This window comes from Micromonospora sp. CA-240977 (assembly GCF_050942285.1).
GTDB lineage: Bacteria > Actinomycetota > Actinomycetes > Mycobacteriales > Micromonosporaceae > Micromonospora.
This window is the reverse complement of sequence record NZ_CP192055.1, coordinates 6,032,801-6,488,680: the sequence shown is the minus strand read 5'-3', so window position 1 is coordinate 6,488,680 and position 455,880 is coordinate 6,032,801. Positions and strand designations below refer to the sequence as shown.

Genomic DNA, 455,880 nt, shown 5'->3' with positions numbered 1-455,880 from the left:
ATCATGTCGTCCACCGTGGACCCCGCTGATCCCGTCTTCCTGTTGCACCGAGGCGGCAAGATGGCCGTCACCTCGACAGTGCCGCTGACCAGCCGGGAGGACCTCTCCCTGGCGTACACCCCGGGGGTGGCCCGGGTGTGCGAGGCGATCGCCGCCGACCCCGCCCTGGTGGACGACTACACCTGGGTGTCGCACACCGTCGCGGTGGTCACCGACGGCTCGGCGGTGCTCGGGCTCGGCAACATCGGCCCGCGTGCCGCGCTGCCGGTGATGGAGGGCAAGGCGGTGTTGTTCAAGCAGTTCGGTGGCGTGGACGCCGTGCCGGTGTGCCTGGACACCCAGGATGCGGACGAGATCGTCGCCGTGGTCCGGGCGCTGGCCCCCTCGTTCGGTGGGATCAACCTGGAGGACATCAGCGCCCCGCGCTGCTTCGAGATCGAGCGCCGGCTCGACGAGGCGCTGGACATCCCGGTCTTCCACGACGACCAGCACGGCACCGCGATCGTGGTGCTGGCCGCGCTGCGCAACGCCGCCACCCTGCTCGACCGCAAGCTCGGCGACCTGCGGGTCGCGGTGAGCGGCGCGGGTGCGGCCGGGGTGGCCGTGACGAAGATGCTGATCGCCGGGGGCGTCAACCCCGACCAGGTGGTGGTCTGCGACTCCAAGGGCATCATCGGCCGGCACCGCACCGAGCTGACCGGCACCAAGGCCGAGTTGGCGGCGACCACCAACGCGGACGGCCGGCACGGCGACATCACCGAGGCGCTGCGCGACGCCGACGTGCTGATCGGGGTCTCCGGCGGGCAGATCCCCGAGGCCGCGGTGGCGGGGATGGCTCCCGGCGGGATCGTGTTCGCGCTGGCCAACCCGACCCCGGAGGTGCACCCCGAGGTCGCCGCCCGGCACGTCGCGGTGGTCGCCACCGGGCGCAGTGACTACCCCAACCAGATCAACAACGTGCTGGCCTTCCCCGGGGTGTTCCGCGGCGCGCTGGATGCCGGCGCGACCCGGATCACCGAGGCGATGAAGGTCGCCGCCGCGGACGCCATCGCGGGCGTGGTGGCCGAGTCCCTGAGCGTCGACGCGATCGTCCCCTCGCCGCTCGACCCGCGCGTCGCGCCGGCCGTCGCCGAGGCGGTCGCCGAAGCCGCCCGCCGCGACGGCGTCGCCCGCCGGTAGGCGCGGGCTTCGGCCGAGGGCTGCGCCGCCGCCTTTGCGCAGGTCCGGGCCGGGGCGCTTCGGCGTTGCCTGCGGGGCGCGCCTTCTTAACGGGCGCTCAGCTTGTTACCGTGCCGATCATGCGTGCTGCCTTTGCCTCCCGTTTCGACGACGCCGACCCGCTCGCCGCGCTCACCGTCGGCGAGCGGCCCGAGCCGACCCCTCCGGCCGACGACTGGGTGACCGTGGAGTTGCGGGCCACCTCGCTCAACCATCACGACCTCTGGTCGCTGCGCGGGGTCGGGCTCACCGAGGGCCAGCTTCCGATGATCCTCGGCTGCGACGCGGTGGGGCTGGACCCGGCGGGCCGCCCGGTGGTCGTGTACCCGGTGGTGGTCACTCCGGGTGACCCGCGCGGGGTTTCCATCCTCTCCGAGCACTTCGCCGGGACCCTCGCCGAGCGGGTCGCCGTACCCCGATCGAACCTGATCCCGCTGCCCGACGGCATGGCGGCGACCGACGCGGCGTGCCTGCCCACCGCCTGGCTGACCGCGTGGCGGATGCTGACCACCAAGGGCCGCGTCGCGGACGCCGACAGCGTGCTGGTCCAGGGCGCGGGCGGGGGCGTCGCCACCGCGGCCGTCGCGCTCGCCGTCGCGATGGGCAAGCGGGTGTACGCGACCAGCCGCGACGCCGTCAAGCGGGACCGGATCTCGGCTCTCGGCGCCACCGCGGTGGAACCCGGTGCCCGGCTGCCGGAGCGCGTCGACGTGGTGATCGAGACGGTCGGCGCGGCCACCTTCGACCACTCGCTGAAGTCGGCGGCGCCGATGGCCCGGATCGTGGTCTCCGGCGCGACCGCCGGGCACGAGCCGTCGGTCAACCTGCGTCGGGTCTTCGCGATGCAGCTGGAGATCCTGGGCACCTCGATGGGCACTCCGGGTGAGCTGTACGAGCTGTTGGCGTTCTGCTCCGACAACGAGGTGCGCCCGGTGGTGGACAGCGTGGTGCCGTTCAGCCGGGTCGAGGACGCCTTCGCCCGCCTGCACTCCGGGGACGCCTTCGGCAAGGTCGTCATCGACCACACCGCCTGACCCACCCCGCGGCCCGTCCCGCGCTGCCCCGCACCCCGCTGCCCGCTCGTCCCGCGCTGTCCGCCCCAAGGTCACACAACATCGTGGAAATAGTGGCCTCAGGCGACGCTGAGGCCACTATTTCCCGGTTACTGCGCGATCTTGTGGGCGAGGCGAGGCGAGGCGAGGCGAGGCGGGGCGGGCGGCGGGGTGGCGGGGCGCGGCAAGACCGGGCGCGGCGCGGGGTGGCGTGGCGGGACGGGGGCGGGGCGCGAGGCAGCGATGCGCGGCATGGCGGGACGGGGCGGGGCAGGACGCGGGGAGGCGTGGCGGGAGCGGGGTGGGGCGGAGCCTCAGAGGTGGTCGTCGAAGGTGGCGATGTCGCCGCGGGTCGCGCCGGTGGAAATGCGCTGCTTGGCCGCCGCGTCGCCGTAGAGCGACCAGCGGAGGAATTCGATCGACGTGTCCGAGACCACCCGCAGTGCGGCCTTGTCCTTGAGCATCGTCTGCCCGTGGTCGCCCTTCGGCAGGCTCAGCATCGCTTTGGGCCAGGGCACCTTGTCGTACGCGGCCTTGCCTGCCGCGTACTCGACGACCTTGTCCAGCTCACCGTGCACGAACAGTTGCGGCGCGGCCGCGCCGGCGAACGCGGTGCCCACCCCGAGCGCGGTGCCCGCGAACACCACCCCCGCGTCCAGCCGCTCGTCCCGGTTGGCGGTGAACAGCCCGATCGTGGTCACCCCGCCGGCCGAGTGCCCGGCCGCGGCGACCCGCTCGGTATCCAGCTGGCCCTGCAACTGGTCGTCGGCCTTGGCGTCCAGCGCGAGCACCTGGTCCAACGCGTAGGACACGTCGGCCGGCTGGTTGAGCACGTCGAGGACGTCGATGTCAGTGCCCTTGGCGGTGTGCGGGAATGTCGGCGCGGCCACCACGAACCCTGCCCTCGCCCAGCGGCTCAGCAGCGTGGCGTAGTCGTCCGGCCGACCGCCCAGCCCGTGGCTGAACATCACCACCGGGAACCGCCGGCCCTTCGCCGCAGCCGCCCCCCACCTGACCGGGCCGCCGATCTCCCCGGCGGCCGGGTACCAGATCTTCACCGGCAGCGCCCGGCCGTCGCGGTTCAGCTTCAGGTCGCGTACCCCGACGGGGTAGGGATTCACCGGCGCGTGCCCGGCGGGGACCTGCGGCGTCGCCGCGGCGGTGGGCTCCGGCGCGGCCGGCGCGCGCCGAGCCGGGGCGTCCGTGGAGCAGCCGGCCAGAACGGCCAGCAGCAGGGCGGTGATCAGCATTGTGGGGGTGGCGCGACGCGGCATGAACCCGATTGTGCCCTGCCCGCCGGAACCGCCCGGCGGGCTTCGACGTGCTGCGCCCGCCCGATCACCGTCCGCTGCGTCCGGGCGTCCGGGCGTCCGGCTCGGTCAGGCCGCGGCCCGGTCGGCCAGGGGGCGTCGCCGCAGCGCCGGGTCGGTAAGTGAACGCGGTGGGAAGGCGGCGTTCGGGTTGTACCGGTTGGTGCCGGGCGGCACTATCTCGTCGATCCGGTCGAGGGTCGCGTCGTCCAGGGTGAGCGCGGCCCCCTTCAGCAGGTCCCCCAGCTGCGAGCTGGTGCGCGGTCCGATGATCGCCGAGGTGACGGCCGGGTGGGCCACGGTGAAGGCGGTGGCGAGCTGGGGCAGCGTGCAGCCGATGCTGTTCGCGAGGTCGACGAGCTGTTCGACGGCGTCGAGCTTGGCCGCGTTCTCGGCGATCGTGGGATCGAACTGCGCTGGCCGCAGGGCGGCCCGCCCGGTCGACAGGTCGACGGGCTGGTCCCGGCGGTACTTTCCGCTGAGAAACCCGAAGGCGAGCGGGCTCCAGACCAACACCCCCATGCCGTAGCGCCGGCAGACCGGCAGGGTGGAGGCTTCGACGCCGCGGGCCAGGATCGAGTACGGCGGCTGCTCGGTGCGCAGGCGTCCGAGGCCGCGGCGCTCGGCTACCTGGTGCGCCTCGACGATCTCCTCGGCGGGGAACGTCGAGCAGCCGAAGGCGCGGATCTTGCCGGCGCGGACCAGGTCGGTGAGCACCGAGAGCGTCTCCTCGATGTCGGTCGAGGGGTCGGGACGGTGCACCTGGTAGAGGTCGATCCAGTCGGTGCCCAACCGCCGTAGGCTCCCCTCGACCGCCTGGAGGATCCACCGTCGCGAGTTGCCACCCCGGTTGGGCCCCTCGCCCATCGGGAAGTGCACCTTGGTGGCGAGCACGACGTCGTTGCGGCGCCCGCGCAGCGCCTTGCCCACGATCTGTTCGGACTCACCCTGGCCGTACATGTCGGCGGTGTCGATGATGTTGATGCCCTGGTCCAGGGCGGTGTGGATGATGCGGGCACAGTCGTCGTGGTCGGGATTGCCGACGGCACCGAACATCATGGTCCCGAGGCAGTGGGTGCTCACCTCGATACCGGTGCCGCCGAGGGTGCGATAGCGCATGCCGATGCTCTCCTAGCTGATTCAGTGTGATCAACCGGCACCGTAGGAGCTTGAGTCGGCTCTAGGTCAACCCCGTTACCCTGCTCGGCATGGCTGAGGTCACCGCGGCGCTGAGCATCGGACAGGTCGCTGAACGCACCGGCTTGAGCGTGCACACGCTCCGCTTCTACGAACAGCAAGGAATTTTCGTCAGCGCCGTACGCCGTGCGTCCACCGGACGTCGCGTCTACAGCCAGGACGACGTGGACTGGTTGGGGGTCTGCGTCATCCTCCGCGCCTCCGGCATGCCGCTGCCCGCGCTGCGCCGCTACACCGAACTCGTTCGCGAAGGCGCGGGCAACGAGGAGGAACGACTCGCGCTCCTCCGCGAGCACCACGGGCGCGTCCGGGACCAGCTCGGCCGGCTCACCCAGTGCCTCGACCTGATCACCTTCAAGGTCGGGGTGTACGAGGACATCCTCGACCAGGAAGGGCCAGCAGCCGGGTCAGGTCGTCCGCGTCCTTCGGTCGGCGGGGACGTTCCGGCATCCAGACCGGGTACATCTGCTTGAACGCGATCTGGGCCGCCACCGAGATGGTCGGCACGCTGAGTGGGCCGATCCGGCCGGGCGGGGCGTCGAGCATCCCGGCCGGCAGCGGGGTGCCGTCCCACGGGCCGGCGCCCACCGTCGGCCCGCCGGCAGCATTCCGCCCGAGGTAGGCGATGCTGACCTCCACGTCGCCGGCGAACAGCTCGAGCTGCACCTCCACCGGCATCCGTGGGTCGAGACGCCAGCCCAGGGCCAGCAGGAGCGTGGCCAGCCGGTCCGCGTCCTCCCGCCAGCAGTACCAGTCGACGTCGACGTGCGGGCGCGTCACCGCGCCGACCTGGAAGTCCATCGCCCAGCCGCCGCGCAGCCACGTCGGTATGCCGGCCGACCTGGTCACCGCGACCACCTCGGCGATGGTCGCCAACTGCCGGCGCGTGAACCCGTCCACCAGGTCACCGTACTGGCAGGGTCAGCCGACCGGGCGGGTGTGGCGACCCCGCCGCCCGGCCCGGATACACCCGCCAGCCGGTCGGGTCGCCTCCGCCGGCCGGGTCCACCCCTCCGGACGCGGTGGGCCGGGGACGGTGTCTCGTCACCAGCTTCGCTAGGGTCACCGGCATGCCTGAGAACTACACGGACCCCAGCGGCAACACGGAGGCGTTCCGCGCCTTCAACCAGACGCCGGAGGCCGCGGCGCCGACGGAGGCCCCGTCCCGCCTGCCGCTCATCATCGGTGCGGCAGCGGTCGTCGTGGTGGTTGTGGCACTCGTCGCCTGGTTGGCGACCGGCTGATCGGTATCTACCGGCCCGCGCGCACCCTCGGGGCTCCCGGGGGTGCGCGTCTCGGTGGCGTCAGGCCGCCCCGACCACGTCCCGGGTCTGCCGGGCGATCTCCCGTTCCTCGTCGGTGCGGATGACACAGACGCTCACCTCGGCACCGTCGGGCGAGATCACCCGGTCGCCCGTGCCGTCGTTGCGGGCGTCGTCCACGGCGATGCCGAGCCGGCCCAGGCCGGCCAGCGCGGCTGCCCGGACGGGCGCGGCGTGCTCGCCGACCCCGGCGGTGAAGGCGATCGCGTCGACGCGGCCGAGCAGCGCGTAGTACGCCCCGACGTACTCGGTGATCCGGTGGCAGTACACGTCGAAGGCCAGCGCCGCCGCCCGGTCCCCGGCCGCCCGACGGTCGAGCACCTCGCGCATGTCGTTGGCGCCGGTCAACCCGAGCAGCCCGCTGCGGTGGTTGAGCAGGTCGTCGATCTCGTCGACCGACAGCCCGGCCTCCCGGCGCAGGTGGAAGATCACGGTCGGGTCGAGGTCACCGCTGCGGGTGCCCATCACCAGCCCCTGCAACGGGGACATGCCCATCGAGGTGGCGACGCTGCGACCGTTCGCCACCGCGCAGGCGCTGGCCCCGTTGCCCAGGTGCAGGGTGATCGTGTTGAGCTGCTCGTAGGGGCGGCCCAGCAGCTCGGCGGTGCGCCGGGACACGTACGCGTGCGAGGTGCCGTGGAAGCCGTACCGGCGGATGTCGTACCGCTCGGCGATGTCCCTGTCGATCGCGTACGTCGCGGCGGCCTCCGGCAGGGTGTGGTGGAACGCGGTGTCGAAGACGGCGACCTGCGGGACGTCCGGCAGCGCCGCGCGGGCCACCTCGATGCCGGCCAGGTTGGCCGGGTTGTGCAGCGGGGCGAGCGGCACCAGGTCCTTGATCGCGGCCAGGACCGTGTCGTCGACGAGCACCGGTGCGCTGAACGTCCGGCCACCGTGCACCACCCGGTGCCCGACCGCGGCCAGCCCACCCAGGTCGAGGCCGTCCAGGATCTGCCGGACCGCGCTGGCGTGGTCCGCCGGGCCACCACCGGGCTCACCGACGCGCTCGACGGTGCCGTGGTCGAGCACCCGATCCCCGTCGTAGTGGCGCCACTTCACCGACGACGACCCGCAGTTGAGCACCAGCACCCGACTCATGAGGCCTCCTCGGTGGCCGCCTGGATGGCGGTGATCGCCACCGTGTTGACGATGTCCGGCACTGTCGCGCCGCGGGACAGGTCGTTCACCGGCCGGCGCAGACCCTGCATGACCGGGCCGACGGCGACCGCCCCGGCGGAGCGCTGCACCGCCTTGTACGTGTTGTTGCCCGTGTTCAGGTCCGGAAAGATGAAGACCGTGGCCCGGCCGGCGACCGGGCTGCCCGGCAACTTCGTCGCCGCCACCGCGGGGTCGATCGCCGCGTCGTACTGGATCGGCCCCTCGACCAGCAGGTCGGGCCGGCGCTCCCGGACCAGGGCGGTGGCCGTGGCGACCTTCTCCACGTCCGCGCCCGCGCCGGAGCTGCCGGTGGAGTACGACAGCATGGCCACCCGGGGTTCGACGCCGAACCGCGCGGCGGTGTCGGCCGACGAGATCGCGATGTCGGCGAGCTGCGCGGCGTCCGGGTCGCGGTTGACCGCGCAGTCGCCGTAGACAAGCACCCGGTCGGCGAGCAGCATGAAGAAGACGCTGGACGCCACCGAGACCTCCGGCACGGTACGGATGATCTCGAATGCCGGTCGGATGGTCGCGGCGGTGGTGTGGGTGGCGCCGGAGACCATGCCGTCGGCCCGTCCGGTCGACACCATCAGGGTGCCGAAGTAGTTGGGTTGGGCCACGATGTCGTGCGCCAGCTCGGCGGTCACGCCCCGGTGGGCGCGCAGCCGCGCGTACTCGCCGGCGAAGTCGTCCCGCCACCCGCTGGTGACCGGGTCGACGACGTTCGCGTCGCCGAGGTCGATGCCCAGTTCGCGGGTCCGCCGGGCGATGTCGTCCGGCCGGCCCAGCAGCGTCAGGTCGGCCACCCCACGGCGCAGCAGGATCTCCGCCGCGCGCAGGATCCGTTCCTCGGCGCCCTCCGGCAGCACCAGGTGCCGGCGTTGCGAACGGGCCCGGTCGATCAGCTCGTTCTCGAACATCAGCGGGGTGACCCGGGTCGAGCGGCTGACCCGCAGCCGGCGGGCCAGGTCGTCGGTGTCCACGCAGCGCTCGAACACGCCCAGCGCGGCCTCCACCTTGCGCGGGTTGGCAGTGCTGGGCCGGCCCTCGATCCGGCTGGACGCGGCCACCGTGTCGTAGCTGTCGCTGCGCACCGACAGCACCGCCAACCCGGTGTTCAGCCCTTCCACCAACCGCATGACCCGGGGGTCCGGCTGCTCGCCGAGCGTGAGCACCAGCCCGGCCACCGACACCTGACCGGCCACGTGCGCGGCGCTCGCGGCGACCAGCAGGTCGGCCCGGTCCCCGGGGGTGATCACGAGGGCGCCTTCGGTGAGGTGGTCCAGCAGGGTCGGCACGTGCGCCGCGCCGACCACGAAGTCCAGCACGTCCCGGCTGAGCGCGGCGTCGTCGCCGGCCAGCAGGGTGGCGCCGAGCGCCGCCGCCACCTCGGCCACCGTCGGCGCCGACACGCTCGGCACCTCCGGGATGGCGTACGCGGGGACCGGCAGTTCGGGCAGCGTCATCGGCGCGGACACCCGGTTGGCGATCACCGCGAGCACCGTCGCGCCGAGGTCGGCCAGATCGTGGTACGCCCCGCGCACCGCCGACGCGACGGCTGCCGGCTCCTGCCCGTAGCCGTCCACCACCGGCACCACCACGCTGCCGAACTCGGTGGCCAGCCGGGCGTTGAAGGCCAGCTCGCGGGGATGGGCCGGATCGCCGGGGTCGTCGAAGTCGCTGCCCACCACGACCACGGCCGGGCACTGCCGCTCCACCGCCCGGTACCGCTCGACGACTGTGGAGATCAGCTGCTCGCGTCGACCGTCGGCGACCAGCGCGGCGGCCTCGGTGTAGGTCGCCCCGGCCAGCTCGGCGAGCGGCAGCTCGACCCGGTACCGCTCGCTGAGCAGGGCGAGGATCGGGTCCGGCCCGGTGTCGGCGACCAGCGGCCGGAACACGCCGATCCGCCCCACCTGGCGGGACAGCAACTCCGCCAAGCCGAGAGCGATAGTCGACTTGCCCCCGCCCGAACTCACGCTCGTCAGATACACACTTCGGGCCACGACCCCCACCCTAGGAGATCGCGGAACCCAAAACCCGGGCCCTCCGACCCCACCCGCGCTTGCGAGCGCCGTGTTCAGGAGGTCTGCGTCACGTACGGCCCCGATCGTGACGCAAAACTCCTGATCACCGGGGCGGTCAGGCGTCTTCGTCGTCGGGGTCGTCCAGGCGCGCCAGGTAGGTGGCGAGGCGTTCGATGGGGGTTTCGAAGTCGGGGTTGAGGTCGACGAAGTCGCGCAGGCGTTCCCCCAGCCACTCCAGGGTCACCTGCTCGTCGCCCCGGCGTTCGACAAGTTCCTCGATGCCACGGTCGGTGAAGTACATCGGGTACGTCCTCATGCTCGGCCCGGCGTGGGCCGGGCGGGTGGATCGGTGGGTCCGTGGACCGACGCGAGCCGGGGCAGGACCGTGGTGAACGGCCCTGCCCCGGCTCGCGTGGCGCGTCAGGTCACGGGCGGGGGAGAGCTGCCTCGATCAGCGCGTGCTGCTCGACCTCGTGGGTCTTGGCCGAGCCGACCGCCGGGGCGGCCGCGGCCGGGCGGGAGATCCGCCGCAGCCGGACGTCCGTGAGGTGCTCCAGCAGGTTGAGCGCGACGAACGACCAGGCACCCTGGTTGGCCGGCTCCTCCTGCACCCAGGCGAAGTCCTCCGCGTTCGGGAACTGCGCGAGGGCGGCCCGGATCTCCTCCACCGGCAGCGGGTACAGCTGCTCGATCCGGAGGATCGCGGTGTCGGTGACGCCGCGCTCCTGCCGGGCCTGGAACAGGTCGTAGTAGACCTTGCCGGAGCAGAGCAGCACCCGCTTCACCGCCTCCGGGGCCGGGGCCGCGGTGTCCCGCAGCACCGGCTGGAAGGTGCCGGTGGTGAAGTCCTCCACCGAGGAGACGCAGAGCTTGTGCCGCAGCAGCGACTTCGGCGTGAACACCACGAGCGGCTTGCGCTTGGGCGACAGGGCCTGGCGGCGCAGCAGGTGGAAGTAGTTCGCCGGGGTGGTCGGGATGGACACCCGCATGTTGTCCTCGGCGCACATCTGCAGGAACCGCTCCGGCCGACCGGAGGTGTGGTCCGGGCCCTGGCCCTCGTGGCCGTGCGGCAGCAGCAGGGTGACAGCGGAGCGCTGGCCCCACTTCACCTCGCCGGACGAGATGAACTCGTCGATCACCGACTGGGCGCCGTTGACGAAGTCGCCGAACTGGGCCTCCCAGGCGACCAGGGCGTTGATGTTCTCCACCGAGTAGCCGTACTCGAAGCCCATCGCCGCGTACTCGCTGAGCAGCGAGTCGTGCACGAAGAACCGGGAGCGCTCGCCGTCGCCGGTGAGCGACTTCAGCGGCAGGTAGTCGTCGCCGGTGCGGGAGTCGACCACCGAGGCGTGCCGCTGGACGAACGTGCCGCGACGCGAATCCTGCCCGGCCAGCCGGACGGTGACGCCGTCGTGCAGCAGCGCCCCGAGCGCGATGATCTCGCCGAAGCCCCAGTCGATGTTGCCCTCGACGGACATCTTGGCCCGCCGGTCCAGCAGTTGCTGGATCCGCTTGTGCGGGGTGAAGCCCTCCGGGAGGTTGATGTGCGCCTCGCCGATGGCCTTCACCACTGACGCGTCGGTGGCGGTGTCGACCTGCGGCTCCGGCTCCTCCTCGCGGCGCGGCCGGTTGAGCTGCCGGGGCGCGGAGGCCGCGTCCCGGGTGGCCTTGAAGACCTTCTCCAACTGCGCCTGGTAGTCGCGCAGCAGCTCTTCCGCGTCCTCCACGGTGATGTCGCCGCGACCGATCAGCTCCTCGGTGTAGAGCTTGCGCACCGAGCGCTTCGAGTCAATGATCTTGTACATCTGTGGGTTGGACATCGAGGGGTCGTCGCCCTCGTTGTGCCCGCGCCGGCGGTAGCAGACCATGTCGATCACGACGTCCTTGTTGAACGTCTGCCGGTATTCGAAGGCCAGCCGGGCCACCCGGACCACGGCCTCCGGGTCGTCGCCGTTCACGTGGAAGATCGGCGCCTGGATCATCCGGGCCACGTCGGTGCTGTAGAGGCTGGACCTGCTGTATTCCGGGGCGGTGGTGAAGCCGACCTGGTTGTTGACCACCACGTGCACGGTGCCGCCGGTGCGGTAACCGCGCAGCTGCGACAGGTTGAGCGTCTCGGCGACCACGCCCTGCCCGGCGAACGCGGCGTCACCGTGCACCGCCAGCGGCAGCACGGTGTAGCCCTCCAGCTTGAGGTCGATCCGGTCCTGCTTGGCCCGGACGATGCCCTCCAGCACCGGGTCGACGGCCTCCAGGTGCGACGGGTTGGCCACCACCGACACCTTGACCGAGTGCGCGCCGTCCGGGGTGGTGAACTTGCCGTTCTGGCCCAGGTGGTACTTCACGTCGCCGGAGCCCTGCGTCGAGCGCGGGTCCAGGTGACCCTCGAACTCCGAGAAGATCTTCTCGTACGGCTTGCCGACGATGTTGGCGAGCACGTTGAGCCGACCCCGGTGCGCCATGCCGATGACGACCTCGTCCAGCCCGCCCTCGGCGGAGGACTCCAGCACCTCACCGAGCAGCGGGATCAGCGACTCGCCGCCCTCCAACGAGAAGCGCTTCTGGCCCACGTACTTGGTCTGCAGGAAGGTCTCGAACGCCTCGGCCGCGTTGAGCCGGTTGAGCACGTGCTTCTGCTCGTCGGCGGCCGGCTTCTCGTACTTGCGCTCGATCCGTTCCTGCACCCAGCGCCGCTCCTCCGGGTCCTGGATGTGCATGTACTCGATGCCGACGCGGCGGCAGTACGAGTCGCGCAGCACGCCGAGGATCGAGCGCAGCTTCATCCGCTGCCGGCCGGCGAAGCCGTTGACCGGGAACTCGCGGTCCAGGTCCCACAGGGTCAGCCCGTGCTGGAGGACGTCCAGGTCGGGGTGCTTGCGGATCTTGAATTCCAGCGGGTCGGTGTCGGCCATCAGGTGACCGCGCACCCGGTACGCGTGGATCAGCTCGTGCACCCGGGCGGTCTTGTTGATCTGGCCCTCGGAGTTGACGGCGACGTCGCGCATCCAGCGCACCGGCTCGTACGGGATGCGCAGCGAGGTGAAGATCTGGTCGTAGAAGCCGTGCTCGCCGAGGATCAGCTCGTGCATCACCTTGAGGAACTCGCCGGACTGCGCGCCCTGGATGATCCGGTGGTCGTACGTGCTGGTCAGCGTGATGATCTTGCTGACCGCCAGCTCGGCCAGGGTGGCCTCGGACATGCCCTGGTAGGGGGCCGGGTACTCCATCGCGCCGACGCCGATGATCGCGCTCTGCCCCTGCATCAGGCGGGGCATCGAGTGCACGGTGCCGATGCCGCCCGGGTTGGTCAGCGAGATCGTGGTGCCCGCGTAGTCGTCCATTGTCAGCTCGTTGCGCCGCGCCCGCCGGACCACGTCCTCGTACGCCTGCCAGAACTGCCGGAAGTCCATCTGCTCGCAGCCCTTGATGGAGGGGACCACCAGGTTGCGGCTGCCGTCCGGCTTGGCCAGGTCGATGGCGATGCCGAGGTTGACGTGCGCCGGGCGGACCATCGCGGGCTTGCCGTTGGCCTCGGCGAAGGAGTTGTTCATCTCGGGGTGCTGGACCAGGGCCCGGACCAGCGCGTAGCCGACCAGGTGGGTGAAGCTGACCTTGCCGCCGCGCCCCCGGGCGAGGTGGTTGTTGATCACGATGCGGTTGTCGACGAGCAGCTTGGCCGGGACGGCGCGCACGCTGGTCGCGGTCGGCACGCTGAGTGAGGCGTCCATGTTCTGGACGATCTTCGCCGCGACGCCCCGCAACGGCGTGGTCTGCGGGCCGTCGGCGGTGGGGGCGGCGGCCTTGGCGGCCGGCTTGGCCGGCGCGGTCTTCTCCGGGGCGGCCTTCGCCGGAGCGGCCTTGGCCGGTGCCGGCGGCGCGGCCGCCGGCTTGCTGGCGGCGGTCGGCTGCGCGGTGGCGCTCGGCTGGCTGACCGCGGCGGCCGGCTCCGGCTGCCCGTCCGGCTCCGGCGCGGCGGCCGGCTTCTCCGCCGACTCGGCGGCGCGTGGTGTGGCCGCTCCGGGCGCCGGTCGGTAGTCGGCGAAGAAATCGTGCCAGGCCGAATCGACGCTCGTTGGGTCGGCGAGGTAGCGCTGGTACATCTCCTCGACGATCCACTCATTCGGGCCGAAACCCGCCAGTGGGTTCTCCTGCGAAGTCTGCTGGGTCGACACGGCCGGTAATCGCCTCTTTCACGCGGGTTGTGTGGCACGCGGTGTGTCCCTCGTGCCCGATTAGGAGCACGGACTGGACGGCTCCCAGGCTACGCCGTACCGATCCCGCAGGCATTTCAGCCTCGTTCCCGTGGCCGGTTTCACAGAAGATGCCAGAAGTTCAGCAACCGCTGCGCGGTCGGTCGAGGGCTGGTAACGCGCAGTGCACAACACGCTCCGTTCCGGTGACGGCGGAGACGACCCCGGAGCGGCCGGTGGTGCCGCCGTCCGGGGTCGGAACCGCCGTCAGGCGATGTCGCGCCGCCGAGTGATCAGGACTCCGACGACCCCGCTGACCAACGCGTAGCCGATGAGCACCAGGGCGCCGACCCACCAGGCCGGCACCATCTCCGACCGACCTTCGGTGATCATGACCTGGGACGCCACCGCGGGCCAGACCACCTGCCACTTGAGCACCGCCTGGCTGTCGAGCACATTCGACAGGAGCAGGAACAGCAGGCCCACCACCTGTGTGCCGACCAGGTAGAGCACCGCCGCCGTGATCACCGCGCCGAGCTGGTTGGTGATCAGCGTGCCGATGCCGACGCCGAGGATCGTCCAGATGGCGTACGCGAGCAGGTTGAACAGCAGCGCCCGCTGCACCGGCCACTCGCCGAGCTGGCTGCCGTAGTCGTTGAGCGACAGGAAGATCGTGCCGGCGGCCAGGTCGATGAGCGTGGTCACCAGCCAGAACATGAAGCCGAGCAGGCTGGCGGCGATGAGCTTGCCGACGATGACCGAGGTCCGCCGCGGCGTCGTCAGGAACGTCGTGGTCGCGGTCTGGTGGAAGAACTCGTTGGTGACCATCAGGATGCCGATGAGCATCACGAACATCAGCCCGAGGTACTGCCCCGAGGTGTAGATGTTCGCCGCCTGCGCCGCCGGTGTCGACTGCTCCGGGCTGGCGCCGAACTCCCCGCCGTCGCCGCCGAGGACGGTGACGGCGTACCAGGCGTTGAACGCGAAGGCCAGGGCGATCGACAGGAACGCGCCGAGGGCCAGCCACCACCAGGTGCTTGTGGTGCGGATCTTGAGCAGTTCGGCTCGGACCAGGTTCATCGGATGCCCGCCTTTCCGGCCGTCAGCTCCAGGAAGACCCGTTCCAGGTCGGGTCGTTCGGTGGTCAGTTCGTGCAGCTCGACGCCGGCGGCCAGGGCGGCCCGGCCGATCGTCGGGGCGTCCACCCCGGCGACCAGCAGCAGGCCGTGCTCGTCGGTCTCGACGGTCGCCGACTGCGCCTTCAACGCCGCGGTCAGCGCCTCGGCCTGCGGGGTGCGGACCCGGACCCGGGCGCTCTGCGCCATCGAGCCGAGGACCTGGTCGACGGGACCCTGCCGGACCAGCTGCCCGGCCGCGATGATCACCACGTCGTCGGCGAGCAGCTGCATCTCCGACAGCAGGTGGCTGGAGACCAGCACGGTGCGGCCCTCGTGGGCGAGGTTCTTAAGGAAGCCCCGCATCCACCGGATGCCCTCCGGGTCGAGCCCGTTGGCGGGCTCGTCGAGGATCAGCACCCGGGGGTCGCCGAGCATCGCGGCGGCGATGCCGAGCCGCTGCTTCATGCCCAGGGAGTAGCCCTTGAACTTGCGCGTCGCCGCCGGGGTCAGCCCGACCAGGGCCAGTGCCTCGTCCGCCCGCTGCCGGGGCAGCCCGGCCGCCGCGCAGATGACCCGCAGGTGGTTGATGCCGGTGCGGCCCTTGTGCGCGCTGGAGGCTTCCAGCACCGCGCCGACGTGCCGCAGCGGGTCGGTGAGGTCGGTGTACGGGTGACCGCTGATGGTGGCCGATCCGGCGGTCGGCGTGACCAGGTTCAGCAGCATGCGCAGCGTGGTGGTCTTGCCAGCGCCGTTCGGGCCGAGGAAGCCGGTAACCCGCCCCGGCGCCACAGTGAAGGACAGGTCGTTCACCGCCCGCACGTTCTTGTACTGCTTCGTCAGACCGGACACCACGATCTGACCGTCGCTGGTGGGGCTTCGCTGCCCGTCAGTCATCGTTCTCCTCCCGTGTGCGGCGTCGAGGTACGCCGTGGCACAGCGTGACGGCCCGGGGCAACAAGGTCAATCAGGCGCGGTCCGGATGTTCGCCTCCGCCGCGGGGCGGAGACGCCTCCGCCCCGCGGACGACGGACCGGCGTTCAGCTGGCGATCCAGGTCGCCCGGGCCGCGCCGAGAAGCGCGCCGTCCGGGGCGTACAGGCTGGTGTGCACGAGCGCCTTGCGCCCGTCGACGCCGAGCAACGCCCCGGTCACCACGCAGTCGTCGCCCGGCCTCGGCAGCGCGGTGACCACCGCGGCGATCCGACCCAACAGGTACGGGCGGCCCGGCGCGAGCACCGTCCAACCGCCGGGGCAGTCCAACGCCGCCCAGATCGTGGCCGCGCTGACCTGCTCGGGCGCCCGGAACGGCGCGGCGGTCCGCCCGTCCGGCAGCCGGCCGGGGAAGATCCGCAGCCCGTCCGTCCGCTGCGGCCCGCAGACGTAACAACCGGGGAACGAATGCTCGACCAGGCCGGGATAGCGGGCCGCCGCGGCCACCGCGGTCTCCAGGTCGACAGGGGGTACGACGACGTCGACCACGCTGGCGGGGCGCACCTCGGCCACCAGGTCACCGGCCGGGTCCCGGACCTCGCCGTCGGTGAGGCTCAGCTCGGTGTCCATTGGTGGCGGTCGGCGCAGCGTCACCTCGACCGCGCCCGGGCCGCCCGCCGCGGCGGCGAACACTCCCGCGCTCCAGCCGCCGTTGCCGGAGCCGGGTGGCCCGTTGTAGCGGGACTCGATGCGCATCGTCGACCTCCGGTGGGGCTTGCCGGCGTCGTCGCCGGTCCGTCGCGCAGCCTCGCACGACCACCGGTGGGACGCATCTGCCGGCCGGCGTTCATCCTGCCGACACCGGTGGTCCCCGTGAATGGCAATCCGAGCACTTACACAGATCCCATGGCCGTTCTGCATGCCGCTGGCGCACCCCTGACGACCAGCGGATACACCCTGCTGATCGCCGACGACCCCATCCAGGTCGCGGCCGCGCAACGCCTGCGTCACGAGGTGTTCGCCACCGAGCTCGGCGCCACCCTCCTCCCCGGCGCGGCCGGGCTGGACGTGGATCCCTTCGACGCGCACTGCGACCACCTGATCGTCCGCGAGGACAGCACGGGCGAGGTGGTCGGCACGTACCGGCTGCTGCCGCCGGGCCGCACCGACCGGCGGTACGCCGAGGACGAGTTCGACCTCGGCGCGCTCGATCCGCTCCGCGACGATCTGGTCGAGGCGGGCCGGTCCTGTGTGCACCCGGACCACCGCTCCGGCGCGGTGATCAATCTGATGTGGGCGGGCATCGTCCGATACCTGCACCTGCGGGGCTCCCGTTGGCTCGGCGGCTGCGCGTCGGTGCCGGTGGCCGACGGTGGGCGGACGGTCGCCGAGGTGTGGACCCAGGCCCGGGCCCGGCACCTGTCGCCGCCGCCGCTGCGGGTGAGCCCGCTGCGGCCCTGGTTCGCCGAGTCGTCCGCCGGATCGGTGGCCGCCGTCGGTCCGGCCGGCCGGGTCGCGGTACCGCCACTGCTGCGTGGCTACCTTCGGTTGGGCGCGTGGATCTGCGGCGAGCCGTCGTACGACCCCGACTTCGGCTGCGCGGATTTCTACGTGCTGTTCTGCCTGGACCGGATGAACCAGCGCTACCTGCGGCACTTCCTGGGCGAGGCGCAGCGGTGACCGCCGTGTCGCACGACCTGTGGCGGCCGTCGTCGGGTTGCGACGACGACTGTCTCCCGCCGGCCGGCGCGGTGCCGACCGTGTCGGTGGCCCGTCGGGTGCTGCGGTTGGTCGCCGTGACCGGCCTGCTGCTGGCCGGGGTCGCCCTGGTGGTGGTGCTGCCCGTGCTGCCGGTTCGGGAACGGCGGGCGGCGGTGCGCGGCTGGGCCCGGTCCACCGCGCGGGCCTTCGGGGTCCGGCTGGTGATCCGGGGTCGACTGCCCCGGCGGCGGGCGCTGCTTGTCGCCAACCATGTCTCGTGGCTGGACATCCTCGCGGTGCTGGCCGTCGCACCCACCCGGATGGTGGCGAAGCGGGAGATCCGCTCGTGGCCGGTGTTCGGCCTGCTGGCCGCCGCGGCGGGGACCGTCTTCGTGGACCGCGCCCGACCGCGTGCGCTGCCGGCGATGGTCGGCCGGGTCGCCGACACGCTGCGCGCCGACCGGTCGGTGGCGGTCTTTCCGGAGGGGACGACCTGGTGTGCCGGCGCCGGTGCCGCCGACTGCCGTCCCGGCGGCGGTTTCCGGCCCGCGACGTTCCAGGCGGCCATCGACACGGGCAGCCCGGTGGTGCCGCTGCGGCTCGCCTACGGCTGCGGGGCCACCGGCACGACCACCACTGCCGCTGCCTTCCTCGGCGCGGACACGCTGCTGCGATCGGTGCTCCGGGTGGTCACGGCGCGGGAGTTGGTGGTGTCGGTGACGATCGCCGCCGCGTTGCACCCGGCCCGTACCGCCGACCGGCGGTTGCTGGCTCGGGCCGCCGAGTCGGCCGTACACCTGGTGCCCGCGGCGGGTGCGGTGCCGCGGGCCCGGCTGCACCCGGTGCCCACGGTGCCCCCGGCGGTTGCGACGGTTCCCGTGCCGACGCCGGCCCTCGGAGGTGGGTTGGATCTGGCGGCCTGAGACGGCTCGGCCCGGTCCGGCGATGTCCACCCTCGCTGAGTGCGATACCGGTGGGTCAGCACGATGACCCACCGGTATCGCGTTTGTGTGGGCACGCCCGGCCGTCGGCAGGAGGGTGACCAACTCGCGACCTGTCTTGTCGTATCGCGATGTATCGCGTTACTGTGCTCCCTGTGGGGCGCGGTCGACGCGCCGTCGAGAGGGGGACGCCATGGCCGAGTGGACGGTCGAGAGCCCGCAGCGGCTCACCGTGGACGGGCCGGTCACCAGGCTGGACGTCCGCCTGGTCAGTGGGCGGCTCAACGTGGTCGCCGCCGACGGCCCGACCCGGATCGACGTCTCCCAGGTCGGTCGCCGGCCGGTCCTGATCGAGCATGCCGACGGCCGGCTCAGCATCCGGCAGGAACGCGGCCGGAGCTGGTCGGACGTCCTGCGTTGGTTCCGGATGATCCACCGCTATCCCCGGGTGGACGTCTCCGTCGCCGTGCCCGCCGACGTCCTCGCCGATCTGGGCCTGGTCGCGGGCTCGGTGGTCGCCTCCGGCCTGCGCCGGCAGACCACTGTCCACGTCACCGCCGGCCAGATCACCCTGATGGGCCTGCGCGGCAACACCACAGCGCACATCACCTCCGGCCCGCTGGAGGCGCTCGGCGTCCGTGGTGACCTCACCCTGCAGACGGTCTCCGGAGAGGTGATCCTCGCCGACAGCGCCGCGGACCGGGTGCGGGCCCAGACCGTCTCCGGCGCCATCACCTGTGACCTGGACAATCCTCGGCGCAGCGAGATCCAGCTGACCACGATCTCGGGCAGCATCACCGTCCGGGTCCGCGAGGACAGCGACCTCGCCGTCCAGCTCCAGACCGCCGCCGGCCGGATCACCAGCGGCTTCCCGCAGGTGCGTGCCTCGACGTTCCCGCAGTCCCACTGTGCGGGAGTGATCGGCGCCGGCGACGGTAAGCTCTGGGCTTCCGCGACCTCGGGGAGCATCGCCCTGCTCGCCCGAGCCGTCGACCACGATGGGGAGGAGCTGCCGTGACCGCCGTGTTCAGCCACGGGCGGCTCCGGCTCTACCTGCTCAAGCTGCTCGACGACGGCCCGAAGCACGGCTACGAGCTGATCCGCCTGCTGGAGGACCGTTTCCTCGGGCTCTACGCGCCCAGCGCCGGCACCATCTACCCCCGCCTGCAACGGCTTGAGGCCGAGGGTCTGGTCAGCCACACCGCCGCCGGTGGCCGCAAGACGTACGACATCACCGACGCCGGCCGCGCGGAGCTGCGCCAGCGGGCCGGCGAGTTGGAAGCACTGGAGGCGGACATCGTGGCCTCGGTGGCGGACCTCTCCACCCTGGCCGGCGAGATCCGCAGCGAGGTACGAGGCTCGGTGCGCGACCTCAAGCGGGAGTTGAGCGAGGCCACCCGGCAGACCCGGCGCACCCGGTGGGACGCGCCGACGCCGCCGCCGCGGCCGGCGTCGACCCCCGGGCCGCAGGCCGAGCTGCTCGACGAGCTCGACAAGCGGCTGCACGCGTTCAGCGCCGAGGTGGGCCGGTTGACGCGCTCCCGGCAGTTCAGCGACACCCAGCTGCGCACCGCGATCCGGCTGCTCGACGGCGCCCTGGACGGGCTGCGCCGCCTGCTGCGCTGACCGGCGTCGCCGTACGGCTGTGACTCACAGGTTTTTTCCAGGAAGCGTCCAGCGCTGGCGCAGTGATGTCACCGATGATGGGCGCATGCCCGCTACCCAGACCGAGGCGCGACTTCTCGTCGTCGAGGACGACCCCAACATCCTCGAACTGCTCTCCGCGAGCCTGCGCTTCGCGGGTTTCGACGTGGCCACCGCGACAAGTGGGAGCGCGGCGCTCAACGCTGCCAAGGACCACCGGCCCGACCTGGTGGTGCTCGACGTCATGCTTCCGGACCTGGACGGCTTCGAGGTCATCCGGATGCTGCGCGAGGGCGGCACCCGTACCCCGGTGGTCTTCCTGACCGCCCGGGACGCCACCGACGACAAGATCCGTGGGCTGACCCTGGGTGGCGACGACTACGTCACCAAGCCGTTCAGCCTGGAGGAGTTGACCGCCCGGATCCGGGCCGTGCTGCGGCGCACCACGACCGGCGGGCAGGCGCCCTCCCGGCTCACCTTCGCCGACCTGGAGTTGGACGAGGAGACCCACGAGGTGCACCGGGCCGGCCAGCGGGTGCAGCTCTCGCCGACCGAGTTCAAGCTGCTGCGCTACCTGATGCTCAACGCCAACCGGGTGCTGTCCAAGGCGCAGATCCTCGACCACGTCTGGAACTACGACTTCCGTGGTGACGACAACATCGTCGAGTCCTACATCTCCTACCTGCGGCGCAAGGTCGACACCACCCAACCTCGGTTGATCCACACGCTGCGTGGCGTCGGGTACGTGCTGCGCAAGCCGGCGGCGTGAACACGGTCCAGCAGGCGAAGGGACGGCTGCGGGGGGTGCCGCTGCGGGTCAAGCTGGTGACCGCGGTGCTGCTGCTCGTCGCGGCCGCGCTGCTGGTGATCAGTTCGCTGACCACTGTCTTCCTGCGCAGCTACCTGGTCACCCAGGTCGACACCGAGCTGAATGGTTACGCGCGCACCATCGAGAACGCGGTCGTCGCCCCACAGCAGGGCAGTCTGGGGGTGCCGACCGACTACCTGGTGGTCATCATCAGCCCGAACAGGGCCCAGAGCGTGATCTACGACGACAAGCGATTCGTCCCGGACGACCTGCCACCGTGGCCGTCGGACGCCGCCGGTTTCGAGAAGTTGGAGGGTAAACCCTTCAACGTCCCGGCCCGGGACAGCAAGGTGCGCTGGCGGATGCGCTACATCGAGCTGTCCAACGGCCAGCTCGCGGCGATCGGTCAGCACCTCACCGACGTCGACCTGGCGGTGAAACGCCTGGTCTGGATCGACCTGCTGGTCGGCGGATCGGTGCTGATCATGCTGGCCTCGGTGGGAGCGGCGATCGTCCGGACCAGCCTCAAACCGCTTGTGGAGATCGAACGGACCGCCGCCGCCATCGCCGGCGGCGACCTGACCCGGCGCGTGCCCGACCCGGAGGAGGGACAGGCCGAGCCCACCTCGGAGCTGGGCCGCCTCTCACGCGCGCTGAACGCGATGCTCACCCAGATCGAGGCGGCGTTCACCGCCAGAGCCGCCTCGGAGATGTCGGCGCGCTCGGCGGAGAGCTCCGCCCGGGACGCCGCCTACGCCGCTCAGGCGTCCGAGGCGCGGGCCATCCGCTCCGAGGAACGGATGCGGCGGTTCGTCGCGGACGCCTCGCACGAACTACGGACCCCGCTGACCACCATCCGCGGTTTCGCCGAGCTGTACCGGCAGGGCGCGGCCCGGGAACCGGAGCAGACCGCCGGCCTGCTGCGCCGCATCGAGGACGAGGCGGCCCGGATGGGGCTGCTGGTGGAGGATCTGCTGCTGCTCGCCCGGCTGGACCGGGAACGACCACTCTCACTGACTCCGGTGGAGCTGCCGGTGCTCGCCGCCGATGCCGTGCAGGCCGCCCGGGTGATCGCCCCGGACCGCCGGATCGAGTTGGAGATCGTTCCCGGATCGGGTCCGCTCGTCGTCTCCGCCGACGACGCGCGGCTGCGTCAGGTGATCGGCAACCTGGTCACCAACGCGCTCACCCACACGCCGCCGGACGCCGAGATCCGGGTGCGGTTGCGGGCCGAACCGGGGGGCCACGCCATCATCGAGGTGGCCGACAGCGGTCCGGGCCTGTCCCCGGAGCAGGCCGAGCGGGTCTTCGAGCGGTTCTACCGGGCCGATGCGGCGCGGACGCGGCGGGCCGACGGCAACACCGGCACCGGCCTCGGCCTGGCGATCGTGGCGGCGCTGGTGGCCGCGCACGGCGGCTCGGTCGAGGTGACCGAGACACCCGGCGGCGGCGCGACCTTCCGGGTCCGGCTACCGCTGCTGCCACAGGCCGACGACGTCGGCGAGTGACTTTCAGCCAACTTCCAGGACGGTTCCAGGTTGATTGCAGTGCCGAGGGAGAAGGTAGTGCCATGACCGAGTACGAGTCCGACCCGCAGCGCCGGCCGGCCCCCACCGACGCCGAGCCGTCGCACCCCACCGCCGAGCTGCCGCGCGACGAGCGCGCGCAGTCCGACTCCCCGACCACTCCCATCCAGGTCGTTCCGACGACTGGTGACGCGCACGCCACTGGTGACCCGCACACCACCCGTGACCCGCACGCCACCGGTGACACCCAGACCACCGCGGCCACCGAGGCCGTACCCGCCTCCTACGGCGAACAGCCGGCCAGCACGCCACCGGCCGCCGCGCAGCCGACCGGGTACGAGCCGCCGGCCGCCACCCCCTCCGCGCCGCCGTACCCGGTCTCCGGCTACCCGGCGCCCGGTCAGCCCGCCCAGCCCGGCTACCCGGCGCCCGGCCAGCCCGGCTACCCGCAGCCGAACGCCGGCCGGTACCCCGGTGCCCCCTGGTACGCGGGTCAGCAGTCCGGCTGGGCCGGCGGGGGACAGCCGGGCATGCCGTACCCGCCGCACCAGCAGCACACCCAGCATCCGCAGCACCCCGTGCAGCACGCCCAGCACCCCGGGCAGCACCCGGGTCAGCCGGTCCCGCCGTGGGGTCCGCAGGTCGCGCCGCCCGGCAGCGGTCCCCGGCCGAGCCGGATCGCCAAGTTCGCCGGCGCCGGCGTCGCGGTGTTCGCGCTGATGCTCGGCTCCGGCGTGGCCGGTGGGGCGCTCGCCCTCGCGCTCGACGGCGACAACGGCGGCGTCACCCGCACCTACACCGCGGCACCGGTGCTCAACAGCGCCGACCTGCCGAAGATCGCCGCGTCCGTGCAGGACAGCGTCGTCTCGATCACCACCGGCAGCGGCGAGGGCTCGGGGGTGGTGCTCACCGCCGACGGCTACGTGCTGACCAACAACCACGTGGTCGCCTCCGCCAACGGTGACACCGTCCAGGTGGTCTTCGCCGACGGCACGAAGGCGCCCGCGAAGATCATTGGCACCGACCCGAAGACCGACCTGGCAGTGGTCAAGGCCGACGGGGTCACCGACCTCAAGCCGGCCAAGTTCGGCGACAGCGACGCCATGCAGGTCGGCGACCAGGTGCTCGCCCTGGGCAGCCCGCTCGGCCTCCAGGGTTCGGTGACCTCGGGCATCCTCAGCGCCCGGGACCGCACCATCCGGGCCGGCGACGGCCAGCAGCAGGACCCGAGCCAGCAGAGCCAGCCCGTCAGCTCGATCTCCGGTCTGCTCCAGACCGACGCGCCGATCAACCCGGGCAACTCCGGTGGCGCGCTTGTCAACACCCGGGGTGAGGTGATCGGCGTCAACACCGCCATCGCGACCTCCGGGCAGAGCACCGGCAACATCGGGGTCGGGTTCGCCATCCCCAGCAACAAGGCCAAGGACGTCGCCGGCAAGCTCCAGCGCGGCGAGAAGGTCAGCCACCCGTCGCTCGGTGTGGGCGTCAACCAGGCCGAGGGCGGCGGCGCGCTCGTCGCGTCGGTCGCCCCGGGCAGCCCGGCCGAGAAGGCCGGCCTCCAGCAGGGCGACGTCGTCACCCGGTTCGGCGACAAGCCGGTCAACGACTCGGACGACCTGGTCGGCGCGGTGCAGGCCGGCAAGGTCGGCGACCGGGTCGAGGTGCAGTTCAAGCGGAACGGCGCCGAGAAGTCGGTGACCGTGACGCTCGCCGAGACGTCCTGACAGATATCTCACCTGCTTCCTCCCTCCGGCGGCGGGTGGCGGGGCCGAGGGGGTCGGCTCCGTCACCCGCCGCTTTTTTCCACCCAGGACGGCGGTTCACCCGGATCGGGTGAACCGCCGTCACCCTGGTGCGCGGCAGTTTTCGGTGAGCGGGTCTCGGCGACCGGAACCGGGGGTGGGTGCCATGACCGAGGTGGTGGACGTCCGCGACGACCAGCGGATCCAACGCGACGTCCTGGCGGAGCTGGCCTGGGACGCCCAACTGCAACCGAACGAGATCGGCGTGACAGTCGACCAGGGCGTGGTCACCCTTACCGGGTTCGTGGACGGCGCCGCCCGCGGTTGGGCCGCGACCCGGTGTGCCCAGCGGGTTCGCGGCGTACGGGCGGTGGCCGACGAGATCGAGGTGCGGCTGCCCGGCACTCCGGGGCGTACCGACGCCGAGATTGCCATCGCCGCCTCCCGTGCCCTGGAGTGGGACAGCTTCGTGCCCGCCGAACGGCTCGACGTGACAGTGGCGAACGGCTGGCTGATGCTGCGCGGTGAGGTCGAGTTCGGGTGGCAGCGGCGGGCCGCCGAGGGGGAGGTGCGCCGCCTCGACGGGGTACGCGGGATCACCAACCTGATCGAGGTACGACCGCTGGCCCCGCCGGTCGCTGATCGGGTGCGTCGGGACGTCCAGCGGGCGCTGGCCCGCACGATCGGCGCCGACCGGGTGACCGTCGAGGTGGACGGCGACACGCTGGTCCTCGCCGGGGTGGTCCGCTCCTGGTGGGAACGGGACCAGGTCGAGCGGGTCGCCTGGTGCGCGCCGGGGGTGCGGGTGGTGCACGACCAACTCCTGGTCGGCGGGTGAGCGTCCGCCTTGTCCGGTTTACCCGGGACGTCACCGGGAATCCGCCGCCGACCACGCCGGTCGGCGGTAACGCCGTACCGGGGATCAACGGGGAGGACTCGTGGCCGTGAACCACCCGTCTGCGGGCCGCCCTCCGGAGCGGTCGCTGCGCATCGCGATGGTGGTTCCGCCCTGGTTGTCCGTGCCGCCACCCGGTTACGGCGGCCTTGAGCAGGTCGTCGCCGCCCTGGTGGACGCGTTGAGCGGCCAGGGACACGCGGTGACCCTGTTCGGCGCGGGCAGCCACCACGGCACCGAGGCCGACGGCTTCGTCTCGACAGTGTCCGAGGTCCAGTACGAGCGGCTCGGCGAGTCACTGCCCGAGCTGGCCCACCTGGCCCGGGTGAACCGGCTGATCACGGCGGCTCACTTCGACGTGATCCACGACCACACCACGATCGGCCCGCTGGTCGCCGGCCGCCGGGCCGTACCGACTGTCGCGACAGTGCACGGCAACCCCGTGGGGGAGTACGGCGATGTGCTCAGCGACATCGACTCGGGCGTCGCCCTGGTGGCGATCTCGCACGCCCAGCGCCGGCTGAACCCGAACCTGCCCTGGGCCGGCACCGTGCACAACGCGCTGGACATGCGTGGCTTTCCGCGCAAGACCGCGCCCGGCAGGGGGCCGGTGCTGTGGCTGGCCCGGTTCAGCCCGGACAAGGGTCCCGACGTCGCCATCCAGGCGTGCCGGGAGGCCGGGTTGCCCCTGTTGCTCGCCGGCAAGTGCAACGAACCGGCCGAGCGCCGCTACTACGAGCAGGTCGTCGCCCCGCTTGTCGACGAGAACGTGACAGTCGTGCTCAACGCCGACCGCGCGGAGACGCTGCGGATGCTCGTCGACGCCCGTTGCCTGATCATGCCGATCCAGTGGGACGAGCCGTTCGGCATGGTCATGTTGGAGGCGATGGCGACCGGGACGCCGGTGGTCGCGCTCAACCGGGGTGCGGTGCCGGAGCTGGTCCGGCCCGGGGTGACCGGGCTGGCCTGCGCGTACGCGGAGGAGCTACCCGCGGCCCTGCGCGCGGCGGAGCAGCTCGACCCGCAGGACTGCGTGGCGCACGTCGCGCGGAACTTCTCGGTCGAGCGGATGGCGTACGGCTACGCGGAGATCTACCGGCGCTTCGCCACCGGCGGGCACGACGTGCGCGAGTCGGCCGGGGTCTCGGCCCGCTGACCGTGCCCGCCACGGCGTCGCCCTGCGGTCAGACCCGGGCCATTCCCAGCTCGGCGATGGCGGCGTCGAGTTGCGTCGCGTACGCCGGACTGATGCCACCCTCGCCGAGGCGGACGGCGACCTTCTCGCGCAGCCGGGCCACCGGTGGTGCCAACTCGTCGCGGCCGGAGGTGACCGCCGCGGTCAGGTTGCGGAGCTCGTTGCGCAGGTCGAGGCCGACGTCGCCGCGGATCTCGCCGGCGCTCAACCCTGCCTCGATCAGCCCGTCGACCCGGTTGGCGGCCTCGACGAGGGTGACCGGATCCGAGGTGGGCGACGGGATCCTCGACCCCGTAGGCGGTGTCGTCGTCGGCTGCGGCGGCGCGGAGGTCGGCGGCGCGGAGGCCGGCGGGGCGGTCGCCGGGGGCGTCACCGGGCCAGCCGAGGGCTGCGCCCGCCGGGTGGGCTCCTGATCGGGCAGCAGGGCCACGCCGATCAGCGCCATCGCGACCACCACGACCACGGGCACCAGCAGCAGCGCCAGTCGCCGTCGCGTCCAGCGCGACCCGGCGGCCGTGTCGCCGGCGGTGGCCGGATCGCCGACGGTGGCCGGTCCGACGGCGGCCGGTGCGGCGACCGTCTGTGCGACGGCTGTCTCGGCGTTCGCCGCCGGGACGGTGACGGGCTGCGGTGGCAGGGGCCGGGTGGGCATCTGGACGGTCGTGGGTGGTGGGTCGACCGGCGCCGACTGGTCGCGAAGCGTGTTGGCGATCTGGCGGGCGGTCGGCCGGTCCGCCGGGTTCCGGGCGAGGCTGCGCAGGCAGATCCGGGCCACCGCCGGGGGCAGCTCCGGCAGCTCGGCCAGCGTCGGCGCCGGACCGTCGACAAGCGCGGCGCTGAGCTCCTCCCAGGTCTCCGCCGGATACGGAACCCGGCCGGTGAGTGCCTCGTGCAGCAGGACGCCGAGCGAGTACACGTCGGTGGACGGCTGGGCCGGTGCGCCGTCGAGCCGTTCCGGGGCGACGTACGCCGGAGTGCCGAAGGTCCCGCCGTCCTCGTCCTCGTCGGGCGCGCCGATCCGGGTGGCGATGCCGAAGTCGAGGACCTTGACCCCCGCACCGGTCATCATCACGTTGGCCGGAGTGATGTCGCGGTGCACGATGCCGAGTCGGTGCGCGGCGGCCAGCGCGTCCGCGACCTGAGCGCCCACCTGGACCGCCTCGGCCCATGGCAACGGCCCCTCGGTGAGTCGCAGCTCCAACTCCTCGCCGCTGAGCAGCTCCATCACCACGAACGAGGTGATCGAGCCGTCCGGGGCGACCGTCTCGCCGTAGTCGTGCACCGATGTCACGTGGGGGTGCACCAACTGCGCGGCGGCCCGAGCCTCCTCCCGCACCATGCCCCGGAACCGCGCGTCGGCGGCCAGCGAGGGGGCGAGCACCTTGAGCGCGACGACCCGGTCCAGCACCTCGTCGCGGGCACGCCAGATCACGGACATGCCGCCGGCGCCGATCTGGTCGAGAAGTCGGTATCTGCGGGCCAGCAACCGGCCCGGATGCAGTGCTGCCTTCACCGATCGCACCTGCCTCAGGGGTAAGAGCGGTATCAGGTTGCGCGAATGCGTTCGGCCTGTCAACGCCGTCACCGGCTCCGGTCGCCGGGCGGTGTCTGGCGTGCGCCGACCGCCCGGCGACGGTGGCTGGCCGGTCGGCTGCGCGCCCGTGCCAGGATGAGGGGCATGGCGGCGGGACCGGTGGCGTTCGTGCTCGGCGGCGGGGGAGTGCTCGGCGCGGTCGAGGTGGGCATGCTGCGCGCGCTCTTCCGCGCGGGCATCCAGCCCGACATGGTGCTCGGCACCTCGATCGGCGCGGTGAACGGCGCGCTTGTCGCCGCCGACCCGTCGGAGGCGGTGACCGACCGGCTGGTCCGGCTCTGGGCCTCCCCGGAGGCGAGCGAGGTGTACGGCGACTCGGTCGCCCGGCAGTTGCGTCGCTTCGCCGCCCGTACCCACCTGCACTCGCCCCGGCCGCTGCGTCGCCTGCTCGAAACCGAGCTGGGGGTGGACACCACCTTCGCCGACCTGCGGGTGCCGTTCCGCTGCTGCGCCGCGCACATCGAGCGGGCCGCCGAGCACTGGTTCGACAGCGGTCCGGTGGTGCCGGCGGTGATGGCGTCGGCGTCGGTGCCGGGCCTGCTCCCGCCCATGGAGATCAACGGCGCGCACTACGTGGACGGCGGCATCGTCAACTCCATCCCGATCGGTGAGGCGGTGGCCGTTGGCGCCCGCCGGATCTACGTCCTCCAGGTGGGTCGGATCGAACGCGAGCTGACGCCGCCCCGACGACCGTGGGAGATCGCGCAGGTCGCGTTCGAGATCTCCCGCCGGCACCGCTTCTTCCGAGAGATGGCCGCGCTACCCGAGGGGGTGGAGGTGCACGTCCTGCCGACCGGAGGGCTGAACCCGCGGGACGACACCCCGTGGGCGTACCGGGACATGGCTGCGGTGGGGCGGCGGATCAGCCGGGCGTACACCGCCTCCCGGCGCTACCTCGCCACCCACGCGGAGCGGTGATGCCGTTACCCCCCAGGTGGCTACGCCGGTTGCTGTTGGCCCCCGCCGTGGTGGTGCTCGCCTTCGTCGTGGTCACCACGTTGCCGGTCTGGGCGTTCCTCGCCGCTGCCGCGTCGCCGCTGGTCCCGGGCCGGTTGCGCCCACTGCGGCTGCTCTGGATCGGCTGCGTCTACCTGGTCTGGAACGCCGCCGCGCTGCTCGCGCTCTTCGGTCTGTGGGTCGCCTCCGGCTTCGGCTGGCGGGTCCGGTCCCCGGCCTTCCAGCGCGCGCACTACGTGCTGGCCGGCTGGTTCCTGCGGGTGCTGTTCTGGCAGGCCCGATGGACGCTGCGGTTGCGGATCGACGTGGTGGGCACCGACCCGGACGCCGCGCTGCCCGGCCGGCCCGAGCTGGTGCTCTGCCGGCACGCCGGGCCGGGCGACTCGTTCATCCTGATCCACGGCCTGGTCAACTGGTTCAACCGGGAGCCACGGATCGTCCTCAAGGACAGCCTCCAGTGGGATCCGGCGATCGATGTGCTGCTCAACCGGCTGCCCAACCGCTTCATCGCGCCGACGCCGGAGCGCGGCGAGGAGACGGTACGCCAGGTGGGGCACCTCGCCGCGGGCCTGGACGACAACGACGCCTTCGTCATCTTTCCCGAGGGCGGCAACTTCACCCCCAAGCGGCGACTGCGCGCCATCGCCCGGTTGCGGTCCCTCGGCCTGGAACGGATGGCCCTGCGCGCCGAGCGGATGCGCCACGTCCTCGCCCCGCAGCCCGGCGGGATGCTCGCCGCGCTGGACGCCGCCCCGGACGCCGGGGTCATCTTCGTCGCCCACACCGGACTGGACCGGATGCTCACCGTCGCCGACGTGTGGCGGGAACTGCCGATGGACAAGCAGATCGTGATGCGGTTCTGGTCGGTGCCGCCGGAGGAGGTGCCGGCCGGCCGGCAGCAACGCATCGACTGGCTGTTCGACTGGTGGGCGCAGATCGACACGTGGATCGCGGCAAATCGATGAACGTGCGCAGCGCGGCCTCGCGGTCGGGAGCGAAAAGCCGGCTCGGAGGGATGCCGCCGCGTAGGGTGCGGGCGTGGATCAGATCTGCGTGGTGACGACGGTGGTGGATGCGCGTTCGGTTGCCGACGTGCTGGCGGCCGCGGCCGTTGCCGGCCGGCTCGCCGCCTGTGCCCAGGTGGGCGGTCAGGTGGACAGCACCTACTGGTGGCGGTCCGGAGTGGAGACCAGCTCCGAGTGGTCGGTGCAGTTCAAGACGGCACCGGACCGGCTGGCCGCGTTGGTGGACCAGATCCGGGTCAGTCATCCGTACGAGGTGCCGGAGATTCTGGTGTCCAGGGTGGACAGTGGCGACCCCGCGTACGCGACCTGGGTGTACGAGCACACCCGACCCTGAGTACGCGGACTCTGGGTCGCGCCCGGGTCGGCTCTCGATGATGACCGGGTGGATGACATCCGCTATCCCTGCCCGGCCTGTGGCGCCCCGGCCGACCTGAGCACCGGCTGCACCGGCTGCCGCCGTGCGCCCGATCCGATCGCCGCCGAAGTGATCCGGTTGGGCCGGGAGGTCGCCCAGCTCGAGCCGGAGGTGGAGCGGGCGCGCCGCGCGTACACCGAGCTGGCCGGACGCCTGTCGGCCACGTCGCGGCGGCGGGCCGAGCTGGCGGCGGTCGTCCGCGCGGGGGTGGCCGCCTCCGTGCTGGCGCGCCCCACGCCTGTCGTCGGGCCGGTGCCGGTCGGCGGCCCGGCCGCCACTGCGGGTGCGGCACCGGGCGCTGCGGAGACCTCCACCCGGACGGTCCAGGGTCTGCTCTTCGTCCTCGGTGGACTGCTGCTGGGCACGGCGGCGGTGGTGTTCACAGCGGTGGCCTGGGCGGCGGTGGGAGTCGGTGGGCGGGCGGCGATCCTTGCCGCGTTCACGGCGCTCATGCTGGCCGTACCGCTGCTGGCCGTGCGGCGGGGGCTGCGCGGCACGGCGGAGACGTTCGCCGCGGTCGGGCTGCTGTTGGTGGTGCTTGACGGTTACGCGGCCTGGTCGGTGGACCTGGCCGGGGTGGCCGGCTGGCCGGGCAGCCGGTACGCCGCGCTGGTCGGGGGGGCCAGCGCGGCGGTCGCCGTGGTGTACGGCCGGTGGAGCGGGTTGACCGGGCCGTGGTTCGCCGCCCTGCTGGCCGCCCAGCCGGTGGTGCCGCTGCTCGCCGTCGCGGCCGAGCCGGGTGCGGCCGGATGGACGCTGGTCCTGCTCGCCGTGGCGCTGCTGGACCTGGCCGTGCTGGCCGCGCTGCGCCGCCGGGACGGCGCGGCGCCCCTGGTCGGCCGGGTGGCGGCGGCGGTCGGTCACGTCGCCGCGCTCGTCGGCGCGACGAGTTGCGCCCTGCTTCCGCTGGTCCTCGGGCGGGCGGCGGGTTCGCCACTGCTGGCCGGGTTGCCGCTGTTGCTTGTCGCGCTGACCGGGCTCGGCGCGGCCTGGCTGGTCGGGGGACCGGCGCTGCGGGCGGTGGCCGGCGGGGTGCTGGTGCCGGTGCTCGCCGCCGCGCTGCTGCGCCCGGTGGCCGACCTGCGGCCGGCACTGCTGCCGATCGCGGCGGCGACGGTGGCGCTCGTGCTGGCGGGGGCGGTGCGGCTGCTGCCGGCCGCGGCGCAGCCGGAGCTGCCGGCGGGGGAGTCGCCGGGCGTGGCCGGGTCGGGGGTGGTGGGTGCTGGCGGTTGGCGGACCGGTCCGCGCGCCGGTGCGCTGCTTGTCGCGGCCGGCACGGCCCAGGTGGCCGCGCTGATCACCGCCGTGCTCGCGGTCGTGGCCGTGGGCCGTTCGCTGCCGCCGTGGCGCGGGGCCGGGGCGGGGCCGGACCTGGACTGGGGTTGGCAGCTGGCACCCGCCGTGGCGTTGGCGCTCGGCGCGACGGTGCTGCTGTTGCCCCGGCGGGTGCGAGCGGTGCTCGCCCCGGCCGGCGCGGTGGCGGTGCTGCTCGCCCTGCCCGCCGGCTGGGCGGCGACCTGGCCGGCGGTGGTGGCCGTCGACCTGGTCGGCGGGGTCGCGCTGCTGGTCGCCGTGCTGGTCCGCCCGGCGACCCGCCCCGCCTCGCTGCGCGCCCGCGCGCTCGGCGGCGCCGTGCTGCTCGGGCACGGGTTGCTTGTCGCAGTGGCCACCGCGACCGGCGCCCTGGTGGCGCTCGGCGTCACCGCCGTGGTCGGGCTCGCGCTGGCCGCACGACGGGGCACCGGGCCGTACCGGCCGGTGGCCGGCGGGGGGCTGCTGGTCGCGCAGCTCGCGGTGCCCGGGATCGCCGCGGTGGCCCTGTTCGCCGCCGGTGCGCCTCCCTGGTGGCAGGCGCGGCTGGCACTGGTCGCCGCCGGGCTGTCGCTTGTCGCGGTGCTCGCGGCGCGTCGCCACCGGACGGAGCTGACCGGGTACGCGGTGACCGGCGCCGTGGTCGCGGTGACCGCTCCCGGACTCACGCCGCTTGTCGTGGCGGGACACGAGCCACTTCCGCTGTACGCCGCGCTGGCGGCGCTGGGCGTCGCGCTCGTCGTCCGCTGGGATCGACCGGAGGCGGTCGCCGACCAGCCGGCCCGGTCGGGCGAGCCGCCGCTGGCGTTCGTCCGGTCGGGTCCGGTGCTGGCGGCGGGTGGCGCGCTCGCGCTTGTCGCCGTCCTGGCGGCCCTGCCGAGGGTGGTGACCGCGCTCGTGTCGCCGTATGACGGTCCGGCGGGGATCTGGTCGGGGGTTCCCTCGGTCGTCGCCGATCCGGCGGCGTTGCCCGTCGGGTTGGCGTTGGTCGTGCTGGCGGTGGCCGCCGTGCTCGCCGCTGGTCGGCGGGTCCGCCCAGCGGCCCTGCCCGCGTCGCCGGTCGCCGCTGCGGTCCTGCCCGCACTGCCGTTCGTCGCTGCTGCCCTGCCGGTGCTGCTCGTCGCGATCGGCACGCCGTGGCCGGTGCTGCCGGCCGCTGTCCTGCTCGCCGGGTTGGCCGCGCTGCTGCTCGCGGCGCTGGCGGTGCGCCCGGCGTTCGCACCGGTCGTCGTACCGGTGGGAGTGGTGTTTACCGCCTCCGGTGTGGCGGGGCTGCTGGCCACCCGAGCCGGGACGCTCGCCGCGCAGGGGGTGCTGCTGGTGGCGGCGGTTGTCGTCGCCGTCGGGGCGCGCGCGGTCGGGGTACGCGTCACGGGTTGCCTGGCCGCGGTGGGGGCGGCGTCCGCGCTGGCGGTGACCGCCCCGCTCGCCGGTGGGCTGCCGTTGCGGGCGGCGGCGTACCCGCTGCTGGCGGTTGCCGCGCTGGTGCTTGCCGTCGCCACGGCGGCCTCGCCAAGGCGGCGGGTCGGGCGGGTGCTGGACGCTGCCGCGCAGGCGGTGGCGCTGGTGGCGGCGGTGCTGGCCGTCGAGGTGGCGCGGCATCTCGCCACCGTCTGCGTGCTCTGGGGCGCGGCCGTCGCGCTGCGGCTGCTGCGTCGGGGCGAGCCGGGCGGCCGACGGTGGGTGTTCGCCGGCATCGCCGCCGGCAGCAAGTTGCTCGGGGCGTGGGTGCTGCTTGTCGCCGGCGGCGTGACAGTGCTGGAGGCGTACACCGTGCCGGCCTCGGCGCTCGCCCTCGGCGCGGGTCTGCTGGCGCTGCGCGGCCGGCCGGGGTTGACCAGCTGGCCGGCCCTCGGCCCGGGGCTGGTCGCGGCGCTGGTCCCGAGTCTCGTGTCGGTGCTGGCCGGGGCGGACCCGCAGCCGTGGCGGCGACTGTTCCTCGGCGCGGCGGCCCTGGGCGCGGTCCTGCTCGGCGCCACCCGCCGATGGCAGGCGCCGGTGCTGCTCGGCGGCGGCGTGCTGGCGCTGGTGGCGTTGCACGAGGTCGCCCGAGGTTGGGACCTGCTGCCCCGGTGGATCTACCTCGGGGTGGGCGGGCTGGCGCTGGTCGGACTGGCCGCGACCTACGAGCGTCGGCGGCGTGACCTGGCTCGACTGCGCGCGGCGGTGGGCCGGCTGGGCTGAGCCGAACCAGGGGGGTAGGGCCTGCCCTACCCCCCATTCGGGGGCTGTCGGGGTTACTCAGCGCTACCGCGATCCGGAGACTTGACAGTGAGCCCGAACCGTACCGGTTCAGGCACAAGCGGATCGGGAGCAGCAATGGCGCTCGGAGCGGTGGCGGAACCGCCGGTACGACGGCGAGGCAGTGACTACGCACAGTTGTCCCGGCGGATCAGCCAGGCGGGCCTGCTGGAGCGGCGCCCCGGTTGGTACGTCACCCGCATCGCGCTCACCCTCGGCGCCTTCGTGGCCGGCTGGGTCGCCGTGTTCCTGCTCGGCGACTCGTGGTGGCAGCTGCCGCTCGCGGCGTTGATGGCGGTGGCCACCACGCAGGTCGCGTTCCTCGGTCACGACGCCGGGCACCGGCAGATGTTCCGGCGGCGCGGGCCCAGCGAGCTTGTCGGGTTGCTCGCCGGCAACCTGGCGGTGGGGCTCAGCTACGGCTGGTGGGTCGACAAGCACAACCGGCACCACGCCAACCCGAACCACGAGGACGAGGACCCGGACGTCGGCGCGGGCGCCCTGGTGTGGACGCCCGAGCAGGCGCTGGAGACCCGGGGATTCGGCCGGTGGATGGCTCAGCGACAGGCGTACTTCTTCTTCCCGATGCTGCTCCTTGAGGGTCTGAGCCTGCACGTGGCGAGCATCCGGGCGATCGTCGGCCGGGAGGACGGCAGGTACGCCGTCCCGATGCGACACCGGGCGGTCGAGGCGGCGTTGCTCGTCGCGCACACCGTCGGCTACGCGGCGCTGCTGTTGGCGGTCATGTCCCCGGTCAAGGCGCTGCTCTTCGCGGTCGTGCACCAGGCGCTGTGGGGCCTCTACATGGGCTGCGCGTTCGCGCCGAACCACAAGGGCATGCCGATGCCGACCGCCGACGACGAGCTGGACTTCCTGCGCAAGCAGGTGCTGACCTCTCGCAACGTGCGGGGCAGCCGGCTGGTGGACACCGCGCTCGGCGGTCTCAACTACCAGATCGAGCACCACCTGTTCCCGAACATGCCGCGGGCCAACCTGCGTCGGGCCCAGCCGATCGTCCGGGCCTACTGCGTCGAGCAGGGCATCTCGTACGCCGAGACCGGGCTGATCGAGTCGTACCGGCAGGCGCTCGGTCACCTGCACGAGGTGGGGCGGCCGCTGCGCGGCTGACCAGGTGCGACGGACACGAGGTGTGACCGGTGGGGCGGCGTCTGACGAGGCCGCCCCACCGTCGCGTCCGGGCAGTTTGCTCGTGACGGTGGTCCGGTGTCGGTGGCACGGTGGCGTGTCCGGCTCGTCGGACGCGTCACCGGTAGGGTCTGGTCATGGCAGACCTGCTCACCGCGGACGCGGTGCGAGAAGAGCTGGGCCGGTTGCCCGACTGGTCGGGCGACCCGACCGGCATCGGTCGTACGGCCCAGCTCGGCAGTTTCCCGGCGGCCATCGCGGTGGTGGACCGGGTGGCGACGGTGGCCGAGGAGCTCGACCACCATCCCGACATCGACATCCGATGGCGGACCCTGACCTTCCGCTGTGTCACGCACTCGGCCGGTGGGGTCACCCACCTGGACATCGAGCTGGCCCGGCGGATCGACGACATCGTCCGGAGCGCGGCATGAGATTCGAGATCAGCAAGGTGCTGGACGCCATCGAGGGACGGGTCTGCACCGACCCGTCGCTGGCCCGAGCAGTGGTCGACCTGGCCGAGGTGATCCGCTACCAGGACATCGACGGTGGCCGGCCGGCCAGCCTGCTGCGCCTCGGCATGGTCATCGACGCGCTCTCCCGCGAGTTGGAGGAGGACAGCGTCCAGGTCTACGCGGTGGTGCACCGGGCGTTGCTCTCCGACGCCGACCTCACCTCCAACGAGCGGATGGTGGTGCGCCGCTGGGCCGACGACGGGCTGGTCGAGGTGCTCGACAACCCGGGTGACCGGATGTTGGAGGTCGCCGACCTGCTCGGGTTGCCGGTGCTCACCCGGGTCCGTTTCGACGGGCTGCGCGGGCGGTTCCCGTGGCTGGTCGAGCAGCCCGGCCGGGTGGTCGCGCCGGTGCCCGGCGCCGGCGGGCCGGCGTTCATCGCGCACGTCGGCGGCGGCCACGCGCCGGTCGCCGGCAAGCGCTCCCCGACCGGGGCCAAGCTGCTGGCCCGCCAGTGGCGCTGCCCGGAGTCGGGCTGCGCGCTGTTCGGCGGCGGTGGCGGGGGCGGCGCGTTCGCCGACCTGACCGGGGGCGCGGACCGCAGCCCGGCCGCGCAGCCGCCGCCCGCGCTGCGCAACGGCGTGCCGACCTGCCCCCGACACGGGGTACGCCTCGGCGACGGCGGCCCGCGTCCGCGTACCGAAGTGCTCGCGGTGCGCGTCGGCGGCCTGGTCCGACGGCGGTTCGTGCTCAGTGAGGAGCAGCCGATCGTGGCCGGCCGGGCTCCCGAGCAGGACGGCGGGATCATGCTCGGGCAGTGGCTCAACGACGAGGCCCGGCGGTGGATCAGCCGTGGTCACGTCCAGTTCGAGCTGCGGGTCGGCGAGGTCATCGTGACCGACATCAGCACCAACGGCTCCGGCATCCGTCCGGCCGGCTCGATGACCGAGTCGGACCGCGTCCCGCTGGCGCCACAGCAGTCCCGGGTGCTGGGTGAGAACGACATGGTGGAGCTGTACCCGGGGGTGCAGATCGGTCGGGCCGAGGAACTGCCCACCGGTGCCCCGTTCACCCCCACCTCGGTGATGGCCGAGGCCCCGACGATGGCCATGCGCCTACCCCGCCCCTGACCCGCTGCGGGCTCGGGCCCGTTGCGCAAGATCCGCACATGAACAGGGAAAGTGCTGCCTCGGACGTCATCGAGGCAGCACTTTCCCTGTAGTTGCGCAGATCTTGGGCGAGAAGACCCGGTCAGCCGGCCAGCACCTCGGCGAGCTTGGTCACCGCGAGGTCGATCTCGTCCTCGGTGATCACCAGCGGCGGAGCGAGCCGGATGGTGGAGCCGTGGGTGTCCTTGGCGAGCACGCCGTGCTCGGCGAGCCGCTCGCACGCCTCCCGCCCGCTCATCAGCGCCGGGTCGATGTCCAGGCCGGCCCACAGGCCACGGACGCGTACCCCGACGAGGCCCTTGCCGACCAGCCCCTCCAGGCCGGCCCGCAGCCGCTCGCCCAGCTCGGCCGAGCGGCGCTGGAACTCGCCGGTGGCCAGCAGCCGAACCACCTCGATGGCCACCGCGCAGGCCAGCGGGTTGCCGCCGAAGGTGGAGCCGTGCTGGCCGGGCTTGAGCACGCCGAGCACGTCGGCGTTCGCGGCCACCGCGGAGACCGGCACGATGCCGCCGCCGAGGGCCTTGCCGAGCAGGTACATGTCCGGCACGACGCCCTCGTGGTCACAGGCGAAGGTCTCGCCGGTACGCCCCAGACCCGACTGGATCTCGTCGGCGATGAACAGCACGTTGCGCTCGGTGCAGACCTGGCGCACGCCCGGCAGGTAACCCTCCGGCGGCACCACCACACCCTGCTCACCCTGGATCGGCTCCAGCAGCACGGCCACCGTGTTCTCGTCGATCGCGGCGGTCAGCGCCTCCAGGTCGCCGTACGGCACGACCGTGAACCCCGGGGTGTACGGCCCGAAGTCGGCGCGCGCGTCCTCGTCGGTGGAGAAGCTCACGATGGTGGTGGTCCGGCCGTGGAAGTTGCCCTCGGCGACCACGATGTTGGCCTGCCCGGCGGGCACGCCCTTGACCTGGTAGCCCCACTTGCGGGCCACCTTGATCCCGGTCTCCACCGCCTCCGCGCCGGTGTTCATCGGCAGCACCAGGTCCTTGCCGCACAGCTCGGCCAGCTCGCGGCAGAAGTCGGCGAACTGGTCGTGGATGAACGCCCGGCTGGTCAGCGTGAGCCGGTCCAGTTGGGCGTGCGCGGCGGCGATCAGCTGCGGGTGCCGGTGGCCGAAGTTCAGCGCGGAGTAGCCGGCCAGGCAGTCCAGGTAGCGGCGACCGTCCACGTCGGTGAGCCAGGCACCCTCCGCCGAAGAGATCACCACCGGCAGCGGGTGGTAGTTGTGCGCAGTCCAACGCTCGGCGTCCCGGACCGCTCCCGGCGTACGCAGCTTGTCATCCACAATCACTTGCTTGCCTTTCCCTGACGGAGTCGCAGCGTGCAGCACTTCGGTCCGCCGCCGGCCTTGCGTAGCTCGGAGAGGTCGACCCCGATGGTTTCGTAGCCCCGGTCGCGCAGCGCGGCGGCCAGGTCGGTGGCCTGCGCGGGCAGCACCACGTGCCGCCCGTCGCTCACCGCGTTCAGCCCCAGCACCTCGGCGTCGGCCATGGTGGCGTGCACCGCGTCGGGGAAGAGCCGGCGGAGCACGGCCTGGCTGCCGGGGGAGAACGCCTCGGGCAGGTACGCCACGGTCCGCTCGTCGAGCACCGTCAACGCGGTGTCCAGGTGGTAGAACCGCGGGTCGACCAGTTGCATGGTGATCACCGGGTAGCCGAAGACCTCCTGCAACTGGGCGTGCGAGGCGTGCGCCGTACGGAAGCCGGTGCCGGCCAGCAGGTAGTCGCCGACCAGCAGGACGTCGCCCTCGCCCTCGTTGACGTGCTTCGGGTCGTGGATCTCGAAGCCTGCGTCCTCGAACCACGCCCGGTAGGCCGGCGCCTCGTCGGCGCGCTGCGGGTCGCGGAACTGCACGGCCATCGCCCTGCCGTCGATCACGGTGCCGCCGTTGGCGGCGAAGACCATGTCGGGCAGGCCGGGCACCGGAGTGATCTCCTCGACGGTGTGGCCCAGATCAAGGTACGTCTGGCGGAGCTGCTCCCACTGCCGGACGGCCAGCGCGGTGTCGACCGGCGCGCTCGGGTCCATCCAGGGGTTGATCGCGTAGTCGACGGCGAAGTACGTCGGCCGGCACATCAACAGGCGCTGGCTGGTGGCGTCCATCGTCATTGTCCTGCTCCCAGGGGTCGGGCGCGCCCGGCCACCGTGGCCCACGGGCTGGCGCCGTTGCTCAACGTTATGCGGCCCCAGCGGCAGGATCCACCACCGAGAGTTGCGCAGACCGAATATTCGTTGCGTCTGAGCGGGGGCAGGGAGCGATTCGTTGCGTCCACGCGTGCCGCGCCCACCACGCGGGCCGTGGTCGGGGTGCACGGCCCGTGATCGGGGTCCGCGCGTCGGGCCCGGCGCGCGGGCCGTGGTCGGGGTGCGCGGGCCGTGGTCGGGGGCGCCTGCCGCGCCCGCGCTCGCGCACGTGGTCGGCGGTGCACGTGCTGCGCCCGTCGCGGGGCTCGTGGTCGGGGTCCGTGGGCTGTGGTCGCGCCCGCCGTGTTGGCCGGTGGTCGGGGTGGGCGGGCCCGCGATTGGGGTGGACGGGCCCGCGATTGGGGTGGACGGGCCCGCGATTGGGGTGCGCGGGCCGTGGTCGGGTCCGCAGGCCGTGATCGACTCGGGTTTCGCGAAAGCGCGGTGTTGGAGCGCCGGGACACCGCGACTTTCCGGAAGTCGAGTGGATCACGGCTTGGAGGCGCGCTTCAGCGGCCGGGACACCCCGACTTTCCGGAAGCTGAGTGGATCACGGCTTCGAGGCGCGCTTCAGCGGTCGGGACACCCCGACTTTCTGGAAGTCGAGTCGATCGCGGTCCGGACACACTTCAGGGGCGGCGAACCGCCGCCCCTGAAAGGGTGTCGCCCGGCCGGTGAACCACCGGGTTGTTCGGGCTGCCGGCGAACCGCCGGCTGTTCGCCGGTGCATCACCGGCGAGCGGAACAGTGCCCGCTAGAAACGATCGACAAACTGTGAGTCAAGCCACTCCCGGAAGCGCTGCACCCAGTCGCCGTCGGTGGTCGGCCAGTCGAACTGCCCGGTCATCGCGAGCACCCCGATGACCACGGCGGCCAGCCCGATCAGCACGCCGAAGAGCGCGTCGGTCTTGCCGGCGACGTGCCGACGGCGGGTGGCCATCAGGCCGAGCACCGCGAGCACCGCGCCGAACGCGCCGAGCCCGATGCCGTACCCGGCCAGCGTGCCGGTCAGCACGAACAGCGCACCGGCGACGGAGACGATCAGGCCGAGGGTGGCGAGCAGGCTGGCCCGCGGCTTCGGGCCACGGGTCACCGGCGGCTCGGGCGTGGTCACGCCCGGGGTCGGGTCGACCGGGCGGTCGGTGGTGACCCGGTCGGTGGGGTCGGGCCGGCGGGTGGTGCTGTCGAGGTCGGCGTCCCGCTCGGCGGTGCCCGCCATGGTCGGGGCGGTGCCGGCGCGGGATTCGGTCGCCACCGGGGTGGCGGTCCGGGAGTCAGCCCCCACCGGGCGGGCGGTCCGGGAGTCAGCCTCGACCGGGCGGGTGGCGCCGGTCCGGGCCTCGCTCGCCACCGGGCGGCCGGTCCGGGACTCAGCCTCCACCGGGCGGGCGGTGGCGGCTCGGGCCACGGCGGCGCGCTCGGCGGCACGCCGCTCGGCCTCGCCGATCTGGCCGCTGGGCGCGGCGGCGCTGCGGTACGTCGTCTGGTCGGCGTGCCGGTCGGTGACCGCCGGTCGGCCGGCGGCGTCGTCGGACCGGCCCGTGTCGCTGGCCGCCGTGTTGTCCCGGTCGGTGACCTGGGTGTCGCGGCCGTCAATGCGGCCGTCGAGGTTCTCGTCCCGCGTCGGTGCCGGCTCGGACCGGCGGGACAGCGAAGGAATCCTGACCACTACACACCTCCTGATAAATGCGTGGTGGCCGATGGAAGGGGTGGCACCCACGCGGTTCTGCCCTGAAATACCCACCTGGGCGTTTCCTGACACCAATCCCGGGTACGGGGTTGCCACGCGGGGGCCCCGATCAACGGCGGGCGGGGCCGACCTGCCCGGTGGGCTGTCTCGACCTGCCCGTCGCGGGCGCGGATCTGGGCGTGGGTGTGGGCGCGGCCGGGAGCAGCCGCACCCCGGCCTGCCGCACGAACACCTCCCGCTTGTCGACGGCCAGGCCCTTGCCATCCAGTACGTAGCCGGTCAGCCAGACCCACCCGTGGTACGTCGGGCGCGGGTCCACACTCACCAGCCGAAGGCGTAGCGCCCGCTCGCCGGCGAACTGCACCGAGCACGCCTCGTCGATCAGCAGCAGGTCGCCGGGCTTCCACTCGGTCACGTCGGCCAGTGGTCGCGGCTGATCGGGATGCGGTGGCGGGCCCGGCAGGGCAGGTCACCGCCGCAGCGGCACACGGTGCGCCAGCGCACCCAACTCCACACCGGCCGGTGGCGACGGGCGAGGGTCAGCGCGGTGACCAAGAGGTATTCGTTGTACGACACGCGCATGGCGGTGTCCTTCCGAGCAATAGCGTCTCACCGGCCTTGTGCTGACGCTATTCCCGACACTGTTTTCTGGGAGGCGCCAACGCGTGACAGCATGTTCCGCGCTGGCCACCTTGTGCAATCCGCACCGCCGCCCTAATGTCAGGCCATATTGACGCACGAGGAATGGAAAAGAATTGCGTGCGGGGTGAAACATTCGGTGTTGCAGGAGGGATGCGGTGATGTTGCATGACGGATGAAACAAGCGGGTCCACGGTTCCTCGGCGGCAGCTCGGCCGGCTGCTCACGCAGCTCCGCGAGGATGCCTCGGTGTCACTGGACGCCGCAGCCGAAGCGCTGGACTGCTCCCGGCAGAAGGTGTGGCGCATCGAGAAGGGGTTGGTCCCGGTGCGGGTGGTGGACGCCCGAGCGATGTGTGTTCTCTATCGGGTGCCCGACGCCATGGGTGAGATTGTCGCCGGGCTGGCGAAGGAGACTCGCGCCAGGGGTTGGTGGCATTCGTACGGCGATGTCGTCCCGTCGTGGTTCTCGCTCTACGTCGGCCTGGAATCCTCGGCTTCACTGATTCGCCGATATGACTCGGAACTGATCCCCGGACTCCTGCAAACCCGGGAGTACGCCAGCGAGCTGTTCCGCCGGAAGAATCCGACAATGCGCGAGGAGGATCGGGAGAAGCTGGTGGAGGTTCGGCTGCAACGGCAGGGCATCCTCGTGCGCCGGCTGCCCACCGCCCCCACCCTTCGGGTCGTCCTGAGCGAGGCCGTGCTGCGGCGCACGATTCCCGACCGCCGGGCGATGGCTCAGCAGTTGCGACACCTGCTCGACGTGGCCGCGCTGCCGACGGTGAGCCTGCGGGTCCTGCCGCTCGCGGCCGGTCCGCCGTTGGCCAGTGAGACCGGCACCTTCGTCCTCCTCGACTTCCCGCAGGCGTTCGGGAGGGCGTCCACCGAGCCGACCACCGTCTACGTGGAGAACATCACCGGGGCGCTCTATCTGGACAAGCCAGCCGAGGTGGCCGCCTACGAACATGTCTGGTCGGACCTGGAAGCCCTCGCCTCGGGTGAGGCAGAATCAGAGAAAATGATCACTTCGATCATCGAGGAGCATCATGACTGACCTTGCCGGTGCGACCTGGCGCAAGAGCACCCGCAGCGGCGGGAGCGGCGGTGATTGCGTCGAGGTGGCCGACAACCTGCCCGGCGTCGTGGGCGTACGGGACAGCAAGGACCAAAGCGGTCCGACGCTGGCCTTCACCCCGGCCGCCTGGGCCGCGTTCGTGGGCGGCGTCCAGCGGCACCGCACGCACTGACAGTCCTCCGCGGCCCCTTGATCGACTCGGGTTCCTGCAAGTCGGGGTCTTTCCCTCACCTGGACGCCCCGATTTCCGTGAAGCCGAGTCGATCACGGCACTGGCTATCCTTGGCCGGTGCCAGAGGGACACTCGATCCACCGCCTGGCGGCCCGGCACGCCGAGCTGTTCGCCGGGGACAAGGTGCACGCCACCAGCCCGCAGGGTCGCTTCGCCGACGGCGCGGCCCGGCTCTCCGGCACGGTGCTGGAGACCACCGAGGCGTACGGCAAGCACCTGCTGCACCACTACGCCGGTGAGCTGACCCTGCACGTACACCTCGGGTTGTACGGCAAGTTCACCGACGGGTCGGGGGAGCCGCCCGAGCCGGTCGGTCAGGTGCGGGTGCGGCTGGCCAGCGACCGACACTGGCTGGACCTGCGCGGGCCCACCGCCTGCGAGCTGATCACCCCACCCGAGGTGGCCGCACTGCGGGACCGCCTCGGGCCGGATCCGCTGCGTGCCGACGCCGACCCGGAGCGGGCGTACCGGCGGATCTCGCGCAGCCCGACGCCCCTCGCGGCGCTGCTGCTCGACCAGTCGGTGGTGGCCGGCACCGGTTTGATCTTCGTGACCGAGGCGCTGTTCCGCGCCGCACTGCCGCCCACGATGCCCGGCCGCCGGTTGACCCGATCCGGCTGGGACGCGCTCTGGGCCGACCTGGTCGGGCTGATGCGGCTGGCGGTCGAGCACGGCCGGATCGACACCGTGCGGGACGCACACCTGCCGGATGCGATGGGCCGGGCGGCCCGGGTGGACCGGCACGGCGGCGAGGTGTACGTCTACCGCCGCCCCGGCGCGCCCTGCCACGTCTGCGGCACCGAGGTCAGTCGGGGCGAGCTGGCCGGCCGCAACCTCTACTGGTGCCGCACCTGCCAGGTCGGCTGACCGCCCGCCGCCCGCCCGCTCACCGACTCGCGCCGCCCGCCCGCTCACCGACTCGCGCCGCCCGCCGGCCGCTCACCGCCGCCCGCCGCCGGCTCGCGCCGCTCGCCACCGGCTCGCCGACTCGCGCTTGATCGTGCTGGAACCAGGATGTAGTGGCCTTGTGGACGGCGGAGGCCACTACATCATGGATCGAGCACGATCAAGCGCAGGATCCAGCGCGGCGCCGGCCGGGGGCGTTACTCGCCGTCGAGCAGCCAGCGGACCACCTCGATCTGGTGCGGAAAGACGGTCTCGCCGCCGATGCTCCAGGCCAGGCTGTGCCCGATCGTCCAACCCCGCACGCGTTCCCGGTCCAGCCCGAGGTCGGCGCTGAGCCGGTGCAGCCGGTGCCGGACGGCGGCCGGCGAGTGGCCCAGCTCCGGACCGCGCACCATCGACACGACCGAGAACTCACGCTCGCCGGTCAGCGGCTTCGGGTCGATCGCCAGCCACGGTTCCCGGTCGGCGGCGAGCACGTTGCCGGCGTGCAGGTCCTGGTTGACGAGCACCTGTTCGCCCTGGCTCGACACCAGGGCGGTGAGCAGGTCGAGTGCCGCGTCCAGCAGCCGCCGCTCATACGGCCGGCCGACCCGCTCCCACGCCCGGGGCATCCGGTCGATCCAGCCGGCGGCCTCCTCGGCGAGCGGGGTGAACGGCGCGCCGGCGGGCCGCCAGAGCCGGGGGAGCAGCCCGGTCACCGCGTCCAGCGCCCGGTCCATCGGCAGCTCGTGCAGCGGGCTGCCGGGCCGGCAGCGCTCGACAAGCAGGGCGCGGCGTTCCGGATCGTGTGCGAGCAGCCGGATCGCGCCGTCGCCGTCCCAGTGGGCCAGCGCGTCGGCCTCGTGCAGGCTGTCGTCGTCCGGGTACTGGAGCTTCAGCACCGCAGCCGTGCCGTCCGGTAGGTCCGCCGGGAGCGCCAGCGAGGCGTAGGCCTGCCGGAAGGGCGGGCCGAGTCGCAGCGACCACTGCTCGGCGCACTCCGCCAGCCGGGTCGGGAGGGTGGCGAGCCAGGCTCGGCCGGCCGGTGATCCGCGTACCCAGTCGAGTCCCTCGGGTAGCTCCGTCCGGCCATCCTCGGGCAGGGCGTTCACACGGCGGTCCACAGTGGCTAGCGTAGGGCCCGTGCAGATCGGCGTGAACGTTCCGAACTTCGGCCCGGGCACCGACCCCGACGTGCTGCGACGGTGGGCGCAGACGGTCGAGGGTCTCGGGTTCGACCTGCTGATGGTCTCCGACCACATCGCGGTGACCCCGGACGTGACCGAGCAGTACCCGACCCCGTTCTACGAGCCGTTCACCACGTTGTCCTGGCTGGCCGGGGTGACCAGCCGGGTCCGGCTGGGCACCACGGTGCTCATCGTCCCGTACCGGCACCCGCTGCTCACCGCCCGGATGGCGGCGAACCTCAACCGGCTCAGCGGCGGCCGGCTCGTCCTCGGCGTCGGGGTCGGTTGGGCCCGGCAGGAGTTCGAGGCGCTCGGCGTGCCGTTCCAGCGGCGCGGCGCGCTGACCGACGACCACCTGCGCGCGATGCGCGACGCCTGGCAGCACACCGACGACTACGACAGCCCGGCGATCCCGATCTGGGTCGGCGGCAACAGTGACGCCGGCATGCGCCGCGCCGTGCGACTCGGCGACGCCTGGCATCCCCTGCGCCTCACGCCCGGGACACTCACGGACGCGGTCGGACGGCTCGGCGTCATCGCCGACGAGCTGGGCCTCCCCACGCCGGCGGTGACGCCGCGCATCGCGCTCCAGGAGACCCGGGACCCGGTCACCGCCCCGGACCGGCTCGCCGGTGTCGGCACCATCGACCAGATCGTGGCCGACCTCGACCAGATCCGGCTGCTCGGCGCGGAGACGGTGGTGCTCGACCCGTTCAACGGCGACCTGACCGAGATCCGCCAGCCCGAACGCGCCTGGCGGACCCTCGCGGCCGTGGCCGCGTACGCCAAGACCCAGGAGGTCCGATGACACCCGACGACGAGACGTTTCTCCGCCGTGCCGTGGAGCTCGCCAGCCAGGCAGGGGCTTCCGGCGAACGGCCGTTCGGCTCGTTGCTTGTCAGTGCGGACGGCACCGTCCTGATCGAGGACCACAACACTGTGGTCTCCGACTCGGACATCAGCGCCCATCCGGAGCTCAAGCTGGCCCGCTGGGCCGCCCGGGAACTCGCCCCCGACGTGGCCGCCGGCACCACCATGTTCACCAGTTGCCAGCCCTGCCCGATGTGCGCGACAGCGATCGACAGGTCCGGGCTCGGGCGGGTGGTGTACGCCCTGTCCAGTGAGCAGTTCGAGGAGGTCAAGCCGGCCACCCCGCCGCTGCCTCCGGTGCGCTACGAGGGGCCGGCGCTGTTCGACGAGGCGCGTCAGCCGATCGACGACTACTACTGACCGGGGCGGCGCGGACGGCCTCCGGCCTGCTGTCGCGGCTCAGTCGGGCTTCGGTCGGGAGCGCAGGCGACCCATCTGGGCGTGGCTGAGGTCGTGTGCGCGCGTCAGGTGGCGGGTGATCACCTCAAGCTCCTCCTCGCTGTGGTCGTCGAGGATCTCCTGCCAGGACTGGCCGAGTTCGTCCCAGACCGCCGTGACCCGGTCGACCCGGTCCGGCACGGGGCTGACCAGCACCCGGCGTCGGTCCTCCCGGTCGGGCGTGCGTGTCACGTAGCCACCGCGTTCCAGTCGGTCGACCAGCCGGGTGGCCGAGCCCGTGGTCAGGCCGGTCATCTCGGCGATCTCGCGCACCGTGCGTGGAGTGGGCGCCGCGGTGAGCAGGCTCAGGAACTGCACGTCGGTCGGGTGGAGCCCGAGGTGGTCGGCGATGGCCTGGTTGAACAGCACGTACGAGGCCAGATAGCGACGGGACGCCATCGACACCTCCGCGTACAGCTCGGCCCGGCGCGGTGTGGTCATCCACATCACCTCCCAAATAGTTGCGCGACGCAGCGATTCTTCCTAATCTGCTGCGTGACGCAGTTAATGCGTCACGCAGCAAACCTACCTCAGGAGGACTCATGCTCACCGTTGCCGTCACCGGCGCCACCGGAGCGCAGGGCGGGGCCACTGCCCGCGCCCTGCTGACGGCCGGCCACCGGGTACGCGCGCTCACCCGCCAGCCCACCTCCCCGGCCGCCGACACCCTGCGCGGCCTCGGCGCCGAGGTGCGCCACGCCGACTTCGACGACCGCGCCTCCCTGGACGCCGCGCTCGCCGGAGCCGACTCGCTGTTCGCGGTCACCACCCCGTTCGGCACCGACCTGGCCACCGAGGTCCGACACGGCCGGGCCCTCGTCGACGCCGCGGCGGTCGCTGGCCTCGGCCACATCGTGCTGACCACCGTCGCGCACGCCGACCGGGGCACTGGCGTCCCGCACTACGAGAGCAAGTACCTGGTCGAGCGGCACCTGCACCGCTCCGGGGTGCCCTGGACGATCATCGCGCCGGCCGCATTCATGGACAACTACGCAAGCGGCTGGAACCTCGACGGCCTGCGCGAGGGCGTCTTCGCGTGGCCGATGCCCGCCGACCGGCCGCTCGCCCTCATCCCGGCGGTCGACATCGGCGCGTTCGCCGCGTACGTCCTGCAACGCTGCGCCGAGTTCGCCGGCCGTCGCATCGACATCGCCTCCGATCAGCGCACACCGGCGGAGATGGCCGAGATCCTCACCGGTGCCATCGGCTCCGCGATCGACCACCGGCGGGTGCCCCTGGCCCGCGTCCGACAGTGGTCCACCGACCTGGCGGCCATGTTCGAGTACTTCACGGACGTCGGTCTGGACCTTGACGTCGCCGGGCTGCGCCGCGACTACCCGGAGGTCGGCTGGCACAGCTTCGCCGACTGGGCCGCCGCCCAGGACTGGGCCACGCTGCTGTCCGACGCGACCACCAACCACGCGTCGTCCAGGTCGTGACCCGCGGTGTGATGCAGGCGGAATTGACAGTCGACCGCAGCCGGAGCAGGGTTGAGCGGTGACAACGATGTCAACGGGCAAAAGGGAGGAATCGTACCGATGATCCTCTCTCGCGCATGCGGCGTTACGCCGTACCGTTGGCGGTTTTGCGGCGCGGACCCGGTCCGTCCGCCGATCCTGGCCGTATGTCCCTTTCCTACCCCACGGTGACCAGCTGAGATGACCGACGTGCCCCGATCCGACGCCACCACGACTCCCGCTCCCGCAGCGTCACCCGACCTGCCCGACCTGGACGCCTTCCTCGCCGACCAGACCCGCACCCTGCTCGACACGGCCCGCCGGGCGGTCCGGGCCGAGGGCGGCTTCTGGTGGCTGACCGACGACCGCACCCCGGACCGGGGCGAACCGATGTACACCTGGATCACCTGTCGGATGACCCACGTCGCCACCCTCGCACACCGCAACGGTGACCCGGACGCCGCCGCCCTGGTCGACCACGGAATCGCCGCGCTCAGCACCCTGCTGCGCGATGATCGGTTCGGGGGTTGGTTCAGCGCGGTGGACCAGCAGGGAGCGCCCGTCGACGACCACAAGGCCGGTTACGACCACGCGTTCGTGCTGCTCGCCGCGTCCAGCGCCGCGCGTGCCGGACGGCCCGGCGCCCAGGAGTTGCTCGCCGACGTGCTGACCGTGGTGCGCGACCGGTTCTGGGACGACGAGGCGGGCGCGGTACGTGAATCGTGGAACCGGGACTGGACGGTCACCGAGGACTACCGCGGCGCGAACAGCAGCATGCACATGGTCGAGGCGTTCCTCGCCGCTGCCGCCGCCACCGGCGACGCGAGCTGGACCGACCGTGCCCTGCGGATCGCCGACCACCTGGTGCACACCGAGGCCGCCCGGCACGACTGGCGGCTGCCCGAGCACTTCACCGCCGACTGGACGCCGCTACTCGACTACAACCGGGACCAGCCCGCCGACCAGTTCCGGCCGTACGGCTCGACAATGGGCCACTGGCTGGAGTGGGCCCGGCTGCTGCTGGAGTTGGAGGCGGTCCTGCCGCAGCCGCCACGCTGGCTGCTCGCCGACGCCCGTCACCTGTTCGCCGCCGCCGTCCGGCGCGGTTGGGCGGTCGACGGGGCCGACGGCTTCGTCTACACGATCGACTGGGACGACCGGCCGGTGGTGCGCTCCCGGATGCACTGGGTGCTCGCCGAGGCCGTCGGAGCGGCGGTGACCCTGCACCGCCGCACCGGCGACGACGTCTACGCCGACTGGTACCGGGTCTTCTGGGCGTACGCGCGCCGCTACCTGATCGATGGCACCGGATGGCGGCACGAGTTGGACGCGCAGAACCTGCCCGCCGACACGGTCTGGCACGGTCGGCCGGACGTCTACCACGCGTACCAGGCGGTGCTGCTGTCGCGCTCGGCCAACGGGCTCGGTGGCCCCGGCCCGCTCGCGCCGGGCGAGGTGACCGCATGATCGTGGTCGCGGGTGAGGCGCTCATCGACCTGGTGGTCACCGCCGAGGGTCAGCGGGCCGTGCCGGGTGGCTCCCCGGCGAACGTGGCGGTCACGCTGGCCCGGCTCGACCAGCCGGTGCGGCTGCTGGCCCGGCTCGGCGCCGACGAGTACGGTCGGCTGCTCGCCGAGCACCTGAGCGCCAACCGGGTCGAGCTGGACTGGGCGGTCCACGCCCCGGAGCCCACCTCGGTGGCGGTGGCCACGCTGAACGCCAGCGGGCAGGCCAGCTACGAGTTCCGGCTGGCCGGCACCGCGGACTGGCAGTGGACGCCGGCGGAGTTGCCCGATCTGGCCGGCTCATCGGCGACCGCGCTGCACACCGGGTCCCTCGCGCTCGCGCTGGCCCCCGGGGCGCAGGTGCTGGAGGACCTGCTCGCCCGCGAACGCCGCCGGGACGGCCGCACCGTCTCGATCGACCTCAACCTGCGGCCGAGCATCGTCACGGACCGGGCCGCCGAGCAGGCCAGGGTACGACGCCAGGTGCCCCTCGCGAACCTGGTGAAGGCCAGCGACGAGGACCTGGCGTGGCTCTACCCGGACCGGTCGGTGGGCGACGTGATGGCCGAGTGGCGCGACGCCGGGGTGTCCTGCGCGGTGGTGACCCGGGGCGGTGAGGGCGTCTGGCTGCTCGCCCCGAACGGATCGCTGCACGAGCAACCGGCGGTACGCACCACAGTTGTCGACACCGTCGGGGCCGGTGACTCGTTCACCGGCGGTCTGCTGGCCGCGCTGGCCGACCTCGACGCGCTCGGAGACCGGCCGGCCGACCGGCTCGCCGCGGTGACCGAACAGCAGTGGGACGCGGTGCTCCGGCAGGCCGCGACGGTGGCCGCGCTGACCTGTGGCCGGCGGGGCGCGGACCCGCCCAGTCGGGCCGAGGTCGACGCCCTGCTCAACGCCGCGAGCTGACCCCCGACCGCGCTGGCCCGGCCCGTCCCGGGCCGGGTCGGCGCGGGGCCGGGGCCCTGCATGATCGACACGAGATCGGCGATGTCGGGGTGTCCCGTCGAACTGGATACCGCGATATCGGTGACCTCGTGTCGATCATCGCTCCAACAGGTCGTCAGCGTCCTGGTGGCGGGGTCAGGCCACGCGGTAGCAGTGTGGTGGGGAGCACGGTGGTCGACGGTGGGGTGTCGTCGTCACCGGCGATCCGCTGGAACAGCCGCTCGGTGGCGACCCGGGCCAGTTCCCGGGTGTCGTAGGCGACGACGGTCAGTGGCCGGGGCATCAGGTGGGACAGTTCGAAGTCGTCGAAGCCGACAAGCGCGGCGTCACTGCCCCGGCGGTGCAGCTCCTGGAGCGCGCCCACGGTGAGCCGGTTGTTGGCGCAGAAGAACGCCGTCGGCGGGTCCGCCTGGTCGAGCAGCGCGGCGACCGCCCGCCCGGCCTCCTCGGGAGCGATCAGCCGCTCGCAGACCAACGACTCGTCCGGTGCGACCCCGACCGCGGCCAGCGCCGCCCGCGCCCCGGCCAACCGCTCGCGCATCGTGGGCACGCTCGGAGCGCCGAGCAGGAGGCCCACCCGGCGGTGCCCCTCGTCCAGCAACGCGGTGACACCGGCGTGGCTGCCGCCCCGGTTGTCCAACAGCACGGCGTCGGCGTGCAGCCCCTGCGGCGGCCGGTCCAGGAACACCACAGGCATCCCCAGCTCGACCTCGCGCCGCAGGAACGAGTGGTCGAGGCCCGCCGGCACCACAAGCAGCCCGTCGACCCGGCGCTGGGTGAAGTCCTGGAGCAGGGCGCGTTCCCGCTCCGGGTCCTCCTCCGACGAGGCGGTGATCAGCATCGTCCCGTGGGCGGCGGCGATCTCGGCGGCGACGCTGGCGATCGTCGCGTAGAACGGGTTGGCGATCTCCTCGATGAGCAGCCCGACAGTGGCGTTGAGCTGCCGGGAGCGCAGGTTGCGGGCGATGTCGTTACGCCGGAAGCCCAGCTCGGCGATGGCGGCCAGCACCCGGTTGACCAGCTCCTGACCCACCGGCTCGTCGTTCACCACCCGGGAGACCGTCTTCAGGCTGACCCCGGCGTGCCGGGCCACGTCGACCATCGTCGGGCGCCGACGCGTCGTCGGCCGGGTCGGAGTCTGGGTCACGGGTGGTCCTCCACGGCGGGCACCGGTCAGCGGTCGAGGGCAGCGAGCGCGTCGACCGCCTTTCGGGCGGCGACGAGCACCGGGTCCCACACCGGCGCGTACGGCGGAGCGTAACCCAGGTCCAGCGACGTCATATCGTCCACCGTCATGCCGTTCCAGAGTGCCACGGCCAGCGTGTCGATCCGTTTGGCCGCCTCGGACCAACCGACGATCTGCGCGCCGAGCAACCGGCCGCTGGGCCGCTCCGCGATCAACTTGACAGTCATCGGCCGGGCGCCGGGGTAGTAACCGGCCCGGTTTGTCGACTCGGCGACCACCGAGACGAAGTCGAAGCCGGCCAGGGTGGCCTCCCGCTCCCGCAGGCCGGTGCGCCCCACCTCCAGGTCGCAGACCTTGGTGACGGCCGTGCCGATCACGCCGGCGAAGGTGGCGTACCCACCACCGATGTTGATCCCGGCCGCGCGGCCCTGCTTGTTGGCGTGCGTGCCCAGCGGCACGTGCACCGGCATCCCGCTGACCCGGTGCAACGTCTCCACGCAGTCGCCCGCCGCCCAGACGCCGGACAGCCCGGCCACCCGCATCCGACGATCCACCCGGATGCCGCCGGTCGGCCCGATCGGGAACCCGGCAGCCTCGGCGAGCGCGGTGTTCGGGCGTACCCCCAGGCCCAGGACCACGATGTCGGTCGGTATCGGCCCCTCGGCCGTGACCACCGCGGACACCCGGCCGTCGCGCTGCTCCAGGCCGGTCACCGGCAGGCCGGTGCGGATCGTGACACCCAGGCCGCGCATCGCGTCCGCGACCAGCTCGGCCATGTCGCCGTCGACGGTCGCCATGGGCTGGGCGCCCGCCTCGACAAGGGTCACCGACAGGCCGCGCTGGATCAGCGCCTCGGCCATCTCGACGCCGATGTAGCCGCCGCCGATCACCACGGCCCGGCGCGGCCGGGGCTCACCCTCCAGCCAGTCGCGAAGCGCCGCCCCGTCGTCGAGAGTCTGCACGCCGAACACGCCGCCCGCGTCGGTGGCCGCCCAGGGCGGCTGCACCGGCACCGCGCCGGTGGCGTACATCAGGTCGTCGAAACGCTCGCGGACCTCGCCGCCGCCCTCCAGGTCCCGGGCGACCACCTCGCGGCGGTCCAGGTCGATGGTCGTGACCTCGTGGCGCAGCCGGACGTCCATCGCGTACGTCGTCCGGAACGTCTCCGGCCCCCGGGCGATCAACGCCTCCGGGCCGGACACCAGACCGCTGATCCAGTACGGGATGCCGCACGCCGAGTAGGAGGTGAAGTGACCCCGCTCGAAGACCACGATCTCCAGGTCGTCGCGGTCGCGGCGGCGACGGGCCTGGGACGCCGCCGACATTCCGGCGGCGTCCCCGCCGATGACGATCAGCCGTTGCGCCACTGGCTCATCCTGTCACGGAGATCAGCCACGGGTCTGTCGTGCGACGTCCTGCACCACGTCGGTGAGTCGGCCGGTGCGCTCGTACACCGCGCGCTGCCGGGCCGCGCCGCTGCCGTGCCGGCGCAACCCGCCCAGCAGGTCGGTCACCTCGGCCCAGTCGCCGTGCTGCTCCAGCGCCGGCCGCAGCCGCTCCACGAACCGGTCCAGCAGCTCCCAGGCTGGGCGCACCTCGCCGGTGGTGACGTCGACGGCGTCGCCCTCCAGGCCGTCGTGCGCGGCCCGCCAGTGCGCGCCGACGAGCAGGTGGTGGTCGGTCCGCAACGCCGGCCGGTCGGCCTCGACATCGGCCATCGCGGTGGCCACCAGGGCCCGGACCAGGGCGGCGACCAGCACCGCGTCGTCCACCGACGGGCAGACGTCACCGATCCGCAGTTCCACCGTCGGGTACTTCGCCGACAGGCGGGCGTACCAGTAGAGCATCCCCTCGTCGAGCATCACCCCGCTGGAGATCAACTGTCGGATCAGCCGCTGGTAGTGCTCGTGCGACTCCAGGAACGGCGTCGGGGCCACCGAGGGCCAGCGCTCCCACTCCACCGAGCGCCAACTGGCGTAGCCGGTGTCCTCGCCCCGGGAGAACGGGGAGTTCGTGGTCATCGCGTGCAGCATCGGCAGCCAGGGGCGTACGTGGTTGAGCACCTGCACACCCGTGTCCGGATCGGGGACACCGACGTGCACGTGCATGCCGTTGTTGCCGGGACCGGGGACGAGCAGCCGGAACCGTTCGACCATCCGGTCGAAGCGTGGCTTGTCCACCACCGGCGGCACCGGACCGTCCACCGGACCCGTGCCGATGGCGAGCAGGCGTACGCCGCCCCGCTCGGCGGCGTCGGAGAGGGCCCGACGCAGCACACCGAGGGAGTGCCGGATCGATGACAGCTCCAGGCCGGGCGGGCTGCCGATCTCGATCTGACTGGTCTGGAACTCCCGCTCCACCTGCCCGCGAAGTTCGGCCGGAACCTGCTCCATCACCAGGTCGACGGCGGGTACCGCGGCCCCGGTGTGCGGGTCGACGAGCAGGAACTCCTCCTCGACACCCACGGTGAGCAAACCGGTCGCCGCAGCCATCTCGTTGGGCGCCTCGGCCACCTGACCGGTCATCGACACCACCGTCCGTTCCTACCGTCCGCGGTCCATCCGCATCGGTCCGCTGTCTGGTTACCCAACGTGGCGACACCGGGAAACGTGGCGTGCCCGGGCGCGTTGCCGCTTTCGCCGGAGCGACGTGACAGCGGGACCTATGCTGAGCCCGTGCCGGTGCCACTGGGGTTCGTCGGGGTCGCGTGGATGTTCGCGTTCACCCAGCTCACCCTGCTCGCCGGCCGCCCGACCGACCTGCTCGCGGGTGCCGCGCTCACCGCGCTGGTGCTGCTCGCCGTGGTGCTCGCGACGCGGGGGCCCGGCCGGTCTGGTGCGCCCGGCGGCGGGCCACGGTGGACCGGGTTGCGGGTCCGGTCCCGTGATCGCCGGATGCCCCGGCAGCTCGACCCGGACGCCGCCGGTCGCCCTCGTCCGCGTGCTCCGGGACACCCCTCGGCCGCGTAGCGCCACGCCGCCGCGCGGCCGATCCCGTGTCACCGGTCTCCCGTCGAGCGGACACCGCTCGGGGGCGGACCTCACCGGATTCGGACCGAGGGGTTGTCCATGCTTGCCTTCGCACCATTGCACGACGTTGTCGGCGCTGCCGGCACGGCACTGTCCTGGCTCACCGAGCTGCTCGAACCACTGGCCGGCGCGATGGCGACCGCCGCCGCCATCGTGCTGTTCACCATCGCCGTCCGGCTGCTGATCTCGCCACTCACCGTCGCGCAGGTCCGCGGCGAGCGGCGCCGCGCGGCGCTCGCCCCGCAGGTGCGGGACCTCCAGCGGCGGTACGCCGACGACCCGGCGAAGGTGCAACGCGAGGTGTTCGCGTTGTACCGGGAGGCCGGTGCGAACCCGATCGCCGGCTGCCTGCCGTTGCTGCTCCAGGCGCCGTTCCTGCTCGTGCTCTACCGGCTGTTCACCACGAACGAGGGCGGCACCGGGCTGCTCGACGAGCGGCTCGCCGGTGTGCCGCTGGGCCACCATCTCACCGACGGCGTGACCGGGGCGGCCGGCCCGCTCTTCGCCGGCCTGCTGGCCGTGCTGCTCGTGGTGGCCTGGTGGTCGTCACGGCGGGCCCGGCGGGCGTCGGCGGCCGTCGGCACGGTGGCCGGTACGCCCACCGAGGGGCCGGGGGCGGCAGTGCTCGGGCGGCTGCTGCCCCTGCTGCCGTTCGCGACGGTGCTGGTGGCGCTGGTGCTGCCGCTCGCCGCGGTCATCTACCTGGTGACCACGAGCGTGTGGTCGGCTGTCGAACAGGCGGTGCTGCGCCGACCGCAGGCGGTTGCGTCGCCGGCCGACCGGTAGCGGATCAGCGACCGGCGGTCACCGACCGCCGGTCGTCGCGCTCCCGGCGTCGGCGGACCTTACGGACCACCCACACGACCACCATGACGACGAAGACCGCGACGATCGCGTAGTTGAACCAGTCGCTGTAGCGCTCCACGTCCTGCCAACGCTGTCCGAGCGCGTAACCGGCGCCGACGATGAGACCGTTCCAGAGGCCGCTGCCGATGGTGGTGAGCAGGATGAACTCGCCGAGCGGCATCCGGTTGGCCCCGGCCGGAACGGAGACCAGGCTGCGGACCACCGGCACCACCCGGCCGATCAGCACCGCCCACCGTCCGTGCCGCTCGAACCACCTGTCGGCCCTCTCCAGGTCGTCGCTGTCGACAAGCGGGATGTGATCCAGCCAACGCTTCAGCCGATCCTCGCCGAGCGCCGCGCCGAGCCAGTAGAGCACCAACGCGCCGACCAGCGAGCCGACCGTCGCGGCCAACACCACGAGCAGGACGTTGAACTGACCCTCGTGGGCCAGGAAGCCGGCGAGCGCCAACACGATCTCGCTGGGGATCGGCGGGACGATGCTCTCCAACGCCACAAGTAGCGCCACGCCCACCGGGCCCATCGCCTCGATCACGGAGGCCACCCAACCGGTCAACCCGGTGAACCCGGCCGGGTCGCCACTCTGGGCGTACGCCATTGTCGTCCTTCCGGTCGGCTGCGGGGAGATCAGGTGGTCATACCCAGCGGGGCGTTCGCTACACCTGCGCTCAGTGCTCCGGGTGCAGCGCGGTGTCCGCCGGCCCCTGCCGCCAGCCGGTGAACACCACGGTTAGGCCGGCGCGCGACGGCGCACAGCAGAACGGGCCGGCCACCGCCTCGGCCGCCGGGTCCAGCGGGGTGAGCCGGACCAGTCGCCACGGGTCGCCGTCGACCCGGGCGCGGACGGTCAGCGCGTCGCCGGCCCGGCTGACCCGGACTGTCACCTCCCGGCCCGCCCACTGCGGCACCGGCGCCACCGACCAGTCGGAGAACTCCCGGGTCACCACCGCGCCGAGCTGCGCCTCACCGTCGCTCATCTCGACGCCGGCCTTGGTCCAGGTCCGTTCGTCGACCCGGACGAACGCGCCGGCCTGGTCGAACTGCGCCGTGAAGTCGAGCCGGAAACTCACCTCCATGGCGGTGCCGACCGGCAGCGGCGCCAGCAAAGCCGGGCCGTTGTCGTGGACGAAGCCGTAGCTGGTCCGCCGCCAGAAGTCGCTCTCCGCCGCCGGTTCGACGACGAGCTGGCCGGCGGGGCCCTCCTCGACGCGTACCGGCGGGTGCAGCCAACTGCCCGCGGACCAGTCCAACGGTTGGCTCGGCGGGACGAGATCGGTCTCCATGACGGGCACGGTACCGGCCGCCAGGGACGGGTTTGCCGCGGTGATCGACCGGAGATGTTTCTCCGGCATGGGTGACCGTTGGTATTCCGAAGCCGTCGTCTACTGCCTCGACATCGACACGTACGCCGACTCCGACGGCGACGGGGTCGGTGACATCCGTGGGCTCATCGGGAGGCTGGACTATCTGGCCCGGCTCGGGGTCACCTGCCTGTGGTTGCACCCGATCCACCCGTCGCCCAACCGCGACGACGGGTACGACGCCACCGACTTCTACAACGTGGACCCGCGCTTCGGCACCCTCGGCGACTTCGCCGAGCTGCTGCACCAGGCCCAGAACCGGGGCATCCGGGTGATCATCGACCTGGTGGTCAACCACACCTCCGACGAGCACCCGTGGTTCCAGTCCGCCCGCTCGTCGCCGGACTCGCCGTACCGCGACTGGTTCGTCTGGTCCGACACCGAGCCGGACGACCGGCACCAGGGCATGGTCTTCCCCGGTGAGCAGAAGGAGACCTGGAGCTACGACCGGACCGCCAAGGCGTGGTTCTACCACCGGTTCTACAAGTTCCAGCCGGATCTCAACTTCGCCAACCCGCAGGTCCGGGCCGAGGTCAAGAAGATCATGTCGTTCTGGCTCCAGCTCGGGGTCTCCGGTTTCCGGATGGACGCGGTGCCGTTCATCATCGAGCTGACCGAGCCGGGCAACCCGAACTCGCCGAAGGACTTCGAGTTCCTCACCGAGCTGCGCCAGCACGTGCAGTGGCGGCGCGGCGACGCCGTCCTGCTGGCCGAGGCGAACGTCGAGCCGGACCAACTGCCGACGTTCTTCGGTGACGCCAGCGGTTCCGGCAACCGGATCCACATGCTGTTCGACTTCATGCTCAACGGTCGACTCATGCTCGCCCTGGCCCGGCAGGACCCGGAGTCGCTGATCGAGGCGTTGCGGGACACCCCGAAGCTGCCCGTCGGTGGGCAGTGGGCCACCTTCCTGCGCAACCACGACGAGATCGATCTGTCCCGGTTGACCACCGAACAACGCAACCAGGTGTACGCGCAGTTCGGCCCGGACGAGAACATGCGCATCTACGACCGGGGCATCCGCCGCCGGCTCGCCCCGATGCTCGGCAACGACCGGCGGCGCATCGAGCTGGCGTACGCGTTGCAGTTCTCCATGCGCGGCACGCCGGTGCTGCGCTACGGCGAGGAGATCGGGATGGGCGAGGACCTGTCGTTGCGCGGTCGGGACGCGATCCGTACCCCGATGCAGTGGTCGTTCAAGCCGAACGCCGGCTTCTCCACCGCGGACCCGGAGAAGCTGGTCCGCCCGGTGATCGACAAGGGTGACTTCGGGTACCCGACGGTGAACGTCACCGCCCAGCGCAGCGACCCGAAGTCGTTGCTCGCCTGGTTCGAGCGCATGATCCGCACGCTGCGGGAGGCTCCGGAGGTCGGCTCCGGCTCGACCACCCACATCGACGTGCCGGTGCCACCCGGCGTGCTGACGCACCGGGCGGACGGGCCCACCGGGACCATGGTCTTCGTGCACAACCTCGGCACCGACGACGTCGAGGTCGATCTGAGCAGTCTCGAACCGGAGGCCGACATGCCGATCGACGTGCTCACCGACCGTGGCTACGGCGAGCTGGGCAAGCTCGGCGCGGTGAAGGTCTCCGGTCACGGCTACCGGTGGATCCGGCTCTGCCGGGGTCGCGGGTTCTGACGAAACGGGGGACCGCGCCGAGCGGCGCGGTCCCCCGTCACACGATCACCGCAGCGCGTCGATCAGCGCACCCCGAAGGCGCGAAGCACCGTCTGCTGGACCGAGTTGCCGGCGCCGTCGGTGGCGCCGGCCCGCAGGGACACGTACGTCGCGCCCTTCGGTGCCCGCAACTTCGCCGTCCACGAGCCGTCCTTCGCACGGTCCAGCGCCTGCTTCTGCCAGTGCGCGCCATCGTCGTACGAGATCTCCAGGCTGAGCGGCCGGATGCTGCCGCAACCGGCGGCGCCGGGCAGATGCGCGGCGGAGACGGTCAGGTCGGTCCGGGCCTTCGCGGTGCCGGCAGCGTCGGTGTCGACGCCGTAGTCGAGCTGGAGCAGCGGTAGCACGCTCGACTCCACCCCGGCGGCCGGCGCCTTCGACCGGAACGTCCACTCGGTGCTGGTGCTGGTGGAGTACCGGCCGACGGTCGGGTCCTGGGTGGTCCCCACCACCAACCGGTACGGCAGGTCACCCGCGTTCGGCGCGGTGCCGCTGATCCACGTGCTGGTGCTCTCGCCGAGCAGCGTCCGGCCCTGGTAGAGCTTGTTGGTCTGCCCTGCGGCGCTCATCGCCATGCCGACGTGGTCGGCACCGCCCCAACCGGGCACGTCGAGGCTGAGAGTGCCGCCGGAGCGGGTCGGCAGCTTGAAGTTGTTGTTCAGGTGCGGCCGTTCGATCGGCTCGAAGAACTGCTCGGTGCTCCTGCTGCCGGCGCGGAAGCTGGTCCGGGGGTCGATCTGGTACGTCGCGGAGTCGAGGTACGCCTCCTGACCCCACGTGTACAGGTCGCCGGTGGACACCCAGTCGGTACGGACCGCGGCGAGCGGCCGGTTGCTGGTCTGGCCGATGCCCCAGTTGTTGTACGACGGCCAGTCGTAGCGGAACTCGCCACCCCGCGTCTGCGGGGTCGGCACGTTGAAGCCGACGTCCACCCGGGCCAGCGTCTTCGGCGTTTCGGTCCGGCTCAGGTCGCCCGGAATCCGGTTGTGGTACGCCTGGACCAGGTCGTACACGTAGTCGGCGACCGGCTGCGAGACCACCTCGACCGTCGTGGACCCGCGCTGGATCTGCTGGATCAACGCCTCGCCCTCGTCGGTGCTGAGCATTGCCACCTCGATCGGGGAGGGTGTGAAGAAGTCGATCGAGTAGTCGCGGACCTCGCGCCACGGGAAGTCGTTGACCACCAGCATCATCTTCGCCCCGGCGGCGGTCGCCGCGGCGGCCTGCTCGGAGTCGCTGACCTCCCAGTTGCGCCGGACCACGGCCACCGCGCCCCGGGCCTTCAACCCGGCGTAGTCACTCGCCGCACCGTTGCCGGCGAAGACCGTCGGCAGGGTCCACCTGCCCTTCGGCAACTGGGTGGTGCCCTGCTGGCGCACCACGTCGTCGAAGTCCACAGTCGCGGTGCCGACGGTCAGCACCGGCTGCTCCTTGCGCCAGCGGGCGCCGAGGTAGAAGTCGCCGTGTCGCACGTCCCTGCTGGTGGGCTGTGCCCAGAAGCTGTCGAAGAACACGCCGCCGGCGATGAACGAGCGCCACCGGCCCTCGCCCTGGGACCGGTAGTAGTCCAACCGGGTGAAGGTGTCGGCGGTCTGCTGCGGCACCGACGATTCGACCCGGCGGGCCGACTTTCCGTCCAACCGAACCGTGGTGTCCGTGCGCAGGTCGATGTCGGGGTTGCCGAGCAGCGCCACGCCGAGTGAGTTCGGGCCGTGGCTGCCGGTGACGTTCAGGAAGCTCATCGCCGAGTAGACGCCCTCGGGCAGGTAGAGCTCCGCCGTGCCGTCCGGGTCGGTCTCGACGAAGCTGATGTCGTAGCTGCCCGGCTGGCCCAGCTCGATCACGCCGGCGGCGGGCTTGCCGGCCCGGTCGGTCATCTCCAGGCGCAGCCGGTGGTACGGGGTGAACGTGCCGACCGCGACGGCGGTGCGGGCCAGCACGGCCCGGTCCGGCCCGACGGCGACGACCTGACCGGTGTAGCGGCTGCCGGCGCTGGCCGGGGAGGTGTCAGTGGTCAGGGTGACAGTGGCGGTGCCGTTCGCCGGCACAGTGAGCTGCGTTGCGGACAGGCGGAACAGCCCGGCCGGCGCGCCCGGCGCGTCCACCGACACGCCCAGCGTGATCGGTTGCCCGGTGGCGTTGGTGTACGTCACCGGGTGGGTGGCCTTCGTGGTATCCCTGCGCACGCTGGTGGAGACGGTGCCGGTGGCGACGATCGGGGCGCGGACCGCGGCGGCGACGTCGACCCGGCCGGTGCCGGCCTGGAAGGCGTCGTACTGCGGCGTGGCCTTGGTCGTGCTGACCAGGGCGTCCTTGAGCTGCTGGCCCGTCCAGTCCGGGTGCTTCGCGGCGAGCAGGGCGGCGGCGCCGGCCACGTGCGGCGCGGCCATCGAGGTGCCGTCCATGCTCTGGTACGAGCCCTCGCCGGGCGCGTACTGGGAGCGGGCCGCGAGCACCCCGACGCCGGGCGCGGTCAGCTCGGGCTTGATGGCCTCGTCGCTGATCCGGGGGCCCTGGCTGGAGAAGGAGGCGAGCTGGTCGGCACCGTCGACCGCACCGACGGTCAACGCCGCGTCGGCCGCGCCCGGGGCACTCACGCTGCCCGGCAGGCCGGCGTTGCCGGCGGAGATGACGAACAGGGCGCCAGTCTCCGCACTGAGCGCGTTGACGGCCTGGCTCATCGGGTCGGTTCCGTCGCTGGGCTGGTTGGAGCCCAGGCTCATGTTGACGACGCTGGCGTCGGCCTCCCGGGCCGCCCACTCCATGCCGGCGAGGATCCAGGAGTCCATTCCGTAGCCGTCGTCGCTGAGCACCTTGCCGACGGCGAGCCGGGCGTCGGGGGCGACACCCTTCTCGCGGCCACCGGAGGCGGCGCCGGTGCCGGCGATGGTGGAGGCGACGTGCGTGCCGTGCCCGACCCGGTCGGTGATCTCCTCGCCCGGCACGAACACGGCGGACGCGCTGATCCGGTTGGTCAGGTCCGGGTGGGCCGCGTCGATGCCGGTATCCAGCACGGCAACCCGCACGCCCGTGCCGGTGTCGCCGCTGGCCCAGACCGGGGGAGCGCCGATCTGCGCCGTGGTGTCGGCCAGGTCGGCGTGTACCCGCCCGTCCAGCCAGATCTTGGCGATCCCGCCGGAGAAGCGTCCCTTGTCGCCGGTCGCCGCGGTCGCCTTCGCGGTGGAGGCGGCCGTGATCGCGGCCCAGAACTCGTCGGCCCGGTCGCGGTCCTCGCTGAGCGCGGCACCCGAGATGCTGCTCAACGTACGGGTGCGGGTCGCACCGGTGGGTGCGGTGGCGGCCCGCAGGCCGGCTGCCCCGACGTCGTACGACACGATCAGCGGAAGGTGGTCCACCCGCTCGTCGTCATACCCGTCGGCGATCAACCGGGTGACGTTGAACAACCGCTTGTCCAGGGTGTTCGCGGCCACGTAGGGCAGCACCGACTGCGGGTAGACGTACAGGTCGTCGCCGGCCTCGATCACCCGTACCGGTGTCGAGGCGCCGTCTGGACGCCGTACGTCGAGCATGCCGCCGTTGGCGCTCTGGCGGGTGGTGACCCTGTCACCGGTGATCAGAGTGACCGAGTGGGTGCCGGGTGGGGTGGGCAGGCTGGTCGCGGGGGCGGGGGTGGCGCCGGGATCGGCCGGGGCCCCGGGGGCGGCGGCCAGGGCGGGTGATCCACCGGTCGCCGCGAGGGCCGCGGAGACAACGGCGGCGAGCCAGGCTCCACGGGTACGCGAGAATGTCACGTGATGTCGTTCCTTACCTCGTCGTCTGTTCGCTGGCAGGTGACAGCGATCGCGACGCTACGCGCGGAAGATCATCTCGTATAGATCTTGGATCAAACCATGGTCATCACCGTTAACTAGCAGTGGAAGGTTAAGCTCCTTCGATCGACCCCACGTTACCGGGAGGTAATCATGTCGGAGGAGCCCCGCGTCGCCATCGTCACCGGAGCCGCACGCGGCATCGGGGCGGCCACCGCCCGGCGGTTGGCCGCCGACGGAATGGCCGTCGCCGTGGTCGACATCGAGGAGGCCGCCACCAAGGAGACGGTGGACGCCATCGTCGGCGCCGGCGGCCGTGCGCTCGGCGTGGGCGCCGACGTGTCCGACCGGGACCAGGTCGAGGCGGCGGTGGCCCGGATCGCCGCCGAACTGGGCGCGCCCACCGTGCTTGTCAACAACGCCGGTGTGCTCCGCGACAACCTGCTGTTCAAGATGACGAACGCCGACTGGGACACCGTGATGGGGGTGCACCTGCGGGGCGCGTTCCTGTTCAGTCAGGCCGCCCAGAAGCACATGGTGGACCGGAAATGGGGGCGGATCGTCAACCTCTCCAGCACCTCCGCCCTGGGCAACCGGGGGCAGGCGAACTACGCCGCGGCCAAGGCCGGTCTACAGGGCTTCACCAAGACGCTCGCCATCGAGTTGGGGCCGTTCGGGGTGACAGTCAACGCGGTCGCGCCCGGCTTCATCGTCACCGACATGACAGCGGCCACCGCGGCCCGGATGAAGGTCGACTTCGAGGACTTCAAGAAGCACGCGGCGGCCGAGATCCCGGTGCGTCGCCCGGGGTTCCCGGAGGACGTCGCGCACACCATCTCGTTCCTGACGAGCGAGGGCGCCGGCTTCGTGTCCGGTCAGGTCATCTACGTCGCCGGCGGCCCACGGGACTGACCCGTACTCCCGACGAGGGCGCTCCTTCGCAAAAAGGGGCGCTCTCGTCGCCGCGTCAGGCGGGGGCGCGACGGGTGCGCCAGAGCCAGAGCAGGCCGAGCACCGGCAGCACCAGCGGGATGTAGCCGTACCCGCTGCCGAACTGCGACCAGACCGTCTCGTCCGGGAAGAGTTCCTTGTCGACGAGGCTCAGGATGCCGACCGCGACCACCCCGACCAGTTCCACGGAGCAGCAGGCCAGCGCGACCCGTCGGCCGGTGTGCCCGGCCCGGGCCAACCCCACTGCCGCCACGATGTAGATGAGCGCGGCCACCCCGGAGAGCAGGTACGCCACCGGGGCCTCGTCGAACTTGGTCGCGATCTGCAAGCCGGCCCGGCTGGTCGCCGCGATGGCGAAGAGCAGGTAGACCGCGATCAGCAGCCGACCGGGGCCGGAGTTCGTACGCCGGGGGGCCGGCTCTGTCTCAACCACCGAGCACCTCCCAGGTCTGCTGCAACCGGACCACCACCACCGGGGCCACCAGGCACACCGCGCAGACGATCGCCGAACCCCAGCGGGTCGGCTCCATCCGGGCCAGCACCCAGGCCAACGGCGGCAGGCACACCAGCGTGACCAGATAGCCGAAGAACGCACCGGGCTCGCCGGGCCGGTCCCCGCCGCCGACCGCGACCAGGGCCAGCACGCTCAACACGAGCAACGCCACTTCGAGTACGGCCAGGCCGATGAACTGCACCCGGTCCGGTGGCCGTTGGCGTACCGCCGCCACCAGCGCCCACACCGCGACGAGCAGCGACAGCACGATCGACACCGTCGCGACGATCCCGTCCACCGGCGAGTCGACGCCCACGCTGTTCACCGGCCCCACCCGGTCGTTGCCTCGGTCACCGGCACAGCCTACTAACCGTCGTAGTAATGGGTTGACCCTGCCTCGCTGCCTCGCTGCCTCGCTGCCTCGCTGCCTCGCTGCCTCGCTGCCTCCCTGCCTGGCAGCCTCCCTGCCTGGCAGCCTCCCTGCCTGGCAGCCTCCCTGCCAGGCTGCCTTCCTGCTAGGACTCCCTGGTTGGCCGCTTGGCTTGCTTGGCCGCTTGGGCCGCTTGGGCCGCCTGGCTTGCCTGGCCGCTTGGTCGCTTCGCCGCTTCAATTGCTTGCCGGTTGGCCTGCTTGGCCGCCTGGCCGTCCCCGCTGGGGCGCCCATGAGACGTCGGTGGCTTCCTGTAGAGCTGCCCCACGAGTGGGGCATGTCGGGGCTGCGGGGTGCGGCGTTGAGGGTTGCTTCGCGGGTGGGGTGCGTCCGGGGGTGGGGTGCGTCCGAGGTTGGTGGGGTAGGGGCGTCCCATACGTGGGGCAGCTCTACAGGCACTGGCCGGACTCTGGCCGCCCGGACGAGTTGCTTCGCGGGTGGGGTGCGTCCGTGGTGGGGTGCGTCTGCGGGTGGGGTGCATGCGGGGTTGGGGCGTGTCTGTCGGTGGGCGCGTGCGGGGTTGGGGTGCGTTTCTGGGTGGGGCGCGTCCGTGAGTGGGGTGCGTTTCTGGGTGGGGCGCGTCCGTGAGTGGGGTGCGTGGGGGGGGCTGGGGCGCGTTTTCGTGGGTGGGGTGCGAGCGGGGGTGGGGTGCGTTCGCGGGTGGGGTGCGCGTGGGGCGGGGCGCGTCCGGGGTGGGTGGGGGTGGAGGCGTCCCATATTTGGGGCAGCTCTACAGGCACTCGCTGGAGTCTGGTCGCACGGATCGCATGCGACGTGAGCTGCTCGGTTGGTCGACCCGCCGTTGGGGCGGCCGGTGGGGCGACTAGCGTGGATCAGGTCCGTGGCGTTGCCGCGGCGGGGGGAAAAGTGGAGGCACACGTGCTGCGGTTCGGCTTGTTCGGCACCGGTCACTGGGCGATCGAGACGCACGGGAAGGCGTTGCACGCCCACCCGGACGCGGAGTTGGTCGGGGTGTGGGGCCGCAACCCGGAGCGGGCCTCCGCGCTGGCCGAGCGGTACGGGGTGCCGGCCTTCGCCGACGTCGACGCGCTGATCGAGCAGTGCGAAGCGGTCGCCGTCGCGCTGCCACCGGACATCCAGGCCGACATCGCGGTCCGGGCCGCCACCGCCGGACGGCACCTGCTGCTGGACAAGCCGCTGGCGCTCAGCGTGGCCGACGCCGACCGGGTCGTCGCCGCGGCCGAGGAGTCCGGGGTCGCCTCGGTCGTCTTCTTCACCCAGCGGTTCCAGCCGAACGTGACCGCGTTCCTCGCCGCCACCGCTGCCGCCGGGGGTTGGCAGCACGGCCGGACCACCGCGTTCGCCTCGATCTTCCAGGACGGCAGCCCGTACGGCGGTTCGTTGTGGCGTCGCGAGCACGGTGCGCTCTGGGACATCGCCCCGCACGCGCTCTCCATCCTCCTGCCGGTGCTGGGCCGGGTGACCCAGGTGGCGGCGATGGACGGGCCGAGCGGGATGGTGCACCTGCTCCTCACCCACGAGGGCGGTGCCACGAGCAGCGCCTCCCTCTCCCTGGACGCCCCGACGGAGTCGATGGCCCGGGAGTTCGTGTTCTACGGCGAGAACGGCATCGAAAACGTCCCGTTCGGCGAGAACGACGCCGCCACGGCATTCGGTGTCGCGATCGACCAACTCGTCGAGCAGGTGCGGGCCGGCACCCGCGACCACCGCTGCGACGTGCGCTTCGGCCGCGAGGTCGTCAGCATCCTCGCCGCCGCCGAGACCGCCCGCGCGGAATCCCGCACCGTCGCCGTCGGCTGACCCACCTGCGGGGTCAGGGTCAGGAGAGGGTGGTCAGCGCTGCAGCCAGCTCGTCCGGGGAGTCGAACTGCTCGGGCGGCAACGCCTGCAACATCTGCAACATCGCCGTGCTGGCCCCGTTCTCCTGCCCCCAGCGGACCAGATCCTCCCGGGAGACCGGGTAGTCGAGCCCGGCCAGGTACTCCTGCAACTGAACGCCGGTGACGGTCATGCCGGCCGGCTACCCGCTGGCGGTGGGCGTACACCGGCCTGGTCGGCACGCACGACGGCCCGGCGGTCGGCGTGTCGGCGTGCGACGCGCCCACGGTTTGTCCCAGCGGCGGTCGGGTAGCCGCTGGCATGCTGGTTCAGCGGCTCGGCGCGCCGAGCGACTTCGACCCGTTGCTGCAACGCGTTCGAGACGCCCGGGTGGTGATGATCGGTGAGTCCACCCACGGCAGCTACGACTACTACCGGTTGCGGGAGCAGCTCACCCGTCGGTTGATCGCGGAGTGCGGCTTCTCCTTCGTTGCGGTGGAGGGTGACTGGCCGGACTGTGACCGGGTGCACCGGTCGGTGACCGCCGCGCCGGGCGGCGCACTCCAGCCGCAGCTCGCCCTCGACCAGTTCGAGCGGTGGCCGACCTGGATGTGGGCCAACGCCGAGGTGGCCCGGTTCGCCAACTGGTTGCGGGCCTGGAACGTGGAGCGGCCGGAGGGTCAACGGGCCGGGTTCCACGGGCTCGACGTGTACAGCCTCTGGGAGTCGATGCAGGCGATCTTCGACTACCTGGGGGAGGAGGACCCGACGTCACTGGAGGCGGCGCAGGACGCGTACCGCTGCTTCGAGCCGTACGGCAAGCGGGTCGAGGAGTACGGCGCGGCCAGCCGGTTCGTCTCCGCCCGTTGTGAGGAGGAGGTGGTCCGGCTGCTCGCCCGGACCCGTGAACACGCCCTCTCCGACGGGCCGGATCGCTTCTCGGCCTGGCAGAACGCGGAGGTGGTGGCCGGTGCGGAGCGGTACTACCGGGCGATGGTGGCCGGCGGGCCGGACTCGTGGAACATCCGCGACACCCACATGCAGGACACCCTGGACCGGCTGCTGGACCGGTACGGCCCGGACGCCCGAGGCATCGTCTGGGCGCACAACACGCACGTCGGGGATGCGCGGGCCACCGACATGGCAGCGGACGGGATGGTCAACATTGGTCAGTTGGCCCGGGAACGGCACGGCGACGAGGCCGTGGCGCTGATCGGCTTCGGCACCTACCGGGGCACCACCATCGCCGCGCCCCGCTGGGGTTCGCCGCCCGAGGCGATGGTGGTGCCACCGGCTCGGGAGGGGTCGGTCGAGCGGCGGCTGCACGAGCTGATGCCGGACCGGGCGGTGCTGATCTTCGGCGGTGACGACCAGCCGGGCTGGGCGACCGACACCGCGGACCACCGGGCGATCGGGGTCGTCTACGACCCGTCCTTCGAGTCCTGGGGCAACTACGTGCCGACGCGGCTCAGCGACCGGTACGACGCCTTCGTCTGGTGCGACGAGACCACCGCTCTGCACCCGCTGCCGGTCCCGGCGCTCCCCGGTGAGATGGAGACGTACCCGGCCGGGGTCTGACCGGTGCGAACGCGCGAGGGAGGTGCGGAGCCCGACGGGCGTCGCACCTCCCTCGCGTGGACGGGGTCAGACGTGGGTGGGCGTGCGGTCCTCCAGGTGGGTGCGGAGGCCCTCGCCTTCGATGTCCACGTTCGGCAGGGCACGGGAGAGCCAACCAGGGAGCCACCAGGCGCGGTCGCCGAGCAGCGACATCACCGCCGGGACGATGGTCATCCGGACCACGAACGCGTCGATGGCGACGCCGACCGCGAGGGCGAAGCCCATCGACTTGATCACCGGGTCCTCCAGGAAGACGAAGCCCCCGAAGACCGACATCATGATCAGCGCGGCGGCGGTGACCACCCGGGCGCCGTGCCCCATGCCGCTGATGGTGGCCTGCCGGGCGGACTTGCCGTGGACGAAGTCCTCCCGCATCCGGGACACCAGGAACACCTCGTAGTCCATGGCGAGCCCGAACAGGATGCCGATGAGCAGGATCGGCAGGAAGCTGATCAGCGGGCCCGGCGTGTCCAGGCCGACCAGGTCGGCGAGGTGCCCCTGCTGGAAGACCGCCACCGTGATGCCGAACGTGGCGGCGACGGTGAGCAGGAAGCCCAACGCGGCCTTGACCGGCACCAGCAGTGAGCGGAACACCAGCATCAGCAGCAGCACCGAGAGCCCGACCACCAGCAGCAGGTACACCGGCAGCGCGTCGGAGAGCTTCTCGGAGACGTCGATGCCGATCGCGGTGACGCCGGTGAGCAGCACGTCCACGTCGCGGATCCCGCTCACCGAGGCGCGGATGTCGTGCACCAGGGTCTCGGTGGCCTCGTCGGTCGGGCCGGTCTTCGGCACCACGCCGAGCAGCGCGGTCCGGCCGTCCGGGCTGAGCTGGGGCGGCGCCACCGCGAGGACGTTCTCGGTGCGCTGGAGCAGCGCTGTCACCTGCGGCACGGCGGCCGAGGTGGCCTGCGGGGTGTCACCGGCGACCACCACCGCGAGCCGGCCGGTGAAGCCCGCCCCGAAACCCTCGACGGTCAGGTCGTTCGCCACCCGGGCGGGCGAGCCGACGGCGGCCGTCGCGGCGCCCGGCAGGGCCAGCCGCATGTCCGGCGTGGGCAGCGCGAGCAGACCCAGGCCGAGCAGGCCGACCAGGATGACAGGTACGCGGAAGCGGGTGACCAGCCGCGCCCAGCGGAACCCGAACCGGGACTCGTCCTCGGCGGCCGGCCGGTCGGCGACGCCCGAGTGGTCGACGGCCGCGCCCTGCTCGTCGGTGACAACTGCCCGCAGCCGGCGGGGGAGCACCCGGCGGCCGGCGAAGCCGAGCAGCGCCGGCTGGAGGGTGATCGCGACGAGCACCGCGACGGTGACAGTGCCCGCGGCGGCGAGACCCATCACGGTGAGGAACGGAATGTTCACCACTGCCAGCCCGGCCAGCGCGATGACCACTGTCGCGCCCGCGAAGAGCACCGCGGACCCGGCGGTGCCGACCGCCCGGCCGACCGCCTCCTCCGGGGACAATCCGTCGAGCAGGTTCTGCCGGTGCCGCGAGGTGATGAACAGTGAGTAGTCGATGCCGACCGCGAGGCCGAGCATCAGCGCCAGCACCGGGGCGGTGCTGGTGAGCTCGACGACGCCGCTCAGCGCGAACAGCCCGGCCATCCCGACGCCCACGCCGATCAGCGCGTTGAGCATTGTCATTCCGGCGGCGACGAGTGAACCGAACGTGATGATCAGAACGATCGCGGCGACCAGGACGCCGAGCGCCTCGGTGGAGCCGATCTCCGGCTCGCTGCCGAGCACCTCGCCACCCGGGGCGACCTGCCAACCCTGTGCCTTGGCCGCCGCGCCCACCTGCTCGTACGCGGTGCGCTGCGCGTCGGTCACGTCCTCGCCGAACTGGACCTGGATCAGCGCGTACCGGCCGTCGGGCGTGACCGCGCCGGCCTGCAACGGGTTGACCGCGCCGACCACGCCGGGCAGCGTCGAGGCCTGCTCGACGAGTTCCTGCACCACTGCCTTGCCCTGCGGGGTCGCCAGTTGGCCGTCGGCAGGCGCCTTGAGGGTGATGGTGCCTGTCGCGCCGCTGGCCGCGGGGAACTGCTCGGCGAGCAGGTCGAGCGCGCGCTGGCTCTCGGTGCCGGGCATTGTGAAGTTGCTCGCCGTCGGGCCGCGCAGGGTCGCCGCGGCCAGGCCGGCGACGACGAGTACGACGAGCCAGAGCGCGACGACGAGCCGTCGCCGGCGCAACGCGCCCCGGCCGAGCCGGTAGAGCAGGGTGGCCATCAGGAGTCCTTGTCCTCGGTCGTGGGTGGTTGGGGCAGGGGTGCGTCGACGGGTTCGACGGCCCGCCGGACGAGGGTGAGCAGGGCGGCGCGCAGCTCGTCGTCGGGGATGTCCGCGAACTCGCCGCAGGCCTCGGAGATCCCGGCGAGCAGCACCAGCGCGGCGATCCGGGCGCCGGGCCGGTCGGAGTGTCCGGCCAACGCGTCGCGCAGGCGGTCGGAGATCTGCTGGATGTGCGCGAAGGCCGGCTGGCAGAGCAGTTCCGGGAACTCGCCGCGCAGCACCGCGATCTCCCGCCGGAACCGGACCGCGAGGTCGACGAAGCCCTGTGCGGCGACCTCCTGCGCGGCCGAACCGGTCAGGCCGGTGAGTCGGTCGTCGAGGTCCCGCAGCACGCCGATCGCCGGGGCCATCAGCTCGGCGAGCAGGGCTTCCTTGTTGGCGAAGTGGTAGAGCACCGTGGCCTTGGAACAGCCGACCTCACGGGCGATGTCCTGCAGGGAGGTGCCGCGGTAGCCACTCACCGTGAACTGACGCGCCGCCGCGGCGAGGATCTCGCCGTGCGTCTCGGACACCGCTCTGGCCATTGCCGGTCCACCTCCGCAGACCAGCATGCCTGACCGATCGGTCAGAGCCTGACCGATCGGTCAGACTTCGGTGGTGGCGTTCCCCACACCCGGTGGGGGTTTATCCGGCGTGCTCGGCGTCGTAGCTGGTCCGCGCCTCGGCGATGGCGCGGCGGTGCCGCTCGGCCCAGCTGGTGAGGGCCACCAGCGACTCGTAGAGCTCCAACGCCATCGGGGTCGCCGCGTACTCGACCTTGGGTGGGACGGTCGGATAGACGGTGCGGCGCAGCAGGCCGTCACGTTCCAGGTTGCGCAGCGTCAGGGTGAGCATGCGGCGGCTGATGCCCTCGATGTGCCGCTCCAGCTCGGTGAAGCGCACCGGCCCGTGCGAGGCGGCCACCAGGATGCTGATGCTCCACTTGCCGCCGACCCGGTCGAGCACCTCCCGGACGGTGCACGCCCGAGCCTGCCCGGGCGTGAACGGGACGTTCTCGGCCGCGCAGGTCACCTCGGCCTCGACCAGCGCGGACACATCGCTGTTCCCCTGGGACATGAGAGTGCCTCCTTCCGCTCCGGTTCATGGTCACAGACGATGGCCTCGGTAACAAACCGTGTACCAAGGAGGAATTTCATGGATCGGGTCGTCCCATCCCGCTGGCCCGCGCTGCTCGTACTCTGCGCCGGCAGCCTGATGATCATCCTGGATGGCACCGTCGTGGCGGTGGCGCTGCCCGCCGTACAACGCGATCTGGGCTTCACCGCCGCCGGCCTGGCGTGGGTGGTCAACGCGTACCTTGTCGCGTTCGGCGGGCTGCTGCTGCTCGCCGGCCGACTCGGCGACCTGCTCGGCCGGCGGGGAGTGTTCCTGGCCGGCGTCGCGCTGTTCACGCTGGCCTCGCTGGCCTGCGCGGTCGCCACCGGGCCGACGCTGCTCGTCGCCGCGCGCTTCGGCCAGGGCGTCGGTGGGGCGCTGGCCATGGCGGTCAGCCTCGGCATGATCGTCCGGCTCTACCCCGAACCCGCCGAACGGGCGCGGGCGATCGCCGTGTTCAGCTTCACCGGCGCGGCCGGCGCGTCGGTCGGCACCGTCGCCGGCGGAGTGCTCACCGAGGCGGCCGGGTGGCGGGCGATCTTCCTGGTCAACCTGCCGATCGGGGCGGCCATCCTGCTCGCGGCCGTCCGCCGGCTCCCGGCCGAACGGGGCATCGGCCTGCGGGCCGGCCTGGACCTGCCCGGCGCGCTGCTCGTCACCGCCGGCCTGATGGCCGCCGTGCTGGGCATCGTGGGGACCGGCGAACACGGCTGGACCAGCCCTCGGACCCTCGGCGCGGTCGCCCTCGCGGCGCTGCTGCTCGGCGCGTTCGTGCTCCGTCAACGGGTGGCGGCGACCCCGCTGGTGCCGGCCCGGGTGCTGCGCGTCCCGGGTCTGGCGGCGGCGAACGCCGTGCAGTTCCTCATGGTCTGCGCGTACTTCGGCTTCCAGTTCCTGCTCGCCGTGGAGCTGCAACTGGTGCTCGGACTGGACGCCGCCGCGACCGGCTGGGCCTTCCTGCCCACCCCGGTGGTGATCGCGGTGGTGTCGCTCGGCCTGGCCGGTCGGCTGATCGCCGGCTGGGGCGCCCGGACCGTGCTGCTGGTCGGGCTCGGCCTGGCCGCCGTCGGCTTCCTGCTGCTCGCCCGGCTGCCCGCCGACGGGGCCTACGTCACCGCCGTACTCCCGGCGATGCTGATCTTCGGGGTGGCCGGCGGCCTGACCCTGCCGGCCGTCACCACCCTGGCCATGGCCGGCGCGACCGACACGGACGCCGGGCTCGCCTCCGGCCTGGCCAACACCACCCAGCAGGTCGGCGGGGCGGTCGGCCTGGCCGCGCTGGCCACCCTGGCCGCCTCCCGTAGCGACGGCCTGCGGGCCGCCGGCTGGGCCGAGACCGCCGCGCTCGCCGGCGGCTACCGGACCGCGTTCGCCGTGGCCGCCGGTCTCGTGGTCGCCGCGTGGCTGGTGGCGTTGACCACCCTGCCCCGGCGCTCGACCGGCCTGCCCCGACGCTCGACCGGCCTGCCCCGACGCTCGACCGGCCTGCCCCGACGCTCGATCGGGCCGTCGTCGGCAGCCGATCCGTCGGGCCCGGCCGCGGTAGGCGCCGGAATCGATCCGCACCGGAGCGCCGCGTCCGGTTGACCGACGGCACCGGGGCCGCAAGGGTGGTCGGGTGAGCAAGGCTGACGAGACCCGGGACGGCGTGGCCCTGACCAACCTGGACCAGCCGCTGTCCGACCGCGACGACGCGACCAAGCGAGACCTGGTCGACTACCTCGACGCCGTCAGTGGGCGGATCCTTCCCCAGCTGCGGGACCGCCCGCTGTCGGTGATCCGGGTCCGCCCCGGGCAGCCGCCCTTCATGCAGAAGAACCTGCCCCGCTACACCCCGGACTGGGTCCGCCGGGTGCCGGTCTGGGCGGAGGCGTCGCACCGGGAGATCTCGTACGCCCTCTGCGACGACCGGCGCACCCTGCTCTGGTTCGCCAACCAACGGGCTGTGGAATACCACCCGACGCTGGCCACCACTGCGGAACCGCACCGTCCGACGCACCTGGTGCTCGACCTGGACCCGCCGGAGGGTGACGGCTTCCGGGCGGCCGTCGACGCGGCCCTGCTGGTCCGTCAGGCGCTCGCCGACGCCGGCCTGACCGGTGCGGTCAAGACCAGCGGCGCCAAGGGCGTGCACGTCTTCGTCCCGGTGGCCGACGGACCCACGGCGGAGGAGTTGGCCGCCGCCACCCGGGCACTCGCCGTCCGCGCCGAGCGGCTCGACCCGGCGCTGGCCACCACGGCGTACATCAAGGAGGACCGGGGTGGCCGGGTCTTCGTGGACGCCACCCGCTCCGGCGGCGCGACGGTGGTGGCCACGTACAGCCCCCGGCTGCGCCCCGGGATGCCGGTCTCCTTCCCGGTCGACTGGGCCGACCTGACCGAGGTGGCCCCGGCCGACTTCACCATCCGGACCGCGCCGTCGCTGCTCGGCGACGGTGATCCGTGGGCCGCGCTGATGCCGACGCCGCAGCCGCTCCCGGCCGACCTGGTCGCCGAGGGCCGGACCATCCCGGTGGCCCGGGTGCAGGCCATGCACGAGGGGAAGCGCCGGGCCCGCGCCCGCCGCGAGGCCGGCTGACCGGGTTGGCAGGTCCGCCGCCGGCGAGCGGTCGAATGTCGGAGGGTTGTGGCACGATTTCCCAGGTGAGCAGCAAACCCGACGCCAGCCGACGACTGGACGACCTGGCGCGCCTGCGGCGGGTCCGCGACCGGATCGACAGGGAGTACGCGCAGCCGCTCGACGTCGAGGCGCTGGCCCGGGGCGCGCACATGTCGGCCGGGCACCTCAGCCGCGAGTTCCGCCTCGCCTACGGCGAATCTCCCTACAGCTACCTCATGACCCGGCGCATCGAGCGGGCGATGGCCCTGCTGCGCCGTGGCGACCTGAGCGTCACCGACGTCTGTTTCGCTGTCGGTTGTTCGTCGCTGGGCACCTTCAGCACCCGCTTCACCGAGCTGGTCGGGGTGCCGCCGAGCGTCTACCGGCGGCAGGCCGCGCAGGCGACGGCGGGGATGCCGTCGTGCGTGGCGAAGCAGGTGACCAGACCGGTCAGGAATCGAGAAGCGCGGGTCACCGCGGCGCAACTAGCGTGACCAGCATGGACATCACCATTCATTCGAGTTTCCTGCCGCACACCGACCCGGAGGCCTCGCTGGTCTTCTACCGCGACATCCTCGGCTTCGAGGTCCGCCTCGACGTCGGGTACGAGGGGATGCGGTGGATCACGGTCGGGCCGGTCGGCCAGCCCAGCACCGCCATCGTCCTGCACCCGCCGGCCGCCAATCCCGGCCTCACCGACGACGAACGGCAGACCATCCTCGAGTTGATGGCCAAGGGCAGCTACTTCGGCGTCAACCTGGCCACCACCGACCTCGACGCCACCTTCGCCAAGCTGGAGGCCACCGAGGCCGAGGTGGTCCAGGAGCCGACCGAGCAGCCGTACGGCGTACGCGACTGCGCCTTCCGCGATCCCGCCGGCAACCTGATCCGCATCCAGGAAGTGCGCTGAGTCCTGCGCGCGCGCCCGACAGATGGAGACACCATGAGCCCCTCCACCCCGCACGTCGCGGACAGCCACGATCTGATCCGTGTACAGGGCGCGCGCGTCAACAACCTCAGGGACGTCAGCGTCGAGATCCCGAAGCGCCGACTGACGGTGTTCACTGGCGTCTCCGGCTCCGGCAAGAGCTCGTTGGTGTTCGGCACCATCGCCGCCGAGTCGCAGCGGATGATCAACGAGACGTACAGCGCGTTCGTGCAGGGCTTCATGCCGACCCTGGCGCGGCCCGACGTCGACCTGCTGGACGGTCTGACCACGGCGATCATCGTGGACCAGGAGCGGATGGGCGCCAACGCCCGGTCCACCGTCGGCACCGCCACCGACGCCAACGCGATGCTGCGCATCCTGTTCAGCCGCCTCGGGCAGCCGCAGATCGGCTCGCCCAACGCGTACTCCTTCAACGTCCCCTCGGTGAAGGCCACCGGCGCGATCACCGTTGATCGTGGCGCGGGCAAGACGAAGACCGAGAAGGCGACCTTCACCCGGCTCGGCGGGATGTGCCCGCGTTGCGAGGGCATGGGTTCGGTCACCGACATCGACCTGTCGGCGCTGTACGACGACAGCCGCTCCCTCAACGAGGGCGCGATCACGATTCCGGGCTACAGCATGGAGGGCTGGTACGGCCGGATCTTCCGCGGCTGCGGCTACTTCGACCCGGACAAGCCGATCGGCAGGTACACCAAGCGGGAGCAGCACGACCTGCTCCACCGGGAGCCCACGAAGATCAAAGTCGACGGGATCAACCTGACGTACACGGGCCTGATCCCGTCGATCCAGAAGTCCTTCCTCGCCAAGGACATCGACGCGTTGCAGCCGCACATCCGTGCCTTCGTGGAGCGGGCGGTGACCTTCACGACCTGCCCCGACTGCGCCGGCACCCGGCTCAGCAAGGAGGCCCGGTCGTCGAAGATCAACGGGAGGAACATCGCCGACGCGTGCGCGATGCAGATCAGCGACCTCGCCGCCTGGGTCCGGGAGATCGAGGAGCCGTCGGTGGCCCCGTTGCTGGCGGGGCTGCAACACCTCCTCGACTCGTTCGAGGAGATCGGCCTGGGTTACCTCTCGCTCGACCGGCCGTCGGGCACCCTCTCCGGCGGGGAGGCGCAGCGCACCAAGATGATCCGCCACCTCGGCTCGTCGCTCACCGACGTCACCTACGTCTTCGACGAGCCGACGATCGGCCTGCACCCGCACGACATCCAGCGGATGAACAAGCTGCTGCTCCAACTGCGCGACAAGGGCAACACAGTGCTTGTCGTGGAGCACAAGCCGGAGGCCATCGCCATCGCCGACCACGTCGTCGACCTCGGTCCCGGCGCCGGCACGGACGGCGGCACCGTCTGCTACGAGGGCAGCCTGGACGGCCTGCGGGCCAGCGGCACCAGCACCGGTCGCCACCTCGACGACCGGGCCGCCCTCAAGGAGACGGTACGCACACCCACCGGCAAACTGGAGATCCGTGGCGCGACGGCCAACAACCTCCAGGACGTGAACGTCGACGTACCGCTCGGGGTGCTCGTCGTCCTCACCGGTGTCGCCGGCTCCGGCAAGAGTTCGCTCGTGCACTCCTCGATCCCCGCCGGCGCCGGTGTGGTGTCGATCGACCAGGGCGCGATCCGTGGCTCACGGCGGAGCAACCCGGCCACGTACACCGGGTTGCTCGACCCGATCCGCAAGGCGTTCGCGAAGGCCAACGGTGTGAAGCCGGCGCTGTTCAGCGCCAACTCCGAGGGCGCCTGCCCGAGCTGCAACGGCGCCGGTGTCATCTACACCGACCTGGGGATGATGGCCGGTGTCGCAGCGCCCTGTGAGGACTGCGAGGGCAAGCGGTTCCAGGCGTCGGTGCTGGAATACCGTTTCGGCGGTCGCGACATCAGCGAGGTGCTCGCGATGTCGGTGACGGAGGCCGAGAAGTTCTTCGGCGCCGGCGATGCGCGTACGCCGGCCGCGCACGCCATCCTTGACCGGCTCGCCGACGTCGGGCTCGGCTACCTCAGCCTGGGCCAACCGCTCACCACCCTGTCCGGCGGCGAGCGGCAGCGGCTCAAGCTGGCCACCCACATGGCCGAGAAGGGTGGCGTCTACGTCCTCGACGAGCCGACCACCGGCCTGCACCTGGCCGACGTCGAGCAACTGCTCGGCCTGCTCGACCGCCTCGTCGACGCCGGCAAGTCGGTGATCGTCATCGAGCACCACCAGGCGGTCATGGCGCACGCCGACTGGATCATCGACCTCGGTCCCGGGGCCGGCCACGACGGGGGCCGGATCGTCTTCGAGGGCACCCCCGCCGACCTCGTCGCAGGTCGCTCCACCCTCACCGGGGAACACCTGGCGGCGTACGTCGCCGGCTGACCGCCCGCCGCCGGCCGATCGGCTACGCGACCGGCGGCTGACCGCCTGCCGCCGGTCGATCGGCTAGGCCACCGGCGGTCGGGCGTGCCGGGCCGTCGTGCCGGCGAGGACCCCGCAGGTGGCGGTGATCAGGCCGAGGGCGGCCGTGGCCGGGTTGACGTACCCGGGCACGGTCGAGGTGACATACGCGCCCCCACCGCCGGTGCGGCACTCGAAGCGGAGCGGCAGATAGCCGACCTCGTACCCGTCGACCTGGCTTGCCCGCTGCGTCCCGGCCTCGCGGCAGGGCGCGATCGGGAACGAACCCGCCCCGCCGTCCTCCGCCTGCAACACGGCGAAGCCGAGGTGGAGCAGGCCCCACGCGTACACGGCAATGGCGCCCGCGCCCGCGAGCAGCGCCGCCGCCCGCAGCCGCTCGTTCTTCCCGACAACCGCGCGGACCCCACGGACGGTGAGAACCGTCGCGGTCACGGCCCCGATCAGCATGACGACATTCTTGATCTTGCCTGGTCGCGAGCGCAAAAAACCGGGCGCGGGGAGCCGTCATGCTCCTGCGCCCGGCAACGATCCGGTCCTGCTTTCCTGGTGCCCCCGGCAGGATTCGAACCTGCGCCCCCGCCTCCGGAGGGCGGTGCTCTATCCCCTGAGCTACGGGGGCTCAGCGACTGGAGAAGACTAGCAAACCTGCTCCGCGTACGCCGAATCGGTATCGGGTGAGCCGATCGTGTCGGCAACCGCGCCCACCCGATGCTCAGGCGGCCGCGATCGCCCGCCCGCAACTGGGTAGCGGGTGCAGGACGATTCGCCGGGGGAGCCGACGGGGCCACTCGTTGCGCGGCCAGGAGCCGTCCACGATCAGATGCACGGTGCGCTGCTCCTCGCCGCTGAGCCGCAGCACGAAGTCGCGGGGGAGCGGCGGGTCCACCGTCGGCGTGGTGATCATGAAGCGCACCCGGCCGCGGGACGAGACCGCGGAGATCACGTCGGCCGCCGGCATGGTGCCCCGCAGCCGGATCCGGCCGATCCAGTAGACCTCGGCGAGGTGCTCCTGGGCGGCCCGGGTGATCGCCGGGTACTCGCTGCGGACCCAGCGCTCGACCGCGCTGACGCAGAGCCCACAGGCCCGCTCGCGCGGCTCGCGCGGACCCAACCCCCACGCCCGCAGGTACGCCCCGACCGCCCCGGCATCCAGCGGCAGATCGAATCGGCGCTGGATGAGGGTGGTGAGGCTCTGCCTCGTCCACAGCTCCTCGTCCAGGCCGAACTCGTCGGGGTGGACGCCCCGCAGCGTGTCGATCAGTTCGAGTTCCTGTTCGCGGCTGAGCATTCCCGGCTCGCCCTGCCGCTGTCCGCGACGGACGGCTGCCACCGCCCCGTCACCGCCGATGGTGTGGCGTCGGCACCAACTGGTGACCGAACGCCGTGCGTCTCTGAGTGCAACCCCCACGTCTTGGGCAACGAGCACGAATCGCAACTGGTCACGATATGTGCGGAGAAAACTCTCTAAGCAACGTAATCGCCCGTGCCTCGCGATTGCCGCACACCGGACATACCGGGTCGTTGACGGCGCAATGCGGCGACCGCCCACCCTTGATCGACTCGGCTTCCAGGAAGTCGGGGCGTCCAAGTCCCGTTGAAGGCCCGACTTCCTGAAACCCGAGTCGATCACCGTGATGGGCGGGGCTGAACAGGCCGAGTGGCGGGCAGGCCGGGTGGTGAGTAGGCCAGGTGATGAGCAGGCCGGGTGGCGAGCAGTCCGGGCGGTGGGCAGGCCGGGTGGCGAGCAGTCCGGGCGGTGGGCAGGCCGGTCGGCGAGCAGGCCGGGCGGTGGGCAGGGCAGGCCGGGTGGCCGGGCATGGGACGCAAGCCGCTGGGTGCGCGCCTTGGTCGACTCGGGTTCCTGTAAGTCGGTGTGTCCCGCTTGCGTCGACGGCCCGTTTTCCTGAAACCCGAGTCGATCACCCCGGTGGGCGGGGGCTAGGTAGGCCGGACGGCTGGGCAGGCTGGGCGGTGGGCGGTGGGCGGTGGGCGGGGGCTGGGGCTGGGCGGTGGGCGGTGGGCGGTGGGCGGGGGCTGGGCAGGCCGGGCGGCGAGCAGGCCGGGCGGCGAGCAGGCCGGGCGGTGGGCAGGCCGCGTGGCCGGGATGGGACGCAAGCCGGTGGGTGCGCGCGGTGGTCGACTCGGCTTCCTGGAAGTCGGGGCGTCCGGGTCCCGTCGACGGCCCGGTTTCCTTGAACCCGAGTCGATCACGGCCCGGTGGCCCGGTGGTGCGGTGGTCCGGTGGTGCGGTGGTGCGGTGGTGCGGTGGTATGGGGCGGGCCCGCGTCCGCGCCGGTGAGCGGCGGGGACGCGGGCCCGGTACGCCCGTTCCGGTCGATCAGCCCTTGGCTGCCTGCGCCTGGAGCTGTCGGAGGTTGTTCAGCTCGGTCTGCTGGGTGGACTTCATGGTCTGCGCCACCCGCACCACCTCGGCGTTGTCGGTCTCGTCGAGAGCCGCGTCGATCATGTGGATGCCGCCGAGGTGGTGGTTGTACATCAAGGTCAGGAACTGCCTGTCGACCTCGATGCCCTTGGCGTCGCGGAGGGCTGTCATCTGCTGCGGCGTGGCCATTCCCGGCATCAGCCCGTCCTTGACGGTGGCTCCGTCGGACATCCACGACATCGGCGGCTTCGACCCGGTCGGGCTGAGGCCCCATTCGCGGAGCCAGGTCTGCATGGCACCGATCTCGCCCTGCTGACCGGTGGCGATGTCGACGGCGATCTGCCGCACCTCGGGCAGGGTCGCCGACCGGTACGCGATGAGGCTCATCTCCACCGCCTGCGCGTGGTGGGTCGTCATGTCCCGGGCGAAACCCGCCTCGACCGAGGCGTCACCGGGTCGGGTGAGCCGCGGGGTGAGCAGACCGCCGGCGTACCCGAGGAGCAGCCCCACCACCACCATGATGGCGAGCGCCAGCACGCCGTAGCGCGACGCCGGGGCGCGGCCATCCTCGTCGGGGACGGCCGGGCTGTCGTCGTACTCGTTGTCGGTGGTGGCGGGGGCGGTCATCGGCGTCCTTACTACTGGGCGGGCTGCTGCTGTTGCGGGAGCTCACGCGGCGTGGTGCCGGTGGCGGTGATGCCCGTGTTGCAGAGTGCCGTCGGGCCCTCGACGGAGGCGTTCACCCGCAGGTCCTTGATGAACTCGTCGATCCGCGAGTCGTCGGCGTTGTCGACCTTGAGCTGGTAGCCCCACGCCTGAAGCGAGATCGGCTTGTCCAGGCCCTCGTACGGGCTCATCAGCGTCTTCTCGACGCCGCGCACCTTGCCGGCCAGCTTGTCGACCTGGTCCTTGGGCAGGTCCGGCCGGTAGGTGATCCACACCGCGCCGTGCTCCAGGCTGTGCACCGCGTGCTCGTTGGCGATCGGGGCGTCGTAGACGTCGCCCATGCAGTTCTGCCAGGCCGCGTTGTGCACGCCGCCCACCGGCGGCGAGTACTTGTAGGTCAGCGGGCCCGACTTGTGCGACTCGTACTCGAGGCTCTTCTTGTCGGTCTTGCGGATGTTGACGATGCCGTCGATGGCGTCGGCCCGCTTGTCCCACGGCTTGGAGCCCTGGAACGACGCCCAGGCGCCGTAGCCGATGATGCCGGCCGCGAGCACGCCCACCGCGACGAAGAGCGCGATGGGGCCCCAGGCGCGGCCCTGGCTCACCTTGACCGGGGTGACCGGCTTGCGCGGGCCCTTGCCGCCGGCCCGGGGGGAGCCCGCCGGCTTGCCGGAACCGGCCTTGGCGCCGGACGCCGGCCGGCCTGCGGCCGGCTTCTTGCCGGTGCTGACCACGGTCGGGCGGCGCTCAGGGCCACCCGGGGTGCTGATGCTCATCGTGCCTCGTCAAGTCGGTCGGTCAGGGGAGTGGCGGGCCGGTAGACGCGCAGGGGAGCCGCCGAGTGCCCGAGTCTACCCCCGATAACATGGCTGGGTGACTCCTGCAGAACTAGCCTCGGTCGTCCTCGCCGCCGCCCACGCCGTCTTCACCGAGCGTGGCCTGGACCGCGCAGCCCTGCCGGAGCACACGGTGGTGGAGCGACCGCGCAACCCCGAGCACGGCGACTACGCGTCGACCCTGGCCCTGCAGTTGAGCAAGAAGGTCGGCGTCCCGCCGCGGGACCTGGCCGCCGCCCTGGCCGACCAGCTGGGCCGGTCAGCCGGTATCAAATCGGTCGAGATCGCCGGTCCGGGCTTTCTGAACATCCGGCTCGACGCGGCCGCCGCCGGTCAGCTCGCCCGGGTGATCGTCGAGGCCGGCGCGGAGTACGGCCGCAGCGACCGGCTCGCCGGCGAGCGGATCAACCTGGAGTTCGTCTCGGCCAACCCGACCGGCCCGGTGCACATCGGTGGGGTCCGCTGGGCCGCCGTCGGCGACGCGTTGAGCCGGCTGCTGCGGGCCACCGGCGCCGAGGTCGGCACGGAGTACTACTTCAACGACGCGGGTTCGCAGATCGACAGGTTCGCGCGTTCGCTGCTGGCCGCCGCCAAGGGTGAGCCGGCCCCGGAGGACGGCTACGGCGGGGCGTACATCGCCGAGATCGCCGCCGAGGTGCAGGCCCGCCGGCCGGAGGTGCGCTCGCTCGACGACGACGCCGCCCAGGAGGTCTTCCGGGTCGAGGGCGTCGCGCTGATGTTCGACGAGATCCGCTCCTCGCTGCGCGACTTCGGGGTGGAGTTCGACACCTACTTCAACGAGAAGGACCTGCACGACCGGGGCGAGTTGGACCTGGCGTTGAACCGGCTGCGTCAGCAGGGGCACCTGTACGAGTCCGAGGGCGCCACCTGGCTGCGTACCACCGACTTCGGTGACGACAAGGACCGGGTGCTGCGCAAGTCCAACGGCGAGTGGACGTACTTCGCCGCGGACTGCGCCTACTACCTGGACAAGCGCGAGCGTGGCTTCGAGCGGGTCGTGATCATGCTGGGCGCCGACCACCACGGCTACATCGGCCGGATGAAGGCGATGGCGGCGTGCTTCGGCGACGACCCGGAGCGCAACCTGGAGATCCTCATCGGGCAGCTGGTCAACCTGCTGCGCGACGGCGCCCCGATGCGGATGAGCAAGCGGGCCGGCACGGTGATCACCCTGGAGGACCTGGTCGACGCGATCGGCGTGGACGCCTCCCGGTACGCGCTGGCCCGTTACTCCAGCGACTCCCCGATCGACATCGACATCGAGCTGTGGACCCGGGCCACCCGCGACAACCCGGTCTACTACGTGCAGTACGTCGCCGCGCGGACGGCGGGCGTGGCCCGCAACGCCGCCGAGGTGGGCTTGGTGCAGGGCGACGCCGACGCGTTCCGCCCCGAGCTGCTCGCGCACGACAAGGAGAACGAGCTGCTCAAGGCGCTCGCCGAGTTCCCGGCGGTGGTGGCCACGGCGGCCGAGCTGCGGGAGCCGCACCGGGTGGCCCGCTACCTGGAGGAGAGCGTCGCGGCGTCCTTCCACCGCTTCTACGACAACTGCCGGGTGCTGCCGTTGGGCGACGAGGAACTTACCGACCTGCACCGGGCCCGGCTCTGGCTCAACAACGCCACCCGCACGGTGATCGCCAACGGTTTGCACCTGCTCGGCGTCTCCGCACCCGAGAGGATGTGACATGAGGGCTCATGAGGCTGGTGCGCTGCACGCGGACATCAGCGACCGGGGGCCGGCGTGGCTGCGTACCCCGGAGGACGTCAACAACCTCGTGCCGGCGCTGTGGCCGCGCAGCGTCACGCGCGGCGCGGACGGCGCGGTCGCCGTCGCGGGCCTGAGCGTCCGCGACATCGCGGCCGAGTTCGGCACACCGGTGTACGTCCTGGACGAGGCGGACCTGCGTTCGCGCTGCCGCGACTTCCGGGCGGCCTTCCCCACCGAGGACGTCTTCTACGCGGGCAAGGCGTTCCTCTGCCGGGCGGTGGTCCGGATGATCGCCGAGGAGGGTCTGCACCTGGACGTCTGCACCGGGGGTGAGCTGGCCACCGCGTTGTCGGCCGGGATGCCGCCGGAGCGGATCGGCTTCCACGGCAACAACAAGTCGGTCGCCGAGCTGGGCCGGGCGCTGGACGCCGGGGTGGGACGGATCATCGTCGACTCGTTCACCGAGATCGACAGGCTCACCGCGCTGGCCCGCGAGCGCGGGGTCCGGCCCCGGGTGCTGGTCCGGGTCACGGTCGGCGTGGAGGCGCACACGCACGAGTTCATCGCCACCGCGCACGAGGACCAGAAGTTCGGCTTCTCGCTGGCCGGCGGCGCCGCCGCGAACGCCGCCTTCAAGATCCTCGACGAGGGTGTGCTGGAGCTGCGCGGTCTGCACTCGCACATCGGCTCGCAGATCTTCGACGCCAGCGGCTTCGAGGTCTCGGCCCGCCGGGTGCTGGCCCTCCAGGCGCAGATCCGCGACGCGCGCGGGGTGGAGCTGCCCGAGTTGGACCTGGGCGGCGGCTTCGGCATCGCGTACACCACCCAGGACGACCCGGCCAATCCGCAGGACCTGGCCAAGCGCCTGCGCAAGATCGTCGACTCGGAGTGCGCGGCGGAGAACCTGGCCGTGCCGCACCTGTCGATCGAGCCGGGGCGGGCCATCGTCGGCCCGGCCGTGTTCACCCTCTACGAGGTCGGCACGGTCAAGGAGCTGGAGGGCATCCGGACGTTCGTCAGCGTCGACGGCGGGATGAGCGACAACATCCGCACCGCCCTGTACGACGCGTCCTACTCGGCGACGCTTGCCTCCCGCGCCTCGGCCGCGCAGCCGTTGCTCGCCCGCGTGGTGGGAAAGCACTGTGAGTCCGGGGACATCGTGGTGAAGGATGAATTCCTGCCCGCCGACGTGCAGCCCGGAGATCTTGTCGCGGTGCCCGGCACCGGTGCGTACTGCCGGAGCATGGCCAGCAACTACAACCATGTGCCCCGGCCACCGGTGGTGGCGGTGCGCGACGGCCAGGCGCGCCTGATCGTCCGGCGGGAAACCGAAGAGGACCTGCTCGCTTTGGATGTGGGATGACGTCACCTGTGCGCTTGGCGCTGGTCGGTTGCGGCACTGTCGGCCAGGAGGTGGTCCGGCTGCTGCACGAGCAGGCGGCAGACCTGGCCGCCCGGATCGGCGCTCCGCTGGAGATCGCCGGCATCGCCGTCCGTCGGCTCGGCCGCGACCGGGGTGACCTGCCGGTCGACGAGGCCCTGTTCACCACCGACGCGCTCGGCCTGATCAAACGGGACGACGTGGACGTCGTGATCGAGGTGGTCGGCGGCATCGAGCCGGCCCGGAGTTGGCTGGTCGAGGCGCTGCGGGCCGGCAAGAGCGTGGTCACCGCCAACAAGGCGTTGCTCGCCGAGGACGGGGTGGCCCTGCACGAGGCGGCGGCCGAGGGCGGCGGCGACCTCTACTACGAGGCGTCAGTGGCCGGCGCGATCCCGCTGCTGCGCCCGCTGCGCGAGTCGCTGCACGGGGACCGGATCAACCGGGTCACCGGCATCGTCAACGGCACCACCAACTTCATCCTCTCCGCGATGGACGCCACCGGCGCCGGGTTCGCCGAGGCCCTGGAGGAGGCCACCGCCCTGGGGTACGCGGAGGCCGACCCGACCGCCGACGTGGAGGGCTTCGACGCGGCGGCGAAGGCGGCGATCCTCGCCTCGCTGGCGTTCCACACCCGGGTCGGCGCGGCCGACGTGCACCGGGAGGGCATCACCGAGGTGACCGCCGCGGACATGGCCAGCGCCCAGGCGATGGGCTGCACGATCAAACTGCTCTGCATCGCGGCCCGGGGCGTCGACAGCACCGGCCGGGAGACCGTCAGCGTCCGGGTGCACCCGGCGATGATCCCGCGCAGCCACCCGCTGGCCAGCGTCGGCGACGCGTTCAACGCGGTCTTCGTGGAGGCCGACGCGGCCGGGCAGTTGATGTTCTACGGCCGGGGCGCCGGGGGTGCGCCGACCGCGAGCGCCGTGCTGGGTGACGTGGTCGCGGTGTCCCGCAACCGGCTCGCCGGGGTGCGCGCGGCAAGCGAGAGCGCGTACGCGGACCTGGCGGTCCGGCCGATGGGCGAGGCGCTGACCCGCTACCACGTGAGCCTGGACGTGGCCGACCGACCGGGTGTGCTGGCCGCCGTGGCGAGCGTGTTCGCCCGGCACGACGTGTCGATCGCGACGGTGCGGCAGGGGTCGGCGAGTGGGTCGCCCGGCCGCGACGGCGACGCCGAGCTGGTCATCGTCACCCATGTGGCACCGGACGCCGCGCTCGCCGCGACCGTCGGCGAGCTGCGCGGCCTGGACATTGTCCGATCCGTGACCAGCGTGCTGCGGGTCGAGGGCGGCGCCTGACTCGTTGACCCCATCGATGGGCGGCCCGCGCGTCCCGCCAGGTGGGTAAGCCGGGGTGTGCCGTTGACCACTCCGGCAGGTTGGTCCAAGGTGGCCCTGATGCTCGGGTCGGCGCGGCGGTAGAGGCGAGGAGAACGACATGTGGCGGGGTCTGATCGAGGCGTACCGGGATCGGCTGCCGGTCACCGCGGCCACGCCGGTCGTCACGCTGCACGAGGGGAACACCCCGCTGTTGCCGGCGCCGGTGCTGTCCGCGCGGATCGGTTGCGACGTGTACCTCAAGGTGGAGGGCGCCAACCCGACCGGCTCGTTCAAGGACCGGGGGATGACCCTCGCGGTGTCCAAGGCGGTCGAGGCCGGCAACAAGGCCATCATCTGCGCCTCGACCGGCAACACCAGCGCCTCCGCGGCGGCGTACGCGGCGCGGGCCGGGCTGACCTGCGCGGTGCTGGTGCCGCAGGGCAAGATCGCGTTGGGCAAGCTGGCCCAGGCGCTCGTGCACGGCGCGAAGCTGCTCCAGGTCAGTGGCAACTTCGACGACTGCCTGTCGCTCGCCGCGAAGCTGGCTCAGGACCACCCCGTCGCGCTTGTCAACTCGGTGAACATCGACCGGTTGCACGGCCAGAAGACCGCGGCCTTCGAGATCGTCGAGGCGCTCGGTGACGCGCCCGACATCCACTGCCTGCCGGTCGGCAACGCCGGCAACATCGCCGCGTACTGGATGGGCTACGCCGAGGAGCGGGACGCCGGCACCACCACCCGCAGGCCGAAGATGTACGGCTTCCAGGCATCCGGTGCCGCCCCGATCGTGACCGGCCAGGTGGTGCCGGAGCCGTCGACAATCGCCACGGCGATCCGGATCGGCAACCCGGCGAGCTGGACCAAGGCGTTGGACGCCCGGGACGCCTCGGGTGGCCTGATCGCCGCGGTGACCGACCGGGAGATCCTCTCCGCGTACCGGCTGCTCGCCCGCGAGGTGGGGGTCTTCGTGGAGCTGGGCAGCGCGGCCAGCGTGGCCGGTCTGCTCCAGCAGGCCGCGGCGGGCGCGGTGCCGCCCGGGTCGACGGTGGTCTGCACGGTGACCGGCCACGGCCTGAAGGACCCGGAGTGGGCGATCTCCACGGCGCCGGCGCCGCTGACCATCGCGAACGACCCGATGGCCGCGGCCCGCGCTCTCGACCTGGCCTGAACGCGCCACCGCCGGGGTCGGAGTCCGGCGGAGGCCGGCCGGTCCCCGGGACGGGCGTGGGGGCGGCGGGGGTTCTGGTGATCGTGTCCGGCACACTTTCACGTATCCCCGCCCGCATTCTCGTTCAGGAGTGAGCCAGGCCGATGTCGCTGCTCGCCAGATTCAGCCTCGCCAATCGAGGGCTGATTGCCCTCATCGCGGTGGTGACCACGGTGTTCGGAGTGTTCGCCGTGCCGTCGCTGAAGCAGCAACTGCTGCCGTCGCTCGAGTTCCCGGCCGCGTTCATCGTGGCCCCCTACCCCGGTGCCGGCCCCGAGATCGTCGAGTCGCAGGTCACCGAGCCGATCGAGAACGCCCTCCAGGGCATCCCGGGCCTGGACAAGATCACCTCCACGTCCCGTGAGGGCTCGGCCACCGTTCAGGTGACGTACGAGTTCGGCACCGACCTGGACGACGTGGTCAACAAGATGCAGACCGCGCTGAGCCGGATCGACGCCCAACTGCCGGAGAGCGTCGATCCCCAGGTCATCGCGGGTAGCACCGACGACCTGCCGGCGGTGGTGCTGGCCGCGGCCGGTGCGGCGGACGAGCGGGCGCTCGCCGAGAAGCTCCAGGCGACCGTGGTGCCGGAGCTGGAGGGCATCGAGGGGGTACGCACTGTCGAGGTGACCGGCACCCGCGACGACGTCGTGGTGATCACCCCGGACCCGGCGAAGCTGGCCGCGGCGCAGGTGCAGCCGACGGCGATCGGGGCGGCGCTGAAGACGAACGGCGTGGCCGTGCCGGCCGGCACGGTGACCGACGGCGGGCTGGCCCTCCCGGTGCAGGTCGGTACGTCGATCGCCAGCCTGGACGACCTGCGCGGCATCGTGGTCACCACGGGCGCGTCGCCGGTCCGCCTCGGTGACGTGGCGACGGTCGAGCAGCAGCTCGCGCCGGCTACCGCGATCACCCGCACCAACGGCAAGGACAGCCTCGGCATCGCGGTCACCGCCGCGCCGGACGGCAACGCCGTGCAGATCTCGCACGAGATCCGCGACCGGCTCGCCGACCTGAAGGACGCCTCCGGCGCGGAGCTGACAGTCGTCTTCGACCAGGCGCCGTTCGTCGAGAAGTCGATCGAGTCGTTGACCACCGAGGGCCTGCTCGGCCTGGTGATGGCGGTCATCGTCATCCTGGTCTTCCTGCTGTCGGTGCGCTCGACGGTGGTCACCGCCGTCTCCATCCCGCTCTCCGTGCTTGTCGCGTTGATCGCCCTGTGGATCGGCGACTACTCGCTCAACCTGCTCACCCTCGGCGCGTTGACCATCGCGGTCGGCCGGGTGGTGGACGACTCGATCGTGGTGTTGGAGAACATCAAACGACACCTGGAGTACGGCGAGGAGAAGCGGCACGCCATCGTCACCGGCGTCCGCGAGGTGGCCGGTGCGGTGACCGCGTCCACCCTCACCACGGTGGCGGTGTTCGCGCCGATCGCGCTGGTCGGCGGGTTCGTGGGCCAGCTCTTCGCACCGTTCGCGATCACCGTGACGGTGGCGCTGCTCGCCTCGCTGCTGGTGTCGCTGACCGTGATCCCGGTGCTCGCGTACTGGTTCCTGAAGCCGCGTGGCGGCACCGCGGACGACGAGGCGGTGCGGCGTGACGCGGAGGAGAAGGAGTTGCGCAGCCCGTTGCAGCGGGCGTACCTGCCGGTGGTCGGTTTCGCCACCCGCAAGCGGTCCACCCGGTGGATCACCGTGGGGCTCGGCCTGCTTGTGCTCTTCGGCACCTTCGGCCTGGCCCAGAAGCTGGAGACCAACTTCCTGGACGACTCCGGCCAGGACACCCTCAACATCAGTCAGGAGCTGCCGGCCGGGAGCGGCCTGGCGGCCACCGACGCGGCGGCCAAGCAGGTCGAGTCGGTGCTGTCGGCCACCAAGGGCGTCGAGACGTACCAGGTGACCGCCGGCGGTGGGGACAACCCGTGGGCGGGTGGTGGCGGCAACAACGTCGCCAGCTGGTCGTTGGCGCTCGACGGTGACACCGACGCGAAGCAGATGCGTGAGGTGTTGCGCAAGGAGTTCGACAAGCTCGGCGCCGGTGTGGGCGAGATCAGCTTCGGCGGCGGGCAGGAGGCGTCGACAAGCCAGCTGGAGGTGATCGTCCAGGCCAGTGACCCGGAGGTGCTGACCCGGGCCGCCGAGGAGGCTCGGGCGGCGATGGCCGGCGTCCCGGACGTCGAGGATGTCTCCACCAGCCTGGCCGAGCGGGTGCCGCGAGTCGACGTGACTGTCGACCGGGTCGCCGCCGGCCGGGCCGGGCTGACCGAGGCCGCCGTGGGACAGCTCGTGTCGCAGGCGTTCCGGGGAGCGCCGCTGGGTCAGGTCGCGCTCGACGGTCAGCAGCAGAACGTAATGTTGCGGTTGGGCTCGCGGCCGCCGATGACGGTCGAGGAGCTGCGGGCGCTGCGGGTGGGTTCGGTCAAGCTGGACGACATCGCGGACGTCACGCAGAGCGAGGGGCCGCAGCAGGTCACCCGGATCGACGGTGAGCGCAGCGTGTCGGTGACCGGCGCGGCGACCGGCTCGAACCTCGGCGCGACAAGCACGGAGCTGCAGAAGCGGCTGGACGGCATCGACGTGCCGGGCGCGAGCTTCACGATCGGTGGCGTCAGCGCGGACCAGGCGGACGCCTTCGGTGATCTGGGCCTCGCGGTGCTGGTGGCTATCGCGATCGTCTTCCTGATCATGGTGGCCACGTTCCGCAGCCTCACCCAGGCGCTGATCCTGCTGATCTCCATCCCGTTCGCCTCGACCGGCGCTATCGGCCTGCTGCTGATCACCGGGACGCCGCTCGGCGTGCCGGCGTTGATCGGCGTGCTGATGCTTGTCGGCATCGTGGTGACGAACGCGATCGTGCTGCTCGACCTGATCAACCAGTACCGGGCGCAGGGCATGGGGATCCGGGAGGCGGTGGTCGAGGGTGGCCGACGCCGGCTGCGTCCCATCCTGATGACCGCGGTGGCGACCATCTTCGCGCTGCTGCCGATGGCGTTCGGGCTGACCGGTGAGGGCGGCTTCATCTCGCAGCCGCTGGCGGTGGTGGTGATCGGTGGTCTGCTCAGCTCCACGCTGCTCACCCTGATCCTGGTGCCGACGCTCTACTCGATGGTGGAGCACACGAAGGAGTCGCTGCGGGGCCGACGCGACCGGCGGCGCTCCGGCAGGTCGGCCGTGACCGCGGCGGAGACCGATGAGGTGTCCGCCCCGAACCAGGTGGCGGTGCCGAGCGGCGCACCTGCCTCGGGCACGGCCGAGGGTGCGCAGCCGGCCGGGCGATCCGCGCCGTCGGCCGCGCTGGTGGAGGGTACGGACCAGTTCGAGGTGCTGCGCCTGCCCCGTAGCCGTACCTCGCCGCTGCCTCCGTCGGAGCCGACCGAATAGGTCGGACCACGACTCGGAACGCCCCCGGCAGTTTCTGCCGGGGGCGTTCCCGCTCTACCTGCCGAAACACTCCGATCCGACCGGACTCACACTTTGTGTCACTTCTTGCATACTCCTCGTAGATGGATGGCGTGTGAAGTGAGGCAAGGGTGGGCGGATGGCCGAGGGCACACGAGGGTGGGGACGGCGCGACCTGTTGCGCCGTGGCCTGCTGGCCGTCGGCGGGGTGACCCTCGGCGCCGGAACGTCCGAGGCGTGGCGGAGCACCCAACACCGGCTGCCGATCGCCGGCGGCCCCGCCAGCGCGACAGTCGGAAACGGTAGGCAGGACGTCGGCATCGGCGCGCTGGAGGTCTCCTGGTCGGGGAGGACCAGCCAGCGTCTGGTGGCCCTCACCTTCGACGACGGCCCGGCGCCACAGTGGACGCCGATGGTGCTCGACACCCTGGCCCGGCACCAGGTTCCGGCCACCTTCTTCATGGTCGGGGCGCAGGCCCGCCGGCACGCCGACGTCGTCCGCGACCGGCTCGCGGGGCACGAGGTGGGCAACCACAGCTGGGACCACCGGGACCTGGCCGAGCTGGACGCCGCCGAGGCGTACGACGACCTGCGCCGAAGCCACGACGCGATCGCCGAGGCGACCGGGAGGGAGCCCCGGCTGCTTCGCCCGCCGTACGGTCACCTGGGCGGGGCGGTGCTGCACGCGGCGGCCCGCCTGGACTACCGGCTGGTGCTCTGGTCGCTCCAGATGGTGGAGCGCGGGTTTCCCGACGATCCGGCCGGCCATGCCCGGCGGATCGTGGCCGAGGTCCGGCCGGGCACGATCGTGCTCGGCCACGACGTGGGGGCGCGTCGGCGGCTGGTCGCGCTGCGCGGCCTGACCGACATGATCAACGGGCTACGGCAGCGGGGTTACACCTTCGTCACGGTTTCGGCGCTGCTGAGAGCGAGTGTGGCCTCGACCCCGACCAGGTAAGGTCCCGCTCCGTGGCGTCCACCCTCTCGGTCCTGACCGGCAATCGGAGCTTCCGCAATCTCTTCCTTGCCGAACTGGTGGTCTTCGGCGCCGACTGGTTCGTCATGGTGCCGCTGCTGGTGCTGCTGCCGCAGCTGACCGGCAGCGGGGTCTGGGGCGCGCTGGTGCTGGCGGTGGACACCGGCATCGTGGCACTGCTGCTGCCCTACACCGGCACGATCGCCGACCGCTTCGACCGCCGGAAGATCATGATCGCGGCCAACGTGGCCGCACTGGCGGGCGTGTTGCTGCTGCTCGGCGTGCGGGGCGCCGGAACGGCGTGGTTGGCGCTTGTCGCGATCGGGGTGGTCGCGGTGGCCAAGGCGTTCTACTCGCCGGCCGCCCAGGCCGCGCTGCCCAACGTGCTGGAGCCGCACGAGCTGGCCGCCGGTAACGCGGTCGCCGGCTCGGCCTGGGGGCACCATGACCGTGGTCGGCGCCTCGCTCGGTGGCGTACTCAGCACCGCTGCCGGCCCGTACGCCTGCTTCTGGGTGGCGGCGGCGGGCCTGGTGCTGGCCGCGGGCCTCGCCACCCGGATCCGCCGGCCCCTGCAGGCGCCACGGGACACCGACCTCCCGGCCCAGCGGACCTGGGCCGCCGTCCGTGAGGCGCTCGGCTACATCGGTCACCGCCCCCGGGTGCTCGCCCTTGTCACAGTGAAATCGGCTGTGGGTCTGGGCAACGGCGTGCTGACCGTGTTTCCGCTGCTGGCCGGCGTGTACGGCGTCGGCTCGCTCGGCGCCGGCCTGCTCTTCGCGGTGCGCGGGGCCGGGGCGTTGGTGGGACCGATCCTGATGCGTCGGGTGCTCACCAACCGGGCGTGGCTGCTGCCCGGGCTCGCGCTGTCGATGTCGCTCTACGGGCTGTCCTATCTGGGCGCGTCGGTGGCGCGCTGGTTTCCGTTGGTGCTGCTGCTGGTCTTCGTGGCGCACTTCGCCGGCGGCAGCAACTGGGTGATGTCGAACTTCGCCTTGCAGGGCGAGGTTCCGGACCGGTTGCGTGGGCGGGTCTTCGCCACCGACATGATGCTCGCGACGCTGGCGATCTCGGTGAGTCAGCTGGCGGTGGCCCTGGTCGTGGACGTGGTGGACGAACGGGTGGTGCTCGCCGGCTGCGGGCTGATCACGCTCGTGTACGCGGTCGGCTGGCGGATCGCCACCCGCCGGCTCACGCTCAGCGATCCGGTCGCGGAGCCGGTTCCCGACCGGGCCGGCTGAGTCTGCCGATCCCAGGCTGCGGGCAGGGGGCCGGATCGTCGGTGCCGAGCCCTAGCATGAGCGCGTGCCGACGAACTTCACCGCCGGGCCGGCCCGCGTCCGGGTCCCCGCGACCAGCGCCAACCTGGGCCCGGGCTTCGACGCGTTGGGTCTCGCCCTCGGGCTCTACGACGACGTGTCCGCCGAGGTCGCGCCGGGCGGGGTCCGGGTGACGGTGACCGGGCAGGGTGCCGGTGAGCTGCCGAACGACGACCGGCACCTGGTGGTGCGGGCCATGCGGGCCGCGTTCGACGTGCTCGGCGCCCACCCCGAGGGTCTGAGCGTGGAGTGCGTCAACCGGATCCCGCAGGCGCGCGGGCTGGGCTCCTCGTCCGCCGCGATCGTCGCCGGGGTGCTGCTGGCCCGTGCCCTGGTCACCGACGGGGAGCACCGGATGGACGACTCCGCCGCGCTCCGGCTGGCCGCCGAGATCGAGGGCCATCCCGACAACGTGGCGCCGTGTCTGCTCGGCGGCTTCACGCTGGCCTGGTCCGAGTCGACAGGTGCGCGGGCGGTGTCCCTGGCGGTGGCGGACGGGGTGCGGCCCACCGTTTTCGTCCCGGCGGAGCGCGGGTTGACAGCGGCCGCGCGGGCCGCGTTGCCGGCCACCGTGCCGCACGGCGACGCCGCGTTGACCGCGGGGCGGGCGGCTCTGCTTGTGTACGCGCTCACCGCCGACCCGGGGCTGCTGCTGCCGGCGACCGTCGACCGGCTCCACCAGGACTACCGCGCACCCGGGATGCCAGGCACATCGGCCCTGGTCAGAGCGTTGCGAGCGGCTGGTGTGGCAGCTGTGGTCAGTGGGGCCGGCCCGACCGTGCTGGCATTCAGCGAGCCTCCGGCGGGTTTCCCAGTGGGAACAGACTGGGAGATCTGGCAGTTACCGATAGACGTCAGCGGCGCGCGGGTTGCTCGGGGTAGACTTGGACACGCCGAGCGGGACCCTGTTGCCGCAGGTCGGAAGAGTTGATTACGCTCTAGACCTAGCACAGCCGCGAAGCACGCGATCTCCTGCGAGGCGGCGCACCCCCGAAGCTCTCGGCGGTCAGCCCGTCACACCCCTGCCAAAGGCCTACGCCGCACCGCAGATTCCACAGGTCGCCGCAGACGGCGAGACCTGCTCACCGACGTTGGTGAGTCGGGATACCGACCGGCTGCTGTGTCACAGACTCCCGCGACGCGTCCTTGCGAGGCGGGTGCACCGAGGCCGCCCGGCCACCTGAGTTCCGACTCCGGGCAGTCCCGGCCTTTATCGAGGGAAGGAATCCATTGAGCGACACCACCGACGTGACGTCGGATGTTTCCAACGTCGCTGGCGATGCCACCGCCGCCGCTCCCGCCCGTCGTCGGCGTAGCGGCACCGGTCTGTCGGCGATGCTGCTGCCAGAGCTGCAGAGCCTGGCTGCGTCGCTCGGCATCTCCGGCACGGCTCGCATGCGCAAGGGCGAGCTGATCGCCGCGATCTCCGAGCGGCAGGGCGGCAACGCCGCCGGGACCCCTCGACCGCGGGCCGAGGTCGCGGCCGCGGCCGCCCCGACCCGTGAGGGGGTGCGTGCCGAGGTGCGGGAGACCGCCGACCGGCCAGCCGCCGAAGGCCGTAGCGCCGAGCCGGCATCGGCCGAGCCGGCCACCGAGACCGAGGGCCGTGGTCGCACCCGGCGGAGCCGGGCCACAGCGGCGGAGACGCGTCCGGCTGATGCGCGTTCGACCGAGACGGCACGTCCGACCGAGACGCGTACCGACGAGGCGGAAGCCGGCGAGCGGGCCGACCGTGGCGAGAACCGCCGCGAGCGGGCCGAGCGTCCGGAACGTGCCGAGCGGGCCGAGCGCACCGAGCGTCCGGAACGCACCGAGCGGGCCGAGCGTCCGGAACGGGCCGAGCGCACCGAGCGGGCCGAGCGTCCGGACCGTGCCGAGCGCACCGAGCGTGCGGACCGGGGCGAGCGTGCCGAGCGCACGGAGCGCTCCGACCGGGGCGAGCGTGCCGACCGGGCGGACCGTGCCGAGCGTAACGACCGGGGCGAGCGTGCCGAGCGCGGCGAGCGGAACGAGCGCACGGAGCGCTCCGACCGGGGCGATCGCAACGATCGCAACGACCGGGGTGACCGGGGCGACCGCAACGATCGTGGTCAGCGTGCCGAGCGCGACAACGACGACGATGACGGCGAGGGCGGCGGCCGGCGTGGCCGGCGCAGCCGTTTCCGGGACCGTCGTCGCGGACGCGGCGAGCGCACCGAGACCGGCACCGACACCGGTGGGCGTGAGCCGCAGGTCAGCGAGGACGACGTGCTCGTCCCGGTGGCCGGCATCATCGACGTGCTCGACAACTACGCCTTCGTGCGGACCACCGGTTACCTGGCCGGCCCGAACGACGTGTACGTCTCGATGTCCCAGATCAAGAAGTACGGCCTGCGCCGCGGTGACGCGATCACTGGTGCGGTGCGGGCGGCCCGCGAGGGCGGCAACAGCGGCGACCAGCGGCGGGACAAGTACAACCCGCTGATGCGGCTGGACACGATCAACGGGATGGAGCCGGAGGAGGCCCGGCGTCGTCCGGAGTTCTACAAGCTCACTCCGCTCTACCCGCAGGAGCGCCTGCGCCTGGAGACCGAGCCGCACATCCTGACCACCCGGGTCATCGACCTGGTCATGCCGATCGGCAAGGGCCAGCGGGCACTCATCCAGTCGCCGCCGAAGGCGGGTAAGACGATGGTGCTGCAGGCGATCGCGAACGCGATCACCCGCAACAACCCGGAGTGCCACCTGATGGTGGTGCTGGTGGACGAGCGGCCCGAAGAGGTCACCGACATGCAGCGGTCGATCAAGGGCGAGGTCATCGCGGCCACGTTCGACCGTCCGCCGCAGGACCACACGACGGTGGCCGAGCTGGCGATCGAGCGGGCCAAGCGCCTGGTCGAGCTGGGCCACGACGTCGTCGTGCTGCTCGACTCGGTGACCCGGCTCGGTCGGTCGTACAACCTGGCCGCTCCGGCCAGTGGCCGGATCATGTCGGGTGGTATCGACTCCACCGCGCTCTACCCGCCGAAGCGCTTCCTCGGCGCGGCCCGCAACATCGAGAACGGCGGGTCGTTGACCATCATCGCCACCGCGCTGGTGGAAACCGGGTCCATGGCGGACACGGTCATCTTCGAGGAGTTCAAGGGCACCGGTAACGCGGAGCTGAAGTTGGACCGGAAGATCGCCGACAAGCGGACCTTCCCGGCCATCGACATCAACCCGTCCGGCACCCGGAAGGAAGAGGTCCTGCTCGCACCCGAGGAGCTGGCCATCATTCACAAGCTCCGCAAGGTGCTGCACTCGCTGGACTCGCAGGCGGCGATGGATCTCCTGCTGGACCGGCTCAAGCAGTCCCGCACCAACATCGAGTTCCTGATGCAGATCGCGAAGTCGACGCCGGGGGAGTGATCCCGCGCGGTTGACCGACGAAGGGGCACGGCCACTGTGGCCGTGCCCCTTCGCCATGTCCGGCGAGCTGGTGTCGATGGAATTTTCCTTCGGTTAAGCCCGGGGGTCTTGAAACTTCTATTCACTGCCGGGTTGACTGTCGTCCATGCGTACCCGCAGACGATCCGCCCGTCGCACCGGTGTCCTGCTGCTGACGCCGCTGCTCGCCCTGGCCGTGTCGCCACCGGCCACCGCCGCGCCGCCGGCGCCGTCCGTGGCCGCCCGGCCCGTGGCGTCGCCGCCCGCGCTCCCGGCCACCGCCGCCGAGGACGCACCGGCCGCGTCGTCCCACCCGGCCGACTCGGTAAGCCTCGCCGCCGACCCGACCGCCGCGACCGCCCCGACCGCCGCCGCTGGCGGGCTGGAGCCGGCCGGCGGTCTGGACACCACGAAGGCCACCCGTCCGGTTGCGCCCGGCGTGCAGCTCACCTCCTTCGACAGGTACGACGCCGACGGCTGGCTGCGCGCCGACGCGCTCACCACCGACCTGGCCGGCGGGTCCACGGTCGACTACGTCAACTCCGGCGCGGTCAGCCGGGCCGAGCCGCTGCGCAGGGCGGTGGACGACTCGCGGGCGGTCGCCGCGGTCAACGGCGACTTCTTCGACATCAACAACTCGGGGGCCGCGCAGGGCGTCGGCATCCGCGACGGCGAGCTGATCCAGTCGGCGGTCGACGGTCACCGCAACGCCGTGGCGGTGACCGCCACCGGGATCGGTCGGGTGGTCGAGGTGAACTTCGACGGCAGCGCCACCCTGCCCACCGGGCCGGTGGCGTTGACCCAGTTCAACAACATGGTGCAGGCCGACGGCATCGGCGCGTTCACCGAGCTGTGGGGGACGTACTCCCGCCAGCGGGCCGTGGAGGGCGCGGCCCGGGTGGTCGAGGTGGCAGTGACCGGCGGTCGGGTGGCGGCGGTGGCCGGCGTGGCCGGCAGCGGCCCGGTGGTGGCCGGCAGCACGGTGCTGCTCGGCCGCGACGCCGGGGCGGACGCACTGGCCGGGCTGCACGTCGGTGACCCGGTCTCGGTGACCTGGCGGCCGAAGTCGTCCGATGGGAGCGCCCTGCACGCGGCGGTCGGCGGCGGCAACGTCCTGGTCCGCGACGGGGTCGTGCAGAGCATCGCCGATGCGACCCTCGCCCCGCGTACGGCGGTCGGCTTCAGCGCCGACGGGCAAAAAATGATCATGCTGACGGTGGACGGTCGGCAGGTCGACAGCCGCGGCGTGACGCAGACCGAGATGGGCCGGATGATGGCCGAGCTGGGTGCCCGGGACGCGCTCAACCTCGACGGTGGCGGCTCGTCCACGCTGCTGGCGCGGGAGCCGGGCGCGTTGGCCGTGCAGGTGGAGAACGGCCCCTCCGACGGCAGCGAACGGGCGGTGCCCAACGGCCTGGCCATCTACGCGCCCAAGGGCAGCGGCCGGCTCACCGGCTACTGGGTCGAGACGGCCAGCGACCCCACCGCCGCCCCGGGCGTCTCCCCGGTGCGCGGCGGTCGGCCCGACCGGGTCTTCCCCGGGCTGACCCGCACCCTCACCGCGGCCGGCTACGACGAGACGTACGGCCCGGCGGCGGGTACGCCCACCTGGCGGGCGACCCCGGCGGTACGCGGCCGCGTCGACCGCGACGGGGTCTTCCACGCCGGCACGCCGGGAACCAGCACGGTCACCGCAGCACGGGGGCGGGCAACCGGCTCGCTGGGCCTGACCGTCCTGGGCCCGCTGACCCGGCTCGGCGCCACGGTGCCACGGATGGGGCTGACCGGCCGGGACGGCAACGCCGTGGTCGGAGTGGTCGGCTACGACGCCGAGGGCAACACCGCGCCGATCGAGCCGGCGGACCTCACCCTCGACTACGACCACGACCTGCTGCGAATCGCCCCGAACCGGGACGGCAACCTCACCGTCACCGCCCTGCGCGACACCGGCTCCGCCCTGGTGACCGTCCGCGTCGGACGGACGAGCACCGTCCTGCCGGTCACGGTCGGGCTGACCGACGTGCCGGTCGCCGGCTTCGACGACGCGGCGTCCTGGCGGTTCAGCCAGGCCCGCGCCAGCGGCTCGGTAGCGCCGGCGCCGGGTCACACCGGCACCGGCCTGAAGATGTCGTACGACTTCAGCCAGTCCACCGGCACCCGGGCCGCGTACGCCGACCCGCCCGCCTGGATCGAGGTGCCCGGTCAGCCGCAGGCGTTCGGCATGTGGATCCACGGCAACGGCACCGGGGAGTGGCCGAGCCTGCACCTGCACGACGCGCAGGACACCCAGCACGTGCTGCGCGGCCCGCTGATCACCTGGACCGGCTGGCGGTACGTGGAGTTCGCGGTGCCGGCCGGGGTGCAGTACCCGGTACGCGTGCGCCGCTTCTACGTGGCCGAGACCAACGCCGCCGCGCAGTACACCAGCGAAGTGATCATCGATGACCTGGTGGCGAAGGTGCCGCCGACTGTCGATGTGCCGGCGGTGGCCCCGCGCACCGACCGGGTGGTGGTCCGCGACGGCACGGTGGACGGCGCGCCCTGGCGGTTCGCGGTGCTCTCCGACGCCCAGTTCGTCGCCGCCGACCCGGACAGCGACCTGGTTGCCCAGGCCCGGCGGACGCTGCGCGAGGTGAAGGCCGCCCGGCCGGACTTCCTGCTGATCAACGGTGACTTCGTGGACACGGCCTATCCGGCCGATTTCGCGCTGGCCCGGCGCATCCTCGACGAGGAGCTGGGCGACGCGCTGCCCTGGTACTACGTCCCCGGCAACCACGAGATCATGGGCGCCCCGATCAGCAACTTCGCTGCCGCGTTCGGCGCCACCTCGCGGGTGTTCGACCACGCCGGTACCCGGTTCGTCACGCTGAACTCGTCCACCGGGACGCTGCGCGGTGGCGGGTTCGACCAGGTGCGGATGCTGCGCGAGACGCTGGACGCGGCGGCCACCGACCCGCGCGTCGGCTCGGTCGTCGTCCTGCACCACCACCCGGCGCGGGACCCGAGCCCGGCGCAGGCCAGCCAGCTCGGTGACCGCAAGGAGGCGGCGCTGCTGGAACAGTGGCTGGCCGACTTCCAGCACCGCACCGGCAAGGGCGCGCTGTTCGTGGGCGGGCACGTCGGCACCTTCCACGCCGACCGGGTCGACGGGGTGCCGTACGTGATCAACGGCAACTCGGGCAAGACGCCGTCGACCCCCGCCGACCAGGGCGGCTTCACCGGCTGGACGGAGTTCGGTGTCGACCCGGTGACCCCGGCCGAGGCCGACCGGGCCCGTCGCGACCCGCTCGCCGAGGGCCCGCGCTGGGTGGACGCGGAGTTCCACGCCCACACCGACCGGCTCGTGCTGAACGCCCCGGCCAGCGTCGCGGTCGGCACCCCGGCGACGGTCACCGCCACGCTTACCCAGCCCGGCGGGCGTACCGTCCCGGTGGCCGCACCGGTGAGCGCCGACTGGTCGGCCTCGCCGGGAGTGCACATCGGCTCGGCGGCCGGGGTGCGCCCCTGGCACACGGCCCGATTCGACCCGGCCACCGGCACCCTGACGGCACTGCGGCCCGGCGCCCCGGTACGCCTCACCGTCGCCGTCAACGGCGTCCTCGCCGAGGCCACCGTCGCCGTCACCGGGTGAACCGTCCGGACGGCCCCCCGCACGCGTGGGGGGCCGTCCGGACGTACCTCAGAAGTCGCCCTCGGCCACCTGGAACACGGTGAGCCCGAGGGCCCGCCACATCTGGACCACCTGGACGCGGTCGTCGAACACGCCGGCCACCCGGTACCGGTCCCGGATCTCCCGGTCGTAGATCTCCCGCTTCACGATCGAGTCCTTGCGGGAGTCGCCGACGGCACGCAGGTGCAGGCCGAGGTACGGGACCCGGACGTGCCGGGCCAACCACGCCTCGGTGGCCGGGCGGGCGGAGGCGTCCCGCCCGGAGCAGAAGACCACCCCGTACCCGGCGGCGTGCATCGCCCGGACCGCCGCGATCACCGCCGTGTTCGGCTGGTCCTCGCCCACCCGGGTCATGTCGTACGGGCTGCGGGACACGGCCAGCGCGACGGTGCCGTCGATGTCCACCAGGACGATCTCGGGCGGCTCGGTCGACGGCGGGTGCACGGCGGCGGGGCGTCCGGTGCGGGCCTGCGGCACCGGCAACGGCAGTGTCCGCCCGTCGAGGTACCGCTCGTGCAGCCGCCGGATCGCCTCCGCGCCGACCTGGTCGGCGGGCGGACGCGCGGCGTCGCGGCGCAGGCACTCGTCAAGCGGCACGTCGGTGAAGTCGTGCACCTCGAAATCCGCGCCGTGCCGGGCGGCCAGCTCGGCCCAGTCGCGCAGGGTCCGCGAGCGCAGGTTGGTGTCGTCCACGCAGACGTCCGCCCCGGCCCGCAGCAACGCCTCGACCTGGGCCCGCTGGACGACTGTCACCTGCGCCTCGGCCCACTGGGTGAAGAGCCGTTCGCCGTGCAGCATCCGGCGTAGGTCGTCCCGGTTGACCCGGACGACGGACGGCTGGAGCGTCCGGGCGAAGGTCGTTTTGCCCGAGGCGGGCAGTCCCCGGGTGGCGATCAGGCGGGTCATCGGCACCCCTGCGGCTCGTGGGGCGTACCCCCGGCGGGGTACGTGGCGGCGGTCCGCCGGGTGGGCGAATGCCCGGCCGGGCGGCGGGAATGCGGATGGGGAGGCACGTGTTGACGATGCCGGACGAGGTGTGCGGCCCGATTGCCGGGTCGGCTCAGGCCCATGGCACACTGGTCAATCGGCCACCGGTTCCGGTTCACGCCCGAGCCCGTCGTGTACGGCGCGACGAGTGATGACGGCGACCCGGCGACCACCAACGAGAGGACCGAGGCGAGATGAAGGCAAACATCCACCCGGAGTACGTGACCACCGAGGTCAGCTGCTCCTGTGGCAACACGTTCACGACCCGCAGCACCGCCAAGGGCGGGGCGATCCACGTCGAGACCTGCAGCGCCTGCCACCCGTTCTACACCGGTAAGCAGCGCGTTCTCGACACCGCCGGCCGGGTCGCGAAGTTCCAGCAGAAGTACGCCAAGGTTCAGGCCAAGAAGGCCAAGTAACTCCTCGTTCGGCGCCCGCGTCCGGTTTTTCACCGGGCGCGGGCGCCGTGCGCGTTGTGCCCTGTTACCGCCCGGCGGTCGGCCCTCGGCCCGGCCCGGCCGGCGTCGCACCGTCGAAGGAGCATCCGCAGCATGAGCAGCGAGCGTCTGGCCGCCCTCCTCGACGAGTACGCGCAGCTGGAGAAGCGGTTGGCCGATCCGGCCATCCACGCCGACCAGGCCACCGCGCGCAGGGTGGGTCGCCGCTACGCGGAGCTGGTGCCGCTGCACAAGGCCGCCGCCGAGCTGGAGCAGGCCCGCGCCGATCTGGCTGCGGCTCGTGAGTTGGCTGCCGAGGACCCGTCCTTCGCGGGCGAGGCGGACGCCATCGCCGGGTCGGTGCCGGTGCTGGAGGAGCGCCTCGCCGAGCTGCTCATCCCGCGCGACCCGCACGACGCCAAGGACGTGATCGTCGAGATCAAGGCCGGTGAGGGTGGCGAGGAGTCGGCGCTCTTCGCCGCTGACCTGCTGCGGATGTACACCCGCTACGCCGAGCGGCACGGCTGGATCACCGAGGTGATCGACGCACAGGATTCCGACCTGGGCGGGGTCAAGGACGTCTCGCTGGCGATCAAGACCAAGGGTGTGCCGGAGGGCGGCAACGGCGTCTGGTCGCGGCTCAAGTGGGAGGGCGGCGTGCACCGGGTGCAGCGGGTCCCGGTCACCGAGTCGCAGGGCCGCATCCACACCAGCGCCGCGGGGGTGCTGGTGCTGCCGGAGGCCGAGGACGTCGACGTCACGATCGACGCCAACGATCTGCGCATCGACGTGTTCCGTTCGTCCGGCCCAGGTGGTCAGTCGGTGAACACCACCGACTCGGCGGTACGGATCACGCACCTGCCGACCGGCATCGTCGTCTCCTGCCAGAACGAGAAGTCCCAGTTGCAGAACCGGGAGCAGGCCATGCGGATCCTGCGGGCCCGGCTGCTCGCCGCCGCGCAGGAGCAGGCCGACGCCGCCGCCTCGGACGCCCGGAAGGCGCAGGTGCGCACGGTGGACCGCTCGGAGCGGATCCGCACCTACAACTTCCCGCAGAACCGGATCAGCGACCACCGGATCGGCTACACGGCGTACAACCTGGACCTGGCGCTCGCCGGCGAGCTGGACGGGGTGCTGGACGCCCTCGCCGAGGCCGACCGCGCCGCGCGGCTCGCCGGCGACACCGAGCTCACCCGCCGCTGACGGCGTCGGGCCCCCGTCCGCTGGGACGTGCCGCCACCGGCGCGCGGACGATCAGCTCGCGCGGGGTCGGGACTTGGCGCGGAGCATCTCCCGGTCGGCCTGCTCGAAGGCGAGGCTGAGCGCGTCCCGCAGGCCACCGCCACCGGAGACCTCCGCGAAGCCGATGCTCACCCCGACCGGGGTCCCCGGCACCAGCGACTCCCAGTCCTCGAGCCGGACGGCGGCCTCGATCCGGCGGGCCACCTCGGTGGCCTCGGACATGCCGGTGTCCGGCAGCACCACCACGAACTCGTCACCGCCGTAGCGGGCCACGAAGTCACCCCGGCGCATCACCCGGTTGATCACCCCGGCGATGCGTTGGAGCACCAGGTCACCGGAGTGGTGCCCGTGGTGGGTGTTCACCGCCTTGAAGCCGTCCAGGTCGCAGACACCGATCACCACCCGGTCGCCCCGGGTGACCACGGCGGTGATGTAGCGCTCCAGCCGGCGCCGGTTGGGCAGCCCGGTGAGCGGGTCGGTCAACGCCTCGCCCTCGAACCGTGCCGCTTCGCGGCGCATCTCCTCGTGGTCGATCCGGGCGGCGATGCCGTCGATGTAGACGTCGCGCAGCCGATCGTTGCGTTGGGCGGCGAGCCGGAACGCCAGTCGGTCGGCCCGGTGTGCCGCCGCGTGGTCGCCGGCACGGGCCAGCGCGATGCTGCGCAGCCGGGCCGGCTCGGCCGCCCCGAGTGTCTCGTTCGACACGTGGATGGTGTCCAGCCGGGTGACCGCCTCGATCGGCCGCCCGTCGGCGACGGCGAGGCACACCTGCCCGAGCTGACGCATGTCGCGGGCACGGGAGCTGTCCCCGCCGTGGGTGATCAGGCGAGCCGGATCGGCCTTCGCGTCGGTCTCCACCTGGTCGCCGAGCGCGGCTTGGCGGGCCGCCGCGTAGCCGTACGCGGCGAGGCTGCTCGGGCGCAGCCGGCCGGCCCGCCCGGAGCGTACGAAACGGGCCAGGTCGGCGGCCACGTCCCGGAGCACCCGCAGGCAGCCGTCACTGTCGCCGTTGTGGTCCAGTGCCACGGCGTTGCGCAGCCGGATGCCGGGCGCGGCGAACGTCTCCTCGGGGATCCCGGCGGTGAGCCCGAGTTGCCGGGCCCGTTCGATGGCCCCCAGGGCGTACCCGTGGAAGCTGAGGTAGCTGTACGCCATGGCGAGGTCGTGCCAGCCCCAGGCGGTGTCCCGGTCCGGGTCCTCGACGGCGCCCAGCGCGCGGGCGGCCCGGACGAGGTGCGTGACGCAGCGGTCCAGTGCGCCCTGGTGGTGGGCGGCGAGGGCGGCCAGCGCGTTGAGGTGCCCGTGCAGGTACGGCTCGGCGAGATCGCGGACGGCCGCCGACGCCTCCTCGATGGCCCGGGTGAACTCCGCCGTCCGACCGAGATTGATCAGCGCGGAGAGGCGCTGCACCATCGCGTCCGCCCGCGCCGCCGGGTCGGTGGTGGTGCGGATCACACGTTCCAGCAGGACGTACGACTCCGCGGAGCGACTGGCCTCCTGCAACGCCCGGGCGCGCGTGAGGGCATCAACCTGGTCATCGACCCGGTCGAGCCAGCCCACCCGCCAACCTCCTGTCGTGCGCGCCGTCGCGCACCCGTTGGTCGCGCCGCCCGCGACGCATCATGATTATCGCGTGACCACTCTGCCGCAACACCCCCCCGAAGGGACAGGCCCCATCCGCCCGTCCGCCGCGGTGGCTCGGGCGGCCCGCGCGCTCGCCTCCGCCGGGGTCGGCTCGGCCCGGGTGGAGGCCGAGTTGCTGGCCGCGTACGTGCTGGGGGTGCCCCGCGGTCGGCTGGCGCTCGCCGACGACCTCAGCGGCGAGCAGGTGGCGCGGCTCGACGGCCTGACGCGTCGGCGGGCCGCGCGGGAGCCGTTGCAGCACCTGACCGGCCGGGCCGGGTTCCGACACCTCGAACTGTCGGTCGGCCCGGGTGTCTTCGTGCCTCGGCCGGAGACCGAGTTGCTGGCCGGCTGGGGCGTCGAGCAGGCCCGGGGCCGGACCGACCCGGTGGTGGTCGACCTGTGCAGCGGCTCGGGCGCTATCGCGCTGGCGGTCGCCCAGGAGCTGCCCGGGGCCCGGGTGATCGCGGTGGAGCGGTCCCCGGAGGCGCTGGCCTGGTTGCGGCGCAACGCGGCGGAGCGGGCCCGGGCGGGGGACCGGCCGATCGAGGTGGTCGAGGCCGACGTGACAGCACCGAACCTGCTGGCGGCCCTGGTGGGCTCCGTGGACGTGCTGCTCTGCAACCCGCCGTACGTGCCGGACGACGTGGTGGTCCCCCCGGAGGTGGCCGGGCACGATCCGGCGGAGGCGGTCTTCGGCGGCGCGGACGGTCTGGCGGTGATCCGTCCCGTCGTCAGCCGGGCGGCGGCGCTGCTGCGCGCGGGCGGCGTTCTCGGGGTCGAGCACGACGACACCCACGGCGCGGCGGTCCCCGGGCTGCTGGCCGACGACGGTGCCTTCACCGCTGTCACGGCGCATCTGGACCTCACCGGACGTCCCCGTTACGCCACCGCGTCCCGACGGGCGGACGGCCAGCACGCCCCGATCGGGGCGGCGTGGCAGACTGACTCCTCGTGATGCTCTACGACTGCCGGTCGCCCGCCGATCGGGACCGCGGCATCGCTGCGGCGATCGAGGCGGTCAAGAACGGCGAGCTTGTCGTCCTCCCCACCGACACCGTCTACGGGATCGGCGCGGACGCGTTCACCCCGTACGCGGTCAAGGCCCTGCTCGATGCCAAGGGCCGGGGTCGGCAGATGCCGCCGCCGGTGCTGATCGGCTCGCGGCACACCCTGGACGGGTTGGTCTTCTCGCTGCCCACTGCCGCCCGGGACCTGGTGGAGGCGTTCTGGCCGGGTGCGCTGACGATCGTGGTCGAGCACTCGCCGAGCCTCCAGTGGGACCTGGGCGACAAGACGGGCACGGTGGCGGTGCGGATGCCGCTGCACCCGGTGGCGCTGGAGGTGCTGCGGGAGACCGGCCCGATGGCGGTCTCGTCGGCAAACAAGACCGGCCAGCCCGCCGCGGTGACCGCCGAGGAGGCACGGGACCAGCTCAGCTACTCGGTGCGGGCCTACCTGGAGGCCGGGCCGTGCCCGGACCCGGTGCCCAGCACGATCGTGGATCTGACCGGTGAGGTGCCGCAACTGCTGCGGGCCGGGGCGATCCCGCTGGAGAAGCTGCGCGACGTCGTCCCGGACCTCGTCGACAGTCGGGGGGTCTGAGTGCCCCCGTTCACGGTCCTGCACGTCTGCATGGGCAACATCTGCCGATCTCCGATGGCGGAGCGGCTGCTCGCTCTCGCGGTGCGGGAGCGGTTGACCCGGCGCGCGCAGGACCCGGCCCGGGCCGAGGAGCTGGTGCACAGCCACAGCGCCGGCACGGGTGGTTGGCACGCGGGCGAGGAGATGAACCCGCCGGCGGCCCGGCAGGTCACCGGCCGTGGCGGGGACGTCGAGGGGTTCGCCGCGCGCAAGCTGCGGTCGGACCACATCGACGCCGCCGACCTGGTCCTGACCGCCACCGCCGACCAGCAGGAGTACGTGGTGGCGTTGCGGCCGGACGCGGCGGCCCGCACGTTCGTGCTCGGCGAGTTCGGTCGGCTGCTGGCCGCGGTGGATACCGCCGCGTTGCCGCCGGGTGACGCGACCCCGGAGGCCGTGTACGCCCGGGGGGTGGCCCTGGTGGCAGCGGCCCACGACGCCCGGTTGGGCGCCTCGGCGCTGGCGACCGACGATCTGGACGACCCGTGGGGTCGTGGTGACCAGTGCTTCAGCCGGGTCGCCGACGAGATCGAGGAGACGGTCCACCCGCTGGCCGGCGCGCTGCTGCCCTGAGCGCGGTGCGAGTTTCCTCCGGGTTTGGGGAAAACCCGGGGCGAAAGCGGCGTTCCGGGTCATTCTGAACGGGTCCTAGCGTGACCGGCTCCTGCGGGGAGAGCTGATGATCCGGGCCCATCTCGACAAACTGCTGACCGTGGTGATCGCCGGAGTGCTGGCCGGGTTGGTGCTGGCCGCGGCCGCCCTGCCGGTGGCGCTGGTGTTCGGGATCGGCTTCAGCGCCCTGTCCACGCCGTACTCGGAGCTGCCGAACACGCTCCGCACGCCGCCCACCGCGCAGCGCTCCAACCTCTACGCCAACGACGGCACCACCCTGATCACCTCCTTCTACCAGGAGGACCGGGTGGACGTGCCGCTGCGCGAGGTGGCCCCGGTGATGCGCCAGGCGATAGTGGCCGCCGAGGACGTCCGGTTCTACCAGCACAGCGGGGTGGACCTGCGGGGCGTGGTGCGCGCGTTCACCGTCAACAAGCGGGACGGGCGGACCCGGCAGGGCGCCTCCACGCTGACCATGCAGTACGTCCGCAACGTGCTCAGCAGCGACCCCCGGCTGACCGAGGCGCAGCGGGTGGCCGCCACCGAGGTCACCACCGCCCGCAAGCTCCAGGAGATGCGGTACGCGCTCGCGCTGGAACGGGAGCTCGACAAGGAGCAGATCCTCACCCGCTACCTCAACATCGCCTACTTCGGCGCCGGGGCGTACGGCATCGCGGCGGCCAGCAAGCGCTACTTCTCCCGGTCGCCGGCCGAGTTGACGCTGGCCCAGGCGGCGCTGCTGGCCGGTCTGGTCCGGTCGCCGGACAGCGACGACCCGATAAACGGCGACGCCGACAGCGCGCTGGAGCGTCGGTCGTACGTGTTGGAGCGGCTTGTGGAGTCGGGGCAGGTGCCGGCGGACGCGGCGGCGGCGGCGCGGGCCGAGCCACTACAGCTACGGCCGAGCGAGACCCCCAACGACTGCACCGGGGTGCCCGAGACGCACAACGACTGGGGGTTCTTCTGCGACTGGTTCACCCGCTGGTGGAGCAGCCAATCCGCGTTCGGGGCGAGCGCCGACGAGCGGCAGCGCGCGCTGCGCCGGGGTGGGTTCTCGATCGTGTCGTCACTCGACCCGGGGGTGCAGCGGGCCACCACCGAGCAGGTGCTGAAGATCTATCAGCCGTCGGCTGCAGAGGCGGTGCCGACCGCTGTGGTGCAACCGGGCACCGGGCGGGTGCTGGCGATGTCGGTGAACCGCGCCTACAGCGTGCAGGACAACCCGGTCGGGCAGAAGAACCGCCCGAACACTGTCAACCAGTTGGTCGGTGGCGGTGGCGCGATCGAGGGGTACCAGGGCGGCTCGACGTTCAAGCTCTTCACGATGCTGGCCGCGCTGGAGGCGGGCCTGCCGCTGTCGACCGACTTCGTGGCCCCCACCCGGTTGCTCACCCGCTTCCCGGTGACCGGGGAGGCGAGCTGTGACGGCCGCTGGTGCCCGTCGAACGCCAGCCCGTCCTCGATGGATGGCCCCCGGACCATGTGGAGCGCGTTCGGCCGGTCGGTGAACACGTACTTCGCCTGGCTGACCGAGAAGGTCGGCGCGGACCGGGTGGTGGAGATGGCGGAGCGACTCGGCATCGTGCTGCGGGCCGACGCCGACGCCCGACTGGCCCGGTACGGCGCGAAGGACTGGGGTCCGTTCACGTTGGGCGTCGCCGCGACCACCCCGCTGGACCTGGCCACCGCGTACGCCACGGTGGCCGCCGAGGGGACCTGGTGCGCTCCGCTGCCGGTGGTGTCGATCACCGATGCGGGCGGCCGGCCGGTCGACGCGGCCAAGCCGGACTGCCGACAGGTGCTCGACGTCGACGTCGCGCGGGCGGCCACCGACGCGGCGCGCTGCCCGGTCGGCGACCAGTCGATGTACGGGCGCTGCGACGGCGCCACCGCACCCGGCCTGCGCGCGCGGCTCGGCCGACCGGTGGCGGGCAAGACCGGCAGCTCGGAACGGTACGAGACGGAGACGGTCGTCGCGTTCACGCCGCAGCTGACGGTCGCCTCGATGGCGGCGAACCCGGACGATCCCCGGGACGCGGTCGGTCAGGCCGTGCAGGCCCGGATGGTGGACGCGGTCGGCGAGGTGCTCGCCACCGCCCTGCGCGGTCAACCGGTACGCGACTTCGTCCCGCCGAGCGAACGGACCGCCTTCCAGGTCACCGGAGTCCGCAGCGGCAACTGAGGCCGGGGCGGATCAGGGGGCCTGTTCGGCGTTGCGGGCGATGTTGCGGGCCATGCCGCCGAAGACAAGCGCGTGGAAGGGTGCGACAGACCCCCAGTAGGCGTGCCCGCTCAGCCCGCGGGGCAGGAAGACAGCGCGTTGCTGGTAGCGGCTGCGGCCGCCGTCGCTGGGCAGCACCCGCATCTCCAGCCAGGCCCGGCCGGGCAGCCGCATCTCGGCGCGCAGCCGCAGCAGCTCGCCCGGGACGATCTCCTCGACCCGCCAGAAGTCCAGCGCCTCACCGACCTGGAGGCGGTGCGGGTCGCGCCGGCCCCGACGGAGCCCAACCCCGCCGACCAGGCGGTCCAGCCAGCCGCGGACCGACCAGGCGAGCGGGAACGAGTACCAGCCGTGTTCGCCGCCGACTCCCTCGATGACCCGCCAGAGCGCCGCCGGTGGGGCGTCCACCGCCCGCTCGCGGACGTCGGTGTAGACGCTGCCGCCGGACCACTCCGGGTCGCTGGGCAGCGGCTCGGCGGGCGCGTCCGGGCCGCTCGCTGTCGACCAGCGGGTCTCCACCTGGGCGTCGCGGACCTTGGCGAGGGCGAGCGCCACCGCGTCGTCGAAGCCGGTCAGCCCGTCGGGAGGGTCGGGCAGGTAGCGGGCGATGTCGTGTTCGTGCGCGACCGCCTCGTGGATCAGGCTCTCCACCAGGGGGCGGGCGATCGCGTTCGGCACCGGGGTGATCAGGCCGACCCAGTGCGAGGAGAGCGACGGGGTGAGCGGACGGACCGGCACGATGAGCCGCCGGCGTAGCCCGGCCACCCGGGCGTAGCGCTGCATCATCTCGCGGAAGGTCAACACGTCCGGCCCGCCGATGTCGAAGCCCCGGTTGACCTCCGGCGGCAGCGCGACGCAGCCGGCCAGGTAGCGCAGCACGTCGCGGACCGCGATGGGTTGGATCCGGTTGCCGACCCAGCGCGGGGTGACCATGGCGGGCAGCCGCTCGGTCAGGTAACGCAGCATCTCGAACGACGCCGAGCCGGACCCGATGATCACCGCGGCCCGGAGCACCGCCGTTGGCACTCCACTGCCCAGCAGGATCCGGCCCACCTCGGCCCGGGACCGCAGGTGCGGGGAGGGGACCTCGGCGTCGGACGCCGGCTCCGGCCCGCCCAGGTAGACGATCCGGCGTACGCCGGCAGCGCGGGCCGCCGCCGCGAAGTTCGTCGCCGCCGCCCGGTCGGCGGTCTCGAAGTCGGGCCGGCCGAGGGAGTGCACCAGGAAGTAGGCGACGTCCACGTCGGCGAAGACGGCCGGCAACGTGTCCGGCCGGCTCAGGTCCCCCTCGACGATCTCGGCCGCCGAGGCCCAGGGCACATCGCGCAGCCGGACCGCCTTGCGGGCCAGGCAACGCACTGCGTGACCCTCGGCGAGCAGCAGCGGCGTCAGCCGCCCGCCGATGTATCCGGTGGCTCCCGTGACGAGGCATCTCACGAGGTCCAGTCTGCGGCCCCCTAGACTCGTTCGCTGTGGAGACCGAGACGAGCACCTTCTGGGGGCCGGATTTCGCGCAGCTCCGGGCGACCGACCCGGAGATCGCCGGGGTGGTCCTCGGTGAGCTGGACCGGTTGCGGGGTGGCCTGCAGCTCATCGCCAGCGAAAACCTGACCTCGCCGGCGGTGCTGGCCGCGCTCGGTTCGACGCTTACCAACAAGTACGCCGAGGGCTACCCGGGTCGGCGCTACTACGGCGGCTGCGCCGAGGTGGACCGCGCCGAGGAGATCGGCATCGCCCGGGCCAAGGAGCTCTTCGGGGCCGAGCACGCCAACCTCCAGCCACACTCCGGGGCGAGCGCCAACCTGGCCGCGTACGCGGCGCTGGTGCAGCCGGGGGACACGGTGCTGGCGATGGACCTGCCGCACGGTGGGCACCTCACCCACGGCAGCCGGGTGAACTTCTCCGGCAAGTGGTTCCACCCGGTCGGTTACCCGGTCCGGCCGGACACCGAGCTGATCGACTACGACGAGGTACGGGATCTGGCGCGGACGCACCGGCCCAAGCTGATCATCTGTGGCGCCACCGCGTACCCCCGTCTGATCGACTTCGCCCGGTTCCGGGAGATCGCCGACGAGGTCGGTGCGTACCTGATGGTGGACGCCGCGCACTTCATCGGCCTGGTCGCCGGCCGCGCGATCCCGTCCCCGGTGCCGTACGCGGACGTCGTCTGCGCCACCACCCACAAGGTGCTGCGCGGCCCGCGCGGCGGCATGATCCTCTGCCGCGAGTCGCTGGCGCAGCGGATCGACAAGGCGGTCTTCCCGTTCACCCAGGGTGGTCCGCTGATGCACGCGGTGGCGGCCAAGGCGGTCGCCCTGCGCGAGGCCGCCCAGCCGGAGTTCCAGACGTACGCCCGGCAGGTGGTCAGCAACGCCCAGGCGCTCGCGGCCGGGCTGGCCGACGAGGGGATGCGCCAGGTGTCCGGTGGCACCGACACCCACCTCGCCCTGATCGACCTGCGGGACGTGGGGGTGACCGGCGCGGAGGCCGAGCGGCGCTGCGACGCCGCGTCGATCACCCTGAACAAGAACGCCATCCCGTACGACCCGCAGCCCCCGATGGTGGCCTCCGGTCTGCGGGTGGGCACCCCGAGCGTCACCACCCAGGGCATGCGGGAGGGGGAGCTGCGGCAGGTGGCCACCCTGATCGCGCGGGCGGTGCGCACCGATCCCGGGGCGCCGGGTGGCGCCGACGAGCTGACCCGGCTCGGTGCCGAGGTGGCCGAGCTGGTCGCGGCGTTCCCGGCGTACCCCCGTGGCTGAGCCCGGGGTGGTCGAGCCCGGCGTCGACCGGCGGTGGCGGTTGCGGCACCTGCCGGTGCTGCTCGGCGCGTCGGCGGCGTTGGCCGCGGTCGCCGCGGTGGTGGGCGCGGTGACCGGCGGCGCGACGGCCGCGTTCGGCGCCGCGGTCGGAGTCGGCGTCACGGTGCTCAGCTACACCCTCACCACAGTGGTGTTGGCGCGGGCCGACCAGGTCAACCCGCAGATGCTGTTGCCGCTCGGTCTGGGCCTGTACGTGCTGAAGTTCACCCTGTTGGGTGTCGTGCTGGTGGCGGTGGCGTCGACCGGGTGGCCGGGGTTGATCCCTCTTTGCCTCGGCATCGTCGCCGGGGTGGCAGTGTGGACAGCGGTGCACCTCTGGTGGCTGACCAGGGTGTACGCCCGCCAGCCACGGGACTGACCTGGCGATCGGCCGGCCTGCCGTCCCAACCAGCGGACGCGCCGCAATGTGTCGGCCTCCGGTCATTTTCCGACGGGCGGAAGGGGAGTAGCGTGCCCACAGACGACGGCGCCCACGAGATGCCCACACAACGATGGTTGTGCGGGGGGTGAGGCACAGCCTCGTCTTCCCGGCTGATATCGTTCGCCCCGTCATGGCTGATGACCAAACCCCCCGTCCCGCCGGTGAACCGGACGACTATCCGTCCGGTGCCGGTCAGGGTTGGACCGCGCTCAGCTACCTCATCGGAGGCATGCTCGTGTGGGGTTTCATCGGCTGGCTGGTCGACCAGTGGCTCGACACCGGTGGCGTCGCCACCGGGATCGGCTTCGTGCTCGGCATGGCCGGGGGAGTCATCCTGGTCATCCGCCGACTCGGCACGCCTACTTAGGAAGGGACGCGGTGTTCGGACAGGCGAACGTCCTGGCAGCGGGCCAGGCGGAATTCCCACCCAGTGTGGAGGACTTCTACCTGCCCAGCATCCTGCCCTGGGGTGCACACGACTCGTACTGGATCACCAAGTTCACCTTGATGATCTGGATCGCGGTCGGTGTGCTGATCATCTTCTTCCTGGCCACCTACCGGAACCCGAAGTTGGTGCCGACCAAGAAGCAGTGGTTCGCCGAGTCGATCTACGGCTTCGTGCGCAACAACATCTCGGTCGACATGATCGGTCACCAGGGTGTGCGATTCGCTCCGTACTTCACCACGCTGTTCTGCTTCGTGCTGGTGACGAACGCGTTCGCGATCATCCCGTTGTTCCAGATCTCACCGAACTCGCACATCGCCTTCCCGGCGATCCTCGCGGTGATCAGCTACGTGCTGTTCAACTACATCGGCATCCGGCACCACGGCTTCGGCAAATACTTCAAGCACGCCCTGATCCCGCCGGCACCCTGGTACATCCTGCCGCTGCTGATCCCGATTGAGGCGTTCTCGACCTTCATCATCCGGCCGTTCTCGCTGGCCGTCCGTCTCTTCGCGAACATGTTCGCCGGCCACATGCTCCTGCTGGTCTTCACGCTCGGCGGCTTCGCGATGCTCAACGCCAACGCCTGGCTGGCACCGGTCTCGGTGGTCTCCTGGGTGATGACCGTGGCGCTGACCCTGCTCGAGGCACTGGTCATCGTCCTGCAGGCCTACGTCTTCACGGTGCTGAGCGCCAGCTACATCCAGGGCGCGATCGCCGAAGAGCACTGATCCACGCACCAACCGTTGTCGTCCCGCGTGAGAGTCACGCGTGATAACCAGGAGGAACCACTAATGGATTACGTCGCCGCGGTAGAGGGCAGCACCGCCGCCATCGGCTACGGCCTCGCGGCCATCGGCCCGGGCATCGGCGTTGGCCTGGTCTTCGCCGCCTACATCCAGTCGACCGCCCGGCAGCCCGAGTCGTCCCGGATGACCCTGCCGTACGTCTGGATCGGCTTCGCCGTCATCGAGGCGCTGGCGCTGTTCGGCATCGCCTTCGGCTTCATCTGGGCCGGCTGATCCCCGCCCTTCAGACCGGGAGGTCATCCATGTTCTTCCTCGCCGCTGAGGGTGGTGAGTCCAGCCACAACCCGATCCTCCCGATCGGGCAGGAGATCGTGGTCGGCACGATCGCCTTCGCCGTGCTCTGCTTCGTGCTGATGAAGTTCGTCTTCCCGCGCATGGAGCAGACGTTCCAGGCCCGGGTCGACGCGATCGAGGGCGGCATCAAGCGCGCCGAGGCCGCCCAGGCCGAGGCCAACCAGCTCCTCGAGCAGTACCGTGCCCAGCTCGCCGAGGCCCGGACCGACGCCGCGAAGATCCGTGACGACGCGCGGGCCGACGCCGAGGGGATTCGGCAGGACATCCTCGCCAAGGCGCGGGAAGAGTCCGACCGGGTCATCCAGGCCGGCAAGGACGCACTCGCCGCCGAGCGGGCCACCATCGTGCGCGAGCTGCGTGCCGAGGTCGGCACCATCGCGGTGGACCTGGCCAGCAAGATCGTTGGCGAGTCGCTTGCCGACGAGGCCCGGCGTAAGGGCACCGTCGACCGGTTCCTGAGCGGCCTCGAGAGCACGGGGGCCCGCTGATGCAGGCCGCCAGCCGGGAGTCGTACAAGGTCGCGGCCGAGGGCCTCGACGCGTACGTCCGCGGCACCGACGCGGTCGCCGTGGCTCACACCGCGAACGACCTGCTCGCCGTGGCCGGGCTGTTGCGACGGGAGACTCGGCTGCGCCGGGCGCTCTCCGACCCGGCCCGGTCCGGCGCGGACCGCGCCGAACTGCTCAGCGGGATGCTGCGCGGCAAGGTCGGCGATGGTGCGATCGAGCTGCTCGCCTCGCTGGTGTCCGGCCGTTGGTCGGTGCCGTCGGAGTTGCTCGACGGCGTCGAGCGGCTCGGTGTGGAGGCGGTGCTCGCCAGCACGGAGGCCGCCGGTGATCTCGCCGAGGTCGAGGACGAGCTGTTCCGCTTCGGGCAGATCGTCGCCGGCGAGCCCGCGCTCTCGGCGGTGCTGTCGAACCCCGCGGCACCGGTGGACCAGCGCGGGGTCCTGGTCGGTCAGTTGCTGGCCGGCAAGACCCGCCTGGCTACCGTTCGCCTCATCGAGGTGGCGTTGTCCGGCTTCGGGGGGCGCTCCTTCAGCGGGTCGCTCACCCGGCTCGTGGAACTCGCCGCCGAACGGCGGGACCGGCAGGTGGCGTACGTCACCGTCGCGGCCCCGTTGAGTGACGAGGAAGAGCGCCGGCTCGGTGCGAGCCTCGCGGGGATATACGGTCGAGAGGTCTCCGTCAAGCAGACGGTCGACCCGCACGTCCTGGGTGGCGTGAGCGTCCGGGTCGGTTCCGACCTGTACGACGGCACCATCCTGCGCCGCCTCAACGAGACCCGCAACGCGCTCGCGAAGCGCTGAACGGCTTCGCCGCCCCGCGGCTGAGCGGCTCCGCCGCCCAGTGTCGGGGTGGTTCCGCCGCCAACGCCTGGATTGACAGACGCCATTCGGACCGGTTGGTACTAGGTATCCCGGGCCCCTGAATTTTAAGGAAGCAGAGGATGGCCGAGCTGACCATCTCGACGGAGGAGATCCGCGGCGCCCTGGAGCGCTACGTCTCCTCCTACTCGTCCGACGTCTCCCGCGAGGAGGTCGGCACCGTCGCCGACACCGGCGACGGCATCGCCCACGTCGAGGGCCTGCCCTCGACCATGACCAACGAGCTCCTGGAGTTCGAGGACGGCACGCTCGGCGTGGCGTTGAACCTCGACGTCCGGGAGATCGGTGTCGTCGTCCTCGGTGACTCCGCCAAGCTGGAGGAGGGGCAGCGCGTCAAGCGCACCGAGCGGGTTCTCTCCGTTCCGGTCGGCGACGCCTTCCTCGGCCGCGTGGTCGACGCGCTCGGCCAGCCGATCGACGGGCTCGGCGACATCGCCAACGAGGGCTTCCGCGAGCTGGAGCTGCAGGCTCCGAACGTGATGTCCCGTCAGTCGGTGTTCGAGCCGCTGCAGACCGGTATCAAGGCCATCGACGCGATGACCCCGATCGGTCGGGGCCAGCGGCAGCTGATCATCGGTGACCGCAAGACCGGTAAGACCACCGTCGCCCTGGACGCGATCCTCAACCAGCGGGACAACTGGCGCACCGGCGACCCGAAGAAGCAGGTCCGCTGCATCTACGTCGCCATCGGCCAGAAGGCCTCCACCATCGCCTCGATCAAGGGGCAGCTGGAAGAGGCCGGCGCGATGGAGTACACGACCATCGTGGCCTCCCCGGCGTCCGACCCGGCCGGCTTCAAGTACCTGGCCCCGTACACCGGCTCGTCCATCGGGCAGCACTGGATGTACGGCGGCAAGCACGTCCTGATCGTCTTCGACGACCTGAGCAAGCAGGCCGAGGCGTACCGGGCCGTGTCGCTGCTGCTGCGTCGCCCGCCGGGCCGTGAGGCGTACCCGGGTGACGTCTTCTACCTGCACTCCCGCCTGCTGGAGCGTTGCGCGAAGCTCTCCGACGAGCTGGGTGGCGGCTCGATGACCGGTCTGCCGATCATCGAGACGAAGGCCAACGACATCTCGGCCTTCATCCCGACCAACGTCATCTCGATCACCGACGGCCAGATCTTCCTGGAGACCGACCTGTTCAACCAGGGCGTTCGTCCGGCGATCAACGTCGGCACCTCGGTCTCCCGGGTCGGCGGCGCCGCCCAGGTGAAGCCGATGCGCAAGGTCGCGGGTTCGCTGCGGCTCAACCTGGCCCAGTACCGCGAGCTGGAGGCGTTCGCCGCCTTCGCCTCCGACCTGGACCGGGCCTCCCGGGCCCAGCTCGACCGCGGTGTCCGCCTCGTCGAGCTGCTCAAGCAGCCGAACTACTCGCCGTACCCGGTGCAGGAAGAGGTCGTCTCGGTCTGGGCCGGCACCGAGGGCAAGCTGGACGACATCCCGGTGGGTGACATCCGGCGCTTCGAGTCCGAGTTCCTCCAGTACCTGCGGCACAAGCACGAGGGTGTGCTGGCCGGTATCGCCGACAACCAGTGGGGCGACGACATCGTCGGTTCGCTGGACGCGGCGATCACCGAGTTCAAGCAGGTCTTCCTCAACAAGGACGACGACCGCAAGGTCAACGACGCGCCGGCCGCACCGCTTGAGGGCGACGAGAACCGCGAGACGGTGACCCGCTTCCGCGACAGCGCGACCGACCGCCCGGCCGAGAGCTGATCCCGTGGCGGCCCAGGTACGCGTTCTTCGTCAACGGATCCGCTCGGCGAAGTCGATGAAGAAGATCACCAAGGCGATGGAGCTCGTGGCGACGAGCCGGATCGCCAAGGCTCAGGCCCGGGTGCAGGCGTCCCTGCCGTACGCCCAGGCCATCACCGGTGTGCTCACGGCGCTGGCGTCCAACGCGCGGATCGACCACCCGCTGCTCACCCCGCGCGAGCGGGTGCGGCGGGCGGGCGTCCTGTTGGTCACCAGCGACCGTGGCCTGGCCGGCGGTTACAGCTCCAACGCGATCAGGATGGCCGAGTCGTTGATCGCCCGGCTCCGGGCGGACGGCAAGGAGCCGGTGCTCTACGTCATCGGACGTAAGGGCGTCGGGTTCTACCGGTTCCGCGACCGGCCGATCGAGGCGAACTGGACCGGCTTCAGCGAGCAGCCGTCGTTCGAGGACGCCCGTACCGTCGGTGAGACGCTGATCAAGGCGTTCACCGCCGGTGCGGACGACGTCGACGGCAGCGCCGGAGCGGACGGGGTGCTCGGCGTCGACGAGTTGCACATCGTCTACACCGAGTTCCACTCGCTGATGACGCAGAACCCGGTGACCAAGATCATTGGTCCCATGCAGGTGGAGGACCGGCCGCGCTCCGAGGGGTTGCTGCCGGCGTACGAGTTCGAGCCGGAGGCGGAGGCGCTGCTCGACGCGCTCCTGCCGAGGTACATCAACACGCGGATCTACGCGGCGTTGATCGAGTCGGCGGCGAGTGAGTCGGCGGCACGTCGGCGGGCGATGAAGAGCGCCACCGACAACGCCGAAGACATGATCGAGAAGTACACGCGCGAGATGAACTCGGCTCGCCAGGCCGGGATCACCCAGGAGATCAGCGAGATCGTCGGCGGCGCCAACGCGCTGGCCGCGTCGGGAAGTGAAGTGTGATGACTGCACCAGTAGAGACCAAGACGGCCACGGGTCGCGTGGTCCGGGTCATCGGCCCGGTCGTCGACGCCGAGTTCCCGCGCGACGCCATGCCGGCCCTGTTCAACGCCCTCAACGTCAACGTGAACCTGTCCGGCGGTGAGAAGACGCTGACCCTGGAGGTCGCCCAGCACCTGGGTGACAACCTGGTCCGTGCCATCTCGATGCAGCCGACGGACGGCCTGGTTCGCGGCGCGGAGGTGCGTGACCTCGGCGAGCCGATCAGTGTGCCGGTGGGCGACGCGGTCAAGGGCCACGTGTTCAACGCGATCGGCGAGGTGCTCAACCTCAAAGAGGGCGAGACGTTCCAGGCGGACGACCGGTGGGGCATCCACCGCAAGGCGCCGGCCTTCGCCGACCTCGAGCCGAAGACCGAGATGCTGGAGACCGGCATCAAGGTCATCGACCTGCTCGCCCCGTACGTCAAGGGCGGCAAGATCGGCCTGTTCGGCGGCGCGGGCGTGGGCAAGACGGTGCTCATCCAGGAGATGATCACCCGGGTGGCCCGCAACTTCGGTGGTACCTCGGTCTTCGCCGGCGTGGGTGAGCGCACCCGTGAGGGCAACGACCTCATCGCCGAGATGACCGAGTCCGGCGTCATCGACAAGACCGCGCTGGTCTACGGCCAGATGGACGAGCCGCCGGGCACCCGGCTGCGGGTGGCGCTCTCCGCGCTGACCATGGCGGAGTACTTCCGGGACGTGAAGAAGCAGGAGGTGCTGCTCTTCATCGACAACATCTTCCGCTTCACCCAGGCCGGTTCCGAGGTGTCCACGCTGCTCGGCCGCATGCCGAGCGCCGTGGGTTACCAGCCGACCCTGGCCGACGAGATGGGCGAGCTCCAGGAGCGGATCACCTCCGTCCGGGGCCAGGCCATCACCTCCATGCAGGCGATCTACGTGCCGGCGGACGACTACACCGACCCCGCCCCGGCGACCACGTTCGCCCACCTGGACGCGACCACCAACCTGGAGCGGTCGATCTCCGACAAGGGCATCTACCCGGCCGTGGACCCGCTGGCGTCCTCGTCCCGGATCCTCGCCCCGGAGTTCGTCGGCCAGGAGCACTTCCAGGTCGCCACCGAGGTGAAGCGGATCCTGCAGCGCTACCGCGACCTGCAGGACATCATCGCCATCCTCGGCATCGAGGAGCTCTCCGAGGAAGACAAGATCACCGTGCAGCGCGCGCGGCGGATCGAGCGCTTCCTCTCGCAGAACACCTACGCGGCGGAGCAGTTCACCGGCGTGCCGGGCTCGACGGTCCCGATCAAGGAGACCATCGAGGCGTTCCGCAAGATCAGCGAGGGTGAGTACGATCACTTCCCCGAGCAGGCGTTCTTCATGTGCGGCGGTCTCGAGGACCTGGAGCGCAAGGCTGAGGAGCTGATGAAGGCCTGACCGGCCCGATTCGACAGGCAACAAAAAGACTGCCCCGGCAATGCCGGGGCAGTCTTTTGTTCATCTTCGCGTCTTACCATCGTCGCGGTCCGTTACTCGGGGTCGTCCGTTTCGAACAATCCGAGATACGTTCTATCCGCACGCTCACCCGAACGAGCGTTGATCTTTGCAACCTTTCGACGAGGTGCGCCCGTCTTCCTCCACGTGGGCGTAACGAACGGAGCTGCTCGTGGGTAAGGCCGGCAAGCGTGGCCGCAAGTCATCAGTCTGGCGCGGCGTGCCGCGCTGGGCCAGGATCTGCACTGTGTTCGGCACCGTGCTGGTCGTGCTCAGCGGAGCGGTGCTTGTCGGCACGGAGGCCCTGATGGCCCGCTACGAGGGCGCGGTCGGCAAGGCGGACCTGTTCGGTGACCAGGCGGCGGGCGCCCAGGCGAAGAAGAGCGACATCAAGGGCCCGCTCAACATCCTGCTCGTCGGCATCGACCCGCGTACGCCCACCGCCGCGCCGCTTGCCGACTCGATCATGGTGTTGCACGTGCCGGCGTCGATGGACCGGGCCTACCTCTTCTCCCTGCCGCGCGACCTCTACGTGCCCATCCCGCCGTTCAAGAAGGCCAACTTCCCCGGCGAGACCACGAAGATCAACGCTGCCATGTCGTTCGGCAGCAAGGTGCCGGGGGCCAACCCCGACGCCGCACGGGGCTTCGAACTGCTTGCCACCACAGTGCAGAACGTGACAGGCATCAAGCGGTTCGATGCCGGCGCCATCATCAACTTCACCGGCTTCCAGAAGATCGTCGACGCGATGGGCGGCGTCGACATGTACGTCGAGCGGGAGGTCAGGTCCGAGCACAAGCAGCCGGACGGTAAGCCGCGCCCGGGCAAGACGTACGGCGAGGGTTACGTCGGCCCGCAGGCGGTCTACAAGAAGGGCAACCAACACCTCAGCGGGTGGCAGGCGCTGGACTACGTCCGGCAGCGCTACCCGAAGAACGGTGTTCCGGACTCCGACTACGGCCGGCAGCGTCACCAGCAGCAGTTCGTCAAGGCCATGGTCGGCCAGGCGTTCAGCGCCGACGTGGTGTCCAACCCGATCAAGTTGGACAAGGTGCTCCGCGCCGCCGGCCAGTCGCTGATCTTCAACGGTCGGGGCAACAGCGTTGTCAACTTCGGGCTCGCCCTGAAGGACATCCGCCCCAACACCATCCAGATGATCAAGCTCGCCGGCGGTGAGCTCAAGAACAGCAGGGGTGTCTACCTCGGTGAGCAGTTCCAGGCGGATGTCCCGGACTTCTTCACCGCCCTGCACAACGAGCAGCTCGACGCCTTCCTGCTGGAGCATCCGGACTTCGTCAACAAGACCAAGTAGTAGTGCCGCGGGTTCTCCCACCCGCGTTGGGAGCGCGCACGCGTCAGGCTAGACTTTCGGCAATCCGTCGCCGCAGCAAGGAGACAGCGTGGCAAAGCAGCTTCACGTCGAGCTCGTCGCCGTCGAGGAGAAGGTCTGGTCCGGTGACGCCGAGATGGTCGTCGCCCGGACGACCGAAGGCGAGCTCGGTGTCCTGCCGGGGCACGCGCCGCTGCTCGGCCAGCTCGCGGAGCCCGGTCAGGTCCGCATCAAGCTCGCCAGCGGTGAGCAGGTCTCCTACGAGGTGGCCGGCGGCTTCCTCTCGGTGAGCGCCGACGGCGTCATCGTGCTGGCCGAGAGCGCAACCCCGGTCTCCGCGCAGAGCCGCTGAGCCACACCGGGGATGGACATCGTCGAAGGAATCGGGATCGGCGTTGTCGTCATCCTCGGCGCGCTTCTCACCCTCTTCGTCCGGCGAGCCCTGGTCACCCGCAGCGGTGGCATCATCCGGCTCAGCGTCCGAGTCACCACGATGCTCGACGGCCGGGGCTGGTCGCCCGGCTTCGGCCGGTTCGCCGGTGACGAGCTTCGGTGGTACCGGATGTTCAGCTTCGCGATCCGACCCAAGCGGGTGCTCTCCCGCAAGGGGCTGGCGGTCGAACGCCGTCGGCTGCCGGAGGGCCAGGAACGGCTCTCCATGCCGGCCGACTGGGTGATCCTCCGCTGTACCAGTCACCACGCACCGGTGGAGATCGCCATGGCGCGGTCGACAGTTACCGGTTTCCTCTCCTGGCTCGAGGCCGCCCCTCCGGGGGCGGTCTCGCCGCGTATGGCCTCCCAGGACTGGCCGGCTGCCTGAGTTGTCCGTTGCCCTTGGGGTTTCCGGGGCAGCCCGCCCGTCTCCGGGCGGTCAGGCTTGATCCCTGTGCCGGACGGGCCGCCCCGGAAACCCGCCGTGGGCACTCTGCGTCACGCCAACGCGGGGTTTTCGTCACCCGCCGTTGCGAGTGAGGCTGAATCTTGCCTCTCGGGGGCCTCTGGCGGCCCTGGGCGGCCTTGGGCGGCCTTGATCGACACGGTTTTCATGATGTCGGGGCGTCCTGCTGATTTGATACCGCGGTTTCAACGATCGCGAGTGGATCATGCCCGGCTGCGCCTCGGCCGCCCTCGGCCCGGCTGATCACGTCTGACCGCGCCCTGCTGGTGCCCGGCCGCGCGCTCTCCGCGCTGCCCGCGCTGCCCGCGCTGCCCGCGCTGCCCGCGCTGCCCGCGCTGCCCGCGCTGCCCGGCGCTGCCCGCGCTGCCCGCGCTGCCCGGCGCTGCCCGCGCTGCCCGGCGCTGCCCGCGCTGCCCGCGCTGCCCGCGCTGCCCCGCGCTGCCCGCGCTGCCCGGCGCTGCCCGCGCTGCCCGCGCTGCCCCGCGCTGCCCGCGCTGCCCGCGCTGCCCGGCGCTGCCCGCGCTGCCCGGCGCTGCCCGCGCTGCCCGGCGCTGCCCGCGCTGCCCGCGCTGCCCGCGCGCACTCCGTGCGGGCCGTGTGCGGGTCCGGGGGTGGCCGGGCGCGGTCCGTGTGGCCGGGCAGGGTCCGCGGGCTGGCTGGGCGCAGTCCGCGGACCTGCGGTGGGTCCAGCCAGCTCGGCCGGGCTCCTCAGCTACGCGTGGCGGCGGCCAGAGTGGGGAACACAGACCTGGACGTCAACGCTTGCCGCCCGGCACCCATAGCACGTCTCCCGCCGGATTTGCCGTTCTTGACAGGATAAAGAGCAGATCGGAGAGCCGGTTGAGATACTTTGCCGGGAGGGTGCTGGTTCGTTCCGGATCGTGGCTGACCAGCGCCCACGCCGCGCGCTCGGCCCGCCGGGCGGTGGTTCGCGCCACGTGGAGCAGTGCCGCGCCGGGGGTGCCGCCGGGCAGGATGAAGGAGTCGAGCTTGCTGAGGCGTGCGTTGTACTCGTCGCACCAACCCTCAAGGCGCTCGACGTACTCCTCGGTGACCCGCAGCGGCGGGTACTTCGGCTCCGGCTCGACCGGGGTGGACAGGTCCGCGCCGACGTCGAACAGATCGTTCTGCACCGACTCCAGCACGCCCCGCAGTTCCTCGTCGAGCCCACCCAGGGCGAGCGCGACGCCGATCGCGGCGTTGCACTCGTCGACGTCCGCGTACGCGGCGATCCGTGGATCGGTCTTCGGCACCTGCTCGTTGTTGCTCAGCCTGGTCATGCCGGCATCGCCGGCCTTGGTGTAGATGCGCGTGAGGTGGACGGCCATGACGCACAGCCTACGGATTCCCGACCTGACGATCCCGGCGCGCCCGGACAGCGCGACCAGTTGGCCGGTGGTGGTGGGTCCCGGCGACGCGGGCGACCCGGCGGTCAACGATGTCGACGTCATCCGGGTGCACGGTGACGCCCGGCTCGCCGGCACCGTGCACGTGGTGGGGGCCAAGAACTCGGCGTTGAAGCTGATGGCCGCGGCGCTGCTCGCCCCGGGGCGCAGCGTGATCACGAACGTCCCGCGGATCACCGATATCGCGATCATGGGCGAGGTGCTGCGCCGGCTGGGCTGCGACGTCCGGTTCGACGCGGACGACCCGGTCGACCCGATGGTGGCCCGGGGTGGGGTGGCCCGGTCCCGTTCGGTGACCATCGACGTGCCGGAGCAGCCGGGCGCGGACGCCGACTACGACCTGGTTCGACGGTTGCGCGCGTCGATCTGTGTGCTCGGCCCGCTGCTGGCCCGCCGGGGGTACGTGCGGGTGGCCCATCCCGGCGGCGACGCCATCGGGTCCCGGGGGCTGGACATGCACATCTCCGGGCTGACCCGGATGGGCGCGGAGATCTCCGGTGAGCACGGCTTCGTCATCGCCGCCGCCCCGCACGGGCTGCGCGGCGCGGACATCGTGTTGGACTTCCCCAGTGTCGGCGCGACCGAGAACCTGGTGATGGCGGCGGTCCTGGCCCAGGGCGTCACGATGATCGACAACGCGGCCCGGGAGCCGGAGATCGTCGACATCTGCACGATGCTCAACCAGATGGGGGCGCGGATCTCCGGTGCGGGCACGTCCACGTTGCGCATCACCGGGGTGCCGGGTCTGCACCCGGTGCGGCACGCCACGGTGGGGGACCGGATCGTCGCCGGCACCTGGGCGTTCGGGGCGGCGATGACCCGGGGGGACGTGACGGTGACCGGGCTGGACCCGGCGTACCTGGAGGTCGCGCTGGACAAGGTGGTGGCGGCCGGTGGCCTGGTGGAGACCCGGGGGGACGGGTTTCGGGTACGGATGGACGACCGGCCCCGGGCGGTGGACGTGGTGACGTTGCCGTACCCCGGCTTCGCCACCGACCTGCTGCCGATGGCGATCGGACTGGCAGCGGTCAGTGATGGCGCCTCCCTGATCACCGAGAACATCTTCGACGGCCGGTTCATGTTCGCCAACGAGATGATGCGGCTCGGCGCGGACATCAAGACCGATGGGCACCACGCGGTGGTCCGCGGGCGGGATCGGCTCTCCGGCGCCCCGGTGCAGGCGACCGACATCCGCGCCGGCGCGGGGCTGATCATCGCCGGGCTCTGCGCGCAGGGGGTCACCGAGGTTTCCCACGTGCATCACGTCGACCGGGGTTACCCGGATTTCGTTGCCGATCTCCGCGCGCTCGGGGTGGCGGTCGAGCGGGGCACCACCCCGGAGGAACCGTCGCTGGAGATCTGAGGCGGTTGCGGAATACAACGCGGCGGATCGCCGCCTGGCCCCGGCCTTGCCGGAGGACACCTCCCCACCGCCACTTAGCCATCGTTCAGGCTCGCCGACTAGGGTGTTCGAAGGCACTCAATCGCAGCGAGGGAGAAGTAGATGGCGGGTCGACTCGCGGTCGTCGGGGCGGGGTTGATGGGTTCCGGCATCGCCCAGGTGGCGGCGCAGGCGGGCTGGCAGGTGACACTGCGCGACCTGGACGACGCGGCCACCGCCCGTGGGCTCGGCGGCATCCGGAAGTCCCTGGAGAAGTTCGCCGAGAAGGGCAAGATCGAGGCGTCCGAGGTCGAGGCGACGCTGGCCCGGATCACCCCGACCACCGAGTTGGAGGCGGCGGCGGACGCGGACATCGTGGTCGAGGCGGTCTTCGAGCGGCTGGAGATCAAGCACGAGGTGTTCCGCGCCCTGGACAAGATCTGCAAGTCGGACGCGGTGCTCGCCACAAACACCTCGGCCATCCCGGTCACCCAGATCGCCGCGGTGACCGAGCGGCCCGAGGCGGTCGTCGGCACCCACTTCTTCTCCCCGGTGCCGATGATGCAGCTCTGCGAGCTGGTGCGCGGTTACTCGACAAGCGACGCGACGCTGGACACCGCGCGAGCCTTCGCCGAGGAGATCGGCAAGACGGTGGTGGTGGTCAACCGGGACATCGCCGGCTTCGTCACCACTCGGTTGATCTCCGTCCTGGTGATGGAGGCGGTCAAGCTCGTGGAGTCCGGCGTGGTGTCCGCCGAGGACCTGGACACCGCCTGCCGGCTGGGCTTCGGGCACGCGATGGGCCCGCTGGCCACCACCGACCTGACCGGCGTGGACGTGCTGCTGCACGCCTCGAAGAACATCTACACCGACACGGCCGACGAGAAGTTCTTTCCGCCGGAGCTGCTCCAGCGGATGGTCACCGCCGGCGACCTGGGCCGCAAGACCGGCAAGGGCTTCTACACGTACTGAGTCGCGACGACCGGGGCGGCTGCCCGCCCCGGTCGACCGCTCAGCCGTCGCGCTTGGTGGTCCAGCGGAAGGTGGTCAGGCAGAGCACCACACCGATCACGCACCACAGGATCAGCACCAGCGCGACCCGGCCCAGCTCGAACGAGCCGCCCGGCTCCTGGGCGCCGAAGCTCTCCGGCAGGAAGACCGACCGCAGCCCCTGGCACATCCACTTGAGCGGGAACAGCGCCGCCACCTGCTGCATCCAGGTGGGCAGGTCGGTGAAGACGAAGAACACCCCGGAGATGAACTGGAGCACCAGGGCGACCGGGGTGACCACCGCCGAACCGCTGCGGGCCGTGCGGGCCAGCGACGAGATGGCGATGCCACACAGGGTGCACGCGGTCACCCCGAGCACGGCGACCCAGCCGAAGGTGGCCCACTTGCCGGCCGTGCCCGGCAGGTCGAGGTCGAACAACGCCACGGCGACGGCCAGCAGCAACGCGGTCTCGGCGATGCCGATCGCCACCACCATGATCACCTTGCCGGCGAACCAGACCCACTTGGGCATCGGCGTTCCCCGGTAGCGCTTGAGCACGCCCCGGTCCCGCTCGATCGGGATCCAGATGCCGAGGTTCTGGAAGCTCACAGTCATCAGGCCGGTCGCGATCATGCCGGTGATGAAGTACTGGGTGAACTTGACCCCGCCGCCGATCGTGCCATGGAAGATCGACGCGAAGATCAGGATCATGATGATGGGGAAGCCCATCGTGAAGACCACTGACTCCCGGCTGCGCAGGAACTGGGTGATCTCCAGTCGACCCTGGCGCAGGGCGAGCGCGCCGGCGCCGGGCCGCCGGCCTCGGGTGGCGGCGACCGGCGTGGCCGGCTTCGTCGTGGTCGTCATCGCGCGTGTCCGATCATGGTGAGGTAGACGTCCTCCAGGGTCGGCCGGGTCACGGTGAGCCCGGGGACCTCGCCGCCGTAACGCGCGGCCAGGTCGGCCACGAGGGCCGTCGGCGTCGCGGTCTGCGCACTCTCCGGCGACCCGTCCGGGGTACGCCAGGAGACGGTGGCCAGGGCCTCCTGCCGGTTGCCCAGTTGCTTCGGGGCGGCCACCTCGACCAGCCGGCCGCCGGCGATCACCCCGACCCGGTCGGCGAGCGTCTCCGCCTCGTCCAGGTAGTGGGTGGTCAGCACGATTGTGGTGCCGGCCGCGGCGAGGTCGCGGATCAGCTCCCAGAACTCGCGGCGGGCCTCCGGGTCGAAGCCGGTGGTCGGCTCGTCGAGGAAGAGCAGCTCGGGGCGGCCGATGATGCCCAGCGCCACGTCCAGGCGGCGCTTCTGCCCGCCGGAGAGCGTGTGCGTCCGCGCCTTCGCCTTGCCGGCCAGCCCGACCCGTTCGATCACCTTGTCCGGGTCGTCCGCGTCGGGGTAGAAGCCGGAAAAGTGCCGGATCACCTCGGCCACTGTCAGCTCGTCGAACTCGCCGGTGCCCTGGAGCACGATGCCGACGCGGGAGCGCCAGTCGGCGTCCGGGTGCGCCGGGTCCGTGCCGAGCACCGAGACCTCGCCGGCATCCCGGCTCCGGTAACCCTCGAGGATCTCCACGGTGGTGGTCTTGCCGGCGCCGTTCGGGCCGAGCAACGCGAACACCTCGCCCCGGCGCACGTCGAGGTCCACACCCGCCACCGCGACGTTGTCGCCGTACGCCTTGCGCAGCCCGCGGACGGAGATGGCCAGCTCGTCATCCATACCGTCCAGTGTGCGTCCTGACCTGGCGGGCAGGGTGCCCGGGGTATGGCGGTGCGCACCACAGCGCGCACTTCGCGCCCGGACGTCCCCGACATGGACCTGTGTGGTTTTCCACAGCCCGTTTTACTGAACGGTAACTTAAGCTCCAGCCATGGATGAGACGGCATCTTCGGGGCGGCTGCCCGAGCGGGACCGCCCGTGGGTGATGCGCACCTACGCCGGCCACTCGTCGGCGACCGCGACCAACGCCCTCTTCCGCCGCAACCTGGCGAAGGGACAGACCGGCCTCTCGGTCGCCTTCGACCTGCCCACCCAGACCGGGTACGACCCGGACCACGAGCTGGCCGCCGGCGAGGTCGGGCGGGTCGGCGTGCCGGTGGCGCACCTCGGCGACATGCGCGCGCTCTTCGACGGCATACCGCTCGCCGAGATGAACACCTCGATGACGATCAACGCCCCGGCGATGTGGTTGCTCTCCCTCTACGGCACCGTCGCCGAGGAGCAGGGCTGGACCCCCGAGATGCTGTCCGGGACCACCCAGAACGACATCATCAAGGAGTACCTGTCCCGGGGGACGTACATCTTTCCGCCGGCCGCGTCGCTGCGGCTCACCGCCGACGTCGTCGCCCACACGCTGACGACGATGCCCCGGTGGAACCCGGTGAACATCTGCTCGTACCACCTCCAGGAGGCCGGGGCCACGCCCGTGCAGGAGGTCGGCTTCGCGCTGGCCACCGCGGTCGCCGTGCTCGACGCCGTCCGTGACTCCGGTCAGGTGCCGCCCGAGCGGATGGGCGACGTGGTGCAGCGGATCTCGTTCTTCGTCAACGCCGGGGTGCGTTTCGTCGAGGAGATCGCCAAGATGCGCGCGTTCGGCGTGCTCTGGGACGAGATCACCCGGGACCGGTACGGGGTCACCGAGGCCCGGCAGCGGCGCTTCCGCTACGGCGTGCAGGTCAACTCGCTGGGCCTCACCGAGGCGCAGCCGGAGAACAACATCCAGCGCATCGTGCTGGAGATGCTCGGGGTGACGATGTCCCGTGACGCGCGGGCCCGCGCGGTGCAGCTGCCCGCCTGGAACGAGGCGCTCGGCCTGCCCCGCCCGTGGGACCAGCAGTGGTCGCTGCGGATGCAGCAGGTCCTGGCGTACGAGTCGGATCTGCTCGAATATCCCGATCTCTTCGCCGGCTCGCACGTGATGACGGCGCTCGTCGACGAGGTCGTCGCCGGGGCGCGGGTCGAGCTGGACAAGGTGCTGGAGCTGGGCGGGGTGGTCGCCGCCGTGGAGACCGGCTACCTCAAGAGCGCGCTTGTCGCCTCGCTGGCCGAACGCCGCCGGCGGATGGAGTCCGGCGCCGACGTGGTGGTCGGGGTCAACCGGTACGCCGAGACCGAACCCTCCCCGCTGACCGCCGCCGGGGCGGAGGCCGTCGAGCAGGTCGACCCGGCGGTCGAGGCGGCCGCCGTGGACGGCGTACGGCGGTGGCGGACCGATCGGGACGCGGACGCGGTCGACGCGGCCCTCTCCCGGCTTCGCGCGGACGCCGCGACCACCACCAATCTGATGCCCGCCACCCTGGAGTGCGTGCGGGTCGGGGTGACCACCGGCGAGTGGGCCGGAGCGCTGCGGCAGGTCTTCGGCGAGTACCGGGCGCCGACCGGCCTGGCCGGTGCCGCCGGCAGCGGCGGGGACCCGGGCCTCGCCGCCGTCCGCGAGCGGGTCGTCGCCACCGCCCGGGAGCTGGGCAGCGGCCGGCTGCGGCTGCTGGTCGGCAAACCCGGCCTGGACGGGCACTCCAACGGCGCGGAGCAGATCGCGGTACGGGCTCGCGACGCCGGCTTCGAGGTCGTCTACCAGGGCATCCGGCTGACCGCGGGGCAGCTCGTCGCCGCCGCCGTCGAGGAGGACGTCGACCTGGTCGGGCTGTCCGTGCTCTCCGGATCCCATCTGGCCGCCGTGCCCGCGGTGCTCGACGGGCTGCGCGCCGCCGGCCGGGCGGACCTGCCGGTGGTCGTGGGCGGCATCATCCCCGCCGGTGACGCCGACACGTTGCGGGCGGCCGGGGTGGCCCGGGTCTTCACCCCGAGGGACTTCGCCCTCACCGGCATCATCGACGACCTGGTGACTGTCATCCGGCAGGCCAACGACCTGCCCTGACCCCCGCTGGGGTGGGTCAGCGGCCGGCGTACGTCATGCAGTCGGCCAGGTCGTTGTCCGGGCCGACCTTGATCGACGAGGCGTGGCACTCCAACTGCTCGTTGTGCCGACAGTCGGCGCGCTGGCAGGCGCCGACCTGGGCGGTCAGGCCCTCCACGCCACCCCGTACTGGCGACTCGACGAAGGTGTGGCAGTGCGCGTGATCCATGCTGCCGATGGTGATCGCGAAGGCGTGGCAGTCACCCGACTGGTTGTACGCGCACGCGGCGACGACACATTCCTGGACTCGGGGCATCTCCAACGCTGCGGTCATGCCAACCTCCTCTAGGTCTTTGCCCTGATCCTAGGCTTTTGCCGATCCGGCCAACCCCGATATGGCCGCCCGCCGGCGTGGAGGGACGCCGCGGGTCAGCTCGGTTGGCGACGGCGGGCCGACCCGTGCGGGACGACAAGGCCCGCCTCGTACGCGGCCACCACCGCCTGGGCGCGGCTGCACAGGTTCAGTTTGGTCATGGTCCGGTTGATGTGGGTCTTGACCGTCGCCTCGCTGAGTACCAGGGTCTCGGCGATCTCGCCGTTCGTCATTCCCCTGGCGACCAGCCGCAGCACCTCCAACTCCCGGGCGGTCAACGCGCCCAGGTCCGGTGGCGGCCCGACCGGGTCCCGGTCCCGGCGGGTGTACGCCTCGATCAGCCGCCGGGTTACCGTCGGCGCGAACAGCAGCTCACCCTCGGCAACGGTCTCGATGGCGGCGAGCAACCGTTGTGGCGGGGTCTCCTTCAGCAGGAAGCCACTCGCGCCGCCGCGAAGCGCGGCGTAGACGTACTCGTCCAGGTCGAAGGTGGTGAGGATGAGGATCCGGGGTGGCGTGTCGGTGGCCGCGGCGAGGATCCGCTCGGTGGCCCGGACGCCGTCGAGCCCGGGCATCCGAATGTCCATGAGGATGACGTCCGGACGGGTCGACCCCGCCAGGGCCACCGCCTCGTGACCGTTGGCCGCCTGACCCACCACCTCCAGGCCCGGGGCGGCGCTGATCAACGCCGAGAGGCCGGCACGGATGAGCACCTGGTCGTCCACCACGAGCACTGTGATCACGAGAGATCCCTCCCCGGGTCGGCGCGGTCGTCGTCCACCATCGCAGGTATCGGCAGGGTGAGAACAACCTCGAAGCCGCCCTCCGGGTGTGGCCCGGCGGTCAGCGTGCCGCCGTAGAGGTGCGCTCGTTCCCGCATGCCAACCAGACCGTGGCCCTCGGTGACTCCGCTCGGGCCCGCCCCCGGCCCGCCGTCGTCCCGGACCCGAGCGGTCAGCCGGTCCCGGGCGTAGTGCAGTGCCACCGTCGCCGCCGCCGTCGGCGCGTGTTTGAGCACATTGGTCAGACCCTCCTGAACTACCCGGTAGGCGCAGAGATCGATGCCCGGTGGCAACGCTCGTACGACGCCACTCGTGCTCGTCTCGACCCGTACGCCGGCGGCCCGGACCCGCTGGATCAGCTCGTCGAGCTGATCCAGGCCGGGAGCGGGGGCGTACGAGCCGCTCTCCTCGCCGCCGTCGGCGTTCAGTCTTAACAGGGACAGCAGTCGACGCAGCTCGTCCAACGCCTCGCCGCTGGTCTCCAGCACGGTACCCAGTGCGTTTTGAGCGGTCTGCGGATCGGTGGCGAGGACGTACCGGGCGAGCCCCGCCTGGACCGAGATGACCGACATGTGGTGGGCGACAACGTCGTGCAGCTCCCGGGCTATGCGGACCCGCTCCTCGACGACGGCACGACGGGCGCGCTGCTCCTGCTCGTACTCCAGTTGCCGGGCCACCCGGGCGAGCCGCTGGTTGCTCGCGGCCAACTGCCCCGCGCCGTGCCCGATCCACGCCACCACGCCGGTCCACGCCACGCCCTGCACGATGGCGACCAGCAGGGACTCGTGGCCGGCGTACACCCAGACCGTGGCCGCGATCACCGCGGCGGCGAGTGCCGTGCGGACCCGGCGCCTCGCGGCGACCGTGTAGAGCGCCAGCAGCATGCCCGGACTGTTCACCACCGGCCAGTAGCCGAGCTCGATGTAGCCGGCCCAGACGGCGCAGTACACCACCAGGACGGCCGTCGGTGCCCGTTGCCGCGCCACCAGCAGCGCACCGAGCAGGCAGGTCAGGGCGTAACCCGGCAGGTCCATCGGGCGGATCCCCGCCGGTGGCTGTTGGCTGGCCAGCGCCAGGCCGACGGCGACCGTCGCGGTGGCCAGTAGTCCGTCCACGAGGAGCGGGCGGTGACCCACGAGACGCCGCAGGCGGCCCGGCCACCGTGCCGCATGAGCGACCATGCGCGCACGGTAACCCGGCCCCCGGGCGGGGGTCGTCAACCCGTGAGGGGCTTTCGCCCTACCGCGCTGGTTGTACGTGGGCGTGGGTCTCCCGACCCTCCGATGCCGGTCGCCGCCGCGCCGGTACCGCCAAGGTTTCCACGAACGTCAATCCGTTGCGGGACGATCCAACGCCGTCGTGTCCGTAGCGTCCTCGCTGTGGTTGGCGACTCCCGCCGGCCCGATCAGGAGGAGGTGCAGGATGGCGACAAGGACCAGGATGCGACGCTGGGCCGGCCGCGCCGCGGCCGTCGCCGCGCTCGCGGGGGTGGGTCTCGCCGCGACGGCAACGGCGGCCCAGGCCGCCGACGAGTGGTACGAGGTGGCTGGCAAGAGCGGCACGTGTCGGCTCGCCCAGAGCCTGATCTACGGGGCGTACGGCGATGCCGAGATCTGTTGGCGCGGTACCGAGGTCTGGGTCCGGGGTTACATCGAGGACACCGAGCCGGACGGGTACCGGGCGGTGCTCCAGATCCGCTACCACGTCGACGGAGACGGGGACTTCCACTACCGGAACTACCTCAGCGACACCAATTCCGCGAACGGCGGGACCTCGGCGTCCTCCTGGTCGAAGGCGCGGTACCCGACCAAGGACCTCCACGCGCGAGCCTGTACCTACAGCGGTTCGACGCAGATCGCCTGCGACGGCACCTGGCGGTGACCGCGGGTGTACGGCGGGACGGGCCAGAGGGGGATGCCCGTCCCGCCGTACCTCGGCGAACAGTCAGACGCGGAAGCCGGCGGCGCGGGCCGCCTCGCGTTCCCGGCGGCGTTCCGAGCGCCGCCGGAGGAACCAGTAGACGAAGACCACAAGGCCGAGCAGGAAGGCCAGCACCAGCACCGGCAGGATGACCGCCACCAGGGAGACCACCACGCTGGCGGCGTCCTCGGCGGTGCTGGCCACCGGGGCGCCGAACCCGGCGGTGGTCGCGTTGATGACCGGCCGTGCCGCCGACTTGAGCAGGTGCACGCCCAACGCCAGCAGCACGCCGGTGACGACCGGAACCCACTGGTGCGACGAGAAGAAACTCCCCGGGTCGCTGACCGTCACCGTCTCCGACGAGGATCCGGCGCCGAAGGCCAGGCCGCCGGCGGTGGGCCGGACCACGGTCTGCACCACGTCGTTGATGTGGTCGACCACGGGGACCTTGTCCGCCACCGTCTCCACGGCGAGCAGCACGGCCAGGATGACGATGACCCAGCCGTTGCCGAGCCAGGTCCAGCCGCTGGGCAGGTCGACGAGGTCGGTGTAGCGGCCGAGGAGACCGAGGATGAGTAGGGGGATGTAGGCGTTCAGACCCGCTGAGGCGGCGAGGCCGGTGCCGGTGATGACTTCGAACACGGTCTCAGCATCGCACCGACGCGCCAGTGCCGCTCGGTGGCGACCGGTGGGTCCTCGGCTACCCTCGTCGGGTGCGGTTGGTCATTGCGAAGTGCTCGGTGGACTATGTCGGACGGCTCTCGGCTCACCTGCCGCTGGCCACCAGGTTGCTGATGGTGAAGGCGGACGGGTCGGTGTCGATCCATGCCGACGACCGGGCGTACAAGCCGTTGAACTGGATGAGCCCGCCGTGCCGGCTGGAGGAGGCCCCCGGCGTGTGGCGGGTGGTCAACAAGGCCGGCGAGGAGCTGCGGATCACCCTGGAGGAGATCTTCCAGGACACCTCGTACGAGCTGGGGGTGGACCCGGGCCTGCGCAAGGACGGGGTGGAGGCGCACCTACAGGAGTTGTTGGCCGCCAACCCCGGTGCGTTGGGTGAGGGGTTCACGCTGGTCCGCCGCGAGTACATGACCGCGATCGGCCCGGTCGACCTGCTCTGCCGGGACGCCAACTCCGGTGCGGTCGCCGTCGAGGTCAAGCGGCGCGGCGACATCGACGGTGTGGAGCAGTTGACCCGGTACCTCGAGTTGATGAACCGTGACCCGCTGCTCAGCCCGGTGGTCGGGGTCTTCGCGGCTCAGGAGATCAAGCCGCAGGCCCGGGTGCTCGCCGCCGACCGGGGCATCCGGTGCGTGGTCGTGAACTACGACCGGCTGCGGGGCATCGAGAAGGACGAACTGACGCTCTTCTGATCGGCTCACCCGCCGGTACGCACCGCGATCAGCGACTTGGGCAGGCCGAACGCCCGCTCGACAAGCATCGTCGAGTCGGGGAAGTAGTGGCGCATCTGCGAACGGTCCAGCAGTTCGGTCCAGAGCACCTGGTGGATGGCGGCGTCGTGGCTGCGGGTCGGCTTGTGGCCCAGCGGCCAGCGGCGGGCGAGCGCGGTGCGCAGTCGCACCGGCAGGAACTGCATCCCGGGCGCGATCCAGTGTGGCTCGATGGGGAAGTAACGGTAGGGCGTCTGCACCCAGTGCCGGTCGGCAAGCCCCCGGGCGGCGGCGGCGAAGCGCAGCCGGCGTTCGTGCCCGCCCACATGCTCCAGAACCGAGTTGGAGAAGACCAGGTCGTACTCGCTCTTGGCGAGGCGCGGGGGCAGGTCACAGGCGTCGGCCTGCTCGACGTGGGCCCAGTCCGGCACGACGGCGGGCGGCTGCTCCAGGTTGATGACTGTCACCCGGGCCGGCCGGACCGTCGCGCGGTGCCAGGTGCCGAGCCGGCCGCCGAGGTCGACCACGTGCATGTCGTTGATGCCCGGAAAGGTGCGCGCCAGCCAGTCCGAGCGATGCCGGCGCCGCCGCGCGCCCCACGACTGCTCGCTGTCGACAAGGCGGTAGCGCAATCGATTGGGGCCCATTTAACGCAATGTACCGCCGCCGACACCGCGTATAAACATGTGGATACGCCGATCCTTGTTGATGATCGGTTATCCGACACTCACCTTCCGTACATAATCTTGATGGCCTTGACGAGTCGGGACACGTCGGTCGGGGTCCGTTCGAAGGTCATCGACGGCAGCAGCGAGCGGGCCCGGCGGCGGGTGACGGCCTTGGCCCGGCCGAACTCGCGCAGCCCGTCCTCCCCGTGGATCCGCCCGAAGCCGGAGTCGCCGACCCCGCCGAACGGCAGGGTGGACATGCCGGCGAAGGTCAGTGAAGAGTTGATCGAGGCCATTCCGGAGCGCAGCCGCCGCGCGATGGACACCGCCCGCCGCCGGCCGAAGACCGAACCACCCAGGCCGTACGGCAGGGCGTTGGCGCGGGAGACGGCCTCGTCGGCGTCGCGGACCCGGCTGATGGTCAGCGTGGGGCCGAAGGTCTCCTCGCGGACGGCGGCCGAGTCCTCCGGGACGTCCACAAGCACTGTGGGGTGCACGTACGGCGGTTGCACGGCGCTCGGGCCGCCGAGCACGGCACGCCCGCCGGAGGTGATCGCGGCGTCGATGTGCCGGCGGATCACGTCGAGCTGTGCGGGCATGGTGATCGGCCCGATGTCGGTGCCCTCCGGCCCGACGGTCAACTTGCCGGCCCGGGTCACCACCTTGTCGACGAAGGCGTCGAAGACCGCGTCGACGGCGTACACCCGCTCGATGCCGATGCAGGTCTGGCCCGCGTTGGTCATGCCGCCCCAGACGCACGCCTCGGCCGCGGCGTCCAGATCCGCGTCGCTGTCGACGATCATGGCGTCCTTGCCGCCGCCCTCGATCAGCACCGGGGTCAGTGTCTCGGCGCAGGCGGCCATCACCTTCCGGGCGGTGGCGGTCGAGCCGGTGAAGGCCACCTTGTCGACCCCGGAGCGGCACAGCGCGGCGCCCACGTCACCGAGCCCGTGCACGGCGGTGAACACCTGGTGCTCGGGCACCACCTCGGCGAAGGTGTCCACCAGCCACTGGCCGGCGGCCGGGGTGTACTCGCTCGGCTTGAGCACCACTGCGTTACCGGCGGCCAACGCGTACGCGGCGGAACCGATCGGCGTGAAGACCGGATAGTTCCACGGCCCGATCACCCCGACCACGCCGTGCGGCTGGTATTCGAGGTGGCCGGAGAACTCGGCGAGGATGAGCCGGGAGCGCACCCGGCGTGGGCCGAGCACCCGGCCGGCGTTGCGGGCGGCCCAGTCGATGTGCTCGATCGCGGTGACGATCTCGACGATGGCGTCGGCGACCGGCTTGCCACCCTCGACGTGCACCAGCTCGGCCAGCTCCTCGATGCGCGTGGCGAGCAGGGCACGCCACCGCAGCATCCGTGCGCGGCGGTCGGTGAAGCCGAGCCCGGCCCACCACCCGCCGGCGACGCGGGCGTCCTCGACGGCCCGCCGCACGTCGGCGTCGGTCGCGACCGGGAAGCGGCCGGCCTCGGCGCCGGTGGCCGGGCTGGTGGAGACCAGCCGCCCCGCCTCGATGACCGGGAGACCCGGGACATGCACAGCCGTCATGGCGGAAGTCTAGACCCGAGGATTACTCACCGGTAGGTCCGAATCGTGGCCGACCGGCCCGGCGTCGTACCCCTGCGACTGATCGTTTGTCAGTGCAGGTCACGGTGTTTGTGGTGAACGAGGCCCGCCCGAATCGTCGAACGGCGGGTAGCCGGGAGGTGGCGAGGAGCTGACCGGCCGGTCGGTATCGATGATTACCGTCTGATGGCAGGCTGACGCGCGGAGTAACGGTGTGGGGTGGAGGGCTGACTGTCCATGGAGGAACATCCGGAATTGATGCCACTGTTGACGGTGGCGGGTGGGCCGATGCGCGGCGCGAGTTTTCGACTGCGGGTCGAACCGCAGGTGGTCGGTCGGGCGCCGACCGGTCACGTCGTCATCAGCGACCCGCACCTGAGCCGCCGCCACGCGGAGGTGTGGCTGGCACCGGAGGGCCCGTCGCTGCGGGACCTCGGCTCGACAAACGGCACCTGGCTCAACGACCGCCGGATCACCGAGGTCGAACGTCTCTCCGACGGCGACGTGATCCGACTCGGCCGTACCGAACTGCGCCTCTTCGACCCGGGGGTGGCACACACCGATCCGGTGGGGCTCAGCTTCGGCCCGGCCCGGCGGGACGTCCGACCGACACTGCCGCTGCCGTTGGCCGCGCCGCCCAGCGCCCGCCGCTGACCGGCGCACCGCCGACCCGGGCGTGGCCCACACCTGGGCCCCGCCGGGGATGGCGGTCCGACACCTGGACCGGTGTCGGCGGGCGTGGCACCATCCCGCGGATGGAAACCGAGCAGCGGAGCGTGACGGCGAACGGCATCACCCAGGCGGTCCGGGTGGCCGGCCCGCCGGACGGCGCCCCGGTGCTGCTGATCCACGGCAACTGCTCGTCCGCGCTGTTCTGGGAGCCGCTGGTCCGGCGGTTGCCGCCGACGCTGCGGGTGGTCGCCCCCGACCTGCGCGGGTACGGCGACTCCGCGACGGCCCCGGTGGACGCCACCCGAGGGCTGCGGGACTTCGCCGACGACGTGGCCGCCCTGCTTGACGACCCGACGCTCTTCGGCGCCCGTGACACCCGCCCGGTGGTGGTCGGGCACTCCCTCGGCGGCGGAGTGGCGATGCGACTGCTCGTCGACCACCCGGACCGGGTGGGCGCGTTGTTGCTCGCGGCGCCGGTCTCCCCGTACGGCTTCGGTGGCACCCGCGACCTGACCGGCACACCGACCACTCCCGACTTCGCCGGCACCGGCGCGGGCACGGCGAACCCGGACTTCGTGGCCCGGCTCGCCGCCGGCGATCGGAGCGCGGACACGCCGGCCAGCCCACGTGCTGTCCTGCGAGCCACCTACGTGGCCGATCCGGCGGCACTTGGCGCGGACGAGGACCTGCTCCTGGACACCGTGCTCTCCACCGCCACCGGGGACGACAACTACCCGGGCACGGCGGTGCCCTCGCCGAACTGGCCGGGCACCGCGCCGGGGGAGCGTGGCGTGCTCAACGCGCTCGCGCCGACCTGGTTCCGGCTCGCCGACGAGCTGGTGGCCGTCCCCGACAAGCCCCCGGTCACCTGGGTACGCGGCGACGCCGACGTCATCGTCTCGGACACCTCGCTGTTCGACCTGGCGTACCTGGGCTCGCTGGGTCTCGTGCCGGGCTGGCCCGGCGAGGAGGCCTGCCCGCCGCAGCCGATGGTCGGCCAGACCCGGTCGGTGCTGGAGCGGTACGCGGCGGCCGGCGGCGCGTACCACGAGGTGGTGCTGCCCGGCTGCGGACACAGCCCGCACCTGGAGCGGCCGGCGGAGTTCGTCGCGGAACTGCTGGCGCTGACCACCGGGCCCACCGCCTAGCGCCCCACGTCGTGGGCGGTGAAATATGCCACGGCGTCTCGACAACCAATCGTCACGTGGCAGACTCGCGCGCATAGCCTTAGCGGCCGTTCAGGGGCCGTGCGGAGTGTCTGGGGAGGCGGGTCGTGGCGCGCGAGTTCAGCACCGTGGGTGTGGTGGGGCTGGGCACCATGGGTGCCGGCATCGTCGAGGTCTTCGCCCGCAACGGCATCGACGTCGTCGCGGTCGAGATCTCCGAGCCGGCGCTGGAACGCGGCCGGGCCACCCTCACCGCCTCCACCGACCGGGCCGTCGCCAAGGGCAAGCTCGCCGCGGCGGACCGCGACGCCCTGCACGAGCGGGTGCACTTCGCTGTCGGACTGCCCGCGCTGCACTCCGTCGACCTGGTCATCGAGGCGGTGCCCGAGCACCTCGACCTCAAGCAGCGGATCTTCGCGGAGCTGGACCGGGTCTGCCGACCGGAAGCCATCCTCGCCACCAACACCTCGTCGCTGAGCGTCACCGAGATCTCGGTGGCCACCACCCGGCCCAACCAGGTGATCGGCATCCACTTCTTCAACCCGGCGCCGGTGATGAAGCTGGTCGAGGTGGTTCGCACCGTTGTCACCTCGCCCGAGGTGGTCGCCGATGTGGAGGCGCTCTGCGCCCGGCTCGGCAAGGTCGACGTCACAATCAACGACCGGGCCGGTTTCATCGCCAACGCGCTGCTCTTCGGCTACCTCAACCACGCGGTCGCCATGTTCGAGTCGCACTACGCGGCCCGGGAGGACATCGACGCCGCGATGAAGCTCGGCTGCGGCCTGCCAATGGGCCCGCTGGCGCTGATGGACCTGATCGGCCTGGACACCGCGTACGAGATTCTGGACACCATGTACCGGCGCGGCGGGCGGGACCGCCGGCACGCCCCGGTGCCGCTGCTCAAGCAGATGGTGACCGCGGGGCTGCTCGGTCGGAAGTCCGGTCGGGGCTTCTACACCTACGAACGGCCCGGCTCGCCGGTGGTCGTACCGGATGAGGCGACGCCGCCGACGACGGAGGCCGGGCTCGCCGACGGCGCGCGCGCCATCGCGAAGGTGGGCGTCGTGGGCTCCGGAACGATGGCCACCGGGATCATCGAGGTCTTCGCGAAGGCCGGCTACGAGGTCGTGTCGGTGACCCGCGGCGCGGAGAAGTCCGCGACGGTCTGCGAGGCGGTGAAGACCTCGCTGAACAAGGGCGTGGTGCGCGGCCGGCTCGCCGAGGCCGACCGGGACGCCGCGCTCGGCCGGATCAGCTGGTCGGCCACGCTCGACCACCTCGCCGACGTCGACCTGGTGGTCGAGGCCGTGGTCGAGGAGTTGAGCGTGAAGAAGGCGCTCTTCGCGAGCCTCGACGAGATCTGCAAGCCGGGCGTGGTGCTGGCCACCACGACCTCCTCGCTACCGGTGATCGACGTGGCGATGGCCACCCACCGACCGGCCGACGTGGTGGGTCTGCACTTCTTCAACCCGGCGCCGGTCATGCCGCTGGTCGAGGTGGTCCGCACCATCCGCACCTCCCCGGAGGCCACCGCCACCGCCCGCGCCGTCTGCGCCGCGCTCGGCAAGACCGGTGTCGTCTGCGGCGACCGGTCCGGGTTCATCGTCAACGCGTTGCTCTTCCCCTATCTGAACGACGCGGTGAAGATGCTGGAGGCCAGCTACTCGACGGCCGACGACATCGACCACGCCATGAAGCTGGGCTGCGGCTACCCGATGGGCCCCTTCGAGCTGCTCGACGTGGTCGGGCTGGACGTCGCGCTGGCGATCCAGCGGGAGCTGTACCTGGAGCTGCGCGAGCCGGGCTTCGCGCCCGCGCCGCTGCTGGAGCACCTGGTCACCGCCGGCTACCTCGGGCGCAAGGCCCGGCGCGGCTTCCGCGACCACGCGCACCGCTGACCGGGTCAACGCCACGGCGTGCCTGCGGCGTCTGCACTGTGTGACCTTCGAGGAGTACGTCAGCAGCCGGGGACCGGCGCTGGTCCGGCTCGCCCGGCTGCTGACCGGTGACGAACACCGGGCCGAGGACCTCACCCAGGAGGTGTTGTCCCAGGCGTACGTGCACTGGCGGAGGATCGCCCGCGTCGACCGGCCCGACGTGTACGTGCGTCGGATGCTCGTCAACGCCAACCACTCCTGGTGGCGGCGCCGGTCCAGCCGCGAGCTGGTCGTCGACTCCTTCGCCGAGCGGGCGCAACGTGGCGACCTCGGCGGCGAGGCGGCCGACCGGGACGAGATGTGGCGGCTGATCCTCGGGCTGCCCGACCGCCAGCGGGCGGTGCTGGTGCTGCGCTACTACGAGGACCTCGACGACGCGACGATCGCCCAGATCCTGGACTGTTCGCCGGTCACCGTCCGTACCCACGCGATGCGGGCGCTCGCCAACCTCCGGGAGCGCTGCGGCGCCCCGGCCACGAACGGGAGCCGACCGTGACAGACCTCGACCAGCGGATCGACCAGACGCTGCGCGAGCGCGCCGAGGGCAGCGTGGACACCGACCGGCTGCTGACCGTCGCGGTGTCCCGGGGTCGGGCGCGGATCCGCCGCCGACGTACCACCGCTGGCACGGTGCTCGGCGTGGTGGCCGTGTTCGGCGCGGGCGTGACGATCGGTCCGGTGCAGCTCTCCGCCTCCGGACCGCACGTCGTCATTCCCGGGCTGGGCCGGCCGAGTGGCGCCGTGGAGGCCGTGACACCGCCCCGGCTCGACGGCGTACCGGGCGCGGCGGACCGACCCGACCTGGTCGGCGCCGACCCGAACGTGCTGCACTTCGGGTTCGCGCCGGACGGCCCCCGATACCTCTCCTGGTCGGTGCAGAGCGGCGTGGAGATGGCGCGCCTCGACATCGACGGGCGCACCGTCACCGTGGAGCTGGCCGCGTCCGCGGACGCCCTGCCCATGCGCGCGCAGGGCCTGCCGGCACTGGTGCCGGAGCTGATCAGGGACGGCGTCTTCGACGGGTCGGTGTCGCACGCCGAGGGTCCGTACGGCGTCCTGGCCTGGCTGCGGCACTGGCAGCCCGCCCCCGGGGTGTACGCGCGGGCCAGCGGCAGCGGCCCGGACGAGCGGGGCCTGTTCGCCGTGGCCGCCGCGTTGCGGCTCGACCAGGCGCACCGCTGCGGCGGCCCGCTGCGGCTCACCGCGCTGCCGGCGGGCGCGCAGCTCACCAGGTGCGAGGTGACCGTGGCACCGTTCCCGGCGGCGTTCGGCGTGGTGATGATGGTCTCCGGAAACACTCCGGGCGCCATCCAGGTGCAGTTGCAGTACGCGGACAGCATCGCCGAGAATCGCACCGACGCGAACCGGACGATCGGCGGCAGACCCGCGCACGTCGACCGGCAGAACGGGGAGCTTGAGCTGCTCGGCTTTCCCAAGGCCCACCTGACCGCGAACCTCGGCCGGCTGGGGCAGGGATACGACGAGGAGGACGCGGCAACGGTGCTGGGCGGGGCACGGGTCGCCGAGTCGCTGGACGAGCCCGCGACCTGGTGACCGACCGGGCCGGGTCACCAGACGGACCGTACGCTTGGTGACTGTGAGCCCCCGTCGCAATCGCCCTCGCCGGGACGAGAACGCCAACCTGGACGACGACCGCGTCCGGCAGGGCGTCGCCTCGGTGCAGCAGTGGACCGACGGCGCCTGGCAGGTACGCGGCATCGGCGCGGGGGCGTCCGTCAAGACGTACCGCTGCCCCGGCTGTGACCAGGAGATCCGACCCGGGGTGGCGCACCTGGTGGCCTGGCCGGCCGACGGCCTGGGTGACCTGACCGACCGACGGCACTGGCACAGCGGCTGCTGGCGGGCCCGGGACCGGCGCGGCCCGGCGGTGCAACGCGGCCGGGGCAGCCCGCGCTACTGAGCGACCCGGCCGAGGGTGCCGCTCGCCGCGGCTCAGCGACCTGGATCACGCTGTTCGTGCCTGGGCGGGCGGCGGCGGTGACTTCACGACACACTTGGGCGGTGAGCACAGCGATCCGCGCGTCGTCGATCCTGCCCGGCCGCCGGGAGGACATCGAGCTGCACACCGCCGACGGTCTGCGGCTGGTCGGCGAGCTGGCCCTGCCGGCCGACCGGCCGCCGGTGGCCACCCTGGTCTGCCTGCACCCGCTGCCCACCCACGGCGGAATGATGGACAGCCACGTCTTCCGGAAGGCGGCCTGGCGGTTGCCCGCCCTGGCCGACCTGGCTGTGCTGCGGTTCAACACCCGGGGCACCAGCAGCCTGCGCGGCACCAGCGAGGGAGCGTTCGACCGCGCGGTGGGCGAGCGGTACGACGTGGCCGCCGCCATCGAGTACGCGGAGTTCGCCGAGCTGCCCACCATCTGGCTCGTCGGCTGGTCGTTCGGCACCGACCTGGCCCTGAAGTACGGCTGTGACCCGGCGGTCGCCGGGGCGATCCTGCTCTCCCCGCCGCTGCGCTTCTCGACACCTGCGGACCTGGACACCTGGGCCGCCTCGGGTCGGCCGCTCACGGCGCTGGTGCCCGAGTTCGACGACTACCTGCGGCCGGCCGAGGCGCGGGAGCGGTTCGCCGCCGTGCCGCAGGCCGAGGTGGTCGGGGTGCCGGGCGCCAAGCACCTCTGGGTGGGCGACGCGGAGACGGTGCTCGACGAAATCGTCCGGCGGGTCAACCCGGCCGTCGAGGTGCCGCTGCCGACGACCTGGGACGGCCCGGTGGAGGCCGGCGACGTCAGCGCGTACGCCGACCGGACGGTGGCCTCGTTCGCGGACACGCCAGTGCCGCAGCCGGGCGACTGACGCCTCACCCTCTCTCCTGGCGGGGCAACACCACCTCGCGCAGGATCAGCTGCAGCGCGGCCACCGTGGGGATGGCGATCAGCGCGCCCACCACGCCCAGCAGCGCCACGCCGAGCAGCGCGGCCAGCAGGGCGGCCACCTCGTTGACCTCCACCGAGCGCCGCATCACCTTCGGGTAGATCAGGTAGTTCTCCACCTGCTGGTAGACGAGGAAGAAGACCGCGCAGGCGATACCGGTGGGCAGGTCGGCGGCGAAGCCGACCAGACTCAGGATCACCGCGCCCAGGGTGGCGCCGATCTGCGGGATCAGGTCGGTCACCGCCACCACCACGGCCAGCGCGAACGGGTACGGCAGCCCGACGATCAGCGCGAAGACGAAGGTGGTCGCGCCGGCCAGCACCGCGATGCTCAGCGCGCCGACCATGTACGCCCCGACCTTGGCCAGGATCTCGTCGCCGATCAGCTGCACCCGCTCCCGCCGGGACCGCGGCACCAACGAGTAGCCCAGGGCGCGCAGCTTGTTGAAGTAGGCCAGAAAATAGATCGTGAGCACCAGCACGGTCAGCGTCCGGAACACCGTGCCGAAGATCAGTTGTGCGCCGCCCAGCACCCCGCCGAGCGCCCGGCCGACGGTCTGCGCGTTTGCCGCGCCCTGCACGCGCTCCACCACGTCGTACCGCTCCACCAGGTCGTTGACCGTCGGATTGCGGCGCAGCTCGTCGAGCAGGCTCGGGATCTGGTCGATGAACTGCCCCGACTGCGTCACGATCGGCGGAACCAGCGCGACCACGCCGCCGCAGAGCAGCAGCACCACTGTCAACGCGACAGCCGCCACCGCCAGGCCGTGCGGCACACCCCAGCGGCGGAGCCGGACCACCGCCGGGTTGAGGCCGACCGCCAGGAAGAGCGCGATCACCACAAGCACCAGGATGCCGCCGGCATTGCGAATCCCCAGATAGAGGGTGTACGCCAGCAGCACGCCCAGCGCCCCGGTGAACCCGACCAGGAAACTGCTGCGGCGCAGCGGACGCCCCGGTGTGCCGAACTTCCCGGACGGGACCGCCGGCGGCTCGTCCGGGTCGATTCCCGGAGCGGGAACCGGCACCGGCGGTGGCGTTTCCGCTGGCGGGGGTGTCTCTGCTGGTGGTGGCGTCTCGGCTGGCGGGGGCGTCTTTGCTGGTGGTGGCGTCTCGGCTGGCGGGGGCGTCTGCGCGGGCAGGGGGCCGGGGGTCACCTTCGGGTCGTCGCCGGACGGGTCGTGCTGTGGCACCAGGGACCTCCCGGCTCAGGCGGTGGGACGAGGGGTGGCGGCCACGAACGCCCGCCACGCGGCCGGCGCGAAGACCAGCACCGGGCCGGGCCGGTCCTTACTGTCCCGCACCCCCACCAGTCCGGGCAGGTTGTCCGCCACCTCGACACACTCACCGTTACCGCTACGGGTGGACGTGCGCCAGCGTGCACCGGTCAGGTTCATGACGTTACAACTTTCTTCATCAGCTCGATCGACTGCTGGCAGGGCAGCGCACTGTTTCTGATCATCTCCCAGCGCGTCAGCAGCGTAGCCACTTCCTGGTCGCCGTCGACCACAAGGCCGTCAATCTGGTGCTCCACGTGCCCGACCCCCCGCCGTCCGAGCCTTGGACGAGGCTGAACGGGACCCGACAGCCCGACGTGCAATCCGGCCCCGGCCGGGACACCCCGCGGCCCGCGGACGCCGAACGTCCCGCTGCGACCCATGTGGTGCTGCCGGGCCGACGGCCTGCCGTTGCCCTGCGCGGACGGGCGGCTGCTGCGCATGTGGTGCTGCCGGGCCGACGGCCTGCCGTTGTTCAGCGGATGCCGCGCAAATCTTGGACAGTTTCCGTTACGCGCTGACGGAAACTGTCCAAGATCTGGTGGTCTGGTGGCGTCGCGGCGGTGAAGGCTGTCCGGATGCTGCCTGCCGACGACGCCGACGCACTCGACTGGCTCGCCTTCGAGCAGGCGGGCGTGCTGACGACCGCGCAGGTCTCCAGCCTGCTCAGCGAGGGGACGGTGCGTGGGCGAATCCGCTCCGGCCGGTGGCGGTCGATCTGCCGCGGGATCCTGCTGACCACCAACGGTCGCCTGAGCCGCGACCAACAGCTCTGGGTGGCGGTGCTGGCAGCCGGGCCAGGTGCGATGCTGGCCGGGGTGACCGCAGCCGCCGAAGCCGGGGTACGAGGGCTGCGCCGCGAGCCACTGCACGTGCTGGTGCCGGCCGCCCGCCGTGCCGCGCGGACCTCTCTGCGTCGCCTCCCGATCGACATGCCCGCGGTGCTGGTGCATCGCACGTCGGTGCTGCCGGACTCGCACCGGCAACTCGCCCGTCCACCGCGCACCACGACGGCCAGAGCGCTCATCGACGCGGCGGGATGGGCAGTCGGAGTGGAGGAGGCGCAGGGGGTGCTGGCGGGTGGTTGTCAGCAGCGGCGGGTGGTGCCCGAGGAGAGTTGCAGGCGGTGCTCGACGTCCTCCCCCGAGCGCCCCGCCGGCACCTGATCCAGCAGAGCGTCAGTGACATCGCCGGCGGCGCGCAGGCGCTCTCCGAGATCGACTTCCTGCGTCTCTGTCGCCGGCATCGGCTGCCCGTACCTGATCTTCAAGAACATCGCGTCGACGCGGCGGGCCGTAACCGATGGCTGGACGCGTACTGGCGACAGTGGCGGGTGCAGGTCGAGATCGACGGCGCGCACCACATGGACGCCCGGCAGTGGGCGGACGACATGCGTCGGCAGAACGACGTCTGGACCAGCGGCGAGCGGATCCTGCGCTTTCCGGCCTGGCTGGTCCGCGCCCGCCCCGACGAGGTCGCCGACACCGTCCGGCGGGCCCTCGTCGCAGCCGGCTGGACCCCCACCCAATCCCAGCGCCATCCGACGCACAAATAGACCTTGGACAGTTTCCGTTAGGCGATAACGGAAACTGTCCAAGATCTCGAAGCTCGTACCCGTCAGTCCTTCTCGATGGTGACCTTGCTGGGCTTGGCGCTGCGCTCGTCGGTGGTCGGCTTGCTGGGTCGCTTGCCGTTCTCACCGGTGCTGGTGATCTTGGTCGGCTTGGCGCCCCGGCCACCCTCGCCCGGAACGGCGGCCACTGTCGGCTCGCCGTCCACGCCGGCGCTGGCCGCGCCTCCGTCTACGGTGGTCACCGGCTCCGCCACCGGCCGGGTCGTGGCCTGCCCGGCGCCGTTGGCCTCGGCGTTCACCGGCTGCCGCGTGTCGGCGGGCTCGCTCTTCAGGCCGGTGGCCGCACCCGACCCCGGCGACGTGCCCGCGTCCACGGTGGCCGGGTCGGACCCGGGCGAGGTGCCCGCGTCGGCGGTCGCCGGGCCGGACCCGGGTGACGTGCCCGCGTCGACGGTCGCCTTGCCGGACCCGGTCGCGCCATCGTCGGCCGCGCTCCTGCTCACCCCATCGCCAGCGGTCGCGCCGTCGGCGCTCGGCAACCGCAGCTCGGCCATCTGCCGCTTGAGCTCGTCGGACTCCTGCCGAGACTTCCACGTCTCCTGCCGCAGGTCCGCGAGTTGCTGCTGGGCCTGGGCGATCTCCAGCATCACCTGGGCGAGCTGCTGTCGGCCCGCCGCCGACTCCTGCTGCGTGGCCGCCAGGTGCTGCTGGGTGGTGGCCAGGTGCTGCTGGGTGGTGGCCGCGTACTCCTCGAACTGTCGACGGGAGGCCGCGACGTGCTCGTCTGCCTCGCGCCGCTTGTCGGCGGCCTCGGTCTTCGCCCGGCTCAGCAGCTCGGCGGCCTCCGCCTCGGACCGCTGGCGGAGAGCGGCCGCGTCCTGCTCGGCCGCCTGAAGAACCCCGGCCGCGCCCTGCTCGATCTCGTTCTTACGCGTGGAGTATTCGGTTTCCAGCTCGTTCTTGCGGCTCGTGTACTCGGATTCCAACTCGTCGCGGCGGGCGGTGAAACCCGTCTCCAACTCCTGCTGACGGCTGGCGAACCCGGTCTCCAACTCCTGCTGGCGGGACTTGTGCTGCTTGTCCAGCTCGTCGCGGCGCTTGGCGAACTCCTGCTCGGCAGTGGACCGACGCTGCGCCAACTCCCGGTCGGCCGCCTCCCGACGCGAGTTGACCTCCTGCTCCACGCCGGCCCGCCACGCGCCCAGCTCCTGCTGCGTCTGGGCCCGGGTGTGCTGCACGTACGCCTCGGTCTCGGTGCGCATCCGCTGCACGTACGCCTCGGTCTCGGCGCGGCTGCGCTTCGCCGCCTCGGTGGCCTGCGTGGTCAGCCGCTCCGCCTCCTGCTGCGCCTTGGCGCGGGTGGCCCGGCCGGCCATCGACGCATCGTCGATGATCTGCTTTGCCTCCTGCTGCGCCTTGGCGTGGCTGGCCCGGCCGGCCTCGGTCGCGGTGTCGGTGAGCCGCTTGGCCTCCTGAAGGGCCTTGGCGTGCACCTCCTTGGCGGCCTCGCGCAGGTCGCTGGCCTCCTGCCGGGCGTTGGCCAACGTCTCGCGGGCCGTCTCGCGTAGCTTGGTCGACTCCTGTTGGGCCCGGGCGTGGATCTCCTTGGCGCTGTCCCGCAGCTGGGTGGCCTCCTGCTGGGCCTTCGCCAGTGCGTCCTGCGCCGCCTTGCGCAACTGCGCCGACTCGTCCTTGGCGGACCGCAGAGTGGCCTCGGCCTCGGCCCGCCGGGCGGCACTGTGCCGCTCCTCCTCGGAGCGTCGCGCGGCGAGAGCGATCTCGAAGTCCTTCAGTGCCCGCGCGGACTGCTCGCGGGCCTCCTCGATGATGTGCTCGGCCGCGGCACGGCGGGCCTCGACCTCCACGTTCGCATCGGACACGACCTTCTCGGCCAGCTCCTGGGCCTGCGTCACGATCGAGTCGACAAGTGGGCCGAGGTGGCGGAGCGAGGCCGGGTCGACCACGTTCATCTGCTTGCGTACCTGCGTCAGGTCACGCTGGAGCACCTCGACCTGGCCGGCGAGCTTGTGGATCTGTGTATACGCCTGTTCCCGTTCGGAGGCGAGGGTCGCGATCTCGTGCTCAGCACGCGCGACGTACCGATCAACCTGTTTCTTCTCGTACCCCCGCAGAGCGGACTCGAAGCTGGGCTCCGTCGTCACGTCCCCGCCGAGAGCGAACAGTTCCTCGCCGTGCGACATGCCCCCATCCTCACACGCAACAGGGCCTGCTGGGGCGATACGGACGCGCCTTGTGCGAGCTACTTCACTCCGTTGCGAGCGGGGGATACCAACGGTTGGGAAACGCATACGGCGCGAGGTTGCACCGGTTACCCGGTGTCACCTCGCGCCGTCGATGCCCCGACCTGACGCCTCGCGTCAGCCGGCGGTCTCCGCCGGCACCCGCTCCTGACCACCCTCGGTCTTCTTGGCCTCCGGCTTGGCCGCCGGAGCGGCCGCTGGCATCCCCGGCACGATGCCGGCGAGCCCGGAGAGCATCTGGCCCAGCTGCGAGGTGACAGCGTCCTTCTGCCGGGTGAGGTCCTCGACCTCGCGGCGGGCGGCCTGCGTGGTCAGCTCCGCCTCGGTGCGCGCCTCGGAGAGCAGGCGCTGCGACTCGGCCTTGGCCTCGTTGAGCGTCTTCTCGGAGCTCGCCTTGGCCTTGTCCAGCGTCTCGGCGGCGTTGCGCTCCGACTCGACCCGGCGAGCCTCGGCGCGCTGCTCGATCTCCTTCGCCCGCTCCTGCGCGGCCCGCGCACGCTGCTCGGCCTCGCTGACCATCTTCTGGGTCTGCGCGACCTGGGCGGCGTGCCGCTCGGACTCCTCGCGCTCGGACTTCTCCCGACGCTCAGCCAGCTGAAGCTCCAGAGCCTGAAGGTCCTTGTCGCGCTTGTCCCGCGCGTCGGTCAGCAGCTTGGTCGCCTCGGCGCGCTTCTCCTCAGCCTCGCGGGCGGCCTTCGCCCGCTGCTGGGTGATCTCCCGCTCGGCGGTGGCGCGGAGGGTGGCGACCTCCCGCTCGACTGTCGACTTCAGCTCGGCGACCTCGTGCGCGGTGACGGTACGCAGCTGCTTGGTCTCACGATCGGCGTCCGCGCGCAGCGTGTCCGCCTCACGGCGGGCCTGCACCCGTACCTCGGCGGCCTCACGCTCGGCGGCCGTGCGCAGGTTGCCCGCCTCGCGCTCGGCGCTGGCCTTCATGGCCGCGGCCTCGGCGCGCGCCTTGTCGGTGATCTCGCGGGCCTCGAGGCGGGCGGCGGAGAGGATGCCCTCCGACTCGCGCTTGGCCTCGTTGCGGTGGTCGTTTGCCTGCTCTTCGGCGAGCCGGAGGATCTGCTCGACGCGGGTGCCGAGCCCGGACAGGGTGGGCCGGCTGTTCTCTTCGAGCTGCTTGTTGGTGTCGGTGAGCTTCTGCTCCAGCGCACTCATGCGCTGTTCGGCTTGGCGGAGTCGACGCTGGGCGTCGTTCATCCGCTGCTCGGCCTCGGCACGGGCCTGCTCGGACTGGGTCAGCGCGGCGGTCATCCGGCCGAGGAAGTCATCGACCTGGTGAGTGTTGTAACCGCGCAGGCCGACGGTGAAGTCTGGCTGCGAGTTCGCGTTATCGAAGAACGCGAGAGGGGAGGACTGCTGCTGGGGCATTGGGACATACTGGCAGACGCCCCAGGGTGCTTCGCAAGAGCGGTGCGCAGCTTTCGTGGCCTCTTTACATGGTCAACTCCCGCCATCGCCGGGGCGGCACCAATCGGCGATCTTGGCAGGTCCCGGGCGGGTCGGACGCCACGCAGCGTGACGCGGAAAAGGGCCCCGGGGCTACCCGAGGCCCTTTGTTCGATCCGGGTGGGTTTCTCGGTAATGGGAGCGGAAGAACAATGTGCGATCAGCGCATTGGCCATCGAGCGTTCGTCCGTCCGGCCGGCGGCCGGACGAGGTGGCCCCGGGTCGGCGGCGCCGGTCGGCGCCTCCCCGGCCCGGCGGCCCCGGTCAGTGCCCCCGGAACCGGTTGATCGCGTCCTCGTGCCGGGCCCGCAGCTCCCCGTCGCGTACGCCCAGACCGTCAGTGGGAGCGAGGCACCGCACCCCGACCTTGCCCTGGTGGGCGTTGCGGTGCACCTCGTACGCGGCCTGACCGGTCTGCTCCAACGAGTAGGTGCGGGACACCGTCGGGTGCACCTTGCCGAGCGCGACCAGGCGGTTGGCCTGCCACGCCTCGTGGTAGTTGGCGAAGTGGCTGCCCACGATCCGCTTGAGGTGCATCCACAGGTAGCGGTTGTCGTACTGGTGCTGGAAGCCGCTCGTGGAGGCGCAGGTGACGATGGTCCCGCCGCGCCGGGCCACGTAGACGCTGGCGCCGAACGTCTCCCGACCCGGGTGCTCGAAGACGATGTCCGGGTCCTCGCCGGCGGTCAGCTCGCGAATCCGCTCGCCGAAGCGCCTCCACTCGTCCGGGTCCTGGGTCTCCTCGTCCTTCCAGAAGCGGAAACCCTCGGCCGCCCGGTCGATGACCAGTTCCGCGCCCATCCGGCGGCACAGCTCCGCCTTCTCCGGCGAGGAGACGACGCAGACCGGGATCGCGCCACCGTTGAGCGCCATCTGGGTGGCGTACCCGCCGAGGCCGCCGGAGGCGCCCCAGATCAGCACCACGTCGCCCTGCTTCATGTTGGCGCCGTGGTGCGAGACGAGCTGCCGGTACGCGGTGGAGTTGACCAGCCCGGGGCTGGCCGCCTCCTCCCAGCTCAGGTGCCGCGGCTTGGGCATCAGCTGGTTGGCCTTGACCACCGCCAGCTCGGCCAGCCCACCGAAGTTGGTCTCGAAGCCCCAGATCCGCTGCTGCGGGTCCAGCATGGTGTCGTCGTGCCCGGCCGCGTCCTCCAGCTCGACGGAGAGGCAGTGCGCGACCACCTCGTCGCCGGGCGCCCACCGGGTCACCCCGGGACCGGTGCGCAGCACCACGCCCGCCGCGTCCGAGCCGACGACGTGGTACGGCAGGTCGTGCCGGCGCGTCAGTTCGGAGACCCGGCCGTAGCGCTGGAGGAACCTGAACGTGGGCAGCGGCTCGAAGATGCTCGTCCACACCGTGTTGTAGTTGATCGCGCTGGCCATCACCGCGACCAACGCCTCGCCCGGCGCCAGCTCCGGCGTCGGCACCTCCTGGACGTGCAACGCCTTGCGCGGGTCCTTGTCCCGGGTGGCTATGCCGTCGAACATCCGGGCCTCCTCGGCACGGACCACCACACCTCGGTAGCTCTTCGGTACGGGCAGCCCGGCGACGCCGGCGAGTTCGCGGTCCGGATCGCTCGATTCCTCCGCCGCCATGATCGCTTCGAGGATGTCCTGCACGGTGACCTCCGGTTCGTCCGCACCCGCACGGGCCCGGGTGCTGCCATCGTCGGCGCCGGTGCGGCACGACCACCATGTCGGCATTCGACACATCCGACCCTGGTCGCGCTCCGGTGGGGCCGGACGTTACTGAACGGTAGCTAGGCCGGGAAGTCCTCTGTGAAAAACTGCATCCGCCGATGCGTGAAGGTGTCCGGCCACCCCGCCAACCGCGCACTGACGTGCGCGGCCGACGGCTCCGACGGGCACGAGGCCCGGAGGCGCGCGGGGGGCGCGGCGCGACAACTTCAGGGATGTTGCTGCCTCAAGTGCGGCGGAGGCAGCAACATCCCTGAAGTTGTGCGGATCTTGCCGGCACCGGCGCGGGGCGCTGGCGCGGCGGGTCAGTGGAGGGTGGGGGCGGGTTCGACGAGTTCGACAAGGACGCCACCGGCGTCCTTGGGGTGTACGAAGTTGATCCGGCTGTCCGCGGTGCCGCGCCGCGGCGCGTCGTAGAGCAGTCGCATTCCCCGCGCCCGCAGCGCCGCGCAGGCCGCGTCGATGTCCACCACCGTGTACGCGACCTGCTGCACACCCGGCCCGTTGCGGTCCAGGAACTTGGCGATCGTCGACTCGGGGGTGAGCGGGGCGAGCAGTTGCACGCAGCCACCCTCGGCGGTCGGTCCGACGGTCAGCATCGCCTCCTGTACGCCCTGCTCGGCGTTGGTCTCGACGTGCACGCAGCGCATCCCGAACGTCCGCTGGTAGAAGTCGATGGCGGCGTCCAGGTCGGCGACCGCGATCCCGACATGGTCGATCTTGCGAAGCCCGATGTCTGTGACGGAGTCGGCACCGGGCTCGGCGGAGGAGTTCTCAGTCATGGCGCTAGTCTGGCCGAACATTCGTTAAGGCGTACAGCACGGCACCCCCTCGGAGGCAGGCATGGCTTCGGTGATCGTCAGCGGCGCGCGGACCCCGATGGGGCGGCTGCTGGGCAACCTCAAGGATCTCCCGGCCACGAAGCTGGGCGGGATCGCCATCAAGGCCGCGCTGGAGCGTGCCGGGGTCAGCCCCGACCAGGTCCAGTACGTGATCATGGGGCAGGTGCTGCAGGCCGGCACCGGTCAGATCCCGGCGCGGCAGGCGGCGGTCGAGGCCGGTGTGCCGATGTCCGTGCCGGCGCTGACCATCAACAAGGTCTGCCTCTCCGGCCTGGACGCGATCGCCCTGGCCGACCAGCTGATCCGTGCCGGCGAGTTCGACATCGTGGTGGCCGGTGGCATGGAGTCGATGACGAACGCCCCGCACCTGCTGATGGGTCAGCGCACCGGCTACAAGTACGGCGACGTGGTGGTCAAGGACCACATGGCGCACGACGGGCTCAGCGATGCCTGGGACTGCTGCTCGATGGGCGAGTCGACCGAGCGCCTCGGCGCCCGGCACGGCATCAGCCGCGCGGAGCAGGACGCCTTCGCCGCCGCCAGCCACCAGCGGGCCGCCGCCGCGCAGAAGAACGGCCACTTCGCCGACGAGATCGCCCCGGTGGTGATCCCGCAGCGCAAGGGTGACCCGCTGGTGATCAGCGAGGACGAGGGCATCCGCCCGGACACCACAGTCGAGTCGCTGGCCAAGCTGCGCCCGGCCTTCGCCTCCGACGGCACCATCACCGCCGGCAGTTCGTCGCCGATCTCCGACGGTGCCGCGGCCGTGCTGGTGATGAGCAAGGCCAAGGCCACCGAGTTGGGGCTGACCTGGCTGGCCGAGATCGGTGCGCACGGCAACGTGGCGGGTCCGGACAACTCCCTGCACTCGCAGCCGTCCAACGCGATCAACCACGCGCTGAAGAAGGGCGGCCTGAGCGTCGCCGACCTGGACCTCATCGAGATCAACGAGGCGTTCGCGCAGGTCGGCGTGCAGTCCACCCGGGACCTCGGCGTCAGCCCGGACCGGGTCAACGTCAACGGCGGCGCGATCGCGCTGGGGCACCCGATCGGCATGTCCGGCGCGCGTCTCGTCCTCACCCTCGCCCTGGAGCTGAAGCGGCGCGGTGGCGGCACCGGCGCGGCGGCGCTCTGCGGTGGCGGTGGCCAGGGCGACGCGCTGATCATCCATGTGCCGGGAAAGGCTGTGTCGGGCCGGTGAGCGAGGCGCCCGAGCACGTCCCATCCGCGGGTACCACGTCGGTGCGCCGCAGTCGGGACGTACCGATGCTGGTCGAGCGGGCCCGCGCGGGCGACCCCCGCGCGGTGGCCCGGCTGATCACGTTGGTGGAGAACGGCGACTCGCTGCTGCCGGCGATCGCCGCCGCGTTGGCGCCGTACGCCGGGCAGGCCCAGGTTGTCGGGCTGACCGGTTCGCCAGGGGTGGGCAAGTCGACCACCACGAACGAGCTGATCCGCGCGTTGCGGGCGCAGGGGCATCGGGTCGGCGTGCTGGCGGTCGACCCGTCCAGCCCGTTCACCGGCGGTGCGATCCTCGGCGACCGGGTGCGGATGCAGGACCACGCCACCGACCCGGGCGTCTACATCCGGTCCATGTCCAGCCGGGGTCACCTCGGCGGGTTGGCCGCGGCGACGCCGCAGGCGGTCCGGGTGCTGGAGGGCGCCGGCTGTGACGTGGTGCTTGTGGAGACCGTCGGGGTCGGGCAGGCCGAGGTGGAGGTGGCCTCGCTGGCCGACACCACGCTGGTGTTGCTCGCTCCCGGCATGGGTGACGCGATCCAGGCGGTCAAGGCCGGCATTCTGGAGATCGCCGACGTGTTCGTTGTCAACAAGGCCGACCGGGATGGCGCCGACGCCACCGTCCGTGACATCCAGGGCATGATCGCCCTCGGTGAGCGTGGCCCGGGGCAGTGGAGACCGCAGGTGCTCCGCTCGATCGCGGCGCGTGGCGAGGGGATCGACGAGATCGCGGCGGCGATCGACAAGCACCGGGGTTGGCTCGTCGAGCACGGTGAGCTGCGCCGCCGCCAGGAGGCGCGGGCCGCCGCCGAGGTCGAGGCGATCGCGCTCGGCGCCCTCCGCGCCCGGATCGGCTCACTGCGCGACGGTACGGAGTTGGCAACGCTCGCCGCCCAGGTCGCCGAGGGCGCGATCGACCCCTACCGGGCGGCTGACGAGCTGCTCGCCCAGCTCGCCCGTTGACCGTCCACCGGGGACATCCCGGCGCACTGCCGTCCTTGTAGGCTCGCAGCGCCCCACGGGCGGTGGGGGCCGTGCGGTGTGCCGGCGCGGTGGCGCGAGGAGCAGGGGGAGTGGCTATGGACCACGAGGCGACGCAGGAGCTGATCACGGCGTCGGCGGGGGCTGGCGGAACGACGCAGGTCTCCGACGAGGTGATCGAGAAGATCGCGGTCGCGGCCGCCCGCGCGGTTCCCGGGGTGGCCGAGTTGGGCGGGGACGTGGCCCGGTTTTTCAACTCGGTGCTGGACCGGGTCGGGCTGGACCAGGTGGGCGATGCCCGCCGGGGTTGTTCGGCCCACGTGACCGGCGATGCCGCGGTGGTCAACCTGGTGTTGGTGATCGATGCCGGCCAGCCGGTGCCGGAGATCACCGGGCAGGTCCGGGCTCGGGTGACCGAGGCGGTCGAGGCGTACGGGCTGCGGGTCGACGAGGTCAACATCCGGGTCGACGACGTGGCGATGGGCGGGCCGACCGCCTAGCGCGGATCGGGGCGGGGCGTCCGGGTCGCAGGTTACCCGTCGGTACGACGGGACTTAGCGATCGTTCAGGTGTGGGCCCTACACTCGACGTGCAGTCGAGGACCCGAGGAGGAGCCCTGCTCATGGACGCCGACGAGATCGACGCCGGACGGGCGCGTTGGCAGGCCCGCTACGACGCCGCACGCAAGCGTGACGCTGACTTCACCACGCTCTCCGGGATGCCTGTCGAACCGGTCTACGGGCCGCCCGAGGGCAGCGCGTACCCGGGCTTCGAGCGGATCGGCTGGCCGGGCGAGTACCCGTACACCCGGGGTCTGTATCCGACCGGCTACCGCGGGCGGACCTGGACGATCCGGCAGTTCGCCGGCTTCGGCAACGCCCAGCAGACGAACGAGCGCTACAAGATGATCCTCGGCGCCGGCGGTGGCGGCCTCTCGGTCGCGTTCGACATGCCGACGCTGATGGGCCGCGACTCGGACGACCCGCAGGCGCTCGGCGAGGTCGGCCACTGCGGCGTCGCCATCGACACCGCCACCGACATGCAGGCGCTCTTCGACGGCATCGACCTGGCCGACGTCACCACCTCGATGACCATCTCCGGCCCGGCCGTGCCGGTGTTCTGCATGTACCTGGTCGCCGCCGAGCGCCAGGGCGCCGACCTGTCCAAACTGGACGGAACGCTGCAGACCGACATCTTCAAGGAGTACATCGCGCAGAAGGAGTGGCTCTTCGACCCGGAGCCGCACCTGCGCCTGATCGGCGACCTGATGGAATACTGTGCCGCCGAGATCCCGCGCTACAAGCCGCTCTCGGTCTCCGGCTACCACATCCGCGAGGCCGGCTCCACCGCCGCGCAGGAGCTGGCGTACACCCTGGCCGACGGTTTCGGGTACGTCGAGCTGGGCCTGTCGCGCGGCCTGGACGTGAACGTGTTCGCGCCGGGGCTGAGCTTCTTCTTCGACTCGCACCTCGACTTCTTCGAGGAGATCGCCAAGTTCCGCGCCGCCCGCCGGATCTGGGCCCGCTGGCTGCGCGACGTCTACGGCGCGACCAGCGAGAAGGCCCTCTGGCTGCGGTTCCACACGCAGACCGCCGGGGTGTCGCTGACCGCGCAGCAGCCGGTGAACAACGTGGTACGCACCGCCGTCGAGGCCCTCGCCGCGGTGCTCGGCGGAACGAACTCGCTGCACACCAACGCGCTCGACGAGACCCTGGCGCTGCCCACCGACGAGTCGGCCGAGATCGCCCTGCGGACCCAGCAGGTGCTGATGGAGGAGACCGGCGTGGTCAACGTGGCCGACCCGCTCGGCGGCTCCTGGTACGTGGAGGCGCTGACCGACAAGATCGAGGCCGAGGCGGAGGAGATCTTCGCCCGGATCCGGCAGCTCGGCGGGGAGGGGCCGCACCAGATCGGCCCGATGACCTCGGGCATCCTGCGCGGCATCGAGAACGGCTGGTTCACCGGGCACATCGCCGAGTCGGCCTTCGTCTACCAGCAGGCTCTGGAGAAGGGCGACAAGAAGATCGTCGGGGTCAACTGCCACACCGGCACTGTCGCCAAGGAGCTGGAGATCCTGCGCATCTCGCACGAGGTGGAGGTGGAGCAGCGCCGGGTGCTGGCCGAGCGCAAGGGCGCCCGGGACGACGCGGCGGTCCGCGCGGCGGTGAGTCGGATGGTCGACGCCAGCCGTAGCGACGAGAACATGATCCCCGCGATGCTCGACGCTGTCCGCGCCGAGGCGACCCTCGGCGAGATCTGCGACGCCCTCCGCGCCGAGTGGGGCACCTACCGCGAACCCGCCCGCTTCTGACCCCACCCCATCCGCGTCTCCCGCTCCCGCACCTCCCGCTCCCGCACCTCCCGTTCCCGCACCTCCCGTTCCCGCACCTCCCGCTCCCGCACCTCCCGCGCCCCCAGCCCGGTGTTCCGCACGACGTCCGTGATCTTGCGGTTGCGGTCTTCCGGCGGACGACGCGAACGCCGCGTTCCGGCGGCCGGAACTGCGAGATCGCGGTGGCCGGGGGCGGGGGCGCGGACGGGGCGGGAGAGCAGGGTGAGAGTTGCAACGTCGGGGTTGTGGGTGACCTGAGATCGGCGGCTCACGTGCGAGACTAGGTAACCATGAGCGACCCACGGATCACCTCGTCGATCTTCACCCGCGGCGCGGTCGACCTCAGCACGCTGCGTGGCCCCGCACCAGCCAGTACCCGCCCCGGCACGCCCCCGCAGGGCGGCCCGTCCAACGGCACCCCCGGCGCGCCGACCGCCGGCGGGAGCACCGCCATCATCGACGTCACCGAGGCGACAATCCAGTCCGAGGTGCTCGAACGGTCGATGGCCGTGCCCGTCGTCGTGTTCTTCGGCGCGGCCGGCTTCCCGGAGAGCGACGAGTTCGCCCCGGTCCTGGAGCAGTTGAACGCCGAGGGCGGCGGCACCTGGGTGCTGGCACGGGTGGACGTGCAGGAAAATCCGCGAATCGCCCAGATGTTCCGAGTCCAGGGCATCCCGATGGTCTACGCGGTCGTCGGCGGTCAGCCGGTCGACGCCTTCTCCGGGGTGGTGCCCGAGGCCCAGCTGCGGCAGTGGATCCAGGCCGTACTCAAGGCCGGCGGGGTGACCGTCGCCGAGCCGGAGGATCCCCGCCTCGACGAGGCCGACGACGCGCTGATGAGCGGCGATCTGGACGCCGCCGAGCAGGCGTACCGGAAGATTCTGGCCGATGCCCCGGCGGACGCCGCGGCCACGGCGGGGCTGGCCCAGGTCGGGGTGGCCCGTCGGGTCGCCGGCGCGGACCCGGCCGCCGCGCTGGCCGCCGCCGAGAGCGCCCCCGACGACGTGGCCGCCCAACTGCTGGCCGCCGACATCGAGGTGCTCAGCGGCCTGGCCGAGCAGGCGTACGCCCGGCTCGTCGGTCTGGTCCGGCGCACCGCCGGGGAGGACCGGGAGACCGCCCGCCAACACCTGGTCTCGCTCTTCTCCATCGCCGGCCCGGACGATCCGGCCGTCGCCTCGGCACGCCGGGCACTGGCCAGCGCCCTGTTCTGAGTCACAAGCACGCCAGCGCGGGCCGGCGTTCCGGCCGGCCCGCCCGACCAACGAGGACGGGAGCTCATGATGCGCCGGATCGCCGTCCTCGACGCGCCGACAAATCTCGGTCTGCGGCCGCCGACGTCCACGTCGGTCCCCGGTTGCGCCAAGGCGCCCGGCGCGCTGCGCGACCACGAACTGCTGGCCCGGCTCCGCGCGCGCGACGCCGGCTGTGTCACGCCAGCCCGCTACGACCCGGGCGACTGGCGGCCCGGCGACGGGGTGTGCCACGCCCGGGAGATCGCCGACTACTCGCTGGCCCTCGCCGAACGGATCGGCTCGATCATCGACCGGGGCGAGTTCCCGGTGGTGCTGGGCGGCGACTGCTCCGTGCTGCTCGGCTCGGCGCTGGCCATGCACCGCCTCGGTGAAGCCGTCGGCGGGCGGATCGGGCTGGTCTTCGTTGACGGGCACTCCGACTTCCGGCACCCCGGCAACGCCTCTTACGTCGGCGCGGCCGCCGGGGAGGATCTGGCCCTGGTCACCGGGCGCGGCCAGGCCGACCTGGCCGCGATCGAGGGTCGCCGGCCCTACTTCCGCGACGTCGACGTGGTGGTGCTCGGCATCCGAGCCCAGGACGAGTACCGGCTCGACCTACAGGCCGCCGGGATCACCACCAGGCCGGTGCCGGCGCTGCGTGCCGAGGGCGCCGCCCGGACCGCCCAGTGGGCGCACGAGCAACTCGCCGACTGCGCGGGCTACTGGGTGCACATCGACGTGGACGTGCTCGACCCCGCGGTGATGCCCGCCGTCGACGCCCCCGACCCCGGTGGGATCGCCTTCGCCGAGCTGGAGATCCTGCTCGCCGGCCTGGTCGACACCCCGCACTGCCTCGGCGTGGAGCTGACCGTCTTCGACCCCGACTACGACCCCGACGGCTCGTACGCGGCCGAGATCGTCAACACCGTCGTCGCCGGCCTGGCCCCGGTCACCGCCCCGGAAGCGGTGCCGCCCCGGCTGCTGTCGTCCCGGCCGACGCCCGGCCCCCGGCGCGGTAACGGCCGTGCCACGACCGCCACCGAGCGGTCCGAGCGGCTCGCCGGGCTTGATGGGCGCCCGGGTCTGACCGGCATCAGCCGCTCCGGCAGTGACGTGGCCGAGGTCGGCCGCACCGATGGTGACCTTGCCGATGGCGTCCCCTTCGGCCCCGGTTCTCCCGCTGTCGGATCGGCTGTGGACGTGTCGTCCCGCGATGTCGAGGGCGCGGCAGAGGCACCCGGCAGTCGTGGGCAGGCCCTGGCCGAGCCGTCGAGCGTGGTGGCCCAGATCCCGGCTTCGGTCGAGCGCGAACCGGTCGGCCCGCCCGCGTCGGCCGGCCCAGGCCTGCTCCGGCGATCGCTGCCACCCGCCCAGGACTCTTCGGTCCAGGGCTCTCCTGCCGACAGCGGCTCGGACCTGCACAAAGCTGACACCGCCTGACCCGATCGTGGCCCGTTTGTCGTCGATCACCTCGGGTTCATTGAGGTCGGGTGTCTGGTCGCACGGGACACCGCGGTGTCAATGAACCCGAGTCGATCAACGTCGGCGCGGCGGGCGGGCCGCCCCTCGGCGTCCCGGAGTGGTGGTCGAGGTCAGGAGACGGGGAGGGCGCGGAGGAAGCGCTCGGCGATCGGGACGGCGGACGCCGTGCTGGCCCCACCCTTCTCCACGAAGACGGCGAACGCCACGTCGCCCCGCCAACCGACGAACCAGGCGTGGGTGTGGGCCGGGTTGTCGTCGTACTCGGCGGTGCCGGTCTTGCCGTAGACCTCGCCCGGCACATCCTTCAGCGCACTGCCGGTGCCGGTGGTGACCACCTCGCGCATCATCGCGCGCAGTGCCGCGACCGATTCCGGCTTGAGTTGCTCGCCCGGCGGGGCCGACGTGGCCGGCGCCGGATCGATGAGCAGTTTCGGCTGCTCGAAGCGGCCTCGGGCGACCGCCGCTGTGGCACCGGCCATGGCCAGCGGACTGACCAGCGTGGTGCCCTGCCCGAACGATGCCGCGGCCTGCTCGGCCAGGCTGCCGCCCGTGGACACCTTGCCGGTGAAGGCGTCCGTGCCGAGGTCCCATTGACCCTCCAGGCCCAACGAGCGGCCGGCGGCGGCCAGCCCGTCGCCGCCGAGCTTCGGGGCCAGCGAGGCGAACGCCGTGTTGCAGGACTTGGCGAAGTCGGTGCGGAACGGCACCGAACCGAGCTCGAAGTTGTCGGAGTTCTTGAAGGACCGACCGTCCACGGTGAAGGTCTTCGGGCAGGCCACCGGCCCGTCCAGAGTGACCGCGCCCCGGTCCAGCAGGCCCAGCGTGCTGACCATCTTGAACGTGGAGCCGGGCGGCACCTGCGCGGTGAAGGCCAGGTTTTCCCCGGCCGGCCCGGGGCCGTTCGCCGCGGCGAGCACCGCGCCGTCGCTGATCCGAAGCGCCACCAGCGCGGCCCGCCGTGGCTCGGCGCGCAGAGCCCCGTCGGCCGCGTTCTGGACGGCGACGTCCAGCGTGGTCTTCAGCGCCTGACCGGGCTGGGGCTCCCGGCGGAACAACTCGGCGCCGGTGGGTTCCAGTTTGCCGGCCTCGGCGGGACGCTCGACCACCACTGTCATCCCGGGGCCGCCGCGCAGCCGCTCGTCGTAGCGGCCCTGGAGCCCGCCGTGCCCGACCAGGTCGCCGACGACGTACCGGTCGGGGTGGGCGGCGAGGTCGTCGGCCTGCGCCGCGTCGACAGTGCCGAGCAGCGCCCTGGCGAATTCCCGGGTCGGCGCCAGGTCGATCTTGTCGGAGGTGAACTTGGTGCCGGGCAGGTCGTAGATCCGGGGCTTGATCTGCCGGTACGCCTCCTCGCGGAGCGACACCACCTCGACGAACGCTCCCGGTTCGGCCTTGGCCACCCGCTCGGGCAGGTCGGTCAGGTCGACCGCCGGGACCAGGGCGGGGCGGATCGCCCTGAACGCCGCGTCGAGATCCTTCACGAGCTTCTTGAGGTCGGTCACCCCGTCGGGCTGCACACCGACCCGCACCACCGGCCGGGGGGTCACGATCGGTTGCCCGGCAGCGTCCAGCACCGCGGCCCGGGCACTGGCGTCGCGGCGCACCGCCAACCGGTCACCCCTGGTGAGCTGCTCGTGCACCACCTTCGGCTCCCAGATCACCCGCCACTGGTCGCCGTCGCCCCGGGCGAGACGTACCTCCCGGTCGTACGCCCAGCGGGTCTGACCGGGCAGGTTCCACTCCACCTGGACGGTTGTGGTGGCGATGTCCGCCTTGACCTTCGGCTCGCCGCGCCGGGTCAGCGTGGGCGGGGTCGCCGCCAGCTCGCCGGAAAGCTCCTTGATCTCGCGACTCACCTCGGCCGACGACAGCTTGCTGCCGGTCGGGTCGATCAGACCGACCTTCTGGAGATCGCCGCTGCGCCAACCGGCGAGGAAGGCGTCGACGGTGCTATCCGGCCCGTCGTCACCCGAGCAGCCAGCCAGAACGCCGACCACGAGCAGCACTCCGGTGAGGGCGGCGACCACGCGGCGGACGGGGTTCGGCTGTGGGGGCCGGGGGTACGACGAGGGCATGAAGCTGGTCCTTCCGATCTCGGAGCGCCTTCGCACGGTAGTACGCCGACGTCGTCCCCAACGTCCCCCACGGTGGCGGGCGCGCTCAAAGACGGGCCGGGCCGGTGTGATGAACATCGCGTGGCGGGGTATCCCGCAGCCGGCCAACCTCAGACCCGCAACGGGTGAAAGGACAAAGTCCCGATCCGGACGTCTGGCCAGTGGTCCGCCGACGAAGGCGCACAACGGCAGGGCCTAGGCTGAGCGGCAGAGTGACCCACAACGCGGTGGGTCGAGGGGAGTGGCACCGATGGACCGGCGTCCGGCGATCAAACCGGAACCCGACCTCCGGCAGGATGACTCCGGCCGGGACGACGACAGCTTCGATTCGGCGACCGACGGGGACGGCTACGGCCGGCTCGACACGGGAGTCACCGGGCTGACCGGGTCGAGCATCGACACCATCTACGATCTGGGCCTGCCCACCGAGGCGTTGGCCGACGACGTGGAGGACGCCGAGCTCGACGAACCTGTTCCCAACGCGGAGCGCCTGGTGGCTCAGGCCGTCGCGCTCGCCGGGGACGACCACGACGCGGCGACACTCGTCGGCCGTTTCTGGCGGTTCGCACCGGACGAGGAGCTGGTCGGCTTCACGGCGGAGGAAATGCTCGACGCGGCCCGGGCGCACCGGGACCTCGCCCAGCAGCGGGTTCCCGGCGAGTTGAAACTGCGGATCCACGAGCCGCACGCCGACCAGCACCACACGGTCGTCGAGATCGTCACCGACGACATGCCGTTCCTCGTCGACTCGGTCACCGCGCTGCTCAACTCGTACCACCTGGATGTGCACCTGCTGGTGCACCCGCTGGTGGTGGTCCGGCGGGAGCCGTTGGGCCGGCTCACCGAGGTCTCCGCGGACGTGGAGCCGGACGACGCGATCGCCGGCGACATCATCGAGAGCTGGATGCGGATCGAGATCGACCCGGTCCGGGACGCCGCCGAGCGGGACCGGCTGCGCCGCGAGTTGCAGCGGGTGCTCACCGACGTGCGGGAGGCGGTGGAGGACTGGCCGAAGATGCGGCAGCGTGCCCTCGCGCTCGCCGACGAGCTGGCCTCCGCGCGTACCGCCGACAACCGCCCACCGGTGCCGGAAAAGGACATCACCGACTCGGTGGAGCTGCTGCGGTGGCTCGCCCACGACCACTTCACCTTCCTCGGCTACCGCGAGTACCGGTTGGTGGACGCCGCGGGCGGCGCTGCCGGCGATCAGGTCGACGGCCAGGCGTTGGAGGCGGTGCTCGGCACCGGACTGGGCATCCTGCGCTCCGACGCGCCGGAGGCCCGGCCGCTGGCGTCGATGACGCCCGAGGCGCACGAGAAGGTGCTGGAGAAGCGCCTGCTCATCATCACCAAGGCCAACTCACGGGCCACCGTGCACCGCTCGGCGTACCTGGACTACCTCGGCTTCAAGATCTTCAACGAGGCCGGCGAGGTGATCGGCGAGCGCCGCTTCCTCGGCCTGTTCTCCACCGCCGCGTACCGGACCAGCGTCCGGGAGCTGCCGGTGGTGCGCCGCAAGGTGGCCGAGGTGCTGGACCGTTCCGGCCTGAGCCGGCGCAGTCACTCCGGCAAGGATCTGATCCAGATCCTGGAGACCTACCCGCGCGACGAGCTGTTCCAGATCAAGACCGACGATCTCTACCACGCGGTGATCGGCGTGCTGCGGATGGCCGGTCGCCGGCAGCTGCGGGTCTTCCTGCGCCGCGACGCGTACGGGCGGTTCATCTCCTGCCTGATCTACCTGCCCCGGGACCGGTTCACCACGCAGAACCGGCTGCGCATGCAGGACATCCTGCTGCGTGAGCTGAACGGCGTCGGGGTGGACTACACCACCCGCGTCACCGAGTCGATGCTGGCCCGGGTGCACTTCATCGTGCGTACCGACCCGACCCGGCCGCCCGGCGAGATCGACGCCGACCTGTTGGCCGAGGAGTTGGCCGACGCGACCCGACTCTGGGACGACGACTACCGGCTGGTGCTGGAGCGCAAGCTGGGCGACGAGCAGGCCAAGCACCTGTTCACCAGGTACGCCGACGCCTTCCCGGAGGGCTACAAGGACGGGCACACGCCGTACGAGGCGATGAAGGACCTGGCGAAGCTGGAGCTGCTGGAGGAGCCCGGCCAGCTGGAGATGCACCTGTTCCGCAAGCAACTCGCGCCCCGCCCCGGCACCCGGGTGCCCGGCACGGAGCTGGCCGAGGCGATGGACGTCCGGTTCAAGGTCTACCGGTACGGCGAACCGATGATGCTCTCCGCCGTGCTGCCGGTGCTGCACTCCCTCGGTGTGCGGGTGGTCGACGAGCACCCGTACGAGGTGGACCGGATCGACGGTCGGGTCTACCTGTACGACTTCGGCCTGATGCTGCCCGAGGGGCACCACGAGCTGGCCGAGGTGCGCCCGCACGTGGAGAACGCCTTCGCGGCGGCCTGGCGCGGTGAGGCTGAGGTGGACCGGTTCAACGAGCTGGTGCTGCGCGGCGGGCTCACCTGGCGACAGGTGGTGGTGCTGCGGGCGTACGCGAAGTACCTGCGGCAGGCCGGCACTGTCTTCTCGCAGGACTACATGGAGCAGACCTTCATCGCGTACCCGAAGCTCGCCGCCTTGCTGGTGGAGCTCTTCGAGACGCGCTTCGCGCCGGGCGAGCAGACCACCGAGCAGCGGCAGCAGCGCAGTGGTGAGCTGGTGGAGATGATCCGGGCCGGGCTGGACGACGTGGCGAGCCTCGACCAGGACCGGATCCTGCGCTCGTACCTGACGCTGATCGAGGCGACCCTGCGGACCAGCTTCTACCAGAAGCCGGTCGGCGGGCGGCCGAAGGCGTACGTGGCGTTCAAGCTCGACCCGCAGGCCATCCCGGACCTGCCGGCGCCGCGGCCGAAGTTCGAGATCTTCGTCTACTCGCCCCGGTTCGAGGGTGTGCACCTGCGGTTCGGGCCGGTGGCCCGGGGCGGGTTGCGCTGGTCCGACCGGCGGGAGGACTTCCGGACCGAGGTGCTCGGCCTGGTCAAGGCGCAGATGGTGAAGAACACGGTGATCGTGCCGGTGGGCGCCAAGGGCGGCTTCGTGCTGAAGCAGAAGCCTGGTGACCGGGACGAGGCGGTCGCCTGCTACCAGGAGTTCGTCGGCGCGATGCTTGACGTCACCGACAACATCGTCAGCGGGCAGATCGTGCCGCCCGAGGACGTGGTCCGGCACGACGGCGACGACCCGTACCTGGTGGTGGCGGCCGACAAGGGCACCGCGACGTTCTCCGACATCGCCAACGAGATCTCCACGGCGCACAACTTCTGGATGGGCGACGCGTTCGCCTCCGGCGGATCCGCCGGCTACGACCACAAGAAGATGGGCATCACCGCCCGGGGCGCCTGGGAGTCGGTCAAGCGCCACTTCCGGGAGCTGGGCCTGGACACCCAGACCCAGGACTTCACCGTGGTCGGCGTCGGCGACATGTCCGGCGACGTGTTCGGCAACGGCATGCTGCTGTCCGAGCACATCCGGTTGGTGGCCGCCTTCGACCACCGGCACATCTTCCTGGACCCGGAGCCGGACGCGGCCACCTCGTACGCGGAGCGGCGGCGGTTGTTCGACCTGCCCCGGTCGTCGTGGGAGGACTACAACCCGGAGCTGATCTCGGCCGGCGGTGGCATCTTCCCGCGTACCGCGAAGTCCATCCCGATCACGCCGCAGGTCCGGGCGGCGATCGGCCTGGACGACGACGTCACGCACCTGTCGCCGCAGGAGCTGATGAAGGCGATCGTCACCGCTCCGGTGGACCTGTTCTGGAACGGCGGCATCGGCACCTACGTGAAGGCGTCCACCCAGACCAACGCCGAGGTGGGCGACAAGTCCAACGACGCGATCCGGGTGGACGGGCGCAACCTGCGGTGCCGGGTCGCGGGCGAGGGCGGCAACCTGGGCTGGACCCAGCTCGGCCGGATCGAGTACGCGTTGACAGGTGGCCGGATCTTCTCCGACTTCATCGACAACGCGGCCGGGGTGGACACCTCCGACCACGAGGTGAACATCAAGATCCTGCTGAACACGGCGGTGGCCGACGGCGAGTTGACCACCGCCGAGCGCGACGAGCTGCTGGCCGGGATGACCGACGAGGTCGCGGAGCTGGTGCTGCGGGACAACTACGACCAGGCTCGGGCGATCAACAACGCCCAGGCGCAGGCCGCCTCGCTGCTTCCGGTGCACCGTCGGATGATCAACGAGCTGGAGCGGTCCGGCGCGCTGGACCGGGCGCTTGAGGCGCTGCCGCCGGACGAGGAACTGGCGGTCCGCAGCGAGTCCGGGCTGACCGCGCCGGAGTTCGCTGTGCTGCTCGCGTACGTGAAGATCGTCCTGGAGCGGGAGATCCTCACCGAGGGTCTGGCCGACGAGGAGTGGACGACCGAGGTCCTTGTCAACTACTTCCCGACGCCGATGCGGGAGCGGTTCGCCGACCGGATGGGCCGGCACCGGCTGCGCCGGGACATCGTCACCACGGTGCTGGTCAACGAGGCGATCAACCGGGGCGGCATCTCGTTCATCTTCCGGGTGGTCGAGGAGACGGCGGCCAGCGCGGCGGACGTGATCCGGGCGTACGTGGTGGTCAGCGAGGTGTTCGGCCTCCGCGACCTGTGGGACGCGGTCGAGGCGCTGGACAACAAGGTCGCACCGGAGCTGCAGACCAGCGTCTACCTGGACACCCGTCGGCTGCTCGACCGGGCGGTGCGGTGGCTGGTGTCCAACCGGCGCTCGCCGATCGACGTGCCGGCCGAGATCGCCCGACTGCGCGACGGCGTCACCCGGCTGCTGCCGGGGCTGGAGGAGCTGTTCTACGGCAACGAGCGGCAGGGCATCGCCGCGCACATGGACTCGATGACCGAGCGTGGGCTGCCTCGCGAGCTGGCGGAACGCGCGACCCGGCTGATGTACAGCTTCGGTCTGATGGACGTGGTGGAGACGGCGAACGCCAGCGGGCGGGACGTCAGCGAGGTGGCCTCGGTCTACTTCGTGCTGTCCGACCTGTTCCGGGTGGACTCGCTGCTGTCGAAGATCTCCCTGCTGCCTCGGGAGGACCGCTGGCAGACGCTGGCCCGGATGGCGCTGCGCTACGACCTGTACGCCGCGCTGGCCGCGCTCACCGCCGAGGTGTTCGACTCCACCCCGGAGGACCTGCCGCCGCACGAGCGGGTGCAGCAGTGGGAGCAGTCGAACGCGACCTCGATCCACCGCGCCCGCCGGGCGATGGGGGAGTTCGACGAGTCGCGGGCGGATCTCGCCGCCCTGTCGGTGCTGCTGCGCCAGATCCGCACCCTGGTGCGGACCTCCGCAGCTGCCTGAGGTCAGGTACGCCGGACGCGGTCCGGCCGGTCGGGTCACCCCGACCGGCCGGACCGCGTTTCGTTGTCGTCCCCGATCAGGCCGTCAGGGTGGCGAAGACGACGATGTTGTCCGGATAGCTCTTGGCGGCCTCGTCGAACTGACCACCGCAGGTGACCACCCGCAGACCGGGCCGGTCGCTGGGCCCGTACACCAACTCGGTGGGGAAGGCCGTCTTCGGGTACGACTTCACCGAGTCGATCTGGAACGTGGCCGGCTGGCCGTCCGCCCGCCGTACCGTGATCGTGTCGCCGGGTACGAGGGAGCCGAGGTCGAAGAAGACCGCCGGGCCGAGCTTCGCCGAGTCCACGTGCCCGACGATGACCGCGTTACCGGTCTCGCCGGGGCTCGCGCCGGGCTCGTACCACCCAGCCTGGTCGGCCTGCTCCAACGGGGGGACCTGGACGGTGCCGTCCGGGTTGGTGCCGAGTGACAGGACCGTCGCGTTGACGCCGATCCGGGGGATCTCGATGCTGGTCGGTGCGGAGCGTGCCAGCCCGGCCGGCACATCCCCCTGATCGACCGGCTGCCCGTCGACCGGCGGGACGGCGGTGGTGTCGGCCGGCCTGCTCACCTCGGGACCGGCCTGGGCCAGCGGCTGCGGCGGTCGGGCCGGGGGCGTGGTCTTCAGGGCGAAGCCGATCATGCCGGCGCCGATCATGGCCATGGTGACGACGACGGCCGTGCCGGCGGCACGCCACGGTCTCCCGTGACGGCCGCCGGCCCGTGTCGCCGTCACGTCAGACGAGCGAACCATCGGTCCGCCGACGACGCATCAGCACGATCCCGCCCAGCGCGGCAGCGCCGAGCAGGCCCGCCCCGCCGGTGGCCAGGCCACGGTCGGTACCGGTGCTGGCGCCACCGTCACCACCGTCGACACCGCCGTGCGGCAGCACGACGAGCTCGCCCTCGCCGCACGAGCCCTTGAGCTCGTAGCGACCCGGCTTGGCGTCCTTGTCGACCTTGGCCTCGCCGTAGTAGACGAACTCGCGCTCCTTCTCCCAGCTGTCCTCGTCGGAGCCGTGCTCGTCGCGGGAGTCGCGGCCCTTGTCCGAGCCGTGCTCGTCGCGGGAGTCCCGGCCCTTGTCGGAGCCGTGCTCGTCGCGGGAGTCGCGGCCCCTGTCCGAGCCGTGCTCGTCGCGGGAGTCGCGGCCCTTGTAGGAGCCGTCCTCGTCGCGGGAGTTCCAGCCCTTGTCGGAGCCGTACTCGTCCTCGTCGCGGGAGTCGCGGCCCTTGTCGGAGCCGTACTCGTCCTCGTCGCGGGAGTTCCGGCCCTTGTCGGAGCCGTACTCGTCCTCGTCGCGGGAGTCGCGGCCCTTGTAGGAGCCGTGCTCGTCGCGGGAGTTCCAGCCCTTGTCGGAGCCGTACTCGTCCTCGTCGCGGGAGTTCCGGCCCTTGTCGGAGCCGTACTCGTCCTCGTCGCGGGAGTCGCGGCCCTTGTAGGAGCCGTGCTCGTCGCGGGAGTTCCAGCCCTTGTCGGAGCCGTACTCGTCCTCGTCGCGGGAGTCGCGGCCCTTGTCGGAGCCGTACTCGTCCTCGTCGCGGGAGTCCCGGCCCTTGTCCGAGCCGTGCTCGTCCTTGGACTTCCAGTCCTTCTTGTCTTCGTCCTTGGAGCCCCAGCCCTTCTCGTCGCGGCTGTCCTCCGCGTCCTGGCCGTGCTCCTCGCCCTTCCAGTCCTTGCTGCCCTCGTCCTCGTAGGCGTCGGCGGCAGCGCCGCCACCCTGGCCGCCGGGCTGCGACTTGTCCTTGTCGTCCTTGCCGTGCTCGTCCTTGCCGTTTTCGTCCTTGCCCTCGTGGTCCTTGCCCTTGTCGTCCTTGCCGTGCTCGTCCTTGCCGTTTTCGTCCTTGCCCTCGTGGTCCTTGCCCTTGTCGTCCTTGCCGTGCTCGTCCTTGCCGTTCTCGTCCTTGCCCTCGTCGTCCTTGCCGTGTTCGTCCTTGCCGTTCTCGTGGTCGTAGGAGTCCTCCTCCTCGCTCCACTCGCGGTCCTCGCCCCGGTCCTCCTTGGCGGGGTCGAGCTTGACCTTGCCGGTGACCTTGGACCACACGAACGCGTGCTCCTGCCGATCCGGGCAGATCTCGAGGAGCTTGACCTCTTCGCCGGCCTTGACGACGTGCGGCTTGGCGTAGACCTTGCCGTCGTGGTCCTTGCCGTCGTCGTGGCCGTTGGCGTAGGCGATCCCCGGTGCGAACACCAGGAGCGACGCGCCGCCGAGCGCGGCGCCCGCAACGACCTTCCCGAGCATCTTCTTAGCCATGACCTGCGTCACTCCATCCCTGTTGTCCTGCGCTCGGCGACAACCGAGCTAAGACCGACGTTAGACCGTTTCACGACTTATGAAGTGAAAGATTCGCGTTTTGGCCTTTGGTCAGAGTAAGAGGTGAAGGGGTGCTACGCGGCTTTCGGTGCGCCCCGCGCCCTCTCTGGGGTCGGGGCGCGTTCCGGGCGGCGCACGGCGTTCGGCGCTGGTCGTGCCGGACCGCCTCGGCCATCCGGTAGTGCCGCCGGGGGTCTCGGACGTGCCGCTCGGGGGAGATCCGGGGGGTATCGTCCGAAACGGATCCGCGGGTGACCCGCGCCCACCACGCATCGAGCCATTGCCATGGAAGCGCTCCCATGTAAGAATCGGCGCACGCGGTTCGGGGAGCCACACCGCGCAGGCAGGCAGTCGAGGGCACCCGGTTCGCCGGGGCGACATCCCGCCGTCGATCGACCCGCCACCGCGCTGGTCGTGCACCACCACCACCATCGCCCGTCCGGGTCGGGCGTCCCCGAAAAATCCCGTTGGCGCCGGCGGCCGTCCGTTCAGGACGCCCACCGGGCCGTCTCGCCGGGCCGTACGTGGGCCCGGTCTCGCCCAAGGAGATCAGTGGCATGAATGTGTGGAGAAGGCTGTCCGGCCAACGCCGGGCCCTCGCGCTCGCCGGCGCGGGTGCCCTGGTCGCCGGTGGGTTGGTGACGATCCCGGTCACCGCGGCGCAGGCCGCGACGCAGTGCGACATCGCGTACACGACAAATGAGTGGCAGGGCGGCTTCACCGCCAACATCACCATCAAGAACCTCGGCGACGCGGTCAACGGCTGGACGCTCGGCTGGACCTTCCCCAACTCCGGCCAGCGGGTGCAGCAGGGCTGGTCGGCGACGTTCGCCCAGTCCGGCAGCCAGGTCACCGCCCGCAGCATGTCCTACAACGGCACCCTCGCCACCGGTGCGTCGACAAGCATCGGCTTCAACGGCGCGTGGAGCGGCAGCAACCCGAAGCCGACCTCGTTCACCCTCAACGGCGTGGTCTGCGGCGGTGGCACGAACCCGACCACGGCGCCGCCGACCTCGGCACCGCCCACCTCGGCCCCGCCGACCACGGCCCCGCCGACCTCGGCCCCGCCGACCACTGGTCCGCCGCCCACCACGCCCCCGCCGGGAGTGAAGGTGGACAACCCGTACGCCGGCGTCCCGGGCTACGTGAACCCGGAGTGGAAGGCCAAGGCGGACGCCGAGACGGGCGGCAGCCGGGTCTCGAACAACCCCACCGCCGTCTGGCTGGACCGGATCGCCGCGATCAACGGCACGCCGAACAGCAGCTCCAACGGCGCCTTCGGGGTGAAGGACCACCTGGACGAGGCGCTGCGCCAGGGCGCCGGCTACATCCAGTTCGTCATCTACAACCTGCCCGGCCGGGACTGCTCGGCGCTCGCCTCCAACGGTGAGCTGGGCCCGGACGAGCTGCCCAGGTACAAGTCCGAGTACATCGACCCGATCGCCGCGATCCAGGGCGACTCGAAGTACCGGAACATCCGGATCATCAACATCATCGAGATCGACTCGCTGCCGAACCTGGTGACCAACACCTCCGGACAGGCCGGCGGCACTGTCATGTGCGACACGGTCAAGGCCAACGGCGCGTACGTCAACGGTGTCGGCTACGCCCTCGCCAAGCTGGGCGCGATCGGCAACGTCTACAACTACATCGACGCCGGGCACCACGGCTGGCTCGGTTGGGACAGCAACTTCAACCCGTCCGCCGAGATCCTGAAGACCGCCGCTGTCGCCTCCGGCAGCACCGTCAACAACGTGCACGGCTTCATCACCAACACCGCGAACTACTCGGCGCTCACGGAGCCGTACTTCAAGGTCACCGACAACGTGAACGGCCAGACGGTGCGGCAGTCCAAGTGGATCGACTGGAACTACTACGTCGACGAGCTGTCGTTCGCCCAGGCGTTCCGGACCAAGCTGGTCTCGTTGGGCTTCAACTCCAACATCGGCATGCTGATCGACACCTCCCGCAACGGCTGGGGCGGCGCCAACCGGCCCACCGGCCCGGGCGCGACGACCAGCGTCGACACGTACGTCAACGGTGGCCGGATCGACCGCCGGTACCACGCCGGCAACTGGTGCAACCAGGCTGGCGCGGGTCTCGGCGAGCGGCCCCGGGCGAACCCGGCGACGGGCATCGACGCCTACGTCTGGGTGAAGCCGCCGGGCGAGTCGGACGGCTCCAGCTCGGAGATCCCGAACAACGAGGGCAAGGGCTTCGACCGGATGTGCGACCCGACGTACGGCGGTAACGCCCGCAACGGCAACAACCCGACCGGGGCGCTGGGAGGCGCGCCGATCTCGGGTGCGTGGTTCTCCGCCCAGTTCCAGGAGCTCATGCGCAACGCGTACCCGGCGCTCTGACCGGAACGCGCCCGTAACCACCCGCCGCCGGCAGTAGGTGAGGCACTGCCGGCGGCAGGTCCCCCGGGTCCCCGGCCCGACCGTTGAGGTCGGGTCGGGGACCCCCCTCGTGCCCGATCAGGGCACGGTGCGCTCGATCGCCGCCCGGCCCTGCTCGGCCAGATCGCGACGGGCCTTGTCCAGGTTCTCCGGGGTGAGGTCCTGCCCGCGGGCCATCACCAGATCCTCCGGCTCCCACTGTTGCTCCGCGCCGGTACGGATGTTGTCGCCGCCGGCCCCGGTGCCCGTCCCGGTCGCCCCGGTGCCGGCGGCGTACGGGTCGCCGATCAGCTCATCGGTGTCCGGCGCGAGGTCGTCCGGCCGGCCGCGCGGCTCGGTGAACCCGGGGGTGTCCTGGTCAGGGCCTCCGCCGGTCCGAAACTGCACGACTGTGACGTCATCGTCCACCGCCGAGGCCACCTCCGGGCTCTCCTCCAACGGCGGTTGGCGATCGCGATCGGTCATGGTGTGCCTCCTGTGTCCGACACGGTGCCTGGTTACCCCGGCGTACCCCCTCGTGCCGGGCTCATGCCGAACCGCCGCGCCGTCAGGTGCCGGGTTGCTTCTCGTTCGGGGCCGGCGGCTCCGCCGGGCGCCGCCACTGCCAGAGCAGCATGAGCAGGCCGAAGACGAGCATCACCAACCCGGCCCACAGGTTGATCCGGACCCCCTGGGCCTTGTCGATCTCGGCGGCACTGTCGAAGATGCCGATCAACGTCACGATGACCCCGTACGCCACGAAGAGACCACCGATCACCCGCCGGATGTCGAACAACCGGGCGGCGGCGGAACGGCGCTGCTCCTCCTGCGCCTCGTCGATCAGCGGGTCCTGTGCCGGCTGGCCGTCGTTGCTCATCTGCCGACTCCTTTCCTAGAAGACCGGGATGTAGAAGAGGGCGGCCAGCGCGACAGCGATCACGCCGAGCAGCACCGGGGAGCGGTACCAGACGGCGTCCCCGGCGAGCACGTCCCCCTTCAGGTCGACGCCACCCATGCCGTAGACCAGCCCGCGCAGTTCCTCGTCGCGCTTGGGCGCGGTGAGCGGGGTGATGATCGCCGCGACCACCACCGCCGTGACGAATGCGAGACCGGCGCCCCAGAAGCTCTCCTCCAGGTCGGAGTTGAAGTCGATGACGCCGCCCTTGTAGAGCAGGTAGAGGCTGAGCGACACCAGGGTGCCCAGCAGCAGCGACCAGAAGCCGGCAAGCGCGCTCATCCGCTTCCAGAACATGCCGATGATGAAGGTGGCGAAGAGCGGCGCGTTGAAGACGGAGAAGAGCGCCTGGATGTAGTTCATGATGTTGCTGAACCCGGCCGCGATGAACGCCGTGCCGATGCCGACCACCACGGCGGCGACCGTCGCCCACCGACCCACCCGCACGTAGTAGTCGTCCGGCCGGTCGCGGCGGATGTACGCCTGCCAGATGTCGTAGGTGAAGACGGTGTTGAAACCGCTCACGTTGGCCGCCATGCCGGCCATGAACGAGGCCAGCAGGCCGGTGACCGCGACGCCGAGCACGCCGTTGGGGAGCAGGTCGCGCATCAGCAGCGGGATCGCGTTGTTGTACTGCAGGTCCCCGCTCTCCGCCCCCAGGCCCTTCACCGTCACGAGGGCCACCAGGCCAGGGATCACCGTGACCAGGGGGATGAACAGCTTCGGGTACGCGGCGATGATCGGCGTACGCCGGGCGGCGCTCATGTTCTTCGCCGACAGCGCCCGCTGCACCTCGGCGAAGTTCGTCGTCCAGTAGCCGAAGGACAACACGAAACCGAGGCCGAAGACGATGCCGATCCACTGCGCGCCCAGCGGGTTGGCGGTGCTGCCGGTGTCCTGCCAGGCGTGCAGGCCCGCCTCGCCGAGCTTGGAGTCGCGTACCGCGTCCATCAGACCGTTCACCCCGCCGACCTTGACCAGGCCGATCACGGTGACCGGGATGAGGCCGGCCAGGATGACGAAGAACTGCAGCACCTCGTTGTAGATGGCGCCGGACAGACCACCGATGGTGATGTACGCCAGCACGATCGCCGCGCCGACCACGATCGCGGTCCAGAGCGGCCAGCCGAGCAGCGCCTGCATCACCAGGGCCAGCGCGTAGAGGTTCACGCCGGCGATGAGCACCTGGGCGACGGCGAAGCTGAGCGCGTTGAGCAGGTGGGTGGGGCGGTTGAACCGCAACCGCAGGTACTCCGGCACGCTGCGGACCTTGGAGCCGTAGTAGAAGGGCATCATCACGATGCCGAGGAAGACCATCGCCGGCACCGCGCCGATCCAGTAGTAGTGCACCGTCATGGCGCCGTACTGGGCGCCGTTCGCGGCCATACCGATGATCTCCAGCGCGCCCAGGTTCGCCGAGACGAAGGCGAGCCCGGTCACCCAGGCCGGCAGGGACCGGCCGGAGAGGAAGAAGTCGACGCTGGTCCGGATCGCCCGACGCGCGGCGATGCCGACCCCGAGGACGGTGACGAAGTACAGCGCCAGGATCAGGTAGTCCAGGCCGTTCATGTTGAGCCGAAGACCCTCGCCGTCCATCCCGTCACCCCTCGTCCCGACGTCTACGCTGGTTGGTGCGCGCGCGCCCTATTACCCCGTCCGGCCGTTTTCACGCCTGGACTCAGGTTGAGAGGGGTTCGGGGGGATTGGGGTGGTCGTACGGGCCCGGTCGCTTGCCGCCGAGAGCGCGTCACCCACCGCGCAGGGCACGGGGCGCCCCGACCGACCGGCCGGGGCGCCCCGTGACGCGTCGCTCAGCGACCCAGTACGCGGTCCAGGAAGTCCCGGTAGTTGCGCACCGCCATCCGCAGTTGCTCGGTGTCGGCCGAGCCGGCGTCCTGCCACCCGCCCAGCGTGGTCTTCTGGGCGGCCAGCGCCGAGGAGAGGGCCTGGATGGCCTCCTCCACCAGCGACTGCGCCTCGCCGGCCGCCGCGTGCGGATCATCGACGAAACGCAGCTGCACGTCCCGCCAGCGGTCCCGGAAGCCCTGCGCGGTGTCGGTGTCCAGGAGCGTGGCCGGCTCGGCCGCGACGGTCGACCCGGCGGGCCGCGACGTGCCGGCGGCCCCCAACGACGTGCCGTCGCCCTCGGTGCCGACCGGCTCGCCGTCCGCGTCCGGATCCACCATCTCCGGTGTCGCGCTGCCGTAACCGGCCGCGCCGGCGGCCACCGCGTCCGGGTCCGTCCCCGGGTCGGCGTCCCGCCGGTGCAACTCGGCAGTGGGGTCGGCCCGCAGGCCCTCGCGCTCGCCGTCCTCGGCGCCGTCACCCGGCTGGGCCGTCCGCTCGGCCCTGGCGTCCGGCTGGTCCTGCGGGTTGGGGCTGGCCAGTGCCGACGCGGCCACCGCGTCGGCCACCGTGGTGGCGCCGAACGCCGTCGGCAGCGGCCCCGGCTCGTGGAAACCGCCCTCGTCGGTGGACCGGTCGTCGCGCCGGTGGCGCGGGTCGTCGTCGGCACGCTCGTCGTCGACCGGGTCGTACGCGGCATCCCGCTCGGACGCGGCATCCCGCTCGGTGTCGTCGAACCGTTCGGTGGCGTCGGCCCGATCGTTCGGGACGGCCCGCTCGTCGGAGGCGGCCTGGTCGTCGAAGGTGCCCCGGTCGTCCAGGGCATCCTCCGGGACGTCCGAGCGGCCGGCCCGGTCGCCGGTCGGCGGTACCGGGACGGGCGCGGACCGGACGGCCTCCGGGTGGTCGTTGCTCACCTGCTGCTCTTCCTGGCGCATCGGTGGCCTCCTCAGCGGCTCGTGGAGTCGTGGTCCGGGTGGTGGCGCTGTTCGGGCGTACGGTGGCCGACCGGCTCCTCGCCGAGCAGATCGGCGAAGAGGGCCCGGTAGTGCACGACCGCCTGGCGCAGCTCCTCGGTGCTGGCCTCGCCCCGGGAGTTGCGCAGGTGGATGTCGTGCGCGTCGCGGTAGTTGGTCAGCGTGCGAGCGTGCTCGACGGAGAGATGGGCGATCTGGTCGGAGAAGTCCCCGGTCGGGTAGCCCTGCTCCTCGATGAGCCGGGTGACCAGAGCGTCGGCGTCGCCCACCGTTTCGCCAGGTGAGTCGATGAAGCGCACCTGGAGTTCCTCCCAGGCGGCGCTGTAGCGGGCCCGGGACTCCGGGCTGAGCGGGGTGAGCGTGAGCTCGGCGTGCCGGCGTTCCCGGTCGCGCAGTTCGCGCTCGGCGGCGGACCGGCTGTCCTGCTCCTCGACCACCCGGTCGTACTCCGGCCCGAACCGGTCGCGCAGCGCGCGACGGCGGCCGAGCGACCGGACGGCCACGGCCAGCACCGCGACGATCACCAGCACGACGAGCACGATGACGATTACCTGCGTGGGCGACATGGGCTCCTCCTTCGTCACCTGGTATTCCCTCCGCGCACTGATCGCCAATCCCGATCCGGGGTACTTTCTGGCCGGCTTGGCTGCGGGACGTGCTGTCGAGGCCCGCAGCCCCGCCAACCTGAACGAGTCCAGAAAGCGCGCCTGCCCCGAGTCGACAGGGAGTAGACCGGGAGCGGATCCGCCGCCTGTGAGGCACATCTCGGAGCGTCGATGTCGGCGCGACGGGCAGTAGTGCAACGGCCCCCGATTACGTATCCTGCCCAAGGCGCCCGCGCCGGTGCCCGGCGTCAAGCCGGGCGCGCAGCCGGCCGACGCGTTGCCCGGCGGTGCCGGCACCCCTCCTGCCACCCCTGTACGGGCGAGGTCTGATGAGAACCCGCGACTGGCCGATCCGCTCGAAGCTGACTGCGTTGGTCGTCGCGCCGGTGACCGCGCTCCTGGCGCTGTGGATCTTCGCGACCACGCTGACCTTCGGTCCCGCCCTGGACCTGCTCTCCGCCCGCACCCTGCTGTACGACCTGGGCCGCCCCGGCGAGGTCGTGGTCACCGAGCTGCAACGGGAACGTCGACTCTCGGTGGTGCAGTTGGCGGGCACCGCCCAGCTGCCCGTCCTGGCCGAGCAGCGGGAGCGCACCGACCGGGCCGTCGCCGAGTTGCGCCGCCGCGTCGACGGGGATGCCCTGCGCGACGCCGCGGACGACCCGCTGGAGGCCCGGGTCGACCAGTTGGTCACCGCCCTGGCGGCGCTGCCGGCCGGCCGGAAGTTCATCGACGACCGCAAGGTGGACCGCAGCGGCGCGATCGGCCTGTACAGCGGCATGGTCTCCGCGGCGTTCCGGGCGTTCTCGGCGATGGCGACCCTCAACGACCCGGACCTCAACCGGCAGGCCCTGGCGCTCACCGCGTTGGGCCGCTCCCGGGAGCTGCTCGGCCAGAGCGACGCGCTGCTGGCCGGGGCGCTGAGCGCCGGACGGTTCGCCGAGGGGGAGCACATTCAACTCGTGCAGGCCATCGCCAACCAACGGTGGCTCACCGAGAACGCCGTGGCCGACCTGCCCGAAGCCGGCCGGATCGCGTACCAACGGTTGACCGAGGGCGAGGCGTTCACCAGGCTGCGGACCATGCAGGACGCGCTGGTCGCGGCCAACCGGTCCGGCCGACCGCCGGTCGACGCGGCAGCCTGGCAGGCCAGCCATGACGCGGTACAGCAGCAGTTGCGGGACTTCGAGCTGGCCGAGGCCGACGGTCTCACCGACCGGTCCGTGCCGATGGCGGTACGCATCCTGGTGCGGCTCGCTGCCGCCGGTGTGCTCGGGCTCGTCGCCGTTGTGGTCTCGGTGCTGGTGGCGCTGCGGCTCGGCCGCACGCTGGTCCACCGCCTCAGTGGCGTCCGTACCGCCGCGCTCGAGCTGGCCGAGCACCGTCTCCCGGACGTGGTGACCCGGTTGCGTCGTGGCGAGCAGGTCGACGTCGCCCGGGAGGCGCCGCCACTGGAGTACGGCAACGACGAGATCGGCGAGGTCGGCCGCGCCTTCACCGAGGTCCAGCGCACCGCCGTCCAGGCCGCCGTGGACGAGGTCACCCTGCGTCGGGGGCTCAACGAGGTCTTCCTCAACATCGCCCGCCGGAGCCAGAGCCTGGTGCACCGCCAGCTGCACCTGCTGGACCGGATGGAGCGCCGCGCCGAGGACCCGGACGAGCTGGCCGAGCTCTTCCAGGTCGACCACCTGGCGACCCGGCTCCGTCGGCACGCCGAGGACCTGGTCATCCTTGCCGGCTCCGCGCCCGGCCGCGGTTGGCGCAATCCGGTCGCGATGGTCGACCTGATCCGCGGCGCGATCTCCGAGGTCGAGGCGTACGACCGGGTGGACATCACCGCCGCGCAGCCCGCCGGCGTGCTGGGCCGGGCGGTCGGCGACATCATCCACCTGCTCGCCGAGCTGGTCGAGAACGCCACCGCCTTCTCCCCGCCGGACACCCGGGTCACCGTCACCGGGGAACAGGTGGCCAACGGGTACGCCCTGGAGATCACCGACCAGGGGTTGGGCATGTCCGCGGCGGCCCTGGAGACCGCCAACACCCGGCTGGCCAGCTCGCCCGAGTTCGACCCGGCGCAGAGCGCCCGACTCGGCCTGTTCGTCGTGGCCCGGCTGGCGGCCCGGCACGGCGTACGGGTGCGGTTGCGCCCCTCCGAGCAGGGCGGGGTGACGGCGGTGGTGCTGATCCCCGCCGACCTGGTCACCGCCGAGCCGCCGGCCGGCCCCGATCCCGCCACGCTGCCTGCGGCGTCGGCCGACCCGGCCCGGCGGTTGGCCCGCACGGGTCGTCGGGGCGCCGTGCCCCGCACCCGCCCACCCACGGCACCGCGCGCCGTCGCCGCACCGCCCGCCCCACCCAGCGGCGCGCCGACCCCTGGCGACGGGCCGGGCGACGCGGGATCGGCCGCGGACGACGAGCTGGACGGGCTGCCCCGCCGGGTACGCCGTCGTACCCCCGCCGCCCAGCCCCGGTCGACAGTCGCCGACACCCCGGCGCCCCGCTCTCCCGAGGAGGTGCGCCGGGTGATGGCGGCCCTCCAGGCCGGCACGGCGCGCGGACGCGCCACCGTCACCACCCCGGCTGCCCCGGCGGCGCCAACCGGTCCGGCGGCCCCGGTCACGCGAACCGGCCCGGCAGCGCCGGCAGCCCCGACCGACCCGGCGATGCCGGCAGCGTCAACCGACCCGGCGGCGCCGATCGCGCGAACCGGTCCGGCGGCCCCGGTCGCCCCGACCGGCCCGGCGACGCCCCCCGAACCCCCGACCGCGACTGAGAGGGACGCCTAGTGCGGCATTCGACGAAGCAGAGCGCCGGCCTGGACTGGCTGCTCGACGAGCTGGTGCAACGGGTGCCGGCCGCCCGGGAGGCGGTGGTGCTGTCCGCCGACGGGCTGCTGCTCGGCTGCTCGGCCGAGTTGGAGCGCTCCGACGCGGAGCACCTGTGTGCGCTCGCCGCGGGCTTCTCCAGCCTGGCGCGGGGCGCCAGCCGGCACGTGGACGGCGGCCCGGTCCGGCAGACGGTGGTGGAGATGGAGTCGGCGTACCTCTTCGTCACCGCCGCCGGGCAGGGAGCCTGCCTGGCGGTGGTGAGCGACGCCGACGCGGACATCGGTTTGGTCGCGTACGAGATGGCGATGCTTGTCATCCGGGTGGGGGAGAGCCTCGCCGCGCCGGCCCGATCGTCGGCGGGAGCCGGTGATGCGGGCTGAGCCGCCCGGGCCACAACACGAGTGGCTGGACGGCGAGGCCGGCCCGGTGGTGCGCCCGTACACCCTCACCGGGGGCCGGGTACGCTCCGCCGTCGACGGTTTCGACCTGGTCGCGTTCGTGCTGGCGGGATCGGACGTCGACACGGCGGACCGCCCGCACCTGCTCCCGGAGCATCGACGGCTGATCGCGTTGGCCCTCCGGCCGGTGTCGGTGGCCGAGTTGGCGGCCGAACTGGACCTCGCGGTCGGTGTGGTCCGGGTACTACTCGGTGATCTCCTGGCCGAGGGCCTGGTCGCGGTGCACGAGCCGCCGGCCGCCGGAATTCTTCCCGACGACGACATCCTCAAGGCGGTGGTCAGTGGACTCCGTGCGCTATGACCATGCGGGCACCAGCACCACCATCCCGCTGGCATTGAAGATCCTCATCGCGGGAGGCTTCGGGGCTGGCAAGACGACGCTGGTCAGTGCCCTGAGCGAGGTGCGTCCGTTGCAGACCGAGGAGGTGTTGACCGGCGCCGGAATCGGCACCGACGACGTCTCCGGGGTGGAGGGTAAGTCGACCACCACTGTGGCGATGGACTTCGGCCGGATCACCATCAACGACGACCTGCAGGTCTACCTGTTCGGCACCCCGGGCCAGGATCGGTTCTGGTTCCTCTGGGACGAGTTGGCCTTCGGCGCGCTCGGCGCGGTGGTGCTCGCCGACACCCGTCGGCTGGCCGACTGCTTCCCGTCCATCGACTACTTCGAGCAGCGCGGCATCCCGTTCGTGGTGGGCGTGAACTGCTTCGACGACTCCCGCCGGTTCAACCTGGAGACCGTACGCCGGGCACTCGACCTGGACCCGGACGTGCCGATGGTGCTCTGCGACGCCCGGGACCGGCAGTCCGGGAAGATGGTGTTGATCGCCTTGGTCGAGCATGTCGCCCGGCAGCGTGGGGAGCCGGTGCCGGCGGCCTGAGATCCGGCCGGCAAAGCCGGTTAACCGGCGGGCGATGTGGGCAGCCTCTGGTTGGATCAGCGGAGGGTGCCGGCGGAGGAGTGGGACGTGAGCGGTCAGGGTGAGGTCGTCCACATCGGGGGCTACACCGCGCAGAGTGGCGGGCGGGGCAGCGGCATCGTCGCCGCCCGTCGCGACCCGACGACCGGGGCGCTGACCCCGCTCGGCACGGTGGCTGTCACACCGTCCCCCTCCTTCCTGGCGCGGCACCCCACCCGCCCGGTGCTCTACGCGGTCAACGAGTTGACGGCCGGGGAGATCAGCGCCTGGCGGGTCGGTCCGGACGGCGGGCTGGACCCGCTGGGCAGCCGGTCGACCGGTGGCGCCGAGCCCTGCCACCTGGCGGTGCTGCCCGGCGGCGACCACCTGGTGGCGGCCAACTACGGCAGCGGCAGCGTCGCGGTCTTCGCGCTCGACCCGCAGGGGGTGCCCGGCGAACGCACCGACCTGGTGGTGCACGAGGGGCACGGCCCCGACCCGGAGCGGCAGGACCACGCGCACGCCCACATGGTCTCGCCGGGCGTGGGCCGGGGGCCGCTCCTCGCGGTGGATCTCGGCACGGACTCGGTCTACCGGTACGACCTGGACGAGGCGAGCGGGCGACTGGTGCCCCGGGCGCCTCGCGTCCGCACGACGCCCGGCGCCGGACCCCGGCACCTGGCCCGTCATCCGGACGGGCGGCGTTGCTACCTCGTCGGTGAGCTGGACGCCTCCGTCACCGCGTACGAGCTGACCGACGACGGCGCGTTGCACCAGCGGGGTCGGGTCGAGGCGAGCGAGCGGCCCGGGCACGTTCAGCCCTCGGAGGTCGCGGTCAGCCCGGACGGCCGGTTCCTCTACGTCGCCAACCGGGGGGTGGGCACCCTGGCGGCCTTCACCCTGGCGGGGGAGTTGCCCGAGCTGGTGGCCGAAGTGGACACCGGTGGTGAGTGGCCCCGGCACTTCGCGCTGATCGGGGAACACCTCTACGTCGCCGACGAACGGGCCGACATGGTGCGGGTCTTCCGGCGCGACGTCGAGACCGGCGTGCCGGAGGCGGTCGGAGAGCCGGTGCCGGTGCCGAGCCCGACGTGTGTGCTGCCGTGAGGACCGACACAGAGACGCGAGGCTTGCGCTGATTTCGCAACACCTCGGGGCCGTTCCGTCACGCTGTGTTGCGAAATAGTGGTCAACTGTTTCTCCTCCGTAACTTTAGTCCGAACGGATGTGGCAGAGACGGCACCTTGTACGCAAGATGGTCACCGTGTCAGCAGGCCGCCATCGCATGCGTTCGAAACTCCACCTAGCAGCTGCCGCCGCGACGGCGACAGTGCTCGTCGTCACGACCGGCGTGTGGTTCGGCTATCGGGAGTTGGTCCAATCCAGTTGCTCGGGCGAGATCCGACTCGCGGTTGCGGTCGCCTCCGAGCTCGCCCCGGCGGTGGACGCCGCCGCGTCCCAGTGGGTCAAGGACGGCGCCGCGGTGGGCCCCACCTGCATCCGGGTCGACGTCTCCGCGTCCGACCCGGTCGACGTGGCGGCCGTGGTGGCGGCCAAACACGGCGCGGTCCTCGCCGGTGTGGGGCAGGCCAGCGGCACCGCCGTCAGCCCGGACGTCTGGGTGCCGGACTCCTCGACCTGGCTGTTGCGGTTGAAGAAGGACGCGACAGCGTTCGCTCCGACCAACGGCGCGTCCATCGCGCGCAGCCCCATCGTGGTCGCGATGCCCGAGCCGATCGCCAACCGGCTGGGCTGGCCGGACAAGAAGTTCAACTGGACCGACCTGCTCAAGCAGGTCAACAACACGAGCGCGCCGCTGCGCACCGGGATCGTCGAGCCGACCCGTGACGCCGCCGGCCTGTCCGGCCTGCTCTCGCTGACCGCCGCCGCCAACGGCGCGGGTGGCGACGCCCAGCGCAACACCGTCGGCGCGCTGCGCGCACTGGCCACCGGCCGCTCCTCGCTGCGCAACGACCTGCTGGCCCGCTTCCCGACCGCCAACGACGCGACGTCCATCGCCAGCGGTCTCGGCGCGGCGGCGCTGTCCGAAGAAGACGTGATCGCGTACAACAGCAAGAAGCCGCCGGTGCCGCTCGCCGCGCTCTACATGGAGCCGGCCCCGATGCCGCTGGACTACCCGTACGCGGTGCTGCCCGGCATCGAGCCGAGCAAGGCGTCCGCGGCCCGGGTGCTGTTCGAGCTGCTCACCAGCCCCTCCTTCCGGAACCGGCTCGCGGCGCAGTCGCTGCGCGCGCCGGACGGCAACTGGGGCGACGGCTTCAAGGCGCCGCAGGGCGCCCCGAGCCCGGCCGGCGGCGCGCCGACCGCGCCGGCGAACGGCGGCACCGCCGCGGGTGGGCTGGACCCGGCCGCGATCCAGCGGGTCGTCTCCAGCTGGTCGATCGCCACCCAGTCCGGTCGGATGCTGGCCGTCATCGACGTGTCCGGCTCGATGAAGGACCCGGTGCCCTCCGCCAACAACCGGAGCCGGGAGGAGGTCACCGTCGACGCGGCCCGTCGTGGCCTCGGCCTCTTCGACGACTCCTGGGCGATCGGCCTGTGGACCTTCTCCACCAAGCTGGTCGGCAACCGGGACTACCGGGAGCTGGTTCCCATCGGGCCGCTCTCCGGCCAGCGGGCCCAACTGGAGGGTGCGCTCGGCGGCGTCAAGCCGTCCAGCGGCGACACCGGCCTCTACGACACGATGTTGGCCGCGTACCAGGCGGTGCAGGAGAACTGGCAACCCGGTCGGGTCAACTCGATCGTGCTGTTCACCGACGGCAAGAACGAGGACGACAACGGCCTCAACCAGCAGCAACTGCTCGCCAAGCTCAAGCAGGCCGCCGATCCGGAGCGGCCGGTCCAGGTCATCATGATCGGCATCGGCGAGGGCGTCAGCAAGGCCGAGCTTGAGTCGATCACCAAGGTGACCGGTGGCGATGTCTTCGTCACCAAGGACCCGAGCGAGATCGGCAGCATCTTCCTCAGCGCCATCGCGCGGCGTCCTCCGGCACCGCGCTGAGCTGACCCCCCCAGAGGTCACAGGCCTGCCCACCGGGAAACCGGTGGGCAGGCCTCTTTTTGGCTTCCAGGTTGAAGAAAAGTGACGGCAATACGTCCGAAGCAATCGGCAGTCATAGTTATCGAGGCAGGATGTCGACTGTTCCGGCATAGTCGGTCCGCCTCCGGTCCGACCCGTTGGCCGGGGCCATCCTGAGCAGAGTGGGAGGGCCGGGTGACCGCGGCGACACTGTTGACCCCCGCCACGACGGCGGAGCCGAACGACCATCGCGCCGGGCTGGTGGCACGCGCCGACGAGCGGTCCTACATCCGGGTCATGGTGGTCCTGGACACCACCGTGCTCATCATCGCGCTGCTCATCGGGTATGTCACCCGCTTCGGCGACGACCAGCCCGCCGGCTCCGAGATCCCGTACGTGCTGGTGGCCCCCGGGTTGGTGCTGGCCTGGCTGATCTCGCTCAAGGCGCTCGGCTGCTACGACGACCGGGTGATCGGCTACGGGGCGGACGAGTACCGGCGGGTCAGCTCCGCGAGCCTGCGGCTGGCCGGCGCGATAGCCATCATCGGCTACATCACCGACCTCGGTGTCTCGCGGGGTTTCCTGGGCATCTCCTTCGCGGTGGGCACCGTCGGACTGGAGGTGGCACGGTTCGCCGCCCGGAAGCGCCTGCACCGGGCCCGCTCGATGGGTGCCGGCTGGTCCCGCCGGGTGCTGGTGGTCGGTGACACCGCCCACGTGTTGGAGTTGGTGCACACGCTGCGCCGCGAGCCGTACGCCGGCTACCAGGTGGTCGGGGCGTGCATTCCGGACGCGCTGCTCGCCCCGGTGGCGCAGCGACTGGGCGACGTGCCGGTGGTGGGGTCGTTCCGGGGCATCCCGGAGGCCGCCACCGCCATCGGCGCGGACACTGTCGCGGTGACCGCGTCGGGTGAGCTGACCGCTACCCGGCTGCGGCGCCTCGGCTGGCAGTTGGAGGGCACCGGCGTCGACCTGGTCGTGGCGCCCGCGCTGACCGACGTTGCCGGCCCGCGCATCCACACCCGCCCGGTTGCCGGCCTACCGCTGATCCACGTCGAGGCGCCGGAGTTCCGCGGTGCGCGCAAGTTGGTGAAGGGTCTCGTCGACCGGTCGGCCTCGTCGCTGGCGTTGGCGCTGCTGATGCCGCTGATCGCGGTCATCGCCCTGGCCATCAAACTGGACAGCCGGGGTCCGGTGCTGTTCCGGCAGGTCCGCGTCGGCCGGGGCGGGCAGGAGTTCGGCGTGTTCAAGTTCCGCACCATGGTGGTGAACGCCGACACGCTGCTCGCCGAGCTGACCGCGCGCAACGAGACCGACGGCCTGATGTTCAAGATGCGCCAGGACCCCCGGGTCACCCGCGTCGGCCGGTTGTTGCGCAAGTGGTCGCTGGACGAGCTGCCGCAACTGGTGAACGTGCTGCTGGGTCAGATGAGCATGGTCGGGCCCCGCCCGCCGCTGCCCTCGGAGGTGGCCCGCTACGACGGTGACGTGGCCCGGCGGCTGCTGGTCAAGCCCGGCATGACCGGGCTGTGGCAGGTCAGCGGCCGCTCCGACCTGAGCTGGGAGGACGGCATCCGGCTCGATCTCTACTACGTGGAGAACTGGTCCCTCGCCGCCGACCTCACCATCCTCTGGAAGACCTTCGGCGCGGTCCTGAACGGCCGCGGAGCGTACTGACGGCCGCCGGTCACTGTTGCGGGCCGGTCCAGTCCAGGCAGACGACCACCGCGTCGTCGACCAGGTCACCGGCCACGAAGGCACGCAGGTCACCGATCAGGGACCGGACGGCGTCCAGTGGCTCCATCGGCCCGGTCCGCCGCAGGAACCGGTCCAGGGCCGTCTCGCCGTAGCGCATGTGCTGCCCGGTGGCCTCCACCACCCCGTCGCTGACGACGAAGACCCGGTCGCCGCGCTCCATCGGGAACTTCTGCTCGTGGTAGTCGGTCTCCTCGAACATGCCCAGTGGGAACTGCGCCTCCAGGGGCTGCTCGGTGACCTCCCCGTCGCGCAGCAGGACCAGCCGGGGTGAGCCGGCGTCGACCACCGTCATCATCCCGGAGCGCAGGTCCAGCTCCATCAGCAACGCGGAGAGGTGCTGCTCGCCCCGGTACAGGTCGTAGATCGCCTGGTCGGCGAGGGCGGCCTGGTCGGCCAGGCTCAGTCCGGCCCGACGCGCGTTGCGCAGCGCGTGGGTGGCCAACGAGGTGAGCAGGGAGGCGGCGACACCCTCGCCGGTGCCGTTGATGGTGGACAACCAGAGTCGCTGCCCGTCGTCCGACCAGTCGAAGCTGTCGCCGCGAACCGCGTACGCCGGCTCCAACTGCCCGGCGAGGCTGAACGAGGGGCGGATCCGGCTGCGGCCGGGAAGCAGGTCCCACTGCATCTCGGCGGCCAGGGTGAGGCGCTGGGTGCGCCGCGCGGCCCGGTAGACGTCGGTGCCGGCGGAGACCGCAGCCACCTCGTGAGCGAGCGCGGTGGCGATGTCGGCCAGTTCGGCGAGGACCTCCCGGTCGTCCGGGACGGGCGCCAGGCACAGCACCCCTCGCCGCTCGCCACGCATCGTCACCGGGAACCAGGCGGTGCCGTCGGTCAGGATCGGCGACTGGTGGTCGAAGGCGCGCCAGGCGGGGTGCCCGGGGTTCGTGATCGAGTCACCCTCGGTGAGCGGCAGCAGCTCCGCGAGCCGGTAGTCGACCTGGTACAGCTCGACGTCGGTGATTGCGTACGACCGGGCGAGCACGTCTCCGACACCACCGACGAGCCGGTCCGCCGGTGTCTCGTTCAGGGCGCGTCGTGCCTGATTGACCGGTTCGCTCATCGTCGCGTCCCTCGCTGAAAGCTCGACCACCAGTGGTTTCGGAGTACTCTCGGGCCACCATGGCTGAACTCCACCGTTCGACGGACCCTGAGACGAGTATGGCTGCCGCGCTGGACGAGACGGCCGCTGCCCTGCTCGGCATCTGGGAATCCGCTCGGGAGGGGACGGCCGGCCGCGTCTCCGGCGCCCAACTACGGGCGGTGATGGTGGTGGAGCAGCACGACGGGATCAACCTGCGGCGGTTGGCCACCCGGCTGGACATGCTGCTCAGCTCCGCCAGCCGCCTCTGCGACCGGTTGGTCGCCGCCGGCATGCTGGAGCGCGAGCCGGGCCGCTTCGACCGGCGGGAGATCTCGCTGCACCTCACCCCGGAGGGCCGCCGGCTCCTCGCCGAGCTGCGGGCCGACCGTCAGGCGCGGCTCGCCGTCGTGCTGGGCGGGATGAGCCCCACGGGCCGCGACGCGCTGCTGGACGGCCTGCGGGAATTCGACGAGGTCGCTCGCCAGCAGCGGGCGCAGAGCACACCGGCGTCGGGTGACCCGACGGAGCCGGGGGACTGGCCGGACGACCCGGACCGGCCCGGCGGGCGCTCGGGAGACTGGTCGATCGACCCGGACCGGCACACCCGCACGGAATGGGCGGAGCAGGCCGGTGACCCGCAACTGTCGATCGGCGCCAGCCGGGACCGGCCGGCCGACGGACCGCCGGTGGCGCGGACCGCCTGATCCCGGCGATCAGCCGGAGCGGGCCAGCCAGCCGGCGGGCTGGGCGACGATCCGGCGGGCCACCGAGCCGGCGGCGCCCACCGCGGCGGCCTCCGCGCCGAGCGTCGACGGCCGGACCGTGACCGGCGACCAGGCGGCGGTGAGCACCCGGCTGGCGATCTCGGCGAGCACCGGCGGGCACAGCCAGGGCGCCAGCGCCGCGTAGCCGCCGCCGAGCACAACGGTGTCCAGGTCGAGCAGGTTGACGACGCCGGCCACCGCGACACCGAGCGCCGTCCCGGCGTCGTGCAACGCCCGCAGCGCGTCCGGGTCGCCGGCCTCGGCCAGCTCGGCAAGTCGCGCCGTCGCGGTGTCCGCGGGGAGCTCCGTGCGGGCCAGCCCGGCGGCGGTCACGATCGCCTCCTGGCCGGCGTACTGCTCCAGGCAGCCCTGTCCGCCGCAGCGGCACGGACGACCTTCGGGGTGCACCGGGAGATGTCCGATCTCGCCGCTCCAGCCGCGGACGCCGCGGAACAGCGCGCCATCCAGCACGATGCCGGCGCCGATGCCCACCTCCCCGGAGATGTGCAGGAAGCTGGCCGGGCCGGGTGGCCGGAAGTGCAGCTCGCCGAGCGCGGCGAGGTTGGCCTCGTTGTCCACCACCAGCGCCGGGATGCCGGGCACCTGCTCGACGAGCGGGGGGTGCTCGGCGAGCAGCGCGGGCACCGGCACGTCGCGCCAGCCCAGGTTCGGCGCGAGCCGGACCAGCCCGGCCTCGTCCACCAGGCCGGGCACCGCGAGCGCGGCTCCGACCAGGGTGAGGCCCTCGCTGGCGGCGTCGTCGCGGGCCGCGCCGGCTATCTCGACCAGCTTGGCGAGGGCGTCCGCGGGGGCCACCGGGCGCAGGTCGGCCCGGTGCACGGTGCGGTGCCGGACCTGTCCGGCGAGGTCCACCACGCAGACCGCCAGGTAGTCGACGTTGACCTCGAGGCCGAGCCCCGCCGGCCCCTGGTCGGCCAGGACGAGACCACGGGCCGGGCGGCCGGCGCCGGCGCGGGGCGCGGGGTCGGACTCGCTGACCAACCGGCCGGCGAGCAGGTCCTCGACCACCGCGGATACCGTGGCTCGGGTCAGGCCGGTCGCGGTCGCCAGGTCGGCCCGGGACGGGGGTCGGTCGGCCGTGGCGATCCGGCCGAGGACCAGGGCGAGGTTGAGCTCGCGCAGACTGCCCTGACGGACCGCGCCGGCCGGGGCGTGGGTGAGGCTCACCCCTTGACAGTGCCATACGCTGAGCAAATAATTCAATCGCTGAACAAATAGCGGACAACACCACCCCGGAGGTCGCTCATGGCACCCCGTCCCACCCCCGCCGACAAGTTCTCCTTCGGGCTCTGGACCGTGGGCTGGCAGGCCCGTGACCCGTTCGGTGACGCGACCCGTCCCGAGCTCGACGCGGTCGAGGCGGTACACCGGCTCGCCGAGCTGGGCGCGTACGGCATCACCTTCCACGACGACGACCTGATCCCGTTCGGCGTCGACGCCGCCACCCGGGACCAGCACATCGCCCGGTTCCGCAAGGCCCTCGACGAGACCGGCCTTGTGGTGCCGATGGTCACCACCAACCTCTTCACCCACCCGATCTTCAAGGACGGCGGCTTCACCAGCAACGACCGCGACGTCCGCCGGTACGCGCTGCGCAAGGTGCTGCGCCAGGTCGACCTCGCCGCCGAGCTGGGTGCCAGCACGTTCGTGATGTGGGGCGGCCGCGAGGGCTCCGAGTACGACCTCGCCAAGGACGTCCGCGCCGCGCTGGACCGCTACCGCGAGGCCGTCAACCTGCTCACCCAGTACTCCATCGACAAGGGCTACAACCTGCGGTTCGCGCTGGAGCCCAAGCCCAACGAGCCGCGCGGCGACATCCTGCTGCCCACCATCGGGCACGCGCTCGGCTTCATCTCCCAGCTGGAGCACCCGGAGCTGGTCGGCCTCAACCCGGAGGTCGGCCACGAGCAGATGGCCGGGCTCAACTACGCCCACGGCATCGCCCAGGCGCTCTGGCAGGGCAAGCTGTTCCACCTGGACCTCAACGGCCAGCGCGGCATCAAGTACGACCAGGACCTGGTCTTCGGCCACGGTGACCTGATGAACGCGTTCGCCCTGGTGGACCTCCTGGAGAACGGCGGCCCGAACGGCGGCCCGGCGTACGACGGCCCCCGGCACTTCGACTACAAGCCCTCCCGGACCGAGGACATGGACGGCGTCTGGGCCTCGGCGGCGGCAAACATGAGCACGTACCTGCTGCTCAAGGAGCGGGCGGCGGCGTTCCGCGCCGACCCCGAGGTGGTCGAGGCGCTCGCCGCCAGCAAGGTCGGCGACCTGAACACGCCGACGCTCGGCGCGGGGGAGGGCTACGAGGAGTTCCTGGCCGACCGGTCCGCGTTCGAGGACGTCGACGTCGACGCGGTGGCCGCCCGGGGCTTCGCCTTCGTCCGGCTCAACCAGCTCGCCGTCGAGCACCTGCTCGGCGCCCGCTGAGGCCCCGCCATGCCGTTGGTCGCAGGCGTTGACTCGTCCACCCAGTCCTGCAAGGTGGTCATCCGGGACGCGGAGACCGGGGCTCTGCTGCGGCAGGGCCGGGCGCCGCACCCGGACGGCACCGAGGTCGACCCGGAAGCCTGGTGGCAGGCGCTGCGAAGCGCCATCGACCAGGCCGGTGGGTTGGCCGACGTGGCGGCGATCTCCGTCGCCGGCCAGCAGCACGGCATGGTGTGCCTCGACGAGGACGGCCGGGTGGTCCGCCCGGCGCTGTTGTGGAACGACACCCGATCCGCCGACGCCGCCGCCGACCTCGTCGAGGAGGCCGGCGGCGGCGCGGCCGGGCGTCGATTCTGGGCCGAGGCCGCCGGCAGTGTCCCGGTGGCCAGCTTCACCATCACGAAACTGCGGTGGCTGGCCACCCACGAGCCGGAGGCGGCGGCCCGGGTGGCAGCCGTCTGCCTGCCGCACGACTGGTTGACGTGGCGGCTGGCCGGCGCACCCGGGTTGGGCGCGCTGCGCACCGACCGTGGTGACGCCAGCGGCACCGGCTACTGGTCGCCGGCGACCGGCGACTACCGACCGGACCTGTTGGAACGGGGCTTCGGCCGGCAGTTGGTGCTGCCCGAGGTGCTCGGTCCGGCGGAGTCGGCCGGCAAGCTGGCCGACGAGCTGGGCGGGCCGGGCGGCGCGCTGCTCGGCGCGGGCACCGGGGACAACGCCGCCGCCGCGTTCGGCGTCGGTGCCGGCCCCGGTGACGTGGTCGTCTCGATCGGCACCTCCGGCACCGTGTTCAGCGTCGCCGACGTGCCGGCCGCCGACGAGAGTGGCGCGGTGGCGGGTTTCGCCGACGCGTCAGGTCGTTTCCTGCCGCTGGTCTGCACGCTCAACGCGGCCCGGGTGCTGGACGCCGCCGCCGCGCTGCTCGGCGTCAGCCTGGACGAGCTGGCCGAGCTGGCCCTCTCCGCGCCGGCCGGCGCGGACGGGCTGGTCATGGTGCCGTACCTGGAGGGTGAGCGGACGCCGAACCGGCCGCTCGCCACCGGCGCGGTGCACGGGCTGACCCTGCGCACGTCGACCCCCGCGCACCTGGCGCGGGCCGCCGTGGAGGGCATGCTCTGCGCGCTCGCCGACGGCCTGGACGCGCTGACCGCGCAGGGCGCCACCGTTCGCCGGGTCATCCTGGTCGGCGGCGGAGCCCGGTCGGCAGCGGTCCGTCGGATCGCCCCGCAGGTCTTCGGCTGCCCGGTCGTCGTGCCGCCGGCGGGGGAGTACGTCGCCGACGGCGCCGCCCGGCAGGCCGCCTGGGTCGCCCTGGGCGGTCCGACGCCGCCGGTCTGGGCGGTCGAGGGCACCGAGGAGTACGCGGCCGAGCCGGTCCCCGCCGTCCGCGAGCAGTACGCGGCGGCTCGCGGGCTGGTGCTCGACCGGCGCTGACCGTCGGAAATCGACGCGGGTGGGGGTCGGTGCAGGTCGACCGGCACCCACCCGCGTGACGGCCCCCTCGGCGGAGTCTGGTTGGCTGCCGGTCATGACGGTGAGCAGTGGCGGGTCCGGCCGGGGTCGGGCGCGGCCCGGCCCACGCCCGCCTGGCCGGGGCGGTGGTCCAGCGCACCGGTTGTACAGCGTCGTGGTGTTCGTGCTGCTCGCCTCGCTGGACAACGTCGCGATCGGGCTGGTCCCGCCGCTGTACGGCCCGATCTCCGACGCGTTCGACGTGTCCGGGCGGCTGCTCGGCCTGGTCACCGCGACCAGCTTCCTGGTCAGCGCGGTGGCCGCTGTCGGCTGGGCGTACGTCGGTGACCGGACCAACCGCAAGCCCCTGCTCATGGTGGGCACGCTGCTCTGGGCGGCCGGCACCGGCGGCAGCGCGCTCGCCGGCGGCTACCTGACGTTCCTGGCCGCACAGCTGGTCGCGGCGGTCGGCCTCGGCGCGGTCGGCTCGGTGGGTTTCTCCGTGGTCACCGACCTGATCTCACCGACCCGACGCGGGGTGGTGATGAGCTTCTGGGGCCTGTCCCAGGGGGTCGGCACCCTGGCGGGCACGCTCGTCGGCGGGCTGCTCGGGGCAACCGACTGGCGGCGACCGTTCCTGATCCTGACCGGCGTCGGCCTGGTCGCCACAGTGGCCTACCTCTTCACGTACGACATCCAGCGGGGCCAGAGCGAGCCGGAACTGGCCGACCGGCTGGACGCCGGCGCCGAGTACGACTATCGGATCAGCCGTGCCGACCTGCCGCGCATCCTGGCCCGACGGACCAACCGGTGGCTGATCCTGCAGGGTCTGACCGCGCAGGCCGCGTTCGGCTCACTGGTCTGGCTGCCGGTGCTCTTCGCCGAACGCGCCGAGGCCCAGGGCTATTCGACGTCGACAGCGGTGGTGGTGGGCAGCGTCTTCGCCACCCTCTTCCAACTCGGTGGGGTGCTCTCCATCGTGGGCGGTCTGATCGGCGACGCGGTGCAACGGCGCAACCCCGGGGGGCGGGCGTTGGTCGCCGCGATCGGCATCCTCGCCGCGCTGCCGTTCTACCTGGTGCTGTTCTTCGTCCCGGTGACCATCGACGTGCCGGACGGCGCCAGCGGCGGCGCGGTCGTGGGCGCGGTGCTGGCCAGTGTGTTCACCGAGCCGTCGGTGGGCCTGAGCCTGCTCACCGCGATCGTGGCGCTCGCGCTGACCTCCGCCAACTCGCCGAACTGGTTCGCGCTGATCGCCGACGTGAACCCGCCCGAGCACCGGGGCACCGTCTACAGCCTGGGCAACCTGGTCAACGGCGTCGGTCGCGCGGCGGGCAACGGGTTGGTCGGGGTGGCGTTCCAGGGGCTGCGGGCAGCCTTCCCGCCGCCGTTGAACTTCGCCGTCGGGTTGGCCGCGTTCCAGCTCTTCTTCATCCCCACCGGCATCATGTACTGGCTCGCCTCGCGGACCTCACCAGCGGACATCGACAACGTCCACGACCTGCTGCACACCCGCGCCAACCGCCTCTGACCCGCGCCGCTCGCGGTCCCGACGCCCCACCTGCCTTGATCCGCGCACCAGCAGGGAAAGTGCCGCCTCGGGCGAGCGTGAGGGGCCAACATCCCTGATGTTGCACGGATCTTGGCCCCTCCGCTGGCGTGGGTCAGTGGGTCAGGCCCGGAGCCAGACGGTGACGTCGGTGGGGATCGCGTTGTCGTCGTCCAGAGGCGCGCTGGCGGCGAGCACCTCGGCGCCGGCCGGCACCGGCACCGACGCCGCGCCGAAGTTGGTAAGCACTGTCAGCTCCCCGTTGCGGAAGGTCAGCGACTCGTCGCCGGAGGACACCCACTCCAGGGTGCCGCGACCCAGCCCGTGCTCGCGGCGCAGCCGCAGCGCCGTGCGGTACAGCTCGTACGTCGAGCCGGGCACGTCGCGCTGACGGTCCAGCGCGTACTCCGCCCAGAGCGCGGGTTGCGGCAGCCAGCTCGCATCGGTGGGCCCGAAGCCGTACGACGGGGCGTCGGCCTCCCACGGGATCGGCACCCGGCAACCGTCCCGGCCGCGCTGGGTGTGCCCGCTGCGCGCCCAGGTCGGGTCCTGCCGGGCCTCGTCGGGCAGCGTGGTGTGCTCGGGCAGCCCCAGCTCCTCGCCCTGGTAGAGGTAGGCCGAGCCGGGCAGGGCGAGCATCAGCAGGGTGGCCGCCCGGGCCCGGCGCAGGCCGAGCGCGGCGTCCGGCTGCGGGTCGCCGATGCCGATGCCGTTGGGCCGTACGGTGCCGATCGGCAGGCCGAGCCGGGAGGCGTGCCGCACCACGTCGTGGTTGGACAGCACCCAGGTGGTCGGCGCGCCGACCGAGTCGGTCGCCTCCAGCGAGCGGGTGATCACCGCGTACTGGGCCGGTGCGGTCCACGCGGCGAGCAGGTACTCGAAGTTGAACGCCTGGTGCATCTCGTCCGGGCGGACGTAGCGGGCCAGGCGCTCGGCCGGCTCCACCCATGCCTCGGCGACAAGCACCCGTTCACCCGGGTAGCTGTCGAGAACCTGGCGCCACTGCCGGTAGATCTCGTGCACGCCGTCCTGGTCCCACATCGGCGGGCGCGGCTTGTCGATCTCGTTGCCGGAGAGGATCTCCTGTGGTTCCTGCCAGTCGGCCAGGTCGGCCTGCTTGATCAGGCCGTGCGCCACGTCCACCCGGAAGCCGTCCACCCCACGGTCGAGCCAGAACCGCAGCACGTCCAGGAACTCCGCGTGCACCTCCGGGTTCTCCCAGTTGAGGTCCGGCTGGCCGGTGTCGAACAGGTGCAGGTACCACTGGCCGGGTTGCCCGTCGGCGTCCACCGTCCGGGTCCAGGCCGGGCCGCCGAAGACGCTCTGCCAGTCGTTCGGCGGCTGGTCGCCGGCCGGTCCGCGGCCGTCCCGGAAGATGTACCGGGACCGCTCCGGGCTGCCGGGCGCGGCGTGGAGCGCCGCCTGGAACCAGCGGTGCGCGGACGAGGTGTGGTTGGGGACCAGGTCGACGATCACCCGCAGGCCGCGGGACCGGGCCTCGGCGATCAGCTTGTCCGCGTCGGCGAGGGTGCCGAACAGCGGGTCGATGTCGCGGTAGTCGGCCACGTCGTAGCCGGCGTCGGCCTGCGGTGACGGGTAGAACGGGGAGAGCCACACCGCGTCCACGCCCAGCTCGACCAGGTGGTCGAGGCGGGCGGTGATGCCGGGCAGGTCACCGATCCCGTCGCCGTCCGAGTCGGCGAACGAGCGGGGGTAGATCTGGTAGATGGTCGCCTCGGTCCACCAGCCGGTGACCGGGTGACCGGGGGACTTCTGCTGCGTCGGATCGGTGTTCAGGGTCTTCTCCCGTGTCGAGCTGTGGTTGACTGCCGGCGGTGCTGCCGCCGGCCGCGTCGCCGCCCGCCGCCGGTCGGCGGCGGATGGTGAAGTTCTTCAGTGTGCCCGGGGTGGTGCGGTCGAGTCCCGGACCACCAACCGAGTGGGCAGGATCACCGGCGAGTCGTAGCCGGCGTTCCGTTGCCCCACGACGGGGCCCGGCGGGCGTGCCCCGAGCGGGTCGAGCAACATCCGGGCGGCGAGCCGGCCCTGCTCGGCCGCGGGCTGGGCGATGGTGCTGAGCCCCAGCACACCGGCCAGGTCGTGGTCGTCGATGCCGATCACGCTGACGTCCTGCGGCACCCGCAGTCCGGCGTCGCGTACCGCGGTCATGGCCCCCATCGCCATCTCGTCGCAGGCGGCGACGATCGCGGTCGGCGGCTCGCCGCTGGCCAGCAGCTCGGCGGCGGCCCGGTTGCCGCCGTCGATGGTGAAGGTGGACTCGACGTCCAGGCTCGGGTCGGGCCGCAGGCCGGCGGAGCGCAGCTCCGCCTGGTAGCCGCGGCGTCGGTCGAGGTGGGTGGTGAAGGCCAACTCGTCGTCCGGGTCGCCGGAGATGTGCGCGATCCGGTGGTGGCCGAGGTCGATCAGATGCCGGGTGGCGGCTCGGGCGGCCGCGACGTCGTCGATCCGTACGCAGGGCCAGTTGGGCACCCTGCTGCCCGAGCTGATGGTCACCCCGGGCAGTTCCAGGGTGGCCAGCGCGGTCAGGTCGGCCGGCCGCAGGGGCGTGGCGACGAGCATCATGGCGTCCACCCGCTTGTGCAGGTTGGCAGTGCGCAGAACCCGCTGGCGGACCTGCTCCCGGCCGCCCAGGTTGTAGAGCAGCAGGTCGTAGCCGGACTGGTGGAGGTACTCCTCGACCGCCTCGACGACGGTGCTGAAGAACCATCGGGTGATCCGGGGGACCACCACCGCGACAGTGCCGGTCCGCCCACCGGCGAGCCGGGACGCGCTCGGTGAGACCGCGTAGTCGAGTTGCTCGGCGGCAGCGAGCACCCGGTGCCGGGTGGCGGCGGAGACCGTCGGGAGCCCGCGCAGGGCCCGCGAGACGGTGGCCGTGGACACTCCGGCCAGCCGGGCCACATCATCGATCCTCGTCACGGTTCCCCCGCTCGGTGCCTGAAGCGCCCGCCGCCGCCCGAGGGGTCAGGCGGCGGCGGGCAAGCGGGTCAGCCCTTGACGCTGCCGGCGAGCAGGCCTCGCACGAAGAAGCGCTGCAGGGACAGGAAGACAATGAGCGGTACGACGATGGAGACGAACGCGCCGGCGGTGAGCCGCTGCCACTCGTTGCCCCGGGTGCCGGCCATCTCGGCGAGCCGGACGGTGAGCGGGGCGGTCTCGTTGCCGCCACCGGCGAAGATCAGCGCGACAAGCAGGTCGTTCCAGACCCAGAGGAACTGGAAGATGCCGAACGCCGCAAGCGCCGGGGTGATCAGCGGCAGCACGATGGTGCGGAAGATCTTCGGGTGGGTGGCCCCGTCGACCCGGGCCGCCTCCATCAGGTCTCCGGGGAGCTGCGAGATGAAGTTGTGCAGCAGGAAGACGGCGAACGGGAGCGCGAAGCAGGTGTGGGCGAACCACACCTGGGCGAACTTCTGTTCGTCGACCAGGTCCCAGGCCGGCATCAGGGTGACGCCGCCGAGGGTGACGCCGGTGGAGAAGAACTTCAGCAGTGGCACCAGGGCCATCTGCAACGGCACGATCTGCAACGCGAAGATCGCGATGTAGACCCAGTCCCGGCCGCGGAAGTTGATCCACGCCAGCGCGTACGCCGCCAGGCACGCGAAGGCGAGCGGGAACAGCACCGACGGGATGGTGATCGCCAGCGAGTTGATGAAGGAACCGGCGAGTTGCCCGGAGGATCCCGACCGCCCGAACAGGACCTGCTGGTAGTTCTCGAACGTGAACTGCGGGTTGGTGAACGCGGTCCACCAACCGGTGGTCTTGATCTCGTCCTCCGGTCGGAGGGAGGAGACGAGCAGGCCGAAGGTCGGGATGGTCCAGACCACCGCGATGACGATCGAGACGAGCGTCGCGGTGCGGCTGTTCAACCGCTTGCGGACCCGTCCGGCCGTGGTGGTCGGGGTGCCGTCGGTCTTCTGGGTGCCGACGGCGACGGTGGGCGTTGCGGTGGTCATCTCAGCCCTCCCGCTGCTGACGGAGGTTGCGGATCTGGTAGATCACGACCGGGATGACCAGGATGAAGAGGAAGACCGCGAGCGCGGAACCCTGCCCGTTCTGGCCGTACCGGAACGCCTGGTTGTACATCTCGCTGGCGATCACGCTGGTGTCGTAGTTGCCGTTCGTCGCGGTCCGGACGATGTCGAAGACCTTGAGCGTGGCGATCGTGAGCGTCACGACCACGACGATCAGCGCCGGCCGGATGCTCGGCATGGTGATCTGCCAGAACATCTGCCACGGGCTGACGCCGTCGAGCCGGGCGGCTTCCACGATGTCGCCGGGGATGGCCTTGATCGCCGCGGAGAGCACCACCATGGCGAAGCCGGCCTGGATCCAGACCATGATGACGATCAGCAGCAGCGTGTTCAGCGGTGACTCCAGGAGCCACTGCTTCGGCTCACCGCCGAGGGTGACAACGATCTGGTTGAGCAGACCGATCTGGTCGCCGTCACCGCGGTAGGCGTAGACGAACTTCCAGATGATGCTGGCGCCGACGAAGGAGATGGCCATCGGCAGGAAGATCAGTGACTTGGCCACCGCCTCGAACCGGGCCTTGTCCACCAGGACGGCGTAGATCAGGCCGAACCCGGTCGCCACCAACGGGACCAGGAGCACCCAGACCAGGGTGTTGATCAGGACCCGGACGATCGAGTCGTCGGAGAACATCCAGCCGTAGTTGCGCAGACCCACCCAGTTGGTGCTGCTTCCATCCATCAGGGAGAGCAGCGTGGTGCGAATGGCCGGCACGACCAGGCCGATGAGGAGCAGCAGCAGCGTCGGCAGCAGGAAGAAGAACGCGAAGAGCCCCTCCCGCTGCTTGCGCCGGCGGGGCAGCGGGCCCCCGCCCACGGAGGCGGCGACGAGCTGGGCCTCCCGCCGACGGGCGAACCAGGCCGGCACCACGTCGAGCAACAGGAGCAGACCGCCGACGACCACCACGAAGGCGATCAGCCCGTACATCAGCATGAGGAACTTCGGCTGCTGATCGGCGAAGTCGAACTTCATCAACCCTCCCTTCCGGGTCCACCTCGGCCGGTGGCCCGGCCCGCGAGCGCGGACCGGGCCACCGCCGGGATCACTTAGGCCAGCTGCTCTCGATGCCCTGGAGCACCGGGGCGGTCGGCTTGCCGTTCAGCCACTCGACCATGCCCTTCCAGAACGTTCCCGCGCCGACGGCGGCCGGCATCAGGTCGGATCCGTCGAAGCGGAAGGTGCCCGTCTTGTCCTGGAGGATCTGGACGGAGAGCTTGTCGATCGGGCTGGCCACGTTGGCGATGTCCAGCTTGTTGTTCGCCGTGACCCAGTTGCCGAGCTTCGCGCGGCTGTTCACGTACTCGGCGGAGGCGAGGTAGGTCTGCACCGCCTGGACCTCGGGACGGTCGGCGTAGGCGACGACGAACTCGCCCGCGCCCAGCACCGGCTTGCCCTTGGCCGGGTCGATCGCCGGGAAGTAGAAGGCGAACGCGTCGCCGTCCTGGGCCACCTTGGTGCCCTCGGGGAACTGGTTGGCGTAGAACGACGCCTGTCGGTGCATCGCGCACTTGCCGGTGGTCACCGGCAGGCCCGCCTCCTGGAAGGCGGTGGTGGTGATGCTCTTGACGCCGCCGAAGCCGCCGTTCATGTACTTGTCGTTCTTGAGGATGCTGCCGGCGCGGTCAACCGCGTCGACGATCTTCGGGTCGTTGAACGGGATGGCGTGGGTGGTCCACTGGTCGTAGACCTCGGGGCCCTGGGTCCGCAGGATCACGTCCTCGATCCAGTCGGTGGCCGGCCAGCCGGTGGCGTCACCGGACTCGACGCCCGCGCACCACGGCTTCATGCCACTGGCGGCGATCTTGTCGCTCAGGGCGATCAGCTGGTCCCAGGTGGTCGGGACCTCCCAGCCCTTCTCCTTGAACGTCTTCGGCGAGTACCAGACGAAGGACTTCACGTTGGCGCCGAGCGGCACGCCGTAGAGCGTCCCGTTCACGGTGCCGTACTTCAGCCAGTCGGCCGGCATGTTCTGCTCGGCGAGGGTCTTGGTGTCGGCGCTCAGGGACTTCAGCTTGCCGGCGTCCGCGAAGCGCTTGACCAGGCCCGGCTGCGGCACGAAGGCGATGTCGGGAGCGTTGCCGCCGTCGACCCGGACGGGGAGCTGCGCCTCGAACTCGCCGCTGCCCTCGTAGTCGATCTCGATGCCGGTGCACTCGGTGAACTGCGACCACGAGCGCTCCAGCAGGTCGGCCTCGGCGTCACGGATGGACGCGTAGATCGAGACCTTCTTGCCGTCGTGGCCCTCGTACTTGTCGTATGCGGCGCACTCCGCGGAGCCCGCGTTGTCGCTCTTCTTGTCGTCGCCGGTACCGCAGGCGGTGGCGCTGAGCGCCAGCCCGAGTACGCCGGCGATCACGAAGGCCTGGCGTGGTCTGGTAAAGACCGCCATGCCGTCCTCCTTCCTAGCCGGCGCGGTCGTGCTGGTGACCCGTCGCCGGTCCGATTGGGCGTGCACACATGTAAGCGCTTGCATTCGCTCCGGTCCACCCCCTGTCAGACACGAGCGAGTAACAATCCGGAAACCTGCGGGCTGCCTGGTAGGCGCGCTCCCGGGGCGGATCTTCGCCCCTTTCGAAGATTGACGATATCTGTCAGGCTGGGGGCATCGCATCGAAGGTTTTCGACATAGGAGGAGCTGCATGCGCAAGCGGTGGATGAGCCTGCTGGTGACGGGTCTGCTCGTCGGGGGAGCACTGGTGCCGGCCAGCCCGGCGCTGGCCGCGCCGACCTTCAAGGTGCCTTTCCCGTGCGGCCAGTCCTGGTCCGGCCAGACCAGGTCGGATCACAGCCCGGCGTACGCCGTCGACTTCAACCGCACCGACGACGTCGGCGACCCGGTGGTGGCAAGCGCCCCCGGCACCGTCGACCGGGTGACCGACCTCGGCGGCACCAGTTACGGCAAGTACGTCCGGATCAACCACGGCGGCGGTTACAGCACCTACTACGCGCACCTCAACGGCTTCAACGTCTCGGTCGGGCAGACGGTCGCCTACGGCAAGGTGCTCGGCTGGGTCGGCAGCACCGGAGGCTCGACCGGCCCACACCTGCACTACGAGCAGCGCCTCAACGGCGCCGACATCCAGGTCCGCTTCAACGGCACCCTCGCGCTGTACTGGGGCACCAAGACCTACACCAGTGACAACGGGTGCTCCTCGGGCGGCGGCAACGGCACCGTCGACACCAGCGGCACCCCGTTGACCGTCCGTTCCGGCCCTGGCACCGGGTACGCCTCGGTGGGCACCGTCGCCGACGGCACCCGGGTGACCATCGCCTGCCAGACCAGTGGCACTTCGGTCACCGGCACCTACGGGACCAGCTCGATCTGGGACCGCATCGGCTCCGGCAGGTTCATCGCCGACGCGTACGTGTACACCGGATCGGACGGATACATCCCCGGCGTGCCCCGCTGCTGACCCGGGCACGGCCACGGTCCCCGGCGGTCGCCGTCGCCGGGGACCGGTCGGTCAGGAGTTCAGCTGCCAGATCGACAGGTTCAACGCGGCGGCGAAGGTGACCCAGGCCCAGTAGGGCAGCAGCAGCGCGGCCGCCGCCCGGGACACCCGGGCGAACAGCAGCACGGTGAGCCCGATGGCCAGCCACATCACCACGATCTCGGCGAACGCCAGCCCGTACCGCCCCGCGCCGAAGAACAGCGGGGTCCAGATGGCGTTGAGCACCAGTTGGGCGGTCCACGCCCAGACGGCGGCGGTGAAGCCGACCCGCCGCCACACCAGCCAGCCGGCCACGGCGATCAGCGCGTAGAGCAGCGACCAGACCGGGCCGAACAGCCAGGAGGGCGGCGCCCAGTCGGGCTGCCGCAGGCTCGCGTACTCGTCGGTGGTGCCCTGTACCCCCAGCCCGCCGATCGCGGCCGCGACGAAGACGGCCGCTGCGAAGCCCAGGAGAGCCCACCACCGCCGCAGGCCGGAGGTCCTCGACGCGTCCTGAGGTATCTCCATGGTCGAGATAATTTCCACCACGCGTCAGATCAAACCGTCAGCGGCGAAGGGGCGCCCCAACACCCGGGCCGGCCCCACCGCCACCAGCGCGGTCCTGTAGAGCTGCCCCACGAGTGGACCGCGCCCGTGGCGAAGGGACACCCCAGCCGGTGCTGCGCCCGGCTGGCCGCCATGCACGGCGCGGCGCTGCCACCGCTGCCCCATACCTGGGGCAGCTCTACAGGGCCGCAGCGATGCGTCCGCGCTCGGTCCAGGGCCGGGATGAGCGGCGGAAGCGCCGACAAAAAAGCGCCGGGATCGCCGCGGCCGGTGCTCCTGTCGGGAGGACGGAGCTCCGGTCGCGGCGACCCCGACGGGTCCCGGTGTTACGTCGTGCGAACGTCGTCAATTGAAGATGCTGACACCACCCGGGCCGACCAACAGCCCGACAACGATGAGGACGATGCCCCACAGGATCTGCCGGCGGAACAGCGCGAGGATGCCGGCGACCACGAGTACGACTGCGAGAATCCAGAGAATCAGCTCCATGACCTTTGAATACCCGACTGACCGATCGGGGAAACCTGGTCGGTATCAAGTTGATCGCCCACATGGAAGACGCTGTACGCCTGCTTGATCACCGGGTGCGCGACGTTGCGGACGCGTACCCCGCCGGGGGTCGTGCCGCGCTCGGTGCCGGCGTGCGCGTGCCCGTGCAGGGCCAGCGCCGTGGGCGCCGAGTCGATCGCCTGCCCCAACTGGTACGACCCGAGGAACGGGTAGATCTCCAACGGTTCGCCGGCCAGCGTGTCCGGCACCGGCGCGTAGTGGGTGAGGGCGACGAGCATGTCGCAGTCCAGCGAGCGCAGCGCGGCGCCGAGGCGGTCCGCGCTGTCGGTGGTGGTCCGCACGAAAGCCTTCATCTCCGGCTCGCCGAAGTCGCTCGCACACCGCCCGGCGAACCCGCCGCCGAAGCCCTTGACCCCGGCGATGCCGAGCCGCCCGCCCGCGCAGTCCAACACCACGCCGTTGCCCTCCAACACGGTGATGCCCGCGTCCTCGAGCACCTTGACCACCTGGGGCACCTGGTCACACTGGTGGTCGTGGTTGCCCAGCACTGTCACCACCGGCACGGCCAACCCACCGAACTCCTCCGCCACGCAGCGCGCCTCGGCCTCGGTGCCGTGCCGGGTCAGGTCCCCGGCCAGCAGCAGCGCGTCGGCGCACTCCGGCAGCTCTTCCAACGCCGGTCGAAAGCGTCCGACCACGTCCTCGTCCAGATGCACGTCGCCCACGGCGGCGATCCGGATCACCATGGAACCTCCCTCAGGGCAGTTGCTCGATCTCCGTGGGCGCCTGGGCGCGGATCACCCCGATGTCGCTGGCGATCGGTACGTCAGGAAAGCGCTCGGACACCCGGCGCAGGATCTCGGCACGCCGGTGCGGACTCTCCACCTCGCCGTAGAGCACGAGGGCGCGTTCCCGTCGGACCACGGTGATCCCCTGTTCGGCGACGGCGGGGTCCTCGGCGAGCAGCCGCTGGATTTCCGCTTCGACGTACTCGTCCGGTGGCCCGGCGCCGATGTCGCGATGATGGGTCACGATGTCCCCTCTCCTGGCTGGGTGCCGACCGCCGGCACCACCTCCAGCCGGTCCAGCAGCACCAGGAACGCCTCGGCGTACGGCGAGTGCTGCGTCTCCTTGCGTACCCGTTCCCAGTCGATCTGCTCCCGCAGCGACCGGGCCAGCGGCAGGCCGCGGGCGAAGTCGCAGTAGTGCTGGGAGAAGCTGAGCAGTTTGTGCACCATCAACTGGGTGGCGGACAGCACCGGCATGTGGATCGCGTCCACCGGCCGGATGACAGTGTCGGCGAACGTCTCCTCGGTCACCGGTGTCTCGATCGGCCGGTGGATGAGGTCCACCATCCGGCCGTCGTCGAAGACCTTGACCAGCCAGTCCTCCGGTGGCCGCTGCGCGACGAACCCGGCGGCCACCAGGGCCTCCAAGGCCTGTTCCACGTCGGCCTCCCGGATCAGGAAGTCGACGTCGTGCTCGCTGGAGTGGCCCCCGTGGGCGTAGACGGCGAAGCTGCCGCCCAGGGCGAACGGGATCTCGGACTGCTTGAGCACGGCGGCGACCTTCTTGAGGGTGTGCACCAGACTCTCGTCCCCGCGCTCAGCCATCTGGGTCTCCCGTCGTCGTGTTGGTGGACCGGCGGTTGGGTTTCAAACTCCGGTACCCGGCATTCCGGTCGGCCACACCTGCTTGAGACGCGGTTGGGCGTCAACAGGGATCAAACAGTACAAACCTCGCGGACCCGGTGCGCCGGTCGGATAATCTGTGGAGGGTGGCCAGATCAACGGGGATGCGACGCGGCAGGGCCCGGTTGCGCACTGTCGCCCTGATCGGCATCGACGGTTCGGGCAAGACCACTCAGGCGCACCGGCTGGCCGACGCGCTGACGGCCGCCGGACGCCCCGCCGCGTACCGCCGCAACGCCAGCGGGCGCCGTTGGCTCGGCCGGCTCGCGCACCGGCTCGGGCGGCCGGACGCGCAGCGGCTCGTCGGGCGCGACGGCGTGCTGGCGGTGGAGTCCGTGCTGCGCTGGCTCGCCATCGCCGTAGCCCTGGTCACCTGCCTGCTCACCGGCCGGACGGCGGTGATGGACCGCTACTCGGCCTGCCAGTACGCGAGCATCCGCGCCAACGGCGGGCACCGCTGGGAGCGGCTGGCCCGGGCCGGCTACCGACTGTTCCCGACCCCGCAGGTGACCTTCCTGCTCGCTGTGGACCCGGCGGAGGCGTACCGGCGCATCGAGGAGCGCGGCACCGACCACGAGACGATGGGCTGGCTGACCGCGGCGGACACCGCCTACCGGGCCTTGCCCGAGTACCCGAGCTTCGTGCTCGTGGACGCGGGCCGCCCGGCCGAGGAGGTGACCGAGCAGATCCAGGCGCACCTGGGGACCTGGCTGCCGACGTCCTCCGGGACGGAGGATGACGGCGACCCGATGGTGACTCAGGCCCGCCCGTAGACCGGCACGGTGGCGCCGCTGGTCGGCGCGGAATCGGCCGACGCGAGGAACCGGATCACCGACGCGATCTCGGCCGGGGCCACCCAGCGGGAGTGGTCGGCGTCGGGCTGGGCGGCCCGGTTCGCCGGGGTGTCGATGACGCTGGGCAGCACTGTGTTGCAGCGCACGTTGCGGGACCGGTACTCCACCGCCACCGCGTTGGCGAGGGCCAGCACCGCCGCCTTGGACGTCACGTACCCGGCGGCGCCGGCGAACGGGGCGACCGCCGCCCGGGCCGCCACGCAGACCACCGCGCCGCCGCCGGCCGCCACCAGGTGGGGCAACGCGGCCTGGGTGACCAGGTAGGTGGGCCGCAGGTTGACGGTGAGCATCCGCTCGAAATCCGCAACCGGCGTCTCGTGCACCAGGCCGCCACTGGCGTACCCGCCGGCCAGGTTGACCACCGCCCGCAGTGGCGCGTCCGGCGCGCCGGCGGCGGCCTCGACCGCGCGCGCGGCCCCCGCCGGGTCGCTCAGGTCCGCGACCAGCCGGACCAGGTCGTCCGCCGCCGGGCCCGAGCCGGGCCGGGCGGTCCGCTCCGGTACGACCACCCGCCAACCCGCCTCGACGAACGCGGCCACCACCGCCCCGCCGAGCCCGCCGCCGCCTCCGGTGACCAACACGCTGCGCTCCGCCATACGCCTCACGCTAGCCTCCACCCCGGACGTCGCCCTGGGCGGTCCGCTGTCCGTCGCTCTGCCTGCAGCAGACCGGCTGGCCGAATCCCCCGACGACGGCGCAGGATCACCGGATGCGAATCCTCGTTCTCGGTGGCACCCGGTTCCTCGGCCGGGCGGTGGCGCGACTCGCCGCCGCGCGGGGGCACGACGTCACCTGCGCGGCCCGGGGCAGGTCCGGACCCGCGCCGAGCGGGGTCCGGTTCGTGTCGGTGGACCGGGACGATCCCGACGCGCTCGCGCCCCTCGCCGGCGACGGCTTCGACGCCGTTGTCGACGTGACCCGCCAGATCAGTCACGCCCGGTACGCGCTCGACGCGCTTGCCGGGTCGGTCGGCCACTGGTCCTTCGTGTCGACGATCTCGGTGTACGCGGACAACACCACCCCGGGTCAGACCGCGTCGGACGCGCCGGTGCTGCCGCCGGCCCCACCGGAGGTGGACGGTCCGGTCGGTCCGGACCACCGCTGGTACGGCGAGTGCAAGGTGAGCATCGAGCGGTTGGTCCGGGAGCGGATGGGTGTCGACCGCTCGTTCATCTGCCGGGCGGGGCTCATCGTCGGCGCGGAGGACCCCAGCGACCGCTTTCCGTACTGGGTGCGGCGGCTGTCGACCGGTGGGGAGGTGCTCGCGCCCGGCCGGCCGGCCGACCGGGTGCAGTTCGTGGACGTGGCCGATCTGGCGGGCTGGCTGCTGCACGCCGCCGGCACCGGCCTCGCCGGCACGTACGACGGCACCGGGCCGGCGATGTCCCGGGCCGACCTGCTGCACGGGGTGGCCGCCGGGCTGGGTGTCGCCGATCCGGTCCTCACCTGGGTGGACCAGGAGTTCCTGCTGGCTCACGACGTCCGCGAGTGGTCGGGGGAGCGGGCCCTGCCGCTCTGGGTGCGGCTGCCGGAGTCCGGTGGCCTGATGGACCGGGACGCGGGACCGGCTCTGGGCGCCGGGCTGACGGTCCGTCCACTCTCCGACACTGTTCGGGCGACCGCGGCCTGGATGACAGCGGACCCGGCCGCCGTCCGGCAGGGGGGACTGGACCCGGCGGATGAGGCGGCGATCCTGCGGGAGTGGCAGGCTGTGCGGGACCGGTGATCCGGCCGTCGGCCGTTTCCCTCGTCCCGGCCCGTCATAGTTGACGCTCACGCCAGGTGAAAGTAAGTTTCATCCGTGGCGAAGAGTCCGAAGATTTCTGCGAGTCAGGAGCCCGGTGGGCTGATCGTCCACATCAGCGGGCTGCTGCCGTCGCTGTCGCCCGCCGAGCAGCGGGTTGCCCGGCTGGTCGTCTCCGACCCGGCCGCCGCGGCCCGGCGGACCATCACCGACCTCGCCACCGCGGCGGAGACATCGGAGGCGACAGTCATCCGGTTCTGCCGCTCGGTCGGCATGGACGGCTACCCCCAGCTGCGGATCCGGCTCGCCGCCGAGGCGGCCCGCCGGATCGAGCCACCGGACGCCCGGGTGGTCGGCGGCGACATCCCGCCCGGTGCCGACCTCGCCCAGATCATCGCCACCATCGCGTTCAACGACGCCCGCGCGGTCGAGGAGACTGCCGAGCAGCTCGATCCCGCAGTCTGCGAGCAGGTGGTCGAGGCGATCAACAGCGCCGGTCGGATCGACATCTACGGCGCCGGTGCCAGTGGGTTCGTCGCATCGGACTTCCAACAGAAGCTGCACCGCATCGGCCGGATCGCCTTCTACTTCCCGGACGTGCACACCGCGCTGACCTCGGCCGCCCTCCTCGGCCGGAGCGACGTGGCGATCGGCATCTCGCACAGCGGCACGACCTCCGACGTGATCGAGGTGCTGGAGCAGGCCCGGACGCGAGGCGCCGTCACCGTGGCGCTCACCAACTTCCCGCGCTCGCCGATCACCGACGTCGCGGACTTCGTGTTGACCACGGCGGCCCGGGAGACCACCTACCGCTCCGGCGCGACGGCCAGCCGGCTCGCCCAGCTCACAGTGGTCGACTGCCTCTTCGTCGGGGTGGCCGCCCGCAACCGGGCCCGGGCCCGCAAGGCCCTGGAGTCGACCGCCGAGGCGGTCCAGTCGCACCGGGTGGGTGCGAACCGGAGGCGGCCGTGACGGCCGGTGCGGTGGAGCCGGACAAGGACCTGCCAGCACCCCCCGCCCGCCCGACGGTCCGGGTGGGCGCACCCACCGAACGACGCAACCCGCTGAGCGTCGACCTCGACCTGATGTCGACCCGGGACGTGCTCACCGTGATCAACGAGGCCGACCGGCGGGTGCCGGCGGCGGTCGCCGCGGTGCTCGACGAGATCGCCACCACCGTCGACCTGGCAGTCGAGGCGCTTCGCGGTGGCCACCGGGTGCACTACTTCGGGGCCGGCACCTCCGGTCGGCTCGGCGTCCTCGACGCGGCCGAACTCGCCCCCACCTTCAACTCGCCCCGGCACTGGTTCTGCGCCCACCTCGCCGGCGGTCCGGACGCCATGTGGCGGGCCGTGGAGGACGCCGAGGACGACGACCGGGGCGGCGCGGTCGAGGCGGCCAGTTGTGTGCGCACCGGTGACCTGGTGGTGGGTCTGGCGGCGAGCGGACGCACCCCGTACGTGCTCGGGGCGCTCGCCGCGGCCCGCGCCAAGGGCGCCTCGACGGTGCTGCTCTGCGCCAATCCGGAGGCGGAGGCCGCCCGGTCGGTGGACGTGTTCATCGGGGTGGACACCGGACCCGAGGTGGTCACCGGGTCGACCCGGATGAAGGCGGGCACGGCGCAGAAGTTGGTGCTCAACACGTTCTCGACGGCCGTCATGGTGCGCCTGGGGCGGGTCTACTCGAACCTCATGATCGACATGGTGGCCACCAACGCGAAGCTCCGCGGACGAATGATCTCGATTCTGGTCGAGGCCACCGGCTGCTCGGAGGAGGTTTCCCGGCAGGCGCTCGCCGAGGCCGACGGTGATCTGAAGACGGCGCTCGTGTCCCTGGTCTCCGGCGCCGAGGTGGACGCCGCCAGGGCCGCGCTGGCCCGCTCCGCCGACCAGGTGCGCGGGGCCCTCGCCCTGCTCGCCCCCTAGGCTCACGCGCCCCGGGAAGCGAACGGGGCTCCGGATTGTTCATCTGGCCGAGGGGTAATAACACCCCGAGGATGAACCGGCCGGTCCTTCGACGCGTATCTGGCAGTGACCAGGATCGCAGCGTGGTGGTGACCCGGGTCGCTGTGCCCCCACGGCGGGCGGTGTTGCCATGGTGCGTAACCCGTGCGTGGTGCCCAGCGGCGAGCCATCCGACGGGATGCTGACAGCAAACGTGGACCGTGCTCTCAGCTACTACTCAGGCATTCGTGACACTTTCGACTCACCACACGGAATCCCCGACACGTCTCATCTGTTGTGTAGGTGTCAGCACCGATGGGCACAGCAGAAGTTACCAGGGGTTGACGGACGTGGGGTATGGCAAGGAACCGGGCAACCGGCGCGAGCGAGGGGACCGTGGGCAACGTGGACAAGAACATCGGCATGCGAACCGACGAGGTTGCCGAGGAGCGCGACCTGGTCGGCGTCTACCTGCACGAGATCTCCCGGACGCCACTGCTGGACGCCGCCAAGGAGGTCGATCTCTCCAAGGCTATCGAGGCCGGCCTCTACGCCGAGCACCTGCTCGGTGAGGAAGCCGTCCCCGCCGGTGTGGACCGGGCCGACCTGGAGTGGCTGGTCGTCGAGGGGGAGCGGGCGAAGGATCTCTTCATCCGGGCCAACCTCCGACTTGTCGTGTCGATCGCCCGCCGTTACGTGCGTTCGGGCATGCCCATGCTGGACCTGATCCAGGAGGGCAACACCGGCCTGGTCCGGGCGGTCGAGAAGTTCGACTACGAGCGCGGCTACAAGTTCTCCACCTACGCCACCTGGTGGATCCGCCAGGCGATCAGCCGGGCGATCGCTCAGCAGGAGCGCACGGTCCGGCTGCCGGTGCACCTCGTGGAGGACGTCAACCGGATGCGCAACGTGGCCCGGCAGTTGACCCGTGAGCTGGGCGCCGACCCGGAGCCGGAGCAGATCGCGGCCTCCCTCGGCGTCACCGTCGAGCGGGTGAACGAACTGCGCCGCTGGTCGCAGGACACCGTCTCGCTGGACACCCCGGTGGGCGACGACGGCGACACGAACCTCGGCGACCTGGTCGCCGACAGTGACGCGCCGTCGCCGGAGGACATCGTCCTCAGCGGCCTGGAGCGGCAGCGCATCGAGGGGCTGCTCAACCACCTCGACGACCGGTCCGCCGGCATCATGCGGGCCCGCTACGGGCTGGAGGACGGCCGGGAGCACTCGCTCACCGAGGTCGCGTCCCGGTTCTCGCTGTCCCGCGAGCGGATCCGGCAGTTGGAGATCCAGGCCCTCGGCCGGCTGCGTGAGCTGGCCCGTGCGGAGGGGCTGCAGGCAGCCTGACCTGGTAGTAATGGCGGCGAACGGCCGGCGTCCGATAGGGGGACGCCGGCCGTTCGCCGTTGCCGGCTCCGCTAGCGGACCCGGCCGTAACCCTGGATGGGCATCATGTTCATGCCCCGTCTGAGCACGTTCCGGCCGGCGCTCGGCGCGTCGATCACCTGGCCGTCGCCGACGTACAGGGCGACGTGCCCGAGCCCGCTGTAGAAGACCAGGTCACCCGGGCGCAGGTCGCCCCGCCCGATGTGTGCGACGGCACCCCACTGCATCCGGGTGTTGTGCGGCAGGGACTTCCCGGCCGCCCGCCAGGCCGCCGAGGTCAGTCCGGAACAGTCGTAACCGTTCGGCCCGTCGGCTGCCCAGACGTACGGCTTGCCCACCGCCCCGAACGCGTAGCGCACCGCGGCGCCGGCGTCACCGGCGACCGCTGGCACGTTCTTGGCCTCGGCCACCGCGGCCTTCGGCTCGGGACGCTCGGTGGCCGCCCCGTACGCCTGCCGACGCAGCTCGTACAGCTTGGCCAGGTCCTGTTCGATCTGCCTCTTGCCCGCCGCGAGCTGGCGGGCACGCGCCGCCTGCCGGGTCAGGGTGGCGTCCAGGCTGGCCTTCTCGTCCAGCAGCCGCCGCTGGTCGGCGGTGAAGCCGGAGATGCGCTCCTGCCGCTGACGGGTCAGTTGGTCGATCGTGCCCAGCCGGTCCAGCAGCGCCGCGGAGCCGCCGGGACGCAGCAGGGCGTCCGCGGTCCGCAGGCCGCCGCTCTTGTACGCGGTGGACGCAAGCTCCGCCACGTCGGCCCGGCTCTGCTCGACCTGCTGTTCCAGCGGGCCGATGCGGGTCTGTAATCGGGCCACCGAGGCTTCGTTGGTCTTGATCTCCTCACGCAGTTTGTTGTACGACTCCACGACCCGTTCCAACTCGGCCGAGGACGTCTCGATCCGGCGGGTCAGGTCGGCGGGGGACGGCTCGGCGTGCGCCACCGCCGTCGGGGCGATCAGCGCGGCAGACATGCCGGCCAGCGCCACGGTACGCAGCAGGTTTCTCAGGGATGACAAGAGCGGAAGGCCCCTCTCCCACGGCCGCCGGGGCTGCTGACGCCCTCGGCGACACCGGCCGGGGCCATCCGGGCGGATGGCACTGGGCCGGACCGGCGCACCCAACCTAACCCGGGACGGATGTCGCTCGCAGGTGAAGCAGGGGCGAAAGTTGGGCGAGTGGCGGCTCGTGTCTCTGGGCTGGGTGGCGCTGTTGACACCTGCTGCGACGGGGCAAAGCCCCGTTTATGGGGTACTGACGGATATACGACTTTCGTCGTTCCGGGCGCATCCCGCCGGATCGCTGGCCCCCATAACCGATAAAAACCGAAATGGATGCTGTTTCTCGGCGATGTCCCTCGCGGAGGTGAGCTGTCGAGAACCCGAAAGTGCCCAGGTCAGTTGGCGGTGCACCAACACAATGGGGGCTGGCGCCGGGAATCCCGTCGGCAGACAGCGGCAACTGTCACCGCCGGTCACCTCGGCCAACCGTCCCCGCGGGAGGAACCGTGAATCGTGAAGGCGCAGACATGCGACCGCCGCGAACGGTGCCCGGTGCCCGGTCGACCCTGCTGTACGCGCGGCCCGGCATCATCGTGACCGCCGACCGGTTCACCGTCGGCCGAACCAGTTACCGGGTTGCCGACCTGACCCATCTGCGTACCACCCGGGGCCCGCACGACCGGATCGCCGTCCGGGCCGTCATCATCACCGCCAGCATGCTCGGCGGCGTCGGGCTGCTGCTCGGCTTCACCGGCGGGCTGCAACGCCTGACCGCCGGGGCGTACCTCATCCTCGGTGCGGTGTTCCTGCTGCCGGCCGCGCTGGCCCTGGTCGGCGATCGCTGGCGCCCACCGCCGCACGAGCTGTGGGGGTGGTACGGGGGAGTGGAGGTGCAGTTGTTCAGCGCCGACGACGAGCGGGAGTTCGGCCAGGTCGCCCGGGCGCTGTTGCGGGCCCGGGAGGTGAACCGGTACGGCGGCTGGGTCGACCCGGTCGCCTCCGCCGAGCCGTGGCGGCCCAGTCGCTGAGCCGACGAACGGTGGGCCCACGCCGAGCGGGCGTCGGCCCACCGGCCGCTCAGCGGGCGACCGGCTCCGGGGCCCGGGTCTCCTGCGGTGCGGCCAACCACGCGCTGACCCGACGCTCGGCGTAGAACGAGACGAACGGCACGGTACCTGCCAACATCACCAGCAGCATCCGCTTCAGCGGCCAGTCGGCCCGACGGCTCAGGTCGAACGCGGCCACCAGATAGATCATGTAGAGGAAGCCGTGGGCGGGCCCCACCGTCTCCACCACGACCGCGTTGTCGAACACGTACTTCAACGGCATGCCGATCACGACGAGCAGGATCAGCACGACGCCCACGATCCAGGCGATCGCGCGGTACCGGGTAAGGGCAGCGCCCACCTTCGTCCGTCCTTCCGAGCCCGGCTCAGCCGGGATAGTCACCGGGTCGGGCGCCCGGATTGGCGCTCAACCATGACAGGTAGTGGTTGTAGGCGGCCAGGTCCGTGTCCTCGACGGCATCGCCGCCGGACGGTACCCGGGCCACCCGCACCGGTCGGCGTACCGCCGGTCGGGAGCCCGCTGTGACCTCCGGTGCCGGCTCGGCATCCGGCTCCGCCGGCGGCAGGTCGGCGTCCGCCACCCGGCGACGGGCGAGCTTCACCTCACGCCACCAGACGTAGACCACGAAGCCGGCGAAGATCGGCCACTCGACCGCGTACCCCCAGCTCAGGCTGTTGCCGTCGGTGGCCCGGCTGATCTGCCACCAGCCCAGCCCGAGGAAGCCCACGACCAGGACGACCATGGCCACGTGACGTGCGATCCACGCCGGGGTCCAGAGCCGCCTCATGGCATCGAGAGTACCGGGGGCGCCGCCGGTCTCCGACACGGTGTCGTAGTTGCCGCGCCGCCGGGATGGTTTGGCGTCACCACGCCTGGGCAATCGTCTAGACGCCAGCCCAAACGAGATCAAGGGGGGCGATGATGACCGGATCGGTACGTGAGGACGGCTTCGCGTCACGCGGCAGCACGGACATGAGCCCGGAGCAGCGGGTGCCCGAGTGGGGTGGCGACCACCTCGCCGACCCGGCGGACGCCACGGGTCTCGACGGCGACCTGCTCGGCATCGACCCGACGGAGTTGACCGACGAGGATCTGATCCGCGAGATGCACAGCCTGCACCGCACCCGCCTGGACACCCTGCGGCACGCGGCGGACTCCGCGCTCGCCAACCACCTGCGGCGCACCGCGGAGCTCGAGACCGAATACCTGGCGCGTCACCCGGGCCGGGAGGTCGACCCCCACCGTCTGCGGGACTCCTGATGCCGGCGCGTGCCGTGCGCGGGATGTCCGCGCCACCCGAGGTGGTCTTCAGCACGGCCACCGACCCCGACCGGGCCTCGGCCTGGCTGCCGGAGCCGCTGCGCGGCGACGGCAGCCCCGCCGCGGAGATCAGCGCTGAGGACCTGCGGGCCCGGTGGGGTGGCGACGCCGACTGGTCGGCCGAACTCCGGGTGGAGTCGGCCGACGCCGGCGGCGCCCGGATCCAGCTTGATCTGGCCGACGGGTCGGACGGGTCGGGCCCGGACCAGTTGGCCGACGAGGCGCTCACCAACCTGGCACGCGAGGTCGCCGACAACCTCCAGGCCGGCTGAGGCGCCACGCGGTACGCCGCTCCCACACCACCACGAGATGTCAGAAGGAGACCGGGTGAGCGACACTGGCCTGCGACACAAGGCGGAGCGGTTGCGCAGGGCGTACGCGCCGCACGAACACCGGCCGCTCGGCGGCTACCTGGTGGCCATGGGTGCGTACGCCGGGGTTACCGGGGCGCTCGCCGGTCTGGTCAAGGCGACCGGTCGACCGGTGCCGGAGCGTCCCACCCCGTCCGACGTGGTGTTGCTCTCCATCGCCACGCACAAGCTGAGCCGGCTGCTGTCCAAGGACGCGGTGACCAGCCCCCTGCGGGCACCGTTCACCCGCTACGACCGTCCGATCGGCAGCGGTGAGGTGATGGAGCAGGTCCGCGACTCGGGCAGCCCTACCCGGCACGCCATCGGCGAGTTGCTGAGCTGCCCGTTCTGCCTTGCGGTCTGGGTGGCCACCGGGTTGACCGGTGGCCTGGTGCTCGCGCCCCGGCTGACCCGGCTGGTGGCCACCGCGCTGACGGCGGTCGCCGCGTCCGACTTCCTCCAGATGGCGTACGCGACGGCACAGCAGGCCGCCGAGGGTGGGCACCACGACGACTGACCGAGCAGACGCGAAACGGGGGGCCGGCAGACGCCGGCCCCCCGTTGTCGTTTGTCAGCGCTGCATGCCGGACCAGCCGTGCGGCGACTCCGGTTCCCGCTCGTCCTCGTCCGCCCCGGTGATGATGTCCCGGTCGACGGCGGTGCGGTCGTGCTCGTTGGCGAAGTCCGGCTCGGGTGTGGTGTCCCGGCCCTTCGGTGGTTGACCCAGGGCTGGCACCTTCTCGTCGTGGTCCTCGTGGTGCGTCATGTCGGTGTCCCTTCTGCGGTCGCTCAGGCGGAGTCGCTCACTGACGGAGCTGGCAGGCACGGGCGCTCACCCGATGGAGCCGCCCAGCAGGTCACTGGCCTCGTCCACCGCGTACTCACCCTCGGGAAGCGCGTCGATGCGGGCGAGCAGGTCCGGCGGGAGTTCGGCGGCCACCGCCCGCCGATAGATCTCTGCCTGGGTGACCCGCTCCTGCGCCCGGTAGATGTCGTCGAGCAGGTCGTCGAGGGCCTGGGTGTTCGGCTCGCCGGTCACTGGTGCGTCGTCGGTCACGTCGATCAGCTACCCCTGGCGGAATCGGTCAAACGTCACGCCGGCGGGCCGACCCGCGCCACAGACAGCGCCGCCCCCGGCCTTGTGGGCCGGGGGCGGCGCTGGTATCGGTGTGCAGGTCGCCTCTCGGCGAGTGGCACTGCGCGGCTCCAGCCGGACGGTATTCCGCGAAGGCAATTTAGGTGAGGCCCGGGGACACTGGACACACCGACACCCCAGTCAACGAGCCGACCCCCGCCCCTGTTCCGCGCGCCGTGGTGTCGGCTGTCACACCGTCGCCGGCAGTGTGGCCCGCCGGGCCTGCACCGCGGAGGCCAGGTGGTCGAGCACCTCGACGGTGTCGTCCCAGCCGAGGCAGGCGTCAGTGACCGAGCGGCCGTACTCCAGCTTCCGGGTCGGGTCGAGATCCTGACGGCCGGGCAGTAGGAACGACTCCAACATCACGCCGGTGATCCCGCGCTGGCCGGCGGCCAGCTGGGCGGCCACGTCGGCGGCTACCCGCGGCTGGTTGCGGTGGTCCTTGCCGCTGTTGGCGTGGCTGGCGTCGATCACCAGCCGCTCCGGCAGCCCGGCGGCGCGGAGCAGGTCGAGCGCCCCGGCGACCGAGTCCGCGTCGTAGTTGGGCCGGCCGCCCCCACCGCGCAGCACCAGGTGACCGTCGGTGTTGCCCCGGGTGTGCATGATCGCCGGGGTGCCGGAGAAGTCGATGCCGGGGAAGACGTGCGGCACCCCGGCGGCGCGGATCGCGTCCACGGCCGTGCCGATGCTGCCGTCCGGGCGGTTCTTCATGCCGATCGGCATGGACAGACCCGAGGCGAGCTGGCGGTGCACCTGACTCTCCACGGTACGGGCGCCGATCGCGCCCCAACCCACCGTGTCCGCGATGTACTGCGGCGTGATCGGGTCGAGGAACTCGCAACCCACCGGCAGACCGACGCGCAGCACGTCGAGCAGCAGCGCCCGGGCCAGCCGCAGGCCGGTGTTGACATCCCCGCTGCCGTCCAGGCCCGGGTCGTTGATCAGGCCCTTCCACCCGACGGTGGAGCGTGGCTTCTCGAAGTAGACCCGCATGACGATCAGTAGGTCGTCGGCCAGCCGGTCGGCCGCCGTACGCAGACGCCGCGCGTAGTCGAGGGCGGCGGCCGGATCATGCACCGAGCAGGGGCCGACCACCACAAGCAGGCGGTCGTCCTCGCGATCCAGCACGCGGCCCACCTCGCGACGGCCGGTCAGCACGGCGGCCGCGAGCGAGGCGTCCAGGGGTAACTCGTGGTGCAGCAGGGCGGGCGTGGTCAGCGGCACGACACGGTCGATCCGCTGATCGCTGACCCGATCGGTCTCCGGGGTCGTCACGGTGGGCATCCTCTCGCCGACCGTGCCCGGGGCCGGTGCCCGGGTCGAGCCGGCTGCTCGTACGCAAAAGGGCAGGAACGACAGCTCCTGCCCAGCCGGCTCGGTCCGCGGTGACGTCAGTTCATGGTGAAGTCACCGGCGTGGGAGCCGGCTGCCTAAACCATCGATAGGAACGCGTCACGGGGGCCAGCGTACCCGACCCGGCCGGAACCTCCGGCCCGTCGTCCCAAGATGCGGGGCGCGGACCGCGTGCCGGGGGCGGCGTCGGGGTATCAGGGGTGCCATGACTGACGAGCAGAGCGATCAGGAACGGGTGGAGTCCCGCGCCCACCACCTCCTGCCCGAGGAGACCGCAGTGGGCAGCGACGACCCGGAGGCGCAGGCCGAGGCCATCCTCGCCGAATCGGACATCCGGGAGGCGGACCAGAACGCGGCCCCCGACACCGTGCTGGAACGTCGTACCTCGGATCAGACGGTGGTCGCTGTCGAACCGCCGGACTGAGCGGTGGCCCCCCGTGCCCGGCGGGATCCCCGGTAGGTGTGCTCCCGCAACCAGGCCAGCGGACCCGCCGCCCGCAGCTCGGGTGGCAGGTTCCGCACCGGGTCGAACGCGAGCGCGGCGTCCTCCTCCGCGTTGAGCGGGGCGCCGATCGCGACCTGCCCCACCGGCCGCCACGGCCCGACGGCGGACGCGACAGCGAGCACCAGGCGCGGCGTGTCCGTCCGGGCCGCGGCGGCCACCGTGCTCAGGCTGCGCCCGAGGCAGACGGAGTCGGGGTCGGCCAGCGTGGCCAGCCAGAGTCGGCGTGCGCCCACCCGGTAACCCACGATGGTGCTGTACGTCCCGGTGAAGCAGCGTCGGGGCAGCGGCAGGTTCCGCAGCAGCGGGGCCGCGCCGCTGGAGCTGACCAGCAGGTCGAACGGCCGACCGGTGTCGCGGTGCAGGCGCAGCGCGACGCCCAGCACGTCCGGCCAACCGCCGGGCGTGGGAGTTCCCTTGGAGAGCCGGACGGTGGCCCGATACCGGCCCGGGTCGTCCAGCAGACCGACCCCGGTGGGTGGTCCGGGCGTACCCCAGATCATCACCTCGCCGACGAACGAGCGACCGGCCGGATGCAGCAGTCGGCCGTGGCGCAGCCGGCCGAGCGCCGCGCTGGCGCGTTCGACGACGACCGCGGCGGCGGACCGGGACGGAGGAGGGGTGACGGTCATTGCCCTCCGGTACCCCGAGCGGCGGCCACGATGCCCGGGACCGGCTCGCCGACCGACCACACGTCACCTTTCGGCCCGCGAGATCGGATAGCGTCGGGGTATGCCCGACAGCGGTTACCCCTGGCCCATCGAGACGTCCCGACTGGACAACGGCCTACGCGTGGTGGTGAGTGAGGACCGCACCGCGCCCGCCGTGGCCGTCAACCTCTGGTACGACGTCGGCTCCCGGCACGAGCCGACCGGGCAGACCGGTTTCGCCCACCTCTTCGAGCACCTGATGTTCGAGGGCTCGGTGAACGTGGCGAAGACCGAGCACATGAAGCTGATCCAGGGCTCCGGCGGCTCGCTCAACGCCACCACCAACCCGGACCGGACCAACTACTTCGAGACGGTCCCGGCCGAGCACCTGGAGCTGGCGCTCTGGTTGGAGGCCGACCGGATGGGCGGCCTGGTCCCCGCCCTCACCCAGGAGACGCTGGACAACCAACGGGACGTGGTCAAGAACGAGCGCCGGCAGCGCTACGAGAACGTCCCGTACGGGGACGCCTGGCTGCGTCTGCTGCCGCTGCTCTACCCGCCGGGGCACCCGTACCACCACGCCACGATCGGCTCGATGGCCGACCTGAACGCCGCCGACCTCGCCACCTTCCAGGCGTTCCACCAGACCTACTACGCGCCGAACAACGCGGTGCTCACCGTTGTCGGCGACGCCACCGCGTCCGACGTGTTCGCGCTCGCCGACAAGTACTTCGGCGCGCTACCGGCACGCGACGACATCCCGGCCGCGCCGGACGGGCGCACGGTCCCGGCGACCGGGCAGACGGCAGTCGAGTCGGTCCGCGCCGACGTGCCGGCGCCGCGGGTGTACATCGCCCACCGCACCTACCCGTTCGGCAGCCCGGAATACCACGTGGTCACAGTGCTCGCCACAGTTCTCGGCAGCGGCCGGGGCAGCCGGCTCTACCAGCGACTCGCCGACGGCGAACGGATCGCCCAACCGGACCTGGTCGGGGCGTACGGGGTGGACCTCGCGCACGCCCCGGCCCCACTGATCGCCACCGCCACCGCCCGCCCCGGAGTGAGCGCCGAGCGACTTGCCGAAGGGCTGGCCGAGGTCGTCGACGAGTTGGCCACAGTGCCCGTCACCACCTCCGAGCTGGATCGGGCCAAGGCGATGCTCAGCACCGGGTGGTGGCGTCAGTTGTCCACGGTGGACGGTCGCGCCGACCTGCTCGGCCGGTACGCCACGCAGTTCGGTGACCCGGCCCGCGTCGCCGACCAGTTGCCGGGCCTGCTCGCGGTCACCGCCGAGCAGGTCGCCGAGGCCGCCGCCGAGGTGCTCGCCACCGACCGGGTGCTGCTGACCTACCTGCCCGAGGAGACCTCATGACGCTGATCGCCGACCGCCCCGGTCCGGGCGCCGCCCGCCCGTACCGGTTCCCGCCGGTGGTTCGCCGCACCGCGGCCGGTGGTCAGGTCGTCGCCGCGCACCTGCCCGGGCAGAACCTCGCAGTGGCCCTGCTGCTGCTCGACGTGGGCGCGGGCCAGGAGCCGGTCGGCAAGGAGGGGCTGTCCGGCGTGCTGGCCAAGGCGTTGGAGGAGGGGACCGCGCAGCGGGACGCCGCCGCGTACGCGCTCGCCGTCGAGGGGCTGGGCACCGCGTTGTCGACCGGGCTGGACTGGGACTCGTTCCAGGCCAGCGTGGTGATCCCGGTGGACCGGCTCAGCGCCGCCGTGGAGTTGCTCGCCGAGGCGGTCCGGACGCCCCGGCTCGACCCCGCCGACGTACGCCGGGTCCGGGACGACGAGGCGACCGCGCTGCGGATGGACTGGGCCAACCCGGGCCCGCGCGCCGACGCCGCGCTGCGCGGTGACCTGTTCGGCGTCCAGAACCGCTGGGGCCGGCCGATGTACGGGGACCCGGATTCGGTCGCCGGACTGGACGTGGAGGACGTGACGGTCTTCCACTCCGAGTGGTTCCTGCGTCCCGGCACCCTGATCGTCGCCGGCGACCTGGACCGGATCGACCTGGACGCGCTGGCCGCCGCGGCGTTCGCCGGCACCGGTGGCGGCCCGGCCGAGCGGGGTGGTCCGATCGAGGTGCCGCTGCACGCCGGACGGCGGCTCATCCTGGTGGACCGGCCCGGCTCGGTGCAGTCCACGCTGCGGCTGGGCCACCCGTCGCCGCACCGGGCGCACCCCGACCACGTGCCGATGACGCTCGCCGGCACGGTTCTCGGCGGGGCGTTCACCTCCCGCCTCAACCACCTGCTGCGCGAGGTGCACGGCTACACCTACGGCATCCGGGGTGACTTCGCCTCGTCCCGCCGCTTCGGTCGGTTCGGGGTCAGCTCCGGGGTGCAGACCGCGGTAACCGTGCCGGCCCTGGTCGAGGCGGTGGGTGAGATCAGCCGTACCCGGGCGGGTGGGGTGACCGAGGACGAGCTGGCGGTGGCCCGCTCCTGGCGGGCCGGGCAGCTCTCGGTCGAGTTGCAGAGCCCCCGGGCGATCGCGTCCGCGCTGACCACGCTTGTGGTGCACGACCTGCCGGACGACTACCACGCTCGGCTGCGCGAGTCGCTGCTCGCCGCGGACGTGGACCAGGTCTCCGCGGCGGCGGCCACCCACCTGCACCCGGACGCGCTGACCCTGGTCATCGAAGGCGACGCCGCCGTCATCCGCGACGACCTGACCGCGGCAAACCTGGGCGACCTGATCACCTGACCCCACCCCACCCCCACCCCCTCCGCGTCGATCATGAGGTTGTCGTCATCCGCCACGGCGTGTCGCGGCGATAACCCCATGATCAACGGGGGAGTGGGCGGAGGTGAGCCGGGTCGGGGGTGTGATGCGGGACCCGGGGGGTGGGAAAGGGCTCCCGTGTTCGGGGGTGGGCTGGGTAGCCTCGCGGGCATGAGGATCGGCATTGTGGGGGCCACCGGCCAGGTCGGTGGCGTGATGCGGCAGGTGCTGGCGGAGCGGGAGTTCCCGGCGGAGCAGGTGCGGTTGTTCGCCTCGGCGCGGTCCGCCGGGCGTGCGCTGCCGTGGCGCGACGGTGAGGTGACGGTCGAGGACGCCGCGACCGCGGACTACTCCGGGCTGGACATCGTGCTCTTTTCGGCCGGCAAGGGCACCGCCCGCGAGTTGGCTCCCCGGGTCGCCGAGGCCGGCGCCGTGGTGATCGACAATTCTTCCGCGTTCCGGATGGACCCGCAGGTGCCGCTCGTGGTCGCCGAGGTCAACCCGCACGCGGCCCTCGACCGCCCGAAGGGCATCATCGCCAACCCCAACTGCACAACGATGGCCGCGATGCCGGTGCTGCGCCCGCTGCACGCCGAGGCGGGGCTGGTCGGCCTCGTCGTCTCCACCTACCAGGCGGTCTCGGGCGCCGGGCTGGCCGGCGTCGCCGAGCTGGACGAGCAGGTCCGCAAGGTCGCCGAGCACGCCGCCGGGCTGGCCTTCGACGGGTCGGCGGTGGAGTTCCCCGCGCCGCGCTCGTTCGCCGAGCCGATCGCCTTCAACGTCCTCCCGCTGGCCGGTTCGATCGTCGACGACGGCTCGTTCGAGACCGACGAGGAACAGAAGCTGCGCAACGAGAGCCGCAAGATCCTGGAGATCCCCGACCTGCTGGTCTCCGGGACCTGCGTCCGGGTGCCGGTCTTCACCGGCCACTCGCTCCAGATCAACGCCCGGTTCGCCCGGCCGCTCACCCCGCAGCGTGCCCACGAGCTGCTGGCCGACGCGCCCGGGGTGGCGCTGACCGACGTGCCGACGCCGTTGCAGGCCGCCGGGCAGGACCCGACCTACGTGGGCCGGATCCGCGCCGACGAGACCGCGCAGTACGGGCTGGCCCTGTTCTGCTCCAACGACAACCTGCGCAAGGGCGCCGCGCTCAACGCGGTGCAGCTCGCCGAACTGGTCGCCGCCGAGCGCCGCTGACCGTCGCTGTCACCCCGAGCCCTCGCCGACAACCGGCGGGGGCTCGGTCGCATCTGGCGGCGCGGCGGTCGGCCGGGCGGGGCTCGTCGCGTCCGAGCGACGCGGCGGTCGGGCGGACGTGCTTGGATGGGACGAAACCGAACCTGGAGGAGGAAACCGTGCCGGATGACCGCACCCAGCAGGCGTTGACCGACCTGATCTCCGGCCGTTCGATGGGCGTACTGGCGACGATCAAACGGGACGGACGGCCACAGTTGTCCACAGTGGTCTACTCCTTCGACCGGGACGCCGGCCTGATCCGGGTCTCGGTCACCGAGAGTCGGGCCAAGACCGCGAACCTGCGTCGGGACCCGCGCGCCAGCTTCCACGTCAGCAGCGAGGACGGCTGGGCGTACGCGGTGGTCGAGGGCCGCGCCGAGCTGACCGCGCCAGCCACCGAGCCCGGCGACGAGACGGTGGAGGAGCTGGTGGGGCTCTACCGGGCGCTCCGCGGCGAGCACCCGGACTGGGACGAGTACCGCCAGGCCATGGTCGACGAGGCGCGGCTGGTGTTGCGGCTGCACGTGGAGCGCGTCTACGGAATGCCGCCCCGGGGCTGACGCGCTCCTCGTGCCGTGAACTCGCTGACCAGCAGCGGCCGGCGGCACTGCGACGTCTGCGGCACCCCACGGATAGACACCGGCGGTCGGCGTTACCCCCTCCCGGACGGCGGGTAGACGAGCCGTGCCGACACCGAGAGGGGAGCACCATGACAACGGTCGGAGAGTTCATGACGACCCGGTTGGTGACGATGGACGGCAACGAGACGCTCATCGCCGCGGCGCAGGAAATGCGCGACAGTGCGATTGGTGACGTGGTGGTGACCGACGGCGACAACGTGGTCGGCATCGTCACGGACCGGGACATCACGGTGCGTGGTGTCGCGGAGAACATGGATCCGGGCTCGACCCAACTGAGCCAGATCACCACCCGCGATGTGATCACCGTGAGTCAGTACGACGACGTGGTGGCCGCCGCGGACCTGATGCGCACGTACGCCGTACGCCGGCTTCCGGTGATCGACGACGGGCGCCTGGTCGGTCTGATCTCGATGGGTGACCTCGCGGTCGAGCGCGAACCGCAGTCGGTGCTCGCGGACATCAGCGCCGACGACCCGAACAACTGACCGTCCGCCGCGGAAGCGCCGGCTCTCCCCTCGCGGGAGGGCCGGCGCCGTGCTGCCGGGACGACCACGCGTCTCACCCGATCCGGGCGAGGTTGACCGGAGGGCCGGCGGGGACCCGTGCGGGGACGTGCAACGCCGGCCGTCCGTGCGACGCGAGCGCGGTGCCGGATCCCGGGCCCGGCAACTGGGAGGAGTGGACCCGATGGTGGACGCGACCACGAGGTTCTTCGAGGACCTGGACCGGCGGGGGTACGAACCCCTGCTGGCGAAGACCTCCGGGACACTGCGGATCGACCTGCACGAGGGGGCGCAGACCCGGCACTGGCTGCTGAGAATCGACAGCGGTCGGCTCAGCGTGAGCCAGGAGGACCGGGAGGCCGACACGGTCATCGGTGCGAGTCCCGTGCTCTTCGACGACATCGCCACGGGTCGCGAGCACGGCCTCGCCGCGCTGTTGCGCGGGGACATGACGGTGACCGGTGACGCCCGGCTGGTGGTGCAGGTGGAGCGGATCTTCCCCAGTTCGCCGGACGCCCGGGGACCTCGTCGACGCTTCGTGGGGGAGGGGTACTGATGGGGCAGTCCAACACGGTCCGGATCCTGGACGGCAACACGTTCGTCGTCTGCGAGGACACCGGCGACATCGAGGCGACTCCGAGCGAGCCGACCGGGCTCTTCTCGATCGACACCCGGTTCCTGTCCACCTGGGTGCTGACCGTCAACGGTGAGCGGCTCAACTCGCTCTCCTACGACGATCTCCAGTACTACGAGTCCCGGTTCTTCCTCGTCCCGGGGATGGCCACGCACTACGTCGACGCGAAGCTGTCGATCATCCGCGAGCGGATGGTGGGCGGCAGCTTCCGGGAGCAGTTGACCATCCTCAACCACGACGAGAAGCCGGTCGATCTGGAAGTCCGGATGGACGCGGCGTCGGACTTCGCCGACCTGTTCCAGGTCAAGGACGAGATCCTCAACAAGAAGGGCGAGATCTACACCGAGGTTGAGTCGGATCGGCTCCGGCTGGGCTACCGCCGGGGCAACTTCCGGCGGGAGACGGTCATCTCCTCCTCGATGTCGGCCCGGTACGACCGCGAGGGTTTCGCGTACACCGTCCACCTGGAACCGAACGAGCAGTGGGAAGCCTCGATCGACGTCCGGACCCACGCGGTCGGTCCTGGTGGCCGGGACCTGCGGTTCGGGCTGCGCGTGCACGGCACCGAGCGGCTCGCCCTCCAGCACGACCTGGAGCAGTGGATCGCCGACGCTCCGAAGGTCAACAGTGAGCACGGCCGGGTGGCCAGCACCTACCGGCGCAGCCTTATCGACCTGGCCGCGCTGCGCTTCTCGCCCCTGTCGCTGGGCGGCGCCACCCTGCCGGCCGCCGGTCTGCCCTGGTTCATGACCATGTTCGGTCGGGACAGCATCCTCACCTGCCTGCAGACGCTGCCGTTCACCCCGCAGTTGTCGAAGACGACGCTGCGCATCCTCGCCTCGTTGCAGGGCAGCCGGTTCGACGACTTCCGGGACGAGGATCCGGGGCGCATCCTGCACGAGATGCGGTACGGCGAGACCGCGGCCTTCGAGGAGCAGCCGCACTCGCCGTACTACGGCTCGGTGGACGCGACGCCGCTGTTCGTCGTGCTGCTCGACGAGTACGAGCGGTGGACCGGAGACGTCGCGCTGGTCAAGGAGTTGGAGCAGGAGGCCCGCGCGGCGCTGCGGTGGATCGACAACTACGCCGACCTGATCGGTAACGGCTACATCTGGTACGAGCGGCGCAACACCGACACCGGCCTGGAGAACCAGTGCTGGAAGGACTCCTGGGACTCGATCTCCTACTCCGACGGCACGCTGCCGCCGTTCCCGCGGGCCACCTGCGAGGTGCAGGGGTACGCGTACGACGCGAAGATCCGCGCGGCCCGGATGGCTCGCGAGTTCTGGGGTGACCCGGCGTTCGCCGACGAGTTGGAGCGGGAGGCGGCAGCGCTGAAGGAGCGGTTCAACAGGGACTGGTGGGTGGCCGACGGCGAGTTCTACGCCCTGGCCCTGGACCCGGACGGCCGCCAGTGCGACATCCTCAGCTCCAACATCGGCCACCTGCTGTGGAGTGGGATCGTCGAACCCGAGAGGGCGGAGAAGATCGCCCAGCACCTGGTGGGATCGCGGCTCTTCACCGGCTGGGGGGTGCGGACGCTCGCCGAGGGGGAGGCCCGGTACAACCCCATCGGCTACCACAACGGCACGATCTGGCCGTTCGACAACTCGTTCATCGCCTGGGGTCTGCGCCGGTACGGCTTCGCCGAGGAGGCCGCGACCATCGCCAGCGGCATCCTGGACGCGGCCACGTACTTCGACGGCCGGTTGCCGGAGGCGTTCGGCGGCTACCCGCGGGAGCTCACCAAGTTCCCGGTGGAGTACCCGACAGCGTGCAGCCCGCAGGCCTGGTCGACCGGCACGCCGCTGCTGCTGCTGCGGACCATGCTCGGCCTGGAGCCGCACGAGGGCCACCTGTCGGTCGAGCCACGGCTGCCGGTGGGCATGGGGCGGATCGAGGTGCTGGACATCCCGGGTCGCTGGGGTCGGGTGGACGCGTTCGCCCGGGGTCGTTTGGACCTGGACAAGCTCGCCGACTGAGCGACCCGACCGACGAGCCGACGGCGGCGCGCCACCTGCGCCGCCGCCGGTTCGCCGCCCAGCCCGGCAGGGTAGATTCTGCGGATGCCGGAGCTCGTGTACCCGCCCGTAATCGCCGCTGCCAAGACGATGTTCCGTCTTCTCGATCTGAAGATCACCATCGAGGGCGCCCATCACGTGCCGCGTACCGGCGGGGCGGTGCTGGCCGGCAACCACATCAGCTACCTCGACTTCATCTTCGCCGGCCTGGGCGCGGTCGAGTCGGGTCGGCGGGTTCGGTTCATGGCCAAGAAGTCGGTCTTCACGCACCGGATCTCCGGCCCGCTGATGCGGGGGATGCGGCACATCTCGGTGGACCGGGACGCCGGCGCGGCCTCGTTCCGCACCGCCGTCGCCGCCCTCAAGCGCGGCGAGATCGTCGGCGTCTTCCCGGAGGCGACGATCAGCCAGTCGTTCACCGTCAAGGAGTTGAAGAGCGGCACGGTCCGGATGGCCCGCTCGGCGAAGGTCCCGGTGTTGCCTGTCGCGCTGTGGGGGACCCAGCGGCTCTGGACCAAGGGCCGCCCGCGCACCCTGACCCGCCGGCACACGCCGATCACCATCCTGATCGGCGAGCCGATCAACCCGGCGGACTTCCCGGACCCGAACCTGCTGGCCGCCGAGCTGAACACCAGGCTCAGCGCGCTCGTCGACCGGGCCCAGCGGGAATACCCGGACGCGCCGGCCGGCCCGGACGACACCTGGTGGCTGCCCGCGCACCTGGGCGGCAGCGCCCCCACGCCGGAGGAGGCCGCCGCCCTGGACGCCGCCGAGGAGCAGCAACGCGAGCCCAGCGTCTGACGTCGAGTTGACCGGATCGTTCCGCACCCGGGCAGGATGGTGTCTGCCGGAGCGGACGCCGTCCGGCCAGGATCTTCAGACATGAGCAGAGCAGCCCTCGTCGTGATCGACGTCCAGGAATCCTTCCGGCAGCGCCCGATCTGGGCGTACGGCTCCAACCCCGACCTGGTCCGGCAGGTCGAACGGCTGGTCGCCGCCGCCCGTGAGCGCGGCGACCTGGTGGTCTGGGTGCTGCACTCCGAGCCCGGCACGGGCGGGTTGTTCGACCCCGCCGTCGGGCACGTGCGGCTGATCGACGGGCTGGTCCCGGCCGCGGACGAGCCGACGCTTGTCAAGACCGCGCACAACGCCTTCACCACCACCAATCTCCAACAGCTGCTCACCCAGGCCGGCATCCACGACCTCACGGTCTGCGGCATCCGCACCGAACAGTGCGTGGAGACCACCACCCGGGTCGGCGCGGACCTCGGCTACCGGATGACCTTCGTCACCGACGCCACGCTGACCTTCCCCATCCCACACCGGGACCTGCCGGAGACCGCAACGGTCGCGGAGATCCTCGCCGACCCGCGCACGCTGACCAACGAGGAGATCGTCATCCGCACCGAGTACGCGTTGGCCGGTCGCTTCGCGACCATCAGCACTGTCGACGAGGTGACCGGCGCGGCCCTCGCCGGCACCCGGAGCTGACCCGATGACCCGGGTCGTGTTCCTGCTGGTCCCACAGCTGCACCTGCTGGACCTCGCCGGGCCGGCCCAGGTCTTCTCCAGCGCCGCCGACCTCGGGTACGACTATCGGCTGCACTACGTCGCCGAGCGGGAGCAGGTGCCCACAGTGCAGGGCGTACCGCTTGTCGCCGACACCCGGTGGCCCGAGCTGGCCCCGGACGACCTGCTGATCGTGCCGGGTTGGCGGCCGGCGGCGCACGGCCCCCAGGGGCCGGTGTCACCCGTCGACCTGCGGCGGCTGGCCGAGCACCACAGCGCGGGAGGCACTGTGGCCAGCGTCTGCGCCGGGGCGTACGCCCTCGGGCGGGCCGGGCTGCTCGACGGCAGACGGTGCACCACCCACCACGAGGTGCAGGACGACCTGGCCCGCCGTCACCCGGCGGCCCGGGTCATCCGCGACGTGCTGTACGTGGTCGACGATCGGGTGGTCACCTCGGCCGGCATCGCCAGCGGCATCGACGTGGCGCTGCACCTGGTGGCCACCCGGCACGGCCCAGCGGTGGCGGCGAAGATCGCCCGCACCCTTGTCGTCTACGCCCGCCGCAACGGGCACGAGCAGCAGGCCAGCGCGCTGATGCGGCACCGGTCCCACCTGTCCGACTCGGTGCACCGGGTGCAGGATCTGATCGACAGTCGGTACGCCGAGCCACTGCCACTCGCCGAGCTGGCCGCCGCCGGGGGCGTGGCGGAACGCACGCTGACCCGGCTGTTCCGGGCGATGACCGGGCTCACCCCACTCGGCTACCAGCAACAGTTGCGGGTGGAGCGAGCGGAGCACCTGATCGGGCACGGCGCGACGGTGGAAGCCGCGGCGCGGGCCGTCGGCTTCACCGATGCCCGGATGCTGCGCCGCCTGCGAGCCCGCCCCACGGGGTCGGCTCCGGCCCCGAGCGGTAGTAGTCGTCCCGGGAGTGGAACTCCACAGGCAGCGAACCGGGCAGCGTGACCCGGGTGTCCCCGGCGAGCAGGCCGGGGCCGGCCCGCAGCAGCAGCACGTCGCGCTCCTGAGCCGAGAGGTCGACAAGTTGGGGGCGGGTGAGCCGGAACATGGACACCGCCCGGCGGACCTGTCGGCCGAGCGCCGCCACCGCGGCGGACGGCCCACCCAGGGCCAGCGCCGGCTGCTGGATGGTGCGCAACGCGTCGCAGACGATCAACAACTGCGTCGGCGCGTCCCGCTCGGCCGCCGGCAGCTCCAACCGGGACGGCCACTGCCAGCGGATCTGCCCGCTCATCAGGCCGTTCACCCGGGCGGGCGGCCGTGCCCGAGGCGTGTCGTCGACGACAAGCGACAGCTGCGCGCCGCTGCCCACCCAGCAGATCCGCTGGTCGGTGACGGTCACCGAGACCGGCCCGGGAAGCTGCCAGCGACGCCGTGCCTCGCTCGGCCCGAGCAGGTAGCCCGCGACCAGCAGCCGGTGCCGCCCGAGCACCCGCTCACCGGGCGCCGGACGCAGGTTGTAGCGGCGATCCAGGGTTGGCCCCACGTCGTCGTCCGGAGCGTCGAACCGGTGGGGACCGATGAAGAAGGGGGACGTGTCGGAGTGCATCGTCACGACCTTCCGGTCAGCTGGCTTGTGTATGCAGCCTGTCGGATCGGATGGGCGCTGTCATGACGCCTGTTAGGGGGTCGGCCGGTCGTGTGTCGCGTGTGACCGGTAGATGCCGATCTCCTCCGGGCGGACGAGGCCGTCCTCGATCGCGCGGGCGAGCAGTGCCGACTTCGTGGCCGCTGGCCGCCCCGCCCGGGTGTACTTGATCCGTGCCCGGTCGACGTACTGCTTGACGGTGTGCTCGCTGATCTGCATCCGGCGGGCCACCGACGCCTTGGACATCGACTGGAACCAGAGCAGCAGCGCCTCACGCTCCTTGTCGGACAGCATCGGCCGGTCCGGCCGTGGGTCGCCGACCATCGCCCCGGCCAGTGCGGGCGGCACGTACGGGCGGTCGCTGGCGGCGGCCAGCACTGTCGCCACACAGTGCTCCCGGCCCTCGTGCTTGGCCAGGAACGCCACCGCCCCGGCGTCCAGCGCGGCGAGCATCGTCGACGGGTCGGTGTGCTCCGAATAGACCACCACCCGCCGCCCGGCGGCGCTCAGCTCGGCCAGCTTGTCCAGCGCCATCCGGCCGTGCAGCCGCAGGTCGAGCAGGACGACGTCGGCGTCCGGGGCCGTCCGCAGCACCTCGTCCGGATCGTCCCCGGTGGCCAGTACGGTCAGCCGCGGCTCGGTGGCGAGCCAGGCGCGGACCCCCTCGACCACCACTGGGTGGTCGTCGACGATCGCGACCCCGATCGGCCGGTCACCGGTCACCGCCGCCACTGGGTCTGCGCCCATCTGATGCTTCCGTCCCGTTCGTAGAGGTGCTCCACCTGCCCGTCGTCGTGCTCCCCCGGGGGTGGGCCGGTGGCGTCCGGACCCTCCCGGTCCGGTGTGACAAGGCTGACCACCACCTCGTCCGGACCGGAGACCACTGTCAGCCGGGCCCAGCCCCGGGCGTCGGCGAGGAGGCCGGTGAGCGGGTCGGCCAGCCGACGTCGGATCTCCACCGGCAGCGGCGGAGGCGTGCCGATGGTGATCAGGTCGATCGGCAGGCCGCTGCGTTCGGCGAGGTCGGCGGCAGCCCGCAACTCGTGCAGCAGCGGGTCGGGCACGTCGTCGGACTCGGCGATCAGTCGGCGCAGCCGGGCGGCGGCCAACACGCAGCGCCGCTGCACCTCCGGGTCGTCCGGGTCGGCCTGGCCGGCGGCCAACTCCCCGAGCACGCGCCCGGCTGTGGAGCTGACCAGGGCGAGCCGGTCCCGGCGTTCCCGCCGACCCCGCTCGGCGGCATCGCGCTCCGCCGCCAGCACGTGGCCGGCAGCGGAGACCGCGGCCCGCCTGCGAGCAAGGCTCACGATCGTCGCGCTGCCCACGAACACCGCCACCGGAAGGGAGAACGTGCCGTAGACGTACATCACGTAGCGGGCCACGTCGGCCGGGTCGGGGCCGTGCCCGAGCACCGCGAGCAGCGCGATCGCCGCGTGCGTGCTCAGCAGCGCGACAAGGCCCACGACCCGCTGGCCCCAGAGCGCCAGCACGAAGAACCAGCCGAGCGTGCTCCACACCCAGTTGGCGGCGGTGAACAACTGCCCCTCGCCGACCGCGGCGAAGACGGCCACGTCGACGGTCAGCAGCAGCCCGGCAAGCGGCCACGGCGGCAGCGGCGAGCCGCGCAGCAGCCGCACGCCGGCCACCGCGCCGGCCACCGCGACCACCGCCCAGGCGCCGACCACCACCGTTGGCGCGGTGAACTCCGCGCGGGCGGCCAGCACCGCAGGCAGCCCGATCGCGACGTGCCAGGCCAGCGCGATGGCCACGGCGGCGATCCGGGCACCCCGGTCGGACGCGTGCGCCACGGCGGCCGGCGCGGCGAGCCTGGCCGTGGACGCCGGCTCCCGGGGTGCGGGCACGCTGGTCCGGTCCGCTGCCTCCGTCGTGACGGTGGGGGACGCCGAAGCGCCGAGATCAGCCGACACCGGGCCACTCCAGCCGGATCCGGGTGCCGGCCCCGGGGGCCGATCGCACGTTGGCCCGGCCGCCGACCGAGGCCATCCGGCCGTGGATCGACTCGCGCAACCCGTACCGGTGGGATGGGACGGTGGCCGGGTCGAAGCCGGGGCCGTCGTCGGCGACCTCGGCCGCGACGCCGATCGCGTCCCGGCTCAGCCGCAGCGTGACCCGCGCGCCCGGCGCGTGACGGACCACGTTGGACAGCGCCGCGTAGGCGCTCTCGCCTATCGCGTCGGCCACCCCGGCGGGAACCGCGCACGGCGCCAGGTCCAGGTGCGCGGAAAGCTCGGGCAGTCGGCCCGCCACCGCCCGCAACCGCTCGTCCAGCGGCACCGGGCCGTCGCCGGCCACCGGCTCGACGTCGCTGAGCGCGACGAGGGTACGCAGGTCGCCGCCGCACCGGTCGCGGAAGGTGGCCGAGGACCCGGCCACCGCGCCGAGCCCCACCATGGTGAGTGTGCCCAGCACCGTGTCGTGCAGGTCGCGGTTCTGCTGGCGCTCGGCGTCGCGGGCGGCGCGCGCGACAAGCGCCTCCCGGGTCAGCCGCTGGTGCTCGACGAACGCGCGGTCGGCACGACCGATGCGTCGACGCATCACCGCCGCCATCATCGCCGTGCAGGCGGTCTGCACCAGCAGGGTGGCCGCGTGCGCCCGAGCCTCGGTGGGACTACCGGCCGCCTGCGCGCCCGTCGCGTACGTGGCGGTGACGAGCAGCCCGGCCGGGATCGACCAGCGCGCCGGTGCGGTGGCCTGTGCGTTGATCACCGTGGTGCTGCCCAGCACGGCGATCCAACTGCCCTCGCCGGGCAGCACACCGGGCGCGACAAGCACGGGGATGAGAAGGCAGGCCATCGCGGTGAGCGCGACGTCGGCGGCGACCAGGTTCGGGGTGATGCCGTGGCGTATCGCCCGGTAGGCGTACCAGAGGGACCAGCCGGTGAGCGTGGCCACCACGGGTAGCAGAACGCTTGGCTCGACCGGCGGGGCCTGCACCGACAGCGCCACCGCCCCGCCGACCACACCGCAGGTCAGACGCAGCAACGCCGGGATGGTGGTGAAGATGAGGCCGAGCGCGCCACCAGCCGGATTGTCCAGCGTGGGCGAAGCGGTGGGGGCGGCAACGGCCGGCATCGGGAAGTGTCCTTCCGACAACGACCCGGTAGGGGTCCGCGCGGCAGAGATCGACATCGGAGAATAGCACGAGCGACGTTGAGCGTAACCCACTGTACGTGCGTTATCGCCGATGCGTCACGACGTGCTGCGGGGTTGCAGCAGGTCCCACCGATTGCCGTAGAGGTCGACGAAGACCGCGACCGAGCCGTACGCCTCGTGTCGCGGCTCCTCCAGGAAACGCACACCGGCGGCCACCATCCGGGCGTGGTCGCGCGCGAAGTCCTCGGTGTGGAGGAACAGCCCGACCCGGCCGCCGGTCTGGTCACCGATCCGGGCCCGCTGCTCGGCGGTGCTCGGTCGGGCCAGCAGCAACGCCGTCTCCCGGGCGCCCGCCGGGCGGACCACGACCCAGCGGGAGCCATCCGGCCGGGCGGTGTCCTCCAGCAACTCGAAACCGAGGTCGCCGACGTAGAAGTCGATCGCCTCGTCGTACTCCCTGACCAGCAGCGCGACAAGTCCCAGATGTGCCATTCGGTCATCATGCCGGCGCGTGGCTGGGGCCTGCCCGGCGGCGTCCCCGCCGGTCACTCGCGTCACGCCCGACGGCCTGGCGCTCCGACCGCATCGGGCGTCCCGACCACCCGACCGGAACCGAGCGCGCCCGTCGCTCGTCCCATCCTCGGGTGGAAAGGTGGTGAGCCGGATGCGCTCGGGTCGAATTGCACTGGCGGTGGCACTGCTCGGCGTGGCGCTGGGCGGCTGCGGTGACACGGACATCGGGCCGGGAGGGGGCGACGAGCCCGGCCCGGCGCAGATCGTCGAGACGTGGACCTCCTGCGCCGAAGCGGCACCACAGGCCGGCGCGATCCTGTCCGTGCCCAACACGGGCGCGCCAACACCGGCCGGGGTCGAACCGAAGATCGGGCGCATCGACAGCGCGTTCACCCCGGTCACGGCCGTGCTCTGCGGGCGGGAGCTCCGTCCGGGCCCCGGCGGAGGGCGGGACCAGGTCGCCACCGAGCGGCGCGCGACGCAGATCGCGCCGCTGCTCGCCGCGCTGCGCCTGCCCGACCAGGAATCCGCTGGTGATGTCGCCTGCACCCTCGACATGATCGTCCCACCGTGGTTGGCCCTGCTCGACGAGCGGGGCCGCTGGCTGCGGCCGTACCTGCCGACGGACACCTGCGGCAAACCCCGCCCGGAGCTACGGACGGCACTGGCCGAGCTGTCGACGACAACTGTGGACACCCGCGTCGTCGGGCAGGTCGAAGGCCCGGCCGCCGAGGCCGCCGGATGCGCGCAGCGGTGGACGGACCTGGTGTGGGTGGAGACCAGCAACGGCCGGCCCGGGCCACCCGCGCCGGCCACCTCGCTGGCCGCCGGGCCGCTGCGCCTCTGCGTCTACCAGGTGCCCTCGGCGCAGCAGGGCAGTGGCAAACCGGCAGGCGATTTCGTGTACGGCGGGCCACTGCCGGCCGCGCGCCAGGCGGGGGTGCTGCGGGCGCTGGCCAACCGTCGGGCGGTGGTCGACTGCGCCACCCCGGCCTCCCGGTTCGCGGTGCTGCGCCCACTGGACGGCACCGCCGGCCCCGACCGGTACGTGGAACTCGACGGCTGTCGACGTTTCCTGGTCACGGCATCCACCGGTGGCGGGCAGCTGGGCCAGGGCGACGACGCACTGGCCGCCCTGCTCGGACCCGTCTGAGTCGGCCCGCCGGCCGCCCTTCGGTCGGGGGGCGCTTCGCGGCCGGGGGAGTAGGGTGAAAATTCTGTAGCCCACGCTCCCGGATGGGGCGAGGCGAGCCGGCGTCCACATCGGCGTGGGTCCCAGGTCTATCCGAGGGCCTGTGCAGCAGCGCGTCAGGCGTGCTGCCATTCGCGCGCCCATCGGCTCCGCTGCCCGAGGGGTGCGCCGGCCCCGAGGATCTGGTGCCCATGCCCCGCCTGCCGATCGATCCTGCCCGCGCCTTCGCCGAACTCGGAAGCATCAAGCTCGCCGAGGTCAATCTCGACGAGGTCCTGCAGCGGGTCGCCGAGCTCGCGAAACGCGTCCTGCCCATGCCGGTGGAGGCGTCGGTCACGCTGATCCGCGATGGGGCCGGACACACGGCGGCGTTCACCAACGAGGTGGCCCGTGAGATGGACGAGCGGCAGTACGCCCAGGGGCGGGGCCCGTGCCTGGAAGCCGCCGCCAGCGGCGATGTCCTGTCCATCCCCGATCTCGCCGGCGAGGACCGGTGGCCCGAGTGGGCCGACCGCGCGCGGCAGCAGGGCCTGGGCAGTTCGGTGTCGATCGGCCTGCCGATCCAGGACGCTGTCGTCGGCGCGCTCAACGTCTACGCGCACACACCCGGGGCCTTCGACGACGAGACAGTGACGGTGCTGGAGACGTTCGCCGCGTACGCCGCGGTTGCCCTGTCCAACGCCCAGCTCTACGACAGCACCGCGAACCTCGCCCGGCAGATGCGCGAGGCGATGGCCAACCGGGCGGTCATCGAGCAGGCCAAGGGCATCATCATGGGCGAGCGACGCTGTGGCCCGGCCGACGCGTTCGCGATCCTGTCGAAGGTCTCGCAGGACTCCAACCGCAAGGTCCGTGACGTGGCCCAGGCCCTGGTCGACCGGGCGGCCGGGAGATCCGGGGCCTGACGACCCCGCACGAGCACCGCCGCCCCGCCTACTTCGACAGGGCGCGCTCCAGTTCCGCCTTCGACATCGACGAGCGCCCCTTGATGCCGCGCTGCTTCGCCTCGTTGTACAACTGCTCCTTGGTACGACCCTGGGCGCCGCTGTGGGAGCGCTTGCCGCCGCGATGCCCGGACGACACGTCGTTCCGCGACGACCGGCTCGACGTACGCGCCTCACCCGAGCGGGCCCGTTCCTTGTTCACCGTGCGGGCGGCGATCTCCTTGGCCCGGCCGGTGGACGCGCCCCGCTCCTGCGCGCTCTCCTTGATGTGCTCGTACTGCCGCTCCCTCTTGGGGCTTGATCCCGCTGGCATCGGTGCCTCCCACAGCCGCTGTCGGGTGAGGTCGAGACCCGGCTCGCACACCCGCGGTGCGATCGAGGCATCCCAGGCCGGGGCGTCGCGCTCACGCTTCTCGGGCCACGATGCCCAGTCGCCACCGAGGTCAAACGACCGCCGTGAACCTGCCTGCCCGACCGGCACGCCGTCGGCCGTCCACGCGAGCCGTCGTCCCGGCCACCGCGCTGGGCACGATCGGGCCGCACCTTCGGAACCGCTTCTGGCGTGGGGTCGTATAGTTGTTGCCGCAGCCGACGCCTGGGCGTCGGCCGGTCAGCGTCCAGCAGCGGGCGCCGGGCTCGGTTGGCGAGCCCGTGCGGCGCCCCGTGCTCGCGGTGCGCCATCACCACGCGCGCTGCCGTCGCCTTCCTGCAACCGGTACGCGCCCCGGGCACGAGGACTTTGAAGTCATGGCACAGCAGCGCATTGATCCCAATGCGGCGATCGTCGAACTCGGCCAGATCAAATTCGGCGAGACCGACCTGTCCGGAGTGTTGACCCAGGTCTCCGAACTCGCACGGCGAACGATCCCCGGCGCGGAGGAGGTGTCGGTGACGTTGTTGAAGCAGGAGGGGCCGCACACCGCCGCGTTCAGCGGCGAGATGGCGCTCCGACTCGACGAGTTGCAGTACGAGTATGACCAGGGCCCGTGTCTGGAGGCGGCCAGAGCGGCCACCGTCGTGTCCGTACCGGAGATGGCCCAGGAGGCTCGCTGGCCGGAGTGGGCGGCCCGAGCCGTGCAGGACGGAGCGCTCAGCTCACTGTCGATCGGGTTCCCGATCCAGGAGACAGTGCTCGGCGCGCTGAACATCTACGGCACCGAACCGGGCGCCTTCGACGACGACGCGGTCACCCTCGCGCGGACGTTCGCCGGGTACGCCGCCGTCGCCCTCGCCAACGCCCACCTGTACGACACCACAGTCAACCTGGCCGCACAGATGCAGTCGGCCATGCAGAGCCGCGCCGTCATCGAGCAGGCGAAGGGCATCATCATGGGCGAACGCCGCTGCACGCCGGACGAGGCGTTCGCCGTTCTCGCGAAGGTGTCCCAGGACTCCAACCGCAAACTGCGGGACGTCGCCGCCGCGCTCGTCGAGAGGGCCGCCCGCCCGGCGGGCCCCAAGCGGGATCGCGGCGATACGGGCTCCCTGCCGTGAACGCTCGACAGCGGGTTGCCCCGCCGGCGGACCTGTGGGACCGACAGCCGTAGGTCCGCCGCCGGGTTCGACACCTGGCGCACAGGTCGACTGGCGGTCGGCGGCCGGTCCTATTACCGTGGAGTTCGGGTCAAGCCAAGCGCCCATCCTGTTACGGATCCTGACAGGGGGCGCCAGCCTATGATCGAACGTCAGTCACTCTTCCAGACCCACTTCGCTCGTCCTCCTGCGGCGATCAGCCCTGGGCAGGTCACACCAGCGACACTCGGCATCCGCCAGGCGGCTGGCTCCGCCGAGGCGGACTCCGCCGAGCTGTCGTTCCAGGTGACTCGCTTCATCGAGCCCCTCGACCTGGCCGCGACCATCTCCGCCGACCGGATGGTCGTCGCCCCGGTCGGGTATGTCGACATGGACACCGCGCCGCGCCTGGCGACGGCACTGTTCGACGCGATCGACAGCCACCCGGAAGTCTGTTGCGAGCTGACCGGCGTCAGTTTCTTCAGCGCCGCGGGTGTGCACGCACTCCTGCTGGCACGCGAGCGGGCGGATCGGGTCGGTTCCCGCTTCTCGGTCCGAGGCGCCAGCGGAGTCACCCTGCGGGTGCTGCGGATCACCGGGGTGGCGCCTCTGCTCCTCGACCCCGAATGAGGGTGCGGCGGCACTCGTCGCCGTCGTCAGCTCACAAGTGCTGGACGATCTGGATCGGGTTGCCGTCCGGGTCGGCCGTCCAGGCGATCAGCAGGCGATCGAGCCACCGGTGCGGCGCGGCCAGCGCCGGGGCGCCGTTCGCCGTCAGTTCGGCGTACGCGCCAGCGGTGTCGTCGGTCCAGAGGATCACCGCTGCCCGCTGGCCCTGGGACACGGGGTCGAGCCCGTGATCGTCCCGCGTGGAGGCCGCCGAGGCGACGCCGATCCGGTAGCCGTCGAGCACGAGATCGATGTGGATCGGCTCACCGTCGGCCGGCACCCGGAAGGTCTCGGTGAACCCAAGACCGGCGTAGAACTCGGCGGCGCGCGGAACGTCCTCGGTAAAGAGGACCACCTGGGGGGTGCGGAACATCGACACGCCGCGACGCTACCAACGCGGCGGCCGGCTCGCCCGGTGACGGCTTCGTGCACGGGCCGTGGTCGGGGTGCGCGGGCCGTGGTCCGGGTCCGCGGGCCGTGGTCGGGTGCGCGGACCGTGGTCGGGTGCGCGGGCCGTGATCGACTCGGGTTCCGGGAAAGCGCGGTGTTGGAGCGCCGGGACACCCCGACTTTCCGGAAGCCGAGTGCCGGGGGTGATCGACGGGGTCGGTCACGTCAAGCCGCTGACCTGCGGTGACTGTGGTGCGCCCGGCAGGATTCGAACCTGCGGCCTTGGGATTAGAAGTCCCCTGCTCTATCCGCTGAGCTACGGGCGCGTGTGGCGTGGACATCGCGCCCAGAGGGTACCGCCGCCCTGCTGTCCGGTGGCGAAAAGGGTGCCCGCGTCCACGTTGCCGAGCAGGGTCTCACGTCGACCGCGCGGCGGGCATCCGGGTTCCCAGCGACCGGCCGGGCCTCGGACCGTACCTTTGGCTGGTGCTGCTGGATCCCGACGTCGAGAGCGACGTCGCCTACGAGCTGTGCCAGATCGTCGGTCGTGCCATCCTGCCGTACCGCTCGGGCGACGACTTCGGCACCGCGTTCTTCTTCCAGGACGGCGAGGACCCGGTGGGGGAGTCGCTGCTGACGGCGGCCGACCTGGTCGGCGCGCCGGGTGGTGAGCTGGGGCTGCGGGCGAGCGTCACCGAGCCGGCCGGCGTCGCCCCGGCCGCCGTTCCCGCTGTCGACATCGTGCCCGGCTGGTCGCGCTTCCCGGGCGACGGCGTCGCGGTGCTGCCGACCGCCGGTCTACACCGGTACGCCGGGGACGGCGGCTGGCGGTGGCGGGTCCAGCCGGTGCCCGCGGGGATCGCCGCCGGACCCGAGGTGGTCGCCCGCCTCACCGCCGACGCCGGTTCCGCTTTCGTGCTGGCCCACGGGGTACGCGAAGACGGGTCGCGCCCGCTGGAGGTCGCGATCGAGCGCGTGGTCCGCGACGGAGACGCCGTGCGGATCACCACCGAACTGCCGCCGGGGTACGTGGGAGCGCCGGTCTTCGTCGTCCAGGCCGACGCCACCGGGGAGCTGTCGCCGTACTGCCTGGGCCTGGTGTTGCCCGGCGTCGGAGCGCACCCGGTGGTGACCTTCGACCGGATCCGTGCCGTCCTCCCGGCGACGCCCGGCGACGTCTGAGCTGCGAGCAACGTCGGTCTTCGGACCGGTCAGCCGCCGGTTGTCGCCGCGCCCGCCGCTTCGGCAGTCGGATTTCGGCTGTGCGGGAGCCCGGCCCCACCGACGGCCGAGTCGGTGCTGGTCGAGGCTTCGACGGTCGATGGCGCGTCGGCTGGCGCGCGGTCGGCCGGTGCGGGATCGGCGGTAGCCGGGGCGTCCGCCGCCGTGTCCGTGGGCGCATGGTCGGCGGTGACCGGGGCGGGGTCGGCCGTTGCGGTGGGGCCGGCGCCGAGAAAGGCCTCGGCCCAGCGGCCGACCTCGTCGAAGACCTTCTCGCGGACGGCCGGCCCGGAGAGCGTGAGGTCGTGCAACCCGCCGTCGAAGCGGGCCACTGTGACGTGGCGGCCGAGGCGGGGCGCATACCGGACCATGTGCTCGACGTCCAGCACGGCGTCGGCCAGTGTCGCGTTGTCGTGCCACCGGGTGCCCCGGAAGGAGCGGGTCGAGCAGGCCAGCAGCACGGGCACCGGGATGTCCAGACCGGCGCGCAGCCGGCGCTGGCCCGTGCGGATCGCGTTCAGCCAGCCGGCCCGGACCGGGAACCCGGCCAGCGGCTTCCACGCCAGGTCATAGGTCCACTCGCCGCGGTGGTCGGAGTGGATGCTCTCGCCGTACACCGTGCCCAGCCCGAACGGCAGGATGCGGTGCGGCGCCCTGCGGCCCAGCCGGGAGACGGCGGCCGCGAGGGGTCGGCGCACCGCCCAGGGGGCGTTCAGGTCGAAGAAGGGGCTGTTGAGCACCAGGCCGTCGACGGTGCCGGTGTCGCGGCGGGCGTCCGCCCAGAGCGAGATGATCAGCCCGCCGGTGGAGTGGCCCATCGCCAACAGGGTGTCGTGCCCGTCGTCCCGACGGATGATCTCGGCGGCGGCGTCCAACTCGGGGAAGTAGTCGCTGATGTCGCGGCAGAAGTTCGGGGTCTGGCCCGGGAGCAGACTGCGACCGTACTTGCGCAGGTCGAGCGCGTAGAAATCCCAGCCGCGCGCGGCGAAGAAGTCGGCCAGGTGGGTCTGGAAGAAGTAGTCGACGAACCCGTGCACGTAGAGGACGGCCCGCCCGGTGGGACGCTCGGCCCGCCGCCGGACCAGTGTCGCGACGACAGGTCCTTCGTCGTCGGTGCCCAGGTCGATCGTCTGCCGCTCGTACGGCGGCCCCAACACGTCCGGTTCCACGAACGCGACGCTACGCCGCCGACCTACCGAGCGGTAGCCCGCGCCCTGGCCTGCCCCGCGATCCTGCTCCTGTCGCGGCCTTGCCGGTCGGGCGCGGCCTTGCCGGTCGGGCGCGGCCTTGCCGGTCGGGCGCGGCCTTGCCGGTCGGGCGCGGCCGCGAGGGGCAGGATCGCGGGGACGGGACGTGGGTCAGGCCGTTTCCGCGTCGGCGCGGCTCGGGTCGGCGGCCGGCAGCTGCTCCTGGTCGTCGGCGAGATCCAGCTCGCTCTGGGGCTGCGGGATGTCACGCAGGTGCTTGTTGTGCCGGGGCTCCTGGCGGGTCTTGGCGTCGTTGAGCCGGCGGCGCAGGTCGTCGCGGACGTCGTTGAGCGCGGCGTGCAGGTCCTCCTCCGCGGAGGTGGTGACGATCTTCTGCCGGCCAGCGATCCAGCACTCCAGGGTGACCTTCTGACCACGCGCCTCCCGGTCCTTCACCGACACCTCCAGCTCGGTGGCGTCGGCGTGGAAGCCGGCCAGCCGGGCGTCGAGCGTGGCGAACTGCTCGGCGATCCAGTTGCGGTCGCCCTGCGAGAACCCGGCGCCCACCCGCAGGCACTCGGCGACGGTGGCCGGGTTCGCCGCGGCGCTCATCGCCGCGCCTCGGAAGCGTTCGCGGAGCCGATTTTGGTGATCATCATGGCGCTGACCTCTCGTCGACGTGGAGCTGTCGGTGGTGCGTTGATCAAGTGCTTACCCACTGTGCTTGGTCCGGGAAACCGCCGACGCCCGGCCGGGTGGGTCGGCCGTACCACATCAGGGCGTGATCAGGGCGTTGTCCACAGGTGGGTTCGTCGTCCACAGGTTCGGGATGGGCGCTGGCGAGGCTCACTCGCAGCACCGAGGCTCGGTGTCGAGTCGACTCGCGCTGGCAGGCCCCGATCCCCCTGGAGGGACGATGTTCGACACCTACGTAACAATTGTCGGCAATGTGCTGACTGCGCCCGAATGGCGACGCACCACCCAGAGCAACACGCTGGTGGCCAACTTCAAGGTCGCCTCCACCGCCCGCCGACTCGACCGGGACAGCGGCCGGTGGGTCGACGGCAACTCGCTCCGCGTACGCGTCAACTGCTGGCGCAAGCTCGCCGAAGGCGTGGCGGCCTCCGTGATGGTCGGGGATCCGGTGGTGGTCTGCGGGCGGCTCTACACCCGCGACTGGACCGACGACGCCGGCAACCACCGCACCCTCTACGAGTTGGAGGCGGTTGCCGTCGGCCACGACCTGTCCCGGGGGCGGGCCCGCTTCCTGCGCAATCGACCGAGCATGACCACCAGCACCACGGAGGACGCCGAGGCCGAGAGTCGGGTGCACGGCGAACCCACCGAGCCGGTGCCGGCCGGGCACGAGCCCGTGCTCCCGGACGACCGCCCGCTTGATGACGACTTCGAGCTGCCCGACTACGCATCGCTGCGAACCAGCCCGTTCGTCGACGACCCGATGGACGGCGACGGTCCCCCGATCGACGACGCGTCCCCGACCGACGCTGTTTCCTCGTCCGGCGAGCTTCCCTCGTCCGGCAGGGTCTCCCCGCGCAGCGGGCCGCTCGGGCCGGGCGGTGTTCCGGCCGGTCTCGATGACGAGTTGGGGCTTCCGCCCGAGGCGGATGACGACAGCGCCGACCGCGACTCGGACGACGAGTTGGGGCCGGTGCCGGACGAGGGGCAGCCGGAGCCGACGCCGTCCGGCCGAGGGCGGCGTGGTCGGGGCCGGATCCCGCAGCCGGCCTGACCGAGCGGTTCGACGGATCGCGGCGCTTCGACGATCGCGGCGCTCGCTTCGACGGATCGCGGCGGTTCGACGGTCGCGGACCGGGCGGCAAGCGAGCGGTACGGGGCCCGGTGCTGATGCCGTGTTGCGGCGGGATGGCAGACGTGGCCCGGCACGACGGGGGCGGGGTGGCGACGCGGCAAGCGTCGTCACCCCGCGTGACGGCGGCGGTGAGGTCGGCGGGGGAGCGTCGGCCGCGGCCCACCACGAGGCGCTGGCCGCCCCGGCGCACCGTGGGTCGGGCTGGTTCCCGGGACGCTCGTCTAGGCTGGCCGGCCTGGAGGTGGTGCACGTGCGACGGACCGCGCCGGTGGCGAACGCGGTGGGGCTGCTGGCCGGGTACGCGCTGGACAGGCTGCTCGGTGACCCACGCCGGTGGCACCCGGTGGCCGGCTTCGGGCAGGCCGCCGGTGCGCTGGAGCGACGCCTCTACCGCCCGGACCGGACGGCGGGCGCCGCGTTCACCGCGCTGGCCGTGGGCGGGCCGGTGCTGCTCGGGGCGGTCGCCGCCGCGGCTACCCAGCACCGGCCGGTGACCCGGGCGGTGCTGGTGGCCGCCGGCACGTGGACCGTGCTGGGTGGCCGCACGCTGCGCCACGAAGCCACCACCATGGGTCGGACGCTGCGTGACGGTGACCTGCTCGCTGCCCGGCGACGCCTCGGCCATCTCTGTGGGCGGGACCCGTCGACGTTGGGCGAATCCGAGTTGGCCCGGGCCACCGTCGAGTCGGTCGCCGAGAACACCTCCGACGCGGTCGTCGCGCCGCTGGTCTGGGGTGCGGTCGCCGGCCTGCCCGGCCTGCTGGGCTACCGGGCGGCAAACACGCTCGACGCGATGGTCGGACACCGGTCGGCGCGCTACGCCCGGTTCGGCACACCGGCCGCGCGGTTGGACGACCTCCTCAACCTGGTGCCGTCGAGGTTGACCGGGCTGCTCACCATCGCCGTCGCGCCGGTCGCCAACGGGGACCGGCAACGGGCCTGGCGGGTGTGGCGGCGTGACCGCAACGACCACCCGAGCCCCAACGCCGGCCAGTGCGAGGCGGCGATGGCCGGCGCGCTCGGCGTCCGCCTCGGTGGCCGCAACGTCTACTTCGGGCGCTCCGAGGTGCGGCCCTTCCTCGGCGACGGCCCCCGCCCGGAGGCCCGCCACCTCAAGCGGGCCGCCCGGATCTCCGGCGCGGTCGGGCTGGCCGCGGTAGGGCTGGCCGCCCTCTACCCGGTGACCCTCGGCCGCCTGGTCGGCGCCGTGAGTCGACGCGGGCTGTCTGCCGTGGCCGGAGGGCGGGGGCTGGGCGCCGTGACCGGAGGGCGCGGGTTGTCTGCCGTGGCCGGAGGGCGCGGGTTGGGTGCCCTGGTCGGTGGGCCGGGCTCCGTCGCCGCGGGTGGTGGGCGCGGGCTGGTTGGTGCCGGCGGGCGCGGGTTGCGAGCTGTCGGAGCGGGCCGGGGGAGCGGGCGGTGAGTGGCGGGCTGCTGGTCGCCGGCACGACCTCCGACGCCGGCAAGAGCGTGCTCACCGCCGGGATCTGCCGCTGGCTGCACCGGCAGGGTGTGAAGGTGGCACCGTACAAGGCACAGAACATGTCGAACAACTCGGCGGTGGTCGTCGGGCCGGACGGGCGTGGCGGCGAGATCGGACGGGCCCAGGCCATGCAGGCCGCCGCCTGCGGGCTCGCACCCGACCTGCGGTTCAACCCGGTCCTGCTCAAGCCGGGCAGTGACCTGGCCAGTCAGGTGGTCCTGCTCGGCGAGGCGGTCGACACGATCACCGCTGGCACGTTCCGGCACCTGCGCCCCCGGCTCGCCGAGACCGCGTACGCGGCGCTCGCCGAGCTGCGCGACACGTACGACGTGGTGATCTGCGAGGGCGCCGGCAGCCCCGCGGAGATCAACCTACGGGCCGGTGACTACGTCAACATGGGGCTGGCCCGGCACGCCAACCTGCCCACCATCGTGGTCGGCGACATCGACCGTGGCGGCGTCTTCGCCTCAATGTTCGGCACCGTGGCCCTCCTGGACCCGGCCGACCAGGCGCTGATCGCCGGCTTCGTGATCAACAAGTTCCGTGGTGACCTCGGGCTGCTCCAGCCGGGGCTGGACATGCTGCGTCACGTCACGGGTCGCCCCACGTACGGGGTGCTGCCCTGGGCACTGGACCTGTGGCTCGACGCGGAGGACTCCCTCGCCTACGGCCGGGTGCTCGGCCGCCCCGCGGCCCCGCACGGCACCGAGTGGTTGGACGTGGCGGTCGTCCGCCTACCCCGGATCAGCAACGCCACCGACGTGGAGGCGCTGGCCACCGAGCCGGGCGTCCGCGTGCGTCTCACCATCGAACCGGCCGAGTTGGCCGCCGCCGACCTGGTCGTTCTGCCCGGCTCCAAGTCCACCGTCGCCGACCTGGCCTGGCTGCGCGAGACGGGCCTCGCCGACGCGGTGGCCACCCACGTGGCGGCCGGTAAGCCACTGCTCGGCCTCTGCGGCGGCTTCCAGATGCTCGCCCGCGCCATCCACGACCCGGTGGAGAGCCGGCGGGGCAGCGTACCGGGCCTCGGGATGCTGCCCATCGAGATCACCTTCGATCCCCGCAAGACCGTCCGGCAGTCGGTGGGCACCGCCCACGGCGACGTCGCGGTGCGCGGCTACGAGATCCACCACGGGTACGTCTCACACACCGACCCCACTCTGGCCCCGTTGCTGACCGGCGACGACGGTGTCGGCGAGGGAGCCGTGCTCGGCGCGGTGCACGGCACGCACTGGCACGGGGCGTTCGAGTCCGACGGGTTCCGCCGGTGGTTCCTCACCGAGGCGGCTCGCCTGGCGGGGCGCAGCGGGTTCCGGGTCGCGCCGACGACCAGCTTCGCCGCCGCCCGAGAACGTTCACTCGACCTGCTCGGCGACCTGGTCGAGGAGCACCTGGACACCGATGCCCTCTGGCGGCTCATCGAGGCCGGCCCGCCCGTCGGCCTGCCCTTCGTTCCACCCGGCCCCCCACCGTCCTGACCACCCACCGTCCCATCCGGAGTGTCGGGGCGTGTGCGCCGCGCCCCGGGCAACTCAGCGTGATCATGCGCCGGACGGCTGTCCTGGCCACCACTTCCGCATGATCGTGCACGATCCTGGTTGTAGTGGCCTGGCGCGCGCCGGGAGCGGCCTTTTTCCTGGATCGAGCGCGATCTTGACCCGGGCAAGGCGGCGGTCGGCACAGTGGCGGGGCTGGGCGCGGTGGCGGCCCGGCACGGTGGCGGGCTGGGCGCGGTGGCGGCCCGGCACGGCGGCGGGCTGGGCGCGGCGACGGCCCGGCACGGCGGCGGGCTGGGCGCGGCGACGGCCCGGCACGGCGGCGGGTAGGCATTGCGGCGGGTAGGCACGGCGGCGGGCTGGCACCGCGGCGGGCCGGCAGGGTGGCGGGCCGGCACGGCTGCGGGCTGGCGAGGCGGTGGGATTCAGGGGCGGATGTCGGCTGGGCGGTCGGTGGTCGGGAGGCCGGCGGCGAGCCAGGCGTCCATACCGCCGATCATGTCGGTCGCCCGGCGGAGACCGAGGGTCTGCAGGCTGGCGGCGGCGAGGCTGGAGCTGTAGCCCTGCCGGCACACCAGCACGATCTCCCGGTCGTACCCGGTGGCTTCCGGGATCCGCCAGGCGCTGGCTGGATCGAGCCGCCATTCCAGCACGGTCCGGTCGATGACGACCGCGCCCGGCAGGTCGCCCTGTTCGCGGCGCTGCAGGTCGGTGCGGGTGTCGACAAGCAGCGCGCCGCCGCGGACCGCCTCGACGGTCTGCTGCGGAGTCAGTCGGTGCAGCCCGGCGCGGGCCTGTTCGAGTAGGGCGTCGATACCGGGGCTCATCACGTCTCGGAGCACCACCCGATCATGCCGATTTGGTAGCGCCGCGGACGGCGAACGGGCCGCCCGTCACCCGTCACCGCCCCAATTCCCCCGGACGTGACGGCGCCCGGCCAGGGTGGTCAGCCGGACGTGTCAGCATGGCCATCGGCGACAGCTGTTGCAGCGTGATCCACTCGGCTTTAGGGATATCGCGGTGTCCTGCTGCCGGGATACCGCGACATCAATGAAGTGGAGTCGATCATCCCTGGACCGCGGTCGCGACGGCATACTTCGGTCATGCACCACGCGAGGCTGTGCTGAGTCCCGACACCGGCCGGCCGGGGCCGGGCCGCGATGCCCCGACCATTGCAGGGCCGTCGACCGACAAGGCCGGGCCTGCCGACTGGGTCGAGGGTGCCGACCAGGCCGGGAACACCGCCGGGACCAGGGACTCCAACAAGGCCGACGCAGTCGGGGACGTCGACCGGGCCGGGGACGTCGACCGGGCCGGGGACGTCGGGGACGCCGAGGTCGGGGAGTTGCCCGGCCGTCGGGCTGGCGGGTTGGCTGTGGTGGTTGTCGAGGCGTACGCCGAACTGGCTCGTCGGGTGCTCGCGGGCCCGGCGCGGTTGGGGCGGACCCGGCTGGTCGCTGTCGACGGGCCGAGCGGCGCGGGCAAGAGCCGGTTTGCCGCGCACCTCGCGGATGCCCTGGCGGCGCTGCGCGGCGGTGACCGCCCGCCCGTGGTGCACACCGACGATCTTCTCGACGGTTGGGACGACCAGGTCACCTTCTGGCCCCGGCTCGAGGAGGGGGTGCTCGCCCCGCTGCGCGCGGGGAGACCGGGTGCCTACCGGCGCTACAGCTGGGTGCGGCAATGCTTCCTGACCCGGCCGGTGCCGGTGCCCGTGGCGCCGGTGCTGGTGGTGGAGGGGGTCAGCGCCGCTCGGGCGGTGGTCCGGCCGGAGTTGACGTTGGCGGTGTTCGTCACCGCGCCCGCGTCGTTGCGGCTGGACCGCGCGGCCGCCCGGGACGGGGCGGAGATCCTGCCCGAGCTGCGTCGCTGGCACGCCGGGGAGCGAGCGCACTTCGCCGCCGACGACACGGCCGTCCGCGCGGACCTGCTGGTGGATGGCGCGCCGACGTTGCCGTACGACGCGGACCGGTACTACGTGCGCATCCGCTGAGCGTGCGGCCGGGCAGCCCCGGGTGCCGGCCCGGCGGACGGCGGTGACGGTACGGGCTCCGCCGGCACGCCCCGGTAAGGCCGGCATACGATGCCGGTCATGACCTCACCGATCATGTCCGAGTCCGAGGTGCGGGCCGCCGTCGAGCGGGAGATGCCCGGCGTACGGGCTGACCTGGAACGCCTCGTCCGCATCCCCGGCATCGCCTTCGAGGGCTTCGACCACTCGCACGTGGAACGCTCCGCCGAGGCGGTCGCCGAGTTGCTGCGCGGCTGCGGCCTGGACGTCGACATCGTGCGTTCCGGCGGTCAGCCGGCGGTGATCGGCCGTCGGGCCGCCCCGCCCGGTGCGCCCACCGTGCTGCTCTACGCCCACCACGACGTGCAGCCGGTCGGCGACCGGTCGCTGTGGGAGTCCGATCCGTTCGAGCCGGTGGAACGGGACGGCCGGCTCTACGCCCGGGGCGCGGCCGACGACAAGGCCGGCATCATGGCGCACGTCGCGGCGCTGCGCGCGTACGGGGACGCGCTGCCGGTGGGTGTGGTGCTCTTCATCGAGGGTGAGGAGGAGTACGGCTCCGACTCGCTGGAGCGGCTGCTCGCCGAGCACCGTGACGAGATCGCCTCGGACGTCATCGTGATCGCCGACTCGGGCAACTGGGACATCGGCGTACCGGCGTTGACCACCTCGCTGCGCGGCATCGTCAACTGCTTCGTCGAGGTGCGCACGCTGGACCACGCGGTGCACAGCGGCATGTTCGGCGGCGCGGTGCCGGACGCGCTCACCGCGTTGGTCCGGTTGCTGGCGACGCTGCACGACGACGCCGGTGACGTGGCGGTGGCCGGGCTGGTCGGCCGGGAGGGCGCCGTCGTCGACTATCCGGAGGACCGGGTCCGGGCCGAGGCCGGGTTGGCCGAGGGTGTGCGGTTCATCGGCACCGGCCGGATCACCGACCGGCTCTGGACCAAGCCGGCGCTGGCGGTGCTCGGCATCGACGCCCCGGCCACCGGCGAGGCGCCGAACGCCCTGGTGCCGGCCGCGAAGGCGAAGCTCAGCATCCGGCTCGCCCCGGGCGACGACCCCAAGCGGGCGTACGCGGCGGTGCGCGCGCACCTGGAGCAGCACGCCCCGTGGGGCGCCCAGGTGACGGTCAGTTTCGAGCACGACGGCGACCCGTGCGTGATCGACGCGTCCGGGCCGATGTTCGACGCGGCCCGTTCGGCCTTCCGGGCGGCCTGGGACGGCACGGACCCGGTGGACATCGGCGTCGGCGGCTCGATCCCGTTCATCGCCACCTTCCAGGAGATGTTCCCGAAGGCGGCGATCCTGGTGACCGGCGTGGAGGACCCGCACGCCCGCGCGCACGGCCCGAACGAGAGTCTGCACCTGGGCGAGTTCGCCAGGGTCTGTCTCGCCGAGGCGCTGCTGCTGGGCAAGGTGGCCGCCGCGGGCAGTTAGGTGTCGGAACGGCGTTTTCGGGCCTGATCTGGGAGTTTACGGCGTGTCGGATGGTCAGCTGTTATAGCCTTTCGTACATGAGTACGAACGAGGTGATGGCCCGGTTGGGGGCCGCTGTCAGCGCACTGGGAGATGTCGACGTCTCCGCGTGGTCCGAGGACACGCTCAACGAACAGCTCGGTGAGCTCTCCGCCGCTCTGGTCGCCCTCGACTCGGTGCTCTCCCGGGTCGCTGGCGAGGTCCGCGCGCGGGGGTTGCGCATCGAGGAGCCCGTCTCCGCCTAGGCCTGTTTCCTGAGGACGGGCCGGATTGCCGCCCGGCCTCCGCCTCGGCTCGACCGCCCTCATGAAACAGCCCTGATCCGTCGTCCGCGTGAGCGGGCGGCACCCTGCCGACACCGCCCGGGCACGGCAATGCCCGGGCGGTGTCGGAGGTGACTGGCAGGATGGGCGGCGTGCGGTTCCTCGACCTGGCAGCGACGTCTGCGGCCGTCGGCGCCACCAGCGGCCGGCGGGCCAAGGTGGAGCTGCTCGCTGACGCGTTGCGCCGGCTCGACCCGGCCGAGGTCGAGCCCGGCGCCGGCTACCTCGCGGGTGAGCTGCGCCAACGGCAGACCGGGGTGGGCTATGCGAGCCTTCGTGACCTGCCGCCACCGGCCGCCGAGCCGACGCTGACCGTGGCCGCCGTCGACGCGGCCATCGAGCAGCTCGCCGCGGTGCACGGCACGGGTTCGCAGGCTCGGCGTCGGGCGCTGCTCGGTGCCCTTTACGCGGCGGCGACGGCCGACGAGCAGCGTCTGCTCACCGGTCTGTTCAGCGGTGAGCTGCGGCAGGGCGCCCAGGCCGGGCTCCTCGCCGACGCGGTGGCGCGGGCCGCCGACGTGCCGGTGGCGACGGTCCGCCGGGCGTTGCTGCTCGCCGGTGACCTGCGGGCCGTGGCGGTGGCCGCGCTGGCCGGCGGAGCGGCCGCGCTGGCCGGCTTCGGCCTGCGGGTCGGCCGACCGTTGGCGCCGATGCTCGCGCAGAGCGCGCCCTCGGTCGACGAGGCGCTCGCCGCGACGGGCACGCCGGCGGTGGTCGACGTGAAGCTCGACGGCATCCGCATCCAGGTGCACCGCTCCGGCGCGGACATCGCCGTCTTCACCCGCAGCCTCGACGAGATCACCGGCCGGGTGCCGGAGGTGGTCGCCGCGGTCCGGGCCCTGCCGGGGCGGGAGTTGGTGCTCGACGGCGAGGCGATCGGCCTCGACGAGACGGGGCGACCGCTGCCGTTCCAGCAGACGTCGAGCCGGGCCGCCCGACGCACCACCCCGAGCACCACCGGGCGCACACCCGTCGCCCCGGCGGTGCTCGCGGCGGCCGCCAGCACGGGCGCGACGGTGCTCACTCCGTACTTCTTCGACCTGCTGCACCTCGACGGTCAGGATCTGATCGACCTGCCCGGCCGGGAGCGGTGGGCCGCTCTCGCCGGCTCGGTGGATTCGTCGCTGCTGGTCGGGCGGATGGAGGTCGACGGCCCGGAGCAGGCCGCCGCCGCGTTCGCCGCCGCGCTCGACGCCGGGCAGGAGGGCGTGGTGGTCAAGGCGCCGGACGCGCCCTACGACGCCGGTCGGCGCGGCGCCGCCTGGGTCAAGGTCAAGCCCCGGCACACTCTCGACCTGGTGGTGCTCGCCGTCGAGTGGGGCAGTGGCCGGCGCAAGGGCTGGCTTTCCAACCTGCACCTGGGTGCCCGTGACCCGCACACGGGTGGCTTCGTCATGCTCGGCAAGACGTTCAAGGGGCTCACCGACGAGGTGCTGCGCTGGCAGACCGAGCGTTTCCTCGACCTCGCCGTGGAGCGCGGCGACTGGGTGGTGCGGGTCCGCCCCGAGCAGGTGGTGGAGATCGCCTTCGACGGGGTGCAGACCAGCTCGCGCTATCCCGGGGGGATGGCGCTGCGGTTCGCCCGGGTGGTGCGGTATCGCGACGACAAGTCCGCCGCCGAGGCGGACACCATCGACGCCGTGCGGGCCATCCACGCCGGCCGCCCGGCCGGCTGACCGGCCGCCCGGCTCAGGTCGGCGTCGGCCGGAGTGTCCCGGTTCAGGCGGTCGCGCTCGGCGTCGGCTCGGCGGCCCGGTCCAGCGGGGCGGCGGTGACGCCGATCCCGGCGGCGCGGCGGGCCTCCCGGCGCGCCACCCAGCCGTAGCCGAACAGGGACATCACCGCGAAGAGCCACCACTGCACGACGTAGCCGAAGTTCTGCCAGTTGTTGGCGTGCCCGACGGGCACCGCCTTGAACACCGGGTCGGCCGCCGGGGTCTGCTCGTCGAGCAGCAGGTAGGCGCCGTAGACGGGGTAGGGCAGCTCACCGGCGAGGCGCGACACGCCGATCCGCCGGATCTCCAGTCGCCCGTCGCGCCGCGCCACCGCGCCGGCGCCGCTCTCGGTCTCGTGCACCCGGCCGACCACCGTCACGTCGCCGGTCGGCACGGCCGGCACCGTCGGCTGGGCGGTCGCCCCGCCCGGCGCCGGCGGGATCCAACCCCGGTCCACGAGCAGCGCCGCGCCGTCCGGGAGCACCAGCGGGGTGAGCACCTCGAAGCCGACCCGGCTGTCCACCGTCCGGCCACGGACCAGCACGGTGTTCGTCGGGTCGTACCGGCCGGTGACGGTGACCCGGGTCCAGACCTTCTCCTCGGCCGGTGCGGGGCCGACAGTTCCCGCGCCGCCGGTGGGGGCACGCAGGGCGTCGGCCAGCGGCGTCGGGGCCATCCGCTGGCCCGCGTCGATCCGCTCGTTGACCTCGGTACGCCCCCGGTAGCGGTCCAGCTGCCAGTTGCCGAGGAACACCATCACGGCGGCGGCGACCAGGGTCAGGGCGAGAGCGCCCAGCCAGCGTGGGCTCAGCAGGAACCGGTACACAGCACGAGGCTACCCGTATGACCGGCACCACTGACCTGGACCGGGCCGGGACGGGGCCAGGACCGGGCCGCCGGCCCCGGTTGGCGGTGCTCGCGTCTCCCGCCGGCCGGGTATCGTCACGCCGACGGATCGGCCCCGGTCGTCCCCGTCGCGTACCCGCCGCCGCTCGCGAGGAGTCGATGATGACCGTCGTGCCGCGCCTGGTGCTCAGCGCGCCGTCCTCCGGGCACGGTAAGAACGCGCTGGCGATCGGGCTGCTCGCCGCCCTGGCTGAGCGTGGGGTCGACGTCGCCGGGTTCAAGCTCGGGCCGGACCACGTCGACGCCGCGTACCTCGGTCTGGCCGCCGGTCGGCCGGGTCGGGTGATCGATCCCCGGCTGGTCGGCACCGACCGGCTCGCCCCGCTCGTGGCGCACGGCGCGGCCGGCGCCGGGCTCGCCGTGGTGCAGGGCAGCATGGGCCTGTACGACTCGGTCGGTGGCCGCCCCGAGCAGGAGTCCACCGCCGCCGCGGCCGCCGCGCTGCGCAGCCCGGTGGTGCTCGTCGTCGACGTGGCCGCGATGGGTCAGTCGGTGGCGGCCCTGGTGCACGGTTTCCGCTCGTACGACGAGCAGTTGTGGCTCGGTGGGGTGATCCTCAACCGGGTGGCCTCGTCGCGGCACGAGGGCATGCTGCGCGAGGCGTTGGACGACGTGGGCGTGCCGGTCTACGGCGCGCTGCGTCGGCACGACCTGCCGGCGGTGCTGCCGTCGCGGCGGCACGGTGTGGCGCCGGTGGTCGACGGGTCGGCCGACGCCGTCCGAGCGGTTCGCCGGCTGGGCGAGGCCGTCGCCGCCACTGTGGATCTGGAACGGCTGCTCGGTCTGGCCCGCTCGGCCCCGCCGCTGCCGGCCCCGGCCTGGTCTGCCGAGGAGGTCCTCGGCGGGTTCACCGCCCCGGCGGACCGCCCGTTGGTGGCGCTGGCCGGTGGGCCGGGCGGCAGCTTCAGCCACCCGGAGACCGCCGAGCTGCTGCGGGCCGCCGGCGCCGAGGTCGTCACAGTCGATCCGCTGCGCGACGAGGCGCTGCCGGTCGGCACCCGCGCGCTGGTCGTCGGGGGCGCGCTGCCCGAGGCGTACGCCGAGCAGTTGTCGGCCAACCGGCGGCTCTGCATCGCGGTGGCCGAGTTGGCGCGGACCGGGCGTCCGGTGATCGCTGAGGGCACCGGGCTGCTCTGGCTGGCCCGCGAGTTGGACGGGCTGCCGATGTGCGGGGTCCTCGACGCGGTCGGGGTCAGTCGGGACGGCCTGGTGGCCGGCTACCGGGAGGCGACCGCCCAGACCGACAGCGTGGTCGCCGCCCAGGGCACGGTGCTGGTCGGCCACAAGGCGCACCGGGCGGTGCTCACCCCCCGTGCTGGTCAGCGCCCGGCGTGGAGTTGGGAGGGCGGCACGCCGGAGGGTTTCGTCTGGCGCAACGTGCACGCCTCGCAGCTCACCCTGCACTGGGCCAGTCATCCGGCCACTGCCGCCCGGTTGGTCGCCGCGGCGGCGGCCGACCCGACGGCCGAGGTGGTGCCCGCGGAGTCCGGCGGGGTGCCGGCCTGATCCGTCCGGTGGCGGTGCGTCACCCGTCGCCGGGTCAGCCGACGATCGCGTCCGACGGCGGGGTGAACTGGCGGGTCGGTGTGCCCTTCAGGCCGTCGCGGAGGGTTTCCGCGACCGCCTTGATCGGGATCTGGGACTGCCCGTCGCCGACGGCGTTGAACGGGTTGTCCGGGTCGGAGATGAAGCTCGCCGCGGCCAGTTCCGGGGTGTAGCCGACGAACCAGGCGGACCGGGTGCTGTCGGTGGTACCGGTCTTGCCGGCCACCGGGCGTCCGACAGTGCCGCGCACGCTGTCGGCGGTGGACCAGCCGCCGCAGCTGCCGCGCGCCGGGGTGTCTCCGGTCGGGCAGCGGGCGGCGTCGGTGGCCGCGCGAGCGGCGTCCGCGCTGACCACCTGCCGGCAGCGTGGTTTGGCCACCTCGCGATGGATGCCGCTCGGCGTGGCGTACGTGGTGGGCGTGCCGTCCCGGTTCATGATCGACTGCACCGGGATCGCCTCGCAGTAGCGGCCGTCGGCGGCGATGGCGGCGTAGGCGTTCGCCATCTCCAGTGGGGTGGCGTCGGAGACGCCCAGGGTGAACGCGCCCCACTTCTTCACCTTGGTCGGGGACGCCTGTTCCCGGTCGACGTCGGTGCGCCACCGCAGCCCGAGCTGCTCGGCCAACCGGACCGCCCGGTCCGCGCCGACCTTCTCCTCCAGCCACACGAAGTACGTGTTCACCGACTTGCCGAAGCCGGACCACATGGTCTGCTGGCCGGTCATGGCGGCGCTGGCGTTGGAGGGCGCCCATCCGTCGAAGACTGCCGACTTGTACCGGTAGGGGGCGTTGAACGAGGTGGACAGCGTCATCCCCGAGTCCAGCGCGGCAAGCATCGGGAACATCTTGAACGTCGACCCGGCCTGGTAGCCCGCCAGGTCACCGCCGCCGAGCAGCGGCGCCACGGTGTTCGGGTAGTTGGCCTTCACCTTCGGTCCGGCCTCGGGGTTGGAACTCTGCGGGTTCTCGCTGAGGTCCAGCGAGTACGTCCGGTTCACCGCCATCGCCTTCACCCGGCCGGTGCCGGGCTCGGAGACCACGATCCCGTTGGCGAACGGGCTGCCGGTGGCCTCCTTGCTGCCGACGTTCTTCTCCGCCGCCGCCTGGATCTTCGGGTCGAGGCTGAGCACGATGCGGTAGCCGCCCCGGCGCAGCTTGTCCATGCGTTCCAGCGGGTTCGCGCCGAAGGCGGGCTGTGCGCTCCACCAGTTCTTCAGGTAGTCGCAGGCGAAGCCCCAGCTGTTGTACTTCTCCGTCACCGCGGCGCAGTCGTGCGGCGGGGTGGTCAGCTTCAGCCGGATCGGCTCGGCCTTGGCGGCGGCCGCCGAGTCGGGGGAGAGGTAACCGAGCTGGCTCATCCGGTCCAGCACGTAGTCGCGCCGCCCGGTGGCCTCCTTCTGGTCGGAGTCGGCCGGGTCGTACTCCGACGGGGACTTCACCAGCCCGGCGAGGGTGGCGGCCTCGACCGGGGTGAGGTCCTTCGGGGTCTTGGAGAAGAAGATCTCGCTGGCCGCGTAGATGCCGTACGCCCGGTGCCCGAAGTACGCCGAGTTGAGGTAGCGCTCCAGGATCTGCTCCTTGCTCATCTCCTTCTCCAGGTCCAGCGCCATCCGCATCTCCTTGACCTTGCGCAGGCTGGTCTGCTGGGTGGCTTCCTGGACCTCCTTGGGCGTGGTCGCGCTGTCCCGCAGGGCCATCCGGACGTACTGCATGGTCAGGGTCGACGCGCCCTGGGAGCCGCCGGAGCGGGCGTTGGACACGAAGGCGCGGGCCACGCCCTTCGGGTCGACGCCGTGGTGCTGGTAGAAGCGGGAGTCCTCGGCGGCGACGATCGCCTGCTGGATGTTCGGCGACATGTCCGACAGCTTGGTGTACTGCCGGTACTCCTCGTAGAACATGGTCAGCACGGTCCTGCCGTCCGGGGCGTAGACGTAGGAGGTCTCGGCGGGCAGGGCGGTGGTCAGGATCCTGGTCTTCTGCTCCACGGCGTGCGCGGTGGCCTTCGCGCCGATTCCGGTGAGGGCGACAAGTGGGTACGCGACGGCGGCGATCACGATTCCGGCGATCAGTCCGGCGCGAAGGAGAGGGACGAGGCGACCAGCGGCAGCAAGGGGTCGATTACTCACATGGCCAAGTTATGACATTTCCGATTCGTACCTGAGAAGAACTCTTAAACCGGCGAGTGGTGACGTGGCTTACGCCGGGATCCGCTGTCCCACCGGCCGCCTTCCCGGCAGGATCGCGGACATGTCTGATCAGCCGACCGGGATGGTCGCCGCCGCCGGGGTCGAACCGGACCTCGCGCACCACGGCGACGCGGAGGTCGGCGCCGGGCTGATCGACCTCGCCGTCAATGTCCGGCACGCGCCGGCTCCCGCCTGGTTGGCCGGCCCGATCGCCGCGACCCTGACCGAGCTGGCCCACTACCCGGACCCGACGCAGGCCCGGACGGCCGTCGCCGCCCGACACCGCCGTCACCCGAACGAGGTGCTGCTCACCGCCGGCGCCGCCGAGGGCTTCGTGCTGATCGCCCAGGCGCTGCGCGGGGTGCGCCGGCCGGTGGTCGTGCACCCCCAGTTCACCGAGCCGGAGGCGGCGCTGCGGGCCGCCGGGCACCCGGTCGAGCGGGTGCTGCTTGACGCGGCAGAGGACTTCCGGCTCGACCCGTCCCGGGTGCCCGCCGACGCCGACCTGGTGATGATCGGCAACCCCACGAACCCGACCTCGGTGCTGCACCCCGCGCGGACGCTTGCCGCGCTGGCCCGCCCCGGCCGGGTGCTGGTTGTCGACGAGGCGTTCGCCGACACCACAATCGCCCCCGGGCACCCCGGCGAACCGGAGTCGCTTGCCGAACGGCGCGACCTGCCCGGCCTGCTCGTGCTGCGCAGCCTCACCAAGACGTGGGGCCTGGCCGGCCTCCGGATCGGCTACCTGCTCGGCGCCGCGGACCTGCTGACGCGGCTGGCCGCCGTCCAGCCGCTCTGGGCCGTCTCCACGCCCGCGCTGGCCGCCGCGTCGGCCTGCGCCACCGACGTCGCGGTCCAGGCCGAGCGCGCCATCGCCGCCGCTCTCGCCGCCGACCGCGACCACCTGGTCGCCCGCCTCGCCGCCCTGGCCGGTGTACGCGTCGTCGGCCGCCCGGCCAGCGCGTTCGTCCTGCTGCACGTGCCGGGCGCGACAGCGATCCGGGCCGCCCTGCGCGAGCGCGGCTGGGCGGTGCGCCGGGGTGACACCTTTCCCGGCCTCGGCCCGGACTGGCTGCGGGTGGCGGTACGCGACCGAAACACGACCGACGCGTTCATCGAGGCGCTGCGCGAGATCATGGAGGCATGATGCTGGAGACCACGATCGGGGCGATCCGACCGGCGGACGAAGCGGCCATGGCCGCCGCCCGCGAGCTGCACGGCCGGCTGACCAAGCCGGCGGGCTCGCTGGGCGCGTTGGAGGAGCTGTCGGTACGCCTCGCCGGCCTGGCCGGGGCCTGCCCGCCACCGCTGCCCGAGCCGGCCGCCGTCGCGATCTTCGCGGGCGATCACGGGGTGCACGCCCAGGGGGTGAGCCCGTGGCCGCAGGAGGTCACCGGGCAGATGATCGGCAACTTCCTGGCCGGCGGTGCGGTGGTCAACGCGTTCGCCCGGCAGGCCGGCGCGTCGGTCACCGTTGTCGACGTCGGGGTGGCCCACCCGCTGCCCGCCCAGCCCGCGGCCGGTCCGGCGGTGCTCGATCCGGCCGTGCCCCGGCTGGTTGCCGCGTCGGTCCGCCGGGGCACCCGCGACTTCACGGTGACCGCCGCGCTCACCCGCGACGAGGCGCTGGCGGCGCTGCGGACCGGCATCCGGATCGCCGACGAGCTGATCGACGCCGGAGCCGGCATCCTGCTCACCGGTGACATGGGCATCGGCAACACCACCCCGGCCGCCGCGCTGATCGCCGCGTTCACCGGCGCCGACCCGCTCGACGCCACCGGTCGGGGCACCGGCATCGACGACCCGACCTACGCGCACAAGGTCGCCGTGGTGCGCGCCGCGCTGACCCGGCACGCTCCCGACCCGGCCGACCCGCTGGGTGTGCTGGCCGCCGTCGGCGGCCTGGAGCACGCCGCGCTGGCCGGCCTGATCCTGGGCGCCGCCGCCCGCCGCACGCCGGTGCTGTTGGACGGCGTGATCGCGGTCTCGGCAGCGCTCGCCGCAGCGGCGTTCGCCCCGGACGCGGTCTGCGCGATGGTCGCCGGGCACCGTTCGGCCGAGCCGGGTGCGACGGTGGCGCTGCGGCACCTCGGCCTCGACCCGCTGATCGACCTGGGGCTGCGCCTCGGCGAGGGCACCGGCGCACTGCTGGCGCTGCCCGTGGTCACCGGCGCGGTCCGGGTGCTGCACGAGGTGGCCACCTTCGACTCCGCCGGGGTGGCCGAGAAGTGACAGGGCGCAGCGAGCGAGCCGTCCGCCGCGGTGGTGGTGCGGCGTGACCTCCAATCCGTACCCCCTTGGATTGCGGCTCGACGGGCGGCGGGTGGTCGTGGTGGGCGGCGGCGCGGTCGCCACCCGGCGGGTGCCCGCGCTGCTGGACGCTGGCGCGGACGTCCTGCTGGTGGCCCCGGAGCTGACCCCGGCGCTGCGGGCCCGGGTCGACGCGGGTCGACTGCACTGGGTGCCGCGCCGGTTCCTGCCCGAGGACCTGGACGGCGCGTGGCTGGTCCAGGTGGCAATCGACGACCCGATCGCGGCGGCTTCGGTGAGCGCCGTCGCCGCCGAGCGGCGGATCTTCTGCGTCCGGGCCGACGACCGGACGGCCGCCACCGCCTGGACCCCGGCGGTGACCCGGCACGGCCCGGTCACCGTGGCGGTGCTCGGCGGCGGTGACCCCCGCCGGGCGATGACCGTCCGCGACGCGGTCCGCGACCTCCTCGCCGTCCGCCTGGCACCGGACGGGACCGCTCCGACGCGGAGCCGGCCCGACGCCGCGACCGGGCCGACCGGCGGGCGGCAGGCCGGGCGGGTGGCGCTGGTCGGGGCGGGGCCGGGTGACCCGGAGCTGATCACCGTGCGGGGTTGGCGGCTGCTCACCGAGGCCGACGTGGTGGTGGCCGACCGGCTGGTGCCCGGCCTGCTCCTCGACGAACTGCGCCCCGACGTCGAGCTGGTGGACGCCTCGAAGATCCCCTACGGGCCGTCCCGGGCGCAGGAGGAGATCAACCAGATCCTCGTCGACCGCGCGCTGGCCGGTGCGTTCGTGGTGCGGCTCAAGGGCGGCGACCCGTACGTCTTCGGTCGGGGCGGTGAGGAGTTGCTGGCGTGCGCGGAGGCCGGCGTACCGGTGACCGTCGTGCCGGGGGTGACCAGCTCGATCGCCGCGCCGGCCGCGGCCGGGATCCCGGTCACCCACCGGGGGGTGGCGCACGAGTTCACAGTGGTCTCCGGGCACGTGGCACCCGACTCGCCGGCCTCGCTGGTGCGCTGGGAGGCCCTCGCCGGTCTACGCGGCACCCTGGTGATCCTGATGGGGCTCAAGAACCTCGCCGCCATCACGGCCACCCTGATCGCCCACGGGCGGTCGCCGCAGACGCCGGCCGCCGTCGTCCAGGAGGCCACCACCGGCGCTCAACGCGCGCTCCGGTCCACCCTCGGCACGGTGGCCGCCGATGTGCTCACCGCCGACCTACGCCCGCCCGCCGTTGTGGTGGTGGGAGACGTGGTGAACGCACTCGACGGCTAGGGGGCGCGCGTGCGGGCTCCGGCGCTAATTCCACGAAGACGAGGTCACACCTCCGGCACGGACGGTGGCACCGCCCGTGCGGGCCAGCGCAGCCGTTGGTGGCGCCGCCGACGCGAGATCGGACGGTTCCTGGGCACGCTTTGCTCTGCTTCACCCGACGCACCAGGCGAAGATGTTTGTGTTGCGTGGAGTGATGAAGCAGAGCAAAGCGTGAGGGGATGGCGAGTGGGGCGTTAACCGACACTCGGAACCACCACGCTTCGTTGATCCGGCACGGTGGCGGGGGTGTCGGTGGCTGTCGACACAATGTCGCTCATGCTCACCGTGAAGGATCCTCACGAGACGTGGCGAACGGAACTGCTCACACCCGTCGCGCTGAGGTGCGGAAACCCCGGCCTGACCACCACCTTCGAGGACCTCCCCTCGAGATGGCGCGATGCTCCGGTCCGGACTCTGAGGTGCACGGACGCGGACGGCTCGTGGGCCGTCCTGGTCACGGTGGTCCGTGGCTATCGCCAACGGCCGGGCGACTCGCTCGTTGGCAACGAGTTCGGCCGTGACCCGCACACCGCCTACGACCTGGACTCGCCCGGCGACCTGGTGTACGAGCTGCAGGTGACCGAGGACGACGGGTCCGACGAGTACGAGCTGCTGGCGTTCCGGCTCTTCGGCGACCCGCAGGCGGCCGGGGCGGAGGTGCTGCGGTGGGCCGGGAAGAAGGCGGCGTACTCGGTCAGCCCGTCGGTCGAGCGGGCCGAGATACGGCAGCGCCGGGACCGTCGACAGTTCGACCATCGCCAGGCCAACGCGGCGTCGCCGCTGGTCCGGATCGACGCGGTGTCGGACGAGGCCGCCGCCGACCTCGACGCCATCGACCTGTCCGCGTTGTGCTGGCACTTCCCGCGCGGGAACACCGGTGCCTACCTGCGGTCCGCAGTGGTCGCACTCGCCGGCTACGGCGAGCAGCGGCCGCACCTGCGGGGCCGGTGGCTCACCGCACGGGTCGAGGGCGAGGAGTTGGTCATCGGCATCGACGACCTGATCCCGGCCAACCAGCGGCATCGCTGGGACAGCGCCCGCTGGCTGTGGGACCGCCGACAGGCGAACACCCCGGCAGGGCTTCGCTGGCAGGTCGATCGGGTCGAGCAGGCCGCCCCTGCGGTCGAGGCCGTCCGCCGTGGCGCGTTGCCCGAGGCGCTGACCAACGCTGGGGTAGAGACGGATCCGGAGCTCGACGCGTTGCTGGCCGGGGTGCCGTACCGGCTCTCCGACGCCGAACTCACCCCGACCTGGGTGGCGAACCTGTACCGCGGTCTCGCCGACCTCGCGCCCTGGCGGCTGGACGCGGCGTACCGAAGTTGGCGTGACGGCCGGCAGGCACAGGGGCTGCCGGTCCGGGATCCGGTTGTCCTGTTCGGCCTCGGCGGCGTCGGCGCGGCCCGTAAACCGAAGCTCGCGCTCGACCACACCGGCGACGCCCCACTGCTGTGCCTGATACACACCGGCAGCAGCGCGGTGCTGCCGTACGTGCACTGGACGGTGCCCACCGACCTCAACGCCCACCTGTACGGGTGGCAACCGAGCCTGCCGTACCCGCACTGACTGACGTCTGTCGGCGTGGCGGCGACTGACGGGGCCAGAGCATGCGCTCCGGCCCCGTCAGACGAGCGGTCGGCTACTGCTTGAGCATGTTGTCCAGCAGCAGGGCACAGCGGATCAGCCCGAGGTGGCTGTACGCCTGCGGGTGGTTGCCCAGCCCGCGCTCGGCGAGCGGGTCGTACTGCTCGGGGAGCAGCCCGGTCGGACCGGCGGTGAGCACCATCTGTGCGAACAGCTCCTCGGCGTCGGTGCGGCGGCCGGTGCGCAGGTACGCCTCGATCAGCCACGCCGTGCAGATGTGGAAGCCGCCCTCGCGGCCGGGCAGGCCGTCGTCCCAGTGGTAGCGGTAGACGACCGGGCCGCTGCGCAGGTCCGCCTCGATGCGCAGGACGGTGGACAGGAAGCGCGGGTCGTCACCCGGGAGCAGGCCGGAGAGCCCGATCCAGAGCGACGAGGCGTCCATGTCCTCGTCCCCGTACGCGACGCTGTACGCCTCGACGTCGGAGTGCCAACCCTGCTCCAGGACGTTCGCGCCGATCCGGTCGCGCAGGTCCTTCCACTCGGGCCGGTCCTCGCCGCCGTGCTCGCGCATGACGTGCAGCGCCCGGTCGACTGTCATCCAGCACATCACCTTGGAGAAGACGTGGTGCCGGGGTGGTAGCCGCGCCTCCCAGATGCCGTGGTCGGGCTCGTGCCAACGGCGGCGGACCGCCTCGACCATGTTCTCCAGGACCCGCCACTCGTCGTCCCGGACCGAGCCGCGAGCGTCGGCGACGGCCGCGATCAGGTCGGCGATCGGGCCGAAGACGTCGAGCTGGAGCTGGTGGTTGGCGAGGTTGCCGACCCGGACCGGCCGGGAGCCGGCGTACCCGGGCAGCGTGTCGATTACCGCTTCGGCGCCCAGCTCGTACCCGTCGATGGTGTAGAGCGGGTGCAGACGCTCCGGGTGGCCGCCGGTGCGCTCGATGCAGCCGTCCACCCAGCGCAGCAGCGCCTCGGCCTCCTCGACGGAGCCCAGGTCGACGAGCGCGCGGGCGGTCAGTGCGGCGTCGCGCAGCCAGCAGTAGCGGTAGTCCCAGTTGCGGACGCCGCCCAACTCCTCGGGGAGCGAGGTGGTGGCCGCGGCCAGGATCGAGCCGGTGGCCTCGTGGCAGAGCCCACGCAGGGTGAGGGCGCTGCGCGCGACCAGGTCTCGGGCGGTGGACGGCAACCGCAGTGACGCCACCCAGTCCTTCCACGGCTGCTCGGCCGCAGCCTGCCGCTCGTGGATCGGCACCCGGTGGTGTTCCAGGCTGTGCGTGCCGAAGCGCAGCTCCAGCACGACCTGCCCACCGGCGGCGGACAGGTCGACGATCGCCTTCGCGGTCTCGTACCCGCCGTCGTTGCCGACCTCCCACTCCACGCCGGGGGCGTAGAGCGCGACAGGTTCGTTGGAGCCCAGCACCAGCAGGCCGTCGCCGAGTGGCTGCAACTGCACGGCGACCTGACCGAATTCGGGCCTCGGCGCGAACTCCACCCGGGCCTTGCCGCTGCCGGTGAGCACCCGGATCAGTGTCGAGTCGCCGGTGATGACCGCCGGGCTGTCGTCCGGGGTGGTCTCCCGGGCCGGCTTGTCCAGCCAGTCGGTGACGGTGAGCCCGGACCACCGGGTCTCCACCGTCATCGTGCCGGAGCGGTAGCGCTGGCCCAGGGGGATGCCGCCGCGTTCCGGGGCGACGCTGAAGTGACCGGCCGGGCTGCCACCCACCAGGTCGGCGAAGATCGCCGCCGAGTCCGGCTTGGGGTGACAGAGCCAGCTCACCTTCGCCTCGGGGGTGAGCAGAGCGACGGTACGACCGTTGGCCAGCATGGAGTGCCGTTCGATCGGCACCGCCCGCTCGCCGAACAGCCAGTGCCGCCGGGTCTCCAGCAGCAGCGCCAGCGCGCGGGCGGCCTCCAGCGGGTCGCCGACCCGGTAGCCGGCCTGGGTGTCGCCGGGGCCGATCTTGATGCCGAGGTCGGGACCGTGCAGGTGGCCGAACGCGTTCTCGTCGGTGATGTCGTCGCCGATGAACAGCACCGCGCTGGCGGCGAGCTGGGTCCGCAGTTGGTCGAGCGCGGTGCCCTTGTGGGTGGCCACGACGGAGAGTTCGATGACCTCCTTGCCCTGGGTCACCGTGACACCGTCGAAGGTGGCCGGGCCGTTGCGGACCGCCTCGATGGCGGCGGCGGCGACCTGCGGGTCGACCCCTCGGGTGTGCATGGCCACGCTTGCCGGCTTGCGTTCCAGCCGGATGCCCTGGTGCTCGGCGGCGATCTCGCGCAGCGCGTTGCGGACCCGGGTGCGCACCGCCACCAACTCGGGGGAGAGCCGCTCGACGAAGCCGATGTCGAACTCGGAGCCGTGGCTGCCGACGAGGTGCACCTCGCTGGGCAGCCGGGACAGCGCGGCCAGGTCGCGCAGCGCCCGGCCGGAGACGACCGCCACTGTGGTCTGCGGCAGCGCGGCGAGCGCGCGGACCGCGGCTACCGACTCGGGCAGCGGGACGGCTGTGCTCGGGTCCTCCACGATCGGCGCCAGTGTGCCGTCATAGTCGCAGGCGACAAGGAGCTGGGGGACCCGGGCGATCCGGCCGATGGCGGAGCGCAGCTCGGGGTCCATCACCCCGGTGGCCATCGCCGCGCCATCGTTGACGGTCGTGTTCACTCGGCCTCCGCCTCGGGAACTCCAAGTTCGGAGAGGAAAGACTTGGCCCAGTGGCCCACGTCGTGGGTACGCAGGTGACGTTGCATTGTCCGCATCCGGCGGCGTGCCTCGGTTTTCTCCACGTGCACTGCCCGGAGCAGGGCGTCCTTGACCGCGTCCGGGTCGTGCGGGTTACACAGAAATGCCTGACGCAGCTCCGTTGCGGCGCCAGCGAACTCACTGAGCACGAGCGCGCCACCCTGGTCGGCGCGCGACGCCACGTACTCCTTGGCCACCAGGTTCATGCCGTCGCGTAGCGGTGTCACCATCATCACGTCGGCGGCAACGTACATCGCGGCCAGTTCACTGCGACTGTACGACTGATGCAGGTAATGCACGGCCGGCACGCCGACCCGGCCGAATTCGCCATTAATCCGGCCAACCTCGCGCTCGACCTTGACCCGTAGTGCCTGGTAGTGCTCGACCCGCTCGCGGCTCGGTGTGGCCACCTGCACCATAACCGCGTCGGGAACTGTCAACTTTCCGTCAGCCAGCAACTCGCGGAAGGCCTTGAGTCGTAACTCGATGCCCTTTGTGTAGTCCAGCCGGTCCACGCCCAGGATGATCGTCTTCGGGTCGCCAAGCTCGGCGCGGATCTGCTTGGCCCGCGCCTGGATCGCCGGGTCGGCGGCCATCCGTTCCATCTCCTGGGTGTCGATCGAGATGGGGAAGGCGCCCGCCTTCACCTGCCGACCGTCGACCTGGATCATCTGCCCCTCGTAGCGCAGACCGAGCAGGTGCCGGGCCAGCCGGACGAAGTTCTGTGCGGCCAACCGCTGCTGGAAACCGACAAGGTCGGCGCCGAGCAGGCCGCGCAGGATCTCGGTGCGGAACGGCATCTGCATGAACAGCTCGATCGGCGGGAACGGGATGTGCAGGAAGAACCCGATCCGCAGGTCCGGGCGCAGCTCACGGAGCATCGCCGGGACCAACTGGAGCTGGTAGTCCTGCACCCAGACCGTCGCGCCCTCGGCCGCCACGTCCGCGGCGGCCTCCGCGAACCGCGCGTTGACCAGGCGGTACGCCTCCCGCCAGCGGCGCTTGTAGGCCGGTGTCTCGACCGCGTCGTGGTAGAGCGGCCAGATCGTCGCGTTGGACTGGCCCTCGTAGTAGCGCTCCAGCTCCTCGGCGCTCAGCGGGACCGGGTGCAGCCGGATCCCCTCCAGGTCGAACGGCTCGGGGGCGGCACCGGTGCCACCGGCCCAGCCGACCCAGGTGCCCTGGTGTTCGGCGAGCACCGGGTGCAGCGCGGTGACCAGCCCGCCAGGGCTGCGTCGCCACTGTCGGCCCTCGGGAGTGCTCACCTCGTCGACCGGCAGACGGTTCGCCACTACGACAAAGGAGCTACGGACGGTCACGATCGGCCACCTCCGGGTACTGACGGGTCCACCGCCATGAGCGTACTGAGCGTAGCTGCGGCGTCTGGTGCCCCGTGCCGGAGTCTCCTACCCGCCTCGTACTCCTCGAAATCCTGAAGGTGATCTTGTCGGCAGGCTGGGCTCAGAGGTCGATGATCGGCCATTCCTTGGGCAACACCTCACCGAGCAACTCCCGCCGATCCGTCATGATCGGTGTGGTCGCCCTCGCGGCCTCCATCGCGGCCTGGGCCAGATCCATGCCGCCGAGGGTTCGTGACCAGCCGCCCAGGATCGCGCACATGTCGTGCTCCACGGGTGTCACGACGACCTGCTCCAGGTCGCCGACAATGTCGAGCAGGGGCCACCCGTCGTGGGTCACCTGGCGGTACGCGGCGGCCAGGCAGAGCGCCGGGACGATCACGGCCAGTCGCTTGTCCGCGACCTTCGCGATCTGCTCCCCGACCACCTCCACGCCTTCGGAGTAGGCGAGGAGGCAGGCGGTGTCGAGCACGAGACCTGCGTCAGTCACGAATCGTCATCCGTCCGCGAGATGCCTCGCTCAGCAGGGCGGCTGCCTTCGCGCGCAACTCCGGAGTGATCTTCGCGTGTGCCTCGTCGAGCTTCCTGCCCGCCTCGGCGAGACCTTCGTCAGTGAGTTGGAAGCCCACCTGACGAAGTGCCCGTCGGGTGCGCTCGACAGCCATCCGCTGACGAACCGAGTCGGTGATGAAGGCCGAGACGTTGGACTCCTCGGCCAGCCGCTCCGCCACGTCATCCGGCACGCTGATGGCGATCTTCTTGGTCATACCACGGACGCTAACGGGTGATACCACGGTCGGCAAGGAAGCTCACCCGCGTACTCCTCGGGCGGGGTGATGTGGGCGAAGCGCGGCGTACCTGTCAGGATTGACGGTGGCGTGCGCGCGGCCGGCTCCCGGCCGGCGGCGGCGGGCGGTCCTCGCAGCCCGCGCCGCGCAGCCGATCAGCGACAGCAACCGACGGAGGTAGCCCGCACCGTGGCCCAGTACATCTACGTCCTGGAAAAGGCCCGCAAGGCGCACGGCGACAAGGTCGTGCTCGACAACGTGACGTTGAGCTTCCTGCCGGGAGCCAAGATCGGTGTGCTCGGTCCGAACGGCGCCGGTAAGTCCAGCCTCCTCAAGATCATGGCAGGACTGGACAAGCCGAGCAACGGCGAGGCGCGCCTCATGCCCGGCTACACCGTCGGCATGCTCGCCCAGGAACCCCCGCTCAACGAGGCCAAGACCGTGCTCGGCAACGTCGAGGAGGCGGTTGCCGAGACCAAGGCCAAGCTGGAGCGGTTCAACAAGATCGCCGAGCAGATGGCGACCGACTACTCCGACGAGCTGATGGAGGAGATGGGCAAGCTCCAGGAGGAGCTGGACCACCTCGACGCCTGGGACGTCGACTCCAAGCTCGAACTGGCAATGGACGCCCTGCGCTGCCCGCCGCCGGACGCCGACGTGACCCAGCTCTCCGGTGGTGAGCGCCGCCGGGTCGCGCTCTGCAAGCTGCTGCTGGAGGCGCCCGACCTGCTGCTGCTCGACGAGCCCACCAACCACCTGGACGCGGAGAGCGTCTCCTGGCTGGAGCAGCACCTGGCCAAGTACGCCGGCACCGTCATGGCGATCACCCACGACCGGTACTTCCTCGACAACGTGGCCGGCTGGATCCTGGAGCTGGACCGCGGCCGGGCCATCGGCTACGAGGGCAACTACTCCACCTACCTGGAGAAGAAGGCCGCCCGGCTGGCCGTCGAGGGTCGCCGCGACGCCAAGATGAAGAAGCGCCTCACCGAGGAGCTGGAGTGGGTCCGCTCCAACGCCAAGGCCCGGCAGACCAAGTCCAAGGCCCGCCTGGACCGGTACGACGAGATGGCCAACGAGGCGGAGAAGACCCGCAAGCTCGACTTCGAGGAGATCCAGATCCCGCCGGGCCCGCGCCTGGGCAGCACGGTGATCGAGGCGGTCGACCTCAGCAAGGGCTTCGGCGACCGGCTGTTGATCGACAACCTGTCGTTCTCGCTGCCGCGCAACGGCATCGTCGGCATCATCGGCCCCAACGGCGTCGGCAAGACCACGCTGTTCAAGACCATCGTCGGGCTGGAGCAGCCGACCGGCGGGTCGGTCCGGGTCGGCGAGACGGTCTCGCTGTCGTACGTCGACCAGAACCGCGAGGGCCTCAACGGCGACAAGACCGTCTGGGAGGTCGTCTCCGACGGGCTGGACTACCTGATGGTGGGCAAGGTCGAGATGCCGTCCCGGGCGTACATCGCGGCGTTCGGCTTCAAGGGCCCGGACCAGCAGAAGCCGACGAAGGTGCTCTCCGGCGGTGAGCGCAACCGGCTCAACCTGGCGCTGACCCTGAAGATCGGCGGCAACGTCATCCTGCTCGACGAGCCGACGAACGACCTGGACGTGGAGACGCTGTCCAGCCTCGAGAACGCGCTGCTGGAGTTCCCCGGCTGCGCCGTGGTCATCTCGCACGACCGGATGTTCCTGGACCGGGTCGCCACGCACATCCTGGCCTGGGAGGGCGACGACCAGGACCCGTCCCGGTGGTTCTGGTTCGAGGGCAACTTCGAGGCGTACGAGAAGAACAAGATCGACCGCCTCGGCGCGGAGGCTGCCCGGCCGCACCGGGTGACCTACCGCAAGCTGACCCGCGACTGACCGGCCGAGAAGGTGTCTGACCGCTTCGTCTACCACTGCACGCTGCGCTGGTCCGACCTGGACGCGTACGGGCACATCAACAACTCGCGCTTCCTCACCCTGTACGAGGAGGCGCGGGTGGCGTTGATGTTCGCCGGTGGCCGGGCCTGGGGGGTCGGCTCGTTCGCCGACGGGGTGGTGATCCGTCGGCACGAGGTCGACTACCTGCGCCCTGTCGACTACGCGCTGGGCCGGGCCACCGCGGAGGCGGCGCCCACCGTCCGCATCGAGCTGTGGGTGGAGGAGATCCGGGCCTCCCGGTTCACCGTCGCCTACGAGCTGTACGACGGCGAGGTGCTGGCCAGCCGGGCCCGCTCGGTGCTTGTGCCGTTCGACCTGACCCGCCAGGTGCCCCGCCGGATCACCCCGGAGGAACGGGACTTCCTGCTCACCTACGCGCCCCAGGGCGGCCTGGCGTGACCCGGCCGGGCACGGGGCAGGCGGCGGCGTCGACCCCGGCACACGGGGTGGCCGGGGTGGCCGACGCGGGCGCCTTCCTGGCCCGGCTGGTCCGGCTGGACCCGGTCGCACCGGTCCGGTTGCGGTCGGCCGGTGTGCCCGGCCGGATCGCCCTCTGGGCCCGTCTGCCGTGGCAGGTCCTCGTGGTCCGGACGGTGGCCGGCGGGCCGACCGACGGCAGCGCCGAGGACGTCACCGTGGCTGCCGCGGAGCTGCTCGCCGAGCTGGAACGCGGCGGTCCGGCCCGGCCGGTCCGCCGGGACGCGCAGTGGCGGTGGCCGCTGCCCCCGGCGCGCAGCCGGACGGTGGAGGCGCTGCCCGTCGTCGAGTTGCGGCGGATCGCGGCCGCGGCGGCGGGCACCCTGCGTACGGCGAGCGAGCAGGGCGTGGCCGGCCGCGCGGTGGGCCAGCGGGCGCTGCGGGACGCGCTGCTCGACCACGTGGCGGTGCTTGTCACGCCGGACGGACCGCCCGCCCCGCCGGTCGAGGTGTCGCAGCGGCTGGTGCAGGGGGTGGTCCGGATGGGCTTCCTCGGCGCCGCCGACGGCCCGGCCACCGGCCCCGACGAGGCGACCGTTCAGGTCCGGGTGGCGGGACGTTGGGTTGGCCTGGTGGGACCATACGGAGCGGCGTGGTTGCAGACGGCCACGGATCTTGCGATGACACCCCTCAGCCCTCGTCCGAACGGATGACCCCTGCTCATTCTTCTGGGCCGGGGCGGGCGTTGGGGGGGTGCTTCAACTCGGCTGTCCGGGTACCGTCCATGCTCGGATCCAACGCACCGTAGGCGACTGGATCCGCTGGGGAGTGAGGTGCGCGAGCGATGCCGTGGTGGTCATGGCGCCCCGGTCCCGCCGACGGCGGCGATCCGGAAACCCGAAGCGGGATCACAGTGGAGAGCGCGGTCCGGGTCGGACCGCCCAACCCTCGCCAGCCGGGGGACGACTGCCCGGCCAGCGAGCGACCGGTGCTGACCGAGATGCTGGCCACCGTGGAGCCGGTGAGTCTGCGCCGGGTCTGCGACGCACTCGACCTGCTCGACGTGCGTTACCTGGCCGATGGCGACGGCAACCTGCTGGCCATGTGGGAGCGGCACGCCGTGCTGGTCACCCTCGAGGGGCCGGAGGACGAGATCCTGGTCATGCGGGCCCGCCCGCACGCCACGGTCCCGCCGGACTGGGCCGACCGGGCCTATCGGGTGGTCAACGAGTGGAACCACACCCGCCGGTTCTGCAAGGCGTACATCGGCGACCCGACGGAGCGCGGGCAGTTGCCGATCTACGCCGAGCTTCAGGTGCCACTCGGCGCCGGCACCCACGACGCGCTGCTCGTCGAGATGCTCGACTGCGGCGCGGCGGTCGCCACAAGCTTCGTGGACTGGCTGCACGACGAGGGCGCGCTGCTCTGACGCGGCCTCGGCCCGGCGCTCAGCCGCCGTTGGCCGGGTCCTCCTCGGCGTTGACCATGAAGTACGCGGCCCGCTCCAGGTAGTCCCAGAGCGTGGTGGCGATCTCCGGCTCGAGGTCGAGCCGGTCCACGGCGCGGCGCATGTTCCGTAGCCAGGCGTCCCGCTCGGCCGCGCCGATCCGGAACGGCGCGTGCCGCATCCGCAGTCGCGGGTGGCCACGCTGGGCGGAGTACGTGTTCGGTCCACCCCAGTACTGCATCAGGAACAGGGTCATCCGATCCGCGGCCGGCCCCAGGTCATCCTCGGGGTACATGGGCCGCAGCAGCGGATCAGTGGCGATGCCGGCATAGAACTCGTCGACCAGCCTGCGGAAGGTGGGCTCGCCGCCGACCGCTTCGAAGAGGGTCGTCGAAGCACCGGGACGCTCGGATTCACCTGCGGGGTTCACCGTTCCATCCTGCCAGGTGTGCCGTGCGCCGAACCGACCCGAGCACCGTGCGTCGGATCACGCCGGCCGACGCCCTGGGCCCAACGGGCGGGTCGGGTCAGGTGACCGCGTGCCGGCGGTGACCGTCACCGGTGCGCGGCTCGGGCGGCCCCGCCGCAGTGTCGTCGGTGGGAGGGTCGTCCGGGTGGTCGGGCGGCTCGGCATTGGCCGCCGTGGCTGCCGCGATCGCCTCGTTGAACGCCTGCCGATCCGGCCAGCGCAGCGCGGCCACCGCCATCAGCACCACGCCGGCCGCGCTCCACAGCCCCACCACGAGGGGGATGTTGTCGAAGTGGTCGGCGATCAACCCGGTGGCCAGCACCGCGAAACCCTGAATGACCTGGACACCGGTCGCCATCACCCCGAAGGCGCGGGCCCGGAAGCCGTTGGGCAGGGCCTGGACGAAGAGCCCGTTCGCCATCGGCAGCATGCCGGCGACCGCGAACCCACAGAGCGCCGCCAGCAGCGCCACCGCCAGCGGGGGCAGATCGAGCAACGTCGGCACCAGCACCAGGGGGGCGAGCACCGCGAGCGGCCGCATCAGTTTCAGCCGGCGTGCCGGCCCGAACAGGCGGCTCACCAGCAGGCCGCCGAGAATGAAACCGACAGGGCTGGCCACCATGATCACTGCTTGGGCCGTGCTCGCGCTCATGTCGCCGTGGCCCTCCTCGTTGGCCCAGCCGACGGCCAGCCCCTCGGGGAGGATCGAGAAGAGCATCGCGCTGAACACCAGCACCGCGATCGCCCGCAGCACCGGCGTGCCGAACACGATGGCGAAGCCCTGGCGGGTCTCCTGCAGCAGGTGGCTGCGCTGCGCCGGGTTCGGCACCGCCGAGCGGTTTCGCACCCCGAGGCGGACCAGCAGCGCCGAGACGCCGAAGGTGGCCGCGTTGAACAGCAGCGCGACCTGCGGGTCGATCGAGGCGACGGCGGCGCCGAGCACGTACCCGACGATCTGGGCGGCCTGCCCCACGCTGCCGTTCAGCGACAGCCCGAGCACCAGCCGGTCCCCAGCGAGCATCTGCGGCATCAACGCGGACTTCGCCGCCTGGCTCGGCGGATTGGCCAGCGTGGCGGCGAAGATGAGCACCAGCACCGCCTGGTACGGCAGTTGCGGGATGGCGATGAGCAGCATCAGCGCCATCCGGATGAGGTCACACGACACCATCACCCGCCGGTACGGGTACCGCTCCGCGAGCGCGGCGAGCACCGGACCACCGAGCAGCCAGGGCAGGAAGCTGACAGCGAAGGCAGCCGCGGAAAGCCCTACCGACTCGGTCTTCTGGTAGACGAGCAGGGTGACGGCGGCCTTCGCGACGTAGTCGCCGACCCAGGAGAGAGCGCCCGCCAGGAACACGGCGCGGAACTCGTGCTGGGCGAACACTTCGCGAAAAGTAGCTGGGCCTTCCGCGGAAGGTCGCTCGTCGGGCACCGTCGCCTCCATCGGCCTCCGGGTCGGCCGCTCGTGGCAGCCCGGCCGGAAGCGCTCGTCAGATCTACGGATCAGCGAGGTTGTGATCACGCTTTGGCGGGAACGCGTGCTCCGGATTCTGCCCGATCGTCTGACAACTATCTAGGTCGAACGGGTCATTCGTCGCTTCCCCGACTGAACGAACGGACGATACCTGAGGGGCCGGGCGGCTCGCGACCCCTGAATCCGAGGACAGTGACGGGTGGGTCAGGTGGCACCGCCCTGACCAGTTTCACCGTCGGGCAACGGCCGGCTGGGAAGGCCGGGAAAGATGCGGGCCGCCGCGATCTGCGCGGTGATCCCCGAGTTCTCCAGCGCCTCGGCCAGCCGCCGACGCAGCTCCCGCCCCACCGCGAACTGCCCGTCCGCGGTCGTCTTCACCACCGTCCGGATGACCGCGCCGTCCACCGTCACCTGCTCGACACCGAGCACCTCCGGCGCCTCGACGATCTCCGGTGACAGCTCCGGGTCCATCGCGACCGAGGCCGCCGCGGTCCGCAGGACGGCGGTGGCCTCCTCGGTGCTGTTGAAGCCGATCGGCAGGTCCACCACCACGAGGGCCCAGCCCTGGCTCTTGTTGCCCACCCGGACGATCTCGCCGTTGCGGATGTACCAGAGCACCCCGCGACCGTCGCGCACTGTGGTCACCCGCAGCCCGACCGCCTCGACCACGCCCATCGCCTCGCCCAGGTCGACATTGTCGCCCACGCCGTACTGGTCCTCGATGAGCATGAACAGGCCGGCGATCAGGTCCTTGACCAGGCTCTGTGCGCCGAAGCCCAACGCGACGCCGGCGATCCCCGCGCTGGCCAGCAGCGGGGCCAGGTCGAAGCTGAACTCACGCAGGATCATCAGCAGCGCGATGCCGAAGACGAACGCGGTGGTCAGGCTGCGCAACACCGAGCCGATCGCCTCGGCCCGCTGCCGTCGCCGCTCGGGCACGAACTCGGTGGGGTCGACCGCCGCGCTGGGCACCCGCTCGCGCAGCGGCCGCAGCATCGTCGGCACCGCGCCGTCGGTCGTCGTCCGGACCAACCGGTTGATAGTGCGGTGCACCGCCCAGCGGGCCACCATCGCCAGCGCCAGGATCAGCAGCACCCGCAACGGCTTGAGCAGGATCCAGTAACTGCCCTCGGCGAACCAGGCCGAGCTGGTCAGGTCGTACAGGAACTCGCAGGAGGAACTGCCCTGGCAGTTCACCGACCCGACGGTGGACAGGGCAAGGGGCGTCACGCTGGCGGCACTCACCCTGTCTTCGTACCGCAAGAGGCCCGAGCGCCCTCCGCCGACCCACCGGCCGGGTGACCTGCCGCCGAGGGCATGGCCGGAACGGGGCGAACCGGCCATCGTGACAGGTGCGGGAGAGAGCTTCGTACCCGGCCCCGGATTAGTGCGTGCAATCCGGGGTCCGATCAGGGACTATTGGCGCAACGGACGTCGGTGATCGGCCCGGCGTCGACCGTGTGGGTGGTCATGCCCCGACCTCGGTCGACGGCGGTACGCAGCAGCCGCTGAACCGGGAGGGTGATCGCGATGCCTGACATACGACCCACGGTGGGCTCCGGCGCGTTGGTCCTCAACGCCACCTACGAGCCGCTGTGTGTCGTGTCGGTGCGCCGCGCCGCGATCCTCGTTCTCTCCGCCAAGGCGGTCTGCGTCGCCGACGGCGACGGCATTCTGCACAGCGCCCGCGACGCGCTCCCGGTGCCGTCAGTGGTCCGGCTGACCCGCTTCGTCCGCGTGCCGTACCGAACGCACGTCGGGTTGTCCCGGCGGGCGATCTTCGCCCGGGACGGGTGGCGGTGCGCCTACTGTCGGGGCCCGGCCGAGACCATCGACCATGTCTTCCCCCGCAGTCGGGGTGGCCGGCACGCCTGGGAGAACGTGGTCGCCGCGTGCGCCCGGTGCAACCACACGAAGGGCGACAAGACGCCGGCGGAGATGGGGTGGCGGTTGCACGCGCTGCCCGTCGCGCCGAAGGGCACCGCCTGGCGGGTGCTGGGGCACCGCGCCCCCGACCCCCGCTGGGCCGACTGGCTGGATCTGCGGGAGCCGGAAGCCGCCGCCTGACGTCGCACGCCACGGTCAGCGGCGGTGGCTGACCGGCGCGGATCTGCCGTCGGTGCGGCTGCCGGGCGGGCGATGCCCCCGGGCGCGCTGGCTCACTGCTGCTGGCGGGCTGCCCGGCGCGCGGCGCGGTCGACCGCCCGAGCGTGCGCGACAGCCAACAGCCGGTCGATCTCGGGCAGCAGGTGCGGGCCGGGCAGGACGATGCTGGCGAACCCGTGGAGCGCGTAGCCCGGGTGCGGCGTGAGGGTGTCCAGCCGGGCGAAGTCGAATTCGTCCCGGTGGTCCTCGAATGCCTTGGGCGGGAAGCCGAAAAGTCGCTCGAACTCGTCGCGGCCCAGGTCCAGGTTGAGGCGGAAGACACCGGGGCGGTCCAGCTGTGCGGCCTCGTCGAAGCCGGGCACGTCGTGCTCGACGATTGTGGCGAACGGCTGACGGCGGTCCGGGCCGACGAAGAAGAACCGGTCGCCCCAGGCCGCCTCGGGTGAGCCGTTCTCCGCACTCGCCACGACCTGCTCGACGCCGGGCAGAGCGACGATCCGATCGGCGAGCACGGCCGCGTCGACGCCGGTCGGGACGTGCAGGACCGCGTCGGCGTGCTCGATGGTGGCCCGGTCCAGCGGGAAGTAACGGTAGTCGTGCGTCCGCCGCTCGGCCGGCCCGATGTCGGACGCCAGCACGTACCGGGGGAGGTCGGTCTCCTGCTGGAGTCTGCCCTCGTAGGTCGACGCGGCGGGCGCCCCGATGCCGAGCGCCGGGCTCGCGCCCAGGCTGCCGACGATCACCGCGTACCGGTCGCCCAGCAGCGACGCGACGATCGCGCCGGCGCCGGCCCAGGACACCTCGGTGCCGGCCAGCGTCATCGTGCTCGGGTGGCGTTGGAGGTGCGTGTTGTGCCCGAAGACCAGCGTGGGCCCGCGGTGTGCCTCGGCGGATCGGATCGCGAGCAGGTTCTCGGCCATCAGCGCGTCGCGGACCGCGGCCAGGCGGACGAAGCGTTCCTCCTGCGCCAGTGGGGCGGCGGCCGCGGCGTGGTAGCGCAGCACCGCGATCGCGGACGTCGCGTGCACGAACGCCGCCGGCCAGCCCGCGGACTTCCAGGGCGCCCGCAGGTACAACTCGGTGCGGAGGTCGTCGGCGAGCACCCGCAGGTCCCGGGCGTCGGTCGAGCGCCCCACCGACCGGCCCGGCTCCCAGATCGCGGCGGGATCGCTCCACCGCGCCTCGTCCCCGATCAGGGCGTCGATCTCGGCGGATCGGTCGAGGCCGAGGAAGTCACAGACCCGGGTGAGGTGGCGCCGCGGGCTCGGGACGTTCGCAAGCTCCAACGGGGCGTCGAAGCCGTGGAACGTCAGGCGTTCGGCGGCCGGCCGTCCCGTGTTCCACTCGCGCATCCGCAGCAGGAGGTCGCGATTGGCCGGGATGGTGCCGAATTCGTGGCTGAACCCTTCGGAGAGCGCCCGTTCGAGCGACACTTCCGCGCCACCCTGCACGAACTCGTCGGCGATCAGCCCGGCCGCCCGGTCGCTCTCCACCGCGATCGATCGGTAGCCGTGCTCGGCCAGGGACAGGAAGGCGTCGTTGCGGAGCTGGAGGAAGGCGGACTCGCCGTGCGTCGGCTCGCCGAGCGCGAGCAGGTCCGGAGTTTTCGCGAGCAGGTCGAGAAAAGCTGGCATTCCATAAACCGTATCGTTGAACCAGCGGTTGAGACTCAGCAGCGATGGAGCACGGGTGACAGCCACCAAACCCTCAAACCCAGTGGTACGCCGTCCGATCGACCTCGCGCGTGCCCACGGTCTCTCCGCGCAGGCGGTGCGCAACTACGAACGCGACGGAGTCCTGCCGCCGGCCGAGCGCACGCCGAACGGCTACCGCCGGTTCACCAAGGTGCACGCCACGGCGTTGAGCGCCTACCTCGCGCTGATCGCGGGCCACGGCCACGCGGCCAGCGGTGAGATCATGCGGGCCGTCAACCGGGGCGAGATCGACACGGCGTTGCGCACCATCGACCAGGGCCATGCCCTGCTCCAACGCGACCGGGAGACCCTGGACGCGGTCGAGGCGGCGGTGACGACGCTCACCGCGACGCTGCCGCAACCGCAGGCCCGGAAGGCCGTGTCCGTCAGCGTGCTGGCTCACCGTCTCGGCGTTCGGCCCGCCACACTGCGCAAGTGGGAGCGGGCCGGGGTGCTGCGGCCGGCGCGCGATCCGGCGACCCACTACCGGGTCTACCTCCCGGACGACGTCCGCGACGCCGAGCTCGCCCACCTGTTGCGCCGCGGCGGGTACCGGCTCGACCACATCGCCGGCGTGCTGCGTCAGGTGCGTGCCGCGGGCGGCGCCGAACCGCTCGCCGCGTCGCTGGGCCGGTGGCGGGAACGGCTCACCGAGCGCGGCCGGGCCATGCTCACCGGCGCCGCCCGGCTCGCCGACCACCTCGACGCCGCTCAACCACCGTCCCGCGCCCTGACCAGCGACGCGAACACCACAACATTGTCGGAGTAGCCGGTCTCACCGCCGACCCACTGGCCGCCGCCTTCTTGATATATGGCGAGCTGGATCGCTGTGTAGAACATTTAGTTCTACACTCTGTCCATGGAGCGTATCGGGGTCCGAGAGCTGAACCAGAACACGAGTCAAGTGCTGGCTCGGGTGAGTGGTGGCGAGACCGTCGAGATCACCGATCGTGGGCATCCGATCGCCCGACTGGTTCCGGTCAGTGACGACAGGTCTGTGCTGGCCAAGCTCGTAGCGGCGGGGCGGGCCGTCGCGCCAACCGGGAGCGGCCCTGTCCCGCTTCCGCCAAAGCTCGGTGCCGAGGACGTGGACGTGGCTGCCACTCTTGCCGAGATGCGAGACGAGGAGCGCTGGTGATCTATCTCGACTCCGCCGCCGTCGTGAAGTTGGTTCGGCAGGAGGCGTGTAGCGCTGACCTCGTCTCCTGGCTCAACGCGCAGGGCGACGTCCCGCTGGTCTCCTCTGCGCTCGTCGAGGTCGAGGTGCCCAGAGCCTTGCGCCGATCAGCCCCGCAAGCGTTGATCGGAGTGCCGGCGGCCGTCGGACGTCTCTTCCGGCTGGAGATCGACGGCACTATCCGCGCGACCGCAGCTGCGTTTGCCGAGCCGACGCTACGCAGCCTCGACGCCATCCACCTTGCCACGGCCCAGGTTCTGACCAACGAGTCCGGAACGGCACTCATCGCATTCGTCAGTTACGACCGGCGACTGCTCGACTGTGCCAAGGCTGTGGGGTTGCCCGTGGCGAGCCCAGGCCAGAACTGACCTGTAGTTCCGATCTGCCCGCCCTCACCCTGAACGCGCCCTGACCAGCGACGCGAACACCACCACGTTGTCGGAGTAGCCGGTCTCACCGCCGACCCACTGGCCGCCGCAGGTGATCAGTCGAAGGCTCGGGTGGCTGAAGTCGCCGTACACCTCGTCCACCGGCAGTCGGCCCTTGTCGAACTTCTCCACCGAGTTCACCTCGAAGACCGCCACGCTGCGGTCGGTGCGGGTGACCTCGATCTGGTCGCCGTCGCGCAGTTCGCGGAGCTTGTGGAAGACCGCCGGCCCGGTTGTGGTGTCGACGTGCCCGACGATCACCGCCGGGCCGTACTGGCCGGGGGTCGGCCCCTTGTCGTACCAGCCGGCCTCCTGGGCGCGGGCCACGTCCGGCACGGCGATGGTGCCGTCCGGAGCGATGCCCACGTCGTGCACGGGCGCCCGCAGGTCGATCTTGTCGATGGCGAGGCTGGTCGGGCGGCTGGCCGTCAGCACCGGGAACTTCTTCGGCGGCGGCCGGAACCCGGCGCTGAGCCGGTCCGGCAGCAGGCTCATCCCGGTCACCTGCTCGACGCCGAGCATCGCCACGATCAGCACCATCACCGCGGCGATGGCCAGTACCGGCAGCCCCGGTCCCGTACCGAAACGGGGCCGGAACGACAGCGGTCCGGCCAGGCGCCGCGGCGGCAGCGGGGTGGCGGCCGGATCCGGGGTGGCGACACTGGCCGATCCGGCCTGCCCGGCGACCCGACCCAGCCGGCCGGAGGCGCGGGCCACCAGCCGACCGGAGGCGCGCAGCAGCGGCCCGACCTGGAAGCGGGCGCGGCGGTCCGGCCGCGCACGCGCGGCATCGCGGGTCATGGGTCACCCGGCTCAGGAGCCGGCTCCGGTCCGACGTCGGCCGCCCGCCATCCCGAGCGCCACAGCGGTGGCGACCAGCGCCACGCCGCCGAGCACCAGCAACGAGCCGGTACCGCGGCCGCCGGCCGTCCCGCCACCCCCGGTCGCCGGTCCCTTGCTGGGGGAGGCCATGTTCAGCACGGTGAGCGTGGTCGAGGCCGTCTGGCCGTTCTCGCAACGCAGGTCGACCGGGTAGTCGCCGGCCGCCTTGTCCCCCGGGATGGTGACCTGCCCGGTCAGGAACCCCCTGTCCGGTTTGAGCATCACGTGCCCGAACGCGTCGGAGTGCACGTTGGACTGGCGGTTGTTGTTGTCGTTGTCGCAGCTCGCCTTGATGCTGACCCGGCTGCCGGCCTGGACGCTGTTCGGCGTCACCTCGACGAAGACGTTCTCGCCGGCGCGCGCCGGTGCCACCGACATCAGGACGAACGCCCCGACCAGCGCAACCAGTGTCAGTGCGGACGAGAGCGCGCGGTTGATCGTGCGGACTGCCTGCATGATTTCCCCCCAACCGGCGACGACCGCCGGAACCCTCCGCCCCTCATTCCGCCTTTGCGCCGCAAGGCGGCACTCCGGACGGAAGGAAGGGCGTCCCCTCGGCACGGCGTTGCTTTCCCGCTGGCTCGGGGCCAAACCCGGGTCAGCCGCGGCGGGGGGAGGGGAGGGCGGTGATCGATCGCCAGTCGAGCGGGGAGGAGAGGACCATCGTGCTCGACGGCTGGCCGTACGGGGCGAGCCGGTCGATGACCGCCTCGAAGTCGCCGATCGAGCCGGCGGCCACCTTGAGCATGCTGCACGCGTCGCCGGTGATCCGGTGAATCTCCAGAATCTCCGGCCAGCCGGCCACCGCCGGGTCGTGCAGGATGCAGCGCGCGCCGTAGCAGGACATCCGGATCAGCGCGACGACGGTGCGGCCGGCCCGGGTCAGGTCGACGTGGGCGTGGTAGCCGGTGACGACGCCGGCCTCCTCCAGCCGGCGGACCCGCTCCGCGACGGCAGGCGGGGACAGGTGCACCCGCCGGGACAGCTCGCTGAAGGAGAGCCGCGCGTCGGCCTGCAGCTCACGCAGCAGCGCCCAGTCCATGTCGTCCACGCTCAGACCTTACTTTCGTGAACCGAATTCGCCTACTTGCCTTCGGTTCGTCAAGACAACGCGGCGAGAGCCGTTGATCCGGCATTCCGCAGGCCGATCCGACCGCGAGATCATGACGTCGACACGTCCGGGGGAGGGAGACGACTGGTGGATCAGACGGAGCGGCGGGCGCCGAACCGCCCCGCCTCGGTGCGGCCGGTGACCCCGCGACAGCGGGCCGCCCGTGCCGCGCGCAACGGCGGCGAGCCGACCCTGGAGTTCGCCGACCTGGTGCCCTACGACGCGTACGTGCGGGCCAGCGCCCTGCACCAGTTGCAGCAGCCCCTCAGCGACGACCCCGGCGAGATGTCCTTCCTGATGGTCAGCCAGATCATGGAGCTGTACTTCGGGCTGACCTGCCATGAGCTGCGGGAGACCCAGCGCCTGCTGCGCGCCGACCGGGTCTGGGACGCGCTGGCCCCGCTGCGCCGCGCGACCCTGCACCTGGAGGGGCTCAACGCCGCCTGGCAGGGGCTGCGCTGGATGACGCCGGCCGACTTCAACAGGTTCCGCAACCTGCTCGGCGAGGGTTCCGGCTTCCAGTCGGCGATGTACCGGCACCTGGAGTTCCTGCTCGGGCTGCGCGACCCGGCGCTGATCCGGCCCTTCCGTCGGCAGACCGAGGTGCACGCCGCGCTGAGCGCCGCGCTGGCCACCCCGAGCCTGTGGGACGACGTTGTCGCGCTGCTCGCCCGGCGTGGCTTCGACCTCCCCGCCGACCTGCTCGCCCGGGACGTCGCGGTGGAGCACGACCCGCAGCCGTCGGTCGAGGCGGCCTGGGTCCGGATCTACGCCGACACCGGCCCGGACAACCATCTGCGCCTGCTCGGCGAGGCGCTGAGCGGCGTCGCCGAGGAGTTCGGCGACTGGCGCTGGAACCACGTCAAGGCGGTGCAGCGCACGATGGGCGCCAAGGTCGGCAGCGGCGGCTCCGCCGGTTTGGCGTGGTTGCAGCGCAGCATGTCCCGGGTGGTCTTCCCGGAGCTGTGGTCGGCCCGTACCGCGATGTGACCGGAGAGCGAGAACCCGCAATGACGACCCCTGAAGCCGAGCCGCTGGGCCTCGCCGCTGGCGAGGCGGAGCCCCTGGGCCTCGCCGCTGGCGAGGCGGAAGCGCGTCGCCGGGACGAGGCCGACCCCGGCCACCGGCACCTGTTCCACGTGCCGCCGGCCGACGGCGGCGACCACCCCGAGTCGGCGTACCTGGCCGGCAACTCGCTCGGCCTGCAACCCCGGGCCACCCGCGACGAACTCCTTGCCGATCTGGACGCCTGGGGGCGGCTCGGCGTCGAGGGGCACCTGGAGGCGGAGCGCGCCTGGCTGCCGTACCACGAGTTGTTGACCGCGCCGGCCGCCCGACTGGTCGGCGGCCGGCCCGCGGAAACCGTGGTGATGAACTCGCTCACTGTCAACCTGCACCTGCTGATGGTGAGTTTCTACCGCCCGGCCGGCGTCCGCACCCGGATCGTCATCGAGGACGCGGCGTTCCCCTCGGACAGCTACGCGGTGCGCAGCCAGGCCCGGTTCCACGGCCTGGACCCGGACGAGACAGTGGTCCGCTTGCGTCCGCGGGCCGGCGAGGACGCCCTGCGCACCGAGGACGTGACCGACTACCTGGCCGCCGAGGGCGACCGGGTGGCGCTTGTGCTGCTCGGCGGGGTCAACTACCTGACCGGCGAGTTGTTGGACCTCCCGGCGATCACGGCCGCCGGCCGGGCGGCCGGTGCGGTGGTCGGCTGGGACCTGGCCCACGCGGTCGGCAACGTGCCACTGGCCCTGCACGACTGGGACGTCGACTTCGCGGCCTGGTGCTCCTACAAGTACCTGAACTCCGGCCCGGGCGCGCTGGCGGGCGTCTTCGTGCACGAGCGGCACCTCGGCGACCCCGACCTGCCCCGCTTCGAGGGCTGGTGGAGCACCGCGGCGGCCACCCGGTTCGAGATGACACCGGTGTCCCGGCCGCCCGCGACTGTGGAGGCCTGGCAGATCTCCAACCCGCCGATCTTCGCGATGGGCCCGGTGCGCACCTCGCTGGAGCTGTTCGACGCGGTCGGCATGCCCGCGTTGCGTGCCCGCAGCCAGCGCCTCACCGGCTGGTTGGAGTCACTGCTGGACGAGGTCGTCGCCGACCGGCCGCTGCGCGTGATCACCCCGCGCGACCCGGCCCGGCGGGGTTGCCAACTCTCGGTCCGCATCGGCGCCGGCAGCGCCGCCGAGCTGACCAAACGCCTGCGGTACGAGCACGGCGTCATCGCCGACGCCCGTGAGCCGGACGTCGTCCGGTTCGCCCCGGTGCCGCTCTACTCCACGTACCACGACTGTTGGCGGGCCGCCGCCGCGCTGGCGGCGACGGTCGGGCAGGTGACTCCATGACGAAGCGGCGCGACGAGATCGCGGTCATCGGCGCCGGACTGGCCGGCTGCCTGGCCGCCTGCTTCCTGGCCCGGCGCGGCTACCCGGTGGCCCTCTACGAGCGCCGGTCCGACCCGCGGGCCGGCACTGCCGAGCGCGGTCGCTCGATCAACCTGGCGCTCTCCGAGCGCGGCCTGGACGCGCTGCGCCGGATCGGGCTGGCCGAGCAGGTGCTGACCGACGCCCTGCCGATGCGCGGCCGGATGATCCACCCGGTGGCGGGGGAGCAGCAGTTCCAGTCGTACAGCGCGGCCGGTGACCGGGCGATCAACTCGATCAGCCGGGGGGCCCTGAACAACGCCCTGCTGGACGAGGCCGCCGCGCTGCCCGGAGTACGGGTCGTCTTCGACCACCGGCTGGTCGGGCTCGACCCGACCGACGGGACCCTGAGCTTCGAAACCCCGCAGGGCCCGGTCGCCGCCAAGGCGTCGGTGGTGCTGGGCGCCGACGGCGCCGGCTCCGCGGTACGCGGACAACTGCTCGCGTACGGGCTGCTGGACGAGAGCGTGGACTTCCTCGACTACGGCTACAAGGAGCTGACCATCCCGCCGCTGGGCGGGGACTTCGCGCTCGACCCGGACGCGCTGCACATCTGGCCGCGCGGCACCTCGATGATGATCGCGCTGCCCAACCCGGACCGCTCCTTCACCTGCACGCTGTTCTGGCCCAACGAGGGCGCCGGGAGCTTCGCGGCCCTGGACCACCCGACGGCGATCGAGGAGCACTTCGCCACGCACTACCCGGACGTCATCCCGTTGGCGCCGAACCTTGTCGACGACTACCAGCACAACCCGGTGGGCGTGCTCGGCACGGTCCGCTGCGCCCCGTGGCAGGTCTTCGGCAAGGTCGGGCTGCTCGGCGACGCGGCGCACGCGATAGTGCCGTTCTACGGTCAGGGCGCCAACTGCGCGTTCGAGGACGTGGTCGAGCTGGACCGCTGCCTTGACGAGTGCGCCGACGACTGGTTGGCGGCGCTGCCGTTGTTCCAGCGACGCCGCCAGGAGAACGCCGAGGCCATCGCCACGATGGCGCTCACCAACTTCGTGGAGATGCGGGACAAGGTCGCCTCCCCGGTCTTCCAGCTCCGCCGCCGGATCGAGCACGCACTGGAACGCGCCCTGCCCGGCCGGTACGTTTCCCAGTACGAGCTGGTGTCCTTCTCCACCACCCCGTACGCGGAGGTGCGCCGCCGGGTGCGCCGGCAGCACCGGGTGCTCGGCGCGGTCGTCGGCGGGGCCGCGCTGCTGCTGCTCGGCGCGACACTCGGTCGAGGGAGGCGCGGATGACCGCCAACTGGGATCCACTGCTGATGGCCGGCCACCCGCCGGCCGGGCCGCGGCGGTTGCGCAACTTCGTCGGTGGCGAGTTCGTCGACGGTGGTCCGACCTTCGCCAAGGCCAGCCCGGTGACCGGCGAGCAGGTCTTCGAGGTGGTCGAGGCGTCCCGGGCCACTGTGGACGACGCGGTGGCCGCCGCGCGGGCCGCGTTGCGCGGCCCGTGGGGCCGGATGGGCGAGCGGGAACGCGCGGAGGTGCTGCGCCGGGTCGCCGACGAGTTGGAGCGCCGCTTCGACGATCTGGTCACCGCCGAGGTCGCCGACACCGGCAAGTCCATCGCGCAGGCCCGGACGCTGGACATCCCGCGCGGTGCGGCGAACTTCCGGGCGTTCGCGGAGATCGTGGCGACCGCCCCCACCGAGTCGTTCACCACCGTCACCCCGACCGGTGGCCGGGCGCTCAACTACGCGCTGCGCAAGCCGGTCGGCGTGGTCGCTGTCATCGTGCCGTGGAACCTGCCGCTGCTGCTGCTCACCTGGAAGGTGGCCCCGGCGCTGGCCTGCGGCAACGCCGTGGTGGTCAAGCCCAGCGAGGAGACGCCCGCCTCGGCGACGGTGCTCGCCGAGGTGATGGCCGCCGCGGGCGTACCGGCCGGGGTGTTCAATGTGGTGCACGGTTTCGGGCCCGACTCGGCCGGCGAGCACCTCACCCGCCACCCGGGGGTCGACGCGATCACCTTCACCGGTGAGTCGGCCACCGGCGGCGCGATCATGCGGGCCGCCGCCGACGGGGTGAAGGCGGTGAGCTTCGAGCTGGGCGGAAAGAACGCCGGCCTGGTCTTCGCCGACGCCGACCTGGACGCCGCGGTGGCCGGCTCGGTGCGGTCCAGCTTCACCAACGGGGGCCAGGTGTGCCTCTGCACCGAACGCCTCTACGTGCAGCGCCCGGTCTTCGAGGAGTTCACCGCCCGGCTGGCGAAGCGGGCCGGCGAGCTGGCGTACGGGTGGCCGACCGACGAGGCCACCGCCACCATGCCGCTGATCTCCCACCAGCATCGGTCGAAGGTCCTCGGCGCGTACGAGCTGGCCCGCGCCGAGGGCGCCGAGGTGCTCACCGGTGGCGGCACGCCCACCTTCGGCGACGCCCGCGACGGCGGGTCGTACGTGCAGCCGACAGTGCTCACCGGGCTCGGCCCGGAGGCCCGCACCAACCGGGAGGAGATCTTCGGCCCGGTGGTGCACGTCGCGCCGTTCGACACCGAGGACGAGGCGTACGCCCTGGCGAACGGCACCGAGTACGGCCTCGCGGCGACGGTGTGGACCCGGGACGTGGGCGTCGCGCACCGCGCCGGCGCCCGGCTGGACGCCGGCATCGTCTGGGTCAACACCTGGTTCCTGCGGGACCTGCGCACCCCGTTCGGCGGGGTGAAGGCGTCCGGCATCGGCCGGGAGGGCGGCGTGCACTCGTTGAACTTCTACTCCGAACTGACGAACGTCTGCGTGGACCTGTCGTGAGCCGTGGCGAGGGAGCGGGCATGGAAGCTGACATCGAGGCCGCCAACCGGGAGCTGGCTGACGCCCGCAGCACCGGCAAGCCGTGCCCGCCGCTGCGGGGGCGACTGCTGCCGGAGGGGGATGTCGAGTCGGCGTACCGGGTGCAGCAGCTCCAGGCGCGGGCCTGGCAGGGCCGCGGCGAACGCCGGGTCGGCGCGAAGATCGGGCTGACGTCCCGGGCGGTGCAGGAGACCTTCGGGGTGTTCCAGCCGGACTTCGGCATGCTGACCGACGCCATGGCGGTCGGCGACGGGGTCGAGGTGCCCATCGACCGGCTGCTCCAGCCCCGGGTCGAGGCGGAGATCGCGTTCGTGCTCGACAAGGACCTCCCGGACCCGCAGCTCACCACCGTCGACCTGATCCGCGCTGTCGATCACGTGCTGCCGGCCATCGAGATCGTCGACTCGCGGATCGCCGGCTGGGACATCTCCATCGTGGACACCGTCGCGGACAACGCCTCCAGCGGGCTCTTCGTGCTCGGCACCACGCCCCGCCGCCTCGCCGACGTCGACCTGCGGCTGTGCGGGATGGTGCTGGAGCACGCCGGTGAGCCGGTCTCGGTGGGCGCGGGCGCGGCCTGCCTGGGCAACCCTCTGCACGCCCTGCACTGGCTGGCCGGCACCCTCGCGCGCGCCGGTGACCCGCTGCGCGCCGGGGACGTGGTGCTCTCCGGGGCGCTCGGCCCGATGGTGCCGGTCACCTCGGGAGCGGCGTACGAGGCGCGGATCTCCGGGCTCGGTTCGGTGCGCACCTGTTTCAGCGACGGAGGCGACAGGTGAGCGCGAGGAGTGAGATTGCGAGCCCCGCGGTCGCGAACACCAGCGGCGCGGTGACCGGCGTGGCGGTGCTCGGTTCCGGCAACATCGGGACCGACCTGATGATCAAGGTGTTGCGGCTGAGCGACAGCCTGCGGATGGTGGCGATGGCCGGCATCGACCCGGCCTCCGACGGTCTGGCGCGTGCTCGCCGGCTCGGCGTGGCCACCACCGCGGACGGTGTGGACGGCCTCGTCGCGATGCCCGAGTTCGCCGACGTCGAGCTGGTCTTCGACGCCACCTCGGCCGGCGCGCACCGGCACCACGACGAGGTGCTGCGCGCGCACGGCCGGACGGTGGTGGACCTGACCCCGGCCGCGCTCGGCCCGTACGTGGTGCCGCCGGTCAACCTCGATGAGCACCTGCACGAGTCGAACGTCAACATGGTGACCTGCGGCGGGCAGGCCACAGTGCCGATCGTCGCCGCCGTCCGCCGGGTCACCCCGGTGGCGTACGGGGAGATCGTCGCCTCGATCGCGTCGAGGTCGGCGGGGCCCGGCACCCGGGCCAACATCGACGAGTTCACCGAGACCACGGCGCGGGCCATCGAGGTGGTCGGTGGGGCCGAACGGGGCAAGGCGATCATCGTGCTGAACCCGGCGGACCCGCCGCTGCTGATGCGCGACACCGTCTACTGCCTCTGCCCGGACGCCGACGCCGACACCGAAGCCATCGCCGCCTCCGTGGCCGACATGGTGGCGGCCGTGCAGGAGTACGTGCCCGGCTACCGGCTCAAGCAGGACCTGCAGTTCGACCGGGTGCGGGCGTACCTGCCGACGCTCGGGCGGCAGCTCACCGCGTTGCAGGTGTCGGTCTTCCTGGAGGTCTCCGGAGCCGGGCACTACCTGCCCGCGTACGCCGGCAACCTGGACATCATGACCTCCGCCGCGCTGCGCACCGCGGAGCGGCTGGTCGCCCTGCGTTCCTCGGAGGTGGCCGCGCCATGACCGACCTGTACATCCAGGACGTGACTCTGCGCGACGGCATGCACGCCATCGCCCACCAGTACACAGTCGACCAGGTGCGCACCATCGCCGCCGCGCTGGACGCCGCCGGGGTGGCCGCCATCGAGGTCGCGCACGGCGACGGGCTGGCCGGTTCCAGCGTCAACTACGGCCACGGCGCGGCAAGCGACGCCGAGTGGATCTCCGCCGCCGCCGAGGTGCTGACCACCGCGAAACTGACCACCCTGCTGCTGCCCGGCATCGGCACCATCGCCGACCTGAAGGCGGCGAAGGCGCTCGGGGTGACAAGCGTCCGGATCGCCACCCACTGCACCGAGGCGGACATCTCCGCCCAGCACATCTCCTGGGCCCGGGAGAACGGCATGGACGTGGCCGGGTTCCTGATGATGTCGCACATGAACGATCCGGCCGGGCTGGCCGGGCAGGCCAAGCTCATGGAGTCGTACGGGGCGCACTGCGTCTACGTGACCGACTCCGGCGGCCGGCTGCTCATGTCCGACGTGGCGCAGCGGGTCGACGCGTACCGGCAGGTCCTCGCCCCGGAGACGCAGATCGGCATCCACGCGCACCACAACCTGTCGCTCGGGGTGGCCAACAGCGTGCTGGCGGTCGAGCACGGCCGCATTCTCGGCGCCGGACCGCTCGGCTCGCCGTCCGGCCGGACCGTCCGCGTCGACGCCTCCCTCGCCGGGATGGGCGCGGGCGCCGGCAACGCGCCGCTGGAGGTCTTCGTGGCGGTCGCCGAGCTGCACGGCTGGAAGCACGGCTGCGACGTGTTCGCGCTGATGGACGCCGCCGACGACATCGTCCGCCCGTTGCAGGACCGACCGGTCCAGGTGGACCGGGAAACGCTCTCCCTGGGGTACGCGGGGGTCTACTCCAGCTTCCTGCGGCACGCCGAGCGGGCCTCCACCAAGTACGGCGTGGACGTCCGGTCGATCCTTGTCGAGCTGGGCCGGCGTCGGATGGTCGGCGGCCAGGAGGACATGATCGTGGACGTCGCACTCGACCTGGCCGGCAAGGAGCAGCAGTCATGATCGGACCGGACGTCGCGGGGATCGCCGAGAAGCTGGGCGTGGCAGCGGCCACGGCCACCGCGATCCCGCAGCTCGCCGCCGAGACCGGCCTGGACGTGGATGCCGCGTACGCCGTGCAGGCCGCGCTGCTCCAGCGCCGTCTCGACGCCGGTGAGCGGCTGGTCGGCCTGAAGATGGGGCTGACCAGCAGGGCGAAGATGGCCCAGGTCGGCGTGGACGAGGTGATCTGGGGGCGGCTCACCAACGCGATGCGGGTGCCCGACGGCGGCGTCGTGGACCTGTCCGCGTACATCCATCCCCGGGTGGAGCCGGAGGTGGCGTTCCTGCTGGACCGGCTCCCCGAGCCGGGCGAGCCGGTCGGCGACTTCGCCACCGCCGTCCGCGCTGTCGCGCCGGCCATCGAGCTGATCGACTCCCGGTACGCGGACTTCCGCTTCGCGCTGCCGGACGTGGTCGCCGACAACACCTCGGCCGCCGCGTTCGTGATCGGGCCGTGGTCGCCGGTGCCCGACGGGTTGGACAACCTGGGCGTGCTGCTGGAGGTCGACGGTCGGGTGGCGCAGGTCGGTTCGACGGCGGCGATCCTCGGCGATCCGCGGCGGGCCCTCGACGAGGGCATCCGGTTGGCCGGCCGGCACGGGGTGCGGTTGGAGTCCGGCTGGGTGTTCCTGGCCGGCGCGGCCACGGCCGCCGTTCCGCTGCGACCCGGCGCGCACGTCCGTGCCGTTGTGGAGAAGCTCGGCACGGCGTCGCTGCGGGCGTCGTCGTGACCGCGCGGGTGGTGGCCGGAAAGGCCACGCCGCGGGGGGCTTTCCCGCACGTCAGGGTCGCGGGTGGGTTCGTCTTCGTCTCCGGTACGTCGTCCCGGCGGCCGGACAACAGCTTCGCGGGCGTGTCGGTCGACGAGTTCGGTACGACGAACCTCGACATCCGGGTGCAGACCCGGGCGGTCATCGAGAACGTGCGGGACCTGCTGCGCTCGGTCGGCGCGGACCTCACCGACCTCGTCCAGGTGACGTCGTACCTGGTCAACATGAACGACTTCGGTGGCTACAACGAGGTGTGGGCGGAGTTCTTCGACGCGTCCGGTCCGACCCGCACCACTGTGGCCGTGCACCAGTTGCCGCACCCGCACCTGCTCATCGAGATCCAGGCCGTGGCCGTTCTGTCCTCCGGAGGTCAGTCGTGAGTGAGATCGCCGAGCCGTTCAGTTTCCCGGGCTGGATCGCGGACAACAAGCACCTGTTGAAGCCGCCGGTGGGCAACCGGGAGATGTTCCCCGGCGGGGACGACTTCATCGTGATGGTGGTGGGCGGGCCCAACCAGCGCACCGACTTCCACGTGGACCCGTACGAGGAGTTCTTCTACCAGGTCAAGGGCAACATGCACGTCAACCTGATGACCCCGCAGGGGCCGCGTACGGTGCACGTGCGCGAGGGTCAGATGTGGATGCTGCCGCGGAACACCCCGCACTCGCCACAGCGGCCGGAGGCCGGCTCGATCGGCATGGTCGTGGAGCGGGTCCGTGAAGAGGGCACCCTGGAGACCTTCCAGTGGTACTGCCCCGAGTGCGGGCACAAGGTGTACGAGGTGGAGTTGCAGGTCCGCGACATCGCGGCCGACCTGCCGCCGGTCTTCCAGGCGTTCTACGCCGACGAGGCCGCCCGTACCTGCGCCAACTGCGGCACCCTGCACCCGGGCCGGGGCTGATGCCCGCAGGGGTGGTCGACGTGCACACGCACGTCGTACCGAAGGGGTGGCCGGACCTCGGCGCGGCGTGCGGCGGGTCCGGCTGGCCGTGGCTGCGCGTCGACTCCGAGCGCGCCGCCATGATCATGGTGGGGGAGGCGGAGTTCCGCCCGGTCGGCGCCGAGTGCTGGGACGCGTCGCGCCGGCTGGCCGACATGGACGACGACGGCGTGGACGTGCAGGTGGTCTCGCCGACGCCGGTCTTCTTCAGCTACGACCGCCCGGCCGACCAGGCGGTGAAGGTCGCCCGGATCTTCAACGACCTGACCCTGGAGGTCACCGCTGCCGGTGGCGACCGACTTGTGCCGTTCTGCCAGGTGCCCCTCCAGGACCCGGACGCCGCGTGCGCCGAGCTGGATCGCAGCCTGGCCGCCGGGCACGTGGGCGTGGAGATCGGCAACCACGTCGGCGACCGGGACCTGGACGACGCGGGGGTGGTCACCTTCCTGCGACACTGCGCCGAGGTGGGCGCGCCCGTCTTCGTCCACCCGTGGGACATGCCGGGCGGTCCGCGCCTGGACCGCTGGATGGCCCGGTGGCTCACCGGGATGCCCGCCGAGACGCACCTGTCGGTGCTGGCGATGATCCTGGGCGGCGTCTTCGACCGGGTACCCGAGACGTTGCGGATCTGCTTCGCGCACGGTGGCGGCAGCTTCCCGTTCTGGCTCGGCCGCGCCGACAACGCCTGGCACCGCCGGGGCGACCTGGTCCGTGGCGCGTCCGCCGCCCCGCCCAGCAGCTACGTCGACCGGTTCAGCGTCGACTCGGTGGTGTTCGCGCCGCCCGCGCTGCGGCTGCTCGTCGACACGCTGGGGGAGGACCGGGTGCTTGTCGGCAGCGACTACCCGTACCCGTTGGGTGAACGCCCGGCCGGCGCTGTCGTTCGCGACGCCGACTTCCTCACCGACACCCAGCGCGACAAGCTCCGCTCCGCCAACGCCCTGCGCTTCCTGTACGGCTGAGGGGCGCCGCCGGTCCAGATCTTGGACACTTTCCGTCCGCGCGTGACGGAAACTGTCCAAGATCTGCGGGCCGGCGTGGCGTGGGGCTCTTCCGCGGTCCGGTTGGTCCGTTTCCGGTCGCCAGTGCGTGTCGGCTGCGCGAAGGGCTGGCGGCCGGCAGGATGACGGGATGGCCGAGCCGCACGACCTGACCGCGTTGGAGCAGGCCGCCGCGATCGCCCGCGGCGAGCTGTCCAGCGTCGACCTGGTCGAGCACCACCTACGCCGGGTAGCCGCCCTCGGCGACACAGTTGGCGCGTTCGTCACCGTCACCGAGGACCTCGCCCGGCAGGCCGCCCGCGCCGCCGACGCCGCGCCGACCGAGGCGCGCGGCCCGCTGCACGGCGTGCCGACCGCGATCAAGGACCTGACGCTCACCGCCGGGGTCCGCACCACCTTCGGTTCGGCCGCCTTCATCGACTTCGTCCCGCCGGTCGACGCCGACGTGGTCCGGTTCATCAAGGCCGCCGGCCTGGTCAGCCTCGGCAAGACCACCACCTCCGAGCTGGGCTGCTCGCTCTACTCGGAGGGCCGGGTCGCGCCACCGGCCCGCAATCCGTGGCAACTGGCGTACACGGCGGGCGGGTCCAGCGGCGGCGCGGCGGCGGCGGTCGCGGCCGGGCTCGTCCCGGTCGCCCAGGGGTCCGACGGCGGCGGCTCGCTGCGGATCCCGGCGTCGCTCTGCGGCCTCGTCGGCTACAAGCCCAGCCGTGGCCTCGTCTCCGGCGGGCCGCTCGGCTCCGGCGCGTTCGGCCTGCCCACCAGCGGCCCGCTCGGGCGGACCGTCGCCGACGTCGCGGCGCTGCTCGACGTCATGGCGGTGCCGGTCCCCGGCGAGCCCTACCTGCCGCCGATCGCGCCGCCGGGCGGCTACCTGGCCGCCGCGCGCCGCGCCGCGCCCGGCCCGCTGCGGATCGGCCGGTTCACCACGCCCATGCTCGCCGACGAGCCGGTGCACCCCGACTGCGTGGCCGCCGTGGACCGGGCCGCCGCGCTGCTCACCGCCGCCGGCCACGAGGTGGTCGAGGTGGCGCCGCCGCTCGGGCCGGCGGCGTGGCCGCTGTTCGAGATCCTCTGGTACGTGCTGGCGCTCACCCCGGTGCCGCCCCAGCGGGAGGCGGAGTTGCTGCCGCTGACCCGGTTGCTGCGCGCCCGCGGCGCCCAGATCTCCGCCGGCGTCCTGGCCGCCGCCCTCGGGGAGTTGCAGGCGCAGGTCCGTTCCGGTGCCCGTCGCACCGCCGGGTGCGACCTGCTGCTCTGTCCCACCCTCGCGGCCCCGCAGGCACCCGTCGGCTGGTTCACCGCCGACGGTGACCCGGCTGCCGACTTCGACAGGCAACGCCGCTTCTCGCCCTACTGCGCCATCTTCAACGTCACAGGCGATCCCTCCGTCTCCCTGCCGGTGGGCGCCACGACCGACGGCCTGCCCGTCGGGGTGCTGCTCACCGGCCGGTACGGCGCCGACGCGCGGCTCATCGCTACCGCTGCGCAACTGGAGAACTCCAGTGACGGGTGGGATCGGCACCCCGCAATCTGGCGGGCCGTCGACTCCGCTAACGTGAATGGCGACGGAGTCGGGCGGTCGGCATCATGATCGCTCATCCGACCCGGTTGTTCGAGGTCGTCCTTCTTCCGCCTGGGGGCGTTGGGATTGTCTGTTACCGAGACGTTGCTGGTCTTCGTCGGCATCCCGGTGGCCGCGGTGCTGGTCATCGCCGGCCTGTCGTACGCCGGTAGCCGTGGGGGTGCCACCGGCGGTGGCGGTGGCGCGAAGCGCTACCGGCCGGGCCGGCCCTTCGACTTCACTCCGGTCTGGTTCCTGGGCCGTCCGGAGCAGCTGGCCGACTCGGCCGGCACCGCGCTGACGGCGGGGGCGCAGGCGCCCGCGCTGACCAGCCACAAGCTTGAGAAGGCCAGCGTCGACGCGCCGGCCGGTGGAACCGGAGGCGCAAGTGACCGTTGGTGAGAAGCAGGCCGGGTCGGACAATCCGCCCGAGGTGCTGGACGGGCCGTTCTCGACCCGCCAGCTGCTGCGCATCGACGAGGCGCTGCGCCTGGCCGACAAGGGCACCGGTCTGGTCTTCTCGGTCTTCGTCGGCGGTCTCGACGAGCCGATCCGGGAGCACGCCCAGCGGCTGCACCGCCAGCTCGCCGAACCCGACAAGTCGGTGCTGATCGCGGTGTCACCCAACCAGCGTCAGTTGGAGATCATCACCGGGCGCTACGCGCGCAAGCGCATCCCCGACACGTACGCCAAACTGGCCGCGCTCTCCATGGCGGGCGCGTTCAGCGGCGGGGACCTGGCCGGCGGCATCATCAACGGCCTCGACCAGCTCGCCAGCCACGCCGGCAAGGGCTGAGCCCTCCCTGGCACGACGAAGCCCGGCCCGCTCGCAGCGTGGCCGGGCTTCGGTGTGTCAACGGGGCCAGGCGGACGGATCCAGCTTCGGGCCGGCGTCGGTTCGCACCCACGCCGGCCCGGTCTCGTCGCTGCTCAGCTCTGCTGGGCGTCCTTCGTGCGGGCCTTGAGCGCCCGCACCACGCCGTCGCGGCCCTCGGCGACCAGCCGGCGCAGCGGGCCGGGATGCCCGTCACCGGCCAGCCACGCGTCGGTGGCCGCCACCGTGTCGTCCTCCACCAGGTAGATCGGGTACGCCAGCTGCGCGAACTCCTGCGCGGGCTCGCTGTCCCGGGTGGCCCACACCTGGCCGACCGCCGCGAAGTACCGCTCCCGGTAGGGCGTGATCAGGTCCACCTGAGCCGGGTGGGAGAGGCCCTGCAGGAGCGCCCGGTTGCGCCAGTTGGGCAGGGAGTCCGGGCCGGTCAGCAGCGCCCAGACGGCCGCCTTGTTCTCCGCCGTCGGCACCAGCGCGTGCGCGTACGCCGCCTCCCGTTCGCCGCTGGCGGTGCGGTCGCCGGCCAGTTCCGCCTCGATCTCGGCGGCGCCGGCCGCGCCGTTGGCCACCAGCGCGGCGAGGACCGACCAGCGCAGCTCGGTGTCCACTGTCAACCCGGCCGGCGCGCCGACGCCGTCCAGCCAGCCGCGCAGCGTCGCCAGGTCCTCGTCGGAGCGGGCCGCCGAGGTGAACGCGCGCGCCCAGGCCAGCTGGAACCCGCTGCCGGGCTCGGCGGCGGCGAGCGCGTCACGGGCGGTCCGGGCCAGCTCGGCCCAACCGGTCGGCGCCCAGGCCGCATCGGCGTAAAGGGTGATCGCGGTGGTCGCCTGACGCAGGGTCGCGGTGACCAGGTTGATGTCGGTCTCCGCGGGCAGCCCGGTCAGCGCCAGCGCGACGTAGTCGCGGGCCGACAGCTCGGCGTCGCGGATCATGTCCCAGGCCGCCGTCCAGCAGAGCGCCCGCGCCAGCGACGACTCGAAGCCGCCGATGTGCTGCACCACTGTCGCCATCGACCGCTCGTCGAGGCGCAGCTTGGTGTAGCTCAGGTCGTCGTCGTTGAGCAGCAGCACGTCGGCGGCCCGGACGCCGCGCAGCTCGGCGAGGTCCGTCCGCTCGCCGGTCACGTCCACCTCGTGCCGCTCGCGCCGCACCAGCCGCCCGTCGGCCAGGTCGTACAGACCCACGCCGATCCGGTGGGTCCGCAGCGTCGGGTACGCGGTCGGCGCCTCCTGCAGGACCGCCACCCGCTCGTACGTGCCGTCCGCGCCGATCGTCACCTCCGGACGCAGCGTGTTGACCTGAGCGGTCTCCAGCCACTGCGCGGCGAACTTGCGCAGCTCCCGGCCCGAGGCCGCCTCCAGCTCGGTGAGCAGGTCGTCGAAGGTGGCGTTGCCCCAGGCGTGCTTGCCGAAGTAGGCCCGCAGCCCGGCCACGAACGGCTCCTCGCCCACGTACGCGACGAGCTGCTTGAGCACGCTCGCGCCCTTGGCGTAGGTGATGCCGTCGAAGTTGACCTCGACGGCCTCCATGTCCGGCATCTCGGTGTAGACCGGGTGGGTGGAGGAGAGCTGGTCCTGCCGGTAGCCCCAGTTCTTGCGGATGGACAGGAACGTCGTCCAGGCCTCGGTGAACCGGGTGGCGTTGGTGTTGCACCAGTGGCTGGCCCACTCGGCGAACGACTCGTTCAGCCACAGGTCGTTCCACCAGCGCATGGTGACCAGGTCACCGAACCACATGTGGGCCAGCTCGTGCAGGATCGTGTTGGCCCGCTGCTCGTACTCGAAGTCGGTGACCTGCGAGCGGAACAGGTAGTGCGACTCGGCGTGCGTCACGCAGCCGAAGTTCTCCATCGCGCCGGCGTTGAAGTCGGGCACCCAGAGCTGGTCGTACTTCGGCAGCGGGTAGCGCACGCCGAACTTCTCGTGGAAGAAGTCGAAGCCCTGCTTGGTGATCAGGAACAGGTCGTCGGAGTCCAGGTACTGCGCCATCGAGGCCCGGCAGAACGCCCCCAGGTCGATGCCGTCGTGGCTGTCGCGCACCTCGTGGTACGGCCCGGCGCACATCGCCGTGATGTAGGTGCTCATCCGGGGAGACTCGGTGAAGTGCAGCGTCTTGAGCCCCTCACCCGCGGGCTCCTCCCGCTGCACGGGCATGTTGGACACCGCCCGCCAGTGCGCCGGAACGGTGGCGTGCCAGGTGTAGACGCTCTTCAGGTCGGGCTGGTCGAAGCAGGCGAACACCCGCTGCGCGTCGGCCGTCTCGAACTGGCTGTAGAGGTACGTCTCGCCGTCCTCCGGGTCCACCGTCCGGTGCAGACCCTGACCGCTGTTGGAGTAACCGAAGTCGGCGTCGACAACCAGGGTGTTGTCGCTGTCCAACCCGGACAGGACCAGACCCTTCTCGGCGGACCAGTCGGAGAGGTCGACCGGCGTGCCGTTCAGCGTCGCGGACCGCACCGACTCGGCGGCCAGCTCGATGAACGTGCTCGCGCCGGGCTCGGCGCAGCGGAACCGGACCTCGGTCGTCGACCGGAACGTGCGGCCCTCGACCGCCAGCACGGCGCTTGACAGGTCCAGACTGATGTCGTACCCCGTCACGTTGAGCAGGCGGGCCCGCTCGGTCGCCTCGACCTGCGTCAGGTTGCGCACTCCCGGCACTGTTTGTCTCCATCCCACATCTCGCCGTACGCCCGGCGGCGCCCGTTCGCCGACCGCTCGTGGCGGCCAGCCCGATCCGAGTCTTCCATGTACGGGCAGCCCGCGGTGGCCGAGGTCACGCTCTCATTCCGCTGCCGCGCGACGCGCCGCGGGGTGAAGATTTCTCTGAGACGTCGGACTGCCGGCGCCCCGTCGCGAAGGGATCTCACCGTGACCGATCGTGTCACCGCCGACATGTGGTTCGACCCGGCCTGCCCGTGGGCGTGGATCACGTCCCGCTGGCTGCTCGAGGTCGAGCAGGTCCGTGACGTGGACATCCGTTTTCACGTGATGAGCCTCGCCGTGCTCAACGAGGGCCGGGACGAGCTGTCCGAGGACTACAAGTCCTTCCTCCGTACCGCGTGGGGTCCGGTGCGGGTCTGCATCGCCGCCGAGCAGCGGTACGGCAACGAGGCCCTGCGCCCCCTCTACACCGCGCTCGGCACCCGGATCCACCTGGGCAAGCAGGAGCGGAACCGGGAGCTCTTCGTCGCCGCGCTGACCGAGGCCGGTCTGGACCCGGCGCTGGCGGCGGCCGGCGAGAGCACCGACTACGACGAGGCGCTGCGGGCCAGCCACGAGGCCGGCATGCGCCCGGTCGGGCAGGACGTCGGCACTCCGGTCGTCCACGCGCCCGGCCCGGACGGCAGCCCTGTCGCGTTCTTCGGCCCGGTGATCACCCCGGCCCCGAAGGGGGAGGCCGCCGGTCGGCTCTGGGACGGCGTTCTGCTGGTCGCCGGCACCCCGGGCTTCTACGAGCTCAAGCGCACCCGTGAGCAGGACCCGACCTTCGACTGAGCCGCGGTGGGCTGCCCTGTCCACGCCCGGCCTGGGCGGGGCGGCCCTCCGGGGGGCGGCGCCGCGCCGCGCCGCGTCCGTTCGGCGTGTCGTGGGTCGGCGGTGCCGGCCCCGTCACCGGGAGACGGACTGGTCGTTGGCCTGCATGTCCGCCGCAGCGACCCGCAGGGCCGCACCCCGCAGTTCGTGGAGGCATTCCCGATGGCCAAGCACCGTGCGTCCGGTGACGATCAACTGACCCGGCCGGGGGTGATCGAGACTCCCGGCGCGGCCTACTGGTCGGTCGACGACTCCCGCTGGCCGGCGGTCCGCCCCGACCTACCCGCCCACGTGGTGGATCTGCTCGCCCCGCCCATCGTGGTCGGCGTGGCCCGGGTTCCGGTGACCTCCCGGCTGACCCCGGCCGAGCCGGCGGCTGCCGCGCCGGCCCAACCCGCGCCACCCCCGCCGGCGCCCGCCGCCCCGCGTCCGGTGCCGACGCCGCCGCTGAGCCCGCGACCGGTGCCGGCCCCGCCTCCCGAGCGTCCGGTGCCGGGGCCGCCCGCGTCGCCCCGCCGCGCCGTGAACACCGGGCCGGCCGCGACCGGTCGACGGGGCAACGCCGGACCGGCAGCGGCGGGCAGGCACCGCCGGGGCGCGTCCGACCGCGCCAGCTGACCGGCTCGGCACTTTCATCTGGTGGACCCCACGCGGGTCCCCGTCGGCGGCGACACCGCCGCCGGTAGCGTCAGTGGGCATGACCGTCGTGCATCCGATCTCCCGGGCGTGGGTCACCACTGGTGGCACCGGCGCGCAAAACTACGACGAGTTCGCCGACGACGCGGAGATCACCGCGATCATCGAGGCGAACCCGCACAGCGCTCTCGGCATCGAGATGCCGCATCGCGCCCCGCAGAGCCTGGGCACGTCGTTCCTCGACGCGCTGCCGGACGCGGTGGCCCGCCTCGCCGAGGCGAAGGCGGACGGCAGCTACACCCCCGCCGAGCAGGTGGTGGTGCTCTACCGGATCAGCGCGCCCGGCGAGGAGTCGGCGTACGGGCTGTTCGCGATGGTGGACACCGACCAGATCTCCACCCGGGCCGACGAGCCGGGCCTGGTCATCCGCAACGAGGACGTCTTCATCGCCAAGGTGCGCGAGCGGGTGGCGCTGGCCGAGGCGCTGGGCCACCTGCTCTCACCCGTACTCCTGCTCCAGACCGGGCGCGGCGACGAGCTGCACGCCGCCCTCGCGGCGGCGACCGAGACGGCCGGCGCGCCCGCCGCGACGGACACCGACCAGGCCGGCCGCACGCACGCCATCTGGCTGCTCGGCCCCGGCCCGGAGCAGACCACGCTGACCGCCCTCGCCGGTGGTGGGGAGCTGGTCGTCGCCGACGGCAACCACCGCAGCCTGGCCGCCCAGACCGGCGGGCTGCCGCGCTTCCTGGCCGTTGTCACAACGCCCGCGTCGGTGGCCATCCAGCCCTACAACCGGCTGGTCAGCGAGCTGACCACCACGCCGACCGAGCTGCTCGACCGGCTGCGCGCGGCGGGCGCGGAGGTCGAGCCGATCGACGGCCCGGTCGAGGTCCCGACGGCCGGCGGCACCGTGCATCTGCGCCTCGGCGACCAGGGGTACGCGGTGCGGCTGCCCGCCACCGCCGCCGGTGACCTGGAGAACCTGGACCACGCCCTGGTCGAGCGGCTGCTGCTGCGCGACGCGCTCGGTCTGGACCCGGGCGACAAGCGGATCACCTACGTCGGCGGTGACTACCCGGCGCGCTGGCTCACCGGTGAGGTCGATGCCGGCCGGGCCGAGCTGGCGATCCTGATCGCCCCGGTGACCGTGGCGGACTTCGTCGCGGTGAACCTGGCCCGGGAGAAGATGCCCCGCAAGAGCACCTGGTTCACCCCGAAGGCGCGCGGCGGTCTGGTCGTCGCGGAACTGCCGCGCTGAGCGGTCGCGGACCCGACCGTGTGACGAACCCGGCTCTCCGACGCCGCCCGCGCGGCGTCGGAGAGCGCGGCCTGAGAGACTGCGCGGTATGCGCGTCTACCTGGGATCCGATCACGCCGGTTTCGAGTTGAAGGTGCACCTGGCCAACCACCTGGCCAAACAGGGGTACGACGTGGTCGACGTCGGCCCGCACAGCTACGACCCGGACGACGACTACCCGACGTTCTGCCTGCACACCGGCGACCAGGTGGTGGCCGACGAGACGGGCCTCGGTGTGGTCATCGGTGGCTCCGGAAACGGTGAGCAGATCGCCGCGAACAAGGTCGCCGGGGTCCGCGCCGCGCTCGCCTGGAGCGTGGAGACCGCCCAGCTGGCCCGCCAGCACAACGACGCGAACGTGGTAGCGATCGGCGCCCGCCAGCACACGCTTGACGACGCCACCGGCATCGTCGAGGCCTTCCTGAACACGCCGTTCTCCGGTAACGAGCGGCATGCCCGTCGGATCGCCCAGGTGGCCGAGTACGAGCGCACCCGGCAGCTGCCCGAGCTGCCCTGACCCGCCGGGTCAGCGCGGCGGGCGGGGCAACTCCTCGCGGGGCACCCAGTTGCGTCGGACGACCACCACCCGGGCCTCCGCCTCGGCCAGGTCGTCGTCGGTCGGCCGGGCCGCGTCCCGGGCCCGCAGCGCGGCGCTGAGCCCCACCTGGGACGAACCGGAACCGACAAGCCCGCGTAGCCCCCGCTCGCCGTCGCGCTCGTCGCCGCCGGAGTTCCGGCGGCGCGGGGGCGGGTCGTCACCGTCGTGCACGCCTGTGGTGTTGGCCGTCGGGCCGTCGGTGCTCCGACCGGCCGGCTCGGGGTCGGGGTGGTGGCGTAGCCGTCGCCGTCGTCGGTCGGGGTCACCCATCAGCCGACCGTACCCTGCCCGGTGTGCGATTCGGCACTGTCGTGCCGGTCCGTGTCTCGGGCGGGGTCGGCGACCTGTTTGCCGGCTGGTTACCCTCGGATTCAGGCGGCGGTGATGCCGTCGGTCAGGGGGAGGACGAGATGGCAGACCAGACGCAGCCGTGGGCGGAGCGGACCGTGGAGGTGCCACCGCAGGCCGGCGTCGGGGTGCCGCCGCAGCGCGACGGGTTCCGCCGGGGCGTGGCTCCGGTGGGTCAGCCGCGCAGCCCGCGGACCGAGCCGTTCCCGGTGGTCGAGCAGGAGCCGACAGGCACCGGCTGGCCCGGTGAGCCGGCTCCGCGTCGGCCGCTGAGCTGGCGGATGGCGCAGCTGCGGCGCGGCGGTGAGTGGAGCGCGGCGGCGGGGCTGTTCGCGTTCGTGTGCTGGGGGATCTGGGCGCTCTCCGGCCAGGGTGACCTGAGTGGCCCGCTGCTGGTGCTGGTGCTCAGCCTGCTGGTGGCGATCGGCCTGTTCGCCCTGTCCCGGTTCGTCGGCCGGGTGGTGTGGGAGCGGCAGCTCGGACGGGTGCGGCGCAGCGCCCGAGGCGCCCACCTGGCGACGGCGGTGTTCCTCGTCGGCGTGGGCGTGGCGTGGCTCCAACAGACCGAGTGGGTCGTCTCGGCCTGGAACTGGATCTCCTCGAACTGATAGTGGTCGCGTACGGGCGGGTCGGCTCGACGCCGCCCGCCCGTACGCCCGGTCGCGGCACACCGCGACACCGGTCGTCTCCCCACCAGGCAAGGCCGCTGCTTACCCGGCCGGCCACGGTTCATCCGCGGCCGGCCGGTCCGACTGTCACCCCGTTCGGGGTCGTTCGATCCCGGCGCCGCCGGGAGGATCAGGCAGCGGGTTGGGCCGCCGCGTAGTCGCGTGCCACCCGGACCAGTTCCACAAGCCCGCCCGCGTACTCCTGGGACTCGCCGTGCGCCTCGTCGAACGGCGGCTGGAAGCCGACGCCCTCCCACTCGCCGGTCGCCGGGTTCCACCGGTCGTTGCCGACCTCGAAGTCCCAGGCGAAGATGCCCAGCTCGTAGTAGAGCTGGTCAGCCGAGTTGCCGGCGGCCGAGTAGAGCACGTCGGCGACCGGACCGGTCTGCGACGGCCAGGTGACGGTGCCGCGCTCCTGTGCGATGGCGCCGACGATCCGCCGGGCGCTGTCGAGGAACAGCGTCGACTCGTCGATCGACGGCCGGGGCAGGGTGACCCTGCCGTCGGCCCGGTACGCCCCCGGCGGCCACATGAAGTACCCGCCGTAGGAGTGCACGTTCATCGCGAACCTGACGTTCGGGTGAGCCTGGGCGAGCGCTATCACGTTGCTGCTCTCCGCCTCGGACAGCTCGGCGGTGCCCGCGTAGGTGCCGGACAGGCAGTTGGCGCTGGCGCCCACGTACCCGTCGAAGTAGGACCCGACGGTGTAGTTGCGGTTGACGTCGACACCCCACGAGGTGCGGTTCTTCGGGTCGCGGGCCGGTCCGGTGCAGTGGTTGACCAGGTTCTTGCGCTGCATGTTGAAGTCGTTGAACGAGTAGTTCGCGCCATCCGGGTTGACCGTCGGGATGACGAAGATGTCGACCTGTTCCAGCAGCTCACGGGTGGCCGGGTCGGTCCGGGAGTTGGCCAGCATCCGCTCGGCGAACTCCAGCGTCACAAGCGGCGTGGCCCACTCCCGGGCGTGCTCCTGGGAGTACGCGAGCACGCCGACCCGGGAGCCGTCCCGGTGTACGCCGAGGCGCAGCGCCTGCACCGTCCACGGCCGGGCCGGCACCTCGGTGCCCAGCAACCCGTCGTCGAGCCGGGCCGGGCCGGCGACCGGCATGGGCAGCCCGGCCGAGCCGTCCTCGACGGTGGCCCGGAACCGGTTCGGCTGGCGGGCGTTGATCGCCGCCGCGACCTCGTCGGTGGTGCTCACCGTCTTGCCGGCGGTGTCGGTGGCCAGTGCCACGGTGAGGACGCGATCGCGGTAGCCGACGGTCAGCGGCCGGTTCGGCCGGCCCGGGTCGACGGTGCGCACCTGCACGCCGTTCATGCCCTGGTCGCCGAAGCGGACCGACTCGACCACCACGGCCGCCACGGCCGGGTCCCCGAGGTACGCGACCGCGTTGCGCCGGTACCCCTGGGTCTTGTTCGGCAGGTCGATCACGTCCACCAGGTCCCGGTACTGGCGGGCCAGCCGCTTGATCCGCGCCTGGATGTCGATCGGCGTCAGGTACGCGTCGATGAAGTCCTTCTGGTAACCGGCCGGCAGGGGTGGCGGCGTGGCGTTGGGCCAGAGCGTCGGGGTGATCACCCGGCTCACCCCACCGAGGCTGGAGGTGGCGGTCAGCCGCACCGGCCGACCGGGCACCGGTTGGGGGAGCGCGTAGTGGTACTGGTACTCACCGGAGTCCTCGAACCGGAACAGCGGGAAGGAGCCGGTGGCGCCGTCGGCCGTCCGCCAGCTGACGGTGATCTCCACGTCCGGGTCGTCGGTGGCGGTGGTCGCCACCTGGGCCTGGAGGAACGTCTGCCCACCGGTGGTCCACCAGTACGCCTGCTGCACCTGGAGGGTGTCCACGGCGGCGGCGGCGGTGGTCCGCTGGTCGGCGGCCGGAGCGCGGAGCCCGGCCGCGGTGCGGGCCTGCGCCGCGCGGACGCTCTCGGCGTGGTGCCGGCTGCCGTCCCCGGCGCGCTGCACGATCTGCACCGCTGTCGCACCCTGTGCGGTCAGCTCGGCGAGCTGCGTGCCGGTGAGCACCAGGTCGGCGAGGATCCGCCCGTCCCGGGCCCGGGGCCGGTTGGCCAGGTCCGCGCCGGCGGCGACCAGCCGGTCGAGCTGTGCCTGATCGCGTAGCTGCATGCGGACCAGTGCGGTTTCGGTGGTGCTTAGGGTGATCGGTGGAGCGGGATCGGCGGGTGCCGCGCTTCCCGGGCCTGGGTGGGACAGCACTGCGCTGAACAGGATCGCTGTGGTGGCGGCAGCTGTCCACCGTCGTCGGACGATCATGTGCCCTCCTGACGAAACATCGGTGTACCTGGTCCTTACACCAGTGCACAGATCGACACCTGTCAAGGTGAGGTGAGTGTGCCTCGCGTCTTCCCGGCGTCGGGACTGTCGCCTCCGGACGCCGTTCGGCGTTGATCCCGTGACACCCACGCGAGTTCCGGAGCAACCTCCCGGGCCAGACCCCGCGTGACTATCTCGAAACGGGGATCGGAGGCCTGAATGAGCGATCGCGACGAGGCGTTCGCCGAGTACTTCGCGGCACGGTCCGCTGCCATGCGCTCCACCGCGTACCTGCTGTGCGGCGACTGGCACCGGGCCGAAGACCTGGTGCAGACCACGTTCGTCAAGCTCTACCGGGTCTGGCACCGGATCTCGCGGCACGAGGTGCTCGACAGCTACGTCCGGCAGATCCTGGTCCGGACGTTCCTCGACGAGCGGCGTCGCGGCTGGTGGCGGCGCGAACGGGTGGGGAGCGAGGACGCCGAGCAGGCGGCCGTCGCCGACTCGCCGGAGAGCCGGCTGGTGCTGCTCCAGGCGCTGGCCCGCGTCGCACCGCGCCAGCGGGCGGTGCTGGTTCTCCGCTACTGGGAGGACCAGTCGGTCGAGGACGTCGCAACGCTGCTGGACTGCTCTCCAGGGACGGTGAAGAGCCAGGCCGCACGCGGGCTCGACACGTTGCGCGGCCTCCTGGCACCCACCTACAGCGGGATCGAGATGGGGGAGCGATGAACGGCGAAGAGTTGCGCGACGCGTTGCGCACGGAGATGGCGAGCGTCAGCCCGCCACCACCATTGAGTACCGAAGCCACGCTCGGTGCGGCACGGCGGGCGCACCTCCGCCGACGCGCGGTGTGGGTGTCGCTCGGATCGGCGGCGGTGGTGTTGGCGGTCGCCGGGTTCGCGGCCGTCGGCCCTCCGGGCGGCGACGTCTACCAACCCGCGGGTGTGGGGCTGCCGGGCAACCCGGATCCGTCGACGGACACCAAGGAGCCGTGGCCGACCGGGCCGGACGGTCAACCGCAGGAGGACCGGACCGCGCGGGCCGGCTCCCAGCACGACCGGGGGGTCCACCTGCTCAACGAGGTCGTCTCCGTGGTGCCCGCCGGCTACACCGCGCCGGAGGATCCGCCTGACCAGCCGGCCGACCAGCGGATGTTGCGGACCCACCAGGCGCAGTTCGAGGAGAAGGTCAACGGCGTCGACCGGTGGAGCTACCTGTCCTCGGTCGCCGTGGCCCAGGGCGGCGGCACCGGGCGCGTGATCGTCGAGGTGCACGACGCCGGCAACCAGTTGCCGACCGAGCCGTGCGCCCTGGCCCGCGGCTTCTGGGGCATGCAAGGGGAATGCCGGGTCGAGACCGTCGGAGCGGCGCAGGTCGGCGTGGTGGTCCGACCGGGCAGCGACGACCGGCTCGACCAGTGGTCGGCGTACCGGCACCCCGACGGCGTGGTGGTCTACGTGGCGCAGGGCGTGAAGCTCGACGGGACCCGGGCGGCGTTGGACTCGTTGCCCTTCTCCGTGCCGCAGTTGGCGGCCCTCGCGGTCGACGACCGGTTCCACCTGAAGTGATCCGCTCCCCGCCCGGGTTCTGACCCGGGCGGGGACCGGCGTCCGCCTACTCGACGTAGGCCAACTGCACGAGCGTGGTGCGACGGCCCCGACGCACCAGCCGCCCCCGGCCGGGTGGTTGGACGGAGAGGTGGGCCTGCGGCCAGAGCTGACCCTCCTGCCGCTCGCCGGAGAGCAGCAGACCGGCGCAGCCGACCTCCTTCATCCGCTGCGGCACCGGCTCGTGGACGGCCCGGCCGGCGCCACCGCTGCGGCGCGCCAACACCAGGTGGAAGCCGAGGTCCTTCGACTGCGGCAAGAACTCCAGAAACGGTGCCAACGGACCGGCGCCGCCACCGGAGAGCAGGTCGTAGTCGTCGCAGAGCACCACGACTTCCGGCCCCTTCCACCACGACCGGTTGCGGAGCTGCTCGACGGTCAGGGTGTCCGGAGGTAGCCGGTTGCGAATCTCGCCGGCGACACCCTGCACCAGACCCTGGGCGGCGGTGGCGGTGCCGGCGTACGCGGCCAGATAGTCGTCAGGCACCGCGTCGAGCATGGTGCGCCGCAGGTCGATGACCGCGAAGACCAACTGCTCGTCGGTGAACTGCGCGGTCAGGTCCCGGACCAGCAGACGGAGCAGCGAGGTCTTGCCGCTGGCCGAGTCGCCGAACACGAGCAGGTGCGGGTCGGTGCCGAACAGGTCGAGCATGGTGGGCCGTAGCTCCGCCTCGTCCAGCCCGAGTCGGACCCGCCCGTCGGCGGGGAGCCCGGTGGCCACCTCCGCGTACCCGATCATGGTGGGCAGCATCCGGATGGCCGGGGCCGACGGGCCGGTCCAGGCCGTCGCCACCCGGGACACCAGGTCGTCCAGCCCCTTCGCCAGGGTGGTCACGTCGTCGCTGCCGTCGATGCGGGGCAGCGCGATGTGCGCGGTCAGGGCGTCCTGGGTCAGGCAACGGCCCGGGGTGTCGGCGCGTAGGTTCTCGGCGGCCTGCCGCTTGATCGTGGAGTCCAGCGGGTCGTTCAACCGGAACTCGATCTTCGAACCGATCACCGCCTGGAGCTGCATCCGCAGGTCCGACCATCGACCGGCGGTCAACACCAGGTGTACGGCGTACCCGAGCCCCCGGGAGCCGATGTCCTGGACGAGCTCGGCGAGATCCTCGAACTCGGTCTTCAGCACCGGATAGTTGTCGATCACCAGCACGACGTCGGCGGCGGCCAACTCGGGCAGCCGGCCCTCCCGGTGCATCCGCCGCATCGTGTCGATCGAGTCGATGCCGTGTGCGGCGAACAGCTCCTCCCGTTCGGCCATCAGCGTGCTGACCTCGGTCACCGTCCGGCGAATCCGGTCCGGGTCCAGCCGACCGGCCACCCCGCCGACGTGCGGCAGCCCGGCCAGCGCGTTCAGCGCGCCGCCACCGACATCGACGCCGTAGAACGCGATGTCCTGCGGGGTGTGGGTCAGCGCGGCACCGGCCACCAGGCTGCGCAGCAACGTCGACTTGCCGGTCTGCGGCGCGCCGAGCACACAGACGTGCCCACCGGCGCCGGAGATGTCCAGCACGAACGGTTCCTGTTTCTGCTCGGTGGGCCGATCGAGCAGGCCGAGCGGAATCCGCAGCCGCCCGCGCCGCTCCACCGGGGCCACCAGGCCGTACGCCGGATCGGTCTCCAGCGGGCCGACGACGGCGTCCAGTGGCAGCGCGGCCGGTAGCGGCGGCAACCAGATCCGGTGCGCCTGCCGGCCGTGCTCGCGCAACCTGTCGACCACCACGTCCAGGGTGCTCGGCGCCGAGACGCTCTCGTCGGCCTCGGTCGACTCCTCCGTCGTCAACGGCTTCGGCAGGTGCCGGGCCACGTTGTACATCAGGAAGACCGTCGGGTCGGGTGCGGCGTCCACCACCTCCTCACCGGCCGGCGGTCGGTACGTGCCGGACACGTACGCCGCCTTGAACCGCTCGAAGACCGTGGTGTCGACCTTCAGGTAGCCCGATCCGGGCAGCGGGGGCAGCCGGTACGCGTCGGGCACCCCCAGCACGGTGCGGCTCTCCTGCTCGTTGAAGGTGCGCAACCCCAGCCGGTACGACAGGAACGACTCCAGCCCCCGCAGTCGACCCTCCTCCAACCGCTGCGAGGCGAGCATCTGGTGGATGCCGATCGACCGGCCGATCCGGCCGATGGCGATGAACAACTCGATGAAGTCCGGTTTGGCGGTCAGCAGCTCACTGAACTCGTCGATGATCACCATCAGGTTGGGCAGCGGTGGCAGCGGCCGGCCCGCGTCACGTCGCCTGTTGTACTCGGTGATGTTGGCCAGCTGTCCGGCGTCGAGCAGGATCTGCTGGCGGCGCTTCATCTCCCCCTGGATCGCGTCGTGCAGCCGGTCCACCAGGCCGGCGTCGTCGGACAGGTTCGAGATCATCGCCGAGGTGTGCGGCAGGTGTTCCAAGCCGGCGAAGGTCGCGCCGCCCTTGTAGTCGACAAGCACCAGGCTCAGTCGCTCGGGCGGGTGGGTCATCGCCAGGGTGAGCACCAGTGTCCGCAGGACCTCGGACTTGCCGGAGCCGGTCGCGCCGACGCAGAGCCCGTGCGGGCCCATGCCGCCCAACGCGGCCTCCTTGATGTCCAGGTGCACCGGGTTGCCGTCCGTGCCCACCCCGAACGGCACCGTGAGGAAGTCCGGAAGCATCCGGGGCGCCCACAGTGAACGCACGTCGTAGCTCGCCTCGTCGACGATGCCGAGCAGCCCCCGCAGGTCGACAGTCGCCTCCAGCGGGGCGTCGTCCACAGTGTCGGCCACCAGCCGAAGCGGCGAGACCCGCCGGGCCAGCAGCTCCATCTCCGCCAGGTCGAGCTTGTCGACGGTGCCGGCGGGCGCGCCACGCAACCGCTCGCGCTCGGCAAGGATCGCCTGCGCCCGGGTGTCGGTGACCTTGCGCAGGTCCTGCACGGTGACCCGGTCGTCCTCGCAGAGCACCCGCACGTCCACATGGGACGGCTCGTGCTGCTGGTCGTCGACGAGCACCACCACCGCCATGCCCAGGTCGTCCGGAGCGAGACCGGCTTCGAGGTGACCGAGCGGGTCAGCCCGCCCGGCGGAGATCTGGTCGACCACGACGACCAGCCGACTGCCCCGGAACCGGTGCTGCGGATCGCCCAGCCGTCGGGCCCGGTTGACCTCACCGACGCGCCGGGACAGCTCCGCGGTGAGCAGCGACGCCAGCGCCATCGGCTCGGCGGCCACCAGCCGCTGCGGGGCCGGCCCGTCGTACTCGCTCGGGTGCAGGCAGTGGGGAAGCCACTTCAGCCAGTCGAACTCCGGCCCGGCGGTGCCGCCGAGCAACCACGCGAGGCGTACGTCGTCCGGGGCGTGCAGGGTGGCGAGTTGCGCCACCAGCACCCGCACCAGGTTGCGGGTGGCGGCCGGGCTGCCGACGACCGAGACCACGCCGGTGACCGGCACCGCGACCGGCATGCCGTCGAGCAGCCGGTCCCGGTCCACCACCAGCCGGGCGGCGGCCAGGGTGACCGGGTCCAGGTCGACCATCGGGTTGTTCTCGTCGGCCTGGAGGGTGACCCGGCGCCAGAGGCGATCCTGCCCGTGCCCGACCCGCAGCACCAGGAAGTCCGGGTCGGCCAGCCGCCGCTCCCACCGGCGGTGCGGGTCACGGAGCAGGTCCGGCAGCACCTCCGGCGCGGGGTGCCGGTGCTGCGCGGCGGCCCGCTGGGTGACCGCGTCCGCGCGGATCTGGTCGCGGATCCGGTCGACGTACTCCAGGTACCGCTGCCGTTGTCGGGCGAAGCGGCGCGCCGCGCCGGTGCGCTGGGTGACGTACGCGGCGATCCCCCCGAACACGGTGGCCACCAGCATGCCGAGCCCGGCGATCATCATGATCGGGTTTTTGTTCGCCATCATCATGAGCAACATGCCGGCCCCGCCCATGATCGGGAGGAATACCTGCATGACGCCCGCGAACCCACCGCCGCCGTCAGGCACCGCCGGTGGTGAGACCACGTCGAGCGCGGTCGGCTCCGGCTCCGGTGGTGGGACCCGGGCCGGTCGGTGGATCACCCGCTGCGTCATCGCGACCCCTTTCGGGCCGAACCGATCAGTGCCTCGGCCGGGTTACCGGTAGTGCTCCGACTGCCTAGAGTAGTACCGGTCGACACACTGAGCCGACCGTGCGGGGACGGAGGGTCATGGCAACCCGATTCACCCGAGTGACAGTGGTGGCCGGCGGGCGGAGCCTCGATATCAGCCTGCCCGCGGCGCGACCGGTGCTGGAGTTCGTGCCGCAGGTGTGCGAGCTGCTCTCGCTCACGCCCGAGGCCGCCGGGCGCTGGAAACTGTCCACGGTGGCCGCTGGCGGGCTGGACCCGCGCCGCTCCCTGGACGAGGCGGGCATCATCGACGCCGAGACGCTCTACCTGACCCCGCCCGAGCAGGCGCCCCTGCCGCCGTTCGTCGACGACGTGGTGGACGAGGTGCAGGCCACTCTGGACGATGACGGCAGCGAATGGCGGGACGCCGCCCGCAGGACGGGAAGCGCGGCACTGGCCGGTGTCGTGGTGCTGACCCTCACGTACGCGCTCACCACCATGCCGGTGCCGGTGGCGGCGGCCCCGGCCATGCTGTTCACGGTGGCCGCACTGGCGGTGCTGGCCGGCCGCCTGGTCGGCGGACCCGGTGGCACGCTCCTGATCGCCGCCGCCGTGCCGGCCTGGCTGGTCGCCGGCATCGCGGTGGCCCGAGCGGCCGACTGGCCCGAGCCGGCCTGGTTCACCGCCGGCGCCCTCGGTGCCGGCCTCGGCGCCGCCCTGTTCGTCCTGGCGGGGGAGCGGTGGTACGGCGTCGCCGCCGGCGGGCTCGCGGTGGCGGTGCTCGGCGGGCTCGGCACCGTGCTGCTCGCCGCCGGGCTCGATCCGCAGCAGGCGGCGGCCGTGGGGTCCGTCGTTGTCGTCTTCGCGGTGGGGCTGGCACCGCAGCTCGCGCTCAGCTCGGCCCGCCTCGTCGATCTGCTGCGCCGGCAGGAGGAGAGCCAGTGGGTCGGCCGGCACCTGGTCGCGGCGGCGGTCCGCCGAGGTCAGACCGTGCTGTCCGGTGCGGTGGTCGGCGTCGCGCTGGCCGCGACCGCCGCCTGCGTCGTGCTGCTGACCGGTCCGGCCGGTGTCGGCGTGCTGCTCGGTGCGGTGCTGGGTCTGGTGTTCGCGCTGCGGTCGCGGGTCTTCACCCGCTTCGGTCAGGTGCTGCCCATGCTCGTCCCGCCGGTGACGGCGGCCACCGTGGTGGTGCTCGACGCCGTCCGGCTCACCGATGCCGACGAGGCGGTGCGGGCCTGGTTGGCCGTGGTCGGCGCCCTGGTGGTGGCGGGTGCGGTGCTCTGGGCCGGCCGTCCCCGGCTGGACGACGTCGGCGCCGCCCGGTTGCGGCAGCTCTTCGACCTGGCCGAGGTGCTCGCGGTGGTCAGCCTCGCGCCGTTGGTGATCGCGGTCTTCGGTGGCTTCGACTGGGCGGCCGGCTGAGCCGGGGGCCGGCCGCATCCGCTGATCAGCCGATCAGCGTGGTGCGGGGCGCGGTCGCCGTGGTCGGCCCGGACCGGTCCGCCGGCCCCGCCAGTTGCACGAGGAAGGTACGCACCGCGTCCGCCGCCGGCTGCGTGGCGGCCGGCGGCGGGGCCAGCCCTCGTTTCTGACGCTGCTGCGCGAGCAGGCCGCCGATGCTGGTGATCGCCCAGACCGCGACAAGCAGCAGGGCGCCGACGACCAGGCTGGCGATCACCGTCGCGTAGGGACGGCGCAGGTCGCGTGGGCCGCGCCGGGACCCGTGCAGCAGCGCGGCCTTGGCCGTCGCGGTACGCAGCGCGTGCGCCTCGACCACCACCCGGTCCCGCCCGTCAGGCACGGCCGAGCCCAGCCCGGTCGGCGGTCGTCGTCGCGACTGCCCGATCGTCAGTCATGGTCGTCGGCTCGCTCGGCCTCGTGGGCGGCCGCCACGTCGTCCGGGTCGGCGGGCCTGATGCTCTGGGCCACCGCCACGATCACGTCGGTGAGCACCTGCTCCATCTCCGGGTGCGGCGTCGCGGCGCTGAGCACGGCCGTCCAGGTGGTGCCGGGCAACGGCAAGAACAGCTGCAACACCGTCGAACGGACCCGGGTCAGGCCGCCCGGTGGCACCGTGGACGCGACGTCGCGGTGCAACACCCCCGGCCCGGCCGGCGTCTCGACCTCCTCCGCCGTGCCGGTGCGCGGCAACGTCTGCCGGACCAGGGCCAGGCCGGCCGGCTGGGGCGCCGAATTGAACCAGCCCAGGTGCAGCCCGGCGCTGCCCACCGCACCGGTGGACATCCGACCCAGTTGGACAAGGCTCAGCGACGCGCCGGCACGTTGACAGTCGGCGACGAGTTGCTCGACGAACTGGAGCACCTCGCGGCGCTCGGCGGCGCGCAGCCGCTGCCCGAAGAACCGGTCGTCGACCATTCGGGCGGCGCTGCGCTGCCAGGACTCCGGATTGGTGTCGAGCAGCACCCAGTCCGAGGGGACCCCGATGAACCACGGGAAGTCCGGGTGCGGGGCGTGGGGGTTGAGCTTCAGGTCGTGCGCGGGCAGCGGATCGAGCATGGACACGTCGCTCACGCGGCACCCCTACGATTCGGTGGGGCGCAACGCGGCGGCGGTCTGGGTGTCGAAGTCGGCGACCATCTTGCCGATCGCGCTGGAGAGCCCGCCCCACTCGCCGATGTTGTTCATCAGCTCGAGCAGGCTGGTCTTCCATTCGTCGCGGAAATCGGAGATCGCGCCCTGGATATCGGAATGATCATCGGTCAGGCCGTCGCAGTCGACGACCCCGCGATGGTCCGTCTCCAACTGATCAGCAAGGGTGGTCAGATTTCCACCTAGGCTCACCAGTGTCGCGTAAGGATACTGAACGTACGTCATCCCGCCTCCCCGTCATCGCTCACCAAGGCTAACAACTCACGTCTATACGGGGGGACCCCGATGACCGAGTACCGACAGATCGGCCGGACGATGGTGCGAGCCCTCGACCCCCGCATCACCGCACGGGTCCGGGCCGAGCGGGAGCGGGCGGAAACCCTGTCCGCCCGGCTCCGGCCGGGCGTGATCGCCGTGGTCGGGCCGGGCTCGGGCACCGGTCGCTCGACACTCGCGGCCCTTGTGACGTCGGCGCTGGCCCGCCACCAGGGCACCGGGGTGCTCGCCGTGGACACCGGCCACGGTGGCGGCCTGCACGCCCGGCTGGCGGTCCGGCCCGGTGGGTCCACCGAGGTGGTGCTGGCCGGTCTCGGCCTGCGCGGCGCCACCGCCGGTCGCCGGCCGGCGGTGGGTCACCGGTGGCTGCGGGAGCGCCTGGCGCTGGCCGAGCGGGCGATGTTGCTGGCCGGCCCCCCGGGCGACGCCGCGCCCCCGGTGACGGCAGCCGAGTACGGCACGGTCTCGGCCACCCTCAGCCGCTGGTTTCCCGTGCGGGTCGTCGACACCCCGCCGCTGACCGGGGATCCGGTCGTGCCGGCGGTGCTGACCCGTGCCGACCGGGTGGTGCTGGTTGCCCCGGACGACGAGCGCGGCGCCCGGTTGCTCGCCGACTCCCGGTCCTGGATCGCCCCACTGCTGCGCGAGCCGTTCGAGCAAGTCGGCGTCCAGGTGCTGGTCGGCAAGGACGCGCAGCCGGCCGCTGCCGGGGCCGGGCGGTCGCCCGGTGATATTCCGACCTTTGTCCTGCCGTTCGACCCGGCATTGCGGGCCGCCGACGCGCTGCGCTGGGCTGATCTCGCGAGCGGCACGCAGGAGATCATTCTCGACCTAGCCGCGCAGATTGTGCGAGATATGCGACTCAGGTAGCGCACAAAGGTCGTTGCCTGTCTATGTTCGAATGACTGTGGGTCGAGTTCACGGGAGGGGCTTCGGATGGGTGCGAAGTTTTCGATCACCGACAATGCGGTCAACCAACACTCGTCAAATCTAGACACTTCGGTCGCTGCCCTCAACAGTCAGGCGCGATCGTTCATCAGCGCGATCGAGCCGCTGCCGGCGGTCTGGAAGGGTTCTGCCTACCAGAGTTGGGATCAGCTGACCCAGCGGTGGAACACGGCGATGGCCGATCTCAACAAGGCATTGACCGACATCACGAGCCGGGTCGGTTCGGCGGGCCAGCTCTACGACACCTACCACTCGGAGCAGACCAGCCAGTTGCAGTCGACCATGGGGTCGGCCAACTGGGACAGCGCGAAGTTCCGGGGCTGACGGGAAGGTTACGGGGATCATGGGTGACGTCTTCAGTTACGACGAGTCGACCGCCGGGTCGGCGCAGGGCGACATTGCTTCGGTCGCCAACGGGGTCCAGGCAAGTCTCGATGATCTGACCAATTTCGTCACCCGGGTCAAGGCCAACTGGGAGGGCGACGAGATGGAGATCTACAACGGTATCCAGATGCAGTGGAACACTGCGGCGGACACCGTGAAGCAGATCCTCGACTCGGTAAAGGGCGCCCTGGGTCAGACCACGACGTCCGTGCAGGAGATGCGCGGTCAGGTGCGGGGGACTCTGCAGGGCTGATCCATCAGTGCGGCCGCGTCCGGGCGTCGATCGAGGTCCGGGCGCGTCGTCGTGGTGGTACGTGGCGCCGGCGAGTGATTGGCCCACGTCGGGGCCGCCTGCTGGTTGGCGTGGACACGGGGAGGTCCGGCGCGATGGCTGAGTTTCCGGCGCATCTGTTTCGGATGGATGGTGATCCGTCGGCGATTCGGTCGTCGGCGGGGCGGTGGGAGGGTTTTGGTTCGGCGGCGTCGCAGGCGGCGGGGCAGATCTTGGGTTTGGACACGAGTCAGTTCGTGGGTCCGGAGGCGGATCTGTTCCGGGAGGGGCTGAATGCGCAGATGCCGGGGCATTTGCGGGTGACCGGTGATGCGTTTGGTCGGGTGTCGGCGGGGTTGGTGGCGTTCGCGGGGTCGTTGTCGTCGTTGCAGGAGCGGATGCGTCCGGTGGCGCAGCGTGCGCCGGGTTTGTGGGCGGCGTTGCAGGCGGCGCGGGGGCGCTCCGACCGGGCGGAGCAGGCTGATGAGCGTCATGAGCGGGAGGTGGCGGATCGGCCGCCGGAGGCGGCGGAGCCGGACACGTATCGGTCGGATGCGGGTGCGGCGGGTGCGGCGTTGTCGCAGGCGCAGCGGGCGTGGGATGAGTGTGTGGCGCAGGCGGGGGCGTTGCGGGGTGAGTTGGGCACGGCGGTGCGTGATTGCGTGCGGGTGGTCAATGACGCGAAGGGTTTGCGGTTCAAGGAGAATCCGAAGTGGTGGGATCTGAAGGGTCAGTTCACCAACTTCGTGCGGGACAATCAGGAGTTGTTGGCGCAGCTGTCGGGCGCGTTGAAGATCGTTTCTTTGGTCGCGGGGTTGTTGTCGTTCATTCCGATCCTCGCGCCGATCATGGGGCCGATCGCCATCGCGGCTGGTGCGGCGGCTCTGCTCATCGACGCGTCCATTTATGCGGCGACGGGTAAGGGCAGTCTCACCAACCTGTTGATCGACACGGTGCTGACGGTCGTGCCCATCGGCCGGCTCGCGGCGCTCGGCAGGCCGGTTCTGGCCCTGGCCAAGCGGGGGTTGCCGACCCTCGCCAGAGGCCTGACCAAGGCGCGTGCCGCGCTGCCGAATCTGCCGCGGCCGAGCATCCCCATGGGCGGGCGCAAGGTGGCGGCTGACCCGATCGACGTGGCCAGCGGCGAGGTGGTGCTCGCGCAGACCGATGCCAAGTTGCCCGGTCTGCTGCCGCTGGTGCTGACTCGTAGTCACGTGTCGTCGTACCGGGTGGGTCGGTGGTTCGGGCCGTCCTGGGCGTCCACCCTTGATCAACGGGTCGAGGTTGACGATCACGGGGTGTGTTTCGTCGCCGAGGACGGCATGGTGCTCACCTACCCGACGCCCGTGAGCGGCGAAACGCAGACCCTGCCAGCGACGGGGCCCCGGTGGCCGCTCACCTCGACCGTCGGCGGTTTCCGGGTCGATCAGCCTGAGACCGGTCGTGCGCTGCATTTCCAGGCGGTGCCGGACCTGCCCGAGCCGGCGGGTGAGGGCGAGCCCGTCGAGGTGTTGCCGCTGGTGGCCGTGACCGACCGCAACGGCCACCGGATCGACCTGGACTGGTCCGACGGGGTGGTCACCGAGGTCCGGCACAGCGGTGGGTACCGGATCGCTGTCGACACCCTGCGCGGTCAGGTGGCGGCGTTGAGCCTGCTGGACGCGGAGCCTTCCGGTGCGGCCCGGACCTTGGTGCGGTTCGGCTACGACGAGGCCGGCCGTCTCGCCGAGGTGATCAACGCGTCGGGGCTGCCGTTGCGCTTCGCCTATGACGACGAGGGCCGGTTGGTCCGCTGGCAGGACCGCAACGAGCAGGAGTACCGCTACACCTACGACGAGCAGGGCCGTTGTGTGGCCGCGACCGGCTCCGGCGGATACCTGTCCGCGCGGCTGCACTACGACCCGGCCGCGCGAAAGACCGCGGTGGGCGACTCGCTGGGCCACACCACCATCTACGAGCTGACCGAACGCGGCCAGACCCAACGCATCACCGACCCGCTGGGCCGTGTCACGGCCTTCACCTGGGACCGATTCGATCGGAGGCTGTCCGAGACCGATGCTCTCGGGCGGACGACTCGTTGGTCCTACGATGACGACGGCAACCTGGTCGAGGTCACCCGCCCGGACGGCAGCCGGGCGACGGCCGCGTACAACGACCAGGGACAACCGGTAGTGGTCACCGATGTCGATGGCGCGGTCTGGCGGCGCGAGTACGACGAGCGCGGCAACCTGACAGTGGTCACCGATCCGATCGGCGCTGTCACCCGCTACCGCTACGACGAGGCCGGTCACCTCAGCGAGGTGGTCGACGCGCTCGGCAACGCCCTGGTGGTGGCGACCGACCCGGCCGGGTTGATCAGCTCGGTCACCGAGCCCACCGGCGCGGTGACGACCTACCGGCGGGATCGGGCTGGGCGGGTCGCGGAGGTGATCGATCCGCTCGGTGGTAGCACCCATCTCGGCTGGACTGTCGAGGGGCGGTTGGCGTGGCGGCGGAGCCCGGACGGGGCGAGCGAGGAGTGGACCTACGACCCGGAAGGCAACCTGGTCAGCCACACCGACCAGACCGGGGCGACCACCGAGTTCGAGATCGGGCACTTCGACCTCATGGTGGCGCGTACCGGGCCGGACGGTTCCCGGCTCGCCTTCGATTACGACGCCGAGTTGCGCCTCGCCTCGGTTACCAACCCGCAGGGGCTCGTCTGGCGCTACGACTACGACCCGGCCGGGCGGCTGGCAGCCGAAACCGACTTCAACGGTCGGACGCAGACCTATACGCACGACGCCGCCGGTCAGCTGGTGGCGCGGACCAACGGTGCCGGGCAGAGCATCGAGATGGTCCGCGACCTGCTCGGCAACGTCGTCGAGAAGCGCACCGCCGAAGGCGTCACCACCTTCGAATACGACCCGGCCGGCCGGCTGCTGCACGCCACCGCACCCGACGTTGACGTCCGCTTCGAACGGGATCCGGTGGGCCGGGTGCTCGCCGAGATCTGCGACGGGAAGACCGTCACCTCGTCCTACGACGCGCTCGGTCGGCAGACGCAGCGGCGCACTCCCCAGGGGGTCGAGAGTGTCTGGGAGTACGACGCCGGTCATCTGCCGGTGGCGCTGCACACCGGCGGCGCGACGGTCAGCTTCACCCACGATGTGGCCGGTCGGGAGACGCGACGCGCGGTCGGCAGTCTGGCCCTGACCCAGAGCTGGGACGCCAACCACCGGCTGCTCTCCCAGATCCTCACCGCGAGTCCAGCGGAGCCAGCCGCGGTGCCGGACCTGGTCGCGCACCGGGCGTACCGGTATCGCGCCGACGGTTACCTCACCGACATCGCCGACCAACTCACCGGCGAGCGGCGGCTGGAGCTGGACCGGGCGGGCCGGATCACCGCCGTGCAGGGCGGCGACTGGACCGAGCGGTACGCCTACGACGAGGCCGGCAACGTCGCCACCGCCACCTGGCCCGGCTCACAGGATGACGGCGCGGCTCGGGGTGAGCGGGAGTACACGGGCACCCTGATCCGCCGTGCTGGACACGTGCGCTACGAGCACGACAACGCCGGTCGGGTCACGCTGCGGCAGCTCAAGCAACGGTCGACCAAGCCCTTGACCTGGCGCTACATCTGGGACAGTGAGGACCGGCTGGTTGCGGTCACGACACCGGATGGCATCCGTTGGCGGTACCGGTACGACGCGCTCGGCCGCCGGGTCGCCAAGCAGCGCCTCGATGACGACGGTGGTGTGGTCGAGCAGGTCGACTTCGCCTGGGACGGCCCGCGCCTGATCGAGCAGACCCACCGGGGTGACGCCGGAGTGCGAACCAGCACCTGGGATTACGCCCCGGACACGTTCACCCCGATCAGCCAGACCGACGCTTCGGCCGATCAGGACGAGGTGGACCGCCGCTTCTACGCGATCGTGACTGACCTGGTGGGCGCGCCTACCGAACTGGTCAGCCCCGACGGCGAGGTCGCCTGGCAGCAGCGGACGACAATCTGGGGGATTCCGACTCACGTCAGCGCTGCGGGGGTCGACTGCCCGCTGCGCTTCCCCGGGCAGATCCATGACCCGGAGAGCGGCACCTCCTACAACTATCACCGGTACTACGACCCCGATACGGCCCGCTACGTATCGACGGACCCTGTCGGCCTCGAAGCAGGTCCCAACCCGCACGCCTATGTGATGAACCCGCTCGGCTGGCTCGACCCACTTGGGCTCATAGGCTGTCTGACGCAGATGGCAGCGACCGGGGGCCGGGCGGCGGACAGCGCGAAGGCCGCGAAGACGGGACTGACCCATGCCGGCCGGAAATACCAACAACACATGATGCAGGGCGACCTTCCGCATCTGCCCTCGCAGTCGCCAAAAATCCTGAACCAAGCTGGGCGGGAGATGCTCGAAGAGGTATTGACGGATCCCCTTTCGAGCGTGGTGCCGGCTGGTCTCAAAACCAACTTCCCTGGCGGGTACCATGTCGTCAGTAACGTCATTTCGCCCGGCGGTGACGGCTTCATCTCGGCGTTCTTCGACGCGAACAACGCATTCCAGTTCTTTGGAAAGATTAGTTGATGAGCATGGCTTTGGTGCAGCGCGAGGACAAGACCCGGATTGACGAGTTGTCTGCGGCGGTAGCGGCACGTCGACTCCGGGGTGTCACCTACTTTGTTCCGCCAGGGCTGGAGTGGGTGGAGGAGGACTCGCCTGCTGGCGCGATTCATGTCGCCGACATGGGTGTCTCACTCCGTTTTGACGATCTCACGTTCAACGTGGCGTGGTCGATGAACGGGTTCAATGAAGGTCTGGCCGTCGTCGCCACCGACCCGGTGGATCCGCTGTTTTTCGGCAGGTCGGCCGTCGCGGTCGATGCCAGCGGCATCCCCCCTTGGCCGTCCCGGATGGGGCATGCCGTCGAGGGCATCTCCTGGGCGTGGCACCAGCCGTGCGATGACTGTCCAGAGCTGCTGTGGGCGGTGCGATTCGATTTCGGCGTTACCGGGTCTGCCGTCATCGCACTCGGTGAGGTCGAAGATGGAACACCCCGGTATATGCCGGACTCACTACTCGTCCTGTTTGATGAGAACTTCGCCAGGTCCTACGTCATTCCAGCCGGAGAGGGTTCGTCATGGGGAGCGTGAACGGCTAACGATGTCGGCCCTGGTCGACGTCTGCTACGGCAGGTACGCGGAGGCCAGCAACCCGGTCAACCTGCGCGCTCGGCATGGTCCGGCCCCCTCCACCACAGCATCGGCGCCGCTGAGGCCGTCGAGACGGGGGGAGCGTTCGTGGACGACGATCGGGAGTCGATCGCCAAGCAGGTCGAGGCGCAGGTGGGCGTCCGGCCGCCGGAGGCGCTGCTCGACGTGTGGACGGGTGAGCGGCCGGTGGACGCCGCAGCCGACGTGTCCGTCTACGGTCCGGACGAGATCGCCGAACGCAACCTCACGTACGAAATCTCGGACTACGCACCGGACCTGTTGCTGATTGGGGACGACGGCGGCGGCGACGGCCTGTTCGTCGCGACGAACGACCCCGATCCCGAGGTCGTCCTCATCGGCCTCGGTGCGGTGGGCACGTCCGACGGCACGCGCGTTGGTCGGTTGTCGGGCCTGGTGGCGGAGGGCTTCCGGTCGATCAATTCGGCCGAAGACGTTCGGGATGCGGCAACCCCGACCGGGCCGATCGACGTCCTGGTCACCCATCGTCCCGGGGTGAAGGCACTGGTGGAGATCCGCAAACTGCTCCACCTCTCCGTGCCGATCAGCGCACTCACCGCCGCGGACGCCCATTACCCGATGGTGGTCCTGACCGACGTCTACCACGGCAGGTACGCGGAGGCCATCAACCAGGTCAACCTGCGTCACCAGTGCCTGGCTGTCCGCCCACACGTCACCGCGTAGAAGGCCCCGGTGAGGCGCTGACCCCGGCGGGCCCGGAGCGTCCGCGCGGGCTGGTGCGCAGACTGTGCGAGATATGTGACTGAAGTAGTCATGGAAGTTTGTCGCGTGTCTATGTTCGATATGTAGTGCGGCTGGTTGGCGTGGACACGGGGGAGGTCCGGGCGATGGCTGAGTTTCCGGCGCATCTGTTTCGGATGGATGGTGATCCGTCGGCGATTCGGTCGTCGGCGGGGCGGTGGGAGGGTTTTGGTTCGGCGGCGTCGCAGGCGGCGGGGCAGATCTCGGGTTTGGATACGAGTCAGTTCGTGGGGCCGGAGGCGGATCTGTTCCGGGAGGGGCTGAATGCGCAGATGCCGGGGCATTTGCGGGTGACCGGTGATGCGTTTGGTCGGGTGTCGGCGGGGTTGGTGGCGTTCGCGGGGTCGTTGTCGTCGTTGCAGGATCGGATGCGTCCGTTGGCGCAGCGTGCGCCGGGTTTGTGGGCGGCGTTGCAGGCGGCGCGGGGGCGGTCCGACCGTGCCGAGCAGGCTGACAAGCGCCATGAGCGGGAGGTCGCGGATCGGCCGCCGGAGCAGGCGGCGGAGCCGGACACCTACCGGTCGGATGCCGGGGCCGCGGGTACGGCGTTGTCGCAGGCGCAGCGGGACTGGGACGAGTGTGTGGCCCAGGCGGGGGCGTTGCGGGGTGAGTTGGCCACGGCGGTGCGCGATTGCGTGCGGGTGGTCAATGACGCGAAGGGTCTGCGGTTCAAGGAGAATCCGAAGTGGTGGGATCTGAAGGGTCAGTTCACCAACTTCGTCCGGGACAATCAGGAGTTGCTGGCGCAACTGTCGGGCGCGTTGAAGATCGTTTCTTTGGTCGCGGGGTTGTTGTCGTTCATTCCGATCCTCGCGCCGATCATGGCGCCGATCGCGCTCGGCGCCGCCCTGCTCGCCTCCGCGATCGATTTGTCGATCTACGCGGCTACCGGTAAGGGCAGCCTGAAGACCATCCTGATCGACGTCGGGCTCAATCTGCTGCCCGGAGTGGGCAAGCTTGCTCGGCTCGGCGCGGGCGCACTCAAGGGCGGCCGAATAGCGCACGCCTTCTCCTCGGTCGCCGCCCGGGGTCGCAGCATGGCCTCGGTGGCTCGTGCGGGGTTGGCGAACCCGCGGGGCTTCGGGATCGAGGCGATCAAACGGTTGGCGCGGCTGGATCCGATCGACGTCGCCTGCGGCGACATGGTGCTCACCCAGACCGACGTCGAGTTGCCCGGTGCGCTGCCGTTGCTGTTGTCCCGTACCCACCTGTCGTCGTATCGGTTGGGGAGCTGGTTCGGCCGGTCCTGGGCCTCCACCCTCGACCAGCGGATCGAGGTCGACGACGCCGGGGTCTACGTCGCGACCGCCGACGGGATGGCGCTCATCTACCCGGTCGGGGCGGACGGTCGCCCCGATCGACTGCCGACCGAGGGACCGCGTTGGCCGTTGGAGCAGGATCCGGCCGAAGGTACCTACCGGGTCACGAATCCGGCACAGGGCTGGACGTGGCACTTCGGGCCGGTGCCGGGCAGCCTGGCGGCCCAGCTTCCGCTGGTCGCGCTGACCGACCGCAACGGTCACCGGGTCGACGTGCGCCACGACGACAGCGGCGCGCCGGTCGAGGTGGTGCACTCCGGTGGCTACCGGGTTCGGGTGCGTACCGAGGAGAACCGGATCGTCGGGTTCGACCTCGGCGGGGGCGACACCGATACCGAGCTGGTCCGTTTCGATTACAACGAGGCCGGTGACCTGACCGAGGTCGTCAACTCCTCCGGGCTGCCGCTGCGTTTCGACTACGACATCGACGGACGGGTGACCCGGTGGGCGGACCGCAACGGCACCGAGTACCGCTACGCCTATGACGAGGACGGTCGCTGCGTCGCCACCTCCGGCACCGGCGGTTATCTGACCGGGCTGCTGCGCTACGACACCGAGGCCCGCGTCACCACTGTGGTCGACTCGCTCGGCCATGCCACCGTCTACCAGCTCAACGAGCTGCGGCAGGCCGAACAGGTCACCGACCCGCTGGGCAACGTCACGGCCTTCACCTGGGACCGGTTCGATCGGAAGCTGTCCGAGACCGATGCTCTGGGGCGGACGACCCGTTGGTCCCACGATGACGACGGCAACCTGGTCGAGGTCACCCGCCCGGACGGCAGCCGGGCGACGGCCGCGTACAACGACCAGGGACAACCGGTAGTGGTCACCGATGTCGACGGCGCGGTCTGGCGACGCGAGTACGACGAGCGCGGCAACCTGACAGTGGTCACCGATCCGATCGGCGCTGTCACCCGCTACCGCTACGACGAGGCCGGTCACCTCAGCGAGGTGACCGACGCGCTCGGCAACGCCCTGGTGGTGGCGACCGACCCGGCCGGGTTGATCAGCTCGGTCACCGAGCCCACCGGCGCGGTGACGACCTACCGGCGGGACGCGGCCGGACGAGTTGCTGAGGTGACAGACCCGGTCGGCGGCACCACCCGCCTGGGCTGGACCGCCGAGGGGCGACTCGCGTGGCGGCGTGGCCCGGACGGGGCTAGCGAGGAGTGGACCTACGACCCGGAAGGCAACCTGGTCACCCACACCGACCAGACCGGGGCTACCACCGAGTTCGAGATCGGCCACTTCGACCTACCAGTGGCACGTACCGGGCCGGACGGCGCCCGGCTGGCCTTCGCCTACGACACCGAGCTGCGGCTGACCACGGTCACCAACCCGCAGGGGTTGACCTGGCGTTACGACTACGACCCGGCCGGGCGGCTGGTTACCGAGACCGACTTCAACGACCGGATCCAGACCTACACGCACGACGCCGCCGGTCAGGTCGTGGCCCGGGGCAACGGCGTCGGGCAGAGCATCGAGCTGGTCCGCGACCTGCTGGGCAACGTCGTGGAGAAGCGCGCCGCCGAAGGCACCACAACCTTCGGGTACGACCCGGTCGGCCGGTTGCTGCGTGCAACGTCACCCGAGGTTGATCTCCGCTTCGAGCGGGATCCGCTGGGCCGGGTGCTCGCCGAGATCCGGGACGGCCACGCGGTCACCTCGTCCTACGACGCGCTCGGCCGGCGCACCCAGCGGCGTACCCCGTCCGGGGTGGACAGTGCCTGGGAGTACGACGCCGGGCACCGGCCGGTCGCGCTACACACCGGCGATACGACTGTCAGCTTCACCCACGACGCGGCCGGGCGGGAAACCCGGCGAGCGGTCGGCGGCCTCGCCCTGACCCAGAGCTTTGACGCCAATCACCGGCTGCTCTCCCAGATCCTCACCGCGAGCCCCGCCGTCGACGGCGGCGTGCCCGACCTGGTCGCGCACCGGGCCTACCAGTACCGCGCCGACGGCCACCTGACCGACATCGCCGACCAGGTCACCGGCGAGCGTCGGCTGGAGCTGGACCGGGCCGGCCGGATCACGGCCGTGCAATCCGCCGACTGGGCCGAACGGTACGCCTACGACGATGCCGGCAACGTGGCCGGAGCCACCTGGCCCGGTGCGGATCACGACGGCGCGGCCCAGGGCGAGCGGGAGTACACCGGCACACTCATTCGGCGGGCCGGGGCCGTGCGCTACGAGCACGACGTCGCCGGCCGGGTCACGCTACGGCAGGTCAAGCAACGATCGACCAAGCCGCTCACCTGGCGCTACACCTGGGACAGCGAGGACCGGCTGACCGGCGTGACCACTCCGGACGGTGCCCGGTGGCGCTATCGGTACGACGCGCTCGGCCGGCGGGTCACCAAACAGCGACTCGACGCCGAGGGTGGTGTGGTCGAGCAGGTCGACTTCGCCTGGGACGGTCCGCGTCTGGTCGAGCAGACCCGTCACGGTGACGACGGTGACAGGACCAGCACCTGGGAGTACACCCCCGGCACGTTCACGCCGATCAGCCAGACCGACGGCTCCGCCGACCAGGACGAGGTGGACCGCCGCTTCTACGCGATCGTGACCGACCTGGTCGGCACGCCCACCGAACTGGTCGCGCCGGACGGGTCGATCGCCTGGCAACAGCGCACCACCATCTGGGGCATCCCGACCCACGTCAGCGCCATCGGTGCCGACTGCCCACTGCGCTTCCCCGGCCAGCTTCACGACCCAGAGACCGGTGCCTCGTACAACTGCTTCCGGTACTACGAGCCCGACAGCGGTCGCTATCTCTCGGCAGATCCGCTAGGCCTGTTTCCAGGGCCCAGCCCGCACAGCTACGTCGCCAATCCGAGCTATGAAATTGACCCATTCGGACTGGCGCCCTACAAGGTCCTCTACCACGGGTCGCAGAACTTCGAAGGCACACAGTTCGCCCTCGACATCGCGACGGCTAGCAAGAGACCGGGTACGCCCATCCCCGGCGTTCACCTCACCGATAAATTCACCCGGGCAGCCACCGGGTACGGACGTGGGGGCCAAACCGTTCGCGTCGAGGTGCCGGAGGACTTCGCTCAGTCGATCAAGCAGATGGGCGGACCGAACGGCAACCAGGAGGAGTTCTTTGTGAACACCCAGGAGGGGATCGATGTTCTCAACCAGGGCATCACTAACATAACGCCTACCGGTGAAGCGATCGGCCTGCACTTTCAGGGCAAGTTCTAAGCCAAGGAGTCGACGTGGAGAGCAAGACGGTCGAGCCGTCCGAGGTATCGCTGGCCTACGACATCTTCGCGCCCCTGTGGGGACTGCTGCAATTGGGCGCGGCGAGAGAGTGGGACGGTACTTCCGCCTTCCGTCCGGTCTTCCTCGCATTTGTCACGGCCCGACGGGACGGTCTGGCCAGGTTGTTGACAAGAATCCAGGCGGTTGGTGCCCTCGCCGACCCGACGATGGTCATCTTCGAGGAGCAGGGGGGGTGGTCCGACGACGATCCTGAATTCGTGCCGGATCAGCTCGGTGCCAGCCTCCTGATGTACTCCGGGTTCGTTGCGGAGTACCCACTCGACTTCGCTGACGCCGACACCGTACGGCGGGTCATCAACGCCGGCACCGACCTGCAGTTGGTGAACCTGCTGCAAGGGTTGGTTGGTGCGGCGCTCGTTCGCGGACCTGAGGTGCGGTCGGCCGCGCCGCTCGTTGTCGAATCGATGCGCATTGTCGCTGAGGTCATCGCCGCGGACACTGGGCCGCTGCTGGCGAAGGTGGTCAGCTCTTGGCGGATCGCACATCTGCCCCCGGCCCTGCGTCCTGACTCGAACATGAGTGAGGCAAGGAGGGCGAGGTTGAGAGCCCTGGCGTTACAGGTGGAAGCAGACCTCGTCGTGAGCCGACCCGACCACTAGCCCGGCGGGGTCCACCGGGCAGCACGTCAGCCGGCACGAAACAGAGGGAGCGGCTGGCCCCGGTAGCCAAGCAGATACTGCTCCGGGTCGGCCCCGAGCACCGTGTCGAGCACCGCCCCGAACACGTCCCGGAAGTCGGTAGTCGCCCTCAGGTCGCCCTGGTCCAGGTCGGTGAGGCTGGGTGGTTGACCGTGGAAGCCGCCGGCCACCCGCGCCCCGGCCACCAGCACCGGCCCTGCGGTGCCGTGGTCGGTGCCGTCGGAGGCGTTGGCGCGTACCCGTCTGCCGAATTCGCTGTAGACGACCACCGCGACCCGGCGGCCGGCGTCGCTGCCGGCCATCCGGTCCACGAAACCGGCCACCGCCGAGTCGAGCTGGCCGAGCAGGGCCTCCTGCGCGGCCCGTTCCCCGGCGTGCGTGTCGAAGCCGCCGAGGCTCACCGAGTACACCCGGGTGGGTACCCCCGCCTCGACGCAGCGGGCGACAAGCGCGAGTTGGGCGCCGAGCGCGCCACCGCCGCCGGTGCCGGTGGCGGTGGCGACCGGGGTCGCGTCGGTGGGGCTGGCGGCCGGGGCCACCGCCGCCCGGACCAACCGGCCCATGTCGACCAGATCGGCGTACGCGGTGGCGGCCCGGGCCTGCATCGCCGACTCACCGGCCTGCATCCGGCCGAGCGACGCCACCATGGCGGGCGCCACCCAGTCGGGCAGCTCCAAGCCCTGGTAGCTGACGCAGGCGCCGACCCGCCGTCGTCCGACAAGCAGTGGCGGCAGCACCGGTTCGAAGCTGACTGCCGCCTCGACCGGGCCCTGTGTCTCGTCCAGCCAGCGCCCGACCCAGCCGGTGTCGGCCGGGCCGCTCGGCGCCGCGGTCTGCCAGATGTCCATCGACCGGAAGTGGCTGCGGTCCGGTTTCGGGTAGCCGACGCCGTGCACGATGGCGAGCCGACCGGTCGACCAGAGCCCCTGGAGGCCGCGCATCGCCGGGTGCAGACCGTGGTCGCTGTCCAACCGCAGCACCTGCTCCTCCGGGTACGCCAGCTCCGGCCGGGAGGCCCGGTAGGCCGGGTCGGCGTACGGGATGACGGTGTTCAACCCGTCGTTGCCGCCGTAGAGGGTGACAAGGACGACGGTCTCCACCGGACGCCGGGTGACGCGCGGCTCCGGGTCCGCGCTGTCGAGCAGCCGGGACAGGGTGATCGCGCCGGCGCCGGCGGCGAGGGCGCCGCCGCCGGCCACCCCGGAGGCGAGCAGGAATCGTCGTCGGGTGAGTCGGTCCATCTCAGGTCACCTGGTATTCCGGGCTGACCAGCCCGAGGGTGAGCATCAGGCGGGAGTTGGTGGTGCCGCGCAGCACCTCGTACGTGCGGTCGGTCCAGGTGTCCACGCAGAGCAGGTGGGCCACCGCCTCCGGGGTCATCCGCTCCGGGCTGAGCTGGCTGGCGAGTTTGCCGGCCAGGGAGAGTTTCAACCGGGCGGCAGCCGAGGTCAGCCAGGCCACCCCGGCCGGCCAGCCGCCCACACTGGGTGGGGCGAACGGGCGTTGCCCGAGGCCACCGAGCCCGTCGAGCAGCCCGGTGACCGTCTCCGCCGGGAGGGTGGCCGGTCGCAACCCGAGTTGTCGCAGCGCCCCGACCAGCCACTCGACCGGTTGCTTGACCATGGTGGCCCGGGTGGTCGGGAACATGTTGTCGGCCAGCAGCACCCGCAGCATCGCCAGCGGCTCGGGGAAGGCGGCGACCATCTCCTCCGAGGTGCGTTCCGGGATCGGCTGGGTGCTGGAGGCGTACCGGTGCCAGAGCCGGGCGGCCACGAACCGGGGGCAGGCCTCCTGCGCCAGCGCCAGGTCGACAAGGCTGTCGGTGGTGAAGTGTCTGGTGACGCCGAGGATGCTCGACGCGCCGTCGTGGTGGCGTCGAGGGTCGAAGACCGATCGCCGCTCGGCGAGGTCGATCCGCCACCCGGTCAACGCCAGGCCGGCCTGTTGCACGTCGGATTCGGTGTAGTGCCCGAGGCCGAGGGTGAACAGCTCGAAGAACTCCCGGGCGAGATTCTCGTTGGGGGCTTCCCGGCTGTTCAGTTGACCGTCCAGCCAGTAGACCAGGGCCGGATCGACGATCATCCGATGGGCCATGTCGCGGAAGTTCCGCGATTCCCGGAGGGCGAGGTGTTGCGCCAGCATCAGTTGCGGGCTCTTGACCTTGACGATCGAGGTGGCCCAGTGGCCGTGCCAGAAGAACAGCAGTTTCTCCACGGCCTGGTGGTCGGCGACGGTCATCCGATCCAGCCACCACTGGGTGAGGGTGCCGGCCTGCGCGCGACGCAGTCCGTCGGCTTCGACCCGCTGCGCCGGGGTGGGCTCGGGTGTGCCGACGTACGGGTCGGGGCCGAGCGGTGGCAGTGGTGCCCGGGTGGCGCCGATGTCGGGCCCCGTGGGGGTGGTCAGCGCAGCCAGGGTGGCGGTGAAGCCGGCCCGCCGCGCTGCCGCCAGCTCGTTGGCGGTTGGCCCGAACGCCGTTCGGCGCAGCAGCAGAGCCACGTCGTCGGTCATAACGACACCATTGTGGAACCCTCGACAGGGAAGCGGCATCTCAGCATCATCCGGAATTCCGCCCGTCGGCGACGGGTCGAGCCGCGCCCCGACGATACGTCCCCGACGGACGTACCGCATAGAGTGTGGACGATCGGTATTGGCGGCGGTGATCCGATGTCCGATTACTGACTTCTGTTGTCCGTAGTATGTATATCGCTCAATATGCTCGCTATCATCGGCGGCTGCATCGCCGATCGTCCACACTCTTACGGGGGTACGAGGTGATGGATCAGCCGGTTCCACCCACCCTGCGGGAGTCGTCCGGTCAGTCGCCGGTCGCGCTCGCGGGTGCCACGGCGGACACCGGCACCTGGCCGGGAGTCCCGCGGCAGCCCGTCGAGCCCCGCCCGGCCCCCTCCGTCCAGACCGGACGTTCGATCGCGCTGGTGCACGAGTGGTTCACCTCGACCGGCGGCGCGGAACAGGTCTTCCGACAACTCGCCGAGGTCTTCCCGACCGCCGAGCGTTTCGCGCTGTGGAGTGACGACGACGCCGACCCGCCACCGCTACGGGTCTCGTGGCTGGCCCGGACCCCGCTGCGCGGCAACAAGGCGATCGCCCTGCCGTTCATGCCGCTGGTCTGGCGCACCCTCACCCGCGACCGGTTCGACGTGGTGATCTCCTCCAGCCACGCCTTCGCGCACACGGTCCGGCTCGGCAGTCCCGACCGCACCCGGCACCTCAGCTACGTCCACGCTCCCGCCCGCTACCTCTGGAACCCGGGGGTCGACGACCGGGCGTCCGGGCCGATGCTGGCCGTGCCCCGACGACTGATGCGGGCGCTCGACGTCGGGCTCAGCCACCACGTGCACAGTTACGCGGCCAACTCCGTCGAGGTGCGCGACCGGATCCGGCGGCACTGGGGGCGCGACGCCTGGGTGATCAACCCGCCGGTCGACGTCGACTTCTTCTCCGCCGCCCCGCCCCCCGACCGGGCGCAACCGCGCGACTACCTGCTGGGCGTCGGGCGCTGGGTGCGCTACAAGAACTTCGACCTGATCATCGCGATCGCCGAGGAGGCCGGCCTGCCCCTGGTCATCGCCGGCTCCGGGCCCGAGGAGGCCCGCCTGCGTCGCCTGGCGCACAAGGCGAGGGTGCCCGTCACCATCGAGGTCCACCCCGACCGCTTCCGGTTGCGGCAGCTCTACTGGGGCGCCCGCGCCCTGCTCTTTCCCGTCCACGAGGACTTCGGCATCGTTCCGGTCGAGGCGCAGGCCTGCCGCACCCCGGTCCTCGGGCTGCGCCGTGGTGGCCTGCTGGAAACTGTCGTCGACGCGCAGACCGGTGTCCTTGTCGACTCCCTCGACCCCCGTGACTACGCCGCGGCGACCCCCCGGCTCGACGAGCTGGACCAGGCGCGGATGCCCGTGCAGGCGGAGCGGTTCTCGACACAGACCTTCGCCCGCCGGGTGACCGAGTGGGTCGAGCATGAGTGTGGCTGACCCGATGCGCGTGCTGCATGTCACCCACACCGCGCAACCCGGCGGGGCCGAGCTGGCCCTGGCCCGCCTGCTCGGTCAGCCGCACCCCTGGCAGGCGGCCGTGTACGCCCCGCCCGCCGGCGTCGCCTTCGACCAGCTCCCCGCCGAGGAGGTGGCGCAGGCCCGGGATCTGCCGACGCTACCCACCGGCGGCACCCGAAGTGGGGCGCCCCTGCTGGCGGCCCGCTACCTGACGGCGCTGCGGGACGGCGCCCGGGTGCTGCGGCGCAGCCCGCTGTACCAGCAGGCCGACCTGGTGCACGCGAACACCGCCGCCGCGGCGATCATCTGCGCGCTCGCCGACCGCGCCGGACGCCGGCCCCTCGTGGTGCACCTCCGCGGCCCGTTGACCGTCGAGAGCCTCGGCCCGATCGGTCTGCCCGCGTTCCGTCGGCTGGCCATGCGGCGCGCCGACGGAATCATCGCCAACTCCGACTTCACCCTCGCCAGCGTCCCGCCGGCCCCCCGGGTTCCGGCCCAGCGGACGGTGATCCAGAGCCCCAGCGGGATCTCCGAGCGGCGTGCGTACCCCGAGGTCCGGCCCCAGGTCAGGGCCATCGGGATGGTCGGCCGGCTCCAGCACTGGAAGGGCCAGCACGTCTTCCTCCGCGCGTTCGCCGCGAGCCTGCGCGGCACCGACGTGCGCGCGTACCTCTGCGGCGCCCCGCTCTTCGGCGAGGAGGCCTACGAGACGCAGCTGCGGGAACTCGCGGCCACGCTGGGCATCAGCGAACAGGTCACGTTCCGCGGGCATGTCGACGACATCAACGGCTTCCTCGACTCGATCGACATTCTGGTGCACTCGTCGCTCGGGCCCGAGCCACTGGGCCAGACCGTGCTCCAGGGGCTGGCCCGGGCGCTGCCGGTGGTGGCCACCGAGGGCGGCGGGCCGGGGGAGTGGATCCGCTCCGGGGTCAACGGAATGCTCGTCCCGCCCGGAGAGCCGGACGCGCTCGCCGCGGTGCTGCGTACCCTGGTGGCCTCCCAGCGGCTGCGGCATGACCTGGCGACCGCCGCCGCCCGCACCCCGGGCCTGCTGTCCGACGCGGACTGCGTGGATCGGCACGCCGAGTTCTTCGAGTCCGTCCGCCGCGCCCACCGGCCGGCCCGCGGGCGGGACGCGGCGTGAGCGCAAGGGCACTACGGATCGGGTACGTCCAGGTCCGCCCACCCGGGCTCACGGAGACCTTCATCCCCGCCGAGGTCGAGGCGCTGCGGGCGGCCGGGGCGACGGTCGAGGTCTTCGTGGCCAACCCGGACGGCAACCGTCGGGCCGAGCCGCGCCGGGCCGCCGTCCACCTGCTCCGCCGTCCCGGCGGGCTCCCGGCCGACCTGCGCCTGCTCGGGCTGCCGTCGCGGGCTGCCGGGGGGCGGGGGTTGGCGCGGGGCCTGCTGGCCAGCGCCGCCGCCACCGCCCTCGCCGACGAGATCGCGCGCTTCGACCCGGACGTCCTGCACGCCCACTTCGTCAACCTGCCCACCGCTGTCGCCCTGCTGGTCGGGCGTCGACTCGATCGGCCGGTGACGGCGACCGCACACGCCGCCGACTTCCTGCTCGACCGGGACCCGGCCGCTCTGCGTCACCGGCTGGCCCGACTGCGGCACCTCTTCGTCGTCTCCGCGGCGACCGCCGGCCAACTCGCTGACCGGGGAGTGCCGATGGCGACGATTCCGCACCGGGTCGTCCGGGCCGGCGTCGACGCCCGACTCCTGGACGCCCCACCGACAGTGCCCACCCCCACGCCGGGCACCCCGACGAGGATCGTCACGGTCGCCCGGCTGATCCCGAAGAAGGGGATCGACACCACAATCGACGCGGTGGCCCGGCTCGTCCAGGCCGGGCATCCGATCCGGTACGACATCTACGGCGACGGTCCACTACGGGACAACCTGCGCCGCCGGGTCGACGCGGCGGGGCTGGCCGACACCGTGGCGCTGCACGGCGCGGTGCCACACTCGGTGGCCACTGCCGCGCTCGCCGGCGCGCAGGTCGCCGCCCTGCCCTGCCGACCCGCCCCGGACGGCGACCTCGACGGCATCCCGGTGTTCCTGATGGAGGCGGCCAGTCAGCGCGTCCCGGTGGTCACCACCGCGGTCTCGGGCATCCCCGAACTCGTCGGTCCGGACAGCGGCTGGCTCGTCCCCCCGGACGACCCGGCTGCCCTCGCCGCCGCGATCCGGACGGTGGTTGCCGAACCGGTCACGGCCCAACGGCGCGCCCAGGTGCTGCTGCTCCGGCTCCGGTCGGAGTTCGCCCCGGCGGCGCAGGCCGACCGGTTGCTGTCGGTCTGGCGGGACCTGGCCGGCCCGACCCCGGCCCGACCGACAGTGCCGTGCGAAGGTGGGCACCGGTGACCCTCAGCGTCGTCTCGTCGTACCTGCCGATCCCCCTCGACCGGGGTGATCCCGTCCGGGTGTCGATGATCCTGCGGGCGCTGGCCCAGGTGCCGGACTGCGCCCTGCTTGTGGTCCGCCGCCCGGACACCACCGCCGACCAGGTGGAGCAGTTGCGCCAGATGGTCCACCCGATGCGGGTACGCACCTTCGCGGCCACGCCCTTCCGCTACGACCGCCTCGGTCCGGCGGGCCGATACGCGCAGGCCCTCGCGTCCGGTCTGCCGCCGTGGATCCGGAGCCGCTACAGCGCCGACCTGCACGACGAGCTGCGGCGACGCGAGGGCGCGGCGATAGCCCTCGGCGAGGCGGCCGGCGCCTACTTCCACGGGATTGGCCTGCGCTGGCACTGGGACAAGGCCAACGTGCTCGCCGCCAGCGTCCGGCAGGAGATCGACGCGGCGGGCGACCTCGCGTACCGGCTGCGCGCCCACTACCTGACCGCCGTCTCGACCCGATTCGAGCGGCGGGCGCTGGCCTCCTGCGCGACCGTCTCGGTGACCAGCGAGGCCGAGGCCGAACGGCTGCGCCGACACCACGGCCGGGCGGCCACCTTCGTGTTGCCCAGCTGCGTCCCGCTCCCGTCCGGCCACCAGCCTCGGCCCCAGGAGCGGGAGTTGGTCTGGCTGGGCAGCTTCGCCTACGAGCCGAACCTGACCGGCCTGCGGCGCTTCCTCGCCGAGGGCTGGCCGGCGCTGGTCCGGTCCGGTTACACCCTCACCCTCATCGGCTCGGGTCTGACCGCGCCGGTCCGCGCCGAGCTGGGCCGCCACCCCGGCGTACGGGTGCGCGGTTACGTCGAGGATCTGCGCGCCGCCCTCGCCAACGCCCGCGCCGCTGTGGTGCCACTGTGGAGCGGGGCCGGCGTCAAGCTGAAGACCCTCACCCTGCTGGCCCACGCCGTGCCGGTCTTCACCACGACGGTCGGCGCCGAGGGCCTGCCGGCGAGCCCCGCCGTCCGGATCGCCACGGACCCGACCGCGCTGGCCGCGGAACTCCTCGCGACCACGTCGACCGCCCTGGACGAGATGGCCACCGAGGCGACGCGGCTGGTGGGGCAGGAGTTCTCCGAGGACCGGTTCGCCGAACGCCTCCGCACCGCGCTCGGCACCGACGGCTACCTCGCCGATCGTGGTGCCGCCGGCACCGAATCCGCACGATGATGGCCGTCGACCGGCTGGTCGCCTCCACCGCCGCCAACCTGCTGATCCCGGTCAGCGGGCTGCTCGTCAGCCCGTTCCTCTCCCGCGAACTCGGGCCGGAGGGGCGCGGGCTGTACGCCGCGCTCACCCTGCCGATCGTGATCTGCGGCTGGCTGGGCACGTACGGCCTACAGGACGCGCTGACCTTCCACGTCCGGCAGAGGCGGCTGTCCCGGCGGGACGCGGCCCGGGTCAGCCTGCTGGCCGCCGTACCGCTCGGCCTGGTCGCCGTGCTGCTCCTGGGCGTGTTGAGCCTCTTCGTCTTCGACCGGGCGGAGGCCGCCCGGGAGCAGTTCCTGGTGCTCGCGCTGCTCGCGCCGCTGCACATCCTGGCGAACCTGGCGATCGGCGCCCTCACCGGTGCCGCGGACATCGGCGGCGTCAACCTGATGAAGGTCGTGCCGGCGGCGCTGCGGACGATCCTGCTGGTCATCGCCTGCGTGGCCCTCGACCTGAGCGCCTTCTGGGCCGCCGCGCTCTTCCTGACCGCGACCGCCAGCGGAGCGCTCGTCGGGCTGCCCCGGCTGCGCCGCCGCGCCCGCCCGGCGACCCGTACCGAACCAGGGGATCAGGCCGAGCCGATTCCCGTCCGGTCGCTGATCCGGTACGCGCTCACCTGCCTGCCGGGGGTGCTCGCGGCGACCTCCAGCGCCCGGCTCGACCAGGTCGTCGGCCTACCGCTGCTCGGTGCCCGCGAACTCGGCTTCTACGCGGTGGCGGTCAGCGTTGCGGAACTGCCGACCGTCGTCGCGACAGCGGCCCGGACCGTCCTGATGGGCGGGGCGGGCAGCGAGGACCACGAATCCGTCCTGCGGGTGGCCCGGGTCGCCGTGCCGGTGGCGGCGCTCGGGTGCACGGTCCTCGCCGCGAGCGCGGGACTGCTGGTGCCACGGTTCTTCGGCGCCGCGTTCGCCCCCGCCACGCTGCCCACCGTCATCCTCTGCGCGGCCACCGTCGTGTTCACCTGCGTACAGATCTTCAGCGCCCTGCTGCTCGTGCACGACAAGGCGGGCCGGTCGTCGGTCGCCCTCGTCGTCGGCTCACTCACCGGCGTGCTGCTGCTCGTCGTGCTGGCCCCGCTGGGTGCGGTCGGCGCGGCCCTCGCCAGCCTGGTGGGGTACGCCGTCGCGGCCGGCATCGCGGCCCGGTCGGTACGCAGGTTGCCAGCGGTGCCGTCACTGCGAGCGGTGACAGTGCCGTACGCCGCGGACCTCCGTCACCTGCGCGCCGGGCTCACGCGGCGGTGGCGGGCTCGCCGGAGCGGTCCTCCCGAGGCGCGGGACGCGGCCAATTCACAGTCAGCCGGCACAGGTGGGGGAGTGCGATGAGTACGGTGTTCAGCGGCCAGCCGAAGGGTGCCCTGCTTCGGGCCGGCAGACTGATCCGGCCTGACCCCGGCAACGCCGAGTGGCTCGGCACCGCGGGCGTCGTCGTGCTGCTGGTCCTGGCCTGGATCAGGGTGACCCTTCCCCAACTCGTCCAGATCCTGCAAAACGGGCGACCGGCCTTCAACTCGGCAGTGGAGTCGATGCCCCCTGCCGGCCGCTTCCTGGGTGACGTCACCACCGCGGCGTTCCTCGGCCTGGCCCTCCTCCTCACCGCGTACGGGCTGCGGCAACGACGCCCGGACCGCCTGTGGGCGCTCGCCGTGGTCCTCGCCCCGCTGGCCGCCATCCATCTCGCGGGGCTGGTGAACGGGCAACCCCCCGGGCCGGTGTCCCTGGCCCTCCCGATCGCCGTTGTCGCCATCTGGGTGCTCCGACCCGGGGCGTCGGCGCTGGCCGCGATCGGTGTGCTCGGCGCGGCCACCGCTGTCGTGGCGATGCTGTTGGCGGTCGTGCGGCCGGACCTGGGGCTGCTCACCGGAGCCGACGCGGGCAACAAGGGTTGGGCGATCGGCGGGTTGCTGGCCGGCCCGTACGCACACTCGAACGTGCTCGGGATCATCCTCGCCCTCAGTCTGCCGTTCGTGTTCGGCATCCGGGCCACCGCGTCACGTCGGGTCACCCTGGCGTTGATCCTTGTCGCGTTGCTCTGGACCGGTTCCCGGACCAGCCAACTCGCGGCCATCGTCGTCCTGCTGACCTGGGGGCTGCTCCGCTGGCGTACCGGTGGGCGGGCCGACCGGTCCGACCGGGACCGCCGCCGGCGCCTGTCGCTGCTGATCGGCGTCCCGCTTGCCGTAGCGCTCGGTCTGACAATCCTCAGCCCGCTCCTGACGACCGACCCGGCCGGTTTCACCAACCGGGGCCGCACGTGGCGCGCCCTGCTGAGCCGATGGGCGGAGCGGCCACTGACCGGCCACGGCCCGGAATACTTCGAGCGGCAGCCGGACCTGGCCGCGGCGCTCGGCGGCCGGTACACCCACGGGCACAACGTGCTCGTGCACCTGCTGGCCATCGGGGGCCTGCTCACCGTCGTGCTGTTCGCGGTGCTGCTGTACCAGGTCTGGCGGCGGTCGATGCTCCTGGCCGGGGCCGGCACCGTGGGGCCGGCGCTCTTCCTCGTCGCGCTGCTGTGGGTGTCCTGGCTGGAGGCATCGCACCTGTCCGTCACCCTCGCCGGATACCTGACCTGGCTTCCGCTCGGCCTGATCGCACGAGCCGGGCCGCCCAGCCCCGCGCCCGAGCACACGACCGGATCAGAAGATCAGGACGTCCCGTAGGTAGTTGGCGACCCGGCGGAGCTGGTTGGCGCCACCGACCGGCGCGGTCATCCGCAGCACCAACTGCTTGTCGATGTCACCGCTTTCACTGCGCCAGTACGCGACCACCACCAGGCCGTACCGCTGCGCGCCGTCGACGGTGAGGCTGCTGGTCTCGGCGTACGCGGAGGTGGGGCCACTGCGCACCCACTGGAGCCCCCAGGCCTCCTCGCCGGTCCGCATCGCGGTCTGGCGTGGCCCGTCGCAGGGCGCCGGGCAGTCGCGCACCACCAACTCGCCGCCGAGCTCGGCGTCGCTGCCCGCCGGCGCGCCGCACTGGTGTCTGCTGAGCCCCGCGGCCCGCTCGACGGACGTGCACTGCCAGGTCGGCGGCACCTTCACCGGAAACGGCAGACCGTCGAGCCCGTTGAGGGTGAGGATCCGGTCGGTGGAGGCGAACCGCACCCACTGGGCAGGCCACTCGCCCTGGGCCGGCGGTTCGAGCCCGGGGCTCAGCGGCGCGGATGCCGGGGCCGGCGCGGGCAGTGCCGACTGACCCGCCGTGGGCGTCGGTTGTGGGGGATCCGTGCCGGGGTCGAGCAGCAGGACCAGACCACCACCGGCGAGGAGGCCGAGCACCAGACCGATGACCGGCATGGCCCAGCGGCCCGCGCGGGATTGTCTCGGCTCCGGCGTCGGAGCCGGCTCCGGTTCGGCTTCCGGCGTGGGTTTCGTGGCGGCGGCGGACGTCGAGCGGGGCCGGGTGTCCTGCGCTGGCGACGGGACGGCCCACGCCGGCATCGAAGCCTGCTCCGTCGGCGTCGGCGTCGGTAGTGGTGGCAGGGTCGGTGGCGGCGGCAGGGTCGGTGGCGGTGGCAGGGTCGGTGGTGGCTGGTCGTCCGTCGGCGTCGGCTGCGGGGCGCGTGGCGGCGGCGCCTGCTCGGCCGGGGGCCGCTGGTCGGCCGGTGGCGTCCGCGTCGCCTCGGCCCGTTGCGTCTGCGTGGCCTCAGCCGCTGGCTTCTGCGTGGCCTGCGCCCGCGGCGTCTGCTCGGTCCGGGGCGTCTGCTCGGTTCGCGGCGTGTGCTCGGCGCGGGGCGTCTGGCGCGGCACCGGTATCGCCGCCTGCCGTGCGGGCCCCGTCTCCGCGGGCGGATCGTCCGGCTCGGCCGGAGCCGGCTGGTAGGTCATCCCGAGGGCGGCGAAGGTGCGCTCGGCCGTCGGCAGGAGATCCTCCGGGTACGCGACCCAGGGAGTGGTGGCGGAGAAGTCCGCGCCGACCCAGAGTGGGCTGCCCGTCTCCGAACGAGCGATCGCGTGGCTGGTGGCCGCGAAGGCGTCCCGCCACCGTGACTCTCCGGCGATGCCGACGTCGAGCACCACCACCACGAGAGGCTGCTGCCCACCGTCGACGGCGGACCAGATGCCGCCGATCTGGCAGACGCCCAGTCTCCGGATCCGTTGGTACGGACCAATTGGCTGCATGTGCGACCTCTTCCGCTTGCCCACGTGATGATATCCATGCCGACCCATCCCTACGGGCCCGGCGAAGCCCCGGAGCCGAGGAAGTCTCTGCCTGGATGACGACAGTCGGCGACCAGGTCGCCGTCGTCGGCCGCGCCGGCGCGTGCACCGCTGAACCATCCCGCGCCCACCGCCGATAGCCTCGGCCCATGAGCTGGCTGCCCGATGACTTCGTCCACCCGGTTCACGTGCCGGTGCCCGACACGGCGCTGCACCTGCGGCCGATCCGGGAGGCGGACACCGCGCTCGACTACCCCGCCGTGATGGGCTCCCGGGAGCGTCTGTGGGAGATCTTCGGCCCGGCCTGGGCCTGGCCCCCGGAGACGATGACCTACGAAGAGGACCGCATCGACCTGCTGCGGCACGAGAAGGAGATCGCCGCGCACCAGTCGTTCAACTACGCGCTGTTGGACGAGGAGGAGACGGCGATCCTCGGGTGTGTCTACGTCGACCCGCCCGAGCGCACCGGCGCCGACGGCGAGATCTCCTGGTGGGTGGTGAACGACCTTGTCGGCAGCGAGGCGGAGCGCGCGCTCGACGCGCTGGTGCCGCAGTGGATCGCCGCCGACTGGCCCTTCCGGCAGCCCCGCTGTCTGGGCCGCGACATCAGCTGGCAGGACTGGCTCGCGTTGCCGCGCGCCGCGTGATCCGGCGGAGGTGATTCGTGGCGGCGTCCGCGCGCAGGGTCGGGATTCGGCCGCGACGGTCACCTGCCGCGTGCGGCCGGGCCAGGCGTGGATGTTCGACCGGCGTCCGGTCGATGACCTCAACGGCGTGCCGTGAGGGGCACGAGGACGAGAACGACGACGCCGAGCGCGGTGGCGCCGACAGCCCACCACCAGAAGAATCCCGAGAAGACCGAGGCGATCACGAGCCCCACACCGAGGCCGGCCAGCAGGCCGAGGGCGAACAACGTCCGTGGGGGCAGGGCCAGGTGCGGCAGGCGTCGTACCACGAGCACCTCCAGCCAGGTGCCGCCCGACGCCAGCAGCGCCGCGCCGACCACGTCCACTGCCGACAGCCCGTGACCTTCGCTGAGGGCGACGAGGACCCTGCCCTCGTCGCCGGCGGGGACGAAGAGGATGAGCACGCCAGCGGCGACGAGGAGAGCGGCAGTGGCGACCTGCCTGCGGGGGGCGCTCTCGACGTCGTGTGACATCGCCACAGTCTCGGCCATCCGCGACGGCCTTCACAGGAGCCGTATCGGCGAACCTCGAACCCCTGACGCCTGGCCTGCGCCACTTTCGGCCGAGCGCGGCGGGCCACCGATGTCCCGGCGCCGGGGCGGTCCGGTGCCCGCGAGGTCGGAGCGGGGGAGTGGCCGGCCGGCCCAGGATCGGGGGAGGCAACCTATGACCTGGGCCGGAGGTCGTTGGAGCGGGCGACGGGAATCGAACCCGCGTAGTCAGTTTGGAAGACTGAAGCTCTACCATTGAGCTACGCCCGCGTGCACCCCGCCGAAACGGGGCGCGCGGACAGCGTACCCAATGCCTCTGCCGACCGCGCAGCCACGCCACCGCCCCTTTGACGCCGGGTTGCGTGCGCGTCGGGTCGCCACACTCCGGAGATCCACTCGACATCAGGGATGTCGTGGTCTCTCCTGGCCCGGACACCGCGAGATCCGGGAAGGCGGGTGGATCTTGACCCCCGCGGCCGACCGGTCGCCCGCAGCGCGGGGCCCTGCGGGCGTTACGGGGTTTTAGGGCGATATGTCCGGGTGGTGGGTGCCCCGGCACCGCCTGAGTCGCGCTGACGGCATAGACTGCACGTCGCCACGGGGTGTGGCGCAGCTTGGTAGCGCACTCGCTTTGGGAGCGAGGGGCCGTGGGTTCAAATCCCGCCACCCCGACTGTCGTCCGCGGCCAGGCCGCCCCGGGTGCCGCCACCGTGCGGTCCCCGGGCGCTGCCGGAGCGTCAGGCCGGCTCGCCTACACTCGATGGGCTGAATCACGCCCAGACTCAACTGAGATCCGTCAAGGAGTACGCCTGTGAAGAGCACCGTCGAGACTCTGAGCCCGACGCGCGTGCGGCTCGCCATCGAGGTGCCGTTCGTCGAGCTCGAGCCGAGCCTCAAGAAGGCGTACCGGGAGATCGGTTCGCAGGTCCAGGTTCCGGGCTTCCGCCGGGGCAAGGTGCCGACCGCCGTGATCGACCAGCGGGTGGGCCGTGGCACCGTCCTCAACGAGGCGGTGCAGGAGGCCATCCCGGAGAACATCATGGCCGCGGTGCGCGAGCACGACCTCAAGACGCTGGGGCGCCCCGAGGTCGAGATCACCGAGTTCAACGACGGCGACTCGCTCAACTTCACCGCCGAGGTCGACGTCCGCCCGGAGATCACCATCCCGGACGCGTCCTCCATCGAGGTGACGGTCGACGAGCTGCAGATCGACGAGAGCGAGATCGACGAGCAGGTGAAGAACCTGCGGGAGCGTTTCGCGACCCTCAAGACCGTCGAGCGGGCCGCAGCCGAGGGCGACTACGTCCAGATCGACCTGAACGCCACCGTCGACGGCGAGGACGTGCCGGGCGGCCAGGCGAGCAACATCTCCCACGAGGTGGGCAGCAAGCAGCTCCTGCCCGGCCTGGACGAGGCCGTGGTCGGCCTCGCCGCCGGCGACGACACCACCTTCACCACCCAGCTCGTCGGCGGCGACTTCGCCGGTCGGGACGCCGAGGTGGCGGTGACCGTGCGCACGGTCAAGGAGAAGGAGCTGCCGGAGCTGAACGACGAGTTCGCCCAGATGGCGAGCGAGTTCGACACGATCGAGGAGCTGCGCGGCGACCTGCGTGCCCGGGTCACCCAGGGCAAGCAGGTCGAGCAGATCTACGCCGCTCGGGACAAGGCTCTGGCGCAGCTGGTCGAGGCCGCCGACGTGCCGGCGCCGGAGGGTGTCGTCCGCGAGGAGGTCGAGAGCCGCAAGCAGGCGATGATCGACCAGCTGGAGCGGATCGGCGCCTCCATGGAGGAGTACCTCGCGGCCGAGGACAAGACCGAGGAGCAGATCGACACCGAGCTGACCGAGGCGGCGACCGAGGGCGTCAAGGTCCAGCTCCTGCTCGACACGCTCGCCGACGCGGAGGACGTGCAGGTCTCCGACGACGAGTTCGGGCACGAGATCGTGCACCGGGCGCAGCGTGCCGGGATGGCTCCCCAGCAGTACTACGACCAGCTGGTGCGCTCCGGCGCGGCCGCCGCGGTCTTCGGTGACGTGCGACGGGGCAAGGCGCTCGCCGCCGTCATGGAGCGGATCACGATCAAGGACTCGGCCGGCAACGAGGTCACCCTCGACGCCCTGCGCGCCGCCAACGAGGCCGAGCACAACCACGACCACTGATCGTCGGGTGCGGCCGCCGTCCGCCGCTGTGCGGTGGACGGCGGCCGAATCCATTTCTGGGTACGCCCGGAGGTCAGCGTTGCCGGGTACGCCCGGAAGCCCGCGCCGCGGGTGCCCCCGACACAGCTGCGCTGAGAGCGAACAGTGCCCCGACCGGGACTCTGCCGCCCCGCACAGCGGTTAGTGTCGGGAAAGACGGTACGGAGAGCGAAGGGCTGCCATGACCGACATGCACATCCCCAAGAAGTCGCTCCGGGCGATTGACGCGCGCGGTGGCGACTCCATTGGCAACCTCGACGACTCGGTCTACAACCGGTTGCTCAAGGAGCGCATCATCTTCCTGGGCAGTGAGGTGACCGACCAGGTCGCCAACCGCATCTGCGCGCAGCTGCTGCTGCTCGCCGCGGAGGACCCGGACCGCGACATCAACCTGTGGATCAACTCGCCGGGTGGCTCGGTCTACTCCGGCATGGCGATCTACGACACCATGCAGTTCATCGACAACGACGTGTCGACCGTGGCGATGGGCATGGCGGCCTCGATGGGCCAGCTGCTGCTCTGCGCGGGCACCAAGGGCAAGCGGTACGCCCTGCCCCACGCCCGGATCATGATGCACCAGCCGTCCGGTGGTCTGGGCGGCACGGCGTCCGACATCGCCATCCAGGCGGAGCAGATGCTCTACACGAAGCGGATGTTCCAGGAGCGGGTCGCGCACCACACCGGCCAGAGCCAGTCGCAGATCGAGGCGGACTCGGACCGGGACCGTTGGTTCACCGCCCAGGAGGCCATGGACTACGGCTTCATCGACAAGGTGATCATCGGAGCCGCTCAGGTTCCGGATGGCGCCGGGACCCTGAGCTGAGGAGCTGACGATGACCGATCTGAGCTTGCCGCCCCAGTTCGCGGCCGTGCACAACCGTTACGTGCTGCCGTCGTTCGTCGAGCGCACGTCGTACGGGGTCAAGGAATCCAACCCGTACAACAAGCTCTTCGAGGACCGGATCATCTTCCTCGGCGTCCAGGTGGACGACGCGTCGGCAAACGACGTGATGGCCCAGCTGCTGACGCTCGAGGGCACCGACCCGGACCGCGACATCATCATGTACATCAACTCGCCGGGTGGGTCGTTCACCGCCATGACGGCGATCTACGACACCATGCAGTACGTCCGTCCGGACATCCAGACGGTCTGCCTCGGGCAGGCCGCCAGCGCGGCGGCGGTGCTGCTGTCGGCGGGCACCGCGGGTAAGCGGATGGCTCTTCCGAACTCGCGGATCATCATCCACCAGCCGGCCACCGAGGGCGGCTACGGGCAGGGCTCGGACATCGAGATCCAGGCCCGGGAGATCCTGCGGATGCGGACGCAGCTGGAGGACATGCTGTCCCGCCACTGCAACCGCCCGATCGAGCAGGTTCGCAAGGACATCGACCGTGACAAGATCATGACGGCCGAGGAGTCCAAGGAGTACGGGCTGGTCGACACGATCCTGACCAGCCGCAAGAAGGGTCTGCTGGCGACTCACTCCGCCAGCTGAGCAGTACCGGGTCAGAGGTTGGCCGGGGCGGGCAGTTCCCGGCCGACCTCTGACACACCCGTTTTGGGGGTCGGAGAATGCCCCGCCAGCGGGTAACGTCGGGTCCGTACCGCTTCGCCGGTTGGGCCGGCGGGGTGAACCAAACCGGACGGCGCGCAGCGTCCGCAGGTCAGGGCCGGGTCTCCGGCCGATGAGTGCAGGGAGAACGTAGGTGGCACGGATCGGTGACGGCGGCGACCTACTGAAATGCTCCTTCTGCGGCAAGTCGCAGAAGCAGGTCAAGAAGCTCATCGCGGGCCCAGGGGTCTACATCTGCGACGAGTGCATCGATCTCTGCAACGAGATCATCGAAGAGGAGCTGGCCGAGTCCGGCGAGGTGAAGTGGGAAGAGCTTCCCAAGCCGATGGAGATCTGCCAGTTCCTCGACAACTACGTCGTGGGGCAGGACCAGGCCAAGAAGGCGCTCGCGGTAGCGGTCTACAACCACTACAAGCGGATCCAGGCTGAGGCGGCCAACGCGCCCGGCTCCGGCAGTGACGCCGTCGAGCTGGCCAAGTCCAACATCCTGCTGCTCGGCCCGACCGGTTGCGGCAAGACCCACCTGGCGCAGACCCTCGCCCGGATGTTGAACGTCCCGTTCGCCATCGCCGATGCCACGGCCCTGACCGAGGCGGGCTACGTCGGCGAGGACGTGGAGAACATCCTCCTCAAGCTGATCCAGGCCGCGGACTACGACATCAAGCGCGCCGAGACCGGCATCATCTACATCGACGAGGTCGACAAGATCGCCCGCAAGTCGGAGAATCCGTCGATCACGCGGGACGTCTCCGGTGAGGGTGTCCAGCAGGCCCTGCTCAAGATGCTCGAGGGCACTGTCGCCAACGTGCCGCCGCAGGGCGGCCGCAAGCACCCGCACCAGGAGTTCATCCAGATCGACACCACCAACGTGCTGTTCATCTGCGGTGGCGCCTTCGCGGGTCTCGACCAGATCATCGAGTCCCGCACCGGGCAGGGCGGCACCGGCTTCGGTGCCCGGCTCCGGTCGGTTTCGGAGCGCTCGACGGACGACATCTTCAGCCAGGTGATGCCGGAAGACATGCTCAAGTTCGGGTTGATCCCCGAGTTCGTGGGCCGGTTGCCGGTGATCACCAACGTGCGCAGTCTGGACCGCAGCGCCCTGGTGCGGATCCTCACCGAGCCGCGTAACGCCCTGGTCCGGCAGTACCAGCGCCTGTTCGAGCTGGACGGGGTTGAGCTGGAGTTCGACGAGCCGGCGCTGGAGGCGATCGCCGACCAGGCGATGCTGCGGGGCACCGGCGCCCGTGGGCTGCGGGCCATCATCGAAGAGGTGCTGCTCTCCGCGATGTACGAGGTGCCGAGCAACCCCGACGCCGCCCGGGTGTTGATCACTCGTGAGGTGGTCCTGGAGAACGTCAACCCGACAATCGTTCCGCGCGAGTTCACCGGGCGTCGGGCCCGGCGGGACCGCGAGGAGAAGTCGGCCTGATCCTCCCCACGCCACGCCGGCCGCTCACTCCTGCCGCGGCCGGCGTGATCGCGTTCGGCGGTCCCATTCGCCCGACGGGGTGACGGTCACCATCATCAGCCGGGTCGGCGCGTCGGTGTCGTTGCGGTAGCCGTGTTCGCGGTCGGCGTGGAACTCGATCGTCTCGCCGGCGCGGACGGGGTGGTCCTGCCCGTCGACGCGGACGACCACGGCGCCGTCCAGCACGTGCAGCACCTCCCGGGTGCCGCGCGGGTGGTCGAGGGAGCGGTGCGCCTCTCCGGGCGCCATCCGCCAGTCCCAGAGTTCGACGAGGTCCGGCTCGCCCAGTCCGCTCAACAGGTGGCCGGTGCCGCCGTGTTCGCCCTGCCAGAGCACTGGCGCCTCGCCGGCGGGAGTGATCTTCACGGTGTGTTCTTCGGCCGGTTCGAGCAGGTGGGCGATGTTGACGCCGAACGCGTCGGCGACCCGGCACAGCGTGCCGACGCTCGGGTTGGTGCGCGCGCCCTCGATCTGCACGAGCATGCCCTTGCTCACCCCGGACCGGCCGGCCAACTCGTCGAAGGACCAGCCTCTGGCGGCCCGTAGTTCGCGTACCTGTCGGGCAACCGCGGCGGTAACCGCGCCCACCCGATCCGGTCCCGGCTCGGTCATTAAACTATCCTTCGCGGTCATTATTGTGGTACGACGGATGGATGATACCCATTGTCCTGGCCGCGCTGGCCGCCGTCGCGTTCGGTACCGCCGACTTCTCCGGAGGCAAGGCGTCCCGGCACGCCGACCCGATCGCCGTCACGGTGATCTCCCAGCTGCTGAGTGTCCCGCTGCTGGTCGTCCTGGTGTTTGTCGTGCCCGGGACCCCGCACCTCGGCGACCTCGGCTGGGGGCTTCTCGCCGGGGTGGCCGGCGGGGGTGGTGTCATGCTGCTCTACCGTGCGCTCGCCGGCGGGATGATGGCGGTGGTGGCGCCGGTCACCGCGATCACCGCCGCGGTGGTGCCGATCATCGCGGGTCTCTTCACGGCGTCCTTCCCGGGCACTTTGGCGCTCACCGGCGCCGGCCTCGCGGTGTTGGCCATCGCCCTGGTCAGCCTGGGAGAGAGCGGCGGCGGACGAGCCATCCCGGCGCGGCTGGTCGGGCTCGCGCTCGCCGCCGGGGCGCTGTTCGGTGTCTTCTACACCCTGCTGGGCCAGGCCGACGAGAGCGCCGGAATGTGGCCGGTGGCGGCGGTTCGGGCGAGCTCGATCGCGTTCGGCCTCGCGCTGGCCCTCGGAACCCGGGTGCGGCTGCGCCTCGGGCGACGGCAGTGGGGCTGGGCGGCGGTGGCCGGTCTGCTCGACAGCGCTGCCAACGCGCTCTTCCTCGCCGCCGCTGCCCGTGGTCACCTGAGCATCGTCGCTGCGGTCGCCGCGCTCTACCCGGCCAGCACCGTGCTGCTGGCGTTGGCCGTCGACCGGGAGCGGCTGCGCGTCGTCCAGATCACCGGGCTCGGTTTCGCCGCCGGTGCGTTGGTGCTGGCCAGCCTCTGACGCTGTCCGAGCCGCCCTTTCGGACGTACCCTTGTGCTCATGCGCGTCGCGGTCTGCCAACTGAACGCCCGGGACGACCGTAAGGCCAACCTGGCCGCAGCAGAGGCCCTGCTGGGCCGCGCGGCCGCCGGCGGCGCGGACCTCGCCGTCCTTCCGGAGTACGTCGACTACCTCGGTCCGGCCGCCGGGATGCCCGAGGCGGAGCCGGCGGACGGTGAGGTGGGCAGCTTCTTCGCCGAGATCGCCCAGCGGCTCGGCATCTGGTTGGTGGCCGGCTCCTTCCACGAGGCCGGTCCGGACCCGGAACACACCTGGAACACGTCGCTGGTCTTCGACCGTTCCGGCAATCTGGCCGCGAGCTATCGCAAGATCCATCTGTACGACGTGGAGATCCCCGGCCGGGTCTCCTACCGGGAGTCGACGGTTGTCGCGCCCGGGGCGCAGCCGGTGGTGGTGGACATCGAGGGTCTGCGGGTCGGCCTGTCGATCTGCTACGACCTGCGCTTCCCGGAGTTGTACCGGCTGCTCGCCACCGATGGTGGGGCACAGCTGCTGGTGGTCCCGGCGGCATTCATGATGCACACCGGCCGGGACCACTGGGAGGTCCTGTTGCGGGCCCGGGCCATCGAGAACCAGTGCTTCGTGGCGGCGGCCGGCCAGACCGGCGACCACGACCCGGGCCGTACCTGCTTCGGGCGCAGCATGGTGGTCGATCCGTGGGGGACGGTCCTCACCCAGTTGCCGGACGGCCCGGGTGTGTCCGTCGTCGAGCTGGACCTCGACCGGCTCGCCGTGATCCGGGCCGAGTTGCCCAGCCTGGCCAACCGGCGGCTCTGAGTCTCAGCCCTCCAGCAGGACGCCGATCACCGCGAAGCCGGCGATGGCCGCGGCGGTTATCAGCAGCGCGGTGGTCATTCGGGACTTGCCCCGCCGGGCCAGTCGCCCCACGGAGAGCACCAGCACGACCAGCACGACCGCGCCGATCACCACCTGCCAGAAGGGCAGAAGAACGCCGAGCAGCGACTCCTCGGCGAGCACCCTGGTGCCGAGCCCGGACTCATCCATGTCTGACACTCTGGCACGGCGGGACGGCCCGCGTCTCCGGCTGCACCGGGACCGTTGCGAAGCAGCCGATCAGAACCAGTGATGAACCCTGATTTGCCTTCTCCGGGCCGTCCGCGTAACTTTCTCTCTGCACGGGGGAGGCCGGACAAACTGGCCGAGAACGGGCGCCAGGCTCGTGGCGGGAACGCCGAGCGAGACTGAGGATCGGGCGGTGCGGAACATCCCGGAAACGGGGTTGCGAACGCGAAGCCGACCGGGTAAGGTTCTAAAGCCGGCAGGAGCCGGGCGGAGAGCCGCGAAGCGGCGATCGGCCGGTCTGCGGCTTCCCACGACAGTAACGACCGCCGGGTTCGGCGTGCGTCATCGTGGGTCCGGACGAACCACATTGATCACCTCGAACATGAGGTTGACAATGAAAGTTCGACCAAGTAGGTTTGAGCGGTTGCCCCGAAACGGGGTTCCACTGAGGTGGGGCTTCTGGTCGGTGTGTGGTTGTTCTTTGAGAACTCAACAGGGTGCTTGTAAAGCCAGTGCCAATTATGATTTATACCCCGGACTGGTCAGTTTTTCTGGCTGGTTGGGATTCCTTTGGCAACATTTGTTTGTTGTCAGGATGCTGTTCAACATAGTTTTTTGTTGGAGAGTTTGATCCTGGCTCAGGACGAACGCTGGCGGCGTGCTTAACACATGCAAGTCGAGCGGAAAGGCCCTTCGGGGTACTCGAGCGGCGAACGGGTGAGTAACACGTGAGCAACCTGCCCCAAGCTTTGGGATAACCCTCGGAAACGGGGGCTAATACCGAATAGGACTTCCGGCCGCATGGCTGGGGGTGGAAAGTTTTTCGGCTTGGGATGGGCTCGCGGCCTATCAGCTTGTTGGTGGGGTGATGGCCTACCAAGGCGACGACGGGTAGCCGGCCTGAGAGGGCGACCGGCCACACTGGGACTGAGACACGGCCCAGACTCCTACGGGAGGCAGCAGTGGGGAATATTGCACAATGGGCGGAAGCCTGATGCAGCGACGCCGCGTGAGGGATGACGGCCTTCGGGTTGTAAACCTCTTTCAGCAGGGACGAAGCGAGAGTGACGGTACCTGCAGAAGAAGCACCGGCCAACTACGTGCCAGCAGCCGCGGTAAGACGTAGGGTGCGAGCGTTGTCCGGATTTATTGGGCGTAAAGAGCTCGTAGGCGGCTTGTCGCGTCGACCGTGAAAACTTGGGGCTCAACCCCAAGCCTGCGGTCGATACGGGCAGGCTAGAGTTCGGTAGGGGAGACTGGAATTCCTGGTGTAGCGGTGAAATGCGCAGATATCAGGAGGAACACCGGTGGCGAAGGCGGGTCTCTGGGCCGATACTGACGCTGAGGAGCGAAAGCGTGGGGAGCGAACAGGATTAGATACCCTGGTAGTCCACGCTGTAAACGTTGGGCGCTAGGTGTGGGGGGCCTCTCCGGTTCCCTGTGCCGCAGCTAACGCATTAAGCGCCCCGCCTGGGGAGTACGGCCGCAAGGCTAAAACTCAAAGGAATTGACGGGGGCCCGCACAAGCGGCGGAGCATGCGGATTAATTCGATGCAACGCGAAGAACCTTACCTGGGTTTGACATGGCCGCAAAACTGTCAGAGATGGCAGGTCCTTCGGGGGCGGTCACAGGTGGTGCATGGCTGTCGTCAGCTCGTGTCGTGAGATGTTGGGTTAAGTCCCGCAACGAGCGCAACCCTCGTTCGATGTTGCCAGCGCGTTATGGCGGGGACTCATCGAAGACTGCCGGGGTCAACTCGGAGGAAGGTGGGGATGACGTCAAGTCATCATGCCCCTTATGTCCAGGGCTTCACGCATGCTACAATGGCCGGTACAATGGGCTGCGATACCGTGAGGTGGAGCGAATCCCAAAAAGCCGGTCTCAGTTCGGATCGGGGTCTGCAACTCGACCCCGTGAAGTCGGAGTCGCTAGTAATCGCAGATCAGCAACGCTGCGGTGAATACGTTCCCGGGCCTTGTACACACCGCCCGTCACGTCACGAAAGTCGGCAACACCCGAAGCCGGTGGCCCAACCCTTGTGGAGGGAGCCGTCGAAGGTGGGGCTGGCGATTGGGACGAAGTCGTAACAAGGTAGCCGTACCGGAAGGTGCGGCTGGATCACCTCCTTTCTAAGGAGCACCTTCACCCGAAAGGGTGCAAGGAGCCCGCGGCCCACGAATGTTGGGTCGGGGTGCTCAGATGGCGGAGACACTGGCAAGTTTTGCCCTGGCAACGGCCGGCGGCGCCTAGTACAGCCACTCTTCGGGGTTGGTGGGAACGGTTGCTTCTGGTGCGGCTGGGGGGGAATGTAAGCACCCTGTTGGGTCCTGAAAGAACAACCATGGGTTGTTGTTTCAGAGCCTTGAGTGTGGCGTGAGCGTCGCACGAGGTTGCCAGGCATGGCCTGGCCTCACATACCGATCACTGTGGTGGTGCTGGTGTGGGGCGGATCGGGTTGTGGGTTGGTCGTTTGTTGAGAATTGCACAGTGGACGCGAGCATCTTTGTGGTCAAGTTGTCAAGGGCGAACGGTGAATGCCTTGGCACCAGGAGCCGATGAAGGACGTGGGAGGCCGCGATAGGCCTGGGGGAGCTGTCAACCAAGCTGTGATCCCAGGGTGTCCGAATGGGGAAACCTGGCACCAGTCATGTGGTGTCACCCACACCTGAACACATAGGGTGTGTGGAGGGAACGCGGGGAAGTGAAACATCTCAGTACCCGCAGGAAGAGAAAACAATTTAGTGATTCCGTGAGTAGTGGCGAGCGAAAGCGGATCGAGGCTAAACCGGCTGCGTGTGATACCTGTCAGGGGTTGCGTGGTCGGGGTTGTGGGACCCTGCTGAACAAGCTGACACTTGTTCGAGAAGTTACAAAGTCAGTGGCTAGTCGAACAGTCTGGAATGGCTGACCGTAGACGGTGAGAGTCCGGTAGGTGAAAGTTGCTGACCTTCTGTGGGTGTTCCCGAGTAGCGGCGGACCCCTGAAATCTGCCGTGAATCTGCCAGGACCACCTGGTAAGCCTAAATACTTCCTGGTGACCGATAGCGGACAAGTACCGTGAGGGAATGGTGAAAAGTACCCCGGGAGGGGAGTGAAATAGTACCTGAAACCGTTCGCCTACAATCCGTCGGAGCCTTGCGGGGTGACGGCGTGCCTTTTGAAGAATGAGCCTGCGAGTTAGTGGCATGTGGCGAGGTTAACCCGTGTGGGGGAGCCGTAGCGAAAGCGAGTCTGAATAGGGCGATTCAGTCGCGTGTCCTAGACCCGAAGCGGAGTGATCTAGCCATGGGCAGGCTGAAGCGCGGGTAAGACCGCGTGGAGGGCCGAACCCACCAATGTTGAAAAATTGGGGGATGACCTGTGGTTAGGGGTGAAAGGCCAATCAAACTCCGTGATAGCTGGTTCTCCCCGAAATGCATTTAGGTGCAGCGTCGCGTGTTTCTTGCCGGAGGTAGAGCACTGGATGGTCTAGGGGGCCCACAAGCTTACCGAAATCAGCCAAACTCCGAATGCCGGTAAGTGAGAGCGCGGCAGTGAGACTGCGGGGGATAAGCTTCGTAGTCGAGAGGGAAACAGCCCAGATCACCAGCTAAGGCCCCTAAGCGTGTGCTAAGTGGAAAAGGATGTGGGGTCGCATAGACAACCAGGAGGTTGGCTTAGAAGCAGCCACCCTTTAAAGAGTGCGTAATAGCTCACTGGTCAAGTGGTTCCGCGCCGACAATGTAGCGGGGCTCAAGCACACCGCCGAAGCTGTGGCATTCACATTTTATCCTCGCTTGGACTTGATTCCTTGTGCAGGTGTGTGGATGGGTAGGGGAGCGTCGTGCCGCGAGTGAAGCAGCGGGGTGACCCAGTTGTGGACGCGGCACGAGTGAGAATGCAGGCATGAGTAGCGAAAGAAGGGTGAGAAACCCTTCCGCCGGATGACCAAGGGTTCCAGGGCCAGGCTAATCCGCCCTGGGTGAGTCGGGACCTAAGGCGAGGCCGAGAGGCGTAGTCGATGGACAACGGGTTGATATTCCCGTACCCGCGAAAGAGCGTCCCTGACGAACCTCGTTGTGCTAACCACCCGAACTTGGTGAGGTCTTCGGACTGAGCTGAGGGAGGCTGGGAACCTGATGGGTAGTAGTCAAGCGATGGGGTGACGCAGGAAGGTAGCTGAGCCCGGCCGGTGGTTGTGCCGGGGTAAGCGTGTAGGCCGTGTTGTAGGCAAATCCGCAACACACATAGGCTGAGACGTGATGCCGAGCCGATTCAGGTGAAGTCAGTGATCCTATGCTGCCGAGAAAAGCCTCTAGCGAGTTCTTAGCGGCCCGTACCCCAAACCGACACAGGTGGTCAGGTAGAGAATACCGAGGCGATCGGGCGAACTGTGGTTAAGGAACTCGGCAAATTGCCCCCGTAACTTAGGGAGAAGGGGGGCCGGAGACGTGAAGCCCCGCGCGGGTGGAGCGTTGTATGGCCGCAGAGAGCAGGGGGAAGCGACTGTTTACTAAAAACACAGGTCCATGCGAAGAAGTAATTCGATGTATATGGACTGACGCCTGCCCGGTGCTGGAACGTTAAGGGGACCTGTTAGCTCTTTCGGGGGCGAAGCGGAGAACTTAAGCGCCAGTAAACGGCGGTGGTAACTATAACCATCCTAAGGTAGCGAAATTCCTTGTCGGGTAAGTTCCGACCTGCACGAATGGCGTAACGACTTCCCCACTGTCTCAACCACAGGCCCGGCGAAATTGCAGTACGAGTAAAGATGCTCGTTACGCGCGGCAGGACGGAAAGACCCCGGGACCTTTACTATAGCTTGACATTGGTACTCGAATTAGCTTGTGTAGGATAGGTGGGAGCCGGTGAAGTCCATACGCCAGTATGGGTGGAGGCAATCTTGAAATACCACTCTGGTTGATTTGGGTATCTAACTTCGGACCGTTATCCGGTTCAGGGACAGTGTCTGGTGGGTAGTTTAACTGGGGCGGTTGCCTCCTAAAAGGTAACGGAGGCGCCCAAAGGTTCCCTCAGCCTGGTTGGCAATCAGGTGTTGAGTGCAAGTACACAAGGGAGCTTGACTGTGAGACTGACAGGTCGAGCAGGGACGAAAGTCGGGACTAGTGATCCGGCACTTGCGAGTGGAAGCGGTGTCGCTCAACGGATAAAAGGTACCCCGGGGATAACAGGCTGATCTTCCCCAAGAGTCCATATCGACGGGATGGTTTGGCACCTCGATGTCGGCTCGTCGCATCCTGGGGCTGTAGCAGGTCCCAAGGGTTGGGCTGTTCGCCCATTAAAGCGGTACGCGAGCTGGGTTTAGAACGTCGTGAGACAGTTCGGTCCCTATCCGCCGTGCGCGTAGGATACTTGAGAAGGGCTGTCCCTAGTACGAGAGGACCGGGACGGACGAACCTCTGGTGTGCCAGTTGTCCTGCCAAGGGCACGGCTGGTTAGCTACGTTCGGAAGGGATAACCGCTGAAAGCATCTAAGCGGGAAGCCTGCTTCAAGATGAGGTATCCCACCCACCTTGGTGGGGTAAGGCCCCCAGCTAGACGACTGGGTTGATAGGCCGGAAATGTAAGCCCGGTAACGGGTTCAGTTGACCGGTACTAATAGGCCGAGGACTTGACTACTAAGCTGCTACGCGTCCACTGTGCAACTCTCGATAAACGAACAACAGACCACTGTGTGGTGTTGTTTGACATGTCGATAGAGTTACGGCGGTCATGGCGGAGGGGAAACGCCCGGTTACATTCCGAACCCGGAAGCTAAGCCCTCCAGCGCCGATGGTACTGCACTCGTGAGGGTGTGGGAGAGTAGGACGCCGCCGGACAATCTTTCCAGAAAGGGTCACCCGACAGGGTGGCCCTTTCTGCGTTTCCCCTGGGCGCCGGGTTGCTGGGCGCGTACCGGAGTTGATCGACTCGGGATCACCAAACCCGGGGTATCCGTAGCCGCTGGTTAGCCCGGATATCAGGAACCCGAGTCGATCAACGGGGTCGGGGCCGCGCTGTCGGGGCCGCGCTGTCGGGGCCGCGCTGTCGGGGCCGCGCTGTCGGGGCCGTGCTGTTCAGTCGCGGGTCTGCATGTCCTCGCGGAGGCCGCGGAGGAGGGCCCCGGCGTCGGTGACCGACCTGCCGGGGAACATGGCCATCACCACGCTGCCGTGGTCGGCCCACCCGCACACCGCGAAGTCGCCACCCTCGCCGCTGGTGCTGCCGCACTTCAGCACGCCGCCCAGGTCGCCGGCGGGCATCTCGCGGAGACCCGTCACCGCACCGGTCTCGTCGGCCATCAGGCGGAACAGGCTCTCCAGGTCCCGCTCGGGCTGCCAGAGCAGCGTGGTGCCGCCGAAGATGAGTACCGAGCGCTTGTCGTCGGCCGGGTCGCGGTAGACGGTGCCGAAGCTGCGGTCCAACTCGATGTCCGCCGCCAGGCCGCTGCGCAGGTAGTCGGCAGTGCTCTTCGCTCGTTCGCTGTCGTCCCGGGTCAGGCCGGCCACCTGCGGGGGAGAGGTGAGTGCGGTGTCCTTCTGCTGCGCCACCCGCCACCCGGCGGCGCCCAGCACCCCGGCGCCCGCCAGGCCGACCACCAGCGCGACCGTCCAACCGATCTTGCGTCGTCTCGACCAGCCGCCCGAGCGGTCGTCGGGGTCGCCCCCGGAGTCCCGGGTGCTCAGCTGGATCGGCTCTTCGGTCAGCTCGACCGGCTCGCGGCCGCCGTCGAGCGACCGCTCGGTGAGATGTGCGTCGGACATAGCCGACACCGTACGCGAACCACAGGTGGCGCACGTCAGGTCCGCGGAAGCCCTCCGTAGACTTGTCAGGTGACCGAGAGACTGGATGCCCGACGCCCCGACGCCCCGACCCTTGCCGGCCAGTACCAGCCCGGTGAGGTAGAGCAGCGACGGTACGAGCAGTGGGTAGCCGCCGGCCACTTCCGGGCCTCGGCCGACAGCGACAAGCCTCCGTTCGCCATCGTCATCCCACCGCCGAACGTGACCGGCTCACTGCACATGGGTCACGCCTTCGAGCACACGCTGATGGACGCGTTGACCCGGCGCAAGCGGATGCAGGGCTTCGAGGCGCTGTGGCTGCCGGGCATGGACCACGCCGGCATCGCCACCCAGAACCTGGTGGAGCGTCAGCTCGCCGCCGAGGGCCTGTCCCGGCACGACCTCGGCCGGGAGAAGTTCGTCGAGCGGGTCTGGCAGTGGAAGGCCGAGTCCGGTGGGGCGATCCTGGGGCAGATGCGACGCCTCGGCGACTCCGTCGACTGGGACCGGGAGCGTTTCACGATGGACGAGGGGCTGACCCGCGCCGTCCAGACGATCTTCAAGAAGCTCTTCGACGAGGGCCTCATCTACCGGGCCAACCGGATCATCAACTGGTGTCCGCGCTGCCTGACCGCGCTCTCCGACATCGAGGTCGAGCACACCGACGACGACGGTGAGCTGATCTCCATCCGATACAGCGACGAGGTCGTGGTGGCCACCACCCGGGCCGAGACGATGCTTGGCGACACCGCGGTGGCGGTGCACCCGGACGACGAGCGCTACCAGCACCTGATCGGCACCGAGGTCGAGCTGCCGCTGACCGGCCGCCGCATCCCGATCGTCGCCGACGCGCACGTCGACCCGTCGTTCGGCACCGGCATGGTCAAGGTGACCCCGGCGCACGACCCGAACGACTTCGAGATCGGCCAGCGGCACGACCTGCCCGCGATCACCGTCATGGACGAGCGTGGCGTGATCACCGTGCCCGGTCCGTTCGAAGGGCTGGACCGGTTCGAGGCGCGGCCCGCGATCGTGGCGGCGTTGCGCGAGCAGGGTCGGATCGTCGCGGAGAAGCGGCCGTACGTGCACGCGGTCGGGCACTGCTCGCGGTGCAAGACGACAGTCGAGCCGCGGCTGTCGTTGCAGTGGTTCGTCAACACCGGGCCGCTGGCGCAGGCCGCCGGCGACGCGGTGCGCGACGGTCGGGTCCGCATCGAGCCGGCCGAGCTGGCCAAGCGCTACTTCGCCTGGGTCGACAACATGCACGACTGGTGCATCTCCCGGCAGCTGTGGTGGGGGCACCGGATTCCGGTCTGGTACGGCCCGCAGGGCGAGATCGTCTGCGTCGGTCCGGACGAGCAGCCGCCGACCGGCGACGGCTGGCGGCAGGACGAGGACGTGCTCGACACCTGGTTCTCCAGCGCGCTGTGGCCGTTCTCCACGCTCGGCTGGCCGGAGCAGACCCCGGACCTGGTCAAGTTCTATCCGACAAGCGTCCTTGTCACCGGCTACGACATCCTGTTCTTCTGGGTCGCCCGGATGATGATGTTCGGCCTGTACGCGATGGACGGCAAGCAGCCGTTCGACGTGGTGGCCCTGCACGGCATGGTCCGCGACGAGCACGGCAAGAAGATGTCGAAGTCGTTCGGCAACGTCGTCGACCCGCTGGACTGGATCGACCGGTTCGGTGCCGACGCCACCCGGTTCACCCTGGCCCGGGGCGCCAACCCCGGTCAGGACGTGCCGGTCAGCGAGGAGTGGTGCCAGGGCTCCCGCAACTTCTGCAACAAGCTCTGGAACGCCACCCGGTTCGCCCTGATGAACGGCGCGCACACCACTGGCGACCTGCCGCCCGCCGAGCGGCTCTCCACCGTCGACAGGTGGATCCTGTCCCGGCTGGCGCACGTCACCGCCGAGGTCGACGAGCAGTTCGAGGCGTACGAGTTCGCCAAGGTGTGTGACCTGCTCTACCACTTCGCCTGGGACGACGTCTGCGACTGGTACGTGGAGCTGAGCAAGCCGGTGCTCGCCGAGGGCGGTGAGCGGGCCGAGACCAGCCGCCGGGTGCTCGGGCACGTGCTGGACCAACTGCTGCGGCTGCTGCACCCGGTCATCCCGTTCGTCACCGAGGAGCTGTGGCTCGCGCTGACCGGTGGCGAGACGGTGCAGACCGTCGCCTGGCCGGTGGCCGACCGGTCGCTCGTCGACGACGCCGCCGAGGCCGAGCTGGCCAGTGTGCAGCGGGTGGTCACCGAGATCCGGCGGTTCCGCTCCGATCAGGGGCTGCGCCCGACCCAGCGGGTGGCCGCCCGGTTGGACGGGCTGGCCGGGGCGGGCATCGACGCCCACGAGCCGCTGATCCGCTCCCTGGTCCGGCTCGACCCGGCCGGTGACGATTTCCAGGCCAGCGCCACGCTGGCCATGCCCGGCGCGGTCGGTGTCGCGTTGGACACCCGGGGGTCGATCGACGTGGCCGCCGAGCGGGCCCGGTTGACGAAGGACCGCGCGGCGGCCGAGAAGGAGGTCGCGCAGGCTCGGGCGAAGCTCGACAACCCGGCCTTCATCGGCAAGGCCCCCGAGCCGGTGGTCGCCAAGATCCGCGACCGGCTCGCCACCGCCGAGGCCGACCTGGTCCGGATCGACGCTGCTCTGGAGACGCTTCCCTCGTGACCGACCGTACCGATTTCGCCGCCGTCGAGGCCGAGCTCAACGCCCGTGGTTTCACCCGCATGGTCTTCGAGCTGGACCGGATCGAGTCGCTGCTCGACCTGCTCGGCAGTCCGCAGCGGGCGTACCCGGCGATCCACCTGACCGGCACCAACGGCAAGACCTCCACCGCGCGGATGATCGACTCGCTGCTGCGGGCGTTCGGGCTGCACACCGGCCGGTACACCAGCCCGCACCTGGAGACCGTCCGGGAGCGGATCAGCCTGGACGGGGAACCGGTAAGCGAGGAGCGGTTCGCCGCGGTGTACCGGGAGATCAAACCGCTGGCCGAGCTTGTCGACGCGCGGTCGGACGAGCCGCTGACGTACTTCGACATGACGACCGCGCTGGCGTTCGCCACGTTCGCCGACGCGCCCGTCGACATCGCGGTGGTCGAGGTGGGCCTCGGCGGCGCCGAGGACGCCACAAACGTCATCCAGGCCGGGGTCTGTGTGATCACCCCGATCGGGCTGGACCACACCGAGTGGCTCGGTGACACGCTCCAGGACATCGCTCTGGCCAAGGCCGGCATCATCCACCCGGGCGCCACGGTGATCGCCGCGGCGCAGGAGGAGGAGGCGGCCGGTCCCCTCCTCGAACGCAGCGCCGAGGTCGGGGCCACCATCGCCCGGGAGGGCGCCGAGTTCGGCGTACTGGGTCGGGCGGTCGCGGTCGGCGGTCAGGTGCTCAGCCTCCAGGGCCTGGGTGGCGTCTACGACGAGGTGTTCATCCCCCTGCACGGCGCCCACCAGGCGCAGAACGCCGCGGTGGCGCTCGCCGCCGTGGAAGCGTTCCTGGGCGCCGGGGCCCGACGTCAGCTGGACGTCGAGACGGTCCGGGAGGGCTTCGCCTCGGCCAGTTCCCCGGGTCGGCTGGAGCGGGTCCGCAACGCGCCGACGGTCCTGCTCGACGGCGCGCACAACCCGCACGGCATGAAGGCCACCGTCACCGCGCTCCAGGAGGAGTTCGCGTTCAGCAAGCTGGTGGCGGTGGTCGGCGTGCTGGCCGACAAGGACGCGGAGGCCATGTTGGAGCTGCTGGAGCCGGTGGTCGACCAGGTGGTGGTCACCCGCAACAGCTCGCCGCGGGCGATGCCGACCGAGGAACTCGCGGCGCTGGCCGCCGAGATCTTCGGCGAGGCGCGGGTGGACTCGGCCGAGGAGATGCCGGACGCCATCGAGCTGGCGGTGGCCCTGGCCGAGGAGGACGTCCCCGGTGAGCTCAGCGGGGTCGGGGTGCTGGTCACCGGGTCGGTGGTGACGGTCGCCGACGCTCGTCGGCTGCTGAAGCGATGACCGACCCGGAGCGGGACCCTGGCGCCACCGGTGACCCGGCTGACCAGTCCGTGCAGGAGGAGCCCGTCGCCGGGCAGCCGCGACGCTCCGGGTTGCGCAACCCGGAGCGGGCGGTCCGGGGTCTGGGCGCCGGCACGCTCAGCCTGGAGGCGCTGGTGCTGCTGCTGGCGATCCAGCCGATCCGGGTGGTCGGCGGTGACCTGAGCGGTGCCGCCATCGGCACTGTGGTGGCACTGGCGGTGGCTGCCATCGTGGTCGCCGGCATGATGCGCCGCCGCTGGGCGTGGCACGCCGGCACGGCGCTCCAGGGCCTGCTGATGCTGGGCGGCCTGCTGCACTGGTCGCTGCTCGCCCTGGGCATCATCTTCGCCCTGGTCTGGGCGTACGCGCTGCACGTACGTCGGGTCATCCTCGGCTGACGCCGGCCCGGCGGTGCGGGGCGGGTCAGGCGTCGGCGCGTTCGCGCCACTGGGTGAGCGCGATGCCGTGGCCGTCCGGGTCGCGGAACGCCGCCGCCCAGACCTCCAGCTTCGAGCCCCGGTTGACCACCCGCGGCGCGTACGTGAAGCGGACGCCCGAGCCGCGCAACCGCTCGTATGCCGCCTCGATGTCGTTGACCTCGAGGTTGACGTGCACCAGCCGACGGCTGATGGGCGCGGCCCCGGTCACCTCGCGCAGGACGAGCCGGGTCGTGCCGGAGGCGAGTACGGCGTTGCTGGCGCCCTGGTCGACCTCGGTGAAGCCGAGCACGTCGCGGTAGAAGTCGAGCGACCGGGACAGGTCGGTCACCAGCAGGGTGAGTCCCACCCCGCTGATCGGCGCGGCCGGGTCCGCGGCCGCGTCCCCGGCCAACCCGAAGATCGCCTCGTCAAGTTCCGCGTCGCTGACGGTCTCGCGCGCCGCTCCGACCGGCGAGGGATCGTCCAACGGAAGATCCAGCGGGTCCAGCGGGTCGGTCGCGCCCGAAGCCGACCGCTGCGCGGGCGGCGGGTCGGCGATCCGGTCAGCCGCCGGCACGTCGGCCCGGTCGCCGGTGGGCTCGTCGAACCGCTCCTCGGCGGGCGGGCGCGGCGCAGGAGTGGCCCGCCGGGGCAGGCCGCCCCTGGCCTGCTGCTCGACGAGGACGCCCTCCAACACCACGGGGCCGCCCGGACTCTGGTGCATCACCACGGGCTCGCGTTCCTCGGACCTGACGCCCGGGTCGTCCCGCACGGGGTCGGGGCGGGCCGGGTCGGGACCGAGCGGATCACCGAACCGGTCACCGAGCGGGTCGCCTAAGTCGTCCCGGAAGTCGTCGTCCGAGGTGCGACCGGCCCACGGCGGGGCATCCTGCTGGATCAGCACCTCGTCAACGGCGTCGGCGTCGGCGAACTCCGGTGGGAGGTCGGCGACGGCCGCCGCGGTCTCGGCGTGGGTGGGCACCTCGTCCCAGAGGACCTTGACGTGCCGCTGGTCGTCCAACGCGACCCGGATCGGCAGGGTCTGACCCAGCGACGGCCACTTGGAGACCGGCACCCTCGGCTCGATGATCTTCTTGGACCGGGGCGGCAGACCGGGCGCGTCGATCACCAGTTGCAGTTCGCAGCGGCCGAACGCGTACTGGGTGGGTGGTTCGGAGGCGCTGTGCACATGCCCGACACCGACCACCCAGGTGCGCCCGCCGCCACGTACGGTCGCCAGCGCGATCGCCAGCACCAGCAGGGCGACCCCGAGAGCCACGATGGCCCAACTGGTCATGCCCAGCCCGAAGAGGACGACGAAGGTGGCCACGGTGCCCAGCACCGCGCCGATCAGCTTGCGTACCGGCGCGATTTGTCGGTTCCCGCCATTCGCCACAGTGGACCTCCCGGGTCAGGGCCAGGCTAGGCCGGATCGGCCACCGGGCGAAAGACCGGCCGCCGCGCCGGCGCCGGGACCGGGTCGCTACGCTGACCGTACCGATCCCGAGCGTTCAGCGTGCACAGGAGGAACCCAGCGTGTCCAGCAACAGTCCGGATGAGCGCAGCCTCGTTCTGATCAAGCCCGACGCGGTCCGCCGTGGCCTGGTCGGCGAGGTCCTCTCCCGCTTCGAGCGCAAGGGGCTGCGGATCGACGCGATGGTGCACCGGACGATGGACGCCGCGCTCGCCGACGAGCACTACGCCGAGCACGTCGACAAGGCGTTCTACCCGCCGCTGAAGGACTTCATGACCGGCGGTCCCCTTGTCGCGCTGGTGCTCTCCGGAGACCAGGTCATCGACGTGGTCCGTGGGCTGGTCGGGGCCACCGACGGGCGCCGGGCCGCCGCCGGCACCATCCGGGGCGACCTGTCGCTGTCCAACCGGGAGAACCTGGTGCACGCCTCCGACTCGACGGACAGCGCCAAGCGCGAGATCGCCCTCTGGTTCCCCGAGCTGGGCTGACGCCCACCGGCCCGGGGCCGACCGACGACGCCCTGGCTCAGCCGACCGCCGGTACCTTCGCCGGGTTGCCGACCACGTAGATCCCGGTGATCCGTCCGTCGGCCGCGGCGATGGTCAGCGTGTACCGGTTGCCGTTGGCGCGGGTGATCAGCATCGCCGGTTCCCCGTTGAGCTCGACCGGATCCATCGTCACCTGGTGACGCGGGCCGTAGACCCCGGCGTAGAACCGGGCGATCCGGTCCGCGCCGGTGACCGGGTTGAGGGCGGCCCGCACCCGACCGCCACCGTCGTTCCACGCGGTGGCGTCGGCGGCCACCAGATCGGTGAGCCTCGCCAGGTCGCCGTCGCGGGCGGCGGCGAGGAACGCGTCAAGCAGCCGCTCCCGCTCCGGGCGGCTGGCGGTGAACCGGCGCTGCTCCTGCCGTACCCGCGCGGTCGCCCGGTGGTACAGCTGCCGACAGTCGGCGACGGACCGGTCCAGGATCTCGGCGATCTCCGCGTACGGCAGGTCGAAGGCGGTGTGCAGGACGTACACCGCCCGCTCCGGCGGGGTGAGCCGCTCCAGGACGTGCAGCAACGCGGTGGAGAGCGAGTCGCGTAGCTCCACCCGGTCCAACGGCCCGAAGGGCGAGGGCGCGGTCGGCACCGGCTCGGGCAGCCACGTCCCGACGTACGTCTCGCGGGCCGCCTGCCGGGCCCGCAGTCGGTCCATCGCCAGCCGGGTGACCACTCGGGACAGGTAGCGGCGCGGCTCGGCCACTGTGGCGCGGTCCACGCCCAGCCACCGCAGGTACGCCTCCTGGAGCACGTCCTCCGCGTCCTGTCGGCTGCCGAGCAGGCGGTAGGCGAGCCCGAGCAGCATCGGCCGGTGCGCCTGGAGCGCACCGGCCGCCTCTGCCGCCTCGGTCGTCACACCTGCGCCGGGGGCTCCGTGTGCGTCGTCACGGCGATACGATTCCACACGTTGATTGTGGCGATCGCGAGGACCAGATCGGCCAGTTCCTTCTCCGACCAGACCTTCGCGGCGGCGTCCCACACCTCGTCCGACACTCCGTGCTCGCCGAGCCGGGTCACCGCGTCGGTGAGCGCCAGCGCGGTCTGTTCCCGCTCGTCGAAGAACGACAGTGCCTCCCGCCAGGCGGCCACCGCGAACAGCCGCCGGCTCGACTCGCCGGCGGCGAGGGCGTCGCGGCTGTGCATGTCCACGCAGTACGCGCAGCCGTTCAGCATCGACGCCCGCAGCTTGACCAGCTCCAGCACGGTGTGGTCGACGTTCGCCTGGACGTACTTCTCCAGGCCCGACACGGCCTGGTATCCCTGCGGCGCGACCTCGAAGAGCCTCATTCGTTGCATGACCAACTCCCTGTTCGATCCGACACCGCTACGACGGTCCGACCGGGGCCTGCCGTGACAACCGTCGTGGTGACCCCGGTCACGCGTGGCGGGCCGGCCCGAGGCGTTCCGGCCGGACAACCGGCGTTCGGGCGCCGGTCATCCGGGCCGCCGATCGCGGTCATCTCCGCCCGGTAGACCGACGGGGTCAACCCATGACCGGGAGGAAGCATGACCGAGCTTGATCGACGTACCCTGCTGCGGGCCGGCCTGGTGGTCGGCGCCGGAGTCGCCGGCGGCACCCTGCTGGGCGGCGCCGGCGCGAACGCCGCCCCGGCCTATCGCCCGGCCGCGCGTCCGGTGCTCACCCACGGCGTGCAGAGCGGTGACGTGACGGCCGACTCCGCGTTGGTCTGGACCCGGGCCGACCGGCCGGGCCGGATGCTTGTCGAGGTGAGCCGCCGGCCGGACTTCCGGGGGGCGCGCAAGCTGCGCGGCCCGGTGCTCACCCCGAACGGCGACTTCACCGGCAAGGTCCGGCTGCGGGGGCTGCCGGACGCCGAGCGTCTGCACTACCGGGTCCGGGTGGAGAGCCTGGAGCGGCACGGGGTGGTCAGCGAGCCGCTGACCGGGACGTTGACCACGGCGCCGGGCCGGCACCGGCGCAGCGACGTGACGTTCGTCTGGACCGGCGACATCGTCGGGCAGGGCTGGGGGATCGACCCGAACTTCGGTGGGCTGTCGATCTTCCGGGCGATGCGGGAGGTCCGGCCCGACTTCTACCTGTGCAGCGGTGACACGGTGTACGCCGACGGCCCGCTTGTCGAGTCGGTGACCCTGCCCGACGGGCGGATCTGGCGCAACGTGGTGACGCCGGAGAAGAGCAAGGTCGCCGAGACCCTGACCGAGTACCGGGGACAGTTCGCCTACAACCTGCTCGACGAGCATCTGCGGGAGTTCGCCGCGGCGGTGCCGCAGATCAACCAGTGGGACGACCACGAGGTCCTCAACAACTGGTACCCGGGGGAGGTCCTGGACGACCCGCGCTACACCGAGCAGCGGGTGGACGTGCTCGCCGCGCGGGCCAGTCAGGCGTTCCACGAGTGGCTGCCCGTGCCGGACGACGGGCCGCTGTACCGGCGGATCTCGCACGGGCCGCTGCTTGACGTGTTCGTGCTCGACATGCGGACCCACAAGGACCCCAACGACGGCAACACGTACGCCGACCCGAAGCGCGGGCTGCTCGGCCGTGAGCAGCGCGAGTGGTTGATCCGGGAGCTGAAGCGGTCCACTGCGACCTGGAAGGTGATCGCCAACGACCTGCCGATCGGGGTGGTGGTGCCGGACGGTCCGACAGCGCAGGAGGGTGTCGCGCAGGGTGACCCGGGCGCACCGGCCGGGCGTGAGCTGGAGTTCGCCGAGGTGCTGCGGGCCACCCACCGCGCCGGGGTGACCGGCATGGTCTTCCTCACTGCCGACGTGCACTACTCGGCGGCGCACCACTACGACCCGTCCCGGGCGGCGGTCGGCGACTTCACCCCGTTCTGGGAGTTCGTCTCCGGCCCGGCGCACGCCGGGGCGTTCGGCCCGAACGCGCTGGACGGCACGTTCGGACCGCGGGCGGCCTTCGTGCACGCCCCTCCGGTGGCCAACACCTCGCCGGCGGAGGGTTTCCAGCACTTCGGTGAGGTCTCCATCGACGGCGAGTCGGAGGCCCTGACGGTGCACCTTCGTGACCGCGACGGCGCCTCCCTCTGGAGCACCACCCTCCCCGCCCCCTGACCCTTGGTTGATCATGGAGTTGTCGCCGCGACACGCCGTCGAGCGAGGCGACAACTCCATGATCAACAGGGGGGCGGCGCCGGTTGGGCCGGGCAGGCCGAACGGCTCCCCGTTGCCGACCGTCAGGTCGACGCCGCGGACTGCCTGGACCTCACGGCGCTGGGATCGTCGTGACCATCCCGGGGCGGCTGCGGTACCTGCGGCTCACCCCGACCGCCTCGATCGCGTGATCGAGATCCGCAGGCTAGGAGTGCCGGGAACGGGTGGGAAACGGATTCGGATCGAGCCGAATGCTCACGCCGAGGCGCTCGTCGGCTCGTCACCGACGAGCTGTACCAGTGCCAGGCCGGCCGGTTCCAGGCCGTACAACACCCGCCGGCCCACCCGGCGGCGGTGCACCACGCCGGCGGCCAGCAGCGCGGAGAGCTGCTCCGACACGGTGCTCGGGGCGAGCCCCAAGGTCGCCGCGAGGCCAGCGGTGGTGGCCGGCCTCGCCAGCGCCCGCAGCACCTGGGCACGACCTCGGCCGACAAGCACCGCCAGGCGATCCGTGGCCGGTGTCGTCCGGGGCGCCGAGGCGGGCCCACCCTCGGCGAGCAGCACCGCCCCGCGCGCCTGGTAGGAGACGGCGATGACCTCCGGATGGTCGGTGGCGCAGATGAGCGCTCCCTGCGAGAAGATCAGGGGAAGCAGCAGCAGCCGCTGGTTCACCGCGGTGATCTGCTGCTCCGACGGCTTCACCAGCGTCAGCACCGGCTTCTTCCAGCGCACCCGTTCGTGCAGGTCGGTAAGCAGCGCGTCCGGACCGTACGCGGCGAGCGCCCGCGCCCGGTGCAGCACCTCCTCGTCCAGCGCCGCCTGCATCGCCGACCACCACGGCGCGATGGCCGCGTCCCAGTACGCCTCGATGCCGTCGGCGAGCCGGTCCAGGGCGGCCCGCCGGTCCGTGACGAACGGGCCGAGCCACTCCGGCAGGTCGTCCGGGTCGTAGTAGTGGGGGATCTGCTCGGCGATCACCTCAGCCGGCGTCGCGCGCAGTTCGGCGAGCTGTTCGGCAAGGGTCGGCGCGGCCGACGTGGGGATCGGGCTGAGGAAGTCCGGTGCGGGTAGGCCGATGGTCAGCAGCCGGGCCGGCGCGGTCGCCGGCACCTCGGCGAGCACCCGGCGGGCGTGTCGCGCCCAGGCGGTGTACGGCCAGGGCGCCTCCACCGGATGGCGGTGCAGCACGAACAGGCTGGTCAGCACCTCCCACAGCGGGCTGGTGGCGATCCGGGTGCGGGACAGCGTCGGCTCGTCCAACTCGATCCGGATCACCCGGCCAGCCTAGGGTGTGCCGGCGTGCGTCATCACTCGGCGGCGCGGCGGTGGGCGGGTCGAGTATCGTTGGGCACCGTAAGGCGATGACCCGGCCATCACCGGTGAGCCTCCGGAAGAACAGCCGGGAAACCGGCCCAGTAGAACCGGACGGGTGCGGCCCGTCACAGCCGGCCAATGAGCGGGCGGTCGAATCGTGACCGCCAAGCGGGGTGGTACCGCGGATCACCCGGGAACGCCGTCGAGGCGTACCCCCGGAAGGTTCGTCCTCGCAGACCCACGTTGAGTGAGCTGCATGAGGAGAGCGACCCCCGATGGCCTATCCGTTGCACGACCCGACCGCCGCCGGAGTCCCGGCGAGCCCGGACCTGCCTGCGGTCGAGCGCCGGGTGCTGGAGCACTGGACGGCCGACCGGACCTTCGAGGCGTCGGTCGAGGCCCGGCCCGCCGGCGATGACGGCAAGAACGAGTACGTCTTCTACGACGGCCCGCCGTTCGCCAACGGTCTGCCGCACTACGGTCACCTGTTCACCGGGTACGTCAAGGACGTGGTGCCGCGCTACCAGACAATGCGCGGGCGGCACGTCGAGCGGCGCTTCGGCTGGGACTGCCACGGCCTGCCCGCCGAGGTGGTCGCCGAGAAGCAGCTCGGCATCACCAGCAAGGCGGAGATCATCGACCTGGGCGTGGCCCGGTTCAACGAGGCCTGCCGCACCTCGGTGCTGGAGTTCACCCAGGACTGGGAGCGGTACATCAACCGGCAGGCCCGCTGGGTCGACTTCACTAACGACTACAAGACCCTCGACCTGGACTACATGGAAAGCGTCATGTGGGCCTTCAAGACCCTGCACGACAAGGGTCTGATCTACGAGGGCTTCCGGGTGCTGGCGTACTGCTGGCGCTGCGAGACGCCGCTGTCGAACACCGAGACCCGGATGGACGACGTCTACCGGGACCGGCACGACCCGACGTTGTCGGTGTGGTTCGGGCTGACCGCCGACGAGTCCGCGCCGGAACTGGTGCGTGGGCCCGTCAAGCTGGGCGTCTGGACCACCACGCCGTGGACCCTGCCGTCGAACCTGGCGCTCGCCGTCGGCCCCGACATCGAGTACGCGGTGCTGGAACGCGACGGGGACCGCTACGTCGTCGGCGCGGCGCGGCTGGCCGCGTACGGCAAGGAACTGGACGGGTTCGAGCAGGTCGGCACGGTGTACGGCCGGGACCTGGTCGGCCGCCGCTACACCCCGCTGTACGACTTCCTCGTCGAGCAGGCCGGCGACAACGCCTACCAGGTGCTCGGCGCGGAGTTCGTCACCACCGAGGACGGCACCGGGATCGTGCACCTCGCCCCGGCCTTCGGTGAGGACGACCAGAACGTATGCAACGCCGCCGGCATCCCCACCATCGTCACCGTCGACGACCACACCCGCTTCACCGCGCTGGTCCCGCCGTACCAGGGTGAGCAGGTCTTCGACGTCAACAAGCCGGTGATCCGGGAGCTGAAGGAGCGGGGGGTGGTGCTCAGGCAGGACACCTACACCCACTCGTACCCGCACTGCTGGCGCTGCGACACCCCGCTCGTCTACAAGGCGGTGTCGTCGTGGTTCGTCGCGGTGACGCAGTTCCGGGACCGGATGGTCGAGCTGAACCAGGAGATCAACTGGACGCCCGGTCACATCAAGGACGGCTCGTTCGGCAAGTGGCTGGCCAACGCCCGGGACTGGTCGATCAGCCGGAACCGGTTCTGGGGCTCACCGATCCCGGCGTGGAAGTCGGACGACCCGAACTACCCGCGCCTGGACGTCTACGGCTCACTGGCCGACATCGAGCGGGACTTCGGCGTACGCCTGACCGACCTGCACCGGCCGGCGGTGGACGACCTGGTCCGCCCCAACCCGGACGACCCGACCGGCCAGTCGATGATGCGCCGGGTGCCGGAGGTGCTGGACTGCTGGTTCGAGTCCGGCTCGATGCCGTTCGCCCAGGTGCACTACCCGTTCGAGAACGCGGACTGGTTCGAGCACCACTACCCGGGTGACTTCATCGTCGAGTACATCGGGCAGACCCGCGGCTGGTTCTACACGATGCACGTGCTGGCCACCGCGCTGTTCGACCGGCCGGCGTTCCGCAACTGCCTGAGCCACGGCATCCTGCTCGGCTCGGACGGGCGCAAGATGTCCAAGAGCCTGCGCAACTACCCGGACGTCTACCACGTCTTCGACGCGTACGGCTCGGACGCGATGCGGTGGATGCTGATGTCCTCGCCGGTGCTGCGCGGCGGCGACATGGCGGTCACCGAGGCGGGTATCCGCGACGCCGTCCGGCAGGTGCTGCTGCCGTTGTGGAACGTCTGGTATTTCTTCACGCTCTACGCCAACGCCGACGGGCACCAGGCGCGCCGGCGCACCGACTCGACGCACCTGCTCGACAGGTACGTGCTGGCGAAGACCAACGAGCTGGTGGCCACTGTCGGCGCGCAGATGGACGCGTACGACATCTCCGGCGCCTGCGCCACCGTCCGGTCCTACCTCGACGCGCTGACCAACTGGTACGTGCGCCGTTCCCGGGACCGGTTCTGGTCCGGCGACGCCAACGCGTTCGACACGCTCTGGACGGTGCTGGAGACGCTCTGCCGGGTGGTGGCGCCGCTGGCGCCGTTGACAGCGGAGGAGATCTGGCGGGGCCTGACCGGTGAGCGGTCGGTGCACCTGACCGACTGGCCGGAGGCGACCGACTTCCCGGCCGACCACGACCTCGTCGCCGCGATGGACGCCACCCGGGCGGTCGCCTCGGCGGCGCTGTCGCTGCGCAAGGCAAAGGGTCTGCGGGTGCGGCTGCCGCTGTCCCGGCTGACCGTGGCCTCGCCGGCGGCGGAGCAGTTGCGCCCGTTCGCCGACCTGGTCACCGACGAGGTCAACGTGAAGGCCGTCGAGTTCAGCGCGGAGCTGTCCGCGTACTGCGAGCAGGTGTTGACAGTGGTGCCCCGGGCGCTCGGTCCGCGGGTCGGCAAGCAGGTGCAGCAGGTGATCAAGGCGGTGAAGGCGGGCGACTGGGAGCTTGTCGACGGCGCCCCGGTGGCCGCCGGCGTGGCCCTCGCCGAGGGTGAGTACGAGCTGCGGCTGGTCGCCGCCGACGCCGAGAACTCGGCGCCGCTGCCGGGCGGTGAGGGTGTGGTGGTGCTGGACACCGAGGTCACCCCCGAGCTGGCCGCCGAGGGGCTGGCCCGCGACGTGGTGCGGGTGGTGCAGCAGGCTCGGAGGGACGCCGACCTGGACGTGTCGGACCGGATCGTGGTGTCGGTGTCGGCCTCCGAGGAGGTACGCGCGGCGGTGGCCGGGTACCTCGACTTCGTGTCCGGTGAGGTGCTGGCCGACTCGGTGGACTTCGCCGAGGGCGTCGACGGCTTCGCCGGCGAGGTCGGCGAGGGCGAGCAGGTGACCGTCTCCGTCCGCCGGGTGTAGGGACCATCGTCAGGTAGCGGGCGTCGCGCCACCTCCATCCGGAGGGTGTGCGGGCGTCCGCTACCGTGACACCGCCTGTTCGCACCTGATCTGCCGGAGGACCAGTGCCCCTGCTCTACACCATCGGCAAGCTCGCTGTGGGGCCCACGCTGCGGTTGGCGTTCCGCCCGACCGTCGAGGGGCTGGAAAACGTGCCGAAGAGCGGCGGGGCGATCTTCGCCGGCAACCACCTGTCGGTGGCTGACGAACTGTTCCTCGGCACTGTCGTGCCCCGGCACCTGGCGTTCTGGGCGAAGTCGGAGTATTTCAAGGGCACCGGTGTCAAGGGTGCGATCTCCAAGTTCGTGCTCACCGGCCTGGGCGCCATTCCGGTGGAGCGGGGTGGCGGCCGGGCCGCGCTGTCCGCGTTCGACGCGGCGATCCCGGTGCTCAAGAACGGTGACCTGGTGGTGGTCTACCCGGAGGGCACCCGCTCGCCGGACGGCCGGCTCTACCGGGGGCGCACCGGCACGGTTCGGCTGGCGACCTCGACCGGCGTGCCGGTCATCCCGGTCGGCATGATCGGCACGGACAAGGCGCAGCCGATCGGCGCCCGGTTCCCCCGTCCCGGCACTGCCGAGATCACCATCCGGTTCGGCAAGCCGATGGACCTGTCCGGCCGGCCGACCGACCGCACCTCGTTGCGGCAGATGACCGACGAGATGATGAGCGAGATCCAGAAGCTCACCGGCCAGGAGTACGTCCCCCGCTACGCCCCGCCGCGCGCCCACCCGGACCCGATCCGCGAGGCCTGATCCCCACCGGGTTCAGGACTTGGGCTGGATGATCTGGACGCGCAGGGTGTTCAACAGGGCGGCACTGTCGGCGATGGAGAGCCGGGTGAACACCCCGGTGGCGATGCTGCCGTAATCGACAGAGGTGCAGACCACCACGTCACCGTCGTCCGACCGGCCGACCGCGCACCGCTCGTGCCGGCCCCGTACACCGGTGTCCACGGTCTCGGCGGCGTCCAGCGCGTACCGCTCGGTGAGCCGGCTGATCTCGGCCTCCGCGTCCGACTCGGGGGTGAACCGAAAACCCGTGTCGCCGAACACCGTCACCTGCTTGCCCCCCGAAGTGGAGTAGACGCCGGCGAAGGTGGCCTCGGCCAGCCAGTGCTCCCTGCGTACCTCGTTCTCCAACTGCCGGGCGGTCTCGGTGCTGCGGCTGTCCTGACGCAGCTTCAGATCGTCCACCTGGGCGGGGAGCGCGGCCTGCACCGGGTACTGGGTGGAGATCGGGAACCCGTAGTAGGCGGGGCAGCCGCAGCAGCAGGCCAGGGTGAGCAGCAGCAGCCAGGGCCAGCGGCGACGACGGCGGACCGGCACCGGCACGTACCCCTTGGGGGCCTGCCAGCCCGGTGGCACCGCGGGTGGCGGGGCGGATCGCCGGCCCCGGCGCTGCTTCGGCACGGTGGGCATCGGCGGCGCGGGCGGCGACGTCGGCCGGGCCGGCATCCTGGGCCCGGTGACCTGCGGTGGCCTCGGCGCGGCCGCTGGGGACACCGGGTGCGACCCCACCGGGGGAGCGGGCGGGCCGGACCACTGGCGGGTCGCCGGCGGCATCGGGTGCGGCAGCGTCGGCGGTAGTGGGGGCAGCGGCGGCAGCTCGGCGGAGGGCAGGTCCCAGCCGCCGGTGTCCACGCCGGCCCACGGGTCGACAGGCGTCTGGTGCTCCGGCGGCCCCAGGGGCAGGGGCGCCGGCGGGGTCGGCTCGGCCGACTCGCCCCAGACGGGTCGGCGCGGCAGCGGGGGCGGCACCGGCGCGGAGCCGCTCCACCTGGGCGCGGGGACCTCCGCGGTGGTGGCCGGCTGATCCCGAGTCTCCTGCCGCGTCGGCGGTTCCGGTCGGTCCGTCGGAGCGGGCTGGTCCGACGGCGCCGGCTGGTCCGACGGTGCGGCCTGGTCCGACGGTGCGGGCTGGTCCGACGGCGCCGGCTGGTCCGACGGTGCGGCCTGGTCCGACGGTGCCGGCTGGTCCGACGGTGCCGGGTGGTCTGACGGTGCCGGCTGGTCCGACGGTACGGCTGGGGAGGCCGGCTGATCGGCGGCCGCCGGATCCCGGTCCGGCTCCGCGCCCGGGGTGCTCCCGTCGGCCGGCCGTGCTCCCGGCTGGGGCTCGGGCATCGCGGCAATCTCCTCTCACGCCGGTCCGAGGTTAGTACCGCGTCGCCACCGCCAGGCGGGCGCGTACCCTTGGGCATCATGAGTGCCCCGTCCACGACGCCGCGCGCGGCCGCGACCAACTCTCGCGACGACTCCAGCTCGGCGGCTCCAACGCCGAACCGCGACCTGGAGCCGTCCGTCTGGTCCCAGCTCGAGCCGCTGCTGCCCCAGGTCTCCAAGCCCATCCAGTACGTCGGGGGCGAGCTGGGTGCGGTGACCAAGGACTGGGCTGCCGCGACAGTGCGCTGGGCGCTGATGTATCCCGACGCGTACGAGGTGGGCCTGCCCAACCAGGGCGTGCAGATCCTCTACGAGGTGCTCAACGAGCTGCCCGACACCCTTGCCGAGCGGACGTACGCGGTCTGGCCGGACCTGGAGAACCTGATGCGCACGCACGGCGTGCCGCAGTTCACCGTCGACGCGCACCGGGCGGTACGCGACTTCGACGTGTTCGGCATCTCCTTCTCCACCGAGCTGGGCTACACCAACATGCTCACCGCGATCGACCTGGCCGGCATTCCGATGCTGGCCGCCGACCGCACCGACGCCGACCCGGTGATCGTGGCCGGCGGGCACGCCGCGTTCAACCCGGAGCCGATCGCCGACTTCATCGACGCCGCAGTGCTCGGCGACGGCGAGGAAGCGGTCCTGGAGATTACCGCGATCGTCCGGGAGTGGAAGGCCGAGGGCTCCCCGGGGGGCCGCGACGAACTGCTGCTGCGGCTGGCGCGCACCGAGAGCGTCTACGTGCCGCGCTTCTACGACGTCGACTACCTCCCGGACGGGCGCATCCAGCGGGTCGTGCCGAACCGGGCGGACGTGCCGTTCCGGGTGCACAAGCGCACGACGATGGACCTGGACGCCTGGCCGTACCCGAAGAAGCCCCTCGTCCCGCTGGCCGAGACGGTGCACGAGCGGTACGCGGTGGAGATCTTCCGGGGCTGCACCCGGGGCTGCCGGTTCTGCCAGGCCGGCATGATCACCCGTCCGGTGCGGGAGCGGTCGATCACCACGGTCGGGCAGATGGTCCGCGACGGCCTGGAGTTCTCCGGCTTCTCCGAGGTGGGTCTGCTGTCGCTCTCCTCGGCCGACCACTCCGAGATCGGTGACATGTGCTCGGGCCTCGCCCAGCAGTACGAGGGCACCAACGTCTCGCTGTCGCTGCCGTCGACCCGGGTCGACGCCTTCAACATCGACCTCGCCCAGGAGCTGTCCCGCAACGGGCGGCGGACCGGCCTGACCTTCGCCCCGGAGGGCGGGTCGGAGCGGATCCGCAAGGTCATCAACAAGATGGTGTCGAAGGAAGACCTGATCCGCACCGTCGTCACCGCGTACACCAACGGCTGGCGGCAGGTGAAGCTCTACTTCATGTGTGGCCTGCCCACCGAGACCGACGAGGACGTCCTCGAGATCGCGGACATGGCGCACGAGGTGATCAAGGCCGGTCGGGCCGCCACCGGCTCCAAGGACATCCGCTGCACGGTCTCCATCGGTGGGTTCGTGCCGAAGCCGCACACCCCGTTCCAGTGGGCCGCGATGGAGCGTCCGGAGGTCATCGACCACCGCCTCAAGATCCTCAAGCAGGCGATCAACTCGGACCGCTCGCTGGGTCGGGCCATCGGCTACCGCTACCACGACGGTGAGCCGTCACTTATCGAAGGGCTGCTCTCCCGGGGCGACCGCCGGGTCGGCTCGGTGATCCGCAAGGTCTGGGAGAACGGCGGCCGGTTCGACGGTTGGAGCGAGCACTTCTCCTACCAGCGCTGGGTGGACGCGGCGGCCGAGACGCTGCCCGCGTTCGGTGTCGACCTCGACTGGTACACCACCCGGCAGCGCGAGGAGCTTGAGGTCCTGCCCTGGGACCACCTCGACTCGGGCCTGGACAAGGACTGGCTCTGGCAGGACTGGCAGGACTCGGTAAGCGAGTTCGAGCAGGACGACTGCCGGTGGACGCCCTGCTTCGACTGCGGCGTCTGCCCATCGATGGACACCGAGATCCAGATCGGCCCGACCGGCAAGAAGCTGCTGCCGCTCACCCCGCTGGGCGGCAACGGCATGAAGGTCCCGGCCGGCGACCACCCGGCCTGACCACCCGCCGCGGGGCAGCGCCCGCCAGCGGTGACCCACTACTCTCCATACTCGACACGTCACCCGACGGGCCCGCGTTCTCGCGGGCCCGTCGGCACTGGTCGGGTTCCACAGCGCGCCACCGCCAGGACCGCCCCGCCATCGACGAAGGCCGGCGCGACAGGGCGGCGACCGGGGCTGCCCCGACTTGGTCAGACTCGATACGCTGCGTCTGACATGGACCGACCCGGCGGGTCGGGAACGGGGGAGGAAGCTCATGGGGACCATCCCGCCGCCGAACACCGGCGATCTACACGTCAGCGTCGAGGACCTGGACGCCGCGGCGGCGTACGTCGATCGACTGAAGCAGTACGTCGACGACACCATCAGTTACGAGATGGAACGCATCAAGGAGCGGATGAAGGGCGACAGCAACACCGCCCAGACCGTCCCGGGCGGCACTCCCTTCGGCGCGTACGAGGACGCCCGGATGCAGTGGCAGGCGCTGACCAAGTCCACTGGCAACATGGAGACGCACCTCCAGACGCTCTCCCAGAAACTCGCCGCGCTGAAGCAGGGCACCGAGGAGATCGCCAAGGCGTTCCGGGACACCGAGGCGCGCAACGGCGCCAACGGCAAGGAGATCGAGCGGCTGCTCGAAGCGGCGGCTCCGCCGCCTGCGGCCGGCGGCACGCCCACCTACCCGTACACGGCCTGAGGGGGACGTCATGGCTGGAGGAACCTGGGAGCAGTGCGTCCGCGAGGTGACGCTCTCCGCCGACCCGGAGACGGTCGGTTCGGTCGGAGCGGGCTGGAGCAACCTCTCCAACGGCCTGCAACAGCTGCGGGACGCGCTCGTCGGCCGCTCGTTCGTCGGTCCGGTCGCGACCGGGCAGGAACGCCCGCACGTCGGCGGCCTGCCCGGGATGCTCGCCGGGTGGAAGGGCAGCGGTGGTGACGCCTACCGCGAGCACCTCGGCGAGATCGGCAGGCAGGTCGAGGAGCTGATCACCGACGCGACGAATGTCAGCGGCGCGTTGACGCGGATCGAGGCGGACATCCGCACGGCGGTCGCCTCGATCCCGGTCCCGCTGATGGACGACTTCGGCATCAACGAGTGGAGCCTGCCCAACGGCACCGAACTCGACGACGCCCGCGACGGTGAGAGCGCGTCGGGCTTCCTCGCCGCACTGCGCAAGGACTACCAGAGCAACCCCGGGTCGTACGCCGATGGCGCGTTCCGCGACAAGGCCGACGACCTGGAGGCGACAATGAAGGTCGACGGCCAGGCGGGTGACCAGAAGCGGGGCGGTTGGTGGGACACCAAGTCCCACCTCGACAACTGGTACCGGGACAACCAGCAGGCGGCCACCACCGCGATGTCGCCGCTGCCCCAGGCGGTCTACACCGAGCGTCCCAAGCTCACCGTCGCCGGGCCGGATGAGCAGGACCAGCGGGACGACATTCGTCGCGACCCCCGGGTTCCGCCGAGCGGGCGGCCCGACATCGGTGGTGGCGAGTTCGGCGGGAAGCCCGACATCGGTGGTGGCGGCCCCTCGATCGGCAGTAGGCCACCGAGCATCGGCGGCGGGGGCGGCCCCACGTCCACTGTCGACCCGTTCTCCCCGACCGGTTCCGGCGGTGGCCCGTCCTCCGGCGGCACCGGTGGGTTCACGCCCGGCCCAACCGGGTCCGGTTACCCGGGCTACCCGGAGGGCGACGACAGCTACAGCAGTGGTCTGGCCGGTGCCGGCCCGAGCAGCGTCGGCGGCCTCGGTGGCGGCGGTCTCGGCAGCGCCGGTCTCGGCGGCGCCGGCGGTGGTTTCGGGGGTGGGGCCGGCGTCGGCTCGGCCGGCGGGATCGGCTCCGGCGGTGGCCTGGGCGCGGGCGGCGGCATCGGCGTGGGCGGCCTCCCCGGCATGGTGGGTGGCGGCAACGGAAAGGTGCCGCCGATGACGAGCGCGGCCAACGCGCTGCGGACCGCCGCGGGTGCTGGCGCGGGCGGCGGGATGGCCGGCGTCGCGCGTGGTGGCGCGGGCATGGGCGGCGCCGGGATGGCGGGCGGCATGATGGGCGGCGCGGGCGGCGCCGGGCACGGCGCCGGCGGCGGCACCGGCTCGGAGCACTCGTCGTGGTTGACTGAGGATGACGATCCGTGGGGCCCTGGTGACGGGGCGATGCCGGGTGTCCTGCGGTGAGGATGGGCGCATGAACGTGAATGTCGGAGGCTTCCGGCCGGTGATCGCCTGTCTGCTGGCGGGGTTCCTGGTGGTGGGGGCCGCCCAGCCGGCGGCCGCCGCGCCCCGACGGGCCGAGCAGTGGTATCTGGACGAGCTCCGGATCGACCAGGTGCACAAGATCTCGACCGGGCAGGGCGTGGTCGTGGCAGTGCTCGACAGTGGCGTCGAGGCCAGCCACCCGGACCTGCGCGGTCAGGTGCTTCCCGGTGCCCGCAGCTACGGCGTCTCGGGAGACGGTCGGGCCGACGAGAACGGCCACGGCACGCACATGGCCGGCATCATCGCGGCGAAGAGCGGTGGCCGCGACGGGGTGGACGGCATCGCCCCCGGCGCGAAGATCCTGCCGATCAAGATGCGCAAGGGCAGCGGGACCTACAGCGACGCGGCGATCGCCCTCGGCATCCGGATGGCCGTCGACGGCGGCGCCAAGGTGATCAACTTGTCCGTCGGTGGGCCGGGCGCCGCCAGCTCGGAGGAGGAGAGCGCGATCACGTACGCGTTGGACCACGGCGTCGTCGTGGTTGCCTCCGCCGGCAACACCGCCAAGGGCGATGTCGGCGTCGTGAATCCGGCCAACACCCCCGGGGTGATCGCGGTGACCGGGACGACAAAGGGTGGCTCGTTCTGGTCCGGCTCGGTGCAGGGCCCGGAGGCGGTGGTCGCCGCTCCGGGCGATGGCATCTACAACGCCACGAACGAGGGGGGCTACGGCTGGGGCGACGGGACCTCCGACTCCACAGCGATCGTCTCCGCGCTGGCCGCGCTGATCCTGGAGAAATATCCGAATCTCGACGGCCCGAACGTGATCAACCGGATCATCCGGACCGCGCGGGACGCCGGTCCGCCCGGCCGGGATCCGCAGTACGGCTTCGGGGTGATCGACCCGATGAAGGCGCTGACCGCTGACGTCCCGCCGGTCAACGCCAGCCCGCTGCTCGACCCGGCGGCGGCGACCGACCCGGCCCCGGTCCGCACCGAGGCCGCGGAGGAGTTCGACGTCACCCAGCACGGTGATCGCGGTGGTCCCACCGACCAGCAGGTCATGGTCGTGGTCATCGGCATCGCCGTGGCACTGGTGCTGCTGCTGGCGCTTGTGGTGTTCCTCATCTGGAACCGCCGACGGTACCGGCGGGAGGCGGCGCGGGCCGCCGACATCCCGGACGAGGCGCTGGACCGGCTGGTGCCCAGCGCCTACCCGGCACCGGGCGCGGGTTACGCCCCGCCACCCGGCTACCCGTCGCCACCCGGGTACGCCCCGCCCTCCGGGTACGCCCCGCCTCCCGGCCAGGCCCCGCCCTCCGGGTACGCCCCGCCTCCCGGTCAGGCTCCGCCGTCCGGCTATGCCCCGCCTCCCGGGTACGGCCCGCCGGGTGGGGCGCCGCCCGTCCCGCCGCAGGAGCGGTAAGCGGTTCCGATCGTGGTGGCCGGCCGGTAACCTTCCGGGTCACCGGCCGGCCATCAGTCTTCGCGGGCGGGCGGTCCCGACCCCCACGGCCGGTTCGCACCCGTCTGTCCGGGCGATCCGGCCGCCCCGGCTGCGTACCGTCGCGGGCGCTGAGCCAGGATGGTCGGACACGCAGGTACACCCGAGGAGCCCACGATCGCCAAGAAGCCTCAACCCGAGGGCGGCCAGGCACCGGTCGTCCAGCGCGTCCGCATCAGGTACGCCAAGCGCGGACCGCTGCGGTTCACCTCGCACCGGGACTTCGCCCGGGCGTTCGAGCGCGCGCTGCGCCGGGCCGCGGTGCCTGTCGCCTTCTCCCAGGGTTTCCACCCGCACCCGAAGATCTCCTACGCCAGCGCCGCGCCCACCGGGGTGGCGAGCGAGGCGGAGTACCTGGAGATCGCTCTCCAGGCAGTCGTCGACCCGGAGCAGTTGCGGGCCGCGTTGGACGCCGCGCTCTCACCGGGGCTGGACGTCCTGGACGCCGTGGTCGCCGAGGGGGGCAACCTTCCGGACCGGATCGAGGCGTCGCACTGGCACATCGAGTTGCCCGAGGTCGAGACCGCTGTGCTCCGCACGGCGGTGGACGCCTTCCTCGCGGCGGACGAGGTGCTGGTGGAGCGGATGACCAAGCAGGGCCGACGCACCTTCGACGCCCGTGCCGCAGTCATATCGGTCGATGTCCTCGCGCCAACGCCGACGCCTTCCGGGGCGCCGGCCGTACCGTGTGCGATACTCGAACTGGTCGTGCGGCAGGTCACCCCGTCCGTACGGCCCGATGACGTCCTTTCCGGCCTCCGCGTGGTGGCCGACCTGGAGCCGCCGGTTTCGCCGAGGGTGACCCGGCTGGCTCAGGGCACGTTGACCGCGCAGGGTGCGATCGTGGATCCGTTGGATGCGGACCGCGACGGGGCAGCCATCGTTGGGCACTGACCGACGGTCCGTGCTCTGGCAGGCAGACTTCGGCGGTCGCGCACCACGCGCGCCCGGCGGAAACACTTTTGCGGCGACCCTGCGTGGCAGCGCTCACCCGCGCCCGGGGTAGCCAGAACTGGAGAACGTCCATGCTCGAGAACGAGCCCGAGGGCGGCGAACGGACCGGTTCACAGCCGGCCGGGGACACCGCCGACCAGAGCACCACGGCCGACGGCGCCACCGTCGCGTCCCCCACCACGGCAGTCGGTTCGGCGTCGGTGGACCCCGGCGACGCCGAGCCCGCCGCGCCGGTACGGCGCACCCGGGCGACCCGGCGTCGCGCCGCCCCGCTCAGCCCGCCGGAGCAGACCGACGCGCCGGCCGAGGCGGCCACCAGCGAGGCCGCCAGTGCGGAGTCGCCGCAGGCGGAGGTTTTCGCTCCGATCTCCGGCGACCAGGACGTCGCGCCCAAAACCCCCCGGCGCCGTCGCAAGGCCGCTCCCGTCGAGACGACCGCCGAGGAGCCGCTTGTCGCGTCCTCCGCGGAGGCGGCCCCGGCCGACGTGGTCCCGCCGGTGAAGGTGACCCGTACCCGGCGCAAGAAGGCCACCCCGGCGGCCGTCGAGGAGCCGCCCGCGGTCGAGGAGCCGTCCGCCGACGAGCCGGTCGCCGTCGAGCCGGTCGCCGACGAGGAACCGGCGGCGTCCGACCTGCGCGAGGCCGAGGCCGAGCTGAACGACACCCCGACCGCGACCCCCGCCGAGCTGCCCTGGGCCGGCGGCACGCCGGAGCGCTCCGGCGAGGTGTCGCCCGGTGTCGCCGTTCCCGGGGTGACCGCGGAGCCGAACGAGCCGGCCGAGGTCGAGCCGGAGCAGCCGCGTACCCGTCGTCGGCGGGCCGCGCTCTCCGCGCCCACCGTGCTGTTCATGGCCCCCCAGCCGGACGCCGTGCCGGTGACCCGGCCGGCCGAGCCCGCTCCCGCCGCCGAGGAACCGGTGGTGGAGGAGGCCGCGGAGCCGTCCCGCCGTCGTCGGCGTGGTCGCCGCGAGGTCGAGCCGGTGGAGCCGATCGAGGCGATCGAGGCCGAGGAGGAGCCGACCGAGGAGGCCGACGAGGCCGCCGAGGCGGATGAGGACGACGAGGACAGCGCCGCCGCGCGCCGTCGCCGCCGGCGTGGTCGCCGGGGTCGGGGCCGGGGCAAGGGCGGGGCCGACGACGCCGAGGACGAGGAGTCCGAGGAGGCGGCGCAGGCCGACGAGGAGGAGACCGCCGAGGTCGAGGCCGAGGGTGACGAGGACGAGGAGGCCGAGGGCGGGGACGGTCTGACCCGTCGCCGCCGGCGTCGTCGTCGCCGGGGCGCGGGCGACACGGAGGGTGCCGCCGACGACGGCGTACCGACCGTGGTCAAGATCCGCGAGCCGCGTCGGACCGTCGACGAGGTGCAGGGCGTGTCCGGTTCGACCCGGCTGGAGGCCAAGCGCCAGCGCCGCCGGGACGGCCGGGAGCAGCGGCGTACGCGACCGCCGATTCTCAGCGAGTCGGAGTTCCTGGCGCGCCGGGAGGCGGTCGACCGCGTGATGGCGGTCCGCCAGCGCGGTGACCGTACCCAGATCGCCGTCCTGGAGGACGGGGTGCTTGTCGAGCACTACGTCACCCGCAACTCCTCCGGCACCATGGCCGGCAACGTGTACCTGGGCAAGGTGCAGAACGTGCTGCCGAGCATGGAGGCGGCGTTCGTCGACGTCGGCCGGGGTCGCAACGCGGTGCTGTACGCCGGCGAGGTCAACTGGGACAGCTCCGGTCTGGAAGGGCGGGCCCGCTCGATCGAGCAGGCGCTGCGCTCCGGCGACTCGGTGCTGGTGCAGGTCACCAAGGACCCGATCGGGCACAAGGGCGCTCGGCTGACCAGCCACATCGCGCTGTCCGGCCGGCATCTGGTCTACGTGCCCAACGGCAACGCCTCCGGGATCAGCCGGAAGCTGCCGGACAACGAGCGCAAGCGTCTGCGGGACGTGCTCAAGAAGCTGGTCCCGGACGGCGCGGGCGTGATCGTCCGGACGGCCGCCGAGGGTGCCAGCGAGGACGAGCTGGCCCGCGACGTCAAGCGTCTGCAGGCGCAGTGGGAGGACATCCAGGCCAAGGCCGCCGAGGGTGGCGCTCCGGTGCTGCTCTACGGGGAGCCCGACCTGGTCATCCGGGTGGTCCGGGACCTGTTCAACGAGGACTTCCGCGAGCTGGTGATCGAGGGCGAGCAGTCGTACGACATGGTCGAGTCGTACCTGTCGCACGTCTCCCCGGATCTGGTCGACCGGGTACGCCGGCACGTCGGCACGAGTGACGTCTTCGCCGAGTACCGGATCGACGAGCAGATCATCAAGGGCCTGGACCGCAAGGTCTTCCTGCCCTCCGGTGGCTCGCTGGTGATCGACCGCACCGAGGCGATGACGGTGGTGGACGTCAACACCGGCAAGTACACCGGCTCCGGGGGCAACCTGGAGGAGACCGTCACCCGTAACAACCTGGAGGCGGCGGAGGAGATCGTCCGCCAGCTCCGGCTGCGGGACATCGGCGGCATCGTGGTGATCGACTTCATCGACATGGTGCTGGAGTCGAACCGTGAGCTGGTGCTGCGCCGACTCACCGAGTGCCTGGGCCGGGACCGCACCAAGCACCAGGTCACCGAGATCACCTCGCTCGGCCTGGTGCAGATGACCCGTAAGCGGATCGGCGCGGGCCTGCTGGAGGCGTTCAGCGAGACCTGCGAGTGCTGCAAGGGTCGGGGCGTCATCATGCACACCGAGCCGGTGCCGGAGAAGGCGCGCGCCGCCGGTGCCGGGGAGAAGGTCAAGGCGGTCGCCTCGTCGGTGGCCGCCGCTCCGGCCGCCGAGCAGGGCACCGCGTCGTCGCGTCGCCGGGCGCGCAAGAACGCCCCGGCCGAGCGGGCCGTGGTCGAGGTCGTCGACACCGACACCAGCGCGGAGCCGCACGCCGACTACCAGGACACCATGGGCTACGACCTGTCCCGCTACGAGTCGGACACCGCCGCCGCGCCGGCGATCTCCGACAGTCAGCACGGGGAGTCGGCTCGGCTGGCCGCGGCGGACGACCCGGACGCGCTCGCCGACGGTGAGGGCGACGAGGACAGCGCCGAGGGTGGCGCCGGTCGCCGCCGTTCCCGCCGGGGTGGCGCCCGCCGGCGGACGCGCCCCTGACCGGCCAAGTGTTTGGCGAGGTCCCTTCCCCGGCAAAGTGACGGGGGAGGGACCTCGCCGTTGCGGCCACTCCGGCCCCAGGATCGGCCGTCCCTGGTCAGGAGAAGAAGATGCGTCGTCTGCTCGCCGTCATCGCGCTGGTCACCGTGCTCTTCGACGTGGCCGGCTGCTCGGCCGACCGGCCGGGGGACGTGGGGTCCGGTCCGGTCGGCGTGGCCACCGCCGACCCGGCCTCCGGGCCGGCCGGCATTCCCGCCAGTGGCGCCGCGGCGGGCGACGCCACGCAGGTCTGTGCCGCCGCCCAGCAGGCCAGCACCACCGCCGTCCGGACGTACGTGGCGGAGCTGGGCCGGATGGTCGCGGCGGTGGGCGCCGGGGACAGCGGCGCGGCCGAGGTCGCCCGTGGGCGGGCCGAGGCGGCGCTGGACGGCTGGCGCACCGCACTGCGGGAGCAGTCGGAGCGGGCCACCGATCCGCAGCTCAGGACACTGCTCACCGACCTCGGCACCGAGGTGGCAGCGCTCGGCGCCGACGTCGAGTCCATCGACGAGACCGAACTCGACAGGCTCCAGCAGCGCCTCGACCAGCTCTGCGCGCGCTGACCAGGGCGGGCCGGTTTGGGGTCCGGGCCGGCAATGGCGTACTCTTGCCTGCGGCCCACCTTTGGTGTGCCGAGTTCCCGTGTGCCCGCGCCGCCGTGCACTGCTACCCGGCGAGCCGCCGCGGGGACGACCGCCAGCAGCCTCAACGACAGGGAGTCCGCCTCCGATGTACGCGATCGTCAAGACCGGCGGCAAGCAGTACAAGGTCGCCGAGGGCGACGTGATCGAGGTCGAGAAGCTCACCGGTGCTCCCGGTGACGCGGTGAAGCTCACCGCGGTGCTCCTCGTCGACGGTGACGACCTGGTGACCGACGCGGCGAAGCTTGCCGAGGTCGCGGTGTCCGGCGAAATCGCCGCGCACACCAAGGGCCCGAAGATCCGGATCCACAAGTTCAAGAACAAGACCGGCTACCACAAGCGCCAGGGTCACCGCCAGCCGTTGACCCAGGTCAAGGTGACCGGCATCTCCAGCGGGAAGTAGGTCGTCCTCCAATGGCTCACAAAAAGGGTGCGTCCAGCTCGCGTAACGGTCGTGACTCCGCGGCCCAGCGACTCGGCGTGAAGCGCTTCGGTGGTCAGGTCGTCAGCGCCGGTGAGATCATCATCCGGCAGCGTGGCACCAAGTTCCACCCCGGTGACCTGGTCGGCCGTGGCGGCGACGACACGCTGTTCGCGCTGTCCGCCGGTGCGGTCCTGTTCGGCACCAAGCGCGGTCGCAAGACCGTCAGCATCGTTCCGCAGCAGTAGTTCTCCGGCTAAGCGGGCCGCGGACCTCCGGGTCCCGGCCCGCTTAGCTTTTTTCGAAGTGCGGGGTCGGACCTCGCTGGAAGGATTGACGCCGTGGCAACGTTCGTTGACCGGGTCGTTCTGCATCTGCAGGCCGGCGATGGTGGGCACGGCTGTGTCTCGATCCACCGCGAGAAGTTCAAGCCCTTCGGTGGGCCGGACGGCGGTAACGGCGGGCACGGCGGCAGCGTGTCCCTGGTCGTCGACCCGCAGGTCACCACCCTGCTCGACTTCCACTTCCACCCGCACGTCAAGGCCGACAACGGCAAGGGCGGCGCCGGGTCGAACCGGGACGGGGCCAACGGCCGCACCCTGGTGCTGAAGGTGCCCAACGGCACCGTGGTGCAGACCACCGACGGCACAGTGCTTGCCGACATGGTCGGCGCCGGCACCACCTTCGAGGTGGCTCGGGGCGGGCGCGGCGGGCGGGGCAACGCGTCGCTGGCAAACGCCAAGCGCAAGGCGCCGGGCTTCGCCGAGCTGGGAGAGCCCGGTGACCAGCTGGACATCGTGCTGGAGCTGAAGAGCGTCGCCGACGTGGGCCTGGTGGGCTTCCCGTCGGCCGGCAAGTCGTCGCTGATCTCGGTGATCTCCGCCGCCAAGCCGAAGATCGCCGACTACCCGTTCACCACCCTCGTGCCCAACCTCGGCGTGGTCCGGATGGACAACCACACCTTCACCGTCGCCGACGTGCCGGGCCTGATCCCCGGCGCGGCCAACGGCAAGGGGCTGGGCCTGGAGTTCCTGCGGCACATCGAGCGCTGCGCCGTGCTGGTGCACGTCATCGACTCGGCGACCCTGGAGCCCGGCCGTGACCCGGTCGCCGACATCGACGCCATCGAGGCCGAACTGAGCCAGTACGGCGGGCTGACCGACCGCCCACGGTTGGTCGCCGTCAACAAGGTCGACGTGCCGGACGGCCGGGACCTCGCCGAGATCGTGCGCCCCGACCTCGAGGAGCGCGGCTACCGGGTGTTCGAGGTCTCCGCGGCGACCCGGGAGGGGCTCAAGGAGCTCACCTACGCGATGGCCGAGCTGGTCGAGGCGGAGCGCAAGGCCGCGCCGCCCGCCGAGCCGACCCGGATCGTGATCCGTCCGATCGCCGTGGACGACGACGGCTTCACCATCACCGCCGACGCGGACGGCTCGTTCACCGTTCGCGGTGTCCGACCGGAGCGCTGGGTCAAGCAGACAAACTTCGACAACGACGAGGCGGTCGGCTACCTCGCTGACCGGCTCGCCCGCCTCGGGGTGGAGGACAAGCTGGCCAAGGCCGGCGCGGAGCCCGGTGACCTGGTCCGGATCGGTGAGCGCGAGTTCGACTGGAAACCGACGCTCTACGCCGGCGTGGAGTTCGTCCCCGGCAACCGGGGCACCGACGTCCGCCTGGAGGAGAAGTCGAACCGGCTCTCCGCGGCCGACCGGCTCGCGGCCCGCAAGGCCCGCCGGGTGCGGTCTGCGGACGAGGTCGGCGCGGACTCGTCCGACGAACTCGACGACGACAACGACGAGGACGACGCCGAGTAGTCCGTTGCGCTCCGTGATTGGGTTGATTTCCGGAAACCTGCGCGAAATCCACCAGTTCTAGCGTGGGGTGATGCTGATCGAGTCTCGGCCCGTCATCGATCCGGAGATCGCCGCCCTGCTCATCGCGCAGCAGCGTGAGCTGAGAGCGGCTGACGGTGGGTTGGATGGGCAGGTCTTCGTCCCCCACGACGACGTCCGCTACCTGGCGGCGGTGGTGCACGGTCGGGCGGTGGCCTGCGGCGGGCTCCAGGCGATCGACGCCGAGACCGGCGAGATCAAGCGGATGTACGTCCGGCCCGCCTACCGGGGGCGGGGCATCGCCCGTCAACTGCTGGCCGCGCTGGAGGAGTGTGCGTTCCGGCAGGGGCAGTCGGTGGTCTGCCTGGAGACGGGCACCTACCTGCCGGCCGCGATCACGCTGTACACCTCGTGTGGCTACCACCAGATCCCGGTCTACGGCGAGTACGTGGGCAACCCGTACAGCGTCTGTTTCGCCAAGCGACTGCCGGTCGCGGCCTGACGGGCGCGCCGCCGCTCACGCGCCGGTGGTGGCGTGCGCGACGGTCACCGGCTTCGACTCGGGCGAGGCGTGCTGGCGGAGGACGATGCTCAGCAGGATCAGCGCTCCGACGGCGAGGAACTCGCTCTGCCAGTTCTGCATGGACTGGAACCAGAAGTCGCTGGTGCCGAGGAAATCCCACACGCCGATCGGCGGCGCGCCGCTCTGTAGCGCCTGCTCCTTGTTGTACGCGGCGGTGCCACCGAAAAGGTGGCCGATGAACGAACCGGCGAAGATCAGCAGCAGCGCGAGGGAGAGGCTGTTGCGGTAGACCACCAGGGGCAGGCCGCCGGCGCGCACCGGCCAGGGCGACTGCGGGGTGGCCCGACGCTCGTCGTCCTCCGGCCGGTCGGTCTGGTCCACCGGCTTCGACTCGGCCGAGCCCCGCTGCACCAGGTGCGCGGTGAGCAGGACGTACCCGCCCATCTGGAGGAACTCCGACTCCCAGTTCTCGAAGACCGACTCGATGAAGTGCCCACTGGTCAGGTACGCCGACCAGGTCAGCGGGGCGGCTCCGAACTCGGTCAGCTCCTCGTTGTGGGTCTGCCAGCCGAAGACGCTCTGCAACACCAGGAAGATCAGAAACGCGCCCAGCATGGTGACGGCCAGGGCGTTGTCGCGTAGCCAACGGGGCATGTCGCACCTCCTTCGCCTGCCGATTACCCCGGCGGGCGTGACCGGGAAACCCCCAATGATCCAAGTCAGTGCCGTTCGGCCGGGTTGTCCAGGCGGCCGCCGGTGCCCGCCTGGTTCGACAGCAGCAGGCCGAGCGCGAGCATCCCGAAGCCGAGGGCGAGGTGCAGCCAGTTGTCGGCGTCGTTCACCGGCAGGATGTTCGCCCCGCTCTCGGGGTCGACGGACTCGATGGCCAGGCCGTACAGCCAGAGGGCGAGATAGCTGGCCCCGCCGGCGGCGAGGAACACGCGGGCGCCGGCGACGCTGCGGGCCAGCACCAGACCCGCCAGCCCGAAGAGCAGGTGCACCGCGTTGTGCAGGATCGACACCTGGAACAGCCCGAGCAGTCGCGCGTCCGAGTGGTGTCCGGCGAATCTCAGCTCGCCGTAGTCGGTGGTGATGCCGGGAACGAAGCCGAGAACGCCGATCAGCAGGAAGACCCCGGCCACCACCAGCGCGGCCACCTGGACCCGGGGTCGCGGGCCCGCCCGTCGGCCACCTCGCCCGTCTCGTGCCATCGCTGCCCCCTCCGTGGCTCTGCCGGCCCTCGCGAACCGCACTGTCCGCGGCGGCGACCTGACGCAGCCCGACGATCCTCCATTTTGAAGTCGATCCAGCCGGCCGCGCAGAGAAATGCACGAAGAAGTATGGAAGCCGAAACCGAGGGTAGGTGAATGGTCAGCGGTCGCGGCAACGCACCGCATCCCCCCAGCACAACCGCTACGACTTTCTGAGCGGAAGGGAAATCATGTCTTACGATCTTTCACCTACGTCTTCCACCACGTACGGCCAGGAGTCGACGAACGGCGGTGGCGTTCGCGACCAGGTCCGCCAGGTCGGTTCCGAGGCGGCGCAGGCGGGCGGCGCGGTCGCCCAGACCGCCAAGGAGCAGGGCACCGAGGTCGGCCGCGAGGCGGCCCGGCAGGCCCGCAACCTGTACGGCGAGACCCGCACCCAACTCGCCAGCCAGGCTGGTGAGCAGCAGCGCCGGGCCGCCGGTGGACTGCGTTCGCTGGCCGACGAGATGCGCTCGATGGCCGAGCAGGGTGGTCAGGCGGGTCCGGTGACCGAGCTGGCCCGGCAGGCCGCCGACCGGGTGCACGGCGTCGCCGGCTGGCTCGATCAGCGCGAGCCCGGCGACCTGATCACCGAGGTACGCGATTACGCGCGCCGCAACCCGGGCACCTTCCTGGTCGGCGCGGCGGTCCTCGGCGTGTTGGCCGGCCGGCTGACCCGCGGCGTCTCCGCCGCTGGCGACGACTCCGGCAACGGGTCCTCGACCTACCGGGGCGCGGGGGCGTACGACCCGGAGCAGACCGCCGTCATCCCGACGCCGCCGCCGGCGCCCCGCGCGGTGCCGGACGCCGTCCCGACGGGCGGCTACCTCGACCCGACCCCCGGCACGCACACCGAGCCGGCGTCCGGCGGGTACGCCGACCCGACGCCCGGCGGGTACGCCGACCCCCGTGGGGACGGCTACCCGGAGCACTCCGGCACCGGGCAGCCGCTGCCGCCGGTACAGCAGACCGACCCGCTGCCGGGCGTTCCGTCCAGCGGCACCCCCCGCCCGTGAGCCGCCGAGTCATCCGAAGGGAGGCGACGGCATGACCACGCCGACGCAGGGGTCCGGCCTGGGCTCCGGATACCACCCCGACGCGGGTGCCCCGCACACCGCGGCGGAGGTGAAGGGCAGCTCCATCGGTGAGCTGATGCGCCAGGTGACGAGTGACCTGTCGACGCTGATGCGTCAGGAGGTCGAGCTGGCCAAGGCCGAGATCCGCCAGGAGGGCAAGAAGGCCGGCAAGGCCGCCGGGCTCTTCGGCGGCGCCGGCTTCGGCGGCTACATGGTGGCGCTCTTCGTGTCCATCGCCGTGTGGCAGTTCCTGGACAACGTCATGGACTCCGGCCTGGCCGCCCTGATCGTGGCCGTCATCTGGGCCGTGGTCGCCGCGGTCCTCTACTCCATGGCGAAGAAGAACGCCCAGCACGTACGCGGGCTCAAGCAGACAAACGACAGCGTGCAGCGGATCCCCGACGCGCTCAAGCCGCACCCGGAGGGAGTGACCCGATGAGCACCGATCCCGATCAGATCCGCCGCGAGATCGAAGCCACCCGTAACAGCCTCAGCTCCGATGTGGACGCGCTGGCGTACAAGGTCAGCCCCAGCCGCATCGTCGACGACCGCAAGCAGCGGGCCCGTTCCGCTCTGCAGAATGTGAGGGACAAGGTCATGGGAACCGCGTCTGACCTCGGCCACGGCACCGGCCACGCGGCCCACTCGGTGGGCGACCGCGCCTCGTCGGCGGCCTCCAGCGTCGGCGACGCCGCGCACTCGGCGGCGAGCACCGTCAGCGACGCCGCGCACAGCGCGCCACGGGTGATCCGGCAGAAGTCCCAGGGCAACCCTCTCGCCGCCGGCCTGATCGCGTTCGGGGTCGGCTGGCTGGCCTCGTCGCTGATCCCGGCCTCCCGCCGCGAGCAGCAGGCCGCGACCCAGCTCAAGGAGCGGGTCGGCGAGCACAGCGGTGCGGTGAAGGAGAAGCTGGGACAGGTGGCCAGCGAGCTCAAGGAGGAGCTGCGCGAGCCCGCCCAGCAGGCCGCCGAGTCGGTGCGGTCCACCGCCCAGGACGCCGTGCACGCGGTCAAGGACGACAGCCGGTCGGCCGCGCACGACGTCAAGGACCAGGCCCAGCAGGCCCGGCACCAGGTCAGCCCCTGACCCCACCGCCGCGCCACCGCCGACAGCTCACGGGCACTCCGGTGCCCGTGAGCTGTCGTGTGTACGGGCTCGTCAGCGCACTGGGCTCGAGGCGCGGAGGGCCCGGGTGGGGTGGGAGGCGTGGCGGATGCGGGTGTCGCCGTAGCGGACGCCGCCGAGCAGGAACCGTTGGGCCACCGCCAGCCAGCCGCACACCCCGCGCTCCAACAGCCAGAGTGGGGCCGCCAGCGCCGTGGTCGGCGGGAACACCCGGTCGCCGCCGGCGCGACGACGACCCGCCTCGGCCAGGGCGACCACCCCGGCCGCCGCGCCGAGCAGCAGCCGGGGCCGGCGCGACGCGACCGCCGCCGCCAGCCCCGGCAGGACCGCCAGCGCGGTCAGCAGGCGAGCCGGCTGGGCCAGGTCGTCGTACGCCTGCCGGACCCGTTGGCCACGGAAGTGCGCGGCATCCGGCGGCAGTCGGCGGACGTACAGCCAGGCCGGCCTGGCCTCGGCACCGCCGTACCGGCGCACCGTACGGATCAGCTCCAGGTTCTCGAAGAGCACATCCGGGTCGTACCCGCCCATGGCGAGGAAGGTGCTGCGCCGCACCGCGAGGGTGCCCGGGTAGTCGTCTCCGAGTGCCCGGTTGAGCAGCGTCCGGCCGGTGTCCCACCAGGCGTGCCAGGGCAGCGGGTCGAAGTAGTTCTGCGGTCGCACCAGATCGACCCGGCCCAGCAGCCGGTGCACGGCGGTCAGCCCGGCCTCGTCGTACCGGACGTCGTCGTCGGCGATCACCACGTGCTCGTGGCCTGCCGCGCGTACCCCGGTGCGTACGCCGAGCACCTTGCCGTTGAGTCCGCGAGCGGTGGCGTCGGGCGGGAGGTGCCGGACCAGGCCTCGCCAGGCGTCGGCGTGCCGCGCGAACACCTCCGGTGCGGATCCGTCCACCACGATCACCTCGACCCGGTCGGCCAGCCACCGCAGGTAACCGGTCAACTCGGCAAGGCCCGTGTCGGCGTGCCAGCGCAGCGGCAGCACGTACGTCATCGGCAGGTGGACCGGCGACGCGCCGGCGCGGTCGACGCCTCCATCGCGCGCGGCGCGCCGGGCGTCAGCGGGTGTGCTGAACAAGGACATCGACGTGCCTCCTCGCCAGGACGGCGGTGAACCGGTGCCTGAGCAGCACCTGCCCGCATTCCCGCCGATCAAACGGACCCGGTGTGTCGACCGGCGGACGCCGGGTGACGCGGCCGGAAAGAGCTGTCCGTCCCCGGATGTCCGGGTGGAGGAGACGAGATGCGCGGTGCTCGGCGAGGCGGAGGTCAGGCGGTGCGGCGCACGTTGGTGAGGGTCAGACCGAGGGGCGGCAGTGCCGGCATCCGGTGCAGGTCCAGGGCCAGGTCCTGGACGGGAACGTCGTAGCGCATGGTGGTGGTCAGGTTGGTGACCGCCCGCTTCATCAGGTCGATGGTGATCCACTCGCCAGCGCACCGGTGCCCGGCCCAGTGGTCACCGCCGCCCTGCGGGATCAGCTCGAACGGGTCCACGCGTCGGCCGGCGAACCGCTCCGGGCGGAACAGCTCCGGTTCCGGCCAGAGGGTCGGGTGGTGGTTGGTGCCGTACAGGTCGAGCAGCACCCGCCGGCCCCGGGGAAAGTGGTGGCCCTGCCAGTCGAAGGAGTGCCGGACCCGGGCCGCCGCCATCGGGAAGAACGGGTAGTAGCGGCGTACCTCCTGGACGAAGTTCCCGGTGGCCTCGCCGTCGCCGCGAACCCGCTCCCGCCAGCCCGGATGGTCGTGCAGGGCGAGCGCGGCGAACGCGATGTACTGGTCCACTGCGACCACCGGCCGCAGCACGTTGAGCAACTCCACCGCCGCGACCCGCCGGGGGAGGAGCCGGCCCTGCCGGTCCCGGTGCTCGGCGATCACGGCCAGGGCGCTCCCGGGCGGCGCGGTGAGGAGACCGACCCGGGCCCGTTCGATGAGGTCGGCGAGCCAGCGTTCGGCGCGGTGCCGGGCGAACCGGCCCCGCCAGTGCCGGAGGCCGACCACCGCCGGACCTTCGATCATCGCGTGCAGTTCGACGGTGCGCCGCTGAACCTGCGACGTGGGCAGCGGCACCCCGGCCCACGCGCAGACCACCTGGGTCAGCAGGCGGCCCAGCTCGTCGTAGAGCGACAGCGGCCCGGCGGCCTCCCAGGCGGGGATCCGGGCCTGCCACGCGTCGTCGAAGAGCTGGCCGAGATGCTGGATGGCGGTCGGCGTCATGATCGACATCAGCATGGCCTTGCGCTCGGCGTGCGCGGGTCCGTCCAACCCCTGCACGCCCCGCCGACCGGTGAGGGTCCGCTGCACCCGCAGCGGCATGGCGGTCGCGCGTTGGAAGCGTTCGGTGTCGTAGAACAGCTCCGCCGCCGGCCGGCCCCGTAGGCAGATGGTCGGTGCGAGCAGGATCCGGGTCTGGAAGACGTCGCTGCCGTACCGCTCGCAGCGTGCCCCGATGAACCGGTAGCCGGTGCGGAGCAACGCGAGCGTGCTGTCCGGGCTGCGGTCGGCCGGCATCGTCGCCATCGGGTCTCCTCACGCGCGGGTCCGGCCGGTCACCACCGGGCCGGTTGCGGGTACCCCCGTCGTCGCCGCTGAATCCCCGCGCCGACGGCACGCCGGCTGGCCCCTCCCAGGAGCCGCGGAACCTGGTTTGCTGCTGGTGGGGCAACCACGGGGGAGGGCGGATGCGCGACAACACATCACCGCACTGGCGGCAGCGGCGAACGGTCGGGGCACTGGGCGGAGGCCGTGACCCGGGGCCACTGATCGGCCCGCCGAGGCGGCCCGTCCGGCCGCACCGATTCTTCACCGTGCACCTGGGCTTCACCGCGCCGACCGTCGGCGAGGCCCGCGAGCTGGCCGTGGCGTACGCGGAGGCGTTGACCCTGCTCCGCCCGGAGGTGGCGCTCGGCGCGGCGGCCCTGTCGCCGGCCGACGCCTGGCAGCGGGCCGAGCGGCTGTTCTGCGGTGCGATCGGCCCGGACGGCGACCGCTGCGTCGACGTGGCCGATCATCCGGGCTTCCACCACGCCCCGGGGCCCGGCGGTCTCGGTTGGGGTGACGGTGACGGCCCGGCCGGTGGCTGACCGCCAACCCGGGGATCGCCGGCCCCGGGTTGGCGGCCCCCGCACACCGGCGGGGCGCGATCAGTCCAGGTCGAACTCGCCGTCCTGTGCGCCGGCCACGAACGCGTCCCACTCGGCCTGCGTGAAGACCAGCACCGGCCCTTCGGGCTCGGCCGAGTTGCGCATCCCGATCAGGTCGTCGACGAAGGCGACCTCGACGGCGCTGTCGGAGGTGTCCCCTTCGGCCCGCTGCCAGACCGCCCGAGAGAGGTCGAAGTCGCCCTTGGGGTGCTGCGCCATGGTTCTTTCCTCCAGTGCCGAGGGTCGTGTGGTGACCGAGTGTCGATCCCCATCGGGCAGGATAAGCGGATGCCGAGCCTGACCCGTGTAGAGGCGACCGCGCGTGGCGCGGCGATTACCGTCGAGTCCTATCAGGTGGACCTCGACCTGACCGCCGGCGCGGAGCTGTTCGGCTCCCGCGTCGAGATCCGGTTCCGGGCGACCCCCGGCACCGCGACGTTCGCCGAGGTCAAGCCCGCCACACTGCTGGCGGTACGCCTCAACGACCGCGACCTCGACACCGACCTGCTGACCGACAACCGACTGCCGCTCACCGACCTGGCCGCGACGAACACGCTTGTCGTCGAGGCCGAGATGACGTACTCCAACGCGGGCGAGGGGATGCACCGTTTCGTCGACCCGGCCGACGGCGAGACGTACCTCTACGCGGTGAGCTTTCTCGACAACGTGCAACGCATCTTCGCCGCGTTCGACCAGCCCGACCTCAAGGCTCCCATCACCCTCTCGGTGACCGCTCCGCCGGACTGGACGGTCTCCGGCAACGCCGAGGTGGCCGCCAGACCGACGCCCGGTCGCTGGGAGTTCGCCCCCAGCGCGCCGCTTGCCACGTACTTCTTCTCGCTGATCGCCGGCCCGTACCACGTGCGGCGGGCCGAGCACGACGGCGTGCCGCTGGGCATCTACTGCCGTCGGTCGCTTGCCGAGCACCTGGATGCCGACGCCGAGGAGATCTTCACCGTCACCCGGCAGTGCCTGGACCGGTTCCACCAGCTCTTCACCGAGCGCTACCCGTTCGGCAAGTACGACCAGGCGTTCGTGCCGGAGTTCAACGCCGGCGCCATGGAAAACCCGGGCATCGTCACCTTCCGCGACGACTACGTGTTCCGCTCGGCGGTCACCGACACGCAGCGCGAGCAGCGGGCCACCACCATCGCCCACGAGATGGCGCACATGTGGTTCGGTGACCTGGTCACCATGCGCTGGTGGGACGACCTGTGGTTGAACGAGTCCTTCGCGGAATACCTGGGCACCCGGGTCACCTTCGAGGCGACCCGCTTCGGGCAGGCCTGGACGACCTTCGCCCTGCGCCGCAAGGCCTGGGGGTACGCGGCCGACCAGCGGCCCTCCACCCACCCGGTCGCGCCGGAGGAGGTGGCCGACGCCGACGAGGCTCTGCTCAACTTCGACGGCATCTCGTACGCCAAGGGCGCCAGCGTGCTGCGGCAGCTTGTCGCGTGGCTCGGCGACGAGGCGTTCCTGGCCGGCCTGAACGCGCACTTCGCCGAGCACCGCTTCGGCAACGCCACGCTCGCCGACCTGCTGGTCAGTCTCTCCACCGCCAGCGGCCGGGACCTGTCCGGTTGGGCCGAGGTGTGGTTGCGCCGGCCGCAGGTCAACACCCTGCGCGCCGAGGTCGCCGTCGACGCCGACGGCCGCTACACCGACGTGGCAGTGGTGCAGACCGCACCGGTTTCCCACCCGGTGCTGCGCCCGCACCGGATCGGCGTGGGCCGCTACTCGGTGGACGGCGCCGTGCGGCGCGACGAGATCGACATCGACCCCGCCGTCGACGGCGGCCGGACCGTGTTGGAGGCGCTTGTCGGCACGCCGGCGGCCCGGCTCCTGCTCCTCAACGACGGCGACCTCACCTTCGCCAAGGTGCGCCTCGACCCGGCGTCGGCGGACGCGGTGGCGCTGCTGCTGCCCGGCATGGCCGACCCGCTCACCCGGGCGCTCCTCTGGTCCGAGGCGCTGGACGCGGCGACCGACGGGGAGCGGCCGGTGATCGGCCTGGTCGACCTGATGGTCGCCGCGCTGCCCACCGAGACCGAGGTGATCATCGCGGAGGACGTGCTCACGCTCAGCCGGTCGCTTGTGGACCGCTACCTCGACCCGCTGACCCGGTCCGCGGCGCTGGCCCGGGTCGCCGGGGCGTGCCAGCGGCTGCTCGACGGCGCGCCGGCGGGGGAGTCGTTGCAGTTGGCCGCGGCGCGGGGGTGGATCGCCGCGACCACCGACGCGGACCTGCTCGTCGGCTGGCTCGCCGGCCGCGACGTGCCGGCCGGCCTGCGGGTCGACGCGGAGCTGCGCTGGGCGGTGCTGCGCCGGTTGGTGGTGCTGGGTGCCGCCGGAGAGGCGGAGATCGCCGTCGAGGCGGCCGCCGACAACAGCTCCACGGGCGCGGAGCGGGCCGCCCGCTGCCGGGCCGCCCTGCCCGATCCGGTCGCGAAGAAGGCCGCCTGGGACATCATCGTGCGGGACACCGAGCTGTCCAACCGACTGCTGGAGGCGACCGCCGAGGGGTTCTGGCAACCCGAGCAGGCCGAGCTGACCGCCGCGTACGTCGAGCGGTACTTCACGGACATGCCGTCGGCCGCGCGTCGGCGTACCCCGTGGACCGCCGACCAGGTGGCGAAGCTGGCGTTTCCCCGCTACGCCGTGGCGCAGCCGACCCGGGAGGCGGCCGCGGCGCTGCTGGCCCGCGACGACCTGACCCCCGGCCTGCGCCGGGTGGTCACCGACGCCGACGACGACCTGCGCCGCGCGCTTGTCGCCCGCACGGCGGTGGCCGCCGCGGCGGGGTGAGACCGGAGGCGTTCACGGTGCGGCTGGGCGGGGCGCGGGGTGGCGGCTGGGCCACCCCGCGCCCGGCGGCTCAGCGCAGCGCGAGCTCCGTCGTGACCGGGGCGTCCCAGTCGATGACGTAGCGCTGTTCGTGGGCGATGGTCTTCTCCGGGTCCATCACCGTGCGCACCATCAGCGGCATCAGCAGCGGCATCAGCGTCCGGGCGACCGGCCCCGGCGCCTTGGCACTGTTGATCCGGGCCGCGCGGGCGGCGACCTTCTCCACCCTGGCCCGGCGCAGCCGCACGTACGCGGAGAACGCCGCCTCCACGTCCGGCAGGTCACGCAGGCAGCGGGCGAGTTGCACCGCACTCTCGACGGCCAGCGACGCACCCTGCCCGGAGCTGTTCGACGGCGCGTGCACCGCGTCGCCGACAAGCACCATCCGGCCCCGGTGCCAGTGCGGCACGGGCGGCATGATCTGCAACGAGCCGGCCACCTGGAGTGCGTCGGCGTCGCTGGTCGCCATCAGCTCGCGGCCCGGGTCGTCGTCGCCGTAGCTGGTCCGCAACGTCTCCATCCACTCTCGCGCCGGCACCGCACGGGCCTCGACGAGGCTCATCGGCCGCTGCTGCGGCAGGTTGGCGCCCCACCGGGTGCCGCCGCCGGGCTCCGGCCAGTACAGGTAGTAGCCCCGTTGCCCGAACGCGAACGTCATGGTGCCAGGCTCGCCCACCTCGTGCCGGGCGACCGCCTCGAAGCTGAGCAGGCCGGTGAACCGGGGGCCGGGCGCGGCCGGGTCGATGAGCCGACGGACCGTGGACCGGATGCCGTCCGCGCCGACGAGGATGTCGGCGGTGGCGCTGCTGCCGTCCTCGAACCGGGCCGTCACGCCGCTGTCGGTCTGCTCGGCGTCGACGAGCCGTTTGCCGTACGCGAACGGGATGCCATCGGCGACCGCCCGGTCGTGCAGCACCCGGTGCAGCTCGGCCCGGTGCACCACCCGCAGCGGCGGCACTCCGGCCAGCGTGGGCAGGTCGATGCGGCGACGGCCCACGGCCATCACGCTGCGCTCGATCGGGGTGGCGATCGCCGTCACCGCCTCGTCCGCGCCGACCATGCGCAACGCCGCCACGCCGTTGGGCGCGAGGGCGAGGGTGCCGCCGATGCCGCCGACCCCGCTGGCCGTGGCGGGGTACGCCTCGTAGACGGTGGCGGTGATGCCGGCTCGGCGCAGCGCGAGCGCCGTCACCGGTCCGGCGATGCCGCCGCCGATGACGATCGCGGTTCGTACCGTGGTCATTGTCTCTCCCTGGGTGTGGTCGGTTCGTGCGCGTGCGAACCGACCTGGGAGGGAGCCCGGCTATCCTCTGGTTGCCGCTTCGGGCCGGGTGCCTTCCCAGGTGTCGGTTCGAGGTAAGGGCTCCGGCGGGGTGTTGGCGCACCCCGCCGGAGCCGTTTGTCAGTCGGTGGTCTCCGTGGTCGGGGTGCTGGTCCTCTCGGCCAGCCCGGCCAGCTCGGCAGGCATCTCGCCGGTCTCGTGGAAGGCCCGCCAGGTGTCCAGCCCCGGATAGCTGCCCGAGGTCAGCTCGGCGAGCAGGGCACGCAGCCAGGTCGCCTCCGCGGTCCGCAGGGCCAGGTCGTACTCCGACTCGACAAGGAACAGCCGCGGGATCTCCCGCAGGTGGCCGTCGAGCGTCTCGCGGTCCCGCCGGAGCGCGTCGTCAAGCAGGTCGAGCCGCTGACGGAGCAGGTCGGTGGCCTCGTCGGGGTGCAGCGCGGCGAGGACGGACAACCCGGCCCGGAAGCGGGGATGCTCCGGCATCGGGGTGGCCACCAGCTCACGGGCCCAGTCGACAAGCTCGGCGCGCCCCGCGTCGGTGATCCGGTAGACGGTGCGTTCCGGGCGTCGGCCCTCCCGAACGCTCTCCACCGCGTCGATCAGGTGGTGTTTGTCCAGGTTGCGGATCACCGTGTAGAAGGAGCCCCACTTGAACTCCATGTCCTGGTCCTTGCCCCAGGCACGCAGCGCGGTGGCGATCTCGTACGGGTGCATCGGCCGCTGGACCAGGGCGGACAGCACGGCCAACGCAAGCAGGTTGCTGACCTTGCGCCGCTTCGGCACGACACCCTCCACGCTCGCTCGCGAACAACTACTCGTCGGCGAGTATACGCGTGCGAGCACTCCCGCCGCGACCCTGACGTGGCGCGGCCCTCACCCGGGCCGGGGGCGCCGGTCCCGACGGCCGGCCTACGATCATCGGGTGGAGGAAGATATCCGGCGGATCGGGATCATGGGTGGCACCTTCGACCCGATCCACCACGGCCACCTCGTCGCGGCCAGTGAGGTCGCGGACCGGTTCGGCCTGGACGAGGTGGTCTTCGTCCCGACCGGGCAGCCGTGGCAGAAGGCCGACGAACCGGTCAGCCCGGCCGAGGACCGGTACCTGATGACTGTCATCGCCACCGCCTCCAACCCCCGCTTCCAGGTCAGTCGGGTCGACATCGACCGCAGTGGGCCGACCTACACCGTCGACACGCTGCGCGACCTCCAGGCCGAGTACGGCCCCAAGGTGCAGCTGTTCTTCATCACCGGCGCGGACGCCCTGCAACGCATCCTGTCCTGGAAGGATCTGGACGAGATCTTCGAGCTGGCCCACTTCATCGGGGTGACGCGGCCCGGCTTCCCGCTGACCGACAAGCACCTGCCGGCGGACACTGTCAGCCTGATCCAGGTGCCCGCGATGTCCATCTCGTCGACCGACTGCCGCGCGCGGGTGGCCCGAGGTGAGCCGGTCTGGTATCTGGTGCCCGACGGTGTGGTGCAGTACATCGCCAAGCGGAGCCTCTATCAACGCTGACCGCGCCAGGTTCCGGCTGGTTTGTGCGGTTAACCGACCAGAACTGCGCGGTCGCGGCGTCGCCGGGTATGAGACGCTTGGAGGATCGCACGCTTGATCGAAGGAGAACGGTGACAGTTTCCGAACGCGCCCACGAGCTGGCAATGGCGGCCGCCCAGGCCGCCGCCGACAAGAAGGCGCAGGACATCACGATCATCGACGTCGGCGACCAGCTCGCCATCACCGACGCGTTCGTGCTCGCCGCTGCCCCGAACGAGCGTCAGGTGCTGGCCATCGTGGACGCCATCGAGGAGAGCCTGCTCGAGCTGCCGGACAAGGCCAAGCCGGTGCGGCGCGAGGGCGAGCGTGGTGGCCGTTGGGTGCTGCTCGACTACGTCGACATCGTGGTGCACGTCCAGCACACGGAGGAGCGGGAGTTCTACGGGCTCGACCGCCTCTGGAAGGACTGCCCCACCATCCCGTTCGTCGATCGCGACCTGGTCGAGGCCGACGCCAGCGGGTCCGCCGCCGCCGAATGACCCGACTGATCATCTGGCGGCACGGCAACACCGACTGGAACGCCGCCAACCGCGTCCAGGGGCAGACCGACGTACCCCTCAACGAGCTGGGTCGCGACCAGGCCCGCGCCGCCGCGCCGCTGCTCGCGGCGCTGCGGCCCGACGCCATCGTGGCCAGCGACCTGAGCCGCGCCGTGGAGACCGCAGCCGCGCTCGCCGCGTTGACGGGGCTCCCGGTTCGCACCGACGCCCGACTCCGCGAACGGCACTTCGGTCAGTGGCAGGGCCTGCACCTCACCGAGGTCGCCGAGCGCTTCCCCGAGGAGTACGCCCGCTGGCGGGCCGGCGACCCCGCCCCGGGCGCCGACCTGGAGCCCCTGCACGACCTCGGCGAGCGGGTCGGCACCGCGTTGCGGGAGGCGGCCGACGCGACACCGGGCGGCACTGTGGTGATCGCCACCCACGGCGGCGGCTCCCGGCAGGGCATCGGTCACCTGCTCGGCTGGGACACCGGCGTGCTGCGCACCATCGGTTCCCTGGCCAACTGCCACTGGAGCGAGCTACGGCACGACGACCGCGCGCCGGCGATCGGGCGTCCGCAGGACGTCAGTGGCTGGCAGTTGCGGGCGCACAACGTCGGCCTGGTCACCGCTCCGGTCGCCGTCGACGCGATCTGAGCGCTCGCGCCTCGGCGTTGGAGCCCTCGATCGGCTAGCGTGCCGGGCATGCCCGTCGCGGTCGTCATCGACTCCACCGCCTATCTGCCGCCTGAGCTGTTGCAGGCGCACCGGCTGACCGTGGTCCCGTTGACCGTCGTGCTCAACGGCGCGGAGGGGCTGGAGGGGGTGGAAACCCAGCCGGCCGACGCCACAGTGGCGCTGAGCGCCCGGCGGGTCACTGCCACCACCTCCCGCCCGGCGCCGGACCAGTTCGCCCGGACGTACCGGCAACTGCTCGACGCCGGCGCGGACGGGATCGTCTCGGTGCACATCTCCGCCGCGCTGTCCGGCACGGTCGAGGCCGCCCGCCTGGCCGCTGCCGACCTGGACGGCCGGGTCCAGGTCGTGGACAGCCGCTCCGCCGGCATGGGGCTGGGCTTCCCGGCCATCGCGGCCGCCACCGCCGCCGAGGTCGGCGTCGACCTCGCCGGGGTACGCGACGCGGCGCTCGCCGCGGTCGCCCGCACCACCGTCTTCTTCTACGTCGACACGCTGGAGTTCCTCCGCCGAGGCGGCCGGATCAACGCGGCCGAGGCGCTGTTCGGCACCGCCCTGTCCGTCAAGCCGATCATGCACATGCCGGACGGGGCGATCGTGCTGCGCGAGAAGGTCCGCACCGCCAGCCGGGGGGTGGCCCGGCTCGTGGACCTGGCCGTCGAGGTGGCCGGGGACGACGACGTGGATCTCGGGGTGCACCACCTGGCCGCGCCGCAACGGGCCGAGGCGCTGCGGACCGCGCTTACCGAACGGCTCGGTGACCGGCTGCACGACACGTACGTCTCCGAGGCGGGCGCGGTCGTCGCCGCGCACGCCGGCCCGGGGCTGGCCTGCGTGGTCGTCCACCGCCGACCGGAGCGCTGAGCGGTGCCCACGTCGTGTGTGGTGACCGGCGGTGGTCGCGGTGTCGGCCGGGCCGTGGTGGAACGCCTGGTGGCGACCGGTGCCACAGTCGTCGTGTTGGAGCGCGACGCCGACGCGGCCGACTGGCTGACCGGGCACCCGGCCGCCGACCGACTCGTCGCGGTGTTCGGGGACGCCGCCGACGAGCGGGTGGCCGAGCACGCCGCCGAGCTGGCCGAACGCGCCGCGCCCCTGACCGGCTGGGTGAACAACGCGGCGGTGTTCCGCGACGCCGCGCTGCACTCCGCCTCGGCCGACACGGTCCTGGACCTGATCGGGCTGAACCTGCGCCCGGCCGTGGTGGGCGCGGCGGTGGCCGTCCGCCGGTTCCTGGCCCGCGCCGCCGGCGGCGCGATCGTCAACGTCTCGTCGCACCAGGCCCGCCGGCCCGTGTCGGGCGCCCTGCCGTACGCGACGGCGAAGGCCGCCGTGGAGGGGCTGACCCGCGCGCTGGCCGTCGAGTACGGCAAGTACGGCATCCGCGCGAACGCGGTAGCGCTCGGCTCGATCGCCACCGAGCGGCACACCGAATTTCTGGCCGCGCAGGAGCCCACCCAGGCCCAGTGGATCGACGCCGAGTTGAATCGGCTGCACCCGGTGGGCCGGATCGGGCGGGTCGACGAGGTGGCCGAGGCTGTCGCGTACCTGCTGTCACCGGCGGCGAGCTTCGTCAACGGGGTGATCCTGCCGGTGGACGGGGGACGAGCCGTGCTCGGCCTCGACCCGGAGGCCCGCTGACAACGGACCGTTCGTGCCGTTAACTGTCGGCGACGAAGACGCCCTGCCCCTGCTGACCGTAGACCAGGTTCCGCTCGTGCAACTCCTTGACGGCTCGGTAGGCCGTGGAGCGCGCCACGTTGTAGAGCTCACCGATTTCGGACACCGATGGCAGTTGTTGGCCCGGCGAGTATTCGCCCGAGCGGATCTTCTGCTCGATGTCGTCCGCCACGCGGCGGTAGTGCGGTGGTCTCGTCGGCATGATCGATTCTCCTGGACTTCAGCAGAGATCATGTTTCCAGCCCGGCTGTGATCGAGACAAGGCGACAACACGGCAAAGTGGAGATAGTGAGAACTTGACTACACTGAGACAGTGGCTACAGTGAGACGGTGACCCGATTCTCCTGGACTTCAGCACTCCGGAGATGTCTGGTCTGCCCGCCCTGAGGTTCCCTCCGGGCGGGCTACTTCGGATCGCGGGGAAGGCGCCGACCATGCCCATCGATGAACCCGTATCCGCTGCGACCGAACTGTTCATGGCTGAACGTGTACTTAATGCTCACTGGACTCGGGCGATCGTCCGCCCGTGGCGGGCAGGTGGGTGCCTGGAGTGCCGCGGACGCAACGACTGCCGGCAACTCGACTGGGCGCTGACGGTCATGGCGGACGTCGCTTCGGTCATGTTTCAAAAGCCGTGAATGACCGCGCCCACGCCGTCGTGTTAGCCTCCGTGCGCGCCCCAGATGGGCCTACCCCCCGGAGGTTCTGGCTACTTCAGCCACCACGCCGAGATCGACGCGATGCGCGCGTCTCTCGTGCGGGATCCGGGGCGTCGGCGCCCTCGGGGCTTCGTCATCGGTGTGGCTGGCTGAATGCTGTGGGCCTCCGGTCGGGTCATGGGATCGACCGGGAAGAAGACGGTACGCATGACAGTCACGTTCAACCACACCATCATCGCCAGCAGGGACAAGCACGCGTCGGCCGCGTTCTACCGGGAGCTGTTCGAGCTGCCGGAGGCGCCGTCGTGGGGGCCGTTCGTCAACGTCCTGCTGGACGAGGGTGTGTTGCTCCAGTTCGCCGAGCCGCCGGTGGACATCCAGATGCAGCACTACGCGTTTCTGGTCGACGACGAGTTGTTCGCCCGATGCCTGGCGTTTGTCGAGGGGCGCGGCATCACCTACTGGGCCGACCCGCAGCGGAAGCGGGAGGGTGAGACCAACACCGAGCACGGTGGACGGGGCTTCTACTTCATGGACCCGGCGGGCCACGCGATCGAGATCATCACCCGGCCGTACCTGTAGTGCGCGGGGTTGGCGGCACCACCCATCGCGCCCTGGTTGAGTAAGTCCTGACTGAGGACGCGACTGCGGACGCAGTGGAGGGCGCTCGGCAACCGCTGTGGCTGCCCGCCATCTCGATGTGCCGGTGAGCGGTATACCTCAGAGGTATGAATATGACTCTGAGGTATACCGCTCCCTACCGCATCCGCCCCCAACGAGGTGACCGCCGGCCGCCGCCCGAGCCAGGGTGAGGAATTACTCGTCTAGAACGCCTCCTCGGCCACCCCGCTGTAGCCGCGTAGCCCGTGCTGCCGAGCCAGCTCGTAGATACCGTCGAGCTGGTCGAGCATCCCTACCGGGAGGGTGAGCAGCACGTACTTCGCCACATCGTCGGGTGCGTCGGCAAGGTCGTGTTCGGTCGGTTCGAGGACGTCCACCAGATCGGGCCAGCGCGACAACAACTCGCCCCGGAAGCGGGTGACGTCGGGGTGCGGTTCGAGGGGATCGGTCGCCCCGTCGGCCAAACCGTCATAGATCTCGCCGGGGTCGCCCACGCCGACCTTCCAGAACGCGAAATCACTGCTCACGATGATGCTCCCGGGCTGCTCGGACGGTGACCGGTCACCCCGGCCGCCTGCGATCATGGCGCGGCGAGTCAATACTCCAGGTCGGCGCCCTCGGCTCTGCCTAGCAGCCCGCCGGCCGTCGGTCTTGCTGCTGAGCCTCGTAGGCGCGGGCCACCTGCGCCGTGGGGTCCGCGCTCTCGGCCGTGCGCACGGGGTCAGCCAGCAGGAAACCCGGCAGCGAGAACCGGGCGCCATGTTCGCGCTCGGACAGCACGAACGTTCCGCCTCGCCGCTCTGGCTGCCAACCGTTCTCCAGCGCATAGCTGATGACTGCCCGTACGTCGACGGGCGTGGGATAGCTGCCGTCTGTCGCACACGCCCCCCACGGCGAGGGTCCGGTGATCGACAGCAGGTCCACCTCGAGTTTCTGGCTGGTCTTGCCGTCGCCCCAGACGCGAACGCGGATGCCCCGGTGGCAGTCGCCGCTGCCCGGCACGCAGTGAATCACCGCGCGCCACACAAAGGTGCGCCCGTCGATTCGTATCCGCCGCAGTCGAGTCCGCACTCAGCCCACCTCCGCCGTGGAATCTTTGCCGATCCACCGGGCCCACGCCAGCGTTTTCGATGCCTGGTGCGGCCGGGCGCCGCTGAGACCGCTAGCAGATTTGTGCTTGATCAGGGCGTTGTCCACAGTGGCGTCGGTTATCCACAGCGCGCCGCCGCCGCACCCCACCGCCTTCGCCGTCGCCGTAGCGTCGCCCTGTGTCGCACGACGAGGAGACCGAGGTACGCCAGCGCCTGCGCCGGCTGACGGACGCGCCGCTTGACGTGTCATCACCCCCGGCCGGGGCGCCGCTCGTGGGCGTACCTCTGGCCGGGGTGCTGCCATCCCGGGCCGGGGCGCCGGTGGCGGAGCCGGACGCGGGCGTACCCCTTGCCGTGGAAGGCTCGGCGACCCCGCGGCTGTCCGGCCCTGGCGCGTTCGACCCAGGGCGACGCGGTGTGCGGGCGCTGGCTGTCGTCGCGGCGGTGGTGGTGCTGGCCGCCGCCGGGTGGGCCTGGCGGTCCCGGCCGCACGCCGAGCCGGTCGCACCACTGGGCAGCGAGGCCACAGTGACCACTCCGGCAAGCGACCTCAGCGCGTCCGGCTCCGGGGAGCTGGTGGTGGCCGTCGCGGGCAAGGTCCGCAAGCCCGGGTTGGTGCGGTTGCCGGCCGGGTCCCGGCTCGCCGACGCGGTGCAGGCGGCCGGCGGCCCGCTTCCCGGGGTCGACGTGGCGTTGCTCAATCCCGCTCGCAAGGTCACCGACGGCGAGTTGATCGTGGTTGGGGTGACGCCGCCGCCGGTGCCGGGCGGGCCGGCGGCGGGCGGGACGGCACCGGCCACCGGGCCACTGAACCTCAACACCGCCACACTGGCGCAGCTCGACGCGCTGCCCGGGGTCGGGCCGGTGCTCGCCCAGCGCATCCTCGACCACCGGGACCAGCACGGCGGGTTCAAGGCCGTCGGCGACCTGCGTCAGGTCGACGGGATCGGGGACGCACGGTACGAGCAGCTCAAGGACCTGGTGACGGTATGAGCCGCCCTGCCACCGGCAACCCGTCGCCGCCCGGCGACGCCTTGAGCGGCGCCCGGCACCAGACCTCGCCACCGGATCTGCGGCTCGCCGGGCTGGCCGTGGCCGCCTGGCTCACCGCGCTCGCCGGCCTGCATCTCGGCACCCGTTCGCTGCTGCTGGTGGCCGCAGTGGCGACCATCCTGACCGCGTGCACCGCCCTGCACCTGCTCGGGCGCCTCGGGCGTCCTCGGGCCGCCGCACGCCGCTACGGCTGGATCACCGTCGCGGTCGGCCTCGGCGTGGTCTGCGCGGTGGCGGCCACCGCAGCTCAGCTCGCCATCCGGGACACACCGCCGATCCGTGCCCTGGCCGAGCAACGCGCTCTGGTCACCGCTGAGGTGGTGGTCCGGGACGATCCGCGCCCGATCCGTTCCGCCGGGCGACCGGGGATGCTGCTGGTGCCGAGCGAACTGGTCCGGCTCACCGACCCCGATGGCCGCCGAATCCACGCCTCGGTGCGGCTGCTCGTCCTCGCCACCGACCCGACCTGGCGCGGGCTGCTACCCGGGCAACGCCTCACCGCCGACGGTCGGCTCGGCCTTCCGCGCGGTGGCGACCTCACCGCGGCCGTGCTCAGCACCAACGGCCCGCCGCGGCGGCACGGTGAGTCGTCCTGGGCGCAGCGCGCCGCCGGCACCCTGCGGGCCGGTCTGCAACGGGCCTGCGCGCCGCTGCCCGACGATCCGGGCGGGCTGCTGCCGGGGCTGGTCGTGGGAGACACCAGCCGACTGCCGGCCGCCGTCGAGGAGGACTTCCAGGCCACCGGGATGACTCATCTCAATGCCGTGTCGGGGAGCAATGTGGCAATCGTGGTCGGCGCGGTGTTGTTGCTGGCTCGGTGGGCGCGCGCCGGTCCGTGGCTCGCCGTCGGGCTCTGCGCAGTGGCGCTGGTGGGCTTCGTCATCCTGGTTCGCCCGTCGCCGAGCGTCGTACGGGCCGCGACGATGGGGGCGATCGGGCTCGCCGCGCTTGCCGCCGGTCGTCCCCGCGCCGCGCTGCCCGCGTTGGCCGCCGCCGTCACCGTGCTGGTCCTGGTCGATCCCGAGCTGGCCGGGGATCCCGGGTTCGCGCTCTCCGTCCTGGCGACCGGTGGTCTGTTGCTGCTCGCGCCGCGTTGGCGGGACGGGCTGCGGCGGCGCGGCGTGCCGCCCGGCCTGGCGGAGGCGCTGGCCGTCCCGGCGGCCGCGCAACTGGCGTGCGGGCCGGTCGTCGCCGGCATCTCCGGCACTGTCAGCCTGGTGGCGGTGCCCGCCAACCTGCTGGCGGTGCCGGCCATCGCGCCGGCGACCGTGCTGGGCGTGCTGGCGGCCATGGTGTCGCCGTTCTGGCCGGCCGGCGCCGAGTTCGTCGCGTGGCTGGCGAGTTGGCCGGCGTGGTGGCTCGTGGTCATCGCCCGACAGGGCACCCGACTGCCGGGCGGCACCCTGCCGTGGCCCGGCGGGGTGCCGGGGGCACTGCTGCTGACCGTGTTGACGGTCGCCCTGCTGGTCGCGGTGCGCCGGCCCGTCGTGCGCCGGCTGGTGGCAGTGGTCGGCGTCGCCGCAGTGCTGGGCGCCCTTCCGGTGCGGTTGGCGTCGTCAGGCTGGCCGCCGACGGGTTGGGTGGTGGTGGCCTGTGCGGTGGGTCAGGGCGATGCCCTGGTGCTGCCGGTCAGCGCCGGCCGGGCGGTGGTGGTGGACGCCGGGCCGGAGCCGAGCGCGGTGGACGGTTGCCTGCGTCGGCTCGGCGTACGCGAGGTGCCGCTGCTGGTGGTCAGCCACTTCCACGCCGACCACGTCGCTGGAGTGGCCGGGGTGTTCCGGGGGCGACGGGTGAACGCCGTGCTGGTGCCGTCCTCGACGGATCCGGAGAGCGGGCGGGATTTGGTCCGGGCGGCGGCGACCGCCGGACGGGCTGCGCTGCTCACCACCGTGGCCGGCGCGCGTCACCCGATCGGGGGCGTCGACCTGCTGGTGCTCGGTCCGCCGTATCCGCTGGCCGGCACCAGGTCCGACCCGAACAACAACTCGCTGGTGTTGCGCGCCACGGTGGGCGGAGTGCGGATCCTGCTGCCCGGGGACGCCGAGACCGAGGAGCAGCACGCGTTGCTGACGCGGACGACGCCCGACCAGTTACGGGCGGACGTGTTGAAGGTCGCGCATCACGGGTCGGCGTGATGTCCTAGACTACCGGCCTTAATCAAGATCGGCAATCAAGGGGGCAGCGAGACATGCGAGCGGCCATCTACCTGCGCATCTCCAAGGACAGGACCGGAGAAGCGGAGGGCGTGGAGCGCCAGCTTGAGGACTGTCTTGCCTTGGTCGCAGTCAAGGGCTGGACCCTAGTCGAGACGTACACCGACAACGACACTTCGGCCGTCACCAGTCGGCGTCGCAAGGGATTCGATGCCCTCATGCATGCGGTCGAGCTGAAGGCTGTGGACGTCATCGTGACGTGGAACGCCGACCGGTTGTACCGGACGCCGGGCGATCGCCTGCGGGTGATCGAGGTGTGCCGGAGCAGCGGCGTATCTCTCCACCCGGTGCGGGGTAGCGGCATCGACATGGCTACCCCTAACGGCCGGATGGTGGCCGGCATGCTCGGTGAGGCGGCATGGGCGGAGGTCGAGAACAAGAGCGAGCGTCAGAGGCGAGCGAACCGGCAAGCGGCTGAGAAGGGCAAGCCATGGCTGACAGGGCCACGTCCGTTCGGTTACGAGCGCCAGGGCGGCACGTTAGTGCCCCACGAGAAGGAAGCCCCGCTGCTGCGTGACGCCTTCTCCCTGATTACCTCGGGCGCCTCGCTCAACTCGGTTACCAAGATGCTCCATCGGTCCGGTCTCAGAACCACGCTCGGCAACGAGTGGCGGCACAACAACGTGCGGGTGATGCTCCTCAACCCGCTCTATGCGGCGCTCCGGGCATACGCGGAGATGCCTCCGCTCGGGTCCAGTCTGACTGCTCGCTCCCGACCCCGCTATGAGGATCGAACGCTGATCCAGGGCAACTGGGAGCCGTTGATTTCAGAAGACGTGTGGCGCGCATCTGTTGCCGTGCTGCGCGACCCTGCCCGGACTACGAACGTAGGCAACTTCTCTACCGTGCGCTGGCTCGGCAGCAACCTCTACCGGTGCTCCCGCTGCGGTGACGCGGCCGGCACCGACGCGGATCAGAAGCGGACCGGAGAGCCGGTCATGGCGGTTAACTGGACGAACCCGAAGCGGAGCGGCGAGCGTGGACAGCGGATCTACAAGTGCAAGCGATGCTTTATCAGCAGGCGGGCCGACCAGGTGGACGAGTTCGTGGAAGCGTTAGTCGCTGCTCGGCTCGACCGTGGCGATGCCTCCGACCTGGTCGCTTCCGAGACCTCAGATGACGGGCTCGACGTGGTGGGACTAAACGCTAAGGCGGTGGAGCTGCGGGCCAGGCTAGATGTGCTGGCGGACAGCCTCGGCGATGGCGAGATGACGCGGGACCAGTTCGCCCGAGCGAACCGCCGAGCGCAGGACCAGCTTGCGGAGGTTGAGGCACAACTTGCCGAAGCAGGACGTACTGACGTTCTGGCCGGCCTTCGAGGACCAGGGGCGGGGCAGCGCTGGCTCACCTCGGACGACATCCGTTGGCGGCGAGCGGTGCTCGCTGCGTTGGTCGAAGTAGCTCTCCGCCCTGCGCCGACCGGCCGCCCCAAGAGGGGAGCCGAGATTGACCCTGAGAGCGTCATCATCCGGTGGCGTGGTGGCGTCGGAAGCTGACGAGCCGACAGCGGAAGCGCCAGGCCTCCCTGCCGCCGCCCTTGGTGCCTATTCGATGCTCCCCTGCCGCTGCCGGGCGGCACGTAGCCGCGTCTTGAGGGTGTCCTTCGGAATACCCATTACCTCGGCGATGAGGTTCAACGGCTCGGGGTAACCCATGCCGGTGACCTCTTCAAAGAGCTGCAGGAGCCCGGTGTAATAGACGGACCCGCCCTGCCGAGGGCCCTCGGGTAGTTGGCTCACCCGCTCCTTCACGTGCGCGCGTACAACCTCACTGAAGGTCTTCATGCCGTGCTCTTCGTTCATCTGCGCCGTCATGTCGCGTAGATGCTGCTCAAGCCTGCGCAGCACTCCCGAGTTGATCCCTCGCTGGCGCACCTCGGGGGAGGCGTCATCGCTGAGCCGAATCACCACCTCGCGGGGACCATCGGAGGCCGTCTCGTTCGGCTGGCCCCACCAGCGGCCTTCGATAATCCAACCGCTGTCCTCCCGCGCAGCTTCGATAGCCCACCCGGGTGGGGGTTGAAGTTGCGTGATCCAACGTGCTGGCTCGTTCCCAATCATGTCCAGATTGTCTCTGTCACACTCTGTCGTGTCAACCCCTCCATGTCAGACCCGGGCTTGACATGGTCGGGTTGGAGGCTTTACCTTGTTCATATCGCAAGAGATGGCGCGCTGCTCTTCCTTATGGAGGGCCGGGCGTCGCCGGCGGAAGGAGGTTCAGTGAGGTCCGCCTGACCTCGTATTAGGAAGGAGCAGCACCGCAGTGGAGCAAGCAACAACCAAGACGCGGGGCGCCGACTGGCGCTCCCACGTAAGCCGCCTCGTAGACGAGGCTCCGCCGTTCACCCCAGAAATCAAGGCCCGCCTGCGAGGGCTGTTCGCGGGTGTAGCCCGATGATCGCGGGTTATGAAGCGGCTGGACCTTATCGATCCGGCATCGGCCACCCGGTGCCTTGTGCTGCTCTGGCGTCGAATCCGAAACGAGCCTCGGTGCCATGTCACGCAGAACGCGCAGCCTGTGCACCGTTGGCAAGACGTTCCCTATCGCCATGCGCTTCAGGAAGTCCGTCCATGCCGGCGCAGCCGGCAAGCTGAAGGAGAACCACTATCCGAACCGGAAAACCGACACCCCTGGCAGAGCGTGTGGCAGGGGTCAGCGAAGACAGTCGACCCGCCTATCTTGACCTGGTCGAGCGTTGCAACGAGGCCGTAAACGCGCTCCACTGGGCCGTGTACGGGCTGCGGTCCGCACTCATCAGCATCGCTGACAACCAAGCCGAGGAGCTACCTCAGCTGTTGCGGGCTCACTTCGAGGACGGAATCACCGCACTTCACCGCGAGTACGCCGACGAACATGGCGAGTTCTCGATGGACTGCGAGGAGTCCGCGAGCCGCTTCCTTGCTTGGCTCACTGACGGCGCGCACTACGCCTGGTGCACCAACGCCGCGGGAGATGTCAGCGGAGTCGTGCAACTTGTCGACGCGCCGAACCCGTTCGAAGACAACGGCCAGGACCACGAGGCAGTGGCGTGATGGTTAGCAACAGCGTGGAGGCAAGAGCTCAACCTCTGCCGAAGAGGCCGGGGGAGAAGGGCTACGCGGCGTACTGGCGACGCGTGGTCAGTCACTCCCAGCTCAAGACGGTCAAGGGTCAGCCAGAGGGGGCCAGCGGCCGATCTCTGCTCGCGGTGCTCAAGACCTACGGTGAGCACATCAACAACCTGACGGGGGAGGCGTGGCCTTCCCAGGCCACCTTGGCCGAGGAGTCGGGCTGCGGCAAGCGCACTGTCGTGCGTGCTCAAGCGCTGGCACATCGCGTCGGCTTCCTTGAGCAGGTCGCGCCAGCGATCCCCCGGGTGAGAGGCACTCACGTTCGGGCAACTGTTCCTGGTGCCTGGCAGACGCTCGCCGAGCGGCTCAACTCGGTGCCAGTGGCACCTCAAGTGGGCGCCGGCGGCGAGGGCGAGTCGGTGCCAACGGAGGCCCACTCGGTGCCAGTAGCGACAGGACTCGGTGCCACTACTGGCACACGAACTCTCAAGGAACTCTCACCACAACTCTCAGAGCCGGCCACTTCGTGGCCGACGAACTCTCAGGACAAGTGCAGCGGCGAGAACACAGGAGGAAGCCGGACAGTGTTGTACCGCAATCCTCTGACCCCTGAACGGCAAGCCAGGCTCGACCGGGTGTGGGGCGAAGCAGAGGCCGCGGTAGCGGCCGAAGCCGCAGCGAAGCTTGCCCGTGGTGCGTCGATCAACTCCGTCGAGTGGGACATCCTTCTGCGGCGCCAGCCGGAACTGCTTGCGCCATCGTTCGACTGACCTGAGGACCGCCGGCGATCTGATCGCCCGCTCATCAGGGCGCGTACCACCGGTCAAGACGACTCACCACCGACGCTACTCGGCTGGTTGATGGTCGACGCTGCGCGACTACCGGGACATCAAGCTCAAGAAGTGTTGCCAGTGCCGACGATGGACAACACCATGAGCACGAAGACCCTGTCGCGGCTCGCCGCCGAGAAGCTGGCCGAGGGCTCGCCACCTGCTCATCCCACGGGGCCGAGCGCGAGCCCGCACGGGCTCGGTCAGAGGCGTTACAAGAGGCGGCAGAGTAACGGCGACCTGGTGCCACGCATCGGCCAGGAGCCGGGCGCTGCCAAGCCCTGCGCCTGGTGCGGTAATGCCTTACCCATCAACAGCGGTCAGGTCTTCCTCTACTGGCGAGACACGTGCCGCGCCAGCCACAAGCGGCTGCAGCGGCACGAGAAGCGCATAGACGTCACCCCTCAACCAAGCCGTTCCCGATCAACAACAGGCGCTCCGCGTAGCCCCCAGCGGGCTACGGAGAGCGCTCCATCTCTTCATGGAGACAGATTCCCAGTGAGCACCACCGACAAGAAGTGCCGCGCCTGCGGCGAGACCAAGCCGGTCGCGGAGTTCGGCCGAGACCGTAGCAGCAAGGATGGTTGCGAGCCTCGCTGCAAGGCATGCCGCAGCGCGAAGCGTGCTGCGACCTACGTCCGCAAGGGATACCCGACCAGCCGACCCGAGCACCGCAAGCACAAACCTGGCAACGCCTACGGCTCGCTGATACTGGTCGAGCGAATCGAGGGCAGCGGCGAGCCGCGGGCCCTGTTCCGATGCGACTGCGGCAACGTCAAGGCGTTGCAGATCAACAACGTCGCCCGACGCGTCACCACCAACTGCGCCGACCGGGTCAACCACCCCGACCCCCGACGCAAGGATGGGCTGACCTACGACGGCGCGCACAACCGCGTGAAGGCCCAGCGAGGCAGCGCCTCGAACTACCTCTGCCGTTGTGGCAACCAAGCGGATCAGTGGGCGTACAGCCATGCTGACTTCAAGCAGCGGGCGGACACCGAAGGACGCGAGAAGGGCAGGCCGTACAGCATCAACCCCGACCACTACTTGCCGATGTGCCGTAGCTGTCACGCCCGGTTCGACAACATGCATCGCCAGTTGGTCGGCGGCAAGCGCTCGCCTGTAGGCGTCGCCTACTGGATCATGATCCATCGCGCCGAGGTTGTGGGCGCGTGATCCTGAGCGATGAGGAGAGCCAGCGGCGCTGGCTGGAAGGCCTCTGCGGGTGGTGCGCCGAGCCTCTACCCGAGGATCGGGCGTACCTGCGGGAGTTCTGCGGGGATGTCTGCCGGCAGCGCAACCACCGGGCGATGAAGCGAGCCGGCAAGCGGTAGACCAGGGCGAGCGAGTGGGGTGCTGGGGCGACCTGGCACCCCCTCCGCTGTTGGGTCATGTTGACTTCGAACCGTGCCGCCGAATTTCTACATGGCTTTCTGTCGCAAGTCCCCTGCCCAGGGGTCCGATCAGCTGTCACGGTCGACCTGGAAACCTCGGCGCGATGGCTGCTGCTAACACATGGCGGTAGGGACGGCCGTACCCAAGGGGTCATACCCCCACCCCCACCCCCTGGCGAGCCACGCCCGTCTCTCTACAACCAAAAATGAGTGAGTTGGACGCTCGCTTGCCGTGGCCGCATGAACTGCGCCTCTGCTGCTGAGCGTCAGTCATGACTCCGACGAAGGTATAACCGGTCCACGCGACGTCTCCGGCCCTTCGCTAACCAGCCAGCCTTGGGTTCCGTCGTCCGGGTCTGGGCAGATCGACCAACCGGCCGGCCACACGCACCGTGGAGCAGGGGCGCCCGGCTTATAACCAGGGTGGTCGAGGTTCAGCACCCATGCTTCAGACAACGAGATTTTGCTGTAGGTCACGTCATGGAAGGTGGCTCTGCCGGCAAAGGTCGCCTCGCTGAACGTGGCGCTGCCGAGTGCCGCCCAATTGAAACTGGCATCGCCCTTGAAGGTCGCCTTATGGAACATGGCACCTTGGGTGAAGGTCGTCTCGTGGAACGTAGCCTCGCCGGTGAAGGTCGCCTCGCTGAAGGTGGTGCCGCCGGTGAAGGTCGCCTGATGGATCCAGGTCGTTCCTGTGAAGGTCGACCGATAGAACCTTGCCCTCGCGATCGATGCGCGATCGAGGAAGAGGTCGATGAGGTTGGCGCCGTTGAGGTCGAGCCGAATACCCGGCCAGAAAGGCTCATTGGGGGAGGGCTCAAGGTCTTGGGCATCCGTCCCTGAGATGCCGGCGGGTGCACGGAGATGGTCGGCAAGGAGGCGTTGAGCGGTGAGCCGCACCTGCAATTCTTGGGCGGCGATCCGCTGCTGTTGGTGAGTAGGACGCTTCAGCAGGTCTTCCGGCCGGGTGGGGAGTATGCGTAGGTCTTCCGGCCGGGTGTAGGGCATGCGCAGGTACGCGCAGAGAACATCGACCACGGTCTGCCGATTATCAGGGTTAGCCTGGGCGAGCTGTGCGAGTGAGTACAGGGCACCAAGCCGAACTGGTGCCTGGTCGTGGCCAAGCTGCTCCACCGCCTTGGTGTAAAGATCGTTAACGTGCCTGGCTACGTTGAGCTGATGTGAACGGTCCTGCTCGGCCCGCCGGTCTGCCTGGTCGCGTTGGTTCTGCCGGTAGGTGCTGTAGGTAACGGCCAGGCCGCCAGCGACGGCGAGTCCGGCGAGGGCCTGCACCAGCGTGGTCCGTACGTCGTTGCTGGCCTTGAGCGCCTGCTCGGCTGTCAGGCCCTCACGCGGGTGTTGCGTGAGTAGCCACGGACCCACCACAACTGCGAACGCGAGTAGGCACGCCGCGATGACCGCGCCGAGCGCCCACAGCCACCGGTGAACCACCCGCGTCCGTCGCTCTGCCATTGCTCTCCCGGATCGGTGTGGCGCCAGTCCTTTGTAGCGTTGAAGCCGCGGTTGTCGGAGGGCGCGGGGTAGTCACGAGCATGACAAGCCTTCGCGATGAAGAGCAGTGGGTCAAGGCCTTGCATCGAGGGCGCACCCAGACATCGAAGTCAAGCAGCACGACCACAGCTCGCGCGGCGGCATGCACGACCTCGACCGAATCCGAGGTGGCTTGCGGATCGGGGCGGTTGAGGTGCCAGTGGCTGTCGATGTTGAGTCGATCGCGCCCTAGGAACGACGCTCAAAGGCCCCGGAGTTGGCGCAGCTCCTCAGCCACAGCGAGGGCCGTGTGCGTTAGCGCCTGGCGGTGCAGGTCGGCGTTCCCTCCAACCCCGGAAACCACTCACTGCTTCTGAACGCGATGCAGGTAGCGGTAGGCGGAGGGGTTTCCAACGCTGCAGCTGTGGTCGTAGCGGGTCTGATTAGTCGCCACATTCACGGCGATGCCGCCCAGGACAGTCAGCACGGACGCCGGAAGCGCCGCCTCCGGCAGGCCGACTGCGATCGCAGCGGTGGTTGTGGCCACCGTGACGGCCACCGACTGCTTGACCAGCGTCAGCTTGCGTGCTCGCGCCGCTCTCTGGAGATCACCGACAGCCTCCTCGACCTCGTGCTTGACGCGCAGGAAGACGTCGTCCGGGTGGAGGTCCCGCAAGCTGTGCAGCAGATCCTGAACCGTCACCATCAGGCGCACCCGCTCGTCGGCATATTTCTCTCGGAACGCGACGAGATCGCCGATGTTGATGTCGCCCTGGGGCACCGGGAAGAGGGCACCGATGTCAACTTTCCAGCCGGCGACGTTCTCCCGGCCGGGGATTGGGTCGGCGCCCAGCCGGTGAGCGGACGGCACGTCGGTATGTGGATGCAGCCCGAGAGGTCCCTGGCCCCCGAAGCGGGCGTTGCGGTTCGCAGCGATTTGGTCAGCGATAATGCTCACTACGAGATGCATCAGTGCGGTTGAACCCACCAGGCGGCTCGACGAGCCTGGATGCCGATACACCAGCTCGCGGCGGAGCAAACTCCGCACGACACTAGGGTGCAGCTTGTCGACATGCAAGGTCCGGGCGTGCTCGTCGGGTGCATTGTGCGGCGGGATCAGGTCGTCCAGCGGGATCTGCGTGAGCGCGAAGTCGAGTTCCGGCTCGATGACGGCGAGCGGGACCGGCTCGTAGGCGTCGTACGGCTCGATCGGGCGATATAGGTCGATGGCGAGGAGCTCTCGCATGGCCGGCCTCATCCGCTGTCGCCATCCAGGCGCGACCACGGTGCTCAGGCTGTCCCAGTATAGAACCGCCTGGTTGATGACCGGGCCGGGCGCGTCCGCGAAAGGGTAGTAGAGCATGCCCGGCATGGATGCCTCCCTAGCAGTCGACGGACCCGATCGTATGCGCTGCGCACCTACCAAACGATGACCGAGTGATTCGATTCGACGGACAGGCCCTTACGCCGACGCGGTTCCGCTGCCGGCCGCGACCCAGTGCTGGAAAATCCCTGGCAGGTCATCGCCAGGACTTACACCGACGCAAGCCGCCGCGAGACTGTCGTCGAGACAGAGGCGTCACGGCGCGTCAGGCTCCAGCGGCTGAGGTTACCGTCGAATGCTGCGAGGCGAGGACAGCCTTGACCGTGGAGGGGTACCACTTCTTGCCACCCTGGGCCGTAGGCACCTCGTCGACGTTGAGGCCGCGGGCGATACAGGCCAGGCCGCTTCCGCTGTCCGACTCGCTCCGGATGCGGTGCCTCACTTCAGTAGGAAGAGTGACGGGTCGCCCGAGGCGGACGCCAGCGGCCTTCTTCGCCGCCAGGCCCTCGCGGGTTCGCTGTCCAATGATGCGCCGCTCCCACTGAGCCGCGGAGGCCATCACCGACGCGAGGAATTCGCCGGCGGGCGTGGAGAGGTCAATGCCGAGGTCGAGGGCGATCAGGTTCCACCGCTTGGCCCGCGCCCGGTCCATCAGACCGGCAAAGTCCACCAGGGAGCGGGAGAGGCGGTCGAGCTTGGCAACAACCAGCGTTGCGGCCTGGTGGGACTCGACCAGCTCAAGGGCCGCCCCGAGCGCTGGACGGTTACCCATCGACTTGCCCGACGCCGCCCTGTCTTCCTTCCACGCGACGATTTCCCAACCCCGCCGATCGGCTTCCGCCTGGATTGTGGTCCGCTGGGCCATCAGGCCCGCGCCGGACTCGGCTTGCTCATCGGTGGACACGCGGAGGTAGGCAACCACGGTGTTGGCGGGGGCGGTCTTCGTCTTGGCCACACGATGATCATACAGCAAAGGACCGTTTGCTGTATGACGAGCGTGCCTGAGAGGGCGGCGACCGCGTCAGCTTTGCCGCGGGCGACCTTGATTAGCCGAGCGACCTGAATGATGTGCACTGAGTCGTCCCTGTCTCACTCCGTCAGCGGGGTACTGCGGTGACGACTCAACCCTCCTTCGGCTCGGCGTCCTCTGGGCCGGGAAATGGCCGGAGCGGCCTACCTGTCACTGCCTGCGAACGAGCCCTCTCTGTTCACTCGACCTGCGAGGCGCCAGCTTCGAGATCGACTGACGGAGGGTTGGCCCGACGCTGCGGCTTCGCTGAAGATCATCGTCTGGATGGTCGATAGACCTGCGAACTTCCGTGCTGAAGGCTGACATGCAGCTTGGGATGGTGTTTGGTCAAGAGGGATGCCCGCCTGCTGCCCTGCTGGTCGGGTCAACGGCCATCTCGTATCGTGAGGTCGCCGCGACGAGCAGTAGTTGCATCGTTGACCCATCGTCTGTGGGTCTGAATTGGAGAGAAGTGTGTTTGAGCAGGGGCAGCGTGTCCGAGTGTGCGCGGAGGGAGTACCTGACTTCGCCACGGTTCGACTCGCGCTGCCAAGCTCGGACGGGAGCTGGGCGCTCATCTTGCTCGACGACCAGGCCCGCCTACACGAAGTTGCCGTACGGGCGGGTGACGTAGAGACGGTACGTCCGATCTTCTCGGATGGCGGGGCAGGTTCGGCGCGCGTGCTAGCAGGCATGTGGACCCGTTGGATGGCGGCTGCAGCTACCAACGCCGAGTCAAGTGCCATCGCTTCAACCCAGCTCAGGCCCTATGCTCACCAGACCACAGCCGTCTATGGGGCAATGCTGCCCCAGCCGTTACTGCGGTTTCTCCTCGCAGACGAGCCGGGCACCGGCAAGACGATCATGGCAGGCTTGTACCTGCGTGAGATGCAGCGACTCGGGCTGGTGCGGCGCGCCATCATCGTCTGCCCTGCGAACCTGGCCACGAAGTGGGTCGCCGACTTCAGGCGTTTTCTGGGGGGCGGGCTTCGCCACCTCACTGCCAATACCGTCCGTGAGGATGCGGTTGGCGGCCACGATCTATGGGTTGTTTCACTTGAACTCGCTGCGGTCAACCCCGCAGTACAGGATGCCATCCGCCCTGACAAGGCTGGCTGGGACTTGGTCGTGTTCGATGAGGCACACCGGCTTACGCCTACGGCCAAGAACTTTCACCAGGTCGGACGTTTGCTTGCCAAGAACACACCGCGAGCGTTGCTGATGACCGCGACGCCCCACCGTGGCAAGGAGTGGCTCTTCCGGCACCTGCTGCACTTGGTAGATCCCGACATTTATCCCGACCCGGGCGACGACCCAAATGTTGCGCTGCCACCCCTGCGGCCAGGCCCCATCCACTTCCTACGCCGCATGAAGGAAGACTTGGTTGACTATGACGGTAAGACCCGATTGTTCAAGGGCCGTACCGCCACCAACCACCGAGTACCGCTGTCCAAAGTCGAGTTCGGCTACTACCAGGCCGCCCTCGACATGGTGGATCAGTATTTCCCGGCCACGGCTCAACCGCTAGCACGAATGGTCTATGGCAAGCGTGCTGCCTCCAGTCTCTGGGCGCTCGTTGAGACGCTGCGCCGGCGACACGCGCACATGGGGGAGATGAGCGGCGCCGAGGCGGCTCTCAAGGCGGACCGTGAACACCAGGGTGACGAAAGCGAGAACGACGAGGCCAAGGTTGTGCATGCGGGTTCAACCGCCGCACGAGCAGAGCGCTCCGGCATCAAGACGCTGATCGACCAGATCACGGCCACGGTCACGGATCAAAGCTGGCAACCCTCTAAGTGGCGCAGGCTCACGGAAGACTGCCTTGGCAAGCATGGCATCTACCCGGGCAACTCGGAGCAGGCTGTCATCTTTACCGAGTACGCCGATTCGGCGAGTTGGATCACCCAGCGCCTGCTGAGTCTCGGCTACACCACGCGCATGTACTCCGGGCGACAGAGCCACGCCGAACGGGACGAAGTCCGCCTCGCCTTCATGCGTGGCGAGTTTCAGATCATCGTCACCACCGATGCCGGCAACGAAGGCATCGACCTGCAGGCCGCCCACGTTCTGGTCAACTACGACATCCCCTGGTCGCTTGTGCGGCTTGAACAACGCATGGGTCGTATTCACCGGGTAGGGCAGACCCGTGACGTATTCCTCTACAACTTGGTCGCCACCGACACTCGCGAAGGCGCCACGCTGTTAACTCTGCTCGACAACTTCGTCGCTGCTGCGAACGAGCTGCGCGGCCAGATGTTCGACAGCTTATCCGCCGTAGCAGAAATAACCGGTGTGGACTATGAGAGGTGGCTGAGCGATCTGTACGGCAACGACGATGTCAAGAAGCAGGCTGCGATTGACGCCGCAAATGCCGTACAAGCTCAGGATCTCACTCGCATCGCTCGCAAGGTCAAAGACACGGAGCGACGGCTTGCCAGTCAAGTCGACGCTGTCGCCGCGCTCACCCTGCTTCAGCGCGACCTGTTCGCACGCATCAACCCCGCCATCGTCGAGGCATACCTCGACCGACTCGCGGCTGCCCAACTGCTGACCGCCCAGACTACCGCGGCCGGTCCCGGTTTTCGCCAACTAAGCATGGCCAGTGGTAGCTTGCCGGCCACTCTCGGTGGTGGGACCGAAGTGCATGTCGCGACTAGCGGCGAGGCGGTGCGTGAGGCGGTCAGCATAGACACGACGGGTCTCATTACCCTCGGTCCCGGAGAGCCGGGTTTCGCTGACCTCATTAGGCTCGCTGACCGATCGCTTGCCGAAGACGTCCTCCGCTCAGGGGCAGTTGAGGATCCCACCAGCCTCACGCCGTACGACCTCTACGCCTTTCAAGCAGCGCTAACGGAGTCGGACGGTAAGCGTGCCAGCGTCTGGGCCACCTTGATCAAAGTCGACGACTCAGGCAACGCGCGCGCCGTGCGTTGGGAGACACTGGCGAACCTCGTCCCCACCAAGCACCCAGGGACAGCCCCTCACCCCGCACGACAGGATTCAGCCACCGCTGCTGCGGCAGTGTTGGCCGCGGCCACGGTGGAGGAGCACCACAAGGTGCGCGCTGACTGGTTTGGCCAAGCCCGGAGGGACCTAACCAACCTCCCTATCGCGCTTACCGATGGCATCGACGACCGCGACGAGCGGATTGCACTTCGAAATCACCTACGGGTCCAGACCGTGAATCGGCTCGACCAGCTCGAAAAATTGGTCCAGGTTCAGCTGACTGAGCCCGAACTCGTTGGCCGACTCCGCGTACTACCAGCGGCAACCCCAGCGACCGCTGCGGAGTCCGACTCGGAGTGGGTGGCCATGCGGCACGTCCAAAAGCATCTTGAAGACGAAGGTTGGGCAGTTGAGGACGTCCACACTGAAGGCCGCGGCTACGATCTTGAGGCCCGGAGGCACTCCCAGATCCGGCACATCGAGGTCAAGGGCGTGGCCGGGAACGCTGCCAGCGACGGCATCCGCATGACGGGCAACGAAGTCCTCATCGCAACCCAGCACCGTAAGGCCTACTGGCTCTACGTCATCGACCAGTGCGCCAATGGGAAGGGCCGACTATTCGGCGCCTACGAAGACCCTGCCACGCTCTTTTCCACCGAAATGACGGGCAACGCCATCTTCCGCGTCCCCGGCAGCAGCCTGAAGAACGCCCCTGGGAGCGTCACATGACTCGAATGATCGAACGATGGTTCCCCAGTTCCGAGGTGTCGGGGAACAGCGACAAGGGCTGGGGGTCTGGCAACAGCGAGATCGCGCTTTTCATGTGGTTCGCGAAACGGCCGACTGTGCAGGCGAAGGCGGCTCTACTGTGCTCCTTGCTACCGTGGCCGGACGAAGATTCGGAGCAGAAGAGGCTTCAGGACCTCGTTAGATCCGCTCTTGCCGGACGCTACGCAGCTTGGAGCGAGATCCGGGCGGAGATTTTCCGCCACAACCCTGAAGGTCCGTCGACGCTCGACCCGTTTTCGGGCCGGGGCATGATCCCACTGGAGGCAGCCAGGCTCGGCCTGCCAACTGAGGCGGTCGACTACAGCCCCATGGCGGTGTTGGCCAGCTACCTGCTGACGGAGGCACCCTTTAAGAACCGGTCGGAGGAGCCGGGTTTGCCGTTCGGTCAGCAACCCGAAAGTCTGACCACTGCTCCAGCGGATAGGTTGCTGCACGATCTCAAGTCTCTGTTCGTCGAGGTTCAGCGGCGCCACGCATTGGCTATGGGCGACTTCTACCCAAAGCACGAAGGCCGACAGCCCTGGGGTTACCTGTGGGCCGTCAGTATCCCTTGCCAGGAGTGCCATCGGCGATTCCCGCTCATTGGCTCCTATGACCTGCTTCAGCCGCGTGCCGGTCGCGAAGCACGATCCTTCTACATTGCAGCGGACCGCGGCCAGGGAACATGGGTTCCCATCGTCACTTCGGGTGCGCCATCGCAGCATCCGACCCTCCGGAATGCCGTCGTTGAGGGCCGAAAGATCGCAGGGAAGTCCGCAGTCTGCGTGTTCTGCTCCCACGTTCATCCGCTGGCGGTGCACCGCCGGCTGCTGCAGGAGGGGGAGGGGCGAGACGAACTCATCCTCGCCGCTGACATCGACGAGCGCGGCGGCAAGGTGTTCCGCATTCCCACAATCGTGGAGCAAGACGCTGTACTCGCCGCCAGTGAGGCGCTCCGGTTGGAGAAGCCGTTCAATCCGTTGCTGCCAGCCCTGCCAAACGAGGGCATCGCTCCTGGAAACAACAACATTATCGGCCCGAGCATCTACGGCGCCAAGACTTACGGCGACTTCATGGTCGACCGGCAGTCCCTGTCTTACGTTCGCCTTGCACGGACCATTGCGGATCTCGGTGACGAACTCGCCGCCGCTGGCCTGTCGCACGACTACGTTCGTGCATTGACCGGCTATGCGACTGCCGTAGTCGTCAAAAAACTGAGGCGCTCAACCAGGGGGGCTCGATTCCAGACGAGTGGCGGGGCGCGCGTGGGCGACCTATTCGTCAATGAAGGCTCCATTACCTTCTCTCATGACTTTTTTGAGGCTGGCATCGGTGACGGACCCGGAACCTGGCGTTCTATCTCTGACAACGTGCTCGCCGCATGCCGCAATCTCTTCAGCAGTCTCCAAGGGTCACCAGCGCACGTCCAACGAGGGTCGGCGACGTCGTTGCCATTTCCTCCGAAGCGCTTCGCCGCAGTTGTAACCGACCCGCCGTATGACCAGATGATCGCCTACGCCGACGCATCAGATCTCTTCTACGCTTGGGCTAAAAGGTGCCTGCACGTCACTTGGCCTGAACTTTGCATCACGGCTGACCCGCATGGGTGCCAGGATAAGACTGAGGAAATCATCGTTAAACGGGTGCGCGGTGAGGCGCCAGACGAACACCGGAATAGGAAGCATTACGACACGTTGATCGCGCGTGCCTTCGACGAGATGAGGCAAGTTGTAAGGGACGACGGGGTCGTGACGATTGTTTTCGGTCACGGTGAACCAGAGGTTTGGCAAAGGTTGCTCTCCTCGATTCAGCAGGCCGACCTCGTCATGACTGGTTCTTGGCCGGCCAACACCGAGTCCGGAGGCCAGCAGGGCAAGGCAAACATTGAGACGACGCTGACTATGGCGTGCCGCCCTGCGCCAAGGGACCGTCCGGCAGGACGGAAGGGTGGCGTGGAGGCCGAGATCAAGGCCGAGATCAAGCGACGTTACCCCGACTGGGAGCGTTGGGGGCTGGCGCCGGCAGACATGTTGATGGCAGCAGCTGGGCCGGCCATGGAGGTAGTTGGACGCTACAGCGAGGTGTTCAACGCCAAGGGTGAACCAGTCGACATCTACACCTTCCTGCCGCTGGCGCGCTCGGCGGTGCAGGAGGCCATGGCGGTGGAGATCGACCATCTTCCCTTGGAAACCTTCGACGCTCGTACAAAGTTTGCACTGTGGTGGGTGCGTCTGTACGGCCGCCAGGTCCAAGCCAAGTCGGAGCTTCGTTGGCAGACGCTGGCTTCCTCGATGGACCTCGCAGACATCCGCGACCTGGTGCCCGACGCTGACAAGGGCGTCCGATTCACCACCGCTCGGCAGCTCAAGGCAGCTATCAACGCTGAGTCAGCAGTAGTCGATGTTGCGCTTGCGCTTGCAGCTGCCTCTGAAGACGGGCTCGCTGCGATGGGAGAAGTGCTAGCTGCCGCTGGCGGAGGCGTGAACGACACCTACCTGTGGGCGGCGGTGAAGTTCCTAGCTGATCGGCTGCCTGACTCCGACCCGGACGCCGTTGCGTTCAGTCGGGTACTCCGGGTACGGGACGGCATCGCCAGCGCCGCCGAGAACGTACTCGTAGCCAAGGAGCAACGGCAACAACGCCAACAGGCCGAAAGCGTCCAGCTGTCGCTGCTCTAGTCAACGACGTAAGCCAGTAGTTGAACCAGCAAGCCCGAGCGCACAAGGATGGGTGACGTGGCAGCTAGATTGACGCCGTGGTGGAAGGCGCTGAAGATTCGCAAAGAGATCATCAGCGCTTCTGGGCAGATCGACGACGTGCAGATGTCGCTGTTCCAGGCCGTCCATGGCCTTGGGGCGGACAAGCCGCCGTACGCAACCCCCGGCTATTACGGTGAGATCACCCACCCGACCAATCGGCTGACTGACCTTCTCACTGAGATTGCCGTGCGAATCGGCGGTGGGCAAGACTACCTCAAGGCACGGGCGGTAACCCGTCTCGATCAAGGCATGGGTGGTGGTAAGTCACACGCATGTATCGGTGCCTATCATCTGGCAGCAAATCCAGAGTTGCTGCTCGGAACAGAGCTGGGGAAGCGCGTTGCGGATCAGGCGAAGTCTAGGATAGGGCACAACCTGCCGGATGACCTGAATCGGCCGCACGTCGTGGTGCTCCCGTGCGACAATATGACCCCCGGTGCACCTGTAAAGGAACTTGACGGCCCTGCGTTCACTCTTTACGAACGCTTCCTGTGGCGGTTGTTTTCAAGGGATTTCGCGCTATACGAGCGATATCAGCCATACTGGAGCGACAAGAGCAAGATTGCCGAGGCCCTCAAGGCCGTGAACCGACCGATTCTCATCATTGTTGATGAGGTTCTGGATTATATCGGTAATGGGCTTGACGGTGCGAAGAAGCCCGACCTGATCGCGCAGGATGTAGCGTTCTTGCGGGCCCTGCTCGATGTCGTGAACGACGTTGCGCATGTATCTATGCTTGTTGTGATGATCGCGTCTGACCGCGACAAAACCGCTTTGTCTGCGGATGGACAGGCAAGGCGGGACGATTTGATTGGCTTGCTCGAACGTAATGGTTTGCCCGCGACGGTTACTGAAGTCGGCGACTTTGCCGACATTTTGCGGCGCCGCCTCTTCGATGCTGAGCCAGCCGCAGAGGTACTTGCAGCTACTGCTGCCCTCTACCGACCGGTTTTGCAGGACAAATCGTGGACGAAGAATGTATGGGGTCCGATTGGTTCCGAGTGGCGTAGCCGCTGGGATGACGAAGTTGCTGCCTGCTATCCATTCCACCCGATGCTAATGGCCATCGCTAAGGAGGAGTGGAGCAAGGTTACTGGCTTTCAGCGAGTCCGCTCCACCATCAGAATCTTCGCTGCCACCGTCTATGCGCTCCAGCAGCGCGGCATCGAAGGCGAGTGGGTGCCATCCCTCATCGGCCCTGGAGACCTGCCGCTCAGCGACTCCGCTGTCCGAGAGGCGCTCCTCGGCTCTGGGCTCGTTGAAGACGAGAGAACCATCTCCAACTACCGCAGCCTTGCGGAAATTGAGGTCGTGAACAACGACGGCACCGGCGGCACCGCTCGGCGTAAGGACATCGAGCGTCAAGCGCTGATGTGGTCGGATGCCAATCCACGGGCAGCTGAACGGGCTGCCACCTTCATTTTTCTTGCCAGCGTCGTTGGCACCCTACGGCCGGGACGCGGTCGTGGAGCAAGTGCTCCCGAAGTTAGGGCGGCCATCAGTGTCCCCAACATCTCTTATACCGTCACCGACGCGGACACGGTGGTGGAAGATCTCGTCAACCCGGGCCGCGGCATGTCGGCAGTTGAGATCGTTAACGCGCAGGGGCCCAACAAGCCCGCCCGTTACTTCCTGTCCACCCGTCTTACCCATCGAATGCTTGTCAACAACATTCGACGCACCATTACCGACGTCGAGCGCGACAGGACTATCGCCCAATTCGCTCAGCGGCTGGCGAATAGCGGACCGTTCCGTGACCTGAAGTTCGTCATGGCCGAGCCTGAACGCAGCCCCACGGATGTGCTCGCCACCGCAGGGCTCGACACGGCCTACGTCAGTAGGCTAATCGTCCTCGACCCCGCCCAGTACAGCTTGCGCAACGGAATGGAGCAGCCGACCATCGCGGCACTTACTGTTGCCATGGGGCTGGGTAAAGGCGTGCAGCAGCTACCAGTACAGTGGGCTTCCAGCGCCGTCTACGCCGTCGTTAACACCCAGCGTCGCGGACTCGCTCGAACGTTGGTCATTGAATATTTAGCTCATCAAAAAGCTCTTGCCGCACCTGAAGTCCAGAACGACGCCGACCTCAAGGCCATTGGGACTAAGGAACTTGCGATCGCTAAGGAGCAGGTTGAGAAGGCACTCAAGCGTGCCTACCAGCACGTTGTGTACCTCGCGCAGCCCGATCCCGAGGGTGAACGCTATCTCGATCAGCTGACTCTCGACGACGAGCACAGCACTGCACTTGACGGCACTATCGTTTGGAAGGCGCTGACGGAACGCGACAAGGTGTTCGAGCAGGGTCAGTTTGGCCCTAGGGCGCTACTGCATAACATGCGCGACACCGACTATGGCAGGGCGTTGTCGGACATCCGCGCTGCATTCTATTCTGCGCCTAGGCTGCCGTTGCTGTATGGCGGGGATCGCGATCTACAGCAGGCGATCTATGATGCGGTTGTAGCTGGACTCGTCGACGTGGTCGACGGCAGCGGTGACCCTGTCGTGGTCACTGCGCCCAACCAGGTCAACTTGCACAGTGCTGGACTACGCCTCGCTAAGTCGAAGCCAAAAATCTGCGAGACGTGTGGCAAACCCGAACACAAGGGACGGTGCGAGACCCAAGCCAGCGGGGAGAAAGGTACAGGTACTGGAGGCGGTGAGGGCGCCGGTTCAACCGGCTCGGGGGCGGGTTCTGAGACTTCCTCAACCAGGTGCTCCGCGTGTGGCGAAGCGGCTCACGAAGGCACGTGTCAGACGACGCCGCCCGCCGCAGAGCAGCAGGTCTCCTTCTCCTTCACCCGCAGCCTGCTCGCAAGCGCAGGCGACGCCGATAACTTCGCGTCCCTGTTCAAGACCCTCTACATGGCACTGGACGAACGCAAAATTAGCTACCTGCAGGGAACCCTTCAGCTCGTCCTCGATACGGACACATCCGCCGACCTGCAGCAGCGACTTCGTGAACTAGGTATTCAAGGCACGGCGAAGGACATGTGAGCGGGGGTGGGGGCGTACGGCGGGTGCCGCGAGGCGGGTCGGACTATGGTTCCGCGCCGTCGTATGCCTCCACCCCTAGCGGTGGCATGGGATGCCCGTGCGGCGAACCGCGCTAGGCGGTAGATCTGAAGTTGACGGCGTCTGGCCATACCCGAATCATGCGGGTTTGATCGCTGGTCTGGTATCTCGTGACTGCCGTCCTGTGACCGATTATCGATCACCAAGGGTTGCGGTGCGTGCACTCCATCCGACAGGCTGTATTGCCACGGATAGCGACTGCGCGGTGCCGCGGAGCGATCTTCCTGGAGGAGGGTGACGGGGGGAACGGTGGAGCAACCTTCGCTGGCGCGCAGCCAGCACACGGGACGAACCCTGTTATTACTCTGGGCCGCAGGTCCAGTCATCGAGCTGCCCATTGTGGCTCTCGCGATCTCTTCCTTCCCTGACGTGGCCTCCGAAGCGGCCTTCGGTTCGATAGGGTCACAGGCCGTGGCGCTGGTTGCGGCGGTGCTGGTGCTGACGGCGGTTGCGCTCGCATGGGTCGGGGCTGCAACCGGTCTCCGCCGAGCCGTAGCCGTGCTGCTCTGGGTCGCCTCGGGACTGCTAGCCGTGCTGATGCTCGGCTACGGCATGAGCGGCATGTGGGTTGTCTTCGCGGTACTTCTTGCGCACTCCGCCGTTGCAACGGCGGTCATCGGATGGCTGCTCGTGCGCAAGGCAACTCCTGCTCCGCCGTCACGATCGAGGCAGTGACATCCACATGACCGACGACATCCTTGCCCGCCTCCAGCAGATCCAGGCGCATGCCCTGAATGTTCAAGCCGCGATGGAGTCGCAGCCCCGGCCCAACGAGGCACGCGGAACCGACCCGACTGGCTGCGTTGCCGTTGTGGTTGACCCTGACGGTCTGCCTTCACGCATCGAGGTGAGAGCCGGTTGGCAGCGACATGTGGCCGCCGAAGAGCTGAGCTCGTTGGTCCTGCTCGTCTCTCAAGAGGTGGCCGCTCAAGCGGCGCAAGCGTGGTCCGAGGCCTTCGACCTCCACGTGTGGCGGTCGCGAGCTGAAGCGGCGCGAGCGGGGGAGCAGGAGGGTGCAGAGCTGCCGCCCTTGGAGCAGGCCCGGCCGTTCGGTAGTCCGCGCGACCCGTTGACGCTGACTGAGGAAGCGCTCAAGGCGCTGAAGGCGACGCGGGACCAGGCCGCCGCGCCGCCGATGACGTCGACTGGTTGGGACGGTGACCGCGCTGTCTCGATCACCCTCACCCCTGGCGGGTTGCAGGGTTGCACCATCAATCCGCGGTGGGCACTGAGGCAAGGCGCTACGGCTCTTAACGCGGCTCTCAGGGAGGCGTTGAGAGAGGCCCGTGCGGCGATGGAAGAGCATGCCGCGCGACGTAGGGCAGAGGCCCAGGGGCTCGACGACTTGGCGCGTGAGGCACTGGCCACGCTCGCCAGATTCCAAGACTTGAACAACTCCCCCGAGGAGGGCTGAGATGCCGCCCCCGAGCCGTCAACAGGTCACGGTCGCCACGGACGCTCTGCGCACGGAGGCCGGAGAGTGGGACCGGCAGAGCGCGGCGATGTCGGCAGTCGTGCCGAAGGTTGCCGGAATGGAACTTGGGCGGGTTGAGGCCGGTCTCTTCCAACTGATCGTCTCGCCCTACAACGAGATCGTTCAGCACGTCAGTCATCGCTGCCAGGAAGGCCAGGCAGCGATGACGGAGGTGGCGACCACGCTTCGGAAGGTCGCCGACACCTACGACGAGGAAGACCGCAGCAACGAGCACAAGCTTCGGAACCTCTACTGATGAGGGCATGACGTGGACTTCAGTAAGGCGCAGTTCGAGGGGTTGCTGACCGACATCAGCGCAGGCTTGGACGACCTGAGCGTGCGCCTGGACCAGATTGGACCGGCCGCTACCGCCGCCGCTAACCGGTGGTACATCCCGCCAGGCGTGGCCGATTCGATCCTCTGGCTGGGCAGAGAGACCGTCAAGGTCGGCAGGGAAGCCCTCAACTTCCTCATCGATCTCATGAAGGGCGCCACCGCCCCGATCTTCATGTTCAAGGACGCCTGGGACTGGATGGACGTGCGAGGCTCCGCCTCCGGTATCGCCAGCGCGCTGACAGAACAACACCTCGTAGTCGACAACTCCGACTGGTCAGGCAAGGCCCGAGACGCCTACGTCAGCAGCGTGGCCAGCCACGCCGAGGCGGCGTCCAGGGTCACGGCGATCGCAGCGAGCACGTCAGGCCATCTCCTCGCCTGCGCGGCAGCCGGCGCAGCCTTCTACACCACCCTGGCAGTTGTTCTGGCGAAGCTCATCGTCGCCGCGATCGCGGCGATAGCTGCGTTCGGGTCCGCCGTCTTCTCGTGGGTAGGTGCCGGCATCGTCTTGGAAGAGGCAGGCGTCAACACCGCGATCGTCGCTACCGCGATCGTCACCCTGTCCGCCTTCCTCGCCGCACAGGCAACCAGCATGGTCAACCTGCACGGCGAGGCGGTAGACAGCCGATCCTTCCCAGGCGGCAAGTGGCCCTCGCCCAACTCATCCACCTACAGCGACGCCACCGTCAAGGACGGGGATGCCGATTGGTCTCTCGCGTAGCACGCACGGACGCGAGAGATAGTTACGTCTATCGAACCTGCGTGCGAAAGGTGTGATGCGATAACAATTTCTCCTGCCCACTCGCTATGGTGTCTTCGGCGCAATGAAGCAGACTGAACTGGTCTCCGAGATCAAGGCCGGCAGGTACCGCCCCGATGCGGGGGGGACGGTCCCCCGACCCGAAATATCGGAGGGGATGGCGAGTGACAACGCGCCGCAAGGGGCCTTCGGGCCCGAAGAAGACCCGGCGAACCGACGTCAACCGGTGGCGGGACGTCGCGGAGTGGGTGGCAGTGATACTCAAGCTGCTTGCCTACGCCATCGGCCTAGCGGTGACGCTGGCCGGGAACGGATGCGGGCCCAACTGACGACCGTCAGCTAGGCCCACATCAAGCGGGAAGGGCCTCCGCCTCGTGGCCTCGGAAACCTGGGGCGGGGGTCTTCCTTCAGTCGCGGAACTCAGTAGCGACTTCTACTACCAAGTTGAGGTTACCCGCACCCCGGAAAGTCTGCGACAGGGTGACGGAGATTTATTGGGTCCGGTACTCGGCCGGTTACTCGGTCCCGTTACTCGCCTTCCTATTGCTGTCCGACCCACGCTTCCAGATCCTGTCGCGCGTATAGGTCGGCGTTCCCCTGCTTGCTCCTTGCCGTGGGCACCTTGCCGACGCGACGCTGTAGCCGCTTCTTGGCCGCTTCGTGAGACCAGGGAAGCACTCTGGCGTCTACCGCCTGGCGCAGCGTCAGGAAGTCCCCGGAAGGGCTTGATAGGCCGCTGACCTCGGATGTCCCCAGGGACCGGGGACATGCCAACTCCCGAGCCTCGGTAGCGGTGAGGTAGGCGACCTGGGTCTCTGTGGCCTGGCCACCGATCACGATCTGCCACCGTCCGAGGGTGCGGGATGCTCGGGGCATGGCTGCCTCGGGAACCAGCATCTTCCAGTTGTTCGCCGTGTACCGGGCGAGGCAGCGGATGCCGAAGTTCTCGCGCGCCTCGGGTCCGCCGATCGCCCGAGCGGTGAGCATCTGCGCGATGGCCAGCACGTTGACCTTGGCGCTGCGGCCCATGAAGAGCAGGTCAGCCAGCGCCGACACGGCGGGGGAGCGCTTGGGGTCACCCTTGCCGCGAGCCTCGGCCCAGAAGTTGACGAGCTGCCCGATGGTGGCGTTCAACTCCTCGCAGATGACCAGCACCCGGGGACCGCAGTCCCAGTCTTCCAGCTCGTGCATGGCCAGGGTGTTCCGCTCATCGGCGAGCGCGGCCAGGCGCACCAGGGCGTCATGCATCTGCGCCGGCTTGGTGCAGTAGTCGACCCCGGCCAGTCCGAGGGCCCAGCGGTGCGAGCCCTTCCGGTCGAGGATCACCACTCGCCCGCCTCGGGCGAGCACCTGCACGGCGACCAGCTCGGCGAGCACGCTCTTACCCGCGCCCGACCCCGCGCTCACCGCGATGTGGGGCGAGTCGTCGCGCAGGGACAGGGTTACCGGCCGATCGCCTGCACCCTGCCCGATGTAGAACTCCCACTCAGCCAGGCGGGGGAGATGCGCGGCGACCTGGTCGACGCCGACCCGAGCCGGTGGACGCTTGCGCACAGTCCAGGTAGCGGTTACCCGCGGACCGACCTGGTGCCAGGATTCGACCAGGTCGGACACCGGGATCTTGCTGCCGATGATGGATGAGACCAGCTGCCGTTGTTCCTTGGTCAGGTACGGGGTGTCTGCGGTCAGCTCGATACGCGGGCCCCGGTCGCCGTCGACGGGCCGGCGGAACAGAGCCAGCTTGGACGTGACCGGCTGCGCCTTGCGCTGCACCGACCATGCCACCCGCTGAGCACGCTCAGGAAGCCACCGGATCGGCGGCTCTATCCGCTCGCCGTACCAGGTCCGCACGGCGACCTCGGCCGGACTCAGCGGCTTGGCCAGCCGGGGGGTGAGGTTGCCCAACGATGGATCAACGTGCAGGCGTACGCCGGTCTGCAAGCCCATCGCGGGAGCGAGGGCAGCCAGGGTCGGTGCGATGTACTCGCGGTTGAATCGGCGCATGGTGATGCGGCGCCGCACTCGCCAGCCGGTGACGGCTACGGCAGCGCCGAGGAACCCGCCAGCCTGACCGGGGTAGGCCGCAGTCATGACGGTTGCGAACGGAACCCCGAGGCGGACGGCTTGACGTTGCCAGCCGGCCAGCCGGCCCGGTCCCCGTTGGCGGTACGGGTGGCCCTGCCGGCCGTCGAGCGGACGACCAGACAGGTACCGGTACGCGACGCGGGAGACGGTGTGCTTGCGTTGTAGCCGGCGGATCGCTCGCTCAAGTTCGGTCACTGCTCGTTCCCCTCGTGCGAGAGGTGGGCGAGGGCAGCGGCCATGCCGAGCACGGCGACGGGCAGGCAGGCAACCAGGGTGGTGATCCACCAGGGGGCAGAGGTGATGCCAGCGGCGACCAGGAGGTGATACGCCACCTGACCGAGCGCACCCACCATCAGAGACCCGATCGCGGACCACTTGGCGAACCAGCGAGCCCGGGGCGGGACCAGACCCGACAGCCAGGCCCGCAGCGCGTACGCGGCGTAGACCTCAACGCCGATCGGCAGAGTGATGGCGGTGTTGAGGCTGAACCCGTCGGCGATGCCGGGCAGCGGGTGAACCACCCCGAACCCGGTGAGTCCGCCGAGCCCGACCCAGCCGGACCAGATGGCTACGAACGCCGGGAGCGCGATCAGAACTACCGGCCATGTAGCCAGTCGGCGAGGCTTGCTGACAGCGGTGGAGGGCCCAGCGTGGACCGGCGGGTGTCCGACCTGGTCGACCTCGGGCAACGGCTCTGCGACCTTCTCAGCCGGCAGGATCAGCGGAACCGGGGTGATGTCGACCGGCAGGGCCGACGTAACCGGGGCGGGCTCGGCGTACTCCCACGGGTCAGAGGTGGGCTCAGTCTTGATGTCATCGGGCAGGATGATGGGCTCGGCGACCAGGGCCAGCCGGACCGCCTGAGCCTTGGGTGCACCCACCTTGAACTCACGCATGATCTGGTTCCGTGAGGGGATCTCGCCGAGCCTGTCCGCCAGGTCCCGAACAGCCGGGAGCAGGTCGCCGATGGCACGCGGGTAAGCGCTGGGAGCGGTGGCGGTAGTCATCGGTTGATCAGCTCCCGGCGGGTGGTGGGGACAGTCGGAACGTCGGAGAGGTGGGCGATGTCGTCGGCAACCTGGTCCGCGTGCTCATCGACCAGCAGGCGAGCGATGGCGAACGGCGCGAGCATCGCCAGCGGTCCGCCGATCAGGACCAAGGCCAGGGCGCAGGCAGCGGTGTCAGTCATCGGGCACCTGCCAGCGCCTCGCTGCGGCAGGGGATGCACCGGCCGGCGGGCTGGCCAACGTGCCCCGGCTTGGCGCACCGGTCACCGCCGGCGGTCATTGGAAGGGCAGCGCCCTTGCGCTCCGGGAAGCCGTTGGTGCCTGGGTTGGTGTTCTTGTTCCTGGGGATGAATCGACGCCAGTCCCGGGCGCTTGCGCCCGCCTTCTTCTTCCCTTGGTCTTCACCACTTCGGGTGACTCCCTGGCTGTCACCCCCGCTGGCTTGATCTGTCACCCCAGCCGGCTGATTCGTCACCCCCGAGGCTGCATCCGTCACCCCTTGGCCGGCCACCAAGCGGTAGACGCGGGTGGCGATTCCGGCAACCTTGGCGACGACCAGGCGACCGAGCTGCACCAGCTTGGCGAGCGCCCGCTGCACGGTCCGCTCAGAGCAACCGGCGTACTCGGCGAGGGTGGCGACGGAAGGCCAGGCATGGCCCTCGTGGTTGGCGTGGGCAGCGATAGCGATAGCTACGGCACGCTCATTTTTCCCGAGATCACGGGTCGCGAGCAGGGCGGACTTCACGGCTACACTCATGGCGGATCGGGCTCCTGTCCCGGTCAAGGGCCCGGAGCTCAGGTGTTACAGCACCTGCCGGGCCCGTTTATGTCGGTACCCGCCGCGCTCATGCGTCGGCGTACCAGGACCCGGGGTTCCTCAACGCGGTGCGGCCGGCGGTCGCGCTCGTGCCGGTGGGCAGTGGCAATACCTACGGCCACCCGAGCCCGGGGCTGCTCGCCCGGCTGACCAGGGGCGGCACCCGGGTGCTGCGCACCGACACCGACGGCGACGTGGCGGCGATCCGGACCGATGGTGGCCTGGCCGTGGTCCGGCGAGGAATCCCACCGGGCCGACGATCCTGAGCCGACGGCGTCACGGCGCGGCCGGTTCCCGGTCGTCGATCACCGGAGTGCCTGGCGCGCTGATCGACTCGGCTTCGCTGATCTGGGGGTGTCCGTCGTGACCCGATACCGCGTTATTGCTGACCTCGAGTGGATCAGGCACGGGGCTACGCAGAGACGGCCGGCCGGGTACCGGCCAGCGCGCGCCCGTCCGATTGGGCGAGGCGAATTGTCGATTAAGCGGTAATTGAGATAGATGTCTGGATTTGCGCTGTGTGCGGGCTGCGCCGACCAAGCAGCGAATGAGCAGGCACGATCCCGACGTGGGCCGTGCGAATATGGGCGGCGTGACCGCCGCCAACCTCGCCCCCATTCTGCTCGTCCTCGGTGACGAGGAGTTGCTCGCCACGCGCGCGGTCACCGAAGCTGTCGCGAAGGTTCGCAGTGTCGACCCCGAGGTGGACGTCCGCGAATACCAGGCCAGTGCGCTCACCGTCGGCGAGATCGCCGAGATGCTCAGCCCATCGCTGTTCGGCGGGCGGCGACTGCTGATCCTGCGCTCGGGCCAGGACGCCCGCAAGGACCTGGTCGCGGCGCTGCTGGCGTACGCGAAGAACCCCGACCCGGACGTCCAACTGCTGGTGCTGCACCTGGGCGCCGCCAAGGGCAAGGCGTTCGCCGACGGGTTGCGGGCGGCCGGCGCGACGGTCGTCCCGGCGGCCAAGCTCAAGGGGCACCGCGACCGGGTGACCTTCGTCCGTGACGAGATCCGCCGGGCCGGCGGAAAGTGCACCGACGACGCCGCCGAAGCGCTCATCGCGGCGGTCGGCAACGATCTGCGCGAGCTGGCTGCCGCCTGTTCCCAACTGATCGCCGACACCGACGGGCGGATCAGCGCCGACACGGTGAGCCGCTACTACCGGGGCCGGGTCGAGGTGACCGGCTTCACGGTGGCGGACGCCACAATGGTCGGCGACGTGCCGGCGGCACTGGAGGCGCTGCGCTGGGCCCTGCACGTCGGGGTCGACCCGGTGCCCATCGCCGACGCCCTGGCCGACGGGGTGCGTACGGTGGCCCGGGTGGCGTCGGCCGGGCGGGGCAACCCGTACCAGCTCGCCAGCAGCCTCGGCATGCCCGCCTGGAAGATCGAGCGGGCGCAGCGGCAGGGGCGCGGCTGGACGCCGGAGGGCCTGGTCCGGGCCATGCAGGTCGCCGCCGAGTGCAACGCCGCCGTCAAGGGCGGCTCCGACGACCGGGCGTACGCCCTGGAGCGGGCGGTCTTCTCGGTTGCGGCAGCCCGGCAGGGCGGCACCAGGTGACGGGAACGAACCGCCCGGCGTGGGCCACCGTCGCCGTCGACGAGGAACGCTACCGGCCGCTCTACGCCCGACTCCTCGGCCTGCGGTTCGTCAACCCCGGCGGCGTGCTGTGCTTCCTCTTCTTCGAGGGCACCATCGCGCTGGCCGTGCTGCTCGCCCTCGCCGAGTTGGTCACCTGGTGGGCGGTGCTTGTGCTGCCCGCAGTGGTGGCGGCGATGGTCAAGCTCAACGACATGGTGGCCGCGATCGTGGTCCGTTCCGCCGCGCTCGTGCCGGAGCAGGAACGGGACCGGTTTCGCCGGCAGATGGAGCCGGTGGTCGGCCGGGCCCAGGTGGAGTGGATTTCGCACAGCGTCAGCGGCGTGGTGATCACCGCCGATCCGGCGCCGCCCACCCGCCGTGCCGACCCGTCTCGCTGAACCCAACCCGTCAGGTCGAACCGGACTCATCAGGTTGGCGGCTGGCCCGCGGACGCCGTGCCGGTCTGCGGACACACGGAAGCCCCGGACCGAGGTCCGGGGCTTTCCGAATCAGTCTGACGGTGAAGTCGTCAGGCGGAGAGCGCACCCACGCGCTTCGCGATCGCGGACTTGCGGTTCGCGGCCTGGTTGGAGTGGATCACGCCCTTGCTGACGGCCTTGTCCAGCTTGCGCGAGGCGTCCAGCATGAGCGCGGTGGCCTTCTCGACGTCACCGGCCTCGGCAGCCTCGTGGAACTTCCGGACGGCGGTCTTCAGCGACGACTTGACCGACTTGTTGCGCAGCCGGGCCTTCTCGTTCTGCCGGTTGCGCTTGATCTGGGACTTGATGTTCGCCACGCGACAGCCTCGTCTTGATAGCTCGGGTTGGTCAGCTTCTGTGCGCGAGATGACGAACATGCGTCATCGCTGCGCGAAGAGCCAGGTTACCAGGTCGCCCGGGACGAGCCAAAACGGCTCTGCCAACCGCCGCTCCACGGGCCGCGGAGCAGACCGGCGCTGATCCACTCGGCTTCACGGATACCGGGGTATCCGTAGCGAGTTGACACCCCGGTATCAAGGAACCCAAGTCGATCACCCAAAGGCGGACGGCCGCCGGGTGTTCGGGGTGATGGTCACCGCCAGCCCTGGCGGCGGGCCAGCCAGTCGAGCAACTGCTCGCCGCTCCACCGCTGGTGGGCGGGCAGGTGCGGCGAGGCGGTCGGGGGAGCCGCCGCGGCACCGGTCAGGTAGTAACCGGCCAACGCGGCAACTGTCGCGTCCAGCGCGTCCGGGGGAGCGCCCGCCGTCGCCGGGTGCGCGGCGAAGAGCCGGTCTGCGTCCAGGCCGCTGGCGTACGCGGTGAGCAGCAGACCGGCCAGGTCGAACCAGGCCGGCCCCGAGCAGGCCCAGGTCCAGTCGCAGAACCAGGCTCGGCCGTCCGCGTCGATCAACACGTTGTCGACCCGCAGGTCGCCGTGGATCAGGCCGGTCGCCCCGGCGGCGTACCGGGGGAGGCGGAACTCCAGCGCCACCAGTTCGGCCAGCCGGCCCCGTGCTGGAGCGGGCAGGGGCGGGGCCGGCTCGCGCCCGGCGGCGACCTCCTCCCACCAGAGGATGTCCGAGCGGGCCAGGTCGGCCAGGTGCGGCAGGCCGAGCGCGACCAACTCGGCCGGCGGGTCGGCCAGGGCGGCGGCGACCTCCGCGTACCCGGCGAGGGTCGCGTCCAACTCGGCGGGCAACCAGGGCAGGCGTGGGGTGTGGCCGTCGACGGCGTCGGTGCAGAGCGCGAACCAGCCAGCTTCGTAGAGGGTCCACCGGGGGCGGGGCGCCGGCAGGCCGGCCGGCAGCCGGTCGAGGATCGCGGCCTCCCGGGCGTACCAGTCGACAAGGTGCGGTTGCTCGGCGGCGGGCGCGGCCTTGACGAAGGCCCGGCCACCGTCGGCGGTGTCGAGCACGGCGGCGAAGCCGCGGGTGAAGCCCGCGCCGGCGACCCGGGCGGTGACCACCGGCGCGCCGAGCCGGTCGGCGACCGCGGCCCGCAGCGCCGCCGGCAGCGTCGGCCACGACGGGCGCAGGGCGCTCGCGTGGTACGGCACCGGCGGCAGTGAGGGAGGGGACACCACACCATGCTGCCCCGGGGTACGTGCGCGACGCACGGCGACACTGCCAGACTGCCAAGCCATGAGGACCGAGGACTTCTGGCAGCTGATCGACGAGGCTCGGGCCGGCGGTGGGGGAGAGCCCGGGCCGGTCGCCGCGCGGGCCGTCGCGCTGCTCGCCGAGCGCGACCCGGAGGACATCGTCGGGTACGCCCGGCACCAGACGCGGGTGCTGGCCGCCTCGCACAAGGCGGACCTGTGGGGCGCGGCGTACCTGATCAACGGTGGCGCCTCGGCCGACGGCTTCGAGCACTTCCGGGGCTGGCTGATGACCCAGGGGCGGGCTGTCTTCGCACGCGCGGTCGCCGAACCGGACTCCCTGGCCGAACTGCCCCAGGTGCGGGCGGCGTCGCTCAGCGGCGAGGAGTTCTCCGCCGAGCAGATGCTGTCGGTGCCCTGGGACGCGTACCGGAAGGCCACCGCCACCGAACTGCCGGCGGACCGCGATCCGGTGCGGACGCCGGACCTCAACGACTTCTGGGACTTCGACGACGAGGAGGAGGCGCGTCGTCGGTTGCCCCGACTCGCCGCGCTCTTCGTCGAGCCGCCGCTGGAGTGAGGGGGCGCGGACCGATCCGTCGCCCGCGCAGCGGGCGCACCCCGGCGGCGTGGGAACATAGAGGGGGTCGGCGGCGCGCCGGCCTGTTCACGTCAGCCGACCAGAACGGACCGCTGTGCCACCGAAGCTCGATCCCGGCGCGAATGCTCCCGGTTCCACCGACCCCGGTCGCATCCGGAACTTCGGCATCATCGCCCACATCGACCACGGGAAGTCGACCCTGGCCGACCGGATGCTGCAGCTCACCGGTGTGGTCGACCCCCGGCAGATGCGCGCCCAGTACCTGGACCGGATGGACATCGAGCGCGAGCGCGGCATCACCATCAAGAGCCAGGCCGTCCGCATGCCGTGGACCATCCGCGATGGTGAGCGGGCCGGCGAGCACGCGGTGCTCAACATGATCGACACCCCGGGGCACGTCGACTTCACCTACGAGGTGTCCCGGTCGCTGGCCGCCTGCGAGGGCGCCGTGCTGCTTGTCGACGCCGCGCAGGGCATCGAGGCGCAGACCCTGGCCAACCTCTACCTGGCGCTCGAGAACGACCTGCGCATCATCCCGGTGCTCAACAAGATCGACCTGCCGGCCGCCCAGCCGGAGAAGTACGCCGAGGAGCTGGCCCACCTGATCGGCGGCGACCCCGCCGACTGCATCCGGGTCTCCGGCAAGACCGGCGAGGGCGTCCCGTACCTGCTCGACGAGATCGTCCGGCAGTTCATCCCGCCGGTCGGTGCCGCCGAGGCGCCCGCCCGGGCGATGATCTTCGATTCGGTGTACGACGTGTACCGCGGCGTCGTCACGTACGTCCGGGTCATCGACGGCCGGATCAGCGCCCGGGACCGGATCAAGATGATGTCCACCGGGGCCGTGCACGAGTTGCTGGAGATCGGCGTCATCTCGCCCGAGATGGTCAAGGCGGAGGCGCTCGGCGTCGGCGAGGTCGGCTACCTGATCACCGGCGTGAAGGACGTCCGGCAGTCCCGGGTCGGTGACACTGTCACCATCAACAGCCGGCCGGCGGCCGAGCCGCTGGGTGGCTACAAGGACCCGAAGCCGATGGTCTACTCGGGGCTCTACCCGATCGACGGGTCCGACTACCCCAACCTGCGTGAGGCACTGGACAAGCTCAAGCTCAACGACGCCGCCCTGGACTACGAGCCGGAGACCTCCGGTGCGCTCGGGTTCGGTTTCCGCTGCGGCTTCCTCGGCCTGCTCCACCTGGAGATCATCCGGGAGCGGCTGGAGCGCGAGTACAACCTCGACCTGATCTCCACCGCGCCCAACGTGGTGTACCGGGCGATCACCGACGACGGCGCCGAGATCGTGGTCACCAACCCCAGCGAATACCCCAGCGGCAAGATCGCCGAGGTGTACGAGCCCGTCGTGCGCGCCACAGTGCTGACGCCAAACGACTACGTGGGCGCGGTGATGGAGCTCTGCCAGGGTCGGCGCGGCACCCTGCTCGGCATGGACTACCTCTCCGCCGACCGGGTGGAGCTGCGCTACACGCTGCCCCTCGCGGAGATCATCTACGACTTCTTCGACCAGTTGAAGAGCCGCACCAAGGGCTACGCCTCACTCGACTACGAGCCCTCCGGCGAGCAGGCGTCCGACCTGGTGAAGGTGGACATCCTGCTGCACGGCGAGCCGGTGGACGCGTTCAGCGCCATCGTGCACAAGGACAAGGCGTACAACTACGGCGTCACCATCGCCGCCAAGCTGCGTACCCTGATCCCCCGCCAGCAGTTCGAGGTGCCCATCCAGGCGGCCATCGGCAGTCGGGTGATCGCCCGGGAGACCATCCGGGCGATCCGCAAGGACGTGCTCGCCAAGTGCTACGGCGGTGACATCAGCCGTAAGCGCAAGCTGCTGGAGAAGCAGAAGGAAGGCAAGAAGCGGATGAAGATGGTCGGCCGCGTCGAGGTGCCGCAGGAGGCCTTCATCGCCGCCCTCTCCTCCGACTCCGGCGACGGCAAGGCCGCCGGGAAGAAGTAGTCCGGACGTCCCGCCCCGCTCATCCTCGCGTACGGCGGCCGATGCGTCGCGGACCACGCTGGAGGACCAAGATCCGCGCAGTTTCGGGGAAAGTGTTGCCTGGAGTCGTGTTGAGGCAACAGTTTCCCTGAAGTAGCGCGGATCTTGCGTGTCTGCCTTGGTCCGCGTCTCCCTGCTTGTTCGGTCCAGCCGGCCGTCGACGTTGCCGGCCGGGTGCGGGGTTGCCGAGGTCCGGAAAATTTTTTGGGCTGATGCGGGGTGGTGGTCGGGTCGCCGAGATGGGCTCCCACCTGTGTGGACGTGCTTCCGGCGCCAACCGACGCACCCGTCGGGCATTGACATCTGGCGTTGTCATCCACGATGAGTCGGTTTGGGCTTTCGGCGGGTCGGGCACTTAACGGTCACGACAGGAAGCACACATCGTGTGTCGAACATTCTTTGAAGGAGGGCGACCGTGGAGTTCACCGTGTGGGGCATCATCACTGCGATCGTTGTTGGTCTCATCGTCGGCGCGCTCGGCCGTCTGGTCGTCCCGGGCCGGCAGAACATGCCGATCTGGTTGCACCTGCTCATCGGTATCGGCGCGGCCCTGTTGGGCACTGTGCTGGCGCGGGCCGTCGGCATCGCGACCGAGACGAGCGGTATCGACTGGGGCGAGCTGCTGGTCCAGGTCGTGGTTGCCGCGATCGCGGTCGCCCTGGTGGCCGGCGTGGGTGGCCGCCGCCGAGTGACCCGCTAACACCGAACACAAATTCTCGTACCACCGCCACACAGTCGATGGGCGTCCGGCCGACAGGCCGGGCGCCCATCGGCGTTTCCCGGCCAATCACCTCCGCGGCCAGGACGGCCAATCACCGCGCCAGCCGGGTTCTCGACGCCCGGCTGGCGTTTCCGGCGCACCGGATCGCTGTGATCCGCTCCGTTTCCGTGAGATCGGGCTGACCTGCTGGGCTTGTTGCCGCGACATCAAGGAACTCGTGTCGATCACGGCGCGCGGCGGGCTGGCGGCCCGTGGCCTGCGGTCCCGGGGCGGGCTGGCGGCCCCTGGCCCGGGGCGGGCTGGCGCCCGCGGCGGGCTGGCGGCCCGTGGCGGTGGTTCGGGTGTGGGGGTGGTCGGTGGAACGTGCTCATGTCGGCCAAGACGTGATCGTTTCGTGGCCGGAGTCGGTTTGGAATTTTCGTGGGGCGGGCACTTAGCGGTCACGACAGAAAGCACACACCTCGTGTGTCAGACATTCTTCTGAAGGAGGGTGGCCGTGGAGCTCACCGTGTGGGGCATCATCACTGCGATCGTTGTTGGTCTCATCGTCGGCGCGCTCGGCCGCCTGGTCGTCCCGGGCCGGCAGAACATGCCGATCTGGCTGCACCTGCTCATCGGTATCGGCGCGGCCCTGCTGGGCACTGTGCTGGCGCGGGCCGTCGGCATCGCGACCGAGACGAGCGGCATCGACTGGGCCGAGCTGCTGGTCCAGGTCGTGGTCGCCGCGATCGCGGTCGCCCTGGTGGCCGGCGTGGGTCGCCGCCGCAGCCTCACCCGATAACGACCTGGCATCACCTGGCGAGGCAACAGCACCGTAGGACAGCACTACCGAAGGAGCGCCCGGCCCAGAGCCGGGCGCTTTTTCGTGCCCTGTGCCCGGATTCGCCCCGATGTCCGAGCGTCGCTCGTCGGGCCGCTGCGGTACGGTCGCCACGCTTCGGCCAGTCCGCCCACTGTCGTAAAGGAATTCTCCGTACTAGGGTGCGGCGGAGAAGGTTAGTTCCAGGCGGCGCGAGGGGAGATGTGGCGTGAACAGGTGGAAGCGGTTGGCCCCGGTCACCGCCATGGTGGCCTCGGCCGCGATGGTGCTGACCGGGTGCGGTGGTTCCGGCGAGGACGCGGCCGACGACAGCAAGCTCACGGTCTGGATGATGGGCGAGGGCGGCGACGCGCAGAACGCCTTCCTCGATTCCGTCGAGACCGAGTTCCGCCAGAAGCACCCCGACACCGACGTGGTGGTGCAGTACATTCCCTGGCTCGAGGCGCCCAAGAAGTTCCAGGCGGCGCTCGCCGGCGGTGAGGGGCCGGACATCACCGAGCTGGGCAACACCGAGACCCAGGGCTGGGCCGCCCAGGAGGCGCTCGCCGACGTGAGCGGTCGGATGGGCGGCTGGGCCGACGGCAAGGACCTGCTGCCCGACCTGGTGCGCAACGCGCAGCTCGACGGCAAGCAGTACGGCGTGCCCTGGTACGCGGGTGTGCGGGCGATCTACTACCGCACCGACTGGTTCGCCGAGGCCGGCGTGCAGCCGCCGAAGACCTGGGACGACCTGGTCACCGTGGCAAAGGCCGTGCAGGCGAAGAAGAAGGGCACCTACGGCATCGCCCTGCCGGGCAACTCCGAGCTGCCGTTCTACTCCTTCCTCTGGGGTGCCGGCGGCGAGATCGCCAGCAACCAGGGCGGCACCTGGAAGTCCGGTTACACCACGCCGGAGGCGCAGCGGGCCGTCAAGTTCTGGACCGACCTGGTGACCGTGCACAAGGTGGCCCCGCCGGCCGCCGCGGGCTGGAACGAGATCGACGCGCGCACCCAGTTCGCCACCGGAAAGGCCGCGATGGCCTTCGCCGGTAGCTGGCAGCAGAACGCCATCAAGAAGGACAACCCCGAGATCGAGAAGGTCTGGGGTACGTTCCCGATCCCCGGCCCGGACGGCAAGGCGGCACCCGGTTTCGCGGGTGGTTCGGACGTGGCGATCTGGAAGGACAGTGAGCGGCAAGACCTGGCCTGGGACTACCTGACAGTGCTGCTGAACAAGAAGAACGCGCAGAGCTTCGCGAGCAGCCTCGGCTTCTTCCCGGTCTACCAGGATCTGGTCGCCGGTGACACGTACGCCAACGACAAGGTGATGGCGGCGTTCGCCACCACCATGCAGAACACCAAGCTCACGCCGCTCACCCCGAAGTGGGTGGAGGTCAGCCGGACGAAGACGGTGACCCAGGCGATGAACAGCTCGGTCATGAAGGGTCAGAAGACGGTCGAGAAGGCTACCGCCGACGCGGCCGGTGAGATGGAAAGCATCCTCAACGCCAAGTGACCACGCTGACCGAGGTGCCGGAGACGGCCGCCGCGCGGGAGACCCCCGCGCGGCGGCGTCGCCGGGTGGACCGCCTGCCCTACCTGCTCCTCCTGCCCGCACTGGTGATCATCGGGGTGCTGCTGCTCTGGCCACTTGGCCAGGTGGTGGTGATGTCCTTCTACCGGCTCAACAGCGTCCGGCAGTTGCGCGGCGACCGGGAGTGGCCGTGGGTGGGGCTTGGCAACTACACCGACATCCTCTCCGACCCGTTCTTCCTGACCGTGCTGCGCAATACGGTGCTGTTCGCCGCGGCCAACGTGCTGCTCACGATGGTCCTCGGCACCCTGGTCGGGCTGCTGCTCAACCGGCTCGGTCGCAAGATGGCGACCTTTGTGGCCAGTTGCGTGATGCTCGCCTGGGCCACGCCGGCGCTGACCGGCACCATCGTGTGGAAGTGGATCTTCGACGACACGAGCGGCCTCGTCACGTGGCTGTTCAACGCGCTGCCGGACGGGCTCTCCCGCAGCCTGTTCGGTCGTAGCGACTGGACCGGCTACGGCTGGTTCAACTCGCCGCTGCTCTTCTTCGCCATCCTCACCCTGGTGGTGGTCTGGCACTCGTTCCCGTTCATCGCGGTGAGCGTGCTCGCCGGTCTCAAGAGCGTGCCGAGCGAGCTGCACGAGGCGGCCCGGGTGGACGGCGCCAGCCCGTGGCGGGTCTTCTGGCAGATCACCTTCCCGCTGCTGCGCCCGGTCTTCGGGATCCTGATCGTGCTCTCCACCATCTGGGACTTCAAGGTCTTCACCCAGCAGTTCGTGCTGGCCGGCGGCACCCAGGACCGGCCGACGTTCATGCTCGCCATCTACTCGTACGCCGAGGCCTTCTCTCCGCCGCCGAAGTACGGACTCGGCGCGGCCATCGCGGTGATCCTCACGCTGATCCTGCTCGTGGTGACCGGCTTCTACGTACGGATGGTGCTCAGGCAGGAGGACGAGTCGTGAAGAAGGTGGCCCTCAACGCCGCCGGGCTGCTTGTCGCGCTCTTCGCGGCGTTCCCGGTCTACTGGATGATCTCGACCTCGCTGAAGCCGAGCAACGAGATCTTCTCGGCCACCCCGCAGCCGGTGCCGACCCACCCGACGCTGGCGCACTACCGGGAGATCCTGACCGGCAACCTGATCCCCGGCGTGAGCTTCTTCGACTTCTTCCTCAACAGCACGCTGGTCGCGGTCTCCACAGTGGTGCTCAGTGGCCTTGTCGCGTTGCTGGCCGCGACCGCTGTGGCGCGGTTCCGCTTCAAGCTGCGGACCAGCTTCCTGATCATGCTGCTGGTGGTGCAGATGATCCCGCTGGAGGCGTTGGTCATCCCACTCTTCCTGATGATCCAACGGCTGGGGCTCTACAACACCCTGCCCAGCCTGATCCTCACGTACCTCGGTTTCTCGCTGCCGTTCGCGGTCTGGATGCTGCGCGGCTTCGTCGCCGCGGTGCCCAAGGAGTTGGAGGAGGCGGCGGCCATCGACGGCGCCAGCCGGGCCCAGATCTTCCGCCGGGTCCTGTTTCCGCTTGTCGCGCCCGGCCTGGTGGCCACCAGCATCTTCTCCTTCATCACGGCGTGGAACGAGCTGATCTTCGCGCTGACGTTCATCAACGACCAGGGGAGCTACACGCTGCCGGTGGCGATGACGTTCTTCTTCGGCCGGGACGACACCAACTGGGGACCGGTGATGGCCGCGTCCACCCTGTTCACCCTGCCGGTCATCATCTTCTTCCTGCTGGTGCAGCGTCGGATGGTCTCCGGCCTGGTGGCCGGCGCCGTCAAGGGCTGACCGGCCGGCCGCGGACGACCGTCGGACCCGGCGGTCAACCGGCGGGCAGAACGGTGAGCCCCGACCGGGCGACGATTTCCTGTAACGCGGCCACGTGCCCGTCGAACGCCGCCCGACCGGCAGTGCTCAGGGTCACCGAGGTGCGCGGGCGCTTGCCCACGAAGCCTTTGCGGATCTCCACGTATCCGACCTGCTCCAGCGTGCTGAGCTGTTTGGACAGCGCGGAGTCGGAGAGCCCGAGCTGCTCGCGCAGGTAGCGGAACTCCGCCCACTCGGTGGCCGCGAGCAGGCTCACCAGGGACAGCCGGGTCGGCGCGTGGATCAATTCGTCGAACCGGGGGCTGCTCACCGGCCGCCGCCGAGCGGTCGGGTCGTCATCACCCGGCGAAGGTAGCGCATCAGCGGCAGCCCGGTGGCGGTCATCGCGCCGGCGGTGGTGATCGCGCCGATGGTCGCGGGCCAGGCCAGGCCGGCCGCCTCGGCGGCGAACCCGGTGCCGACGCCGAGCGCGACAAGGACGAGCACGTAGCCGGCGATGGTGGTCGCGCTGTGTCGGGCAAGTGGAGCACCTTCTTGCCTAGTGGGCAAGTACTTTCCTCCTCCGGTGCGAGGTGGCGCTGCCGGACATCGACACGCGGTTAGGCTGACGGTCATGACGGGCAGGGTGGCAGCGGTGAACCTCGGCATCGTGACCGAGGCGCGGTGGGCCGGCGACGCGAGCGGTCGTAGCGGCATCGACAAGCGGCCGGTGGACGGCCCGGTGCTGATCCGCGCCGACGGGGTGGTCGGCGACTTCATCGGCGAGCGGGCCCATCACGGTGGTCCGGACCAGGCGGTCTACGCCTACGCGGAGGAGGACGCCGCTTGGTGGGCGGCCGAGCTGGGTCGGCCCGTACGGTCCGGTGGCTTCGGCGAGAACCTGTCCACGTACGCGGTCGACGTGACCGGCGCCGTGATCGGCGAGCAGTGGCAGGTCGGCTCCGCCCTGCTCCAGGTCACCAAGCCGCGGACGCCCTGCACCACCTTCGCCGGGTTCTGGGGCGTACCGGATCTGATCAAGCGGTTCACCGCGCGGGCGCTGCCCGGCGCCTACCTGCGGGTGCTACGCGAGGGCGAGGTCGGCTCGGGTGACCCGATCGAGGTGGTGGAGCGGCCCGCGCACGGCGTGACCATCGGCGAGGTGTTCCGGGCGACCAGCCTGGAGCCGGAGCTGCTGCCCCGGGTGCTCGAAGCGGAGGGCCTGCCGGAATCGATCCGGGAGAAGGCCCGCCGCCGCCTCGCCCCGCGCGGCTGAACGCGGTGCCGCGTCGACACGCGGCTCTCCGGTCCGGGTCGGGGTAGCTGGCGGCCGACAAGAACCCGAGGACGGGACCGGCGGCGGACGGTTGCCCGTATTGTCCCTGTCGGGGGCGTGCGGCGGGGGGCCGGGTGGAACGCGATGTCGACGGCGACGGACAGCGGTGCGGCGGCGGCGTCGCCCCCCGATCCGGGCCTGGAGCGTCCGGCCTTCCTGGAGCTCTTCTTCGACCTCGTCTACATCTTCGCGCTCGTCACCCTGGCGACAGTACTGGCCGGGAACCTCAGCTGGACCGGCCTCGCCGAGACGCTGGTGCTGCTGCTCGGGTTCACGATGATCTGGGCGTTGACCGTCTGGGGGGCGGACAGCATCAACCTGACCCGCCCGTCCGGGCAGGGACAGTTCATCTGGGTGGCGGCGGCCAGTCTGCTGTTGGCCGCGCTCGCGGCCGACGCGTACGGCGATCGCGGGCTGCTCTTCGCGACCACGTACGTGGTCATCCACCTCAGCGCCTCGGCCTACTACGTCCTTGTCGTCTCGACCGGGAAACCGCCGCGTCGCAGCATCCGGATCCAGATCTGGGAGGCCATCGCCGGCGTCGGCTGGATCGGTGGGGCGCTCGTCGGCGGTTCGGGGCAGTTGGCGATCTGGGGGCTCGCCGTCGTCGTCGAGTATTCCGCGGCCGTATTCGGCTGGCCGGTGCCCCGCCTCGGTCGCTCCCGAGCGCGCGACTGGCGGCTGGTCGGCGCGCGGGTCGCCGAGCGGTACCGGCAGTTCGTCATCGTCGCCCTCGGTGTCTCGATCTTCGTGACCGGAACGACCTTCAGTACGGGCGAGTACACGCTGGCGCGTGCTTGGGCGTTGCTCGTGGTGTTCACCACCATCGTGTTGATGTGGCGGATCTACATCTACCGCGCGGGTGAGCTGCTGACCGACGCGATCGCCCGCTCGACCAACCCGGCGCTGCTCACCCAGTCCGCGGCGGCCACCCACCTGATCATGGTGGCCGGAATCGTCGGCGCGGCGGTCACCAGCCACCTCGTGGTGAGCCGCCCGCTGGGCGAGACCCCGCCCTCCTGGGCCGCCGTCATCTTCGGCGGCCCCGCGTTGTACCTGCTCGGCCGGGGCGTCCTCGACTTCACAGTGTTCGGACGGATCTCCCGGTCCCGGTTGGCCGGTGTGGTGCTGCTGGCGTGCCTGGCGCCCACCACGCCCCTGCTGCCGCCGGTCCTGGTCGCGCTGCTCGCCATGACGGTGCTCTTCCTGATCGCCGTGGCGAACCTGGTGAGCACCAGGCGGCACACGCGGACGCCAGCGCCGCCGATGCTGGGGTGACCCGGCACGGCGGCGGGACGGCCCCGCGTCGTCAGGGCGCGGCGACCCGGACCGGGCGGTTCCGCGCGGCCAGCCCCTCCCCGACCAGGGTGAACAGCAGGACCAGGTTCGCCAGCACCAGGGTGGTCAGCGGCGGGAGCAGGAGTGTGGCGGGCGCCAGCAGGGCGCACAGCACCACGATCGCCAGCACCCGGGACCAGAGGGTCCGGCCGGTCACCACGGCATCGAACAGGACGCTGCCGAGCAGGAACAGGGCCGGCCCGCCGACAATGGCGGCCGTCAACTCCACCGGGGCGCGACCGAACGGCCGATCGATGACCAGCAGGGTGCTTGTCGAGACCAACACCACCCCGGCCACCATCACCAGATGGCTGTACGAGGTGGAGGTGCCGGGGCGGACCCGCTCCACCGTCGCGACGCTCGGTGGGGCCAGGATCCGCTGGACCCGCTGGAAGTAGAGCTGGAACAGCAGGACGGCGCTGACGAACGCGACAGCGCAGGTGGCCACCGGGCCGGCCGTGAACCCGCTGTCGGCCAGCCCCATGCCGGTGCTCAGGATCAACTCGCCGAGCGCGACGATGAAGATCGCCCGGTGCCGTTCGGAGAGGTGCATCCCGGTGAAGATCTGGCTGGCGAGTTCGGTCCGCCCCAGCCCCGGTGTCGGCCAGCCGAACCGGGCCGAGCCGAGGTCGACCGCCACCGCGATCGACCAGAGCACCAGTCGGGCCGTCTCGTCCACGAACACGCCGGCCACCCACGGCGCCACTGTGACGCCGAACCAGAAGAACACCCGGATGCTCCGCGCCTGGATCGGGCGGTTCACCCGGGTGCCGGGGATCAGGACGGCGTCACGGACCAGGTGGATGCCGAAGTACGCCGCGACGAAGAGCCACCCGTACCGGCCGAAGGCGTACGGCGTGGCGATCGCCATCAGCAGGGTGCCGAGCATGACCAGCAGGGTGGTGGCCTGGATGACCGGCAGTCGGGGGTTGAACAGGTCGGTGAGCCACGCGGTCAGCACCCAGACCCACCAGGCGGCCAGCAGCAGGACGGTGGTCTGTAGCGCGCCCCGGACGGTGAGGTCGGCGGCCAGGCTGGCGGCGAGCCGGGAGAACATGAAGATGTAGACCAGGTCGAAGAAGAGTTCCAGGAAGGTCGGGTATGCCGGCTCGCCCCGGCGGCGGAGGATCCGGGGGAGCGGAGCGGACGTCACTGCGACTGCCTCCTGTGCCACCCCGCGCTCTCAGGCGGGGGCGCCGCGCCCCGGCCTGCGCACCCGTCACGCTACCGACAGTGCGGTCTCCGGTGGTCGGGAACGGCCTCGGCCCGGGTGATCGGGGCCCCGCGGACACGGAACGGCCCTCTGCCGTCGTGCGGTGGCAGAGGGCCGTTCCTACGAGCGGGAGATCAGCGGAGCCAGGGGATGTTGCGGTCGAGCAGGCCGCGCTCCTTGAGCTCCTTGCGCAGCGGGATCTCGTCGTCGACGTACCCGTCCCAGTTGATGCCCCAGTAGTTGGCGGTGTGGGTGCCCTCACCGATGAGCTGGCGCTGCACGGGGGTGCGGTTGCGGTACCACTCGCCGTTCACGTCGGGGTGCAGCTCGTCCAGCGGACGGATCCACCGGTAGGTGTAGCCGACGAAGAGCATCTTGCGGGTGATGGTCGACAGGTTCGTCGAGCGCGAGTGCCACTGCCGGCGGTCGAAGATGAAGGCGTCGCCCGGATTGGCGGTGATCTCCACCGTGCCCTCCGGGTCGGGGTTCTGCACAGTGAGGTCCGCCGGCCGGGGCAGCGAGTTCTTCAGGTGGCTGCCCGGGATGACCTTGGTGGCGCCGCGGCCGGTCTCGGAGAGGTCCGACAGGACGTACGCGACCTTCAGCGAGAACATCGGCCGGGGCAGGTTCGGGTCCATCGTCTCCGGGTCGGAGTTCTGCCGGTACCCGTCCTGGTGCCAACCCCAGTACGGCTTCTCCGGCTCGGCGGCCGGAGGGGTGACGTCCAGGTGGTTGTGGTGGGTGTAGATGTTCCAGCCGGCCAGCCCCCACATGTACGGGAAGGCGATCGGGTGGGTGAGCAGCTCGCCGAAGAGCTCGTCGCGCTCCAGGAAGCCCAGCAGGTGCAGGGTGCCGTCCTTCTTGGTGGTGCCCTTGGCCTGCTCCTCCGCGTAGACGCGGTCGACCGCCGCCTCCAGCGCCGCCCGGTGGTCCTCCGTCAGGACGTTGCGCAGCAGGAGGAAGCCCTGCTCGTGGAACTCCTTGCGGTCAGTGTCGCTGATCGGTTCGTAACCGGTCCGGTCGCCGTAATCGAACACCGCGTCGTACCCCTCCCCATGAGGTGAAACCTTTTTCTGGCACAGGCCGCCGATCGTAACGCGATGGCCAAGGGGGCGGGGAGGGCGTGCTGCGCCAGGGGGTCCCGGGCGGAACCCCCCGCAGCGGGAAGGCTGCGTAAAGTGAGATTTCTGTGATTGGTAGAGGGCCTTGCGGGCTTTTGTCCGATTGTGCGGTGACTGCCGGTTAAGAGATCCGGCCCCGTCAGCCCTCGTTGAACACCTCGGCGACCACCTGGCCGGGGGAGTGCTGCTGGCCGTCGACCCGACCCCAGGTGCCGCCCCGGGCGGTCCACTCCAGATCGCCGAAGCGGACCCGCTTCACCCCGTGGTCCTGGGCGTGCGAGACCAGCCAGTGCGCGTACCGCCAGCCGTCGCGCTGGTCACCCGGGGTCACCGTCAGCCCGGTCGGGTCGTTCGGGTCGAGCCCCTTCAACCCCCAGTCCAGCCCGAGGTTGCGGGTGAGCTGCGCGGCCGCCGCCGCCCCGTGCATCACCGGGGTACGCCCCACCGTGCAGGCCACAGCGCCGGTGGCGTCGCCCATCAGCGCCCGGCTGAGCACCTCGGAGTCGTCGGCCCACTTCTGGTAGGCCTCCGGAAAGGCCGAGCGCTGCACCCGCTGGGCGGCGTCGGTGACGCGCATCTTCTCCCAGCCGCGGACCTTCTTGAGCGCCGCGTAGAACTTGTTTGCCGCGTAGCGCGGGTCGCGGATCTGCGCCGAGGTGCCCCAGCCCTGACTCGGCCGCTGCTGGAACAGGCCGACCGAGTCGCGGTCGCCGTCGGCCAGGTTGCGCAGCCCGGACTCCTGGTACGCCGTGGCCAGCGCGACCACCACGGCCCGCTCGGACATGCCGCGCTGGGCGCCGATCGCCGCGATGGTCGCCGCGTTGGCCATCTGGTCGGCGTCCAGGGCGACCCGGCCGTCGGCCTGCACCGTGCACTTGCGTGCCGCCAACGGCAGCTGTAGGCCACCCCCGACCTGCCGTACGACGAGCCAGATGGCGATCACGGCGACGAGGATGAGGACCACTCCACCCGCAACGGCTGCCCGAGTTCGCACCCACACCCCCAGATCGACGAGTCTGCCAAGCGTACGTCCCCGTCGTGCCCAACGGGCCGTCCGCGCGGGTTCGAGGCCGGCTCGGCGGCTCCGTCCCGGTTCGGGGTCGGCTCCGCCGACGCGTTCCGATCGAGGCATTCCCGCTCCGGACGCGGTCTCACCTGCCCGGTTGGCCCTCCTGCGCACCCCTGCTCAACGACAATCCACTGCGTGTGGTGCCGGTTGTCGCTGACGAGGCGCTGTGCGGCCGACGACTCGGCATGCCGGGCCTGTCGTGCGCGTCACCGCCTCGGCCGGACGCGGAAGTGGTTGACCGGTCAAGGAGTTACTACGGTTGACATGTCAATCGCTGGCCTGCCCGGTGGTGCGCGAAGCCGACCGAGCCGGGTCACGGAGCGAGGAGGAGTTCCATGGGAACGCTCGACGGCAAGGTCGTGCTCATCACCGGCACCGGCGGCGGTCTGGGACGCGTCGCCGCGCAGATCTTCGCGCGCGAGGGCGCGAAGATCGTCGGGGCCGACATCCAGGTCGCCGGCAACGACGAGACGGTCGAACTCGTCCGCGGCGCCGGCGGTGAGATGACCGGCATCGCGCCGGTCGACCTCACCGATCCGGAACAGGTGCGGACGTTCGTCGAGGACGCCGCCGCGGCCTACGGCGGGCTCGACGTGGTCTACAACAACGCCGCCGCGCTCCGCTTCGGCCCGATGCCGGACTTCTCCGTCGAGGACTGGCGGTACACCATCACCGGTGAACTCGACATTCCGTACTTCGTGTCGAAGTTCGCCTGGCCGCACCTGGTCCAGCGCGGCGGCGGCGTCATCATCAACGCCGCCTCCATGGCCGGCATGATCGCCGGTCACGTCCCCCCGATGGTGGGTCACACCGCCGCCAACGCCGGCGTCATCGGCCTGACGCGCCAGCTCGCGCTCGAAGGCGCGCCGCACGGGATCCGCGCGGTGGCGGTCAGCCCGGGGCCGATCGTCAGCCCCGCGAGTGAGCGCGACCTGGGTGACAACCAGGCGGCTCGGGACGCGATCACCGGCAAGACGCTGCTCAAGCGGTTCGCCCAGCCCGAGGAGGTCGCCGAACTTGTGGTGTTCCTCGCCTCCGACCGGGCGTCGTACATCACCGGGGCGAACTACCCGGTCGACGGCGGCGCGACCGCCTGGTGACCCGACCGGACGGCGGCCGGGACGCCGCCAAACGACGGCGGCGTCCCGGCCGCCCCGGTCCTACCCGGCATGATCAGCAGAACCACCGTCCAGAGCGGCCACCCATCGAGCTAATCTTTTGTCCCGGAAGGCCATGACCCCCTCGCGTCCCTCGTCGGAAAGGAAGTAGCCGGTCGAGAGGGCGGACAGCCGGGCCAACTCGGCACGCAGCTCGGCGGTGCCCGGCCGGCGCAGCAGCTCCTTCGCGCCGGCCAGCGCGCCCGGCGCGCCGCGCACCAGCGAGTCGCAGTAGCGCCGCACCGCGTCGTCCAGCCCGTCCGCCGGCACGCTGGCCGTGACCAGGCCGATCTCGGCGGCCCGCCGGCCGTCGAAGGTGTCTCCGGTCAGGTACAGCTCGGCGGCGGCGCGCGGGTGCAGCCGGGGCAGCACGGTCGCCGAGATCACCGCCGGGATCACCCCGATCCGCACCTCGGTGAACGCGAACGTCGCCTCGTCGGCGCAGACCGCCAGGTCGGCGGCGGCGATCAGACCCAGCCCACCGGCCCGCGCCGGCCCGCCCACCCGGGCCAGCACCGGCTTCGGGCACTCCCAGAGCGCCGCGAGCACGTCACCCAGCATCCCGGCGGGCACCGCGCCGCTGGCGTACGCCGCGGCCGTCTCCTTCAGGTCCGCGCCCGAGCAGAAGACCGGGCCGGTGTGGTCGAGCACGATCGCCCGGACCGCCTCGTCCGCGACCGCGTCGCCCAGCCCGGCCAGCAACTGGGTCATGAGGCCGGTGGAGAGCGCGTTGCGGTTGTGCGGGCTGTCCAGGGTGAGGGTGGTCACCCCACGGGCCGTGGCGACCCGCACGAGGACGTCGGGAGAGGTCATGCCGGGCACACTAGTGGCCATGCCCGGCCTCCTTCCAGATGGTGAGACCGTCCCCGTCGACGGATCGCTGCCCGCCACCGCCACCGCGGCGGTCGGCGCGCGCGGCTTCGGCGTGTACGTGCACGTGCCGTTCTGCGCCAGCCGCTGCGGCTACTGCGACTTCAACACCTACACGGCGGCCGAGCTGGGCGGAGGGGCGAGCCGCGAGGGGTACGCCGACACCGTCCTGGCCGAGTTGGCGCTCGCCGCCCGGGTGCTCGGCGACAGCCCGCCGCCCCGGGTCGACACCGTCTTCGTCGGCGGCGGCACACCCACCCTGCTCCCCGCCGACGACCTGGCCCGCATCCTCGACGGCATCGACCGCACCTGGGGGCTGGCCGCCGACGCCGAGGTGACCACCGAGGCCAACCCGGAGTCGGTCACCCCGGAATCGTTGACGCTGCTGCGCAAGGCCGGCTACACCCGGATCTCGCTGGGCATGCAGTCCGCCTCCCCGGGGGTGCTGGCGATCCTGGACCGCAAACACAGCGCCGGCCGGGCCACCGCCGCCGCCCTGGAGGCCCGCGAGGCCGGCTTCGCGCACGTCAACCTGGACCTGATCTACGGGACCCCGGGGGAGCGGCCCGAGGACTTCGCCGCCTCGCTGGAGCAGGTCGTGGCCGCCGGGGTGGACCACGTCAGCGCGTACGCCCTGATCGTCGAGGACGGCACCCGGCTCGCCGCCCGGATGAAGCGCGGCGAGCTGGCGTACCCCAGTGACGACGTGGCCGCGGACCGCTACCTGGCCGCGGAGGCCGCCCTCGACGCGGCCGGTCTCTCCTGGTACGAGGTCTCCAACTGGGCCCGCACCGACGACGCCCGGTGCCGGCACAACCTGCTCTACTGGACCGGCGCGGACTGGTGGGGGCTCGGGCCGGGGGCGCACAGCCACGTCGGCGGGGTGCGCTGGTGGAACGTCAAGCACCCCTCGATGTACGCCCAGCGGTTGGCGGCGGGAACGTCACCGGGCCTGGCCCGGGAGGTGCTCACGGCCGACGAGGCGCACATGGAGGACGTGATGCTGCGGCTGCGGCTGGCCAGCGGCCTGCCGCTCGCGGTGCTGGACGGCGCCGGCCGGGCCGGTGCCCAGCGGGCGCTGGCCGACGGCCTGCTGGACACCGACGCGTACGCGGCCGGCCGGGCGGTGCTCACCCTGCGCGGGCGGCTCCTCGCCGACGCGGTGGTGCGCGACCTGCTGCCCTGAACGGGAAGCGGCGCACGGGTCGGCCGGGGGAGCGGCCGACCCGCTGTCACTTGATGAAGTTGACCGACATCGGGTAGCGGTAGGGCGTGCCCTCGTTGGCCTTCATGCCCCCGATGATCCCGAACAGGATCTGGATCACCACGACCGCGATGCTGGGCAGGAAGAGCAGGCACCAGCTCACGAAGAGCAGCACGAACGCGATGATCGACCAGAGGATCTGGAAGTTCAGGGCGGCCAGGGCGTGCGTCCGGACGGTCGGCGACTGGTTGCCGCGGGCCAGGTAGGCGATGAGCGGGGCGACGAAGCCCAGCGGGCCGAAGCTGATCAGCGCGCCGAGGGATCCGCCGAAGTGGGCGACGAGCGCCCAGGTCTTGTCCTCGTTGTTGGCGTAGCCGCCGCCGGGGCCGCCGTAGGCGCCGCCGGTCGGATACCCGCCAGGGGGATAGCCGCCGGGCGGCGGGTAGCCCCCCGCCGGGGGGTAGCCGCCTGACGGCGGTTGTGCACCGGTGGGCGGCGGATAGCCACCGGCCGGGGGATAGCCGCCCGGGCCAGGCGCCCCGGACAGTGGTGCGGTGGGTGGCTCGGCCGACGGGTACGAGCTGGGAGAGGTCGGCTCCGGCGGGTAGTTGCCGGGGTCACCCGCGCCGGGAGGGCGAGGAGGTTCTGTCATGGGTGTCACGGTAGGGGTCCGTGGCAACGCGGCACCAGTGGGCGGTCGTTGATCATCGCGCCGGCGGGTACGCCGACGTAGACTGGCACTCGTTACAGTCGAGTGCCAGGACGGCCCGGCCGGGCCCACGGCACCGGCGGCCGACGTGCGACAGGAGGTGCGGATGATGGGTCTCGACGACCGGAAGCTCGCCGTGCTCCGCGCGATCGTCGAGGACTACGTCTCCACCCAGGAGCCGGTCGGCAGCAAGGCGCTTGTCGAGCGGCACCAGCTCGGGGTCTCCCCGGCCACGGTCCGCAACGACATGGCCGTGCTGGAGGAGGAGGGCTACATCCGGCAGCCGCACACAAGTGCCGGCCGGGTGCCCACCGACCGCGGCTACCGGCTCTTCGTCGACCGGTTGTCCCGGGTCAAGCCGCTCAGCCCGGCCGAACGTCGGGCCATCGAGCGCTTCCTGGTCGGCGCGGTCGACCTCGACGACGTGGTGCACCGCACGGTACGGCTGCTCGCCCAGCTCACCCGGCAGGTGGCCGTCGTGCAGTACCCGAGCCTGGCCCGCTCCTCGGTTCGACACCTGGAGCTGGTGCCGATCTCCACCACCCGGCTGATGCTCGTCATGATCGCTGACACCGGGCGGGTCGAGCAGCGGCTGGTGGAGCTGCCCGGTCCGGTGCCGGCGGACGACGTCATCGACCTGCGCCGGCTGGTCAACGAGAAGCTCGCCGGCGCGCGGCTGTCCGAGACGCCGCCGTTGGTGCAGGCGCTTGTCGAGGAGGTGCCGGTCGAGCTGCGTCCGGCGATGACCACGCTCTCCACGGTGCTCCTGGAGACGCTCGTCGAGCGGCACGAGGAACGCATCGCGCTGGCCGGCACCGCGAACCTCACCCGGGGCGGCCTGCTCGACTTCCAGGGTTCGCTGCGTCCGATCCTGGAGGCGCTGGAAGAGGAGGTCGTGCTCCTCAAGCTCATCGGCGAGACCGAGCCGAGCACGACGCGGGTGCTGATCGGCGACGAGAACGAGTTCGACAACCTGCGGGCCGCCTCGGTGGTCAGCACCGGGTACGGCCCGGGCGCCACGATCGTCGGCGGCCTGGGAGTGCTGGGACCCACCCGGATGGACTACCCCGGCACCATCGCCACGGTGCGCGCCGTGGCACGCTACGTGGGCGAGTTGCTGGCCCAGAACTGACCAGTCAGGGCCGACGGCCGGCTGTTTGCCGCCGGATCGGCGCAACGCGAGACGAACATGAGGACACGGAACGCAGTGGCCAGGGACTACTACGGCATCCTCGGTGTGAGCCGGGAAGCCTCCGATGACGAGATCAAGCGCGCCTACCGCAAGCTGGCGCGCCAGTTCCACCCGGACGTCAATCCGGACCCGGAGGCTCAGGAGAAGTTCAAGGACATCAACGCCGCGTACGAGGTCCTCTCGGACGACCGGAAGCGGCAGATCGTCGACCTCGGTGGCGACCCGCTCGCCCCGGGCGGCGGGGGCGCCGGTGGCCCGGGTGGCCCCGGTGGCGCCGGCCCGTTCGTCGGTTTCCAGGACATCATGGACGCGTTCTTCGGTGGCGCGGCCGGTGGGGCGCGCGGCCCCCGTCCACGGACCCGTCCGGGCGCCGACGCGATCCTGCGACTCGAACTGGACCTGCACGAGACGGCGTTCGGCGTCGAGGCCCCGATCACCGTCGACACCGCAGTGCTCTGCACCACCTGCTCCGGCGCCGGCACGGCCGCCGGCACCCACCTGGCGACCTGTGAGGCGTGTGGCGGCCGTGGTGAGGTGCAGTCGGTGCAGCGCACCTTCCTCGGCCAGGTGGTCTCCGCCCGGCCGTGCACCGTGTGCCAGGGCTACGGCACCACCATCCCGCACCCCTGCCCCACCTGCGCCGGCGACGGCCGGGTGCGCACCCGCCGGTCGCTGACCGTCAAGATCCCGGCCGGCGTCGAGGACGGCATGCGGATCCGGCTGGCCCAGCAGGGCGAGGTGGGCCCGGGTGGCGGCACCGCCGGCGACCTCTACGTGGAGATCCACGAGCGGCCCCACGACGTCTACTCCCGCAAGGGCGACGACCTGCACTGCCGCGTCACAGTGCCGATGACCGCGGCGGCGCTCGGCACCCGCCTGACCATCAAGACCCTGGACAGCGAGGAGACGGTCGACGTCAAGGCCGGCACCCAGCCGGCCAGCACGCTGCGACTGCGCGCCCGGGGCGTGCCGCACCTGCGCGGCACCGGCCGCGGCGACCTCTACGTGCACCTGGACGTGCGGACCCCGACCAAGCTCGACCCGGACCAGGAGAAGATGCTGCGCGACTTCGCCAAGACCCGCGGTGAGGAGGTCGCCGAGTTATCCAAGCAGGGCGGCTTCTTCTCCCGGATGCGCGACGCGTTCAACGGGCACGCCTGAGGTGTCCGCGCCGCTGTTCCTGGTCGAGGCGCTGCCCACCGGTGACGCGTTGACCCTGGACGGCCCGGAGGGCCACCACGCCGCCACCGTGCAGCGGCTGCGGGTCGGTGAGGAGCTGCTGCTCGCCGACGGTCGGGGCGGCACGGCCGCCGCCGTGGTCACCGCCGTCGGCCGCGGCAGCCTGGAGGTCACCATCACCTCCCGGGGGTACGTGGACGCGCCGGTCCCCCGGATCGTGGTGGTGCAGGGCATCGCCAAGGGCGACCGCGGTGAGCTGGCGGTGCAGGCGATGACCGAGGTCGGGGTGGACGAGATCGTGCCCTGGGCGGCGTCCCGCTCGGTCGCCCAGTGGCGTGGCGACCGGGGCGTACGGGCCCGGGAGAAGTGGGTGGCCACCGCCCGGGAGGCCGCCAAGCAGGCCCGCCGGCCGTGGTTGCCGGTGGTGGCCGGCGCGCCGGACGAGTCCACCGCCACCGTCGCCCGCCGGATCGCCGGCGCTGCCGCCGGGTTCCTGCTGCACGAGGAGGCCGAGGAGCGGCTCACCACCGCCGAGCTGCCGCCCGCCGGTGAGATCGTCCTGGTCGTCGGCCCGGAGGGTGGCATCGCCCCCGCCGAGCTGACCGCCTTCCGGGACGCGGGCGGGCGAGTCGTCCGGCTCGGTCCGGCCGTGCTGCGCACCTCGACCGCCGGAGTGGCGGCGCTCAGCGTGCTCGCCACCCGCCTCGGCCGCTGGTGACCGTCACCGCCTGACGGTCAGGGTCGGGGGAAGACGGGCACCACCTCCTCCTCCGGTCCCAGATCCAGCCCCGCCGGCCCGATTATCTGCGGATCCGGCGTACCGACCACGGCCAGGTCCTTGCCGGTGTAGTCGAAGCGGTGCAGCACGTGCCGCATCGCCTCGATGCGGGCCCGCTTCTTGTCGTTGCTCTTCACGACCGTCCACGGCGCGTCGGCCGTGTCGGTCCAGAAGAACATCGCCTCCTTGGCCTCGGTGTACTCGTCCCACCGGTCCAGCGAGGCAATGTCCATCGGGGACAGCTTCCACTGCCGGACCGGGTCCACCTGGCGGATCGCGAACCGGGTCCGCTGCTCGTTCTGGGACACCGAGAACCAGAACTTGACCAACCGGATGCCCGAACGCACGAGCATCCGCTCCAGCTCCGGGGCCTGCCGCAGGAACTCCAGATACTCCTTGCGGGAACAGAAGCCCATCACCCGTTCGACGCCGGCCCGGTTGTACCAGGAACGGTCGAACAGCACGATCTCACCGGCCGCCGGCAGGTGCGCCAGCCACCGCTGGAAGTACCACTGGCCGGCCTCCCGCTCGTCCGGCTTGGCCAGCGCCACCACTGACGCGCCGCGCGGGTTGAGGTGCTCCATGAACCGCTTGATGGTGCCGCCCTTGCCGGCCGCGTCCCGACCCTCGAAGAGGATCACCAGGCGTTCACCGGACTCCTTGATCCAGTCCTGGAGCTTGAGCAGCTCGATCTGGAGCAGCCGCTTGTCGTGGTCGTACCGGTCGCGGTCCATCCGCTCGTCGTACGGGTAGTCCTCCCGCCAGGTCTGCACGGGAGTGCCGTCCGGCCGCAGCAGGACGGGGTCGTCGTCGTGGCCGTCGGCCACCCGGTAGTCGGCGGTGAGGTCCAGCAGCGCGGTGTCGGCCATGTCGGGGAGACTTACCCGCCGTCGTGCCGCCGGCCACCTCCCCGGGCCGGGTGATGTGGGTGGCTGTTCCGCCGTCAGCTGCGCAGGTAGGAGGCGCCGTTGAGGTCGACGATCGTGCCGGAGGCCCACTCGGCCTGCGGCGAGGCGAGCCAGTGCACGGCGGCGGCGATCTCCTCCGGCTCGCCGACCCGGTCGAACGGGCTCTGCGCCCGGATCGCCGCGCCCTCCGCACCGCGGAGGTACTCGGTGACCATGTCGGTCGCCACGAAACCCGGCGCGACGGTGGCGACAGCGATGCCGTACGGCGCGAGCGCCACCGCGAGGGACTGGCCCAGCGCGTTCAACCCCGCCTTGCTGGCGCCGTACGCCGGCTGGTGCGGCTCGCCGCGGAACGCGCCGCGGGACGAGACGTTGACGATCCGCCCGCCGCGCTCCCGCATGTGCTGGGCCGCGCACCAGATGACGTTGCCGGCGCCGGTCAGGTTGGTCTCCAGCACCTGCCGCCAGCGCCGCTGCCACTGCTCGTAGGAGGCGCCGAAGATCGGGTGCGGGTCGTCCCGGTCGCCGTACGTCCCGGCGTTGTTGACAAGCACGTCCAACCCGCCGAGCTGCTCGGCCGCCCGGTCGACCATGGCCCGTACCGCGTCCGGGTCGGTGAGGTCGGCGCGGACCACCACGTGCCCGGCACCCGGCAGCCGCCCGCGCAGCTCCTCGGCCGCGTCGGCGGAGTCGCGGTGGTGGATGGCCACCCGGTCGCCGCCGGCCGCGAACGCCGTCGCCACCGCCCGGCCGATTCCGCGCGAGGCCCCGGTCACGAGTACCGCTCGATCCGTCATGGCGGCCATCCTGCCGCACCGTCCCGGCGAACAGGCATCCGGCTCATGCGGCGCGGAGCGCCCCCGGTCCGTTAGTCCTTACACTGCCCCGATGGGATCAGACTGCCTGTTCTGCCGCATCGTCGCCGGGGAGATCCCGGCCACCGTGGTCCGGGAGACCGACACCACGCTCGCCTTCCGTGACATCGACCCGAAGGCGCCGGTGCACGTCCTGGTCATTCCGAAGGAGCACTACGCCGACGTCGCCACGCTCGCCCAGGGTGATCCGGCGCTGGCCGCCGACGTGCTGGCGACGTCCGCCGCGGTGGCCGAGGACGAGGGCCTGCTCGGCGACGGTTTCCGGTTGATGTTCAACACCGGCGTGTACGGCGGGCAGGAAGTGTTCCACGCGCACGCCCACCTGCTCGGCGGCGCGCCGCTCGGCCCGATGCTCGCCCGGAACCTGGCGTGAGCGAGCGAACCAGCCGGCTCGGCGGGGCGGTGCGCGCCGGCGCGCGGCGACGGGGCGGGGCGGCGTGAACGCGGGGTCCGCCGCCGGGATGGACGAGCGCCTGGGCCGGCTGGTCCGCAGGGTGCAGGCCGACGCTCGGGTGCCGGCGGTGTCGGCGGCGCTGCACCGGGCCGACCGGCCGGCGTGGAGCTGCACCGTCGGCGCGACAGGCACCGACAGCCCGTTGGGGCCGGGCACCCAGTTCCGGATCGGCTCGGTCACCAAGACCTTCACCGCGGCGCTGGTCCTCCAGTGCCGCGACGACGGGCTGCTGGACCTGGACGACCCGGTGGGCCGGCACCTGGACCTTCCCGCACACGGCGAGCTGACCGTCCGCCGGTTGGTGTCGCACACCGCTGGCCTGCAACGCGAGCCGTTCGGTGACGTCTGGGACAGCCTGCGTGCGCCGGACGCCGACCAACTGGTGGCCGAGCTGGACCGGGCCGAGCGGGTGCTGCCCACGGCCCGGCGGTTCCACTACTCCAACCTCGGCCTGGCCGTGCTCGGTCAACTGGTCGCCCGGCTGCGCGGCGAGAGTTGGGAGCGGTCGCTCACCGATCGGATCCTGACACCGCTGGGGCTTACCGACACCAGCGTGGCCCCGCGACCGACGGCGGCCACCGGGTTCCTGGTCGACGCGTACTCCGACGAGGCGCACCCGGAGCCGCCCACCGACTTCGGCGCGGTCGGCCCGGCCGCCCAGCTCTGGAGCACCGCGACCGACATGGCCCGCTGGGCCGCGTTCCTCGCCGACCCGGCCGCGCTCGACCCGGCCGGCGCGGTCCTCGCCCCCACCACGCTGGACGAGATGCGCTGGCCGGTGACCACCACCGACGAGACCCTCTGGGGCGCGGGCTTCGGGCTGGGGCTGATCCTCATCCCGCAGGGGGAACGGGTGGTGCACGTGGGGCACGACGGGGCCATGCCCGGTTTCCTCGCCGCCGTGTACGGCCGGCGGGGAGGCGACGGCACGGCCGGCGCGATGGGTGCCGCGGTGCTCGGCTCCTCCGGAACGGCGACCGAGGTGCTCGACCTGCCGCACCGGCTGCTCGCGGCGGCGGTCGAGCACGACCCGGCCGAGATCGAGCCATGGCGGCCCGGTTCGCCGGCTCCGGCGGCCCTGCGCGGGGTGCTCGGCCGCTGGTGGGGCGAGGGCTTCGAGTACGTCTTCTCCTGGCACGACGGCGCTCTGCGGGCCCGCGGGGCCAGCGACCAGGCCGGACGTCCACCGGCGATCTTCACCGCGCTGCCGGACCAGCCGGACGTGTTCCGCACGGTCTCCGGTCGGGAGGCCGGTGAGCTGCTGCGGCTGACCCGGGACGGCTCCGGCGCGGTGGTCCGGATGCACTGGGCGACGTACCGGTTCACCCGTCATCAGGAGACCTTCGACAGGTACGACTTCCGGACCGGGAGTTGATCGCGGCCAGCGGAAATGGGCGCGGTGCGGCCCACGTTCAACAGATACGATGGGTGTAACGTCCGCACGCCGTGCCAGCAGGGCCGGCGCCGAGATCGAGAGCAGGTGCGCAGGGCCCTTCGGCCCAACCTATGACCGGCACCCCACCTCCCGGCCCGCCCCGGGTGCAGACCAGGATCACCGTGCCCGACTCGAAGATCATGGTCAATCTGCTCGGCGCAGGCGACGAGATACTCCGGCTCGTCGAACGCTCGGTCAGCAGTGACGTGCACGTCCGCGGCAACGAGATCACCATCACCGGTGACCCCGCGGACAACGCCCTCGCCGAGCGGGTCTTCAGCGAGCTGCTCGAACTCATCGAGAAAGGCGAGACCCTGACCACTGACGCCGTCCGGCGTACCGTCGGCATGCTCGAGGAGGGCAGTGCCGAGCGGCCCGCCGAGGTTCTGACGCTCAACATCCTCTCCCGTCGCGGACGCACCATCCGCCCCAAGACGCTCGGGCAGAAGCGGTACGTCGACGCGATCGACACCCACACCATCGTCTTCGGCATCGGCCCGGCCGGCACCGGCAAGACCTACCTGGCGATGGCGAAGGCCGTCCAGGCGTTGCAGGCCAAGCAGGTCAACCGGATCATCCTGACCCGGCCGGCGGTCGAGGCGGGTGAGCGACTGGGCTTCCTGCCCGGCACGCTCAACGAGAAGATCGACCCGTACCTGCGCCCGCTCTACGACGCGCTGCACGAGATGCTCGACCCGGAGACGATCCCGAAGCTGATGGCCCAGGGGACGATCGAGGTCGCCCCGCTGGCCTACATGCGGGGCAGGACGCTCTCCGACGCGTTCATCATCCTGGACGAGGCCCAGAACACGACGCCCGAGCAGATGAAGATGTTCCTCACCCGGCTCGGCTTCAACTCCAAGATCGTCGTGACCGGCGACATCACCCAGGTGGACCTTCCCGGCGGGACCAGCAGCGGCCTGCGGGTCGTCCGGGAGATCCTGGAAAACGTCGACGACGTGCACTTCTCCCAGTTGTCCAGCTCCGACGTGGTCCGCCACCGGCTGGTGGGGGAGATCGTCGACGCGTACGCCCGCTGGGACGCCGAGCGGGAGAACCAGCAGGCGCAGGGCGTCCACGCCGTGCCCGGGCGACCCGCCCAGGGCGGCCGGGCCGGCCGCCGCCGCTAAAGCAGAGGAAAGCAGTTGTCCATCGAGATCGCCAACGAGTCCGGTGTCGAGGTTGACACCGATGCCGTGCTCGCCGTCGCCCGGCACGCCCTCGACGAGATGGGGGTCAACCCCCTCGCCGAGTTGTCAGTGCTGCTTGTCGACATCGACTACATGACCGAGCTGAACCACCGCTGGATGGGTGGCGACGGTCCGACCGACGTGCTCGCCTTCCCCATGGACGAGGGCAGCGTCGACCACGGCCCCGGCGAGTCCGCGCCGGCCGGCGGCGAGCCCGCCCTGCTCGGCGACATCGTGCTCTGCCCCGAGGTCGCGGCCAAGCAGGCGGCGACCGCCGGGCACGCCCCCGCCGACGAGCTGCACCTGCTCACCGTGCACGGGGTGCTGCACCTGCTCGGCTACGACCACGCCGAGCCGGAGGAGGAGCGGGAGATGTTCGCCCTCCAGGCCCGCCTGCTGTCCAGCTGGCGGTCGACCCGCACCCAGTGATGTCCACTCCTCCGTTACTGGCGGCCGGTGCCACCGCCGGCCTTCCCGACCTGCAGCTGATCGTCTTCGCGGCCGGCCTGGTGGTGCTGGCCGGCCTGATCGCGATGACCGAGGCGGCGCTCGCCGCGGTCTCGCCGGCGCGCGCCGCCGAGCTGGCCCGCGACGGTGTGCGCGGCGCCCGTACCCTCCAGGCCGTGGCCGGCGACGTCGTCCGGCACCTCAACCTGCTCCTGCTGTTGCGACTGCTCGCCGAGCTGACCGCCACCACCCTCGTGGCGCTGGTCGCGGTGGACAGCTTCGGCGCCGGCTGGCGGGCCGCGTTGGTGACCGCCGGCGCGATGACAGTGGTCAGCTTCGTGGTGGTCGGCGTCGCCCCGCGCACCATCGGCCGGCAACACGCGTACGCAGTGGGCCGGGCGGTGGCGCCGCTGGTCCGCTGGCTGGGCCGGGCGCTCAACCCGCTCGCCTCGTTGCTCATCCTGATCGGCAACGCGGTCACGCCGGGGCGCGGCTTCCGGGAGGGGCCGTTCGCCAGTCAGGTCGAGTTGCGGGAGCTTGTCGACCTGGCCGAGCAGCGCGGCGTGGTCGAACACGGCGAACGTCAGATGATCCACTCGGTCTTCGCGCTCGGTGACACCATCGCCCGTGAGGTGATGGTGCCGCGTACGGAGATGGTGTGGATCGAGGAGGGCAAGACGCTCGCCCAGGCGTTGGTGCTCTTCCTGCGCTCCGGGTTCTCCCGCATCCCGGTGATCGGCGAGAGCGTCGACGACGTCCTCGGTGTGCTCTACCTCAAGGATCTGATCCGGCGCTCGCGCGGCGGTGACCCGGCGGCCGAGCAGTTGCCGGTGGCCGAGCTGATGCGCCCGGCGACCTTCGTGCCGGAGTCCAAGCCGGTCGACGACCTGCTGTCGGAGATGCAGGCGGCCCGCAACCACCTGGTCATCGTGGTCGACGAGTACGGCGGCACCGGCGGTCTGGTCACCATCGAGGACATCCTGGAGGAGATCGTCGGCGAGATCACCGACGAGTACGATGTCGAACGCCCACCCGTCGAACGCCTGACGGACTCCTCGGTGCGGGTGACCGCCCGACTGCCGGTGGAGACCCTGGGCGAAATGTTCGACACCGATCTACCCACGGACGAGGTGGAGACGGTCGGTGGCCTGCTGGCCCAGTCGCTGGGGCGGGTGCCGATCCCCGGCGCGGAGGTCGAGGTCGCCGGGCTCCGGCTGCTCGCCGAGGGCACCACCGGCCGGCGCAACCGGATCGACACCGTCCTGGTCAACCGGGTGGAGTCGGGCCATGAGCAGGACACCACGGGGCGTGGCGAGCACGCCGGCTCCGGGGACGACACGGACAACTACCGAGACGACGAGAGGCAATCCGCCGATGCCTGACACACCCTCCGCGCCCGCCCCCCGGCCCGCACCCACCGCGCCGGCACCCCTGAGCGCCGAGGACGCCAAGCTGGTCGTCCTGGCCCGGGGCGCCCGTGGCCGGGTCGCCGCCGTGGAGGGCGCCGCGGTCCGGGATCAGGACGGCCGGACGTACGCGGCGGCCAGTGTCGCGCTGCCCTCACTGACTCTCACCGCGTTGCAGTTGGCTGTCGCGTCGGCCGTGGCGGCCGGGGCGAGCCGGCTGGAGGCCGCGGTGGTGGTGACCGAGGCGTCGACCCTGGACGGCGCCGGGCACGCGGCGGTGCGTGACCTCGCGGTGGACGCGCCGATCCACGTGGCCGCCCCCGACGGCACGGTCCTCGGCACGGTGACCCAGTGAGCCCCGTGCAGGATCCGGAGGCGCGGCCGTACCGGGCCGGTTTCGGCTGCTTCGTCGGTCGGCCCAACGCCGGCAAGTCGACGCTGACCAACGCCATCGTCGGCACCAAGATCGCGATCACCTCGAACAAGCCGCAGACCACCCGGCACGTCATCCGGGCCGTGCTGCACCGTCCGGAGTCGCAGCTGGTCCTGGTCGACACCCCGGGCCTGCACCGCCCCCGTACGCTGCTCGGCGAGCGCCTCAACGACCTGGTCCGCTCCACCTGGACGGAGGTCGACGTGATCGGCCTGTGCATCCCGGCCGACGAGCCGGTGGGGCGCGGAGACCGGTTCATCACCGGTGAGCTGGCCGAGTTGAAGGCGACAGTGCTGGCGGTGGTCACCAAGACCGACCTGGTCGACAAGCGCCGCCTGGCGGAGCAGTTGCTCGCGGTGAGCAAGCTGGGGGAGTTCGCCGAGATCGTGCCGGTGAGCGCGGTCGCCGGGCACCAGGTGGACACCCTCGTCGACGTGATGACCAAGTATCTGCCGCCGTCGCCGCAGCTCTACCCGGACGACATGCTGACCGACGATCCCGAGCAGGTGCTCGTCGCGGAGCTGATCCGGGAGGCCGCCCTGGAGGGAGTCCGGGACGAGCTGCCGCACTCCATCGCCGTGGTGGTGGAGGAGATGATCCCCGAGGGTCAGGTCATGAAGATCTACGCCGACCTGTACGTGGAACGGCCCAGCCAGAAGGCGATCGTGCTCGGTCACAAGGCGAGCCGGCTCAAGGAGGTCGGCACCAACGCCCGCCGGCAGATCGAGGAGTTGCTGGGCAGTCGGGTCTATCTCGACCTGCACGTACGGGTCGCGAAGGACTGGCAGCGCGACCCCAGGCAGTTGCGCAAGTTGGGTTTCTGAGCGTCCTCGGCAGCGGGCCGACCCGACCGGCGGCATGATCGTCTTCGGTCGGGCGAATGGGGTGTTTCACCTTCGGTCGGGGGTCGCGGCCGTCCGGTGGGGGCGTCGCGCAGGGTAGGGGAGATACGCCCCGCGTCCCCGACCCAGATGCAGGCTGATGCGCAACAGGTACCTCGACGTGCTCCGTTTCCTGGCCATCGTCCGAGTGATCGTCTACCACGTCACCGGGTGGGCGACCCTCACCCTCGTCTTCCCCGCCATGTCGGTGATGTTCGCGCTGGCCGGCTCGCTGATGGCCGCGTCGCTGACCCGCTCCGGGCCGGCGGCGGTCGGGCGTCGACTGCGTCGGCTCCTGCCGTCACTCTGGGTGCTGGCGGTGGTCTTCGTGCCCGCGATGCTGCTCAGCGGTCTGCCGGTGACACCCCGGGTGCTGCTGTGGCTGTTTCCGGTCGCCGATCCGCCGGCCAACCACTGGGGTGCCCTGGCGCTGAGCATCATCTGGTACCTGCGCGACTACCTGTGGTTCGTACTCGCCTCACCTGTCGCGTTCTGGCTGTTCCGCCGTGCTCCGCTGCCCACCCTGCTGGCCCCGTACCTCCTGCTGGTGACGATCGAGGTGGGGATCTACCCGGCGCCGCCGGTGCTGCGCGAGTTCGGGCTCTACTTCGGGGCGTGGCTGCTCGGCTTCGCCCAGCACGCCGGGATGCTGCGCCGGCTCACCGGGCGGGTGCTCTACCCGGTGGCGCTCGCCCTCGCGGTGGCCGGCGGCGTCTGGATCGTCGGGCATCCCGGGCCACGCGGGTACGACCTCAACGACAACCACCTGGGCAACGCCCTCTGGTCGGCCGCGTTCATCCTGGTCGTGCTGGGTCGGGCGCCCGCCGGCGTGGCCTGGCTGGGCCGCAACCGGCTGGCCGACCGGGCGGTGACAGTGGTCAACCGGCGGGCGCTCACCATCTATCTCTGGCACATGCCGTTCGTGGTGGCGCTCACCCCGCTTGTCGACGTGGTGGGTTGGTCCCGTCAGGAACCGGTCGGGTTGGCCGTCCGGGTGCTGCTGGTCTTCGCGCTGGTCGGCCTGGTCGCCCTGGCCGTCGGCTGGGTCGAGGACGTCGCCGCGGGCCGCCCCCCGGAGTTGGTCCCCGGCGGCCCGGAGCGGCCCGTCGAGCCGGTGGCCCGGACGGGTACCGGATCGCCGCTGCGGGCCGACGCGGTGCTCGGGGCCGACGCCGCGTTTCGGGCCGACGCGCCGCTCGGGGCCGACGCGGCGCTCCGGCCGGGAGGCGAGCCGGCGGACGGCGCCGGGGCGGCGGCGGGGGCGACCGGCGACCGAGTGGTGGTGCCGGCGCAGCGGGTCGCCGGAGAGGCAGCCAGCTTCGAGATCACCGCTCGCGGATCGTGAGATTGCCGCTGCTGGCCGAACCGTCGAGCACCATCGACGCCGCCGGGTTGTCGGCCACGGTGACGGTCTTGTCGCCGGATTCGGCGTCGGACCGGACCCGGTAGCTGCCCTCCGGAACCAGCAGCGTGACGTCACCGCTGGACGCGTGGACGCGGGCCGAGGCGGGCTTGTCCAGCTCGACGTTGACATTGCCGGAGGTGGCCTCCGCGTCGACAGTGCCGCTCAGCCGGCGTGCGTTGATGTCTCCGGACGACGCGCGCAGCCGCACCGCGGCGGCGGCCTCGCTCACCTCGATGTTGCCGGACTGGGCCTCCACCCCGAGCGCGCCCGACGCACCGGAGATCCGCACGTCGCCCGAGCTCACCCGCAGGTCCACCGCACCGACCCGGCTCAGCTCGACGTTGCCCGAGCTCGTGTCGCCCTGCACCGCCACGCCCTCCGGCACCCACACCTCGTAGGAGATGCTGCACCGCGAGCCGCAGTCGGTGTCCAGCAGCAGCTCACTGCCCTTGATCTCGTACCGGGCGTTGTCGGGTTCACCGCCCTGATAGCGCACCACCCGCTTGATCCGCACCTGCGAGGCCGGGCCGGTGCCGCGGACCACCACGTCGCCCGAACCACCCGACACCCGAATCGTGGTGACCTGCGCCGCCTCGGTGTTGTCGTAGTCGAGCCGACGCATGGCCAGGTTGTCGCACCCGGCGACAAGGATGAGGGCCGAAGCCAGGCCCAGAGCGACGGGCGCGGCGGCGCGACGGGCGGCGCTGGTGGTGGGGTGCATTGCCATGACCAGCACGCTACGGCCGGCGACGAGTCGGGCGCATCGGGGTTCGTCCGCGCGTCCACCCCGAACCAACCCTGATTTCACACCCCGAGGGAGAATGGCCCGATGGCCGGGTACCGCCGACAGCTCTACCGCGACGACGCGGTGGTGCTGCGTGTGCAAAAGCTCGGCGAGTCCGATCGGATCATCACGCTGCTCACCCGCCGGCACGGCCGGCTGCGCGCGGTCGCCCGGGGGATCCGCCGCACCACAAGCAAGTTCGGCGCCCGGCTGGAGCCGTTCGGCCACGTCGACCTCCAGCTCGCCGGTGACCCGAAGGGCAACCACGGCAGCTCGCTGCACACCGTCAGCCAGGTCGAGGGCATCGAGCTGTACGGCAAGCGGTTCCTCGGGGACTATCCCCGCTACACGGCGGCCAGCGCGATCGCCGAGACCGCCGAGCGGCTGACCCCGGTCGAGCGGGAGCCGTCGCTGCGGCTGTTCCAGCTCACAGTGGGTGCGCTGAAGGCGCTGTCCCGGGGCGAGCACGCCACCACCCTGGTGCTCGACGCGTACCTGCTACGGGGGATGGCCCTCGCCGGCTGGGCGCCGGCGCTTGTCGCCTGCGCGGTCTGCGGCACCCCCGGGCGGCACCGGGCCTTCTCCGTACCGGCCGGTGGCGCGGTCTGTCCGGATTGTCGGCCGCCGGGCGCCGCCCACCCCGCGCCGGCCACCATCGACCTGATGTCCGCGCTGACCACCGGCGACTGGGTGCTCGCCGACGCCACCGACTCCGGCGTACGCCGGGAGTGCAGTGGGCTGGTCGCGGCTCACCTGCAATGGCACCTGGAGCGCGCGCTACGCTCGCTGCCGCTGGTCGACCGGGGTCCCTCGGCGGCCGGCACGGCCTCGTCGCCGGACGGCACCGGGGTCGTGGTGCTCCGGCCACGTGGCGACGTCGAGGCCGGGGCGGACGGCGCGAACAGGGAGTGACCGAGTGATCCGATCGAAGAAGGCTGGCCGGCGCGAGCCGACGCCGCCGACACCTCACCCGTCCGGCGCCCGGCCGCCGGCGCTGCCCACCGAGGCGGTGCCGAAGCACGTGGCGGTGGTGATGGACGGCAACGGTCGCTGGGCCAAGGACCGCGGACTGGCCCGCACCAAGGGGCACGAGGCGGGGGAGCACAGCCTCTTCGACACCAT

Annotated in this window: 411 protein-coding genes, 4 tRNA genes, 3 rRNA genes and 8 pseudogenes (1 of these 426 running past the window's edge); 267 read left to right on the top strand and 159 right to left on the bottom strand. The window is 71.2% G+C overall.

The window, feature by feature from the left end; all coding sequences use genetic code 11:
• On the top strand, positions 1-1,179 hold the full coding sequence (locus ACQPWW_RS29375; RefSeq protein WP_433134653.1) for an NAD(P)-dependent malic enzyme: 1,179 nt from the start codon (positions 1-3) through the stop codon (positions 1,177-1,179).
• 110 nt (positions 1,180-1,289) lie between these two features.
• Positions 1,290-2,252 (top strand): zinc-binding dehydrogenase, encoded by a 963-nt coding sequence (locus ACQPWW_RS29370; protein ID WP_433126993.1) that lies wholly within the window; start codon positions 1,290-1,292, stop codon positions 2,250-2,252.
• A gap of 332 nt (positions 2,253-2,584) precedes the next feature.
• On the opposite strand, the gene ACQPWW_RS29365 is transcribed toward ACQPWW_RS29370, so the two are convergent.
• Both ACQPWW_RS29365 and ACQPWW_RS29360 read right to left on the bottom strand, forming a co-directional pair.
• Positions 2,585-3,544 (bottom strand): alpha/beta hydrolase family protein, encoded by a 960-nt coding sequence (locus tag ACQPWW_RS29365; protein WP_433126992.1) that lies wholly within the window; start codon positions 3,542-3,544, stop codon positions 2,585-2,587.
• Positions 3,545-3,649: 105 nt separating this feature from the next.
• A complete protein-coding gene (locus ACQPWW_RS29360) occupies positions 3,650-4,699 on the bottom strand; it encodes an aldo/keto reductase (RefSeq protein WP_433126990.1) in 1,050 nt (349 codons plus the stop codon).
• Positions 4,700-4,788: 89 nt separating this feature from the next.
• Here ACQPWW_RS29360 and ACQPWW_RS29355 point away from each other — a divergent pair, with 89 nt between their 5' ends.
• Positions 4,789-5,250 (top strand): MerR family transcriptional regulator, encoded by a 462-nt coding sequence (locus ACQPWW_RS29355; protein WP_357403303.1) that lies wholly within the window; start codon positions 4,789-4,791, stop codon positions 5,248-5,250.
• On the opposite strand, the gene ACQPWW_RS29350 is transcribed toward ACQPWW_RS29355, so the two are convergent.
• On the bottom strand, positions 5,132-5,677 hold the full coding sequence (locus ACQPWW_RS29350) for a nucleotidyltransferase domain-containing protein (RefSeq protein ID WP_433126989.1): 546 nt from the start codon (positions 5,675-5,677) through the stop codon (positions 5,132-5,134). The two genes, ACQPWW_RS29355 and ACQPWW_RS29350, sit on opposite strands and share 119 nt — an antisense overlap.
• A 170-nt stretch (positions 5,678-5,847) precedes the next feature.
• On the opposite strand from ACQPWW_RS29350, the gene ACQPWW_RS29345 reads away from it, so the two are divergent.
• On the top strand, positions 5,848-6,021 hold the full coding sequence (locus ACQPWW_RS29345) for a hypothetical protein (RefSeq protein WP_433126988.1): 174 nt from the start codon (positions 5,848-5,850) through the stop codon (positions 6,019-6,021).
• Between the two features lie 60 nt (positions 6,022-6,081).
• Here the strand turns inward: ACQPWW_RS29345 and ACQPWW_RS29340 are convergent, their stop codons facing one another.
• The 7 genes from ACQPWW_RS29340 to ACQPWW_RS29310 form a co-directional block, all read right to left on the bottom strand.
• Positions 6,082-7,197, bottom strand: coding sequence for an acetate/propionate family kinase (locus ACQPWW_RS29340; protein WP_433126986.1), 1,116 nt, complete (start codon positions 7,195-7,197; stop codon positions 6,082-6,084).
• Positions 7,194-9,272 (bottom strand): phosphate acetyltransferase, encoded by a 2,079-nt coding sequence (pta, locus tag ACQPWW_RS29335; protein ID WP_433126985.1) that lies wholly within the window; start codon positions 9,270-9,272, stop codon positions 7,194-7,196. Before pta ends, ACQPWW_RS29340 begins: the two co-directional genes overlap by 4 nt.
• Before the next feature lie 127 nt (positions 9,273-9,399).
• Positions 9,400-9,585, bottom strand: a complete 186-nt coding sequence (locus tag ACQPWW_RS29330; RefSeq protein ID WP_007464679.1) for a DUF6104 family protein — start codon at positions 9,583-9,585, stop codon at positions 9,400-9,402.
• A 124-nt stretch (positions 9,586-9,709) separates the two neighbouring features.
• Positions 9,710-13,456, bottom strand: coding sequence for a multifunctional oxoglutarate decarboxylase/oxoglutarate dehydrogenase thiamine pyrophosphate-binding subunit/dihydrolipoyllysine-residue succinyltransferase subunit (locus ACQPWW_RS29325; RefSeq protein WP_433126984.1), 3,747 nt, complete (start codon positions 13,454-13,456; stop codon positions 9,710-9,712).
• A 285-nt stretch (positions 13,457-13,741) separates the two neighbouring features.
• Positions 13,742-14,554, bottom strand: a complete 813-nt coding sequence (locus ACQPWW_RS29320) for an ABC transporter permease (RefSeq protein ID WP_433126982.1) — start codon at positions 14,552-14,554, stop codon at positions 13,742-13,744.
• A complete protein-coding gene (locus ACQPWW_RS29315) occupies positions 14,551-15,486 on the bottom strand; it encodes an ABC transporter ATP-binding protein (RefSeq protein ID WP_433126981.1) in 936 nt (311 codons plus the stop codon). The genes ACQPWW_RS29320 and ACQPWW_RS29315 overlap by 4 nt, the downstream gene beginning before the upstream one ends.
• A 143-nt stretch (positions 15,487-15,629) precedes the next feature.
• Positions 15,630-16,277, bottom strand: coding sequence for a hypothetical protein (locus ACQPWW_RS29310; RefSeq protein ID WP_433126979.1), 648 nt, complete (start codon positions 16,275-16,277; stop codon positions 15,630-15,632).
• Between the two features lie 150 nt (positions 16,278-16,427).
• Here ACQPWW_RS29310 and ACQPWW_RS29305 point away from each other — a divergent pair, with 150 nt between their 5' ends.
• The 9 genes from ACQPWW_RS29305 (at position 16,428) to ACQPWW_RS29265 (ending at position 25,934) form a co-directional block, all read left to right on the top strand.
• Positions 16,428-17,201, top strand: coding sequence for a GNAT family N-acetyltransferase (locus ACQPWW_RS29305; protein WP_433126977.1), 774 nt, complete (start codon positions 16,428-16,430; stop codon positions 17,199-17,201).
• Positions 17,198-18,145: a lysophospholipid acyltransferase family protein gene (locus ACQPWW_RS29300; protein ID WP_433126976.1), complete on the top strand. Its 948-nt coding sequence runs from the start codon at positions 17,198-17,200 to the stop codon at positions 18,143-18,145. The genes ACQPWW_RS29305 and ACQPWW_RS29300 overlap by 4 nt, the downstream gene beginning before the upstream one ends.
• A 211-nt stretch (positions 18,146-18,356) precedes the next feature.
• A complete protein-coding gene (locus tag ACQPWW_RS29295) occupies positions 18,357-19,181 on the top strand; it encodes a DUF4097 family beta strand repeat-containing protein (RefSeq protein WP_433126974.1) in 825 nt (274 codons plus the stop codon).
• A complete protein-coding gene (locus tag ACQPWW_RS29290) occupies positions 19,178-19,789 on the top strand; it encodes a PadR family transcriptional regulator (protein WP_433126972.1) in 612 nt (203 codons plus the stop codon). Before ACQPWW_RS29295 ends, ACQPWW_RS29290 begins: the two co-directional genes overlap by 4 nt.
• A gap of 85 nt (positions 19,790-19,874) precedes the next feature.
• On the top strand, positions 19,875-20,576 hold the full coding sequence (locus ACQPWW_RS29285) for a response regulator transcription factor (protein ID WP_355033347.1): 702 nt from the start codon (positions 19,875-19,877) through the stop codon (positions 20,574-20,576).
• Positions 20,573-22,123 (top strand): sensor histidine kinase, encoded by a 1,551-nt coding sequence (locus ACQPWW_RS29280; RefSeq protein ID WP_433126971.1) that lies wholly within the window; start codon positions 20,573-20,575, stop codon positions 22,121-22,123. Before ACQPWW_RS29285 ends, ACQPWW_RS29280 begins: the two co-directional genes overlap by 4 nt.
• 62 nt (positions 22,124-22,185) lie before the next feature.
• Positions 22,186-23,865 carry a trypsin-like peptidase domain-containing protein gene (locus tag ACQPWW_RS29275; protein ID WP_433126969.1) on the top strand — a complete coding sequence of 560 codons (1,680 nt, stop codon included), beginning with the start codon at positions 22,186-22,188 and terminating at the stop codon, positions 23,863-23,865.
• Between the two features lie 184 nt (positions 23,866-24,049).
• On the top strand, positions 24,050-24,721 hold the full coding sequence (locus tag ACQPWW_RS29270) for a BON domain-containing protein (RefSeq protein ID WP_433126968.1): 672 nt from the start codon (positions 24,050-24,052) through the stop codon (positions 24,719-24,721).
• Between the two features lie 100 nt (positions 24,722-24,821).
• The gene (locus ACQPWW_RS29265) at positions 24,822-25,934 is read left to right on the top strand and encodes a glycosyltransferase family 4 protein (RefSeq protein ID WP_433126967.1); all 1,113 of its coding nucleotides are present in this window, start codon (positions 24,822-24,824) and stop codon (positions 25,932-25,934) included.
• Positions 25,935-25,962: 28 nt separating this feature from the next.
• On the opposite strand, the gene ACQPWW_RS29260 is transcribed toward ACQPWW_RS29265, so the two are convergent.
• On the bottom strand, positions 25,963-27,486 hold the full coding sequence (locus ACQPWW_RS29260) for a serine/threonine-protein kinase (protein WP_433126965.1): 1,524 nt from the start codon (positions 27,484-27,486) through the stop codon (positions 25,963-25,965).
• A 165-nt stretch (positions 27,487-27,651) separates the two neighbouring features.
• Here ACQPWW_RS29260 and ACQPWW_RS29255 point away from each other — a divergent pair, with 165 nt between their 5' ends.
• The 7 genes from ACQPWW_RS29255 (at position 27,652) to ACQPWW_RS29225 (ending at position 36,244) form a co-directional block, all read left to right on the top strand.
• On the top strand, positions 27,652-28,485 hold the full coding sequence (locus ACQPWW_RS29255; RefSeq protein ID WP_433126964.1) for a patatin-like phospholipase family protein: 834 nt from the start codon (positions 27,652-27,654) through the stop codon (positions 28,483-28,485).
• Positions 28,485-29,489, top strand: a complete 1,005-nt coding sequence (locus tag ACQPWW_RS29250) for a 1-acyl-sn-glycerol-3-phosphate acyltransferase (RefSeq protein WP_433126963.1) — start codon at positions 28,485-28,487, stop codon at positions 29,487-29,489. The genes ACQPWW_RS29255 and ACQPWW_RS29250 overlap by 1 nt, the downstream gene beginning before the upstream one ends.
• A 73-nt stretch (positions 29,490-29,562) precedes the next feature.
• Positions 29,563-29,883, top strand: a complete 321-nt coding sequence (gene cutA / locus ACQPWW_RS29245; protein ID WP_433126962.1) for a divalent-cation tolerance protein CutA — start codon at positions 29,563-29,565, stop codon at positions 29,881-29,883.
• Between the two features lie 48 nt (positions 29,884-29,931).
• On the top strand, positions 29,932-33,459 hold the full coding sequence (locus ACQPWW_RS29240) for an SCO7613 C-terminal domain-containing membrane protein (protein ID WP_433126961.1): 3,528 nt from the start codon (positions 29,932-29,934) through the stop codon (positions 33,457-33,459).
• A 135-nt stretch (positions 33,460-33,594) separates the two neighbouring features.
• A complete protein-coding gene (locus ACQPWW_RS29235) occupies positions 33,595-34,644 on the top strand; it encodes a fatty acid desaturase family protein (protein WP_433126960.1) in 1,050 nt (349 codons plus the stop codon).
• A gap of 155 nt (positions 34,645-34,799) precedes the next feature.
• Positions 34,800-35,093 carry a 4a-hydroxytetrahydrobiopterin dehydratase gene (locus tag ACQPWW_RS29230; protein WP_433126959.1) on the top strand — a complete coding sequence of 98 codons (294 nt, stop codon included), beginning with the start codon at positions 34,800-34,802 and terminating at the stop codon, positions 35,091-35,093.
• Complete coding sequence (locus ACQPWW_RS29225; protein WP_433126958.1) at positions 35,090-36,244, top strand: FHA domain-containing protein; 1,155 nt, start codon at positions 35,090-35,092, stop codon at positions 36,242-36,244. Before ACQPWW_RS29230 ends, ACQPWW_RS29225 begins: the two co-directional genes overlap by 4 nt.
• A 121-nt stretch (positions 36,245-36,365) precedes the next feature.
• Here the strand turns inward: ACQPWW_RS29225 and rocD are convergent, their stop codons facing one another.
• From rocD to ACQPWW_RS29200, 5 genes are all read right to left on the bottom strand, one after another.
• Positions 36,366-37,580, bottom strand: coding sequence for an ornithine--oxo-acid transaminase (gene rocD, locus ACQPWW_RS29220; RefSeq protein WP_433134651.1), 1,215 nt, complete (start codon positions 37,578-37,580; stop codon positions 36,366-36,368).
• Complete coding sequence (gene ddaH, locus ACQPWW_RS29215) at positions 37,580-38,395, bottom strand: dimethylargininase (RefSeq protein WP_433134649.1); 816 nt, start codon at positions 38,393-38,395, stop codon at positions 37,580-37,582. Before ddaH ends, rocD begins: the two co-directional genes overlap by 1 nt.
• 835 nt (positions 38,396-39,230) lie before the next feature.
• Positions 39,231-40,145 (bottom strand): thrombospondin, encoded by a 915-nt coding sequence (locus ACQPWW_RS29210; protein ID WP_433126956.1) that lies wholly within the window; start codon positions 40,143-40,145, stop codon positions 39,231-39,233.
• A gap of 130 nt (positions 40,146-40,275) precedes the next feature.
• Positions 40,276-40,581, bottom strand: coding sequence for a hypothetical protein (locus ACQPWW_RS29205; RefSeq protein ID WP_433126954.1), 306 nt, complete (start codon positions 40,579-40,581; stop codon positions 40,276-40,278).
• Complete coding sequence (locus ACQPWW_RS29200) at positions 40,578-40,748, bottom strand: hypothetical protein (RefSeq protein ID WP_433126953.1); 171 nt, start codon at positions 40,746-40,748, stop codon at positions 40,578-40,580. Before ACQPWW_RS29200 ends, ACQPWW_RS29205 begins: the two co-directional genes overlap by 4 nt.
• A 225-nt stretch (positions 40,749-40,973) precedes the next feature.
• Between ACQPWW_RS29200 and ACQPWW_RS29195 the strand changes: the two genes are divergently transcribed.
• The 3 genes from ACQPWW_RS29195 (at position 40,974) to ACQPWW_RS29185 (ending at position 42,981) form a co-directional block, all read left to right on the top strand.
• The gene (locus tag ACQPWW_RS29195; protein WP_433126951.1) at positions 40,974-41,861 is read left to right on the top strand and encodes a helix-turn-helix domain-containing protein; all 888 of its coding nucleotides are present in this window, start codon (positions 40,974-40,976) and stop codon (positions 41,859-41,861) included.
• Positions 41,854-42,054, top strand: coding sequence for a DUF397 domain-containing protein (locus tag ACQPWW_RS29190; protein ID WP_433126950.1), 201 nt, complete (start codon positions 41,854-41,856; stop codon positions 42,052-42,054). The genes ACQPWW_RS29195 and ACQPWW_RS29190 overlap by 8 nt, the downstream gene beginning before the upstream one ends.
• A 117-nt stretch (positions 42,055-42,171) precedes the next feature.
• Positions 42,172-42,981 (top strand): Fpg/Nei family DNA glycosylase, encoded by an 810-nt coding sequence (locus ACQPWW_RS29185; RefSeq protein ID WP_433126949.1) that lies wholly within the window; start codon positions 42,172-42,174, stop codon positions 42,979-42,981.
• A 236-nt stretch (positions 42,982-43,217) separates the two neighbouring features.
• Here ACQPWW_RS29185 and ACQPWW_RS29180 read toward each other — a convergent pair whose 3' ends face one another.
• Entirely contained in the window at positions 43,218-44,123 is a 906-nt protein-coding gene (locus ACQPWW_RS29180) for an aminoglycoside phosphotransferase family protein (RefSeq protein WP_433126948.1), read from the bottom strand.
• A gap of 19 nt (positions 44,124-44,142) precedes the next feature.
• Between ACQPWW_RS29180 and ACQPWW_RS29175 the strand changes: the two genes are divergently transcribed.
• Together ACQPWW_RS29175 and ACQPWW_RS29170 are read left to right on the top strand one after the other, a co-directional pair.
• A complete protein-coding gene (locus tag ACQPWW_RS29175; RefSeq protein WP_433126947.1) occupies positions 44,143-44,994 on the top strand; it encodes an LLM class flavin-dependent oxidoreductase in 852 nt (283 codons plus the stop codon).
• Positions 44,991-45,416, top strand: coding sequence for a nucleoside deaminase (locus ACQPWW_RS29170; protein ID WP_433126945.1), 426 nt, complete (start codon positions 44,991-44,993; stop codon positions 45,414-45,416). Before ACQPWW_RS29175 ends, ACQPWW_RS29170 begins: the two co-directional genes overlap by 4 nt.
• 39 nt (positions 45,417-45,455) lie before the next feature.
• Here ACQPWW_RS29170 and ACQPWW_RS29165 read toward each other — a convergent pair whose 3' ends face one another.
• A complete protein-coding gene (locus tag ACQPWW_RS29165; RefSeq protein ID WP_433126944.1) occupies positions 45,456-45,935 on the bottom strand; it encodes a MarR family winged helix-turn-helix transcriptional regulator in 480 nt (159 codons plus the stop codon).
• Between the two features lie 101 nt (positions 45,936-46,036).
• Between ACQPWW_RS29165 and ACQPWW_RS29160 the strand changes: the two genes are divergently transcribed.
• The 3 genes from ACQPWW_RS29160 to ACQPWW_RS29150 all read left to right on the top strand — a co-directional run bounded on the left by ACQPWW_RS29160 (position 46,037) and on the right by ACQPWW_RS29150 (position 49,368).
• Complete coding sequence (locus ACQPWW_RS29160; protein WP_433126943.1) at positions 46,037-46,933, top strand: NmrA/HSCARG family protein; 897 nt, start codon at positions 46,037-46,039, stop codon at positions 46,931-46,933.
• Between the two features lie 219 nt (positions 46,934-47,152).
• Positions 47,153-48,418 (top strand): AGE family epimerase/isomerase, encoded by a 1,266-nt coding sequence (locus ACQPWW_RS29155; protein ID WP_433126942.1) that lies wholly within the window; start codon positions 47,153-47,155, stop codon positions 48,416-48,418.
• Positions 48,415-49,368: a carbohydrate kinase family protein gene (locus ACQPWW_RS29150; protein ID WP_433126940.1), complete on the top strand. Its 954-nt coding sequence runs from the start codon at positions 48,415-48,417 to the stop codon at positions 49,366-49,368. Before ACQPWW_RS29155 ends, ACQPWW_RS29150 begins: the two co-directional genes overlap by 4 nt.
• A gap of 154 nt (positions 49,369-49,522) precedes the next feature.
• Here the strand turns inward: ACQPWW_RS29150 and ACQPWW_RS29145 are convergent, their stop codons facing one another.
• The 3 genes from ACQPWW_RS29145 to ACQPWW_RS29135 form a co-directional block, all read right to left on the bottom strand.
• The gene (locus tag ACQPWW_RS29145; RefSeq protein WP_433134647.1) at positions 49,523-50,509 is read right to left on the bottom strand and encodes a LacI family DNA-binding transcriptional regulator; all 987 of its coding nucleotides are present in this window, start codon (positions 50,507-50,509) and stop codon (positions 49,523-49,525) included.
• Between the two features lie 71 nt (positions 50,510-50,580).
• Positions 50,581-51,960 carry an FAD-dependent oxidoreductase gene (locus ACQPWW_RS29140; RefSeq protein ID WP_433126938.1) on the bottom strand — a complete coding sequence of 460 codons (1,380 nt, stop codon included), beginning with the start codon at positions 51,958-51,960 and terminating at the stop codon, positions 50,581-50,583.
• A 21-nt stretch (positions 51,961-51,981) separates the two neighbouring features.
• The gene (locus ACQPWW_RS29135) at positions 51,982-53,118 is read right to left on the bottom strand and encodes a carboxylate-amine ligase (RefSeq protein WP_433126937.1); all 1,137 of its coding nucleotides are present in this window, start codon (positions 53,116-53,118) and stop codon (positions 51,982-51,984) included.
• A 150-nt stretch (positions 53,119-53,268) separates the two neighbouring features.
• On the opposite strand from ACQPWW_RS29135, the gene ACQPWW_RS29130 reads away from it, so the two are divergent.
• Positions 53,269-53,562 carry a DUF6412 domain-containing protein gene (locus tag ACQPWW_RS29130; RefSeq protein ID WP_433126935.1) on the top strand — a complete coding sequence of 98 codons (294 nt, stop codon included), beginning with the start codon at positions 53,269-53,271 and terminating at the stop codon, positions 53,560-53,562.
• 99 nt (positions 53,563-53,661) lie between these two features.
• On the top strand, positions 53,662-54,408 hold the full coding sequence (locus ACQPWW_RS29125) for a YidC/Oxa1 family membrane protein insertase (RefSeq protein WP_433126934.1): 747 nt from the start codon (positions 53,662-53,664) through the stop codon (positions 54,406-54,408).
• Positions 54,409-54,412: 4 nt separating this feature from the next.
• On the opposite strand, the gene ACQPWW_RS29120 is transcribed toward ACQPWW_RS29125, so the two are convergent.
• Both ACQPWW_RS29120 and ACQPWW_RS29115 read right to left on the bottom strand, forming a co-directional pair.
• Positions 54,413-55,084 carry a DedA family protein gene (locus ACQPWW_RS29120; protein ID WP_433126933.1) on the bottom strand — a complete coding sequence of 224 codons (672 nt, stop codon included), beginning with the start codon at positions 55,082-55,084 and terminating at the stop codon, positions 54,413-54,415.
• 70 nt (positions 55,085-55,154) lie between these two features.
• Positions 55,155-55,769 carry a DUF1349 domain-containing protein gene (locus ACQPWW_RS29115; RefSeq protein WP_433126932.1) on the bottom strand — a complete coding sequence of 205 codons (615 nt, stop codon included), beginning with the start codon at positions 55,767-55,769 and terminating at the stop codon, positions 55,155-55,157.
• Positions 55,770-55,836: 67 nt separating this feature from the next.
• Here ACQPWW_RS29115 and ACQPWW_RS29110 point away from each other — a divergent pair, with 67 nt between their 5' ends.
• Positions 55,837-57,489 carry an alpha-amylase family protein gene (locus ACQPWW_RS29110; protein WP_433134645.1) on the top strand — a complete coding sequence of 551 codons (1,653 nt, stop codon included), beginning with the start codon at positions 55,837-55,839 and terminating at the stop codon, positions 57,487-57,489.
• 62 nt (positions 57,490-57,551) lie between these two features.
• On the opposite strand, the gene ACQPWW_RS29105 is transcribed toward ACQPWW_RS29110, so the two are convergent.
• Positions 57,552-61,280: a S8 family serine peptidase gene (locus ACQPWW_RS29105; RefSeq protein ID WP_433126930.1), complete on the bottom strand. Its 3,729-nt coding sequence runs from the start codon at positions 61,278-61,280 to the stop codon at positions 57,552-57,554.
• Between the two features lie 171 nt (positions 61,281-61,451).
• On the opposite strand from ACQPWW_RS29105, the gene fabG reads away from it, so the two are divergent.
• On the top strand, positions 61,452-62,210 hold the full coding sequence (gene fabG, locus ACQPWW_RS29100) for a 3-oxoacyl-ACP reductase FabG (RefSeq protein WP_433126929.1): 759 nt from the start codon (positions 61,452-61,454) through the stop codon (positions 62,208-62,210).
• Positions 62,211-62,265: 55 nt separating this feature from the next.
• Here fabG and ACQPWW_RS29095 read toward each other — a convergent pair whose 3' ends face one another.
• Positions 62,266-62,682: a hypothetical protein gene (locus ACQPWW_RS29095; RefSeq protein ID WP_433126928.1), complete on the bottom strand. Its 417-nt coding sequence runs from the start codon at positions 62,680-62,682 to the stop codon at positions 62,266-62,268.
• Entirely contained in the window at positions 62,675-63,067 is a 393-nt protein-coding gene (locus ACQPWW_RS29090) for a hypothetical protein (RefSeq protein ID WP_433126927.1), read from the bottom strand. Before ACQPWW_RS29090 ends, ACQPWW_RS29095 begins: the two co-directional genes overlap by 8 nt.
• 984 nt (positions 63,068-64,051) lie before the next feature.
• Between ACQPWW_RS29090 and ACQPWW_RS29085 the strand changes: the two genes are divergently transcribed.
• Positions 64,052-64,954: a Gfo/Idh/MocA family protein gene (locus tag ACQPWW_RS29085; protein ID WP_433126926.1), complete on the top strand. Its 903-nt coding sequence runs from the start codon at positions 64,052-64,054 to the stop codon at positions 64,952-64,954.
• Between the two features lie 19 nt (positions 64,955-64,973).
• Here the strand turns inward: ACQPWW_RS29085 and ACQPWW_RS29080 are convergent, their stop codons facing one another.
• Positions 64,974-65,165 (bottom strand): DUF2795 domain-containing protein, encoded by a 192-nt coding sequence (locus ACQPWW_RS29080; RefSeq protein ID WP_357806333.1) that lies wholly within the window; start codon positions 65,163-65,165, stop codon positions 64,974-64,976.
• Positions 65,166-65,293: 128 nt separating this feature from the next.
• On the opposite strand from ACQPWW_RS29080, the gene ACQPWW_RS29075 reads away from it, so the two are divergent.
• A complete protein-coding gene (locus tag ACQPWW_RS29075) occupies positions 65,294-66,550 on the top strand; it encodes an erythromycin esterase family protein (RefSeq protein WP_433126925.1) in 1,257 nt (418 codons plus the stop codon).
• A gap of 66 nt (positions 66,551-66,616) precedes the next feature.
• Here ACQPWW_RS29075 and ACQPWW_RS29070 read toward each other — a convergent pair whose 3' ends face one another.
• From ACQPWW_RS29070 to ACQPWW_RS29060, 3 genes are all read right to left on the bottom strand, one after another.
• Entirely contained in the window at positions 66,617-68,818 is a 2,202-nt protein-coding gene (locus ACQPWW_RS29070) for an MMPL family transporter (RefSeq protein WP_433126923.1), read from the bottom strand.
• Entirely contained in the window at positions 68,818-69,405 is a 588-nt protein-coding gene (locus ACQPWW_RS29065) for a TetR/AcrR family transcriptional regulator (RefSeq protein ID WP_433126922.1), read from the bottom strand. Before ACQPWW_RS29065 ends, ACQPWW_RS29070 begins: the two co-directional genes overlap by 1 nt.
• 100 nt (positions 69,406-69,505) lie before the next feature.
• Positions 69,506-69,937, bottom strand: a complete 432-nt coding sequence (locus tag ACQPWW_RS29060) for a winged helix-turn-helix transcriptional regulator (RefSeq protein WP_433126920.1) — start codon at positions 69,935-69,937, stop codon at positions 69,506-69,508.
• A 78-nt stretch (positions 69,938-70,015) separates the two neighbouring features.
• Between ACQPWW_RS29060 and ACQPWW_RS29055 the strand changes: the two genes are divergently transcribed.
• The 5 genes from ACQPWW_RS29055 to ACQPWW_RS29035 all read left to right on the top strand — a co-directional run bounded on the left by ACQPWW_RS29055 (position 70,016) and on the right by ACQPWW_RS29035 (position 75,888).
• Positions 70,016-71,563, top strand: coding sequence for an MFS transporter (locus ACQPWW_RS29055; RefSeq protein WP_433126919.1), 1,548 nt, complete (start codon positions 70,016-70,018; stop codon positions 71,561-71,563).
• A 31-nt stretch (positions 71,564-71,594) separates the two neighbouring features.
• Positions 71,595-72,554, top strand: a complete 960-nt coding sequence (locus ACQPWW_RS29050) for a DNA polymerase domain-containing protein (RefSeq protein WP_433126918.1) — start codon at positions 71,595-71,597, stop codon at positions 72,552-72,554.
• A gap of 65 nt (positions 72,555-72,619) precedes the next feature.
• Positions 72,620-73,069 carry a helix-turn-helix transcriptional regulator gene (locus ACQPWW_RS29045; RefSeq protein WP_433126917.1) on the top strand — a complete coding sequence of 150 codons (450 nt, stop codon included), beginning with the start codon at positions 72,620-72,622 and terminating at the stop codon, positions 73,067-73,069.
• Between the two features lie 5 nt (positions 73,070-73,074).
• Positions 73,075-73,485 (top strand): VOC family protein, encoded by a 411-nt coding sequence (locus tag ACQPWW_RS29040; protein ID WP_433126915.1) that lies wholly within the window; start codon positions 73,075-73,077, stop codon positions 73,483-73,485.
• 33 nt (positions 73,486-73,518) lie between these two features.
• Positions 73,519-75,888, top strand: a complete 2,370-nt coding sequence (locus ACQPWW_RS29035; protein ID WP_433126913.1) for an ATP-binding cassette domain-containing protein — start codon at positions 73,519-73,521, stop codon at positions 75,886-75,888.
• A gap of 63 nt (positions 75,889-75,951) precedes the next feature.
• On the opposite strand, the gene ACQPWW_RS29030 is transcribed toward ACQPWW_RS29035, so the two are convergent.
• The 5 genes from ACQPWW_RS29030 to ACQPWW_RS29010 all read right to left on the bottom strand — a co-directional run bounded on the left by ACQPWW_RS29030 (position 75,952) and on the right by ACQPWW_RS29010 (position 79,752).
• Positions 75,952-76,374: a hypothetical protein gene (locus tag ACQPWW_RS29030; protein ID WP_433126911.1), complete on the bottom strand. Its 423-nt coding sequence runs from the start codon at positions 76,372-76,374 to the stop codon at positions 75,952-75,954.
• Between the two features lie 97 nt (positions 76,375-76,471).
• Positions 76,472-76,546, bottom strand: a tRNA-Arg gene (locus tag ACQPWW_RS29025).
• 93 nt (positions 76,547-76,639) lie between these two features.
• Positions 76,640-77,335 (bottom strand): winged helix-turn-helix domain-containing protein, encoded by a 696-nt coding sequence (locus tag ACQPWW_RS29020; protein WP_357806557.1) that lies wholly within the window; start codon positions 77,333-77,335, stop codon positions 76,640-76,642.
• A gap of 930 nt (positions 77,336-78,265) precedes the next feature.
• Complete coding sequence (locus ACQPWW_RS29015; protein ID WP_433126909.1) at positions 78,266-78,937, bottom strand: DUF305 domain-containing protein; 672 nt, start codon at positions 78,935-78,937, stop codon at positions 78,266-78,268.
• 11 nt (positions 78,938-78,948) lie between these two features.
• Positions 78,949-79,752: a DUF3105 domain-containing protein gene (locus ACQPWW_RS29010; RefSeq protein ID WP_433126908.1), complete on the bottom strand. Its 804-nt coding sequence runs from the start codon at positions 79,750-79,752 to the stop codon at positions 78,949-78,951.
• A gap of 97 nt (positions 79,753-79,849) precedes the next feature.
• Between ACQPWW_RS29010 and argS the strand changes: the two genes are divergently transcribed.
• From argS to ACQPWW_RS28960, 10 genes and pseudogenes are all read left to right on the top strand, one after another.
• Positions 79,850-81,517, top strand: a complete 1,668-nt coding sequence (gene argS, locus ACQPWW_RS29005) for an arginine--tRNA ligase (RefSeq protein WP_433126907.1) — start codon at positions 79,850-79,852, stop codon at positions 81,515-81,517.
• Position 81,518: 1 nt separating this feature from the next.
• Positions 81,519-82,904: a diaminopimelate decarboxylase gene (gene lysA, locus ACQPWW_RS29000; protein ID WP_433126906.1), complete on the top strand. Its 1,386-nt coding sequence runs from the start codon at positions 81,519-81,521 to the stop codon at positions 82,902-82,904.
• Between the two features lie 8 nt (positions 82,905-82,912).
• The gene (locus tag ACQPWW_RS28995; RefSeq protein ID WP_433134643.1) at positions 82,913-84,223 is read left to right on the top strand and encodes a homoserine dehydrogenase; all 1,311 of its coding nucleotides are present in this window, start codon (positions 82,913-82,915) and stop codon (positions 84,221-84,223) included.
• A gap of 139 nt (positions 84,224-84,362) precedes the next feature.
• A complete protein-coding gene (gene thrC, locus ACQPWW_RS28990) occupies positions 84,363-85,412 on the top strand; it encodes a threonine synthase (protein WP_433126904.1) in 1,050 nt (349 codons plus the stop codon).
• A 143-nt stretch (positions 85,413-85,555) separates the two neighbouring features.
• A complete protein-coding gene (locus tag ACQPWW_RS28985; protein ID WP_433126902.1) occupies positions 85,556-88,834 on the top strand; it encodes an efflux RND transporter permease subunit in 3,279 nt (1,092 codons plus the stop codon).
• 157 nt (positions 88,835-88,991) lie between these two features.
• Positions 88,992-89,810 carry a polysaccharide deacetylase family protein gene (locus ACQPWW_RS28980; protein WP_433126900.1) on the top strand — a complete coding sequence of 273 codons (819 nt, stop codon included), beginning with the start codon at positions 88,992-88,994 and terminating at the stop codon, positions 89,808-89,810.
• 11 nt (positions 89,811-89,821) lie between these two features.
• A pseudogene (locus tag ACQPWW_RS28975) lies at positions 89,822-91,067 on the top strand (MFS transporter).
• Between the two features lie 64 nt (positions 91,068-91,131).
• Positions 91,132-92,076, top strand: a complete 945-nt coding sequence (gene thrB, locus ACQPWW_RS28970) for a homoserine kinase (RefSeq protein WP_433126899.1) — start codon at positions 91,132-91,134, stop codon at positions 92,074-92,076.
• Between the two features lie 299 nt (positions 92,077-92,375).
• Positions 92,376-94,532 carry a transcription termination factor Rho gene (gene rho / locus ACQPWW_RS28965; protein WP_433126897.1) on the top strand — a complete coding sequence of 719 codons (2,157 nt, stop codon included), beginning with the start codon at positions 92,376-92,378 and terminating at the stop codon, positions 94,530-94,532.
• 145 nt (positions 94,533-94,677) lie between these two features.
• Entirely contained in the window at positions 94,678-98,181 is a 3,504-nt protein-coding gene (locus ACQPWW_RS28960) for a phosphodiester glycosidase family protein (RefSeq protein ID WP_433126896.1), read from the top strand.
• A 48-nt stretch (positions 98,182-98,229) separates the two neighbouring features.
• Here ACQPWW_RS28960 and ACQPWW_RS28955 read toward each other — a convergent pair whose 3' ends face one another.
• Positions 98,230-99,126 (bottom strand): AAA family ATPase, encoded by an 897-nt coding sequence (locus tag ACQPWW_RS28955; RefSeq protein ID WP_433126895.1) that lies wholly within the window; start codon positions 99,124-99,126, stop codon positions 98,230-98,232.
• A 275-nt stretch (positions 99,127-99,401) separates the two neighbouring features.
• On the opposite strand from ACQPWW_RS28955, the gene rpmE reads away from it, so the two are divergent.
• Complete coding sequence (rpmE, locus tag ACQPWW_RS28950; RefSeq protein WP_007464546.1) at positions 99,402-99,626, top strand: 50S ribosomal protein L31; 225 nt, start codon at positions 99,402-99,404, stop codon at positions 99,624-99,626.
• Positions 99,627-99,758: 132 nt separating this feature from the next.
• The gene (prfA, locus tag ACQPWW_RS28945; RefSeq protein ID WP_433126894.1) at positions 99,759-100,847 is read left to right on the top strand and encodes a peptide chain release factor 1; all 1,089 of its coding nucleotides are present in this window, start codon (positions 99,759-99,761) and stop codon (positions 100,845-100,847) included.
• A gap of 51 nt (positions 100,848-100,898) precedes the next feature.
• Here prfA and ACQPWW_RS28940 read toward each other — a convergent pair whose 3' ends face one another.
• Complete coding sequence (locus ACQPWW_RS28940; protein ID WP_433126892.1) at positions 100,899-102,446, bottom strand: diguanylate cyclase domain-containing protein; 1,548 nt, start codon at positions 102,444-102,446, stop codon at positions 100,899-100,901.
• A gap of 73 nt (positions 102,447-102,519) precedes the next feature.
• Between ACQPWW_RS28940 and prmC the strand changes: the two genes are divergently transcribed.
• The 4 genes from prmC (at position 102,520) to ACQPWW_RS28920 (ending at position 106,947) form a co-directional block, all read left to right on the top strand.
• Entirely contained in the window at positions 102,520-103,467 is a 948-nt protein-coding gene (prmC, locus tag ACQPWW_RS28935) for a peptide chain release factor N(5)-glutamine methyltransferase (protein ID WP_433126890.1), read from the top strand.
• Complete coding sequence (locus ACQPWW_RS28930) at positions 103,467-104,114, top strand: L-threonylcarbamoyladenylate synthase (protein ID WP_433134641.1); 648 nt, start codon at positions 103,467-103,469, stop codon at positions 104,112-104,114. The genes prmC and ACQPWW_RS28930 overlap by 1 nt, the downstream gene beginning before the upstream one ends.
• Positions 104,115-104,726 (top strand): phosphotyrosine protein phosphatase, encoded by a 612-nt coding sequence (locus ACQPWW_RS28925; protein ID WP_433126888.1) that lies wholly within the window; start codon positions 104,115-104,117, stop codon positions 104,724-104,726.
• Between the two features lie 106 nt (positions 104,727-104,832).
• Positions 104,833-106,947, top strand: coding sequence for a transglycosylase domain-containing protein (locus ACQPWW_RS28920; RefSeq protein ID WP_433126887.1), 2,115 nt, complete (start codon positions 104,833-104,835; stop codon positions 106,945-106,947).
• A 12-nt stretch (positions 106,948-106,959) separates the two neighbouring features.
• Here the strand turns inward: ACQPWW_RS28920 and ACQPWW_RS28915 are convergent, their stop codons facing one another.
• Positions 106,960-108,423, bottom strand: coding sequence for an SDR family oxidoreductase (locus ACQPWW_RS28915; protein WP_433126885.1), 1,464 nt, complete (start codon positions 108,421-108,423; stop codon positions 106,960-106,962).
• 35 nt (positions 108,424-108,458) lie between these two features.
• On the opposite strand from ACQPWW_RS28915, the gene glyA reads away from it, so the two are divergent.
• The 14 genes from glyA to ACQPWW_RS28845 all read left to right on the top strand — a co-directional run bounded on the left by glyA (position 108,459) and on the right by ACQPWW_RS28845 (position 120,316).
• Positions 108,459-109,748: a serine hydroxymethyltransferase gene (glyA, locus tag ACQPWW_RS28910; RefSeq protein WP_433126883.1), complete on the top strand. Its 1,290-nt coding sequence runs from the start codon at positions 108,459-108,461 to the stop codon at positions 109,746-109,748.
• Entirely contained in the window at positions 109,741-110,166 is a 426-nt protein-coding gene (locus tag ACQPWW_RS28905; protein WP_433126882.1) for a hypothetical protein, read from the top strand. The genes glyA and ACQPWW_RS28905 overlap by 8 nt, the downstream gene beginning before the upstream one ends.
• Positions 110,167-110,359: 193 nt before the next feature.
• The gene (locus tag ACQPWW_RS28900; protein WP_124773539.1) at positions 110,360-110,596 is read left to right on the top strand and encodes an AtpZ/AtpI family protein; all 237 of its coding nucleotides are present in this window, start codon (positions 110,360-110,362) and stop codon (positions 110,594-110,596) included.
• An 11-nt stretch (positions 110,597-110,607) separates the two neighbouring features.
• Positions 110,608-111,405, top strand: coding sequence for a F0F1 ATP synthase subunit A (atpB, locus tag ACQPWW_RS28895; protein WP_433126880.1), 798 nt, complete (start codon positions 110,608-110,610; stop codon positions 111,403-111,405).
• A gap of 63 nt (positions 111,406-111,468) precedes the next feature.
• The gene (locus ACQPWW_RS28890) at positions 111,469-111,696 is read left to right on the top strand and encodes an ATP synthase F0 subunit C (RefSeq protein WP_074314047.1); all 228 of its coding nucleotides are present in this window, start codon (positions 111,469-111,471) and stop codon (positions 111,694-111,696) included.
• Positions 111,697-111,725: 29 nt separating this feature from the next.
• On the top strand, positions 111,726-112,265 hold the full coding sequence (locus tag ACQPWW_RS28885) for a F0F1 ATP synthase subunit B (protein ID WP_433126877.1): 540 nt from the start codon (positions 111,726-111,728) through the stop codon (positions 112,263-112,265).
• Positions 112,265-113,086 carry a F0F1 ATP synthase subunit delta gene (locus ACQPWW_RS28880; protein ID WP_433126876.1) on the top strand — a complete coding sequence of 274 codons (822 nt, stop codon included), beginning with the start codon at positions 112,265-112,267 and terminating at the stop codon, positions 113,084-113,086. The genes ACQPWW_RS28885 and ACQPWW_RS28880 overlap by 1 nt, the downstream gene beginning before the upstream one ends.
• Positions 113,087-113,226: 140 nt before the next feature.
• Positions 113,227-114,879, top strand: coding sequence for a F0F1 ATP synthase subunit alpha (atpA, locus tag ACQPWW_RS28875; protein WP_433126874.1), 1,653 nt, complete (start codon positions 113,227-113,229; stop codon positions 114,877-114,879).
• 4 nt (positions 114,880-114,883) lie between these two features.
• Positions 114,884-115,813, top strand: coding sequence for a F0F1 ATP synthase subunit gamma (locus ACQPWW_RS28870; RefSeq protein WP_433126872.1), 930 nt, complete (start codon positions 114,884-114,886; stop codon positions 115,811-115,813).
• The gene (gene atpD / locus ACQPWW_RS28865) at positions 115,813-117,249 is read left to right on the top strand and encodes a F0F1 ATP synthase subunit beta (RefSeq protein ID WP_433126871.1); all 1,437 of its coding nucleotides are present in this window, start codon (positions 115,813-115,815) and stop codon (positions 117,247-117,249) included. Before ACQPWW_RS28870 ends, atpD begins: the two co-directional genes overlap by 1 nt.
• A gap of 223 nt (positions 117,250-117,472) precedes the next feature.
• The gene (locus tag ACQPWW_RS28860; protein WP_433134639.1) at positions 117,473-118,618 is read left to right on the top strand and encodes an LCP family protein; all 1,146 of its coding nucleotides are present in this window, start codon (positions 117,473-117,475) and stop codon (positions 118,616-118,618) included.
• A gap of 88 nt (positions 118,619-118,706) precedes the next feature.
• Positions 118,707-118,988: a F0F1 ATP synthase subunit epsilon gene (locus ACQPWW_RS28855; RefSeq protein ID WP_433126869.1), complete on the top strand. Its 282-nt coding sequence runs from the start codon at positions 118,707-118,709 to the stop codon at positions 118,986-118,988.
• Between the two features lie 12 nt (positions 118,989-119,000).
• Positions 119,001-119,456 (top strand): DUF2550 domain-containing protein, encoded by a 456-nt coding sequence (locus tag ACQPWW_RS28850; protein ID WP_357246350.1) that lies wholly within the window; start codon positions 119,001-119,003, stop codon positions 119,454-119,456.
• Between the two features lie 344 nt (positions 119,457-119,800).
• Positions 119,801-120,316 (top strand): hypothetical protein, encoded by a 516-nt coding sequence (locus ACQPWW_RS28845; RefSeq protein WP_433126867.1) that lies wholly within the window; start codon positions 119,801-119,803, stop codon positions 120,314-120,316.
• Here the strand turns inward: ACQPWW_RS28845 and ACQPWW_RS28840 are convergent.
• On the bottom strand, positions 120,290-120,862 hold the full coding sequence (locus tag ACQPWW_RS28840; RefSeq protein ID WP_433126865.1) for a cob(I)yrinic acid a,c-diamide adenosyltransferase: 573 nt from the start codon (positions 120,860-120,862) through the stop codon (positions 120,290-120,292). The genes ACQPWW_RS28845 and ACQPWW_RS28840 overlap by 27 nt on opposite strands.
• On the opposite strand from ACQPWW_RS28840, the gene murA reads away from it, so the two are divergent.
• The gene (murA, locus tag ACQPWW_RS28835) at positions 120,861-122,303 is read left to right on the top strand and encodes a UDP-N-acetylglucosamine 1-carboxyvinyltransferase (protein ID WP_433126863.1); all 1,443 of its coding nucleotides are present in this window, start codon (positions 120,861-120,863) and stop codon (positions 122,301-122,303) included. The genes ACQPWW_RS28840 and murA overlap by 2 nt on opposite strands.
• A 141-nt stretch (positions 122,304-122,444) precedes the next feature.
• A complete protein-coding gene (locus ACQPWW_RS28830) occupies positions 122,445-123,293 on the top strand; it encodes a 3-hydroxyacyl-CoA dehydrogenase family protein (protein WP_433126861.1) in 849 nt (282 codons plus the stop codon).
• Between the two features lie 40 nt (positions 123,294-123,333).
• On the opposite strand, the gene ACQPWW_RS28825 is transcribed toward ACQPWW_RS28830, so the two are convergent.
• Both ACQPWW_RS28825 and ACQPWW_RS28820 read right to left on the bottom strand, forming a co-directional pair.
• Positions 123,334-124,179 (bottom strand): ABC transporter permease, encoded by an 846-nt coding sequence (locus tag ACQPWW_RS28825; RefSeq protein WP_433126860.1) that lies wholly within the window; start codon positions 124,177-124,179, stop codon positions 123,334-123,336.
• Positions 124,176-125,027, bottom strand: coding sequence for an ABC transporter ATP-binding protein (locus tag ACQPWW_RS28820; RefSeq protein WP_433126858.1), 852 nt, complete (start codon positions 125,025-125,027; stop codon positions 124,176-124,178). Before ACQPWW_RS28820 ends, ACQPWW_RS28825 begins: the two co-directional genes overlap by 4 nt.
• Before the next feature lie 151 nt (positions 125,028-125,178).
• Here ACQPWW_RS28820 and ACQPWW_RS28815 point away from each other — a divergent pair, with 151 nt between their 5' ends.
• Complete coding sequence (locus tag ACQPWW_RS28815) at positions 125,179-127,185, top strand: protein meaA (protein WP_433126856.1); 2,007 nt, start codon at positions 125,179-125,181, stop codon at positions 127,183-127,185.
• Between the two features lie 16 nt (positions 127,186-127,201).
• Here ACQPWW_RS28815 and ACQPWW_RS28810 read toward each other — a convergent pair whose 3' ends face one another.
• The 3 genes from ACQPWW_RS28810 to ACQPWW_RS28800 all read right to left on the bottom strand — a co-directional run bounded on the left by ACQPWW_RS28810 (position 127,202) and on the right by ACQPWW_RS28800 (position 129,500).
• Entirely contained in the window at positions 127,202-127,498 is a 297-nt protein-coding gene (locus tag ACQPWW_RS28810; RefSeq protein WP_433126854.1) for a DUF1540 domain-containing protein, read from the bottom strand.
• A 95-nt stretch (positions 127,499-127,593) separates the two neighbouring features.
• The gene (locus ACQPWW_RS28805) at positions 127,594-128,280 is read right to left on the bottom strand and encodes a response regulator (protein ID WP_433126852.1); all 687 of its coding nucleotides are present in this window, start codon (positions 128,278-128,280) and stop codon (positions 127,594-127,596) included.
• Positions 128,277-129,500, bottom strand: coding sequence for a sensor histidine kinase (locus ACQPWW_RS28800; RefSeq protein WP_433126850.1), 1,224 nt, complete (start codon positions 129,498-129,500; stop codon positions 128,277-128,279). Before ACQPWW_RS28800 ends, ACQPWW_RS28805 begins: the two co-directional genes overlap by 4 nt.
• A gap of 241 nt (positions 129,501-129,741) precedes the next feature.
• On the opposite strand from ACQPWW_RS28800, the gene ACQPWW_RS28795 reads away from it, so the two are divergent.
• Entirely contained in the window at positions 129,742-130,200 is a 459-nt protein-coding gene (locus tag ACQPWW_RS28795) for a hypothetical protein (RefSeq protein WP_433126848.1), read from the top strand.
• A 63-nt stretch (positions 130,201-130,263) separates the two neighbouring features.
• Here ACQPWW_RS28795 and ACQPWW_RS28790 read toward each other — a convergent pair whose 3' ends face one another.
• Entirely contained in the window at positions 130,264-130,881 is a 618-nt protein-coding gene (locus tag ACQPWW_RS28790) for a DUF4126 domain-containing protein (RefSeq protein WP_433126846.1), read from the bottom strand.
• A gap of 71 nt (positions 130,882-130,952) precedes the next feature.
• Between ACQPWW_RS28790 and nucS the strand changes: the two genes are divergently transcribed.
• Complete coding sequence (gene nucS / locus ACQPWW_RS28785; RefSeq protein ID WP_433126844.1) at positions 130,953-131,612, top strand: endonuclease NucS; 660 nt, start codon at positions 130,953-130,955, stop codon at positions 131,610-131,612.
• A gap of 5 nt (positions 131,613-131,617) precedes the next feature.
• Here nucS and ACQPWW_RS28780 read toward each other — a convergent pair whose 3' ends face one another.
• Both ACQPWW_RS28780 and ACQPWW_RS28775 read right to left on the bottom strand, forming a co-directional pair.
• Positions 131,618-132,277: a class I SAM-dependent methyltransferase gene (locus tag ACQPWW_RS28780; protein WP_433126843.1), complete on the bottom strand. Its 660-nt coding sequence runs from the start codon at positions 132,275-132,277 to the stop codon at positions 131,618-131,620.
• Between the two features lie 80 nt (positions 132,278-132,357).
• Complete coding sequence (locus tag ACQPWW_RS28775; RefSeq protein ID WP_433126841.1) at positions 132,358-133,854, bottom strand: aldehyde dehydrogenase family protein; 1,497 nt, start codon at positions 133,852-133,854, stop codon at positions 132,358-132,360.
• A 276-nt stretch (positions 133,855-134,130) separates the two neighbouring features.
• Between ACQPWW_RS28775 and ACQPWW_RS28770 the strand changes: the two genes are divergently transcribed.
• The 7 genes from ACQPWW_RS28770 (at position 134,131) to ACQPWW_RS28740 (ending at position 140,467) form a co-directional block, all read left to right on the top strand.
• Entirely contained in the window at positions 134,131-134,526 is a 396-nt protein-coding gene (locus ACQPWW_RS28770; protein ID WP_433126839.1) for an FHA domain-containing protein, read from the top strand.
• Positions 134,527-134,627: 101 nt separating this feature from the next.
• Positions 134,628-135,692, top strand: a complete 1,065-nt coding sequence (locus ACQPWW_RS28765; protein ID WP_433126837.1) for an alpha/beta hydrolase — start codon at positions 134,628-134,630, stop codon at positions 135,690-135,692.
• Between the two features lie 125 nt (positions 135,693-135,817).
• Positions 135,818-137,608, top strand: coding sequence for a 3-hydroxyacyl-CoA dehydrogenase family protein (locus ACQPWW_RS28760; protein WP_433126835.1), 1,791 nt, complete (start codon positions 135,818-135,820; stop codon positions 137,606-137,608).
• Positions 137,609-137,648: 40 nt separating this feature from the next.
• Entirely contained in the window at positions 137,649-138,143 is a 495-nt protein-coding gene (locus tag ACQPWW_RS28755; protein ID WP_433126833.1) for a SigE family RNA polymerase sigma factor, read from the top strand.
• Positions 138,140-139,201 carry a hypothetical protein gene (locus tag ACQPWW_RS28750; protein ID WP_433126832.1) on the top strand — a complete coding sequence of 354 codons (1,062 nt, stop codon included), beginning with the start codon at positions 138,140-138,142 and terminating at the stop codon, positions 139,199-139,201. Before ACQPWW_RS28755 ends, ACQPWW_RS28750 begins: the two co-directional genes overlap by 4 nt.
• A gap of 37 nt (positions 139,202-139,238) precedes the next feature.
• Complete coding sequence (locus tag ACQPWW_RS28745; RefSeq protein ID WP_433126830.1) at positions 139,239-139,568, top strand: hypothetical protein; 330 nt, start codon at positions 139,239-139,241, stop codon at positions 139,566-139,568.
• 101 nt (positions 139,569-139,669) lie between these two features.
• Positions 139,670-140,467, top strand: a complete 798-nt coding sequence (locus tag ACQPWW_RS28740) for an alpha/beta hydrolase (protein WP_433126829.1) — start codon at positions 139,670-139,672, stop codon at positions 140,465-140,467.
• Positions 140,468-140,471: 4 nt separating this feature from the next.
• On the opposite strand, the gene ACQPWW_RS28735 is transcribed toward ACQPWW_RS28740, so the two are convergent.
• The 3 genes from ACQPWW_RS28735 to ACQPWW_RS28725 form a co-directional block, all read right to left on the bottom strand.
• Positions 140,472-141,551, bottom strand: a complete 1,080-nt coding sequence (locus ACQPWW_RS28735; RefSeq protein ID WP_433134637.1) for an AI-2E family transporter — start codon at positions 141,549-141,551, stop codon at positions 140,472-140,474.
• A gap of 201 nt (positions 141,552-141,752) precedes the next feature.
• Positions 141,753-141,941, bottom strand: a complete 189-nt coding sequence (locus ACQPWW_RS28730; RefSeq protein WP_433126828.1) for a DUF397 domain-containing protein — start codon at positions 141,939-141,941, stop codon at positions 141,753-141,755.
• The gene (locus ACQPWW_RS28725) at positions 141,938-142,204 is read right to left on the bottom strand and encodes a Scr1 family TA system antitoxin-like transcriptional regulator (protein WP_433134635.1); all 267 of its coding nucleotides are present in this window, start codon (positions 142,202-142,204) and stop codon (positions 141,938-141,940) included. The genes ACQPWW_RS28730 and ACQPWW_RS28725 overlap by 4 nt, the downstream gene beginning before the upstream one ends.
• 195 nt (positions 142,205-142,399) lie before the next feature.
• Here ACQPWW_RS28725 and ACQPWW_RS28720 point away from each other — a divergent pair, with 195 nt between their 5' ends.
• On the top strand, positions 142,400-142,987 hold the full coding sequence (locus ACQPWW_RS28720) for a hypothetical protein (protein ID WP_433126827.1): 588 nt from the start codon (positions 142,400-142,402) through the stop codon (positions 142,985-142,987).
• Entirely contained in the window at positions 142,948-143,376 is a 429-nt protein-coding gene (locus tag ACQPWW_RS28715) for a DUF559 domain-containing protein (RefSeq protein ID WP_433126826.1), read from the top strand. Before ACQPWW_RS28720 ends, ACQPWW_RS28715 begins: the two co-directional genes overlap by 40 nt.
• 62 nt (positions 143,377-143,438) lie before the next feature.
• Here the strand turns inward: ACQPWW_RS28715 and ACQPWW_RS28710 are convergent, their stop codons facing one another.
• From ACQPWW_RS28710 to mce, 4 genes are all read right to left on the bottom strand, one after another.
• Positions 143,439-145,595, bottom strand: a complete 2,157-nt coding sequence (locus ACQPWW_RS28710) for a hypothetical protein (RefSeq protein WP_433126824.1) — start codon at positions 145,593-145,595, stop codon at positions 143,439-143,441.
• Between the two features lie 177 nt (positions 145,596-145,772).
• Positions 145,773-147,032 (bottom strand): DivIVA domain-containing protein, encoded by a 1,260-nt coding sequence (locus ACQPWW_RS28705; protein ID WP_433126823.1) that lies wholly within the window; start codon positions 147,030-147,032, stop codon positions 145,773-145,775.
• A 342-nt stretch (positions 147,033-147,374) separates the two neighbouring features.
• On the bottom strand, positions 147,375-148,730 hold the full coding sequence (gene ccrA, locus ACQPWW_RS28700; RefSeq protein WP_433134633.1) for a crotonyl-CoA carboxylase/reductase: 1,356 nt from the start codon (positions 148,728-148,730) through the stop codon (positions 147,375-147,377).
• A gap of 383 nt (positions 148,731-149,113) precedes the next feature.
• Positions 149,114-149,590 (bottom strand): methylmalonyl-CoA epimerase, encoded by a 477-nt coding sequence (mce, locus tag ACQPWW_RS28695; protein ID WP_433126821.1) that lies wholly within the window; start codon positions 149,588-149,590, stop codon positions 149,114-149,116.
• 61 nt (positions 149,591-149,651) lie between these two features.
• Between mce and ACQPWW_RS28690 the strand changes: the two genes are divergently transcribed.
• The 4 genes from ACQPWW_RS28690 (at position 149,652) to ACQPWW_RS28675 (ending at position 154,181) form a co-directional block, all read left to right on the top strand.
• Complete coding sequence (locus ACQPWW_RS28690) at positions 149,652-150,851, top strand: acetyl-CoA C-acetyltransferase (protein WP_433126819.1); 1,200 nt, start codon at positions 149,652-149,654, stop codon at positions 150,849-150,851.
• Between the two features lie 65 nt (positions 150,852-150,916).
• Entirely contained in the window at positions 150,917-151,852 is a 936-nt protein-coding gene (gene meaB, locus ACQPWW_RS28685; protein ID WP_433126817.1) for a methylmalonyl Co-A mutase-associated GTPase MeaB, read from the top strand.
• 116 nt (positions 151,853-151,968) lie between these two features.
• Positions 151,969-152,370 carry an Asp23/Gls24 family envelope stress response protein gene (locus tag ACQPWW_RS28680; RefSeq protein WP_433126815.1) on the top strand — a complete coding sequence of 134 codons (402 nt, stop codon included), beginning with the start codon at positions 151,969-151,971 and terminating at the stop codon, positions 152,368-152,370.
• Positions 152,371-152,492: 122 nt separating this feature from the next.
• Positions 152,493-154,181: an acyl-CoA mutase large subunit family protein gene (locus ACQPWW_RS28675; RefSeq protein WP_433126814.1), complete on the top strand. Its 1,689-nt coding sequence runs from the start codon at positions 152,493-152,495 to the stop codon at positions 154,179-154,181.
• On the opposite strand, the gene ACQPWW_RS28670 is transcribed toward ACQPWW_RS28675, so the two are convergent.
• Positions 154,157-154,303 carry a hypothetical protein gene (locus tag ACQPWW_RS28670; RefSeq protein ID WP_433126812.1) on the bottom strand — a complete coding sequence of 49 codons (147 nt, stop codon included), beginning with the start codon at positions 154,301-154,303 and terminating at the stop codon, positions 154,157-154,159. The genes ACQPWW_RS28675 and ACQPWW_RS28670 overlap by 25 nt on opposite strands.
• 189 nt (positions 154,304-154,492) lie before the next feature.
• Between ACQPWW_RS28670 and ACQPWW_RS28665 the strand changes: the two genes are divergently transcribed.
• On the top strand, positions 154,493-155,416 hold the full coding sequence (locus ACQPWW_RS28665) for a tetratricopeptide repeat protein (RefSeq protein ID WP_433126811.1): 924 nt from the start codon (positions 154,493-154,495) through the stop codon (positions 155,414-155,416).
• A 66-nt stretch (positions 155,417-155,482) separates the two neighbouring features.
• Positions 155,483-156,877, top strand: a complete 1,395-nt coding sequence (locus ACQPWW_RS28660) for an arginase family protein (protein WP_433126809.1) — start codon at positions 155,483-155,485, stop codon at positions 156,875-156,877.
• A 152-nt stretch (positions 156,878-157,029) separates the two neighbouring features.
• Here the strand turns inward: ACQPWW_RS28660 and ACQPWW_RS28655 are convergent, their stop codons facing one another.
• Positions 157,030-158,994 (bottom strand): penicillin-binding transpeptidase domain-containing protein, encoded by a 1,965-nt coding sequence (locus ACQPWW_RS28655; RefSeq protein WP_433126807.1) that lies wholly within the window; start codon positions 158,992-158,994, stop codon positions 157,030-157,032.
• A 289-nt stretch (positions 158,995-159,283) separates the two neighbouring features.
• Here ACQPWW_RS28655 and ACQPWW_RS28650 point away from each other — a divergent pair, with 289 nt between their 5' ends.
• The gene (locus ACQPWW_RS28650) at positions 159,284-164,365 is read left to right on the top strand and encodes an NAD-glutamate dehydrogenase (RefSeq protein ID WP_433126805.1); all 5,082 of its coding nucleotides are present in this window, start codon (positions 159,284-159,286) and stop codon (positions 164,363-164,365) included.
• Between the two features lie 76 nt (positions 164,366-164,441).
• Here ACQPWW_RS28650 and ACQPWW_RS28645 read toward each other — a convergent pair whose 3' ends face one another.
• Both ACQPWW_RS28645 and ACQPWW_RS28640 read right to left on the bottom strand, forming a co-directional pair.
• Positions 164,442-165,143, bottom strand: a complete 702-nt coding sequence (locus ACQPWW_RS28645) for a class F sortase (protein WP_433126804.1) — start codon at positions 165,141-165,143, stop codon at positions 164,442-164,444.
• A gap of 1 nt (position 165,144) precedes the next feature.
• The gene (locus ACQPWW_RS28640) at positions 165,145-166,659 is read right to left on the bottom strand and encodes a hypothetical protein (RefSeq protein ID WP_433126802.1); all 1,515 of its coding nucleotides are present in this window, start codon (positions 166,657-166,659) and stop codon (positions 165,145-165,147) included.
• Between the two features lie 617 nt (positions 166,660-167,276).
• Between ACQPWW_RS28640 and ACQPWW_RS28635 the strand changes: the two genes are divergently transcribed.
• Positions 167,277-169,082, top strand: coding sequence for a glycoside hydrolase family 6 protein (locus ACQPWW_RS28635; protein WP_433126800.1), 1,806 nt, complete (start codon positions 167,277-167,279; stop codon positions 169,080-169,082).
• Positions 169,083-169,199: 117 nt separating this feature from the next.
• Here the strand turns inward: ACQPWW_RS28635 and ACQPWW_RS28630 are convergent, their stop codons facing one another.
• The 5 genes from ACQPWW_RS28630 to ACQPWW_RS28610 all read right to left on the bottom strand — a co-directional run bounded on the left by ACQPWW_RS28630 (position 169,200) and on the right by ACQPWW_RS28610 (position 173,443).
• Positions 169,200-169,586: a hypothetical protein gene (locus ACQPWW_RS28630; protein WP_433126798.1), complete on the bottom strand. Its 387-nt coding sequence runs from the start codon at positions 169,584-169,586 to the stop codon at positions 169,200-169,202.
• A gap of 82 nt (positions 169,587-169,668) precedes the next feature.
• Positions 169,669-169,977, bottom strand: coding sequence for a hypothetical protein (locus ACQPWW_RS28625; RefSeq protein ID WP_433126796.1), 309 nt, complete (start codon positions 169,975-169,977; stop codon positions 169,669-169,671).
• 15 nt (positions 169,978-169,992) lie between these two features.
• On the bottom strand, positions 169,993-171,651 hold the full coding sequence (locus tag ACQPWW_RS28620; protein WP_433126794.1) for a sodium:solute symporter family protein: 1,659 nt from the start codon (positions 171,649-171,651) through the stop codon (positions 169,993-169,995).
• Positions 171,652-171,866: 215 nt separating this feature from the next.
• A complete protein-coding gene (locus ACQPWW_RS28615) occupies positions 171,867-172,838 on the bottom strand; it encodes a hypothetical protein (RefSeq protein ID WP_433126793.1) in 972 nt (323 codons plus the stop codon).
• A gap of 11 nt (positions 172,839-172,849) precedes the next feature.
• Entirely contained in the window at positions 172,850-173,443 is a 594-nt protein-coding gene (locus ACQPWW_RS28610) for a hypothetical protein (protein ID WP_357817055.1), read from the bottom strand.
• 368 nt (positions 173,444-173,811) lie between these two features.
• On the opposite strand from ACQPWW_RS28610, the gene ACQPWW_RS28605 reads away from it, so the two are divergent.
• The 7 genes from ACQPWW_RS28605 (at position 173,812) to ACQPWW_RS28575 (ending at position 182,387) form a co-directional block, all read left to right on the top strand.
• Complete coding sequence (locus ACQPWW_RS28605) at positions 173,812-176,268, top strand: sensor histidine kinase (RefSeq protein WP_433126790.1); 2,457 nt, start codon at positions 173,812-173,814, stop codon at positions 176,266-176,268.
• Positions 176,268-176,690 (top strand): roadblock/LC7 domain-containing protein, encoded by a 423-nt coding sequence (locus tag ACQPWW_RS28600; protein ID WP_433126789.1) that lies wholly within the window; start codon positions 176,268-176,270, stop codon positions 176,688-176,690. The genes ACQPWW_RS28605 and ACQPWW_RS28600 overlap by 1 nt, the downstream gene beginning before the upstream one ends.
• Positions 176,680-177,069: a DUF742 domain-containing protein gene (locus ACQPWW_RS28595; protein ID WP_433126787.1), complete on the top strand. Its 390-nt coding sequence runs from the start codon at positions 176,680-176,682 to the stop codon at positions 177,067-177,069. The genes ACQPWW_RS28600 and ACQPWW_RS28595 overlap by 11 nt, the downstream gene beginning before the upstream one ends.
• On the top strand, positions 177,050-177,652 hold the full coding sequence (locus ACQPWW_RS28590) for a GTP-binding protein (RefSeq protein WP_433126785.1): 603 nt from the start codon (positions 177,050-177,052) through the stop codon (positions 177,650-177,652). The genes ACQPWW_RS28595 and ACQPWW_RS28590 overlap by 20 nt, the downstream gene beginning before the upstream one ends.
• Before the next feature lie 87 nt (positions 177,653-177,739).
• Entirely contained in the window at positions 177,740-178,777 is a 1,038-nt protein-coding gene (locus ACQPWW_RS28585; protein ID WP_433126783.1) for a lactonase family protein, read from the top strand.
• 157 nt (positions 178,778-178,934) lie between these two features.
• Positions 178,935-180,692 carry a substrate-binding domain-containing protein gene (locus ACQPWW_RS28580; protein WP_433126782.1) on the top strand — a complete coding sequence of 586 codons (1,758 nt, stop codon included), beginning with the start codon at positions 178,935-178,937 and terminating at the stop codon, positions 180,690-180,692.
• A gap of 213 nt (positions 180,693-180,905) precedes the next feature.
• Positions 180,906-182,387 carry a sugar transferase gene (locus ACQPWW_RS28575; RefSeq protein ID WP_433126781.1) on the top strand — a complete coding sequence of 494 codons (1,482 nt, stop codon included), beginning with the start codon at positions 180,906-180,908 and terminating at the stop codon, positions 182,385-182,387.
• 10 nt (positions 182,388-182,397) lie between these two features.
• Here ACQPWW_RS28575 and ACQPWW_RS28570 read toward each other — a convergent pair whose 3' ends face one another.
• Positions 182,398-183,528 carry a PP2C family protein-serine/threonine phosphatase gene (locus ACQPWW_RS28570; protein WP_433126779.1) on the bottom strand — a complete coding sequence of 377 codons (1,131 nt, stop codon included), beginning with the start codon at positions 183,526-183,528 and terminating at the stop codon, positions 182,398-182,400.
• 98 nt (positions 183,529-183,626) lie between these two features.
• On the opposite strand from ACQPWW_RS28570, the gene ACQPWW_RS28565 reads away from it, so the two are divergent.
• The gene (locus ACQPWW_RS28565; RefSeq protein ID WP_433126777.1) at positions 183,627-184,253 is read left to right on the top strand and encodes a MarR family winged helix-turn-helix transcriptional regulator; all 627 of its coding nucleotides are present in this window, start codon (positions 183,627-183,629) and stop codon (positions 184,251-184,253) included.
• Between the two features lie 9 nt (positions 184,254-184,262).
• Here the strand turns inward: ACQPWW_RS28565 and ACQPWW_RS28560 are convergent, their stop codons facing one another.
• Complete coding sequence (locus ACQPWW_RS28560; RefSeq protein WP_433126775.1) at positions 184,263-185,501, bottom strand: ROK family transcriptional regulator; 1,239 nt, start codon at positions 185,499-185,501, stop codon at positions 184,263-184,265.
• Positions 185,502-185,579: 78 nt separating this feature from the next.
• On the opposite strand from ACQPWW_RS28560, the gene xylA reads away from it, so the two are divergent.
• From xylA to ACQPWW_RS28545, 3 genes are all read left to right on the top strand, one after another.
• The gene (xylA, locus tag ACQPWW_RS28555) at positions 185,580-186,767 is read left to right on the top strand and encodes a xylose isomerase (protein ID WP_433126773.1); all 1,188 of its coding nucleotides are present in this window, start codon (positions 185,580-185,582) and stop codon (positions 186,765-186,767) included.
• Positions 186,768-186,776: 9 nt separating this feature from the next.
• A complete protein-coding gene (gene xylB, locus ACQPWW_RS28550) occupies positions 186,777-188,204 on the top strand; it encodes a xylulokinase (RefSeq protein WP_433126771.1) in 1,428 nt (475 codons plus the stop codon).
• 94 nt (positions 188,205-188,298) lie between these two features.
• Positions 188,299-189,753, top strand: a complete 1,455-nt coding sequence (locus tag ACQPWW_RS28545) for an MFS transporter (RefSeq protein WP_433126769.1) — start codon at positions 188,299-188,301, stop codon at positions 189,751-189,753.
• A 141-nt stretch (positions 189,754-189,894) separates the two neighbouring features.
• Here the strand turns inward: ACQPWW_RS28545 and ACQPWW_RS28540 are convergent, their stop codons facing one another.
• The 5 genes from ACQPWW_RS28540 to ACQPWW_RS28520 form a co-directional block, all read right to left on the bottom strand.
• Entirely contained in the window at positions 189,895-191,568 is a 1,674-nt protein-coding gene (locus tag ACQPWW_RS28540; RefSeq protein WP_433134631.1) for a glycoside hydrolase family 13 protein, read from the bottom strand.
• Positions 191,569-191,664: 96 nt separating this feature from the next.
• On the bottom strand, positions 191,665-192,711 hold the full coding sequence (locus tag ACQPWW_RS28535; RefSeq protein WP_433126768.1) for a LacI family DNA-binding transcriptional regulator: 1,047 nt from the start codon (positions 192,709-192,711) through the stop codon (positions 191,665-191,667).
• Positions 192,712-192,779: 68 nt separating this feature from the next.
• The gene (locus ACQPWW_RS28530; RefSeq protein WP_433126766.1) at positions 192,780-193,748 is read right to left on the bottom strand and encodes a carbohydrate ABC transporter permease; all 969 of its coding nucleotides are present in this window, start codon (positions 193,746-193,748) and stop codon (positions 192,780-192,782) included.
• Between the two features lies 1 nt (position 193,749).
• Positions 193,750-194,796 carry a carbohydrate ABC transporter permease gene (locus ACQPWW_RS28525; RefSeq protein ID WP_433126764.1) on the bottom strand — a complete coding sequence of 349 codons (1,047 nt, stop codon included), beginning with the start codon at positions 194,794-194,796 and terminating at the stop codon, positions 193,750-193,752.
• A gap of 70 nt (positions 194,797-194,866) precedes the next feature.
• Complete coding sequence (locus tag ACQPWW_RS28520; RefSeq protein ID WP_433126762.1) at positions 194,867-196,213, bottom strand: ABC transporter substrate-binding protein; 1,347 nt, start codon at positions 196,211-196,213, stop codon at positions 194,867-194,869.
• 250 nt (positions 196,214-196,463) lie between these two features.
• Here ACQPWW_RS28520 and ACQPWW_RS28515 point away from each other — a divergent pair, with 250 nt between their 5' ends.
• Complete coding sequence (locus ACQPWW_RS28515; RefSeq protein WP_433126760.1) at positions 196,464-197,237, top strand: peptidoglycan DD-metalloendopeptidase family protein; 774 nt, start codon at positions 196,464-196,466, stop codon at positions 197,235-197,237.
• Positions 197,238-197,288: 51 nt separating this feature from the next.
• Here ACQPWW_RS28515 and ACQPWW_RS28510 read toward each other — a convergent pair whose 3' ends face one another.
• From ACQPWW_RS28510 to ACQPWW_RS28490, 5 genes are all read right to left on the bottom strand, one after another.
• Positions 197,289-197,783: a TspO/MBR family protein gene (locus ACQPWW_RS28510; RefSeq protein WP_433126759.1), complete on the bottom strand. Its 495-nt coding sequence runs from the start codon at positions 197,781-197,783 to the stop codon at positions 197,289-197,291.
• A 384-nt stretch (positions 197,784-198,167) separates the two neighbouring features.
• On the bottom strand, positions 198,168-198,311 hold the full coding sequence (locus ACQPWW_RS28505; RefSeq protein ID WP_007464364.1) for a GPGG-motif small membrane protein: 144 nt from the start codon (positions 198,309-198,311) through the stop codon (positions 198,168-198,170).
• On the bottom strand, positions 198,302-199,078 hold the full coding sequence (locus ACQPWW_RS28500) for a metallophosphoesterase family protein (protein ID WP_433126757.1): 777 nt from the start codon (positions 199,076-199,078) through the stop codon (positions 198,302-198,304). The genes ACQPWW_RS28505 and ACQPWW_RS28500 overlap by 10 nt, the downstream gene beginning before the upstream one ends.
• A 10-nt stretch (positions 199,079-199,088) precedes the next feature.
• Positions 199,089-199,364: a hypothetical protein gene (locus ACQPWW_RS28495; RefSeq protein ID WP_110561562.1), complete on the bottom strand. Its 276-nt coding sequence runs from the start codon at positions 199,362-199,364 to the stop codon at positions 199,089-199,091.
• Entirely contained in the window at positions 199,361-199,945 is a 585-nt protein-coding gene (locus ACQPWW_RS28490) for a nucleotidyltransferase (protein WP_357067020.1), read from the bottom strand. Before ACQPWW_RS28490 ends, ACQPWW_RS28495 begins: the two co-directional genes overlap by 4 nt.
• 182 nt (positions 199,946-200,127) lie before the next feature.
• Between ACQPWW_RS28490 and ACQPWW_RS28485 the strand changes: the two genes are divergently transcribed.
• Positions 200,128-200,796, top strand: a complete 669-nt coding sequence (locus ACQPWW_RS28485; RefSeq protein ID WP_433134629.1) for a thymidylate kinase — start codon at positions 200,128-200,130, stop codon at positions 200,794-200,796.
• On the opposite strand, the gene ACQPWW_RS28480 is transcribed toward ACQPWW_RS28485, so the two are convergent.
• A complete protein-coding gene (locus ACQPWW_RS28480) occupies positions 200,781-201,473 on the bottom strand; it encodes an SDR family NAD(P)-dependent oxidoreductase (RefSeq protein WP_433126755.1) in 693 nt (230 codons plus the stop codon). The genes ACQPWW_RS28485 and ACQPWW_RS28480 overlap by 16 nt on opposite strands.
• A 113-nt stretch (positions 201,474-201,586) precedes the next feature.
• Between ACQPWW_RS28480 and ACQPWW_RS28475 the strand changes: the two genes are divergently transcribed.
• From ACQPWW_RS28475 to ACQPWW_RS28460, 4 genes are all read left to right on the top strand, one after another.
• Entirely contained in the window at positions 201,587-202,603 is a 1,017-nt protein-coding gene (locus tag ACQPWW_RS28475; RefSeq protein WP_433126754.1) for an NAD-dependent epimerase/dehydratase family protein, read from the top strand.
• A 75-nt stretch (positions 202,604-202,678) separates the two neighbouring features.
• The gene (locus ACQPWW_RS28470; protein WP_355028946.1) at positions 202,679-203,593 is read left to right on the top strand and encodes a MurR/RpiR family transcriptional regulator; all 915 of its coding nucleotides are present in this window, start codon (positions 202,679-202,681) and stop codon (positions 203,591-203,593) included.
• Entirely contained in the window at positions 203,590-204,546 is a 957-nt protein-coding gene (gene murQ / locus ACQPWW_RS28465; protein ID WP_433126753.1) for an N-acetylmuramic acid 6-phosphate etherase, read from the top strand. Before ACQPWW_RS28470 ends, murQ begins: the two co-directional genes overlap by 4 nt.
• Before the next feature lie 375 nt (positions 204,547-204,921).
• The gene (locus tag ACQPWW_RS28460) at positions 204,922-205,911 is read left to right on the top strand and encodes a sigma-70 family RNA polymerase sigma factor (protein WP_357554940.1); all 990 of its coding nucleotides are present in this window, start codon (positions 204,922-204,924) and stop codon (positions 205,909-205,911) included.
• 71 nt (positions 205,912-205,982) lie between these two features.
• Here ACQPWW_RS28460 and ACQPWW_RS28455 read toward each other — a convergent pair whose 3' ends face one another.
• Complete coding sequence (locus tag ACQPWW_RS28455) at positions 205,983-206,960, bottom strand: NlpC/P60 family protein (RefSeq protein ID WP_433126751.1); 978 nt, start codon at positions 206,958-206,960, stop codon at positions 205,983-205,985.
• Between the two features lie 509 nt (positions 206,961-207,469).
• Between ACQPWW_RS28455 and ACQPWW_RS28450 the strand changes: the two genes are divergently transcribed.
• Positions 207,470-207,970 carry a DUF6232 family protein gene (locus ACQPWW_RS28450; protein WP_433126749.1) on the top strand — a complete coding sequence of 167 codons (501 nt, stop codon included), beginning with the start codon at positions 207,470-207,472 and terminating at the stop codon, positions 207,968-207,970.
• A gap of 49 nt (positions 207,971-208,019) precedes the next feature.
• On the opposite strand, the gene ACQPWW_RS28445 is transcribed toward ACQPWW_RS28450, so the two are convergent.
• The gene (locus tag ACQPWW_RS28445; protein WP_433126747.1) at positions 208,020-208,349 is read right to left on the bottom strand and encodes a DUF3817 domain-containing protein; all 330 of its coding nucleotides are present in this window, start codon (positions 208,347-208,349) and stop codon (positions 208,020-208,022) included.
• A gap of 25 nt (positions 208,350-208,374) precedes the next feature.
• Positions 208,375-208,797 carry a hypothetical protein gene (locus ACQPWW_RS28440; protein WP_433126745.1) on the bottom strand — a complete coding sequence of 141 codons (423 nt, stop codon included), beginning with the start codon at positions 208,795-208,797 and terminating at the stop codon, positions 208,375-208,377.
• Positions 208,798-208,928: 131 nt separating this feature from the next.
• Here ACQPWW_RS28440 and ACQPWW_RS28435 point away from each other — a divergent pair, with 131 nt between their 5' ends.
• Genes ACQPWW_RS28435 through ACQPWW_RS28425 form a run of 3 tightly spaced genes read left to right on the top strand, consistent with a single transcriptional unit; the run spans position 208,929 to position 210,197 of the window.
• The gene (locus ACQPWW_RS28435; protein WP_433126744.1) at positions 208,929-209,270 is read left to right on the top strand and encodes a DUF6158 family protein; all 342 of its coding nucleotides are present in this window, start codon (positions 208,929-208,931) and stop codon (positions 209,268-209,270) included.
• Positions 209,270-209,602: a hypothetical protein gene (locus ACQPWW_RS28430; RefSeq protein ID WP_433126742.1), complete on the top strand. Its 333-nt coding sequence runs from the start codon at positions 209,270-209,272 to the stop codon at positions 209,600-209,602. The genes ACQPWW_RS28435 and ACQPWW_RS28430 overlap by 1 nt, the downstream gene beginning before the upstream one ends.
• A gap of 55 nt (positions 209,603-209,657) precedes the next feature.
• Entirely contained in the window at positions 209,658-210,197 is a 540-nt protein-coding gene (locus ACQPWW_RS28425; RefSeq protein ID WP_433126740.1) for a DUF1360 domain-containing protein, read from the top strand.
• A gap of 54 nt (positions 210,198-210,251) precedes the next feature.
• Here ACQPWW_RS28425 and ACQPWW_RS28420 read toward each other — a convergent pair whose 3' ends face one another.
• The 3 genes from ACQPWW_RS28420 to ACQPWW_RS28410 all read right to left on the bottom strand — a co-directional run bounded on the left by ACQPWW_RS28420 (position 210,252) and on the right by ACQPWW_RS28410 (position 212,099).
• Complete coding sequence (locus ACQPWW_RS28420; RefSeq protein ID WP_091405645.1) at positions 210,252-210,446, bottom strand: hypothetical protein; 195 nt, start codon at positions 210,444-210,446, stop codon at positions 210,252-210,254.
• Between the two features lie 66 nt (positions 210,447-210,512).
• Positions 210,513-210,746 (bottom strand): hypothetical protein, encoded by a 234-nt coding sequence (locus ACQPWW_RS28415; RefSeq protein WP_433134627.1) that lies wholly within the window; start codon positions 210,744-210,746, stop codon positions 210,513-210,515.
• 258 nt (positions 210,747-211,004) lie between these two features.
• Positions 211,005-212,099, bottom strand: a complete 1,095-nt coding sequence (locus ACQPWW_RS28410; protein ID WP_433126738.1) for a 3-deoxy-7-phosphoheptulonate synthase — start codon at positions 212,097-212,099, stop codon at positions 211,005-211,007.
• A 274-nt stretch (positions 212,100-212,373) separates the two neighbouring features.
• Here ACQPWW_RS28410 and ACQPWW_RS28405 point away from each other — a divergent pair, with 274 nt between their 5' ends.
• On the top strand, positions 212,374-212,592 hold the full coding sequence (locus ACQPWW_RS28405) for a hypothetical protein (RefSeq protein WP_433126736.1): 219 nt from the start codon (positions 212,374-212,376) through the stop codon (positions 212,590-212,592).
• On the opposite strand, the gene ACQPWW_RS28400 is transcribed toward ACQPWW_RS28405, so the two are convergent.
• Entirely contained in the window at positions 212,559-213,302 is a 744-nt protein-coding gene (locus ACQPWW_RS28400) for a phosphodiesterase (protein ID WP_433126735.1), read from the bottom strand. The two genes, ACQPWW_RS28405 and ACQPWW_RS28400, sit on opposite strands and share 34 nt — an antisense overlap.
• Before the next feature lie 100 nt (positions 213,303-213,402).
• On the opposite strand from ACQPWW_RS28400, the gene ACQPWW_RS28395 reads away from it, so the two are divergent.
• From ACQPWW_RS28395 to ACQPWW_RS28350, 10 genes are all read left to right on the top strand, one after another.
• Complete coding sequence (locus ACQPWW_RS28395) at positions 213,403-214,692, top strand: M16 family metallopeptidase (RefSeq protein ID WP_433126733.1); 1,290 nt, start codon at positions 213,403-213,405, stop codon at positions 214,690-214,692.
• A complete protein-coding gene (locus tag ACQPWW_RS28390) occupies positions 214,689-216,026 on the top strand; it encodes a M16 family metallopeptidase (RefSeq protein WP_433126732.1) in 1,338 nt (445 codons plus the stop codon). Before ACQPWW_RS28395 ends, ACQPWW_RS28390 begins: the two co-directional genes overlap by 4 nt.
• A gap of 189 nt (positions 216,027-216,215) precedes the next feature.
• Complete coding sequence (locus ACQPWW_RS28385; protein WP_355028962.1) at positions 216,216-217,241, top strand: aspartate-semialdehyde dehydrogenase; 1,026 nt, start codon at positions 216,216-216,218, stop codon at positions 217,239-217,241.
• Positions 217,242-217,453: 212 nt separating this feature from the next.
• The gene (locus ACQPWW_RS28380) at positions 217,454-217,840 is read left to right on the top strand and encodes a PPOX class F420-dependent oxidoreductase (RefSeq protein WP_433134625.1); all 387 of its coding nucleotides are present in this window, start codon (positions 217,454-217,456) and stop codon (positions 217,838-217,840) included.
• 149 nt (positions 217,841-217,989) lie between these two features.
• A complete protein-coding gene (locus ACQPWW_RS28375) occupies positions 217,990-218,406 on the top strand; it encodes a CBS domain-containing protein (RefSeq protein WP_387203187.1) in 417 nt (138 codons plus the stop codon).
• Between the two features lie 202 nt (positions 218,407-218,608).
• Positions 218,609-218,980, top strand: coding sequence for an SCP2 sterol-binding domain-containing protein (locus ACQPWW_RS28370; RefSeq protein WP_433126731.1), 372 nt, complete (start codon positions 218,609-218,611; stop codon positions 218,978-218,980).
• The gene (locus tag ACQPWW_RS28365) at positions 218,980-221,040 is read left to right on the top strand and encodes an amylo-alpha-1,6-glucosidase (RefSeq protein ID WP_433126729.1); all 2,061 of its coding nucleotides are present in this window, start codon (positions 218,980-218,982) and stop codon (positions 221,038-221,040) included. The genes ACQPWW_RS28370 and ACQPWW_RS28365 overlap by 1 nt, the downstream gene beginning before the upstream one ends.
• A gap of 84 nt (positions 221,041-221,124) precedes the next feature.
• Entirely contained in the window at positions 221,125-221,880 is a 756-nt protein-coding gene (locus ACQPWW_RS28360; protein ID WP_433126727.1) for a lysophospholipid acyltransferase family protein, read from the top strand.
• A gap of 81 nt (positions 221,881-221,961) precedes the next feature.
• A complete protein-coding gene (locus ACQPWW_RS28355) occupies positions 221,962-222,570 on the top strand; it encodes an isochorismatase family protein (protein WP_433126725.1) in 609 nt (202 codons plus the stop codon).
• Between the two features lie 4 nt (positions 222,571-222,574).
• The gene (locus ACQPWW_RS28350) at positions 222,575-223,555 is read left to right on the top strand and encodes a GlxA family transcriptional regulator (RefSeq protein ID WP_433126724.1); all 981 of its coding nucleotides are present in this window, start codon (positions 222,575-222,577) and stop codon (positions 223,553-223,555) included.
• Here ACQPWW_RS28350 and ACQPWW_RS28345 read toward each other — a convergent pair.
• The 5 genes from ACQPWW_RS28345 to ACQPWW_RS28325 form a co-directional block, all read right to left on the bottom strand.
• Positions 223,437-224,159 carry a hypothetical protein gene (locus ACQPWW_RS28345; protein WP_433126722.1) on the bottom strand — a complete coding sequence of 241 codons (723 nt, stop codon included), beginning with the start codon at positions 224,157-224,159 and terminating at the stop codon, positions 223,437-223,439. The genes ACQPWW_RS28350 and ACQPWW_RS28345 overlap by 119 nt on opposite strands.
• 72 nt (positions 224,160-224,231) lie before the next feature.
• Complete coding sequence (locus ACQPWW_RS28340) at positions 224,232-224,945, bottom strand: response regulator transcription factor (RefSeq protein WP_433126721.1); 714 nt, start codon at positions 224,943-224,945, stop codon at positions 224,232-224,234.
• Complete coding sequence (locus ACQPWW_RS28335; protein ID WP_433126719.1) at positions 224,918-226,126, bottom strand: hypothetical protein; 1,209 nt, start codon at positions 226,124-226,126, stop codon at positions 224,918-224,920. Before ACQPWW_RS28335 ends, ACQPWW_RS28340 begins: the two co-directional genes overlap by 28 nt.
• Positions 226,116-227,291 carry a sensor histidine kinase gene (locus ACQPWW_RS28330; protein WP_433126717.1) on the bottom strand — a complete coding sequence of 392 codons (1,176 nt, stop codon included), beginning with the start codon at positions 227,289-227,291 and terminating at the stop codon, positions 226,116-226,118. Before ACQPWW_RS28330 ends, ACQPWW_RS28335 begins: the two co-directional genes overlap by 11 nt.
• A gap of 117 nt (positions 227,292-227,408) precedes the next feature.
• The gene (locus tag ACQPWW_RS28325; protein ID WP_433126715.1) at positions 227,409-227,804 is read right to left on the bottom strand and encodes a VOC family protein; all 396 of its coding nucleotides are present in this window, start codon (positions 227,802-227,804) and stop codon (positions 227,409-227,411) included.
• 172 nt (positions 227,805-227,976) lie between these two features.
• Between ACQPWW_RS28325 and ACQPWW_RS28320 the strand changes: the two genes are divergently transcribed.
• Entirely contained in the window at positions 227,977-228,978 is a 1,002-nt protein-coding gene (locus ACQPWW_RS28320) for a hypothetical protein (RefSeq protein WP_433126713.1), read from the top strand.
• Positions 228,979-229,208: 230 nt separating this feature from the next.
• Positions 229,209-229,922, top strand: a complete 714-nt coding sequence (locus tag ACQPWW_RS28315) for a GAF and ANTAR domain-containing protein (RefSeq protein ID WP_433126712.1) — start codon at positions 229,209-229,211, stop codon at positions 229,920-229,922.
• Positions 229,923-229,950: 28 nt separating this feature from the next.
• Here ACQPWW_RS28315 and ACQPWW_RS28310 read toward each other — a convergent pair whose 3' ends face one another.
• On the bottom strand, positions 229,951-230,274 hold the full coding sequence (locus ACQPWW_RS28310; RefSeq protein ID WP_433126710.1) for a plasmid stabilization protein: 324 nt from the start codon (positions 230,272-230,274) through the stop codon (positions 229,951-229,953).
• Positions 230,275-230,708: 434 nt separating this feature from the next.
• On the opposite strand from ACQPWW_RS28310, the gene ACQPWW_RS28305 reads away from it, so the two are divergent.
• Both ACQPWW_RS28305 and ACQPWW_RS28300 read left to right on the top strand, forming a co-directional pair.
• Positions 230,709-231,455, top strand: coding sequence for a GAF and ANTAR domain-containing protein (locus ACQPWW_RS28305; RefSeq protein WP_433126709.1), 747 nt, complete (start codon positions 230,709-230,711; stop codon positions 231,453-231,455).
• A gap of 180 nt (positions 231,456-231,635) precedes the next feature.
• Positions 231,636-232,103 carry an STAS domain-containing protein gene (locus ACQPWW_RS28300; RefSeq protein ID WP_433126707.1) on the top strand — a complete coding sequence of 156 codons (468 nt, stop codon included), beginning with the start codon at positions 231,636-231,638 and terminating at the stop codon, positions 232,101-232,103.
• Positions 232,104-232,134: 31 nt separating this feature from the next.
• On the opposite strand, the gene ACQPWW_RS28295 is transcribed toward ACQPWW_RS28300, so the two are convergent.
• Positions 232,135-232,515: a VOC family protein gene (locus ACQPWW_RS28295; RefSeq protein ID WP_433134623.1), complete on the bottom strand. Its 381-nt coding sequence runs from the start codon at positions 232,513-232,515 to the stop codon at positions 232,135-232,137.
• Between the two features lie 267 nt (positions 232,516-232,782).
• Positions 232,783-232,858 (bottom strand) — tRNA-Arg (locus tag ACQPWW_RS28290).
• Positions 232,859-233,018: 160 nt separating this feature from the next.
• Here ACQPWW_RS28290 and ACQPWW_RS28285 point away from each other — a divergent pair.
• Entirely contained in the window at positions 233,019-233,714 is a 696-nt protein-coding gene (locus tag ACQPWW_RS28285) for a hypothetical protein (protein ID WP_433126706.1), read from the top strand.
• Between the two features lie 188 nt (positions 233,715-233,902).
• Here the strand turns inward: ACQPWW_RS28285 and ACQPWW_RS28280 are convergent.
• Positions 233,903-234,922: pseudogene (locus ACQPWW_RS28280) on the bottom strand (alpha/beta hydrolase); the annotation flags it as partial.
• 189 nt (positions 234,923-235,111) lie between these two features.
• Positions 235,112-235,552, bottom strand: a complete 441-nt coding sequence (locus ACQPWW_RS28275) for an HPF/RaiA family ribosome-associated protein (protein WP_433126704.1) — start codon at positions 235,550-235,552, stop codon at positions 235,112-235,114.
• 304 nt (positions 235,553-235,856) lie between these two features.
• Between ACQPWW_RS28275 and ACQPWW_RS28270 the strand changes: the two genes are divergently transcribed.
• The 4 genes and pseudogenes from ACQPWW_RS28270 (at position 235,857) to ACQPWW_RS28255 (ending at position 240,077) form a co-directional block, all read left to right on the top strand.
• A complete protein-coding gene (locus ACQPWW_RS28270) occupies positions 235,857-236,690 on the top strand; it encodes a single-stranded DNA-binding protein (protein WP_433126702.1) in 834 nt (277 codons plus the stop codon).
• Positions 236,691-237,039: 349 nt separating this feature from the next.
• Positions 237,040-238,011, top strand: a pseudogene (locus ACQPWW_RS28265) (cobalamin biosynthesis protein); the annotation flags it as partial.
• 176 nt (positions 238,012-238,187) lie between these two features.
• Entirely contained in the window at positions 238,188-239,729 is a 1,542-nt protein-coding gene (locus tag ACQPWW_RS28260; RefSeq protein ID WP_433126700.1) for a cobyric acid synthase, read from the top strand.
• Positions 239,730-239,933: 204 nt separating this feature from the next.
• Positions 239,934-240,077, top strand: coding sequence for a hypothetical protein (locus tag ACQPWW_RS28255; RefSeq protein ID WP_433126699.1), 144 nt, complete (start codon positions 239,934-239,936; stop codon positions 240,075-240,077).
• A 95-nt stretch (positions 240,078-240,172) separates the two neighbouring features.
• On the opposite strand, the gene ACQPWW_RS28250 is transcribed toward ACQPWW_RS28255, so the two are convergent.
• Complete coding sequence (locus ACQPWW_RS28250; RefSeq protein ID WP_433134621.1) at positions 240,173-240,574, bottom strand: rhodanese-like domain-containing protein; 402 nt, start codon at positions 240,572-240,574, stop codon at positions 240,173-240,175.
• Between the two features lie 542 nt (positions 240,575-241,116).
• Here ACQPWW_RS28250 and ACQPWW_RS28245 point away from each other — a divergent pair.
• From ACQPWW_RS28245 to ACQPWW_RS28230, 4 genes and pseudogenes are all read left to right on the top strand, one after another.
• A pseudogene (locus tag ACQPWW_RS28245) lies at positions 241,117-241,913 on the top strand (uridine kinase family protein).
• Entirely contained in the window at positions 241,855-243,198 is a 1,344-nt protein-coding gene (locus ACQPWW_RS28240; protein WP_433134619.1) for a dipeptidase, read from the top strand. The pseudogene ACQPWW_RS28245 and the gene ACQPWW_RS28240 overlap by 59 nt, the downstream one beginning before the upstream one ends.
• A gap of 77 nt (positions 243,199-243,275) precedes the next feature.
• On the top strand, positions 243,276-243,482 hold the full coding sequence (locus ACQPWW_RS28235; protein WP_030333429.1) for a hypothetical protein: 207 nt from the start codon (positions 243,276-243,278) through the stop codon (positions 243,480-243,482).
• Positions 243,483-243,643: 161 nt separating this feature from the next.
• Positions 243,644-245,236: an ATP-dependent DNA ligase gene (locus tag ACQPWW_RS28230; RefSeq protein WP_433134617.1), complete on the top strand. Its 1,593-nt coding sequence runs from the start codon at positions 243,644-243,646 to the stop codon at positions 245,234-245,236.
• A 43-nt stretch (positions 245,237-245,279) separates the two neighbouring features.
• On the opposite strand, the gene ACQPWW_RS28225 is transcribed toward ACQPWW_RS28230, so the two are convergent.
• Entirely contained in the window at positions 245,280-246,101 is an 822-nt protein-coding gene (locus ACQPWW_RS28225; RefSeq protein ID WP_433126697.1) for an SURF1 family cytochrome oxidase biogenesis protein, read from the bottom strand.
• 182 nt (positions 246,102-246,283) lie between these two features.
• Between ACQPWW_RS28225 and ACQPWW_RS28220 the strand changes: the two genes are divergently transcribed.
• Positions 246,284-247,687 (top strand): cobyrinate a,c-diamide synthase, encoded by a 1,404-nt coding sequence (locus ACQPWW_RS28220; RefSeq protein ID WP_433126695.1) that lies wholly within the window; start codon positions 246,284-246,286, stop codon positions 247,685-247,687.
• 34 nt (positions 247,688-247,721) lie between these two features.
• Here the strand turns inward: ACQPWW_RS28220 and ACQPWW_RS28215 are convergent, their stop codons facing one another.
• Complete coding sequence (locus ACQPWW_RS28215) at positions 247,722-249,851, bottom strand: transglycosylase domain-containing protein (RefSeq protein WP_433126694.1); 2,130 nt, start codon at positions 249,849-249,851, stop codon at positions 247,722-247,724.
• A gap of 121 nt (positions 249,852-249,972) precedes the next feature.
• On the opposite strand from ACQPWW_RS28215, the gene cobC reads away from it, so the two are divergent.
• The 4 genes from cobC (at position 249,973) to ACQPWW_RS28195 (ending at position 255,039) form a co-directional block, all read left to right on the top strand.
• Positions 249,973-251,058, top strand: a complete 1,086-nt coding sequence (gene cobC, locus ACQPWW_RS28210) for an Rv2231c family pyridoxal phosphate-dependent protein CobC (protein ID WP_433126692.1) — start codon at positions 249,973-249,975, stop codon at positions 251,056-251,058.
• A complete protein-coding gene (cobT, locus tag ACQPWW_RS28205) occupies positions 251,058-252,143 on the top strand; it encodes a nicotinate-nucleotide--dimethylbenzimidazole phosphoribosyltransferase (protein WP_433134615.1) in 1,086 nt (361 codons plus the stop codon). The genes cobC and cobT overlap by 1 nt, the downstream gene beginning before the upstream one ends.
• Before the next feature lie 43 nt (positions 252,144-252,186).
• Entirely contained in the window at positions 252,187-253,437 is a 1,251-nt protein-coding gene (gene cobA, locus ACQPWW_RS28200; protein WP_433126690.1) for a uroporphyrinogen-III C-methyltransferase, read from the top strand.
• Between the two features lie 315 nt (positions 253,438-253,752).
• The gene (locus ACQPWW_RS28195; protein WP_433126688.1) at positions 253,753-255,039 is read left to right on the top strand and encodes a hypothetical protein; all 1,287 of its coding nucleotides are present in this window, start codon (positions 253,753-253,755) and stop codon (positions 255,037-255,039) included.
• Positions 255,040-255,112: 73 nt separating this feature from the next.
• On the opposite strand, the gene otsB is transcribed toward ACQPWW_RS28195, so the two are convergent.
• From otsB to ACQPWW_RS28175, 4 genes are all read right to left on the bottom strand, one after another.
• Complete coding sequence (gene otsB, locus ACQPWW_RS28190) at positions 255,113-257,692, bottom strand: trehalose-phosphatase (RefSeq protein ID WP_433134613.1); 2,580 nt, start codon at positions 257,690-257,692, stop codon at positions 255,113-255,115.
• 26 nt (positions 257,693-257,718) lie between these two features.
• Positions 257,719-259,119 carry an alpha,alpha-trehalose-phosphate synthase (UDP-forming) gene (locus ACQPWW_RS28185; RefSeq protein WP_030488230.1) on the bottom strand — a complete coding sequence of 467 codons (1,401 nt, stop codon included), beginning with the start codon at positions 259,117-259,119 and terminating at the stop codon, positions 257,719-257,721.
• A 142-nt stretch (positions 259,120-259,261) separates the two neighbouring features.
• Entirely contained in the window at positions 259,262-259,648 is a 387-nt protein-coding gene (locus tag ACQPWW_RS28180) for a hypothetical protein (protein WP_433126687.1), read from the bottom strand.
• Positions 259,641-259,925 (bottom strand): hypothetical protein, encoded by a 285-nt coding sequence (locus tag ACQPWW_RS28175; protein WP_433126686.1) that lies wholly within the window; start codon positions 259,923-259,925, stop codon positions 259,641-259,643. Before ACQPWW_RS28175 ends, ACQPWW_RS28180 begins: the two co-directional genes overlap by 8 nt.
• Positions 259,926-260,135: 210 nt before the next feature.
• On the opposite strand from ACQPWW_RS28175, the gene ettA reads away from it, so the two are divergent.
• The 4 genes from ettA to ACQPWW_RS28155 all read left to right on the top strand — a co-directional run bounded on the left by ettA (position 260,136) and on the right by ACQPWW_RS28155 (position 263,718).
• Positions 260,136-261,812 (top strand): energy-dependent translational throttle protein EttA, encoded by a 1,677-nt coding sequence (gene ettA / locus ACQPWW_RS28170; RefSeq protein ID WP_433126684.1) that lies wholly within the window; start codon positions 260,136-260,138, stop codon positions 261,810-261,812.
• 12 nt (positions 261,813-261,824) lie between these two features.
• On the top strand, positions 261,825-262,271 hold the full coding sequence (locus tag ACQPWW_RS28165) for an acyl-CoA thioesterase (protein WP_355029006.1): 447 nt from the start codon (positions 261,825-261,827) through the stop codon (positions 262,269-262,271).
• Positions 262,268-263,002, top strand: coding sequence for a hypothetical protein (locus ACQPWW_RS28160; RefSeq protein WP_433126683.1), 735 nt, complete (start codon positions 262,268-262,270; stop codon positions 263,000-263,002). Before ACQPWW_RS28165 ends, ACQPWW_RS28160 begins: the two co-directional genes overlap by 4 nt.
• 131 nt (positions 263,003-263,133) lie before the next feature.
• Complete coding sequence (locus ACQPWW_RS28155) at positions 263,134-263,718, top strand: YbjN domain-containing protein (protein WP_357254622.1); 585 nt, start codon at positions 263,134-263,136, stop codon at positions 263,716-263,718.
• Between the two features lie 19 nt (positions 263,719-263,737).
• On the opposite strand, the gene ACQPWW_RS28150 is transcribed toward ACQPWW_RS28155, so the two are convergent.
• The 4 genes from ACQPWW_RS28150 to ACQPWW_RS28135 form a co-directional block, all read right to left on the bottom strand.
• Positions 263,738-264,166, bottom strand: a complete 429-nt coding sequence (locus ACQPWW_RS28150; RefSeq protein ID WP_433126681.1) for a globin — start codon at positions 264,164-264,166, stop codon at positions 263,738-263,740.
• A gap of 97 nt (positions 264,167-264,263) precedes the next feature.
• Entirely contained in the window at positions 264,264-265,649 is a 1,386-nt protein-coding gene (locus ACQPWW_RS28145; protein ID WP_433126680.1) for an MFS transporter, read from the bottom strand.
• Between the two features lie 234 nt (positions 265,650-265,883).
• Positions 265,884-266,942: a mechanosensitive ion channel family protein gene (locus ACQPWW_RS28140; RefSeq protein ID WP_433126679.1), complete on the bottom strand. Its 1,059-nt coding sequence runs from the start codon at positions 266,940-266,942 to the stop codon at positions 265,884-265,886.
• 146 nt (positions 266,943-267,088) lie between these two features.
• Complete coding sequence (locus ACQPWW_RS28135) at positions 267,089-267,220, bottom strand: hypothetical protein (protein WP_355029015.1); 132 nt, start codon at positions 267,218-267,220, stop codon at positions 267,089-267,091.
• Between ACQPWW_RS28135 and ACQPWW_RS28130 the strand changes: the two genes are divergently transcribed.
• Positions 267,210-267,746, top strand: a complete 537-nt coding sequence (locus tag ACQPWW_RS28130; protein WP_433126676.1) for an HNH endonuclease — start codon at positions 267,210-267,212, stop codon at positions 267,744-267,746. The genes ACQPWW_RS28135 and ACQPWW_RS28130 overlap by 11 nt on opposite strands.
• 92 nt (positions 267,747-267,838) lie before the next feature.
• On the opposite strand, the gene ACQPWW_RS28125 is transcribed toward ACQPWW_RS28130, so the two are convergent.
• Positions 267,839-269,419, bottom strand: coding sequence for a DUF6194 family protein (locus tag ACQPWW_RS28125; protein WP_433126675.1), 1,581 nt, complete (start codon positions 269,417-269,419; stop codon positions 267,839-267,841).
• Between the two features lie 82 nt (positions 269,420-269,501).
• Here ACQPWW_RS28125 and ACQPWW_RS28120 point away from each other — a divergent pair.
• Positions 269,502-270,182: pseudogene (locus ACQPWW_RS28120) on the top strand (TioE family transcriptional regulator); the annotation flags it as partial.
• Between the two features lie 8 nt (positions 270,183-270,190).
• Here the strand turns inward: ACQPWW_RS28120 and ACQPWW_RS28115 are convergent.
• Positions 270,191-270,277 (bottom strand): annotated as a pseudogene (locus ACQPWW_RS28115) (class F sortase); the annotation flags it as partial.
• Positions 270,278-270,338: 61 nt separating this feature from the next.
• Between ACQPWW_RS28115 and ACQPWW_RS28110 the strand changes: the two are divergent.
• Both ACQPWW_RS28110 and ACQPWW_RS28105 read left to right on the top strand, forming a co-directional pair.
• Positions 270,339-270,617 carry a type II toxin-antitoxin system Phd/YefM family antitoxin gene (locus ACQPWW_RS28110; RefSeq protein WP_433126673.1) on the top strand — a complete coding sequence of 93 codons (279 nt, stop codon included), beginning with the start codon at positions 270,339-270,341 and terminating at the stop codon, positions 270,615-270,617.
• A complete protein-coding gene (locus tag ACQPWW_RS28105; RefSeq protein ID WP_433126672.1) occupies positions 270,614-271,024 on the top strand; it encodes a type II toxin-antitoxin system VapC family toxin in 411 nt (136 codons plus the stop codon). Before ACQPWW_RS28110 ends, ACQPWW_RS28105 begins: the two co-directional genes overlap by 4 nt.
• A 24-nt stretch (positions 271,025-271,048) precedes the next feature.
• Here ACQPWW_RS28105 and ACQPWW_RS28100 read toward each other — a convergent pair whose 3' ends face one another.
• From ACQPWW_RS28100 to ACQPWW_RS28090, 3 genes are all read right to left on the bottom strand, one after another.
• Positions 271,049-271,822 (bottom strand): class F sortase, encoded by a 774-nt coding sequence (locus tag ACQPWW_RS28100; protein WP_433134611.1) that lies wholly within the window; start codon positions 271,820-271,822, stop codon positions 271,049-271,051.
• A gap of 75 nt (positions 271,823-271,897) precedes the next feature.
• Complete coding sequence (locus ACQPWW_RS28095) at positions 271,898-272,422, bottom strand: hypothetical protein (protein ID WP_433126670.1); 525 nt, start codon at positions 272,420-272,422, stop codon at positions 271,898-271,900.
• A gap of 142 nt (positions 272,423-272,564) precedes the next feature.
• Positions 272,565-273,017, bottom strand: a complete 453-nt coding sequence (locus ACQPWW_RS28090) for an Lrp/AsnC family transcriptional regulator (RefSeq protein WP_433126669.1) — start codon at positions 273,015-273,017, stop codon at positions 272,565-272,567.
• A gap of 147 nt (positions 273,018-273,164) precedes the next feature.
• Between ACQPWW_RS28090 and ACQPWW_RS28085 the strand changes: the two genes are divergently transcribed.
• The 14 genes from ACQPWW_RS28085 (at position 273,165) to ACQPWW_RS28020 (ending at position 286,224) form a co-directional block, all read left to right on the top strand.
• The gene (locus tag ACQPWW_RS28085; protein WP_433126667.1) at positions 273,165-274,067 is read left to right on the top strand and encodes a tryptophan 2,3-dioxygenase; all 903 of its coding nucleotides are present in this window, start codon (positions 273,165-273,167) and stop codon (positions 274,065-274,067) included.
• A complete protein-coding gene (gene kynU, locus ACQPWW_RS28080; RefSeq protein ID WP_433126666.1) occupies positions 274,043-275,428 on the top strand; it encodes a kynureninase in 1,386 nt (461 codons plus the stop codon). The genes ACQPWW_RS28085 and kynU overlap by 25 nt, the downstream gene beginning before the upstream one ends.
• On the top strand, positions 275,425-276,753 hold the full coding sequence (locus ACQPWW_RS28075; RefSeq protein WP_433126664.1) for an FAD-dependent oxidoreductase: 1,329 nt from the start codon (positions 275,425-275,427) through the stop codon (positions 276,751-276,753). Before kynU ends, ACQPWW_RS28075 begins: the two co-directional genes overlap by 4 nt.
• Positions 276,754-276,776: 23 nt before the next feature.
• Complete coding sequence (locus ACQPWW_RS28070) at positions 276,777-278,258, top strand: 2-hydroxymuconic semialdehyde dehydrogenase (RefSeq protein ID WP_433134609.1); 1,482 nt, start codon at positions 276,777-276,779, stop codon at positions 278,256-278,258.
• A gap of 20 nt (positions 278,259-278,278) precedes the next feature.
• A complete protein-coding gene (locus tag ACQPWW_RS28065) occupies positions 278,279-279,076 on the top strand; it encodes a 2-keto-4-pentenoate hydratase (RefSeq protein WP_433126661.1) in 798 nt (265 codons plus the stop codon).
• A 98-nt stretch (positions 279,077-279,174) separates the two neighbouring features.
• On the top strand, positions 279,175-280,059 hold the full coding sequence (locus ACQPWW_RS28060; protein ID WP_433134607.1) for an acetaldehyde dehydrogenase (acetylating): 885 nt from the start codon (positions 279,175-279,177) through the stop codon (positions 280,057-280,059).
• A complete protein-coding gene (gene dmpG, locus ACQPWW_RS28055; protein ID WP_433126659.1) occupies positions 280,056-281,114 on the top strand; it encodes a 4-hydroxy-2-oxovalerate aldolase in 1,059 nt (352 codons plus the stop codon). The genes ACQPWW_RS28060 and dmpG overlap by 4 nt, the downstream gene beginning before the upstream one ends.
• On the top strand, positions 281,111-281,884 hold the full coding sequence (locus tag ACQPWW_RS28050; RefSeq protein WP_433126658.1) for a 2-keto-4-pentenoate hydratase: 774 nt from the start codon (positions 281,111-281,113) through the stop codon (positions 281,882-281,884). Before dmpG ends, ACQPWW_RS28050 begins: the two co-directional genes overlap by 4 nt.
• Positions 281,881-282,303: a RidA family protein gene (locus ACQPWW_RS28045; RefSeq protein ID WP_433126656.1), complete on the top strand. Its 423-nt coding sequence runs from the start codon at positions 281,881-281,883 to the stop codon at positions 282,301-282,303. The genes ACQPWW_RS28050 and ACQPWW_RS28045 overlap by 4 nt, the downstream gene beginning before the upstream one ends.
• Positions 282,300-282,824 (top strand): 3-hydroxyanthranilate 3,4-dioxygenase, encoded by a 525-nt coding sequence (locus ACQPWW_RS28040; protein WP_433126654.1) that lies wholly within the window; start codon positions 282,300-282,302, stop codon positions 282,822-282,824. The genes ACQPWW_RS28045 and ACQPWW_RS28040 overlap by 4 nt, the downstream gene beginning before the upstream one ends.
• Positions 282,824-283,825 carry an amidohydrolase family protein gene (locus ACQPWW_RS28035; protein ID WP_433126652.1) on the top strand — a complete coding sequence of 334 codons (1,002 nt, stop codon included), beginning with the start codon at positions 282,824-282,826 and terminating at the stop codon, positions 283,823-283,825. The genes ACQPWW_RS28040 and ACQPWW_RS28035 overlap by 1 nt, the downstream gene beginning before the upstream one ends.
• Positions 283,826-283,994: 169 nt before the next feature.
• Positions 283,995-285,458, top strand: a complete 1,464-nt coding sequence (locus ACQPWW_RS28030) for an amidase (protein ID WP_433126650.1) — start codon at positions 283,995-283,997, stop codon at positions 285,456-285,458.
• 51 nt (positions 285,459-285,509) lie between these two features.
• Entirely contained in the window at positions 285,510-285,830 is a 321-nt protein-coding gene (gene ctaJ, locus ACQPWW_RS28025) for an aa3-type cytochrome oxidase subunit CtaJ (protein ID WP_433126648.1), read from the top strand.
• Positions 285,817-286,224 (top strand): DUF5130 family protein, encoded by a 408-nt coding sequence (locus ACQPWW_RS28020; protein WP_433126646.1) that lies wholly within the window; start codon positions 285,817-285,819, stop codon positions 286,222-286,224. The genes ctaJ and ACQPWW_RS28020 overlap by 14 nt, the downstream gene beginning before the upstream one ends.
• A 134-nt stretch (positions 286,225-286,358) precedes the next feature.
• Here the strand turns inward: ACQPWW_RS28020 and pepN (ACQPWW_RS28015) are convergent, their stop codons facing one another.
• The gene (pepN, locus tag ACQPWW_RS28015; protein WP_433126644.1) at positions 286,359-288,908 is read right to left on the bottom strand and encodes an aminopeptidase N; all 2,550 of its coding nucleotides are present in this window, start codon (positions 288,906-288,908) and stop codon (positions 286,359-286,361) included.
• A gap of 219 nt (positions 288,909-289,127) precedes the next feature.
• On the opposite strand from pepN (ACQPWW_RS28015), the gene ACQPWW_RS28010 reads away from it, so the two are divergent.
• The 4 genes from ACQPWW_RS28010 (at position 289,128) to ACQPWW_RS27995 (ending at position 292,246) form a co-directional block, all read left to right on the top strand.
• The gene (locus ACQPWW_RS28010; protein WP_433126642.1) at positions 289,128-289,754 is read left to right on the top strand and encodes a mycothiol-dependent nitroreductase Rv2466c family protein; all 627 of its coding nucleotides are present in this window, start codon (positions 289,128-289,130) and stop codon (positions 289,752-289,754) included.
• Positions 289,755-289,955: 201 nt separating this feature from the next.
• Complete coding sequence (locus tag ACQPWW_RS28005; protein WP_433126641.1) at positions 289,956-290,411, top strand: hypothetical protein; 456 nt, start codon at positions 289,956-289,958, stop codon at positions 290,409-290,411.
• Between the two features lie 79 nt (positions 290,412-290,490).
• Complete coding sequence (locus tag ACQPWW_RS28000) at positions 290,491-291,690, top strand: DUF1015 family protein (protein WP_433126639.1); 1,200 nt, start codon at positions 290,491-290,493, stop codon at positions 291,688-291,690.
• 88 nt (positions 291,691-291,778) lie between these two features.
• Positions 291,779-292,246, top strand: coding sequence for a ribose-5-phosphate isomerase (locus ACQPWW_RS27995; RefSeq protein ID WP_433126637.1), 468 nt, complete (start codon positions 291,779-291,781; stop codon positions 292,244-292,246).
• A gap of 9 nt (positions 292,247-292,255) precedes the next feature.
• Here ACQPWW_RS27995 and ACQPWW_RS27990 read toward each other — a convergent pair whose 3' ends face one another.
• Positions 292,256-292,597, bottom strand: a complete 342-nt coding sequence (locus tag ACQPWW_RS27990) for a hypothetical protein (RefSeq protein ID WP_433126635.1) — start codon at positions 292,595-292,597, stop codon at positions 292,256-292,258.
• A 140-nt stretch (positions 292,598-292,737) separates the two neighbouring features.
• Between ACQPWW_RS27990 and ACQPWW_RS27985 the strand changes: the two genes are divergently transcribed.
• Entirely contained in the window at positions 292,738-293,283 is a 546-nt protein-coding gene (locus ACQPWW_RS27985) for a hypothetical protein (RefSeq protein ID WP_433126634.1), read from the top strand.
• Between the two features lie 190 nt (positions 293,284-293,473).
• Here ACQPWW_RS27985 and ACQPWW_RS27980 read toward each other — a convergent pair whose 3' ends face one another.
• Positions 293,474-295,618 carry a M14 family zinc carboxypeptidase gene (locus tag ACQPWW_RS27980; RefSeq protein WP_433126632.1) on the bottom strand — a complete coding sequence of 715 codons (2,145 nt, stop codon included), beginning with the start codon at positions 295,616-295,618 and terminating at the stop codon, positions 293,474-293,476.
• A 219-nt stretch (positions 295,619-295,837) separates the two neighbouring features.
• On the opposite strand from ACQPWW_RS27980, the gene ACQPWW_RS27975 reads away from it, so the two are divergent.
• A complete protein-coding gene (locus tag ACQPWW_RS27975; protein WP_433126631.1) occupies positions 295,838-296,347 on the top strand; it encodes a SigE family RNA polymerase sigma factor in 510 nt (169 codons plus the stop codon).
• Entirely contained in the window at positions 296,344-297,186 is an 843-nt protein-coding gene (locus ACQPWW_RS27970; RefSeq protein WP_433126629.1) for a hypothetical protein, read from the top strand. Before ACQPWW_RS27975 ends, ACQPWW_RS27970 begins: the two co-directional genes overlap by 4 nt.
• Positions 297,187-297,232: 46 nt before the next feature.
• Here the strand turns inward: ACQPWW_RS27970 and eccCa are convergent, their stop codons facing one another.
• Positions 297,233-301,255 (bottom strand): type VII secretion protein EccCa, encoded by a 4,023-nt coding sequence (gene eccCa, locus ACQPWW_RS27965; RefSeq protein WP_433126628.1) that lies wholly within the window; start codon positions 301,253-301,255, stop codon positions 297,233-297,235.
• Between the two features lie 116 nt (positions 301,256-301,371).
• Between eccCa and eccD the strand changes: the two genes are divergently transcribed.
• Positions 301,372-302,694: a type VII secretion integral membrane protein EccD gene (eccD, locus tag ACQPWW_RS27960; RefSeq protein WP_433126626.1), complete on the top strand. Its 1,323-nt coding sequence runs from the start codon at positions 301,372-301,374 to the stop codon at positions 302,692-302,694.
• Positions 302,695-302,719: 25 nt separating this feature from the next.
• On the opposite strand, the gene ACQPWW_RS27955 is transcribed toward eccD, so the two are convergent.
• From ACQPWW_RS27955 to ACQPWW_RS27945, 3 genes are read right to left on the bottom strand one after another with little or no spacing between them, the layout of a single operon-like run.
• Complete coding sequence (locus ACQPWW_RS27955; protein ID WP_433126625.1) at positions 302,720-303,073, bottom strand: hypothetical protein; 354 nt, start codon at positions 303,071-303,073, stop codon at positions 302,720-302,722.
• A 47-nt stretch (positions 303,074-303,120) separates the two neighbouring features.
• Positions 303,121-303,804 (bottom strand): hypothetical protein, encoded by a 684-nt coding sequence (locus ACQPWW_RS27950; RefSeq protein WP_433126623.1) that lies wholly within the window; start codon positions 303,802-303,804, stop codon positions 303,121-303,123.
• 9 nt (positions 303,805-303,813) lie between these two features.
• On the bottom strand, positions 303,814-304,107 hold the full coding sequence (locus ACQPWW_RS27945; protein WP_433126622.1) for a hypothetical protein: 294 nt from the start codon (positions 304,105-304,107) through the stop codon (positions 303,814-303,816).
• A 60-nt stretch (positions 304,108-304,167) separates the two neighbouring features.
• Between ACQPWW_RS27945 and ACQPWW_RS27940 the strand changes: the two genes are divergently transcribed.
• The 8 genes from ACQPWW_RS27940 (at position 304,168) to ACQPWW_RS27905 (ending at position 316,941) form a co-directional block, all read left to right on the top strand.
• On the top strand, positions 304,168-305,028 hold the full coding sequence (locus ACQPWW_RS27940) for a hypothetical protein (protein ID WP_433126621.1): 861 nt from the start codon (positions 304,168-304,170) through the stop codon (positions 305,026-305,028).
• A 66-nt stretch (positions 305,029-305,094) separates the two neighbouring features.
• The gene (locus ACQPWW_RS27935; RefSeq protein WP_355032311.1) at positions 305,095-305,430 is read left to right on the top strand and encodes a WXG100 family type VII secretion target; all 336 of its coding nucleotides are present in this window, start codon (positions 305,095-305,097) and stop codon (positions 305,428-305,430) included.
• 19 nt (positions 305,431-305,449) lie between these two features.
• Positions 305,450-305,743, top strand: a complete 294-nt coding sequence (locus ACQPWW_RS27930; RefSeq protein WP_357080017.1) for a WXG100 family type VII secretion target — start codon at positions 305,450-305,452, stop codon at positions 305,741-305,743.
• A 134-nt stretch (positions 305,744-305,877) separates the two neighbouring features.
• Complete coding sequence (locus tag ACQPWW_RS27925) at positions 305,878-310,326, top strand: DUF6531 domain-containing protein (protein ID WP_433126619.1); 4,449 nt, start codon at positions 305,878-305,880, stop codon at positions 310,324-310,326.
• Positions 310,326-310,892: a hypothetical protein gene (locus ACQPWW_RS27920; protein WP_433126617.1), complete on the top strand. Its 567-nt coding sequence runs from the start codon at positions 310,326-310,328 to the stop codon at positions 310,890-310,892. Before ACQPWW_RS27925 ends, ACQPWW_RS27920 begins: the two co-directional genes overlap by 1 nt.
• A 147-nt stretch (positions 310,893-311,039) precedes the next feature.
• Complete coding sequence (locus ACQPWW_RS27915; protein ID WP_433126616.1) at positions 311,040-311,654, top strand: hypothetical protein; 615 nt, start codon at positions 311,040-311,042, stop codon at positions 311,652-311,654.
• 164 nt (positions 311,655-311,818) lie between these two features.
• Entirely contained in the window at positions 311,819-316,261 is a 4,443-nt protein-coding gene (locus ACQPWW_RS27910) for a DUF6531 domain-containing protein (RefSeq protein WP_433126614.1), read from the top strand.
• Positions 316,262-316,275: 14 nt separating this feature from the next.
• On the top strand, positions 316,276-316,941 hold the full coding sequence (locus tag ACQPWW_RS27905; protein ID WP_433126612.1) for a hypothetical protein: 666 nt from the start codon (positions 316,276-316,278) through the stop codon (positions 316,939-316,941).
• A gap of 26 nt (positions 316,942-316,967) precedes the next feature.
• Here ACQPWW_RS27905 and ACQPWW_RS27900 read toward each other — a convergent pair whose 3' ends face one another.
• Both ACQPWW_RS27900 and ACQPWW_RS27895 read right to left on the bottom strand, forming a co-directional pair.
• Positions 316,968-318,221, bottom strand: a complete 1,254-nt coding sequence (locus ACQPWW_RS27900; RefSeq protein ID WP_433126610.1) for a DUF1501 domain-containing protein — start codon at positions 318,219-318,221, stop codon at positions 316,968-316,970.
• Position 318,222: 1 nt separating this feature from the next.
• Positions 318,223-319,491, bottom strand: coding sequence for a DUF1800 domain-containing protein (locus tag ACQPWW_RS27895; RefSeq protein WP_433126608.1), 1,269 nt, complete (start codon positions 319,489-319,491; stop codon positions 318,223-318,225).
• A 266-nt stretch (positions 319,492-319,757) separates the two neighbouring features.
• Between ACQPWW_RS27895 and ACQPWW_RS27890 the strand changes: the two genes are divergently transcribed.
• The 6 genes from ACQPWW_RS27890 to ACQPWW_RS27865 are packed head-to-tail and all read left to right on the top strand — an operon-like array spanning position 319,758 to position 327,275.
• Positions 319,758-320,975: a glycosyltransferase gene (locus ACQPWW_RS27890; protein ID WP_433126606.1), complete on the top strand. Its 1,218-nt coding sequence runs from the start codon at positions 319,758-319,760 to the stop codon at positions 320,973-320,975.
• 4 nt (positions 320,976-320,979) lie between these two features.
• The gene (locus ACQPWW_RS27885) at positions 320,980-322,143 is read left to right on the top strand and encodes a glycosyltransferase family 4 protein (RefSeq protein WP_433126604.1); all 1,164 of its coding nucleotides are present in this window, start codon (positions 320,980-320,982) and stop codon (positions 322,141-322,143) included.
• Positions 322,140-323,369, top strand: coding sequence for a glycosyltransferase (locus ACQPWW_RS27880; RefSeq protein ID WP_433126603.1), 1,230 nt, complete (start codon positions 322,140-322,142; stop codon positions 323,367-323,369). Before ACQPWW_RS27885 ends, ACQPWW_RS27880 begins: the two co-directional genes overlap by 4 nt.
• Positions 323,366-324,571: a glycosyltransferase gene (locus ACQPWW_RS27875; RefSeq protein WP_433126602.1), complete on the top strand. Its 1,206-nt coding sequence runs from the start codon at positions 323,366-323,368 to the stop codon at positions 324,569-324,571. Before ACQPWW_RS27880 ends, ACQPWW_RS27875 begins: the two co-directional genes overlap by 4 nt.
• A complete protein-coding gene (locus ACQPWW_RS27870; protein ID WP_433126600.1) occupies positions 324,568-325,938 on the top strand; it encodes a lipopolysaccharide biosynthesis protein in 1,371 nt (456 codons plus the stop codon). The genes ACQPWW_RS27875 and ACQPWW_RS27870 overlap by 4 nt, the downstream gene beginning before the upstream one ends.
• Positions 325,935-327,275: an O-antigen ligase family protein gene (locus tag ACQPWW_RS27865; RefSeq protein ID WP_433126599.1), complete on the top strand. Its 1,341-nt coding sequence runs from the start codon at positions 325,935-325,937 to the stop codon at positions 327,273-327,275. The genes ACQPWW_RS27870 and ACQPWW_RS27865 overlap by 4 nt, the downstream gene beginning before the upstream one ends.
• Here the strand turns inward: ACQPWW_RS27865 and ACQPWW_RS27860 are convergent.
• Positions 327,252-328,736, bottom strand: a complete 1,485-nt coding sequence (locus ACQPWW_RS27860) for a hypothetical protein (protein ID WP_433126597.1) — start codon at positions 328,734-328,736, stop codon at positions 327,252-327,254. The two genes, ACQPWW_RS27865 and ACQPWW_RS27860, sit on opposite strands and share 24 nt — an antisense overlap.
• 188 nt (positions 328,737-328,924) lie before the next feature.
• Between ACQPWW_RS27860 and ACQPWW_RS27855 the strand changes: the two genes are divergently transcribed.
• A complete protein-coding gene (locus ACQPWW_RS27855; RefSeq protein WP_433126596.1) occupies positions 328,925-329,422 on the top strand; it encodes a GNAT family N-acetyltransferase in 498 nt (165 codons plus the stop codon).
• A 119-nt stretch (positions 329,423-329,541) separates the two neighbouring features.
• On the opposite strand, the gene ACQPWW_RS27850 is transcribed toward ACQPWW_RS27855, so the two are convergent.
• Together ACQPWW_RS27850 and ACQPWW_RS27845 are read right to left on the bottom strand one after the other, a co-directional pair.
• On the bottom strand, positions 329,542-329,934 hold the full coding sequence (locus ACQPWW_RS27850; RefSeq protein WP_433126595.1) for a hypothetical protein: 393 nt from the start codon (positions 329,932-329,934) through the stop codon (positions 329,542-329,544).
• A gap of 214 nt (positions 329,935-330,148) precedes the next feature.
• Positions 330,149-330,222 (bottom strand) — tRNA-Gly (locus tag ACQPWW_RS27845).
• A 328-nt stretch (positions 330,223-330,550) separates the two neighbouring features.
• Here ACQPWW_RS27845 and ACQPWW_RS27840 point away from each other — a divergent pair.
• The 5 genes from ACQPWW_RS27840 (at position 330,551) to clpX (ending at position 335,152) form a co-directional block, all read left to right on the top strand.
• Positions 330,551-330,624, top strand: a tRNA-Pro gene (locus ACQPWW_RS27840).
• Between the two features lie 139 nt (positions 330,625-330,763).
• Positions 330,764-332,110, top strand: coding sequence for a trigger factor (tig, locus tag ACQPWW_RS27835; protein ID WP_433126593.1), 1,347 nt, complete (start codon positions 330,764-330,766; stop codon positions 332,108-332,110).
• Between the two features lie 220 nt (positions 332,111-332,330).
• Entirely contained in the window at positions 332,331-332,972 is a 642-nt protein-coding gene (locus tag ACQPWW_RS27830) for an ATP-dependent Clp protease proteolytic subunit (protein WP_007464111.1), read from the top strand.
• A 10-nt stretch (positions 332,973-332,982) separates the two neighbouring features.
• Complete coding sequence (locus ACQPWW_RS27825; protein WP_007464109.1) at positions 332,983-333,645, top strand: ATP-dependent Clp protease proteolytic subunit; 663 nt, start codon at positions 332,983-332,985, stop codon at positions 333,643-333,645.
• Between the two features lie 211 nt (positions 333,646-333,856).
• On the top strand, positions 333,857-335,152 hold the full coding sequence (clpX, locus tag ACQPWW_RS27820) for an ATP-dependent Clp protease ATP-binding subunit ClpX (protein WP_145779357.1): 1,296 nt from the start codon (positions 333,857-333,859) through the stop codon (positions 335,150-335,152).
• A gap of 24 nt (positions 335,153-335,176) precedes the next feature.
• Here clpX and ACQPWW_RS27815 read toward each other — a convergent pair whose 3' ends face one another.
• Positions 335,177-335,803 carry a helix-turn-helix domain-containing protein gene (locus ACQPWW_RS27815; protein ID WP_433126592.1) on the bottom strand — a complete coding sequence of 209 codons (627 nt, stop codon included), beginning with the start codon at positions 335,801-335,803 and terminating at the stop codon, positions 335,177-335,179.
• Positions 335,804-335,844: 41 nt separating this feature from the next.
• Between ACQPWW_RS27815 and ACQPWW_RS27810 the strand changes: the two genes are divergently transcribed.
• Together ACQPWW_RS27810 and ACQPWW_RS27805 are read left to right on the top strand one after the other, a co-directional pair.
• A complete protein-coding gene (locus tag ACQPWW_RS27810) occupies positions 335,845-336,678 on the top strand; it encodes an EamA family transporter (protein ID WP_433126590.1) in 834 nt (277 codons plus the stop codon).
• 39 nt (positions 336,679-336,717) lie between these two features.
• Positions 336,718-337,515, top strand: coding sequence for a carbon-nitrogen hydrolase family protein (locus ACQPWW_RS27805; protein WP_433126589.1), 798 nt, complete (start codon positions 336,718-336,720; stop codon positions 337,513-337,515).
• Between the two features lie 3 nt (positions 337,516-337,518).
• Here the strand turns inward: ACQPWW_RS27805 and ACQPWW_RS27800 are convergent, their stop codons facing one another.
• The gene (locus ACQPWW_RS27800; RefSeq protein WP_433126588.1) at positions 337,519-337,743 is read right to left on the bottom strand and encodes a hypothetical protein; all 225 of its coding nucleotides are present in this window, start codon (positions 337,741-337,743) and stop codon (positions 337,519-337,521) included.
• A gap of 633 nt (positions 337,744-338,376) precedes the next feature.
• On the opposite strand from ACQPWW_RS27800, the gene ACQPWW_RS27795 reads away from it, so the two are divergent.
• The 3 genes from ACQPWW_RS27795 to rrf all read left to right on the top strand — a co-directional run bounded on the left by ACQPWW_RS27795 (position 338,377) and on the right by rrf (position 343,581).
• Positions 338,377-339,891: ribosomal RNA gene (locus tag ACQPWW_RS27795) — 16S ribosomal RNA — on the top strand.
• Between the two features lie 378 nt (positions 339,892-340,269).
• Positions 340,270-343,381, top strand: a 23S ribosomal RNA gene (locus ACQPWW_RS27790).
• 83 nt (positions 343,382-343,464) lie between these two features.
• Positions 343,465-343,581: ribosomal RNA gene (gene rrf, locus ACQPWW_RS27785) — 5S ribosomal RNA — on the top strand.
• The 16S, 23S and 5S rRNA genes sit together here, the layout of an rRNA operon.
• 237 nt (positions 343,582-343,818) lie before the next feature.
• Here rrf and ACQPWW_RS27780 read toward each other — a convergent pair.
• On the bottom strand, positions 343,819-344,505 hold the full coding sequence (locus tag ACQPWW_RS27780; RefSeq protein ID WP_433126586.1) for a hypothetical protein: 687 nt from the start codon (positions 344,503-344,505) through the stop codon (positions 343,819-343,821).
• 69 nt (positions 344,506-344,574) lie between these two features.
• Between ACQPWW_RS27780 and ACQPWW_RS27775 the strand changes: the two genes are divergently transcribed.
• Genes ACQPWW_RS27775 through ACQPWW_RS27765 form a run of 3 tightly spaced genes read left to right on the top strand, consistent with a single transcriptional unit; the run spans position 344,575 to position 348,943 of the window.
• The gene (locus ACQPWW_RS27775; RefSeq protein WP_433126584.1) at positions 344,575-347,193 is read left to right on the top strand and encodes a valine--tRNA ligase; all 2,619 of its coding nucleotides are present in this window, start codon (positions 344,575-344,577) and stop codon (positions 347,191-347,193) included.
• Complete coding sequence (locus tag ACQPWW_RS27770; protein ID WP_433126582.1) at positions 347,190-348,524, top strand: bifunctional folylpolyglutamate synthase/dihydrofolate synthase; 1,335 nt, start codon at positions 347,190-347,192, stop codon at positions 348,522-348,524. The genes ACQPWW_RS27775 and ACQPWW_RS27770 overlap by 4 nt, the downstream gene beginning before the upstream one ends.
• On the top strand, positions 348,521-348,943 hold the full coding sequence (locus ACQPWW_RS27765; protein ID WP_433126581.1) for a DUF4233 domain-containing protein: 423 nt from the start codon (positions 348,521-348,523) through the stop codon (positions 348,941-348,943). Before ACQPWW_RS27770 ends, ACQPWW_RS27765 begins: the two co-directional genes overlap by 4 nt.
• A 25-nt stretch (positions 348,944-348,968) precedes the next feature.
• On the opposite strand, the gene ACQPWW_RS27760 is transcribed toward ACQPWW_RS27765, so the two are convergent.
• Entirely contained in the window at positions 348,969-350,360 is a 1,392-nt protein-coding gene (locus ACQPWW_RS27760; RefSeq protein WP_433126580.1) for a VOC family protein, read from the bottom strand.
• A 140-nt stretch (positions 350,361-350,500) separates the two neighbouring features.
• On the opposite strand from ACQPWW_RS27760, the gene ndk reads away from it, so the two are divergent.
• Positions 350,501-350,926, top strand: coding sequence for a nucleoside-diphosphate kinase (ndk, locus tag ACQPWW_RS27755; RefSeq protein ID WP_196919324.1), 426 nt, complete (start codon positions 350,501-350,503; stop codon positions 350,924-350,926).
• 37 nt (positions 350,927-350,963) lie between these two features.
• On the opposite strand, the gene sigJ is transcribed toward ndk, so the two are convergent.
• Positions 350,964-351,839, bottom strand: a complete 876-nt coding sequence (gene sigJ / locus ACQPWW_RS27750) for an RNA polymerase sigma factor SigJ (protein WP_433126579.1) — start codon at positions 351,837-351,839, stop codon at positions 350,964-350,966.
• On the bottom strand, positions 351,836-352,279 hold the full coding sequence (locus tag ACQPWW_RS27745) for a carboxymuconolactone decarboxylase family protein (protein WP_238670872.1): 444 nt from the start codon (positions 352,277-352,279) through the stop codon (positions 351,836-351,838). The genes sigJ and ACQPWW_RS27745 overlap by 4 nt, the downstream gene beginning before the upstream one ends.
• 210 nt (positions 352,280-352,489) lie before the next feature.
• On the opposite strand from ACQPWW_RS27745, the gene ACQPWW_RS27740 reads away from it, so the two are divergent.
• Positions 352,490-354,040 (top strand): alkaline phosphatase D family protein, encoded by a 1,551-nt coding sequence (locus ACQPWW_RS27740; RefSeq protein WP_433126577.1) that lies wholly within the window; start codon positions 352,490-352,492, stop codon positions 354,038-354,040.
• A 294-nt stretch (positions 354,041-354,334) separates the two neighbouring features.
• Here the strand turns inward: ACQPWW_RS27740 and ACQPWW_RS27735 are convergent, their stop codons facing one another.
• A complete protein-coding gene (locus ACQPWW_RS27735; RefSeq protein WP_433126575.1) occupies positions 354,335-355,354 on the bottom strand; it encodes an ArsR family transcriptional regulator in 1,020 nt (339 codons plus the stop codon).
• Positions 355,355-355,668: 314 nt separating this feature from the next.
• Between ACQPWW_RS27735 and ileS the strand changes: the two genes are divergently transcribed.
• The gene (gene ileS / locus ACQPWW_RS27730; RefSeq protein ID WP_433126574.1) at positions 355,669-358,815 is read left to right on the top strand and encodes an isoleucine--tRNA ligase; all 3,147 of its coding nucleotides are present in this window, start codon (positions 355,669-355,671) and stop codon (positions 358,813-358,815) included.
• A gap of 104 nt (positions 358,816-358,919) precedes the next feature.
• The gene (locus ACQPWW_RS27725; protein WP_433126572.1) at positions 358,920-359,609 is read left to right on the top strand and encodes a lysophospholipid acyltransferase family protein; all 690 of its coding nucleotides are present in this window, start codon (positions 358,920-358,922) and stop codon (positions 359,607-359,609) included.
• 12 nt (positions 359,610-359,621) lie between these two features.
• Here the strand turns inward: ACQPWW_RS27725 and ACQPWW_RS27720 are convergent, their stop codons facing one another.
• The gene (locus ACQPWW_RS27720) at positions 359,622-360,614 is read right to left on the bottom strand and encodes a hypothetical protein (protein WP_433126571.1); all 993 of its coding nucleotides are present in this window, start codon (positions 360,612-360,614) and stop codon (positions 359,622-359,624) included.
• 444 nt (positions 360,615-361,058) lie between these two features.
• Here ACQPWW_RS27720 and ACQPWW_RS27715 point away from each other — a divergent pair, with 444 nt between their 5' ends.
• The 11 genes from ACQPWW_RS27715 to ACQPWW_RS27665 all read left to right on the top strand — a co-directional run bounded on the left by ACQPWW_RS27715 (position 361,059) and on the right by ACQPWW_RS27665 (position 374,332).
• Positions 361,059-363,107, top strand: coding sequence for a TIGR03960 family B12-binding radical SAM protein (locus tag ACQPWW_RS27715; protein ID WP_433126570.1), 2,049 nt, complete (start codon positions 361,059-361,061; stop codon positions 363,105-363,107).
• Positions 363,108-363,363: 256 nt separating this feature from the next.
• Positions 363,364-363,804: a hypothetical protein gene (locus tag ACQPWW_RS27710; RefSeq protein ID WP_433126569.1), complete on the top strand. Its 441-nt coding sequence runs from the start codon at positions 363,364-363,366 to the stop codon at positions 363,802-363,804.
• A gap of 10 nt (positions 363,805-363,814) precedes the next feature.
• A complete protein-coding gene (locus ACQPWW_RS27705; RefSeq protein WP_433126568.1) occupies positions 363,815-365,284 on the top strand; it encodes a WXG100 family type VII secretion target in 1,470 nt (489 codons plus the stop codon).
• Positions 365,285-365,294: 10 nt separating this feature from the next.
• Entirely contained in the window at positions 365,295-366,731 is a 1,437-nt protein-coding gene (gene mycP, locus ACQPWW_RS27700) for a type VII secretion-associated serine protease mycosin (protein ID WP_433126566.1), read from the top strand.
• A 276-nt stretch (positions 366,732-367,007) separates the two neighbouring features.
• A complete protein-coding gene (locus ACQPWW_RS27695) occupies positions 367,008-367,703 on the top strand; it encodes a TIGR03936 family radical SAM-associated protein (RefSeq protein WP_433134605.1) in 696 nt (231 codons plus the stop codon).
• Between the two features lie 131 nt (positions 367,704-367,834).
• The gene (locus ACQPWW_RS27690) at positions 367,835-370,897 is read left to right on the top strand and encodes an Rne/Rng family ribonuclease (protein ID WP_433126564.1); all 3,063 of its coding nucleotides are present in this window, start codon (positions 367,835-367,837) and stop codon (positions 370,895-370,897) included.
• Positions 370,898-371,007: 110 nt separating this feature from the next.
• Entirely contained in the window at positions 371,008-371,499 is a 492-nt protein-coding gene (locus ACQPWW_RS27685; RefSeq protein WP_433126562.1) for a hypothetical protein, read from the top strand.
• 166 nt (positions 371,500-371,665) lie between these two features.
• Complete coding sequence (rplU, locus tag ACQPWW_RS27680) at positions 371,666-371,980, top strand: 50S ribosomal protein L21 (RefSeq protein ID WP_007464063.1); 315 nt, start codon at positions 371,666-371,668, stop codon at positions 371,978-371,980.
• Positions 371,981-371,991: 11 nt separating this feature from the next.
• Entirely contained in the window at positions 371,992-372,246 is a 255-nt protein-coding gene (gene rpmA / locus ACQPWW_RS27675; protein WP_007464062.1) for a 50S ribosomal protein L27, read from the top strand.
• A gap of 93 nt (positions 372,247-372,339) precedes the next feature.
• Positions 372,340-373,812, top strand: coding sequence for a GTPase ObgE (gene obgE, locus ACQPWW_RS27670; RefSeq protein WP_433126560.1), 1,473 nt, complete (start codon positions 372,340-372,342; stop codon positions 373,810-373,812).
• 70 nt (positions 373,813-373,882) lie between these two features.
• Positions 373,883-374,332 carry a GNAT family N-acetyltransferase gene (locus ACQPWW_RS27665; RefSeq protein WP_433126557.1) on the top strand — a complete coding sequence of 150 codons (450 nt, stop codon included), beginning with the start codon at positions 373,883-373,885 and terminating at the stop codon, positions 374,330-374,332.
• Positions 374,333-374,347: 15 nt separating this feature from the next.
• Here ACQPWW_RS27665 and ACQPWW_RS27660 read toward each other — a convergent pair whose 3' ends face one another.
• A complete protein-coding gene (locus ACQPWW_RS27660) occupies positions 374,348-375,007 on the bottom strand; it encodes a DUF6766 family protein (RefSeq protein ID WP_433126555.1) in 660 nt (219 codons plus the stop codon).
• A gap of 65 nt (positions 375,008-375,072) precedes the next feature.
• The gene (locus tag ACQPWW_RS27655) at positions 375,073-375,564 is read right to left on the bottom strand and encodes a DUF4383 domain-containing protein (RefSeq protein WP_433126554.1); all 492 of its coding nucleotides are present in this window, start codon (positions 375,562-375,564) and stop codon (positions 375,073-375,075) included.
• Between the two features lie 230 nt (positions 375,565-375,794).
• Between ACQPWW_RS27655 and ACQPWW_RS27650 the strand changes: the two genes are divergently transcribed.
• Genes ACQPWW_RS27650 through ACQPWW_RS27640 form a run of 3 tightly spaced genes read left to right on the top strand, consistent with a single transcriptional unit; the run spans position 375,795 to position 377,765 of the window.
• Positions 375,795-376,619: a hypothetical protein gene (locus tag ACQPWW_RS27650; RefSeq protein WP_433126551.1), complete on the top strand. Its 825-nt coding sequence runs from the start codon at positions 375,795-375,797 to the stop codon at positions 376,617-376,619.
• 31 nt (positions 376,620-376,650) lie between these two features.
• Positions 376,651-377,118 (top strand): phage holin family protein, encoded by a 468-nt coding sequence (locus ACQPWW_RS27645; protein ID WP_433126549.1) that lies wholly within the window; start codon positions 376,651-376,653, stop codon positions 377,116-377,118.
• Positions 377,115-377,765: a DUF3618 domain-containing protein gene (locus tag ACQPWW_RS27640; protein ID WP_433126547.1), complete on the top strand. Its 651-nt coding sequence runs from the start codon at positions 377,115-377,117 to the stop codon at positions 377,763-377,765. Before ACQPWW_RS27645 ends, ACQPWW_RS27640 begins: the two co-directional genes overlap by 4 nt.
• A 72-nt stretch (positions 377,766-377,837) precedes the next feature.
• On the opposite strand, the gene ACQPWW_RS27635 is transcribed toward ACQPWW_RS27640, so the two are convergent.
• A complete protein-coding gene (locus ACQPWW_RS27635; RefSeq protein ID WP_433126545.1) occupies positions 377,838-378,884 on the bottom strand; it encodes a glycosyltransferase in 1,047 nt (348 codons plus the stop codon).
• Positions 378,885-379,069: 185 nt separating this feature from the next.
• The gene (locus ACQPWW_RS27630; RefSeq protein WP_433126543.1) at positions 379,070-380,317 is read right to left on the bottom strand and encodes a cytochrome P450; all 1,248 of its coding nucleotides are present in this window, start codon (positions 380,315-380,317) and stop codon (positions 379,070-379,072) included.
• 161 nt (positions 380,318-380,478) lie between these two features.
• Here ACQPWW_RS27630 and ACQPWW_RS27625 point away from each other — a divergent pair, with 161 nt between their 5' ends.
• A complete protein-coding gene (locus tag ACQPWW_RS27625) occupies positions 380,479-380,880 on the top strand; it encodes a hypothetical protein (protein WP_433126542.1) in 402 nt (133 codons plus the stop codon).
• Between the two features lie 60 nt (positions 380,881-380,940).
• On the opposite strand, the gene ACQPWW_RS27620 is transcribed toward ACQPWW_RS27625, so the two are convergent.
• Positions 380,941-381,159, bottom strand: a complete 219-nt coding sequence (locus ACQPWW_RS27620) for a DUF397 domain-containing protein (RefSeq protein ID WP_030491749.1) — start codon at positions 381,157-381,159, stop codon at positions 380,941-380,943.
• Between the two features lie 69 nt (positions 381,160-381,228).
• Between ACQPWW_RS27620 and pepN (ACQPWW_RS27615) the strand changes: the two genes are divergently transcribed.
• Positions 381,229-383,745, top strand: a complete 2,517-nt coding sequence (gene pepN, locus ACQPWW_RS27615; RefSeq protein WP_433126541.1) for an aminopeptidase N — start codon at positions 381,229-381,231, stop codon at positions 383,743-383,745.
• Between the two features lie 70 nt (positions 383,746-383,815).
• Here the strand turns inward: pepN (ACQPWW_RS27615) and ACQPWW_RS27610 are convergent, their stop codons facing one another.
• Both ACQPWW_RS27610 and ACQPWW_RS27605 read right to left on the bottom strand, forming a co-directional pair.
• A complete protein-coding gene (locus tag ACQPWW_RS27610) occupies positions 383,816-385,027 on the bottom strand; it encodes an FAD-dependent monooxygenase (RefSeq protein WP_433126540.1) in 1,212 nt (403 codons plus the stop codon).
• A gap of 159 nt (positions 385,028-385,186) precedes the next feature.
• The gene (locus ACQPWW_RS27605; RefSeq protein ID WP_433126539.1) at positions 385,187-385,849 is read right to left on the bottom strand and encodes a PadR family transcriptional regulator; all 663 of its coding nucleotides are present in this window, start codon (positions 385,847-385,849) and stop codon (positions 385,187-385,189) included.
• 139 nt (positions 385,850-385,988) lie between these two features.
• On the opposite strand from ACQPWW_RS27605, the gene nadD reads away from it, so the two are divergent.
• The 5 genes from nadD to ACQPWW_RS27580 all read left to right on the top strand — a co-directional run bounded on the left by nadD (position 385,989) and on the right by ACQPWW_RS27580 (position 389,439).
• Positions 385,989-386,585, top strand: a complete 597-nt coding sequence (gene nadD, locus ACQPWW_RS27600) for a nicotinate-nucleotide adenylyltransferase (RefSeq protein WP_357244230.1) — start codon at positions 385,989-385,991, stop codon at positions 386,583-386,585.
• A 110-nt stretch (positions 386,586-386,695) separates the two neighbouring features.
• Complete coding sequence (gene rsfS / locus ACQPWW_RS27595; RefSeq protein ID WP_357412070.1) at positions 386,696-387,103, top strand: ribosome silencing factor; 408 nt, start codon at positions 386,696-386,698, stop codon at positions 387,101-387,103.
• The gene (locus ACQPWW_RS27590; RefSeq protein ID WP_433126537.1) at positions 387,100-387,759 is read left to right on the top strand and encodes a histidine phosphatase family protein; all 660 of its coding nucleotides are present in this window, start codon (positions 387,100-387,102) and stop codon (positions 387,757-387,759) included. The genes rsfS and ACQPWW_RS27590 overlap by 4 nt, the downstream gene beginning before the upstream one ends.
• Before the next feature lie 48 nt (positions 387,760-387,807).
• Positions 387,808-388,662 (top strand): DegV family protein, encoded by an 855-nt coding sequence (locus ACQPWW_RS27585; RefSeq protein ID WP_433126536.1) that lies wholly within the window; start codon positions 387,808-387,810, stop codon positions 388,660-388,662.
• A 3-nt stretch (positions 388,663-388,665) separates the two neighbouring features.
• The gene (locus tag ACQPWW_RS27580; RefSeq protein WP_433126535.1) at positions 388,666-389,439 is read left to right on the top strand and encodes an SDR family NAD(P)-dependent oxidoreductase; all 774 of its coding nucleotides are present in this window, start codon (positions 388,666-388,668) and stop codon (positions 389,437-389,439) included.
• Positions 389,440-389,458: 19 nt separating this feature from the next.
• Here the strand turns inward: ACQPWW_RS27580 and ACQPWW_RS27575 are convergent, their stop codons facing one another.
• Positions 389,459-389,680, bottom strand: coding sequence for a GntR family transcriptional regulator (locus ACQPWW_RS27575; RefSeq protein WP_203178714.1), 222 nt, complete (start codon positions 389,678-389,680; stop codon positions 389,459-389,461).
• 232 nt (positions 389,681-389,912) lie between these two features.
• Between ACQPWW_RS27575 and ACQPWW_RS27570 the strand changes: the two genes are divergently transcribed.
• Both ACQPWW_RS27570 and ACQPWW_RS27565 read left to right on the top strand, forming a co-directional pair.
• A complete protein-coding gene (locus ACQPWW_RS27570) occupies positions 389,913-390,116 on the top strand; it encodes a hypothetical protein (RefSeq protein ID WP_433126534.1) in 204 nt (67 codons plus the stop codon).
• Positions 390,117-390,314: 198 nt separating this feature from the next.
• On the top strand, positions 390,315-390,719 hold the full coding sequence (locus tag ACQPWW_RS27565; RefSeq protein ID WP_433126533.1) for a VOC family protein: 405 nt from the start codon (positions 390,315-390,317) through the stop codon (positions 390,717-390,719).
• Between the two features lie 242 nt (positions 390,720-390,961).
• Here ACQPWW_RS27565 and ACQPWW_RS27560 read toward each other — a convergent pair whose 3' ends face one another.
• The gene (locus ACQPWW_RS27560; RefSeq protein WP_433126532.1) at positions 390,962-391,285 is read right to left on the bottom strand and encodes a hypothetical protein; all 324 of its coding nucleotides are present in this window, start codon (positions 391,283-391,285) and stop codon (positions 390,962-390,964) included.
• Positions 391,286-391,385: 100 nt separating this feature from the next.
• A complete protein-coding gene (locus ACQPWW_RS27555; RefSeq protein WP_433126530.1) occupies positions 391,386-391,829 on the bottom strand; it encodes an integrase in 444 nt (147 codons plus the stop codon).
• A 197-nt stretch (positions 391,830-392,026) separates the two neighbouring features.
• Between ACQPWW_RS27555 and ACQPWW_RS27550 the strand changes: the two genes are divergently transcribed.
• The 3 genes and pseudogenes from ACQPWW_RS27550 (at position 392,027) to ACQPWW_RS27540 (ending at position 396,611) form a co-directional block, all read left to right on the top strand.
• The gene (locus tag ACQPWW_RS27550) at positions 392,027-392,842 is read left to right on the top strand and encodes a helix-hairpin-helix domain-containing protein (RefSeq protein ID WP_433126528.1); all 816 of its coding nucleotides are present in this window, start codon (positions 392,027-392,029) and stop codon (positions 392,840-392,842) included.
• A pseudogene (locus ACQPWW_RS27545) lies at positions 392,839-395,034 on the top strand (ComEC/Rec2 family competence protein); the annotation flags it as partial. The gene ACQPWW_RS27550 and the pseudogene ACQPWW_RS27545, both read left to right, overlap by 4 nt.
• Before the next feature lie 56 nt (positions 395,035-395,090).
• Positions 395,091-396,611: a recombinase family protein gene (locus tag ACQPWW_RS27540; protein WP_425698905.1), complete on the top strand. Its 1,521-nt coding sequence runs from the start codon at positions 395,091-395,093 to the stop codon at positions 396,609-396,611.
• Positions 396,612-396,659: 48 nt separating this feature from the next.
• Here ACQPWW_RS27540 and ACQPWW_RS27535 read toward each other — a convergent pair whose 3' ends face one another.
• Positions 396,660-397,175, bottom strand: a complete 516-nt coding sequence (locus tag ACQPWW_RS27535) for a hypothetical protein (RefSeq protein WP_433126526.1) — start codon at positions 397,173-397,175, stop codon at positions 396,660-396,662.
• Between the two features lie 582 nt (positions 397,176-397,757).
• Between ACQPWW_RS27535 and ACQPWW_RS27530 the strand changes: the two genes are divergently transcribed.
• From ACQPWW_RS27530 to ACQPWW_RS27515, 4 genes are all read left to right on the top strand, one after another.
• Positions 397,758-398,147, top strand: coding sequence for a hypothetical protein (locus ACQPWW_RS27530; protein WP_425698903.1), 390 nt, complete (start codon positions 397,758-397,760; stop codon positions 398,145-398,147).
• Between the two features lie 83 nt (positions 398,148-398,230).
• On the top strand, positions 398,231-398,935 hold the full coding sequence (locus tag ACQPWW_RS27525) for a helix-turn-helix domain-containing protein (protein WP_433126525.1): 705 nt from the start codon (positions 398,231-398,233) through the stop codon (positions 398,933-398,935).
• Positions 398,936-399,493: 558 nt separating this feature from the next.
• Complete coding sequence (locus ACQPWW_RS27520; RefSeq protein ID WP_425698901.1) at positions 399,494-400,171, top strand: hypothetical protein; 678 nt, start codon at positions 399,494-399,496, stop codon at positions 400,169-400,171.
• Positions 400,168-400,329, top strand: coding sequence for a hypothetical protein (locus ACQPWW_RS27515; protein ID WP_433126524.1), 162 nt, complete (start codon positions 400,168-400,170; stop codon positions 400,327-400,329). Before ACQPWW_RS27520 ends, ACQPWW_RS27515 begins: the two co-directional genes overlap by 4 nt.
• Before the next feature lie 330 nt (positions 400,330-400,659).
• Here ACQPWW_RS27515 and ACQPWW_RS27510 read toward each other — a convergent pair whose 3' ends face one another.
• The 3 genes from ACQPWW_RS27510 to ACQPWW_RS27500 all read right to left on the bottom strand — a co-directional run bounded on the left by ACQPWW_RS27510 (position 400,660) and on the right by ACQPWW_RS27500 (position 404,159).
• Positions 400,660-401,862, bottom strand: coding sequence for a pentapeptide repeat-containing protein (locus ACQPWW_RS27510; protein ID WP_433126522.1), 1,203 nt, complete (start codon positions 401,860-401,862; stop codon positions 400,660-400,662).
• A 382-nt stretch (positions 401,863-402,244) separates the two neighbouring features.
• Positions 402,245-403,252: a DUF6236 family protein gene (locus ACQPWW_RS27505; RefSeq protein WP_433126521.1), complete on the bottom strand. Its 1,008-nt coding sequence runs from the start codon at positions 403,250-403,252 to the stop codon at positions 402,245-402,247.
• A 217-nt stretch (positions 403,253-403,469) separates the two neighbouring features.
• Positions 403,470-404,159 carry a recombinase family protein gene (locus ACQPWW_RS27500; protein ID WP_433126520.1) on the bottom strand — a complete coding sequence of 230 codons (690 nt, stop codon included), beginning with the start codon at positions 404,157-404,159 and terminating at the stop codon, positions 403,470-403,472.
• 762 nt (positions 404,160-404,921) lie between these two features.
• Here ACQPWW_RS27500 and ACQPWW_RS27495 point away from each other — a divergent pair.
• The 7 genes from ACQPWW_RS27495 (at position 404,922) to ACQPWW_RS27465 (ending at position 416,289) form a co-directional block, all read left to right on the top strand.
• Complete coding sequence (locus tag ACQPWW_RS27495) at positions 404,922-407,888, top strand: helicase-related protein (RefSeq protein ID WP_433126519.1); 2,967 nt, start codon at positions 404,922-404,924, stop codon at positions 407,886-407,888.
• Positions 407,885-410,605 (top strand): hypothetical protein, encoded by a 2,721-nt coding sequence (locus tag ACQPWW_RS27490; RefSeq protein ID WP_433126518.1) that lies wholly within the window; start codon positions 407,885-407,887, stop codon positions 410,603-410,605. Before ACQPWW_RS27495 ends, ACQPWW_RS27490 begins: the two co-directional genes overlap by 4 nt.
• Positions 410,606-410,662: 57 nt before the next feature.
• Positions 410,663-413,680, top strand: a complete 3,018-nt coding sequence (locus ACQPWW_RS27485) for a DUF499 domain-containing protein (RefSeq protein WP_433126517.1) — start codon at positions 410,663-410,665, stop codon at positions 413,678-413,680.
• 327 nt (positions 413,681-414,007) lie between these two features.
• Positions 414,008-414,433, top strand: coding sequence for a hypothetical protein (locus tag ACQPWW_RS27480; protein ID WP_433126516.1), 426 nt, complete (start codon positions 414,008-414,010; stop codon positions 414,431-414,433).
• A gap of 7 nt (positions 414,434-414,440) precedes the next feature.
• Positions 414,441-415,172 (top strand): hypothetical protein, encoded by a 732-nt coding sequence (locus ACQPWW_RS27475; protein WP_433126515.1) that lies wholly within the window; start codon positions 414,441-414,443, stop codon positions 415,170-415,172.
• A gap of 1 nt (position 415,173) precedes the next feature.
• On the top strand, positions 415,174-415,488 hold the full coding sequence (locus tag ACQPWW_RS27470; RefSeq protein WP_433126513.1) for a type VII secretion target: 315 nt from the start codon (positions 415,174-415,176) through the stop codon (positions 415,486-415,488).
• A 12-nt stretch (positions 415,489-415,500) separates the two neighbouring features.
• On the top strand, positions 415,501-416,289 hold the full coding sequence (locus ACQPWW_RS27465; protein WP_425698889.1) for a hypothetical protein: 789 nt from the start codon (positions 415,501-415,503) through the stop codon (positions 416,287-416,289).
• A 579-nt stretch (positions 416,290-416,868) separates the two neighbouring features.
• Here ACQPWW_RS27465 and ACQPWW_RS27460 read toward each other — a convergent pair.
• Genes ACQPWW_RS27460 through ACQPWW_RS27445 form a run of 4 tightly spaced genes read right to left on the bottom strand, consistent with a single transcriptional unit; the run spans position 416,869 to position 420,177 of the window.
• Positions 416,869-418,608, bottom strand: a complete 1,740-nt coding sequence (locus tag ACQPWW_RS27460) for a helicase HerA domain-containing protein (protein WP_433126512.1) — start codon at positions 418,606-418,608, stop codon at positions 416,869-416,871.
• The gene (locus ACQPWW_RS27455; RefSeq protein ID WP_433126511.1) at positions 418,605-419,420 is read right to left on the bottom strand and encodes an ABC transporter permease; all 816 of its coding nucleotides are present in this window, start codon (positions 419,418-419,420) and stop codon (positions 418,605-418,607) included. Before ACQPWW_RS27455 ends, ACQPWW_RS27460 begins: the two co-directional genes overlap by 4 nt.
• Positions 419,417-419,602: a hypothetical protein gene (locus tag ACQPWW_RS27450; protein ID WP_433126509.1), complete on the bottom strand. Its 186-nt coding sequence runs from the start codon at positions 419,600-419,602 to the stop codon at positions 419,417-419,419. Before ACQPWW_RS27450 ends, ACQPWW_RS27455 begins: the two co-directional genes overlap by 4 nt.
• Positions 419,599-420,177, bottom strand: a complete 579-nt coding sequence (locus tag ACQPWW_RS27445; RefSeq protein ID WP_433126508.1) for a helix-turn-helix domain-containing protein — start codon at positions 420,175-420,177, stop codon at positions 419,599-419,601. The genes ACQPWW_RS27450 and ACQPWW_RS27445 overlap by 4 nt, the downstream gene beginning before the upstream one ends.
• Positions 420,178-420,230: 53 nt before the next feature.
• On the opposite strand from ACQPWW_RS27445, the pseudogene ACQPWW_RS27440 reads away from it, so the two are divergent.
• The 3 genes and pseudogenes from ACQPWW_RS27440 to ACQPWW_RS27430 form a co-directional block, all read left to right on the top strand.
• Positions 420,231-420,503: pseudogene (locus ACQPWW_RS27440) on the top strand (ComEC/Rec2 family competence protein); the annotation flags it as partial.
• Positions 420,504-420,820: 317 nt separating this feature from the next.
• Entirely contained in the window at positions 420,821-421,801 is a 981-nt protein-coding gene (gene holA / locus ACQPWW_RS27435) for a DNA polymerase III subunit delta (protein WP_433134603.1), read from the top strand.
• The gene (locus ACQPWW_RS27430) at positions 421,798-422,220 is read left to right on the top strand and encodes a hypothetical protein (RefSeq protein ID WP_355030874.1); all 423 of its coding nucleotides are present in this window, start codon (positions 421,798-421,800) and stop codon (positions 422,218-422,220) included. Before holA ends, ACQPWW_RS27430 begins: the two co-directional genes overlap by 4 nt.
• 131 nt (positions 422,221-422,351) lie before the next feature.
• On the opposite strand, the gene rpsT is transcribed toward ACQPWW_RS27430, so the two are convergent.
• Both rpsT and ACQPWW_RS27420 read right to left on the bottom strand, forming a co-directional pair.
• Complete coding sequence (gene rpsT, locus ACQPWW_RS27425) at positions 422,352-422,618, bottom strand: 30S ribosomal protein S20 (RefSeq protein ID WP_357077052.1); 267 nt, start codon at positions 422,616-422,618, stop codon at positions 422,352-422,354.
• A gap of 275 nt (positions 422,619-422,893) precedes the next feature.
• Positions 422,894-423,880, bottom strand: coding sequence for a phosphotransferase family protein (locus ACQPWW_RS27420; protein WP_433126507.1), 987 nt, complete (start codon positions 423,878-423,880; stop codon positions 422,894-422,896).
• A gap of 61 nt (positions 423,881-423,941) precedes the next feature.
• Between ACQPWW_RS27420 and ACQPWW_RS27415 the strand changes: the two genes are divergently transcribed.
• The 7 genes from ACQPWW_RS27415 to ACQPWW_RS27385 all read left to right on the top strand — a co-directional run bounded on the left by ACQPWW_RS27415 (position 423,942) and on the right by ACQPWW_RS27385 (position 431,356).
• Positions 423,942-424,478, top strand: a complete 537-nt coding sequence (locus ACQPWW_RS27415; RefSeq protein ID WP_433126506.1) for a DUF4240 domain-containing protein — start codon at positions 423,942-423,944, stop codon at positions 424,476-424,478.
• Positions 424,479-424,593: 115 nt separating this feature from the next.
• On the top strand, positions 424,594-426,471 hold the full coding sequence (gene lepA, locus ACQPWW_RS27410) for a translation elongation factor 4 (protein ID WP_433126505.1): 1,878 nt from the start codon (positions 424,594-424,596) through the stop codon (positions 426,469-426,471).
• A gap of 454 nt (positions 426,472-426,925) precedes the next feature.
• A complete protein-coding gene (locus tag ACQPWW_RS27405) occupies positions 426,926-427,210 on the top strand; it encodes a GlsB/YeaQ/YmgE family stress response membrane protein (RefSeq protein ID WP_355030869.1) in 285 nt (94 codons plus the stop codon).
• A 517-nt stretch (positions 427,211-427,727) separates the two neighbouring features.
• Positions 427,728-428,012 (top strand): GlsB/YeaQ/YmgE family stress response membrane protein, encoded by a 285-nt coding sequence (locus ACQPWW_RS27400; protein ID WP_433126504.1) that lies wholly within the window; start codon positions 427,728-427,730, stop codon positions 428,010-428,012.
• 247 nt (positions 428,013-428,259) lie between these two features.
• A complete protein-coding gene (locus ACQPWW_RS27395) occupies positions 428,260-429,546 on the top strand; it encodes a sugar ABC transporter substrate-binding protein (protein WP_433126503.1) in 1,287 nt (428 codons plus the stop codon).
• Complete coding sequence (locus tag ACQPWW_RS27390) at positions 429,543-430,529, top strand: carbohydrate ABC transporter permease (RefSeq protein ID WP_433126501.1); 987 nt, start codon at positions 429,543-429,545, stop codon at positions 430,527-430,529. The genes ACQPWW_RS27395 and ACQPWW_RS27390 overlap by 4 nt, the downstream gene beginning before the upstream one ends.
• On the top strand, positions 430,526-431,356 hold the full coding sequence (locus ACQPWW_RS27385; RefSeq protein ID WP_433126500.1) for a carbohydrate ABC transporter permease: 831 nt from the start codon (positions 430,526-430,528) through the stop codon (positions 431,354-431,356). The genes ACQPWW_RS27390 and ACQPWW_RS27385 overlap by 4 nt, the downstream gene beginning before the upstream one ends.
• Before the next feature lie 34 nt (positions 431,357-431,390).
• Here the strand turns inward: ACQPWW_RS27385 and ACQPWW_RS27380 are convergent, their stop codons facing one another.
• Both ACQPWW_RS27380 and ACQPWW_RS27375 read right to left on the bottom strand, forming a co-directional pair.
• The gene (locus ACQPWW_RS27380; protein WP_433126498.1) at positions 431,391-431,705 is read right to left on the bottom strand and encodes a winged helix-turn-helix domain-containing protein; all 315 of its coding nucleotides are present in this window, start codon (positions 431,703-431,705) and stop codon (positions 431,391-431,393) included.
• Complete coding sequence (locus ACQPWW_RS27375; protein WP_433126497.1) at positions 431,702-431,944, bottom strand: hypothetical protein; 243 nt, start codon at positions 431,942-431,944, stop codon at positions 431,702-431,704. Before ACQPWW_RS27375 ends, ACQPWW_RS27380 begins: the two co-directional genes overlap by 4 nt.
• Positions 431,945-432,008: 64 nt before the next feature.
• Between ACQPWW_RS27375 and ACQPWW_RS27370 the strand changes: the two genes are divergently transcribed.
• On the top strand, positions 432,009-432,650 hold the full coding sequence (locus ACQPWW_RS27370; protein WP_433126496.1) for an MOSC domain-containing protein: 642 nt from the start codon (positions 432,009-432,011) through the stop codon (positions 432,648-432,650).
• 144 nt (positions 432,651-432,794) lie between these two features.
• Positions 432,795-433,988 carry a low temperature requirement protein A gene (locus ACQPWW_RS27365; RefSeq protein ID WP_433126493.1) on the top strand — a complete coding sequence of 398 codons (1,194 nt, stop codon included), beginning with the start codon at positions 432,795-432,797 and terminating at the stop codon, positions 433,986-433,988.
• 31 nt (positions 433,989-434,019) lie between these two features.
• Here ACQPWW_RS27365 and ACQPWW_RS27360 read toward each other — a convergent pair whose 3' ends face one another.
• From ACQPWW_RS27360 to ACQPWW_RS27350, 3 genes are all read right to left on the bottom strand, one after another.
• Positions 434,020-435,201 carry a low temperature requirement protein A gene (locus ACQPWW_RS27360; RefSeq protein WP_433126492.1) on the bottom strand — a complete coding sequence of 394 codons (1,182 nt, stop codon included), beginning with the start codon at positions 435,199-435,201 and terminating at the stop codon, positions 434,020-434,022.
• Between the two features lie 194 nt (positions 435,202-435,395).
• A complete protein-coding gene (locus tag ACQPWW_RS27355; protein ID WP_091409805.1) occupies positions 435,396-436,298 on the bottom strand; it encodes a phytanoyl-CoA dioxygenase family protein in 903 nt (300 codons plus the stop codon).
• A 223-nt stretch (positions 436,299-436,521) separates the two neighbouring features.
• Positions 436,522-437,382, bottom strand: a complete 861-nt coding sequence (locus ACQPWW_RS27350) for a hypothetical protein (RefSeq protein WP_433126490.1) — start codon at positions 437,380-437,382, stop codon at positions 436,522-436,524.
• A gap of 404 nt (positions 437,383-437,786) precedes the next feature.
• Between ACQPWW_RS27350 and ACQPWW_RS27345 the strand changes: the two genes are divergently transcribed.
• On the top strand, positions 437,787-438,551 hold the full coding sequence (locus ACQPWW_RS27345; protein WP_433126488.1) for an SDR family NAD(P)-dependent oxidoreductase: 765 nt from the start codon (positions 437,787-437,789) through the stop codon (positions 438,549-438,551).
• A gap of 60 nt (positions 438,552-438,611) precedes the next feature.
• Here ACQPWW_RS27345 and ACQPWW_RS27340 read toward each other — a convergent pair whose 3' ends face one another.
• The gene (locus ACQPWW_RS27340; protein WP_433134601.1) at positions 438,612-439,421 is read right to left on the bottom strand and encodes an enoyl-CoA hydratase-related protein; all 810 of its coding nucleotides are present in this window, start codon (positions 439,419-439,421) and stop codon (positions 438,612-438,614) included.
• A gap of 19 nt (positions 439,422-439,440) precedes the next feature.
• Between ACQPWW_RS27340 and hemW the strand changes: the two genes are divergently transcribed.
• Complete coding sequence (gene hemW / locus ACQPWW_RS27335) at positions 439,441-440,664, top strand: radical SAM family heme chaperone HemW (protein WP_433126486.1); 1,224 nt, start codon at positions 439,441-439,443, stop codon at positions 440,662-440,664.
• A 46-nt stretch (positions 440,665-440,710) separates the two neighbouring features.
• Here the strand turns inward: hemW and ACQPWW_RS27330 are convergent, their stop codons facing one another.
• Positions 440,711-441,334 carry a DUF4870 domain-containing protein gene (locus ACQPWW_RS27330; RefSeq protein ID WP_433126484.1) on the bottom strand — a complete coding sequence of 208 codons (624 nt, stop codon included), beginning with the start codon at positions 441,332-441,334 and terminating at the stop codon, positions 440,711-440,713.
• A 166-nt stretch (positions 441,335-441,500) separates the two neighbouring features.
• Between ACQPWW_RS27330 and hrcA the strand changes: the two genes are divergently transcribed.
• The 3 genes from hrcA (at position 441,501) to ACQPWW_RS27315 (ending at position 444,480) form a co-directional block, all read left to right on the top strand.
• Positions 441,501-442,523, top strand: coding sequence for a heat-inducible transcriptional repressor HrcA (gene hrcA / locus ACQPWW_RS27325; protein ID WP_433134599.1), 1,023 nt, complete (start codon positions 441,501-441,503; stop codon positions 442,521-442,523).
• Positions 442,524-442,598: 75 nt separating this feature from the next.
• Positions 442,599-443,744 carry a molecular chaperone DnaJ gene (dnaJ, locus tag ACQPWW_RS27320; protein WP_192580165.1) on the top strand — a complete coding sequence of 382 codons (1,146 nt, stop codon included), beginning with the start codon at positions 442,599-442,601 and terminating at the stop codon, positions 443,742-443,744.
• Position 443,745: 1 nt separating this feature from the next.
• Positions 443,746-444,480, top strand: coding sequence for a 16S rRNA (uracil(1498)-N(3))-methyltransferase (locus ACQPWW_RS27315; RefSeq protein ID WP_433126482.1), 735 nt, complete (start codon positions 443,746-443,748; stop codon positions 444,478-444,480).
• Positions 444,481-444,497: 17 nt separating this feature from the next.
• On the opposite strand, the gene ppk2 is transcribed toward ACQPWW_RS27315, so the two are convergent.
• Both ppk2 and ACQPWW_RS27305 read right to left on the bottom strand, forming a co-directional pair.
• A complete protein-coding gene (gene ppk2 / locus ACQPWW_RS27310) occupies positions 444,498-445,409 on the bottom strand; it encodes a polyphosphate kinase 2 (RefSeq protein ID WP_433126481.1) in 912 nt (303 codons plus the stop codon).
• 74 nt (positions 445,410-445,483) lie between these two features.
• The gene (locus ACQPWW_RS27305; RefSeq protein WP_433126480.1) at positions 445,484-446,245 is read right to left on the bottom strand and encodes an SDR family NAD(P)-dependent oxidoreductase; all 762 of its coding nucleotides are present in this window, start codon (positions 446,243-446,245) and stop codon (positions 445,484-445,486) included.
• Between the two features lie 91 nt (positions 446,246-446,336).
• Between ACQPWW_RS27305 and ACQPWW_RS27300 the strand changes: the two genes are divergently transcribed.
• The 8 genes from ACQPWW_RS27300 (at position 446,337) to ACQPWW_RS27265 (ending at position 453,914) form a co-directional block, all read left to right on the top strand.
• Positions 446,337-446,696, top strand: a complete 360-nt coding sequence (locus ACQPWW_RS27300; RefSeq protein ID WP_433126479.1) for a histidine triad nucleotide-binding protein — start codon at positions 446,337-446,339, stop codon at positions 446,694-446,696.
• Positions 446,697-446,784: 88 nt separating this feature from the next.
• Positions 446,785-448,152, top strand: coding sequence for a serine hydrolase domain-containing protein (locus ACQPWW_RS27295; protein ID WP_433134597.1), 1,368 nt, complete (start codon positions 446,785-446,787; stop codon positions 448,150-448,152).
• 131 nt (positions 448,153-448,283) lie between these two features.
• A complete protein-coding gene (locus ACQPWW_RS27290; RefSeq protein ID WP_393375514.1) occupies positions 448,284-449,342 on the top strand; it encodes a PhoH family protein in 1,059 nt (352 codons plus the stop codon).
• A 15-nt stretch (positions 449,343-449,357) separates the two neighbouring features.
• Positions 449,358-449,831, top strand: a complete 474-nt coding sequence (gene ybeY, locus ACQPWW_RS27285) for an rRNA maturation RNase YbeY (RefSeq protein WP_425774862.1) — start codon at positions 449,358-449,360, stop codon at positions 449,829-449,831.
• Complete coding sequence (locus ACQPWW_RS27280; protein WP_357805031.1) at positions 449,807-451,231, top strand: hemolysin family protein; 1,425 nt, start codon at positions 449,807-449,809, stop codon at positions 451,229-451,231. The genes ybeY and ACQPWW_RS27280 overlap by 25 nt, the downstream gene beginning before the upstream one ends.
• Positions 451,224-451,610, top strand: a complete 387-nt coding sequence (locus ACQPWW_RS27275) for a cytidine deaminase (protein ID WP_433126477.1) — start codon at positions 451,224-451,226, stop codon at positions 451,608-451,610. Before ACQPWW_RS27280 ends, ACQPWW_RS27275 begins: the two co-directional genes overlap by 8 nt.
• 5 nt (positions 451,611-451,615) lie before the next feature.
• Positions 451,616-452,512 (top strand): GTPase Era, encoded by an 897-nt coding sequence (gene era / locus ACQPWW_RS27270; RefSeq protein WP_433134595.1) that lies wholly within the window; start codon positions 451,616-451,618, stop codon positions 452,510-452,512.
• 157 nt (positions 452,513-452,669) lie between these two features.
• Complete coding sequence (locus ACQPWW_RS27265; RefSeq protein WP_433126475.1) at positions 452,670-453,914, top strand: acyltransferase family protein; 1,245 nt, start codon at positions 452,670-452,672, stop codon at positions 453,912-453,914.
• Here the strand turns inward: ACQPWW_RS27265 and ACQPWW_RS27260 are convergent.
• The gene (locus ACQPWW_RS27260; protein ID WP_433126474.1) at positions 453,895-454,701 is read right to left on the bottom strand and encodes a DUF4097 family beta strand repeat-containing protein; all 807 of its coding nucleotides are present in this window, start codon (positions 454,699-454,701) and stop codon (positions 453,895-453,897) included. The two genes, ACQPWW_RS27265 and ACQPWW_RS27260, sit on opposite strands and share 20 nt — an antisense overlap.
• Before the next feature lie 102 nt (positions 454,702-454,803).
• On the opposite strand from ACQPWW_RS27260, the gene recO reads away from it, so the two are divergent.
• Positions 454,804-455,670 (top strand): DNA repair protein RecO, encoded by an 867-nt coding sequence (gene recO / locus ACQPWW_RS27255; protein ID WP_433126472.1) that lies wholly within the window; start codon positions 454,804-454,806, stop codon positions 455,668-455,670.
• 4 nt (positions 455,671-455,674) lie between these two features.
• A protein-coding gene (locus ACQPWW_RS27250; RefSeq protein WP_433126470.1) for an isoprenyl transferase crosses the window boundary here: on the top strand, positions 455,675-455,880 show its 5' portion. The gene runs 607 nt beyond the window's last position; only the first 206 of its 813 coding nucleotides appear in the window; the start codon lies at positions 455,675-455,677; the stop codon falls past the right edge of the window.

Bases quoted from the DNA above. Each gene is read 5' to 3' on its own strand.
- ACQPWW_RS29145 (WP_433134647.1), bottom strand. From the start codon at position 50,509: ATGGTCGACGTGGCCCGGCACGCCGGGGTCAGCCTGAAGACGGTCTCC.
- ACQPWW_RS27990 (WP_433126635.1), bottom strand. From the start codon at position 292,597: ATGGGTGACCCCGACCGACGACGGCGACGGCTACGCCACCACCCCGAC.
- ACQPWW_RS27885 (WP_433126604.1), top strand. From the start codon at position 320,980: ATGCGCGTGCTGCATGTCACCCACACCGCGCAACCCGGCGGGGCCGAG.
- ACQPWW_RS29080 (WP_357806333.1), bottom strand. From the start codon at position 65,165: ATGACCGTCACCGGCGTTCAGTTGCAGGAGTACCTGGCCGGGCTCGAC.
- ACQPWW_RS27590 (WP_433126537.1), top strand. From the start codon at position 387,100: ATGACCCGACTGATCATCTGGCGGCACGGCAACACCGACTGGAACGCC.
- ACQPWW_RS28505 (WP_007464364.1), bottom strand. From the start codon at position 198,311: ATGGAGCTGATTCTCTGGATTCTCGCAGTCGTACTCGTGGTCGCCGGC.
- ACQPWW_RS27705 (WP_433126568.1), top strand. From the start codon at position 363,815: ATGGCTGGAGGAACCTGGGAGCAGTGCGTCCGCGAGGTGACGCTCTCC.
- ACQPWW_RS29060 (WP_433126920.1), bottom strand. From the start codon at position 69,937: ATGTCCCAGGGGAACAGCGATGTGTCCGCGCTGGTCGAGGCCGAGGTG.
- ACQPWW_RS29200 (WP_433126953.1), bottom strand. From the start codon at position 40,748: ATGCGCGTGTCGTACAACGAATACCTCTTGGTCACCGCGCTGACCCTC.
- ACQPWW_RS29295 (WP_433126974.1), top strand. From the start codon at position 18,357: ATGGCCGAGTGGACGGTCGAGAGCCCGCAGCGGCTCACCGTGGACGGG.
- ACQPWW_RS27765 (WP_433126581.1), top strand. From the start codon at position 348,521: ATGACCGACCCGGAGCGGGACCCTGGCGCCACCGGTGACCCGGCTGAC.
- ACQPWW_RS28375 (WP_387203187.1), top strand. From the start codon at position 217,990: ATGACAACGGTCGGAGAGTTCATGACGACCCGGTTGGTGACGATGGAC.
- ACQPWW_RS29165 (WP_433126944.1), bottom strand. From the start codon at position 45,935: ATGACCACACCGCGCCGGGCCGAGCTGTACGCGGAGGTGTCGATGGCG.
- ACQPWW_RS28880 (WP_433126876.1), top strand. From the start codon at position 112,265: ATGCAGGCCGCCAGCCGGGAGTCGTACAAGGTCGCGGCCGAGGGCCTC.
- ACQPWW_RS28030 (WP_433126650.1), top strand. From the start codon at position 283,995: ATGGCCGAGCCGCACGACCTGACCGCGTTGGAGCAGGCCGCCGCGATC.
- ACQPWW_RS27940 (WP_433126621.1), top strand. From the start codon at position 304,168: ATGACCGAGTACCGACAGATCGGCCGGACGATGGTGCGAGCCCTCGAC.
- ACQPWW_RS28610 (WP_357817055.1), bottom strand. From the start codon at position 173,443: ATGTCGCCCACGCAGGTAATCGTCATCGTGCTCGTCGTGCTGGTGATC.
- ACQPWW_RS28130 (WP_433126676.1), top strand. From the start codon at position 267,210: ATGCCTGACATACGACCCACGGTGGGCTCCGGCGCGTTGGTCCTCAAC.
- ACQPWW_RS27445 (WP_433126508.1), bottom strand. From the start codon at position 420,177: ATGAGTGTAGCCGTGAAGTCCGCCCTGCTCGCGACCCGTGATCTCGGG.
- ACQPWW_RS28405 (WP_433126736.1), top strand. From the start codon at position 212,374: ATGACTGACGAGCAGAGCGATCAGGAACGGGTGGAGTCCCGCGCCCAC.
- ACQPWW_RS28395 (WP_433126733.1), top strand. From the start codon at position 213,403: ATGCCCGACAGCGGTTACCCCTGGCCCATCGAGACGTCCCGACTGGAC.
- ACQPWW_RS28065 (WP_433126661.1), top strand. From the start codon at position 278,279: ATGGAAGCTGACATCGAGGCCGCCAACCGGGAGCTGGCTGACGCCCGC.
- ACQPWW_RS27585 (WP_433126536.1), top strand. From the start codon at position 387,808: ATGCCCGTCGCGGTCGTCATCGACTCCACCGCCTATCTGCCGCCTGAG.
- ACQPWW_RS29250 (WP_433126963.1), top strand. From the start codon at position 28,485: ATGCCGTTACCCCCCAGGTGGCTACGCCGGTTGCTGTTGGCCCCCGCC.
- ileS (WP_433126574.1), top strand. From the start codon at position 355,669: ATGGCCTATCCGTTGCACGACCCGACCGCCGCCGGAGTCCCGGCGAGC.
- ACQPWW_RS29030 (WP_433126911.1), bottom strand. From the start codon at position 76,374: ATGCTGATCGGGGCCGTGACCGCGACGGTTCTCACCGTCCGTGGGGTC.
- ACQPWW_RS28840 (WP_433126865.1), bottom strand. From the start codon at position 120,862: ATGGCCGTCCACCTCACGCGCATCTACACCAAGGCCGGCGATGCCGGC.
- ACQPWW_RS29115 (WP_433126932.1), bottom strand. From the start codon at position 55,769: ATGGAGACCGATCTCGTCCCGCCGAGCCAACCGTTGGACTGGTCCGCG.
- ACQPWW_RS28690 (WP_433126819.1), top strand. From the start codon at position 149,652: ATGGCTTCGGTGATCGTCAGCGGCGCGCGGACCCCGATGGGGCGGCTG.
- ACQPWW_RS28980 (WP_433126900.1), top strand. From the start codon at position 88,992: ATGGCCGAGGGCACACGAGGGTGGGGACGGCGCGACCTGTTGCGCCGT.
- ACQPWW_RS28485 (WP_433134629.1), top strand. From the start codon at position 200,128: ATGCGACGCGGCAGGGCCCGGTTGCGCACTGTCGCCCTGATCGGCATC.
- ACQPWW_RS28675 (WP_433126814.1), top strand. From the start codon at position 152,493: ATGGACGCCGACGAGATCGACGCCGGACGGGCGCGTTGGCAGGCCCGC.
- thrC (WP_433126904.1), top strand. From the start codon at position 84,363: ATGTGGCGGGGTCTGATCGAGGCGTACCGGGATCGGCTGCCGGTCACC.
- ACQPWW_RS28780 (WP_433126843.1), bottom strand. From the start codon at position 132,277: ATGGGCCCCAATCGATTGCGCTACCGCCTTGTCGACAGCGAGCAGTCG.
- ACQPWW_RS28310 (WP_433126710.1), bottom strand. From the start codon at position 230,274: ATGCCAGCGGGATCAAGCCCCAAGAGGGAGCGGCAGTACGAGCACATC.
- ACQPWW_RS29075 (WP_433126925.1), top strand. From the start codon at position 65,294: ATGCTGGTTCAGCGGCTCGGCGCGCCGAGCGACTTCGACCCGTTGCTG.
- ACQPWW_RS28230 (WP_433134617.1), top strand. From the start codon at position 243,644: ATGGGCGGCGTGCGGTTCCTCGACCTGGCAGCGACGTCTGCGGCCGTC.
- ACQPWW_RS27650 (WP_433126551.1), top strand. From the start codon at position 375,795: ATGTCTTACGATCTTTCACCTACGTCTTCCACCACGTACGGCCAGGAG.
- ACQPWW_RS28720 (WP_433126827.1), top strand. From the start codon at position 142,400: ATGCTGCCTGCCGACGACGCCGACGCACTCGACTGGCTCGCCTTCGAG.
- ACQPWW_RS27655 (WP_433126554.1), bottom strand. From the start codon at position 375,564: ATGGCACGAGACGGGCGAGGTGGCCGACGGGCGGGCCCGCGACCCCGG.
- ACQPWW_RS27860 (WP_433126597.1), bottom strand. From the start codon at position 328,736: ATGCAGCCAATTGGTCCGTACCAACGGATCCGGAGACTGGGCGTCTGC.
- ACQPWW_RS29235 (WP_433126960.1), top strand. From the start codon at position 33,595: ATGGCGCTCGGAGCGGTGGCGGAACCGCCGGTACGACGGCGAGGCAGT.
- ACQPWW_RS28825 (WP_433126860.1), bottom strand. From the start codon at position 124,179: ATGACGACCACGACGAAGCCGGCCACGCCGGTCGCCGCCACCCGAGGC.
- ACQPWW_RS27625 (WP_433126542.1), top strand. From the start codon at position 380,479: ATGCGCGACAACACATCACCGCACTGGCGGCAGCGGCGAACGGTCGGG.
- ACQPWW_RS29110 (WP_433134645.1), top strand. From the start codon at position 55,837: ATGGGTGACCGTTGGTATTCCGAAGCCGTCGTCTACTGCCTCGACATC.
- ACQPWW_RS28770 (WP_433126839.1), top strand. From the start codon at position 134,131: ATGCCACTGTTGACGGTGGCGGGTGGGCCGATGCGCGGCGCGAGTTTT.
- ACQPWW_RS27945 (WP_433126622.1), bottom strand. From the start codon at position 304,107: ATGACGTACGTTCAGTATCCTTACGCGACACTGGTGAGCCTAGGTGGA.
- ACQPWW_RS28450 (WP_433126749.1), top strand. From the start codon at position 207,470: ATGCGACCGCCGCGAACGGTGCCCGGTGCCCGGTCGACCCTGCTGTAC.
- ACQPWW_RS28625 (WP_433126796.1), bottom strand. From the start codon at position 169,977: ATGAGCAACGACGGCCAGCCGGCACAGGACCCGCTGATCGACGAGGCG.
- ACQPWW_RS29315 (WP_433126981.1), bottom strand. From the start codon at position 15,486: ATGACTGACGGGCAGCGAAGCCCCACCAGCGACGGTCAGATCGTGGTG.
- eccCa (WP_433126628.1), bottom strand. From the start codon at position 301,255: ATGACGCAGCGGGTGATCCACCGACCGGCCCGGGTCCCACCACCGGAG.
- ACQPWW_RS27685 (WP_433126562.1), top strand. From the start codon at position 371,008: ATGCGTCGTCTGCTCGCCGTCATCGCGCTGGTCACCGTGCTCTTCGAC.
- ACQPWW_RS28400 (WP_433126735.1), bottom strand. From the start codon at position 213,302: ATGACCGTCACCCCTCCTCCGTCCCGGTCCGCCGCCGCGGTCGTCGTC.
- ACQPWW_RS28075 (WP_433126664.1), top strand. From the start codon at position 275,425: ATGACGAAGCGGCGCGACGAGATCGCGGTCATCGGCGCCGGACTGGCC.
- ACQPWW_RS28385 (WP_355028962.1), top strand. From the start codon at position 216,216: ATGAGGATCGGCATTGTGGGGGCCACCGGCCAGGTCGGTGGCGTGATG.
- ACQPWW_RS28390 (WP_433126732.1), top strand. From the start codon at position 214,689: ATGACGCTGATCGCCGACCGCCCCGGTCCGGGCGCCGCCCGCCCGTAC.
- ACQPWW_RS28960 (WP_433126896.1), top strand. From the start codon at position 94,678: ATGCGTACCCGCAGACGATCCGCCCGTCGCACCGGTGTCCTGCTGCTG.
- ACQPWW_RS29190 (WP_433126950.1), top strand. From the start codon at position 41,854: ATGACTGACCTTGCCGGTGCGACCTGGCGCAAGAGCACCCGCAGCGGC.
- ACQPWW_RS28250 (WP_433134621.1), bottom strand. From the start codon at position 240,574: ATGAGCCCCGGTATCGACGCCCTACTCGAACAGGCCCGCGCCGGGCTG.
- ACQPWW_RS28435 (WP_433126744.1), top strand. From the start codon at position 208,929: ATGATGACCGGATCGGTACGTGAGGACGGCTTCGCGTCACGCGGCAGC.
- ACQPWW_RS27800 (WP_433126588.1), bottom strand. From the start codon at position 337,743: ATGGATGAGTCCGGGCTCGGCACCAGGGTGCTCGCCGAGGAGTCGCTG.
- ACQPWW_RS28300 (WP_433126707.1), top strand. From the start codon at position 231,636: ATGATCGAACGTCAGTCACTCTTCCAGACCCACTTCGCTCGTCCTCCT.
- holA (WP_433134603.1), top strand. From the start codon at position 420,821: ATGGGCGGCGTGACCGCCGCCAACCTCGCCCCCATTCTGCTCGTCCTC.
- ACQPWW_RS28900 (WP_124773539.1), top strand. From the start codon at position 110,360: ATGGCTGATGACCAAACCCCCCGTCCCGCCGGTGAACCGGACGACTAT.
- lysA (WP_433126906.1), top strand. From the start codon at position 81,519: ATGAGGGCTCATGAGGCTGGTGCGCTGCACGCGGACATCAGCGACCGG.
- eccD (WP_433126626.1), top strand. From the start codon at position 301,372: ATGGCAACCCGATTCACCCGAGTGACAGTGGTGGCCGGCGGGCGGAGC.
- ACQPWW_RS28125 (WP_433126675.1), bottom strand. From the start codon at position 269,419: ATGCCAGCTTTTCTCGACCTGCTCGCGAAAACTCCGGACCTGCTCGCG.
- ACQPWW_RS28920 (WP_433126887.1), top strand. From the start codon at position 104,833: ATGATCCGGGCCCATCTCGACAAACTGCTGACCGTGGTGATCGCCGGA.
- ACQPWW_RS28705 (WP_433126823.1), bottom strand. From the start codon at position 147,032: ATGCCCCAGCAGCAGTCCTCCCCTCTCGCGTTCTTCGATAACGCGAAC.
- ACQPWW_RS29135 (WP_433126937.1), bottom strand. From the start codon at position 53,118: ATGACCGGTCAGGTGGCCGAGGCGCCCAACGAGATGGCTGCGGCGACC.
- ACQPWW_RS29125 (WP_433126934.1), top strand. From the start codon at position 53,662: ATGCTTGCCTTCGCACCATTGCACGACGTTGTCGGCGCTGCCGGCACG.
- ACQPWW_RS29340 (WP_433126986.1), bottom strand. From the start codon at position 7,197: ATGAGTCGGGTGCTGGTGCTCAACTGCGGGTCGTCGTCGGTGAAGTGG.
- ACQPWW_RS27810 (WP_433126590.1), top strand. From the start codon at position 335,845: ATGATACCCATTGTCCTGGCCGCGCTGGCCGCCGTCGCGTTCGGTACC.
- ACQPWW_RS28235 (WP_030333429.1), top strand. From the start codon at position 243,276: ATGAGTACGAACGAGGTGATGGCCCGGTTGGGGGCCGCTGTCAGCGCA.
- ACQPWW_RS29055 (WP_433126919.1), top strand. From the start codon at position 70,016: ATGGATCGGGTCGTCCCATCCCGCTGGCCCGCGCTGCTCGTACTCTGC.
- fabG (WP_433126929.1), top strand. From the start codon at position 61,452: ATGTCGGAGGAGCCCCGCGTCGCCATCGTCACCGGAGCCGCACGCGGC.
- ACQPWW_RS29255 (WP_433126964.1), top strand. From the start codon at position 27,652: ATGGCGGCGGGACCGGTGGCGTTCGTGCTCGGCGGCGGGGGAGTGCTC.
- ACQPWW_RS28060 (WP_433134607.1), top strand. From the start codon at position 279,175: ATGATCAAGGTGTTGCGGCTGAGCGACAGCCTGCGGATGGTGGCGATG.
- ACQPWW_RS27415 (WP_433126506.1), top strand. From the start codon at position 423,942: ATGAGGACCGAGGACTTCTGGCAGCTGATCGACGAGGCTCGGGCCGGC.
- atpA (WP_433126874.1), top strand. From the start codon at position 113,227: ATGGCCGAGCTGACCATCTCGACGGAGGAGATCCGCGGCGCCCTGGAG.
- ACQPWW_RS28615 (WP_433126793.1), bottom strand. From the start codon at position 172,838: ATGCGCCAGGAAGAGCAGCAGGTGAGCAACGACCACCCGGAGGCCGTC.
- ACQPWW_RS29355 (WP_357403303.1), top strand. From the start codon at position 4,789: ATGGCTGAGGTCACCGCGGCGCTGAGCATCGGACAGGTCGCTGAACGC.
- ACQPWW_RS29330 (WP_007464679.1), bottom strand. From the start codon at position 9,585: ATGTACTTCACCGACCGTGGCATCGAGGAACTTGTCGAACGCCGGGGC.
- ACQPWW_RS28320 (WP_433126713.1), top strand. From the start codon at position 227,977: ATGCGCTCGGGTCGAATTGCACTGGCGGTGGCACTGCTCGGCGTGGCG.
- ACQPWW_RS28810 (WP_433126854.1), bottom strand. From the start codon at position 127,498: ATGACCGCAGCGTTGGAGATGCCCCGAGTCCAGGAATGTGTCGTCGCC.
- ACQPWW_RS28355 (WP_433126725.1), top strand. From the start codon at position 221,962: ATGAGCAGAGCAGCCCTCGTCGTGATCGACGTCCAGGAATCCTTCCGG.
- ACQPWW_RS27870 (WP_433126600.1), top strand. From the start codon at position 324,568: ATGATGGCCGTCGACCGGCTGGTCGCCTCCACCGCCGCCAACCTGCTG.
- ACQPWW_RS28095 (WP_433126670.1), bottom strand. From the start codon at position 272,422: ATGCAGGCAGTCCGCACGATCAACCGCGCGCTCTCGTCCGCACTGACA.
- ddaH (WP_433134649.1), bottom strand. From the start codon at position 38,395: ATGGACGCCACCAGCCAGCGCCTGTTGATGTGCCGGCCGACGTACTTC.
- ACQPWW_RS28270 (WP_433126702.1), top strand. From the start codon at position 235,857: ATGTTCGACACCTACGTAACAATTGTCGGCAATGTGCTGACTGCGCCC.
- ACQPWW_RS27985 (WP_433126634.1), top strand. From the start codon at position 292,738: ATGGCAGACCAGACGCAGCCGTGGGCGGAGCGGACCGTGGAGGTGCCA.
- ACQPWW_RS29195 (WP_433126951.1), top strand. From the start codon at position 40,974: ATGACGGATGAAACAAGCGGGTCCACGGTTCCTCGGCGGCAGCTCGGC.
- ACQPWW_RS28570 (WP_433126779.1), bottom strand. From the start codon at position 183,528: ATGAGCGAACCGGTCAATCAGGCACGACGCGCCCTGAACGAGACACCG.
- ACQPWW_RS27930 (WP_357080017.1), top strand. From the start codon at position 305,450: ATGGGTGACGTCTTCAGTTACGACGAGTCGACCGCCGGGTCGGCGCAG.
- ppk2 (WP_433126481.1), bottom strand. From the start codon at position 445,409: ATGGCCGACACCGCGCTGCTGGACCTCACCGCCGACTACCGGGTGGCC.
- ACQPWW_RS28070 (WP_433134609.1), top strand. From the start codon at position 276,777: ATGGCCGGCCACCCGCCGGCCGGGCCGCGGCGGTTGCGCAACTTCGTC.
- ACQPWW_RS28640 (WP_433126802.1), bottom strand. From the start codon at position 166,659: ATGGCTAAGAAGATGCTCGGGAAGGTCGTTGCGGGCGCCGCGCTCGGC.
- ACQPWW_RS27295 (WP_433134597.1), top strand. From the start codon at position 446,785: ATGGACGAGCGCCTGGGCCGGCTGGTCCGCAGGGTGCAGGCCGACGCT.
- ACQPWW_RS27570 (WP_433126534.1), top strand. From the start codon at position 389,913: ATGCCCATCGATGAACCCGTATCCGCTGCGACCGAACTGTTCATGGCT.
- ACQPWW_RS28765 (WP_433126837.1), top strand. From the start codon at position 134,628: ATGGAAACCGAGCAGCGGAGCGTGACGGCGAACGGCATCACCCAGGCG.
- ACQPWW_RS28370 (WP_433126731.1), top strand. From the start codon at position 218,609: ATGGTGGACGCGACCACGAGGTTCTTCGAGGACCTGGACCGGCGGGGG.
- ACQPWW_RS27535 (WP_433126526.1), bottom strand. From the start codon at position 397,175: ATGATTGGGAACGAGCCAGCACGTTGGATCACGCAACTTCAACCCCCA.
- ACQPWW_RS28330 (WP_433126717.1), bottom strand. From the start codon at position 227,291: ATGCCGGCCGTTGCCGCCCCCACCGCTTCGCCCACGCTGGACAATCCG.
- ACQPWW_RS28430 (WP_433126742.1), top strand. From the start codon at position 209,270: ATGCCGGCGCGTGCCGTGCGCGGGATGTCCGCGCCACCCGAGGTGGTC.
- ACQPWW_RS28035 (WP_433126652.1), top strand. From the start codon at position 282,824: ATGCCCGCAGGGGTGGTCGACGTGCACACGCACGTCGTACCGAAGGGG.
- ACQPWW_RS27470 (WP_433126513.1), top strand. From the start codon at position 415,174: ATGCCGCCCCCGAGCCGTCAACAGGTCACGGTCGCCACGGACGCTCTG.
- ACQPWW_RS28460 (WP_357554940.1), top strand. From the start codon at position 204,922: ATGGCAAGGAACCGGGCAACCGGCGCGAGCGAGGGGACCGTGGGCAAC.
- ACQPWW_RS29230 (WP_433126959.1), top strand. From the start codon at position 34,800: ATGGCAGACCTGCTCACCGCGGACGCGGTGCGAGAAGAGCTGGGCCGG.
- ACQPWW_RS28365 (WP_433126729.1), top strand. From the start codon at position 218,980: ATGGGGCAGTCCAACACGGTCCGGATCCTGGACGGCAACACGTTCGTC.
- ACQPWW_RS27575 (WP_203178714.1), bottom strand. From the start codon at position 389,680: ATGCCGACGAGACCACCGCACTACCGCCGCGTGGCGGACGACATCGAG.
- ACQPWW_RS27865 (WP_433126599.1), top strand. From the start codon at position 325,935: ATGAGTACGGTGTTCAGCGGCCAGCCGAAGGGTGCCCTGCTTCGGGCC.
- ACQPWW_RS27665 (WP_433126557.1), top strand. From the start codon at position 373,883: ATGCTGATCGAGTCTCGGCCCGTCATCGATCCGGAGATCGCCGCCCTG.
- xylB (WP_433126771.1), top strand. From the start codon at position 186,777: ATGCCGTTGGTCGCAGGCGTTGACTCGTCCACCCAGTCCTGCAAGGTG.
- ACQPWW_RS28510 (WP_433126759.1), bottom strand. From the start codon at position 197,783: ATGGAGATACCTCAGGACGCGTCGAGGACCTCCGGCCTGCGGCGGTGG.
- ACQPWW_RS28885 (WP_433126877.1), top strand. From the start codon at position 111,726: ATGTTCTTCCTCGCCGCTGAGGGTGGTGAGTCCAGCCACAACCCGATC.
- ACQPWW_RS27260 (WP_433126474.1), bottom strand. From the start codon at position 454,701: ATGGCAATGCACCCCACCACCAGCGCCGCCCGTCGCGCCGCCGCGCCC.
- ACQPWW_RS27745 (WP_238670872.1), bottom strand. From the start codon at position 352,279: ATGCAACGAATGAGGCTCTTCGAGGTCGCGCCGCAGGGATACCAGGCC.
- ACQPWW_RS28410 (WP_433126738.1), bottom strand. From the start codon at position 212,099: ATGCCCACCGTGACGACCCCGGAGACCGATCGGGTCAGCGATCAGCGG.
- ACQPWW_RS29065 (WP_433126922.1), bottom strand. From the start codon at position 69,405: ATGGCCAGAGCGGTGTCCGAGACGCACGGCGAGATCCTCGCCGCGGCG.
- atpD (WP_433126871.1), top strand. From the start codon at position 115,813: ATGACTGCACCAGTAGAGACCAAGACGGCCACGGGTCGCGTGGTCCGG.
- ACQPWW_RS27330 (WP_433126484.1), bottom strand. From the start codon at position 441,334: ATGACAGAACCTCCTCGCCCTCCCGGCGCGGGTGACCCCGGCAACTAC.
- ACQPWW_RS29010 (WP_433126908.1), bottom strand. From the start codon at position 79,752: ATGAGCATCAGCACCCCGGGTGGCCCTGAGCGCCGCCCGACCGTGGTC.
- ACQPWW_RS27455 (WP_433126511.1), bottom strand. From the start codon at position 419,420: ATGACTACCGCCACCGCTCCCAGCGCTTACCCGCGTGCCATCGGCGAC.
- ACQPWW_RS29305 (WP_433126977.1), top strand. From the start codon at position 16,428: ATGGCCGTTCTGCATGCCGCTGGCGCACCCCTGACGACCAGCGGATAC.
- ACQPWW_RS29035 (WP_433126913.1), top strand. From the start codon at position 73,519: ATGAGCCCCTCCACCCCGCACGTCGCGGACAGCCACGATCTGATCCGT.
- ACQPWW_RS27305 (WP_433126480.1), bottom strand. From the start codon at position 446,245: ATGACGGATCGAGCGGTACTCGTGACCGGGGCCTCGCGCGGAATCGGC.
- ACQPWW_RS27855 (WP_433126596.1), top strand. From the start codon at position 328,925: ATGAGCTGGCTGCCCGATGACTTCGTCCACCCGGTTCACGTGCCGGTG.
- ACQPWW_RS27365 (WP_433126493.1), top strand. From the start codon at position 432,795: ATGTCGACGGCGACGGACAGCGGTGCGGCGGCGGCGTCGCCCCCCGAT.
- ACQPWW_RS28815 (WP_433126856.1), top strand. From the start codon at position 125,179: ATGGATGAGACGGCATCTTCGGGGCGGCTGCCCGAGCGGGACCGCCCG.
- ACQPWW_RS28820 (WP_433126858.1), bottom strand. From the start codon at position 125,027: ATGGATGACGAGCTGGCCATCTCCGTCCGCGGGCTGCGCAAGGCGTAC.
- ACQPWW_RS28680 (WP_433126815.1), top strand. From the start codon at position 151,969: ATGGACCACGAGGCGACGCAGGAGCTGATCACGGCGTCGGCGGGGGCT.
- ACQPWW_RS29225 (WP_433126958.1), top strand. From the start codon at position 35,090: ATGAGATTCGAGATCAGCAAGGTGCTGGACGCCATCGAGGGACGGGTC.
- ACQPWW_RS28775 (WP_433126841.1), bottom strand. From the start codon at position 133,854: ATGACGGCTGTGCATGTCCCGGGTCTCCCGGTCATCGAGGCGGGGCGG.
- ACQPWW_RS28650 (WP_433126805.1), top strand. From the start codon at position 159,284: ATGGACCGGCGTCCGGCGATCAAACCGGAACCCGACCTCCGGCAGGAT.
- ACQPWW_RS29320 (WP_433126982.1), bottom strand. From the start codon at position 14,554: ATGAACCTGGTCCGAGCCGAACTGCTCAAGATCCGCACCACAAGCACC.
- ACQPWW_RS27780 (WP_433126586.1), bottom strand. From the start codon at position 344,505: ATGTCCGACGCACATCTCACCGAGCGGTCGCTCGACGGCGGCCGCGAG.
- ACQPWW_RS28350 (WP_433126724.1), top strand. From the start codon at position 222,575: ATGACCCGGGTCGTGTTCCTGCTGGTCCCACAGCTGCACCTGCTGGAC.
- ACQPWW_RS28985 (WP_433126902.1), top strand. From the start codon at position 85,556: ATGTCGCTGCTCGCCAGATTCAGCCTCGCCAATCGAGGGCTGATTGCC.
- ACQPWW_RS28220 (WP_433126695.1), top strand. From the start codon at position 246,284: ATGACCGTCGTGCCGCGCCTGGTGCTCAGCGCGCCGTCCTCCGGGCAC.
- ACQPWW_RS27900 (WP_433126610.1), bottom strand. From the start codon at position 318,221: ATGGACCGACTCACCCGACGACGATTCCTGCTCGCCTCCGGGGTGGCC.
- ACQPWW_RS29270 (WP_433126968.1), top strand. From the start codon at position 24,050: ATGACCGAGGTGGTGGACGTCCGCGACGACCAGCGGATCCAACGCGAC.
- ACQPWW_RS28175 (WP_433126686.1), bottom strand. From the start codon at position 259,925: ATGACCAAGAAGATCGCCATCAGCGTGCCGGATGACGTGGCGGAGCGG.
- ACQPWW_RS29345 (WP_433126988.1), top strand. From the start codon at position 5,848: ATGCCTGAGAACTACACGGACCCCAGCGGCAACACGGAGGCGTTCCGC.
- ACQPWW_RS29170 (WP_433126945.1), top strand. From the start codon at position 44,991: ATGACACCCGACGACGAGACGTTTCTCCGCCGTGCCGTGGAGCTCGCC.
- ACQPWW_RS27830 (WP_007464111.1), top strand. From the start codon at position 332,331: ATGACCGACATGCACATCCCCAAGAAGTCGCTCCGGGCGATTGACGCG.
- ACQPWW_RS29155 (WP_433126942.1), top strand. From the start codon at position 47,153: ATGACCGACGTGCCCCGATCCGACGCCACCACGACTCCCGCTCCCGCA.
- ACQPWW_RS28800 (WP_433126850.1), bottom strand. From the start codon at position 129,500: ATGGTCGCTCATGCGGCACGGTGGCCGGGCCGCCTGCGGCGTCTCGTG.
- ACQPWW_RS27805 (WP_433126589.1), top strand. From the start codon at position 336,718: ATGCGCGTCGCGGTCTGCCAACTGAACGCCCGGGACGACCGTAAGGCC.
- ACQPWW_RS28050 (WP_433126658.1), top strand. From the start codon at position 281,111: ATGATCGGACCGGACGTCGCGGGGATCGCCGAGAAGCTGGGCGTGGCA.
- ACQPWW_RS27715 (WP_433126570.1), top strand. From the start codon at position 361,059: ATGAGTGCCCCGTCCACGACGCCGCGCGCGGCCGCGACCAACTCTCGC.
- ACQPWW_RS28830 (WP_433126861.1), top strand. From the start codon at position 122,445: ATGGCGGGTCGACTCGCGGTCGTCGGGGCGGGGTTGATGGGTTCCGGC.
- ACQPWW_RS27645 (WP_433126549.1), top strand. From the start codon at position 376,651: ATGACCACGCCGACGCAGGGGTCCGGCCTGGGCTCCGGATACCACCCC.
- ACQPWW_RS27450 (WP_433126509.1), bottom strand. From the start codon at position 419,602: ATGACTGACACCGCTGCCTGCGCCCTGGCCTTGGTCCTGATCGGCGGA.
- ACQPWW_RS27890 (WP_433126606.1), top strand. From the start codon at position 319,758: ATGGATCAGCCGGTTCCACCCACCCTGCGGGAGTCGTCCGGTCAGTCG.
- ACQPWW_RS29365 (WP_433126992.1), bottom strand. From the start codon at position 3,544: ATGCCGCGTCGCGCCACCCCCACAATGCTGATCACCGCCCTGCTGCTG.
- ACQPWW_RS29160 (WP_433126943.1), top strand. From the start codon at position 46,037: ATGCTCACCGTTGCCGTCACCGGCGCCACCGGAGCGCAGGGCGGGGCC.
- ACQPWW_RS27825 (WP_007464109.1), top strand. From the start codon at position 332,983: ATGACCGATCTGAGCTTGCCGCCCCAGTTCGCGGCCGTGCACAACCGT.
- ACQPWW_RS27265 (WP_433126475.1), top strand. From the start codon at position 452,670: ATGCGCAACAGGTACCTCGACGTGCTCCGTTTCCTGGCCATCGTCCGA.
- ACQPWW_RS28620 (WP_433126794.1), bottom strand. From the start codon at position 171,651: ATGGACGGCGAGGGTCTTCGGCTCAACATGAACGGCCTGGACTACCTG.
- ACQPWW_RS27925 (WP_433126619.1), top strand. From the start codon at position 305,878: ATGGCTGAGTTTCCGGCGCATCTGTTTCGGATGGATGGTGATCCGTCG.
- ACQPWW_RS27490 (WP_433126518.1), top strand. From the start codon at position 407,885: ATGACTCGAATGATCGAACGATGGTTCCCCAGTTCCGAGGTGTCGGGG.
- ACQPWW_RS28340 (WP_433126721.1), bottom strand. From the start codon at position 224,945: ATGGGCGCAGACCCAGTGGCGGCGGTGACCGGTGACCGGCCGATCGGG.
- ACQPWW_RS27980 (WP_433126632.1), bottom strand. From the start codon at position 295,618: ATGATCGTCCGACGACGGTGGACAGCTGCCGCCACCACAGCGATCCTG.
- ACQPWW_RS27935 (WP_355032311.1), top strand. From the start codon at position 305,095: ATGGGTGCGAAGTTTTCGATCACCGACAATGCGGTCAACCAACACTCG.
- ACQPWW_RS28295 (WP_433134623.1), bottom strand. From the start codon at position 232,515: ATGTTCCGCACCCCCCAGGTGGTCCTCTTTACCGAGGACGTTCCGCGC.
- ACQPWW_RS28360 (WP_433126727.1), top strand. From the start codon at position 221,125: ATGCCGGAGCTCGTGTACCCGCCCGTAATCGCCGCTGCCAAGACGATG.
- ACQPWW_RS28420 (WP_091405645.1), bottom strand. From the start codon at position 210,446: ATGACGCACCACGAGGACCACGACGAGAAGGTGCCAGCCCTGGGTCAA.
- ACQPWW_RS28145 (WP_433126680.1), bottom strand. From the start codon at position 265,649: ATGGAGGCGACGGTGCCCGACGAGCGACCTTCCGCGGAAGGCCCAGCT.
- ACQPWW_RS27630 (WP_433126543.1), bottom strand. From the start codon at position 380,317: ATGGCGACGATGCCGGCCGACCGCAGCCCGGACAGCACGCTCGCGTTG.
- ACQPWW_RS28005 (WP_433126641.1), top strand. From the start codon at position 289,956: ATGGCCAAGCACCGTGCGTCCGGTGACGATCAACTGACCCGGCCGGGG.
- ACQPWW_RS28795 (WP_433126848.1), top strand. From the start codon at position 129,742: ATGGCGACAAGGACCAGGATGCGACGCTGGGCCGGCCGCGCCGCGGCC.
- ACQPWW_RS27635 (WP_433126545.1), bottom strand. From the start codon at position 378,884: ATGTCCTTGTTCAGCACACCCGCTGACGCCCGGCGCGCCGCGCGCGAT.
- ACQPWW_RS29360 (WP_433126990.1), bottom strand. From the start codon at position 4,699: ATGCGCTATCGCACCCTCGGCGGCACCGGTATCGAGGTGAGCACCCAC.
- ACQPWW_RS27340 (WP_433134601.1), bottom strand. From the start codon at position 439,421: ATGACCTCTCCCGACGTCCTCGTGCGGGTCGCCACGGCCCGTGGGGTG.
- ACQPWW_RS27505 (WP_433126521.1), bottom strand. From the start codon at position 403,252: ATGCCGGGCATGCTCTACTACCCTTTCGCGGACGCGCCCGGCCCGGTC.
- ACQPWW_RS27895 (WP_433126608.1), bottom strand. From the start codon at position 319,491: ATGACCGACGACGTGGCTCTGCTGCTGCGCCGAACGGCGTTCGGGCCA.
- ACQPWW_RS28530 (WP_433126766.1), bottom strand. From the start codon at position 193,748: ATGACCACCGCAACGCCCACCGTCGCCGTCGGCACCCAGAAGACCGAC.
- ACQPWW_RS28345 (WP_433126722.1), bottom strand. From the start codon at position 224,159: ATGCACTCCGACACGTCCCCCTTCTTCATCGGTCCCCACCGGTTCGAC.
- ACQPWW_RS28440 (WP_433126745.1), bottom strand. From the start codon at position 208,797: ATGAGGCGGCTCTGGACCCCGGCGTGGATCGCACGTCACGTGGCCATG.
- ACQPWW_RS28135 (WP_355029015.1), bottom strand. From the start codon at position 267,220: ATGTCAGGCATCGCGATCACCCTCCCGGTTCAGCGGCTGCTGCGTACC.
- mce (WP_433126821.1), bottom strand. From the start codon at position 149,590: ATGACTGAGAACTCCTCCGCCGAGCCCGGTGCCGACTCCGTCACAGAC.
- ACQPWW_RS27975 (WP_433126631.1), top strand. From the start codon at position 295,838: ATGAGCGATCGCGACGAGGCGTTCGCCGAGTACTTCGCGGCACGGTCC.
- ACQPWW_RS27970 (WP_433126629.1), top strand. From the start codon at position 296,344: ATGAACGGCGAAGAGTTGCGCGACGCGTTGCGCACGGAGATGGCGAGC.
- ACQPWW_RS28155 (WP_357254622.1), top strand. From the start codon at position 263,134: ATGCCGTGGTGGTCATGGCGCCCCGGTCCCGCCGACGGCGGCGATCCG.
- ACQPWW_RS27565 (WP_433126533.1), top strand. From the start codon at position 390,315: ATGGGATCGACCGGGAAGAAGACGGTACGCATGACAGTCACGTTCAAC.
- ACQPWW_RS27850 (WP_433126595.1), bottom strand. From the start codon at position 329,934: ATGTCACACGACGTCGAGAGCGCCCCCCGCAGGCAGGTCGCCACTGCC.
- ACQPWW_RS28000 (WP_433126639.1), top strand. From the start codon at position 290,491: ATGACCGTCGTGCATCCGATCTCCCGGGCGTGGGTCACCACTGGTGGC.
- ACQPWW_RS27610 (WP_433126540.1), bottom strand. From the start codon at position 385,027: ATGACCACGGTACGAACCGCGATCGTCATCGGCGGCGGCATCGCCGGA.
- ACQPWW_RS27920 (WP_433126617.1), top strand. From the start codon at position 310,326: ATGAGCATGGCTTTGGTGCAGCGCGAGGACAAGACCCGGATTGACGAG.
- ACQPWW_RS28500 (WP_433126757.1), bottom strand. From the start codon at position 199,078: ATGGTGATCCGGATCGCCGCCGTGGGCGACGTGCATCTGGACGAGGAC.
- ACQPWW_RS29070 (WP_433126923.1), bottom strand. From the start codon at position 68,818: ATGGCCACCCTGCTCTACCGGCTCGGCCGGGGCGCGTTGCGCCGGCGA.
- ACQPWW_RS28480 (WP_433126755.1), bottom strand. From the start codon at position 201,473: ATGGCGGAGCGCAGCGTGTTGGTCACCGGAGGCGGCGGCGGGCTCGGC.
- ACQPWW_RS29120 (WP_433126933.1), bottom strand. From the start codon at position 55,084: ATGGCGTACGCCCAGAGTGGCGACCCGGCCGGGTTCACCGGGTTGACC.
- mycP (WP_433126566.1), top strand. From the start codon at position 365,295: ATGAACGTGAATGTCGGAGGCTTCCGGCCGGTGATCGCCTGTCTGCTG.
- prfA (WP_433126894.1), top strand. From the start codon at position 99,759: ATGAGCAGCGAGCGTCTGGCCGCCCTCCTCGACGAGTACGCGCAGCTG.
- ACQPWW_RS27290 (WP_393375514.1), top strand. From the start codon at position 448,284: ATGACCGGCACCCCACCTCCCGGCCCGCCCCGGGTGCAGACCAGGATC.
- ACQPWW_RS28110 (WP_433126673.1), top strand. From the start codon at position 270,339: ATGGAGCGTATCGGGGTCCGAGAGCTGAACCAGAACACGAGTCAAGTG.
- cobC (WP_433126692.1), top strand. From the start codon at position 249,973: ATGTCTGATCAGCCGACCGGGATGGTCGCCGCCGCCGGGGTCGAACCG.
- ACQPWW_RS28240 (WP_433134619.1), top strand. From the start codon at position 241,855: ATGTCCGAGTCCGAGGTGCGGGCCGCCGTCGAGCGGGAGATGCCCGGC.
- dmpG (WP_433126659.1), top strand. From the start codon at position 280,056: ATGACCGACCTGTACATCCAGGACGTGACTCTGCGCGACGGCATGCAC.
- ACQPWW_RS28275 (WP_433126704.1), bottom strand. From the start codon at position 235,552: ATGAGCGCCGCGGCGAACCCGGCCACCGTCGCCGAGTGCCTGCGGGTG.
- ACQPWW_RS28630 (WP_433126798.1), bottom strand. From the start codon at position 169,586: ATGACCGATCGCGATCGCCAACCGCCGTTGGAGGAGAGCCCGGAGGTG.
- rpmA (WP_007464062.1), top strand. From the start codon at position 371,992: ATGGCTCACAAAAAGGGTGCGTCCAGCTCGCGTAACGGTCGTGACTCC.
- ACQPWW_RS27345 (WP_433126488.1), top strand. From the start codon at position 437,787: ATGGGAACGCTCGACGGCAAGGTCGTGCTCATCACCGGCACCGGCGGC.
- ACQPWW_RS28725 (WP_433134635.1), bottom strand. From the start codon at position 142,204: ATGGGTCGCAGCGGGACGTTCGGCGTCCGCGGGCCGCGGGGTGTCCCG.
- pepN (WP_433126541.1), top strand. From the start codon at position 381,229: ATGCCGAGCCTGACCCGTGTAGAGGCGACCGCGCGTGGCGCGGCGATT.
- ACQPWW_RS27690 (WP_433126564.1), top strand. From the start codon at position 367,835: ATGCTCGAGAACGAGCCCGAGGGCGGCGAACGGACCGGTTCACAGCCG.
- ACQPWW_RS28525 (WP_433126764.1), bottom strand. From the start codon at position 194,796: ATGAAGTTCGACTTCGCCGATCAGCAGCCGAAGTTCCTCATGCTGATG.
- hrcA (WP_433134599.1), top strand. From the start codon at position 441,501: ATGGGTCTCGACGACCGGAAGCTCGCCGTGCTCCGCGCGATCGTCGAG.
- ACQPWW_RS28490 (WP_357067020.1), bottom strand. From the start codon at position 199,945: ATGGCTGAGCGCGGGGACGAGAGTCTGGTGCACACCCTCAAGAAGGTC.
- ACQPWW_RS27620 (WP_030491749.1), bottom strand. From the start codon at position 381,159: ATGGCGCAGCACCCCAAGGGCGACTTCGACCTCTCTCGGGCGGTCTGG.
- ACQPWW_RS28315 (WP_433126712.1), top strand. From the start codon at position 229,209: ATGCCCCGCCTGCCGATCGATCCTGCCCGCGCCTTCGCCGAACTCGGA.
- ACQPWW_RS27275 (WP_433126477.1), top strand. From the start codon at position 451,224: ATGCCTGACACACCCTCCGCGCCCGCCCCCCGGCCCGCACCCACCGCG.
- ACQPWW_RS28635 (WP_433126800.1), top strand. From the start codon at position 167,277: ATGAATGTGTGGAGAAGGCTGTCCGGCCAACGCCGGGCCCTCGCGCTC.
- ACQPWW_RS27815 (WP_433126592.1), bottom strand. From the start codon at position 335,803: ATGACCGAGCCGGGACCGGATCGGGTGGGCGCGGTTACCGCCGCGGTT.
- ACQPWW_RS28325 (WP_433126715.1), bottom strand. From the start codon at position 227,804: ATGGCACATCTGGGACTTGTCGCGCTGCTGGTCAGGGAGTACGACGAG.
- ACQPWW_RS28520 (WP_433126762.1), bottom strand. From the start codon at position 196,213: ATGGCGGTCTTTACCAGACCACGCCAGGCCTTCGTGATCGCCGGCGTA.
- ACQPWW_RS29040 (WP_433126915.1), top strand. From the start codon at position 73,075: ATGGACATCACCATTCATTCGAGTTTCCTGCCGCACACCGACCCGGAG.
- ACQPWW_RS27300 (WP_433126479.1), top strand. From the start codon at position 446,337: ATGGGATCAGACTGCCTGTTCTGCCGCATCGTCGCCGGGGAGATCCCG.
- xylA (WP_433126773.1), top strand. From the start codon at position 185,580: ATGGCACCCCGTCCCACCCCCGCCGACAAGTTCTCCTTCGGGCTCTGG.
- ACQPWW_RS27510 (WP_433126522.1), bottom strand. From the start codon at position 401,862: ATGGCAGAGCGACGGACGCGGGTGGTTCACCGGTGGCTGTGGGCGCTC.
- ACQPWW_RS27660 (WP_433126555.1), bottom strand. From the start codon at position 375,007: ATGCCCCGTTGGCTACGCGACAACGCCCTGGCCGTCACCATGCTGGGC.
- ACQPWW_RS28305 (WP_433126709.1), top strand. From the start codon at position 230,709: ATGGCACAGCAGCGCATTGATCCCAATGCGGCGATCGTCGAACTCGGC.
- ACQPWW_RS27640 (WP_433126547.1), top strand. From the start codon at position 377,115: ATGAGCACCGATCCCGATCAGATCCGCCGCGAGATCGAAGCCACCCGT.
- meaB (WP_433126817.1), top strand. From the start codon at position 150,917: ATGCTGGTCGAGCGGGCCCGCGCGGGCGACCCCCGCGCGGTGGCCCGG.
- ACQPWW_RS27495 (WP_433126519.1), top strand. From the start codon at position 404,922: ATGGCGGCTGCAGCTACCAACGCCGAGTCAAGTGCCATCGCTTCAACC.
- ACQPWW_RS27740 (WP_433126577.1), top strand. From the start codon at position 352,490: ATGACCGAGCTTGATCGACGTACCCTGCTGCGGGCCGGCCTGGTGGTC.
- ACQPWW_RS28545 (WP_433126769.1), top strand. From the start codon at position 188,299: ATGACGGTGAGCAGTGGCGGGTCCGGCCGGGGTCGGGCGCGGCCCGGC.
- ACQPWW_RS28955 (WP_433126895.1), bottom strand. From the start codon at position 99,126: ATGACCCGCCTGATCGCCACCCGGGGACTGCCCGCCTCGGGCAAAACG.
- otsB (WP_433134613.1), bottom strand. From the start codon at position 257,692: ATGGCCACCGGGGTGATGGACCCCGAGCTGCGCTCCGCCATCGGCCGG.
- ACQPWW_RS28850 (WP_357246350.1), top strand. From the start codon at position 119,001: ATGGACATCGTCGAAGGAATCGGGATCGGCGTTGTCGTCATCCTCGGC.
- ACQPWW_RS27540 (WP_425698905.1), top strand. From the start codon at position 395,091: ATGCGAGCGGCCATCTACCTGCGCATCTCCAAGGACAGGACCGGAGAA.
- rpmE (WP_007464546.1), top strand. From the start codon at position 99,402: ATGAAGGCAAACATCCACCCGGAGTACGTGACCACCGAGGTCAGCTGC.
- murA (WP_433126863.1), top strand. From the start codon at position 120,861: ATGACGCACAGCCTACGGATTCCCGACCTGACGATCCCGGCGCGCCCG.
- ACQPWW_RS29275 (WP_433126969.1), top strand. From the start codon at position 22,186: ATGACCGAGTACGAGTCCGACCCGCAGCGCCGGCCGGCCCCCACCGAC.
- ACQPWW_RS28380 (WP_433134625.1), top strand. From the start codon at position 217,454: ATGGGCGTACTGGCGACGATCAAACGGGACGGACGGCCACAGTTGTCC.
- ACQPWW_RS28890 (WP_074314047.1), top strand. From the start codon at position 111,469: ATGGATTACGTCGCCGCGGTAGAGGGCAGCACCGCCGCCATCGGCTAC.
- ACQPWW_RS27995 (WP_433126637.1), top strand. From the start codon at position 291,779: ATGCGCGTCTACCTGGGATCCGATCACGCCGGTTTCGAGTTGAAGGTG.
- ACQPWW_RS28515 (WP_433126760.1), top strand. From the start codon at position 196,464: ATGCGCAAGCGGTGGATGAGCCTGCTGGTGACGGGTCTGCTCGTCGGG.
- ACQPWW_RS28605 (WP_433126790.1), top strand. From the start codon at position 173,812: ATGAGAACCCGCGACTGGCCGATCCGCTCGAAGCTGACTGCGTTGGTC.
- ACQPWW_RS28565 (WP_433126777.1), top strand. From the start codon at position 183,627: ATGGCTGCCGCGCTGGACGAGACGGCCGCTGCCCTGCTCGGCATCTGG.
- ACQPWW_RS28710 (WP_433126824.1), bottom strand. From the start codon at position 145,595: ATGTCGCACGGCGAGGAACTGTTCGCTCTCGGCGGGGACGTGACGACG.
- ACQPWW_RS27475 (WP_433126515.1), top strand. From the start codon at position 414,441: ATGACCGACGACATCCTTGCCCGCCTCCAGCAGATCCAGGCGCATGCC.
- cobT (WP_433134615.1), top strand. From the start codon at position 251,058: ATGCTGGAGACCACGATCGGGGCGATCCGACCGGCGGACGAAGCGGCC.
- recO (WP_433126472.1), top strand. From the start codon at position 454,804: ATGGCCGGGTACCGCCGACAGCTCTACCGCGACGACGCGGTGGTGCTG.
- ACQPWW_RS29285 (WP_355033347.1), top strand. From the start codon at position 19,875: ATGCCCGCTACCCAGACCGAGGCGCGACTTCTCGTCGTCGAGGACGAC.
- ACQPWW_RS28655 (WP_433126807.1), bottom strand. From the start codon at position 158,994: ATGCCCTCGTCGTACCCCCGGCCCCCACAGCCGAACCCCGTCCGCCGC.
- ACQPWW_RS27370 (WP_433126496.1), top strand. From the start codon at position 432,009: ATGACGGGCAGGGTGGCAGCGGTGAACCTCGGCATCGTGACCGAGGCG.
- ACQPWW_RS27910 (WP_433126614.1), top strand. From the start codon at position 311,819: ATGGCTGAGTTTCCGGCGCATCTGTTTCGGATGGATGGTGATCCGTCG.
- ACQPWW_RS28475 (WP_433126754.1), top strand. From the start codon at position 201,587: ATGCGAATCCTCGTTCTCGGTGGCACCCGGTTCCTCGGCCGGGCGGTG.
- ACQPWW_RS28665 (WP_433126811.1), top strand. From the start codon at position 154,493: ATGAGCGACCCACGGATCACCTCGTCGATCTTCACCCGCGGCGCGGTC.
- ACQPWW_RS29150 (WP_433126940.1), top strand. From the start codon at position 48,415: ATGATCGTGGTCGCGGGTGAGGCGCTCATCGACCTGGTGGTCACCGCC.
- rplU (WP_007464063.1), top strand. From the start codon at position 371,666: ATGTACGCGATCGTCAAGACCGGCGGCAAGCAGTACAAGGTCGCCGAG.
- ACQPWW_RS28195 (WP_433126688.1), top strand. From the start codon at position 253,753: ATGCTCACCGTGAAGGATCCTCACGAGACGTGGCGAACGGAACTGCTC.
- ACQPWW_RS28660 (WP_433126809.1), top strand. From the start codon at position 155,483: ATGATGCGCCGGATCGCCGTCCTCGACGCGCCGACAAATCTCGGTCTG.
- hemW (WP_433126486.1), top strand. From the start codon at position 439,441: ATGCCCGGCCTCCTTCCAGATGGTGAGACCGTCCCCGTCGACGGATCG.
- ACQPWW_RS28930 (WP_433134641.1), top strand. From the start codon at position 103,467: ATGCTCTACGACTGCCGGTCGCCCGCCGATCGGGACCGCGGCATCGCT.
- ACQPWW_RS28595 (WP_433126787.1), top strand. From the start codon at position 176,680: ATGCGGGCTGAGCCGCCCGGGCCACAACACGAGTGGCTGGACGGCGAG.
- ACQPWW_RS29015 (WP_433126909.1), bottom strand. From the start codon at position 78,937: ATGACCGCCCCCGCCACCACCGACAACGAGTACGACGACAGCCCGGCC.
- ACQPWW_RS27710 (WP_433126569.1), top strand. From the start codon at position 363,364: ATGGGGACCATCCCGCCGCCGAACACCGGCGATCTACACGTCAGCGTC.
- ACQPWW_RS29310 (WP_433126979.1), bottom strand. From the start codon at position 16,277: ATGCGCATCGAGTCCCGCTACAACGGGCCACCCGGCTCCGGCAACGGC.
- ACQPWW_RS28730 (WP_433126828.1), bottom strand. From the start codon at position 141,941: ATGAACCTGACCGGTGCACGCTGGCGCACGTCCACCCGTAGCGGTAAC.